This is a genomic window from Microvirga alba (assembly GCF_015694465.1).
In the GTDB taxonomy this organism is placed as follows: domain Bacteria; phylum Pseudomonadota; class Alphaproteobacteria; order Rhizobiales; family Beijerinckiaceae; genus Microvirga; species Microvirga alba.
In genome coordinates this window covers 1-461,373 of sequence record NZ_JADQDO010000001.1, presented here as the reverse complement: position 1 = coordinate 461,373, position 461,373 = coordinate 1, and the positions used below count along the sequence as shown (strand labels likewise).

The 461,373-nt window shown below is 61.8% G+C and carries 428 protein-coding genes, 5 tRNA genes, 1 pseudogene and 1 riboswitch (1 of these 435 only partly in view); of the genes and pseudogenes, 194 read left to right on the top strand and 240 right to left on the bottom strand.

The features are described from left to right. Positions 1-853, bottom strand: partial view of an AraC family transcriptional regulator gene (locus tag I2H38_RS02155; RefSeq protein WP_229426495.1) — the 5' portion only. It extends 260 nt beyond the left edge of the window; only the first 853 of its 1,113 coding nucleotides appear in the window; the start codon lies at positions 851-853; its stop codon lies beyond the left edge, outside the window. Positions 854-1,796: 943 nt separating this feature from the next. Between I2H38_RS02155 and I2H38_RS02150 the strand changes: the two genes are divergently transcribed. Then, positions 1,797-2,501 (top strand): spermidine synthase family protein, encoded by a 705-nt coding sequence (locus tag I2H38_RS02150; RefSeq protein WP_196270144.1) that lies wholly within the window; start codon positions 1,797-1,799, stop codon positions 2,499-2,501. Between the two features lie 279 nt (positions 2,502-2,780). Here I2H38_RS02150 and I2H38_RS02145 read toward each other — a convergent pair whose 3' ends face one another. The 6 genes from I2H38_RS02145 to I2H38_RS02120 all read right to left on the bottom strand — a co-directional run bounded on the left by I2H38_RS02145 (position 2,781) and on the right by I2H38_RS02120 (position 9,395). Continuing rightward, positions 2,781-3,824: an alpha/beta fold hydrolase gene (locus tag I2H38_RS02145; protein ID WP_196270588.1), complete on the bottom strand. Its 1,044-nt coding sequence runs from the start codon at positions 3,822-3,824 to the stop codon at positions 2,781-2,783. Between the two features lie 67 nt (positions 3,825-3,891). Then, on the bottom strand, positions 3,892-5,187 hold the full coding sequence (locus I2H38_RS02140) for an epoxide hydrolase family protein (RefSeq protein WP_196270143.1): 1,296 nt from the start codon (positions 5,185-5,187) through the stop codon (positions 3,892-3,894). A 129-nt stretch (positions 5,188-5,316) separates the two neighbouring features. Beyond that, on the bottom strand, positions 5,317-5,463 hold the full coding sequence (locus I2H38_RS02135; RefSeq protein ID WP_196270142.1) for a hypothetical protein: 147 nt from the start codon (positions 5,461-5,463) through the stop codon (positions 5,317-5,319). Between the two features lie 43 nt (positions 5,464-5,506). Then, positions 5,507-7,708 carry a xanthine dehydrogenase family protein molybdopterin-binding subunit gene (locus tag I2H38_RS02130; RefSeq protein ID WP_196270141.1) on the bottom strand — a complete coding sequence of 734 codons (2,202 nt, stop codon included), beginning with the start codon at positions 7,706-7,708 and terminating at the stop codon, positions 5,507-5,509. 158 nt (positions 7,709-7,866) lie between these two features. Then, positions 7,867-8,883: an FAD binding domain-containing protein gene (locus I2H38_RS02125; protein ID WP_196270140.1), complete on the bottom strand. Its 1,017-nt coding sequence runs from the start codon at positions 8,881-8,883 to the stop codon at positions 7,867-7,869. Beyond that, positions 8,880-9,395, bottom strand: a complete 516-nt coding sequence (locus tag I2H38_RS02120; protein ID WP_407663996.1) for a (2Fe-2S)-binding protein — start codon at positions 9,393-9,395, stop codon at positions 8,880-8,882. Before I2H38_RS02120 ends, I2H38_RS02125 begins: the two co-directional genes overlap by 4 nt. 242 nt (positions 9,396-9,637) lie before the next feature. Between I2H38_RS02120 and I2H38_RS02115 the strand changes: the two genes are divergently transcribed. After that, positions 9,638-9,796 (top strand): hypothetical protein, encoded by a 159-nt coding sequence (locus I2H38_RS02115; RefSeq protein WP_210324642.1) that lies wholly within the window; start codon positions 9,638-9,640, stop codon positions 9,794-9,796. 150 nt (positions 9,797-9,946) lie between these two features. Here I2H38_RS02115 and I2H38_RS02110 read toward each other — a convergent pair whose 3' ends face one another. Beyond that, positions 9,947-10,840: a LysR family transcriptional regulator gene (locus I2H38_RS02110; RefSeq protein ID WP_196270137.1), complete on the bottom strand. Its 894-nt coding sequence runs from the start codon at positions 10,838-10,840 to the stop codon at positions 9,947-9,949. An 82-nt stretch (positions 10,841-10,922) separates the two neighbouring features. Between I2H38_RS02110 and I2H38_RS02105 the strand changes: the two genes are divergently transcribed. The 4 genes from I2H38_RS02105 to I2H38_RS02090 all read left to right on the top strand — a co-directional run bounded on the left by I2H38_RS02105 (position 10,923) and on the right by I2H38_RS02090 (position 15,005). Then, complete coding sequence (locus I2H38_RS02105) at positions 10,923-12,194, top strand: Bcr/CflA family multidrug efflux MFS transporter (protein WP_324617330.1); 1,272 nt, start codon at positions 10,923-10,925, stop codon at positions 12,192-12,194. Between the two features lie 248 nt (positions 12,195-12,442). After that, the gene (locus tag I2H38_RS02100) at positions 12,443-12,841 is read left to right on the top strand and encodes a (R)-mandelonitrile lyase (RefSeq protein WP_196270136.1); all 399 of its coding nucleotides are present in this window, start codon (positions 12,443-12,445) and stop codon (positions 12,839-12,841) included. A 23-nt stretch (positions 12,842-12,864) separates the two neighbouring features. Beyond that, positions 12,865-13,854 (top strand): aldo/keto reductase, encoded by a 990-nt coding sequence (locus I2H38_RS02095; protein ID WP_196270135.1) that lies wholly within the window; start codon positions 12,865-12,867, stop codon positions 13,852-13,854. A gap of 71 nt (positions 13,855-13,925) precedes the next feature. Then, on the top strand, positions 13,926-15,005 hold the full coding sequence (locus I2H38_RS02090) for an NAD(P)-dependent alcohol dehydrogenase (RefSeq protein WP_324617329.1): 1,080 nt from the start codon (positions 13,926-13,928) through the stop codon (positions 15,003-15,005). 530 nt (positions 15,006-15,535) lie between these two features. Here I2H38_RS02090 and I2H38_RS02085 read toward each other — a convergent pair. Further along, a tRNA-Ser gene (locus I2H38_RS02085) sits at positions 15,536-15,626 on the bottom strand. 533 nt (positions 15,627-16,159) lie between these two features. Here I2H38_RS02085 and rnk point away from each other — a divergent pair. The 4 genes from rnk to I2H38_RS02065 all read left to right on the top strand — a co-directional run bounded on the left by rnk (position 16,160) and on the right by I2H38_RS02065 (position 18,699). After that, entirely contained in the window at positions 16,160-16,576 is a 417-nt protein-coding gene (rnk, locus tag I2H38_RS02080) for a nucleoside diphosphate kinase regulator (protein WP_196270134.1), read from the top strand. Between the two features lie 87 nt (positions 16,577-16,663). Beyond that, positions 16,664-17,017: a RidA family protein gene (locus I2H38_RS02075; protein ID WP_196270133.1), complete on the top strand. Its 354-nt coding sequence runs from the start codon at positions 16,664-16,666 to the stop codon at positions 17,015-17,017. A gap of 15 nt (positions 17,018-17,032) precedes the next feature. Further along, the gene (locus I2H38_RS02070; RefSeq protein WP_196270132.1) at positions 17,033-18,430 is read left to right on the top strand and encodes a diguanylate cyclase; all 1,398 of its coding nucleotides are present in this window, start codon (positions 17,033-17,035) and stop codon (positions 18,428-18,430) included. An 89-nt stretch (positions 18,431-18,519) separates the two neighbouring features. Next, entirely contained in the window at positions 18,520-18,699 is a 180-nt protein-coding gene (locus tag I2H38_RS02065; protein ID WP_196270131.1) for a hypothetical protein, read from the top strand. Positions 18,700-18,744: 45 nt separating this feature from the next. Here the strand turns inward: I2H38_RS02065 and I2H38_RS02060 are convergent, their stop codons facing one another. The 3 genes from I2H38_RS02060 to I2H38_RS02050 form a co-directional block, all read right to left on the bottom strand. Further along, on the bottom strand, positions 18,745-19,542 hold the full coding sequence (locus tag I2H38_RS02060) for a glycosyltransferase family 2 protein (protein ID WP_196270585.1): 798 nt from the start codon (positions 19,540-19,542) through the stop codon (positions 18,745-18,747). A 102-nt stretch (positions 19,543-19,644) separates the two neighbouring features. Then, positions 19,645-20,259: a glutathione transferase GstA gene (gstA, locus tag I2H38_RS02055; RefSeq protein WP_196270130.1), complete on the bottom strand. Its 615-nt coding sequence runs from the start codon at positions 20,257-20,259 to the stop codon at positions 19,645-19,647. Between the two features lie 125 nt (positions 20,260-20,384). Beyond that, positions 20,385-21,200 carry an endonuclease/exonuclease/phosphatase family protein gene (locus tag I2H38_RS02050; protein ID WP_196270129.1) on the bottom strand — a complete coding sequence of 272 codons (816 nt, stop codon included), beginning with the start codon at positions 21,198-21,200 and terminating at the stop codon, positions 20,385-20,387. A 323-nt stretch (positions 21,201-21,523) separates the two neighbouring features. On the opposite strand from I2H38_RS02050, the gene I2H38_RS21215 reads away from it, so the two are divergent. From I2H38_RS21215 to tyrS, 5 genes are all read left to right on the top strand, one after another. Beyond that, positions 21,524-21,646: a hypothetical protein gene (locus I2H38_RS21215; protein ID WP_267875934.1), complete on the top strand. Its 123-nt coding sequence runs from the start codon at positions 21,524-21,526 to the stop codon at positions 21,644-21,646. 263 nt (positions 21,647-21,909) lie between these two features. Next, on the top strand, positions 21,910-24,456 hold the full coding sequence (locus I2H38_RS02045) for a heavy metal translocating P-type ATPase (RefSeq protein ID WP_196270128.1): 2,547 nt from the start codon (positions 21,910-21,912) through the stop codon (positions 24,454-24,456). A gap of 30 nt (positions 24,457-24,486) precedes the next feature. Further along, complete coding sequence (locus I2H38_RS02040) at positions 24,487-25,506, top strand: 2Fe-2S iron-sulfur cluster-binding protein (RefSeq protein WP_196270127.1); 1,020 nt, start codon at positions 24,487-24,489, stop codon at positions 25,504-25,506. Positions 25,507-25,538: 32 nt separating this feature from the next. Continuing rightward, positions 25,539-25,997 (top strand): Cu(I)-responsive transcriptional regulator, encoded by a 459-nt coding sequence (cueR, locus tag I2H38_RS02035; RefSeq protein ID WP_196270126.1) that lies wholly within the window; start codon positions 25,539-25,541, stop codon positions 25,995-25,997. Between the two features lie 226 nt (positions 25,998-26,223). Further along, positions 26,224-27,477 (top strand): tyrosine--tRNA ligase, encoded by a 1,254-nt coding sequence (gene tyrS / locus I2H38_RS02030; RefSeq protein ID WP_196270125.1) that lies wholly within the window; start codon positions 26,224-26,226, stop codon positions 27,475-27,477. Positions 27,478-27,532: 55 nt separating this feature from the next. On the opposite strand, the gene I2H38_RS02025 is transcribed toward tyrS, so the two are convergent. Next, entirely contained in the window at positions 27,533-28,111 is a 579-nt protein-coding gene (locus I2H38_RS02025) for a tyrosine phosphatase family protein (RefSeq protein ID WP_196270124.1), read from the bottom strand. Positions 28,112-28,409: 298 nt separating this feature from the next. Here I2H38_RS02025 and I2H38_RS02020 point away from each other — a divergent pair, with 298 nt between their 5' ends. Beyond that, complete coding sequence (locus tag I2H38_RS02020; protein ID WP_196270123.1) at positions 28,410-29,141, top strand: L,D-transpeptidase; 732 nt, start codon at positions 28,410-28,412, stop codon at positions 29,139-29,141. A gap of 18 nt (positions 29,142-29,159) precedes the next feature. Here the strand turns inward: I2H38_RS02020 and I2H38_RS02015 are convergent, their stop codons facing one another. Both I2H38_RS02015 and I2H38_RS02010 read right to left on the bottom strand, forming a co-directional pair. Beyond that, complete coding sequence (locus I2H38_RS02015) at positions 29,160-29,762, bottom strand: ankyrin repeat domain-containing protein (protein WP_229426533.1); 603 nt, start codon at positions 29,760-29,762, stop codon at positions 29,160-29,162. A 217-nt stretch (positions 29,763-29,979) separates the two neighbouring features. Next, positions 29,980-30,195 (bottom strand): hypervirulence associated TUDOR domain-containing protein, encoded by a 216-nt coding sequence (locus tag I2H38_RS02010; RefSeq protein WP_196270122.1) that lies wholly within the window; start codon positions 30,193-30,195, stop codon positions 29,980-29,982. Between the two features lie 623 nt (positions 30,196-30,818). On the opposite strand from I2H38_RS02010, the gene I2H38_RS02005 reads away from it, so the two are divergent. After that, on the top strand, positions 30,819-31,952 hold the full coding sequence (locus tag I2H38_RS02005; protein WP_196270121.1) for a hypothetical protein: 1,134 nt from the start codon (positions 30,819-30,821) through the stop codon (positions 31,950-31,952). Between the two features lie 1,626 nt (positions 31,953-33,578). Further along, positions 33,579-35,255, top strand: a complete 1,677-nt coding sequence (locus I2H38_RS02000; protein WP_196270120.1) for an NHL repeat-containing protein — start codon at positions 33,579-33,581, stop codon at positions 35,253-35,255. Positions 35,256-35,742: 487 nt separating this feature from the next. Here the strand turns inward: I2H38_RS02000 and I2H38_RS21475 are convergent, their stop codons facing one another. Further along, positions 35,743-36,003: a lysozyme gene (locus tag I2H38_RS21475; RefSeq protein ID WP_196270119.1), complete on the bottom strand. Its 261-nt coding sequence runs from the start codon at positions 36,001-36,003 to the stop codon at positions 35,743-35,745. Between I2H38_RS21475 and I2H38_RS01990 the strand changes: the two genes are divergently transcribed. After that, a complete protein-coding gene (locus I2H38_RS01990) occupies positions 35,899-36,168 on the top strand; it encodes a hypothetical protein (RefSeq protein WP_196270615.1) in 270 nt (89 codons plus the stop codon). The two genes, I2H38_RS21475 and I2H38_RS01990, sit on opposite strands and share 105 nt — an antisense overlap. A 77-nt stretch (positions 36,169-36,245) precedes the next feature. On the opposite strand, the gene I2H38_RS21210 is transcribed toward I2H38_RS01990, so the two are convergent. Beyond that, a complete protein-coding gene (locus I2H38_RS21210; protein ID WP_267875933.1) occupies positions 36,246-36,380 on the bottom strand; it encodes a hypothetical protein in 135 nt (44 codons plus the stop codon). Between the two features lie 111 nt (positions 36,381-36,491). On the opposite strand from I2H38_RS21210, the gene I2H38_RS01985 reads away from it, so the two are divergent. Continuing rightward, positions 36,492-36,905, top strand: coding sequence for a site-specific integrase (locus I2H38_RS01985; RefSeq protein WP_196270118.1), 414 nt, complete (start codon positions 36,492-36,494; stop codon positions 36,903-36,905). Positions 36,906-36,981: 76 nt separating this feature from the next. Here the strand turns inward: I2H38_RS01985 and I2H38_RS01980 are convergent. From I2H38_RS01980 to I2H38_RS01950, 7 genes are all read right to left on the bottom strand, one after another. Continuing rightward, positions 36,982-37,057, bottom strand: a tRNA-Phe gene (locus tag I2H38_RS01980). Between the two features lie 104 nt (positions 37,058-37,161). Then, positions 37,162-37,362: a DNA gyrase inhibitor YacG gene (yacG, locus tag I2H38_RS01975; RefSeq protein ID WP_196270117.1), complete on the bottom strand. Its 201-nt coding sequence runs from the start codon at positions 37,360-37,362 to the stop codon at positions 37,162-37,164. 17 nt (positions 37,363-37,379) lie between these two features. Next, the gene (locus I2H38_RS01970) at positions 37,380-38,030 is read right to left on the bottom strand and encodes a Maf-like protein (protein WP_196270116.1); all 651 of its coding nucleotides are present in this window, start codon (positions 38,028-38,030) and stop codon (positions 37,380-37,382) included. A gap of 80 nt (positions 38,031-38,110) precedes the next feature. Next, a complete protein-coding gene (gene pssA, locus I2H38_RS01965; protein WP_196270115.1) occupies positions 38,111-38,971 on the bottom strand; it encodes a CDP-diacylglycerol--serine O-phosphatidyltransferase in 861 nt (286 codons plus the stop codon). 41 nt (positions 38,972-39,012) lie between these two features. Further along, on the bottom strand, positions 39,013-39,714 hold the full coding sequence (locus I2H38_RS01960) for a phosphatidylserine decarboxylase (RefSeq protein WP_196270114.1): 702 nt from the start codon (positions 39,712-39,714) through the stop codon (positions 39,013-39,015). Between the two features lie 54 nt (positions 39,715-39,768). Next, positions 39,769-41,682: an ABCB family ABC transporter ATP-binding protein/permease gene (locus I2H38_RS01955; protein WP_196270113.1), complete on the bottom strand. Its 1,914-nt coding sequence runs from the start codon at positions 41,680-41,682 to the stop codon at positions 39,769-39,771. Positions 41,683-41,761: 79 nt separating this feature from the next. Continuing rightward, entirely contained in the window at positions 41,762-43,063 is a 1,302-nt protein-coding gene (locus tag I2H38_RS01950; RefSeq protein WP_196270112.1) for a LysM peptidoglycan-binding domain-containing protein, read from the bottom strand. A gap of 130 nt (positions 43,064-43,193) precedes the next feature. Between I2H38_RS01950 and I2H38_RS01945 the strand changes: the two genes are divergently transcribed. After that, complete coding sequence (locus tag I2H38_RS01945) at positions 43,194-43,793, top strand: LOG family protein (RefSeq protein WP_196270111.1); 600 nt, start codon at positions 43,194-43,196, stop codon at positions 43,791-43,793. A 3-nt stretch (positions 43,794-43,796) separates the two neighbouring features. Here the strand turns inward: I2H38_RS01945 and I2H38_RS01940 are convergent, their stop codons facing one another. The 4 genes from I2H38_RS01940 to cysS all read right to left on the bottom strand — a co-directional run bounded on the left by I2H38_RS01940 (position 43,797) and on the right by cysS (position 48,035). Beyond that, complete coding sequence (locus I2H38_RS01940) at positions 43,797-44,246, bottom strand: DMT family transporter (protein WP_196270110.1); 450 nt, start codon at positions 44,244-44,246, stop codon at positions 43,797-43,799. Positions 44,247-44,285: 39 nt separating this feature from the next. Beyond that, entirely contained in the window at positions 44,286-45,881 is a 1,596-nt protein-coding gene (gene cimA / locus I2H38_RS01935) for a citramalate synthase (RefSeq protein ID WP_196270109.1), read from the bottom strand. Beyond that, positions 45,878-46,390: a GNAT family N-acetyltransferase gene (locus I2H38_RS01930; RefSeq protein ID WP_196270108.1), complete on the bottom strand. Its 513-nt coding sequence runs from the start codon at positions 46,388-46,390 to the stop codon at positions 45,878-45,880. Before I2H38_RS01930 ends, cimA begins: the two co-directional genes overlap by 4 nt. A gap of 175 nt (positions 46,391-46,565) precedes the next feature. Then, a complete protein-coding gene (cysS, locus tag I2H38_RS01925; RefSeq protein WP_196270107.1) occupies positions 46,566-48,035 on the bottom strand; it encodes a cysteine--tRNA ligase in 1,470 nt (489 codons plus the stop codon). A gap of 300 nt (positions 48,036-48,335) precedes the next feature. On the opposite strand from cysS, the gene I2H38_RS01920 reads away from it, so the two are divergent. Then, the gene (locus I2H38_RS01920; protein ID WP_196270106.1) at positions 48,336-48,659 is read left to right on the top strand and encodes a hypothetical protein; all 324 of its coding nucleotides are present in this window, start codon (positions 48,336-48,338) and stop codon (positions 48,657-48,659) included. Positions 48,660-48,678: 19 nt separating this feature from the next. On the opposite strand, the gene I2H38_RS01915 is transcribed toward I2H38_RS01920, so the two are convergent. Both I2H38_RS01915 and I2H38_RS01910 read right to left on the bottom strand, forming a co-directional pair. Next, on the bottom strand, positions 48,679-49,182 hold the full coding sequence (locus tag I2H38_RS01915; protein ID WP_196270105.1) for a CreA family protein: 504 nt from the start codon (positions 49,180-49,182) through the stop codon (positions 48,679-48,681). A 58-nt stretch (positions 49,183-49,240) separates the two neighbouring features. Beyond that, positions 49,241-49,624, bottom strand: a complete 384-nt coding sequence (locus I2H38_RS01910; RefSeq protein WP_196270104.1) for a VOC family protein — start codon at positions 49,622-49,624, stop codon at positions 49,241-49,243. Between the two features lie 169 nt (positions 49,625-49,793). Here I2H38_RS01910 and I2H38_RS01905 point away from each other — a divergent pair, with 169 nt between their 5' ends. Beyond that, positions 49,794-50,921, top strand: coding sequence for a DUF2865 domain-containing protein (locus I2H38_RS01905; RefSeq protein ID WP_196270103.1), 1,128 nt, complete (start codon positions 49,794-49,796; stop codon positions 50,919-50,921). 67 nt (positions 50,922-50,988) lie between these two features. Here the strand turns inward: I2H38_RS01905 and I2H38_RS01900 are convergent, their stop codons facing one another. The 6 genes from I2H38_RS01900 to I2H38_RS01875 form a co-directional block, all read right to left on the bottom strand. Further along, the gene (locus I2H38_RS01900; protein ID WP_196270102.1) at positions 50,989-51,675 is read right to left on the bottom strand and encodes a glutathione S-transferase family protein; all 687 of its coding nucleotides are present in this window, start codon (positions 51,673-51,675) and stop codon (positions 50,989-50,991) included. A 25-nt stretch (positions 51,676-51,700) separates the two neighbouring features. After that, positions 51,701-53,041, bottom strand: coding sequence for a glutamate--tRNA ligase (gltX, locus tag I2H38_RS01895; protein WP_196270101.1), 1,341 nt, complete (start codon positions 53,039-53,041; stop codon positions 51,701-51,703). A gap of 56 nt (positions 53,042-53,097) precedes the next feature. Beyond that, positions 53,098-54,831, bottom strand: coding sequence for an NAD+ synthase (locus I2H38_RS01890; protein WP_196270100.1), 1,734 nt, complete (start codon positions 54,829-54,831; stop codon positions 53,098-53,100). 282 nt (positions 54,832-55,113) lie between these two features. Beyond that, positions 55,114-56,499: a class II 3-deoxy-7-phosphoheptulonate synthase gene (locus I2H38_RS01885; protein WP_196270099.1), complete on the bottom strand. Its 1,386-nt coding sequence runs from the start codon at positions 56,497-56,499 to the stop codon at positions 55,114-55,116. Between the two features lie 113 nt (positions 56,500-56,612). After that, positions 56,613-57,998: a glutathione-disulfide reductase gene (gor, locus tag I2H38_RS01880; RefSeq protein WP_196270098.1), complete on the bottom strand. Its 1,386-nt coding sequence runs from the start codon at positions 57,996-57,998 to the stop codon at positions 56,613-56,615. Continuing rightward, complete coding sequence (locus I2H38_RS01875; RefSeq protein WP_196270097.1) at positions 57,995-59,254, bottom strand: O-antigen ligase family protein; 1,260 nt, start codon at positions 59,252-59,254, stop codon at positions 57,995-57,997. Before I2H38_RS01875 ends, gor begins: the two co-directional genes overlap by 4 nt. Positions 59,255-59,392: 138 nt before the next feature. Here I2H38_RS01875 and I2H38_RS01870 point away from each other — a divergent pair, with 138 nt between their 5' ends. The 3 genes from I2H38_RS01870 to I2H38_RS01860 all read left to right on the top strand — a co-directional run bounded on the left by I2H38_RS01870 (position 59,393) and on the right by I2H38_RS01860 (position 62,406). Beyond that, entirely contained in the window at positions 59,393-60,358 is a 966-nt protein-coding gene (locus tag I2H38_RS01870) for a Bug family tripartite tricarboxylate transporter substrate binding protein (RefSeq protein WP_196270096.1), read from the top strand. Positions 60,359-60,424: 66 nt separating this feature from the next. Further along, positions 60,425-60,898 carry a tripartite tricarboxylate transporter TctB family protein gene (locus I2H38_RS01865; RefSeq protein WP_196270095.1) on the top strand — a complete coding sequence of 158 codons (474 nt, stop codon included), beginning with the start codon at positions 60,425-60,427 and terminating at the stop codon, positions 60,896-60,898. An 8-nt stretch (positions 60,899-60,906) separates the two neighbouring features. Beyond that, the gene (locus I2H38_RS01860) at positions 60,907-62,406 is read left to right on the top strand and encodes a tripartite tricarboxylate transporter permease (RefSeq protein ID WP_196270094.1); all 1,500 of its coding nucleotides are present in this window, start codon (positions 60,907-60,909) and stop codon (positions 62,404-62,406) included. A gap of 71 nt (positions 62,407-62,477) precedes the next feature. Here I2H38_RS01860 and I2H38_RS01855 read toward each other — a convergent pair whose 3' ends face one another. From I2H38_RS01855 to I2H38_RS01845, 3 genes are all read right to left on the bottom strand, one after another. Continuing rightward, entirely contained in the window at positions 62,478-62,978 is a 501-nt protein-coding gene (locus I2H38_RS01855; protein ID WP_196270093.1) for a DUF2059 domain-containing protein, read from the bottom strand. 31 nt (positions 62,979-63,009) lie between these two features. After that, positions 63,010-63,705, bottom strand: a complete 696-nt coding sequence (rpiA, locus tag I2H38_RS01850; protein WP_196270092.1) for a ribose-5-phosphate isomerase RpiA — start codon at positions 63,703-63,705, stop codon at positions 63,010-63,012. A gap of 127 nt (positions 63,706-63,832) precedes the next feature. Then, positions 63,833-64,291: a hypothetical protein gene (locus I2H38_RS01845; RefSeq protein WP_196270091.1), complete on the bottom strand. Its 459-nt coding sequence runs from the start codon at positions 64,289-64,291 to the stop codon at positions 63,833-63,835. Positions 64,292-64,381: 90 nt separating this feature from the next. On the opposite strand from I2H38_RS01845, the gene I2H38_RS01840 reads away from it, so the two are divergent. Beyond that, on the top strand, positions 64,382-65,071 hold the full coding sequence (locus I2H38_RS01840) for an HAD family hydrolase (RefSeq protein WP_196270090.1): 690 nt from the start codon (positions 64,382-64,384) through the stop codon (positions 65,069-65,071). A 70-nt stretch (positions 65,072-65,141) separates the two neighbouring features. On the opposite strand, the gene I2H38_RS01835 is transcribed toward I2H38_RS01840, so the two are convergent. Beyond that, a tRNA-Val gene (locus I2H38_RS01835) sits at positions 65,142-65,216 on the bottom strand. Positions 65,217-65,466: 250 nt separating this feature from the next. On the opposite strand from I2H38_RS01835, the gene I2H38_RS01830 reads away from it, so the two are divergent. Continuing rightward, positions 65,467-66,051: a L,D-transpeptidase gene (locus tag I2H38_RS01830; RefSeq protein WP_196270089.1), complete on the top strand. Its 585-nt coding sequence runs from the start codon at positions 65,467-65,469 to the stop codon at positions 66,049-66,051. Positions 66,052-66,110: 59 nt separating this feature from the next. Here the strand turns inward: I2H38_RS01830 and I2H38_RS01825 are convergent, their stop codons facing one another. Beyond that, positions 66,111-66,473, bottom strand: coding sequence for a gamma-butyrobetaine hydroxylase-like domain-containing protein (locus I2H38_RS01825; RefSeq protein ID WP_196270088.1), 363 nt, complete (start codon positions 66,471-66,473; stop codon positions 66,111-66,113). A 99-nt stretch (positions 66,474-66,572) separates the two neighbouring features. On the opposite strand from I2H38_RS01825, the gene moaA reads away from it, so the two are divergent. The 3 genes from moaA to I2H38_RS01810 all read left to right on the top strand — a co-directional run bounded on the left by moaA (position 66,573) and on the right by I2H38_RS01810 (position 69,549). Continuing rightward, positions 66,573-67,610, top strand: coding sequence for a GTP 3',8-cyclase MoaA (moaA, locus tag I2H38_RS01820; protein WP_229426494.1), 1,038 nt, complete (start codon positions 66,573-66,575; stop codon positions 67,608-67,610). A gap of 103 nt (positions 67,611-67,713) precedes the next feature. After that, entirely contained in the window at positions 67,714-68,520 is an 807-nt protein-coding gene (locus tag I2H38_RS01815; protein ID WP_196270086.1) for a transporter substrate-binding domain-containing protein, read from the top strand. Positions 68,521-68,682: 162 nt separating this feature from the next. Continuing rightward, positions 68,683-69,549 (top strand): NAD(P)-dependent oxidoreductase, encoded by an 867-nt coding sequence (locus I2H38_RS01810; protein WP_196270085.1) that lies wholly within the window; start codon positions 68,683-68,685, stop codon positions 69,547-69,549. Positions 69,550-69,561: 12 nt separating this feature from the next. Here I2H38_RS01810 and I2H38_RS01805 read toward each other — a convergent pair whose 3' ends face one another. The 5 genes from I2H38_RS01805 to cobT all read right to left on the bottom strand — a co-directional run bounded on the left by I2H38_RS01805 (position 69,562) and on the right by cobT (position 74,232). Beyond that, complete coding sequence (locus tag I2H38_RS01805) at positions 69,562-69,768, bottom strand: hypothetical protein (protein WP_196270084.1); 207 nt, start codon at positions 69,766-69,768, stop codon at positions 69,562-69,564. A gap of 11 nt (positions 69,769-69,779) precedes the next feature. Further along, positions 69,780-70,571 carry an enoyl-CoA hydratase-related protein gene (locus I2H38_RS01800; RefSeq protein ID WP_196270083.1) on the bottom strand — a complete coding sequence of 264 codons (792 nt, stop codon included), beginning with the start codon at positions 70,569-70,571 and terminating at the stop codon, positions 69,780-69,782. A 191-nt stretch (positions 70,572-70,762) separates the two neighbouring features. Further along, positions 70,763-72,451 (bottom strand): methyl-accepting chemotaxis protein, encoded by a 1,689-nt coding sequence (locus I2H38_RS01795; protein WP_196270082.1) that lies wholly within the window; start codon positions 72,449-72,451, stop codon positions 70,763-70,765. Between the two features lie 222 nt (positions 72,452-72,673). Continuing rightward, entirely contained in the window at positions 72,674-73,204 is a 531-nt protein-coding gene (locus I2H38_RS01790) for a thermonuclease family protein (protein WP_229426493.1), read from the bottom strand. Positions 73,205-73,206: 2 nt separating this feature from the next. Then, complete coding sequence (gene cobT / locus I2H38_RS01785) at positions 73,207-74,232, bottom strand: nicotinate-nucleotide--dimethylbenzimidazole phosphoribosyltransferase (RefSeq protein WP_196270081.1); 1,026 nt, start codon at positions 74,230-74,232, stop codon at positions 73,207-73,209. Between the two features lie 76 nt (positions 74,233-74,308). Between cobT and cobS the strand changes: the two genes are divergently transcribed. Genes cobS through I2H38_RS01770 form a run of 3 tightly spaced genes read left to right on the top strand, consistent with a single transcriptional unit; the run spans position 74,309 to position 76,050 of the window. After that, positions 74,309-75,145: an adenosylcobinamide-GDP ribazoletransferase gene (gene cobS / locus I2H38_RS01780; RefSeq protein WP_196270080.1), complete on the top strand. Its 837-nt coding sequence runs from the start codon at positions 74,309-74,311 to the stop codon at positions 75,143-75,145. A gap of 15 nt (positions 75,146-75,160) precedes the next feature. After that, the gene (locus I2H38_RS01775) at positions 75,161-75,355 is read left to right on the top strand and encodes a DUF1289 domain-containing protein (protein ID WP_196270079.1); all 195 of its coding nucleotides are present in this window, start codon (positions 75,161-75,163) and stop codon (positions 75,353-75,355) included. Further along, entirely contained in the window at positions 75,355-76,050 is a 696-nt protein-coding gene (locus tag I2H38_RS01770) for a retropepsin-like aspartic protease family protein (protein ID WP_196270078.1), read from the top strand. The genes I2H38_RS01775 and I2H38_RS01770 overlap by 1 nt, the downstream gene beginning before the upstream one ends. Here I2H38_RS01770 and I2H38_RS01765 read toward each other — a convergent pair. The 11 genes from I2H38_RS01765 to I2H38_RS01715 form a co-directional block, all read right to left on the bottom strand. Then, positions 76,047-76,898, bottom strand: a complete 852-nt coding sequence (locus I2H38_RS01765) for a sulfite exporter TauE/SafE family protein (protein WP_196270077.1) — start codon at positions 76,896-76,898, stop codon at positions 76,047-76,049. The two genes, I2H38_RS01770 and I2H38_RS01765, sit on opposite strands and share 4 nt — an antisense overlap. A gap of 286 nt (positions 76,899-77,184) precedes the next feature. Continuing rightward, positions 77,185-78,189 (bottom strand): tRNA dihydrouridine(20/20a) synthase DusA, encoded by a 1,005-nt coding sequence (gene dusA / locus I2H38_RS01760; RefSeq protein WP_210324638.1) that lies wholly within the window; start codon positions 78,187-78,189, stop codon positions 77,185-77,187. 152 nt (positions 78,190-78,341) lie between these two features. Further along, positions 78,342-79,370 (bottom strand): sensor histidine kinase, encoded by a 1,029-nt coding sequence (locus tag I2H38_RS01755; protein ID WP_196270076.1) that lies wholly within the window; start codon positions 79,368-79,370, stop codon positions 78,342-78,344. Positions 79,371-79,528: 158 nt separating this feature from the next. Further along, positions 79,529-79,999 (bottom strand): Cys-tRNA(Pro) deacylase, encoded by a 471-nt coding sequence (gene ybaK, locus I2H38_RS01750; protein WP_196270075.1) that lies wholly within the window; start codon positions 79,997-79,999, stop codon positions 79,529-79,531. 33 nt (positions 80,000-80,032) lie between these two features. Next, the gene (locus I2H38_RS01745) at positions 80,033-80,641 is read right to left on the bottom strand and encodes an urease accessory protein UreE (protein ID WP_196270074.1); all 609 of its coding nucleotides are present in this window, start codon (positions 80,639-80,641) and stop codon (positions 80,033-80,035) included. A gap of 79 nt (positions 80,642-80,720) precedes the next feature. Next, positions 80,721-81,206, bottom strand: a complete 486-nt coding sequence (locus I2H38_RS01740; RefSeq protein WP_196270073.1) for a nucleoside deaminase — start codon at positions 81,204-81,206, stop codon at positions 80,721-80,723. Next, positions 81,203-82,177 (bottom strand): xanthine dehydrogenase accessory protein XdhC, encoded by a 975-nt coding sequence (xdhC, locus tag I2H38_RS01735; RefSeq protein WP_196270072.1) that lies wholly within the window; start codon positions 82,175-82,177, stop codon positions 81,203-81,205. Before xdhC ends, I2H38_RS01740 begins: the two co-directional genes overlap by 4 nt. Next, entirely contained in the window at positions 82,174-84,501 is a 2,328-nt protein-coding gene (xdhB, locus tag I2H38_RS01730; protein ID WP_196270071.1) for a xanthine dehydrogenase molybdopterin binding subunit, read from the bottom strand. The genes xdhC and xdhB overlap by 4 nt, the downstream gene beginning before the upstream one ends. 4 nt (positions 84,502-84,505) lie before the next feature. Beyond that, on the bottom strand, positions 84,506-85,987 hold the full coding sequence (xdhA, locus tag I2H38_RS01725; RefSeq protein WP_196270070.1) for a xanthine dehydrogenase small subunit: 1,482 nt from the start codon (positions 85,985-85,987) through the stop codon (positions 84,506-84,508). A gap of 140 nt (positions 85,988-86,127) precedes the next feature. Next, on the bottom strand, positions 86,128-86,568 hold the full coding sequence (locus I2H38_RS01720) for a VOC family protein (RefSeq protein ID WP_196270069.1): 441 nt from the start codon (positions 86,566-86,568) through the stop codon (positions 86,128-86,130). 113 nt (positions 86,569-86,681) lie between these two features. Then, entirely contained in the window at positions 86,682-87,050 is a 369-nt protein-coding gene (locus I2H38_RS01715; RefSeq protein ID WP_196270068.1) for a VOC family protein, read from the bottom strand. A 145-nt stretch (positions 87,051-87,195) separates the two neighbouring features. Between I2H38_RS01715 and pepN the strand changes: the two genes are divergently transcribed. Together pepN and I2H38_RS01705 are read left to right on the top strand one after the other, a co-directional pair. Beyond that, positions 87,196-89,847 (top strand): aminopeptidase N, encoded by a 2,652-nt coding sequence (pepN, locus tag I2H38_RS01710; protein WP_196270067.1) that lies wholly within the window; start codon positions 87,196-87,198, stop codon positions 89,845-89,847. A 247-nt stretch (positions 89,848-90,094) separates the two neighbouring features. Further along, complete coding sequence (locus I2H38_RS01705; protein ID WP_324617328.1) at positions 90,095-92,368, top strand: sensor histidine kinase; 2,274 nt, start codon at positions 90,095-90,097, stop codon at positions 92,366-92,368. A 124-nt stretch (positions 92,369-92,492) separates the two neighbouring features. Here I2H38_RS01705 and I2H38_RS21205 read toward each other — a convergent pair whose 3' ends face one another. The 20 genes from I2H38_RS21205 to I2H38_RS01605 all read right to left on the bottom strand — a co-directional run bounded on the left by I2H38_RS21205 (position 92,493) and on the right by I2H38_RS01605 (position 119,451). Further along, a complete protein-coding gene (locus I2H38_RS21205; RefSeq protein WP_196270065.1) occupies positions 92,493-95,063 on the bottom strand; it encodes a calcium-binding protein in 2,571 nt (856 codons plus the stop codon). A 780-nt stretch (positions 95,064-95,843) separates the two neighbouring features. Further along, a complete protein-coding gene (locus I2H38_RS01695) occupies positions 95,844-97,808 on the bottom strand; it encodes a calcium-binding protein (RefSeq protein ID WP_196270064.1) in 1,965 nt (654 codons plus the stop codon). Positions 97,809-97,996: 188 nt separating this feature from the next. Further along, positions 97,997-100,948: a bifunctional [glutamine synthetase] adenylyltransferase/[glutamine synthetase]-adenylyl-L-tyrosine phosphorylase gene (locus tag I2H38_RS01690; RefSeq protein WP_324617327.1), complete on the bottom strand. Its 2,952-nt coding sequence runs from the start codon at positions 100,946-100,948 to the stop codon at positions 97,997-97,999. Positions 100,949-101,042: 94 nt separating this feature from the next. Further along, on the bottom strand, positions 101,043-102,458 hold the full coding sequence (locus tag I2H38_RS01685) for a HAMP domain-containing sensor histidine kinase (RefSeq protein ID WP_196270063.1): 1,416 nt from the start codon (positions 102,456-102,458) through the stop codon (positions 101,043-101,045). A 13-nt stretch (positions 102,459-102,471) separates the two neighbouring features. After that, positions 102,472-103,170, bottom strand: coding sequence for a winged helix-turn-helix domain-containing protein (locus I2H38_RS01680; RefSeq protein ID WP_196270580.1), 699 nt, complete (start codon positions 103,168-103,170; stop codon positions 102,472-102,474). 134 nt (positions 103,171-103,304) lie between these two features. Next, the gene (locus I2H38_RS01675; RefSeq protein WP_196270062.1) at positions 103,305-104,507 is read right to left on the bottom strand and encodes a S1C family serine protease; all 1,203 of its coding nucleotides are present in this window, start codon (positions 104,505-104,507) and stop codon (positions 103,305-103,307) included. A 168-nt stretch (positions 104,508-104,675) separates the two neighbouring features. Further along, positions 104,676-105,137, bottom strand: a complete 462-nt coding sequence (locus I2H38_RS01670) for a cytochrome c-type biogenesis protein (RefSeq protein ID WP_196270061.1) — start codon at positions 105,135-105,137, stop codon at positions 104,676-104,678. 3 nt (positions 105,138-105,140) lie between these two features. Next, positions 105,141-107,123 (bottom strand): heme lyase CcmF/NrfE family subunit, encoded by a 1,983-nt coding sequence (locus I2H38_RS01665; RefSeq protein ID WP_196270060.1) that lies wholly within the window; start codon positions 107,121-107,123, stop codon positions 105,141-105,143. A gap of 16 nt (positions 107,124-107,139) precedes the next feature. Beyond that, positions 107,140-107,598, bottom strand: a complete 459-nt coding sequence (gene ccmE / locus I2H38_RS01660) for a cytochrome c maturation protein CcmE (protein ID WP_196270059.1) — start codon at positions 107,596-107,598, stop codon at positions 107,140-107,142. Continuing rightward, complete coding sequence (gene ccmI / locus I2H38_RS01655) at positions 107,595-108,692, bottom strand: c-type cytochrome biogenesis protein CcmI (RefSeq protein WP_196270058.1); 1,098 nt, start codon at positions 108,690-108,692, stop codon at positions 107,595-107,597. Before ccmI ends, ccmE begins: the two co-directional genes overlap by 4 nt. 71 nt (positions 108,693-108,763) lie before the next feature. Next, positions 108,764-110,161 (bottom strand): sensor histidine kinase, encoded by a 1,398-nt coding sequence (locus I2H38_RS01650; RefSeq protein ID WP_407663994.1) that lies wholly within the window; start codon positions 110,159-110,161, stop codon positions 108,764-108,766. Continuing rightward, a complete protein-coding gene (locus I2H38_RS01645; RefSeq protein ID WP_196270057.1) occupies positions 110,158-110,829 on the bottom strand; it encodes a response regulator transcription factor in 672 nt (223 codons plus the stop codon). Before I2H38_RS01645 ends, I2H38_RS01650 begins: the two co-directional genes overlap by 4 nt. A gap of 15 nt (positions 110,830-110,844) precedes the next feature. After that, complete coding sequence (locus I2H38_RS01640; RefSeq protein WP_196270056.1) at positions 110,845-111,045, bottom strand: PepSY domain-containing protein; 201 nt, start codon at positions 111,043-111,045, stop codon at positions 110,845-110,847. A gap of 160 nt (positions 111,046-111,205) precedes the next feature. Further along, complete coding sequence (locus I2H38_RS01635; RefSeq protein ID WP_196270055.1) at positions 111,206-111,415, bottom strand: hypothetical protein; 210 nt, start codon at positions 111,413-111,415, stop codon at positions 111,206-111,208. A 1-nt stretch (position 111,416) separates the two neighbouring features. Then, the gene (locus tag I2H38_RS01630) at positions 111,417-111,965 is read right to left on the bottom strand and encodes a glycoside hydrolase family 108 protein (protein ID WP_196270054.1); all 549 of its coding nucleotides are present in this window, start codon (positions 111,963-111,965) and stop codon (positions 111,417-111,419) included. 3 nt (positions 111,966-111,968) lie between these two features. Further along, positions 111,969-113,504, bottom strand: a complete 1,536-nt coding sequence (locus I2H38_RS01625; protein WP_196270053.1) for a DUF2793 domain-containing protein — start codon at positions 113,502-113,504, stop codon at positions 111,969-111,971. 70 nt (positions 113,505-113,574) lie between these two features. Next, on the bottom strand, positions 113,575-117,450 hold the full coding sequence (locus tag I2H38_RS01620; RefSeq protein ID WP_196270052.1) for a baseplate multidomain protein megatron: 3,876 nt from the start codon (positions 117,448-117,450) through the stop codon (positions 113,575-113,577). Next, on the bottom strand, positions 117,450-117,878 hold the full coding sequence (locus tag I2H38_RS01615) for an NlpC/P60 family protein (RefSeq protein WP_196270051.1): 429 nt from the start codon (positions 117,876-117,878) through the stop codon (positions 117,450-117,452). Before I2H38_RS01615 ends, I2H38_RS01620 begins: the two co-directional genes overlap by 1 nt. Positions 117,879-117,907: 29 nt before the next feature. Next, positions 117,908-118,798 carry a DUF2163 domain-containing protein gene (locus I2H38_RS01610; protein WP_196270050.1) on the bottom strand — a complete coding sequence of 297 codons (891 nt, stop codon included), beginning with the start codon at positions 118,796-118,798 and terminating at the stop codon, positions 117,908-117,910. A gap of 14 nt (positions 118,799-118,812) precedes the next feature. After that, positions 118,813-119,451: a DUF2460 domain-containing protein gene (locus I2H38_RS01605; RefSeq protein ID WP_196270049.1), complete on the bottom strand. Its 639-nt coding sequence runs from the start codon at positions 119,449-119,451 to the stop codon at positions 118,813-118,815. 85 nt (positions 119,452-119,536) lie between these two features. On the opposite strand from I2H38_RS01605, the gene I2H38_RS01600 reads away from it, so the two are divergent. Beyond that, a complete protein-coding gene (locus I2H38_RS01600) occupies positions 119,537-119,782 on the top strand; it encodes a YdcH family protein (protein ID WP_196270048.1) in 246 nt (81 codons plus the stop codon). Between the two features lie 8 nt (positions 119,783-119,790). Here I2H38_RS01600 and I2H38_RS01595 read toward each other — a convergent pair whose 3' ends face one another. The 8 genes from I2H38_RS01595 to I2H38_RS01560 all read right to left on the bottom strand — a co-directional run bounded on the left by I2H38_RS01595 (position 119,791) and on the right by I2H38_RS01560 (position 123,712). Then, positions 119,791-120,492 (bottom strand): phage tail tape measure protein, encoded by a 702-nt coding sequence (locus I2H38_RS01595; protein WP_196270047.1) that lies wholly within the window; start codon positions 120,490-120,492, stop codon positions 119,791-119,793. Between the two features lie 377 nt (positions 120,493-120,869). Beyond that, positions 120,870-121,067, bottom strand: coding sequence for a phage tail assembly chaperone (locus I2H38_RS01590; RefSeq protein ID WP_229426491.1), 198 nt, complete (start codon positions 121,065-121,067; stop codon positions 120,870-120,872). Further along, the gene (locus I2H38_RS01585; protein ID WP_196270046.1) at positions 121,064-121,411 is read right to left on the bottom strand and encodes a gene transfer agent family protein; all 348 of its coding nucleotides are present in this window, start codon (positions 121,409-121,411) and stop codon (positions 121,064-121,066) included. The genes I2H38_RS01590 and I2H38_RS01585 overlap by 4 nt, the downstream gene beginning before the upstream one ends. Positions 121,412-121,420: 9 nt before the next feature. Then, positions 121,421-121,831 carry a phage major tail protein, TP901-1 family gene (locus I2H38_RS01580; protein ID WP_196270045.1) on the bottom strand — a complete coding sequence of 137 codons (411 nt, stop codon included), beginning with the start codon at positions 121,829-121,831 and terminating at the stop codon, positions 121,421-121,423. A 37-nt stretch (positions 121,832-121,868) separates the two neighbouring features. After that, positions 121,869-122,279 (bottom strand): DUF3168 domain-containing protein, encoded by a 411-nt coding sequence (locus I2H38_RS01575; RefSeq protein ID WP_196270044.1) that lies wholly within the window; start codon positions 122,277-122,279, stop codon positions 121,869-121,871. Beyond that, positions 122,276-122,611 (bottom strand): phage head closure protein, encoded by a 336-nt coding sequence (locus tag I2H38_RS01570; RefSeq protein WP_196270043.1) that lies wholly within the window; start codon positions 122,609-122,611, stop codon positions 122,276-122,278. The genes I2H38_RS01575 and I2H38_RS01570 overlap by 4 nt, the downstream gene beginning before the upstream one ends. Before the next feature lie 14 nt (positions 122,612-122,625). Then, complete coding sequence (locus I2H38_RS01565) at positions 122,626-123,186, bottom strand: head-tail connector protein (protein ID WP_196270042.1); 561 nt, start codon at positions 123,184-123,186, stop codon at positions 122,626-122,628. Between the two features lie 52 nt (positions 123,187-123,238). Then, positions 123,239-123,712 carry a hypothetical protein gene (locus tag I2H38_RS01560; protein WP_196270041.1) on the bottom strand — a complete coding sequence of 158 codons (474 nt, stop codon included), beginning with the start codon at positions 123,710-123,712 and terminating at the stop codon, positions 123,239-123,241. Positions 123,713-123,872: 160 nt separating this feature from the next. Between I2H38_RS01560 and I2H38_RS01555 the strand changes: the two genes are divergently transcribed. Further along, complete coding sequence (locus I2H38_RS01555) at positions 123,873-124,598, top strand: S1 family peptidase (RefSeq protein WP_229426489.1); 726 nt, start codon at positions 123,873-123,875, stop codon at positions 124,596-124,598. 78 nt (positions 124,599-124,676) lie between these two features. Further along, positions 124,677-125,474, top strand: a complete 798-nt coding sequence (locus I2H38_RS01550) for a S1 family peptidase (protein WP_196270039.1) — start codon at positions 124,677-124,679, stop codon at positions 125,472-125,474. Positions 125,475-125,496: 22 nt separating this feature from the next. On the opposite strand, the gene I2H38_RS01545 is transcribed toward I2H38_RS01550, so the two are convergent. The 5 genes from I2H38_RS01545 to I2H38_RS01525 form a co-directional block, all read right to left on the bottom strand. Beyond that, entirely contained in the window at positions 125,497-126,735 is a 1,239-nt protein-coding gene (locus I2H38_RS01545; RefSeq protein ID WP_196270038.1) for a phage major capsid protein, read from the bottom strand. A gap of 445 nt (positions 126,736-127,180) precedes the next feature. Beyond that, positions 127,181-127,720, bottom strand: a complete 540-nt coding sequence (locus I2H38_RS01540; protein WP_196270037.1) for an HK97 family phage prohead protease — start codon at positions 127,718-127,720, stop codon at positions 127,181-127,183. Continuing rightward, positions 127,717-127,866: a hypothetical protein gene (locus I2H38_RS01535; protein WP_196270036.1), complete on the bottom strand. Its 150-nt coding sequence runs from the start codon at positions 127,864-127,866 to the stop codon at positions 127,717-127,719. The genes I2H38_RS01540 and I2H38_RS01535 overlap by 4 nt, the downstream gene beginning before the upstream one ends. Continuing rightward, positions 127,863-128,057, bottom strand: a complete 195-nt coding sequence (locus tag I2H38_RS01530; RefSeq protein WP_196270577.1) for a hypothetical protein — start codon at positions 128,055-128,057, stop codon at positions 127,863-127,865. Before I2H38_RS01530 ends, I2H38_RS01535 begins: the two co-directional genes overlap by 4 nt. Positions 128,058-128,157: 100 nt before the next feature. Continuing rightward, on the bottom strand, positions 128,158-129,318 hold the full coding sequence (locus I2H38_RS01525) for a phage portal protein (protein WP_196270035.1): 1,161 nt from the start codon (positions 129,316-129,318) through the stop codon (positions 128,158-128,160). Between the two features lie 66 nt (positions 129,319-129,384). On the opposite strand from I2H38_RS01525, the gene I2H38_RS01520 reads away from it, so the two are divergent. Beyond that, positions 129,385-129,834, top strand: a complete 450-nt coding sequence (locus I2H38_RS01520) for a DoxX family protein (RefSeq protein ID WP_267875931.1) — start codon at positions 129,385-129,387, stop codon at positions 129,832-129,834. Between the two features lie 24 nt (positions 129,835-129,858). Here I2H38_RS01520 and I2H38_RS01515 read toward each other — a convergent pair whose 3' ends face one another. The 3 genes from I2H38_RS01515 to I2H38_RS01505 form a co-directional block, all read right to left on the bottom strand. After that, positions 129,859-131,187 (bottom strand): DNA-packaging protein, encoded by a 1,329-nt coding sequence (locus tag I2H38_RS01515; RefSeq protein ID WP_456085373.1) that lies wholly within the window; start codon positions 131,185-131,187, stop codon positions 129,859-129,861. Continuing rightward, a complete protein-coding gene (locus I2H38_RS01510; protein WP_196270032.1) occupies positions 131,120-131,671 on the bottom strand; it encodes a hypothetical protein in 552 nt (183 codons plus the stop codon). Before I2H38_RS01510 ends, I2H38_RS01515 begins: the two co-directional genes overlap by 68 nt. Positions 131,672-132,211: 540 nt before the next feature. Beyond that, the gene (locus I2H38_RS01505; RefSeq protein ID WP_196270031.1) at positions 132,212-133,237 is read right to left on the bottom strand and encodes an endonuclease/exonuclease/phosphatase family protein; all 1,026 of its coding nucleotides are present in this window, start codon (positions 133,235-133,237) and stop codon (positions 132,212-132,214) included. A 171-nt stretch (positions 133,238-133,408) separates the two neighbouring features. Here I2H38_RS01505 and I2H38_RS01500 point away from each other — a divergent pair, with 171 nt between their 5' ends. The 3 genes from I2H38_RS01500 (at position 133,409) to I2H38_RS01490 (ending at position 135,819) form a co-directional block, all read left to right on the top strand. Continuing rightward, positions 133,409-133,558 (top strand): hypothetical protein, encoded by a 150-nt coding sequence (locus I2H38_RS01500; RefSeq protein ID WP_196270030.1) that lies wholly within the window; start codon positions 133,409-133,411, stop codon positions 133,556-133,558. A 395-nt stretch (positions 133,559-133,953) separates the two neighbouring features. Continuing rightward, the gene (locus tag I2H38_RS01495; protein WP_196270029.1) at positions 133,954-135,042 is read left to right on the top strand and encodes a TRAP transporter substrate-binding protein; all 1,089 of its coding nucleotides are present in this window, start codon (positions 133,954-133,956) and stop codon (positions 135,040-135,042) included. A 180-nt stretch (positions 135,043-135,222) separates the two neighbouring features. After that, positions 135,223-135,819 (top strand): DUF2939 domain-containing protein, encoded by a 597-nt coding sequence (locus I2H38_RS01490; protein WP_196270028.1) that lies wholly within the window; start codon positions 135,223-135,225, stop codon positions 135,817-135,819. A 629-nt stretch (positions 135,820-136,448) separates the two neighbouring features. Here the strand turns inward: I2H38_RS01490 and I2H38_RS01485 are convergent. Next, positions 136,449-136,943 carry a YcgN family cysteine cluster protein gene (locus tag I2H38_RS01485; RefSeq protein WP_196270576.1) on the bottom strand — a complete coding sequence of 165 codons (495 nt, stop codon included), beginning with the start codon at positions 136,941-136,943 and terminating at the stop codon, positions 136,449-136,451. Between the two features lie 221 nt (positions 136,944-137,164). Here I2H38_RS01485 and I2H38_RS01480 point away from each other — a divergent pair, with 221 nt between their 5' ends. The 4 genes from I2H38_RS01480 to I2H38_RS01465 are packed head-to-tail and all read left to right on the top strand — an operon-like array spanning position 137,165 to position 141,096. Continuing rightward, entirely contained in the window at positions 137,165-139,357 is a 2,193-nt protein-coding gene (locus I2H38_RS01480) for a transglycosylase domain-containing protein (RefSeq protein WP_196270027.1), read from the top strand. Positions 139,358-139,376: 19 nt separating this feature from the next. Next, a complete protein-coding gene (locus I2H38_RS01475) occupies positions 139,377-140,027 on the top strand; it encodes a DUF1214 domain-containing protein (protein WP_196270026.1) in 651 nt (216 codons plus the stop codon). Further along, a complete protein-coding gene (locus I2H38_RS01470; RefSeq protein WP_196270025.1) occupies positions 140,024-140,593 on the top strand; it encodes a DUF1254 domain-containing protein in 570 nt (189 codons plus the stop codon). The genes I2H38_RS01475 and I2H38_RS01470 overlap by 4 nt, the downstream gene beginning before the upstream one ends. Then, the gene (locus tag I2H38_RS01465; protein ID WP_196270024.1) at positions 140,593-141,096 is read left to right on the top strand and encodes a GNAT family N-acetyltransferase; all 504 of its coding nucleotides are present in this window, start codon (positions 140,593-140,595) and stop codon (positions 141,094-141,096) included. The genes I2H38_RS01470 and I2H38_RS01465 overlap by 1 nt, the downstream gene beginning before the upstream one ends. Positions 141,097-141,514: 418 nt before the next feature. Here I2H38_RS01465 and I2H38_RS01460 read toward each other — a convergent pair whose 3' ends face one another. The 3 genes from I2H38_RS01460 to I2H38_RS21335 are packed head-to-tail and all read right to left on the bottom strand — an operon-like array spanning position 141,515 to position 144,458. Then, entirely contained in the window at positions 141,515-141,856 is a 342-nt protein-coding gene (locus tag I2H38_RS01460; RefSeq protein ID WP_196270023.1) for a DUF1491 family protein, read from the bottom strand. Further along, positions 141,856-142,653 carry a peptidoglycan-binding domain-containing protein gene (locus I2H38_RS21340; RefSeq protein WP_196270022.1) on the bottom strand — a complete coding sequence of 266 codons (798 nt, stop codon included), beginning with the start codon at positions 142,651-142,653 and terminating at the stop codon, positions 141,856-141,858. The genes I2H38_RS01460 and I2H38_RS21340 overlap by 1 nt, the downstream gene beginning before the upstream one ends. A 5-nt stretch (positions 142,654-142,658) precedes the next feature. After that, a complete protein-coding gene (locus I2H38_RS21335) occupies positions 142,659-144,458 on the bottom strand; it encodes a sensor histidine kinase (protein ID WP_196270021.1) in 1,800 nt (599 codons plus the stop codon). Positions 144,459-144,765: 307 nt separating this feature from the next. On the opposite strand from I2H38_RS21335, the gene I2H38_RS01445 reads away from it, so the two are divergent. Together I2H38_RS01445 and I2H38_RS01440 are read left to right on the top strand one after the other, a co-directional pair. Continuing rightward, positions 144,766-145,098: a hypothetical protein gene (locus tag I2H38_RS01445; RefSeq protein ID WP_196270020.1), complete on the top strand. Its 333-nt coding sequence runs from the start codon at positions 144,766-144,768 to the stop codon at positions 145,096-145,098. A gap of 68 nt (positions 145,099-145,166) precedes the next feature. Then, positions 145,167-145,595 (top strand): SufE family protein, encoded by a 429-nt coding sequence (locus tag I2H38_RS01440; protein ID WP_196270019.1) that lies wholly within the window; start codon positions 145,167-145,169, stop codon positions 145,593-145,595. Here the strand turns inward: I2H38_RS01440 and I2H38_RS01435 are convergent, their stop codons facing one another. Both I2H38_RS01435 and I2H38_RS01430 read right to left on the bottom strand, forming a co-directional pair. Then, positions 145,596-146,564, bottom strand: coding sequence for a DUF6456 domain-containing protein (locus I2H38_RS01435; protein WP_229426488.1), 969 nt, complete (start codon positions 146,562-146,564; stop codon positions 145,596-145,598). It lies immediately after the preceding gene. Between the two features lie 276 nt (positions 146,565-146,840). After that, positions 146,841-147,269: a MucR family transcriptional regulator gene (locus I2H38_RS01430; RefSeq protein ID WP_196270018.1), complete on the bottom strand. Its 429-nt coding sequence runs from the start codon at positions 147,267-147,269 to the stop codon at positions 146,841-146,843. A gap of 446 nt (positions 147,270-147,715) precedes the next feature. Here I2H38_RS01430 and I2H38_RS01425 point away from each other — a divergent pair, with 446 nt between their 5' ends. The 3 genes from I2H38_RS01425 (at position 147,716) to I2H38_RS01415 (ending at position 152,872) form a co-directional block, all read left to right on the top strand. Then, positions 147,716-149,821 (top strand): S9 family peptidase, encoded by a 2,106-nt coding sequence (locus tag I2H38_RS01425; RefSeq protein ID WP_196270017.1) that lies wholly within the window; start codon positions 147,716-147,718, stop codon positions 149,819-149,821. Between the two features lie 106 nt (positions 149,822-149,927). Next, entirely contained in the window at positions 149,928-152,315 is a 2,388-nt protein-coding gene (locus I2H38_RS01420; protein WP_196270016.1) for a PAS domain-containing protein, read from the top strand. A gap of 2 nt (positions 152,316-152,317) precedes the next feature. Beyond that, the gene (locus I2H38_RS01415; RefSeq protein ID WP_196270015.1) at positions 152,318-152,872 is read left to right on the top strand and encodes an isochorismatase family protein; all 555 of its coding nucleotides are present in this window, start codon (positions 152,318-152,320) and stop codon (positions 152,870-152,872) included. Here the strand turns inward: I2H38_RS01415 and I2H38_RS01410 are convergent. Then, a complete protein-coding gene (locus I2H38_RS01410) occupies positions 152,865-153,830 on the bottom strand; it encodes a hypothetical protein (RefSeq protein WP_196270014.1) in 966 nt (321 codons plus the stop codon). The genes I2H38_RS01415 and I2H38_RS01410 overlap by 8 nt on opposite strands. Before the next feature lie 174 nt (positions 153,831-154,004). Here I2H38_RS01410 and I2H38_RS01405 point away from each other — a divergent pair, with 174 nt between their 5' ends. Next, a complete protein-coding gene (locus I2H38_RS01405) occupies positions 154,005-154,604 on the top strand; it encodes a superoxide dismutase (RefSeq protein ID WP_196270013.1) in 600 nt (199 codons plus the stop codon). Between the two features lie 203 nt (positions 154,605-154,807). Beyond that, positions 154,808-155,239, top strand: a complete 432-nt coding sequence (locus tag I2H38_RS01400; RefSeq protein ID WP_196270012.1) for a lysozyme inhibitor LprI family protein — start codon at positions 154,808-154,810, stop codon at positions 155,237-155,239. A 56-nt stretch (positions 155,240-155,295) separates the two neighbouring features. Here the strand turns inward: I2H38_RS01400 and I2H38_RS01395 are convergent, their stop codons facing one another. Then, positions 155,296-156,141, bottom strand: coding sequence for a ChbG/HpnK family deacetylase (locus I2H38_RS01395; protein WP_196270011.1), 846 nt, complete (start codon positions 156,139-156,141; stop codon positions 155,296-155,298). A gap of 197 nt (positions 156,142-156,338) precedes the next feature. On the opposite strand from I2H38_RS01395, the gene I2H38_RS01390 reads away from it, so the two are divergent. After that, positions 156,339-157,325 (top strand): glycosyltransferase family 2 protein, encoded by a 987-nt coding sequence (locus I2H38_RS01390; RefSeq protein WP_324617326.1) that lies wholly within the window; start codon positions 156,339-156,341, stop codon positions 157,323-157,325. 3 nt (positions 157,326-157,328) lie between these two features. Next, positions 157,329-158,855, top strand: a complete 1,527-nt coding sequence (gene murJ, locus I2H38_RS01385; RefSeq protein WP_196270009.1) for a murein biosynthesis integral membrane protein MurJ — start codon at positions 157,329-157,331, stop codon at positions 158,853-158,855. Positions 158,856-159,000: 145 nt separating this feature from the next. Here murJ and I2H38_RS01380 read toward each other — a convergent pair whose 3' ends face one another. The 3 genes from I2H38_RS01380 to I2H38_RS01370 form a co-directional block, all read right to left on the bottom strand. Next, positions 159,001-159,864, bottom strand: a complete 864-nt coding sequence (locus I2H38_RS01380) for a branched-chain amino acid aminotransferase (RefSeq protein WP_196270008.1) — start codon at positions 159,862-159,864, stop codon at positions 159,001-159,003. A 202-nt stretch (positions 159,865-160,066) separates the two neighbouring features. Next, positions 160,067-161,449 (bottom strand): dipeptidase, encoded by a 1,383-nt coding sequence (locus I2H38_RS01375; protein WP_196270007.1) that lies wholly within the window; start codon positions 161,447-161,449, stop codon positions 160,067-160,069. Positions 161,450-161,617: 168 nt separating this feature from the next. Beyond that, on the bottom strand, positions 161,618-163,156 hold the full coding sequence (locus tag I2H38_RS01370) for a helicase HerA-like domain-containing protein (protein ID WP_196270006.1): 1,539 nt from the start codon (positions 163,154-163,156) through the stop codon (positions 161,618-161,620). A gap of 127 nt (positions 163,157-163,283) precedes the next feature. Here I2H38_RS01370 and I2H38_RS01365 point away from each other — a divergent pair, with 127 nt between their 5' ends. From I2H38_RS01365 to scpA, 4 genes are all read left to right on the top strand, one after another. Next, positions 163,284-163,667 carry a DUF2267 domain-containing protein gene (locus tag I2H38_RS01365; protein ID WP_196270005.1) on the top strand — a complete coding sequence of 128 codons (384 nt, stop codon included), beginning with the start codon at positions 163,284-163,286 and terminating at the stop codon, positions 163,665-163,667. 269 nt (positions 163,668-163,936) lie between these two features. Then, entirely contained in the window at positions 163,937-165,805 is a 1,869-nt protein-coding gene (locus I2H38_RS01360) for a methylmalonyl-CoA mutase subunit beta (RefSeq protein WP_196270004.1), read from the top strand. 38 nt (positions 165,806-165,843) lie between these two features. Next, a complete protein-coding gene (locus I2H38_RS01355; RefSeq protein WP_196270003.1) occupies positions 165,844-166,236 on the top strand; it encodes a hypothetical protein in 393 nt (130 codons plus the stop codon). Between the two features lie 313 nt (positions 166,237-166,549). Further along, positions 166,550-168,709, top strand: a complete 2,160-nt coding sequence (scpA, locus tag I2H38_RS01350) for a methylmalonyl-CoA mutase (protein WP_196270002.1) — start codon at positions 166,550-166,552, stop codon at positions 168,707-168,709. 163 nt (positions 168,710-168,872) lie between these two features. Here the strand turns inward: scpA and I2H38_RS01345 are convergent, their stop codons facing one another. Both I2H38_RS01345 and I2H38_RS01340 read right to left on the bottom strand, forming a co-directional pair. Then, positions 168,873-169,499 carry a LysE family translocator gene (locus I2H38_RS01345; protein ID WP_196270001.1) on the bottom strand — a complete coding sequence of 209 codons (627 nt, stop codon included), beginning with the start codon at positions 169,497-169,499 and terminating at the stop codon, positions 168,873-168,875. 239 nt (positions 169,500-169,738) lie between these two features. Then, entirely contained in the window at positions 169,739-170,746 is a 1,008-nt protein-coding gene (locus tag I2H38_RS01340) for an alpha/beta hydrolase (protein WP_196270000.1), read from the bottom strand. Positions 170,747-170,898: 152 nt separating this feature from the next. Here I2H38_RS01340 and meaB point away from each other — a divergent pair, with 152 nt between their 5' ends. Continuing rightward, entirely contained in the window at positions 170,899-171,885 is a 987-nt protein-coding gene (gene meaB, locus I2H38_RS01335) for a methylmalonyl Co-A mutase-associated GTPase MeaB (RefSeq protein WP_196269999.1), read from the top strand. A 174-nt stretch (positions 171,886-172,059) separates the two neighbouring features. Next, positions 172,060-174,657, top strand: coding sequence for a calcium-binding protein (locus I2H38_RS01330; protein ID WP_196269998.1), 2,598 nt, complete (start codon positions 172,060-172,062; stop codon positions 174,655-174,657). 62 nt (positions 174,658-174,719) lie between these two features. Here I2H38_RS01330 and I2H38_RS01325 read toward each other — a convergent pair whose 3' ends face one another. Beyond that, entirely contained in the window at positions 174,720-175,727 is a 1,008-nt protein-coding gene (locus I2H38_RS01325; protein ID WP_196269997.1) for an asparaginase, read from the bottom strand. A gap of 170 nt (positions 175,728-175,897) precedes the next feature. On the opposite strand from I2H38_RS01325, the gene I2H38_RS01320 reads away from it, so the two are divergent. Both I2H38_RS01320 and I2H38_RS01315 read left to right on the top strand, forming a co-directional pair. Next, positions 175,898-177,202, top strand: coding sequence for a UDP-glucose dehydrogenase family protein (locus tag I2H38_RS01320; protein ID WP_196269996.1), 1,305 nt, complete (start codon positions 175,898-175,900; stop codon positions 177,200-177,202). A gap of 89 nt (positions 177,203-177,291) precedes the next feature. Continuing rightward, positions 177,292-177,528, top strand: coding sequence for an Lrp/AsnC ligand binding domain-containing protein (locus I2H38_RS01315; RefSeq protein WP_196269995.1), 237 nt, complete (start codon positions 177,292-177,294; stop codon positions 177,526-177,528). Between the two features lie 77 nt (positions 177,529-177,605). Here the strand turns inward: I2H38_RS01315 and I2H38_RS01310 are convergent, their stop codons facing one another. The 3 genes from I2H38_RS01310 to I2H38_RS01300 form a co-directional block, all read right to left on the bottom strand. Next, on the bottom strand, positions 177,606-178,775 hold the full coding sequence (locus I2H38_RS01310; protein ID WP_196269994.1) for a transglycosylase SLT domain-containing protein: 1,170 nt from the start codon (positions 178,773-178,775) through the stop codon (positions 177,606-177,608). A gap of 169 nt (positions 178,776-178,944) precedes the next feature. Further along, positions 178,945-179,391 carry a Crp/Fnr family transcriptional regulator gene (locus I2H38_RS01305; protein ID WP_196269993.1) on the bottom strand — a complete coding sequence of 149 codons (447 nt, stop codon included), beginning with the start codon at positions 179,389-179,391 and terminating at the stop codon, positions 178,945-178,947. Beyond that, the gene (locus tag I2H38_RS01300; protein ID WP_229426487.1) at positions 179,388-182,054 is read right to left on the bottom strand and encodes an ABC transporter transmembrane domain-containing protein; all 2,667 of its coding nucleotides are present in this window, start codon (positions 182,052-182,054) and stop codon (positions 179,388-179,390) included. The genes I2H38_RS01305 and I2H38_RS01300 overlap by 4 nt, the downstream gene beginning before the upstream one ends. A gap of 213 nt (positions 182,055-182,267) precedes the next feature. Between I2H38_RS01300 and I2H38_RS01295 the strand changes: the two genes are divergently transcribed. From I2H38_RS01295 to I2H38_RS01255, 9 genes are all read left to right on the top strand, one after another. After that, positions 182,268-183,545 (top strand): glycosyltransferase family protein, encoded by a 1,278-nt coding sequence (locus I2H38_RS01295; protein WP_196269991.1) that lies wholly within the window; start codon positions 182,268-182,270, stop codon positions 183,543-183,545. Between the two features lie 8 nt (positions 183,546-183,553). Continuing rightward, on the top strand, positions 183,554-184,828 hold the full coding sequence (locus I2H38_RS01290; protein WP_196269990.1) for a glycosyltransferase: 1,275 nt from the start codon (positions 183,554-183,556) through the stop codon (positions 184,826-184,828). After that, positions 184,825-185,961: a glycosyltransferase family 4 protein gene (locus I2H38_RS01285; protein WP_324617325.1), complete on the top strand. Its 1,137-nt coding sequence runs from the start codon at positions 184,825-184,827 to the stop codon at positions 185,959-185,961. The genes I2H38_RS01290 and I2H38_RS01285 overlap by 4 nt, the downstream gene beginning before the upstream one ends. Then, complete coding sequence (locus I2H38_RS01280; protein ID WP_196269989.1) at positions 185,958-187,889, top strand: glycosyltransferase; 1,932 nt, start codon at positions 185,958-185,960, stop codon at positions 187,887-187,889. The genes I2H38_RS01285 and I2H38_RS01280 overlap by 4 nt, the downstream gene beginning before the upstream one ends. Positions 187,890-187,920: 31 nt before the next feature. Next, positions 187,921-189,786 carry an ABC transporter ATP-binding protein gene (locus tag I2H38_RS01275; RefSeq protein ID WP_196269988.1) on the top strand — a complete coding sequence of 622 codons (1,866 nt, stop codon included), beginning with the start codon at positions 187,921-187,923 and terminating at the stop codon, positions 189,784-189,786. After that, positions 189,786-191,711, top strand: coding sequence for an ABC transporter substrate-binding protein (locus I2H38_RS01270; RefSeq protein WP_196269987.1), 1,926 nt, complete (start codon positions 189,786-189,788; stop codon positions 191,709-191,711). Before I2H38_RS01275 ends, I2H38_RS01270 begins: the two co-directional genes overlap by 1 nt. Further along, positions 191,708-192,727: an ABC transporter permease gene (locus I2H38_RS01265; RefSeq protein ID WP_196269986.1), complete on the top strand. Its 1,020-nt coding sequence runs from the start codon at positions 191,708-191,710 to the stop codon at positions 192,725-192,727. Before I2H38_RS01270 ends, I2H38_RS01265 begins: the two co-directional genes overlap by 4 nt. After that, a complete protein-coding gene (locus I2H38_RS01260; RefSeq protein WP_196269985.1) occupies positions 192,724-193,887 on the top strand; it encodes an ABC transporter permease in 1,164 nt (387 codons plus the stop codon). Before I2H38_RS01265 ends, I2H38_RS01260 begins: the two co-directional genes overlap by 4 nt. A 132-nt stretch (positions 193,888-194,019) precedes the next feature. Further along, on the top strand, positions 194,020-194,340 hold the full coding sequence (locus I2H38_RS01255) for a hypothetical protein (protein ID WP_196269984.1): 321 nt from the start codon (positions 194,020-194,022) through the stop codon (positions 194,338-194,340). Positions 194,341-194,402: 62 nt separating this feature from the next. Here I2H38_RS01255 and I2H38_RS01250 read toward each other — a convergent pair whose 3' ends face one another. Continuing rightward, a complete protein-coding gene (locus tag I2H38_RS01250) occupies positions 194,403-195,854 on the bottom strand; it encodes a DEAD/DEAH box helicase (RefSeq protein WP_196269983.1) in 1,452 nt (483 codons plus the stop codon). A 325-nt stretch (positions 195,855-196,179) separates the two neighbouring features. Between I2H38_RS01250 and I2H38_RS01245 the strand changes: the two genes are divergently transcribed. The 4 genes from I2H38_RS01245 (at position 196,180) to wecB (ending at position 201,641) form a co-directional block, all read left to right on the top strand. Next, positions 196,180-197,382, top strand: a complete 1,203-nt coding sequence (locus tag I2H38_RS01245) for an MFS transporter (protein WP_196269982.1) — start codon at positions 196,180-196,182, stop codon at positions 197,380-197,382. Positions 197,383-197,472: 90 nt separating this feature from the next. Beyond that, a complete protein-coding gene (gene glpD, locus I2H38_RS01240; protein ID WP_324617324.1) occupies positions 197,473-198,993 on the top strand; it encodes a glycerol-3-phosphate dehydrogenase in 1,521 nt (506 codons plus the stop codon). Between the two features lie 39 nt (positions 198,994-199,032). Beyond that, positions 199,033-200,529 (top strand): glycerol kinase GlpK, encoded by a 1,497-nt coding sequence (gene glpK, locus I2H38_RS01235; protein WP_196269980.1) that lies wholly within the window; start codon positions 199,033-199,035, stop codon positions 200,527-200,529. 65 nt (positions 200,530-200,594) lie between these two features. Next, positions 200,595-201,641: a non-hydrolyzing UDP-N-acetylglucosamine 2-epimerase gene (gene wecB / locus I2H38_RS01230; RefSeq protein ID WP_196269979.1), complete on the top strand. Its 1,047-nt coding sequence runs from the start codon at positions 200,595-200,597 to the stop codon at positions 201,639-201,641. Between the two features lie 77 nt (positions 201,642-201,718). Here wecB and I2H38_RS01225 read toward each other — a convergent pair whose 3' ends face one another. From I2H38_RS01225 to I2H38_RS01135, 19 genes are all read right to left on the bottom strand, one after another. Next, positions 201,719-203,593 carry a calcium-binding protein gene (locus I2H38_RS01225; protein ID WP_196269978.1) on the bottom strand — a complete coding sequence of 625 codons (1,875 nt, stop codon included), beginning with the start codon at positions 203,591-203,593 and terminating at the stop codon, positions 201,719-201,721. An 806-nt stretch (positions 203,594-204,399) separates the two neighbouring features. Beyond that, the gene (locus I2H38_RS01220; protein ID WP_196269977.1) at positions 204,400-204,825 is read right to left on the bottom strand and encodes an HIT family protein; all 426 of its coding nucleotides are present in this window, start codon (positions 204,823-204,825) and stop codon (positions 204,400-204,402) included. A gap of 79 nt (positions 204,826-204,904) precedes the next feature. Then, positions 204,905-206,440, bottom strand: a complete 1,536-nt coding sequence (locus I2H38_RS21330; RefSeq protein WP_210324636.1) for a glycosyltransferase — start codon at positions 206,438-206,440, stop codon at positions 204,905-204,907. Positions 206,441-206,579: 139 nt separating this feature from the next. Continuing rightward, a complete protein-coding gene (locus I2H38_RS01210) occupies positions 206,580-209,573 on the bottom strand; it encodes a glycosyltransferase family protein (RefSeq protein WP_196269975.1) in 2,994 nt (997 codons plus the stop codon). Positions 209,574-209,781: 208 nt separating this feature from the next. After that, positions 209,782-210,558 (bottom strand): polysaccharide deacetylase family protein, encoded by a 777-nt coding sequence (locus I2H38_RS01205; RefSeq protein ID WP_196269974.1) that lies wholly within the window; start codon positions 210,556-210,558, stop codon positions 209,782-209,784. Further along, entirely contained in the window at positions 210,555-211,265 is a 711-nt protein-coding gene (locus I2H38_RS01200; RefSeq protein WP_196269973.1) for a WbqC family protein, read from the bottom strand. The genes I2H38_RS01205 and I2H38_RS01200 overlap by 4 nt, the downstream gene beginning before the upstream one ends. Before the next feature lie 81 nt (positions 211,266-211,346). Beyond that, positions 211,347-212,138 carry an ABC transporter permease gene (locus I2H38_RS01195; RefSeq protein WP_196269972.1) on the bottom strand — a complete coding sequence of 264 codons (792 nt, stop codon included), beginning with the start codon at positions 212,136-212,138 and terminating at the stop codon, positions 211,347-211,349. Between the two features lies 1 nt (position 212,139). After that, positions 212,140-213,357 carry an ABC transporter ATP-binding protein gene (locus I2H38_RS01190; RefSeq protein ID WP_196269971.1) on the bottom strand — a complete coding sequence of 406 codons (1,218 nt, stop codon included), beginning with the start codon at positions 213,355-213,357 and terminating at the stop codon, positions 212,140-212,142. Next, positions 213,354-214,520, bottom strand: coding sequence for an ABC transporter ATP-binding protein (locus I2H38_RS01185; protein WP_196269970.1), 1,167 nt, complete (start codon positions 214,518-214,520; stop codon positions 213,354-213,356). The genes I2H38_RS01190 and I2H38_RS01185 overlap by 4 nt, the downstream gene beginning before the upstream one ends. A 10-nt stretch (positions 214,521-214,530) precedes the next feature. Then, complete coding sequence (locus I2H38_RS01180) at positions 214,531-215,295, bottom strand: methionyl-tRNA formyltransferase (RefSeq protein WP_196269969.1); 765 nt, start codon at positions 215,293-215,295, stop codon at positions 214,531-214,533. 1 nt (position 215,296) lies between these two features. Next, on the bottom strand, positions 215,297-216,346 hold the full coding sequence (locus I2H38_RS01175) for a GNAT family N-acetyltransferase (RefSeq protein ID WP_210324635.1): 1,050 nt from the start codon (positions 216,344-216,346) through the stop codon (positions 215,297-215,299). Further along, positions 216,336-217,370, bottom strand: a complete 1,035-nt coding sequence (locus I2H38_RS01170) for a DegT/DnrJ/EryC1/StrS family aminotransferase (protein WP_196269967.1) — start codon at positions 217,368-217,370, stop codon at positions 216,336-216,338. Before I2H38_RS01170 ends, I2H38_RS01175 begins: the two co-directional genes overlap by 11 nt. 9 nt (positions 217,371-217,379) lie before the next feature. Continuing rightward, entirely contained in the window at positions 217,380-219,275 is a 1,896-nt protein-coding gene (gene asnB, locus I2H38_RS01165; protein WP_196269966.1) for an asparagine synthase (glutamine-hydrolyzing), read from the bottom strand. Between the two features lie 56 nt (positions 219,276-219,331). Continuing rightward, complete coding sequence (locus I2H38_RS01160) at positions 219,332-220,477, bottom strand: DegT/DnrJ/EryC1/StrS family aminotransferase (RefSeq protein WP_196269965.1); 1,146 nt, start codon at positions 220,475-220,477, stop codon at positions 219,332-219,334. A gap of 17 nt (positions 220,478-220,494) precedes the next feature. Continuing rightward, positions 220,495-222,696, bottom strand: a complete 2,202-nt coding sequence (locus I2H38_RS01155; protein ID WP_196269964.1) for a glycosyltransferase — start codon at positions 222,694-222,696, stop codon at positions 220,495-220,497. An 18-nt stretch (positions 222,697-222,714) separates the two neighbouring features. Next, a complete protein-coding gene (locus I2H38_RS01150) occupies positions 222,715-223,296 on the bottom strand; it encodes a coiled-coil domain-containing protein (RefSeq protein WP_196269963.1) in 582 nt (193 codons plus the stop codon). Between the two features lie 122 nt (positions 223,297-223,418). Further along, positions 223,419-224,399, bottom strand: coding sequence for an NAD-dependent epimerase/dehydratase family protein (locus I2H38_RS01145; RefSeq protein ID WP_196269962.1), 981 nt, complete (start codon positions 224,397-224,399; stop codon positions 223,419-223,421). Between the two features lie 1,032 nt (positions 224,400-225,431). Further along, positions 225,432-228,233, bottom strand: a complete 2,802-nt coding sequence (locus I2H38_RS01140) for a glycosyltransferase family 4 protein (RefSeq protein WP_196269961.1) — start codon at positions 228,231-228,233, stop codon at positions 225,432-225,434. 79 nt (positions 228,234-228,312) lie between these two features. After that, positions 228,313-229,188 carry a class I SAM-dependent methyltransferase gene (locus tag I2H38_RS01135; protein WP_196269960.1) on the bottom strand — a complete coding sequence of 292 codons (876 nt, stop codon included), beginning with the start codon at positions 229,186-229,188 and terminating at the stop codon, positions 228,313-228,315. Positions 229,189-229,861: 673 nt separating this feature from the next. Between I2H38_RS01135 and asnB (I2H38_RS01130) the strand changes: the two genes are divergently transcribed. Genes asnB (I2H38_RS01130) through I2H38_RS01115 form a run of 4 tightly spaced genes read left to right on the top strand, consistent with a single transcriptional unit; the run spans position 229,862 to position 234,808 of the window. After that, positions 229,862-231,799, top strand: coding sequence for an asparagine synthase (glutamine-hydrolyzing) (asnB, locus tag I2H38_RS01130; RefSeq protein ID WP_196269959.1), 1,938 nt, complete (start codon positions 229,862-229,864; stop codon positions 231,797-231,799). A gap of 22 nt (positions 231,800-231,821) precedes the next feature. Further along, positions 231,822-232,769 carry an NAD-dependent epimerase/dehydratase family protein gene (locus I2H38_RS01125; RefSeq protein ID WP_196269958.1) on the top strand — a complete coding sequence of 316 codons (948 nt, stop codon included), beginning with the start codon at positions 231,822-231,824 and terminating at the stop codon, positions 232,767-232,769. An 11-nt stretch (positions 232,770-232,780) separates the two neighbouring features. Continuing rightward, on the top strand, positions 232,781-233,722 hold the full coding sequence (locus tag I2H38_RS01120) for an NAD-dependent epimerase/dehydratase family protein (protein ID WP_196269957.1): 942 nt from the start codon (positions 232,781-232,783) through the stop codon (positions 233,720-233,722). Between the two features lie 21 nt (positions 233,723-233,743). Beyond that, entirely contained in the window at positions 233,744-234,808 is a 1,065-nt protein-coding gene (locus tag I2H38_RS01115; RefSeq protein WP_196269956.1) for an NAD-dependent epimerase/dehydratase family protein, read from the top strand. 284 nt (positions 234,809-235,092) lie between these two features. Here the strand turns inward: I2H38_RS01115 and I2H38_RS01110 are convergent, their stop codons facing one another. The 3 genes from I2H38_RS01110 to I2H38_RS01100 all read right to left on the bottom strand — a co-directional run bounded on the left by I2H38_RS01110 (position 235,093) and on the right by I2H38_RS01100 (position 239,127). Further along, positions 235,093-235,611 carry a GNAT family N-acetyltransferase gene (locus tag I2H38_RS01110; protein WP_324617341.1) on the bottom strand — a complete coding sequence of 173 codons (519 nt, stop codon included), beginning with the start codon at positions 235,609-235,611 and terminating at the stop codon, positions 235,093-235,095. A 135-nt stretch (positions 235,612-235,746) separates the two neighbouring features. Further along, positions 235,747-237,648, bottom strand: a complete 1,902-nt coding sequence (gene asnB / locus I2H38_RS01105) for an asparagine synthase (glutamine-hydrolyzing) (RefSeq protein WP_196269954.1) — start codon at positions 237,646-237,648, stop codon at positions 235,747-235,749. Between the two features lie 3 nt (positions 237,649-237,651). Further along, the gene (locus I2H38_RS01100; protein WP_196269953.1) at positions 237,652-239,127 is read right to left on the bottom strand and encodes a glycosyltransferase; all 1,476 of its coding nucleotides are present in this window, start codon (positions 239,125-239,127) and stop codon (positions 237,652-237,654) included. Between the two features lie 606 nt (positions 239,128-239,733). On the opposite strand from I2H38_RS01100, the gene I2H38_RS01095 reads away from it, so the two are divergent. Continuing rightward, the gene (locus I2H38_RS01095; RefSeq protein WP_196269952.1) at positions 239,734-239,928 is read left to right on the top strand and encodes a con-10 family general stress protein; all 195 of its coding nucleotides are present in this window, start codon (positions 239,734-239,736) and stop codon (positions 239,926-239,928) included. A gap of 84 nt (positions 239,929-240,012) precedes the next feature. On the opposite strand, the gene I2H38_RS01090 is transcribed toward I2H38_RS01095, so the two are convergent. The 6 genes from I2H38_RS01090 to I2H38_RS01065 form a co-directional block, all read right to left on the bottom strand. After that, a complete protein-coding gene (locus I2H38_RS01090) occupies positions 240,013-240,471 on the bottom strand; it encodes a hypothetical protein (RefSeq protein ID WP_196269951.1) in 459 nt (152 codons plus the stop codon). A gap of 137 nt (positions 240,472-240,608) precedes the next feature. Further along, positions 240,609-240,845 (bottom strand): hypothetical protein, encoded by a 237-nt coding sequence (locus tag I2H38_RS01085; protein ID WP_196269950.1) that lies wholly within the window; start codon positions 240,843-240,845, stop codon positions 240,609-240,611. A gap of 292 nt (positions 240,846-241,137) precedes the next feature. Continuing rightward, positions 241,138-241,671, bottom strand: a complete 534-nt coding sequence (locus tag I2H38_RS01080) for a PRC-barrel domain-containing protein (protein ID WP_229426486.1) — start codon at positions 241,669-241,671, stop codon at positions 241,138-241,140. A gap of 297 nt (positions 241,672-241,968) precedes the next feature. Further along, the gene (locus I2H38_RS21325; RefSeq protein WP_196269948.1) at positions 241,969-243,816 is read right to left on the bottom strand and encodes an ABC transporter ATP-binding protein/permease; all 1,848 of its coding nucleotides are present in this window, start codon (positions 243,814-243,816) and stop codon (positions 241,969-241,971) included. Between the two features lie 47 nt (positions 243,817-243,863). Next, positions 243,864-244,397 (bottom strand): hypothetical protein, encoded by a 534-nt coding sequence (locus I2H38_RS01070; protein WP_196269947.1) that lies wholly within the window; start codon positions 244,395-244,397, stop codon positions 243,864-243,866. A 337-nt stretch (positions 244,398-244,734) separates the two neighbouring features. Further along, on the bottom strand, positions 244,735-245,538 hold the full coding sequence (locus I2H38_RS01065) for a response regulator (RefSeq protein ID WP_196269946.1): 804 nt from the start codon (positions 245,536-245,538) through the stop codon (positions 244,735-244,737). A 190-nt stretch (positions 245,539-245,728) separates the two neighbouring features. Between I2H38_RS01065 and I2H38_RS01060 the strand changes: the two genes are divergently transcribed. Together I2H38_RS01060 and I2H38_RS01055 are read left to right on the top strand one after the other, a co-directional pair. Further along, on the top strand, positions 245,729-245,947 hold the full coding sequence (locus I2H38_RS01060) for a NepR family anti-sigma factor (protein ID WP_196269945.1): 219 nt from the start codon (positions 245,729-245,731) through the stop codon (positions 245,945-245,947). Further along, complete coding sequence (locus tag I2H38_RS01055; RefSeq protein WP_196269944.1) at positions 245,944-246,489, top strand: sigma-70 family RNA polymerase sigma factor; 546 nt, start codon at positions 245,944-245,946, stop codon at positions 246,487-246,489. The genes I2H38_RS01060 and I2H38_RS01055 overlap by 4 nt, the downstream gene beginning before the upstream one ends. 51 nt (positions 246,490-246,540) lie before the next feature. Here I2H38_RS01055 and I2H38_RS01050 read toward each other — a convergent pair whose 3' ends face one another. Both I2H38_RS01050 and I2H38_RS01045 read right to left on the bottom strand, forming a co-directional pair. Continuing rightward, a complete protein-coding gene (locus tag I2H38_RS01050; RefSeq protein ID WP_196269943.1) occupies positions 246,541-246,714 on the bottom strand; it encodes a DUF1328 domain-containing protein in 174 nt (57 codons plus the stop codon). Positions 246,715-247,243: 529 nt separating this feature from the next. Further along, positions 247,244-248,581: a solute carrier family 23 protein gene (locus tag I2H38_RS01045; RefSeq protein ID WP_196269942.1), complete on the bottom strand. Its 1,338-nt coding sequence runs from the start codon at positions 248,579-248,581 to the stop codon at positions 247,244-247,246. Between the two features lie 164 nt (positions 248,582-248,745). On the opposite strand from I2H38_RS01045, the gene I2H38_RS01040 reads away from it, so the two are divergent. From I2H38_RS01040 to I2H38_RS01025, 4 genes are all read left to right on the top strand, one after another. Next, positions 248,746-249,765: an alpha/beta hydrolase gene (locus I2H38_RS01040; RefSeq protein WP_196269941.1), complete on the top strand. Its 1,020-nt coding sequence runs from the start codon at positions 248,746-248,748 to the stop codon at positions 249,763-249,765. 119 nt (positions 249,766-249,884) lie between these two features. Further along, positions 249,885-250,331: a host attachment protein gene (locus I2H38_RS01035; protein WP_196269940.1), complete on the top strand. Its 447-nt coding sequence runs from the start codon at positions 249,885-249,887 to the stop codon at positions 250,329-250,331. Positions 250,332-250,438: 107 nt separating this feature from the next. After that, positions 250,439-250,798, top strand: a complete 360-nt coding sequence (locus tag I2H38_RS01030) for a DUF5335 domain-containing protein (RefSeq protein WP_196269939.1) — start codon at positions 250,439-250,441, stop codon at positions 250,796-250,798. A 171-nt stretch (positions 250,799-250,969) separates the two neighbouring features. After that, entirely contained in the window at positions 250,970-252,025 is a 1,056-nt protein-coding gene (locus I2H38_RS01025) for an Ldh family oxidoreductase (protein ID WP_229426485.1), read from the top strand. A gap of 20 nt (positions 252,026-252,045) precedes the next feature. Here I2H38_RS01025 and I2H38_RS21320 read toward each other — a convergent pair whose 3' ends face one another. The 3 genes from I2H38_RS21320 to I2H38_RS01010 all read right to left on the bottom strand — a co-directional run bounded on the left by I2H38_RS21320 (position 252,046) and on the right by I2H38_RS01010 (position 255,110). Beyond that, entirely contained in the window at positions 252,046-253,347 is a 1,302-nt protein-coding gene (locus tag I2H38_RS21320) for a flavin monoamine oxidase family protein (protein ID WP_196269938.1), read from the bottom strand. 212 nt (positions 253,348-253,559) lie between these two features. Next, positions 253,560-253,799 (bottom strand): DUF3297 family protein, encoded by a 240-nt coding sequence (locus I2H38_RS01015; RefSeq protein WP_196269937.1) that lies wholly within the window; start codon positions 253,797-253,799, stop codon positions 253,560-253,562. Between the two features lie 111 nt (positions 253,800-253,910). After that, the gene (locus I2H38_RS01010; RefSeq protein WP_196269936.1) at positions 253,911-255,110 is read right to left on the bottom strand and encodes an aminotransferase class V-fold PLP-dependent enzyme; all 1,200 of its coding nucleotides are present in this window, start codon (positions 255,108-255,110) and stop codon (positions 253,911-253,913) included. 114 nt (positions 255,111-255,224) lie between these two features. Between I2H38_RS01010 and I2H38_RS01005 the strand changes: the two genes are divergently transcribed. Continuing rightward, a complete protein-coding gene (locus tag I2H38_RS01005; RefSeq protein WP_196269935.1) occupies positions 255,225-256,031 on the top strand; it encodes an IclR family transcriptional regulator in 807 nt (268 codons plus the stop codon). 17 nt (positions 256,032-256,048) lie between these two features. On the opposite strand, the gene I2H38_RS01000 is transcribed toward I2H38_RS01005, so the two are convergent. From I2H38_RS01000 to I2H38_RS00940, 13 genes are all read right to left on the bottom strand, one after another. After that, a complete protein-coding gene (locus I2H38_RS01000; RefSeq protein ID WP_324617323.1) occupies positions 256,049-256,537 on the bottom strand; it encodes a RidA family protein in 489 nt (162 codons plus the stop codon). Continuing rightward, positions 256,534-257,520: an ABC transporter ATP-binding protein gene (locus I2H38_RS00995; protein ID WP_196269933.1), complete on the bottom strand. Its 987-nt coding sequence runs from the start codon at positions 257,518-257,520 to the stop codon at positions 256,534-256,536. Before I2H38_RS00995 ends, I2H38_RS01000 begins: the two co-directional genes overlap by 4 nt. After that, the gene (locus I2H38_RS00990) at positions 257,517-258,530 is read right to left on the bottom strand and encodes an ABC transporter ATP-binding protein (RefSeq protein WP_196269932.1); all 1,014 of its coding nucleotides are present in this window, start codon (positions 258,528-258,530) and stop codon (positions 257,517-257,519) included. The genes I2H38_RS00995 and I2H38_RS00990 overlap by 4 nt, the downstream gene beginning before the upstream one ends. Then, entirely contained in the window at positions 258,527-259,750 is a 1,224-nt protein-coding gene (locus I2H38_RS00985) for an amidohydrolase/deacetylase family metallohydrolase (protein WP_196269931.1), read from the bottom strand. The genes I2H38_RS00990 and I2H38_RS00985 overlap by 4 nt, the downstream gene beginning before the upstream one ends. A 3-nt stretch (positions 259,751-259,753) precedes the next feature. Continuing rightward, positions 259,754-260,620, bottom strand: a complete 867-nt coding sequence (locus I2H38_RS00980; RefSeq protein ID WP_196269930.1) for an ABC transporter permease — start codon at positions 260,618-260,620, stop codon at positions 259,754-259,756. After that, positions 260,620-261,561: an ABC transporter permease gene (locus I2H38_RS00975; protein ID WP_196269929.1), complete on the bottom strand. Its 942-nt coding sequence runs from the start codon at positions 261,559-261,561 to the stop codon at positions 260,620-260,622. Before I2H38_RS00975 ends, I2H38_RS00980 begins: the two co-directional genes overlap by 1 nt. A 74-nt stretch (positions 261,562-261,635) precedes the next feature. Next, entirely contained in the window at positions 261,636-263,162 is a 1,527-nt protein-coding gene (locus I2H38_RS00970; RefSeq protein WP_196269928.1) for an ABC transporter substrate-binding protein, read from the bottom strand. A gap of 137 nt (positions 263,163-263,299) precedes the next feature. Beyond that, positions 263,300-264,304, bottom strand: a complete 1,005-nt coding sequence (locus I2H38_RS00965; protein ID WP_324617322.1) for a patatin-like phospholipase family protein — start codon at positions 264,302-264,304, stop codon at positions 263,300-263,302. Positions 264,305-264,638: 334 nt separating this feature from the next. Continuing rightward, the gene (locus I2H38_RS00960; RefSeq protein WP_210324633.1) at positions 264,639-265,436 is read right to left on the bottom strand and encodes an amino acid ABC transporter ATP-binding protein; all 798 of its coding nucleotides are present in this window, start codon (positions 265,434-265,436) and stop codon (positions 264,639-264,641) included. Further along, on the bottom strand, positions 265,433-266,401 hold the full coding sequence (locus I2H38_RS00955; protein WP_324617340.1) for an amino acid ABC transporter permease: 969 nt from the start codon (positions 266,399-266,401) through the stop codon (positions 265,433-265,435). Before I2H38_RS00955 ends, I2H38_RS00960 begins: the two co-directional genes overlap by 4 nt. A gap of 11 nt (positions 266,402-266,412) precedes the next feature. After that, positions 266,413-267,306, bottom strand: coding sequence for an ABC transporter substrate-binding protein (locus I2H38_RS00950; RefSeq protein ID WP_196269927.1), 894 nt, complete (start codon positions 267,304-267,306; stop codon positions 266,413-266,415). Positions 267,307-267,336: 30 nt separating this feature from the next. Beyond that, entirely contained in the window at positions 267,337-268,137 is an 801-nt protein-coding gene (locus tag I2H38_RS00945; RefSeq protein WP_196269926.1) for a deaminated glutathione amidase, read from the bottom strand. 29 nt (positions 268,138-268,166) lie between these two features. Next, complete coding sequence (locus tag I2H38_RS00940) at positions 268,167-269,123, bottom strand: substrate-binding domain-containing protein (protein ID WP_196269925.1); 957 nt, start codon at positions 269,121-269,123, stop codon at positions 268,167-268,169. A gap of 103 nt (positions 269,124-269,226) precedes the next feature. On the opposite strand from I2H38_RS00940, the gene I2H38_RS00935 reads away from it, so the two are divergent. The 11 genes from I2H38_RS00935 (at position 269,227) to I2H38_RS00885 (ending at position 281,178) form a co-directional block, all read left to right on the top strand. After that, positions 269,227-270,585, top strand: a complete 1,359-nt coding sequence (locus I2H38_RS00935; RefSeq protein WP_196269924.1) for an aminotransferase-like domain-containing protein — start codon at positions 269,227-269,229, stop codon at positions 270,583-270,585. Between the two features lie 81 nt (positions 270,586-270,666). Continuing rightward, positions 270,667-271,635, top strand: a complete 969-nt coding sequence (locus tag I2H38_RS00930; RefSeq protein WP_196269923.1) for a ribokinase — start codon at positions 270,667-270,669, stop codon at positions 271,633-271,635. 73 nt (positions 271,636-271,708) lie between these two features. Then, a complete protein-coding gene (locus I2H38_RS00925) occupies positions 271,709-272,791 on the top strand; it encodes a LacI family DNA-binding transcriptional regulator (RefSeq protein ID WP_196269922.1) in 1,083 nt (360 codons plus the stop codon). Between the two features lie 7 nt (positions 272,792-272,798). Continuing rightward, positions 272,799-273,821 carry an ABC transporter substrate-binding protein gene (locus I2H38_RS00920; RefSeq protein ID WP_196269921.1) on the top strand — a complete coding sequence of 341 codons (1,023 nt, stop codon included), beginning with the start codon at positions 272,799-272,801 and terminating at the stop codon, positions 273,819-273,821. A 111-nt stretch (positions 273,822-273,932) separates the two neighbouring features. Then, a complete protein-coding gene (locus tag I2H38_RS00915) occupies positions 273,933-274,760 on the top strand; it encodes an ABC transporter permease (protein ID WP_196269920.1) in 828 nt (275 codons plus the stop codon). Further along, positions 274,757-275,536 carry an ABC transporter permease gene (locus tag I2H38_RS00910; protein ID WP_196269919.1) on the top strand — a complete coding sequence of 260 codons (780 nt, stop codon included), beginning with the start codon at positions 274,757-274,759 and terminating at the stop codon, positions 275,534-275,536. The genes I2H38_RS00915 and I2H38_RS00910 overlap by 4 nt, the downstream gene beginning before the upstream one ends. Next, the gene (locus I2H38_RS00905) at positions 275,529-276,557 is read left to right on the top strand and encodes an ABC transporter ATP-binding protein (protein WP_196269918.1); all 1,029 of its coding nucleotides are present in this window, start codon (positions 275,529-275,531) and stop codon (positions 276,555-276,557) included. Before I2H38_RS00910 ends, I2H38_RS00905 begins: the two co-directional genes overlap by 8 nt. 7 nt (positions 276,558-276,564) lie before the next feature. After that, the gene (locus I2H38_RS00900) at positions 276,565-277,491 is read left to right on the top strand and encodes a nucleoside hydrolase (RefSeq protein ID WP_196269917.1); all 927 of its coding nucleotides are present in this window, start codon (positions 276,565-276,567) and stop codon (positions 277,489-277,491) included. Beyond that, complete coding sequence (locus tag I2H38_RS00895; RefSeq protein WP_229426484.1) at positions 277,488-279,275, top strand: adenine deaminase; 1,788 nt, start codon at positions 277,488-277,490, stop codon at positions 279,273-279,275. The genes I2H38_RS00900 and I2H38_RS00895 overlap by 4 nt, the downstream gene beginning before the upstream one ends. Next, on the top strand, positions 279,272-280,456 hold the full coding sequence (locus I2H38_RS00890; RefSeq protein WP_196269916.1) for a M20 aminoacylase family protein: 1,185 nt from the start codon (positions 279,272-279,274) through the stop codon (positions 280,454-280,456). Before I2H38_RS00895 ends, I2H38_RS00890 begins: the two co-directional genes overlap by 4 nt. A 32-nt stretch (positions 280,457-280,488) precedes the next feature. After that, positions 280,489-281,178: a phosphoribosyltransferase gene (locus I2H38_RS00885; RefSeq protein ID WP_196269915.1), complete on the top strand. Its 690-nt coding sequence runs from the start codon at positions 280,489-280,491 to the stop codon at positions 281,176-281,178. Between the two features lie 163 nt (positions 281,179-281,341). On the opposite strand, the gene I2H38_RS00880 is transcribed toward I2H38_RS00885, so the two are convergent. Genes I2H38_RS00880 through I2H38_RS00865 form a run of 4 tightly spaced genes read right to left on the bottom strand, consistent with a single transcriptional unit; the run spans position 281,342 to position 286,420 of the window. Then, positions 281,342-282,574 (bottom strand): phosphopentomutase, encoded by a 1,233-nt coding sequence (locus I2H38_RS00880; RefSeq protein ID WP_196269914.1) that lies wholly within the window; start codon positions 282,572-282,574, stop codon positions 281,342-281,344. 32 nt (positions 282,575-282,606) lie between these two features. Next, positions 282,607-283,713 (bottom strand): ABC transporter ATP-binding protein, encoded by a 1,107-nt coding sequence (locus I2H38_RS00875; RefSeq protein ID WP_196269913.1) that lies wholly within the window; start codon positions 283,711-283,713, stop codon positions 282,607-282,609. An 11-nt stretch (positions 283,714-283,724) separates the two neighbouring features. Continuing rightward, entirely contained in the window at positions 283,725-285,389 is a 1,665-nt protein-coding gene (locus tag I2H38_RS00870; RefSeq protein WP_196269912.1) for an ABC transporter permease, read from the bottom strand. Positions 285,390-285,394: 5 nt separating this feature from the next. After that, on the bottom strand, positions 285,395-286,420 hold the full coding sequence (locus I2H38_RS00865) for an ABC transporter substrate-binding protein (RefSeq protein ID WP_196269911.1): 1,026 nt from the start codon (positions 286,418-286,420) through the stop codon (positions 285,395-285,397). Positions 286,421-286,813: 393 nt separating this feature from the next. Between I2H38_RS00865 and I2H38_RS00860 the strand changes: the two genes are divergently transcribed. The 5 genes from I2H38_RS00860 (at position 286,814) to I2H38_RS00840 (ending at position 293,118) form a co-directional block, all read left to right on the top strand. Beyond that, positions 286,814-287,707: a sugar-binding transcriptional regulator gene (locus I2H38_RS00860; protein ID WP_229426483.1), complete on the top strand. Its 894-nt coding sequence runs from the start codon at positions 286,814-286,816 to the stop codon at positions 287,705-287,707. A gap of 604 nt (positions 287,708-288,311) precedes the next feature. Next, complete coding sequence (locus I2H38_RS00855) at positions 288,312-289,640, top strand: NAD(P)H-dependent oxidoreductase (RefSeq protein ID WP_196269909.1); 1,329 nt, start codon at positions 288,312-288,314, stop codon at positions 289,638-289,640. A 53-nt stretch (positions 289,641-289,693) separates the two neighbouring features. Further along, the gene (locus I2H38_RS00850; RefSeq protein ID WP_196269908.1) at positions 289,694-290,722 is read left to right on the top strand and encodes a thiamine pyrophosphate-dependent dehydrogenase E1 component subunit alpha; all 1,029 of its coding nucleotides are present in this window, start codon (positions 289,694-289,696) and stop codon (positions 290,720-290,722) included. Between the two features lie 7 nt (positions 290,723-290,729). Then, entirely contained in the window at positions 290,730-291,728 is a 999-nt protein-coding gene (locus tag I2H38_RS00845; protein ID WP_196269907.1) for an alpha-ketoacid dehydrogenase subunit beta, read from the top strand. A 1-nt stretch (position 291,729) separates the two neighbouring features. Beyond that, positions 291,730-293,118, top strand: a complete 1,389-nt coding sequence (locus I2H38_RS00840; RefSeq protein ID WP_196269906.1) for an acetoin dehydrogenase dihydrolipoyllysine-residue acetyltransferase subunit — start codon at positions 291,730-291,732, stop codon at positions 293,116-293,118. Positions 293,119-293,245: 127 nt separating this feature from the next. Here I2H38_RS00840 and I2H38_RS00835 read toward each other — a convergent pair whose 3' ends face one another. From I2H38_RS00835 to I2H38_RS00815, 5 genes are all read right to left on the bottom strand, one after another. Beyond that, on the bottom strand, positions 293,246-294,940 hold the full coding sequence (locus I2H38_RS00835) for a Na/Pi cotransporter family protein (protein ID WP_210324632.1): 1,695 nt from the start codon (positions 294,938-294,940) through the stop codon (positions 293,246-293,248). A 197-nt stretch (positions 294,941-295,137) separates the two neighbouring features. Further along, positions 295,138-295,905 (bottom strand): 5'/3'-nucleotidase SurE, encoded by a 768-nt coding sequence (locus I2H38_RS00830; protein ID WP_196269904.1) that lies wholly within the window; start codon positions 295,903-295,905, stop codon positions 295,138-295,140. Continuing rightward, positions 295,902-297,071, bottom strand: a complete 1,170-nt coding sequence (locus tag I2H38_RS00825; protein WP_324617321.1) for an MBL fold metallo-hydrolase — start codon at positions 297,069-297,071, stop codon at positions 295,902-295,904. The genes I2H38_RS00830 and I2H38_RS00825 overlap by 4 nt, the downstream gene beginning before the upstream one ends. Continuing rightward, positions 297,068-298,150: an ABC transporter ATP-binding protein gene (locus tag I2H38_RS00820; RefSeq protein ID WP_196269903.1), complete on the bottom strand. Its 1,083-nt coding sequence runs from the start codon at positions 298,148-298,150 to the stop codon at positions 297,068-297,070. Before I2H38_RS00820 ends, I2H38_RS00825 begins: the two co-directional genes overlap by 4 nt. After that, positions 298,138-299,751, bottom strand: coding sequence for an ABC transporter permease (locus I2H38_RS00815; protein ID WP_229426516.1), 1,614 nt, complete (start codon positions 299,749-299,751; stop codon positions 298,138-298,140). Before I2H38_RS00815 ends, I2H38_RS00820 begins: the two co-directional genes overlap by 13 nt. A 16-nt stretch (positions 299,752-299,767) precedes the next feature. Between I2H38_RS00815 and I2H38_RS21190 the strand changes: the two genes are divergently transcribed. Continuing rightward, on the top strand, positions 299,768-299,902 hold the full coding sequence (locus I2H38_RS21190; protein WP_267875941.1) for a hypothetical protein: 135 nt from the start codon (positions 299,768-299,770) through the stop codon (positions 299,900-299,902). Here the strand turns inward: I2H38_RS21190 and I2H38_RS00810 are convergent. Next, on the bottom strand, positions 299,899-300,885 hold the full coding sequence (locus I2H38_RS00810) for an ABC transporter substrate-binding protein (protein WP_196269901.1): 987 nt from the start codon (positions 300,883-300,885) through the stop codon (positions 299,899-299,901). The genes I2H38_RS21190 and I2H38_RS00810 overlap by 4 nt on opposite strands. 206 nt (positions 300,886-301,091) lie before the next feature. Here I2H38_RS00810 and I2H38_RS00805 point away from each other — a divergent pair, with 206 nt between their 5' ends. After that, positions 301,092-302,066 (top strand): sugar-binding transcriptional regulator, encoded by a 975-nt coding sequence (locus tag I2H38_RS00805; protein ID WP_196269900.1) that lies wholly within the window; start codon positions 301,092-301,094, stop codon positions 302,064-302,066. A gap of 36 nt (positions 302,067-302,102) precedes the next feature. Here the strand turns inward: I2H38_RS00805 and I2H38_RS00800 are convergent, their stop codons facing one another. Further along, entirely contained in the window at positions 302,103-302,444 is a 342-nt protein-coding gene (locus tag I2H38_RS00800) for a hypothetical protein (protein WP_196269899.1), read from the bottom strand. 337 nt (positions 302,445-302,781) lie between these two features. Here I2H38_RS00800 and I2H38_RS00795 point away from each other — a divergent pair, with 337 nt between their 5' ends. From I2H38_RS00795 to I2H38_RS00765, 7 genes are all read left to right on the top strand, one after another. Next, positions 302,782-303,579: a DeoR/GlpR family DNA-binding transcription regulator gene (locus I2H38_RS00795; RefSeq protein WP_196269898.1), complete on the top strand. Its 798-nt coding sequence runs from the start codon at positions 302,782-302,784 to the stop codon at positions 303,577-303,579. 108 nt (positions 303,580-303,687) lie between these two features. Further along, the gene (gene phnD, locus I2H38_RS00790) at positions 303,688-304,680 is read left to right on the top strand and encodes a phosphate/phosphite/phosphonate ABC transporter substrate-binding protein (protein WP_196269897.1); all 993 of its coding nucleotides are present in this window, start codon (positions 303,688-303,690) and stop codon (positions 304,678-304,680) included. A 59-nt stretch (positions 304,681-304,739) separates the two neighbouring features. Further along, positions 304,740-305,516, top strand: coding sequence for a phosphonate ABC transporter ATP-binding protein (gene phnC / locus I2H38_RS00785; RefSeq protein ID WP_196270567.1), 777 nt, complete (start codon positions 304,740-304,742; stop codon positions 305,514-305,516). Beyond that, positions 305,513-306,328: a phosphonate ABC transporter, permease protein PhnE gene (gene phnE / locus I2H38_RS00780; protein ID WP_196269896.1), complete on the top strand. Its 816-nt coding sequence runs from the start codon at positions 305,513-305,515 to the stop codon at positions 306,326-306,328. The genes phnC and phnE (I2H38_RS00780) overlap by 4 nt, the downstream gene beginning before the upstream one ends. Further along, positions 306,325-307,125 (top strand): phosphonate ABC transporter, permease protein PhnE, encoded by an 801-nt coding sequence (phnE, locus tag I2H38_RS00775; protein WP_196269895.1) that lies wholly within the window; start codon positions 306,325-306,327, stop codon positions 307,123-307,125. Before phnE (I2H38_RS00780) ends, phnE (I2H38_RS00775) begins: the two co-directional genes overlap by 4 nt. Before the next feature lie 49 nt (positions 307,126-307,174). Continuing rightward, on the top strand, positions 307,175-308,020 hold the full coding sequence (locus I2H38_RS00770; protein ID WP_196269894.1) for a TIGR01459 family HAD-type hydrolase: 846 nt from the start codon (positions 307,175-307,177) through the stop codon (positions 308,018-308,020). Between the two features lie 380 nt (positions 308,021-308,400). After that, entirely contained in the window at positions 308,401-308,541 is a 141-nt protein-coding gene (locus I2H38_RS00765; RefSeq protein ID WP_196269893.1) for a hypothetical protein, read from the top strand. Positions 308,542-308,624: 83 nt separating this feature from the next. Here I2H38_RS00765 and I2H38_RS00760 read toward each other — a convergent pair. Further along, a tRNA-Gln gene (locus I2H38_RS00760) sits at positions 308,625-308,699 on the bottom strand. Positions 308,700-308,861: 162 nt separating this feature from the next. On the opposite strand from I2H38_RS00760, the gene I2H38_RS00755 reads away from it, so the two are divergent. Then, a tRNA-Pro gene (locus tag I2H38_RS00755) sits at positions 308,862-308,938 on the top strand. A gap of 361 nt (positions 308,939-309,299) precedes the next feature. Beyond that, on the top strand, positions 309,300-309,707 hold the full coding sequence (locus I2H38_RS00750; protein ID WP_196269892.1) for a DoxX family protein: 408 nt from the start codon (positions 309,300-309,302) through the stop codon (positions 309,705-309,707). An 81-nt stretch (positions 309,708-309,788) separates the two neighbouring features. Here the strand turns inward: I2H38_RS00750 and I2H38_RS00745 are convergent, their stop codons facing one another. Then, a complete protein-coding gene (locus I2H38_RS00745; protein WP_196269891.1) occupies positions 309,789-310,409 on the bottom strand; it encodes a biotin transporter BioY in 621 nt (206 codons plus the stop codon). Between the two features lie 103 nt (positions 310,410-310,512). Between I2H38_RS00745 and I2H38_RS00740 the strand changes: the two genes are divergently transcribed. Continuing rightward, positions 310,513-311,454, top strand: coding sequence for an MBL fold metallo-hydrolase (locus tag I2H38_RS00740; protein WP_407663990.1), 942 nt, complete (start codon positions 310,513-310,515; stop codon positions 311,452-311,454). Between the two features lie 8 nt (positions 311,455-311,462). Here the strand turns inward: I2H38_RS00740 and I2H38_RS00735 are convergent, their stop codons facing one another. Further along, positions 311,463-312,242, bottom strand: coding sequence for a DUF1499 domain-containing protein (locus tag I2H38_RS00735; RefSeq protein ID WP_196269890.1), 780 nt, complete (start codon positions 312,240-312,242; stop codon positions 311,463-311,465). A gap of 231 nt (positions 312,243-312,473) precedes the next feature. Here I2H38_RS00735 and I2H38_RS00730 point away from each other — a divergent pair, with 231 nt between their 5' ends. Both I2H38_RS00730 and I2H38_RS00725 read left to right on the top strand, forming a co-directional pair. Next, entirely contained in the window at positions 312,474-312,965 is a 492-nt protein-coding gene (locus I2H38_RS00730; RefSeq protein WP_229426482.1) for a MarR family winged helix-turn-helix transcriptional regulator, read from the top strand. A 6-nt stretch (positions 312,966-312,971) separates the two neighbouring features. Continuing rightward, positions 312,972-313,820, top strand: coding sequence for a patatin-like phospholipase family protein (locus I2H38_RS00725; RefSeq protein WP_196269889.1), 849 nt, complete (start codon positions 312,972-312,974; stop codon positions 313,818-313,820). A 48-nt stretch (positions 313,821-313,868) separates the two neighbouring features. Here I2H38_RS00725 and I2H38_RS00720 read toward each other — a convergent pair whose 3' ends face one another. Next, positions 313,869-314,456 (bottom strand): L,D-transpeptidase, encoded by a 588-nt coding sequence (locus I2H38_RS00720; RefSeq protein WP_196269888.1) that lies wholly within the window; start codon positions 314,454-314,456, stop codon positions 313,869-313,871. A gap of 200 nt (positions 314,457-314,656) precedes the next feature. Here I2H38_RS00720 and I2H38_RS00715 point away from each other — a divergent pair, with 200 nt between their 5' ends. Further along, the gene (locus I2H38_RS00715) at positions 314,657-315,598 is read left to right on the top strand and encodes a histone deacetylase family protein (protein WP_196269887.1); all 942 of its coding nucleotides are present in this window, start codon (positions 314,657-314,659) and stop codon (positions 315,596-315,598) included. Here I2H38_RS00715 and I2H38_RS00710 read toward each other — a convergent pair. The 7 genes from I2H38_RS00710 to I2H38_RS00680 all read right to left on the bottom strand — a co-directional run bounded on the left by I2H38_RS00710 (position 315,573) and on the right by I2H38_RS00680 (position 322,558). Beyond that, a complete protein-coding gene (locus I2H38_RS00710) occupies positions 315,573-317,000 on the bottom strand; it encodes a hypothetical protein (RefSeq protein ID WP_196269886.1) in 1,428 nt (475 codons plus the stop codon). The genes I2H38_RS00715 and I2H38_RS00710 overlap by 26 nt on opposite strands. 66 nt (positions 317,001-317,066) lie before the next feature. Further along, positions 317,067-318,152 carry a 3,4-dihydroxy-2-butanone-4-phosphate synthase gene (gene ribB / locus I2H38_RS00705; RefSeq protein WP_196269885.1) on the bottom strand — a complete coding sequence of 362 codons (1,086 nt, stop codon included), beginning with the start codon at positions 318,150-318,152 and terminating at the stop codon, positions 317,067-317,069. A 36-nt stretch (positions 318,153-318,188) separates the two neighbouring features. Next, positions 318,189-319,301: a chorismate synthase gene (gene aroC, locus I2H38_RS00700; protein WP_196269884.1), complete on the bottom strand. Its 1,113-nt coding sequence runs from the start codon at positions 319,299-319,301 to the stop codon at positions 318,189-318,191. 158 nt (positions 319,302-319,459) lie between these two features. After that, positions 319,460-320,053 carry a histidine phosphatase family protein gene (locus I2H38_RS00695; RefSeq protein ID WP_196269883.1) on the bottom strand — a complete coding sequence of 198 codons (594 nt, stop codon included), beginning with the start codon at positions 320,051-320,053 and terminating at the stop codon, positions 319,460-319,462. Beyond that, positions 320,050-320,880 (bottom strand): enoyl-ACP reductase FabI, encoded by an 831-nt coding sequence (fabI, locus tag I2H38_RS00690; RefSeq protein ID WP_196269882.1) that lies wholly within the window; start codon positions 320,878-320,880, stop codon positions 320,050-320,052. The genes I2H38_RS00695 and fabI overlap by 4 nt, the downstream gene beginning before the upstream one ends. Before the next feature lie 119 nt (positions 320,881-320,999). After that, a complete protein-coding gene (locus I2H38_RS00685; protein ID WP_196269881.1) occupies positions 321,000-321,944 on the bottom strand; it encodes a DnaJ C-terminal domain-containing protein in 945 nt (314 codons plus the stop codon). Between the two features lie 134 nt (positions 321,945-322,078). Beyond that, positions 322,079-322,558, bottom strand: a complete 480-nt coding sequence (locus tag I2H38_RS00680; protein ID WP_324617320.1) for an RT0821/Lpp0805 family surface protein — start codon at positions 322,556-322,558, stop codon at positions 322,079-322,081. 46 nt (positions 322,559-322,604) lie between these two features. On the opposite strand from I2H38_RS00680, the gene pdxH reads away from it, so the two are divergent. Beyond that, positions 322,605-323,213, top strand: coding sequence for a pyridoxamine 5'-phosphate oxidase (pdxH, locus tag I2H38_RS00675; RefSeq protein WP_196269880.1), 609 nt, complete (start codon positions 322,605-322,607; stop codon positions 323,211-323,213). A 191-nt stretch (positions 323,214-323,404) separates the two neighbouring features. Then, positions 323,405-324,127, top strand: coding sequence for an SDR family NAD(P)-dependent oxidoreductase (locus I2H38_RS00670; RefSeq protein ID WP_196270563.1), 723 nt, complete (start codon positions 323,405-323,407; stop codon positions 324,125-324,127). Between the two features lie 93 nt (positions 324,128-324,220). Here the strand turns inward: I2H38_RS00670 and I2H38_RS00665 are convergent, their stop codons facing one another. Further along, a complete protein-coding gene (locus tag I2H38_RS00665) occupies positions 324,221-325,288 on the bottom strand; it encodes a citrate synthase/methylcitrate synthase (protein WP_196269879.1) in 1,068 nt (355 codons plus the stop codon). A 76-nt stretch (positions 325,289-325,364) separates the two neighbouring features. Between I2H38_RS00665 and I2H38_RS00660 the strand changes: the two genes are divergently transcribed. The 5 genes from I2H38_RS00660 to I2H38_RS00640 all read left to right on the top strand — a co-directional run bounded on the left by I2H38_RS00660 (position 325,365) and on the right by I2H38_RS00640 (position 328,841). Next, a complete protein-coding gene (locus I2H38_RS00660; protein WP_196269878.1) occupies positions 325,365-326,516 on the top strand; it encodes a citrate synthase in 1,152 nt (383 codons plus the stop codon). Beyond that, positions 326,513-326,962 carry an NUDIX hydrolase gene (locus tag I2H38_RS00655; RefSeq protein WP_196269877.1) on the top strand — a complete coding sequence of 150 codons (450 nt, stop codon included), beginning with the start codon at positions 326,513-326,515 and terminating at the stop codon, positions 326,960-326,962. Before I2H38_RS00660 ends, I2H38_RS00655 begins: the two co-directional genes overlap by 4 nt. A 26-nt stretch (positions 326,963-326,988) precedes the next feature. Further along, positions 326,989-327,516 (top strand): TIGR02301 family protein, encoded by a 528-nt coding sequence (locus I2H38_RS00650; RefSeq protein WP_324617319.1) that lies wholly within the window; start codon positions 326,989-326,991, stop codon positions 327,514-327,516. A gap of 136 nt (positions 327,517-327,652) precedes the next feature. Next, on the top strand, positions 327,653-327,910 hold the full coding sequence (locus I2H38_RS00645; RefSeq protein WP_196269876.1) for a hypothetical protein: 258 nt from the start codon (positions 327,653-327,655) through the stop codon (positions 327,908-327,910). A 169-nt stretch (positions 327,911-328,079) separates the two neighbouring features. Next, positions 328,080-328,841, top strand: coding sequence for an alpha/beta hydrolase family protein (locus tag I2H38_RS00640; protein WP_196269875.1), 762 nt, complete (start codon positions 328,080-328,082; stop codon positions 328,839-328,841). A gap of 7 nt (positions 328,842-328,848) precedes the next feature. On the opposite strand, the gene I2H38_RS00635 is transcribed toward I2H38_RS00640, so the two are convergent. Further along, entirely contained in the window at positions 328,849-330,183 is a 1,335-nt protein-coding gene (locus tag I2H38_RS00635) for a dihydroorotase (protein ID WP_196269874.1), read from the bottom strand. Positions 330,184-330,257: 74 nt separating this feature from the next. On the opposite strand from I2H38_RS00635, the gene ygfZ reads away from it, so the two are divergent. The 7 genes from ygfZ (at position 330,258) to dxs (ending at position 336,881) form a co-directional block, all read left to right on the top strand. Next, complete coding sequence (gene ygfZ, locus I2H38_RS00630) at positions 330,258-331,130, top strand: CAF17-like 4Fe-4S cluster assembly/insertion protein YgfZ (protein ID WP_196269873.1); 873 nt, start codon at positions 330,258-330,260, stop codon at positions 331,128-331,130. 109 nt (positions 331,131-331,239) lie between these two features. Next, positions 331,240-331,878: an FMN-binding negative transcriptional regulator gene (locus I2H38_RS00625; RefSeq protein ID WP_196269872.1), complete on the top strand. Its 639-nt coding sequence runs from the start codon at positions 331,240-331,242 to the stop codon at positions 331,876-331,878. Between the two features lie 924 nt (positions 331,879-332,802). Next, positions 332,803-333,411, top strand: a complete 609-nt coding sequence (locus I2H38_RS00620) for a DNA-3-methyladenine glycosylase I (protein WP_196269871.1) — start codon at positions 332,803-332,805, stop codon at positions 333,409-333,411. Continuing rightward, complete coding sequence (locus tag I2H38_RS00615; RefSeq protein WP_196269870.1) at positions 333,411-334,007, top strand: YfbR-like 5'-deoxynucleotidase; 597 nt, start codon at positions 333,411-333,413, stop codon at positions 334,005-334,007. The genes I2H38_RS00620 and I2H38_RS00615 overlap by 1 nt, the downstream gene beginning before the upstream one ends. A gap of 29 nt (positions 334,008-334,036) precedes the next feature. Then, entirely contained in the window at positions 334,037-334,549 is a 513-nt protein-coding gene (locus I2H38_RS00610; RefSeq protein ID WP_196269869.1) for a tyrosine phosphatase family protein, read from the top strand. Positions 334,550-334,624: 75 nt separating this feature from the next. Then, positions 334,625-334,873: an exodeoxyribonuclease VII small subunit gene (locus I2H38_RS00605; RefSeq protein ID WP_196269868.1), complete on the top strand. Its 249-nt coding sequence runs from the start codon at positions 334,625-334,627 to the stop codon at positions 334,871-334,873. A gap of 100 nt (positions 334,874-334,973) precedes the next feature. Then, positions 334,974-336,881, top strand: coding sequence for a 1-deoxy-D-xylulose-5-phosphate synthase (gene dxs / locus I2H38_RS00600; protein WP_196269867.1), 1,908 nt, complete (start codon positions 334,974-334,976; stop codon positions 336,879-336,881). Between the two features lie 49 nt (positions 336,882-336,930). Here the strand turns inward: dxs and I2H38_RS00595 are convergent, their stop codons facing one another. Continuing rightward, positions 336,931-337,650 carry a superoxide dismutase gene (locus I2H38_RS00595; RefSeq protein ID WP_196269866.1) on the bottom strand — a complete coding sequence of 240 codons (720 nt, stop codon included), beginning with the start codon at positions 337,648-337,650 and terminating at the stop codon, positions 336,931-336,933. 89 nt (positions 337,651-337,739) lie between these two features. On the opposite strand from I2H38_RS00595, the gene I2H38_RS00590 reads away from it, so the two are divergent. Both I2H38_RS00590 and I2H38_RS00585 read left to right on the top strand, forming a co-directional pair. Then, the gene (locus I2H38_RS00590) at positions 337,740-338,468 is read left to right on the top strand and encodes a TlyA family RNA methyltransferase (RefSeq protein WP_196269865.1); all 729 of its coding nucleotides are present in this window, start codon (positions 337,740-337,742) and stop codon (positions 338,466-338,468) included. Further along, positions 338,461-339,711 carry a class I SAM-dependent RNA methyltransferase gene (locus I2H38_RS00585; protein WP_324617318.1) on the top strand — a complete coding sequence of 417 codons (1,251 nt, stop codon included), beginning with the start codon at positions 338,461-338,463 and terminating at the stop codon, positions 339,709-339,711. Before I2H38_RS00590 ends, I2H38_RS00585 begins: the two co-directional genes overlap by 8 nt. A 184-nt stretch (positions 339,712-339,895) precedes the next feature. On the opposite strand, the gene I2H38_RS00580 is transcribed toward I2H38_RS00585, so the two are convergent. From I2H38_RS00580 to I2H38_RS00565, 4 genes are read right to left on the bottom strand one after another with little or no spacing between them, the layout of a single operon-like run. Next, complete coding sequence (locus I2H38_RS00580) at positions 339,896-340,642, bottom strand: SOS response-associated peptidase (RefSeq protein WP_196269864.1); 747 nt, start codon at positions 340,640-340,642, stop codon at positions 339,896-339,898. Positions 340,643-340,651: 9 nt separating this feature from the next. After that, positions 340,652-341,647: a magnesium transporter CorA family protein gene (locus I2H38_RS00575; RefSeq protein ID WP_196269863.1), complete on the bottom strand. Its 996-nt coding sequence runs from the start codon at positions 341,645-341,647 to the stop codon at positions 340,652-340,654. Between the two features lie 40 nt (positions 341,648-341,687). Beyond that, the gene (locus I2H38_RS00570) at positions 341,688-342,539 is read right to left on the bottom strand and encodes an SDR family oxidoreductase (RefSeq protein ID WP_196269862.1); all 852 of its coding nucleotides are present in this window, start codon (positions 342,537-342,539) and stop codon (positions 341,688-341,690) included. Positions 342,540-342,543: 4 nt separating this feature from the next. Then, positions 342,544-344,325, bottom strand: a complete 1,782-nt coding sequence (locus I2H38_RS00565) for an acyl-CoA dehydrogenase (RefSeq protein ID WP_196269861.1) — start codon at positions 344,323-344,325, stop codon at positions 342,544-342,546. 226 nt (positions 344,326-344,551) lie between these two features. Here I2H38_RS00565 and I2H38_RS00560 point away from each other — a divergent pair, with 226 nt between their 5' ends. After that, complete coding sequence (locus I2H38_RS00560; RefSeq protein ID WP_196269860.1) at positions 344,552-345,523, top strand: L-threonylcarbamoyladenylate synthase; 972 nt, start codon at positions 344,552-344,554, stop codon at positions 345,521-345,523. 24 nt (positions 345,524-345,547) lie between these two features. Here I2H38_RS00560 and wrbA read toward each other — a convergent pair whose 3' ends face one another. Beyond that, positions 345,548-346,147 carry an NAD(P)H:quinone oxidoreductase gene (gene wrbA / locus I2H38_RS00555; protein WP_196269859.1) on the bottom strand — a complete coding sequence of 200 codons (600 nt, stop codon included), beginning with the start codon at positions 346,145-346,147 and terminating at the stop codon, positions 345,548-345,550. A 164-nt stretch (positions 346,148-346,311) separates the two neighbouring features. Between wrbA and I2H38_RS00550 the strand changes: the two genes are divergently transcribed. After that, complete coding sequence (locus tag I2H38_RS00550) at positions 346,312-347,238, top strand: LysR family transcriptional regulator (protein ID WP_196269858.1); 927 nt, start codon at positions 346,312-346,314, stop codon at positions 347,236-347,238. A 12-nt stretch (positions 347,239-347,250) separates the two neighbouring features. On the opposite strand, the gene acuI is transcribed toward I2H38_RS00550, so the two are convergent. The 7 genes from acuI to I2H38_RS00515 form a co-directional block, all read right to left on the bottom strand. After that, entirely contained in the window at positions 347,251-348,237 is a 987-nt protein-coding gene (gene acuI / locus I2H38_RS00545; protein WP_196269857.1) for an acrylyl-CoA reductase (NADPH), read from the bottom strand. An 88-nt stretch (positions 348,238-348,325) separates the two neighbouring features. Then, a complete protein-coding gene (locus tag I2H38_RS00540) occupies positions 348,326-349,570 on the bottom strand; it encodes an MFS transporter (RefSeq protein WP_196269856.1) in 1,245 nt (414 codons plus the stop codon). 218 nt (positions 349,571-349,788) lie between these two features. Continuing rightward, positions 349,789-351,585: a M10 family metallopeptidase C-terminal domain-containing protein gene (locus I2H38_RS21315; protein WP_196269855.1), complete on the bottom strand. Its 1,797-nt coding sequence runs from the start codon at positions 351,583-351,585 to the stop codon at positions 349,789-349,791. 212 nt (positions 351,586-351,797) lie between these two features. Next, entirely contained in the window at positions 351,798-353,621 is a 1,824-nt protein-coding gene (locus I2H38_RS21310) for a cadherin domain-containing protein (RefSeq protein ID WP_196269854.1), read from the bottom strand. A 558-nt stretch (positions 353,622-354,179) separates the two neighbouring features. Further along, complete coding sequence (locus I2H38_RS21185; RefSeq protein ID WP_267875930.1) at positions 354,180-355,643, bottom strand: M10 family metallopeptidase C-terminal domain-containing protein; 1,464 nt, start codon at positions 355,641-355,643, stop codon at positions 354,180-354,182. Positions 355,644-356,031: 388 nt separating this feature from the next. Further along, on the bottom strand, positions 356,032-357,219 hold the full coding sequence (locus I2H38_RS00520) for a cell wall hydrolase (RefSeq protein ID WP_324617317.1): 1,188 nt from the start codon (positions 357,217-357,219) through the stop codon (positions 356,032-356,034). Positions 357,220-357,359: 140 nt separating this feature from the next. Further along, positions 357,360-358,172: a helix-turn-helix domain-containing protein gene (locus I2H38_RS00515; RefSeq protein ID WP_196269852.1), complete on the bottom strand. Its 813-nt coding sequence runs from the start codon at positions 358,170-358,172 to the stop codon at positions 357,360-357,362. Positions 358,173-358,307: 135 nt separating this feature from the next. Between I2H38_RS00515 and I2H38_RS00510 the strand changes: the two genes are divergently transcribed. After that, positions 358,308-358,709, top strand: coding sequence for a hypothetical protein (locus I2H38_RS00510; RefSeq protein WP_196269851.1), 402 nt, complete (start codon positions 358,308-358,310; stop codon positions 358,707-358,709). 55 nt (positions 358,710-358,764) lie between these two features. Here I2H38_RS00510 and I2H38_RS00505 read toward each other — a convergent pair whose 3' ends face one another. From I2H38_RS00505 to I2H38_RS00480, 6 genes are all read right to left on the bottom strand, one after another. Further along, complete coding sequence (locus I2H38_RS00505) at positions 358,765-359,112, bottom strand: GFA family protein (protein ID WP_196269850.1); 348 nt, start codon at positions 359,110-359,112, stop codon at positions 358,765-358,767. Between the two features lie 13 nt (positions 359,113-359,125). Next, positions 359,126-361,804, bottom strand: coding sequence for a pyruvate, phosphate dikinase (gene ppdK / locus I2H38_RS00500; protein ID WP_196269849.1), 2,679 nt, complete (start codon positions 361,802-361,804; stop codon positions 359,126-359,128). A gap of 378 nt (positions 361,805-362,182) precedes the next feature. Next, entirely contained in the window at positions 362,183-362,833 is a 651-nt protein-coding gene (locus I2H38_RS00495; protein ID WP_196269848.1) for a L,D-transpeptidase, read from the bottom strand. A gap of 97 nt (positions 362,834-362,930) precedes the next feature. Beyond that, the gene (gene glyS / locus I2H38_RS00490; protein ID WP_196269847.1) at positions 362,931-365,108 is read right to left on the bottom strand and encodes a glycine--tRNA ligase subunit beta; all 2,178 of its coding nucleotides are present in this window, start codon (positions 365,106-365,108) and stop codon (positions 362,931-362,933) included. A gap of 48 nt (positions 365,109-365,156) precedes the next feature. Continuing rightward, positions 365,157-366,098 (bottom strand): glycine--tRNA ligase subunit alpha, encoded by a 942-nt coding sequence (locus tag I2H38_RS00485; protein ID WP_196269846.1) that lies wholly within the window; start codon positions 366,096-366,098, stop codon positions 365,157-365,159. A gap of 114 nt (positions 366,099-366,212) precedes the next feature. Then, a complete protein-coding gene (locus I2H38_RS00480; protein ID WP_229426480.1) occupies positions 366,213-367,094 on the bottom strand; it encodes a S49 family peptidase in 882 nt (293 codons plus the stop codon). A gap of 167 nt (positions 367,095-367,261) precedes the next feature. Here I2H38_RS00480 and I2H38_RS00475 point away from each other — a divergent pair, with 167 nt between their 5' ends. Next, positions 367,262-367,525, top strand: coding sequence for a hypothetical protein (locus tag I2H38_RS00475; RefSeq protein WP_196269845.1), 264 nt, complete (start codon positions 367,262-367,264; stop codon positions 367,523-367,525). Positions 367,526-367,574: 49 nt separating this feature from the next. Here I2H38_RS00475 and I2H38_RS00470 read toward each other — a convergent pair whose 3' ends face one another. Further along, entirely contained in the window at positions 367,575-368,315 is a 741-nt protein-coding gene (locus tag I2H38_RS00470) for a tRNA1(Val) (adenine(37)-N6)-methyltransferase (RefSeq protein WP_196269844.1), read from the bottom strand. Continuing rightward, positions 368,308-368,532, bottom strand: coding sequence for a putative signal transducing protein (locus I2H38_RS00465; protein WP_196270558.1), 225 nt, complete (start codon positions 368,530-368,532; stop codon positions 368,308-368,310). Before I2H38_RS00465 ends, I2H38_RS00470 begins: the two co-directional genes overlap by 8 nt. A 111-nt stretch (positions 368,533-368,643) precedes the next feature. On the opposite strand from I2H38_RS00465, the gene I2H38_RS00460 reads away from it, so the two are divergent. Further along, positions 368,644-369,663, top strand: coding sequence for a polyprenyl synthetase family protein (locus tag I2H38_RS00460; RefSeq protein ID WP_196269843.1), 1,020 nt, complete (start codon positions 368,644-368,646; stop codon positions 369,661-369,663). 521 nt (positions 369,664-370,184) lie between these two features. Continuing rightward, positions 370,185-370,991 (top strand): MetQ/NlpA family ABC transporter substrate-binding protein, encoded by an 807-nt coding sequence (locus tag I2H38_RS00455; protein WP_196269842.1) that lies wholly within the window; start codon positions 370,185-370,187, stop codon positions 370,989-370,991. 58 nt (positions 370,992-371,049) lie between these two features. Here the strand turns inward: I2H38_RS00455 and I2H38_RS00450 are convergent, their stop codons facing one another. The 3 genes from I2H38_RS00450 to I2H38_RS00440 all read right to left on the bottom strand — a co-directional run bounded on the left by I2H38_RS00450 (position 371,050) and on the right by I2H38_RS00440 (position 375,706). Continuing rightward, complete coding sequence (locus tag I2H38_RS00450) at positions 371,050-371,922, bottom strand: 4-(cytidine 5'-diphospho)-2-C-methyl-D-erythritol kinase (RefSeq protein ID WP_196269841.1); 873 nt, start codon at positions 371,920-371,922, stop codon at positions 371,050-371,052. A gap of 97 nt (positions 371,923-372,019) precedes the next feature. Next, positions 372,020-373,798 (bottom strand): tetratricopeptide repeat protein, encoded by a 1,779-nt coding sequence (locus I2H38_RS00445; protein ID WP_196269840.1) that lies wholly within the window; start codon positions 373,796-373,798, stop codon positions 372,020-372,022. 246 nt (positions 373,799-374,044) lie between these two features. Then, on the bottom strand, positions 374,045-375,706 hold the full coding sequence (locus I2H38_RS00440; RefSeq protein ID WP_196269839.1) for an electron transfer flavoprotein-ubiquinone oxidoreductase: 1,662 nt from the start codon (positions 375,704-375,706) through the stop codon (positions 374,045-374,047). A gap of 195 nt (positions 375,707-375,901) precedes the next feature. On the opposite strand from I2H38_RS00440, the gene I2H38_RS00435 reads away from it, so the two are divergent. The 3 genes from I2H38_RS00435 to moaB all read left to right on the top strand — a co-directional run bounded on the left by I2H38_RS00435 (position 375,902) and on the right by moaB (position 378,349). Next, positions 375,902-376,741, top strand: coding sequence for a uracil-DNA glycosylase (locus I2H38_RS00435; protein WP_196269838.1), 840 nt, complete (start codon positions 375,902-375,904; stop codon positions 376,739-376,741). 80 nt (positions 376,742-376,821) lie between these two features. Next, positions 376,822-377,691 (top strand): KPN_02809 family neutral zinc metallopeptidase, encoded by an 870-nt coding sequence (gene ypfJ / locus I2H38_RS00430; RefSeq protein ID WP_196270557.1) that lies wholly within the window; start codon positions 376,822-376,824, stop codon positions 377,689-377,691. A gap of 103 nt (positions 377,692-377,794) precedes the next feature. Continuing rightward, on the top strand, positions 377,795-378,349 hold the full coding sequence (gene moaB / locus I2H38_RS00425; RefSeq protein WP_196269837.1) for a molybdenum cofactor biosynthesis protein B: 555 nt from the start codon (positions 377,795-377,797) through the stop codon (positions 378,347-378,349). Here moaB and I2H38_RS00420 read toward each other — a convergent pair. Both I2H38_RS00420 and I2H38_RS00415 read right to left on the bottom strand, forming a co-directional pair. Further along, a complete protein-coding gene (locus tag I2H38_RS00420; RefSeq protein WP_196269836.1) occupies positions 378,339-379,874 on the bottom strand; it encodes an FAD-dependent monooxygenase in 1,536 nt (511 codons plus the stop codon). The two genes, moaB and I2H38_RS00420, sit on opposite strands and share 11 nt — an antisense overlap. 52 nt (positions 379,875-379,926) lie before the next feature. Beyond that, complete coding sequence (locus tag I2H38_RS00415; RefSeq protein WP_196269835.1) at positions 379,927-380,427, bottom strand: glycosyltransferase family 2 protein; 501 nt, start codon at positions 380,425-380,427, stop codon at positions 379,927-379,929. Between the two features lie 114 nt (positions 380,428-380,541). Here I2H38_RS00415 and I2H38_RS00410 point away from each other — a divergent pair, with 114 nt between their 5' ends. From I2H38_RS00410 to I2H38_RS00395, 4 genes are all read left to right on the top strand, one after another. Continuing rightward, a complete protein-coding gene (locus I2H38_RS00410; RefSeq protein WP_196269834.1) occupies positions 380,542-381,714 on the top strand; it encodes a PA0069 family radical SAM protein in 1,173 nt (390 codons plus the stop codon). A 128-nt stretch (positions 381,715-381,842) separates the two neighbouring features. Then, complete coding sequence (locus I2H38_RS00405) at positions 381,843-382,484, top strand: ribonuclease HII (RefSeq protein WP_229426479.1); 642 nt, start codon at positions 381,843-381,845, stop codon at positions 382,482-382,484. 159 nt (positions 382,485-382,643) lie between these two features. Further along, the gene (locus tag I2H38_RS00400) at positions 382,644-383,837 is read left to right on the top strand and encodes a site-specific DNA-methyltransferase (protein WP_196269832.1); all 1,194 of its coding nucleotides are present in this window, start codon (positions 382,644-382,646) and stop codon (positions 383,835-383,837) included. Positions 383,838-384,064: 227 nt separating this feature from the next. Then, positions 384,065-384,994, top strand: a complete 930-nt coding sequence (locus tag I2H38_RS00395; RefSeq protein WP_196269831.1) for a LysR family transcriptional regulator — start codon at positions 384,065-384,067, stop codon at positions 384,992-384,994. A gap of 79 nt (positions 384,995-385,073) precedes the next feature. Here I2H38_RS00395 and mutY read toward each other — a convergent pair whose 3' ends face one another. After that, on the bottom strand, positions 385,074-386,177 hold the full coding sequence (gene mutY, locus I2H38_RS00390; RefSeq protein ID WP_196269830.1) for an A/G-specific adenine glycosylase: 1,104 nt from the start codon (positions 386,175-386,177) through the stop codon (positions 385,074-385,076). Positions 386,178-386,246: 69 nt separating this feature from the next. Between mutY and I2H38_RS00385 the strand changes: the two genes are divergently transcribed. The 9 genes from I2H38_RS00385 to I2H38_RS00345 all read left to right on the top strand — a co-directional run bounded on the left by I2H38_RS00385 (position 386,247) and on the right by I2H38_RS00345 (position 394,637). Then, positions 386,247-386,783 (top strand): DUF721 domain-containing protein, encoded by a 537-nt coding sequence (locus I2H38_RS00385; protein ID WP_196269829.1) that lies wholly within the window; start codon positions 386,247-386,249, stop codon positions 386,781-386,783. A gap of 64 nt (positions 386,784-386,847) precedes the next feature. Continuing rightward, complete coding sequence (locus I2H38_RS00380; protein ID WP_196269828.1) at positions 386,848-387,486, top strand: DsbA family protein; 639 nt, start codon at positions 386,848-386,850, stop codon at positions 387,484-387,486. Positions 387,487-387,531: 45 nt separating this feature from the next. Continuing rightward, positions 387,532-390,993, top strand: a complete 3,462-nt coding sequence (locus tag I2H38_RS00375) for a chromosome segregation SMC family protein (protein WP_196269827.1) — start codon at positions 387,532-387,534, stop codon at positions 390,991-390,993. Positions 390,994-391,304: 311 nt separating this feature from the next. Next, entirely contained in the window at positions 391,305-391,679 is a 375-nt protein-coding gene (locus I2H38_RS00370) for an AtpZ/AtpI family protein (RefSeq protein WP_196269826.1), read from the top strand. Between the two features lie 56 nt (positions 391,680-391,735). Further along, the gene (locus I2H38_RS00365; protein WP_196269825.1) at positions 391,736-392,464 is read left to right on the top strand and encodes a F0F1 ATP synthase subunit A; all 729 of its coding nucleotides are present in this window, start codon (positions 391,736-391,738) and stop codon (positions 392,462-392,464) included. Between the two features lie 57 nt (positions 392,465-392,521). After that, the gene (locus tag I2H38_RS00360; protein WP_099508815.1) at positions 392,522-392,746 is read left to right on the top strand and encodes a F0F1 ATP synthase subunit C; all 225 of its coding nucleotides are present in this window, start codon (positions 392,522-392,524) and stop codon (positions 392,744-392,746) included. A gap of 119 nt (positions 392,747-392,865) precedes the next feature. Beyond that, complete coding sequence (locus I2H38_RS00355; RefSeq protein ID WP_196269824.1) at positions 392,866-393,417, top strand: F0F1 ATP synthase subunit B family protein; 552 nt, start codon at positions 392,866-392,868, stop codon at positions 393,415-393,417. An 11-nt stretch (positions 393,418-393,428) separates the two neighbouring features. Beyond that, positions 393,429-393,914, top strand: a complete 486-nt coding sequence (locus tag I2H38_RS00350; RefSeq protein WP_196269823.1) for a F0F1 ATP synthase subunit B family protein — start codon at positions 393,429-393,431, stop codon at positions 393,912-393,914. Positions 393,915-393,980: 66 nt separating this feature from the next. After that, on the top strand, positions 393,981-394,637 hold the full coding sequence (locus I2H38_RS00345; protein WP_196269822.1) for an HAD family hydrolase: 657 nt from the start codon (positions 393,981-393,983) through the stop codon (positions 394,635-394,637). A gap of 242 nt (positions 394,638-394,879) precedes the next feature. On the opposite strand, the gene gcvPB is transcribed toward I2H38_RS00345, so the two are convergent. The 5 genes from gcvPB to gcvT are packed head-to-tail and all read right to left on the bottom strand — an operon-like array spanning position 394,880 to position 399,832. Then, positions 394,880-396,448, bottom strand: coding sequence for an aminomethyl-transferring glycine dehydrogenase subunit GcvPB (gene gcvPB, locus I2H38_RS00340; RefSeq protein ID WP_196269821.1), 1,569 nt, complete (start codon positions 396,446-396,448; stop codon positions 394,880-394,882). Then, positions 396,448-397,788 carry an aminomethyl-transferring glycine dehydrogenase subunit GcvPA gene (gene gcvPA / locus I2H38_RS00335; protein ID WP_196269820.1) on the bottom strand — a complete coding sequence of 447 codons (1,341 nt, stop codon included), beginning with the start codon at positions 397,786-397,788 and terminating at the stop codon, positions 396,448-396,450. The genes gcvPB and gcvPA overlap by 1 nt, the downstream gene beginning before the upstream one ends. Before the next feature lie 18 nt (positions 397,789-397,806). Next, entirely contained in the window at positions 397,807-398,280 is a 474-nt protein-coding gene (locus I2H38_RS00330; RefSeq protein ID WP_196269819.1) for an OsmC family protein, read from the bottom strand. Positions 398,281-398,295: 15 nt separating this feature from the next. Continuing rightward, the gene (gene gcvH, locus I2H38_RS00325) at positions 398,296-398,670 is read right to left on the bottom strand and encodes a glycine cleavage system protein GcvH (RefSeq protein WP_196269818.1); all 375 of its coding nucleotides are present in this window, start codon (positions 398,668-398,670) and stop codon (positions 398,296-398,298) included. A gap of 19 nt (positions 398,671-398,689) precedes the next feature. After that, positions 398,690-399,832, bottom strand: coding sequence for a glycine cleavage system aminomethyltransferase GcvT (gene gcvT, locus I2H38_RS00320; RefSeq protein WP_196269817.1), 1,143 nt, complete (start codon positions 399,830-399,832; stop codon positions 398,690-398,692). 158 nt (positions 399,833-399,990) lie between these two features. Next, a riboswitch (glycine riboswitch) is annotated at positions 399,991-400,085 on the bottom strand. 172 nt (positions 400,086-400,257) lie between these two features. Here gcvT and I2H38_RS00315 point away from each other — a divergent pair. Beyond that, positions 400,258-401,559, top strand: a complete 1,302-nt coding sequence (locus I2H38_RS00315) for a hemolysin family protein (protein WP_196269816.1) — start codon at positions 400,258-400,260, stop codon at positions 401,557-401,559. Positions 401,560-401,619: 60 nt separating this feature from the next. Here I2H38_RS00315 and I2H38_RS00310 read toward each other — a convergent pair whose 3' ends face one another. Then, positions 401,620-402,207 carry a hypothetical protein gene (locus tag I2H38_RS00310; protein ID WP_196269815.1) on the bottom strand — a complete coding sequence of 196 codons (588 nt, stop codon included), beginning with the start codon at positions 402,205-402,207 and terminating at the stop codon, positions 401,620-401,622. Positions 402,208-402,256: 49 nt separating this feature from the next. Further along, entirely contained in the window at positions 402,257-402,769 is a 513-nt protein-coding gene (locus I2H38_RS00305; protein ID WP_196269814.1) for an invasion associated locus B family protein, read from the bottom strand. 314 nt (positions 402,770-403,083) lie between these two features. Between I2H38_RS00305 and coxB the strand changes: the two genes are divergently transcribed. From coxB to I2H38_RS00265, 8 genes are all read left to right on the top strand, one after another. Beyond that, positions 403,084-403,944: a cytochrome c oxidase subunit II gene (gene coxB, locus I2H38_RS00300; protein ID WP_196269813.1), complete on the top strand. Its 861-nt coding sequence runs from the start codon at positions 403,084-403,086 to the stop codon at positions 403,942-403,944. A 31-nt stretch (positions 403,945-403,975) separates the two neighbouring features. After that, a complete protein-coding gene (gene ctaD, locus I2H38_RS00295) occupies positions 403,976-405,595 on the top strand; it encodes a cytochrome c oxidase subunit I (protein ID WP_196269812.1) in 1,620 nt (539 codons plus the stop codon). 186 nt (positions 405,596-405,781) lie between these two features. Further along, positions 405,782-406,738: a heme o synthase gene (locus tag I2H38_RS00290; protein ID WP_196269811.1), complete on the top strand. Its 957-nt coding sequence runs from the start codon at positions 405,782-405,784 to the stop codon at positions 406,736-406,738. Positions 406,739-406,742: 4 nt separating this feature from the next. Beyond that, the gene (locus I2H38_RS00285; protein ID WP_196269810.1) at positions 406,743-406,904 is read left to right on the top strand and encodes a hypothetical protein; all 162 of its coding nucleotides are present in this window, start codon (positions 406,743-406,745) and stop codon (positions 406,902-406,904) included. A gap of 7 nt (positions 406,905-406,911) precedes the next feature. Continuing rightward, positions 406,912-407,505 carry a cytochrome c oxidase assembly protein gene (locus I2H38_RS00280; protein WP_196269809.1) on the top strand — a complete coding sequence of 198 codons (594 nt, stop codon included), beginning with the start codon at positions 406,912-406,914 and terminating at the stop codon, positions 407,503-407,505. A gap of 67 nt (positions 407,506-407,572) precedes the next feature. Further along, positions 407,573-408,433, top strand: coding sequence for a cytochrome c oxidase subunit 3 (locus I2H38_RS00275; protein WP_196269808.1), 861 nt, complete (start codon positions 407,573-407,575; stop codon positions 408,431-408,433). A gap of 117 nt (positions 408,434-408,550) precedes the next feature. Continuing rightward, positions 408,551-408,925 carry a DUF983 domain-containing protein gene (locus I2H38_RS00270; protein WP_407664016.1) on the top strand — a complete coding sequence of 125 codons (375 nt, stop codon included), beginning with the start codon at positions 408,551-408,553 and terminating at the stop codon, positions 408,923-408,925. Next, positions 408,922-409,683, top strand: a complete 762-nt coding sequence (locus I2H38_RS00265; RefSeq protein WP_196269806.1) for an SURF1 family protein — start codon at positions 408,922-408,924, stop codon at positions 409,681-409,683. The genes I2H38_RS00270 and I2H38_RS00265 overlap by 4 nt, the downstream gene beginning before the upstream one ends. Here I2H38_RS00265 and I2H38_RS00260 read toward each other — a convergent pair. Beyond that, positions 409,671-410,027, bottom strand: a complete 357-nt coding sequence (locus tag I2H38_RS00260; RefSeq protein WP_196269805.1) for a hypothetical protein — start codon at positions 410,025-410,027, stop codon at positions 409,671-409,673. The two genes, I2H38_RS00265 and I2H38_RS00260, sit on opposite strands and share 13 nt — an antisense overlap. Before the next feature lie 221 nt (positions 410,028-410,248). Between I2H38_RS00260 and I2H38_RS00255 the strand changes: the two genes are divergently transcribed. The 4 genes from I2H38_RS00255 to I2H38_RS00240 all read left to right on the top strand — a co-directional run bounded on the left by I2H38_RS00255 (position 410,249) and on the right by I2H38_RS00240 (position 416,637). Further along, the gene (locus tag I2H38_RS00255) at positions 410,249-410,782 is read left to right on the top strand and encodes a GNAT family N-acetyltransferase (protein ID WP_196269804.1); all 534 of its coding nucleotides are present in this window, start codon (positions 410,249-410,251) and stop codon (positions 410,780-410,782) included. Between the two features lie 74 nt (positions 410,783-410,856). Continuing rightward, positions 410,857-412,272 (top strand): threonine synthase, encoded by a 1,416-nt coding sequence (thrC, locus tag I2H38_RS00250; RefSeq protein ID WP_196269803.1) that lies wholly within the window; start codon positions 410,857-410,859, stop codon positions 412,270-412,272. Further along, positions 412,269-413,552, top strand: coding sequence for a M16 family metallopeptidase (locus I2H38_RS00245; RefSeq protein WP_196269802.1), 1,284 nt, complete (start codon positions 412,269-412,271; stop codon positions 413,550-413,552). The genes thrC and I2H38_RS00245 overlap by 4 nt, the downstream gene beginning before the upstream one ends. A 205-nt stretch (positions 413,553-413,757) precedes the next feature. Next, entirely contained in the window at positions 413,758-416,637 is a 2,880-nt protein-coding gene (locus I2H38_RS00240) for an EAL domain-containing protein (RefSeq protein ID WP_407663987.1), read from the top strand. Positions 416,638-416,655: 18 nt separating this feature from the next. Here I2H38_RS00240 and I2H38_RS00235 read toward each other — a convergent pair whose 3' ends face one another. Further along, complete coding sequence (locus I2H38_RS00235) at positions 416,656-417,261, bottom strand: YqgE/AlgH family protein (RefSeq protein ID WP_267875929.1); 606 nt, start codon at positions 417,259-417,261, stop codon at positions 416,656-416,658. A gap of 111 nt (positions 417,262-417,372) precedes the next feature. On the opposite strand from I2H38_RS00235, the gene I2H38_RS00230 reads away from it, so the two are divergent. Together I2H38_RS00230 and I2H38_RS00225 are read left to right on the top strand one after the other, a co-directional pair. Continuing rightward, on the top strand, positions 417,373-418,200 hold the full coding sequence (locus I2H38_RS00230; protein WP_196269801.1) for a protein-disulfide reductase DsbD domain-containing protein: 828 nt from the start codon (positions 417,373-417,375) through the stop codon (positions 418,198-418,200). 40 nt (positions 418,201-418,240) lie between these two features. Beyond that, positions 418,241-418,723 carry a peroxiredoxin gene (locus I2H38_RS00225; RefSeq protein ID WP_196269800.1) on the top strand — a complete coding sequence of 161 codons (483 nt, stop codon included), beginning with the start codon at positions 418,241-418,243 and terminating at the stop codon, positions 418,721-418,723. A gap of 36 nt (positions 418,724-418,759) precedes the next feature. On the opposite strand, the gene rnhA is transcribed toward I2H38_RS00225, so the two are convergent. The 3 genes from rnhA to ispH are packed head-to-tail and all read right to left on the bottom strand — an operon-like array spanning position 418,760 to position 421,173. Further along, a complete protein-coding gene (rnhA, locus tag I2H38_RS00220) occupies positions 418,760-419,248 on the bottom strand; it encodes a ribonuclease HI (protein ID WP_196269799.1) in 489 nt (162 codons plus the stop codon). Continuing rightward, entirely contained in the window at positions 419,245-420,210 is a 966-nt protein-coding gene (locus I2H38_RS00215) for a homoserine kinase (RefSeq protein ID WP_196269798.1), read from the bottom strand. The genes rnhA and I2H38_RS00215 overlap by 4 nt, the downstream gene beginning before the upstream one ends. Before the next feature lie 3 nt (positions 420,211-420,213). Next, the gene (gene ispH, locus I2H38_RS00210; RefSeq protein ID WP_196269797.1) at positions 420,214-421,173 is read right to left on the bottom strand and encodes a 4-hydroxy-3-methylbut-2-enyl diphosphate reductase; all 960 of its coding nucleotides are present in this window, start codon (positions 421,171-421,173) and stop codon (positions 420,214-420,216) included. Positions 421,174-421,318: 145 nt separating this feature from the next. Here ispH and I2H38_RS00205 point away from each other — a divergent pair, with 145 nt between their 5' ends. Genes I2H38_RS00205 through I2H38_RS00195 form a run of 3 tightly spaced genes read left to right on the top strand, consistent with a single transcriptional unit; the run spans position 421,319 to position 425,331 of the window. Continuing rightward, positions 421,319-423,169 (top strand): monovalent cation:proton antiporter-2 (CPA2) family protein, encoded by a 1,851-nt coding sequence (locus tag I2H38_RS00205; protein WP_196269796.1) that lies wholly within the window; start codon positions 421,319-421,321, stop codon positions 423,167-423,169. Between the two features lie 2 nt (positions 423,170-423,171). Continuing rightward, positions 423,172-424,551, top strand: coding sequence for an MATE family efflux transporter (locus I2H38_RS00200; protein ID WP_196269795.1), 1,380 nt, complete (start codon positions 423,172-423,174; stop codon positions 424,549-424,551). Positions 424,552-424,587: 36 nt separating this feature from the next. Continuing rightward, positions 424,588-425,331, top strand: coding sequence for a DUF937 domain-containing protein (locus tag I2H38_RS00195; protein ID WP_196269794.1), 744 nt, complete (start codon positions 424,588-424,590; stop codon positions 425,329-425,331). Here I2H38_RS00195 and I2H38_RS00190 read toward each other — a convergent pair. Then, positions 425,328-425,654, bottom strand: coding sequence for a DUF1127 domain-containing protein (locus I2H38_RS00190; RefSeq protein ID WP_196269793.1), 327 nt, complete (start codon positions 425,652-425,654; stop codon positions 425,328-425,330). The genes I2H38_RS00195 and I2H38_RS00190 overlap by 4 nt on opposite strands. 11 nt (positions 425,655-425,665) lie before the next feature. Next, positions 425,666-425,911 (bottom strand): hypothetical protein, encoded by a 246-nt coding sequence (locus I2H38_RS00185; RefSeq protein WP_196269792.1) that lies wholly within the window; start codon positions 425,909-425,911, stop codon positions 425,666-425,668. On the opposite strand from I2H38_RS00185, the gene I2H38_RS00180 reads away from it, so the two are divergent. Beyond that, positions 425,910-426,800, top strand: a complete 891-nt coding sequence (locus I2H38_RS00180; RefSeq protein ID WP_196269791.1) for a LysR substrate-binding domain-containing protein — start codon at positions 425,910-425,912, stop codon at positions 426,798-426,800. The genes I2H38_RS00185 and I2H38_RS00180 overlap by 2 nt on opposite strands. Before the next feature lie 3 nt (positions 426,801-426,803). Here the strand turns inward: I2H38_RS00180 and I2H38_RS00175 are convergent, their stop codons facing one another. After that, positions 426,804-427,733, bottom strand: coding sequence for a DMT family transporter (locus tag I2H38_RS00175; protein ID WP_196269790.1), 930 nt, complete (start codon positions 427,731-427,733; stop codon positions 426,804-426,806). A 714-nt stretch (positions 427,734-428,447) separates the two neighbouring features. Here I2H38_RS00175 and I2H38_RS00170 point away from each other — a divergent pair. From I2H38_RS00170 to I2H38_RS00160, 3 genes are all read left to right on the top strand, one after another. Then, positions 428,448-430,049, top strand: a complete 1,602-nt coding sequence (locus tag I2H38_RS00170; RefSeq protein ID WP_196269789.1) for a calcium-binding protein — start codon at positions 428,448-428,450, stop codon at positions 430,047-430,049. Between the two features lie 324 nt (positions 430,050-430,373). Continuing rightward, entirely contained in the window at positions 430,374-431,795 is a 1,422-nt protein-coding gene (locus I2H38_RS00165) for an FAD-binding oxidoreductase (protein ID WP_196269788.1), read from the top strand. Between the two features lie 326 nt (positions 431,796-432,121). Further along, positions 432,122-433,765 (top strand): arylsulfatase, encoded by a 1,644-nt coding sequence (locus I2H38_RS00160; RefSeq protein ID WP_229426477.1) that lies wholly within the window; start codon positions 432,122-432,124, stop codon positions 433,763-433,765. Between the two features lie 63 nt (positions 433,766-433,828). Here I2H38_RS00160 and rpsU read toward each other — a convergent pair whose 3' ends face one another. From rpsU to I2H38_RS00115, 9 genes are all read right to left on the bottom strand, one after another. Further along, positions 433,829-434,137 carry a 30S ribosomal protein S21 gene (gene rpsU / locus I2H38_RS00155; protein WP_196270553.1) on the bottom strand — a complete coding sequence of 103 codons (309 nt, stop codon included), beginning with the start codon at positions 434,135-434,137 and terminating at the stop codon, positions 433,829-433,831. Positions 434,138-434,465: 328 nt separating this feature from the next. Then, positions 434,466-434,681, bottom strand: a complete 216-nt coding sequence (locus I2H38_RS00150; RefSeq protein ID WP_196269787.1) for a hypothetical protein — start codon at positions 434,679-434,681, stop codon at positions 434,466-434,468. Positions 434,682-434,702: 21 nt separating this feature from the next. After that, positions 434,703-434,966, bottom strand: coding sequence for a hypothetical protein (locus I2H38_RS00145; RefSeq protein ID WP_196269786.1), 264 nt, complete (start codon positions 434,964-434,966; stop codon positions 434,703-434,705). Positions 434,967-435,007: 41 nt separating this feature from the next. Continuing rightward, a complete protein-coding gene (infA, locus tag I2H38_RS00140; RefSeq protein ID WP_196269785.1) occupies positions 435,008-435,283 on the bottom strand; it encodes a translation initiation factor IF-1 in 276 nt (91 codons plus the stop codon). A gap of 113 nt (positions 435,284-435,396) precedes the next feature. Then, on the bottom strand, positions 435,397-435,606 hold the full coding sequence (locus I2H38_RS00135; protein ID WP_196269784.1) for a cold-shock protein: 210 nt from the start codon (positions 435,604-435,606) through the stop codon (positions 435,397-435,399). Positions 435,607-435,915: 309 nt separating this feature from the next. Beyond that, entirely contained in the window at positions 435,916-436,371 is a 456-nt protein-coding gene (locus I2H38_RS00130) for a translation initiation factor 2 (protein WP_196269783.1), read from the bottom strand. Between the two features lie 195 nt (positions 436,372-436,566). Continuing rightward, positions 436,567-437,001 (bottom strand): VOC family protein, encoded by a 435-nt coding sequence (locus tag I2H38_RS00125; protein ID WP_196269782.1) that lies wholly within the window; start codon positions 436,999-437,001, stop codon positions 436,567-436,569. A 50-nt stretch (positions 437,002-437,051) separates the two neighbouring features. After that, positions 437,052-437,384, bottom strand: coding sequence for a YrdB family protein (locus I2H38_RS00120; protein WP_196269781.1), 333 nt, complete (start codon positions 437,382-437,384; stop codon positions 437,052-437,054). A 46-nt stretch (positions 437,385-437,430) separates the two neighbouring features. Continuing rightward, complete coding sequence (locus I2H38_RS00115) at positions 437,431-438,609, bottom strand: BaiN/RdsA family NAD(P)/FAD-dependent oxidoreductase (RefSeq protein ID WP_196269780.1); 1,179 nt, start codon at positions 438,607-438,609, stop codon at positions 437,431-437,433. A gap of 210 nt (positions 438,610-438,819) precedes the next feature. On the opposite strand from I2H38_RS00115, the gene I2H38_RS00110 reads away from it, so the two are divergent. Next, entirely contained in the window at positions 438,820-439,098 is a 279-nt protein-coding gene (locus tag I2H38_RS00110) for a hypothetical protein (protein ID WP_196269779.1), read from the top strand. A gap of 16 nt (positions 439,099-439,114) precedes the next feature. On the opposite strand, the gene I2H38_RS00105 is transcribed toward I2H38_RS00110, so the two are convergent. Both I2H38_RS00105 and I2H38_RS00100 read right to left on the bottom strand, forming a co-directional pair. After that, a complete protein-coding gene (locus tag I2H38_RS00105) occupies positions 439,115-439,360 on the bottom strand; it encodes a hypothetical protein (RefSeq protein WP_196269778.1) in 246 nt (81 codons plus the stop codon). Between the two features lie 68 nt (positions 439,361-439,428). After that, positions 439,429-440,253: a methyltransferase domain-containing protein gene (locus I2H38_RS00100; RefSeq protein ID WP_196269777.1), complete on the bottom strand. Its 825-nt coding sequence runs from the start codon at positions 440,251-440,253 to the stop codon at positions 439,429-439,431. Positions 440,254-440,469: 216 nt separating this feature from the next. Between I2H38_RS00100 and I2H38_RS00095 the strand changes: the two genes are divergently transcribed. From I2H38_RS00095 to I2H38_RS00080, 4 genes are all read left to right on the top strand, one after another. Further along, on the top strand, positions 440,470-442,437 hold the full coding sequence (locus I2H38_RS00095; RefSeq protein WP_196269776.1) for a glycoside hydrolase family 113: 1,968 nt from the start codon (positions 440,470-440,472) through the stop codon (positions 442,435-442,437). A gap of 380 nt (positions 442,438-442,817) precedes the next feature. Beyond that, positions 442,818-443,138: a hypothetical protein gene (locus tag I2H38_RS00090; protein ID WP_196269775.1), complete on the top strand. Its 321-nt coding sequence runs from the start codon at positions 442,818-442,820 to the stop codon at positions 443,136-443,138. Positions 443,139-443,301: 163 nt separating this feature from the next. Next, positions 443,302-443,619: a quaternary ammonium compound efflux SMR transporter SugE gene (gene sugE, locus I2H38_RS00085; protein ID WP_196269774.1), complete on the top strand. Its 318-nt coding sequence runs from the start codon at positions 443,302-443,304 to the stop codon at positions 443,617-443,619. Between the two features lie 26 nt (positions 443,620-443,645). Next, entirely contained in the window at positions 443,646-445,151 is a 1,506-nt protein-coding gene (locus I2H38_RS00080) for a sensor domain-containing diguanylate cyclase (protein WP_196269773.1), read from the top strand. Between the two features lie 49 nt (positions 445,152-445,200). On the opposite strand, the gene I2H38_RS00075 is transcribed toward I2H38_RS00080, so the two are convergent. From I2H38_RS00075 to I2H38_RS00065, 3 genes are all read right to left on the bottom strand, one after another. Next, positions 445,201-446,571 (bottom strand): glutamate--cysteine ligase, encoded by a 1,371-nt coding sequence (locus tag I2H38_RS00075; protein WP_196269772.1) that lies wholly within the window; start codon positions 446,569-446,571, stop codon positions 445,201-445,203. A 305-nt stretch (positions 446,572-446,876) separates the two neighbouring features. Continuing rightward, positions 446,877-448,016 (bottom strand): carboxylate-amine ligase, encoded by a 1,140-nt coding sequence (locus I2H38_RS00070; RefSeq protein WP_196269771.1) that lies wholly within the window; start codon positions 448,014-448,016, stop codon positions 446,877-446,879. A 172-nt stretch (positions 448,017-448,188) separates the two neighbouring features. Next, entirely contained in the window at positions 448,189-448,935 is a 747-nt protein-coding gene (locus I2H38_RS00065; protein WP_196269770.1) for a 16S rRNA (uracil(1498)-N(3))-methyltransferase, read from the bottom strand. A gap of 217 nt (positions 448,936-449,152) precedes the next feature. Here I2H38_RS00065 and I2H38_RS00060 point away from each other — a divergent pair, with 217 nt between their 5' ends. Further along, complete coding sequence (locus I2H38_RS00060) at positions 449,153-449,623, top strand: hypothetical protein (RefSeq protein ID WP_196269769.1); 471 nt, start codon at positions 449,153-449,155, stop codon at positions 449,621-449,623. 16 nt (positions 449,624-449,639) lie between these two features. Next, the gene (gene ubiA / locus I2H38_RS00055; protein WP_196269768.1) at positions 449,640-450,572 is read left to right on the top strand and encodes a 4-hydroxybenzoate octaprenyltransferase; all 933 of its coding nucleotides are present in this window, start codon (positions 449,640-449,642) and stop codon (positions 450,570-450,572) included. A gap of 59 nt (positions 450,573-450,631) precedes the next feature. Here the strand turns inward: ubiA and I2H38_RS00050 are convergent, their stop codons facing one another. Beyond that, complete coding sequence (locus tag I2H38_RS00050; RefSeq protein WP_196269767.1) at positions 450,632-451,606, bottom strand: hypothetical protein; 975 nt, start codon at positions 451,604-451,606, stop codon at positions 450,632-450,634. A 228-nt stretch (positions 451,607-451,834) separates the two neighbouring features. Between I2H38_RS00050 and I2H38_RS00045 the strand changes: the two genes are divergently transcribed. From I2H38_RS00045 to lpxK, 6 genes are all read left to right on the top strand, one after another. Further along, entirely contained in the window at positions 451,835-453,223 is a 1,389-nt protein-coding gene (locus I2H38_RS00045) for a hypothetical protein (protein ID WP_196269766.1), read from the top strand. A 76-nt stretch (positions 453,224-453,299) separates the two neighbouring features. After that, positions 453,300-454,106 carry an inositol monophosphatase family protein gene (locus tag I2H38_RS00040; protein WP_407663985.1) on the top strand — a complete coding sequence of 269 codons (807 nt, stop codon included), beginning with the start codon at positions 453,300-453,302 and terminating at the stop codon, positions 454,104-454,106. Positions 454,107-454,167: 61 nt separating this feature from the next. Next, positions 454,168-454,401 carry a DUF4170 domain-containing protein gene (locus I2H38_RS00035; RefSeq protein WP_196269765.1) on the top strand — a complete coding sequence of 78 codons (234 nt, stop codon included), beginning with the start codon at positions 454,168-454,170 and terminating at the stop codon, positions 454,399-454,401. A gap of 16 nt (positions 454,402-454,417) precedes the next feature. Next, entirely contained in the window at positions 454,418-455,173 is a 756-nt protein-coding gene (locus tag I2H38_RS00030; RefSeq protein WP_196269764.1) for a lysophospholipid acyltransferase family protein, read from the top strand. Then, complete coding sequence (locus I2H38_RS00025) at positions 455,170-456,459, top strand: 3-deoxy-D-manno-octulosonic acid transferase (RefSeq protein ID WP_407663984.1); 1,290 nt, start codon at positions 455,170-455,172, stop codon at positions 456,457-456,459. The genes I2H38_RS00030 and I2H38_RS00025 overlap by 4 nt, the downstream gene beginning before the upstream one ends. Next, on the top strand, positions 456,459-457,472 hold the full coding sequence (lpxK, locus tag I2H38_RS00020) for a tetraacyldisaccharide 4'-kinase (RefSeq protein WP_196269763.1): 1,014 nt from the start codon (positions 456,459-456,461) through the stop codon (positions 457,470-457,472). The genes I2H38_RS00025 and lpxK overlap by 1 nt, the downstream gene beginning before the upstream one ends. Here the strand turns inward: lpxK and I2H38_RS00015 are convergent. Continuing rightward, complete coding sequence (locus I2H38_RS00015; RefSeq protein WP_196269762.1) at positions 457,459-457,680, bottom strand: DUF2093 domain-containing protein; 222 nt, start codon at positions 457,678-457,680, stop codon at positions 457,459-457,461. The two genes, lpxK and I2H38_RS00015, sit on opposite strands and share 14 nt — an antisense overlap. A 77-nt stretch (positions 457,681-457,757) precedes the next feature. Next, complete coding sequence (gene xseA, locus I2H38_RS00010) at positions 457,758-459,335, bottom strand: exodeoxyribonuclease VII large subunit (RefSeq protein WP_196269761.1); 1,578 nt, start codon at positions 459,333-459,335, stop codon at positions 457,758-457,760. 207 nt (positions 459,336-459,542) lie between these two features. Between xseA and I2H38_RS00005 the strand changes: the two are divergent. Continuing rightward, positions 459,543-461,373: pseudogene (locus tag I2H38_RS00005) on the top strand (hypothetical protein); the annotation flags it as partial.

Genomic DNA, 461,373 nt, shown 5'->3' with positions numbered 1-461,373 from the left:
CAGAGCATTTATTCTTCAGAAGCCGCGACCGCAGCGCACGACGCACCTCATCCCGAAAGTCCCTGTTGGGAACGGCTTCCAGCTCGGCAATCCGTTCCTCGAAAATCTGGCGAAAAACCGCATCCGCTCCAGCGATGGGAGAGGCGAGCCAGCTTGCCGAGAAGACAAGAGTGGCCGCCTCTTCGTTAAACCGCAGAGGCGCCCGGAAAAAATCACGATAGGGCTGCGGATCCGCGGGCTGCTTCCTCGGCAGAAGAACCTCCGCCGCGACCCATCGTGGGCCGCATATCGCCGCCAGCGACTGGAAAGCCGTGGCAAGCGATGCATCGGCTATTTGATCCGCACTCTCGCCGACAGGCGCATAGACACGCAGGCTCAGCATTGCCTCGCCGCCGCTCACGACGAGCTTGGGAACAGCGACACGGTTTTGGAGATGGAGGTGCCTGACGAGACTCTCCAGGGCGCCCCCAACGGTCTTGGAGTGTTGCATAAGGCAGCCGACGATCCCCATGGAAGAGATCGTCGCTTTCCGGCCGACCAGCAAACCGAGATGGGGGCATCGGGTGCGCGTGGCGGCTAGAGTCAGCAGCTTGTTGAGGCTTGAGAAGGCAATCACATTACTTGCCTCCTCAAACAGGCGAGGATCGAGACCAGCCTCCCGGATGACGCTTTCGGGATCGGTCCCGAAATCCTGCAAAACGGGGATCAACTCCTTGATCACGCCCAGATGAATGAAGCCGGCTTTGACTGGGATTCGGCGAGGATGGTCGACTGCGAGATGTTCGTTGGCCTTCGGGTGCAGAACCGCTGAATCCTTCATCGGCCAATCTGCAGCGGAAAGGTCTGTATCCATTTGGAGATCTCCCAACAGCAAGCCCCCACCGTCGGCAATGTCGATGTCTCCCGCTCGGGACGCCGCAGCGTCTCGACGACCTTCCTGTGATGACTTGCCTTCGCCTCGGAGTCTCAGAATGACAAGAAATTCACATCGGCAAATTGCGTTTGGTCAGTCGGTGGCGCTTTGTGCGAAACTTTCATTCCTCATCTGTGACTTTTATTCTTGGAAGCCACATGAAGGACGGGCAGTTCACGGATCCGAACGGGCCCGCGTTGTCGTGCCGCTTCGGTGTAGACGGCATGGGCCGCGGATTATCCTCATGAAGCCGAAACACGTCCCGGCTTATGTTAAGCATAGTTCTGCCCCCTCCATCACTTCGAGGGACGTTAATTTCTGTCTATCCTAAAAGAACAACAGACAGCATTTGTTGTTGTAGGATAAGAATTATATGAATTTTATCGTATTTTGGCCGAACGATCGTGGCGTTTATCTTTTGACTTTACAAAGGATTACGTTCAGGCTTTCCTACCATTAGATCACAGAGCGAATTAAGGCTGTGCTTTTGCGCGGCTTCGCTCGCGTGTATCTACCGCAATCGAGAAAGGTTAGGTCCGCCTCACCCGCCCAAGCTTCTCGGATAAGCGTGCAACTTCCAGTGGCATCTACGAGGTGACGCGCCGCAGGTCTACGATCCTGTCGCGCTGCTTCGACGAGCGTGAAATCCTTTATGCTGCTCGTGTCGGCGGTCAGATAGGATCTAAAGCAACGCGCGAAAAGATGGGTCCCAGCTTTTCGCAAAAAGCGTTGCGACAAGAATGAAACAGGCCTCACGCTCCGATCCCGATTTTTTTGCGCAATGCTGTAGCGCAGTGCTCCAATCAATCGATCTTCCGTGACAAGTGCACTCTTCTGTGCATGGTCTCGTGCGAAATAGATAACGCCGTCTAAAGAGCTATTCATGATCCCCTGGGCCTTACTCGATACAGCAGCGATTCCTGGTGAAGGCGGCGAGCTGCGCCTTAAGAAGCGCGGGGCCGAGTTCTCAATCATGTTGGGTAACAACGAACTGATGAATAGCCGTCTCAGTGGTTCCGAGGAGGCGCTCGCCAGACTGTCCTGCCTGAGAATACGGGGCCGCCAGCGGGCGAAGATTCTTATTGGTGGGTTGGGCATGGGCTTTACGCTCCGCGCTGCGCTTGCTGAACTCGGCTCTGATGCTCAGGTCACCGTGGCTGAACTGGTACCCGCTGTCGTGGCATGGGCACGAGGTCCGATGGCCGAAGTATTTGGCGATAGCCTTGCGGATCCGCGCGTCAGCATCTGCGAAGACGATGTCGGCCGTCTGATAAGGTGCGGCCGGTCAGCCTACGATGCGATCCTGCTAGACGTCGACAATGGCCCCGAGGGACTGACCCGCGAGGCTAATGATAGCCTCTACGACTTGGCAGGGCTAAGCGCCGCCCGGACGGCGCTGTCGCCTGGTGGCGTCTTAGCTGTGTGGTCCTCGGCACCGAATCGAAACTTCACCCACCGACTTCGCAAGGCAGGATTTCGCGTGGATGAGGTAGGTGCGCGCGCCAACGGACGACGTGGTGGCGCAAGACACACGATTTGGATTGCGACCAAACAAGGGGGCCCTCATGCCCCGCAGGCACACACCTAGGATGATAGTGCTATGTGCGCTTCGTCTCCTATCGGCGCCATCCCGAAATTTTCGTGTCGGAACTTCGGAATGTCTTGAATTGGGTCAGACTCTGAAATTCCCCTGTCCCTCGCAAACCTCTGCCTAGCCCCCCGACGAGCGGACCAGAAAGTGGCACTTCGCTTCGTGCCAGAACCGACCATTCAGGTTCAGGTGTCATGTCGGCTCATGGACGAGGTCCCGCTCGCGGCGAGGCGATTGCGTACGCAGCCGCCAAGGGACTTTCCATCTTGACGTCGATCAATAGCGATCGACGTCGACCACGGTTTCGGCGAAAGCCTGCGGTGCTTCTTGCGGCAGATTGTGCCCTATGCCGCCCGTGACGACCCGGTGAGCATATTTGCCTGAGAATTTCGTCGCGTAGGAGCTGGCGTCCGCGTGTGGCGCACCATTGGCATCGCCTTCCATTGTAATGGTGGGCACGGTGATGATCGGGCCTTCGGCGAGCCGCTTTTCCAGATCGTCATACCTCGGATCGCCGGCCGCCAAGCCAAGACGCCAGCGGTAATTATGGATGACGATGCTGACGTGATCCGGGTTATCGAAAGACGCCGCAGTGCGGTCGAATGTAGCGTCGTCGAAATCCCACTTCGGCGAAGCGATCTGCCAAATGAGCTTGGCAAAGTCGTGCCGGTATTGATCGTAGCCAGCTCGGCCGCGGTCGGTGGCAAAATAAAACTGGTACCACCATTGGAGCTCAGCCTTGGGCGGCAACGGCATCTTGCCGGCTTCCTGGCTGCCGATCAGATAGCCGCTCACGGAGACGAGCGCCTTGCAGCGCGCCGGCCAGATCGCTGCGATAATATCGGCCGTCCGCGCCCCCCAATCAAAACCACCGAGGATCGCCTTCTCGATTTTGAGAGCATCCATCAAGGCGATGATATCGACGGCGACCACCGATTGCTGGCCATTCCGGAACGCTTCACTTGAAAGAAAGCGGGTCGAGCCATAGCCGCGCAGATACGGGAGGATCACCCTGTAGCCTACCGACGCCAGCAACGGAGCGACGTCGACATAGCTGTGAATGTCGTAGGGCCAGCCGTGTAGAAGAATGACCACAGGGCCAGTCGCAGGGCCGGCTTCAGCGTATCCAACGTTCAGGGCGCCAGCATCGATCTGCTTGAGCGAACCGAACGACGTGTTCGTCCCCGGCTTGATCGCCGGGGATGCCCCTCTGCTGGTTTGTGCCTCCGCCGAACCAATCATGGCGAGTTCGGCAGCAGCAACGGTCATGGCGGCAGTGCTCAAGAATCGGCGGCGATCATGATTGACGTATTCGGACATTGACATCTCTCCCGTTTGCGAGAGGAAAAAGGTGGGAATGACGTGCACACCGCCCACCTCCTTCCCATCACCGCAGCGATCTGAACGCCGCTCGAACCTCCTTGGTGAAGAGTTCCGGTTGCTCCCAGGCGGCGAAGTGCCCGCCTTTGTCGAGCCGATTGTAATAAATCAGTTTGGGAAACGCTTTCTCTGCCCAACTCCGTGGGGCTGCATAGATTTCATCCGGAAAGACGCTCACGGCAACCGGGATGGCGACGTGTTTCGGGGCGAAAAAGGCGAGCTTGTTTTCCCAATAGAGACGAGCCGAGGAGACCGCCGTATTCGTCAACCAATAGAGCGTGACGTTGTCGAGAATGTCGTCTCGGGTAAGCCCCTCAGGCTGGCCGTCAAAGACGCGCGCGATGAGCGCATAACTACGCGCGTCGTGGTCGAGCATCCAAGCAGCGAGGCCGACAGGTGAATCCTCGATCCCGTACAGCGTTTGAGGGCGGTTCCCCATCTCTTGGGCGTAGGCCGCGCCGTGCTTGTAGAAAAAATCGAGCTGATCGTATGCATGCCTCTCGTCGGCTGAGAGACCGGACGGCGCTGGGTCGCCGAGTTGGAGTGCCTTTGCGACGTCGTCCGGGACAGTGGCGGGCATGTTGGTGTGAATGCCGAGCAATTCCGGAGGAGCCTGCAAGGCCATCTGCTCCGAGACCGCATCACCCCAATCGCCGCCTTGCGCCACAAATCGTGTGTATCCGAGGCGCTTCATGAGGTCGATCCAGGCGCGTGCTATGCGAACGGGGTCCCAGCCGGTTGTGGTCGGCTGCCCTGAAAACCCGTGGCCCGGCAGCGACGGAATCACGACGTCGAAGGCGTCCGATGCGTTTCCGCCATAAGCCGTTGGGTTCGTCAGCGGTTCGATGACCTTCAACTGCTCGATGATCGAGCCGGGCCACCCATGCGTGATGATGACCGGCAGCGCATTCTCATGCTTCGAACGAACGTGGATGAAATGAATGTCCAGCCCGTCGATGTTTGTCGTGTATTGCGGCAAGGCATTCAGCCTCGCTTCGACCTTGCGCCAGTCGTAATCTGTCTGCCAATAGCGCGCGAGTTCGCGCATCGTCGCGAACTGCACGCCTTGCGATTCATCCGTTACCGTTTCCCGCTTTGGCCACTTTGTCTCGGCGATGCGGCGCCGGAGGTCGACGAGCGCCTCTTCCGGAACGTTGACGCGGAAGGAGCGGATTGCGGTGTCCTCGGTTACTGTACTCGGTGTCGGGGGCGCCGCGGCTAGCTGCGTGGGGATCAGACTCACAGCGATCGCCGCAGCTGATGTGGCAAGAAATACGACGGCTGAATTGGTAAGAAAGAGCATCGCCTTTCTCCTTTCTCGACAAGCGAACTTGAGCGCGGTGAATAGGCTTCATCGAGGCTAGACTCGGATGGACCACACGGCAGCGGAACTCAGACGTTCAAGGTGTCAGGGCGTCTCGCGCCAGAAGGCCTATGCGATGACATAGTGAAAGCGGATCCCATCTACCCGGACCACGTGATGGGCGACCTCACCGAACGGCGCCTGCACCACCTGCGGCAAGGCCGGGCTCGCGGTGCAGAGGGCGGCCAGCATAACGAGCGAAGCGAATACGCGCATCGGCTACTCTCCTCTCCCCCGGCAGTTCGACTGCAAGGCCCCGTCAATACAACTTGTCGAGCGTGATCGGCAGCGCGCGCACCCGCTTTCCGGTGGCGTGGTAGATCGCATTGGCAATCGCCGCCGCGACACCCACGATGCCGATCTCGCCCAATCCTTTCACCCCGAGTGGATTAACGATCTCATCCTTTTCATCGACGAAGATCACCTTGATGTCCTGCACGTCGGCGTTCACCGGAACATGGTATTCCGCGATGTTCGCATTCATGATGCGGCCGAACGCGTGATCGATCAGCGTTTCCTCGTGCAGGGCCATTCCGATACCCCACACGACGCTACCCATGACCTGGCTGTGCGCCGTCTTGGCGTTCAGGATTCGCCCGGCAGCAACGGCGCTGACGACGCGCGTGACGCGGACGACGTTGAGCTGCTCATCCACCTTCACCTCCGCGAAGATCGCAGAATGCGTGTTATGGGCATGTGAGCTGTCCCTCGCGAAGCGGGTGGTCTCTTCCCGTACGATGCGGTCCACGCCGTCGTGCTGCATTGCATCCGCGATCGATACCGCTCGGGCCGCATCCCGCCTGCTGACGATCATGCCGCCGGAGAGGACAACCTCTTCCGGAGCGGCGGTTGCGAGAGGCGAGTTCGGCATTTCCTTCGCCAGGCGCAGCAACTCTTTGAGAACTGCGCGGGATGTCGTCACGATTCCATTCGACACCGAGGCCGCTATCCAGGACCCGCCCTCCACCGGCGACTGTGGCAGCGTTGAATCGCCCAGCCTGATGTCGACGCCGTCTAACGGAAGTCCAAGCATATCGGCAGCAACCTGCGCCATGATCGTATAGGTTCCAGTGCCGATGTCGGATGTCGCGCACGAAACCTCCGCGTGTCCGTTCGCCGTGAGTGCGATCCGAACGGCGATCGGTACCTGCAACGCCTCCCAGATGCCCGTTGCCATGCCCCAGCCGACCAATTCGCGACCGTCGCGCATCGCGCGAGGTTCCGGGCTGCGCTTGTCCCAACCGAACGCCTCCGCGCCCTGCCGGTAGCATTCGCGCAGGTTCTTGCTGCTGAAGGGAAGGCCGCTACTCTGGTCACGCTCAGAGTAGCACTTCAGGCGAAACTCCAACGGATCGAGCTTGAGCGCGACGGCAAGCTCATCCATCGCGGCTTCGAGCGCATAGACTCCTGTCGTTGCGCTCGGCGCTCGCATGTCGCACGACGTGGAGAGATCGAGCCGCACCAGATTATGCGCGTATTTCGCGTTGGCACTCTTGTAGAGCAGGCCGGACCAGGTGGTTTCATTCCGGTGAAAGTTTTCGTACTGCGACGTCACCGTGGTCGCGTCGTGCGAGATCGCGTTAAGCGTTCCGTCAGTTTCGGCACCCAGATCGATGCGTTGGATCATGGCAGGCCTGTAGCCAAGCGAGTACATCTGCTGGCGCGTGAGTACGACACGGACCGAGCGCTCCAGCGCACGCGCCGCCAAGACGGCCAAAACGACCTGATATTGCGGCCTCAACCCGGATCCGAACGCGCCGCCGACAAACGGCGACATGACGCGCACATCCTCCGGCTTCAGATTGAAAACGTTGCACACGTATCCGTGCACGTTCTGTACACCTTGGGTCTTGTCGTAGATCGTGATCTTTCCGCCGCCCTCCCAGATCACAGTCGAAGCATAGGGCTCCATGGGATTGTGATGTTCGATTGGAACGTAATATTCGCCATGGTGCCGCACGGGGGACGATGCCAGGGCGCTCGCCGTATCGCCTCGCGGTTTTGCGGGAGCCTTCAGGGAAACGACGTCGTTCAGCTTGCTGTACAAGTCGGTGACGTGCTTCTCCGGCTCATATTCTACGTGCACAAGCGAGGCGGCGAAGCGCGCCGTTTCGGAATTTTCAGCCAATACCAATGCAATCGGCTGTCCGCTGAACCTGATCCTGTCGTCATATAGCGGACGGAACGGCGAGCCCTGGTCAGGCGCTACCGCATCCTTATAAGCCTTATCATCGTCGGCCATCGGTGGCCGGTTCTCATGCGTTAATACGGCGACAACGCCGCCGACGCTTATAGCTTCGCTGACATCAATCCTTGCGATGCGTCCCTTTGCAATCGCTGAGCCAATGACACTGGCATGAACGAGGCCCGGTGCATTGAATTCGCCGGCATACTTCGCCCCTCCCGTGACTTTGTCACGCCCGTCGACACGTGAGGTAGCACTACCGATATAAGGAGCCATTGGCTTGCTTGCTTCGCCTTGTTCAGCGGCAACCGTTGCGGAGGAAACAGCTTGTCCATGTGTGAGCACGCCGACAGCGACAGCACCTTGCAGGACAGTTCGGCGGCTGATGTCGCCTCGGTGTGAAGGTGTCGAGCGATCACGTGGCATCGTTCCCCTCACGCGATTTTCTTATTGTTTTGAGACTGCGGCGTGCCATGTGCGGCCTGTATCAGTGCGCGAACGATGGTGCGGCGGGCGAGTTCGATCTTGAAAGCGTTGTGTTCGAATCCCTTTGCATCTCGTAGCACCAGGCCCGCGGCGCGTTCGAAAATCTCCGGGTTTGCGACCTTTCCGTTCAACCCCGCTTCGGCCGCTTCATCTCGCCAAGGTTTGTGCGCGACACCGCCGAGTGCGAACCGAGCCCGGCGGATGGTATTGCCGTCCATTTCCAGCCCAACCGCGACGGACACCAGCGCGAAGGCGTAGGACAGGCGATCGCGAATCTTGAGATAGGTGTAATTCTTGGCGAAACCATCGGCTGGAAGCTCGACCGCGGTGATGAGCTCGTTTGCATCCAGGTTGGTGTCGCGTTGCGGCGCGTCCCCGGGCAGGCGATGGAAGTCGGCAAAGGGGATGACCCGCTCCCCTCCAGGCCCGGCGACATGAACTTTGGCTTCGAGGACGGCAAGTGCCACGCACATGTCGGAGGGATGGGTCGCAATGCATGTATCGCTCGTCCCCAGGATTGCGTTGATGCGGTTGATCCCCGCTATCGCCGAGCATCCGCTGCCGGGCTGGCGCTTGTTGCACGGTGTCACAGTGTCATAGAAGTAGAAGCAGCGCGTGCGTTGCATGAGATTGCCGCCGGTGGACGCCATATTACGCAACTGCGCCGAAGCGCCCGCGAGAATTGCACTTGCGAGCATCGGGTAGCGTTGCGCAATCAGCGGGTGCCACGCGAGGTCGGAATTGGGCACCAGCGCGCCGATCCGGACGCCGCCGTCCGGAGTTTCCTCAACGTCTGAAAGTGGCAATCGCGTAATGTCGATCAGTCGGGCAGGACGTTCCACATCCTCTTTCATGAGGTCAAGGAGATTAGTGCCGCCTGCAATGAATTTCGATGTGGGATCGGCCGCGATCTGTCGGACCGCGTCGGCCACGTCGTTGGCTCGCGCGTACTCGAAATTGATCATGACGCCCCCATCACCTGCTGGATGGCCGAAACGATGTTCGGATATGCGGCACAGCGACAGATGTTGCCGCTCATCATCTCACGGATTTCCTCCGCGGTTTTTGCCTTTCCCTCTGCGATCAGGCCTACCGCCGAGCAGATCTGGCCCGGCGTGCAGTAGCCACACTGGAACGCGTCATGGTCGATGAACGCCTGTTGCATCGGGTGCAGCACGCCGTCCGTCGCAAGACCCTCGATCATCGTGACTCTGGCACCATCCTTCATGACGGCAAGCGTCAGGCAGGAATTGATCCGTCGTCCGTCCACCAGCACGGTGCAGGCACCACATTGACCGTGATCGCACCCCTTTTTTGTGCCGGTGAGATCAAGGTGCTCTCGCAGAGCGTCAAGCAAAGTTGTCCACGGTGCGACATCAAGCTTGGTTTCAACACCATTTATGATCAACTCAACCGAAATCTTGCTTGGTGACCCGATGCTTGATTGAGCGGCCGCGTTCGGTTGTGCCATGTGCATTCTCCGCGGATCGAAGAAATATTGGCCACGAACAAACTCAGGCGCACAGCATTCAACTTGCACCTAGAGCATTATCTACAAAACGTGACCTAGGCCGTCGCCAAAAACCTGCGAACAAGGACATAACGCAACGTGTGCACACCGATTACAATTGTGAGCGTTGCCCTTTAGGTCGAAGCCACCAACATACACGAAATTCTTCGCATGCAAAAGCATCACGCTGAGTGGAACCTGCGCCAGTGATGGACCAGACCTTGCGGCTTGGCCTCGCCGGTGGGTTCCCCCGCACGACCTTCAATGTCGAGGGACGCCTGTCCTGGGGATCGAAACGAGAGCGTGTTCGGCGCTCTCTACGGCTCGGCCAAATGGGGCAGGCTGAACCTGCGCGCGGCTGCGCCTGAGCGACACACAACACCGACATCAGCCGGACTGTCAGCTTCCCAGGCTTCATTGACCGGACCAGTGCCTCCTATGGCGGTTCCACCGTACAAACCTTCGGAGAACCGGCCACCCGTTGCCCACCGGCTCCAGCCCATGACGGAGCCTCGGTTTCAACCTCGATAGCGCAGCGCGTCGACCAGAAGGGCGAAGGCCGGCGTGGGCTGCCGGCGGCTCGGGTAGTAGAGGTGGTAGCCTGGAAAGGGCGGACACCAATCGCCGAGCACGGGGATGAGACGGCCGTCGGCGATGTACGGCTGCAGCTGATCCTCGGGCAGGTATGCCATGCCGAAGCCAGCCAGTGCCGCGTTGAGGATCAGACCGAGGTCGTTGAACGCGAGCTGTCCTTCGACGCGCACCTTCAACTCACGCCCATCCTTCTCGAATTCCCACGCATAAAAGCCGCCTAGGGTCGGCAGGCGCAGGTTGATGCAGTCATGGTTGACGAGGTCCTGCGGCCTCTCCGGTCGTGGCCGCTTTGCGAAGTAGGAGGGCGCGCCGACGACGATCATGCGCATGTCCGGCCCGATGCGAACCGCGATCATGTCCTTCGCCACCTGTTCGCCGAGGCGAATGCCGGCGTCGTAACGCTCGGCGACGATGTCGGTCAGGCTGGGATCGGCGACGATCTCCACCTTGATGTCCGGGTATTCGGGCAGCAGTTTCTGCAGGGTCGGCCAGAGGATCGAGACGGCCGCGTGTTCGCCTGTCGTGATGCGGATGGTGCCTGCGGGTTTTTCACGAAACTCGCTCAGCGCGGCAAGCTCCGCGTCGATCTCATCGAAGGCCGGGCCGAGGGTGCGGAGCAGGCGCTCGCCGGCCTCGGTCGGCGCAACGCTGCGGGTGGTGCGGGTCAACAGCCGGACCCCGAGCCGCGCCTCGAGCCGGCGGATCGTGTAGCTGAGCGCCGACTGTGAGGTGCCGAGCTTCGCAGCCGCCCGCGTGAAGCTCCGCTCCTCCGCGACGGCGAGGAATGCCATCAGGTCGCCAAGCTCGTCGCGCTGCATTCATGAAACCCGCGTATAAGTCCATGCGCATTTTAGCATCTAATCGCCGGCAATCGCACGGGTTAAATCTTCGCCTGTCCACGTGAACAGCTCATCACGCACTTCAGCAGAGGACGCGATCATCATCATGACGTCCGACGTCAATCACGTCTCCCTCGAGAACCCCAGTCGCGCCAGCGGCTTGCGAATCCTGCTGGTCCTCAGCGCCCTGATGGCTTTCGCATCCATCTCGACGGACATCTACCTGCCCGCCTTTCCAGCGCTCGCAACCGCCTTTCACACCGACCCTGGTCAGGTGCAGATGACGCTCTCAGGTTTTCTGGTCGGCTTCAGCCTGGGCCAACTGTTCTGGGGCCCAATCGGTGACCGCTACGGACGCCGAATTCCAATCGCGATCGGTCTGGTGCTATTCATGGTCGGTTCCGCTGGCTGCGCCCTGTCCGGATCAGCTTGGCAGATGACTGGTTGGCGCGTCGTGCAGGCCGTCGGCGCCTGTGCCGGACCTGTGCTGGCCCGAGCCATGGTGAGGGATCTCTATGCTCGCGAGCGCTCGGCCCAGATGCTCTCGACGTTGATGCTGGTTATGAGCGTCGCTCCGTTGCTAGGCCCGATCCTGGGCGCTCAGATCCTCGCGGTCCGGTCCTGGCAGGCCATCTTCTGGACCCTGGCCGGCTTCGGCCTGCTGGTGCTGGTCGGATTGTTGGCCCTGCCGGAGACCCTGCCGCGGCACCGACGCAACCCGCAGCGGCTCACGCAGGCGCTGGGCGGCTACCTCCGCCTCCTACGCAGCCCGAGGCTGATCGGCTACGCCGTGTCCGGCGGCTTCTTCTACGGCGGCATTTACGCCTACCTCGCTGGAACGCCATTCGCCTACATCAACTACTATCACGTGCCGACCCAGGCTTATGGGCTGCTGTTCGGCCTGAACATCATCGGCATGATGGTGGCCAACCTGCTGAACACACGGCTGGTGATACGGCTGGGCAGTGACCGGATCTTTCGCGTCGGGACCATGATTGCGGCTTTTGCCGGGGTCACCTTGGCTCTGAATAGTCGGTTCGGTTGGGGCGGCCTGGCCGGGCTCGTGGTGCCGCTATTCCTCTACGTATCCATGGCCGGCTTCGTCGTGGCCAACTCGGTCGCCGGTGCGCTGGCGGCCTTCCCGAGCAAGGCCGGCGCCGCCTCGGCCCTTGTCGGCGCGATGCACTATGGCACTGGCGTGCTCAGCGCCGCCATGATCGGCTGGTTCGCCGACGGCACACCCTGGGCCATGGGCTGGATCGTCGGGCTCGGCGGTGTCGGCTCGTTTGTGAGCGCCATCCTACTGGTGCGCGCTTCCGGCCCCGCTACATGACTGGTCCTCGCACGTGGGGCGGCAACGTCATCCATCACGCGGCCGGGACAACGGGCGACGGCGCACGACAAGCTTTTCCACGACGGCGCGGAACTTTCAGGCCCCGCTGCATTCATGAACCTCAGATATAAGTCCATGCGCATTTTGGCATCTAATCGCCTGCGGGCGCACCGGCTAAATCATTACCTGTCCACCTGATCGGCTGTCGCGGGACGGTTCGAGGTCGCAATTTTCGAAGGAGAAGGACGATGGAGATCAAGCGAAGCGGATCGCAGCCATCCGGCAAGGGACCGACCGAGTGGTTTACCGGCACCGTGCGCATCGACCCGCTGTTCCAGGCGAACGCTCCGGCGCGCGCCGCCGGCAACGCGGTCACGTTCGAACCGGGCGCTCGCACCGCATGGCATACCCATCCTCTCGGTCAAATCCTGATCGTTACGGCAGGCTGCGGCCGGGTTCAGCGCGAGGGCGGCCCCGTCGAGGAAATTCGACCGGGTGACGTGGTCTGGTTCGCACCGGGCGAGAAGCATTGGCACGGCGCAGCGCCGACCACGGCGATGACTCACATCGCGATTCAGGAGGCCCTCGACGGCAAGGCCGTCGACTGGATGGAGCATGTCACCGACGCGCAATACCAGCTCTCCTGATCGTACGTACAAAGAGAAGAAACATGCAAAAGCGCATCCTTGGAAACAGCAACCTGGAAGTCTCTGCCCTCGGCCTCGGCTGCATGGGATTGAGCTATGGCTACGGCCCCGCTACCGAAAAGCAGGAGGCGATCACACTGATCCGTTCGGCCTTCGAGCGCGGCGTCACTTTCTTTGACACTGCCGAGGCCTACGGCCCTTACAAGAACGAAGAACTCTTAGGCGAAGCCCTTGCGCCCATTCGCAAGCAGGTGGTGATTGCGACCAAGTTCGGCTTCGAATTCGACTCCAACGGCGGACAGAGCGGCATGAACAGCCGTCCCGAACATATCCGGGAAGTCGCCGAGGCCTCGCTCAGGCGCCTCAAGGTCGATGCCATCGATCTTTTCTACCAGCACCGTGTCGACCCAAGCGTGCCGATTGAAGATGTAGCGGGTGCGGTGAAGGATCTGATCCGGGAAGGAAAGGTGAAGCACTTTGGGCTCTCGGAAGCCAGCCCGCAGACGATCCGCCGCGCTCACGCGGTTCTGCCGGTCACCGCTCTCCAGAGCGAATATTCGCTGTGGTGGCGAGAGCCCGAGCGGGAGATCCTGCCAACGCTGGAGGAACTCGGGATCGGCTTCGTCCCTTTCAGCCCTCTGGGCAAGGGCTTCCTCACGGGCGCGATCAGCGAGAACACGACGTTCGACAGCACCGATTTCCGCAACATCGTTCCCCGCTTCACGCCGGAGGCTCGAAAGGCGAACCAGGCTCTGGTCGATCTGCTTGGGCAGATCGCAGCCCGGAAACAGGCGACCTCTGCCCAGATCGCGCTCGCCTGGCTGCTGGCGCAGAAGCCTTGGATCGTGCCGATTCCCGGCACGACGAAGCTGCATCGTCTCGAGGAGAATATCGAAGCAGCCGCCGTCGAGCTGACGCCCGACGATTTGCGCGACATCAATGCCGCCCTATCCAACATCAACGTGCAAGGAGATCGGTATCCCCCGCATCTTCAGGCAAGGGTCGGCCGCTGACCGGCAGGCGTTGCGTCCAAGATCAACCGCCCGGTGCGGACGGCCTATTTGTCTTTCAACGAACCAACCCGATGAGTGCAACCAACACCATGGCAACCTTTCGCTACAAAACCTTCGGCTACGCAGCCCAATCAGTCGGTGCCCGCCTCACGCCATTCTCGTTCGAGCGGCGAGCCCTGCGCCCGAACGATGTCGCGATGGAGATCCTCTATTGCGGCGTTTGCCACTCGGACCTTCACTGGGCGCGCAACGATTGGGGCTGGTCTGCCTATCCGGTCGTCCCCGGCCACGAGATCATCGGCCGCGTGATAGAAGTCGGCAGCGAGGTCACGCGCTTCAAGGCAGACGATCATGTGGCGGTCGGTTGCATGGTGGATAGCTGCCAGCATTGCGACCAGTGCCGTAAGGGCGAGGAGCAGCTCTGCCGTGAAGGCAACACGCTGACCTATGGCTCCCCCGACCGCATCACGCAGGAGATGACCCAGGGCGGTTACTCGAAGCATGTCGTCGTCCGGCAGGAATTCGTCCTGCGCGTTCCGGAGGGACTCGACCTCGCGCGCGCGGCCCCGCTTCTGTGCGCGGGCATCACGACCTATTCGCCGCTACGCACCTGGGGCGTCGGTCCGGGCAGCCGCGTCGGCGTGATCGGTTTGGGCGGGCTCGGCCACATGGCCGTGAAACTCGCCTCCGGCCTCGGCGCTCATGTGACCGTCATGAGCCGGACACCCGACAAGGAGGCCGATGCGCTGGCACTCGGCGCAGACCGGCTTCTCGTCTCCACCGACCCGGACGCCATGGCGCAGGCGGCCAACAGCTTCGACCTCATCATCGACACCGTCCCCACCAAGCACGACATCAATCCTTACATGCCGCTACTGGACGTGGACGGCACATTGGTGATCGTGGGCCAGCTCGGCAACTTGAGCGAGCCGTCCACTGTGCCGCTCATGCTCGGACGGCGGCGCGTCGCCGGCTCTCCCATCGGCGGCATCGCTCAGACCCAGGAACTGCTCGATTTCTGTGCGCGCCAGAACATCCTGCCCGAATGCGAGACGATCCGGATGGACCAGATCAACGAGGCCTTCGAACGCATGGAACGCGCCGATGTCCGCTATCGCTTCGTGATCGACATGGCGTCGCTGACGGCCTGATCGCGAAAGCTGCCGGCTCCCGATTCCAGGACCATGCGAGGTGGCATTCTGGGTTCAGGATCACCACCTGGATGGGGCGTGATCGAAGTGGATGACTGCGCAGTCCCCACAGTCAGCTATTGGCGTCGCGACGCTCCGCTTCCAGCTGTGCGATCTCGGCCTCCCGACGCTTGGCCCCACCGGCCACGAGCTCGCGCGTCACGAGCCGCTCGGCGGTCCCATCGTCGGCGGAACGAAGAGGCGGACCAGAACGGATTCGGGCCCGCCCGTTCGAAGATCCGGGCCGCCTCGACTTCGAGGGATCACGCCCGCCCCTTCGCCTCAACGAGATCGGCAGTGTCGAGGTTGAGCGAAAACCCGGTCCTGGCGTTACTCTTATTCAGCGAACTCGGAGTCTTGAAATCGAACAAGGTCGGATCGGCGGCCCACCATCGTCCTCCTGGTTTCGTGGCATTCCTTCGGAACAAAGGCAGCGCCAGAAGCCACGACGGCTTCAAAAACCATATTTACTAGATACTTGTGGGGCAAGGTGGCGGAGACGGAGGGATTCGAACCCTCGATACCCTTTTGGGGTATGCTCATTTAGCAAACGAGTGCCTTCAGCCTCTCGGCCACGTCTCCGGTGGTCGAGTTCTTACGGTTTCGGAATTTGGGCGTCAATCCCGTTTCCGCCGATGGCGTGAACAAAGCCTGCTGCGCGGGCGCAAATCGCGAAGGCGTAATGCAATTGCCCCGCTCATATTGGTCACCAAGTGTCAGACGAGACCGGGTGGTGGGAACGAATCCCGGGCATTGGAAGTGCAGGACGCCCGATCCTTACGCCACGCCGGATGGGCCTGGGACCGATTCCATCGCAAGAGACGGATACGCGTTGGAGCGCCAGTCCCGTCTGGCCCGAGGAGCGCACAAGAGACGCGGGTCCGCTCTACGGAATTGACAATATGGAGACCGGAGCTAGCATGGCGGCATGAGTCATTTCGCGCCCTATAGCCGAGGCCTGCGCTCCGCAGGACAACTCATCGCACATTCCTAGCCCGGGTGAGCGGTGCGGTTTTGCGCACCCCTGCTCGGGTCATGCTTCACAAACATTCCCATATCCATTGTCCCTGCCCTCGACGCTCGCGGGCGGGCGCATGTTTTTCCTTGAGCACCCTATGACCGAATCCATTTCGAAATCTGCTACCGCCCGGAAGCCGAAGATCGTCCTGACCGAAGCCGATTATGCTCGTCTCTCACGGCTGGCCGACGCCGCCGCGGACCGGATGCCGGAGGTCGCCGATTATCTGGCGGCTGAACTCGACCGCGCGAAAATCGTCCCTTCGGCGCGAATTCCGGCCAAGCTCGTGACCATGGGCACCACCCTCACCTTTCGCGATGAGCAGACCGGCCGAACCGAGCGCGTCACGCTCGTTTTCCCGGAAGAGGCAAACATCGCCGAAAAGCGGATTTCCGTCATGACGCCGATCGGAGCCGCGCTCATCGGCCTCTCCGAAGGGCAATCGATTACCTGGCCGACGAGATCGGGCGAAATACATCGGCTTCTGGTCGTATCGGTGGAAGACGCTCAGTAGGACGACCCGGGAGCGCGCCTACCGTTACGGCACGACGGAACCTGTGATACGGAGGCCACCCCGAGACCGTCGAACGGAGTCAGCAGCGTGACAGAAATCAATCGGATCGGCGTTGCCGCCCGCTACAGTGACCTCGTGATCCTGGGCGATACGGCCTATTTTTCTGGTTACGTCCCGGAAACGACGCTCGGGCATTCGATTTCGGATCAGACGAAGGACATCCTCGCGCAGATCGAGCAATCCCTGGCGGAGATCGGTAGCGACAAGTCCAGGCTCCTGCACGCGACGATTTGGCTGGCGGATATCGACTCCTACGAAGAGATGAACGCCGTTTGGGATGCCTGGGTCATGCCCGGGCATTCGCCGGCGCGGGTCTGCGTGCAATCCAGGCTTGCCGACCCTCAATACGCACTTGAAATTCAGGTCATCGCGGCCTTGTGACGAAAGACATCCCCGTTGGAAAAGACGCATCCGCCAATTGCAACGAGGGTCGACGACATTCTCGGCTCCGCCAGCCTTGGGACCCGCCGCACCGTGGCGCTCGTCGTTGAGGACGCGGCGGACGAGCTGGTCGCAATTTTCTATTCGACGTTGCTGCAAGACGAGGAGGCTGCGCGCTTCTTGTCGCATTCGATCGTCAATGAACGGCTTCATCATTCGCTGCGGCGCTGGCTGACGGATCTGTTCGTCGCGCAGATCGCGGATGATGTGACGCTTTTCAGCGATCGGCAGAAGACCATCGGCGACGTCCATGCGCGCATCCGAATTCCGATCCACCTCGTCATGCAGGGTGCCAACCTTCTCAAGGTCGCTCTCTTCCAGCGCCTGGAGACAACCCCGCTCCAGCGCGACGATTTGTGGGCCGCGCTCGTCTATGCGGGCGGTCTGATCGATCTCGCAATCGAGATCATGAGTCAGGCGTTCGTGCGCAGCACGGCGAGCCGTGTTCAGACCGATGAAGCCTATCGCCTGTTCTCGCTCGGCCAGGATATTACCCTCGAGCGGGAGAGCCAACGGGCCGCCTTGATGGAGTGGAGCCAAAGCGTTCTGTTCAGCCTCTACGGGACAGAGCAGGAGGCCAAACTTGCCTCGATTTCAGCGTCCGAATTCGGCCTCTGGCTTCACCATCGTGCCGGTGTGATGTTCCAAGGCTCCGCCACCCTCGAACATATTGAGCGGTCCATGCGCAGCATCGATTCCGATTTGTTGCCGCAGATCGCCGCGGCGCGCAGCGGAAGCCGGTCGGAGCTTCCCGGACTTCTCGAAAAGCTACAGGCAGCGATCGCTGAAATGAAATTCCTGCTCGCGGACATGTTTCAATCCGTGGCCGCCATCGAGAATGGCAGGGATCCGCTGACGCAAACGCTCAACCGCCGTTTCCTGCCTTCGATCCTCAGCCGTGAAATCGCCATCGCGACGAAGAACGACACGCAATTCTCTGTTCTCATGATCGACGTGGATCACTTCAAACAGATCAACGATCAGTGGGGGCACCCAGCCGGGGACGCGGTGTTGCGTCAAATCGCGGATGTGGTTCTCGAAACCTGTCGGCTGAGCGACTTCGTCTTTCGCTATGGCGGAGAGGAGTTTCTCGTCGCCCTCGTTGAAATGGACAGCGATGCCGCGTTTCAGATTGCGGAACGAATCCGGGGGGCTATCGAGGCCCGGGATTTCATCTCGCCGGACAATACGCGCCTGCCCGTCACCGTTTCGGTCGGCATCGCGACCTTCGACGGCCATCCGGACTTTTCGTACCTGATAAAAGCTGCGGATCATGCGCTTTATCGAGCAAAGCAGATGGGCCGAAACCGCTGCATGATTTCTGAATCGGCGCGGATGGATCGTGTCGGCTGAGACGCCGCCCTCAAGCGCTCTTGATCCGGATCAATGACCCTGCAGCGGAGCTCTGGCATGGGTCCGGACACCCGCAACAGGAGAGCGTCATGCGCCTTGAAACACGCCTCGTCGAACAGCCTGTCGATGAGCACGTCATTCGCCTCGAAGTGCCCCAGAACAACCCTGCGAATGACCGCCTGGCGCGCGTTTTGAATTGGGCCGCCCCGGCTGCCGCCCTGGTTATGATCACGGGAACGATTATCGCGACGATGGTCGGACAGCGTTAGGAGCGAGGCGAGCGAGCGACCTTCAAGCCCGTGACAGGGATCGCTTTACTCGGGCTTGGAGGCCGTGTCCTTCAAGGCGTTGAGGCGTCGCTTCTCATAGTGCTTCGCCAGGCGAAGGTGGCGCGAAACGGCGTAGTTCATCGCGGTCAGGAAGCCATAGGTGCCGCGCAGGGCATGGCGACGGCCGATATAGGCCTTGATGAAATTCGCCGGCAGCTCAAAAAACACGCGCCAGGTGGGGATCGACACGCCCCGGATCTCCAGATCCACGGCCTGCTGGTCGGAATAGCGGTTGAGCTTCGCCAGCTGGTCGCCCAGTGACCGCACGGACCAGTGATGCACGGTCCCCTTCAGCTTGCCGACTTTCGTTCCCTGATTCAGATCGACGCGATCATGAACGAGGGAGGGGGAATAACGGCCCCAGTCCTTCCGGTAGAGCCGAACAGGAGCGAGCGCATAAGCGAAAGGATGCGGCGCGCTTTCGCCGGGGAAAATTTCGGCAATGCGGATCTTGTAGGCCTGACAGGGCGGCTCGCCTTGGGCAAAGAGCGCGCGGATCTCCGCTGCAAGCTTGGCCGGCACGACCTCGTCGGCATCGAGATTGAGCATCCAGGTGTGACGGCACTGCTCTTCCGCAAAGCGCTTTTGCGGACCATAGCCCGGCCAGGCGTTGAAGATGACCCGGGCACCAAGCTCTTCCGCCACGGCCTGCGTGCCATCAGTCGAGCCGGAATCGACCACGATCAGGTCGTCCGTGAGGTCGCGGACCGCGCGGATCGTCTCGCCGATCCGGTCGGCTTCGTTCTTGGCGATGATGAAGACAGAAATTGGGAGCATAACAATGGTGCCGTATCACAGGCTGCCTACCCGCCCAAGCGGCCCATGGCAAGGGCTTCAGCGCCGCAAGGGGCGATGGAGCAGACAATCCGCCTTCAACCCGACAGCTCAAGCCGCCTTCAAAAGCCCCTCGGCCTGAAACGCCTCCCGGACTCCTGAACGTGCCCCGACGCGGTTCATGAAGGCCACAATATGGGGATAGGCCGCGAGATCGATCTTGTGGAAATGCGACCAGTTCAGGACCGGAAAACAATAGGCGTCCGCCACCGTAAAGCGGTCGCCCATGAGGTAGGAGCGACCTTCGAGGCGACGATCGATATAGGCGAACCGTCGGTGGAGACTCTCGACCGCCATCTGTCGTGCCGTATCGGGGGCAGTCGGCTTCCACAGCGGCCAAAAATTCTTGTGCACCTCAGTGCTGATGAATCCGAGCCATTCCTGCACACGGTAGCGATCCATCGAGCCGTGCGGCGGCATCAATTCCTTTTCGGGAGCCTGATCCGCCAGGAATTGCACGATCGCCACGCCTTCCGTCAGCATCTCACCATTGTCCAAGGCCAGTGCCGGGACATAGCCCTTGGGGTTGATGCGGGTGAAATCCCGCCCCGATGCCGTGGTTTGCGTCTTCAGATTGACCTTGTCGTAATCGATTTCGAGACCCGCCTCACAGGCGACAATGCGTGGAGCAAGCGAACAGGCTCCGGGCGAGAAGTACAGCTTCATGGAGTTCCCTCAGCGCCCGCCAAATTTGAATGTTATAAAGTTGTAACAACCTAATATGGCACTTCCCCAACGGCAATATTCACTTCTATGCAGCGATCGCCGAAAACTTTGCAATCATGCAAGGCTCAGAGAAGCTCACCTTCCGTCCGAGGGGCGTACTTCGCCCCTGTCTTGCGGGCCCGGGTGCGCACGCGCAGTTCCGCCAGCAAGGGAAAATGATCGGAGGCCACGCGCGTCAATGCGGTCCGAACCGGTGCGGCTGCAACGACTTCCACCGATTTCGTGACAAAAACATGATCGAGCCGCAGCACGGGCGCACGCGTGTGAAAAGTGGGTTGCGGCTCTCCGGAAGGGTTCGCCAATTGCGCATCCCGCAAGCGATCTGCAAAGAGGCGATATGACCGGGAGTAAGGCGGGGCGTTGAAATCGCCGAGTAGAACGGCGGGGTCGGCGCAATCCGGGTGTCCCATCCAATCAGAACCCATCAAAGCGGCTGCCTGCGCCCGCCTCTCGCCGGAGCGGAGTGACAGATGCGCGTTGACCACCTGCATCGCGTGCCCGTCGATCTCGACTGATACCCAAAGGGCGCTGCGCTTTTCAAAGGCAGGCCCCGGGGACTGGCTCGGCAGACGTTCCGACCTCACGAGGCGAGATGGGTGTCTCGTGAGAATTGCGATGCCGTATTGCTCGCCCAGGATGCGGATGGTCGGCTGGAAATGCAGTTCCATCCCCAAATCAGACGCAACAGACGCTGCCTGATCGGCTTCGCCCGCATGGACACGTCCGGCGCGCACCTCCTGGAGAGCGACAATATCCGGCTTGCAGGACGCAATGACCTCCGCGATCCGCGCGGGTACGATTTTTCGATCCGTCCCAAGCCAGCGGTGAACGTTATAGGTCAGGATACGAACGATCCGCCCCTGTTTGTCGACATGCTTCAAAGATCGGCACCGGCTTGAGAAGAGTTGACAGGTAAGTGGCCGCTTGAATCGGCACAAGCGAGTCTTTCTTCACCTTTCGCCTAAGGCGAGAAGATGTCGGATCGATGACCTTAAAGCAGCCAAGCTTCCCACAAGGCTCGAAGGCCAAACTCACCTCAGTTCCGAATGCGACGCTTCGCTGACGGGCCATTGAAACAGTGAGAATAATATCATGCTATATCGTTTCGATATGTGATTATGCTCTCTGTTCCCTAACTGTATTTTTTAACTATACATTATCATTTGAGTTCAATGCCGCAGCAACAGACGAGACGAGCATCGCCATGATTAACTCAAGAAGACGCCCTGCGGACGACACCATCGCGCGAGTGCTGGATTGGCTCGGATTGACTTTCGGCCTCGGCATCATCGTCTTCATCACGACCTTCACGATCCGCGCGATCTAATCGGCAGCGATCGTCGGCAGCGATCGGCCCGTGAGATGCGTCGTTCTGACCGCGCAGCTCCTTCGCCGCGCGTCTCATCCGCGGCGACGTCCGCCTTCGTAAGCGGTACCGCAGCGCGTCGCCTTCACTCATCGATGAAACGAATCTGGCCCCTCCCGAGACGTTCTGCGACAGAACGATCAAGCTCGATAAAACGCCCTTGACCTTCCCATGGTTGGAGGGGTCACTACATCAGCCATAAGAGTTGAATCTGGAGATTCGCCATGGCTGAGAGCAAGCTTTCCAACCCGCCCGTCACTCTCGACATCCCTGTCGAGGGTATGACCTGCGCGTCCTGCGTCGGGCGAGTCGAGAAGGCAATCAAGTCCGTCAACGGCGTCGCCTCGGCGAATGTCAATCTCGCGACCGGCCGTGCGACGGTTTCGCTCGCCCCCTCCCCCGCCGATCCGCAGGCCGTCGCAGATGCCATTCGCAAGGCCGGATATGAGCCGGCAGCAAGCAAGGTCGAGTTGAAGATCGACGGCATGACCTGCGCATCCTGCGTGGGACGGGTCGAGAAGGCTTTAAAGCGCGTTCCGGGCGTGCTCGACGCCACCGTCAATCTCGCCACCGAGCGCGCCTCGATCCGGACGCTGAGTGGTGCGGATTCGGTCGGACGCCTCAAGGCTGCTGTCGCTGAAGCAGGCTACGAAGCCAGGGAACTCCACCCGCATAGGGCGCATGGAGATCATAGTGATCACGCGCGGCCTGCAAGCGAAGCCGAGATTGCCGGCCTCCGGCGCGCACTCACCGTCGCCGCTGTTCTCACCCTCCCCGTCTTCGTGCTGGAGATGGGCTCCCACTTCGTCCCCGGCATGCACGACTGGGTCATGGAGACCATCGGTCACCGCCAAAGCTGGTATCTCCAGTTCGTGTTGACGACGGTCGTCCTGTTCGGTCCGGGGCTGCGCTTCTTCAAGAAGGGTGTGCCCGCGCTCCTGCGCTGGGCACCTGAGATGAATTCCCTCGTCGTCCTCGGCACGAGCGCAGCCTATGGCTATTCGCTGGTGGCGACTTTCCTGCCGGATGCTTTGCCGCTCGGCACAGCCAATGTGTACTACGAGGCCGCCGCCGTTATCGTGACGTTGATCCTGCTCGGGCGCTATCTCGAGGCGCGGGCCAAGGGTCGCACTTCCGACGCCATCAAGCATCTCCTGAACCTCCAGGCCAAGACCGCCCGCGTCGTCCGTGACGGCGCGTCGCTGGAAGTCCCGCTCGAAGAGGTTCTGGCAGGCGACATGGTCCAGGTCCGTCCCGGCGAAAAGGTCCCGGTCGATGGTGACGTGATCGAGGGATCGTCCTTCGTGGATGAATCCATGATCACGGGCGAGCCGATACCGGTCCAGAAAGCCAAGGGTGCGGAAGTCGTCGGCGGCACGATCAACAAGACCGGCAGCTTCACGTTCCGAGCTACGCGCATCGGCGCGGACACCGTGCTGTCCCAGATCATTCGCATGGTCGAGCAGGCGCAAGGTTCGAAGCTGCCGATCCAGGCCATGGTCGACAAGGTGACCGCATGGTTCGTCCCGGCTGTCATGGCCGCCGCCGCCCTCACCTTCCTGATCTGGATGGTCTTTGGGCCCGATCCGGCCCTGACTTTTGCCCTCATCAACGCGGTCGCCGTGCTCATCATCGCCTGCCCTTGCGCCATGGGATTGGCGACGCCGACGTCGATCATGGTCGGCACGGGACGCGCGGCGGAACTCGGAGTTCTCTTCCGCCAAGGCGAGGCCCTGCAGAGCCTGAAAGAAATCGGCGTCGTCGCCCTCGACAAGACGGGAACGCTGACCAAGGGCCGTCCCGATCTGACCGACTTCGTGGCCGCCCCCGGCTTCTCCGAGACGGAGGTCCTTAAGCTGGTTGCCGCCGTGGAAAGCCGCTCCGAGCATCCGATTGCGGAAGCCATCGTCGACGCAGCGAAACGCCAAGGCATCCCACTGGCCTCCACGGATAGCTTCGATGCCGTGCCGGGCTTCGGCGTGTCGGCGACCGTCGGAGGCCGCAAGGTGGATGTGGGCGCGGACCGCTTCATGACGAAGCTCGGCCTCCCGATCACCGAATTCGTTTCGACGGCGGATCGTCTCGGCCAGGAAGGCAAGAGCCCGCTTTACGCCGCGATTGACGGCCGGCTGGCCGCGATCATCGCCGTCGCCGATCCCATCAAGCCCTCGACGCCAGAGGCTATCAAGGCGCTGCACGCGCTGGGGCTCAAGGTGGCCATGATCACCGGCGATAATCGCAAGACGGCAGAGGCCATCGCGCGGCAAATCGGCATCGACGAGGTCGTCGCGGAAGTTCTGCCCGACGGCAAGGTCGAGACCGTCAAGCGCCTGCGTGAAAAGTTCGGCAAGATCGCCTTCGTGGGTGATGGCATCAACGATGCGCCCGCGTTGGCCGAGGCCGATATCGGGCTTGCCATCGGCACGGGCACCGACATCGCAATCGAAAGCGCGGACGTGGTTCTGATGTCCGGCGACTTGCGCGGCGTCGTCAACGCGATCGCGCTTTCCAAGGCGACGATCCGCAACATCCGTCAGAACCTGTTCTGGGCCTTCGCGTACAACGTCGTGCTCATCCCGGTCGCAGCCGGCGCTCTCTACCCGGTGGACGGCACACTGCTCTCGCCTATGGTGGCGGCAGGCGCAATGGCGCTCTCCAGCGTCTTCGTGGTCGGCAATGCGCTGCGCCTGCGGCGCTTCAAGGCCCCGATCGAGGCGCGCAGGGAGGCAGCCCCGGAGATGCCCCTGGCCTCGGTAAAGAGCGCTCACTGACCCAGCACGTCATCACAAGGAACGCGGGATATGACACACCATATTCACGTCCGCTCGACGGGCCGGACCATCGCTGTCAATGAGGGCGAGACGATCCTTACCGCCGCCCTCGACGCCGGCATCGCCTACCCGCATGGCTGTCGCTCGGGCCGGTGCGGCTCCTGCAAGTCGCGCCTCGTCAAAGGCGAAGTCGATCTGCTGCCTCATACGCCTTTCTCCCTGACCGAGAAGGAGCGCCAGGAAGGTCTTATCCTTGCCTGCAGGGCGATGCCGAAATCATCCGGCGAGGTCCTGTGGCTACATGGGGATGCGGACGCGGTCGACCATCCGAGGCGGGATATCCAGGCCCGCATCGTCGAGATCTCGGACGCAACGCACGACATCAAGCGCGTCCGCCTTTCGATCGAGAACGGGCAGGCTTTCCGGTTCTCGGCCGGGCAATACGCGCGGCTGACGTTTCCGGGAGTGCCCACGCGCGACTACTCGATGGCAAACCGTCCCGAGGAAGCGATCCTCGAATTCCATATCCGCCGCGTGCCGTCGGGCGTGACGAGCGGGCATGTCGCCTCCTCCGCGAAGGTCGGCGATAGGGTACGGGTCGAAGGGCCCTTCGGAAGCTCCTATCTGCGCGAGCGGCATAAGGGGCCTATCGTCTGCGTGGCGGGTGGATCGGGACTGGCGCCGATCAAATCGATCGTGGAGACGGCGCTCGCCGCAGGGCTCAAACAGCCGATCCGGGTCTATTTCGGCGCTCGCAGTGAAAACGACCTCTACCTTTTGGATCGTTTCGCTGCCCTGGAGGTCGGCCACCCCAACCTCACGTTCATTCCCGTCCTGTCTGCTCCGTCTGAGCCTACGGAAAGAAGGGTCGGGAACGTGTCGGATGCGCTGGCGCAGGATCTCGCGGATTGCGACGGGTGGAAGGCCTATGTGGCGGGGCCACCCGTCATGGTCGAGGCAGCAGGTACAGCGCTTGCCGAGCGTGGGCTTGGCGTTGGCGACCTGCATGCCGATATTTTCTTCACACCCGAGCTGGCTCCCGCCGCCTGAGGGGTTTGTTTTTTGCCGGAGGACTTGCGGTCATGAATATCGGACAAGCTGCTGAAGCATCGGGCGTATCGGCCAAAATGATCCGCTACTACGAGTCGATCGGACTGATCCCGAAGACCGTTCGGACGGAAGCAGGGTACCGGGTGTATTCGGACAGCGACGTCCATACGTTGCGCTTCATCCGCCGCGCCAGGGACCTGGGGTTTTCCGTCGAGCAGATCTCCGATCTCGTCTCTCTTTGGCGGGATCGCGAGCGGGCGAGCAAGGACGTGAAGCGCATCGCGCTGGAACATGTGACCGTGCTCGAACGCAAGATCGTGGAGCTCCAGCAAATGGCGGAAACCCTCAACCACCTGGCCAAGACCTGCCACGGTGACGCCCGCCCGGGATGTCCGATTATAGAGGAATTGGCCAGCAACGAGGCTCCCCAATGTCACTCGGCAGCAGGCACGAGGTTCGGTTCGCTCGGCAAGGCTCCGACCCGCGTGTGAGGAACCAATGCGGGAAGGATGGGTTGACGCTTATCGAGGCCTTCTCTAGGTTCGCCCCCATGATCACCGGTCGCCACACCTTCGTCAGCTATTTTACGCCGTCCCCATAGGGCGGCTGCGTTCGGTTGCGACCAGACGTTCGATGCCGCCGCTCCCGGCGGCATCTTCATTTGGTGATCGAGTCTCCGGGCAGCGGCACCCCCGCAAGCCTTAATGGAGACTTTCCATGCCCACCCACCAATCCGAGTTCCTGAACGTTTTGACGGAACGCGGCTTTCTCCACCAATGCACCGATCTGTCCGCATTGGACCAGCGCCTCTCGGCCGAACCGATCAGCGCCTATATCGGCTTCGACGCCACGGCGGACAGCCTGCATATCGGTTCTCTCGTCCAGATCATGGCTTTGCGCTGGCTTCAGCGTACTGGCCACAAGCCCATCGTGCTCGTCGGCGGGGGAACCACGCGCCTTGGCGATCCAAGCTTCCGGGATGCCAGTCGCCCTCTGCTGGACGATGCGCAGATCGACCACAATCTCGCCGGTCTGCAGAAGGTGTTTTCACACTACCTGAATTTCGGTGAGGGCGCGACGGATGCCATCCTCGTCAACAACGCGGCCTGGCTCGACCCGCTCCACTTCGTGGCATTCCTGCGCGAGTTCGGAACGCATTTCACGGTCAATCGCATGCTGACGTTCGACAGCGTGCGCTCACGGCTTGAGCGCGAGCAGCCGCTGTCGTTGCTCGAATTCAACTACATGGTTCTGCAGGCGTTCGATTTTCTGGAATTGTCGCGTCGCCACGATTGCGTGTTGCAGATGGGCGGGTCGGATCAATGGGGCAACATCGTCAACGGCATCGAGCTCGGTCGCCGTGTCGATCAGCGTCAGCTCTTCGGATTGACTACGCCGCTGCTGACCACGTCGGCGGGAACGAAGATGGGCAAGACCGCGAATGGGGCGGTCTGGCTCAACGCGGATCGTTTGAGCCCTTACGAATTCTGGCAGCATTGGCGCAACACCGATGATCTCGACGTGCCGCGTTTCCTGCGTCTCTTCACGGAACTCCCGCTCGACGAGGTGCATCGCCTTGCCAAGCTCCAAGGCTCGGAGATCAACGTGGCGAAGCAGATTCTCGCCAACGAGGTCACGCGCCTCGCTCATGGCGACGAAGCGGCGCGGGAAGCCGAAGAAACCGCGCAGCGCGCGTTCGAGGAAGGTGAGAACGCCGCCGGTCTTCCCACATTCGAGATCGCGAGAGCCGAATTGACGAACGGCGTCGCGATTGCCCAGCTTTTCGTCCAGGCTGGCCTGTCAACTTCGAAGAGCGACGCTCGTCGCTTGATCGCCGGCGATGGCGCAAGACTCAACGGAACCGTCGTAACGGACGTGAATGCCGAGGCGGGACTTGCGGACCTCAATGACGGAATGTTGAGGCTCACCGCAGGGCGCAAGCGTCACGCCCTTATTCGCGCGGTCGGTTGATGCGCGAACATCAAGACCGACGCTCTCCGCGAAACCGGAGAGCGTCGAAGGATTCTCACGCCGCCATGTCGACTTCGCGGCCGCGACCGAGCTCACGCATCCATTGGGCAGTCTTGGGATCGCGACGCACCTGTCTGCCATAGTGACGGCGCAGGGCCGCCGTGAGGCGACCGCCGCGCGACAGCAGATCGTCGGCGAATTGGATCATCACTGAGTTCGGCCACGCCTGCGGCCGGATTTCCGCGAGGCGTTCGAGCAGGCTGTCCTCGCTCTCGCCGGGATTGGCCTGCGCCATCAACGTCACCATGGCCGCTGTGGAGCGTGAGATGCCCATGTGGCAGTGAACGAGCAGATGCCCTTCGACACGCGTGACGCTGCTTTGCGCCAGGTCGTCTCCGAACCGCAGCACCGCCTCCACATGCGCGGGCTCCGGCATGAGCATGTTCGGCCGGGGATCGATGATGTCGTTGAAGCGCAGAATCGTCCGGTGATGCGGATCATAAGCCTCGAACGCTTCCGGATCCGGATGTTCGGGATCGAGGATCGACAGGACATGCGAGACGGACCGCGCCCTTTGCTCAGGCAACTCTGAAATCCCACAGACGGTGAGGAGTGAAATCGCGGAAGGCTTCATCGAGAACAAACCCTTGTGTTGTAGAGCAGATTCGCGCGCATAAACGGTCTCTCCGCCTCGTAACCTGTAATGATCTGCGGAGGCAATGGCGTTTGGCCCGCCAGACCCCAAACTCCGTCGGCCTGTCCGGACCAGGAAACTGTGGCCTTGAAACCACAGAGAGCCCGTCGCCACATTTTCGCCGCAGCCGATCCACTTTCCGGTCATGGCCGAGCTTATCAAACGAAAGTATTCAGTCGTCGTGGGCCGCATCGCGCTCCCACATTCCCCAGCCACAAATCCGCGAGTCGTGAATCCGATGTCTGCCGTCGCTACGGTCCCGAGCACCTCCTCCTTGCAAACCGCGCTGCGCCTCGGCGCTCTTATTTTTCCGCTTGCAATGGCTGGCTGCGTCTCCACCGGGCCGTCGCAGCAAGAACTCGCCCGACTTCCCAATCCGGCCTACGTCGCAATGTATGGCCCGCAGCCGGACGAGGTGCATCCGATCCCGCAAACGGACATCTCCGAAGTCGATCCGCAATTCCTCCGCCGCGAAGTCGCCTATGGCGGCCGAGAGCAGCCGGGCACCATCGTCGTCGACACGGCGGCCCGCTATCTCTACCTCGTGCGCGAGAATGGCCGCGCGATCCGCTACGGCATCGGCGTCGGCAAGGAAGGACTTGCATGGAGTGGGCGAGCCTCCGTTGGGCGCAAGGCGCCCTGGCCCCGTTGGACACCGACGCAAGCGATGATCAAGCGCGAGCCAGAACGCAATGCGCGTTGGGCCGGCGGCATGGATCCGGGTCTCGAAAACCCGCTCGGCGCGCGCGCGCTCTATCTCTATGACGATGGCCGGGACACCATGTATCGCATCCACGGCACCTCGGAGCCCTGGTCCATCGGCGAGAACGTGTCGAGCGGCTGCATCCGGCTGTTCAATCAGGACATCATCGATCTCTACAACCGGGTCCCTGTCGGAGCGCCCGTTGTGGTTCTGAATGGCCCGAGCGTGATTCAACCGGACCCGATCGTTCGCGTGTCGTCCTACTGACGGCGTTGACCGCAGCTCTCAGCGTCCCCCAGCATTCACCAGAAGCGCGGCGATCTCGCGAAAACCGCGCTTCTTCGCATGCTGCAAAGGCGTGATCCCGTCCCTGTCAGGAATGTTGACGTCCGCGCGTCCGCTCTCGATCAGCATCTTGACGATCTCCGCATGGCGCGGGCCACCATCGCTGAGGACGATCGCCTCCATCAGGCCGGTCCAGCCGAGATTGTTGACGTGGTTCACATCGATGTCGGTTTTGAGAAGTTCCCTCACCGTCTCCACATGCCCCCGCTCGCAAGCGGGAATGAGAGCCGTGCCGCCATAGCGGTTCGTGCTCTTCAGGTCCGCGCCATTCGCGAGCGTCAGGCGTAGAATGTCGAGATAACCTCGCGCACCCGCGAGCAGATAGGCGCTGTCGCGCTGATAATCCTGAGCGTTCACGTCCGCCCCGGCTTCGATCAACATGCGCGCCGCCGCGACGTGGTCGCCCTGCGTCGCTGCGAGAAGCGCCGTGCGCTTCTGCGAATCGCGCGCATTGACGCCGGCGCCTTTGGCGAGCAGGTCACGGACCGAAGCGACATCGCCGCGCCCGGCGGCCTCAATGAGGCTCAGGTCGTTTGAAATCATCGGAAGGGCTCCCACCGGCGTCAACATCGCGAGGAGCATGAGCAAGACTGAGAGACTTCTCATCGCCCTCCCCTCCGTTTCGCTTTGGCTGCATCGTATTGCCAAGCGTACTCTGCCGATGCACCGCCGCAAAACAATCATTCTCGAAGGCTCATCGCGGCCGCATGCCATGCGAGCGCCGCGCCGCCAACTTGGCAGCTGCGTCCGGCGAGAAAGGCTATTTCACCTTTTGCAGCGCACGGCCTTTGTGCATAGCGACATGGTCCGTCTTGTCGCTTTTGATTTCGTACTGAGGATCATCCGCGCTCGCGTGATGAATGTAGCCCTTGTAATTCACGTTCTGGGTGTGAACTTTGACAATCCGGCCGCTGACATGCCCGGCCTCGGAATTCCACGTCACATGGTCCCCCACGCTGAACCGATTCTGCGGCATATTCCCCTCCATTGACCGCCCCAAAGCCCTCCAGGAGAGCCTGCATTTCAATACGAACGCGGTCGAGGCGGTTCCTAAGACCGAATCCGCCAGCGGCAAGGTCCTGAGAGCTGATATGCGCGGCATCGAAGTGCTAACGGCGCGCCCGGGGAGAGGCACAATTGTGCAATAAATCAAAAACTTAGGTTTTTCTCGTGGAGCCTAATCTGTCTCGGTCCCGGATCGCTGCCACAAAGCCGCCCGATCGTAGACGCGTGTAGGCAGGTGTGGAGAACAGAGAAATCACAAGAGTTTCCCACATTGGATTCCCGCCCAGGTCCAATGGGAAACTTCTTGGCTTCAAAGCCCTGCAGCGTACGGAAACTTAAATGGTATGTTACTAAGTTTGGTGCTAAAAACGAGGAGGAAACGGCCTAGATATGGGTCGATATATCAGATCCTAAAGTATCTACAGTTGACCGCGAGTCTTCTATTAACTACCGCATACCTTGATGAAGACACAATCAATCCCAAGGCGCTACAGCCTAGCCGTCATTTTCGCTGCTACCGTCTGCACTGCGTTAGTGGGAGGGCTTTTCTGGGCTCAGGCAGAGCATCGGAGAGACCTTCGTAGGCAAGTCCGAATGCTGCAAATGATGCAGGCAGAGACGGCTAACCAGCTTATACAACAACAGAACGCCACGGGCACCCTTCTCCATCTCCAAGCGAGGGCTCAGGCCGCGGAGCAACAGGCGTCTCAGATCACCACACAAGCTGAATCCGAAGCGAGCCGCCTCGCGAGCCTGACGACTCAGGTTCAAGAGACAGAAGAGAGGTCCCGGCAGCGTAAGGAGGAACTTGCCTCCACGGAAGAAACCCTCAGGAGCCGGAGGGATGACCTTCAGGCCGCTTCTGATCAACTTGCAGCGGCATGGAAAGAAAAGGCAAAGCTCGAAGAGATTTCGCTGCAGATCCGATTAGCAAATGAAGAAGCGTCAGCACAAAAGCGTGTCAGTGATAGAGAGAAGCGCTTCCAGGCGACACCTCGGCTCGAGTGCCTGACCGCCGTGCAGATCGAAGCGATACGCCAGGATCCCTATAGGACCCTGCCCGTTGCTTACTCAGCATGCGAAGGAGAACTGAAGCGGCAGTTAGCCAATCTTGAATTGGGCGAACAACAAACCAGAGCCGCTTTTGCCTCGGTTGCCGCCAATGCCATGGCTCCCTATGGCACGAGCACGTCTCTCAAGCTCAAAGACCTCCTCCGGGACAAGACCCTGTCCTGCGATAACTATGCAGCGTTGACGGGCTACTTCGCGACGATTCTTCTGACAGTGCCGCATAAGCTTATATTCGTCGGCTTCGACGGTGGCGCCGTCGGCAACCATGCTCAGCTATTCGCTCAGATTGGTGAAGACCAGATGTTGGTTGATCCGACCATAGGGCTGGTCGCGAAGACGAACTTCAACGAGATGCTTCAAGGGGGAAAAGTATCGTCATCGAAGATTGCAATCTTCGATCAGCACCGCGACGGCCTCGCAACCTGGCTTGGGCGGTCTGTCGTTCTGGCTCTGGAAGAAGGACTCTATAACCCCTCTGATATTCTCTACTATTTCCACTCGATGGAAGAGTACGTCGCCTTCTCGAGCGAGATCGAGCCGCTCTGGCACGGCGACCCAGAGCGACTCGTCAGACGATATCCAACCCCAGCGTCTGAAGTCCTGCGTAGAAACCTAGCTCCACGTATAGATCTGTCGGATGCGAGGACAAATCATTGAGTGGGTGGCCCGCCGCCGTATCTTTCCTTCGAAACCTGAGCCGGACTAACGCGTTGCCTCACTGTCCTCATCGAACCTCAGCCCGTCTGGGATATTGAGCGCGGAATAGCACCCTTTGCTGTGTCGCGCCTTCTCCCGCCGTGGCCTGCTTTTACGCCGCCCCACTGGACTGGAATTGCTCCGCCGTCGACACACTTGAGTTGGCGCTGCGACAGCAATCTCCCAAGCGGTTCAGCGATTTGATGAGCTGCATCAATCCGAAACGCCTTGTTTGCCTCAAGCCACCGGTCGTCCGCGCGGAACTTTCACGGGCCAGATCACCGTATTAGAAGCTGCAGGCTGACCCGCCTGCATAGAAAATCGGCTCGCGCATTGCCGCCGCGTACCCGAACGGGTTGCGCTCCGGCATCTAGCCTCTCTTTTAAGTCCCAACTCTCGAACCAAGGCTTAATCAATGTTTGATGGAGTTCGTGGAGAAGCGCCTCCGTACGCTCAATGTAGCCCTGCATGATCTTTGGATCGGGCAGCGATGTGTTGATAGGTTCTTGAACCATCAGGCCGATCAAAATCGCAATCTCGGTCCGGAGAAGTTTGTCGTAAAGAATGCTGGTATTCTAGATCCTTCGCAGCCACGTGGGGACCGCTGTACCGAATCAGGTTGTCGCGCCAACAGAAGTAGGCAACCGCGTGGATGCAGCCAAGCGACGTGCAGATCGCCTTGAGATCAGCGAACATCTCAACTTCGGGCGCATCGGGCTGAGAGCAGAGCTTAGCATTTATCAACTATACAACCGGTCGCCTGTATCTAAAGCTATGATACGGCGGTGCTTTGTCACGCCTCGGAGCCTAATCTGACAGACTTCGATCGCTCTCAGCGGTGTCGCCAAGAGCATAGCGCTACCTGCGCAGCGGTTCCACTCTACGTGAAGCGCGGTTGCTGATCGGAACGATCTTGCTGGAGCGAATGGTTAGCAATCGCATTCTCGAATGCAATTTGTATTGAAAACGCAAAGGCATAGAACGATTCGCCGCGTTGCACTTAAGTCTTTGATTTTAAATTGGGAAAATGGTTCCCAGGGGCGGAATCGAACCCCCGGCACTGCGATTTTCAGTCGGCCTGAACCTATTGGAATCGTTGAGACATGTTACCGCGAAACTTCCGATGCGGAGAGGAAGGAATGAGCAGGAATGGAGGTGGGCCGGAAGACCGCGATTGACCACCTTTTAATTCCATTTAAGACATAGTACCTATGTATCAAAGGGGATATCAATCTGATGTTCAGGTTTATCATAGCTTGGCGTTCGCCGGCGTATTTACTCAGCCAGTGGCGGCCAAAGAATGTCTCCCAGTCAGGGCTGACGTCCTGAAGCTCTATGATGAGGCAGGGAATTTTCGCGGCAATCTCAGCCGCGCCCCTTGCGAGCCAAACTCTATCTTCAATCCGGACAGTCGGTTTGGCAGAACGTCCCCGCACAGCGTCCTGAATCAACACTTGTCACGCGAACCCAATGGTAATCGGTGGGTCGCTGCTCATTAGCCCCTTCGGCCCTGCTCTACGCAAACGTTAACGACGGCCTGCTCTCCGCGCGAATGGGGATGCAGCCCGGAATAGGTAGAATACAGACATGTTCAAGTTCCTTGCCATCGCGGCCCTTCTTGGCATCGCGGCTCAGCCCTCCATCGCCGCAGAGCAATGCTACCCGGCCACAACTCAAGAAGGCCTGGGTTCGGCCCCCTATGTACAGTTCACGGACAAGGACGCCCCCATCCGATTCCTGAACATCGCGGCTCTGGCACCTATCTCTGCCACGCAGGTCTTCGTCGGGAATTTCCTTGAGATCCTGCTATTGGATACGGAGACAAAGGAGATCGGAGCCGTTCCGATCAAAGGTGAAAAGCCCAAGGTGCAACCGGCCGGCCTCACCTACTCGCCGTCCCGTCAGCTCCTTTTCTCTGCCGATTACCTTCTGAATAAAGTATCTGTCTTCCGTTATGACGGTGCATCTCTCGAGTTTCTCTTTGACATCGGGGGCATGATCTCACCCGAGGGCGTAACCTTCGACAGCGCAACGTCGATTCTGTCCGTGGCCGAGTATGACGGGAGCCGGGTCCTCGGCTGGAAGGTCGATATTGACAAGCGCGAAGCAAAGCTGCTTTGGGAGCGCAATGTCGGGCAAGCTCACGGCATCACGACAATGAACGGTCGCGTGTATGCCTCTGGCCTCGTTGACCGCAAAATCTATGTGTTCGATCAGGAGACGGGGACGCAGCTGGACGTCTTCGGCTCCCGTGGCTGGGATCCCAACAAACTTGAATTCCTTTGGCCCACCACTGTCGCACCGGATGGGACCGGCAAGCTCGTCGTTGCAGATGCCGAAACCGGGTATGTCACCATCCTCGATCCCGAGACTAAGAAAATCACCGCTACGATCGGCGGTGCCGGTCCAGGGCGAGGAATGTTCTCGCAGCCTTATGCGGCCACCGTCGCGAATGGGAAGCTGACGATCATATCCACCAAGGACGAGCGGTTCGTCTCGATTGACTATCCGAGCCTTTGCGTCGCTGGTTCATATGTCAGAGACACAAAAGATTGGTCGGGTTGGGAGCCAAGCGTCCCGCCTCTCAAAGCTGATCAAGGCGATTATCTCTATTCTGCGGGGCCGCGGATACCACTCTTCAACCGCTCATACATTATCTATAATTCAGCGCTAGTTGACACCACTAAGTCTACGGCAGTGCTTGTCGGCAGCACGATGGGCCCGACCGGCTACGTGCAATACAAACAGCTACAATACGTGAAAGATGGCCCGTATGAGTATCTTTTCTCTCCTTATGCCTACAACGGCCCGAACATAATCCGCCGCCAAGGGTCTCGGCTGTATGCCTTGAACTTCCCGGCCCATCTCGGACGCAATCGGATGATCAAGAATTGCTGGGCAGACTGGGGCAACATCGCCTGCGCTGAGGCTGAAGGCTACGACCTGCCAGCTATGCGCCGGATAACAGACGAATGGGTTGCTCAGGTTAACGGCAGCCGATGCGGCAACGGCTTTGTTCCGGCGTCGGCAATGGCCGACTCGTTCAAGTCGGTGTTCACCGCTATCAAGATGGAACCGTTCGACATGTCAGCAATCTTCGCCTCTGCCGGAGGCAAGGCATTCTGGGAGGCGTATGCGGCGGCTCAATCGTGCGAGGCCGATACATCTCAGTTGGCGCGGGTTGGAGCAGCGATCCTGGCAAAGCCAGATCAAGCCTCCCTATACGAACTTTCCCTGATCTCAGCCATCCTGCCGTCGGAGTAATTTACCGGCGCTTCAGCTTGTCTCGGATCTTGAGCGCGAACTGAAACAGTAGCCACGTGACACCGAGGATCGGGGCGGTGATCGCGCACGTATGAGACACCTCATTGGAGAGAAGGGAGTCACAAAGGCGAGGCTATAGCCTCGCCTTTGTGATCTTGTTCGTCACTGTCATAGCCCCCATCCGCCAACCGTTGCCCCTGGACCAGCGGTCATGCCGCAGCTTCCTTATGGCCCTGGACCGGCCAGTAGAGCCCGAGGCCGAACGCCACCGCGATGGTGCCAGCAAAGACATACTGCATCGGTCCGGAGGAGAACGAATTTGCGAGAGCGGTAAGGATGCCAACCGCCTAGGTCACATTCTCTTTGGTGATGACGGGTGGCACCTTCGGAGCAGCCGGGACCGCATTCGAAACCACGAACGAGCCCTTAGCCCACAGGCCAGCCTCAGCAGCGCGGCGGTTCACAAGGCCTTGGACGCTTGCCGTTATCATTGACCCACTTCTCGTAAGCTCGCCGGGGACGCATCATAGTCGCCCTTATTCAGCTTCCTCAGGAGGGTCGAAGTCAGGAAGCCGACCGAAGCCTTAGGGTCGCTCGGGTCGCCTGTCCCAATATTGAGGGTGAACGAGACCAAAGTTGCATATTGGCTGCCCGTCAAGGGCACCTTTACGCCACGCTCAACTGCAAGCTCGGCTTGGGCCGGATCCTCAAGAAGCCAAGCCTCGGCCTGTTCCTCAGTGCAGGTCATCCCCATGGGGACGGCGCGCGTATTACCTTAACCAATCGTCGGGACGCCGCCGCCGTCGAGGTAAACATTCAGCCGCCCTTCAAACCCCTGGATTTTCTCAAGGCCTTCCTGATTGACCCGCCGCGCCATGCCCGCCCCTTTGAACTTGGGGCGAGCATCAATTAGCGGGTCACACCGGCAACGCACCCACTGTCGCTAGTTGTTGGTGATGGTGAGGCCTGTAGCCGTCGAAGAGCGTTCGTTCACCCGCCGCCGCTGTTAAGGCGGTTGCAGACGCGACCGAAGACATAGTTCGCCGTGCCATCGATGTAATAACCGGCTACGGCGCCGTCGATGTTGATATCGTTGCGCGCCCATCTCGGTCGGCGTAGCGCCATCCGACCCATCAGCCTTCGACGGCGTGTTCGTCGAGATGTCCATGAGGATCGGGTTTCTGCACACCCTTCAGATGAATGGCCGCCAAGTCTGAGCGGATCGATAAGAATTGGGTGCTGAAGAAGCAGACATCAGAATCAAATGGCACAGAGGTCGCAGAGCACGATCTACGGAAAAACCCAGATTTGCTCGCCATGCTGATGGCAGTGCTGGAGACCAAGCATATCGGTCCAATCATCCTAGACGAATCATCCGGCAAGCCGTGGCGCCGAGCGACCTTCTCCCGGAAGTTCCGCAAGATCGCGAAGAAGGCCGAATGGCCTGATGACCTCTGGAACATGGACAGCCGATCCGGCGCAGTGTCGGAAGCATTCGAGGCTGGCGCGGATTCGGCGGACTTGATGAAGGCCGCGACCCACACGGAGCTCTCGACAACGATGGGTTATAACCGCGGCTCGATCGTTCAGACGGGGAAGGTCGCGGATATCAGAAACGCGCGGCGGAGGAAGCCGGAAAAATCTGAGTGAACACCCGCGAACAGAGCCCGGTAACACGCCTTCATATTTTGGGCGACGTACTGGGCCGAAAGCCTTGGAAAATAAATGGTGCCCAGGGGCGGAATCGAACCACCGACACTGCGATTTTCAGTCGCATGCTCTACCAACTGAGCTACCTGGGCATCTGGCGCTGGCCGTGCGGCCGTGTGCGTCAGTGGCCGGTTGTATAGTCAGACCTGCGGCACATGTCTAGCGGTCTTGAGCGACAAGTTTGAGGAAAATTCGATTAGGCTTCGCGGTCGCCTTCGTCGCGGTCTTCGTCATCCTCGACCGCGGGGATGGCATAGCCTCCCGTAAGCCAGCGATTGAGGTCGACATCGGCGCAGCGCTTGGAGCAGAAAGGCCGGTATTCGACCTGCATGGGCTTGCCGCAGACGGGGCACTTGCCGGCGGAGGCCTGCGGCTTGTTTTCATTGGCGGGCGTCATTGTCCCCTCCTCGCCGTTCAGGCCGCGTTGAGCCAGGTGAATCGGACCGGGAAGCTCTCCCCGTCGAGAAGCGCGACGGTCTCATAAAGCGGCAGGCCGACGACGTTCGTGTATGACCCTACGAGTTTGATCACGAAGGTGCCCGCGAGCCCTTGGATCGCGTAGCCTCCCGCCTTGCCGCGCCATTCGCCCGAGGCGAGGTAGTGCTCGAACTCTTCCCGCGACAGGCGCTTGAATCGGACGCGGGTCTCCACGAGGCGCTCGCGAATCGTGTCCTTGGGCGTCACGAGGCACACCGAGGTGTAGACCCTGTGCGCGCGGCCCGAGAGCAGGCGCAGGCAGGCCGCCGCCTCGTCTACCACTTCGGCCTTCGGGAGAATGCGTCCTCCCGCGACGACCACCGTGTCGGCGGAGAGAATGAACGAATCCTTCAAGTCCTCGCGATTGCGCGCTGTTCTCAAGGCGATCTCCGCCTTCGAGCGTGACAGGCGTTTTGCGAGGTCTTTAGGTCCCTCACCTTTGAGGGGCGTCTCATCCACGTCGGCTGGCAGAAGCGCGTCGGGCTCGATCCCGGCCTGTTGCAGCAGGGCGAGCCGCCGGGGAGATGCGGAGGCCAGCACCAGCTTCGGACGCCAACTGGGAGTCGCTGGTTCGGAGGATGACGCCACAATGATCTCCACGCGGTTAAAGCCCGAGAAGGCTCTCTTTTTGCGAACCGGCGCGTGAAACGAGCGCCACCCGCGCCCGGTCAGATGGAACCGGGCCCTGTTGATTCAAGCGGCGGCCGCTGCTCGCCCTTTGCCTCGGCCACGCCGGCGGCATGCGCCTGATCCAGCTTGCGATAGCGGGCCGCGCTGATCGGAATGGTCGCGAGGAAGAGAAGCGTGATCGCGGTCAGCACTTCGAACGGGAAACTGACCAGCAGGCCGAAGGCCGCCACCGACAGGACGAAGATCGGCAGCACCCAATGGCGCGGAACGTATTTGCCGATGCTCTTGCCTGAATAGACCGGGATCGTTGATACCATCAGGAAGGCGAGGCCCAGCAGATAGACCAGCACAATCGGCGCGACCGCCACGCCCATCGGAACACCGAGGAAGGACAGATAGAGCGGCAGCATCGAGGTCAGCGCGCCTGCGGGCGCGGGCATGCCGGTGAAGAAGTTCTTCTGCCATTCCGGGCGGTCGGGATCGTCGAGCATCACGTTGAAGCGCGCAAGACGCAGGGCCATGGCGATGGCGAAAACCAGGACCGCGATCCAGCCGATCGCTTTGAGTTCGTGGAGGATGAAGCTGTAGAGAACGAGCGCCGGAGTGACGCCGAAATTGACGAAATCGGCAAGGGAATCCAGCTCTGCCCCGAACCGGGACGTCCCCTTCAACAACCGCGCGACCCGCCCGTCGACCCCATCCAGAAAGGCCGCCGCAACGATAGCGATAACGGCCGGTTCCATGCGCCCTTCATAGGCCAGCCGGATCGCCGTCAGGCCGAGGCAGAGAGCGATCAGGGTAATGATGTTCGGCGCGATGACGCGAAACGGCACCGGCTTGAAGAGGCGCTTGCGCGGCTCGTTCGGGTCTGGTGCGAAGGGCGGGAAAAGTTCACTCATGTGATGATTCTAGGTGCTGGCCGCCTAAGCGGCAAGCGACGCTAGCCGACCCGGTGCTGACGCGCCGGCTCATTCGCCGAGAGGTCGGCCAGAACCGTCTCGCCCGCGACCGCGGTCTGGCCGAGGCCGACGAGGACCTGCGTCGAGAGCGGCACATAAATGTCGAGCCGGGAACCGAAGCGGATCAGGCCGAAGCGCTCGCCGGGGCTCAAGCTGTCGCCCTCCTTGACGAAGGACACGATGCGACGTGCCACGAGGCCCGCGATCTGCACGACGCCGATCTTGGTCCCGCCCGTTTCGATGACGAGGGCGTTGCGCTCGTTGTCCTCGCTCGCCTTGTCGAGCTCGGCGTTGAGGAAAAGGCCCGGCGTATAGAGGATCTGCGTGATGCGGCCCGCGACCGGCGAACGGTTCACGTGACAGTCGAACACGTTCATGAACACCGAAATGCGGGTCATGGGCTCGTTGGGCAGATCAAGCTCCGCCGGCGGCACGGCGGTGGTGATGAGGCTGACCTTGCCATCGGCCGGCGATACGACGAGGCCATCACGGATCGGCGTCACGCGCTGCGGATCGCGGAAGAAGTAGCAGACCCACACCGTGAGAATCGCGCCGATCCAGGCCAAGGGTGACCAAAGACTTCCCAACAGGATCGTCGCGATGAGCGCGATGAGGATGAAGGGATACCCTTCCTTGTGGATCGGAACGAAGATGCGGCGCATCGAATCCAGAATGTCGGTCATTCTTGTGAAACCTCAATGATTTGGAAGAGGGGATGGCAGGGGCAGCGGGTTCCGTCAACCCGCCACGCTCTCCTTGCTGCTCTCTTCCTCTTCCACGCGTTTCAGGGCCTCGCGAGCCTCGTCGGCCTCGCGCTGGCGGTTCCACATGGCAGCGTAGAGGCCACCGGATGCCAGCAGGCCCGTATGCGTGCCACGCTCGGCGATGCGCCCATGGTCGAGGACGATGATCTCATCCGCACCGATAATGGTGGACAGCCGGTGCGCGATGACAAGTGTCGTGCGCCCCTGGCTGACCCTATCGAGGGCGTCCTGGATTTCCTTTTCAGTGAAGGAATCCAGTGCCGAGGTCGCCTCGTCGAGAACGAGGATCGGCGGCCCCTTGAGGATGGTCCGGGCAATCGCCACGCGTTGCTTCTCGCCGCCCGACAGCTTCAGGCCGCGTTCGCCGACCGGCGTATCGTAGCCCTCGGGAAGGTGGCTGATGAAACGGTCGATCTGCGCGAGGCGCGCGGCCTCCCTCACCTCTTCGGCAGCGGCGTCCCAGCGGCCGTACTGAACGTTGTAGCCGATGGTGTCGTTGAACAGCACCGTGTCCTGCGGAACCATGCCGATGACCTTGCGCAGGGTCGATTGCTGCACATCGGCAATGTTCTGGCCGTCGATGAGGATGCGACCGCTCGCGGGCTCGTAGAACCGGAAGAGCAGGCGGGAGATCGTGGATTTCCCGGCGCCGGACGGGCCGACGATCGCCACCGTGTGGCCGGCGGGCACCTCGAAGGAGACGCCTTTCAGGATCGGACGCTCCGGAATGTAGGAGAAATGCACGTCCTCGAAACGTACCACGCCCTCGGCGACGTGGAGCGGCTTGGCGTTCGGCTTGTCCTGGATTTCCGGGTTGCGATCGATGATCCTGAACATGTCGTCGATGTCGATGAGCGCCTGTTTGATCTCGCGGTAGAGCATCCCCATGAAATTCAGGGGAATATAAAGCTGCACGAGCATGGCGTTGACGAGCACGAAGCTGCCGATGGAAGCGCGGCCAGCCATGATGTCCCGCGCGGCGAGGATCATGACCAGGGTCATGCCGATGGAGAAGATCACAGCCTGACCGGCGTTGAGCACGGCGAGCGAGGTATAGGTCTGCGTCGAGGCCTTCTCGTAGCGCTCCATGGAGTGGTCGTAACGGATCGCCTCCCGGGCCTCCGCGCCGAAGTACTTCACGGTCTCATAGTTCAACAGCGAATCGACCGCCTTGGTGTTCGCGTCCGTGTCGGATTCGTTCATGCGCCGGCGAATCGAGATCCGCCATTCGGTGGCCTGGTAGGTATAGGCGAGATAGACCACCACCATCACCAGCACGACGGCCGAATAGAGCCAGTCGAATTCCCAGGCGAGGATGCCGAGCACGAGCACGAACTCGACGATGGTCGGGATCAGGGTCAGCACCACGAGGCGCGACAATTCCTCGATGCCCTCGCGGCCGCGCTCGAGAACGCGGGTCAGGCCACCGGTCTTGCGTTCCAGATGAAATCGCAAGGACAGACGGTGCATGTGTTCGAAAGTCTGAAGCGCGAGCTTGCGCACCGCATGCATGGCGACCTTGGCGAAAAGCCCGTCTCGGACCTGCGTCAGCAGGGCCATGAGAACACGGGTCACACCGTAGATGATCGTCAGGATAAGGGGTGCGCGCCAGAGCCAGGAACCGGAGGTCGCGGCGGCCTCCACACCCCCTCCCGCCCCGGTGGTCACGGCGACAAGCGCGTCTGTCGCCCACTTGAAGGCAAAGGGCGTGACCATGGTCACGGCTTTCGCGACCAGAAGCAGGCCGAATGCCAGGAAGACGCGGCGTTGAAGGTCCACGCGGCCATGCGGCCAGAGATAAGGCCACAATTTGGAGATGGTCGCGACCAAACCGGGAGGCTTCGGCTTGGCTGAGCTGGCCGACGGAACGGCGCTGGAGGGAGGCATTCGCTGAGATCCAATCAAATGTTGGATCTCGATATAGACGATCGGCAGGACGAATTCACCCCGCCACCCGTTCCAATGATCAGTTTGTTCTCTGTCCCTGGTCGGCGGGGAGAACAAAAACCTGTCCGGGATAGATCAGGTTCGGATTGCGGATCTGGTCCTGGTTGGCCCCGTAGATCACCGTATAGCGATACCCTTCGCCGTAGGTCCGCCGGCTGATGCGCCAAAGGTTGTCGCCTCGCGACACAAGAGCCGTGTTGATATTCGGGATGATCACCGTTCCGGGGTCTGTCGGCTGGGCCCCGGAGGACGCGATCGCGCTGTTGGCCTGCGGCGCGGCGGGAGGCGGTGACGCAGTCGACGGCGAAGCAGCCTGCGCGGGAGCGGCTGGGGCCGGAGGCTCTGCCGCCACCACCTGGACGGGTACGTTGAAGGCCACCTCGGCGCGCGATTTCACCTGGCCCGAGACGGGATCCACATCGTCGAGCCGGACCCGATAGTCGCCGGGGCGGACCCCGCTACCGATGGAGAAGGAGACCTTGCCGTCCCCCCCTGCCCCGCCGGGAGCGATGAAGCTGTCGTTCAAATAGAGGCGAACCGTGGCCCCCGATGCGGTCTGGCCGGAGACAAAAAGCCGCCCCGATTCCGATTCGACGCTCACGATCTTGATCTCGGGACGAGGCGTGACCGCCGGCGGAGCAGTTTCCGGTGCGGTGGTAGTCTTCTGCTGCGTTGCGGCGGCGGCGGGAGCCGGAGTCTCCGCAGTCTTCGTTTCCTGAGCTGGCTTGGCTTCCGGAGGTTCCGGATTGGACAGGAGGACCGTCGGCTTGTCGGGCGCCGTCAGGGCCACGAGCGGCCGGGTCTTGGCCGGGCTGATGACCACTGTCACGCTCTCGCGAGAGCGCTGGCGGGTGCCGTCCGGAGCAATGGATTGCAGAATGATCTGATGGGAACCGGGCGGCAGAGGTGGCGGCACAAGGGCGAACAGGCCCGATGCGTCGGCAGCGGCACGGGCGTGCACCTGATCGCCGCGCAACAATTCGATGGTCGCCCCCGGGGCCGCGCGGCCGGCGATGACGCTCTCGCCATCGGGCTCGACACGCACCACATCAAAGGACGGAACGATGGGAGCCGGGGCTTTCGGTGCTTCCGCGGGAACGGGCTTGGTTTCAGCGGGGGCTGCTTGAGGCGCCACCGCAACATGCGAGGAAGGAGCTTGAGATGATTGCGGCGGGGACGAGGCAACGGGCGGCTCGCTCTTCGAAACCACCGGGATTTCCACTGTTTCCCAATACAATACGCCCAGCAGAACTGCGACGACAGCAACGGCTGCCGCGCCGAGGATCGCGATCGTCCCCCGGACCTGTTTCTCGTTCGCCATACTGCTTTTTCTCAACCGCGGCACTTTCCTGCATTTAAGCCGTTTATGTTTGAAAAGGCTACGGCCATAAGGAAGAATAACAATGTTTTACGACTCAACGCGGGAGGCACCCCGCTTCCCCGAAAAGCCCATGTCAGCAATCAAATCCATCTGCGTCTATTGCGGCTCCGGATTCGGTGACGAGCCCGTTTTCGCGGAAAATGCGGCGGCATTAGGCCGATCCATGGCCGAGGAAGGAATCAGTTTGGTCTATGGCGGCGGCAATGTCGGCCTCATGGGCACAGTGGCGCAGGCCGTTCTCGACCACGGCGGCTATGTTACGGGAATCATACCCGACTTTCTAAAATCCCGCGAGAAATTGCTCGATGCGGTGCAGGAAACCATCGTCGTTCCCGACATGCACACCCGCAAGCGTCTCATGTTCGAGAAAGCGGACGCCTTTGTCGCCCTGCCCGGTGGCATCGGCACCCTCGAAGAACTTGTGGAACAAATGACCTGGGCCCAGCTCGGACGGCACACCAAGCCGATTCTGATGTTGAGCACTAATGGCTTCTGGAAGCCGCTTCTGAACCTCTTCGCCCATATGCGCGAGCAGGGTTTCATCCGCCCCGGACTCGAACTGAACTATCTCGTGGCCGAGCAGGTCGAGGACGTGATTCCGATGCTTGAGGCCTCTGCGCGGCGGGTCAGGCTCGTCGAGAATGCCGATCTCATCGAGACGAAGTTCTGACAATCATCCGGCGCGGGACAGAACGAGCCCGCTCAGGATGAGAGCCGCCGCCACGAGCCGCTGCCAGGTGATCTCCTGAACGGGGAGTCCAAACGCTCCCACGGCATCCATGACCAAGGCCGCCGCAAGCTGGCCGAACACCAGCGCGGCCACGGTGCTGACCACACCGAGCTGCGGCACGCCCCAGATCACGATGGCCACATAGAAGGCTCCCAGGAACCCTCCAAGCCACGACCACCAGGGCGCGGAGGCCACGGCGCTACCCGTTGGCCACGCGCCCCGGAGGGTGCTGATGATAGCCAGAACGGAAAACCCGATTCCGAATGATATGCAGGCCGCAAGCACCGGATCCCCCATCGCTCGCGCGAGCGCCGCATTGATCGGCGCCTGCGAGGAGAGAAACACGCCGCCGAGGATGATGCCCAGGAGGGGAAGCAGGGTTGAAATGGTCATGAACGGGCCCGGCAAGTTTCGATAAGATCCGGCCTCGCCCTAAAGCGCGGCTCCGCCTTTCAAGAGTTTGTAGACGATCGAATCCGTCAGCGCCTGGAACGAGGCGTCGATAATGTTGGGCGACACGCCGATGGTCGTCCAACGATCTCCGGAGTCATCCGTGAACTCTATCAGCACGCGCGTCACCGCGTCCGACCCGCCCTGGTAAATGCGAACCTTATAGTCGATCAGCTCCAGATCCCGGATCAACTCCTGATACTTGCCGAGATCCTTGCGCAAAGCCACGTCGAGTGCGTTGACCGGGCCGTTGCCCTCGGCCGCTGAGATCAGGACCTCATCGCCGACACGCACCTTCACGATGGCCTCGGAGGCCATCACGAGTTCGCCGAGCGCGTTGTAGCGGCGCTCCACATTGACCGAGAAACGCTCGACGTCGAAGAAGGCAGGCACTTCACCAAGCATGCGCTTGACCAGCACGAAGAACGACGCGTCCGCGCCCTCGAACGCAAAACCTTCCGCTTCCTTGCGCTTCACTTCGTCGAGCACGCGCCCCACGCGCGGATCGCCTTTTTCGAGTGCGAAGCCGAGGCGCTTCAACTCGGCCAGCACGTTCGATTGGCCACCCTGATCCGACACCAGAACCTTGCGCACATTGCCGACGACTTCCGGCTCGACGTGCTCGTAGGTGCGTGGATCCTTTAAAACGGCTGACGCATGAATGCCCGCCTTGGTCGCGAAGGCGCTTGCGCCGACGAAGGGCGCGTGACGGTTCGGCTGGCGGTTGAGGATCTCGTCCACTTGCCGCGAGACATGCGTGAGCTCGCCCAAGGTCTCGTCCGACACGCCGAGATCGAAGCGCTCGGCATAACCATTCTTCAATTTCAGCGCGCCGATCAGCGTCACCAGATTGGCGTTGCCGCAGCGCTCGCCAAGACCGTTAAGGGTGCCCTGAATATGTCGTGCGCCCGCCTCCACCGCCGCGAGCGAATTGGCGACCGCGCAGCCGCAATCGTCATGGGTGTGGACACCGAGATTGACGCCCGGCACGGCCTTCGTCACGGCGGTCACGATGGCCGTGACTTCGTGAGGCAGCGTGCCGCCATTGGTATCGCAGAGAACGACCCAGCGCGCGCCCGCCTCATAGGCCGTCTTGGCACAGGACAAAGCGTATTCGGGATTGGCCTTGTAGCCGTCGAAGAAATGTTCGCAATCGACGATGACTTCGCGGCCTTTCTCGCGCGCGGCCGCGACGCTGTCGCGGATGCCGGCGAGGTTCTCTTCCAACGTTGTCTCAAGCGCAACGTGGACATGGTAGTCCCACGACTTGGTGACGAAACAGATCGCGTCGGCCTGCGCCTCCAGCAGCGCCGCGACGCCGGGATCGTTCGAAACCGAACGGCCAGGGCGTTTCGTCATGCCGAACGCGGTGAACTTGGCGTTCCTGGTGCGCTTTTCGGAAAAGAACGTCGTGTCGAGCGGGTTCGCGCCAGGATACCCGCCTTCCACGTAATCGATTCCGAGCCGGTCGAGCAGGCTCGCGATGGCGCGCTTGTCGTCGAGAGAAAAGTCGACGCCCGTGGTCTGCGCGCCGTCGCGTAGGGTCGTGTCGTAGAGATAGATGCGTTCGCGGGTCATGACGAAAGCTTCCTGTCTTCCGCCTGCGATGCGAGGCGCTTTTCCATGGTGGTGTTGCCGAGCCATTCGTCGCCGAGCGGGATCGTGTTGCGGCGCTGTGGCTGGAAGCCGCGCTTGTCGAAGAAGGGGCGTGCGTTGTCGCTCACATCGGCGATGAGCTTCTCCGCCCCGCGCGCGCCGGCCAGCTTCTCGATAGCGTCATAGAGCATCGACCCGACGCCCTGCCCCGCCACCGCCGGATGCACATAGAACAGGTCGATCAACTCGTTGTTCCTCAGCGCGATGAAGCCCACCGGCGAGCCCTCGACCGTCGCGATCAGCGTCAAACCTTCGGCAAGACGCTGGGCGAAAGTTTCGTCCTCGGCCGTCGCGGCCCAGGCCTCCTGCTGCCCTTCGCTGTAATCCTCTCCCGTCAGTTCCTCGACGCTCGCCTGAAAGATTTCGGCGAGCATCGACACGTCTGCAGGAAGAAACGGGCGAAGACCGGGCTTTGGCAAAGACTGTCCCATCAGCGCCTCCCGTCCTTACAGTTCCACTTGCTGCTTCCCTCATCCCGAGGAGCAGGCGAAGTCTGCGTCTCGAAGGAGCTTCCAGTGCGCTCTGGAGCCTCCTTCGAGACGGCGCTGCGCGCCTCCTCAGGATGAGGACAGAGCAAAACGAGCCGTCGTTGATGGAAATGCCTCATCATCGCGCGACCTCCCAGGTGGTGGTGCCGTCCTTGTTGTCCTTCACCACCACGCTCAAGGCGGCGAGCTCGTCGCGGATGCGGTCGGATTCAGGCCAGTTCTTGGAGGCGCGAGCCTCCTTGCGGGCGACGATGAGCGCCTCAACGATTGTCGGGTCGACGCTGAGCGACGCCTTCTTGCGCGCCTCCCACGCAGTGGCTCCTTCAAGAAGGAAGCCAAGCGCGCGAAGGTTCGCGCCGAGTTCGTCATGCGCGCCCTGCCCATCGAGAGCATGAAGCTCCGCCAACATCTTCGGCGTGTTGAGATCATCCGCCAGCGCCTCGACGACCTGGCTCGAGAGAGCGGCGGACGTGCCGTCACCCGCAAAGCCGTACCAACGGTCGAGAGTCTTCTGGCTTTCCTCGAGCCCCTTCACCGTCCAGTCGATCGGCTGGCGGTAATGGGTGCGGAGCATGTTGAAGCGCAGGACCTCGCCTGGCCAATCCTTGAGCAGGTCATGGATGGTGAAGAAGTTGCCGAGCGATTTCGACATCTTCTCGCTTTCCACCTGCAGGAAGCCGTTATGCATCCAGACATTGGCCATGCGCGAAACGTCGAAAGCGCAGCAGGATTGTGCGATCTCGTTCTCGTGATGCGGGAAGACGAGATCGATGCCGCCGCCATGAATATCGAAGGTCTCGCGCTCGGCGGGATCGTTGCAGGAAAGCCGCGTCTCGAACGCCTGGACCAGATGCTTCCACGCCATGGCCGAGCACTCGATATGCCAGCCCGGACGGCCCGGTTTTGCGATGCCGGCGGGCGAGGGCCAAGCCGGGTCCTGAGGGCCGGACGGCTTCCACAGCACGAAATCCATCGCGTCGCGCTTGTAGGGCGCAACATCGACGCGCGCGCCGGAAAGAAGCTCATCCAACGAGCGTTTCGAGAACGCTCCATATTTCGGAACGTTCGGCAGTTTCTGCATGCCCGAGACGCTGAACAACACGTGATCCTCGGCCACATAGGCTGCGCCGCGCGCGATCAGGCGCTCGATGATCATTTTCATCTCATCGATATGCTCGGTCGCGCGGGGCTCGACGAAGCGCGGCGGCGAGCCTAGTTCGTTCACATGCTCGGGCATCAGCACGCCCAGCGCACGAATATCGTCGTGGAACTGCTTTTCCGTCTTCTGCGTCACCACGCGGATCGCGTCGTTGTGCGGCAGATCCGGGTAATCGCGTACGGCGCGCGCGTTGATCTTGTCGTCCACATCCGTGATGTTGCGCACATACGTAACCGCTTCCGCTCCGTAAACATGTCTCAGCAGACGGAACAGGAGGTCAAAGACGATAATCGGGCGCGCATTGCCGATATGAGCATAGTCGTAGACGGTCGGGCCGCAGACATAGAGGCGCACGTTTTTGTCGTCGATCGGGACGAAAGCGTCCTTCGACCGGGTCAGCGTGTTGTGAAGCCTCAGTGTAAGCGTCATGAAACCATGTCCCTTCAGGCCGCAGGCCGGAGAATGGTTTCGATCTGTAAAATGAGAACGAGACGGCTCCAGCCAGCGGGTGCGCTAGCTGCAAATAATCCCGGAAATGAGGATCGTTGCCGTTTTCATAGCCCCATCAATGCCCTGTCGGCCTTAGCACGTCAAGGTTCTCCACCCCGAGCCATGATTTTTTTGCCAGAGGGCCCAAGCGTGACTGTCCGTTGTCAGTGACCGCGTTAGCGGTTTATTCACGCCCCATCGTGACAATGGAGCACGAGTTCAATTTCAGTGAGGTCTTCCATGCGCCGCGCATATGCCATGCTCGGATTGGGTGCGGTTGTGCTTGCCGCCGCCGGGTCGTTGACCCTGATGCCCCGAAGCAGCGAAGCCTCCGCGACAGAAGCCACCTTCCTGGTGCCCGCCGCCGACGGATACGGCGTCGCCGAGTGCCTCGTCTCGGGCCATACCTGCGGCAAGGCTGTGGCGGATACCTGGTGCGAAGCGCAAGGTTACGTCCGGGCCGTCTCCTTCCGGCAGGCAGATCCCGAGGATGTCACCGGATCGGTCGAGAAAGTCGCGGCCGCGCCCACCCCGCTGCCGATTTCGATTACCTGCGTGAACTGAAGCATCAAGGACGCTTCTTCTATTTCACCCATTCCCCGCATTTCGGCGGAACGTCCGTGCCCCAGGGCATCAGCGGCACCGTGGATGTCGAGTTCTTGGGCGAACCTTCGATCGGGCGGTCGGAATAAACCATGTAGACCAAGGTGTTGCGCTTGGCATCGCAGCCACGGACGATCTGCATCTTCTTGAAGATCAGCGAGCGGCGCTCGCTGAACACCACGTCACCCTGCTCGAACTTGCCCTTGAAGCGGACCGGCCCGACCTGACGGCAGGAGAGCGAGACGTCGGATACCTCCTCAGCGACGCCGAACGTCCCCGAAAGGCCGCCGCGCTCCGGCGTCGTGTAATGGCAGGCCACGCCCTCCACGAGGGGGTCATCGACGCCATAGACCGCCAGCTTATCGTTGGGAGTCAGTGCCCGCCAGACGGTCGATTTCTTGAAAATCAGGTCCGGCTCTTGCGCCTGCGCGCCTGAGATAGCACCGGCTGCAAGGGCCAGAGCCAGAACGATTCGAGCGAGCATTCGGCATTCTCCCACCTTGAGAGCGCTATGTGGGGGAGGTTCTTCACAATTTCGAGGGCTACTCTGCGTGCTGGCTGCAGACGCAGATCTTGTTGCCGTCGAGGTCGCGAAAGTAAGCGCCGTAATAATCCTTGTGATAGTGCGGCCGCAGGCCCGGCGCGCCTTCATCCTTCCCGCCCTTCGCCATCGCGGCGGCGTAACAGGCGTCGACGGCAGCTCTTTCGGAGGCCGCGAAGGCGATCATGGTGCCGTTTCCGACCGAAGGATCCCGCCCGTCGAAGGGCTGCGTGACCCAGAATTGCGAGGGACCGCCCGCCAGCCCGTAGCCGATGGCCGTATCGAAAACGAGCTTCGCCTCGATGCCTAGCGGCCCGAGAACCGCATCATAGAACGCCTTGGCGCGGGGAACGTCATTTGCTCCGACGGTCGTATGGGAGTACATGCTCTTCCTCAAATCCTCTGGTGCGGCTTGTGCCGCTTGCCGCGGACGCTACTTGGCTTCCCTCGGAGCGTGCAAGGCGTTAATCACATTAGGGTCAATTTCACGACGTCAAATGACCATCGACCTGGGCCATTGACGACCTGAAGAATCCGGTTTCGCGACAAGATTTATGAAAAAGATCTCTTTCATCCGCTCCCTGATCGCCGCGACGGCCTTTCTCGCCGCGGGCGACGCTGCGTTTGCCCAATCCGCGGAATGTCAGCGTTTTCGCGCTGAACTGGCGAATTTGGAGCGGGGCGGCGGAAGCGTCCAGTCGGAGGCCATGGCGACTCAGCGCAACGAGTTGAACCGGCTGTTGGGCTATTATCGCTCCATCGGCTGCGAGCGCGGCCCCCTCGGGTTCCTGACGGGTCCCGCGCCGGCCGAATGCGGCCCGATCTTGCAACAGGTTCGCCAATTGGAAGCCGGATACAACCGGATGGCGCAGCAGGCCGCCGAAACCGGCGATTTCGAGTTCCGCCGCCGGCAGCTTCAGGCTGCGGTCCAGCAGACTTGCAGCACCGACCAGCCGCGCGGATTCTTCGAAACCCTGTTCGGTGGCCCGCGCAGCCAGCAGCCGCAGCAGATGGAGATTATGCCGGAAGGCCAGCCCATCATCTCCGAGGACCAGCCCCTCGGCGGACGCCGGCTCGTCTGCGTGAAGACCTGCGACGGCTCGTATTTCCCCTTGGCTAACGCTCCCGGCGGCCGAGAGGGCGCAGACGAGATGTGCCAGTCGCTCTGCCCCGGCACGGAAACCTTGGCCTTCGCCACCTCGGGCGGCGACGACGCGCTCAACCGCGCGATCTCGGTCTCCGGCAGCCGTCCCTACACCACCCTCGCGAACGCCTTCAAGTTCCGCAAGACCTTCGACGAAAGCTGCGCCTGCAAGAAGGCCGATGAGAGCTGGGCCGTCGTTCTGCGCCGTGCGGAGGGCATGTTGGAGCAGCGCAAGGGCGACGTGATCGTGACCGCCGAGAAGTCGGAGGAGCTGTCACGCCCCAAGGTGGTTCAGGCCCGCAAGGCCGCCGATAAAAAGGCGACCGATGAAGCGCAGGCCGCGGCCGAAATTGCCGCCGCCGCTCCGACAGCGAGCAAGGAATCGTCCGGCATCGGACCGCAATCGATCGAAAACACGCGCATCGTGAACCAGGGTGAAGGCCCGAAGCGTGAGATCGTGGCGGGAGACGGCACCAAGCGGACCATTCGCGTGGTGGCCCCCAACGTGATTCCGGTGCCGAACGCCACGACACCGTAAGGCGTTTTTCATCAGAGTCTGATCATGTTTCGCCGAGTCATGATCAAACGCTGAAATGCGCGAACCCTCAGGCGGTCGCGCGTCGATCCTCGAGCCATGTACCCGCCCGCCTGGCCTCGTCCTCGTGACCGGGCTCGCGCCAGGTTTCAGCCAGGGCGGCCTCCTGCCAGCTTTGCATCGCTGGAAGGGCGAGCAGCCGCTTCACATACGCCGCGGCCGCCTCGTCGAGCTTCAGGCCGTAAGTCTGGGCCCGGAACGCCACCGGCGCGAAGAAGGCATCGACCGCGCTGAAGGCGTTGCCCGCAAGGAACGGCCCTCCGAAGCGACGAAGTCCCTCGTTCCACAATTCGTTGAGCCGAGCGATGTCCTGCTCCAGCGCCGGGGTCATCTCGTCGATCCGCACGCGGATGCCGCAATTCATCGTGCAGCGCTCGCGGAGCACGCCGAATCCGGAATGCATTTCGGCGGCCGCGCAGCGCGCCCAGGCTCGGGCTTGAGCCTCCGCCGGCCATACGCCCGGATGCCGTTCGGCGAGATATTCGGCAATGGCGAGGGAATCCCACACCACCGTGCCGGCATCCGTCAGACACGGGACCTTGCCGGTCGGCGAAAAGTCGCGGAACCGATCCCAGTTCGAAAGCGCGGCGAAGGGGACCATCCGCTCCTCGAACGGGATCGCCAGTTCCTTCATGAGCACCCAAGGCCGCAAGGACCAGGAGGAATAGTTCTTGTTGGCGATGAAGAGCTCATACATGTGAGACGTCCCGATTGTCGCTAGATTACGCTGCTTGCCCGGACAGCCGGGCCTTGACGCGATCAGGCCCGATCAGCGGCAGCAGCGCCGCGAGTTCCGGTCCGTGGTCGAGCCCGGTGAGAGCCAGGCGCAGGGGCATGAAAAGCGCCTTACCCTTCACGCCGGTCGCAGCCTTCACCGCCTCGGTCCAGGTTTTCCAGGTCGCCGAATCCCACGGCGCGTCTGGCAACACCTTCGCTGCGGCCTCGATGAAAGCCTTGTCCTCGATGACAGGCGTCACCGGCCCGCGCACCACGGCCCACCAATGCACCGCATCGGCGACCCTGGTCAGGTTGCCGCGCACCGCGAGCCAAAAGGCCTCACCGCCATCCGAATCGAGGGCGGCGAGACGACTGCGGGCTGCCTCATAGGGCATTTCGTGGATGAGGCGCGCGTTGAGCTGATCCAGCTCGTGCTCGTCGAACTTGGCGGGCGCGCGGGAGATATGGGCAAAGTCGATCAGGCTCGCCAACTCGTCGAGATCGGCCACCGGCCGCACCGATTCGGCCGTGCCGACCAGAACCGCCAAGGACGCTACCGCCTGCGGCTCGAGGCCCGCCTCGCGCAGGCTCGTGAGGGACAGATGCCCGAGGCGCTTGGACAGCCCCTCCCCGCTCGCGGTCGTCAGAAGGTTGATATGCCCGAAGAGCGGGAGATGCGCGCCCAACGCCTCGAAGATCTGGATCTGCACCGCCGTGTTGGTGACGTGATCCTCGCCACGGATCACGTGGCTGATCTTCAGGTCCACGTCGTCCACGATGGAGGGCAGCGTGTAGAGATAGGTGCCGTCCTCGCGCACCAGCACCGGGTCCGAGAGCGACCCGCAATCCACATGGCAATCGCCGCGCACCAGATCGGTCCAGGCGACGGTGCGATGATCGAGACGGAAACGCCAATGGGGGCGACGCCCCTCGGCTTCGAGCTTCGCACGCTCCTCCTCGGTGAGTTTGAGCGCGGCGCGGTCATAGACCGGAGGCAGGCCGCGCGCGAGTTGCCGCTTGCGCCGGAACTCGAGTTCTTCCGAGGTTTCATAGCACGGATAGAGACGACCCACCGCGCGAAGCCGGTCGGCCGCTTCGTCGTAGAACTCGACGCGTTCCGACTGGCGCACCACCACATCCGGCGGAATCCCGAGCCAGGCGAGATCGACCTCGATGGAATCGGCATATTCGCGCTTGGACCGTTCGAGATCGGTGTCGTCGAAACGGAGGACGAAGACGCCCTTCTCGCGCCTGGCGAAGAGGGCGTTCATGAGGGCCTGACGGGCGTTTCCGATATGGATGCGCCCGGTCGGGGACGGAGCGAAGCGAACGATTGGCTTGGACATAGGAACCCTATGGAGACGGGAGTTGGATGGCGCAAGGCGAGAAAGACGCGAACGCGCTAAACATCCAGCGAACTCAATTTCGGTTTGGCCGTGACGCGCTCCAGGGCCTCATCGGGGCGGAAGGTTGCCTCGCCCTGGTCGCGGAAACGGTTGACGATCGGATAGCGGCGGTCGCGCCCAAAGTTCTTGCGCGTGACCTTCACACCGGGCGCCGATTGTCGGCGCTTGTATTCGGCGAGATAGAGCAGCCGCTCCACCTTCTTCACGGTCTCGAGATCGTGCCCCTTGGCAACGATGTCGGACACGCGCATCTCGTCCTCTACGAGACCACGGAGGATGTCGTCGAGAACGTCGTAGGGCGGAAGCGAATCCTGATCCTTCTGGTTCTCCCGCAATTCGGCGGTGGGAGCCTTGGACAGGATATTCTCAGGGATCACGATGCCGTCCGGCCCAAGCGCGCCCTCCGGCTTCCAGCGGTTGCGAAGCGCGGACAGGCGATAGACCTCCATCTTGTAAAGGTCCTTGATCGGGTTGAAGCCGCCATTCATGTCGCCATAGATGGTGGCGTAGCCGACAGACATTTCCGACTTGTTTCCCGTCGTCACCACCATCGCGCCGAACTTGTTCGAGATCGACATGAGGATCGTGCCGCGCGCCCGGCTCTGGAGGTTTTCCTCCGTGATGTCTCGCGGCTTGCCCGCAAAGAGCGGCTGCAGCAGCGCCTCGAAGCCATCGACGGCAGGCGCGATGGGCAGCGTGTCGTAGCGGACGCCGAGCGCCTTCGCGCAATCCTCCGCGTCCTTCAACGACTCGCCCGAGGTATAGCGATAGGGCAGCATCACGCAATGGACGCGCGCGGCCCCGAGCGCGTCGACCGCCATGGCGGCGCAGATCGCGGAATCGATGCCGCCGGACAGGCCGAGCACCACGCCGGGAAAGCGGTTCTTCTCCACATAGTCCCGAAGCCCGAGGACGCAGGCCGCGTAGTCGGCCTCGTCGCCCTCCTCCACCGTCACCATGGGAGCCTCGACACAGGCCCAACCCTCGCTGCCCTTTTCCCACACCGTCAGCGCGACCGTTTCCTGATTAGCGGGCAACTGGCAAGCGAGCGAGCAATTCGCATTGAGCACGAAGGACGCACCGTCGAAGACCAACTCGTCCTGCCCGCCGATCTCGTTGAGATAGATGAGCGGCAAGCCACTTTCGGTGATCCGCGCGGCGGCGATGTTGAAGCGTTCCTCGGTCTTGCCGCGCCAATAGGGCGAGCCGTTGGGAACGAGGAGCATTTCGGCCCCGGTTTCGGCGAGGCATTCCACGACATCCGGGGTCCAGATGTCTTCGCAGATCGGCAGGCCGAGCCGGACGCCGCGAAAATTGACCGGACCCGGCATCGGGCCGTGCTCGAAGTTGCGCTTCTCGTCGAAGACACCGTAATTCGGCAGATCGACCTTGAAGCGCACGGTGATCGCGCCGTTATCGAGAAGAGCATAGGCGTTGTAGAGGGCCTCGCCTTCCCGCCACGGCAGACCGATCAGCAAGGCCGGTCCGCCATCCGCCGTCTCGCGGGCGAGACGTTCGCAGGCCGCGCGGCAGGCATCCTGAAAGGCAGGCTTCAGCACGAGATCCTCAGCGGGATACCCGGCGAGGAAAAGCTCCGTGAACATGACGATGTCAGCGCCGAGCCGGGCCGCCTCCGCGCGGGCGGCGCGAGCCTTTTGCTCGTTGCCGGCCACATCGCCGACGATGGGGTTGAACTGCGCAAGAGCGATTTTGAGTCTGTTCTGAGCCATGGCCCTGCCGATTTAGCGCGTTGCGGCAACGGCAGCAATGCGGGGAAGTTGCTCCGTCGTCATTCCGGAGCCCCGCAGCGGAGCCCGGAACCCCCATAACCGCTGTCAAGGATGAGTTGGGCGGATTTCCGCAGCGCGCCCCGGCATCGTCGGCGTTCGCCTTCGCTCACCCCGGAATGACAGTGGAATATGGATCGGTGTAGCGCTTCAAATAGAATGGCCGGGACCAACCCGGCCATAACAACGAAAAAGGGGCGCTCGAAGCGCCCCTTTGGTCGTCTCTTATTCCGCCGCCAAGGCCGCCGGCCGCTCGCGCGATTGGCGCTCGCGCTTGATGAGCTCCGAGGTCAGGAACGCGATTTCCAGCGCCTGGTCCGCGTTGAGGCGCGGATCGCAATAGGTGTGGTAGCGGTCGCTCAGGTCCGCGTCGGTCAGCGCACGAGCGCCGCCGGTGCATTCCGTGACGTTCTTGCCGGTCATCTCCAGGTGGATGCCGCCCGCATGGGTGCCTTCCGCCTGGTGCACGGCGAAGAAGTCGCGAACCTCACCCATGACCATCTCGAAGGGCCGGGTCTTGTAGCCGGAGGCCGCCTTGATGGTGTTGCCGTGCATGGGATCGCAGGACCACACGACCGTGCGCCCTTCCCGCTGCACCGCCCGGATCAGGGCCGGCAAGTGATCGCCCACCTTATCCGCGCCGAAGCGGCAGATCAGGGTGAGACGACCAGCCTCGTCCTCGGGGTTGAGCTGGTCGATGAGCTTGAGGAGCCCATCCGGCGTCAGCGACGGGCCGCATTTCAGGCCGATCGGGTTCTTGATGCCGCGCATGTATTCCACGTGGGCGTGATCACCCTGGCGGGTGCGGTCGCCGATCCAGAGCATGTGCCCGGACGTGGCGTACCAATCGCCGGTCGTGGAATCGACGCGTGTCAGGGCCTCTTCATAGCCCAGCAGCAACGCCTCGTGGCTGGTGTAGAAATCCGTCGTGCGCATCTCGGGGTGCGTCTCAGGATCGATGCCGATGGCCCGCATGAAGTCGAGGCTCTCGGTGATACGCTCGGCCACCTCCCGGTAGCGGGACGATTGCGGCGTGTCCTTGACGAAGCCGAGCATCCAGCGATGCGCGTTCTCGAGATTGGCGTAGCCGCCCGTCGCGAAGGCGCGGATCAGGTTCAGCGTCGCCGCGGATTGGCGATACGCCATGAGCTGGCGGCGCGGATCCGGGATGCGCGATTCCGGCGTGAAGGCGATGTCGTTGATAATGTCGCCGCGATAGCTCGGCAGTTCCACTCCATCGACCGTTTCCGTGCCCGACGAGCGGGGCTTGGCGAACTGGCCGGCGGAGCGGCCGATCTTCACCACGGGCGAGCCGCCCGCGAAGGTCAGAACCACCGCCATTTGCAGGAACAGGCGGAAGAAATCGCGGATATTGTCAGCCGAATGCTCGGCGAAGCTCTCGGCGCAATCGCCGCCCTGAAGCAGGAAGGCCTCGCCTTTGGCCACCTTGGCCAGGGTGCGCTTCAGCTTGCGTGCCTCGCCCGCAAAAACAAGCGGGGGAAAGCCAGCGAGCTGCTGCTCGACGCTCTCAAGCGCCTCAAGGTCCGGAAAGGCCGGAACCTGCTGGATAGGCTTGTTCCTCCAGCTATCGGGCGTCCACCGCTCAGTCATGACACTCTCTCTTGTCTCTCTCTTCCTCGTCGTTCACCGCAACAAGCGGCACGAAAGGGCACCTATACACGACATAACAGAAAAGGCGAGTGCGATGCGAAACGACGTTTCGCTCACCCCACCGCAACGGGCTTCTTGACCACCATCGGGGTCCGCATGGTCACCAACTCCTCCGCCGCCGTCGGGTGGACGGCGATGGTGCGGTCGAAATCGGCCTTGGTGGCACCCATGGTAACGGCGATACCTGCCAATTGGATCATTTCGCCCGCGTCGTGCCCGACGATATGGACGCCGACTACCTTGTCGGTGGCCTTGTCGACGATCAGCTTCATCAGCACGCGCTCGGGAGCGCCGGACAAGGTGGCTCGCATGGGGCGGAAGACGGCCTTATAGACGTCAATCTCGCCATAGCGCTCCTGCGCCGCCGCCTCGCCACAGCCGACGACACCAATTTCCGGGGTCGAGAAGACCGCTGTCGGAATCAGGTCGTGATCGACCATGGTTGGTTTGTCGCCGAACACCGTATCCGCGAAGGCGTGCCCCTCGCGGATGGCGATCGGCGTCAGGTTGGCCCGGTTCGTCACGTCGCCGACTGCGTAGATCGAGGGGATCACGGTCTGCGAATAGGCGTCCACCGGGATCGCGCCCGCCTTGTCTAGGGTAATCCCGACCTTCTCCAACCCGAGGCTGATTGTACTCGGACGCCGTCCTGTGGCGACGAGAACCTGATCAAACGTGAGGACATTCCCATCCGACAAGGTGGCGGCGATGCCGTCCGCTGTCTTGTCGAGGCGGGTCACGGTTCTGTTGAGCGCCAGCTTGATTCCACGCTTGGCATAGGCCTCGCCCAACGCATCCCGGACATCCTCGTCGAAGCCGCGCAGGAGCTTGTCGCCCCGGTGCAGCAGCGTGACCTCGCTGCCGAGCCCGGCGAAAATGCCGGCGAACTCGACCGCGATATAGCCCGCGCCAATCACAAGGATGCGCTTCGGCTGGGCTTCAAGATGAAAAACCTCGTTCGAGGTAATGGCGAGTTCACCGCCGGGAATGGCGGGCTCCAAGGTCGGATGCGCGCCGACGGCGACGAGGATGTAGCGCGCTCGAACGCGCGCGCCGGTCTTGAGGAGATGGACCGTATGCGCATCCTCTATCACCGCGCGGCTGTCGATGATTTCGACGCCCGCCTTTTCGAGATTGGTCCGGTAGATGCCCTCAAGCCGGTCGATTTCCAGATCCTTGTTGCGGATCAGGGTTGGCCAGTTGAACTGAGAGGGGCCAACGCTCCAGCCGAAGCCCGCCGCATCGTGGAAATCGTCGGAGAAGCGGCTGGCGTAGACCATCAGCTTCTTCGGCACGCAGCCGCGAATGACGCAGGTGCCCCCGACGCGGTATTCCTCCGCGACCATGACCTTGGCGCCATAGCCTGCGGCGATGCGCGCGGCGCGCACCCCGCCGGATCCGGCGCCGATGACGAAAAGATCAACGTCGAAATCACTCATGGGGTCCTCTCCAAAAAGGCTTTCCGGGCGGCAAGCATCCAGGTGATCGCAGCCCCGAGGGAAGCTGCCCACCACCCCTGCCAGGCCCCATGGCCAACCAGGCCCACCGCCGTTGCCGCGGCCATCAAGGCAAAGGATGCGCTCATGATGGGGCGAGGTTGGCGGCGAACGGCGCGCACAACCAGAAGAATGATCGCCAGGGCGAGCGCGGCGCCGACCACGCCAAGCTCGGTCCAGATCTGAATTGCGACGTTGTGGGGATGCCCGACAGCGAGAAGCGTTCGATCGGCCTCGGGCACTTTCTCGGCTACCGTCGTATCCCGCATGCGGGGACTGACGCCGAACCCGGTTCCGAGAATGGGCTGCTCCCGGATGGCCGCGCCGAAGCTGATCCATATGTCGACACGCTCGCGGGAATGATCCTTGGCCAGCCGCTCATGCACGAATGAGGGAATCAAACGATCGCTGATCGGTCCGATGAAAGGTCCCGCCACCATCGCCGCGATGAAGGCCCCCATCGCCAGCCCGGCCACTGCGCGAGGCGCGAACCAGGCCAGGACAAAAACCGAGCAGGCGACGGTGAGGCCGAGAGCCGAGGCGCCGCTCTCGCCATGGGCCATCGCGGCTGCAACGAAAGCGACCAGAGCAAGGGCGTAAATCCAGCCGCGACGCAAATTCACGGCAAGCCAGATCGCCAGCGGCGGCATCAGAACGAGGAGGGTCAGCAACGAGCGATTAAAGATGAAGCTGTTCCAGCGCCTCCCGATCATTTGTCGAAATGCCAGGCCAGTCCTTAGCTCAATGATCATCATGAAGCACGCTGCGACAATCGCGCCCGCCAGCAGGCCGAAGGCTGGCCGCATCAGATGGCGAGGAAGGGCGAGGGCGACGACGAACGCGCAAGCGATGGGAAGCCAGAATTCGCCAAGGGCGGCAAGAGACAGGCCCCTGAACTCGCTCCATCCGACCGAAAGGAGCGACCACCCCGCGAAGACGAGAGCCGTCACTCCCAAAGGAGAGCGTAAGGCCGCGACAACCCGCCGAACGAATGGGTGCAAATTTCCCTCGGCGGCGAGCGCCGCCAGGGAGCACAGGGCGCTCAACACCAGGAAGACAGGGCTTGAACGATGCGCGATCGCCATGCCGACCGGCATCGCGATGAGGGCCCCTGCAGCGATGCGCCACAATGTTTCGGCAAGTCGCGAACGGGGGCCAGAAAGGGGACGGCCGGATGATGCCATTTCGAGCGTGCTCATGGGGAGGCTCTTACGCGAAGGTTGAACTTCAATAAAGAACCAAGCGCTTGCGGCACAGGTTTTCGACCTTTACCGTTTGTCACAGGACGCACGCTAACGCATTGGCAAGCGTCGCCAGTTTCAAGGAGGGAATTTTTTATGAGCCAATACCGCAAGAACTTCTGGCGCGGGGCGTTTGCTGCCGCCGCGGTGGCGGGTTTCGTCACGTCGGCCATGGCGCAGTCCGAGCTCAAGATCATGGCTCCCGCAGCTCCGGGCGGCGGCTGGGACCAGACCGCCCGCTCCATGCAGCAGGCTCTGACCCAGTCCGGCATCGTCAAGAGCGTCCAGGTCACGAACGTTCCTGGCGCGGGCGGCTCCATCGGCATTGCTCAGTTCGTCAACGGCGCGAAGGGTGACGGCAGCCAGCTCATGGTCATGGGCTATGTGATGGTCGGCGCGCTTCTGACCAACAAGTCGCCCGTCACCCTCGACCAGACGACCCCCATCGCCCGCCTGACCGGCGAATATGAGGCCATCGTGGTCCCGGCGGGTTCGCCGATCAAGACCGCCAAGGATCTGGCGGCCGCTGTGAAGGCCGACCCGGCGAAGGTCACCTGGGCCGGCGGTTCGGCCGGCGGCGTGGACCACATCGCCGCAGCTCTGTTCGCAAAGGCGGTCGGCGCCGATCCCACCAAGATCAACTACATCCCGTTCTCGGGCGGCGGTGAATCGCTTGCAGCCATCCTCGGCGGCAAGGTCACGGCGGGCATCGCCGGCTACGGCGAGTTCGAAAGCCAGATCAAGGCCGGCAAGCTGCGCCTCATCGGCCTGACCACGCCCAAGGGCACGCCCGAGATGCCGTCCCTGAAGGAACAGGGTGTCGACCTCGAAATTGCCAACTGGCGCGCGGTCGTGGCAGCTCCCGGCCTCTCCGCCGACCAGAAGAAGACTCTGTCCGAGACCGTCGACAAACTGGCGAAGTCGAAGGAATGGGGCGAGATCCTGAAGCAGAAGGGTTGGGACGACGCCTATCTGTCGGGCGACGCTTTCGCCAAATTCCTGGTTGAGGAAAACACTCGTACGAAGGAGGTCCTGACCTCCGTCGGCCTTGTGAAGCCCTAAGAAAAATCATTCAAAAAGACATTTTGGAAGCGCCGCCTATGCGGCGCTTCCTTTTAAGGAATTGCCATGAGCACACGAACGCCCGGGCGCGTCGACAAGGCAGGCCTTGTCATCGCCCTTTTCCTGCTCGTTCTCGCAGGCCTGATCTGGCAGGACTTGAGCGGCCTCCAACTCTCCTCCGTCTACGGTCTCGGGCCGAAGGCTATGCCCATGGTGGTATCGATCGGCCTCGCCATTCTGGCCGTCGGCAATGCCGTCATCGCCTTGCAGGGCGGACTCCCTAAGCGTGAGCGGCTGGATTGGAAGCCGATCGTCCTGATCCTCGGCGGCCTTGTGGCGCTGATCGCGTGCATCAAGTTCGATGTCGGTTTCATCCCGGCAACGGCCATTCTGTTCGCCGCGACCTCCGCCGCCTTCGGGCGACGCGCCTTCATCACCGATCTCCTCATCGGCTTCGTGGCCGGAACGGTGATTTTCCTGCTCTTCTCGAAGCTCCTGACCCTGTCATTGCCGATGGGTCCGCTCGAGCGGTTGATCTGAGGTTGGCCATGGATGCTTTTATCGCACTCGCCAACGGCCTGACCGTCGCCCTCCAGCCGATGAACCTGCTGTTCGCGCTCGTCGGCGTGCTGCTCGGAACGGCTGTCGGCGTGCTTCCCGGCATCGGCCCTGCCCTCACGGTCGCGCTTCTTCTGCCGATTACCTTCAAGCTCGATCCCGGCGGATCGATCATCATGTTCGCCGGCATCTACTACGGCGGCATGTATGGCGGATCGACCACCGCAATCCTCATCAACACACCGGGCGAAAGCGCCTCGATGGCCACCGCGCTCGAAGGCAACAAGATGGCCAAGGCCGGACGCGGCGGCCCCGCGCTCGCCACCTCCGCCATCGGCTCCTTCGTCGCCGGCACCATCGCGACACTGGGCCTCGCTTTCCTGGCGCCGACCCTTGTGGAACTCGCGGTGAAGTTCGGGCCGGAGGATTACTTCGCGCTGATGTGCGTCGCGTTCATCACGGTTTCGGCGACCTTCGGCGACTCTCCCGTGCGTGGTCTGACGAGCCTTTTCATCGGCCTCGCCCTCGGCCTTGTCGGCATCGACAAGCTGACCGGACAGGCCCGCCTCACTTTTGGGGTGCCGGAGCTCCTCGACGGCGTCGAAGTAACCACGCTTGCGGTCGGACTGTTTGCCGTCGGCGAAGCGCTGTATGTCGCCTCGCGGCGGCACATCGAGGAAGAGGTGCTGGAGCCGGTGCGCGGTTCGCTCTGGATGACCAAGGAGGATTGGAAGCGGTCCTGGAAGCCGTGGCTGCGCGGAACCCTCTTTGGCTTCCCCATCGGCGCTCTGCCGGCGGGCGGCGCGGAAATCCCGACATTCCTCTCCTACTCCACCGAAAAGCGCCTCACGAAGTATCCGAAAGAGTTCGGGCATGGGGCGATCGAGGGCGTGGCGGGTCCGGAGGCGGCTAACAATGCCTCGGCGGCCGGCACCCTGGTGCCTCTCCTGGCCTTGGGGCTTCCGACCTCGGCGACAGCAGCGATGATGTTGGCCGGCTTCCAGCAATACGGCCTCAATCCCGGCCCGCTGCTGTTCGCCGAACGTCCCGAGCTGGTCTGGGGTCTGATTGCGAGCCTGTTCATCGCCAACACGATGCTGCTGATCCTCAACCTGCCCCTCGTCGGCTTGTGGGTGAAACTCCTCGCTATCCCGCAACCGTGGCTCTACGCGGGCATTCTCGTCTTCGCGACCATGGGTACGATTGCCGCGAAGCCCTCCATCGTCGAATTGGCGATGCTCGGAGCATTCGGCGGCCTCGGCTTCCTGATGCGGCGTTTCGACTATCCGATCGCCCCCGTGGTGGTGGGCCTGATCCTCGGCCCTATCGCCGAGGCTCAGTTGCGCCGCGCCCTGTCGATCAGCCTCGGTGATCCCATGGTGCTTCTGCAGAGCCCAATCTCGGCGACGCTGCTCGGTGTCGCTCTGATCGCCCTCATCCTCCCGTTCGTCCTGAAAGGCATGAGCCGCTTCAAGGCGGCCGAGGATTAGAAGGCTCTAACGGTGAAACGAAAAAAGGCCCGGGAAACCGGGCCTTTTTTTGTCACTGGCTCGCCTGAACCTCAGTTCAGCTGATGACCACGCTTGCCCATCTCCGCACGGGCGCGGATCATGACGTATTCCGACACGTTCTGCGTCCAGGTGGCGAGTTCCCGGACGATCTCGTCGAGAATACCGGGCTGGGTCTGAACGTATTTCACGCCCGCCGGGGACTTGTAGAAGGCGGCAATATCCTTGAGCTCGGCCTCGCTCAGGCGGCTTGCGAAGGCCTTGGCGGCAGCATCGATCATTTTCTGCTTCTGCAGCTCGACCTCAGGCCGCAGCATGACGACGACCTGCTCGAGGTCCTCCTTCACTTCCGGCCGGGTGACGTTCATCTGCTGCAATTGGGCAAGCAATGGCTCGGTCATCACATCGAACGAGCGGGTCATGCCGGAGCTGATGGCCACGTCACGCGCGACGGCGAGATGGCTCGCTGTCGGTTGGGTTTGCGCGAAAACAGGGCTCGCGAGCATGAACAGCGCGACCGTGGTCACAGCCAGGCGGGAGGTGGAACGGATCATTGAATAGGCTCCAATCTTTGAAGACTTATGGTCAGACCTGACCGAGTTCGACAAGCCCTTCACCGGTCGCGAGGATCGCGCCGGTGGCAAGGCCGAGAAAAAGACCGTGTTCGACGACGCCGGGAATGGCGTTGAGCCCGGCGGCAAGCACATCCGGCTTTTCGATGCGGCCGAGATGGGCGTCGAGGATGAAATTTCCGCTGTCAGTGACGAAGGGGGTCCCGTCCTTGCCGTTTCGAAGGCGCAGGTCGGTGCTCAATCCGAGCCCCTTCAAAAGCTTGGCGATGGCGATTTCGGTCGCCTTCAACCCAAAAGGCACAACCTCGATCGGCAACGGAAAGCGACCGAGCGTCGCCACCCGCTTCGAGCTGTCGGCAATGACGATCATGCGCCGGCTTGCCGCAGCGACGATCTTCTCCCGCAGGTGCGCCCCGCCACCGCCCTTGATGAGGCGAAGGCCGTCATCAAGCTCATCGGCCCCATCGACGGTCAGATCGAGTTCCGGAGTCTCATCGAGGGTCGTGAGCGGGATTCCTTCGCGTTGCGCCTGCTCGCGTGTCGCCTCCGAGGTCGGCACGCCGACCACCTTCAGTCCCCCGCGCACGCGCTCACCGATAGCGGAAACGAAGTAAGCCGCCGTCGAGCCGGTGCCGAGACCGAGCCTCATGCCGTCGGAAACGAGGGCTGCCGCCCGTTCGGCGGCTGCGCGTTTGAGATTGTCGCTCACTGATGACCTCTGACCATTGCGTCCTCAAGGCGAAGGCTTTTGTCGTCGCCTTTAGCACGTGAAAACCGTGGGAAGAAAGAACGTTTCATGCCCTGGTGACAGCCTGGGCCAGCCTTCCAGGGGAAATCTAGGGGCGTTGCGGCGATGCGCCTGTGCCCGGGCGAACACTCGGCGTCGCGGCAGGCGATGGCGCGGCCGTCGTGACGGCGGGGGAAGGGCTCGTCTGTGGGGTGCACACGACCTTCTCGTCGAAGACGTAGCAGATGCTCATGTCGCCGGTCCGGTAGTTGACCCGGAAAACGCCCCCTTCCCGCTCGTGCCGCGAGGCGACAAGGCCAAACTCCCCGGGGGCCTGCGGGCCAGCGCCCTCTCCGGAGGAAAAGCAGAGCGTGACACCGATGGTGCCTTCCTGAAGGCCATATTGGCAGGAACTGACCTCACCCGTGATCCGGTCGATGCGATAGATCCGGTTGAGGTCGGTTTGCGGCGCGGGCACGAAATCGTAGGTGGCCGCGACGGCAGGAACGGCCAAGCCCCCCAACGCCAGAGCCAACGAGAGAGCTGCCGCAGGACCAACGAGCCGCATTCATCACTCCATTCGGTAAGAACGAATCAACCATAAGACCATATCATCGTCTCGCTTGATTCCCGTGTCTCCAGCAGGTAGCCCACCTCAATGGCCATTCATACCCCGCCCATCGCCGTCTTCGACCTCGACGGAACGCTGGCCGACACGGCCGCCGACCTTGTCGCAACCCTCAACGTGATCCTCGCGCAGGAAGGACTATCGCCCCTCCCGCTCGCAAAGGCGCGCGACATGATCGGCGCCGGAGCCAAGGCTTTGATCGAGCGAGGATTTGAAGCCGCCGGTAAGGAACTGACGGCGGGCCATCTCGACCGGCTCTTCGAGCAATTCATGGTCCATTACAGCGAGAATATCTGCGTCCGGACGGAACTCTTTCCTGGGGTCAAGGGCGCGCTCGACCGGCTGGAATCGGCGGGCTTCATCCTCGCCGTCTGCACCAACAAGGTCGAAGAGCACTCGGTCAAGCTGCTCGACGAACTGGGCCTCGGCCATCGCTTCGCAGCAAATTGCGGGCGCGACACCTTTCCCTACTTCAAGCCGGACGCCCGCCATCTGACCCTCACAATCGAGCGTGCCGGAGGCCATCCGGGCCGTGCCGTCATGGTCGGGGATTCGCGCACCGATATCGTGACCGCGCAGAACGCCCGCATCCCGGTCATCGCGGTGCCGTTCGGTTATACGGAAATCCCGGTTCATCAGTTGGGGCCGGATATGGTCATCGACCATTTCGACGAGCTCTTCGCCGCGGTCCAGGATCTGATGACGCCGCTGGCCGCCTGACAAGCTTGCGGGTTATCCGCAAGCATAAGCATAACCACGAAAACGTGAAGTTGGTTCGTCAGAGGAAAAATGGTGGGCGCGACAGGGATTGAACCTGTGACCCTTCGCGTGTGAAGCGAATGCTCTCCCGCTGAGCTACGCGCCCTGACCAGCGCCTTCTAAGGGCCTTAAACCCCCGGCGTCAAGCCAAAGAATCCGAAAGGCGACGAACAAATTTTTTCAGGCGCCGAATTGTGTCGCCGTGGCTTTAACCACTTGATTACGACATGACCAAATGAAGGCAGCGCGGCACTAGGATTACTCCAGGTACGTCTGATAATGCCTGGATCCGAAACGCGGCCATTGCGTTTAGCAATGACAAAACCCGCACCAAACCTGAATATTTTGAGGCTATCATGGGACGCTCCCGCGCCGCCCAGTACGGGCTTGTTTGCGCCTTCGTCGCTCTGGCGACGCCGGCTGCGGCCTTCTCCGCCATCGACCCGCTGACCCGTCAGCCCTTGTATGCCGAGGAAGATGCGCTCAAGGCGCAGGCCGCGCCGATCCAGCGCGAGATCGTTGCATATGACGGCCGGTATGCACCCGGCACCATCGTCGTCTCGACGAGGGAGCGTCACCTGTACTACGTGATCGGCAACGGCCAGGCGATCCGCTACGGCGTCGGAGTCGGTCGACCGGGTTTCGAATGGGGCGGCGCGCACTCCGTGACCATGAAGCGCGAATGGCCGGATTGGCGTCCGCCGGCAGCCATGCTGAAGCGCCGTCCCGACCTGCCCCGCTACATGAAGGGCGGCCCGGACAACCCGCTCGGTGCGCGCGCTCTCTACATCGGCAGCACCATCTACCGCATCCACGGCTCGAACGAGCCGGAAACCATCGGCGAGGCCGTATCGTCAGGCTGCATCCGCATGACGAACGAGGACGTGATGGACCTCTATAACCGCGCGAAGGTGGGCGCCCGCGTGATCGTGCAGCGTTAAGGTGCTCCAAGCATCCGTCTGAACAAAGGCTGGCCTTGCGCCGGCCTTTTTCATGGACGCTAGCGATCCCGCGACAGTCCCTTGGCGGCAAGATCGTCCAGATAGGACTGCCATTTCTCCTCGTGCTCGATCCCGAGCTTGTGGAGATAGTCCCAGCTGAAGATTCCCGTGTCGTGCATGTCATCGAAGACGAGCTTGACCGCATAGTTGCCGACCGGCTCGACGCCGATGATCTCGACGTTACGCTTGCCGGGCACCGTCTTGCGCTCGGCAGGGCTGTGGCCCTGGACCTCCGCCGAGGGGCTCGTCACACGCAAATATTCCGCCGGAAGGTCGAAAGCCGTGCCATCATTGAAAGCAATGCTCAAGGTGCGCTTATCCTTGGCAAGGCGAAGCTCGGTCGGCCAGCGTTCGGATGTCATTGGTTTCCCCCTTCCGTGGTTTGTGATTTGACGCTAGCTGCGCGACAACTACCTTCAAAGCAAGTTTTCAAGCGTATGAACAGCGAGGCCTCCTCCACCATGCGGGGACCTGAGACCCAGTCGAATGAAATCGTTTCCGGCCAGCCCCTCATGGACCCGTTTGGTCGCGCGATTACCTATCTGCGCGTCTCGGTCACGGATCGGTGCGATTTTCGCTGTGTCTATTGCATGTCGGAGGATATGGCCTTCCTGCCGAAACGCGATCTTCTGACTCTGGAAGAACTCGACCGCATCTGCTCCGTCTTCGTCGGCCAGGGCGTACGCAAGCTGCGGATCACGGGCGGGGAGCCGCTCGTGCGGCGGGACATCATGTCCCTGTTCCGTTCCCTCTCGCGTCATCTTTCATCCGGCGCGCTCGACGAACTGACCGTCACGACCAACGGCTCGCAGCTCGCTCGGCACGCAGCCGAACTCGCGGCTTGCGGCGTGAAGCGTGTCAACGTTTCCATCGACACGCTCGATGCCGACAAGTTCCGGCGTATCACCCGTTGGGGCGATCTGTCCAAGGTGCTCGGCGGCCTCGACGCGGCGCAACAGGCGGGCCTCAAGATCAAGATCAACACCGTAGCGCTGAAAGGCGTCAACGAGGACGAAATCGACGATCTCGTAGCCTGGGCCCATGGACGCGGGATGGATCTCACGCTCATCGAGGTGATGCCGCTCGGTGAGATCGACGGACAGCGCATCGACCAGTTCATGCCGCTTTCCGTTATGCGGGCGCGCCTTGGCGCGCGCTACACGCTGGAGGATATCGAGGAGCGGACAGGCGGACCGGCCCGTTACGCTCGCGTTCGGGAAACTGGTGGGAAACTTGGCTTCATCACGCCGATGACGCACAACTTCTGCGAAAGCTGCAACCGTGTGCGCCTGACCTGCACCGGCCAGCTCTTCATGTGTTTGGGGCAGGAGGATGCCGCCGACCTGCGCGCGCCTGTCCGGGCATCGGAGGATGACCAGGGCCTGAAACAGGCGATTCACGACGCCATCGCCCGCAAGCCGAAGGGGCACGACTTCATCATCGACAGACGCCACGCTCGCCCCGCGGTCGGCCGGCATATGAGCATGACCGGCGGCTAAGTTCCTAATGTTACTTTTGTGCCAAAGTATCTCACCGCCTGGTTGATTGACTATTCAAGGTTTTCAAGGGATATCGAGCCTTGACCATTCAGGCTGTACCATCGTGAACGTGTCGGGTTTCGGGCGAAGACTAGCGGTACTTGCGAGCCTCGTCGCGTGGCTCGCATCCGGCGCGCCCGTGACCGCTCAAGAAGCCCCTGCTGCCCTCCCCAAGCAAACGATCCGCGTCGCCATCGAGGGAGCCAATCCGCCGTTCAACTTCATTGACCAGAACAACGAGTTGCAAGGGTTCGAGGTCGATCTTCTGAAGGCCATGTGCGAGGTCATGAAAGCCGAGTGCGTGCCGGTGCCTCATGAATGGGATGGCATCCTGCGCGGCCTGATGAACCGCGACTACGATGCGATCATGTCATCGCTCGAAATCACGGATCGACGAAAAAAACGCATCGCATTTTCCGTACCGTATTACAGGATACCGGCCAGCTTCTTGACCCGCAAGGGCTCGGGGATACGCGCGGTGACACCGATAGCGCTGACCGGCAAGACGATCGGCGTCACGGATCGAAGCGATTGGGCGGAATATCTCGACCAGTTCTACAAGGGCTCCGACATCCGGTTTTATTCGAAGATCGAGGAAGCCAATCTCGATCTTCTGGTCGGACGGATCGACACCGTCTTCGGCGACAAACGCTCCCTTACCCAATTCCTGGAATCCCGTGAAGGCGCGTGCTGCCGTCTTCTCGGAAATGCCCCGGTCGAACCCGCCTATCAGCATCAGACTTACGGCATCGGCCTTCGAAAGGATGACGAGAGCCTGCGCGCGCAATTCAACGGCGCCATCGCTCAACTCATGGCGGACGGGACCTATGATGCGATCCGCGCCAAGTATTTTCCTTTCGACATCAAATAGAGCTGTTTGACCGCCGCCGCGGCTCTCCATAAAACCGCTCGGAGCATGATCAGGACAAGTGGAACCCGGCTATCCGCCTGTTTCATGCAAAGTCAAAAGACTCCGAGTTAGATCATGGTTCATAAAGACATGAGCTACCTCTGGGACGGAATGGAGCAAACGATGGCGAAGGTCGCATTTCTGGGACTCGGGGTGATGGGCTACCCCATGGCGCGGCATCTCAAGGCGAAGGGCCATGAGGTGACGGTTTATAACCGCACCGCGGCAAAGGCCGATCAATGGGTGTCCGAAAATGGCGGCCGGGCAGCGCGCACCCCGCGCGAGGCAGCAGAGGGCCAGGATTTCGTTTTCGCTTGCGTCGGTAACGACGACGACCTGCGTCAAGTCACCTTGGGTCCTGATGGCGCCTTCCATGGGCTGAAACCCGGCACGATCTTTGTCGACCATACGACCGCGTCGGCTGAGGTCGCGCGTGAGCTTTCCGCGGCGGCGAAAGATAAGGGCGCGGCCTTCATCGATGCTCCTGTCTCCGGCGGCCAGGCCGGCGCGGAGAATGGTGTGCTGACCGTCATGTGTGGCGGCGATGCCGATGTTTACGGCAAGGCCGAGCCTGTGATCATGAGCTTCGCGCGCGCTTGTCGCCTGCTGGGCCCGTCCGGCGCGGGCCAGCTCACCAAGATGATCAATCAGATCTGCATCGCGGGTCTGGTGCAGGCGCTCTCCGAGGGCGTTCATTTCGGCAAGAAGGCCGGGCTGGATATGGAGGCGGTGCTCGATGTCATCTCGAAGGGCGCAGCCGGGTCCTGGCAGATGGAAAACCGCGGCAAGACCATGAACGAGGGCAAGTTCGAGTTCGGCTTCGCTGTTGACTGGATGCGCAAGGACCTTGCGATCTGTCTCGCGGAAGCGCGCAAGAACGGCGCGAGCCTGCCGGTGACGGCGCTCGTCGACCAGTTCTATGCCGACGTCCAGAAGATGGGCGGCCGGCGCTGGGATACCTCAAGCCTGTTCGCTAGGCTCGATCGCTGATGTGAGCGCAATCTACCGGCGGGTCATCGTGAGATAGACGATGAACCCGCCGATCCCGATGGCGAGCGCGAATAGCACGATCTGGCGTGTTTCCCCGGAAAAGGCGGCGTCGCGATACATCTGCGAGAGGCGCTCGGCTCGTTCGGGGTCGCGCGTCATGAAAAGCCCGATTACGGCCGTGAGCGTGATGAGGCCAATGATCAAATAATTGAACCGCATGGTCTTTCTCCTCACCGTCCCTCGAACCGGGGCGGGCGCTTTTCGCGAAAGGCCGTGATGCCCTCGATGAAATCGCGGCTGAAGCCCGCTTCGCTCTGGAACCGGGCTTCCAGAGCGAGCTGCGCCTCAAGATCGTTCGTCAGGCTCTTCGCAACCGCCTCCTTCGTCAAACGATAGGCAAGTCCGGGGCCTTCCGCGAGTTTACCCGCAAAGGCAGCGACATCCTCCGCGAAGGTCGCATCATCGAAAACCTTATAGACCAGGCCCATGCGCTGAGCCTCCTCCGCCGGGATCGGCTCCGCGCCAAGCATGAGGGCAAGCGCCTGCTTGGGGCCCACGAGACGCGGCAAGATCCAGGTTCCGCCCGCATCGGGGATCAGAGCGATCTTGGCGAAGGCCTCCTGCAGATACGCAGAGCGCGTGGCCAACACGACATCGCAAGCCAGAGCGATGTTCATGGATGCGCCAACGGCTGGACCGTTCAGGGCCGCGATTGTCACCTTCTGGTAATTCGCGAGCTTGAGGATCAGTGGGTTGTAATCCCGCGCGAGCGATGGACCGAGATCGACGCGCCCCTTCGCGTCGCGAGGCAGGTCCTCGGTCAAATCCTGGCCGGAAGAAAAGGCTCTCCCCTCGCCGGTTAAGACCACCACGCGCACCGCGTCGTCCTGCTCATAGCGGTCGAGCGCGTCCCGCAATTCCGCATGCATCGCGGCATTGAGCGCGTTCAGCTTGTCCGCGCGCGCGAGCGTGATGGTGGCGATGGGTCCGGTCGTGGTGCAACGCAGGGTCGTCTGGCTCATGCCCGGGGCTCCTCGAGGTGGAGCTGGAGCATAATGCGGAGCCGTCCTCGACGCACGGGCAAAAGCACCGATGCAATGGTCGATATAAAGACGAAATGAGACATTTCGGAAGAAATCGCCACCCTCGATGATGGCATGGGAAGGCGCTCGCGAGGCCACAAGCGGGCCTCGCGAGGGGTATTTCAGGTCACTCAGGCCGCTTTCACGCCGGTGAGGAAGTCCGAGACTTCACGGCCGAGATCTGCGGAATGGCGGGCGAGACCCTGCGCGGCATTAAGAACCTTGGATGCGACGGCACCGGTTTCGCCGGCGCCCTGGCGCACATCCGCGATATTCCCCGTGACGTGCTCGGTGCCGCGCGCGGCTTCCTGCACGTTGCGCGAGATCTCCTGCGTCGCAGCGCCCTGCTCTTCCATGGCGGCGGCAATGGTGACGGAGATCTGTGACATCTCGGAAATCGTCTGCGCGATATCCTGAATCGCCGAGACGACCTCGCTTGTTGCCTGCTGGACGCCCGCGATCTGGCTGCCGATCTCGTCGGTCGCCTTGGCGGTCTGACTGGCCAGCTCCTTGACTTCGGAAGCGACGACCGCGAAGCCCCGGCCTGCCTCTCCTGCTCTCGCCGCTTCGATCGTCGCATTGAGGGCAAGCAGATTGGTCTGGCCAGCGATGTTGTTGATCAGTGCGATTACATCGCCGATTTTTTCCGCTGTAGATGCAAGGGTCTGCACCGTGACATTCGTTCGCTGGGCACCTTGAACCGCGCGATCTGCAATCTGCGAAGACTGGTTGATCTGCGTCGCAATTTCACGGATCGAAATCGACATCTCCTCCGTGGCGGCCGCGACCGTCTGCACGTTGGCGGAGGTCTGCTCGGCGGCCGTTGCAACGCTTGTCGATTGCCGGTTGGTCTGTTCGGCGATCGCCGACATGGACTCGGCGGTCGACTCCATCTCGGTCGCAGCTCCGGTCAGCTGTTGCGTCAACATCGAGACATTCGTTTCAAAGCGCTTCGTCAGTTCGTCGAGCCGCTGAGCCCGGCGCATCTTGGCGTCGGCCTCCAGCGCCGCTGCCTCATCGGCTTCCTTCTTGGCGATCAGTGCGGTCTTGAAGACCTGCACGGCATCCGCGATCGTACCGATCTCGTTCTTCTCGCCCCGATGCGGAACATCGGTCGAGAGGTCGCCCTCTGCCAAAGCCCGCATAGGCGCCACCACCGAGGCGATGCCGCGAGAAATCGAGCGAATGATGATGATGCTGACAGCAGCGCCGAACACCGCCGCGAAGGCAAGGAGCCCGACGACCCATACGAGCATGTTCTGGTAGTCCGCCTGCGAACGGACATAAGCCTGCTCAGCCTTCGCCTCATTGAGCGCGACGATCTTCTCAAGCGCCGCTTGCGCGTTGCGGAAAGGTTCAATCGTCTGGCTGTTGAAATGATCGCGGGCTTTTGCCGTCTGACCCTGTTGCGAGTACTGGAGAACCATCGCTGCCTCGCGAGAATAGACGCTCCAATTGCGGCGGAACTCGTCGTAGAGCGCTCGTTCCTCGGGGCTGCTGATAACTGGTTCGTATTTCTTCAGCGCCTCAGCCAAGCGCTTCTCATGGCCCGTAAAACGTTCCTCCACCTCGCGGATAACCTCCTCCTCCACGGCCAGCGTATGGCGCAGAACCGAGCCTCGCAGATCCGACGTGATCGCATTGATCGCGCTCGACCAACGCACGCTGGGGAGCGAGTCGGTGTTCGCTGCGGCCAAGAAACGGTTCAGACTGCGGACCTCAGAAAGTCCTTCCAGTCCCACCAGCAGCGTCAAGACGAAGAGCGCGGAGAACGCGGCGATCAACTTGGTCTTGATGGATAGCCTTTGGAAGAAAGTCATCTTTTATTCGTCCGCCTCGCGGCGGTCCCCCGAATCCCGAAAAGTTCGTCGACCATCCTCCCGGTAGGAATTTAACGAAACGTTTAAGTATATCTATATATTTTACTTTGTTTACCGCAAGGTAATATCAATTACGTTCGATTTATTTCTGAATTGAAATATAATATCAACGATGGTTATTCGGCAATCAGCGGCGACAGTCGCCCGCGAAGCGTGACGATTTCAATTCGCGGGCACGTGCTTTCGACGCCAGTCACGTGGGTATTCGAATGTACCGGCCCACAGACCGGCGGAACGCCGCCGGGCCAGAGCTTCTTCTCCGGCATAGCCGCCATATGCGACCGCCCAGCCTTCTTCGACCATCCGCGCGCCGATATCCTTGCCACCGACTGCGCAGTGGGCGAGCGGACGCTTGTAGCGGTCGCGCCCGGACAATCGGCATTCGACCTGCTGCTTGAGGATGATCGCGATCAGAGCATTGCGGGCTTGCTCGCCGCACGGATAGGACTGTCCGGCCTTGAGGCAGGTCTGATCCAGTTCCGGCGCATCGATGCCCTTGAGGCGGATGCGCGTGTCGCGAAGGCGGATCGTATCTCCATCCACGGCATAGGCTCGGCCATCGAGCATGCGCTCGTTCGGCTTGAGGAACAGGCTCGCTCCCACCGCCAGGGCCAAGGCCAGGACCAGCGACGCCAATCCCCGATGGGACGAGCGCGCAGGAAACCGGTGATGGGGGAAGCGAGGCTGGAACATGTCTACGACAAGCGTTCGGCGACCCCTGCCTGACCGAAAGTCGCCATGTCGCGATGGACGGTCGCGGCGGTCTTGACGATGCCTGCGGCAAGCGCTGCACCCGTTCCTTCGCCAAGGCGCATGCCGAGCGCCAGAAGCGGGATCTTGCCGAGGCGCTCCAGCACATCCTGATGTGCGCCTTCCGCCGAGACGTGACCGGCGATGCAATGATCGATGGTCGAGGGGTGGATGGCATGCAACAGCGCAGCGGCGGCGGTCGTGACATAGCCGTCTAGAACGACTGGGATGCGCTGCAGGCGGGCGGCCAGAATTGCGCCTGCGATGGCGGCAACCTCGCGCCCGCCCAGGCGACGCAGCACCTCGAGCGGGTCCTTCAAATGATCGCGGTGCCGATCGAGCGCGCCTTCGACGGCGGCGATCTTGCGCTTCAATCCCTCGTCATCGACTCCGGTGCCGCGCCCGACCCAATGCGCCGCGGAGCCTCCAAAGAGAGCTGCATAGATGGCAGCGGCGATGGTGGTGTTGCCAATGCCGAGTTCGCCGACCGCGAGAAGATCGGTGCCGCCCGCGACGGCCTCCATGCCGAAAGCCATAGTCGCGACGCAGGATTTCTCGTCCATCGCCGCGTCCGCGACGATGTCGTTGGTCGGCATGTCGATGGCGAGATCGAACACCTTGAAGCCGAGACCGAGGCTGGCGCAGATCTGGTTGATAGCCGCGCCCCCGGCGGAAAAGTTTTCCAGCATCTGCCGGTTGACCTCGGAGGGAAAAGCGGAAACGCCGCGCGAGGTCACGCCGTGGCTTCCGGCGAAGACGCAGACGAGCGGCCGGTCCACCGTCGGCTTCGGCTTACCCTGCCAGGCGGCAAGCCATTCGTTCAACCATTCGAGGCGGCCGAGGCTTCCGGCGGGCTTGGTGAGCTGCCGGTCGCGCAAGCGCACGGCCTCCACCGCCGCCTCATCCGGACCCGGAATCGTCGTGATCAGGCGGCGGATATCGTCGAAAGGCGAGGACGCGACATCGTTCATGGGGGATCCAGCCTATGAGGCATTGAAGAATGAAGACAGGCGTGACCTATAACGGGCGATCCACGCGGGGTGAAGCATGTCCGATCAATTGGAAAAGGCGCAATCCGTCTCGACGAGCGCCTGGCAGGAATTTCTGACCGATGTCGCCCGTTGCCTACGCTTTTATTCCCGTCTGCCTGTGCAAAGCTTGCCCTGGGAGCATGATCCCTATGCGCCACCGGACTTTCAGAGGCTGACACGGGTTCTGCCGGTTGCCGGTCTCGCGCTCGGACTCCTGCCAGCTCTCGTGCTCGCCGTCGCCCTCTTCCTCACTCTCGGCCCGTGGCTCGCCGCGACGCTCTCGGTCGCCACCATGGCGCTGACGACTGGCGCGTTTCACGAAGACGGACTCGCCGACACCGCCGACAGCTTCGGCGGAGCAACCCGGGAGCGGCGTCTCGCCATCATGAAGGACAGCCTGATCGGCTCCTACGGCGCGTCGGCCCTCATCCTCTCCTTTGCCTTGCGTATCGGAGCACTCGCGACGCTCGCCTCCCGGCTCGATCCCTTTGCGGCCTGCGCGAGTCTTCTGATCGCTGCCTCCCTCTCCCGCACGGCGGCCCTGATGCCGCTCGTGCTTCTGCCTCCCGCCCGACCCGACGGGGCCTCTCACGCGGTCGGGCAGCCGACGCGCGAGGCGTTCTGGTTCGCTGCGGCGCTGGCCGCCGGCCTCGCGGTGATATTGGGAATGATCGCGGGCCTCGCGCCCTCCGGTATCGCCCTCATGCTCTCCCTGTCGGCCTTGTCGGGCCTGGCGCTGACGCGGTTTGCAGCGAGGCACATTCAGGGGCAGACGGGGGACATCGCAGGGGCGGCGCAGCAGATCGCGGAGATTGCTGCACTGATTGGCCTCTTGACGGTCACCGAACCATAACGACATGAAACGACAATGAGCGCATCGACCCCCTGCATCCGCGTCTGCACTCTCGATCCCGAAACAGGTCTGTGCGAGGGTTGCGGGCGCACGCGCGAGGAAATCGGCGAATGGTACCGGCTGACGGAGGAAGAGCGGCTGCGCATCATGGCGGAACTGCCGGAGCGCATGCGGCAAGCCTTCGTCAGCGAACCAGACAAGGCATCCTGATGCGGGGAGCGCGCGGAGCGGGATTTCTTCTCCTCGCCGCAGCGTTTCTTATCGCCGCCCTCGTCGAGGAAACCATTGCCGGCCTCTCCGCCAGCGAGACTGCGTTGATCGTGGGCTTCGGAGCCGTGGCGCTTATTCTGGCCGCCGGGATCATCGAGAAATTCAGCCGCCACTGGACCTATGGCGTTCAGGCTTTGGCTGTCAGCGGCGGCATTCTCGCCGCGCTGATCATCGCCTATTCCTCCCGCGACGAATTTCAGGCCTTGCTCGACCGCGCCATCGGTGATGTGTCACTCGGGCGAACCGTCGTTACCGACAAAGGCGAGGTCGTAGCCGCGCGCAAGATGGATGGGAGCTTCGTCGTAGCCGCCAGCGTCAATGGACGCGAAACGCGCTTCATTTTCGACACGGGAGCCAGCACGGTCGTGATCCGGGGGGAGCATGCCGCCGCCCTCGGCTTCAGGCCGGAAGCGCTGGACTATTCCATCCCCGTTTCGACCGCCAACGGCATGGCGCTTGCGGCCCCGGTCATCATCCCCACGCTCTCGGTGGGCCCGATCACCGAGCGCAATGTGCAGGCTCTGATCACGCAATCGGGAAGCCTGCACGCGAATCTTCTCGGCATGACCTTCCTGGAGCGGCTCGGCTCCTACGAGGTCCGCAGCAACCGGCTGATCCTGCGGGCGAAGAACTAGCCGATCAGGCTGATCGCGAAGCGGGCGCAGATAAGCAGCAGGAAGGTGCCGAACGCCACTTCCAGACGCCGCTTGGAAAGCCGATGCGCCAGCCGCGCGCCGATGGGAGCCATCCAGGTGCTGGTGGGGATGAACAGCAGGAAGCCGAGAAGCGAGATGTAGCCGATGGCGAGCGGCGGCTGGAGTGCGAGGACGGTCGGATACTCCGCCGCGCGTGGCCAGCCTGCGTAGATGTAACCGAGCGCGCCGGGAATCGAGATGAGAATGCCGAGACCGGATGAAGTGGCAATCGCCTGATGAATCGGGCGGTTGTAGAATGTCATGAACATGTTCGACAACAGGCCGCCGCCGATGCCCATCAGAGCTGAGAGCACGCCGATCACCCAGCCGTAAACGACCATGATCGGCTTCACCGGCATATCGAGACCGAAGCGCCAGCTGTCCTTGCCGAACAACAGCCGGACCGCCGAAGCGCCGGCGACGATCACAAAAACCGCCTTGAAGAGGTCAGCCGGCGCATAGCGCGCGACAATGCTTCCCATGATCACGCCGACGACGACCGGAACCGCCCAGACCCGCAGGATCGACATGTCCACTGCGCCTTTCGCGCGATGCGTCATGAAGGAGCGGATCGACGTGGGAATGATGATGGCGAGCGAAGTGCCCACGCAAAGCGGCATCCTCACCTCTTCCGGCACCCCGACGATGCGAAACAATTCGTAGAGGATCGGCACGGCCACCGTGCCGCCGCCGACCCCGAACACGCCAGCGAGGAGTCCCGTGATCGCGCCTGCCGCGAGCAGCGCGACGACAAGCCAGGAGAGGTCGAGGAGGGATATTCCGAACATGCTGGGAATCTCTGAAGCGGCGGGTTTTCGATGTCTGACGGAGAATGTCCGCAAGGGCAAGGTCCGCGAGGAGCGACTTGGGGAAGGATAACGACCGTTAAATCGCTTCTTTTCGGGGAGGAAAGGACGGCGCGGAGGCCTGACACCACCGTGTCATCCAGACGTCATTCCGGGACGGCCCCTAAGGGCCGGGCCCGGAACCCATAGACACCGAGCTTTCCGAATGGGACCCGGAGATAGCCATTGCCCGGGCTCCGCTTTAGCGACCTCGGGATGCAGGCGTCTCTTACGCGGCGGTTTCGATCGGCTCTCGGGCGAGCCGCGAAACCTGCGCAACCGCTTCGCGCAACGTTTCGAGCCCCGCATCGGGCTTGGTCGCCTCGGTGGCAAGATGGCGGCGATAGGCGCGCGCGCCCGGCCGCCCGGTGAACAGGCCGAGCATGTGACGGGTCATATTGTGGAGGCGCTGCCCCTCCTCCAACCGCGCGGCGATATAGGGCTCGTAGGCCTGGATAGCCTCGAAGGCGTCCGCGACAGGCGGGTCCTCGCCATAAAGCTCGCGATCGACCGCGAGGAGAATCTCCGGCTCCTGATAGGCGATGCGGCCGAGCATGACGCCGTCCACATGCTTCAGGTGCTCATGCACCTCCGCCATGGTGCGAATGCCGCCATTGACGGCGATGGGGAGGTTCGGGTTGTTCTGCTTCAGGCGATAGACGCGGGTGTAATCGAGGGGCGGAATGTCGCGGTTCTCCTTCGGAGATAGGCCTTTGAGCCAGGCTTTGCGCGCATGGACCGTCAACGCATCACAACCGGCCGCAACCACGCATTCGGTGAGGCGGTTCAGCGCCTCTTCCGTATCCTGCTCATCGACGCCGATGCGGCACTTGACCGTGATGGGCAAGGAAACCGCCCCCTTCATGGCGGCAACGCACTCGCCCACCAGGGCAGGCTCCAGCATCAGACAGGCTCCGAAGCGCCCATTCTGAACCCGGTCGGACGGGCAGCCCACATTGAGGTTGATCTCGTCATAGCCGAAATCGGCGCAGATGCGGGCCGCCTTGACCAATTCCGCCGGATCGGACCCGCCAAGCTGCACCGCCACCGGATGCTCGGCATCGTCGAAGCCGAGAAGCCGCTCGCGCGGCCCATGAATCACCGCGCCAGTGGTTACCATCTCCGTATAGAGCCGAGCCCGACGCGACATGGTGCGATGAAACGACCGGCAGAACCGATCAGTCCATTCCATCATGGGTGCAACGCTCAAGGCTATGTCTTTGGGCGACAACAATTTTTTCCTCTCCCGTCTGGGGACAGACCGGATTGTGATTTCTGATACGGGTTGGCTATGGCGCGGATGTACGTCGAAAACGCCAGTTTTGCACCAAAAAACGCATCGCCGTAACGCACTCTGCCACGACGGCGGTCGAGACGAGACCTTTTTCAGGCGATGATCGGCGTTTCAATCGTGCAGACGACACCGCGCGGTCGGAACTCGATGGCGACTTCGCCCTCCAGGTCCCGGGCCAGGCTGCGTTCGAGGAGGCGGGAGCCGAAGCCCTTTCGGTTTGGCGGATGGGCAGGGGGGCCGCCCTCCTCCGTCCAACGCAACCGGAGGCGGGGCGGATCGGTCGAGCCATCGACCGACCAGACCACCTCGATCCGGCCCGCATCGTTGGACAGCGCCCCGTATTTGACGGCATTCGTCGCAAGTTCATGCAAGGCGAGGGACAGATCGAGCGCCATGCGGGACGACAGCTTGAGCTCCGGTCCTGCGACATTGAATCGTTTGTGTGCCGCGCTTTGAAACGGCTCGAGCGTTTGGGCGACCAGTTCGCGGATCTCGGCCCCCTTCCAGTTCTCGCGGATGAGCATGTCGTGGGTGCGGGACAATGCCGCCAAGCGTTGCTCGATAGCGTTGCGCGCTTCCACCTGGCTGGTTGCGTGTCTCAAGGTCTGCGAGACGATGGATTGAACCGTCGCCAGGGTATTTTTCACCCGGTGATTCAGCTCGTTGATGAGAAGCTGCTGATATTCCTCGGCCCAGACGCGATCCGTGACGTCGCTGCCTTCGAGGAAGATGCCCGTGACCTTTCCGTTCCGGTCACGGATAGGCTGATAGACGAAATCGAAATAGGCTTCCTCGATAGGGCCTTCCCGTTGTTTCTGAAGCCGCATGGGCATCTGGCGTCCGACGAAGGGCTGGCCCGTCTGATAGACTTCGTCGAGCAACTCGAAGAAGCCCTGACCCTCGATCTCGGACATGGCCTCGCGCACCGGCCTACCGATGAGGTCGCGATAGCCGACGACCTGTTCGAAAGCGGCGTTGACGATTTCGAAAACCAGATCCGGCCCCCGCATGACCGCGATGAAGCCCGGTGCCTGCCGAAACAGCTCCGCGAGACGCTCGATCTCCCCTCTCAAGGCCTCATTGTCTTTGGCGGTGTCTTTGGCAGCGGGCGCGGTTTCCATTCCGATCCCCTTTGAAAGCAGGATCAGCACGTATCGCGAAGACCCTTGCCCCTCACCCGCCAAGTCCAGGCCGCGGCGAATGTTCCCATAGGGCGGCAATGTCACCCAGCCTTTTGCGAACCCTTCCAGGAGGACGGGTTGTCGCAGGGGTTTTTGCCTCAGATCAGCGCAGCAACCTTGGCACCCAGAACCTTGGCGGCATCGCGAGGATCGAGCCTCACCTGGAGACCGCGCTGGCCGCCGTTAATGAAGACGCTGTCATGCGCGAAGGCCGTTTCCTCGATCAGGGTCGGGACACGTTTCTTCTGGCCGAAGGGGCTGATGCCGCCCACGTGGTAGCCGGTCAGGCGCTCCGCATCGGCGGGCTTCATCATCTGAGCCGTCTTGCCGGCAAGTGCGGTAGCGAGCTTCTTCAGGTTCACCTCCCGGTCGGAGGGCAGGATCACGCAAGCGGGCTTGCCATCGACCAACACCATGAGCGTCTTAAGGACCGTGTTCGGATCCGCCCCGATGGCCTCCGCCGCCTGAAGGCCGATGCGCTCAGCCTGCGGGTCGTAATCGTAGGTGTGAACTGTAAAGGACACGCCCGCCCGCTGCAGGGCGAGCGTGGCCCGCGTCGTCTTGGACATGATTGTCCTCAGATCCGAAAGGCAGTGATCCGGTCAGTGATCGTGCTTGTGCCCGTGATGATGGCCGCACCCACAGCCGTGACCGTGCTCATGATGATGGTCATGGTCGTGCGCATGATCATGTTTGTGATCATGATGCTCATGGCCGTGATGCTCGTGGGCGTGATCATGGTGCCCGTGATCATGACCGTGGTGCCCGTGATCGTGGTCGCAGACATGAAGGCTGCGCTCGGGTTGGAACGAGCGAGAGACCGGCGTCGCGACGCAACCCTGCCCGCGCACCAGTTCGGCGAGAGCGGGCGTATCTTCCACGTAGAAAGCATCGCCGGTGATCTCGGCGAGGCCGTGCTGGCTGCCGAGGTGCCAGGCCAGCCGCATGAGGCGCAAGGGATTTTCGGCCCGCACTTCCAGGAGACGCTCAGTCGCCGCCTTCACCTGCACAAGCTGCCCGTCCTCGAGCCGCAGGGCGTCGCCGTCGTTGAGCGTGGTTTCCATGTCGAGATCGAGCAGGATCTCCGTGCCGCCCTCCCCCTTCAGGGTCGCGTGACGGCGATTGCGCGCGGCATGGTCGAGGATCACCGTGTCGACAACACGGTCGGCCTTCACGGCGGGCTTACGGACGATGGTAGCGGCGCGGGGCATGGGCCTATCTCGATGTGGATGATTGGAGAGCCATAGATAGGACGTCTCGCAGGGAAAGCTCAACCCAGCGGGACTGTGACTAATAGCTGACCTTATCCGGCTTCTCCGCCCAGGCATCGAACACGGCCTTGGCCTCCAGGCTCGGGACGTGGTCCATGGGGATGATCCGCTCGGAGACGGGCTTGGGGATTTCGTCATAGATCAGACTGTCGTCGAAGCCGATGACGGCCGCGTCCTCGCGGGTATTGGCGTAGACGATGCGCCCGACGCGGGCCCAATAGGCCGAAGCCAGGCACATGGGGCATGGCTCGCAGCTCGTATAGAGCGTTGCCCCATGCAGCGCGAAATCGCCCACCGCCTCGCAGGCGCGGCGAATGGCGGTCACCTCCGCATGCGCGGTCGGATCGTTGGCGGAGGTTACCCGGTTCCAGCCCTCGGCCAGGACCTTGCCATCGCGCACGATCACCGCGCCGAAGGGGCCTCCGGCGCCGTCGTTCATGTGTTCGCGCGAAAGAGCTACAGCGCGCGCGAGATAGCGCTGATCGTCGGTCTTATGGTCGGTCATGGGGCGCTTTTATCGTTTGAAGCGGAAAGAGGCGAGAGATTTAAGCCGGATGCCGTTCGCTCGCGGATTTGCAGGAGTTGGGCGACCACGGAGGCAGCAACGATGGCGGGTTCCTTCCCCGCAATGCCGGGAATGCCGATGGGGCAGGCGAGCGCGTCGATCTTTTCCTCGCTCAGTCCCAATTCCCGAAACCGCTTCTCGAACCGGGCGCGCTTGGTGGCGCTGCCGATGAGGCCGACATAAGGAAAGCCCCGCCTCAAGGCCGCCGCCGCGATCGCCATGTCGAGGGGATGGTCATGGGTCATGACCAAGATCAGCGAGCGGGGATCGGCTTCAGCGATCTCAGCCTCAGGGTCCCGTAAAGCGACAGGCGTGGTGTTGGCCGGAACATGGGCCGGAAAAGCGTCGTCCCGGTCGTCGAGCCAGCGGACCGAGAATGGCAGGGGCGCGAGCGCTAGAACGAGCGCGCGGCCAACATGCCCCGCGCCGAAGAGCAGGACCGGCGTCAGCGCCTCGCCGTGAACCTCGCGCCATTGCGTCCAGGCATCGTCCCCGACGGCGGAGGAGAGTTCGCGGCGGACGCGGCCGTGTTCAAGGCGGCACTCGACCTGAAACTGCCCGCCTTCGGCCTCCTCCGCGATGAGGGGCTTCAGATCCGGCAGATCTTGCCGGTCGAAGGTCTCGATGAGGATTTTCACCCGCCCGCCGCAGCATTGGCCGAGATCCGGCCCGAGGGCTTGATCGACGATCCGGGCCGATGGCCGACCTTGCCCCAGCATCTCGCGGGCGATGTCGAGCATACGGAATTCGAGCTGCCCACCACCGATGGTGCCGTGATAAGCGCCATCCGGCCGCACGACCATGCGCGCGCCGACCTCGCGCGGCGCGGAGCCTTTGACATCGTGCACGCTGATGAGGGCCGCAGCATTTTGCTTGGCCACGAGATCGGCGAGTTGCCGCCAGACCTTCACCCCAGCGACCTCCCACGCAAAGCCTCGCAAGCCCGCAGAATCGCCTCCGGCGTCGCGGGTGCATCGAGCGGTGCGGGCTTTGCGGGATCGAGCGAATGCACCGCATCGGCCAGCGCGCAGAAGACGCTGTTCGCCAGCATGATCGGCGGCTCGCCCACGGCCTTCGAGCGATAGATCGTCTCCTCCCGATTGGAATTGGGATAGAGCGCCACGCGGAAATCGTCGGGCACGTCGGAGGCGACGGGGATCTTGTAGGTCGACGGCGCATGGGTCAGGAGGCGGCCGTCCTTGCCGAACACCAATTCCTCGGTAGTGAGCCAACCCATGCCCTGCACGAACCCACCCTCGATCTGGCCGATATCGATGGCCGGGTTCAGGGATTTGCCCACATCGTGGAGAATATCGGCGCGCACGAGACGGTTTTCGCCGGTGAGCGTATCGACGATCACCTCCGCACAGGCCGCACCATAGGCGAAATACAGGAAGGGCCGCCCGGTCGCAGACGCCCGATCCCAAGTGATCTTCGGCGTCTTGTAGTAACCGGCCTCCGACAATTGCACGCGAGCGAGCACGCATTTCTTCGCGAGTTCGGCGAAGGGCAGACTGTCATTGCCGACGAACACCCGATCATCGCGAAACTCGACCTGATCCTCCGGCACGCCATAGATTTCAGCGGCATAGGCGGTCATGCGTTGCTTGATCGCGCCTGCGGCGATGCGCGCCGCCATGCCGTTGAGATCGGAGCCAGCCGACGCCGCCGTCGGGGAGGTATTGGGGACCTTCGCGGTCGTCGTGGCAGTGATACGCACGCGCTCCATCGCGATGCCGAACTCCTCGGCGACCACCTGCGCTACCTTGATGTAGAGCCCCTGCCCCATCTCGGTGCCGCCGTGGTTCAGATGGACGGATCCGTCCTGGTAGACATGCACCAGAGCGCCGGCCTGGTTGAGATGAGTCAGCGTGAAGCTGATGCCGAACTTGACCGGCGTCAGTGACAATCCGCGCTTCATGATCGGCGAGGAGGCATTGAACGCCGCGATCTCCGCCCGGCGGGCGCGATAATCGGACGTGCGCTCAAGCGTCTGCACCAGACCGAGGAGCGTATCGGTCTCCTCCACTTCCATGCCGAAGGGCGTGAGATTTTTCCCGGGCGTGTAAAAATTCGCATAGCGCACATCGAGCGGATCGCGGCCCGTGGCCCACGCGATCTGGTCCATGACATGCTCGATGGCGAGCATGCCTTGCGGGCCGCCGAAGCCGCGAAAGGCGGTGTTGGACACGGTGTTGGTCTTCAGCCGCTTCGAGCCCACATGGACGGCGGGCATCCAATAGGCGTTGTCGGAATGGAACATCGCGCGGTCGACGACACCGCCGGACAAATCCGCCGAATAGCCGCAGCGGGCGAGATGCTCCACCGCGTAGCCCTGGATGCGCCCGTCTTCGTCAAAGCCGATATGCCAGTCGCAGCGGAAATCGTGCCGCTTGCCGGTGAGCGTGAAATCGTCGTCCCGATCCAGACGGAGCTTGCATGGCCTACCCGTCACGCGGGCGGCGAGCGCGGCGGTGACGGCCCATTGCGTCGCCTGGCTCTCCTTGCCGCCAAACCCGCCGCCCATGCGGCGGGTTTCGCAGGTCACGTAAGCATCAGGGATCGCGAGGACCCGCGCCACCACATGCTGCACTTCGGTCGGATGCTGGGTCGAGGAATAGACGTGCACATCCCCGTCTTCGCCCGGGATGGCGAGGGCCACCTGTCCTTCGAGATAGAAGTGCTCCTGCCCGCCGACGCGGAACCGGCCCTCCAGCGCTCGCGGCGATCCGGCGATGGCGGCCTTCGCATCGCCGCGGCCAAACGCGTAATCCGGCAGGACGGTTTCGCCACGCGCGAGCGCATCCTCGACGGTGATGCTGGGTGCTTCCGCCTCGATTTCCATCTTCGCAAGTTTCACCGCCCGGCGGGCGATGTCCCGGCTCGTGGCGACGACGGCGAAGACCGCCTGCCCGAGAAAGGCAATCTCCTTCTCGACGAAGAGCGGATCGTCCCCGAAAGCGGGCGAGACGTCGTTCTTGCCGGGAATGTCCGCGATGGTCAGCACTGCCACGACGCCGGGCGTCGCGCGCACGGCGGAGAGATCAAGGGAAACAAGCCTGCCACGCGCTTTCGGCGTCTGGCCGAGCGCGATATGCAGCGTCCCGTCCGGCTCGCGGATGTCGTCTATATATTGCGCTGAGCCCTGGACGTGCTTGAAACCGGAATCGTGCGGCAGCGGCTGGCGGACGTGACGAAACGATTCCGTGTCGATGGGTTTGCTCGGTGCGTTCATGACCTTACTCCGCCGCCTGAAGCGCTTCGCGCTGGCCGACGATCCGCGTCGCGCGGGTCTGGCCGGAAGCGGTTTCGCTCAGGGCCTTGAAGAGCAGGTTGCGCGCCACCGTCGAGCGATAAGCCGCCGAGGCCCGGTGATCGTCCATGGGCTGGTAGTCGCGCCCGATGGCCGCAAGGGCCTCGCCCCAGGAGGCGGGCTCGTCGAGAGACAGGCCAATGAGCGCCTTTTCCGTCTCGCTGGCGCGCTTCGGCGTTCCCGCCATGCCGCCGAAGGCGATGCGGGCGGCAGCGATGCGGCGACCGTCGAGAGTGAGCTTGAACGCCCCCATCGCCGCGGAAATATCCTCGTCGAACCTTTTCGAGACCTTGTAGGCGCGAAAGCTCTCGTTCGCCTTGAGCTTCGGAACGGTCACGCGGCGCACATATTCGCCCGGCGCGCGGTCCTGCCTGCGATAGGCGATGAAGAAACTTTCCAGCGGAATGGTGCGGGTTTGCTCGCCCTGTCGCAGCTCCAATTCCGTGCCGAGCGCGATCAAGGCCGGAGCGAGATCGCCGATGGGCGAGCCGTTGGCGATGTTGCCGCCGACCGTGCCGGAGGCGCGAACCTGGGCTGAGCCGAACCGGCGCATGAGTTCGCCGAGATCGGGGTCTATCGAAGCAAGCGCAGCATAGGCCCCGGCATGGGTCGCCGTCGCGCCGATGGTTAGCGCATCGCCGCTATCGTCAATCCGATTCAACCCCGCCACGCGGCCGAGCCAGATCACCTTATCAAGTTCGGCCATGCCCTTGGTGACCCAAAGCCCGACATCGGTGCAGCCAGCGACAAGCGTGGCGTCCGGATGCTTGGCGTAGAGCGCGGCCAGCGAAGCTTCATTTGCCGGGGCGGCAAAGAAGCCCGTCTCGCTGCTGATGAAAACATCCTGCCCGTCAGCAAGCGTGGTCAGGCTTTGCAACTTGCGCGGATGATCGATGGAGGAGGAATCGTCCGGCTGTTCGCCGCAGGCCTCGAGCGCCGCCTCGACGATGGGGCGATAGCCGGTGCAGCGGCAGAGATTGCCTGCGAGCGCATCATTGACCGCCTCACGACTCAGGGGCCGCTCGCCCTCCTGATAGAGGGTGAACAGGCTCATCACGATGCCGGGGGTGCAGAAACCGCATTGGGAACCGTGGCTCGCGACCATCGCGGACTGAACCGGGTGCAGGGCGCCGTTCGTCGCCAGATCCTCGACCGTCACCAGTTCCGCGCCGTCGATTTGGCCGAGAAGCAGGATGCAGGCATTGACCGGTTCGTAATGCACGCGCCCGTCGCGGACACGCCCGAGCGCCACGGTGCAGGCACCACAATCGCCCTCGGCGCAGCCTTCCTTGGTGCCGACCTGGCGTTGCTGAAGCCTCAAATAGTCCAGAAGCGTCGTACGCGGGTGAAACCCTGAGACTTCAACTGCCTGTCCATGCCGCCAAAAGCGGATCGCTTCTCGTACCAATTCATTCCTCCGCCGGTTGAACCCGGCTCCGTTATGGCGGGCTGGGTAGAATGACGGAGTAATACGATTTCGCCAACTGCATGTTTCGTGGCGGAGCGAGCCGCTCCACCACAAACTGCATCCTGTTAAGGGCTAAGCTCTTACCAGGTGCCGGTGTTGGGCATGGAGGCCCAAGGCTCCTGCGGCGGCTTCGGCTCGCCACGCTGGAGCAACTCAATGGAGATATTGTCCGGCGTCCGGATGAAGGCCATGTTTCCGTCGCGCGGCGGACGGTTGATGGTCACACCCGCATCCATCAGCTTCTGGCAGGTCGCGTAGATGTCATCCACGCGATAGGCCAGATGGCCGAAATTGCGACCGCCCGCATATTCATGCTCGTCCCAGTTATAGGTCAGCTCGAGCAGAGGAGCCCTTGAGGTCTTGGACTTTTCGATGTCCTCGTCAGCAGCGAGGAACACAAGGGTGAAGCGCCCCTTCTCGTTCTCCGTCCGACGGACTTCGACGAGGCCAAACTTGTTGCAGAAAAAATCAAGCGATTGCTCAAGGTTCGAGACCCGAACCATCGTGTGCAGATATTCCAAGGGACGTCTCCGTTGTGAACCGACAACACGCCTAGCCGGAGATCACCTCTAAAGGCAATCTCCAGCTTAGTGAGACATGCACTACAGCTTTGCGAGGCGAGTGCTCTCGCGCCTCACGACATTGAATGGAGCGCAACCCGGTTGCCCTCGCTATCCTCGAAATGGGCGATGAAGCCGTACTCGCCAATACTCATCTTCGGCACCAGGGTTTTTCCACCCTTCTCACCGACCTTTTTCAGGGTTCCCTCGATATCCGGGACATGGAAATAGACAACGGTGCCATTGTGAGATGGAACGTAGCTATCGCTCTTCATCAGGCTGCCGGCCGCTCCAGGCTCTTTTCCGTCGCTCATGGGGAAGAAGGCCATCTTGGCCGGACCCATTTCCATGGGCGACAGGGTCACGCCGAGAACATGCTCGTAGAAGGCTTTCGCCTTGTCGAGATCGTTGACCGGAATCTCGAACCAGTTCACCGGATTCATCACGTTTCTCCTGCCGTGGATCTTATGGCTGCCGCCCTATGAATTGGGTGGCCGTTGGTCCATATCAGCGGGGAGACTTAGGACGTGTCCGGCTCCCAGGAAGAGCCCTGTCCGAAAGAGTAGCGCCTTTTTTGAGAGCAGCCCCATGCGCACAGAGACCGCCTCCGTCACCCGGCTTGAAGATTATCAGGAAAGTCCCTTCCTGATCGATCGGGTGGATCTCGATGTGCGGCTGCATCCAACCGCGACGCGCGTTACCGCGACGCTGGCGCTTCGACCCAATCCGAAGGGCCGCGCCGACGCACCGCTGGTTCTTGATGGCGACGAAGTGCACCTGCAGGCCCTCGCGCTCGACGGCCGGACAATACCGGCGGCGGAATTCGAAGCTTCGGCGCAGGGCTTGACGATTGCCCAGCCGCCGCGCCGCCCCTTCACCCTCACCATCGAAACGGAAATCGACCCGACCGCCAACACCAAGCTGATGGGTCTCTATCGCTCGAGCGGCAATTACTGCACTCAGTGCGAGGCGGACGGCTTCCGCCGTATCACCTATTTTCTCGACAGGCCCGACGTGCTGGCGGTCTACACCACCCGCATCGAGGCGGATCGCGACGAAGCGCCTGTGCTGCTCGGCAACGGCAATCCGGTCGAGGCCGGCGCTGTCGCCGGGACCAACCGGCACTATGCCGTCTGGCACGATCCCCACCCGAAGCCGGCCTACCTCTTTGCCCTCGTCGGTGGCCGCCTGGGCCGCATCGGCAAAGCCTTTACGACCATGAGCGGGCGGAAGGTCGAGCTCGGCATCTATGTCGAGCCCGGCAAGGAAGATCGCGCCGGCTATGCCCTCGACGCACTCGAAAGGTCCATGCGCTGGGACGAACGCGTATTCGGTCGCGAGTACGACCTCGACGAGTTCAACATCGTCGCCGTGTCCGATTTCAACATGGGCGCAATGGAGAACAAGGGCCTCAACATCTTCAACGACAAATACGTTCTGGCGAGCCCCGAGACCGCGACGGACGCGGATTACGCGAACATCGAAGCCATCATCGCGCACGAGTACTTCCACAACTGGTCCGGCAATCGCGTAACCTGCCGCGATTGGTTCCAGCTATGCCTGAAGGAAGGCCTCACCGTCTTCCGCGATCAGGAGTTTTCGTCGGACGAGCGCTCTCGCCCGGTGCATCGCATCGCCGAGGTGAAGACCCTGCGGACACGCCAGTTCTCGGAGGACGCGAGCCCCCTCGCCCATCCGGTTCGGCCGACGCAATATCGCGAGATCAACAACTTCTACACGGCGACCGTCTATGAGAAGGGCGCGGAGATCGTGCGGATGCTCAAAACGATCGTCGGCGACCATGATTTCCGGCGTGGCATGGATCTCTATTTCGACCGTTGCGACGGCACCGCCGCAACCGTGGAGGATTTCCTGCGAGCCTTCGCCGATGTGACGGGCAGCGACCTGTCCCACTTCTCGCGTTGGTACGCCCAAAGCGGCACGCCGCGCGTGGCGGTGAAAGGGACGTACGACAAGACGGCGCAGACCTACCGGCTTGATTTCACCCAAGCGACGCCCGCGACACCCGGACAGACCGACAAGGAGCCGATGGCGATCCCCGTCGCGCTTGGCCTTGTCGCGCGGGACGGCAGGCCAATCGCTGCATCTTCCGACCGCGTGAACGCGCAAGGGGTGTTCGTCCTCGACAAGGCGGCTGACAGCCTGACATTCTCGGGCGTGCCGTCCCGCCCCGTGCCGTCGGTTTTCCGAGGGTTCTCGGCACCGGTAAAGACCTCGCTCGATCTGTCGAATGAGGAGCTGCTCGTTCTTCTGCGGCACGACAGCGATGCCTTCAATCGCTGGCAGGCCGCGCAGACGGTTGCCATGCGTCTCCTCGTGGCTCTCTCAACCGGTAGAGCCCTCTCCGATGCTGACTCGGCCGGCCTGTCCTCCGCGCTGGAAACCTTCATGGATGCCGACGCCATGCGCGATCCGGCCTTTGCCGCGCTCGTCCTTACGCTTCCGAGCGAGGCGGACATCGCGCAGGAGATCGCGAGCGACGTGGACCCCGACGCGATTCACCGGGCACGCACGGAGCTGCGGCGGCGCGTCGGCATCGCAAACCTCGGGCAGTTGTGGGAACTCCATCGCACGTTGGCTCACGCAGGCCCCTACAGCCCCGATGCCGCCAGCGCCGGCCGCCGCGCCCTGCGCAATGTCGCTCTTGATCTCATTGCCGGTGCGGATCGAGGCGTTGGAGAGAACCTTGCGCGGGAGCAGTTCGAGACAGCGAGCAACATGACGGACCGCCTTGCATCCATGAGTGTGCTGACGACCCTGCCGGGCGATGCGCGCGAAGAAGCGCTCACCCGGTTCGGGGAACGCTACCGCGATGAGCCGCTCGTGCTCGACAAGTGGTTTGCGTTGCAAGCCGCTATCCCCGAAGACGGCACGCTTGAACGGGTGAAGGGCCTGATGAGTCATCCCGCTTTCGCGATCGGCAACCCCAACCGTGTACGCTCACTCGTCGGCAGTTTTGCGATGGCCAACCAGATGCAGTTCAATCGCGTCGATGGGACGGGTTATGCCTTCCTGGCGGAGACCGTCCTGCACGTGGACGAGCTGAACCCGCAACTCGCCGCGCGACTCCTCACTGCTTTCAGTGCATGGCGAATGATGGAGGAGACCCGTCGCGGGCACGCAAAGCGCGCGCTTCAATCCATCGCCGGAAGGTCAAACCTGTCGCGCGATGTCGGCGATATCGTCAATCGTTCGCTCGAAGAAAAGCAGACGCAATAACGCTTTCGATTCAACAAGGTTCCCGAACTATCCCGACAAAATCGGTGCGCGGAAAACAAAAAGAAATTTTTTGTTAACCTAGACGTTCGCGCAGCTAGACAAATCACTCGCCCGTGATTCTATTGTTGGTGATTCGGAGAGATGCGGCACGTCCTCCGATCAACGATGTTAGTGGTTCTGGAGGGAACTTCGCATGGCGGGGGCGGTGACCGCATGCGTACCCGCACGCGCGGGTACGATTCTAGGGGTGGCGCGGTCTGACGCGAGCCCGACATATCGGCGACTGGAGCAATATGAGCCCTTCCTGAGGCTCGCAGTTCCAGCTTTCCTTGCACTCTTTCTCGTCACGCTTGCGGCGACGGCCTGGGTGCAGGTGCGTCAAAACCACAAAGACACACTGCAGAACGCAATCGGCGACATCGATATCATCGCATCGCTATCGGCAGCGAAGCTCGGCAACCATCCTGCACCCGCCGATCGCGGCGCGGCCGCGTCGCGGTTAAGCGACCTTGCGAAGACCATGCCGGCCAGTGCGCTGACGCAGAGCCGCACGCTCATGCTCGTCGATCGCGCCGGCGTCATTATCGCCTCCTACCCCGCGACGGAGACACCTCCTCGCGCGCTCGCCGAGTTGCTCGGCGATGCGCAGCCGCTCGCGCTCTTCGCCGATCGCGCTGGCGTCATGACGATCAAACTCGCCACCGGCGATGACGGCATCGCGACGGTGCGTTCGCTTCCGGCCTCGTCGGGTCAGATCGCCATCGTGCAACCAATCCCGCGTATTCTCGACGGATGGTGGTCGCGCACCATCGGCCATGTGTCGCTGATCGGCGCGACCATTCTTGTGCTTCTCGGCGCCGGCATCGCCTATGTCATGCAGGCGAACCGCGCGCAGGCCGCCGACGAGGTGTGCGAGAAGGTACGGGACCGAATTGACTCCGCTCTGAACCGCGGACGCTGCGGCTTGTGGGATTGGGACATCGGACGCGGACGCATCTATTGGTCCGACTCCATGTATGAGCTTCTCGGCTACGAGCGGCAGGACGAGTTCCTCTCGTTTGGCGAAGTCAACACCATGATCCATCCCGAGGATCAGGACCTCTATACGCTCGCCGAGCAGCTCGCCTCCGCCAGCACCTCGCTCGTCGACTACGAATTCCGCATCCGCAGCTCCAGCGGCGATTGGGTGTGGCTGCGCGCCCGCGCCGAACTGATGAACGACCCCGACGACGCGGCGAGCCACCTCGTCGGCATCGCGGTCGACGTGACGGAGCAGCGCAGGCTCGAGGAGAAGACCGAAAAGGCCGACGCCCGCCTGCACGATGCCATCGAGGCGATCTCCGAAGCCTTCGTGCTGTGGGACGCCAATAACCGCCTCGTGCTGTGCAACTCCAAATTCCAGAAGCTGCACGAACTTCCCTCCGACGCCAGTCTTCAGGGCATGACCTATGCCGAAGTGATGGCGCAGGGCCGCCCGCCGGAAGTGCAGCATCAATTCGTCCGCGCGCAGAACCAGGATGTGGGTGCACGCACCTTCGAGGCGCGGCTTCAGGATGGCCGCTGGCTGCAGATCAACGAACGACGCACCAAGGACGGCGGCTACGTCTCCGTCGGCACCGACATCACCGCGCTGAAGCGCCACGAGCATCGGCTGGTCGAGTCCGAGAAGGAACTCATCGCGACGGTTCTCGACCTCAAGCAATCGCGCCAGAAGCTCGAAGCGCAGACCCACCAGCTGGCCGATCTTGCTGAGCGCTATCTCGACCAGAAAGCCCAGGCCGAGAGCGCCAACCGCGCCAAATCCGAATTCCTGGCCAATATGAGCCATGAGCTGCGCACGCCGCTCAACGCCATCATCGGCTTCGCGGAAGTCATGCAGAGCGGCATCTTCGGATCGCTCGGCTCGGACAAGTACGAGGAATACTGCACCGACATCCGCACCAGCGGCGAATATCTCCTGTCGGTCATCAACGACATCCTCGACATGTCGCGCATCGAGGCGGGCCGCACGAGCCTGAAGAAGCAGCCCATTGAGGTGAACGGGTCCGTCCAGAAGGCGCTCAAGCTCGTCAGCGAGCAGATCAAGGCCAAGAACCTGTCCGTCTCGGTCGACGTCATCCCCGAGGACATCGTCGTTCCGGCCGACGAGCGGGCCATCCACCAGATCCTCGTCAACCTGCTCCAGAACGCGACGAAATTCACCAGCGACGGCGGCTGCATCACGGTGCGTACCCGTCAGGCGGGCGACGCAATTAACATCTATGTCGAAGATAACGGCATCGGCATTCCGGCTCACGCCCTGCAGAAGCTCGGACGCCCGTTCGAGCAGGTCGAGACCGAGTTCTCAAAGAGCTACAAGGGCTCGGGCCTCGGCCTCGCCATCGCGCGCTCGCTCACCGAACTTCACGGAGGCACGCTTCGCATCAAGAGCCAGGAAGGCGTGGGCACCATCGTGCTGGTCCACTTGCCGCTGACGGAAGCCACGAGCGCGGACATCGCGCTGGCGGATGCGGCGGCGTAAGCGAGCGACCTGCGATGGAAGCGCGGCGACGAGCCCTGCGCTTCGCACGAAGAAAAAACGCCAGCGTATCGTTACGCTGGCGTTTGTCGTTTCAGGAGTGTCGATCAGGTCTTTTTGCGAACCGTCACAGGATGAAGTTGGCGGAGGTCAAGGCCAGATTGGCCGAGAGAACCGCGAACTTGATCTGAGCGGCAGCCCCCAGCCCGTCGGCATCGTAGGACAACTCGCCCGTGGCCTTGTTGTAAACGATCTGCGGCGCCCAGGCATTCGCTCCGGGACCGATCGCAAGGAAGGTGTTGGCGTTCAAGCCCTTGAAGATGCTGCGATCCAGCTGGATCAGGTCTTCGGCGACATTGAAGTCTGTCACCTGATCGACGTTGGAGGTTCCGTTCAGGGCCGTGTCGAACGCGAACACGTCCCGCCCGGCCCCGCCGGTCAGCGTGTCATTGCCGAGGCCGCCCCAGATCATGTCGTTGCCGTCGCCGCCGAAGAGCTGATCGTTGCCGGTGCCGCCATCGAGCGAGTCGTTGCCGCCCTGACCGTCCAGGAAGTCGTTGCCCTCGTAACCGCGCACCACGTCGTCGCCGTAATTGGCGTAGAACCAGTCGTTGCCCGCGGTGCCGAGGATCACGTCCGCGTAGCGCGAGCCGACCAGCACCTCGATGGAATTGTACACATCGTCCTTGGCGATGCCGGTGCTGGCATAGGTGTTGCCGAAGTTGATCGTCAGGCCTTCGGTGGCATCGTCATACGACGCGATATCGGTCCCCTCGCCGCCATAGAGCGTGTCCGCGCCCGCCCCGCCGTAGAGCGTGTCGTTGCCGGCGCCGCCGTCGATCAGGTCGTTGTCGGCATTGCCGTAGAGAACATCGTCGCCGGCGCCGCCATAAAGCGAGTCGTTGCCATATTCGCCATAGAGCGTGTCGTTGCCGTCTTCGCCGTAAAGGCGGTCGTGGCCGAAGCCGCCGACGATGTAGTCGGCACCCGTGCCACCATAGATCAGGTCGTCGCCGTCCTCGCCGAACAGATGATCGTTGCCGGCATAGCCGTAGAGCGTGTCATTGCCGGTTCCGCCATAGGCGACATCGTTGCCGTCGCCCGCATCGATCAGATCGTTGTCGGCACCGCCATAGAGCGTGTCGTTGCCGTCGCCGCCCCAGAGCATGTCGTTGCCGTCACCGCCAAACAGCTGATCGTTGCCGGTGCCGCCGTCGAGCGAGTCGTTGCCGCCCTGACCGTCCAGGAAGTCGTTGCCTTCGTACCCGCGCACCACGTCGTCGCCGTAATTGGCGTAGAACCAATCGTTGCCCGCGGTGCCGAGGATCACGTCCGCATATCGCGAGCCGACCAGCACTTCGATGGAATTGTACACGTCGTCCCTGGCGATGCCGGTGCTGGCATAGGTGTTGCCGAAATTGATCGTCAGGCCTTCCGTGGAATCGTCATACGACGCGATATCAACCCCGCCGCCGCCATAGAGCGTATCCGAGCCCGCGCCGCCGTAGAGCACGTCGTTACCGTCGCCGCCGTCGAGGATGTCATTGCCGGCACCGCCATACAGTTGATCGTTACCGGTTTCGCCAAAGATGAAATCGTTGTTGCTACCGCCTTTAATTGTATCGTCTCCGCCCCCACCATAGAATAGACCTTGCTCCGAAGAGCCTTGAATAAAGTCATTGGTGCCCAGCATCATTTTCAGATTAACAGCCCTCCCACCGGCGGGAGTTACCATAATGAACTGAGTATCGACGCTGTTTGAACGTAAATTTTTATCACGCGATCGCGAAACGTCGCCACCATTTTCTATCCACCCCGGCCAGTCATGGTCGGCAATTGTGACAACATAATTGCTATCTCTATAGATACCACCGTAGCGACCGTTGGGAAATCTAGCTTCGCCATACATCAACCACTCGAGATCGAGCGCAATATTACGCATTACATCGCCGGTGCCGTTGGCCGCGTCGTGGGCGTATTGTTTAGTCTCAGCGACATTGACAGGCCTGGCAAGGAACCCTTCGCGGAAACTAGGATCACTCCAACCATCAGGACCGTCCTGGCGCGAAACAACGTAAAGAATCGTACCATCAGACATTATTTCCGATTTTAATTCCTTCATAACGACGAGATGCCCGTCAGAATTGTACCCTTTTATAAGCATCCCATAATCAGTATATATAGTAGTTGTTGTTACAATTCTGTCCTTAGCTGCATAAAATGGATTCTCCTGCTTCCATAGCATCGGAATATTTTTATCAACCCAAATTTCTAAAGAATAAACAGCATCAAGAATCCACTCTCCACTTGGATCCAAATGAAATTCACTTATTTTTTTACCATCTTCTGAAATAAGTGACTTCAATATACGAAAACCAACTAGATTTCCGTCCGCGTCGTAGTCGCATCTAGTAATTGTCCCGTCCGGGTTAATTCTATCACGAATGCGCACATTCGAGGCCGTGTCGTCTTGGCCTGTCCCATCTACGGGTCTGCTCCCCCATGTAACGCCAGCCCCCACGACTTGATCGAACCCCCAGGCAGCCTGCGAGCCGCCATAGGTCACTGGAGCCCCGGAACCATCGAAATACGCGTTTGCAGCGCTCGCAAGCGACCAGGCCCCATTTTGATGCAGGAAGCTTATCGTTGCGCCGTACATATCGGTGCGGTATTCGAAGGGGTTGCTTTCGTAGGCCATGTGGTTCCTCACTGTTTCAGCTACGGCCGGCCCACTTGGGCACAGGACGCTGCGTCGATGGATTCCACGGGACATTCAACGCACCTATTATGCAACTATATAGCATCGCGCGCAAAGCCAGTTGGCGAATTTGCAAACCCCTTCCTTTTGATTGTGACAGCGGAAAAAATACCCGCAACAATAGGCATTTCGATCGCAGGACTATGCGCCGAGAGACCGCCGCCAATATCGCGAGCCCGCACTCCAAAAGCCCGAAAATCCGGGAGAAAACGGGCCCTGTGCATCAAAGGACGCAGTGTGATTTAGCACCGGGCTGGCGTTATCTGCGTGTGAACTTACGCCGTGCCTCGGAAGCCGCCGGTGAGTTTGCAACCACGCCCGCAATGTGCGCTCGAACACATCTCGCGCAGACTGCGCCATAGCGCTTAGGCGTTGCGAACCCCGCTACGGCGGCAAGACGCTCACAATGGCCTGCCTTGCCACTGCTGCATGGAGACGCCCTCCGATCATCCGATCGCAGCCATCGTGGCGAGAACACCTGAGCAGGGTGGCATGTCCCGATGACGCCTGTACATCCGGATTGGCCTGAAGGTCTGTCGATCAGGCAGGACGCCCGCACGTATCTTCTCACGCCGGATCGCGAAAAGAGGCCCCTCCGCGTTGGTGGATGACAGCGTTCCGTAACAGGGGTTGAGACCACGCCTCACCCAAACAAAAAACGCCGGCGTATCGCCGGCGTTTGTCGTTTCAGGAGTGTCGATCAGGTCGTTTTACGAACCGTCAGAGGATGAAGTTGGCGGAGGTCAGGGCCACGCCGGCCGAGAGAACCGCGAACTTGATCTGGGTGGCTGCGCCCAGCCCGTCGGCATCGTAGGACAACTCGCCCGTCGTCTTGTTGTAGACGATCTGCGGTGCCCAGGCATTCGCTCCGGGACCGGTCGCAAGCAACGTGTTGGCGTTCAAGCCCTTGAAGATGCTGCGGTCCAACTGGATCCTGTCGTCGGCGACATTGAAATCCACGATCTGATCGACGTTGGAGCTTCCGTTCAGGGCCGTGTCGAACGCGAACACGTCCTGCCCGGCCCCACCGGTCAGCGTATCGTTGCCGAGACCGCCCCAGATCATGTCGTTGCCGTCGCCGCCGAAGAGCTGATCATTGCCGGTGCCGCCGTCGAGGGAGTCGTTGCCGCCCTGGCCGTCCAGGAAGTCGTTGCCCTCGAAACCGCGCACGACGTCGTCGCCGTAATTGGCGTAGAACCAGTCATTGCCCGCAGTGCCGAGGATGACGTCAGCGTATTTGGAGCCGACCAGCACTTCGATGGACTTGTACACGTCGTCCTTGGCGATGCCGGTGCTCGCATAGGTGTTGCCGAAATTGATCGTCAGGCCTTCAGTGGAATCGTCATAGGAAACGATATCGGTCCCGTTGCCGCCATCGAGCGTATCCGCGCCGGCACCACCATAGAGCGTGTCGTTGCCCTCGCCGCCCCAGATCATGTCGTTGCCGTCGCCGCCGAAGAGTTGATCGTCGCCGGTGCCGCCGTCGAGCGAGTCGTTGCCGCCCTGGCCGTCCAGGAAGTCATTGCCTTCGTAGCCGCGCACCACGTCGTCGCCGGAATTGGCGTAGAAGCAATCATTGCCCGCCGTGCCGAGGATCACGTCCGCGTATTTGGAGCCGACCAGCACTTCGATGGACTTGTATACGTCGTCCTTGGCGATGCCGGTGCTGGCATAGGTGTTGCCGAAATTGATCGTCAGGCCTTCGGTGGAATCGTCATAAGACGCGATATCGGTGCCGTCGCCGCCGTCTAAGATATCCGCGCCCGCTCCGCCGTAAAGCACATCGTCACCGGCGCCGCCCCAGAGCTGATCATTACCCGCGCCACCTGAAATCGTGTCGTTCCCTTCGAAGCCACTCAATATGTCGATCCCGGCCGTCCCCTGAAGGACATCATGGCCAGCCGTCCCGGTTTTGAATTGAACGACGTGCACGTCATCGCCGGACTTCACTTTAACCTCGAAGTCGATGGAGTTTTTACTGACTGTGCCTCCATTCTCCTTCCACCCGGGCCAATTCGGATCTGCTACAGAAGGCATGCCTTTGTTATCGATATAGATACCGCCGCCGGGGCCGTTGGGATAACGTTCCGTGCCATAGATCGACCATTCCAGTTGCCTTTGGAGCGTATCCAGGAAGCCCCCGGTGCCATAGACGGCATTCCACCGGTCTGCATTTGCCTCTTGGGGGGTGCCTGCGCCGAACAAGCTATCAAACAAATCAATATTGAATGAGGAAGACGGAGGCTGGAAAGTATAGCTGTAGAATTCGTTCTGCCCACTTTTAGTGGTAAAGTGACGGGAGTAATACCCATCCGGGTTTCGAACAGTTGATACGTATGACCAATCGGTAACGTTCCCATTGGCATCGGTGACGACGGAGCCGTACGCTCCGTCCGCGTAGTAATTCACCGTCCGTGTTGATCCATCGGAGAGGGTTACTTTCTTCGTGGCAACAACTGATACCGAGCCCGTGACACCCGTGTCCGCGGTGCAGATTGGTCCACCTCCCGTGGCCACATTGACCACATTGCCAGTCTGCGAGCCGCCATAGGTTAGCTTGGCGCCGGAGCCATCGAAGTATGCGTTTGCAGCACTCGCAAGCGACCACCCATTTTGGGTTAGGAAGCTTATGACAGCCCCGTACATGTCGGTGCGGATTTCCCAGGGGTTACTTTCGTTGGCCATGCCGTTCCTCGCTATTTCAGCTATGCTTGACGCCGCACTGAGCTGGACGTTGCGCCAATGGATTCCATACGACTGGCAGCCTTGCTACTATATAATGATGTAGCGTATCGTTGCGTAAATCGTTGAAATATTTACATTAATTCACCCTCAAGTTGCATATCTCGTCAGCAGCGCCATCGTGATTTGCATCAACGCAGAACCCGCGCGAACACGTCCCGCACCAAGCCTCTCGCCTCGCCCAATTGAGTCAGCAGGACTTTCGCGTCGGGCGATCCGGCTACGCCCGCGAGGCGCTTCAGGATGGCTGGCCTGACCGCAGCTGCATCAAAACGCCCTTCTATGGTCAGTCGCTGCCATTGGAAGATGGCGCTGAACAAACGGTGTGCTTCGATCAAGGTTTGCGCATCCGCGTCGTCGAGGACACCGTGTCGAGCGACCTCCGTGAACACGGCCTCAGGCACCAATGTGAGCAAGGACGGATAGGAGTGCGCGTGCGCGAGGACGAGGGCCTGCGCAATGAAATCCAGATCGGTCAGGCCGCCGCGTGCGAGCTTCAAATCCCACGGATCGTCGTCGCCCTTTTCCTGGGCAATGAGCTCACGCATCGCGCGAACGTCCTTGAAGACCTTTTTGCGATCGCGCGGCGTGCCGACGATGTCTCTCACGGCACTCTCAACGCGCTTCGCGAATTCCTCGTCACCGGCCAGGACACGCGCGCGGGTGAGTGCCATGTGCTCCCATAAATCGGCCTCGCTCTTCTGATAATTCACGAAGCCTAAGAACTGCGAAGCGACTGGGCCTTTGCCTCCTTGCGGGCGAAGACGCAGATCGACTTCGTACAGCAATCCGCGCCGCGTCGGCACTGTCAGCGCGGCCACGAGGCGCTGAGTCAGGCGCGTGTAATAGACCACCGCATCGAGCGATCTTGGTCCCGAACTTTCGCGACGCTCTTCGTCGAAATCATAGATGACGACGAGATCGAGATCGGACCCTGCCGTCAGTTCTCGCGTGCCTAGCCTCCCAAGGCCGAGAATGGCGATCTGTCCACCGGACACAATTCCATGCTCTGCCTCGAAAGCCTGTCGGACTTGCTCGAACGACGTGCGGATGATCGCCTGTGCGATGGCAGCATAGACCTCGCCGACCTGCGCGGGCGACAGGACATCAGAGAGAAGCCGCGCGCCGGTGATGAAGCGCATCTGCCGCGCGGCGTCACGGGACCGGTCGAGAAAATCCTCGAAGTCACGCGGCGATCCGATGATCTGGCGGACCTGCTCTTCGATAGCCGCTTCGTCCGTGGACGCAACGCCGAAAGCCGGATCGATCAAGGCATCGAGCACGTGGGGCGATTGGGCCACCGTGTCGGCAAGGCGCGGAGCCGTGCCCAAAAGATCCGCGAAGCGAAGGCGCAAACGGTCATGCGATTGCAGGATGGTGAGAAGTTCGACCGCTGCCGGCATGCGGCCAAAGGCGCGGTCGAGGGCAGCAAGAGCGCCATCGGGGTCCGCCGTTCCGCCAAGCGCGGACAACAACGCGGGCGTCAACTCCGTCAGGACTTCGCGCGCACGCTGGCTCGTGATGGCGGAGCGACGGCCAAAATGCCATCCGCGCACGGTCTCAGCGGCTTTTTCGGGCTCGTGGAAGCCGAGGCGTTGGAGAGTCGCGAGCGTGTCGGGATCGTCACTCGTGCCGGTGAAGACGAGGTTGCCGACATCGGACGCGAGTTCCGGCCCCTCTTCGAAGAGAAGCGCATAGTGACCCTGCACGATGCTTGCGTGGTGTGTCAGGGCCTTGGAGAACGCTTTGAGATTGGGATAGCCGCAGAATTTCGCGAAGCGCTTGAGGTCCTCCTCATCGGAGGGCAGGCGCTGTGTCTGCTCATCCGCCACCATCTGCAACCGATGCTCGATAGTGCGCAGGAAGCGATAGGCGTCGGAGAGTTCATCCCGCGCCTTGTCCGTAATCCAACCCTCATCGTGGAGCGCAATCAGCATATCGAGGGTGCGACGGCCGCGAAGGCCGGGACGCCGTCCGCCGAAGACGAGTTGCTGCGTCTGCACGAAGAACTCGATCTCGCGGATGCCGCCGCGTCCGAGCTTGATGTCATGGCCCGCGACCGCGATCTCATCATGCCCGCGCACCGCATGGATCTGCCGCTTCATGGCGTGCACATCCTGGATCGAGGCAAAGTCGAAATATTTGCGCCAGATGAAAGGCCTCAGCTCAGCGATGAAATTCGCGCCGAGCGTCAGATCACCCGCAACGGGCCGGGCCTTGATGAACGCCGCGCGCTCCCAATTCTGGCCGACGGTTTCGTAATAGGTATAGGCGGAGGGGAGAGAGACCGCTGTCGGCGTCGAGCCGGGGTCCGGGCGAAGGCGATAATCGACGCGGTGCACATAGCCGTCTGGCGTGCGCTCTTGCAGAAGGCGGGCGAGTTGCTGCGCGATGCGTGTGTAGAGGGTCGCGGCTTCCGCGCCCTCGGGCAGCGCCGGGCTTTCCGGATCGAAGAAAATGACGAGGTCGATATCGCTCGAATAGTTGAGTTCACCCGCGCCGTGCTTGCCAAGAGCCAACACGGTAAAGCCGGAGCCCTCGCCGGGAAAATCCGGGTTCTGAAGAATGATGCGCCCGAGATCGGCAACCTCCGTCAGAACGAGATTGACGCCGCCGCTCACCGACGCGTCGGCAAAATCGGACAGAGCCTGCGTCACCTGCTCGACACCCCAGAGGCCGCCAATATCGGCAAGTGCGACGAGAAGAGCATGCGTGTTGCGGTTGCGGCGAAAGGCGCGCACCGCGTCGTCCCGCGTCAGGGCGCCGGAGCGCAACCCCCTGAAGAGGTCGGCTTGGTTCTCGACAATCGCCCCATGCACCTCCTCCGGCGACTCACCGGCGAGTTTCGCCATCCGCACTGGATCGCTGACGACGAGTTGCCACAGAAAGGAGGAATGGTCCGCGAGAGCGAGAAGAAGATCGCGGAAAAGGCCCGCCTCAAGATGCGGCAGGAGGGACGCGGCCCCCGGCTCGTACCGCACCCGCCGGAGGAAGTCGGTCAGCTGGGTCTTGGCCCGCCGGAGATCGGCGACGGGAGGAGCCTGCTTCAGGCGGTGGAGGAAGGAGCGGTTCTGATCCGGCACGGGCAATCCAACGAATCCTTGCGATGGATTGAGTGTCCATGCCCTCCCGCCCGAGGCAATCGAAATATCGCCGTTATGCTCTTGTGTTTCAGATTCAAGCGGCAGCCGGTAGCGTGGCTTGCGTATCCTTGCGCGGCAGCACGAGCACGGCGCGCAGGCCGGGCTCATTATCCTCAAGTCGAAGGGCTCCCCCATGGAGACGGGCGACGGCTGCCGCAAGGCTGAGGCCGAGTCCGAAGCCGGGGCGCGAGCGCGCGGTTTCCAATCTGACGAAGCGCTCGACCACATGTCCCCTCTCGGCCTCGGGGATGCCGGGGCCGCGATCCGCGACCGCGATCAGCACTTCCCCATTGGCGCGCCTCACCGTAACGGTGATCGCTTTCTCGGCCTGGCCTGAGCCTGTGGAGCCATATTTCAAGGCATTGTCGAGCAGGTTTGCCACTGCCTGCCCCAAGAGCTCGCGACTGCCATGCAGAGGCAAGTCGTCCTCGATCGTCACGCCGAGAGACACGCCGGCCTCCTCCGCCAGGGCTTCATAGAGCTCCGCGACATCGCGCACCGCCTCGGCTGCGTCGAAATCCGCCAACTCCTCGCGGGCATTGCCGGCTTCGAGACGCGCGATCATGAGAAGCGCGTTGAAGATGCGGATCAGATTGTCGCTTTCATCGATGGTCGCCTCAAGCGCAACCTTCAATTCATCCGGAGTCCTTGCCGTCCGCAGAGCCTCGTCGGCCTTGTTGCGCAGGCGGGTCAGAGGGGTCTTCAGGTCGTGGGCGATATTGTCCGAGACCTCGCGCATGCCCGTCATCAATTCGCCGATGCGGTCGAGCATGTCGTTGAGGTTATGGGCGAGACGGTCGAGCTCATCGCCGGTACCGGCCACCTTCAGGCGTCCATTCAGATCCCCCGCCATGATGACGCGGGTTGTCTCCGTCATGTCGTCGACGCGCTTGAGCACGCGGCGCGTAATGAACCAGCCGCCCGCGCAGCCGAGAACGCCGATGAACAGGAGCGAATATCCGAAGGCGCGCTGGATGACCGCGTTCAGGCGCGCCCGCTCCTCCAGATCGCGTCCGACCATGAGGCGAAAACCTCCGGGCAGCAGATAGACTCGGACGAGGGCTCTGCTTGGAGCGGCCTCTCCATCGTCGGTGCGGCTGTAGGGCGTTTCGAACTGGCCGGGCTGATCGATCACGCCCGGAGGCAGCGCGCCGATATTGCCCGCGATCTTCTCGCCATTATTGGTCGTGACGAGATAAAGCGAGGCTCCCGGCGCTCGCGAGCGCCGCTCGACCACATTCACGAGACGGCGCAGACCGCCCATGCGGTACTGCTCCGCCAGCCCGTTGATCTCGGCTTCGATGGTGGAGACGAACTGGTCATTGAGCAGCCGCTGGGCGCTCCAGGCCACATATCCCAGCGTCACGAAGGCGAAGATGGTGAAGATGACGAGATAGGTAAAGGAGAGTTTGAACGCCGTCGTGCGGACGAGCTTGCCGAGGGCGTTCATCGATCACACACTCTCATTCTTCATCTCCATCGCTGCCGACACGGACCATGTAGCCCGCCCCGCGAATGGTGTGAATGAGAGGTTTGTCGAACCCTTTGTCGATTTTGGCCCGCAGCCGGGAGACGTGTACGTCGATGACATTGGTCTGGGGGTCGAAATGATAGTCCCACACGTGCTCCAGAAGCATGGTCCGGGTCACGACCTTGTTGGCATTCCGCATCAGGTATTCGAGGAGCCTGAACTCGCGCGGCTGGAGGACGATCTCCTGCCCCGACCGCGTTACCCGGTGGGACAGGCGGTCGAGTTCGAGATCGGCGATGCGATAGATCGTCGGCTCCGCCGAGGGAACGGAGGCTCGCCGCCGCGCAAGAACCTCTACGCGGGCAAGAAGTTCGGAGAATGCATAGGGTTTGGGGAGATAGTCGTCACCGCCCGCGCGCAGGCCCTTCACCCGGTCGTCAACCTGCCCGAGGGCCGAGAGAATGAGGACGGGCGTTTCGATGGTCTGTTCGCGCAAGGACCGGATCAGGGACAGCCCGTCGAGTTTCGGGAGCATCCGGTCAACAACGAGGACGTCGTAATCCCCCGATTCTGCCATGGCATAGCCATCGAGGCCGTCCGCGGCATGGTCCGCCACATAGCCCGCTTCCCGAAAAGCTTTGACGAGATAAGAGGCCGCCTCTCGGTCGTCCTCGATAATGAGAATCCGCATGGACATGAGTGTAGCGCATTTTAATCCCAACGGCAGGCCGGCCTTGGAGGAGGGATAGGCCAGCCTGCCGTGGGCGGTGGACACCAAGTGACAGGGATACAATTGAACCTGGTGCCGGCTTCGTCCGAAGGGGATTAAGCCCCCTTCGGCTGACTTGCGACTTCGAGAGTCACCGTGCGCTCCTTGCCATCACGATAGAGAGTGAGCGACAGAGTCTTGCCGGGTGCGACCTGAGCCACCTTACGCGACAGATCCTTCGCCTCGCGGATCGTCTCGCCATCGACCGCGACGATGGTATCGCCCGTCCGAACACCGGCTTTGGCGGCAGGGCCGTCCTTGATCGCTTCGGCTACCAGGGCGCCTTTCGGCTCCTTGAGACCAATGGCCTCGGCGATTTCCTTGGTCACCGGCTGCATCTGCACGCCGATGAAGCCGCGGGTCACCGAACCCTTGTCCTTCAATGAGGCGACGACCTGATCGACCGTGCTCGCGGGGATCGCGAAGGCGATGCCGACGCTGCCGCCGGACGGCGAGAAGATCGCCGTGTTCACGCCCACGACCTCACCGGCCAGATTGAAGGTCGGGCCGCCGGAATTACCCTTGTTCACGGGTGCGTCGATCTGGATGAAGTCGTCGTAGGGGCCTGCGCCGATATCGCGATGCTGCGCCGAGACGATACCCGCCGTGACAGTCCCGCCGAGACCGAAGGGGTTGCCGACCGCCAAGACCCAATCGCCGATCCGGGCCTTCTGGGGCGCGAGACGGACATAAGGAAGGTCCTTCTCGCCATCGACCTTGAGCAGGGCGATGTCGGTCTTCGGATCGGTGCCGATCACCTTCGCGCTGAGCACCTTGCCGTCATCCATGGTCACTTGGACGTCGGACGCGTTCTCGACGACGTGGTTGTTCGTCACCACATAGCCATCGGCCGAGATGAAGAAGCCGGAACCGAGCGCCTGTGCGAACTGCCGCGGCTGTTGCCGCTGGCCGCGCGGCCCCTGCTGTTCACGGAACTGGCGGAAGAAGCGCTCCATCGGACTGCCAGGCGGCAGATCGGGAATCGAGAACTGCGGACCATCGCCATCATCGCCGCGATCGGCAACGTTCAGTACCTTTACCTTCACCGAGACGACCGTGGGCTTAACCTGGTCGATCACATTGGCAAAGGACGGCATGCCCTGCACCGGCTGCGACATGGAGCGCAGTTCGGCGTGGGCGGGACTGGGAACAACGAGACCACTCTCGACGGCGCCGCCTGCGATCAACGCAGCAACGGCCGCCGCGCCGAGCCATTTGGTCATACGCTTGCGGGCGGGTGTGGAAACTTTGTCCAACATTTTGTCTTCTCCTCGCTGGGCCCTCCTGGGGCCGTCATGAGAAGAAGATGAGCCTTGCCGCCTTACGGCACTCTCACCTCAAGATGAAATGTTGGTAAGGTTGTCTTGAAGCATGTTTCGAAAAAGCGGGATGCGGTTTTTCAGACGAAATCATGCGTTATCAAAAACCTAGAGCGCGTCCTGATCGCGCTTCAGCAAAGCATCCAGCGCCTCTTGCTCCGCCTTATCGAGCGCAGCCACCGTCCGGGGACGCCGCCTCAAGGCGGCATAGGCGCCAAACCCGCCAAGAACGAGCACAAGCGCGGGCGTCAGCCATAGCAAGAATGTATGCGCGCCGAAGGTCGGCTTGAGCAGGACGAACTCGCCGTAGCGCTGGACAAGAAAGGTACGCACCTGTTCGTCGGTGTCCCCGGCTGACAGACGCTCCCGGACGAGGAGCCGCAGGTCCTTCGCGAGGGTGGCGTCGGAATCGTCGATGGATTGGTTTTGGCAGACCAGGCAACGCAAGCCTGACGAGATGTCGCGGGCGCGATGTTCCAGAACCGGGTCCTTCAACACCTCGTCCGGTTGGACGGCATAGGCCGAACCGCTCGCCAGAAGAGCTGCGATGAGGGCAAGGACGAAGCGCATCCCCTACTCCGCCGCCACCGAGGCCGCTGACAGGGTCTTCGCCCGTACCGGCGTGCCGATGCGCAACCGCCGGTCCGTCAGCGAGATGGCTCCGCCCGCCGCCATCACAAGTGCCCCGAGCCAGATTAGCAGGACCAGCGGCTTGTAATAGAGCCGCATGCCGATCGAGCCGTCCGGCTGGATTTCGCCGAGGCTGGCATAAACCTGACCCAGCCCGACCGTCATGATGCCCGCTTCCGTCGTCGGCATGCCGCGGGTCAGGTAGAGACGCTTCATGGTCTCCAGATTCCCGAGCTCCTGCCCGTTGCGGGATACCATGAGGATCGCGACGTCTTCGCGATAATTGGCCTCGACGCGAGGAAGGAGGCGTTCGAGCCGGATTTCATAGGAGCCAGCCTTGAGACGATCGCCGACCTTCATGGTGCCGAGGCTCTCGACACCCCAGGCGGTCGCGGCAATCCCGATCACCGTCACGCCGACGCCCGCATGGGCAAGGGCTGTCCCCCAGGTCGAGCGCGGCAGACCAGCAGCCTTGCGCCAGACCACCGCCCACGGGCTTCCCTTGGACCAGGAGCGGGAGGCAATCTCGTTGAGGGAACCGAGGATCAAGAAAACGCCAAGGCCGACGCCCAGAGGGGCGGCAACCGGCCCACCGGCGGTGAAGGCCAGAACGGCGAGCGTGACAAGGATCGCGAGCCCCGACGCCGCATAGAGCCGCTGCGCGGTGCCGAGAAAGTTGCCGCGCTTCCAGGCAAGGGTCTGCCCGAACGGCAGAAGCAGAAGCAGCGGGATGATGAGCGGCAGGAAGGTGAAATTGAAGAACGGCGCGCCGACGGAAATTTTCTCGCCCGTCAGGACCTCGAGAGCCAACGGATAGAGCGTGCCGATGAACACCGTGGCGCAAGCGGTCGCCAGGAAAAGATTGTTCAGGACGAGCGCACCCTCGCGCGATACGGGCGCGAACAGTCCGCCCTGCCGCAGCAGGGGAGCGCGCCAGGCAAAGAGCGCGAAGGAGCCGCCGATGAAGACGATCAGGATGCCGAGAATGAAGCTTCCGCGCGCCGGGTCGACCGCGAAGGAATGGACAGAGGTGAGCACGCCGGAGCGGACCAGGAAGGTGCCCAGCAGCGACAGCGAAAAGGTCAGGATGGCGAGCAGGATCGTCCAGACTTTGAGCGCGTCGCGTTTTTCCATGACGACAGTGGAATGCACCAGGGCCGTCCCGGCGAGCCAGGGCATGAGGGAGGCATTCTCAACCGGGTCCCAGAACCACCAGCCGCCCCAACCGAGCTCGTAATAGGCCCAGTAGGACCCCATGGCGATGCCGAGTGTGAGGAAAGCCCAGGCAGTCAGGGTCCAGGGGCGGACGATCCGGGCCCAGACTGCATCGATGCGCCCATCGATCAGGGCGGCGCAGGCAAAGGCGAATGAAATAGAGAAGCCGACGTAGCCGACGTAGAGGAGCGGCGGATGAATCGCGAGGCCCGGATCCTGAAGCAGCGGATTGAGGTCTTGCCCCTCCCCCGGTGCGGGCATGACGCGGGTGAACGGATTCGAGGCGGTCAGAATAAAGAGGAGGAAGGCGAACGTGATTGCAGCCTGGACAGCGAGCGTATTGGCCTGCAAACGGGCCGGAACGGTATTTTTTGAAACCGCCACGACTGCGCCGAACAGAGCGAGGATCAGCACCCACAGGAGCATCGAGCCCTCGTGGTTCCCCCAAACGCCAGAGATTTTATAGATCAGAGGCTTCGTCGAGTGGGAATTCTCGACCACGTTCAGGACGGAAAAATCGGAGGTCACGTAGGCGGCCGTCAGCGCCACGAAGGCGAAGCCGACGCAGGCCAGGACTGCCAAAGCAGTCGCCGGAGCGACCCTCATCAGCACCGGATCGTTGGCCCGTGCCCCCCAAAGCGGCACGACGAACTGTATCAGGGACAAGCCAAGCGCGAGCGCGAGCGCGAAATGTCCGGCCTCGACCAACACGATGGCATCCCCTCAGTTACTGCGCCTGTTGTGAGGCTTTTCCTTCACCCTGCCAGTGGCCTTGACGCCGCAGGGCGTCGGCTACTTCGCGAGGCATATAGTTCTCGTCGTGCTTGGCGAGAACCGTGTCGGCTCGGAAAACATCGGGATTTTCCAGAACCCCCTCGGCGACGATGCCCTGCCCCTCGCGGAACAGATCGGGCAGCAACCCCTTATAGCGCACGAGGATCGAGCTTTGTCCGTCCATCACCTCAAAGGAAACCTGCTGGCTCTCGGTGCGCTGCACGGAGCCCTGTTTCACGAGACCGCCGAGGCGGAAACGTGTGCCGGGCTGCACGTTCTTGGCTTGGATGTCAGCCGGCGAGTTGAAGAACACAATTGTGTCATTCATGGCGTAAAGCACCAGGCCAAGGGCAAGCGCGAGAACGCCTCCGGCGACACCGATCAAGGTTAGGCGGCGTTTTTTTCTGGTCATGGTGCGGAGTCGATCAGTTTCAATTCGCGTGCCATCGTCTCGATGGTTTTCAATCCTGCTTCGTCCTTTGCAAGCGCCTGACGGGCCTGCTTGGCCGTGGCGGCTGCTTTATCACGCTGCCCGAGAACGGCATAGGATCGCATCAGGCGGGCCCATTCCTCGGCGCTGCCGCCTTGCGTTTCAAGACGGGTCGCGAGGCCGGACACCATGCGGGCTATGTCCTCCGAACCGATCTGGGGACCGCCGCTCTCGGCCGATCCGGGTTGCGGCGCGCCGAGCCGAGAGAGTTGCTCTCTCACCACGGCAACCCAGGGGGCGTCAGCCGGCGAGGCTGAGAGGAGTTCGGTGTATTCCGCTTTCGCCTTCTCGATTTGCCCGTCCTGCTCAGCGGCGCGGGCGAGATAGAATCGGGCTTTCACAGCGGTTCTGTCGAGGGCAACGGCCCGCTCGAAGGCCGCTTGAGCCTCGACTGAGACAAGCCCGTCCTTGGCGAGTACCATGGCTTCGCCATAATTCGATAGCCGGTTCGCCTCGGGGCCGAGATAGCGAAGGGCTGACTCATAGGCCTTCACCGCGTCCTCTACACGGCCCATTCGCATGTAGACGGGGGCAAGAACCTCCCAGCCTCGCCCATCCTGCGGGTTCTGTGCCAGATGCGCTTCGATCTGCGCCACCGCCGTGCCGAAGTCGAGTTTTGCCGTCTCCTGGCTGACAGGGACCGACGGAGTACTGAGAAGATGCGGTGAGCCATAGGCTCCATAAATAGCGATCGCGAGGACCGGCACGACAGACAGAGCCAACGCCGAGGCCGCGCGACGCCGCCGCAATGCAGGCTCTCCCACGGCTGCCACAGCCGCGTCCTGCAGGCCGTTTGCACGCAAAAGTCGGCGACCGGCTTCAGCCTTGGCTGCTTCGGCCTCGCTCGGCAGAAGCGCGCCCCGCGCCCGGTCGCGTTCGATCTCGGCGATTTGTTCCCGATAGAACTGCGTATTGGGATCCACCTGTCCCGCAACGGCATAGTGGCGCGACAGCGGCCAAAGAACTGCCATCACGGCCGCAGCCGTCATCACCAGGAGTATTATCCAAATCACCATAAGAGCCTACTTAACGCGGCCATTCGTGAAGCACGATGGCGGCACGGTGTCACGCACTAATGGGAATTTGGTCACGCTCGATCCCCCGGCAGCTCGAGTACAGCCCTCAAACCACCGACGGGCGAAGCCTCGAGCTTCAGGGAGCCGCGGTAGAGCGCGGCGAGGTCGGTCACGATGGAGAGCCCTAGGCCCGAGCCCGGCTTCGTCTCGTCGAGACGGCGGCCACGTTTGAGCATGTCGGCGCGCGCGGCTTCCGGCAGGCCGGGGCCATCATCATCGATCAGGAGGCGAAGATGGGATCGCTCTTCTTCGTCGCGGATGATTTCCGCGGTCACCACCACCCGCCCAGAGGCCCATTTGGCGGCATTGTCGATAAGGTTGCCCGCTATTTCCTCAAGATCCTGTCTCTCCCCCCGGAAGCGCAAGCCTGACGGTACGACGATGTCGACCTCAAGATCCTTGTCGCGGTAGATTTTCGCGAAAGTACGGGCGAGCCCTGCGATCACGGGCTCCACATCCGTCAGGGTCCCGAGAGTCCCTGCGAGGGCCGCGGCGCGCGCGCGGTCGAGATAGTAGTTTACCTGATCGCGCATGACCGCCGCCTGCTCACGAACCTTCGCGGCGACCTCTTCCGGCGCGCCCTCGGCCTCGTTGACGATGATGCTGAGTGGCGTCTTGAGGGCATGGGCAAGATTGCCGACCTGGGTCCGCGCCCGCTCCAGGATTTCACGGTTCGTTTCGAGAAGCTGGTTAAGCTCGCTGGCGAGCGGCTTGATATCGCGGGGGTAGTCACCGACGATCCTCTCCGCCTCCCCTCTCCGGATGGCGCCGAGCGCGCTGCGGAGCTTGACCAGAGGCTGGAGGCCAAAGCGGATCTGCAGGAGAGTGGTGAAGCCGAGCGCCATCCCAAGAAGCGTGAAGGTCACCGTCAGCGCGACCAGAAACTCGCGCACATTCGTGTCGATCTCGTCGGATGGGCCGCCGACACGAATGACGAAACGCCCGTCCTCGCCAAGATCGATGTCACGCTCGATCACGCGCAAGCCGCGCTCATCCGGCGCCTTGCCGTAGCCGCGCCGGATCTGGCCGAACTTGTCGTCGATCGAGGGGGTGAGGCTCGGAAACTGCCCGCCGAAAAGGGATTTCGAGGACCGGATCTCCCACGGCTTGGCATTAGGCCGCGCCACCTGCCAATACCAACCTGACAGGGGCAACTCAAAACGCGGATCGCCGATGGGACCGAGATCCCGATCCGGATCGCCCGGTGCGACAAGGTTCGAGGCAAGGGTGTTGGCGTAGACGAGGAGCCGCTGATCGAACGCCCGCTCCGTATTATCCCGGTAGAGCGTGGAGAGGATCAACCCCGCGATCAGGAGGATCACGAAACTCCAAAAAAGTGCCGAGACCGCCAACCGAACCGCGATCGAGCGGCCCGTAAACCGATCGAGGATCGGACGGATTCTGCTCACGTCTTGGTCTGGCTCGTGTCGAGGAGATAGCCCAGTCCGCGCACGGTCTGGATGATGTCGACGCCGAGCTTCTTGCGAAGACGGCCGATGAACACCTCGATGGTGTTGGAGTCGCGGTCGAAATCCTGATCGTAAAGATGCTCGGTCAGCTCACCCCGGGACACGATGCGCCCGGTATGGTGCATGAGATAGGAGAGCAGCCGGTATTCGTGAGAGGTCAGCTTGATCGGATTGCCGTCCACCGCAACGCGGCCGGAACGGGTATCAAGCTTCACCGGCCCACAACTGATCTCGCTCGTCGCATGCCCCGTTGCACGGCGGAGCAAGGCCCGGACGCGGGCCAGAAGCTCTTCCATATGAAAGGGTTTGGTCACGTAATCGTCGGCACCCGCATCGAAGCCCTGCACCTTGTCGCTCCAACGATCCCGGGCCGTGAGGATGATCACAGGCATCTTCCGGCCTTCGCGACGCCAAGCGCTGAGAACGGACACGCCGTCCACCTTCGGCAGGCCGAGATCGAGGATCACGGCATCGTAGGGCTCGGTCTCCCCGAGGAACTGCCCCTCTTCGCCGTCAGCGGCGGAATCGACCGCGTAGCCCGCATGTTCCAGGGCTGTCACGATCTGCTGGTTGAGGATCTTGTCATCCTCGACGACGAGAAGGCGCACGCTTCGAATTTCCCCTTAATGGACCGATTTCACCCGTCCGGAAGGACCGTCAATCATCACTTGCACGATCCGACCGTCCTTCTGCAAGGCCATGATGACATAAACAAGGACATCGCTGCTCCGGCAGAGACTGGCCCGCACCACGTCCGCATTGGGCACTTGCCGCCGCGCGGTCATCACGGCGGACGCCGGCGCGACGATGGTCTTGGAAGCCACGGCTTCCTGCATCTCACGGGGCGGAAGGCAATTCTGGAGCGCCGACGTCGCACTTTGTGCGTGCGCCGCGCCCATCAGTCCCCACAAAGCCAAGATTGACCAAATCAGTCGCATGAAGGGACCTTGCCCCGCTCGCACTGAACGGAGCCTGAATGTTACTCTACTTCAGGATCTGCTTCGTGGCGAGGATCCGGAAAATCGTGGAGGCGATGAAGCTCGCGGCCGCCACCAGCTGGACGACGGCCTCCGTGAGCGCGCTCGTGCCCAGGTCGGTCGCGTCGAAGCCGAGGACGCTGAGGAGCAGCGCGACGAGGCCGATGATGTTCGCCCAAACTGTGCGGCTGGCGAGAATTGTCTTCGTATCGATCATATCAATCATTCTTTCCAAGAAACGATGAGGAATGGGCGAGCCGGAGAGCCTCCCGCTCGACCGCGAGAACCCTGACGCGCCATCCCCTTCCAAAAACAGACCAGGACGCGAGGCGAGCAAGGAAGCCGAGGCGCGCCCGGGTCAGACGACGGACCACGTCCGCCTGATCGGACTTGCGCGCCGCGCTCAAGGTGAGCGGGCCGATCACACCGTCCGCCTCAATCCCGAGGACGCTCTGAAACATGCGCGCAGCCCGTGCCGGACCGGAATTGACGGCAAGGTCGAAGACAGCCAGCGCCATTCCCGGCGGGAGGTCACCAGCCTGGACCGTGTCCCAATACAGGCGGCGATAAATCGCCCCCGCCTCGGCCTTCGTGAGATTGCGGACGTCCTCGACGGCAACGGGGCGCGCGCGCGAACGGGCCAAGGTCTCCCGCGTAATTCCGAACTTCGTCGCCCCACCGGGATCAAGAGCATGCTGCACGAAGCCGCCCTCGTGCAGCAGAACCAAGGCAAGACATTCATCGAAGAGAGTTGCGCCCGTATGCATGCGTCACAACTCCGCCTGCAGAGCAACGAAGGCCGTATAGCCCAGATAGAGATTTCCGACGGCGCCTGCGGTGCCGGTGAATGATGTGCCCGCAGTAAACCTCAGGACGACGGAGGAGATTCCGTTCGTGGTCGCCACGCTCACGGTCATCGCCCCGGTCATGGCGATCCAGGACCCGCTCCCATTGTCGAGGAACCCAACCTGATTACCGACCGGCGAGGCGCCCGCCCAGGAAAAGCCACTGGTCGTAACCGACGGAGGAATGCGCATCGCGACGGACAGCGGACACGGCAAGTCGATATAATTGCCCGCCACGCGCTGCCCCAGCGCCCCCAAAACAGCTGGCGGTCCGCCGCCGGCGGGTAACTTCTGAAAGTAGCGGCGGCATCGAAAATCCTCGATCTCCAGAGGCTCTCCCACCCAAGGCGTCGCGTTCGGTCCGATCTCGAGTTTCACGCATTTGAAGGAGCAGGCTGTCGACGCCTGCAATCGCACGGTCACATGTCCCGTCTCCGAGGAACCGAGGGTCACGGTCGCGGAGCGGCGGCCGGACCCGGCGGGGATCGAAGCCGTCTTCGTACCGATCGTCACGGAGAGTGTTGCGGAAGGATCCTCGACCGAGAGCGTCAGCGTCCGGTTCGCGAAATTCGCGAACCCACCGATGGCTGCGGCATTGGCAGCGTCGACGACCTGGTCCAGCGCGCCGGTCAGCGTAACGGTTCCATCTGCGGTCCGGGTGAGCGTGCATCCGCCCGTCCCCGCCTTCCACCGGTCGAACCCATAGACGCCTGAAGACAAGGCTCCGCCGGCGAAGACACGTTGGTTCACCAGAAAAGCCGAGTTGATGAGAAGGTTGACCCCCGTGCCCGTCGCACCATTGGGAAACGACACGAGGCCGGTATTGCAATCGACGCGCATCGCATCGCGCCACTGACTGCCGTCCGGCGACACGCGAAGACTGAAGTCGTCGCTGCCGATCAGACCCGTTTCGGCCCGACCGCTGAAACCACGCTGATAAAGTTGCGACAAAACGTTCGCCGCTTCGCCCTTGTTGAGGACGAAACGCAAATCCCCCGTCCCTCCCTCGGAGGTCGTAAGGGCCGCGAACAGGGCGGCATTCAGCTTGGCCGACAACCGGTTCAGCTCATCCGGCGCGGTGCCGACGCCGAGCCGTTCGACGCGGCCGAGATCGCGGCTGTATTGGCCGAGATCACGCCATTCCGAGCCATCGAACACGATGATCCTGTCCTCTGCCTCCACATAGGCGCGCCATCCCGGCCGTGGCGCAAAGAAGCGCCAGACGCCGAGGTCGAAGAGGGCGACTTCGCCCTCATGGCCGGCGAAACTCCCCGCCGCCCCGGAGCCGACGAGATAGCGCTCTCCCTCATTGGGAGAGCCCGGCGCGCTCGTGCGGCCGCGCTCCTTGACCGCGAGAAGAACGAGGGCGTCCAGCGCCGCGAGTGCTTCATTGTGAGTGACATGCTTTTGCGCCTGCGCCGCAGCGAGCAGCGGCAGGGCCAGGTTGGGTGTTGAAGACATCGACTTGCCTGTCATGAATGGATGCTGGACGCGTTGCAGCGACGGAAAGGCGACGGCGCGCCTTCCTCACCTAGAGAACGGTGACCGTGACGGTGTGCTCGAAGCCGCGTCCGACCACGGCGCTCATTTGCGCGATGCGGAGGATGAGAGTTGTTTGGGAGCCGCCAAAATCAGCGATCTCCTCGGCCGTCGTGTAAAGAAGGGAAGATTGCGTGCTGGCGAGAGAGCGTCGCACGGCCCCATCCTTGAGAATGTCGATTTCATAGCGCTCGATCTCCTCGCCAAGCGGAACATCGACAGCCTCCCAGGCATCGCCGCCGCGGCGCGTTCGGCGCAGCCACGCGAGACGTATGCCGCTCGCCTCGCGCCGCGCGACAACACTCAACGGACTCAACGGTTTCAACGCCTCTCGTCCCACGGTCGAAGCAATCTCGACGACGGCCGGATCGGCATGATCCCGCCCTGCGGGGCCTATCCTGTATCGCCATGTCTGCCCCAGATCCTTGAGGTCGTTCGTCAGCGGCACCACCGCTTCATCGAGACGGACGATCAACGCACCCTCCTGAACGGTTCGGGCCGCCTCGGCTTCGCTGCCCGCCAGACCCCTGATCATGCGTGAAAGGCGGTAGTTGCTTTCGCCCGTCATCTCAGCGCGCGCCGCGGACAGGATTTCCCACCGTCCATCGCCTCCCTGAACGGCAAACAGATTGTCCCCAGCCAAGGCCGCTTCATCATCAATGGAACTGAGCGCGCCGGAGGAAATCTCGATGTCGAGAGTGGCCTGTGGGTCCCACCGCCATAATGGCCCGGGCGAAAGGACACTCTTCGTCCGGCCTATGAGTGCCGGCAGGTCGAGATACTGGTGCGGCGTGAAGCTTGCGCCATTGCCAGAGCGCCAAACCGTGACCGCGCTCGGCCACGGGTCTGCCGCCACGGCAATATATTGGAGGGCCGCGGGGTCGCCGGAACTGGCGGGCAGATCGAGGATCACGACCTCCGGCTTGCCCGGCACAGGCGGCGGACGCCGAGGGGTTCTGGCGATGGAAGAGCCCGGCGCTTCGAAGACAGCAGGCTCCACGGCGCGGGCCGTCACCTTTCGCGTCAGGCCATCAGCGACGCGCATGACCCGGTGCAATTTCGGCCCGGCATCGGTTGGAATGGAAATCACATCGCCGGGTTCGAGTTCGACGCGACGCGGCGATAACTCGAATTCCGCGCTGTCCCGCCCGGCCCAAAGATCCTGCAACCAGGTATCGGCCAGTCGCTGTGCTTCCGCGCGGCGAGTGATGATGGCGGAGTCGGCGCGCGCCTCGCGGCGGCTGACACCAGCCAGGCGGCGGGAGGCGACGGCGGCGCGACGATACTCCGTCTCGCCATCCGTGAAACCGATCTCCACTTGCTGCGGCAGTTCGGTTTCCTGCGCGCGGGCCAGCTTGAGGGACGGTTGCTTCTCGCCGAGGATCAGGTCCTCCTTCGCGAGCGCCGTGACGGCCCGGCCGCCGCGTCCGCGCCATGAGATTTTGCCGCCGCTCGCCACCGCATCGATGCCGAACAGACGCATCAACGATTCGAGCGCGCCGCGGGCCGACATGGGACGGTCGATCACGTAGCCGTCGAGGAAACCATCGATCGGAAACGGCCCTGAGGAGTCGAGACCGAAATCCTTGAGGATCGCGGCAATCAGCCGGTCGAGCGATGCACCTTCAATGCGCCCGGTGATCCAGTGGCCTGTTTCCCAATTGGCTCCATCGGCCCACACCGTGTCGAAGTCCGGAAAATCCGGAAAAGGTCGTGCGTCCCAGGCCCAGACGAAGACGTTCTCCGGATCGACCATACGTCCCACATACGAAGACGAGACCGGATTGTAGGCGGCAGAGAACCCGGACAGGGCCGGATCGAACCGCGACAAGATCGCTTCGAGCGTCCGCGCCTGAATAAGATCGTCGCGTAGCGCGCGCGAAAATGGCGGATAGGCCGATTCCGAGGATTTCGGATCGGGAAACACGTTCGGACCATTCGGCCCTTTGTCGACGGCAGGCACGCCGATCTCCGTCAGCCAGATCGGCTTGGATTGTGCCTTCCATGCAGTCGTGCGGACTTCAACCCCGCCGACGCGCTCCACATGGGCGCTCGACCACCAGGAGACGAGGTCCTTCGCTCGGAAAACCCACGGCTTGTTATACGCGCCATCGGTAATCGCCGTGCGCGTTTGCGCGGCTCGGTTGGAGGCGTTGGCGTAATACCAATCGAAGGCTTCGCCGGCTCCCAGACGCTCGCGAAGGTAGTCGACATCATAAATGCTGCGCGCGAGCGTGAGATCCGCGTGGTTCGGCCCGTCGCGCCAATCAGAAATCGGCGGATAGTAGTCGATCCCGACCGCATCGATCTCCGCATTCGCGAATAGAGCATCGAGGGGAAAGCGAACCTCGTTTCCTCCATCGCGCACATGGGCGCCGTATTCGGTCCAGTCGGCCGCATAGACGAGCTTGGTTTTGCTACCGACGATCGCCCGCACGTCGGCCGCAAGTTGGACGAGCTGACCGGTCGCCGGATAAGTCCCCGAGGCCGAGCGCACACGCGTGATGCCGACAAGCTCGCTGCCGATCAGAATGGCATCGACGCCCCCCGCCTCCACTGCCAGATTCGCGTAGTGGAGGATCTGGCGTTTGAGCCCCCAGGTGCCGGTGAACCATTGCGTGACTTGGGTCCCGGCCGTGGCCGTTCCATCTGGCGATCCGGATTGTCCGGGCGCGGGGTGGCACGTGATGCGCCCGCGCCAGGGATAAGGCGCCTGTCCCGTCCCACCATACGGATTCGGCAACGAATTGCCGGACGCCACGTCCATCATCACGAAGGGATAGAGGACAACCTCCAGGCCCCGCGCCTTCAGATCCTTGATGAGGCGAATGACACAATCGTCCGACGGCGAGCCGCCATAGGCGGGCGAGCCGTTGGCGAGGGAGACAGCCTTGGCCTTGTCGCGAGTTATGCCCGCCACGGACCAGGTGGCCCCATCCGTCGTCTTCTTCTTGACGTCCACCCGCGGCTCGATGCGGCAGTTCCCGGCCCTCAGATCGTCCCCGAACCAGCTCACCACGAGAGACACGCGCCTGAGGTTCGGACACACCGCCTGCAATGCATCGAGGGAGGCTGCGACATCGGTCGCGCGCTGCAGCTGATGGCGGTTCTCAGGGATGGTCTTGCCAAGGCCGAGAACCTGCGTGACGGGGAGCGTGTGATAGCCGAACTCGCTCGCGCCGGGGATGAGGCAGACGGCGCGCACCATCCTGTTGAGGCCGTCGACAGGCCGCACGATCTCGAAGGCGAATTGCGGCACGCGGTTCCCGAAATCGGACAGAGGCAGCCGCTCGAAAACCACGTAGGCGAGGCCGCGATAGGCCGGCGCATTCACCGCCCCCTCCTTGGCGACGATGAGCGGGTCGGCGGGTTGCGTTTCAAACCCGCGATGCACCCGCATGGTAATCGCGTTGACATCGATCTCGCGCCCGTCCGCCCAGACGCGGCGAATGAAGGCGATGGGCCCCTCGCACAGACCGACCGCGAGATTGGCATAGTAGGAATACGTCGTGGTGACGGTCTTCTGCCCGCCACCGCCGCCTGCCCCCTTTCCGCCCTGGCTTCCGGAGCGTTCGGTCTTGGTATTCGCTGCTTCCAGCAGCCGCGTCGACCAGATCAGCTGACCGCCGATCCGCGCGCGACCATAAACCCGCGGGATCGGCGTTCCCTCCGTCGAGGTGAGGCCGTCGATTTCCTTGAGACGCGGCCCCTCGACAATTTTCGGGCCATCGGAACCGCCACTGAGCAGAGCGTTGTCGATCGCGGCGCCGGCAAGGCCGCCCAGAGCGCGGCCGGCCATCGCGCCGACAGGGCCGCCGATCATGCCGCCGACAACGGAGCCTACGGTTTGAAGAACGAGTGTGGCCATCAATGTTCTCCGGGAAAGCGGAAAGCGTAAGCGAGGTGTCGTCGCCACCACGGGCGAAACGCCACTTCCGTGACCGCCGCGCCGTCATGGGCGTGAACCATCGTGCTGTCGGAAGTTGCGATGGCGCAGTGCTTGGCGGGAAGACCGGCGCGCCAGCGGAAGAGAAGGACATCCCCTGCCATGACGGTCGCGCTATCGACTTCGAGAAGATGCCGGCGCGCCGCCGCAACGAGTGTATCGGCCCCCGCCTCCGCCCAGTCAGGCGCGTAAGGCGGCGGCAGTTCGGGCTCGATGCCCATGACGCCGCGCCAGACGCCGCGCAGGAGGCCGAGGCAATCGCAGCCGATGCCCTTCAACGATGCCTGATGGCGATAGGGCGTCCCGATCCAGGAACGCGCTTCGGCTACGACAGCCGTGGTTATCGGCACGCGATCGCGCGAGGAAGAACGAGGAGATGTCACTTGAAGAAACTTCCGCCGTCCAAGCCAGGCTCGCCCTGACGCGGCATACGAATGATGAAGTCGTTGCCCGGCATGTGTGGAAATCCGCGAAAATTCACCGCGTTCTTGAACTTGTCGCGACAAGTCGCGTGGGTCTTGTCGCAACCGGCGGTCACCCGGAAGGTATCGCCGACCAGAATCGCCTGCGGCGCGCGCTGCCACAGGTCGAACTCGTCCGTTCCACCAATCGCGCGATGGACCTTGACCTCGACCGAGACGCCTGCGTTCGCGCCGCTCGTCCAGCTTAATTGCCCGCCGGTGCACCAACCATCCGCGAAACCGATGCCGGAGGCTGTGATGCCGAGAGCACCATCCGTTCGGGTGACGGTGCCGGCTCCGGTATAGATCGATGAAGAGAGCTTCACGCCGCATTTTCCATCGCCCAGATCCGCCGAGCAGGTCGCGCGAAACAGGCGGCCGCGCTCCTCGTCGAGGCGATGCATGAGCCCCCTCACCTCCGCGATGAAAGTGCCATCTGCCCGGCGGATTTCGCCGATGGAGCCGATGTCGAGCAGCAAACGCTCGCCGACATTGTCCCAGTTGACGAGCCAGGTTTCGACGCTCGCATCGTCGTAGAAGCCGGAGGAGATGTCGTCCTCGGTCAACCCGGCGGAAACGAGTGCGCCGGAGACCTCGCCTCCCCCGACGGCGAAGCCCAGCTCGGCGGTGGCTTCCGCCGCCTCGAGACCCGACCGTGCTGCGAAGGTTGTGCCGCCGAATGCGAGGTCGCGATCATGATCGGTGAAGCCGAACGTCATCCCGTCGCGGCGAATGAGTTTCCAGCAATGACAAACGGTCGTAACCCCGTCCGCGAGATGCGCGGCGAGGCCGGAGGGAATGGTGCGCATGGGATCTGATGGATTTAAGGAATGATTTCGATGAGCGGGACCTTCGGAATCTCGCCCGCATCGAAGGCGGACAAGTCGATGTCGAGTTCGTCGGTGTCGAAACGAACGGGCACGTCGAAAGCATAACCCGCCGTGATCGCGGCACCGGCGGAGGGCGCGGCCGTGAATGTGAGAAGACCTGTCGTCGGGTCGCAGGCGAAGGCGGAGCCGACGGCCTGCTCCACACCGTTCAGGGCCACGCGCACAGTGCCGCCGACGGGCTTGGCGATAGTGCGCTGGTATGGAGCGTAAGACGCCCCATAAGCCTTCGTCAGCTGGAAACTGCGCGTCGCGCCGTCTCCGGTCCCGATGCGCTGGTCGAGCGGCGTCGGCTCCTTGGAGGGCTGGCCGGAACGCCAATCCGTCCGGTCGCGGAAACGGAACCCGGTCAGGCGTCCGCGCCGTTCCTCGAAGAAAGCGATCACCGCGTGAAGCGCATCGATGCTGCGCACGCCGAGACCCGCATCGTAGCGGCGCCGGGATTGCGCCCAGCGGCTGTTGCGATGTTCGCGGCCGGACGCGAGCGTGACGATGTCGGTGCGCCGCACCGGGCCGCCCCGGCTGCCGAGGCTGACATCGAGGGGAAAGCGGACCTCGTGAAAATCGGACGCCATGGTCCATCCTTGATTGCAATGAAACGGAAATACGCAGAGCAGCGTTGAGATCGAAACGCCCTCAACAGAGGAAAGATGTTTCGCGATGAGCAAGCCGTCTGACGACCTTGAGGACGATTTCCCAAATCAGGCCGAGCGCATTGAGCGGTTGAAGAAGTCGAACAATCATTTCGCGCGGCTCTTGGAAAAATACCGGGAGCTCAACCACGCCATTCATGCACTTGATACTCACCTCGATCCGAAGGCGCAGGATGAGGAGGAAGCGCTGAAGCTCCGCCGCGTGCAGGTCAAAGACGAGCTCGCCGCCATTCTGGCAAAAGAAAGCGCTTAAAAAATCTCTCACATCCCGCGCTGGCCGCGCGCGACCGCGCGGGCGAGCGCGGCGGAGACCTGAGCTTCCGAGCGACGGAAGCTGTCGGCATCGGGCGTCGAGACGTTGACCGTCACCGCGACGGGCCGTCCACCGCCGCCCGTACGCACGCCCAGCCGTCCATCCGGCCCGCGCGCCAGCGGCATGATTGCCTCCGCACCCTTTTCCCCCATGACGCCGAGCCCGCGCCCCAGCGGAAAGTAAGACGGCGCGCCGACAACCCCGCCCTGCGCGAACGGCATCACCATGCCGCGTGAGAACACCCCGCCCATCGCAAAGGGAGATGGCGCAGCCGCAGCGCCAGAACCCGCGCTTGGCCCGAAGAGGGAGCTGAGAAGCGACCCCGCTCCCTTGAGAAGAGTCGTGATTAGATTTCCTCCTTCGAGCGGCAAAGATGGCTCGACCGCCCCCGCCGTCATGGTCTTCGCCGTTTGGCTCATCGCGACCTGGAGGGGTCCGAGCGCCATACGTAACCCTGTTTCCACAAGAGATTGGCGCATCGACTTCAGAACATCATCGAACTTCTTACCCTCGGCGATATTCTTGGCAAACGCATTGGCGAGAGAGTCGCCGAATTTGTCGGAGAGACCGATGAGAGTGTCGAGTTGGCGGTCCCTATCCCTGAAGATAGAATCTTGTGAATTCTTGGTGTCTGTGGATTTGTCACCCAACTTGAAAACTCCAATAAAAGCCCTCTTCATTTCAATACTCGGGCTGACCGGATGCGTTTCGAAACCACCTTCCCTCGTGTTTCACACAAGCGGCATTTCGGCGATGCAATGGGCTAGAATGCAAGATGAATGCGACTTCGAAGCAAAAAAGGCTACAGCCTCCGCTCCGCTGAACATCGCTCACTATAGATGGCAACGAATTTATATTGCCTGCCTCGAACTCAAAGGTATCAAATACCTCGGCACAACCGACCAATTCCCTCAGTTGAGAGAAGAATAGAATTTTGTTCTATTTTAACGGCGCGATTTTGTCGGAGAGACCGATGAGAGTATTGGCGGTCAGTTCACCTCACTTGCGAGGCGCCACGATCTGCTCCTCATCCGTCCGGAAACTCCTCCATCAACCGCCTGAGATCGCTCCCGACCGCAGGCGTCATCGGTCGTCCGTTAAGCCCCTCCCAACCAGCCATCAATTCGCGTGGCGTGGCGCGCCAGAATTCGGACGGCGTCCACCGCAGGACGTTCAAGCCCAGCACCATGGCGTCTTCCCAGGGGAAGGCCTGTGCGTCGCTCAAATGCCCTGCGGTTCGGGAGGGTTTGGCGAATGGGCCGGTGCTCCGAATGTGGCGGTGAGCAGTTCGGCGATGGCCGCAGCGACTGGCTCGATCCCCTCGTGCAACGGCAATGCCGCAACTTCCGCGTCCGAGATCGCATGCCCGCCGCCGCGCAGGCCGACGCCAAGGATCGCGAGCAGATCGCGGCTCGACAACCGGCCGGTGCCGAAGCGCTCGGCAAGAGCCATGAGATCCTGCACGCCGAAGGCGTCCTCCAGTTCCGCCAATGCCCCGAGCGTCAGGCAAAGCGTGTAGCGTTCAGAACCCAGCTGAAGCGCTACCTCGCCGCGTCGTCTATTGGCCATGGGTGCTCCTTAAAGCGCCACGAAGGTCAGCGCGCCGGCGGATTCGAACGCCATCTCGAAGGTCACCTCGCCCGCGTGATCGCCGCGATATTCGAGGCTCGTGATCTGGAACAGACCCTCGATGCGGCCGAAATCCGGCACGATGATCTGATAAGTGAGGATGTCGCCGTCGAAGAAGACTTGGCGCATGCGGGAATCCGACGCCTCGTCCTTGAATACGCCGGATCCCGTGATCCCGGCGCGGCGCACCCCGACGCCCGCGAGCAGTTCGCGCCAGCGCCCCGCCGACTCCGCGTTGGTCACATCGACGGTCTCGGCATTGAACGCGATCTGGCGCGTGCGCAAGCCCGCCACGGTGACGAAGCCGGTGCCACCGTCGCTGATCTTGATGAGCAGATCCTTGCCCTTTTGAGCAGGCATGACAGTCTTTCCTTTGATGATGTTATGGGATCTGAACTCACGCCACTTCCGTCACGGCGCGCAGGCGGACCGTAACGCGGATGAACTGCGTGTCCTTGTCGCGTTCGGAGGCAACTTCCGTGACGCGCAGGTTGATGAGGCGATGAGCATCGAGCACCAGCGGCGCATCGTCGAGAACGGCCGCGAGGCGTTCCGCAACAGCGAGCGCAGTTCGAGCACTTCCCCGTTCGGCCCAGACGATGAGGCTGAGTTTCTGTTCATGGCCGCGGTCGAAATCAGTCGACCAATCCTCGGCTTTGACATCGCCGAAGAGAGCATAGACCGGCGGCGACGCACGCGGCGGCTCATCATAGAGGCGCACAGCCCCACCCATGAGCGCCTTCAACTCCGCATCGACCTCCGCCCTCTCGAGCACGGCGCGGCGTAGGGCCAGGACGGGACTCGTCATGCCCGGATCTCCTCGACCAAGCACACGAGATCCCGCCGCGAGCCATCGGGATCGGACGCGGCACGGATGGCGAAACGGCGCAAGCCCGAAGTCAGACGCATGGCGCCGGTAACCCCCTCGCGATAGCGCAAAGTGATCTTGTGGGTCAGGCTCTGCTCGGGCCGATCGGCGCGAATGCGCTCGGTGCCGGATAGCATCTCCATGGCGCCCCAGAGTTGCGGCCCCGGCGCATAGGAGCGGATGACGCCCCCGAAGCCGTCGGGACGCTCAAGCGGCAATTCGAGAACGAACCGGCGCGCGCGCGCGCCGATGGGCAATGCTTTGGTTTTCATGAAACAACTCGCGTTTAGAGCCGCGCTCTTTGAAACGGCGCGATCAGCGCGAGCGCTTCGGCCGGTAAAACCTGATCGCCCGCCACATCGCCCCGGTTCTCGAACCAGTGGGCGACGACGATCTTGATCGCGAGCCGCAAAGTCGCCGGCACGGAATCAGGGCTGTCGCCGTATCCGACCCGCACATCGATGGCGATGCCGTTGCGTGCCCGCCCCGGATTGGGGGCGGAACGCACGATCAGACGCGGCGGATCGCTCGAAAGATCGCTCTCGATTGAATCGATCGTGACCTCGGTCGAAACGCCCGAGGCGTCGAAAACCTTCACGCTCTCGACCGAAAGCAATGGCGACAGCGGGAGCAGCACCGTTTGGTCCTGCGGCCAGCGATCGAGCATCACGCGCCAGTTCTGCGCGATGAGAATGCGCCGGGAGACCGCCTCGACTATGAGCCGCGCGGCCTTGATTAGGCCTGTGATGAGATCATCCTCCGCGTCGTCATCGACGCGGAGGTAAGCTTTCATATCAGCGAGCGAAACAGGCTCGACAGCAGGGCCTTCGAGAGGTATCGAAAACATGTTTGGCCCTCAAAAAATCGCAATTGCAATCAGTGACAAGCGACACGCTTCATCACGGTCGAATGCGCGTCACCGTGAAGTGCGAGTTGTTGAGATAGGCCTTCAGAGTCTGCGGAGGGATTGAGGCACTGCTCGCCCCATAGACCAGAAAATTGTACCACCAGGCTCCGTTGGGCCACGACGAGACAGGCGGATTGTCAAAATTGTGCACCGTTACTGAATCATGATGAATATCAGACGTGATATTTCTCATCGAATAACCGACGACGGGCACGCCGGATGTTCCAAACTGATTATCTGAGCGGACAACCGCTGTACCGAACCCGATTGGAGGATAATTGGACTGGACATCCGCAGCGATCTGTCCGCTCACCTCAATGATATCGCCGGCGAGAATTTGGGGCACCAGGCAGGTGAAAGCCGCAACATATGTATATGGCGCTCTCGACGAAACAGGCACCTCAATCCAAGAAGGATCGCTTGTCGTACCAAGATGAGGCGTACCACGAAAGACGTCGATCTGCATCGTAAAATCTCCAGATGAAAAAGAAGTGTGTATGAATATGCTCGTATTGGCGAACCCTTGTCGCTCCATGAGCAATGTCGGAATTAGAAGATGAAGTAACAGAGCAAATTATATGAAGCGCTTTCCTCTCCCATTTGCATTGATCGTTCTCAGAGCAATCTTGAGCCTTCTTCTGATAAGATCCGTAGTCTCAAGCGCCCTCGCCATCGTCGGCGGCGCGGAGGACCAGGGTCCCCTCGCCCGTCAAAGCGTGATGGTTCTGAGTTCCAATGGCGGCGTCTGCAGCGCGGTCGTATTGGCACGCGACGTCGTGCTCACCGCCGCCCATTGCGTAACGGGCGCGGCGGAACACCGGGTGCATTTTCGCGACGAGGCCGGACAGCCGGTGTTGATCACCCCCGCTGCGAAAGCAGTGCATCCGGGCTACAACCCAAAGGCCATCGAGACCCGGCAACGCTCCATCGATCTCGCCCTCATCCGCATTCCGGAGACGCTGCCCGAACGATTTGAGCGAGCGATCCTGGCCACATCCGCCCCCAGGAAGGACGATGCCATCACCGTCGGCGGATACGGCCTTGCCCGCGAGGGCGACGCAAAGACGACGGGCACCTTCCGAACAGCCACGCTAAAGGTCGTCGAGCCCTATGGACCGAGCAAGATTCTGCTGTGGGCGAGAGGCATCGGCGCCATGGGCGCATGCCAGGGCGATTCCGGCGGACCGATGGCCTCGGGCAACGCTATTGTGGCGATCACGAACTGGTCCTCCGCCGCCAAGGGGATCAGCTGCGGGGACCTGACACAGGGTGCGCTGATCGCCCCCCAAAGATCCTGGATCGATCAGGTTTTGCGCGGTTGGAACCGGGCCGCCCGATGGAGCGAAGAGTAGACCCTTAATTGCCTGGAACCATCTGCGCTCAACAAACCTTTCCTTGCGGAAATACCCCTCAACATTCACAGTGCCCCGATGCGCTCCGTCTTGCTTTTCACCCTCGGCCTTTCCATCGCACTCGCAGGTCCCGCGCAGGCGGTTCTGCTGGGCTCCGAAAGCCGTGACCCGCAGGGTCTCAGGCGCTCCGTCGTCTCGGTCGAAAACTCATCGGGTGAACTTTGCTCGGGTGCCATGATCGCGCCTGACCTGGTTTTGACCGCCGCCCATTGCATGACGGAGAAGGCTTCCTACCGCGTCATGGCGGTCAATCAATCCTTCAAGAGGCAAACCTTGAAGGTTGTCGCAACCACCATTCATCCCGCCTTCGTGCCCGGCACCACGCCGCGAACGCAGCCGGGCGTAGACCTTGCCATTCTCAAGCTTGAACGTCCGCTCGGATCCGACTTCGCACCGTTCGATCCGCGCCTCGCCGGCAAGGTCGACAAGGAGGACAAAGTCACGCTGGCGGGCTTCGGCGTTCTTGCCGAAAAGCTCAAGCAAACCGCGCGTGTCCTCCGGCAAACGGATCTTATCTCCGTCGGCTCCGTGGAGCTGGCCAACCGGGTCCTGATCGCCGCCGACGGAGACAAACTCGCGGACACGACGGGCGCGGGCGCTTGCCGCGGCGATTCAGGTGGGCCGATTTTGACGGGCGCACAGGGCAACTACCAGCTTTTCGGAATCGTCAGCTGGTCGAGTGGCGCGCTGCACACGAATGACAAGAGCGCATGCGGCGGCCTGACGGCCGTGACGCCGGTAGCCGATCATATCGGCTGGATCCTCGAGGGCGCGCAGAAGCTCAATCGCGCCGAGGGCGAGTGGACTAAGCGCTGACGCCGTCCACCCGCCCCGCATCTCACGCTGCGAATTTCATCAGCTTGATCGCCGCGAAGTCCTGCACGCCGCCGCCGACTCGCTTCGTGGTGTAGAACAGCACGTACGGCTTGGCGGAATAAGGATCGCGCAGCACCCGCATGCCGGCCCGGTCGACGACCAGGTAGCCGCGTTTGAAATCGCCGAAGGCGATGGCGCAGGCATTCGCGGCGATGTCGGGCATGTCCTCCGCTTCCACGACAGGGAAGCCCATGAGGGTCGCGGGCTGGCCAAGGCTCGCGGGCGGAGTCCAGAGATACTGGCCGTTGTCGTCCTTGAATTTGCGGATCGCGCTCTGCGTCTTGCGATTCATGACGAAGGACGCGTTCTGGCGATAACCTGCCTTGAGCGCATAGATCAGTTCCAGCAGCACGTCGGACGGATTGGACGCCGGGAAGCTTGCGCCGCCGGCCTGAACGGTGCCGAGGCGGCCCCATTCCCAGATCTCGTCCTCGATGGTGTCGTAGGCCAGAAAGCCCTTCGGTTTGTTGACGCCGTCGCCCTTGATAAAGGCGGCGCTTTCCTGCTCGGCGAAAGCGGCCTCAACCTCCTCCGCGATCCAGCGGTCGATGTCGACCACCGCATCGTCGAGAAGCGTCTGCGTCGCCGCCGGCATGGCGTAGAGTTCCATGGCCGGGAAGCTCATCTCAGAGAGCGTCGGACCTGTCGTCTGCGGCCGCGCGGCCGCCTCGCCGACCCAACCGGTCGCCGGGCCTGACGTCGAGAAGGCGCGCTTGTACTGGCCGCCGGAAATGACGCGGGAGGAGGAAATGGCGCGGATCGGCGAGATTCCCGAAAGGCGACGCAACACTTCGCGCTCCACGGTATCAGGCACAAGATAGCCCCCATCCGGACCGGAACCGGCGGACAGCGCCTTCTCCTCGAGCCGCTTCAGGCCCGAAGCCTCGCCGCTGCGCACATAGGTGTGGAACGCGCTCTTGTGCTCGGCCTGTACCGGATCGCGAGAAGCATCCGCGCCACCGCCAAGCGGCGGGCGCGAGCGTTCGAGCGTCATACGGTCGAGGCGACGCTTGGCGTCATCAAGCGCTGCGTCGATGCGGACGAGTTTCTCGTCCGTCACGACATCGCCGGTCAGCCGCGTTTCGATCTCGCCGAGGCGCGTATCGTTGGCGTCCTTGAACGCCTCGAACGCACGCGCGAAATCCTCGAAGGCCGAGGCAACATCATCGGAAGTGGATTTGGTTTCAACAACAGGGATCATGTCAATCATTTGGTTGGAAAAAAGAAAAGCCCGCCAAAGGCGGGCTTGGGGTTCAAGCTGAGATGAGGAGTATCAGCGCGTCATACGCCGCACGGAACGCGATACGGCGGGTCCGGTTGCAGCACCCACGGCACCACCAGCGACCGCGCCCACGGGCCCCGCAATCAAACCGACACCGGCCCCCACGGCGGCGCCACCGACGCGTTGCTCTGTTGTGGTACAGCCCGCTGCGGCGAGGACAAAAAGAGTGCTGAATATAAGTTTCTTCATGGAGGGCCTATCAAAAGAGCGGTCTCGCCGTCAGATCGGCGACCCGACTAGAGCATCAAACTCAAAAGCAGATGCCACGGGATCATCAGATGCTCCCCTTTATCAAAGCCGCAAAGTGCGGAGAAGCGAATCCATTTTCCTCACGAAGGGCTCCTGTCCTACTGCCAGAGGGGTATCAGGAAAATAGTCTAAACGCCGTCGTGCGGATCCTGCCCGCCAAATCCCCTTTCGCGTGTTTCACCGTCTCCACCCGCGCTCCAGGGAGCATTGGGAAGGTCACGACGGAGATTTCCCACAGGTCGAGCCTTTCGAGCCGTCTTAGACCTGTAGGCCGTTCGGCTCGCGCGCGTTCGACGCGGAAGCCGATAGAGAGGCCATCGACCGCGCCGTCGCGCATCAGCGCATGGATGTCGCGGGCGCGGCTGACGGCGAGGTTGAGTTTGCCGCGCACCCGCAATCCGCGACGGTCCTCGTCGATGGCAAGCCAGCGGCCGATCGGCTCCGAGGGATCGTGCTGCCAGAGCAGACGAATGTCGCCCACGCGGCGCTTCTTGAGACTGTCGCCGAAGGCGCCCGGCATGACGACATCCTTGCCGAGATCGGCGATGCCGAAGAGGCTGGCATACCCCTCGAAGACGCCATCGTTGTCGACAGCCCCTAGGGGCTCGGCGAGGAGCTTGATTTCACGCGCACTCGGAATATCAGCGCCCTTCATCGCGCGGCTCCGCGAGCGGGTTTCGGCGGCGGTGCGTCAAGCTTTTCGAGTTGGCGCACGAAGTCGCGAAATACGATTGTCGCGCGGCTTTGCGCTTCTCGCGCGGCTTTCGGCTTGCGTGCGGGACGGGACGATGGGCGGGTCATGGGAAATCTCCCGATTGGCGACGGTTGAAGAGAGACAGCTCGCGCACGAACTCATCGAAGCGGCGGTTGGCCGCGAAGAGATCGCGAAGGGTCATGGCAAGCAGCGCTGAGGCCCCGCTCGCCCAGACGAACAGGGCGAGATGAGCAAGATCGCCACGGCTGATGATGGCCTCGGCGATCCGATCAAACATGTTCACTTTTTGTTCCTAAAAGCATCACATCAAACGGTGGAAATGGTGACGCTTGGACCGAGTGCTTGACAGCGGTTGGAGAGAACGCGCGATCCGATATCTAGACGGCCCTGATCCGCCCGTATCCCACCGCCTCGCGCTTCTCGTCGTCGGTGAGAAACGAAGCGGCGGAGACGCGACGCCAGAGGCTTTCGCGCTCGATCGCAAGCGCCTCGATCGCGTCGAGATCAGGGATGAGTTGGAGCGTTTCGCCGAAGGCCGGGGACAGCCATTGCACCATTGCTTCCGCGGTACGCTTCACAAGAGGGATCACAGTCTGGCGATAAAAGGCGCGGTTGGCTTCGGCGTAGTTTGCGTGCGTGCTGTCGCCCGGCAGGCCGAGCAACAGCGGCGGCACGCCGAAGGCGAGCGCGATTTCCCGCGCGGCGGCGGTCTTGGCTTGCACGAAGTCCATGTCCTTCGGCGACAAAGACAACGGCTTCCAATCGAGGCCGCCTTCAAGAAGCAATGGGCGGCCGGCATTACCCGCGCCCTGATAGTTGGTTTCCAGCTCGCCTTTCAAACGGTCGAACTGGCTGTCGGTCAGCGCGGCACCGCCCACCACCAGCGCGCCGGAGGGGCGCGCCGCGTTGTCGAGCAGCGCCTTGTTCCAGGCGCCCGCCGCATTGTGGATGTCAAGCGCGGTCGCGGCGGCTTCCATCGGCGATAAGCCGTAATGATCGTCTGACGGATGGAACAGCGTCAGATGCAGGATCGGCTGCAACATCTCGCTCTGGGCTGAAGGGAAACGGATCGTCTCCGCGCCGACCGAATATTCATACGCCGCCGGCCAGCCGTCGGCTCCGGGCACGACGCGCATCCGGTCGGGGCGCAAAGCATAGAGTTCGCACGGCGCGCCATCGATACTGACGGCCTCCACATAGGCGTTGCCGGACACGAGAAGATGACCGTACACGCTTTCCAGAAACCGCTGACCGCCCTCGCGCGGGTTGGGGCGGGTGAGAAGCGACAGCAGCGGATGGTTGGAGAGCTCGCCTCCCCCCTGCATCAAGGTCAGCGGCAACGATGCCGCCGCCTCCCCGACAAGCCGCACGGCGCGGTGCACGATGGCGTTCTTCTGAAAGCCCTCGCGAGCCAAGGCGGCGTAGTCACGCGGTGTCCACACGGCGCGCCCAGACACGTAAAGCGCAACGGCGGCCTCGGCACGCGAAGCCTTGGCTTCAGGCGGTGCCTGAAACCAGCGGGTCAATCGATTCAACATGAAAAACTCCGGCCCCTGGCACAGAGGCAAACAAAGGTTTGCGCGGCGTCGATTGACGCCGCGATTTTGCGGGCGCTACAAAATCACGAGTTCAAGCAACGCGGCAGAAATGAAGGGACGAAATCCATGCGCGATACGCTTCTCTTGATCGGACGTATTCTCCTGATCGCGATCTTCATCTTGTCAGGCCTCGGCAAGGTCTTCGACCTTGCCGGCACGGCGGCTTACATCGGCTCGAAGGGGCTGCCTCTCCCCACGGTGCTCGCGCCCTTGGTCGCGATTGCGGAACTTGGCCTCGGCCTCGCGGTTGCCATTGGCTTCCAGACCCGGCTTGCCGCCTACGCGCTCGCCGCCTTCAGCCTGCTCACCATCCCGTTCTTCCATGATTTCTGGAACATGGCGGGCGAGGCCCGCATGTTGAATCAGGTTCAGGCCCTGAAGAACATCGCGATGGTCGGAGCTTTTCTGATCCTCGCGGCGGTGGGCCCTGGCCGTTATTCGGTCGATCGCGCCTAAGCCTTCTCCAACGGGCGCGGGTTCTCACAGCACCCGCACCCGCGGCTCCTTTTTCTCGCGCAGCATCAAATCCGTCAGCGCCCAGACGAGCGCGTCCATGCGGTCCGGAGAACGGCCGGAGGTCAAGCCGCCGGGGCCGAAATCACAGAGCTCGTCCTCGAGCGCCGGCAAAGCACCCACATGGCGCACGCGGCCTTGCGCATAGAGAACCGAGACCGGTTCTGCGCGCAGATACTTGCCGCGCGTGGCGCGCACGCTCACCACGGGCACGGATGGATCGACCTCGCGGATAACGCCGGTCGCCATCTCCCCGCCCTGGTTTGTCTCGACGATGAGCGCGTCGGCCTGAAGCCGGCGATAGAGCGCGACGGCTTTCGCTGCCCATTCCGGTGGCTTCAAACCGGACGCGGTGACGTCTTCGAGCACATAAGCCGTACCGCCGTCATCAACGCCCGCCGCGACGATGCCGCAAGCATCCGCACGCTTCGACGACGAGGCTGGCGGATCCACAGCGACGACGATCCGCATGAGCGGCGGCGCGGATTCAATACGGTTCCTCTCGATGACGTCGCGGGTCCAGAGTGCGTCGGGACGATCCTCGATCATTTCGCCGTCGAGCTCCTGCCGCCCGAGCCGGGTTCCCGCATAGCGGCCGACCACAGCGTCGAGAAAGACCGGCGCGAGGTTCGCCGCATTGTCGGATGTCCTGGCGCGTGAAACCGCCACCATGGGATCTTCGAGAAACCGCTTCAGAAGCGGGATCGGACGCGGAGTCGTCGTCACCATCTGGCGCGGATGCGCGCCAAGACGCAGGCCGAATTGCAGCATGTCCCACGTTTCCTCCACATGTCGCCATTTGGCGAGCTCGTCCGCCCATGCTGCCTCGAATTGCGGACCGCGCAAGGAATCCGGGTCCTCGGCGGAAAACACTTGAGCCACCGCACCGTTCGGCCATTCGAGCTTGCGCAAGGACGGCGACCAGGTGGGGCGTTCGTGGCGTGCATGGATGGAAAGAATGCCCGCCGGGCCCTCCACCATCACATTGCGCGCGTCCGAAAAGGTTTCGCCGATCAACGCGATACGTCTCAGCGCCGGTTCGGCGAAATCGGGTTCGCCGAGCGCGACGCCGCGCACCCATTCGGCTCCGGTGCGTGTCTTACCCGCCCCTCGTCCCCCCAGCATGAGCCAGATGGTCCAGGCATCGCGGCGATGGCAGAGGCCAGGGACGCGCTGCTCGGGACGACAACGCAGCGACCAATGACGGAGGATTTTGAGAAGGTCCGCCTCAGACCAGCAGGCCGTCGCGTCCTGCAGCCTCCTCCTCCGCCACAATCCGCTCAAGGTGGCGAGCAAGCTCGTCGCGGAGCTCGTGGATAGAGCGGGGATGTTCGTCGGTCGGCTCGGCTTCATCGAGCGTGGTGCTTTCTTGTTCCAACAGCGCCTGCGCCGTGGTTAGCGTCTTGGCGTAGGCGGCGAGCGTCCGCGCGGCTTTGTCGTGGTCCATGGCGCGCGCCGAACGCTGCTCTTTCATGAGCGCCTCGATGCGGCTGCGAGTCACCTGCACGAGAGACAGAGCCGCATCCCGCAAGGAGGAACCGCCCGCGATCGCGGCTTCCGCCGGCGGATCAGCAAGAGCCATGCCTTCCGAAACCTGCTTTGCCTGCGCCATCGCGTCATCGCGAGAGGTCCACCCCCACGCCTTCCGCATTCGCAAGAACGTTGCCGAACTCACACCCAGAAAGGCGGCGATGGCGCGAAGGGAAACCGAGGGGTGATGAACGTAATAATCATAGGCCCGCTGCTTCATGTCAGCAGTGACCTCGACGGCCTGAAACATCTCAAAAAACCAATAAAAAACCGCTCAGGCGGGGCCGGAGCGGTGATGCTCTGAACAGAAGCGGCGAAGGGGTCATTTCGCTCACACTTCGTCAGTGTTCTTGTTTTGTACTCCAAGAGTGTCACGCTGTCAAGCTCGAATGTGCGGCGCGCGAAATCAGAGCTTCGAGGTCCCGGTCCGCTTCGATCGGATCGCGCCGCTCGAAGCGACCGATCGCCGACCTGGCGGCGCATAACGCTCGGAGGCGGGCCGATCTTGGAGGAGCACCACGCACGAGCCACGGCGGCGTTCATTTTATGTTCGAGAGGCCGGACGACTTGCGGATACTGTTACAATAAAAATCGATCAAATATTGAACAAAGAAGAAATATAAGAAGAACAAGTACTGCCGTGCAATAACAACTCAATCGATACTATATAAACATATAGCTATTTAATTTTATAGCGTCAAACGCAATCCCGTTTCAATCCGATTCAAATGGCCGCCGCCCTCGCTCGTGGAAGTGCAAGCGGCCATTTCCCTCCGGTGTTCACAGCCCGTTAGAAAAACAGATCGACCGCGACCATCTCGTGATCCGAGATCGGCTTGCCCTGCCCATCCAGCGCCGGAAGCACGATCGGATTCTCGGCGCGCATTCCGCGCACGACGATCCAGTCGAGCTTGCCGAACGGCGGCATCGGCTTGTTACCGGGACCGGTGCGCTGTGTCGGAGCCGCGACATTCGCCTGCGCCCAGTTGAACCCGGCGCTTCGCAGATCCGCGAAGAGAGGCTCGTCGCGTTCCGGGACCTCGAGCAACAGATCGCGCTCATTCTCACCTGTCGGGAGGCTCTTCGTGTTGAAATCTCCGCCGATAATGCAGGCAGCATTCGGCGCGAGTTGATCGAGCGCGCGCAGCAGTGTTTGCATCTGCGCCTGGCGGTCGGCAGCGTCCGTCTTGCTTTCCAGATGAACGCTCACCACCCACAACGGATGCGGCGCGTCGATGACGCGGGCGGCCAGAGCCATGCGTCCGCCGACGCGCTTTTGCGCTCCCTCCCGCCCCGGAAACCAGAACCCGCTCTCTTCGAGCGGGATGAGGCATGGCTCCGCCAAGGCGAGACCGCTGACGATGGCATTGCCGTGCAGGCCGCACACGTTGCGCGCCCCTGCCAACTCGCGCATCTCGGCCGCGTCTCCAAGCCCGAGCTCCACGAACTCCACCCCGTAGAGATGTCCGACACCGGTGCCATCGATCAGTTCCCGAAGCGTGTGAACATTGCCGGAGCGCGCCATGCCCACATCGAGCTCACTCAGCAACGCCACATGCGCTCCGGCGTGATCGAGCAAAGCGCGGGCGGCGGCACGGTCCTTCAGCCGCTCCGCGTTGAAGGCAGCAACCCTCAGATAGCCGGGCCAGGAGCGCGGCTGCTGCGGCGGCTGACATTCGACCGCCCCGAGCGCGGCGATGCGATCCATGAAGCGGCTGTGCTCTTCGCGACTAGGCGTCGCGGTGCGCGCTTGAGCCAGGAGCGTTTCGTCGGGTGCGGGCAGCATCCGCACAACTGTCGTGATCAAGGACCGCATGGCTCGAACAAAGGTTGAATCTCAATATGAAACGTCTTTCACGATAGGCTTTTGCCAGCCTTGTGTGGTATGATCGCGACCTGCTGAAAAATTTCGCATGGGATCGGGAACTTTTTTCCTGGTTCCGTGTTCATCCGCCGCGCAAGAGAATACTTTGCTGGGAGAAGGCCCATGATCACTTGGGCTGTCTTGGTGGCGCTCGTATCGAGCGCCGTTGCTTTCATAAGCAGCGATCTAACGTCGATAGCGATCGGCGTCGCCGAACTTTTCGGTGTGATCGCTCTGTTCGCGTTAGTCTGCGCCGCCGAAGCGTTCAACTAACGAATCGACTGGCGGGCTCGCTATGACGAGACTAAACCCGTTATGACCACAAAATGCAATATCATTAAGTTGCCTTCGAAAAATTTATCCAAGCCCGGCTTGCGACGGCCTCGTCATTCGACGGCAAGAGCGCTCCGGGTCAGGGCCTCCCACATATCCCGGTTTGGCTCGCGCCTCGTCGATCACGATTGGGCCGGTGAATTACATCACGATCGGTCTAGGACCAGAGCGTCAACTGTCGAACTGCCTCATTCCTGGGCAATCGGGGACCGTTCTCCGTCGATGACATAAACCATTGGTCGATGTTGCCCTGAAACCTTCTTGCGGGCAGGAACGGTTTTGTTGTCAATTGAGGGCAAGTGACCCAGTCACGATTCCAGGGAGGAATGAGAACGATGAAACGTCGTCAGTTTTTACAGGCCGCAACCGTCGGCGCCGCTTCGACGGCGGTAGCCGCGCCGGCCATCGCCCAATCGATGCCGGAGCTGAAGTGGCGCTTGCAGTCGGGCTTCCCGAAGTCCCTCGACACCATCTACGGCGCGGCCGAGGTGATCGCGAAGTTCGTGTCGGAAGCCACCGACGGGAAATTTCAGATCCAGCCCTTCGCGGCAGGTGAAATCGTCGGCACGCCGCAGGTGGCCGATGCGGTCGGCAACGGCACCATCGAGATGGGCCACACCTGCTCGTACTACTATTTCGGCAAGGATCCGACGTTCGCCATCGGCACCGCCCTGCCCTTCGGCCTCAACGCCCGCCAGATGAACGCATGGCTCTATCACGGCACGGGCAACGACATCCTGAACGAGTTCTATGCCAAGCATAATATGTACGGCATGCCCGCGGGTAACACCGGCGTGCAGATGGGTGGCTGGTTCCGTAAGGAGATCAAAACTCCGCAGGACCTTCAGGGCCTGAAGATGCGCATCGCCGGTCTCGCCGGTATGGTCATGGCGAAGCTCGGCGCCGTGCCGCAGCAGATCCCCGGCGGCGACATCTATCCGGCGCTCGAGCGCGGCACCATCGACGCCGCCGAGTGGGTCGGCCCCTACGATGACGAGAAGCTCGGCTTCGCGAAGGTCGCGCCGTATTACTACTATCCCGGCTTCTGGGAAGGCGGCCCCGCCATCCACCTCTTCATCAACCAGACGAAGTGGAAAGAGCTGCCGAAGGCCTATCAGGCCATCCTGACCACCGCCGCCGCCTACGCTAATGGCGACATGCTGGCGAAGTATGACGCCCGCAACCCGGCGGCTCTCCGTCGCCTGCTCGGCGCCGGCACGCAGCTTCGCCCGTTCTCGCCGGAGATCCTCGAAGCGGCCTATAAGGCAGCGAACGAGGTCTACGATGAAGTCTCAGCCAAAAATCCAGACTTCAAGAAGGTCTATGAAAGCGTCCGCGGCTTCCGCAACGAGGAATACCTCTGGTTCCAAGTGGCCGAATACGCCTACGACACGTTCATGATCCGTCAGCGCGCGCGCGGCTAAGGATCTACGCTTCCGATCTCGAAAGGGCGATCTCACGATCGCCCTTTTTTGTTGTCGGCGCGCCTTCATCGCGATGCCGGACTGTCAATCGCCTATCGCCGCCCCATATGGGTTCCCCAGCTAACGGGACGTTTCGGCGTGCCCGTACGAGGGATCCGCTTCGCGAGAAGGGGGCAAGATATGGCCTGGACATTGCGCGTCTCTTTTTTGCTGTTCCTTGCCTGGGCTCTCTTCATTATGTCGCCCTTCGTCGCGCTCTACGATCTCGCCAAGAGCGTGGAGGCGCGAGACATCGCGCGGATCGAAGAGCGTGTGAATTTTCGAGCCCTTCGCACATCCCTGTCGCGGCAAATCCTCAACGACTATCTGAAGATGTCCGACGAGCAGCCGGAATTGAGCCTGCTGAACAATCAGACCGCAGCCAATGTCGGATCGGTCGCTCTCGACCCCCTCATCGAGAATCTCGTGACCCCGCATGCCCTGGTTGATTTTCTGAATGAAGGCCGCTTCGCGAATATCGCGGAAAGCGGTTCGGCGATCCTCTTGCCGCTCCGGCTCGATGCCCGTTCGCTACGGCATGTCGCGAAGCTTTTCGTTGCGTCGGAGTCCCAAGGATTCAGAAGCATTTCCATGGCCATCCCGGCAGGAGAGCCCAAGGACAAGCGCTTCCGCCTGACTTTTCGCCTCAGCGGTGGAACCTGGCGCCTGACCGGACTCGACCTGCCTCAGGCCTTACGCGCCCAGATGCTGCAAAAGCTCACACGCGTTGCCGGGTAGCCCCGATCCGATGCGCGCTCAAACGCGAGCGTTCTCTTGTGATTTTCCTGTGGTTCTCTCGCGGAGGGGAGCCAACCGGTACAGCCTCTGAGGCGCAGAGCCATCAAGAATATAAGAATAGCTCTTATATCCGCGACATTCTGCCGTAACAGAAGTGTCAATGGACGATCACCCAGCCCACCATGGCAAGGGGAAAGACCGTCCCCAGAAGAAAACAAATCACGGTCGAGGTCACAGGAGCATCCTCCCATCAGACCAACCGACTTGATTACGAAGTGTTCCGCTTATGATCTCTTCTATTTCATTCACATACTTGGCTATTTACTTGGCTGTTTACTTAGCAATTTACTTAGCCGTACCGACCAAGCTTCGGAGCCGACGCCAACACAAACAAAAGGGGATTTTGCGCGACAGCGCAAAATCCCCTCATGACACAATGTCACGCTTCACTAAAAGCATTCAGCATAAGCTGAAAAGTATAAATTCAGATTTTTTTCTCTATAAAGTCAGCGCCGAGCGTCAATACGACCGCCCAAACGAAGACCTTGCACGTTATTCTGCGGCGGCGTCATTATCTTAACCTCCCGCTTCTGAATTGCAGTCAAACTTGGTCCTGATTTTCTATGGCGTCAAGATTGAACATTTTCAGCCGGCCAGTCCGTGATGCGCTCAAGCAATTCTTGAATTGTGAAATTTTCTTCCGGCCCGGAAACCCGGTCGCGCACCGAGATTCCGGCGGCGTGGACGGTTTCGGGATCGCCTGAGACGAGCGGATGCCACCAGTAGAGGTCCCGGCCTTCGGAAACGAGCCGATAGGCGCAGGTTTCGGGCAGCCAGGACAAGCTTCGCACCGCATCGGGCGTCAGGCGCACGCAATCGGGCACCTTCGCTTGGCGGTTCGGATAGTCGCGGCACCGGCAGGTCTGATCGTCGAGCAGCGTACAGCCCACATCCGTATAGAGAATATCGCCGGAATCCTCGTCCTCGAGTTTGACAAGGCAGCAGCGCGCACAGCCGTCGCACAGGCTTTCCCATTCCTCGCTGCTCATCGCCTCGAGGCCTTTCTCGCGCCAGAAGGGCTTCGGCTCGGGGGCGGGCGTAATAACAGTCACCGTATTCTCCATGTGAGCAGCGTTGATGCGTGTTTGCGGCGGTTTCAGGGACGATGCCGCTTTACAGGCTCCGCGCTCCTTTTCCCACACCGGATCAAGCCATCCGAACCGACGAACCCCATTGGGAGTTGTCATTGAGAGACGCCAGCTTGCGCAAGCGTTGCCGCAAGGGGAGCCGAAGACCATATAGAAATAGACGTCATCAGGTTGCCTGATCTACCCGAAGGACTGTCGTGCGCTCGCTTCCTCCCACCCCGATCCTGACGCGAATCAAGCGTGCGGCCCTCGCCTTCGACGCGTGGCTCAACACCTTCTTTTTCCAAAGCTTTCAGGGCATCAAATCGGGTTGGGATGCCTATTCGAAAAAATCGAAGAGCCTCCGTTTTCACGGCGCGCCGCGCATTGCTTTTGACCTGGCGAGCGAGACGATGACCCTGGGGTTGGTCGGCGGCGTCGCGATGCTGGCGCTCGCACTTCCGGCCTTTCGCGAAACCGACAATGACTGGCTCAGGACCCAGGATCTCGCAGTGACCTTCCTCGACCGTCACGGTCAGGAAATCGGACGGCGCGGCATCCGGCTCGATGATTCCTACAAGCTCGAAGACTTCCCCGACTATCTTATCAAGGCGGCGATCGCGACCGAAGATCGCCGTTTCTACGATCATTGGGGCATCGATCCCATCGGCACGACCCGCGCCTTGGTCGTCAATGCGCGGGGCGGCGGCGTGGTGCAGGGCGGGTCCTCCATTACGCAGCAACTGGCCAAGAATCTCTTTCTCACCAACGAGCGCTCGCTGGAACGCAAGATCAAGGAAGCCTTCCTTGCCGTCTGGCTCGAGTTCCACCTGACGAAGGACGAGATCCTCAAGCTCTATCTCGACCGCGCCTATATGGGCGGCGGCGCCCACGGGGTCGTGGCGGCAGCGGATTACTATTTCGGCAAGTCGGCCAAGGACGTGACCCTTGCCGAGGCGGCGATGCTGGCGGGTCTGTTCAAAGCACCGACGAAATTCGCCCCCCACATCAACCTGCCCGCGGCGCGTGCACGCGCGAACGACGTTCTTCACAACATGGTCGATGCGGGCTTTCTGACCGAGGGTCAGATCCAGACGGCTCGCCGCAATCCCGCGACCCCCGTCAACCGCAGTCGCGAGACGACGCCCGACTACTATCTCGATTGGGCCTTCGAGCAGGTAAAACAGCTCGCCGCCGATAAGAAACTCGGCAACGACCGGGTGCTGATCGTGAAGACGCCGCTCGACGCCGCGCTTCAACGGCACACGGAGCGGACCTTGGAGGACATGCTGCGCCAGCACGGACGGGAATATCGGGCCGGACAGGGCGCTATCGTGGTCATGGACGTCGACGGCGCAGTCCGCGCGATCGTCGGCGGGCGGGATTATGGCCAGAGCCAATTCAACCGCGCCACGGATGCCCTGCGCCAGCCGGGCTCGTCGTTCAAACCCTTCGTCTATGCCACGGCTTTGACGACCATCCCGAAGCTTCGCCCCAACTCCATCGTCGTCGACCGCCCCATCTGCCTCGGCAATTGGTGCCCGCAGAATTATGGCCGCTCGTTTTCAGGTAGCGTGCCGCTGGTCTCGGCGCTGGCGCGCTCGATCAACTCGATCCCCATTCACCTTTCCGTCGAAATGGGCAAAGGCAACGCCAAGGCAGGGCGTGCGCTGATCATCGCCATGGCGAAGAAAATGGGCCTGACCCATCCGCTCACCGATTCAAGCTCGCTTCCCATCGGGGCCGCCGAAGTCACGCCGATCGACATGGCCGCGTCCTATGCGGTGTTCGCGAATGGCGGCAAGCGGGCCGCCCCCTACGCCGCGTGGGAGGTCCGCAACTCGTCGGGTGACGTCATTTACCGCCACGAACGCGACGGCGTGCCCGAGCAGGTGCTGCAGCCACGGGTCGTGCAGGACATGAACTTCATGCTCAACAAGGTCATCGAGGAAGGCACCGGAGGGCGAGCTCGCCTCGATGGTATTCGCGCCTCCGGCAAGACCGGCACCACCAACGAGTATCGCGATGCGTGGTTCGTAGGTTACACCGGCAATCTCGTGGCCAGCGTCTGGTTCGGCAACGACAACCACAGCCCGATGAACAACATGACGGGCGGCACCCTGCCCGCCATGACGTGGCATGAGGTGATGGGCGTCGCCCACCAGAACCTCGAACTCCGCCCGATTCCCGGCCTCGAGCCTGAGAACTCCGCCCGCGTCGCGTCGGCCGGGGAGACGACGCCGGACCAACAGGCGCAATCGCAGGCCTACCTCGCGGGCATCCTGTCCCGTCGAGCCTTCGATGTTCTCGGGGACATCGGTACCCTCTTCAAGTCGGCGGAGCGCCCTACCTCATCCGAAGGCTCGCGGACGTCCGCAGCCTCGTCACCCCGCCAAGTTGCGATGCCCTAGCATGGAGGGCTCCGCCATATTGAGGAAAACCCCAGCGCTTCACTCGACGCGCATCGTCCGCAAGCGGTCATCCGCCGGGCGACCCAGGTCTTTCCCCACGGCGATCCTTGTCGTCTACGCGCTCCTGCTCGCCCTTGGGCTCGGCCTGGGGTCGGCCTATCTGGTCTTGAAGGGCGACCCTCCTTTCGGCACCCAGCGCATCGGCCCCTGGAGGGCCTGGCCGAAGCTCGGTTCGACCGCCGCTGATCCCTATATGCGCGCCATCGTGGCGCGGCGCGGCGAAATTCCGTTAGGCATCGGCGAAGGCTTGGCCTTGTCGGCCCGGATGGACAGTGAAGGCCGTAAACTCGATGCCGCCTGCACCTACCGCATCGGCTCGGTCATGCCAGTCGCGCGGTTCTGGACATTGACGCTCTACGACAAAGGCGGCCGCCTCCCCGTCTCGGATCTCGGGCGCAATGGCTTCACCTCGACAGAGATCATTCGATCACCGGACAACGCCTTTTCGATCAACCTGTCACGGGATCTTCAGCCTGGAAACTGGCTCCAGCTTCCCCCGGCCGGATATTTCAGCGTCGTACTTCGCCTCTACGATGTACCTGGCGGATCAAGCTCGAGCGTCGATGTGCGGGCATTCCCCACCATCGACCGTCTGGGGTGCGCGTCATGAGGCTATTTGGCCGCTTTGTGATCGCAACCTTGAGCGGCCTCGTGCTCGCGGCGGCCGTTCATGTCGTCGTCGTCCTCGCCAGCCCGCGCTTCGCGACGGAGAGCGCTTTCGCCAGGATTGAGGTTATGCCACTGGCAGAAAAGGCGCAGATCGTGAGCCCTCCGGGGGGAGAAAACACCTGGCTGCCGCTGCCTGACCCGGCGGTCGCCGTCGCGGCCTGCCCGTTTGACCTTTCAGATGGACCGGAGCGCATTGCGGCGAAGACCGGGCCACTTCTTCTCTCATTTTCCATGCATACAAGCACCGGTGGCGTCTTCTTCGCGGTCACCGACAAGGCCGCCGTGCGTGGCGAACTCGCAATCGTCCTCATGACGGAGCGACAACTCGATGAAGCCCGCGCCGGAGACGATGAAGATGCCCCCTCCCGCGACGTAAGGATTGTCGCGCCCGACGAAGAGGGATACGTGGTGATCCGCGTTGTTGCTCCCACCCCGAGCCTGCGCGCTCAAGCTGAGGAGGCCGCCAAGGCGGTGTCCTGCACGATTGATCAAGACGAAGAAGAATAATGCCCTGGCGCCTTATGACAACGCAGGACCTGGACCAAGTGAAGGGGCTCGCGGACCGGATTCACCTGGCTCATCCGGAAGACATGGAAGTGCTCGCGGAGCGCCAACGGATTTATCCCGACGGCTGCTATGTCCTCTCGGAGCGCAACGCTCTCATCGGCTATGCGTTGACTCATCCGTGGCGTTACGGCGAACCACCGCCCTTGAATTCCCGTCTTGGCGTCATGCCAAATCCCGCCACGACCTATTACGTCCATGATGTCGCCCTTCTACCGGAGGGACGTGGCAAGGGATATGCGGTGCAGGCCGGCGAGCTTCTGGCCCGTCACGCGCGCGCGGCCGGCTTCAGCAACATGTCGTTGGTCGCCGTCAACAAGTCGCAGGAATTCTGGGAGAGATTGGGCTTTCGGGTCACGCGTGTTCCCGGCCTTGACGCCAAACTTCTCAGCTACGGGACAGATGCTGTGATGATGGTGCGCGATCTCGATCCATCGGGCGGCTGACGTCCGACCGTGCGCGCGCCCCGGCCCTTACGAGCGTCTACGACGTCGAGGGCCGTGGGAAGCGAAAGGGCGGGAGGGACCCGGATTGGGGGATGGGCGCTCGTAGCGGACGCCGGTGAATAACAGGATTTCGCCGCGCGGCTCGTCCGCCGCGAGATGCGGGCGGTGGGGCCGTGAAGCCTCATCGGGAAAGGCGACGACAACTCCCGACGATCTTGTCCAGATCTCATGCATTGAGACCTCCCCTCAGCTAGCCCTACACCTGCTTCGGCCACCGCGTCAGAAAATAGCGGTATGGTTAACGAACCGTTTCCGATGCCGTAGATTTCATCGAAACCGCGGGCCTTCAGCGAAATAACAGGCACAGCCGCGCTTCAGTTCCCAATCTGGAGCAGGATATTCTTAGCGTCCGAACGCCCTAGCTTTCCGGCGCAAGCTCAAGGAAATGACGGCCCGCGCGGTCGTCGACCTCGAGCAGCCACAGATCGGGGTCGAAGCGGAGTTCGCGCTTTACCCTCTCCTCCACATCGAGTGGGGTGCCAGCCTGAAGGACGGCGTAAAACAGGCGATCGCCCGTATCGTCAAGAAAAAGCTGCGGTGCAGGACCAAAGAGGCTCGCCGTTCCGTCGAGCAGATCAAGCTTCACGAAGATCGCGCCTGCTTCGGCCGCGCCGCGCCTTCGCAACACGGCCTCAACGCCTTCGATGGCGCAACGGCGAAGATAGGCCGAGACCCAAAAATCGGAACGAAGCCGGGTCACTATTGAACCACGATTCCGGACGCCGCCGACAATTCGCGGACCGTTCGCGGGCTGAAGTCGCCCGTCACCGGCAAACGCCGCTCCTGCTCGAAACGTTCGATGGCCTGGCGCGTCCCGGTCCCCATCATGCCATCGGCCTTCACGCTGTAGCCGAGCTTGGCCAGCGCCCGCTGTCCGGACATCACGAGATCGCCTGATCCCGCCTTTCCGACATTTGCGGGCGGCGTTGGAACGGGACCGCCCATGCGGATGATCTCCCCGATGGGATCGCGCATGACCGGGGCGGCCGCAGCCGTCGGCGCAGGAGGCGGAACGACGGCGGCCTTGGCCGGTTGCGGAGGTGCCGGCGCGGCCTCACCGCCATTGCGGATCAGGTCCGCGATCGCGCCGCGCGACGGAAGCTTCGACGGAGCTGCGGGCGCAGGCGTCGCTGCCGGCGCCGCCGGGACGAGAGCTGCAGGCTGCGCCGGGGCCGGCGCGGGCGATTGAGGCTCTGTAACGCCAGCGCCCGGTCGCAGGGGCGGGAGCGGTTGCCGCGCGGGCCCGATATCCCTTTGGTTAAACAGCGGCGCGGGGTGGCGGGCGCTCTGCAAGACCAGCGCATTGTATGTGATCACGCCACCGCATCCTGCCAGGAACGCGGCGGCTATCATCTCGCGCGGGTGGCTGAAGACGAAAGCCATGAGTCGCGCGCCGACGCCGACCTTCTTTGCCTTGGTTCTGGCCGATGATTTTCGCCGCACGGGCGCGGAGACGATGAAATCTCCGTCGGGGCGGGCTGCAAGGGCTTCACGCACGTCTTCTATCCCGTCTTGAGAACAATGACATCATGATTGGTTCGAGCCGCTGCGGGGACAAGCCCCTTCACGGCGGCCGCGTGGCGGGCATCCGCCGGCAAGTTGATCTTTACGCAAGTGCCGTTGCCGGGAGCGCTCGCGATGCGAAGATGGCCCTGGTGCAGGGCCACGAGGCCGCGCACCACCGAGAGGCCGAGTCCATTGCCCTTCTCCGCGCGGCTCCTTGCAGTGCCTTGATAAAAGGGCATGCCGAGGCGCGGCAGATCGGCTTCCGGCACGCCGATACCGGTATCGCGAACCGCAAGAGCGACGTTGTCGCCATCGCAGCGCGCTTCCACCGTCACCTGCCCGCCCTGCGGCGTGAACTTCACCGCGTTGGAGAGGAGGTTCAACAGGATCTGCCGGCAAGCGCGACGGTCGGCCACCAGTTCGGGAAGACCGGGAGCGATCTGCTGCGTCAGAACAATCCCACCCCTCTGTGCCGCCAGCGCCACGAGACCGCAGCACTCCCGAATGAGATCAGCGACATCGATCTCCTCGAAGGCAAGATCGTAGCGACCGGCCTCGATGGCCGAGAGATCCAGCAGCGTGTCGACGACGCCGAGCATGTGCTGGCCGGAATGATGGATGATCTCGGCATAACCTTCGCGCTGGTCGAGCAGGCTCGGGCCGCCCCTACCCATCAGGATTTCCGAATAGCCGATGATGGCGTTCAGCGGCGTGCGCAATTCGTGGCTCACCGTCGCCAGGAGTTGCGCACGGCCCTCATTCGCGCTCACCGCATCGCGACGCATAGCGTCCAATTCGTCGGCGCGTAGTCTGTGCTCGGTGATGTCGCGCGTCACCGCGACCGCCGCGCAAGCATCGTCGCCGCGCAAAGTCAGACGGTGCACGCGTGTCTCGACCCAGATGAGGGACGACGCGTCGGTCACGTCTCCGGCCTGGACGCGGAACCGAATGACGGCGGAATTTGCGCCATTCGCCACATCGCTGACGGCCTTCAGGAAAAGCGGGCGATCAGCCACATGGATGCGCGTGAAAAGGCCGTTGCCGTAAACCGCTGCGGGCGGCGCACCCAGAAGGCGCGTGGAGGCCCCGTTCGAGCGCAGAACCACGCCATTGGCATCATGCCAGGTCACCAGATCGTCGATGGCGAGCAGAGTCTCGCCCTCCCGCGCCGCACCGGCTTGCGAGGCATCGAGAACGGCGTCGAGCTTGCGGTCCATGACGACGCGCGACATGGCGTGTCCGAGCGCGATGGCACCAGTGATGGCGAAGATCGCCGGCAGCGGCAGGCTCTGTTCGGCGAGCCTGGTCCCATGAAGAAGAACCGCGATGGGAAGACCCACGAGCGCCAGCACGCACGCGCCGATAAAACCACGCCTTGAGCCCGAGATCGTGGCCTCCAGAGGCACAACCAAGACCGCGCAGCCCGTCATGACCAGGGAGCCGCCGTTCGAGGCCATCGCCTGCGCGACAGACAGGGTCAGCGCGAGCGAGACCAGAGCCTGTGCGGCCTCGATCCTCCCCCATCGGGACAGAATGAAGACGGCGACGAGCGGGGTGAGCGTAAGGACGCCCCAATACACGAACAATTCGGACGCCGCCTGTCCGAGGAGGGACAGGGGCAACGCGACGAGCGAGACAAGCGAAGTCACCGTGCGACTGATGACGAAGCGCTCCTGTCGAGCCCGCTCAGCGGGTTCGTTCAAGCTCGAGCGATGAACGAGCCCGGCAAGCCATTCATCGATCCAGTGCCCTGTGAGATCTGTCCGCAAGCTGCCTTCGCGACGGTGACCCGTCACTCCTCGTCTGTTCTGCGAGGACCGTGACAGAGGTCGCTTAAGCGAACCCTAAGGCCGCCAGCGGCGAACCGCGCCAGCTTACGCAACAACGGCAAGCAGGCTCCGGGAACCCCGCCGCCGCCCTTCGGGGCATCCCTTTTATCCTATCCTTTTCAGGGCCTTAGCGGGAGCAATGTGCGCAGTTGCCGTCTCAACCATTTGTTCATCCTGTTTGCAGGTTGCCGCTCAGCATCCTACGCGCCGCGCCGTCGGGACGTTATGATGCATCACGTCACCATTCCCTTTTGGGGCAACAGGACAGCGGCCGATGTTCTCCATCATACGTTTCGTTCTCATCGTCGGCACGATCTTCTATTTCTCACCCGTCCGTCAGGGCGGTGACGGGGCCGCCTCCCTCGATGCCCTCCTCGGCTGGACGAAGAGTGCCCAGGAAGCCAAAGCCGCCACGCCTACTCCGGAGACCTCGGCTCGGCTGGAGAGCATGTGGCAGGCCCTCCCCGAGGGCGCGAAACAGGCGGTGATCGGCAAGATTCTCACCGCCTCGGGCGTGAACGCTTTGGAATCCAAGCCGACGGACACGCTACAGGCGGCCGATCGCCAGCCGAGCTGGCGCGGCGATGCCAACAAGCCGCGGAGCTGACGATTCCCATGACCATCGCCAAGACGCCGCTGAATGACTATATGACCCGCGGATAACGCGGGAATGCCATGCTGCCGACCATCGACGAAATCGTCTCCAACTTCGAACTGCTGGATGACTGGGAGGAGCGCTATCGCTACCTCATCGAGCTCGGCCGTCAGATGGAGCCGCTTCCGGAAGAAGAGCACAGGGACGCCAACAAGGTCCGGGGCTGCGCCAGCCAGGTCTGGCTGGTGACGACGCTCGATGATTCCAAAGGCGAGCCGAGGCTGCATTTGGTGGGCGACAGCGATGCCCATATCGTGCGCGGCCTGACCGCCCTCCTGATCGCCCTCTACAACGGCAAGACCGCTTCGGAGGCTTTGTCCACAGACGCCCTCGCGCTTTTCAAGGGCCTGGGCCTCGTGGAGCATCTGACGCCGCAGCGGTCGAACGGCGTCAGATCCATGGTCGAGCGCATCCGTCACGACGCGCATGCGGCCCTGGCCGCCTCCTGATCAGGGGCGCCCACCCTCGATCACCACCGCCTGCCAGGTCCTGATGCCGCGCGACGCGGACGGTCCGCGCGCGGCAGTCTCGATGCCGTAATGCTCCGCCAGCCGCGCCAGAGCGAGCCGGACAACGATCTTCGCCGAGCGCGCCGGCCAATGCCGCTCCCGCTCGATCAGCTCCAGTCCTTTCAGGAAGCCGCACAGGTCCACCAGCAGATCGCTGAAATCGGCGCCCACCGCGTCGAAGGCACTGCGGAGACGCTGGCGGGCGGCAACCATGCGATCGGTGGCGTCGGCCGGAGAAACCGGCCCGCCGCTCTTCGGCATCGCATCCCACCGCGCAGTCACGCCGGGAAGCAGGCCCGCCAGCATGATATCCGTCCGCAACCGCTCGCCCGCCTGATAGGAGGCCGCGTCGATCATCGGCTCACCGTCGCGGCCCTTGCGGCGGCGCAGCCAGTCAAGAGGGCTTTCTTCCGCATCAATTCGTACACGTTTTGTTCCAGAATCGGTTTCAACCCTGGCGACCACGGTCTCGCGATGTTGGTGGAAGAAGGATGCCTCCGGCTCTGGCGCTTCGGCCCGGCGGAGATGTGCGCGCCCGGCCTCGGTCAGGCAAAGGGTCGCATGGCCCGTCTCAGCCTTTTGCCACTGGGCCAGATCGTTGCGATCGAGCGACTCGGCCGCCGCGCGGGAAAACCGGCCTGCCCCGACCGAAACGCCTGCGCGCTTCCTGTGGAGAATCACGTCATTGTCGTCAGTCGGGTCGATCAGCGCCCGTGCTTCCGGAAACCCCAACGCCGCCAGGAGACGTTTGGCTTCCTTGGTCAGAGCATCGTTCCGCCGCAGATTGGACGGCTCCGGGGAGCGCCCCCCTTTTTCCTCGGGTTTCCCGACCTTTACACTCTGCGCACCTGCCCTCGCCTTTCGCTTTGAAACCGTTGTAGCAGACCAATAATTTTCGTTTTTGTTCATGTTTTGTTCCTAAAATAAAAGAACGAAAGGACGAGTCCTTTCTACCCCCGATAGTGGGCGATCATTCCTATCTGTCAAGGCAATAAGGCGCGCTTGTTAATTGTGAGGATAACAGGAACGGCGCATTCCGCTCAGGAACCCGACATGCTGAGAAACGCGGCGCGCGGTGGGTAGCGAAGCCGTCACGGCGCCCATTTCACCCGCCATCGGCGGCATCGAAAGCCCATGAAAAAAGCCGCCCCGAGGGCGGCTGATTTCATCAGAGTCGCGTCCGGCTTAGCCGCGCGAGGTGCGGCGCTTACGGCGCTGCTGGCCGAGGCCCATTTCCTTCGCCAGCTCGGAGCGAGCCTTGGCGTAGTTCGGGGCGACCATCGGATAGTCGACCGGCAGAGCCCACTTTTCGCGATACTGCTCGGGGGTCATGTTGTACTGCGTGCGCAGGTGGCGCTTCAGCGACTTGAACTTCTTGCCGTCTTCCAAGCAGATGATGTAGTCCGGGGTGACCGACTTCTTCACCGGAACGGCGGGCTTCGGCGCCTCGACGGGCACTTCAACCGTGCCGCCGCCGACACGCAGGAGAGCCGAATGGACGTCGCTGATCAGGGTCGGAAGATCGCCCGACGGAACCGAGTTGTTGCTCACATAAGCCGATACGATATCAGCAGCCAGCTCAATATAGTTTGCAGCAGCGATGTTGTCGCTCATTTTGATTTTCTTCCTTTCCGGTCCTTTAGAACAACCACAAATAAGCTTTCCAGCCTATTATTTGTGCGTTCTTATCAGAAGCAATGCTTGCATCATCATCGAACCGCACTGTAATCGCACAGAATATCGTGCCTGCCCGTCCAAGTATGTCAAATCCGTTCGGCTGACAAGATGTTCGAAAGGAAAACTTTCGAAAACTGTGTATCAACTTTCCAGTTGTAATAGAACGCCACAATTGCAGGCATCGCCATAACCATAGGTCACCTCGCGACCAGGCCATTTGCGTGATCTTGGCTCAGAAGAAGTAGCTAGAAAGTGAATCAAACGCCCGCTTTTCGGGGCGCCTGAGCCACTTGACGGACCTGTCCCGGCGAATCTGAGTTATGTATGAATGCCGCCTACGCGTTCTTTCAACCGTCAAGACGACCCGATCGGGATTGCCCTTCATGAAACTTGAGCGTCTTTCTTCCCATCCGCTGCCGCCGGCGCCGTCGATTCCAGCAAAACCACATGCCTTCAACGTCCATGGGGTTCAGATTCAGGACGATTATGCCTGGCTGAAGGCGGAGAACTGGAAAGATGTTCTCAAGGATCCGGCGACGCTCGGTTCTGCCATCCGCACCTGCCTGGAACGGGAAAACGCTTATGCCGCCGAGGCCCTGGCCGGGACGGAAGCGTTCCAGGAGCGGCTCGTCGCGGAAATGCGCGCCCGCATCAAGGAGGACGACTCATCCGTTCCGGAGCCTGACGGCCCCTTCGCCTATTTCACGCGCTATCGTGAAGGCGGACAGCATCCCCTGGTGTGCCGCCGGCCGCGGGATGGTGACCATGAGACCATCATGCTCGACGGCGACAAGGAGGCTGGAAGCCATGCCTTCTTCGATCTCGGCGGCGCGGACCATTCGCCCGACCATCGCCTGATGGCCTGGGGGGCCGATATCAAGGGCTCCGAATACTATACGATTCGCGTCAGGGACCTTCAGACCGGGGACGAGTTGGCCGACGAGGTTCCGCATAGCTCCGGCGGCGTCGTCTGGCTCGGTGATTCGTCGGGCTTCTATTACGTCGAACTCGACGAAAACCATCGGCCCGTGCGCGTCAAACGCCACGACCTTGGCACGCCCGCCGCACAAGACGAGACCATCTACGAGGAGCGGGATCCCGGCTTTTTCGTGAAGCTCGGCGTCACGCAATCGGATGCCTACGTCCTGATCGAGGCGAGCGATCACGAGACGTCCGAAGTCTGGCTGATCGACCGCGCGGACCCGGCGGGCACGCCGCGCCTGATCGAACCTCGCACGCGCGAGCTGCAATACGACGTGGAGCATCACGGCGACAGCCTCATCATCCTCACCAACGCGGACGGGGCCGAGGATTTCAAGATCATGACCGCGCCCGTGTCCTCGCCCGGACGCGCGCACTGGCGCGATCTCGTGCCCTATCGACCGGGTGTGATGATCCTCTTCCTGGTCGCGCTGGCGCGCTATCTCGTGAGGCTGGAGCGCGAGGATGCGAAGCCGCGGATCGTGCTGCGCGAGATCGCGACGGGCCGCGAGGAAACGATCGCATTCGACGAGGATACGTATTCGCTGGGTGTCGATCCGGGCTACGAATTCGACACCGATGTGATCCGCTACCGCTATTCCTCTCCTAAGACCCCGAGCGAGGTCATCGATTACGACCTGCGCACCGGCGCGCGGACCCTGCGCAAGCGCCAAGAGGTCCCGAGCGGCCACAACCCGGACGACTATGTCACCCACCGGCTCTTCGCTACCGCGCCCGATGGCGAGCAAGTCCCGATCTCTATCATCCACAGGCGCGAAGTCGCCCTCGACGGTTCCGCCCCGCTCCTGCTCTACGGCTATGGGTCGTATGGCATGTCCATGTCGGCGGGATTTCGCACCAACATCCTCTCCCTCGTCGACCGGGGCTTCGTCTACGCCATCGCCCATATTCGCGGCGGCACGGAAAAGGGCTGGCGCTGGTATCTCGACGGCAAGCGCGAGAAGAAGACGAACACGTTTACCGACTTCATCGCCAGTGGCGAAGCGCTCATCAAGGCCGGTTACACTTCGCGTGGCCGCATCGTCGCCCATGGCGGCAGCGCGGGCGGCATGCTCATGGGCGCGGCGGCCAATCTTGCGCCGGATCTCTTTGCGGGCATCATCGCCGAGGTGCCCTTCGTCGATGTGCTCAACACCATGTTGGACAGCGAGCTTCCCCTCACCCCGCCCGAATGGCCGGAATGGGGCAACCCAGGCGCGGACGAAGCCGCTTTCCGCACCATCCTGTCCTACTCGCCCTACGACAATGTGAAGGCACAGGCTTACCCGGCGATCCTGGCGCTCGGCGGCCTCACCGACCCGCGCGTGACTTACTGGGAGCCCGCGAAGTGGGTCGCCAGGCTTCGCGCGACGATGACGGGCGGCGGCCCCATTCTGCTCAAACTCAACATGGAGGCGGGTCACGGCGGCGCTGCTGGCCGTTTCGACCGGCTCGAAGAGGTCGCCTTGGCTTATACTTTTGCCATTAAAAGCATCGAAGGGTTTTAAGAGTGGTGGCTTAAGCCCTATGTCCTATAATTACCATCCTGGGGTCAGCCCGGGCCGATAGAGAGAGGCGGCGCGGAGCTGTAGAGGTATCCGAAAGCATGCGTTCATGACCAATCGGGGCAAGCGACCCTCCGCGGACGGCGCAGTCGCTGACAAAAAGAGCGACAATCAGCGCGTCGCGGATTTGGAAAAGCGTCTCAGCGAGGCCGAGCAATCTCTCCGTAACAGCAGCAGCAAGTTGCGCATGGCGCTCGAGGTCGGCAAACTCGGCTCCTGGGAACGCGATCTCGCTACCGATGAGATGATTGCCGGTGCAACCTGCAGGGCGACGCTCGGCCTCCCGCCCGGCGAGCCGCTGACTTATGCGCGGTTGCAACAGATACTGCACCCTGGCGATGTGGAGCGGATCAACCAAGCCATGGCTTTCGCCCTCGCGACAAAGACTGATTTCAATGTCGAGCATCGAGTCATCAGACCCGATGGCCGCATCGGGCGGGTTTTGGTCCGTGGCGCCGCGATCTACGAGAATGACAAGCCGGTTCGCCTGGTTGGCGTGACGCAGGATGTCACGGAACGCGAAAAGGCTAGGGAGGAGATGAACCTTGCCCAGCGCCGGCAGGAGTTTCTCCTGACCTTGAACGACCAGTTGCGGAGCCTCGACGATCCCAATGCGATCATGGAGGCGACCGCCCGGAGCCTGGGACATTTCCTGAAGGTGGATTGCGCAGGTTATGGGGAGGTCGATGAGACGCGGGGCGTCATCCTGGTCGAGCGGGAATGGTCGAAGGGCGCGATCAGCAATGAAGGCCGCGCCTATCGGCTTTATGAATTTCTACCGACAATGCTTGCTGAACTGAAGCAGGGCCAGCCGATCTTCGTTGAGGACGTCAAGAGCGATCCGCGCACGAGGGACCCGAAGGTGCAGGAAGCCTACAGCACCCTCAATGCCAGAACGGCGCTTACCGTACCGCTGCTCAAGAACCAGAAACTGACGGCGCTGCTTTATCTGCACTCGGCGGAACCTCGTGTCTGGACCAATGACGAGATGTCTCTGGTAGAGGATGTTGCGGAGCGCACCTGGACCGCCGTTGAAAAGGCGCGGGCCGAAATAGGGCTTCGCGAAACCGAGGCTCGCTTCCGCATCATCGCGGAGTCGCTTCCCGCCCTCGTCTGGATTCTCACACCGGATTTCGAGCTGACGTACACCAATGAGCGCTGGGTCAGATATTCGGGCCTGCCGGCGCAAGAGGCGCTTGGCCATAGCTGGATGAGCGCGATTCACCCCGAGGATATTGCGCGAATTATGGAAGACTCGAAAGAGGTTCGCCGCAATGAATCGACCTACACCACCGAAGCGCGCTACCGGTCGGCCGACGGCGAATATCGCTGGCATATGATTCAGGCTGCTCCCCTCCACGACACCCTGGGCGAATTCAAGGGCTGGGTCGGCACGAGCGTTGACATTCACGACCTGAAGGAAACGGAAAAAGCTTTACGTATAAGCGAGGAGCGCCTCTCGCTGGCGCAGAGCGCGGCCGGCATCGGCGTTTTCGATTGGGATATCCCTTCCGGAAAAGTGACATGGACACCGGAGCAAGAACGTCTCTTCGGCCTCGATCCGGGCACATTTCGCGGGGACACCCTTGGTTGGGAAGAAAAGGTTCATCCTGACGACCTCGCACGCACGTACAAGCTGATCAATGACGCGTTCGCACGCCATGATCGGGAGTTGAATCTTTCGTATCGCATGCGCCGACCGGACGGCACTATTCGTGTCATCGACACCATCGCGCTGCTCTTCTACGACGCTGATGGCAATCCATTGCGCTTGGTTGGCACCAACCTCGATATTACGCGCTTCAAGCAGGCGGAGGAGCGACAGCACTTGCTCATTCGCGAGTTGCACCATCGCGTCAAGAATACGCTCGCGACCGTTCAAGCCATCGTGGGTTCGACCGCGCGCACCGCTTCCAGCATCGACGAGTTCTATCAGGGATTCGTCGGGCGCATCGTATCGCTCGCACGCACGCACAATCTCCTCACCGAGGATCTTTGGCAGAAGGCCGCGCTCGAGGATCTGATCCGCACTGAACTCGGCCCCTACGAGGACGAATCCAGGAATCGCATTACTATCGAGGGCCCCTTCGTCGAATTACCGTCAGAGGCGGCGGTGCCGGTTGGCATGGCGATTCACGAACTCACGACAAACGCGGCGAAGCACGGTGCTCTGTCCGCGTTCGGTGGTCAGGTCGACGTGAAGTGGGAGATCAAGCCCGGAGGCGACAGGCCGATCCTCAGTTTCTCGTGGACCGAACAGGGCGGGCCTCGCGTCTCGGCGCCCTCGCAGCAAGGCTTCGGCTCGCGACTTCTGCAGCGCGTGCTGACCACGCAGTTGCAAGCGGACGTGGCCATGGATTTCCGCGCGGATGGGCTGCTTTTCAAGATGACGATGCCGATTCCCGGCGAGCCCCCGCCCTTCAACCCGGACCAATGACCATGCTTCTCGACGCGGCGCGTTCTCAGCTTATTGTCGTCGACCTTCAGGCCCGCCTCATGCCCGCGATCCTCGATAGCGAGCGGGTCATCGAGCGCACGGAAATCCTGCTTCAAGGCGCAGGAAGGCTCGGGGTGCCCGTCACGGTGACGGAGCAATATCCGAAGGGACTCGGGTCGACCGTGCCCGCCATCGTCGAGGCCCTTCCGCTCGACGCAATCATCCTGCCGAAGACGACCTTTTCCGCCGCCGGCGATCAGGCGACAGCCGAGCGGATTGCAGGGCTCCGTGCCCAGGGGCGGGATCAGGTCGTCCTGTGCGGAGCCGAAGCCCATGTCTGCGTGCTGCAAAGCGCCCTGGGCTTCAAAACCAACGGCCTGCACGTGTTTGTCGTTGGGGATGCAACCTCAAGCAGGGCCGAACACAGCGTCAGCGCAGCCCGTGCGCGGCTTGTGCAGGCGGGGTGCCACTGGGTGACGATGGAGATGGTTGTCTTCGAGTGGCTGGAGCGGGCTGCGACGGAGGATTTCCGCGCGCTCTCGCCTCTCCTCAGATAGCAGGCTTCTGATTGCTCTCGCCACCTGAAGCGATGAATTCCTTCAGCTCGTCCAGGGACGTGAAGGTAAACATCCCCTGCGGGGTCTCCGCCTCGATCGAGCCGTCGGCGAACATCACGTATTTATTGTCCCCGGAATTATAAGTGCCGATGACCGCGGCGGTCGAACGCGGAGCGAGCGGGGGCGTCGGTTCCACCGGCTCGGGTTCTGCCACGGCTTCCGGCTCCGGCGCGCCGCCTTGATCGACTGGCTGCTCGGCCTCCTCGAACTCCGGCTCGAAGGCCTGGACGGTTTGTTCAGAGACGTAGAGGCCTTCGTCGGTTTCAGAGATGCTCGTCTCGGTATAAAGCGTCTCGCGATAGCGGTTGGCGAACAGGAAATCCGGCACCTTCGCGGCCGGGACATCGGCCTCGGTCGTCGGCTTTTCGGACTCGAACGGTGTCCCGGATACAGCGGAGATCCGAGGCTCGAACGGGGTCCCGAATGCGTCAGAGGATCTGTCTACCTCGGCCCGAGTCTCTTCCAGACCCTCAGACGCAAGTGCGCTTTCGCCCTCCCTTTCGAACCTGTCGACGTCGCCGAACAGCGGAAGAACCGGCTGCGACTCCGGCTCCTCTTTCGTCTTCTTCGCCTGCCCTTCCTTTGCGCCGAGCGCACCGGCCGCACCGAAGAGCCCTCCGGCGAGAGCCGCCAGCGAAAGGCCCGATGGCGAGGGCAATGCGGCAGGTTCGGCCTCGCTCAGGCCCGTGTGCAGGCGCATGAGCTCCAACTGGATTTTCTTGAGCTTCGAGACGGCGGCAGTGATGCCCAGGAGAACCGCGCCGCTTGCCGCGGTGACGGTACCGGCGATCACCATGGTCCAGCCACGCTCGACGAGGACGATGTCCCACCCGAGAACAGCCGCCAGAAGACCGCCCACAATCATCGCAACAGAAAGGGCAAAAAGAGCGATGATCATGCAAACTCCGATACGCAAACCATGGGCGAATGACCGCAAACGTAGGTATCTATAGGCGAAAGGCAACATCATGAAAAGCTTGAGCCCGAAAAAGTCAGAAGCTTGGCCGTTGCCCTCAGAGGCGCCGCGCTTTAACTAAGCACCAGGTCGCTTAATCTCTCAAAGGAGACGCCGATGTCGTTCACCCTGCCAGAACTGCCTTATGCCTACGATGCCCTGCAGCCCTATATGTCGAAGGAAACGCTGGAGTTTCACCACGACAAGCACCACGCTGCCTATGTCAACACCGGCAACAACCTCATGAAAGGCACGGAGTTCGAAGGCAAGAGCGTCGAAGAGGTCGTGAAGGGCTCGTATGGCAAGAACCAGGCGCTCTTCAACAATGCCGGCCAGCACTACAACCACATCCACTTCTGGCTTTGGATGAAGCCCAATGGCGGCGGCGCGTTGCCCGGCAAGCTCGAGAAGCAGATCGTGGCCGATCTCGGCTCCGTCGAGAAGATGAAGGAAGACTTCATTGCCGCCGGAACGGGCCAGTTCGGCTCCGGCTGGGCGTGGCTTGCAATCAAGGACGGCAAGATCACCGTCATGAAGACGCCGAACGGCGAGAATCCGCTCGTCCATGGCGCGCAGCCGATCCTGGGCTGCGACGTGTGGGAGCATTCCTACTACATCGATTATCGCAACCGCCGCCCCGACTACCTCAAGGCGTTCCTGGAAAACCTCGTGAACTGGGAACACGTCGAAGAAATGTACGAAGCGGCGACGAAATAAGCTGGACTTACCCCTATGTCAGACGGGCCTCTTCGGAGGCCCGTTTTGTTTTGGGGACCACGAGGCTGGCTTAGGCAGACCTCGGCCTGCCAAGGTCTTGGCCGACAGGCGCGCCGAAACCCTTTTCCGGACGGGCATCTCGCGGCAATGTATCTTTATAACGATTCGTCGTCATTCCGCCTCCGACAAGGAAGGGAACTTGCATGTTACGCTGCCTGCCCGTCGCCCTGTTGGCGATGATCCTTGCCTCTGCTGCCGCAAGGGCTGAGGACGATATGAACTTCTGCCAAGGCACAACTCAGCACGAAATCGACATGTGCTGCGAAGGCAGTACTCAGTACGAAATGAACATGTGCGAGGGGCACAAGTTCAAAATGGCCGACCGTGAAATGACTGCTCGCTATTCAAAGCTCATGGCACGGCTCGAACCCGAAGGGCGCGCGAGCCTGCGCAAGGCACGGAGGGCTTGGGAGTCGTATCGGGACAACATGTGCCTGTTCGAGGCGATAGGCCTCGGATCCGCTCGCTCCATGGTGTTCTCAGGGTGTTTGACAAAGCTTACACGGGAGCACATCAAGCTCTTAGACTATCACCTGACCTGTAAAGAGGGAGACCTCTCATGCAAAAGCTGGTAACCGGATTCCGTTTGTAGGTGACGTTGGAGGGTTTCTTCGGAAGCCCTTTTTCTTTGTCAGGTCAGGCCGGGGACAAGCCCGATCCCCCTTTCATCGAGCAGCGCACCGAAATCCTCGGACTTGAGATAAGCCAGTTCCGCTGGGCGGCTCTCCACGGCCGGATCGAGGCTGCGCAATTCCGCATCCACATGGCCCGGATGGCACATCACCACCGGCGTCGGCCCCAGGCTGGTCAGCGCGCTCTCGAAAACGCTTGCGGCCGAAACGGACAGGTCGAGCGGCGAGAAGCCGGAGAAGCCCTCATTGGTCCAGAATCCGGCCGCGCGGGCACGCTGCGCGAAACCTGCGGCCAGACCCTTCACCACGAGCGCCTTCGCCCTCCCGATGGGCCGGCGCAAAATCGAGGCGGCGCTGTCGGACGGATCGCGCAGCCAGAGCCGGCCGCCATAGCCCTTCTCCTCCAGGACCCGGATGAGCGCAGGCCGGATCACCGGCAGGACATGGACATGCTGGTGGCCGTCGACGAATGATGGCGGCTCACCATGGGCATCCACGAAGGCATCGACCTGCCGTGCGATCTCGCTGCGAATTTCGACGGCCGGCAGCCCACCGGTGAGAGCCTTCGCGAGCAGGTCCTTCAAGCGCGGAAACCCGCCACCCGGAGCCAGATGGGGCATCGGGGCGAGCGGGGATCCGGTGGTGAGGTTCAGGTGCAGGCCGATGCCGATCCTGCCCTTCAACGGCCTCAAGGCCGAGGCATTGCGACGCCAGCCCGGCATGTTGGCCATCGCCCCCGTTGCCGAGATCCTGCCCTCCTCGGCCAGCTCCAGAATGCCTCGGCTCACCCCATCGGTGAGGCCGAAATCATCGGCGCAGAGCACGATGGAACGCCGCGAAACCATGAAAATCCCCAAAATCAGCCTTGCCGCACGCTAGAGCATGGTCCGCGTCCTTGGAATCGGAACATGCTCCTAGATTGTTGATTTGTCGCATTTTCGGATCGGCGAACCGGCATCCACTTCGCCGAAAAATGCTCTATGCCCCTTGAGCAAAGCTGCAAACTCGGCTCTCAATGCGCGCAACGAAGAAGGACTTTTGCGTGGCGTCACCCAAACTTAGCGTCATCATCCCCGTGCACAACGAGAGCGCCAATATCGCGCCCCTGTGCGAGCGTCTGCTGCCTGTCCTCAACCGGATCACCTCCATCTGGGACGTGGTTTTCGTGGATGACGGCAGCCGGGACGACACGCTGGAAATCATCAAAACCATCAGCATGACGGAACCCCGGATCGGGGCGGTCTCTTTCAGCCGCAATTTCGGCAAGGAAATCGCCATCGCCGCCGGGCTCGACCATGCGCGCGGTGATGCGGTCGTCATCATGGACGCCGATCTGCAGCACCCGCCGGAGATGATCGAGACGTTCGTCGAGCGCTGGAAGGACGGTTACGTGATGGTCTACGGCCAGCGCACTGACCGCTCGGACGAGACCCGGGTCAAGCGGGGCTTCGCCCATCTGTTCTATCAATTGTTCGCCCGGTTCGGAGAAATCCCCCTGCCCGAAGGCGCAGGCGATTTCAGGCTCATCGACCGGAAGGGCGTCGAGGCCCTGCGGACGCTGGGCGAGAAGGCACGGTTCTCGAAGGGGCTCTATGCCTGGGTCGGCTTCAAGGGCATAGGCGTGCCCTTCGTGGTCGAGGAGCGCCTCCACGGCGCCACCAAATGGAGTTTCAGGAAGCTCGTCCGCTTTGCCTTCGACGGCATCGCCGCCTTCTCGACGGTTCCCCTGCGGATCTGGACCTATGTCGGCTTCCTGATCTCGTTCCTCTCCATCGCCACTGCGATCTACTTCCTGATCCGGACGCTGCTTTTCGGCTCCGATCTGCCCGGCTTCCCGAGCCTGATCGTGTCCGTCATGTTCTTCTCCGGCATCCAGCTCATGTCGCTCGGCATCGTCGGGGAATATGTCGGACGCATCTTCGCCGAGGTGAAACGGCGGCCGCTTTATGTGGTCTCCGAGCGGGTCGGCGGCGCAGCTGAAGTCAGCTCGAGCCTCGTTCCCGACGATCCGCGACTGCGCCGGACCTGATCCATGTTCAAGAAAATCCTTTCCGTCGGCGGCTGGACGCTCGTCTCCCGCCTCACAGGATTCGTCCGCGACGTGGTCATCGCCGCTGTGATGGGCGCGGGGCCGATAGCCGACGCCTTCGTGGTGGCCTTCCGCATTCCCAACAACTTCCGCCAGATCTTCAGCGAAGGCGCATTCAACAACGCCTTCCTGCCGACCTATGCGCGCGTTCTCGAAACGCAGGGTGAAAAGCCCGCCCGCACTTTCGCGGGCCGCATCACCAGCCTGATGCTGATGGTGCAGATTGGCCTTCTCGTCCTGGCCTTCCTGGCGATGCCGGTCGTCGTGCAGTTGCTCGCGCCGGGATTTGCCGAATACCCGGCCAAATTCGACCTGGCGGTGACGCTGACCCGCATCACCTTCCCGTATCTTCTCTTCATCACCCTCGTCACAATTCTCTCCGCGATCCTGAACGCCCATGAGCGATTCGCTGCCGCAGCAGCCGCGCCGGTTCTGCTGAATTTGTCGCTGATCGCGGCTCTGGCCGTGGCCTTCCTGTTTCCAAGCGCGGGCCATGCCGCCGCCTGGGGCATCGCGGTCGCGGGCGTGCTGGAGCTTTTGCTCGTGTGGGCGGCGGCCCGACGACTCAAGGTCGCGCCGGGGCTCGAACCACCGCGCCTCGATCCGGCCATGAAGGGTTTCTTCAAGACCCTCGGCCCCGCCATCATCGGCTCTGCCGGGGTGCAGATCGCGATCTTCGCGGACACGATCATCGCCTCGTTCCTGCCAACCGGCGCAGTCTCGTCGCTGTATTACGCGGACCGCATCTATCAACTGCCGCTCGGTGTCATCGGCATTGCGGCAGGGACGGTACTTTTACCCGAAATGAGCCGCCGCATTGCAGGCGGCGATGTCACCGGGGCCCACGCGGCCCAGAACCGTGCCGTCGGCATGACGCTCGCTCTCGCCGCGCCCTTCCTGGTGGCCTTCGTCACCATGCCTGACCTCATCATGACCGCCCTGTTCCAGCGCGGCGCTTTTGATGCGGAGGCGGCGCGGCGCGCGGGTGCAGCGCTGGCGGCCTATTCCATCGGCCTTCCCGCCGCCGTGCTGATCCGCTCAGCGCTCGCGAGCTTCTATTCGCGCGCCGACACGGTGACGCCGCTCTACGCCTCGCTGACGGCGGTGGCGGTGAACGTGCTCCTGAAAATCATGCTGATGGGCCCCTTCGGCGTTGTCGGCCTGGCACTTGGCACGTCGCTCGGCGTGTGGGTCAACCTGATCCTGCTCTTGGCGCTGGCCTATCGGCGCGGCTGGACGGACCCGAGCCACACCTTGGGCCGGACTTGCGCCGCCGTCATGGTCGCGAGCGCCCTGCTCGGTCTCTTCGCGTGGTTCGCCCCCGAGCCCCTGTCGCGCTGGACGGCATCGCTGCCCGCGTGGCAAGCCGAGACCCTGCTCGCGATCCTCGGAGCCGCTGGGGCCACCCTGTACGGACTGACCCTGCTCGGCGGCCTCAAGGCCTTCGGCGTGCGTCTGGCACGCCGATGAGTCTGCATACCTAAGCGCCCGTTTCAGAACGCATCCTTCGTCATGGCCGGACTTGATCCGGCCATCCACGTCTGGGAAACGGCGCGTGTAGAAGGCGTGGATACCCGGGACGAGCCCGGGCAAGGCAGCAGAGGCGGAAGCGACCTCAAATCGCCTTGTCGTGGGCGAAGGCCCAGTAGAGCTCGCGCGCCTTGCGATAGAACGGGCCTGGCTGAAGCTCGCGGGCATCGATCCGCAGCACGGGCATGGCTTTGGAATAGTTGCCCGAGATGAAAATTTCATCCGCCGCAGCGAAGTCCTCGTAGCGCAGCGTGCCTTCGACCACCGACGCGCCGTTGTCGCGGAGCAACTGGATCACCCGCTGACGAGTAATGCCATTGAGGAAGGTGCCATTCGGAGCGGGGGTATAGACCACGCCGTCCTTCGCCATGAACACGTTGGACGTAGCCGTCTCGGCCACATTGCCGAGCGCGTCGCAGACGAGCGCGTTGTCGAAACCCATGGCCTTCGCCTCGCGGATGACACGGGCGTTGTTCGGGTAGAGACATCCGGCCTTGGAGTCGGTGGGCATGCAATCGAGGGTCGGGCGGCGGAAGCTCGATTTCATCACCGACAGGCCGCCCGGAACCGGCATCGGCGCCTCGAACAGGCTCAGACAGAACTGGGTCGATTCCGGATCCGGCGCGATGGTCGCAAGACCCTCGGCCTCGCCCCAATACATGGGCTTTACGTAGAGCGCCGTGCCGGGTGCGAATTTCTTCACGCCCTCGCGGACGAGATCGACGATGGCCTGCGATTCCATGGTCGGCTCAAGCCCGATGACCTTGGCCGAACGGTTCACGCGGGCGCAATGCAGGTCGAGATCCGGCGCAACGCCCTCGAAGACCCGCGCGCCGTCGAAAACCGAGGAGCCGAGCCAGGAGACATGCGAGCGCGGCCCGATGAGCGGCGGATTGCCCTCATGCCACGCGCCGTTGAACCAGTTCCATGTCTGCGAATACCAAGCCACCGGGCTCTCCCTGTCGGTCAGTGTTGTTGTCCTAATCGAACGCCGAGTTCATGAGGTCGTCAATGAAAATTCGGGGGCCGGATGAAAACGATTGGTGATCGGTTAAGTCACGAAATGTGATGGATGAGCACCGCCGCCCCAACCTCTCCCCGGTGGGGAGAGGTCGGATCGAAGGTCCGGGTGAGGGGCCCGTGCGCTCGCCCTACTTCGCCAAAGCCGCGAGAATCCGCGCCCAGGAGCGTGTGCCCTTGTGGAAGCTCTTCAGGTCGTACTTCTCGTTCGGCGAGTGGATACGGTCATCGTCGAGCCCGAAGCCGACGAAGAGGGTATCGAGACCGAGCGTGCGCTTGAAATCGCCGCCGACCGGAATCGAGCCACCCATGCCGATGATGATGGGATCGGCCTTCCATTCGTCATGGAGCGCCGCCTTCGCAGCGATGAGCGCCGGGAAGTCATGCGGCAGCGCAAGCGCCCGCGAACCCTTGTGATGGATGAACTCGACGGAGCAATCCGACGGAATGCGCGCTTCGACGAACGCCTTGAAATTCGCCGAAATCTTTGCCGGGTCCTGATCGCCGACGAGGCGGAACGAGATCTTGCAGCGCGCTTCCGCCGCGATCACGGTCTTGGTGCCCTCGCCCGTATAGCCGCCGATGATGCCGTTGACGTCGCAGGTCGGGCGCGACTGGACCTGCTCGATCAGCATACGGCCCTTCTCGCCAGCTGAATGTTTCAGCCCGATCCCGCCGAGAAATTCCTCTTCCGTCAGGTTCAGCTTCTTCCATTGCTCCAGGATCTGCGTCGGCGTTTCAGGCACGCCTTCGTAAAAGTCCTTGATAGTGATGCGGCCGTTCTCGTCGTGGATCGCCGCGATGATCTTGGACAGCACATGGATCGGATTTTGCGCAGCGCCGCCGAACGTGCCGGAATGCAGGTCCCGATCGGCGCAGCGGACAATCACTTCCTCATAGACCATGCCGCGCAGCGAGGAGGTGATGGCGGGGGTGTTCTGGTCCCACATGCCCGTGTCGCAGACGAGCGCCACATCGGCCTTCAACTCATCCTTATTGGCTTCGATGAACTCGGGCAGGAACTTCGATCCATCCTCTTCCGCGCCCTCAACCAGGAAGGTGATGTTGATCGGCAGCGAGCCGGTCACCGCCTTCCACGCGCGGCAGGCTTCCACGAAGGTCAGCACCTGGCCCTTGTCGTCGGACGATCCGCGCGCGCTGATGACTTTGCGACCATCGGGAAGCGTCGCGATCTTCGGCTCGAAGGGCGGCGTGTCCCACAGATCCAGCGGATCGACCGGCTGCACGTCGTAATGGCCGTAGAACAGCACATGCGGCTTGGTTTCGCCCTTCGCATGACCGACCACTGCCGGATGGCCGCCCGTCTCACGCAACGACGCGTCGACGCCAAGTCCCTTCAACTCGTCTACCAGCCACTCGCCCGCCTTGCGGCAATGGTCCTTGTAAGCGGGATCGGTCGAGATCGAGGGGATCTTGAGCCAATGGAACAGACGTTCCAGCGAGGTGTCGAGGTCGGAATCGATTTTGGCGAGAACTTGGTCGAGGTGGGACATGATGCTCTGACTGGTTGATGAGAATCTGCGCATTCGGCCGACACCGTGCATCCAACAGGCGGCGTGGTGCAAGAGGGCGAGATCTCGAAGCTGGATTATCAGGGCACCACAAGGCCTCATCCTGAGGAGGCCGTCAGGTCGTCTCGAAGGACGAGGGTGAGCAGATTGTCAGCGCCTCAAAATCCCCCCCAGCGTGCCGCGCACGATGGCGCGGCCGATGGAGCCGCCCTGGCGACCTCCGATGGATTTGCCGAGTTCAGCCGCGAGGCTGCCGACGGTCTGGTTGACGATTGTGCGGGTGACCTCGCGGGTGACGCGCTGACCGGTCGTCATGGTGCCCTTGCGCTGGCCATTCGTACCGAACAGGTTACCGAGCATGTCGAGAATGCCGCCCCCGCCTTGGGCCGCCTGCGCATCGGCGGCGGCCTTTTGAGCGCGCTGCGCGAGCATTTCATAGGCGGATTCGGAATCGATGGCCTGTTCGTATTTTCCGCGCAATGGACTTGCGGCAATGATCTGTTGGCGCAAAGCCTGATCGATAGGCCCGACCTGCGCCATGGGCGGGGCAATCAATGTGCGCTCCACCATGGAGGGCGCGCCCTTGCCCTCAAGCGAGGAAACCAATGCTTCGCCGACGCCGAGTTCGGTGATCGCCTTCTCGGTGTCGAAGGCCGGGTTCTGGCGGAAGGTCTGCGCCGCGACGCGAACCGCCTTCTGCTCGCGCGGTGTGTAGGCGCGCAGCGCGTGCTGCACCCGGTTGCCGAGTTGCGCGAGGACCGTCTCCGGAACGTCGATGGGATTTTGCGTGATGAAATAAACGCCGACGCCTTTGGAGCGGATGAGCCGCACGACCCGCTCCACCGTCTCGGTAAGGGCTTTCGGCGCATCGCTGAAAAGCAGATGAGCTTCGTCGAAGAAGAACACGAGCTTGGGCTGATCGAGATCGCCCACTTCCGGCAACGCCTCGAACAATTCCGACATCAGCCACAACAGAAACGTGGCGTAGAGGCGCGGATTGTTCATCAGCTTGTCCGCCGCCAGAATATTGACGACGCCACGCCCATCGCGGTCGGTGCGCATCAGGTCCTTGATGCTCAGGGCAGGCTCGCCCAGAAACTCATCGCCCTTCTGGTTTTCGAGTACGAGAAGCTGGCGCTGGATCGTGCCGATCGTCGCCTTCGACACGTTGCCGTAAGTCGTCGTGAGATCCTGCGCGTTCTCTGCCACGAATTGCAGCAGGGCGCGCAGGTCCTTCAAATCCATGAGCAGAAGTCCCTGCTCGTCGGCAACGCGGAACGCGATGTTGAGCACGCCTTCCTGCGTATCGTTCAAATCGAGCAAGCGGGACAAAAGAAGTGGCCCCATCTCCGACACGGTCGCCCGCACGCGATGGCCCTGTTCGCCGAACAGATCCCAGAACACGACCGGAAATTGATCCGGCTTGTAGTCGATGCCGATGTCCTTGGCGCGCTTCAGAAACGCATCCTTCGGCGTGCCGGGGGCTCCGATGCCTGAAAGATCGCCCTTGATGTCGGCGGCGAAAACCGGGACGCCCGCTTGCGAGAAACCCTCCGCCAGCACCTGCAGGGAGACCGTCTTGCCCGTGCCCGTCGCGCCCGTGATCAGGCCGTGCCGGTTGGCAAGCGCCAGATCCAGATATTCCGGCTTGGTGCTTTTGCCGATGAAGATCTTGCCGTCCTGGAGCATCGCGTCCCTCTTTCGAATGTTCTATCAGTGTAGGGAGTTCCCGACCCGGTTTCCACTATGCGGCTCACTTGATTTAGAGTGCCTCAGCCCGAACTATCGCGCGTAAAGACACCATCAGGAGAATCACATGGAAGAACTCATCGCCCGCGTCACGCAGAAGACGGGCCTCGATGCCGCAACCTCGACCAAGGCCATCGGCCTGATCCTGGCGTTTCTGCGCAAGGAAGGCCCAGCGACCGAGGTGAACCAGCTCATCGCAGCCCTGCCGGGCGCGGAGGAGGCGATTGCCCAGGCGGGCGGCGGCGGTGGTGGCGGTGGCCTCATGGGCATGATGAGCGCCATGGGTGGCGGCGTGATGGCGCTCGGCGGCCAGCTCATGGGCGCGGGCGTTTCCATGGGCCAGATGCAGCCTCTCGGGCATGAGCTCTTCGCCTATGGCCGCGAGAAGGCGGGCGAGGACGTGATGGGCCCCATCGTCGGCGCCGTCCCCGGCCTGTCGCAGTTTGTCTGAACGGACTTAGGTCGTCCCGAGCGCCGCAGGCGATCCGGGATCGCCAGCCCGATAGAGTCATTCCCCGTCATGGCCGGCCTCGTGCCGGCCATCTCGTTAGGGAAAGGCACTCTACGACGGGATCACCGGGACAAGTCCGGTGATGACAAGGTGGAGGTAGTGTGTCGCAATTGGTCTGATTTCCTCTTCCCGGTGAGTGGGGTAATCGGGGCCCTTGGCGGAACGGGCACAGAGTGCAAACATCTCCGCCGTGGATAGAGGCCCCGCCCATGGACGACCTGACCCTTGCCGCCGACTTTCCTGCCGCCACCCGTGAGCAATGGCTCAGGCTGGTCGAAGGGGTGCTGAAGGGCGCGGATTTTCAGAAGAAGCTCGTCAGGAAAACCTATGATGGCCTCGACATCCAGCCGCTCTATCCCAAGGCCGAGAGGGCGCAACGCATTGCGCGCGCCGAGCCCGGTCGTTGGCGGGTCTCCCAGCGCATCGACCATCCCGATCCGGCCAAGGCGAACGAACTCGCCGTCCTCGACCTGGAAGGCGGCGCGGATGCGCTGACGCTCGTCACCGGGAAGGCCCCGGCGGCGCGGGGCTTCGGCGTTCGCGCCGAGACGGTTGAGGATCTCGATCGCGCGCTCTCCGGCGTGATGCTCGATCTCGTCCACCTGCGCCTCGATGCGGGGGGCAAGGGCCGTCCGATGGCGGAACGGCTGATTACTGTCGCCGAACGACGCGGCCACAAGCTCTCCGACCTGTCCCTCGATCTCGGCATGGATCCGATCGGCGGCCTCGCCGCGCTCGGTGAACTCTCGGTGGCGTGGGACGAGGTCTCCCGCCGCATGGGCTTAATGCTTGCCGATTTGACCGCTCGCGGTTTCACGGGGCGCGCCTTCCTCGCCGATGGGCGGCCCTATCACGAGGCGGGTGCGAGCGAGGCGCAGGAGCTTGCGGCCGCGCTTTCGACCGGCGTCGCGTATTTGCGCGCGCTCGAAGCGCAGGGCCATTCGCCTGAGGCTGCCCGCGATGCGCTGTCCTTTCTCCTCGTCGCCGATGCGGATGAATTTCTGACGGTCGCGAAATTTCGCGCTCTGCGGCGGCTTTGGGCCCGCCTGGAACAGGCTTCCGGCCTCAGGCCGAAGCCGATCCGCCTTCATGCGGAAACCGCGTGGCGGATGACGACCCGGCGCGATCCGTGGGTCAACATGCTGCGGGCGACGGTGGCCACCTTCTCCGCCGGGATCGGCGGGGCGGATGCGATCACGGTCCTGCCTTTCACCGCCGCGCTGGGATTACCGGATGCCTTCGCGCGCCGGGTGGCGCGCAACACGCAGTTGGTCCTGCTGGACGAAGCCAATCTCTGGCGCGTGGCCGATCCCGCCGCCGGGGCGGGCGGGTTCGAGGCGCTGACGGAAGCTCTGTGCGAGAAAGCATGGGCGCTGTTCCAGGAGATCGAGCGCGAAGGCGGCATCGTGGAAAGCCTGACGCGCGGCGTGTTGCAAAGCCGCATCGCGGCCATCCGCACGCAGCGCGACAAGGCCGTCGCCACCCGCAAGGAGCCGATCACCGGCACCAGCGAATTTCCCAATATCGCCGAGGCGAATGTGGCCGTTCTGATCCCCCACGACGAGGGCCTCCCCGCTCTCGCGGCGAGCGAAGGTGGCGTCAGCATCCCCCCCCTACCCTCCGTCCGCATCGCGGAGCCGTTCGAGCGCCTGCGCGATGCGTCTGACGCCTATCTCGCGCGCACGGGCTCGCGGCCCAAGATCTTCCTGGCCAATCTCGGCCCCGTCGCGGCGTTTACCGCCCGCGCCACTTTCGCCAAAAATTTCTTCGAGGCGGCAGGAATAGAAGCCATCACGAACGAAGGGTTTGCGGCTCAGGAGAGTCTCAAGAAAGCTTACATCGACAGTAAAGCAAAGCTTTCCTGCATTTGTTCGACAGATGAGATTTATGAAGAACAGGCGACTGCGACAGCAACGACCTTGCGAGAGGCTGGATCGGCCCGTATTTATCTCGCCGGCAGCCCGGGTAAGAACGAAGAAAAGCTCTCCCGCGCAGGCATCGCCACTTTTATCTTTGCCGGGTGCGATACCCTCAAGGTCTTGAGCGAGGCCCTCGAAGCGGCCTGCGCACAGCCATGAGGCCTTCTCCCGGTCTCGAACCGGGAGAAGGCGTAGTGATGAACTTTGCGAAACGATCTGCTTTGGCCCTGGGCTTCGGCCTGACTTTTCTTGGCAGCGCCATGGCAGCCACACCGAACCGGAATGACGGCACCTGGAGCGTCCAGATGGTGACGGATTCCGGCATCTGCAGCGCCAGCTACAATTATTCCATCGCTATCGAAAGCGGCAGCGTCCGCTACCTTCTCGCAAAGGGCGATTCCCCGACCACGGTTTACGGCAAGGTGGGTCCGGACGGCGCGGTCAATCTCGACATCCGCCGCAGCATCGCCAAGGTCGATGCCAATGGCCGCCTCAACGGCAAGTCGGGCTCCGGAACCTGGACGCTCGGCAGCTTCGGCTGCTCTGGCCGATGGACGGCGCAGAAACGCTCCGCCACCGTTTCCAGCTAAGCTGACAAGACAAGACGCGGACAAGCCGCCCGCCTTCACAAGGCGTGGCGGCTTTTCTTTGCGGAATGTCCGCTCAATCGGCGGCCAAAGGTGAGCGGCGCTGTCCGGACGGGGAGAAAGGCGGCGAAAAAGCATGAGAATTCAAGCATGATATAATATTTGTTGAATTCAAAGCCTGCTGTGCTTCAAAAGGCCAAGGCGTTGAACCAATAGTCGAATATCTCGCCCGGCCGGGCCGTTTTAAGTGATAGCCCGGCCGACCCGAAGGGCCTAAAATGCCGAACGACTTTCGGTACGAGCGTTGATTGAAGCCATGACCCGCGTCCCAGATTTTTCGAACATCGCTTGGGCGGATGTTTCACCGCTCCCGCCTCAATCATCCTCCGATCCCTGGCTGACGCCGGAGGGCATCGCGGTGAAGGGAGGGTATGGCCCCGAGGATCGGGCTGGCATCGACTTCCTCGACACTTATCCGGGCATCGCTCCTTATCTTCGCGGTCCCTATCCGACCATGTATGTCAACCAGCCCTGGACCGTGCGCCAATATGCCGGCTTCTCCACGGCGGAGGATTCCAACGCCTTCTATCGCCGCAATCTCGCCGCCGGCCAGAAGGGCCTCTCCGTCGCCTTCGATCTGGCGACCCATCGCGGCTACGACAGCGATCATCCGCGGGTTGCGGGCGATGTGGGCATGGCGGGTGTCGCGATCGACTCGATCTATGACATGCGCACCCTGTTCGAGGGCATCCCGCTCGATCAGATGAGCGTGTCCATGACCATGAACGGCGCGGTGCTGCCGGTGCTCGCGCTCTACATCGTCGCGGCGGAGGAGCAGGGCGTTCCCGCGCAAAAACTTTCGGGCACGATCCAGAACGACATTCTCAAAGAGTTCATGGTGCGCAACACCTACATCTATCCGCCGAAAGGATCGATGCGCATCATCTCCGACATCTTCGCCTATACCTCGACACATATGCCGAAGTTCAACTCGATATCGATCTCCGGCTACCATATGCAGGAAGCCGGTGCGACGCAGGATCTGGAGCTCGCCTACACGCTCGCCGACGGCGTCGAATATATCCGCGCCGGATTGGCCGCGGGCCTGACCATCGATCAGTTCGCGCCGCGCCTGTCGTTCTTCTGGGCCATCGGAATGAACTTCTTCATGGAAGTGGCGAAGATGCGCGCCGCGCGCCTGTTGTGGGCAAAGCTCGTGAAGGGGTTCAACCCGCAAAGCGAGAAGTCGCTGCCGCTGCGTACGCATTCGCAGACGAGCGGCTGGTCGCTGACCGCGCAGGATGTGTTCAACAACGTGGCGCGCACCTGCATCGAGGCGATGGCGGCGACCCAAGGCCACACGCAATCGCTGCACACCAATGCCCTCGACGAGGCACTGGCGCTGCCGACCGACTTTTCCGCCCGCATCGCCCGCAACACGCAGCTCTTCCTGCAGCAGGAAAGCGGCACGGACCGCATCATCGACCCGTGGGGCGGCTCGTATTACGTCGAGCGGCTGACGCAGGAACTCGCCGAAAAGGCCTGGAGCCACATCCAGGAGGTGGAGGCTCTTGGCGGCATGGCGAAGGCCATCGAGGCCGGCATTCCGAAACTGAAGATCGAGGAAGCCGCCGCGCGCACTCAGGCGCGCATCGATTCCGGCCACCAGAAGATCATCGGCGTCAACGCATTCAAACCGACCGACGAAGCCTCCATCGACATCCTCAAGGTCGACAACGCCTCCGTCCGAACCCAGCAGATCGAGAAGCTCAGGCGCCTTCGCGCCGAACGCGTTCAAGCCGACGTGGATGCGGCGCTGGCCGCTCTTTCGAAGGGTGCGTCCGGCGAGGGAAATCTGCTCGATCTCGCGGTGAAAGCGGCGCGGGCGAAGGCGACGGTGGGCGAAATTTCCGACGCGCTGGAAAAGGTCTGGGGCCGCCATCGGGCCGAGATCAAGGCGATTTCAGGCGTCTACAAGCGGGAGGTCGGCATGACGTCGCCAGCCGTCGAGCGGATCCGGCATCTGGTCGAGGACTTCGAGACCAACGACGGCCGCCGCCCGCGCATTCTCGTCGCCAAGATGGGACAGGACGGGCACGACCGCGGCCAGAAGGTGATCGCGTCTGCCTTCGCCGATCTCGGTTTCGACGTCGATATCGGCCCGTTGTTCGCGACGCCCGCGGAAGCCGCGCGTCAGGCGATCGAGAACGACGTCCACATCATCGGCGTGTCCTCGCTCGCCGCGGGCCACCTGACCCTCGTGCCGGAGCTGAGAACCGAGCTCGCCAAATACGGCCGCGAGGACATCATGATCGTCGTCGGCGGCGTGATCCCACCGCAGGATTTCGACGCACTGATCGAAGCCGGAGCCTCGGCCATCTTCCCGCCGGGCACTGTGATCGCGGATGCGGCTGCGGACTTGATCGAAGACTTGAACAAGCGCCTCGGCTACGGCCCGAAACAGGCGGCGGAGTAACCCGTCCTTGTCATCACCGGCATCTCGCCCACGTGAGGCGTCTTTCCAGTCGAGATGGCCGGGACAAGCCCAGCGATGACGACGTGCGGTCCGCGCGCGTTGCCCCCTCCCGGTGGGAGAGAGAGTGTATTGCGCCTGTCCGAGCTCCGATTGGTGAGGTCGCTCAGGATTGTCCCGCCCTCACCGCAACAGTCGCAATCCCTGCGCCGATCAGAAGACTACCACCCACCTTGTTCACCGCGCCGATCGCGCGCGGATTGCGCATGACGCCACGGGCCCGTGAGGCGATGAGCGCGTAGGTGAAGGCGTTAGCGAAAGCGAGCACGAGGAAGGTTGCGGCGAAGATGCCGACCTGGGGGAAAAGGTCGGCTCTCGGATCGATGAATTGCGGCAGGAAGGCCACGAAGAAGGTCAGGCCCTTCGGGTTGAGCGCGGTCACAAGCCAGGCATGGCTCAGCATCTTTAGCGAGGACGCCGCATCCGTGCGCGGTTTTGCATCGAGCGTGCCGCCTGCCCGCCAGAGCTTGAGCCCAAGCCAGACGAGATAGGCCGCGCCGACCCATTTGAGGATCGTGAACACCGTCGCCGAGGCGGCGAGCAGCGCGCCGAGACCGAGGAGGGAGAGCGTCATGGCGGTGAAATCGCCAAGCGCAACGCCAATCGCCATCGGCAGCGCCGTGCGCCAGCCTTGCCCGAGCGCATAGGACACCACGAGCAGAATGGTCGGTCCCGGAATCACGAGCAGAATGGCGGAGGCGGCGGCAAATGCGAGCCAGGTTTCAATGGTCATGGCCTCTACCCTCATCAATGTAATGATAGAGCCATAGACAAGACGCGGTGTCGAGGGGGGATACTCCCGTCACTCCGGAGCCGCGTAGCGGGGCCCGGAACCCATAACCGCGGTCGGTTCCGGAGAAGAAACAGCGGTCACCGTTTCGGCAGGGATGGCTTCCGGGCCTCGTTACCGCTCGTCCTGGATGCGCGGCGCGGAGCAAATCCGGGAACAGAGGTGACGGGGAGCGCCCGCGCTTACAGCCGCTCTCGCTCGATCGCCCGCTTCACCACTTGCTGCACGTCCTTATTGGACAGGAAGAGGTCGTGGTTGATGATGCCGCTGCCGAATTCGGAGGCGTCTGCAACGCGCACGCCAAGGGATTCCAGCCGCTCGCGATCCGCCGCGCCCGCGCGCACGATGCCACCGGCAAGACGGCTCGACACGGCAAGCGCCCGGTCATTGGTGGAGCTGATGACGGTGATCTTCTTCGCATCGGGACCGAGGCGCTCAAGCCCGCGTGCGAAAAGGTCGATATCGATGTCGGGAGCAGCCAGAACCACCGCGCCGATGCGTGACATGGCGCTCTCGCCGCCGGCGGCGCGTACCATCCGCAGGGTCTCGAGCGTCAGCAAGGTGCCCATGCTATGCGCGACGATGTTGATGCGCCCACCGCTCTGCGAATTGGCGATGGCGGTCAACAAATCTTCCAGCGCATCGCGGGACCACATCGCGCTTTCGCGGTCGCTCACATAGCTGAAGGTCGAGGCGGCGGACGGCCAGGTGAAAAGGCCGGTCGCGCCGGGGAACTTGATGCCTTCCGAGAGCTCTATCGTCGAGGTCGCGGCCGTCTCGAAGCTTTCCTTGTAACCGTGGATGTAAAGCAGAAGATCGCGCCCGAGCGCCGCCTGCGCGAAGGCCTGCGCCGCGCTCTTCTTGTCGAGGGAATCGACGGCAGAGATGCTCCACCCTCCCGAGGTGACACGGCCGATCAGCGAACGATCCGGCGGGGTCAATCGCGCCTCGGCGAAAACCAGATCGGGCGAACGCTCGCTGGTGAACCAAGGCTTTTGCAGCGCCCCCGCCACCGGCAGCCGCGTCGTCGCGACGAGCAGTGTCGGATCGGTCCGCAATCCAGCGCGCTGCGCGCGCGGTGCGCTCGATCCAGCCACGACAGGCAGCTCCCCACCCAGACACCCCGACAATGCGAGGCAGGCAAGGCCGATGACGGCAAGGCGGGAGACACGGGTTATGGGGGAAAACATGGAGCTAGGGAGGTAAGAGCAATGAAGGGGAGAGCGCTGTGTTGCCCGCGAAGATGGCGAGCACAAGGCGGAGGGAGAACCTTCTCGATTTCCTCTCCCCTCGTGGTGAACGATCGGTTACAGCCGCAGGGAACAATGCTACTCCTCGGACCATGACGAAGGTTGCAAGCCCGAAGCCAAAAGTAACCGCCGAGGCCGTCCGGAAGGGCGACCGCGCGGCACTTGCGCGCGCTATCACCCTGATGGAATCGCGCCGGGCCGACCACCGGGCGGCGGCGCGAGAACTGTTGCAGGAATTGATGGCTCATACGGGCAAGGCCGTGCGCGTGGGAATCACAGGCGTTCCCGGAGTCGGCAAGTCCACCGCCATCGACAGCCTGGGGTCCATGTTGACGGAGAGGGGCCACAAGGTCGCGGTGCTCGCGGTCGACCCCTCCTCCACCCGCAGCGGCGGCGCGATTCTCGGCGACAAGACACGCATGGCGCGGCTCGCAACGGACCCGAACGCCTTCATCCGCCCCTCCCCGTCCTCCGGTACCCTCGGCGGCGTTGCCGCGAAAACGCGGGAGGCGATGCTGCTCTGCGAGGCCGCCGGTTTCGACGTCATCCTCGTCGAGACGGTGGGGGTCGGCCAATCCGAGACCGCCGTCGCCGATCTCACCGATTTCTTCCTCGTCCTCATGCTTCCCGGCGCGGGCGACGAACTGCAGGGAATCAAGAAGGGTATTCTCGAACTGGCCGACATGATCGCGGTCAACAAGGCGGACGATGCGGGCCTGAAGGCAAAGGCCGCCGCCGCCGAATACAGAGCCGCCCTGCACATCCTCACCCCCGCCTCAGAGGCCTGGACACCACCGGTAATGACCGTCTCGGGCCTGACCGGTCAGGGTCTCGACGAACTCTGGAGCAAGGTGCTCGACCACCGCAAGCGCCTGGAAGCGACCGGCGAACTGGCGGCGAAACGGCATGCACAGGACACCAAATGGATGTGGGCCCTCGTGCACGAGCGCCTGCATGACCGCCTGGCGCACGATTCCGCGCTACGCAAACGGGTACCCGAGATCGAGACAGCCATCGCGAAGGGTACACTGTCTCCGGACGCGGGCGCGAGCGAGATTCTGGACCTGCTCGGGCTTTGAGGTCCCCATTGGGCCGGGAGGCCCCTCAGGGGGCTTAGACCCACCTTCGGAGAGGTCCACACACAAAAAATTTCCTGCACCATCTTGCTTGTGAGAGCCCAATCGCACAACGTTACGGAACGTTATAAACTTTCATTTGACCTGGGCATTCCAGGCGCGATTTGGGGGACCACCATGGCGACACCTGTTCTCTGGGGCGAATTTCTCGTCAACACCAAAACGAATGGCGTCCAGAAAGCCGCTCAGCTGCAAGCGCTCGATAATGGGAGATTCCTGGCGGTCTGGCAGGACACCAGCGACTCGGACACCGGTCATGTCAGCGCGATCTATGCGCAGCATTTCTATTCCGGTGCAGTCCCTAACGGCGATCCTATCCGCATCAACACGACGCTCGCCGGCACCAACACGAATCCCGTCGTTACGGCACTGAGTGACGGGCGCCTTGTTTATGCATGGGAACACCACAGCAAGGTCGACGGTTTGGACTACTATTCGATCCGAGCCCGCATCTTCAATGCGAACGGCTCGGCCTATGACGGCGATGGCGACGGGAAGGACGACAACGATTTCGAAATTGCATCGAGCGATGTCGCGCCCTTGACGATGCCGCGTATCGCAGCGCTTCCGAAGAAGGGCTTCGTCATTACTTACACGGACGAGGCGGGCGATGCCAGTGTCAAGGCCGCGGTCTATGGCGCGGACGGGAAGCCGTATGGCGGAACGCAATCGGTCAATGTGGTCACCGACGGCTCGCCGGCTAACTCCTCCCTGATCGGATTGGGCGACGGCCGCTTCATCAGCTTCTATAATGATATGGGTTCCATCCCCGATGCCTCTACGGAGAAGGTGTACGGCCATATCTTTTCGACCAATGGAACGGCAGTCACCGCCGGCAGCCAATTTGAGCTGCCCGAAGCAATCAAAGCGGGCACGCGGCCCTCTGTGACGGCGTTGGCGGATGGGCGTTTTATCGTTACCTGGACCTCGGAAACGGGCGACGGCGACGGCCTTGGCGTGAGGGCCCAGATCTATAAGTCTAACGGTACGGCCGACGGCTCAGCCTTCGTGGTCAACAAGGTCACCGCACGCGGTCAAACCGAGCCGCATGTCACCGCGCTGACGAATGGCGGGTTTGCTATCTCCTATCTGGATTATAGCGAGTTTGAAGTCCCGCAAGTCCGCGTTGCCGTCTTCGACAAGAATAAGAACCACATTGGAAACGACACCGTCGTCAGTAGGTCTTTCGGCGAAGGGGAGCGTGTTGCTCCGACCTTGATCGAACTCAACGATGGTCGGCTGATCGTCGCCTGGGGTGAAAACATCGCTGGCCGCAGCGACGATGCCGACGGCATCCGCGGACAAGTCCTGGATGCCCGCTTCGAGGGGATCAGTCTCCCCGGTTCCGCAGAAAACGATCAATATGTCGGAACCGAATATGACGATTACCTGGGAGGCGGCATCGGCAACGACCATCTCACTGGCAAGGGAGGAAACGACACCCTTGACGGTGGCATCGGCAATGACAGGCTCGACGGCGAGGACGGATCCGACTTACTGGCCGGCGGAGCAGGCGACGACAGCCTTGACGGTGGGGAAGGCAACGACACCCTTGATGGCGGAACCGGTGCCGATCAGATGAAAGGCGGAGCCGGTTCCGATGTACTGACAGGTGGCGAAGGCAACGACACCCTTGACGGCGGAGAGGGTAACGACACCCTTGATGGCGGAACCGGCGCGGATCAGATGAAAGGCGGGGCCGGATCCGATGTACTGGCTGGCGGAGAGGGCAACGACACCCTTGACGGGGGAGAGGGCAACGACACCCTTGATGGCGGTACCGGTGCCGATCAAATGAACGGGGGTGCCGGTTCCGATTCACTGGCCGGCGGAGAAGGCAACGACACCCTTGATGGCGGCGAGGGCAACGACACCCTTGATGGTGGAACCGGCGCTGATCAGATGAATGGGGGCGCAGGTGATGATACCTATTTTGTCGACAATGCCGGCGACGTGATCGTCGAATTTGCAGGCGGCGGCACCGACACGGTCCATACCTCCGTCAGCTACGTCCTCAGTGCAGATATCGAGAATCTCACGGCATCCGGCACCGGGGCCCTGACGCTCACCGGCAACGCGCTCAACAACGTCATCACCGGCAACAATGCAGGGAACGTGATCGATGGTGGAGCCGGTGCGGACGTCATGAACGGTGGCGCCGGCAATGACACGTACTATGTCGACGATGCGGGAGACGTCATTACCGACGCCGGCGGACTGGACACCGTCATGGCAAGCGTCAGCTTCACACTGACAACACCCCTCGAGAATTTGACCGCCGTTGGTTCGGCGGCGCTGGAGCTGACGGGCAACAACGCCAACAACACCATCGTCGGCAATGACGGAGCGAACAAGCTCTCCGGCAAACTCGGCAATGATCTGCTGACCGGCGGCCTTGGGAAGGACATTTTCGTCTTCGACACCAAACCGAATGCGAAGACCAATCTCGACAAGATCGTGGACTTCAACGTCAAGGACGACACGATTCATCTGGCAAAGAGCGTTTTCACCAAGATCGCCAAAAAAGGTGCTCTCGCCAAGGACGCCTTCTGGATCGGCACCAGTGCGCACGACGCGAGTGACCGCATCATCTACGATTCCAAGAAAGGCGTGCTCTACTATGATCCGGACGGCACCGGCGCGGCGAAGGCCGTGCAGTTCGCGACACTCGCCAAGAAGCTCAAGATGACGGAGAAGGATTTCTTCGTCATCTAGCCTGTCGGCAAAGGGAACCCTGAAAGAGCGGGAAGGATATTCACCCGCTCTTTCAGGAGAAATTATTGCAGGAAATCGGGGGCTGTCCGGATCCGACCGACCTCGATTCCGTTCCAGTTCTTGAGCACCGGCTGCGCCAGCGCCTCGACCGTCGCGCGTTCGTTGTCGGAGAGCGGCAGGTAGTGCAGAACGAGACCGGCCATCATGGCCTCGGCGGCTCTCACGCCGCCATCATCCGCCTTCAAGGCGACGCCGTATCCCAGCTCCGGGAATGCCGCGCAATAGACGCCCTCGGCCCCGACCTTCACGAAAGCGCGTTCGCCCAGGATTTCCATTAGCTTCGTGTCGAAACGGCCCGTGCCGGCGACCATGAAGGGATGGCGCGCCACCGCGCGACGGATGCGCTGCGCGGCGATCTGGCCCTCGCGCGACATCCCGACCCCCGTGCCGAATTTCGCGAACCCAAAAGCGAGCGCCGGCAGAGGAATCGCGTAGGTCGGGATCGAGCAGCCATCGATGCCGCCGACTTCGTCAGTATGAGAGGCTCCCGTAAGGTCCTCAAGGGACGCTCGCACGGCGCGTTGCACCGGGTGGCCGGCCGTCACATAGCCCTTCGGATCCTCAGCCATCCCGCAAGCGAGGCAGATGAACCCCGCGTGCTTGCCTGAACAATTATTGTGGAGCGCGCTCGGTTGCTGGCCCTGCGCAGCCAGAGCCCGGTTGGCAGCCTCGCCCATCGGCCAATGCACGCCGCATTCGAGGCATGCTACCTCTTTTCCGGCCTTCGCCAGCATGGCTTCGGCAACCGCCGCATGCTCCGGCTCTCCCGAATGGGAGGCGCAGGCGAGCGCGATCTCTTCGTCGGTGAGGCCATACTTGTCCGCAATCCCGGTCTCCACCAGAGGCATGGCTTGGAGCGCCTTCACGGCGGAACGCGGGAAAACCCGCCGCTCCACATCCCCCAGGGACAACACCGTCGAGCCATCGGCATCGATGACCGCAATGCTGCCGCGATGGCGCGATTCGACCAGATTTCCGCGCGTGACCTCGACGAGAAAAGGATTATCCATAGGCGACCTCACGTTGAAGGGCGGTGTTTTGTCCGCAGGCGGCCCGGAAGTCAAAGGGATCATTGTTTCAAAAAGGTCGCAGATGCCGTGTATCCGGGCTCTCAGGCTCCGGGTTGCAGCTTGGCCCTTGCCCCCTTAAACCCTGTTTCTAGTAAATCGGAGAGATCTTGATGCGTGTTGCGATGATTGGAGCGGGCTATGTGGGCCTCGTCTCCGGTGCCTGCTTCGCGGATTTCGGCCACGACGTCTGTTGCGTCGACAAGGACCCAGCCAAGATCGATGCCCTGAACCGGGGAGAAATTCCGATCTTCGAGCCGGGCCTGGCCGAACTCGTCGCCAAGAATGTGCGTGAGGGGCGCCTGACCTTCGCTGGCGACCTCTCGGATGCGGTGAAGAGCGCGGAAGCGGTGTTCATCGCCGTCGGCACGCCCTCTCGACGCGGCGACGGGCATGCGGATCTGACTTACGTCTATCAGGCAGCCCGAGACATCGCCGCCGCCATGGACGGCTATACGGTGGTGGTCACCAAATCGACCGTGCCGGTCGGCACCGGCGACGAGGTGGAGCGGATCATCCGTGAGACCCGTCCCGACGCGGATTTCGCCGTGGTTTCGAACCCGGAATTCCTGCGCGAAGGCGCGGCGATCACGGACTTCAAACGCCCCGACCGCATCGTCATCGGCACCGAGGACGAGCGTGCCAAGGGTGTCATGACGGAAATTTATCGCCCGCTCTATCTCAACCAGTCGCCCCTGCTCGCCATGTCGCGGCGCACGGCGGAATTGACGAAATACGCCGCCAACGCCTTTCTCGCCACCAAGATCACCTTCATCAACGAGATCGCCGATCTGTGCGAGCAGGTCGGCGCGAACGTGCAGGACGTGGCGCGCGGCATCGGCCTCGACAACCGCATCGGGTCGAAATTCCTTCACGCAGGTCCCGGCTATGGCGGCTCATGCTTTCCAAAAGACACGCTGGCCCTGATCAAGACGGCTCAGGACTACGAGGCCCCGATCCGCATCGTCGAGACGGTGGCCGCTGTGAACGCTCAACGTAAGCGCGCCATGGGCCGCAAGGTCGTGGCGGCCTGCGGCGGCTCGGTGCGCGGCAAGACGATCGCGGTTCTCGGGCTGACGTTCAAACCCAACACGGACGATATGCGGGACGCCCCCTCCATCGACGTGATCACGACCCTGCAGGACGCGGGGGCGAATATCCGCGCCTATGATCCCGAAGGCATGGAAGCCGCCAAGGCCGTGCTGACGAATGTGGACTACGCCAAGGATGCCTATGATTGTGCGCGCAACGCCGATGCGCTCGTCATCGTAACCGAATGGGACCTGTTCCGCGCGCTCGATCTGACCCGCCTGAAGGCGGCATTGGCCGAGCCCGTGGTCGTGGACCTGCGCAACGTCTACCGCCCGGACGAAATGCAGCGGCGCGGCTTTACTTATATGAGCGTCGGGCGGTTGTGAGTTCTGACCGGGAGCGATCGGCACACGAACTCTCTCGTGGCCTTAACTCCCGCCCTATTATTTAACACCAGCGAGATTTGGAGCGGCCCATGCAGACCTTCTTCGTCGAGATCAAATGCAAACTCGGCAAGACCTATAACGTGGCGAACATTCTCGCCGACCGTGAAATCGCGTCCGAGATTTACTCGACGGCCGGCAACTACGACATCCTGGCCAAGTTTCACGTGGATGACGGCGTCGATATCGGGCACTTCATCGCAGAGAATGTGCAGTCGATTTCCGACATCGCCGACACTCGCACGATCATCACGTTCAAGGCGTTCTAGAGCCCTTCCGATCGATTGAATCGGACACGGCATCTACCTCGCGGACCTGGTCCCTACATCTGCTGAGAGTGCCTGGATCACCGCACGACAGCGTTCGCCTGTTGCGTCCTCTCCGACATGCGCGACACCTCCGCGAGGTAAGGGCCTATATCTTCGTAGCGGTCCATCCGCCTGACGATCTTTGAATCGATCTTGTTGTAGAACTCGGCGACGCTGACAGCGCGTCGCTTTCGGCCCCGACCTTCCATGAACAAGCCGGTATTGGCCCTGGCCGCTTTGGGAAAGAGCTTCGACGCCTTCATGTTGGGGTCCTTGTCCAGGACCTCCAGGAACCGCACGGCGCTCCCCGCTCCCAGGAAGTGGGCAATGTAGAGTTCGGCCTCGGACAGCTCCCTCTCGCCCTGCGCCTGTAATGCGCGCTCCACATCCTTGATGAGTTCACCCGCCATGAGCGCGGAGAAATATGGATCGCAGCGCAGGCTCATGATCCATTCGCGGTTCTTTCTGTTGTCGACGACCGGGTCTCCATCAACCATGCGGATGGCTTCCGCCGCCGCCGAGAAACCGTAATCGCTGGCGTGGTTGAACACTGTCTCGAGCCAAGTGCTGTCGATAAACTGGAACAGGCCTTCGGCGGTCGAGGTCGGTGCCTTGGCCTCCGGCGAAAGGCTCGATTCCACGTCGGCGAGCGTCATCATGTAAACCGGGTCGACCCCCGTCACGCGGGCTGCTTTAAGTATGGAATGGACCAGCCACCGGGGCACATTCCGCCCGCTGAAGGGGATGATCTCATCGGGGTTTTCGACCGGATATTCCGCGACAACGGATGGCGCGACAGGCGTCGCCTGAGGCTGCTCGGGGCGCACAAACGCGGTTTCGAGGATCGCGCTGAAGAGCTCGGGATTGCTTGCGAGCGCGGGCGTATCATCCACGCGGACGTCGACATCTGGCAACGCCGGAGCCAACGGTCTCGCCATGAGCGCGCTGGGCAAGGTCGCGACCGCGGCGGGAGCCGCCGTCATCCCCTGAAATCCGATCATCAGGCCCGCCGCTGCGAGGAGACGGCACGTATGGCCGCGCGCCCATTTTCCAACGGGCCCGGCTCCCTCGTTCGATACACCTTCTTTCTGCAACCCGGCGCCGTCTTTGCCGGAAGAGACTTGGTGTCGCCCATAGCTCGTGCGCGCAACCTGGACAGGCTGCGGCAGCGTCGCGCCTTGCAGCGTGCTCGCATTGGTCGGCATCATTTTTTCCCACACGATCAGACCGGGCGGTCGGATCGTTCCCTTGTGTCTTTATGGACAAGGCTTGGCGGGAAGATGTGTCGAGAATCGGTCAGCTTGACCGTAAGGGGGAAGCGAAGCCAGCCTCGGGAACCGCTTAGCTTCCTCAGAAACCCTTATTTTTCAACAAAACTCAGGATGACGATTGTGCGACAAGCTGAGCATTTGTCTGCTCCAGGCGCTGCGCCAATTCCCGCATGACAGCCAGTGACATCTGCGGAAATTGCGCCAAAAGTTCGAGAAAAACCCGTTTGTCGATGCGCAAGGCGGTCGTTGGTTCGGCGGCCATGATGGTGGCGGAGCGCGGCGTATCGGACAGAATGCCCATCTCGCCCACAAGGGCGTTGCCTGAAAGTTCCGCCACCTGGATCTCGCCGTGGGGCGTGTTGAGCAGCACATTCGCCCGTCCGTCGAGGATCACGTAAGCCGCGTCGGAAGCATCGCCCTGCGAGAAGAAGCGCTGCCCGTCGGCGAACTGCACCCGCTCACTGGTGAAGGCGAGAAGCTTCAGACGGGCCGGATCGATATCCCGGAACATCGGCACCTGCCGCAAGGATTGAACCTCGGCCTCAAGGGTCATGCCACCTCTCCTGCTATCCGTGGTGCGGCCTCCGGCTTGGTGTTTCTCACCCCGGGAGCCGGACCGCCTCGTTCTTCTGTCGTAATCTGTCCGTCGCGAAATCGCATCAGAATATCGAAGTTATCGGCCTGTCGATCGTTCGGAAGCACCATGAACAGGCTTTGTTGTTCAAAAAGATCGATCAAAAGGTCAATCATCTGCTGGGAGCGCGTCTCATCGAAGGGCGCGAGCGCACCATCGATGACGAGGATGTCCGGCTTTTTGACCAGACAGCGGGCAAGATTGATGCTCGCGCGCTCCTGCGACGTCAGGAGGCGTCCGGCGGTACCGACCTGATGGTCGAGGCCGATCCGCTCGATGTCCTCCCGCAATCCGAGTTCGCGGACAACGGTTGAGATCGCCTCCGCGACACGCTGCCGGGCATTGGCGACGCGGTAGCTGACGCGGCCGAAAAGAAGATTGTCCCGCACGGGCGCGGCGGCGCAGACGCGCTCCTGATCATAGAACTCCACCCCCCTCACCTCGGCGTTTTCCAGTGTCTCCCGCACGAGGGCGCGAGCCCGTACCAGGCGGAGTTTCAGCTCGTCGTCGAGCAGCCCGAGACGATGCCTCGCCTCGATATAATCCAACGGCAGGGAGAGAAGCTTGGTCCGGTCTTCCCTGCCGAGGGCCTCCGTTCTCCTGCGACGTCGCAGGATGGCCTCGAAGTCGGGCAATTCGTCCGCCCCGATGAAGGAGAACTGCTCGAAAAGGGAGTGGCCCGGCGGCAGACCCTCGAAGATTTCGGTCATGGTCTCGGCGATCTGCAAACCCATCGAGACGAGATCGTCCGTCAGCCCGGCTCGATCGATCGCCCCGCTAAAATCACTGTTGGATGCAAGGCTGCGCCCCATGAATTCATCGGCGACCGGCACGCCGAACAGAAGGTTCTCGGCGATCGTCGCCTGGTCGTTATAGCGGTCCGGATCGAAGGGGACGACGAGATCCGCCATTCCGCTCGCCTGGAACGTTTCGCGCAAACGCCGGCGTGCCTCGACGATCCGCTCCGCCACGTGCGGATAGCGCTCGGGGTCGATCCAGCCCGCCAGGCCGAACAGGTAGATTTCGTTGCCCATGCCGATGCGATTCAGCAATTCGACCAGCACGTGATCCAGATGGTCCTCGTCCCTCACGCCGATCTGATCGTAATCGATCCATTGATCGGCGATGTCGTCGAGCGGATTTCCCGTCCGGATGGCCTCGGCGATCCGGCGATCGGCTTTACGCCTGGCGTCCTCGGCATTCTGGACCGGCCGTGCGCGCAGGCCATAAATGAGATTCTCTCGGATACTGCCGGGAAAGAGGATCGGGTCGAGACCCGCATAGGCGATCCGACGGCCAGCGATGGACGTCGGAAGCTGCATCAGATCGCGATTGCCGATGCGGATCTGCCCGCCGAAGCCGGGCATGCGCCGAGCGATGATCCGCGCCATGACGCTCGCGGCTGCGCCCCCGTTGGCGATCATGGCGACATGAACAGGGAGTTCCAGGCGGAACGAGGCTCCATCCAGAACCATGCCGCCATGAGGGTCCGTCACCCGGAGGCCTTCCGCCACAAGCAGCCCGGTAAGCGGCTCGTCCTGGACTTCGGCAAGGCGCGCCTCGATCAGCGGGGCTAGCCGCTCGTCGGCGAAGTGTTGGGTGACCTGGTCGTATTTCACCTGCACGTCGAGACGCTGTTGATCCCAGTCGATCAACTCCTTCAAGGGCGGCGGCAACTCGCGATATGCGCTGATGACGGCCACGAGCTGACCGATATCGAGCGTGCCGCGCAACGCGAAATAGCCGCCGACCGCGTAGAAGAAGAACGGAGTCAGCTGGGACAGGAAATTGTTGAGGAATTTGACGACGAATTTGCGGTTGTAGATCCGGACGCGCAGATCGTAGAGCGTGAAAAGCCGGTTGCCGATCTCGGCCCGCTCCCAGTCATAGGCGTTGTGCACATGCACAACCTCGATGCCGTCGAGAACCTCGCCGACGCGCCCCGCCAACTCGCGGGAGGCCAGCTGGCGCTCCTTGCCGAGGACAAGCAGTTCACGCCGCAGCCGAGGGATGATGATCAGTTGAATCGCCACCACGGCGAGCGCCATCAGTCCGAGCCAGACATTCTGCACCATGATGAAGAACAGGGCGGTCAAGGCCTGCATGCTGAGGAAGACCGGGGTGATGAAGGCATCCCCGATAAACCCTCCGATCGGCTCCACCTCATCCTTGATGATGGTGGCGGTCTCGGACGACTTCACCGTGCGCAGGGCGTCCGGCGTGAAACGCAGCACCATCGTGAAGAGGTCGAAGCGCAGGCGGCGCAGCATCCGCTCGCCCAGCACGCCCTTGGCGACGTTGATCCAGTATTTGAACGCGCCATTGATGATGACGAAAAGCAGGAAAAGGCAGGACAGCCCGAGGAGCAGGCCGACACGACTGAGTTGAAAACCTTCGAAGAGAGGGGTCGAGCCCCCACCGAGCCAGTCCGGCCAATGCCAGGTCAGCTTCAGGAATGGCGCGGTGGCGTTTCCGTCCTTGAAAGCCTCACCCTGGATCGCCTGGTTCACAATCTGGCGAGGCAGGTCGAGCGACAGGAAATAGAACGGCTGCGAGGCAAGAACCACTGCGCAGACGATCATTTGGTCGCGTTTCGAATGCGTCCAGATGTACCGAAAAAGACTTTTTTCCATCAGCGGGACGATACCATCTTCACTCTCATGGACGATACCTCTTTCCGTTTGGGAAGGCCGCCTTAATTTGAAGGCGGGGGCTATTGCAACGGTAGAGATCGGTGCCCTAAGTCAATTGACCTAACGTCAACAGATACCTCCTACCTGCTAAGGGACGCCCGCATGGCAGACCTGGTCATGGACTTCAAGACCGACGCCGCCCCCAGAAAGGCTGCGGCCGGGCGCTACGACGGCGCGAGAGTCCTTATTTACAGTCACGATACCTTCGGGCTCGGGCATCTACGCCGGTCTCGGGCGATCGCGAACGCGATCGTCGAGGACGGCTCGAATGCCTCCATCGTGATCATCTCGGGCTCGCCGGTCATCGGAAATTTCGAGTTCGGCAGCGGGGTCGACTACATTCGCATTCCCGGCGTGACGAAGCTGCCGGATGGCGACTATCGCAGCCTGAACCTCAATGTGGACCTGGAGGAAGCGGTCGGCCTGCGCCAGGACCTGATTCTGCAGGCCGTCAAATCGTTCCGGCCCGATGTCTTCATCGTCGACAAGGAGCCGACGGGCTTCCGCGGCGAGGTTTTGCCCGCCCTCGACTATCTCCATGGCTCCCATTGCCGCCTTGTCCTGGGCATCCGCGACGTCATGGACGAACCCGCCCTCCTGGTTCCGGAGTGGGAGCGCAAGGACGCCAAGGAAGCTTTGATTCGCTATTATGACGAGATCTGGGTCTACGGCCTCAAGGACGTCTATCAGCCCCTCGCCGCCCTGGACCTTCCGCCCCATGTCGAGCGGCGCATCACCTACACCGGGTATCTGCGCCGGGAAATGCCCGCAACCCCGTCCCTGACACGCTATCCGAAGATCACGAGGCAGCCCTTCATTCTCGTGACCACCGGCGGCGGTGGTGACGGGGACGATCTGATCGATTGGGTGATTTCGGCATACGAGGCCGACAAGGCCTTGGACATGCCGTCGTTGATCCTGTTCGGTCCCTTCATTGACCGGGACAAGCGACGCTCCTTCATGGAGCGCATAAACCGGCAATCGAAACTCGACGCTCTGTCCTTCGACAACAAGATCGAACTGCTGATGCAGAAGGCGGAGGCCATCGTGGCCATGGGCGGCTACAACACGTTTTGCGAAGCCCTGTCTTTCGACAAGCGCACCCTGATCGTGCCGCGCACCCGCCCCCGGCTGGAGCAGTATATCCGCGCCGTAGAAGCGCAGCGGCTCGGTCTCGTCCGGATGCTGAGCGACTACAACGAACCGCGCACGCCCGAGCGCATGGCGGCGGCACTCCGGAGCCTGTCCTCGCAGCCACGGCCGTCAGAAGTGGTGATCCCCGGCCTCCTCGACGGTCTTGACCAGGTGCAGGCGCGGCTTATGGCTTTGATTGAGCCGAACCACACCCATGTCCCCGCCTTTCATCAGGCGGCCGAGTAACATTCAGGATGCACCCTTCGAGCGAAGCCCGACGGATCGCCGTCGTTGTAAAAGGATATCCGCGCCTATCCGAGACGTTCATCGTCCAGGAAATTCTCGCGCTCGAAGAGCGTGGCCTGGAGCTTGAGATCTGGTCTCTCCGTCATCCGACGGAGCGGGCCGTGCATCCCATGAACCGGAAGATCAAGGCGCCCGTCACCTATCTGCCCGAGTATCTCTACGAGGAGCCCCTGCGCGTGCTCCGCGGGGCGTTCTGGAGCCTGAAGCAACCCCGCTTCGGAGCCTTGACGCGCGCTTTCTGGAGAGACCTGCGGCGTGACTTCACAGCTAACCGGGTCCGGCGTTTGGGGCAGGCTTTCGTCATGGCCCGCGAGATGCCGGCCGAGGTCGGGCATCTGCATGTGCATTATCTCCACACGCCCGCTTCCGTCGTCCGCTACGCGGCTCTCCTGACGGGCAGGCCATGGACCTTCTCCGCCCACGCCAAGGACATCTGGACCACACCGGATTGGGAAAAGCGCGAAAAGCTCGCGGAGGCCCGCTGGGGTGTGACCTGCACGGCGCAGGGCGCGGAGAACCTCAAGGCATTGAGCCCCTCGCCCGATCACGTCTCTCTGGTCTATCACGGGCTCGACCTTTCCCGCTTTCCCGCGCCGCCGGAGGCTCACTCCGCGCGCGATGGCTCGAACCCCGCCGATCCCGTCCGCATCGTCTCGGTCGGGCGAGCCGTGGCGAAGAAGGGCTTCGACGACCTGATCAAGGCGCTCGCCGCACTTCCTCCGGGCCTGCATTGGCGCTTCGCCCATGTGGGCGGCGGGGAGCTGATGAACGTGTTGAAGGCGCAGGCACAGCACGCCGGCATCGCCGACAAGGTGGCGTTTCTGGGCGCGAAAGCGCAACCCGACATCATCGCGCTGCTGCGCGAGGCCGATATGTTCGTCCTCCCTTCCAAGAAGGCCGCGTCCGGCGACCGGGACGGGTTGCCGAACGTCCTCATGGAGGCGGCAAGCCAAAAGCTTCCGCTGGTCGCGACGGATTTTGCCGGCATTCCCGAATTCATCCGCGACGGCATTGAGGGACAACTCGTTCCGCCGGGGGATTGGGAAGCGCTCTCGAACACGCTGAACCTCCTGACCCGCGACCCTGAACGGCGCCAAGCCCTCGGAACAGCTGCCTTCGAGCGTCTGCGGCACGACTTCTCCATGGAGGGAGGCATCGATGATCTCGAAAGGCGGCTCCGAGCCGCGATCGAAATCAGCGTGAGAGAGCCGGTGCCCGCGTGAACATCTCAAGGCCCGTCGCGTTCTACGCACCCTTGAAGAGCCCGGACTCCCCCTCCCCTTCGGGCGACCGCACCATGGCGCGCCTGCTGATGAAGGCGCTGGATCAGGCGGGCTTTCCTCCCGTCCTCTCCAGCGACCTGCGCACCCTCGACAAGGCGGGAGACCCGGCGGCCCAGGAGCGGATCAGAGAGCAATCGCTTGAGATCGCGTCAGGCCTGATCACGCGATACCGCGACCTCCCGAAGGATCGGCGGCCGCGCCTCTGGTTCACCTACCACGTCTATTATAAAGCGCCGGACTGGATCGGCCCTCGCGTCGCCGACGCCCTGCACATTCCCTATGTCATCGCGGAAGGATCAAGAGCAGCAAAGCGCGCTGACGGCCCCTGGTCTTTCGCTCATCAGGGGGCCGAAGCAGCCCTTGACCGCGCCGACGCGATCTTCGTCATGACGGCGCTCGACCGCGAGGCGCTGGACGCGGCGAGACCGTCCCATCAGGCCCTCTTCGACCTGCCGCCTTTTCTCGACGCGCGGGAGTGGCCGCAAGTGCCTACGCAGCCTCCTCGCAATCATGCAGAGCCGCGTCTCCTCGCCGTCGCCATGATGCGTGAGGGCGACAAGCTTGCCTCGTACCGGACCCTCGCGGCCTCACTCGAAAACCTGCGCCTCCAACCCTGGACGCTCGACATCGTCGGGGACGGCGCGGCGCAAGGCGAAGTCACACGGTTGTTTGCGCCATTCGGCCAGCGTGTACGCTTTCACGGACAGGTCGAGAGCAAGGCGCGGTTGCGCGAGCTTTACGAACAAGCGGATCTCTTTGTCTGGCCCGCTGTCAACGAAGCCTACGGAATGGTCCTGCTGGAAGCCCAACTCTTCGGATGCCCGGTTGTGGCGGGAGCCTATGGCGGCGTCGCGAGCGTGGTCGAGGATGGGGAGACCGGGCTGCTGACGACGCCACCTGGAGACGCCAACGCCTTTTCCGATGCGGTGAGGACGCTCCTCCTGGACCACGACAGGAGACGGCGCCTCGGCTCCGCCGCTCGTCGCTTTGTTGTGGAGGAGCGTAGTCTGGAGCAGGCCTCTGTGCGGCTGCGCACGGCGCTCGTCTCGATCCTGTCGAAGATTGAAGCATGAGCATGCGCGTCCTGATCGCCGTCACGCATCTTCTCGGGGCTGGCCATCTGACCCGAGCCGCCGCCTTGGCGAGGGCCTTCGCGAAAGCGGGGCATGCGATCACGCTCGTCTCCGGCGGAAGCCGGATACAGCTGATTGCACTTGATGGCGTCTCATTCGTTCAGCTGCCGCCCGTGAAAACCGTCGGCACGGACTTCAGGGCGCTATTGGACGAAAGCGGCGCGCCAATCGATGAAAAGCGCCTGACCGAACGCCGCGATCTTCTGCTCAAGACCTTTCACGCCACCCGACCAGACATTCTCATCACCGAGCTTTTCCCCTTCGGCCGCCGCGTGCTCGCGAACGAATTCGGCGCGCTCGTCGATGAAGCGCGTCGCCAGTCTCCCCCTCCGCTCGTCTTGTGTTCGATCCGCGATATTCTCGTCGCCCCGACAAAGCCCGAACGGGTTGCCGAGATTCATGCGCGGCTTATTCGGGATTACGATGCCGTGCTTGTCCATGGCGACCCGAGGCTCGCTCCGCTGGAGGCGTCCTGGCCCGTGGACGATGAGATCCGCCCCCTGCTGCGATATACCGGCTATGTGGACGAGAACGACGCGCCTGTCCCCGACGATGCGCGAAACGGCATCGTCGTCTCGGGAGGCTCGAGCGCCGCGAGTCTTCCGCTCTATCGCGCGAGCATCGAGGCGGCGCGCCTCATCCCGGACAGGTCCTGGCGCATCCTGATCGGACCGGGTGTCGCGGAGACGGATGTTCAATCGCTTCGGGCGGGAGCCCCCCCCCACGCAAGCGTGGAACGAGCGCGGCCTGATTTTCGCGCTCTGTTATCCAAAGCCAAGCTTTCGGTCAGTCAGGCGGGCTACAACACGGTCGTCGACATCCTCCGCGCCGGTGTGAGGCCGGTGCTTGTGCCATTCGAAGCGGGCCACGAGACGGAGCAACGTCTGCGCGCCGAGCGCCTCAAGGCCATCGGCCTTGCCGAAATCATCCCCGAAGACATCCTGTCGCCGGGGCGCCTCGCCGAAGCCGTCCGCGGGGGGCTTGCGCGCGTCTCGTCGGAGGCTCCCGATCTGTCCCTCGACGGGGCGCGGCAAAGCGTCGCCATCGTCGAGGGTATCGACCTCGCTGCGCCAGCGCGACAACGGACCTTCGACTGGTCGCAGCTTTCGCAGGCGATCAATCGCGCGAAGGATAGGGGTTGCCCCATCGGTTTCTGGTGGCGAGATGACGACGCGGTGGCGCATACACCCGCGCTGGAACGCCTTCTCGGCCTCGCTCGTCGGTATGACGCCGGAATGGCGCTCGCCGCGATCCCGCAAGCCCTGAACCCCTCTCTCGTCCAGCGTCTGGAAACTGAAGGCAATGTCTTCGCGCTCGTCCACGGGGCGAGCCACGCCAATTACGCGCCGAAGGGCGAGAAGAAGGCCGAGTTCGGCGATCATCGTCCCGTCGAGGCCATGGCCGACGAGGCTGGACAGGCATTGCAGACCGCAAAGGCGGCCCTGGGCGACAAGCTGCTACCCGTTTTCGTGCCGCCCTGGAACCGGATTTCAACCGGGTTGGTGCCCTTCCTGCCTCGCAAAGGCTATCAGGCCCTTTCAACCTTCAAGGATCGGGACACGCCGCACCCGACCAAAAATCTGCTTCAGATCAACACCCATATCGACCCGATCGATTGGCATGGCTCGCGCAGCCTCGTTGAGCCCGAAAGGACCGTCGCCAGACTCGCGGAGGCGGTTGACCGACGCGTCGAGGGAACGGCGGACAGGAACGAGCCGATCGGCGTCCTGACCCATCATCTCATCCACGACGACGCGATCTGGTCGTTCTGCGAGCGGCTGATGGCCTATTTCGCCGCAAGCGGCATCCATTTCTTGCGGATAGACGAGTTGTTTCGTAACCCAGACAGGATCACGGTTGGGACCTGACGCGTTATGCTCAAGGCCATTGGAGGAGCTCATGGATACGCCGCTCCTGTCGATCCGTCAGCTGACGGTCGATTTTATGACCGAGACCGGAGACTTCCGGGTGGTGAACGGATTGTCTTTAGACATTCCGAGGGGCAAGACCGTGGCTCTCGTGGGGGAATCCGGCTCCGGTAAATCCGTGACGGCGCAAGCCATTCTCCAGATCCTGTCGAAGAAGGCCCACATCTCGGGCGGCTCCATCGTCTTCAATGATGCGGTCAGCAACGCCACGCTCGATATTGCCGCGCTTGGCGCCGAGAGCGACGCCATGCATGCGCTGCGCGGCGGACGTATCGCCATGATCTTCCAGGAGCCGATGACATCGCTCTCGCCGCTCCACACCATCGGCGATCAGATTTCCGAAGCGCTTGTCATCCATGCCCGTGTCAGCCGCGCCGAGGCGCGCGAGCGGACAATCGATGCGCTGGCCCGGGTGGGTTTTCCCGACCCGAAACGTGCCTTGAGCACGTACCCGTTCGAGCTCTCCGGCGGGTTGCGGCAACGCGCCATGATCGCCATGGCGCTCATCACCCGCCCTGCCCTTCTCATCGCGGACGAACCGACGACCGCACTCGACGTGACGACGCAGGCCCAGATCCTCGATCTCATCAAGGAATTGCAAACCGAAACCGGCATGTCGGTGCTGCTCATCACTCACGATCTCGGGGTGGTGGCGAATGTCGCCGACGAGGTCGTGGTCATGTATCGCGGCCGGGTCATGGAGGCGGGCTCGCGGGAAGACATTTTCCGCAACCCGCAACACCCCTATCTCCAGGCGCTCATGCGCGCCGTGCCGCGCTTCGCCATGGCCGTCGACGAGCGCCTGACTCCGATCCGGGAAATCAAAAGCGCCACTCTCGCGAACGCACACGCACCCGAGCGGATCGAACCCAAGGGCCCGATCCTGAAAGTAGAGAATCTGACGAAGAGCTATACCCTCCGCTCGGGCTGGTTCTCCGGCAAGATCAGGACAATCCGGGCCGTCAACGACGTCAACCTCTCCCTGCCGACGGGCACGACGCTCGGCCTCGTCGGTGAGTCAGGCTGTGGCAAGACGACCGTTTCCAAAATGATCATGCGGGCGATGCATCCGGATTCCGGGCGCGTTCTGTTCGATAATGGCACGGGTCCGCGCGATGTCTTCGAGCTGGAGGGTGCCGCGCTCACCGAATATCGCCGCTCCGTGCAGTTCATCTTCCAGGACCCGTTCTCGTCGCTCAATCCGCGCATGACGGTCTACGAAATCCTAACCGAGCCCTTGCGCATCCACGACATCGGCACTCCGGACGAACGCTACGCGCGGGCCACGCAATTGCTCGACATGGTCGGGCTCGATAAGCGTTCCTTGCGGCGCTACCCGCATTCCTTCTCCGGCGGCCAGCGCCAGCGTCTCGGCATCGCGCGGGCGCTCGCGCTCGAACCGCGCGTGTTGCTCTGCGACGAGCCGGTATCCGCCCTTGATGTGTCGGTGCAGGCGCAGGTGCTGAACCTGCTGAAGGATCTCCAATCGGCGCTCGGGCTGTCGTATCTCTTCGTGTCGCACAATCTCGCGGTGGTGGACTACATCGCCGATACGATTGCGGTCATGTGCCGGGGCTACATCGTCGAAGAAGCGCCAAAGACTTCTCTCTTCCGGAACCCGGTTCACCCTTACACGCAAGCACTGCTCGCCGCCGTGCCGGATCCTGACATCGACCGGCCGCTCGATTTCGAGAAGTTGCGCGCGGACCGTTTCTCCAATCCTTCGCAATGGCCCGCCCCCTTCCGCCTGCTGCAGGGCGAGGCGGGTGTCATGAAAGAGATCGAGCCCGGTCATAAGGTGCGTCTGGGAAGCCAGGCCGCAGAGGAGGCAGCGTGATGTTGACGAGGATCAGCACGAAGACCGTGTGTCTGGCCGCCGTTTTCGTTCTCCTGTCGCTGCCGGCCTTCGCGGAACGGTTCAGTGAGCCGCCGTTCTTCGCGGAGAAGGTGCTTCAGGGCAAGATGCCGCCGCTTGAGGAGCGTATTCCGAAGACGCCGCTTCTCTCCGATCCCGAGGGCGGCCGCGACGGCCATTATGGCGGCGACATCGTCACCCTCGTGCCTCGCGCCCGCGACATTCGCTACATCTCCGCCTACACCTACACGCGGCTCGTCGGCTACGACCGAGACGTGAAACTCAAGCCGGATCTTGTCGAGAAGGTCGAGAGCGACGGCGACCGCGTTATCACCTTCACCTTGCGCGCCGGCCATCGCTGGTCGGACGGATCTCCCTTCACGGCGGAGGATTTCCGCTACTATTGGGAGGATGTGGCCCTCAACAAGGACCTCTCCCCCGCGGGCCCACCCGAATTCATGATGGTGGACGGCAAGTTGCCGCGCTTCGAGGTGCTCGATGCGCGCACCATCCGATACTCCTGGGACCGTCCCAACCCGCGCTTCCTGCCCCAACTCGCGGGGCCGCTCGATCCCGGCATCTACCGCGCATCCGCCTATCTGAAGCGCTTCCACGCGAAATATGCCGACAAGGCGCAGCTCGAAGAACTGGCGAAGAAACAGAAACTGAAATCCTGGGCGGCCCTGCACAACCGCATGGACGACATGAAGGAGCAGACGAATCCCGATCTGCCGACTCTCATGCCTTGGCGCGTGATCAATGCGTCGCCCGCGACGCGCTTCATCTTCGAGCGCAATCCCTATTACCACCGCGTCGACAGCAAGGGGCACCAGCTTCCCTATGTAGACCGCATCATCATGGATGTCGCGTCCGGTGGATTGTTTGCGGCAAAAGCCAATGCGGGCGAAGCCGATCTCCTGTTCCGCGGCCTGTCGATGAACGATGTGCCGGTGCTGAAGGAGGGCGAGAAGGCGCATCGATACAGGACACTGCTCTGGCCCTACGCGCGCGGGACCGAGCTGGCGCTCTATCCCAACCTCAACACCACCGACCCGGTCTGGCGCAAACTCAATCGCGATGCGCGCTTCCGCAGGGCATTGTCCTTCGGCATCGACCGCAAGACGTTGAACAACGCGCTGCTCTTCGGTTTGGGAACCGAGGGCAACAATACGGTCATGCCGGAGAGCCCGCTTTTCTCGCCAGAGCTGCGCAGTACCAATGCCCACTATGATCCTATCCTCGCGTCAAAGCTTCTCGATGATATCGGGCTGACCAAGCGCAACGGAGCGGGCATCCGCCTCTTGCCCGATGGCCGCGAGCTTGAGATCATCGTCGAGACGGATGGCGAAAGCAGTCTGATCGTGGACGGGTTGACCTTGATCGGCGAGTTCTGGCGCGAAATCGGCGTAAGGCTCTTCGTGAAGCCACAGGACCGGACCGTCCTGCGCAACCGCGCTTTCGCAGGCCTGCCGATCATGACGGCTGGCCAGGGGTTCGACAACGCGATCCCGACCGACGTCATGCCTCCGACCGAATTCGCACCCATGCGGCAGGACAATCTCGCCTGGCCGAAATGGGGCCAATACATCGAGACAAAGGGCAAGAACGGTGAGGCGGTGGACCTGCCGGAAGCAAAGCGTCTGCTCGACCTCTACAATGTCTGGATGGATACCGCGGACGACCTCGTGCAAACCGATGCCTGGCGCGAGATGCTGCGCAACCACGTCGAGAACCAATGGACCATCGGCACGATTGCGGGAGCCCTGCAGCCGATCGTCGTCCGCGACGGACTGGAAGGCCTGCCCGACCGGGCCATCTATAGTTGGGAACCGACCGCGATGATCGGCATCTATCGGCTCGATGAAATGTTCTGGAGCAAGCCCGCTGCCAAAGAGGCGCGCCGATGATCCGCTTTCTGTTGCGCCGCGTCGTCACGATGGCCGTAACGCTTCTGATCATCTCGGCGCTTGTGTTCTTCATCATCAAGCTGCCGCCAGGGGATTTCCTCACCAACCAGATCGCTGAACTCAGGGCGCAAGGCGAAACCGCCTCTATCGCCAAGGCTGAATTTCTCATCAAGCAATACGGACTCGACCGCCCGGCCTGGGAGCAATATCTCGTCTGGATCGGCGTGATGCCGGGCCCCAACGGCTTTTCCGGCCTGCTTCAGGGCGATTGGGGCTGGTCGTTCGAGTACGACAAGCCGGTGACCGAGGTTGTCGGTGACGCGCTATGGCTGACGCTTCTCGTCAATCTTGCCGTCGTGATCTTCATCCACCTCGTGTCGATTCCCATCGCGATCTATTCGGCGACGCGGCAATATTCGGTCGGCGACTACGTCGCCACCTTCATTGGTTATATCGGCCTTGCGACGCCGAGTTTTCTGCTTGCGCTAATCCTGCTCTATTACGCGAACCGTTGGTTCGGCGTGTCCATCGGCGGTCTGTATGACGCGCAATTCGCGGACCAACCCTGGACCTGGCCCAAAATCCGTTCGCTCATGTCGCATCTCGTCGTGCCCACGCTCGTGATCGGACTTGGCGGAACTGCGGCGATGATCCGGCGCATGCGCGCGAACCTGCTCGACGAACTCGGCAAGCAATATTACGTGACTGCCAAGGCGAAGGGCCTCGCGCCCCGCACGGCCCTGCTGAAATATCCGTTCCGCATGTCTCTGAACCCGTTCATCGCCGATATCGGAAACCTTTTGCCGCATCTGATTTCCGGATCGGTGCTGGTGTCGCTGGTGTTGAGCCTGCCAACGGTCGGCCCGATCCTGCTCAGCGCATTGAAGAGCCAGGACCAGTTTCTGGCCGGGTTCATTCTCATGTTCGTCGCCGTGCTCACGGTGATCGGGATGTTGATTTCCGATCTATTGCTCGCCTGGCTCGATCCACGCATTCGCATGGGAGGCGGGCGATGAACAGGGTTCCGCCGCCGAGACAGCATTATGTCGATCCCGCGGCCTTCGATCCCGGCGCGATGGAACCGGTGGGCGCCGAGCACGAAAGCTACTACCGCGCCTCCTCATGGCAGCTGACATGGTGGAAATTTCGCCGACACAAAGTGGCGGTCGCTGCCGCCTTCATCCTCCTCGCCTTTTACTTCATGGTGCCGTTCGTCGAGGTGATCGCGCCCTATAGCCAGACACAGCGCCACGGCGATTTCATCTACGCGCCGCCTCAACCGGTTCATTTGATGCATGAAGGCCGCTTCATCGGCCCCTTCGTTTATCCCTACAAATTCAGCTTCGATCTGGAGTCTTTCCGCCGCGTCTACACGGTGGATTATTCCACGCCGCAACCAATGCGCTTTCTCTGCCGTGGCAAGGCTTACGAGTTCTGGGGACTTGTACCGGGCAACGTGCACCTGTTCTGCCCGCCGAGAGACAGCACGATGTTCATTCTCGGCACCGACCGGCTCGGGCGCGATCTTCTGTCCCGCATCATCTATGGCGCGCGGATTTCGCTCACCATCGGCATCGTCGGCATCGCCGTGTCATTCGCGCTCGGCCTCTTCTTCGGCGGGCTCGCAGGCTATATCGGCGGATGGGTCGATCACATCATCCAGCGGATGATCGAGATCCTGCGGTCATTGCCCGAACTGCCGTTGTGGCTTGCCCTGTCGGCGGCGCTCCCGCCGAACTGGAGCCCGATCCTCGTCTTCTTCGGCATCACCATCATTCTCGGCCTGCTCGACTGGCCAGGCCTCGCCCGCGCGGTGCGCTCGAAGCTGCTCTCGTTGCGTGAAGAGGACTTCGTGAAAGCGGCGGAGCTGATGGGAGCGTCCAAGAAACGAATCATCGCGCGCCACCTCATTCCGAACTTCATGAGCCACCTGATTGCCTCGGCGACGCTCTCGATCCCGTCGATGATCCTCGGCGAAACGGCTTTGTCGTTCCTCGGTCTGGGCTTGCGTCCGCCTGTCACAAGCTGGGGCGTGTTGCTCAACGAGGCGCAAAACCTCGCTGCCGTACAGCTTCACCCGTGGCTGCTGTTTCCCATCGTGCCGGTGGTGATTGTGGTGCTCGCATTCAACTTCATGGGCGACGGATTACGCGACGCGGCAGACCCATATCATTGATCGGCTGAAGGAGGAGCTTGACCGCCGCCCTCCACACACCGCACCGCATTCAAGCTGACAAAGATCAACGCCGCGACAAGTCGAACACCTATCATCGCGCAGGTCTGTCCTGTTCCTTTTCAGGAGGCCGCCATGAAGTCTGCGTTCGCTGCAATCGTAATGGTGGGAGGCTTGGCGTTTGCCGGTGCGGTCCTACCCGCTCGCGCGACGCCGTTCGGTCCGGATCCGAGCATCGCCAAGGAAGCCGGCAATCTGGTCACGCAAGCCAGATGGGTCTGCGGCCCTTATCGCTGCTGGTGGAGAGGCCCGCGCTACTATCACCGCTACAGGTACCATCACCCTTACAGGTACTATCACCGCTACAGGTATTATCGGCCCTACAGGTATTATTATCCCCGCGGATACTATTATTCGCGCGGTTACTGGCCCCTCTGCGTGGGTATCTGCTTGTAGTCATCCGCGCATGAGAAAGGCGCCGTCCGAAGACGGCGCCTTGCGCATTCATTCAGTTGCCGTCAGCGGCGACGCGGTCCCTTGTCGAGCCAAGCCACCTGCGCGCCGTCGCCCCGGTTGTCGGAACGCTTCTGCGCGGGCTGGCCCTGCGATGGCCGCTGGGCTGGCCTAGCCTGAGATTGCTTCTGACCGCCATTCGGCTGCCCGGCGTTCGCAGCGGGCTTGGGCCCACGACTTCTGCGCTTGGGGCCGCGATCGGCACTCGGATCAGCACTGCGCGACTGACCGTGACCTTGATGACCACGGGCATGGGGAGCCGGGCGACCGCGCTGCGGCTGCTCGCGACGCGGCTCGCGCAACTCGGAGGCCGGAACCGGGGCCGGCATATCGGCCGGGAGCGGCATGACTGGCACCTTCAGGCGGGTCAGCTTCTCGATGTCCTTGAGATAAGCCCGCTCCTCGTCATTGCAGAACGAGATCGCGAGACCGGTTGCGCCCGCGCGTGCGGTGCGGCCGATGCGGTGGACGTAGGATTCCGGCACGTTGGGCAGATCGTAGTTCACCACGTGGCTGACGCCGTCGACGTCGATGCCGCGCGCAGCGATGTCGGTTGCGACCAGCACTCGGCAGGTCCCCGCGCGGAACGCGGCCAAGGCCCGCTCACGCTGCGGCTGGGACTTGTTGCCGTGGATGGCGGCGGCGGCGATGCCGACCTTCTCCAGATAGCGCACGACCTTGTCCGCGCCGTGCTTGGTGCGCGTGAAGACCAGGACGCGGTCAATGGATTCATCACGAAGAACCGCCTCGAGCAGAGGCGATTTCTGGCTCGTTTGCACGAAAATGACGCTCTGCTCCACGCGCTCCGCCGTCGTCGCGACAGGCGTCACGGCGACTTTGGCAGGATCACGCAGGAAGTCATCGGCGAGCGACGCGATGGTCTTCGGCATGGTCGCCGAGAAGAACAGGCTCTGACGATCCTTCGGCAAGAGCTTCACGACGCGCTTCAGCGCATGGATGAAGCCAAGGTCGAGCATCTGGTCGGCTTCGTCGAGAACAAGGATCTCGACATCGCGAAGAGTCAGCGAACCGCGATCAATCAGATCGAGCAGGCGGCCGGGAGTGGCGACGAGGATATCGACGCCGCCGGACAGCTCGCGCTCCTGCTTGCCGATGGTCACCCCGCCGAACACCACGGAGGTGGAGAGGCGCAGGTTGCGTCCATAGGTGCGGAAACTGTCTGCGATCTGGCCGGAAAGCTCACGGGTCGGGCTGAGAACCAACACCCGGCAGCTCTTGCGAGCCAGCGGACGCGATTTCTCGCTCAGGCGGTGGAGGATCGGCAGCGCGAAGGCGGCGGTCTTGCCGGTTCCCGTCTGCGCGATGCCGCAGATATCGCGGCCTGCCATCACATGCGGGATCGCCTGTGCCTGAATCGGCGTGGGCTTTTCATAGCCCTCGGACACAAGCGCCTTCAGGATCGGCTGGGCCAATCCGAAATCGGAAAAGAGAGTCAAAATGTTTGTTCTTTCAAACAGATGCGGGGAGCCGCAAGGCGTTTGTTGCCAGGAAATCTGGCCCTGCCGGGCTCAAGGCGACAACCCGCGTGTGGGGCAGCCGTACGGTCGAGCGATTGAAGAAGTGGGCCGGGCCTCCGCCGTATTTCAGCGAATATCCGTCACGCAGCCCACTCAAGCGGCTCACGAAGAGCGCTGACGCCGTGCTGTGCATATGAGGCATCAGGCCCTATTCGTCAACCATGCGCCCTGTCATAAGGCACGGATTGCGCCTGAACCCGCAAACCGGATGAGGGGATCGAGGCGACGAGGCAAAGGCTGACCGATGTCCTCTCCCGATCGTATGCCCTGGGGCTTCGTCTCTGCCCTCTCGACGGCCCAGCTCGTCTCGTACGGTTCGATTTTCTATGCTTTCGCGCTCTTCATCGAACCGATGGGGCAAGAACTCGGCTGGTCGAAATCCGCACTGACGGCCGCCTATTCCATGGCGCTGATCTCCTCCGCATTCTTCGCGATTCCGGTCGGGCGTCTCATCGATCTCGGCCATGGCCGCGCCATCATGACCGGCGGTTCCGTTCTGGCGGCGCTTCTCCTCACTCTCTGGTCCAGAATCGAGAGCTACCCGCTTTTCATCCTGGTGTGGGTAGGAATGGGGGCCGCCATGAGCGCCGTGTTTTATGACCCCGGCTTCGCGGTTCTTGCGCGCCGGCTTGGGTTTCTCGCGCGGCGCGGCCTCACGACGATGACGCTCATCGGCGGCTTCGCCAGTACGGTGTTCATTCCCCTCACCCACCTGCTGATCGAGTCTTGCGGATGGCGCGGGGCACTCGTCGTCCTTGCCGCATTCAATCTCGGGATTTGCGCCACAATCCACGCCATCAGCATTCCAGCCTCTCAAAGGTCGGCGCTGCATCCCGGCAGTACCCATTCCGCGGCCCGCCCGGCTTCAAATCCCCGCCAACTCCTTTATCGCGCTTCCTTCTGGTGCTTCGTGGCGACCTCGGTCGCCCAGGGGATGATCTCTACAGGAATCCCCCTCCACCTGATCCCGCTCCTGATCGAACGAGGTTTTACCCTCGACGCCGCCGTCGCCGCCTTTTCCATCATCGGACCGGCTCAGGTCGTGGCGCGGCTCGCCATGGCGTTCGGCGAGCGGGTTCTCAGCCTGCGGGCTCTCGGCGTCCTGACCATGCTGCTCAGCGTTCTCGCTTTCGCGCTTCTCCCCTTCATCCCGGCCGGATCATGGCTAATCGCAATTTTCGCCGGCATCTTCGGAGCGTCCAACGGCATGATGACGATCGTGAAGGCACTCCTTCCGCCGGAGTTGTTCGGCCGGGAGAATTATGGCGCCATCCAGGGAATGATTGCCACGCCCGTCAGGCTGTCCATGGCCACCGCGCCATTCACATTCGGGGCGCTCTGGGCCTGGTGGGGCAGCTATGAGGCAGTGCTGGTCGCCTGCCTCGTCATGGCCCTCTGCTCTCTCGGGGCTTTTGTGCTAAACCTCGCCCTGGCCCGGGAGCCGTGAACATTGTTCAGATTTCACTTGCCTTAGACGGCTAAAGGAATCATGTGCAGGGTGCCGGAAGAGCCCGGTTTGAAGGAAAGACTAAGTTTCGTGACGACAGTGACCGATCTTCTGATTGTTGGCGGTGGCATCAACGGCGCGGGTATCGCGCGCGATGCGGTGGGCCGAGGCCTCTCTGTGGTGCTCTGCGAGCAGGGCGATCTCGCTGGCTACACCTCGTCCGCCAGCACCAAGCTGATCCATGGCGGCTTGCGCTATCTGGAATATTACGAGTTCCGGCTGGTGCGCGAAGCCCTGTTCGAACGCGAGCGCCTACTGGAATCCGCGCCGCACATCATCTGGCCGCTGCGCTTCATCCTGCCCCATGAAAAGGGCATCCGCCCGGCCTGGTTCGTCCGCCTCGGCCTGTTCCTTTACGATCACCTCGCCCCGCGCAAGCGCCTGCCCGGCACCGAGACGATTCACTTGACCCGTCATCCGGCGGGGCAAGCCCTGAAACCCGGCTTCGACACAGCCTTCGTCTATTCCGATTGCTGGGTCGAGGACAGCCGCATGGTGGCGCTGAACGCGCTGGATGCCTCCGAGCGGGGCGCCGACATCCGCGTGCGCACCAAGCTCGTCTCGGCCCGTCGCGAGGGCGACCTCTGGGTGGCGAGCCTGCAAAACGTCGAGACGGGCGAACCGACGGAGGTCCGAGCCCGCGTGATGGTCAATGCGGGCGGCCCGTTTGTCGCGGACGTCCTGAACACCAAGCTCGGGCTCAACACCCAGAAGAGCGTGCGCCTCGTGAAGGGCAGCCACATCGTGGTTCCCAAGCTCTTCGACGGCGACAAGGCCTTCATTCTGCAGAACACGGACAAGCGGATCGTGTTCGCGATCCCCTATCAGGGCAAGTTCACGCTCGTCGGCACCACTGATATTCCGGTCGAGTCGGTGCCGGACAAGAAGGTCACGATCAGCGATTCCGAGATCCAGTATCTCTGCAACGTGGTGAATCACCATTTCAAGCATCAGGTCACGCCCGCCGATGTGGTGTGGACCTATTCCGGTGTCCGCCCTCTCTTCGACGACGGCTCGACCAACGCCTCGGCCGTGACCCGGGACTACGTGTTCGATCTCGAGGATGGTCAGGGCCAGGCCCCGGTGCTGTCGATCTTCGGCGGCAAGATTACCACGTTCCGCAAGCTCGCCGAGCACGCGCTCGATGAACTGAAGGCCTATTTCCCGGCCATGAAGCCGTCCTGGACGGAAAGGGCCAAACTGCCGGGCGGTGACATGCCCGATGCTGATTTCGATCGCTTCTTCGCGAATGTGAAAACGCGTTGGTCGTTCTTGCCGGATGCCCTTGCCTATCGCCTGTCGCGCGCTTACGGCACGAGGCTTGAGGAGCTTCTGGGCTCTGCCGCATCCATGGCCGATCTGGGCGAGGATTTCGGTGCCGGCCTGACCGCGACGGAGGTCGATTATCTCGTCCGCCGGGAATGGGCGCGCAGTGCCGAGGACATCCTCTGGCGGCGCTCCAAGCTCGGTCTCCACGTCCCAGCGGACGCAGCCCAGAAGATCGACACATATCTCAGCAAGCGGAAGGCAACGTCCGTCGCCGCGCAATAGCAAGAAGGGCCCATGAAACGGGCTTTCGGGGAGCAGGTTATGGCTAACTATGTCGGCGCCATCGATCAGGGTACGACCAGCTCACGCTTCATCGTGTTCGACCGGGCAGGCAACATCGTCTCGGTCGCGCAAAAAGAGCATGCGCAGATCTACCCGAAGCCTGGCTATGTGGAGCATGACCCGCTCGAAATCTGGCGCAACACGCAAGAAGTCGTCGACAAGGCACTGGAGAAGAAGGGCCTGACGGCGCGGGATCTCGCCGCCATCGGCATCACCAACCAGCGCGAGACGACGCTCATCTGGGACAAGCGCACCGGCGCACCGCTTCACAACGCTCTCGTCTGGCAAGATACCCGGGTTGACCCGATCGTTCAGGACCTCGCCAAGGAAGGCGGTCCCGACCGTCTCCGGAGCAAGACCGGTTTGCCGCTCGCAAGCTATTTCTCAGGTCTCAAGCTGCGTTGGCTGCTCGACAACGTGCCCGGGGCGCGGGCGAAAGCAGAAGCGGGCGATGTGCTGTTCGGCAATATCGATACCTGGCTCGTGTGGAACCTGACCGGCGGCCCGGCTGGGGGCCGGCACATCACCGATGTGACCAATGCCAGCCGCACACAGCTCATGAACCTGCACAGTCTCACCTGGGACGAGGAGATTTTGAACCTCTTCGAGATCCCGAAAGCGTGCCTCCCGACGATCCTTTCATCGAGCGAGGTTTATGGCGACGCCAGCGGCGTGCTCGCTGGCGTGCCCATCGCGGGCATTCTCGGCGATCAGCAGGCGGCCCTCGTCGGCCAGACCTGTTTCCAGCCTGGTGAGGCCAAGAACACCTATGGCACCGGCTGCTTCATGCTGATGAACACCGGCGAGAAGCCCTACCCTTCCACCTGCGGGCTTTTGACGACCGTGGGCTATCGCTTCGGAACGGCGAAGACGGTCTACGCCCTCGAAGGCTCGATCGCCATTGCCGGCGCGCTCGTGCAGTGGCTGCGCGACAATCTCGGAATCATCGGGTCCAGCACGGACATCGAGCCCCTGGCACGCAGTGTCGAGGACAATGGCGGCGTCACCATCGTCCCGGCCTTTTCCGGCCTGTTTGCGCCACACTGGAACGCGGATGCCCGCGGCCTGATCGGCGGCCTGACCCGGTTCGTCACCAAGGGCCACATCGCCCGCGCCGCGTTGGAGGCGACAGCCTTCCAGACCCGCGAGGTTCTTGACGCCATGGCAAAGGACACCGGGATTGCCGTCAAGGAGCTTCGCACCGATGGCGGCATGGTCATCAACGAGCTCTTGATGCAGTTCCAGGCGGACGTGCTCAATGTTCCGGTCATTCGCCCGCAGGTCATCGAGACCACGGCGCTGGGCGCAGCCTACGCCGCGGGCCTCGCCACCGGCTTCTGGACCGGTACGGACGAGCTGGAGCGGAACTGGGCGGTCGACAAGCGCTGGAAACCCTCCATGGAGGCAGCCCGGCGCGATCGGCTCAACGCCGAGTGGACCAAGGCCGTCGCCCGCTCGCTCGACTGGGCGGGATAGACGGCAGGATAGACTCCGCGGCTCGCAGCCTGTAATCGCCCAAGCTATTCGATGAAGGATATTCCATGTCACTGACTGTTTTGACCGTTGTCGGCGCGCGGCCCCAGTTCATCAAGGCCGCCCCTGTCAGCCATGCCTTCGCCGCCCATGGCGGCATTCGCGAAATTCTCGTGCATACGGGGCAGCATTTCGACGCGGCCATGTCCGACGTGTTCTTTGAAGAACTCGACATTCCGCCCCCGGCCCATAACCTCGAGGTGAACAGCCTCGGCCACGGCGCCATGACCGGGCGCATGCTCGAGAAGCTCGAGGAGGTCATGATCGCCGAGAAGCCCGATTGGGTTCTCATCTACGGCGACACGAACTCCACGGTCGCCGGCGCGCTTGCCGCCGCCAAGCTCCACATTCCCGTCGCCCACGTCGAGGCTGGCCTTCGATCCTTCAATCGGAGGATGCCGGAAGAGATCAACCGGGTGATGGCCGACCACATCAGCACCCTTCTCTATTGTCCGACCCAGACCGCTGTCGTGAACCTCAAGGCGGAGGGCATCACCAAGGGCGTCCACCACGTCGGGGATGTGATGTACGACGTCACCCTGGCGGCCGTTGAACGAGCCAAGGGACGCTCCGAGATTTTGAATAAGCACGGCCTGACGCCCAAGACCTACGCCGTCGCCACGATCCACCGGGCCGAAAACACGGACGACCCGGAGCGCTTTGCGCGGGTCATCCAATGGTTGTCGGATCGCGGGCGCGACGTTCCGATCATCATGCCGGTTCACCCGCGCACCCGTAAACTCATGGAGAAGAGCGGCCTCAACCCGGCCGGCGTCCAGCTCATCGAGCCACTGGGATACCTCGACATGGCTTGGCTGACGCACAATGCCTCGGGCGTTTTCACCGATTCAGGCGGCCTACAGAAGGAAGCCTATTTCCACCGCGTGCCATGCGTGACGCTTCGCGACGAGACCGAGTGGGTCGAAACCGTCGAAGCAGGTTGGAACCGGCTGTGGACCGACGCGGATTACAAGCCCCGACAGGAGATTTCCGAATACGGCATCGGAAAGAGCAGCGCGAAGATCGCCCAGTCCCTGGTTGAGGCAAAGAAGTAAATCCAAATAGAAACGAGCCTCACCGGACCAACCGGCGAGGCTCGTAACCGCATTTCACGATGCTCAGGGCAGAAGGCCTAAAGCACGAACCACGATGCATCGGGCACCTGCTTGCCGGCGATCCGTAGAACAGCCTCCGCCGACGGGTCATTGTCGACATTGAAGTACAGGATCGTATCCTTGCCGCTGAAGGCATAACGAATTTGGCCGGGTGCGCTGAATGCCTGGTCTCCAATGAAGGTGAAATTCTGGTTCCCGGCCCGCGTTTCATCCGCATCGATCAGCCTGAAGTTCAATACGTCGCCCTGCTCCCGCGAAAAGTCCTTCACGAAGTCCGAGCTCTTCAGCGTCGTGCCGATTTCAGCGAGTGATCTCCAAAGAAAGACGTCGGCATCGGGACCACCGTAAAGGGTATCCGCTCCAAGCCCTCCTTCCAACGTATCTCGGCCCGTCCCGCCCGAGAGGAGGTCATCACCGTCCATGCCCACAAGCCGATCATTGCCGGCTCCGCCCGAAAGCACATTGTTTCGTGCATTGCCGACGACCCAGTTGTCCAGTTCCTGGCCCGTCCCGTAGATTGCATCACCTGTGAGAACGAGATTTTCCACATTGCGGGGGAGAGCATAGTCGGTCGAAGCGACGACGGTATCATTTCCGCCGTTTTCCTTTTCGATCACGATATCGTTGGTGTCATCGACATAGTATGTGTCGTTCCCCGCACCGCCTTCCATGCGATCCATACCGGCGCCGCCATCGAGGAAGTCATCGCCGCTCGAACCGAAGAGCGCGTCGTCTCCCGAGGTCCCAACCACCGAGTTGGAACCCGCCGTTACGACAATCTTCCTCGCGACAGACCAGTCGAAAAACTTCACGTGCCCATCATCAAAAGTGATCGTCGTGCTTATGACTTGCCCCGCTGAATCGTACCAATCCTCGTATTTTGACCACGAATACAATTGAGATGCATCAAAATCTATTTCTAGTCTTTTTCCATCGTCATATGTTATGATTTTATAATCCTGTTTTCCATTAACACTATAGTGATCTAAAACACTATCCCATACATCAAGAAGCTTAACATCATAATACAAAGCTAATTTTGAGCCATCATCATACGTAGTATGTGCCGACTGAATGCGGCTATTTTCCGCTATTATTGTCTTCTTTACGGACCACGAGTAGTTGTTGTCCAAATCCCAGTGCGTAAATATTTGACTCTTGTCGTCCATAACCACGTGCTGAGCGTCAAGGCGCCCCTGCAGATCGATGAACGTCGTTGATTTCGACCAAGATTTGGTCCCGCTGGTGTCGCGCACAATGTTCCATGAACGATCTCCACCACCAATGGCGGTTTCGTTATGGCCATCCATGTACGTCGCCCGGTTCCCAAAATAAAGACTGTAGAATTCACCAGTAATGACGCCGTCTGCTTGATAATAGCTCTTTGGAGCATATCCAAACGTATCCTGCGCTGGACTGTACGATTTCGCATTTATTTGTTTGGGGTCGACAAACGTACCCTGCCAGCCCTTGAGATTACTCTGCTGAATGACAACGTCTGGCCAAAGAGTGCGCGCCTCCTCCATAGATAGAGGAACGCTACTGCCTTTCCGGGTCAAATAAACTCCATAAGTGGAATCAAAAAACATCCACTTTCCATTGATGAACAACTCTGTAGCCGTGTGATTGGTCTGGAATGGCACATCATAAAAATTCACTCGGCGATGTTGAATGCCGATTCCTTCAAATAGCGAGTCCATCAAAATATCACGCCAGCCACATGAGGCGCTCATGACCTTAACCACGTTTTTGGCGTTTACGGGCTCGGCGCCCGCACCGCCGCCAGGCAGTAGGGACGCCCAGGCCCAAGATGTCATGATCTTCGCCAACGCGAGGGGGTCAGATTTATGGGCGCGCATAAATGATGCGAGTTCTTTGTAGTCTTTTGCCATGGTTGAAATTTTCGGTAAAACTTACGATAGGGAATGGCACATTATAATGTATCAAATTCATCGTCCAGAAAATATTGCAACGTTATATTTCTTCGGCCGTATATTGCAGCACGGAGAAGGAGGCGGGATCGCTGAGGTCCACCGAAACGGGAGACGCAGGATCCGCCCCAACGTCTTGTCTTCAAAAGCTATTTTGAAACGAATCCCTGTTAGGAAAACGGTGACGCCTGCGCAGCCGTTCACAAGGACGTGTCGTCCACCGGCGAGTAACGCGGTATGACCCGAATGAATTGACGTGAGCGCGCTTCAGGCGATCGCACGCACGGGGAATCGCTCGAGGAGGGCTTGCCAGTTCGCGGAACTCGGAACGGCCGATGCATCCGGCGACCATGCGATATTCTCGTACGAGAGGAATTACCGTCCCAAACACGTCGTCCGGCCAAAGTTCCGTGTGATCGCAACTTCGCCGCTCACTGCGGGGAGCGGTGTCGCGCCAAGGAAGACCAGCTCTCGTGAGCCACACGGTCTGCCATGGGCGACACACTTATGTTGCGTACGATCGTTGGCGCGGTCTCAGCGTGCATACCCAGGCGCGAGTGCCGCGGGATGCATCCAGCATGCGAGACAAGTAGACTCGAATCCCGTGACCTGCGCAGCTCGCCGGCGAAATCGGCGGCCCGTCCCCGTTGACACGTGGCCGAAAATCCGGGGGCATCTTAATAAGATGGAAGAAGAAATCTTAGCCGGCCCGAGCTCAAATAGCACCTTCTGCAAAGTATCAGGCGAGAACTCCAGACTGCGACGTCTTAAAGTTGCGACAACACCTGCCTGATCTTCGACGCGTTGGCCGCCAGGATTTCGCTGCGCTCCATCCCGCCCGTATGAGGTTTCAGCTCGATCCCCTCCCATCGTGGGATCACGTGAACGTGCATATGGAATACGACCTGCCCGCCAGCGCTCTCATTGGACTGGATGATTGACATGCCATCCGCGCCGAAGGCCTCTTTCGCGGCGCATGCAATCACTCGGACCGCGCTCGCGACATGGCTAAGATCGTTCTCGCCAATGTCAAAGATGTTGCGCGCCTTCGCTTTCGGAATCACCAGGACATGCCCTGTGCTCCTCGGCATGACATCCATGAAAGCCAGAACGAAGCCGGTTTCGTAGACTTTGTGAGCGGGTAACTCCCCCCGCAGGATCCGAGCAAAAATATTGCCTTCATCGTAAGACATCTGCAGACCCTCCAACCGGAGCACCCTTCCCGGGGCTATCATAAGTTATTCAACAAGGCTCATATGTCGCAAGTAGACGTCAATCGGTTCGCGCCGCGAGCGGTGTGTGGGCTGCCGCTATCCCTATTTTGCAGGCGTCGACCAGCTTCCAGCGCTCGCTCTGCCAGCAGAGCGTCTCGGATGCCCTGATCGCATTCTGTTTGTAGCGATCAATCAATACCCGATCGAGCCCGTTGATCGCCGCCGCAATGCTTTCAGGGCGCATACTGTCTATAAGGACCCCGAGATCGTGGCGCCGTGTCAATTCCGCCATATCAGGACAATTTGTGACGCAAAGTGCCAGGCCGGAGTTCACATATTCAAAGAACTTGTTCGGAAGCGCGAACTGATTATGCAACGAGTTGTCCGGTAGCGCGAAGAAACCGATGTCGAACTCTTTCGCAGCGCGGACGAGTTCAGTCACCGGCACCGGAGGCGCGATTTCAACGCGATCGGAGACCCCTGCGCTTCGGATCAAGCTCGCAAGCCGCGCGATATAGTCAGGATGGCCGGGGCCGCGGATCGTCAAGCTAAACTCGGGCCTCCATGAACCGACGCTTTCAATCGCAGCCTCAAGGCCTCGCTCCTCGGCGACAATACCGTGATAGAGCACCCGAACCTTCTCTCCCGTCGGACGGAACACGGGGTCCTGCCGATGGGGCATGTTCCGGATGACGGCGCAGGGTACGTCAAGCCGATACAAAGCCGTCAGCTCCTTTGATATGCCGGGAGAAACGGAAAAGCGGAATTTTGCATCACGAATGAACCGTCGCTCGACAGCCCTGGCAATCGGCTGCGTAAAAGCGCGCCAACGCGGATCGTTCGGATATTCCTGCGTCCCGAACTCATGGCTATCATAGATATACGAACCGCCCTTTTCCTCGACGAGCTTTGCGACGATCGGCAACGTGATCCAATCGTTCGCGACCCAGAGATCGGTGTCGATCGTACGCGCTTTCGCGTACATCTCCGTCACCGTTGGCCAGGACCAGTAGATTTCCAGTGCGCGCTTGCTGTCCACATGAGCTTGCAACAGCGAGAGATAAGGCTTGAACTCCTGCCACGACGTTACCTCGGGCGCAATCCGATGAACGCCTAGGCACTTAAGAACGGCGTGTTCAGCACGGCGTCTCAGAGAAAATAAGCGACGAGTCACCGGCTTCAGAAGGGATACGAACCCTCCTCTGACTTCGCCTCCAAAGCCGCGCACACGCCAATAGGCGAAAGCTGCCGCATAGGGGATGAGTACGCCAAGCAGCGGGACGCCATGGGAGATAGTCGCCCTCCCCCGCGAAACGGCCCCACCGGCAGCCGCGCAAGCACTCCGCAAGTCGCTCGCACGGCTTAAGATGAGCTCCTTTTTCGCTTGGCTCGCCCTTCTCCGGGCGGCCGCGATTTGCTCCTCGACTTCTCTTCTCTCATCGCGGTCTGGGGATCTGTCGGTGTCCCCCTGTTCCAGCAAATCCGGCACCGTATCGACAATCGTCCAATCGGGGACGGGAGCCGATCTCGCGGGGTACCCGACTGCAGAAACCGTCCAGCCGATCTCGTGCAGCGCATCGCCATGGCGTCGCACACGCGCATCATCGGCAATCGGCGAGAACGAGATGAAGCAGACGCGCGGTTGCTTTTCGATCAGAGGAGAGGTCATCAAGGATCCGGATGATCATTTTCAGGTAGTCTTACGCGAGCTAATGGGAAGCGGTCCTGCCAACTCAGTCGCCTTTCGCAGGCTTGACTCTCTTTCGAACTTCCTCCCGCGCAATTGCCCCCAGGCGGGAGAGCAGTTGCGAAGGTCTCATATTCAGGTTGTCGTAGGCTTCTGCTATTTGAGCCAACTCGCGGACGCATTCCTGCAACCGTTGGATCTCGCCTTGCAAAGCGACCTCGACGCCCTGTCCCCGTTTGAGTTCCTGCTCCAGATCCTTAACTCGTTGCGCCCATTGCTCGCCGAGGACGGGCCAGAGCTTCGAAAGCCGCTCCGCATCAACAGGCTGACCATTCGTTGCGTTGAGCAGGGACAGGACGAAGTTTGTGATGATTTCCGGCAGGACCACCGTCTCCGGAATCAACGCCTCATGGGCCGTGTCCGGCTGGACCGGCGGCGTGCTCACGATCCAAGATAAATCAAGAGTAGGCGTCGTCGAGCAGGCATCCGCAACAAGGCTTTTGACGGAAGCGACCGCACCCGCAGAAACCACATCCCAGTTGAATTTCTCAGCGAAGAACGCGTGAGCCTTGTCTGCCATTCGCATCCGATCTCCATCATCCTCGGCAAGGCGGTTGATGGTTTCGATGAGGGCTTCCTCGTTGGTGAAGTCGACGCAGGTTCCCCCGCCAGATTCATCGAGAACATTCCGCACGAAATCGGTCCTGTTCGCGAGAATGGGAAGGCCTGCCGCCATGTACTGCGAGAGCTTGTTCGGACAACAAAACTTATTGTTAATGTTGGCCGGCTCATACGGGATGATGCCAACATCAGAACGGCTCGCGGCAGCAATCAATTGATCCTCGGCGACCGGCTCGCCGAAGATGACACGCCCCCCCAGAACGCCCTCCCGAGCCGCCAGATCCCGCATCTGATCTTTGTAAGAGCCGTCCGGGCCTCGCAAAACGAGGACGCATCGCGACGACGTTTTCCTCCAAACCTTGATCAGCAGATCGATGCCTCGGGTCGGAGCGAAAATCCCCTGATAGAGGAATTCAACCTGGTCTTTACGAACCGGAACCTTCGGATTGGAACGGACCTCCTTCGCATCCCGCGTCGGAACCGCGTTCGGAACAGTTTCGAAGGGGTGACCATAGGCTTCAGCCATGACATTCGACAATTGTGGAGACACGCAAATGCGCAAATCCGTAGACGGAATGAGTGTCCGCTCCACCGCTTCCCAGAAGCTGCTCTCCCCGGCGAGAGCGCCGGGAAAGGAGAAGGGCCAGAACTCATGGGCATCGTAGATCAGCGGAATATCCCAGCCCCCCGCCAACGCGACGCCAGCAGGCAATGTATCCAGATCACATGCAATGATGGCCGAGGGCGAACCCAGCTTCTGGCAGACCTCGATCAAGTTGGAGTTTATTGAGACGTAATAATTGAGATGCGATCGAAACCGAAAGCGATCTTCAGCTCCCCCCAAGAGACCGAAGCGAGAGTTAAGATGATCGTCCTTGATCATCGCCGCGAGCATGAGGTTTTTGAGGACGCTTAGCCCTGCGTTTTGTTCCACGCGGCCTTCATCATCGACGAACCGTAGCCAACTGTCGCCTTGTTGCTCAGGGTCGATACGAAGACGCAGATGCCCGTCGGCAACGTTTTCCAATTCGCAACCGGTTGTCTTCCCTGCATGGCGATGGAAACCAACCTCGACGACCGTGGCGAATTCGACCAACTTCTCGGCCCACCATCCGATGCGCGGATCAAGCACGGGATCGTGGCTCGCGAGGATGAAGAGGACGGGCTTCTCGCTCGTTTGCAGAGGACCGCCGGAGGCCGCCTTGGACCGTACCACGCTTTTCTCGGAAGCGATCTGCTCGATCATCGCATCGATTTCCCTGACGAATTGTTGATACGTATACTTGGGGTTGAGAATGATGTCTTCATAGGCATTCGTCGCGAGCTCACGTAGCCGAACGTCATCTCTGACCGTATCCACCACTTCGGCGAAGTTAGAAAAATCTTTCTTCAGTGGAATGAAGTGCCGCCATGGCTCGAAGACGTCGGAGTAGGTGCCTTCGTACAGGATTTGCACGGCCCCCGTAGCGGCGGCCTCGAAATGGCGTGGCGAGAGCTGGTTGTAGAATACGTTGCCTTCATATTTATGCAGGAACTCAGCGTGCGCTTTCTGGTAGTAAGCATCGCTCCAGGGATCCATGTCCCGGTTCTGCTCGGCAAATCGGGCACACTCCTGTTCAACCCGGCCGTCGAAGTCGAAGAGGTTCGAACCCGACTCCACCCCGAGTGTGGCCCGGCTGTTCTGCAGAAAACCGATCCAGTCCTGCCCAAAATGGCGATCTTCCCACCGGGAGGAGATGTCGCATCTCAGCGTTATGCCGCTACGTTCGACCTGCTTGAGGAACTTTTCTCCGATCTCTCGCTTCTCGAGCCCCAAATGTCCGAACGACAATGGCTGTAAAGAGCCTCGGTAGCTCACATCGATGGGGCGCCCCGTTGCCGGCTCGCGCCAGAAATCCGAACGCATCTCGGACGAGACGAAGCCCGTCAGGGACTGGAGGATGCGGCAGTCTCCAATAATCCTCCGGGGATAGACTTTCTCCCACTCGGAAGGAGCGAGGCAGGTCACGAGAAGATCGAACTTCTTATCGTCGATGATTTCGGCGAAACGTCCGCTCCTGAATTGCTCATCCTGCTTCATCAAGATCTTCAGACCGCGATAGTCGCGGAGCTTCAGTGCGATCTTTCGATCGATTCCCGCTATGTTATTGGGATGATAGCTGACCGTCGGATGGAAGATGATTCCGTGGTAATCACGAGGATCAAACGTCGATGGAAAGGCCAGCCACTCAGAGCCGCCCGGCCACATATTGGCAACATCGATCGTGTGACGGCTCATCCATTGGAGGGCCGCGATATTTTCTCGGATCGTCAGAAGCCCATTCGGGTCGAAGAAGCCGACAAGGAGAAGCCTTAGGCTCGACTTACGACCGAACCGTTGACCTAGTACCGGATTGGAGCTTCCTCGTCCGACAGGCATCAAAAATTTCCTTCAATCCCAGTATTTGCATCCGCTCCTTGGAGAGGGTTTATCAGCAATGGCTCAGCCAAGGCGCAGAAGCTTTGGGCCAATGGTGGATATATTTCGCGTCGGTGGATGGGAACCGACTGGCAAGGCCCATCCGTGCACCATCTGACCCTACCGTTCTCGGAAGTCGACCACGGCCACGGAAGCGCGATGGAAAAGTTTAACTTTTTAGATTTTTCCTGCCGCCTTTTGCGAGAATGGTATCGTATTCATGCCTGATGGCACGTGCTCTTCCAAAAATGCAACGGTCGACGCGCTCTGATGGCGAAAGTGGTTCAGGAGTCCACCATTCCGGGTGGGTTAACAGGTGAAGCTTGGGGTGCCCCGCTGCAATCACCTCTGCCATTGGAGTAAAACGCCAATAGCCATTGGAGTCCGAAACATAGTTGTAGTCTCGCTTATAAGCATCAGCATAGGCGTTGATGAGACCGCCAATTTCACGGTCCTTGAAATCCAGAAGATTGGACATATCCGGATTATGCCAGCTCATGGTGCGAATGGGCTGGCCGAGAATTGACTCCAGCAAAACCCTCTCGGCATGAACGGCTTGCGCGAGTGTCGAAGCCGTCCAGATGCGAACATCAAACGCAGAAGCATCAAAGTGGAGCCCGATCTCATGCCCTCCGTCGCGAACCCGGCGAGTAAGCGCCGCTGAGACCGGTTCGAGAAGATTATAAAATTGTGATCGCGGATTGAGAAAATATACGGCGCGCGCCCCCTCTTCTGCCTCGATCTCGGCGAGCCGTGCAGCCCGATGCAGCGACTGGTCCACGTCGTGTCGCCACAGAACATGTTTCGTCTCGGGAGGGTGGGCGAAACTCGCAAAATTATAGGAGCGTGATTTCAAGGACTTCAGCAGATCGCGAAATCCCGTTTCCGTGAATTCGTCCCAGTTTGTCCGAGCCTCACCAGGCTGCTCGCCAATAAGCTTACTCATTGCGCTGCCGTTTCCGCAAAGCTTTCCGTAAAAGGGCGGCCGTCATGCATCAGGTAATCGATAATAGAGAGGCCAGCGATATACTTTTCAGGAGGACCATAGGGACGCGGCGTAAATGATTGACCGCGAAGGGACAGGCCATTTTCGGGAAATAGGTTGTCTATTTGATAACCACTTGCGCCGCCTCCCGTCAGATAGGTGTCGCCACCAACCGCCTTTGTCAGCGCGATCAACCGTTCGGTGCTCTCGCCCGGCACCGAGAGCTGCGATTGCAGCACGAATTCTGCGGATAGACCCAGGTAGGACGCAATGGAACTGATAGCAGCGATGTTAAAACGCGCCAAGTTGAACTCTCGCGCGTCGATGAGCGGCCCAAGGAGGTCCATGACCTGTTTGAAATGCTCGGCGCGTCCGTAATTGGCCTGGAGGCTGCGCAGAAGCTTCAAACGCCAAGGCTGTTGATCATCGATCTCCGCGGCAGAGATCGGGGCGCCAAGGGGCAGACGTTTTACGGGACAGCCTACCCAGTGCTCTTTTCCTTGGATGTTCAATCGAACCCGATTGACCCAAGAACCCATGCCTCCGCTACCAGAACGTGGATAGTCCACGGCATCGAGAAAGATAAAGACGTCCGCTTGCCTGATCTTATCAAAATAGCCAAGCCAGGGAAAAAAGTTTGGCTGATGAATGGCGACGACGCGGCCCATGATCTCGTTTCACGATCCTAATTTACTTAGATTTTCATCAGACTGACGCAATGGCGCAAGGCGACTCCGTCAGGCCTTTTGTTAAAGTCGTGTATCGAAAAAGGACTTCAACCGGCGAAACCACCATAGCCCGCCGAGGAAGACGGCAACAGAGATCACCGTCATGTAACCGAGCGTCCATAAGTGCGGCAGGGCACCTTCCAGAATTGGCTGTCGGTAACACTCGGCTAGAACATAGAACGGGTTGTAGACAAGGACAGCCTGCGCGCCTTTCGGGTAGGCTGACAACGGATAGAAGATAGGTGATGCGAAAAGAATGATTGTCAGCACGTTCGGTAGAATGAGCGCCGTGTCTCGCACAAAGACGTTGAGCGCTCCCAGAAAAAGGCCGAGACCGGACACGAAGACAATCTGGAGAATAATGGCGATCGGTAGGGCGATGAGAGCAGGACTGGGCCAAATCCCTCCAAATGCCTGAAGAACCACGATTAGACCAAAGGCGACGACAAGAGGCACGAGGCCGGTTATCGCGCTGACAATTGGCAGCAATTCAGATTTGAAAGCGATATTCTTGACGATACCGGCATTGCCCACCACGGAGCCTGTCGCCGTTCCCAGTCCCTCGCTGATTGAGAGCCAAGGGCCGTAGCCACTAATCAGCCAGATAAGGAACGGCAAGGTCCCCTCGCGTCCGGGAAGTCGTCCCGGGAAGACATAGGTAAAGACAAAGCAAAATATCCCCAGCATCGCCAACGGACTCAGCACCGCCCATGCGAGCCCAAGAGCCGATCCGAGATAGCGGTCCGTCAGCGACATGCGGGTTAGGCTCACCATCATGCCTAGATCACGGCGATCGAATCCGGCAAGCACCATTTCAGACATCCTTGAGAGAGCAAGTTTTGATCAGAGGGGGATAAAATAGGAGCGGTGTACCGCCATGCTGCCCATGTTCGTCGATGACCTCGAAAGCCCGGGATATTTGGTCAATCGGCCCGGCCTCATCCAGAAGTTGGGCGTCGATACGAAACAGGTTCGCACCTAGGATGAAGGGGTCAAAAGCGACCTCAATATCAAAAGATCCACATGCGGGCAGAACTAAGCCATGACTTGAGAGGCGATCGTCCCAGAGGGTGCGGCCATCCACCCTGACGATGCGTAAGTGCGCGTCGAGGGAGCGAGACATGCCCGTCACAAGTCCTTTCAAATGAAAGGTAAGTGGCTCGAACGCCAATGCCGTTGCCTTGATCTCTTCGGCCCTCTGAATCAGCCCTAGATGTTCGAGGCGACCAAGATCCGGCCTCCTCACGACCGGATCTCCAGCTTCGAACTTGCGTTTGAATTCCGCTTCATCCGCTTGCTGGACGCTGGCTTGATAAGCACGGGTGACCTCAGCGGGAGATCCATCCATGATGAGACGTCCCTGATCGAGCCAAAGGCATCGGTCACACATCTCAACGATGGAACTCAAGCCATGCGATACGAGGATAACGATCCGGCCCCTATCCGCGATTTCCCGCATGCGCCGCGATGCTTTATCCGCGAAGAACGCATCACCGACCGATAGAGTCTCATCGATAATCAGGATGTCCGGCTTGATGGCGGATCCCAAAGCAAATGCCAGTTTGGCCTTCATGCCAGAGGAATAGGTGCGTACAGGCCGGTCGATAAACTCGCCTAGCTCCGTAAAGTCGATAATTTCCTGAACGCTATCATCAATTTCAGCTCTGGACTTTCCATGGAACAGGCCATCGATATAGATGTTTTCCCGCCCTGTGGCATCTTCCCGAAGAACGGTGCCGATCGTCAGAATCGCATGGATGTCACCTTCTGCCTCGATCGTCCCCGAGGTTGGGTCGGAAATACCCGCCAGGATCGAAAGCAGAGTCGTTTTTCCCGCGCCATTACGACCAATGATGCCAACCCGTTCCCCTTCACGGATTTCGAAGGAAACGTCATCGAGCGCACGGACCTCGCGTTGGACAACTTCGCGCTTTCCGGACCGGAGCGCACCCATGAGCGATACCGGCCCGCCGCCATGCTCGGCGAGGGCAAACACTTTGGACAAATGGGAAATGCGAATGAATGCGCTCATGCGCAAGCGACCTTCCAGCGGACAGGAAGGGTCAAACCCTCCCGGTTCAACGGATCTTCTACTTCTAGCCTCAAACCATCACCGTTGAGCCAACTGAAGCCGTCGAGCGCCACACGCCGCCCTGGTAGCTTCGGGTCCGGCATCACGAGATGGAGGCTGATCTGATAGGAGCCCCGCTCGATTGGAAGATGGGGGACTCTAACCTCGACCATGTATCGTCCCGGCTTTTGTCCAACAGGCGTTATCTCACGGGACATGAGCTCGGTTTCCCAGCCAAATCCCGGCTGCAGTCGCTCGATGACCGCCACCGCACCAACATTGGCGGGCTGCATGATTTCTGCTTCCGCGCGAATGACCAGGTCTTGACCGGGCCTTGCTGTCATGGGGTCTTCAGGGCGCGCCACGAAGCGAGCAATTCCAGGCTCGAACGTCTCCTTTGCGTCTTCCCCATAGAGGTGGTAGCGACTTGCGTTGGCGGCGGGTCCCGAGAAAATGATCTGGCCACGATCTATGACATGCGCCGTCTCGCACATCTTGACGATCGCCGCCCAATCGTGAGTGACGAGAACACCCGACGCGCCGCGTGAAACGCGATCCCGCAGCCGCCTCCAACACTTGGCCTGGAAATGCTGATCTCCGACGGCCAAGACCTCATCTAGAAGATAAACGTCATAGCTCCCGGCTGTGGCCGTGGAGAAAAACAGGCGCGCTGACATCCCCGCCGAATAGGTGAAAACCGGGTCCTCGAAGCGATCACCCAGTTCGGAAAATTCATGGATGTCTGCAATCATCTCCTGCTGGCGGCGCCGAACCTCGCCGTGAATCGTAAGGAGACGCTCGGCGTATTGCCGACCGGTCAATTGGGGATTGCCGACAAGGCCAAGCTCATAGAGTCCCGACAGTTTCCCTTTGATCGCGATTTGTCCCCCATCAGCGGAATAGACACCGCCGATGGTTCGGAGCAAGGTCGATTTTCCAGCGCCGTTGCGACCAAGAAAGCCGACGAACTGGCCCTTAGGGACCTCGAAGTTGATATTCTTGAGGGCTTCGAAGACAGGGACACCCGAATGCGCACTGAAGGCAAGACGCCAAGCGCTCCCCTGATCGACGAGGGCAAAGCGTTTGCTGACGCCGCTACAGGTGATTGCGATAGCGCGGGACATGGCTCAATTCTTAGATTAAGTCTGATTCATCGCTAGGCTTATCAGGACGCCAAAGCTTTATGCAGACTTTTTCTCCGTTCAGGTAAAAATAAGCTGGATAATTAACGGGATCAGCAGCCCGAATTTTATTGAAAAGCTCAAGTAATGATTGAGTTGGATCGATTTCGGAATGAGATGGAATACGGTTGGGAAGATCGACCGCCTCCGAGGAGGCTTGAGCTGAAGCGCTACCTATGCCTTCATATTCGAATTTCCGCAGCGCATCGACAACAACGCTAGATTCGAAGTCCGCCGTTTTGCGGGCCAAGCTTCGCGTCGTTTCAAATTGGGATAATGGAAAAGACCTTTGCAGGATAATTGGACCCGTGTCCATCCCCTGGTCGACAACATGCACTGTTACACCGCTCTCAGACTCACCGTACTCGATAGCCCAAGAAAGGGTTCTCGCGCCCGGATACTTGGGAAGCAAGGATCCATGAACGTTGATGCACACCTTGACTGCAGAAAGAAAATCCACCCCGAACAGATAGGAAAACCCCGCCGAGAAGCAAATTTTACCTTCCACAATCGGAATCAAAGTTTTCAGATCAGCTTTATTTGCAACGACATGAACAGGTATTTTTTTCTCAGTTGCCAGGTCAATTGTTGCCTGAACTTTGGGCCACCGCGTCGGATTATTGACAAAAACACGCTCAACGTGGTGCCCAGCGTTCAATATAGACTGAAGAACTCTCTCGCGAGGTCCGCCCGAAAAATAAACGAGATTTAGTGGCATTCTAGGTTTCTTCGGAGGAAAAAGGAAAGAGATAGAAATTTGGATACGCGGCGAGAAGCTCGGTTCTTGTTAGGCCCGAGAAAGCTTCTTTTAAAGCATAACCATAATAACCGTATACATAATCCTTCGCGCCCCAGCCTTTTTTGAAGTGATACACTCCTTCTTGGCTCCGCCAAGTTCCACCCCAATTCCAGTAACTATACCCCCGCGATGCATAGTCGATCATCGCATGAACTATCAAAGCCGAAATGACTTGTTTGCTGCGATACGCCTCGACTGAAACTGGCATAAAATACTCAACCCAATCTCGGTAAACTAAAGTTAGCAGGCCGCCAGCAAAAATATCATCTGCATAGGCAACGTAAAGATGACAATTGTCGCCAAACAATTGCTTTAAAGTTTTAAGCTGATCTATTGACTTAATAGTTCCGTTTATTTTACCCATTCCAATCGCATGGTGTTCATGGAGATTCTGAAAATCAACATCCTTTTCGCTACGGAAAACGGTAAATCCTGACTTAAGTCCTTTACGGGCGAGATTGCGTGTTTTCTGCGAGAACATTTGCAAGAGCGGCTCTTCAAGAGAGCCAGCCGTACCCGCTGGAAGAGTTGAGATCTGGCCGATCCTATCATCGACACGCTTCATTCTGGAGCAGGCGGAAAACTCCGCACTATCATTGCGGAACGGATGGGTTACAGCATTAAAAGCCATGATTTTGTGCTTCTGCACGTACTCATCGAGTGCCTGCATTAGCGCTTGCACGACGGGCCCACGCTCAACGGTTGGATCAATAATGAGGTCGCCGTGGCTTCCATAGTATGGGAGTGAGTTTAGGACTTTTCCGCACGGGCCGTCCATTTCAAACGCTGGCAGTGCACCTACCGCTTGACCGTCTTTATAAGCCAGGAAGTACACGGGCCGCGCCTGCGGGCAGGCCATCTGGGTGAAAGCCGCCCATTCTGGCGATGCATGGATCAGGAGGCCGGGAACCCTTGCAACAAGCTCTGCATACGCGATGGAAGGCGGAGCGACTGAAATCTCAATGGGCATGATGATTTCCAAGAATTTTGCCAGCCGCTGCAATCACTTTCTCAATACTTTCCTCGCTGAGTCTCGGATAAAACGGTAGAGAAAAAGTCTCGTTGAAGACACGGATAGCATTTGGGAAGCCGTCGTCGCTGATGCCCATAGTGCGATGGGCCAATTGATCTACGCCATGCCGAACGGCAACTCCGGCAGCAGCGAAAGCGCTTTGGATGAGTTGGAAATCAATTTTGCCTCGCAATACGAAGCGGAACAGATCGGCTGAAGGCACGTCAGCATCGTCGAGAATGGTCGTCAGCCCCCCCGGCAACGCAGAGCGATAACGCTCTGCGATCTCGGCACGCCGCTTCCGGAATTCCTCCGAGCGTCCCAGCTGTGTAATGGCCAAGGCAGCCTGAAGCTCGCCAAAAGCCGCAATGTCCTGCCATTCACGTGCCAAATGCTCCAACGAGAGCACAAAGCGCTCCTCGCGGACCGCCACAGCTCCGCCCCCCCCTCCACAAATGTACTTCGTTGGGTGAAAGGACAGGACGGCGATATCGCCCGCCTCTTCCCATCTGTCTACCAGGATACGCGGATGAGCTTGGCATAGATCATGGATAACCGGCACACCGAAACGGCGATAAGGCTGGGCCGATTGAAAAATGCCGAATGGAGGGGCTAGCAGAATGGCCGACACCCTCTCATCAAAGCAAGCCTCCACTGTTTCGGCTGTACTGCACCAGCCCGAGCCGATGTCACAAAATTCCGGGATAAGGCCAGCCGTTTGGATCGCCCAGATAACTGCATCGCAGACATATGTCTGGACGATGACTTTGCTTCCACGCGGAAGCTTCAACGATGCCACCGCAGCATAAACCGCGAAACGGCCACTTGGAAATGTAAAGCTCCGAGTTGCTCCTGAAGCCTCGCTGATGCTGGCGCTCGCGTCGTTTACGAGTGCCCCACCCAAGAGCAGCCCGGACCGTAGGACACTCGAGCATGCGTCGACCTCAGCATCAGTTATCCATGGTGAGGAGTGCGGAATCATACGGTGCACCTAGTTGGCTAGGTGTGGGAGATTTAAGTGCTCTCCTCGCAGGAAAATTCGGCACCACCATTCGAAACTCAGGAACGACCAGATAAGGAGGCGGTGATTAGCCGCTCCGCTCATGTGCTCCTCCACGGTCTTTCGAATGAAAGCCGGATCGAGATACGCGCTCGAAGCAAGATCTCGGCCGAGGAGAATTTCTCTCACGTAGGCGGCGTTTTCACCCCTATACCAACTGCCTTCAGGCGAGGAGAAGCCCTGTTTGCGGCGATCCATGACCTCCGACGGCAACACGTGCATCATGGCCTGGCGCAGACAGCTCTTGCCGCCCGAGAAGGTGTCTTGCGCCAGAAGCTTCTTACGAACCGCGTCCTCGTCAACGCTCAGCATATGCTCGAGATCAGAGAGCTTGTGACGAACCGGCAGACGCATGGCGAAGTCGACGAGATCATTGTCCAGGAAGGGGAAGCGCTCTTCGAGCCCGCTTGCCATGGCGAGCTTGTCTCCGACCAGAAGCAAGCCCGAGAGAAACGTCTTCGATTCGAAATAGAGCGAGTTGGCGATATGATCTTCCGGACCCTGGCAATTTAGGTTGCTCGCGTCCCCATAAACGGACCGGAAGACGCTGAACATTTCGTCTTCGTCGTCGGTAGAAGCGTTGAAAAGGGACTTGCGATCGGCCTCGGTCGTCAGTCTCTGCCAGAACCCATAGTAGCTCCGGAGGTAATCGTCCTGATCGAGCGAACGGAACACACGATAGTATCGCCAAGGGTACCCGCCGAAGAGTTCGTCACCTCCTGCGCCTGAAAGACAAACCTTCACGAATTTTGATGCCAGTCTTGCAATGTAGTAGTTCGGGTAGCTCATCCCAAGCCGCAGATCCTCAAGATGCCAGACTACGCGGGGAAGAGCCCACCGTATATCGCCAGCATTGATGACCTGTTCGTAGTGTTCCGTTCGGCAGTGATAGGCCAACAGTTCCGCTGCGCGGCGCTCGTCGAACGTCGCCTCGATCCCCTCAACCTTCGACATCTCAAAGCCGGCCGTGAACGTGGACATGCGCCCGAGATGAGGTTGGGCAAGGGCGACCAAGGTGCCTGAATCCATACCTCCGGAAAGATAAGCCCCGACGGGAACGTCAGCGACGAGTTGGCGCTCGACGGCCTTGGCCATGAGGCGCTCGAGCTCTGCTACAGCCTCTGTCTCGCCGATCTCGATGCGGCGGCTGAAGTCATAATCCCAGTAGGTTTCGACTCGCTCTCCATCGCGATCCAATGTGAGGATCGTAGCGGCCGGAAGCTGTTCGACACCGGCAAAAAGGGTATGAGGCCGGAACAGGTTCTGGAAGGTGAAGTACTCGTGAAGAGCCGCCGTGTTGACCTTCACCTGAAAGTCAGGGTGGGCCAGGAATGCCTTGATTTCAGACGCGAAGACGAGCGATTGTTGCGTGCGCCAGAGATAGAGAGGCTTCACGCCATACCGGTCGCGCACCAGGTGGAGCCTGCCCAGTTCCTTGTCCCAGAGAGCGAAAGCGGCCATGCCATCGAGCCGGCGAGCGAGCTCTCGAATACCCCAGATGGCATAACCGGCGATCAGCACTTCCGTGTCGGATCGCGTCCGGAAGGACCAACCCGCTGTTTCCAGTTCTCGCCGGAGTTCCCTGAAGTTATAGATCTCTCCATTGTAAACGAGCACGATGCGCCCGTCTGGCGAGATCATTGGCTGGCGAGCGGCATCCGAGAGGTCGATGATCGAGAGACGGCGATGCCCAAGGCCGACCGGGCCGTCGACATAGGATCCTTTCCCATCGGGCCCCCGATGCGCGATGGAATCCCGCATGGCAACAACCATGCGTTCTTGCGCCGGCGCACCGTCGCGATTGAGAATACCGACAAGACCACACATCGCGGGACTGACTGCCTATGAAGCACGTTCAGAGAGAACTGCCTGCTGAAGTTGCCTCATGCCACCGTCTCAAGGGCGCGGATGACCCGCTCGACATCTCCCGGCCCCATATGATTGTGCAGCGGCAGAGCTATGCTCTGCGCCTCGACCTTCGTGGCGACGGGGCAATCTTCCGGGCTAGTCCCATAAACCTTCCGGTAGGCTTCCAGGCCGACAATGGAGTGGGTTCCAGGACGACCCGCTATGCCTAGCGATTGGAAGTGCGCCAGAATTTCATTCCGGCTTGCAGGAGCCCGGTCTTCATCCACCATGACGACATAGGCCTGCAGCGCATGGCCGTAATCCGCAGGGCGCATCGGAGCCCTGATCCAAGGGAAACGCTGCAGATAGGAATCATAAAGATCCGCGAGTGCAGCCCGCTCGTCGATGAAACGATCGAGCTTGGTCAACTGCGTGGCGGCCACGGCAGCCTGGATATCCGTCAGACGGTAGTTGAAGCCAAAGACCTTGAATTCGGGCAACTCATAAGGCTTGGGTCCGCGGTGCCGAACCTCTTCTGAAATGCTGGCACCGTGGTTGCGGTATGTGTCAATGGCGGCAGCCAAATCCGGATCGTTCGTTGTGACGACCCCGCCCTCACCACAGGTGATCGATTTTCTCGGATGGAGAGAGAAGCAACCGATATGCCCTAATGAACCGGCAGGACGCCCCTTGTACGCACCGCCGGCGGCGCATGCGCCGTCTTCGATCACGATGACGCTTGAAGGAAGCACCGTCTGCAAAGCATCCATATCCGCGCAAAGGCCGAACAGATGGACGACAATGATCGCCTTGGTGCGTGGCGTCACCGCCCGAGCCACGGCGTCGGGATCGATGTTGTAGGTATCTTCCCGGATATCCACGAAGACTGGTTTTGCCCCGCAATGGACAACGACATTGGCGGTCGCAACCCAGGTGAACGATGGGACGATCACCTCATCGCCCGGTCCGACGCCAGCCGCAACGAGAGCGAGGTGAAGCGCCGTCGTGCATGACGTTACGGCAAAAGCATGAGCGACCGCATGACGTTCGGCAAAGCCAGTTTCGAACTTCTGGACCCAGGGCCCCTGCGTCAGCCACCCAGACTCGAGAACCGATTTGACGGCTTCCAGTTCGTCTTCGCCCATGACGGGCTTGGCAATCGGGAGGGGCGCAATCTGCATTGTGAACTGATTCCTGCTTAAGAAAAGACTTCGTCCGCTTCAGGCGCCAAGCCTGCACGAAGACGATTGATCATCCGTTCATACCGCAAAGCACAAACCGGGGCAGCATGCCATTTTAGTGCGAAATCCCGACCCGCCTTCCCAAGAGCGGCCCGACGCTCCGGATCAAGCAGGATTTCCTTCAGGACCTCATAGATCGTTTCTTCAGTCGCGTGAAGGGCCGGCACTTCCTCAATAGGACGCAATGGGGAGAGAGGCTCGCCCTGTTCAGGGCGCAAACAAGTGACCATTGGACGGCCCAACATTAAGGTTTCTCGGGCATTCGCGCCGAGCCGACCATAGTTAAGCTGATCGACGACCAGATCTGCCTGCAACTGATAATATCTCACATCCCTGCTCTGCAGATCCGTTGCAAAAAAAAGGCGGACAGCAGCTCCTTCCTTTCGAAGCCGCTCGATTGCCGCCATGACCGCGCCGGTGCCCTTGATATCGCGATCGCCGTTTCGACGAAGCTTGGAAAGCCCTACCCCGTGATAGACGACAAGTTCATCTTTTTCCCGTGAGAGCAGATGTTCTTCTGGAATCGCCAGGTCTGGTTTCCAAAGCTCCGGATCCAACGCCGTTACGATAGGGCGCCGGACATACATGGGCCCAACGCGATCATCGACAGCCAAATCTCCTTCCAGCGTAACCACATCGCAGATCGACGAGAGTTTTCTGGCCCAAGTCAGATTTATGGCGTCGCTGCAAACATCCGGACGGTTTTCCCATACGCAACGCCCGCAAATACCGTTCGTCAGCTTTCGTATCGAACTCTGGGATGCCCCTTCATTGCACCCGGCCGGCATGAATCCGATCAAAACATTATGCCGACGCAATTCAAGAAAATCCCAAGGTATAGCTTGCGGATTGATGGAGTTCTCCCAGTTTTCCGGAAACAGACTGCAGATGCCCCTTCCGTAAAAGTGAACCGCACCGAACCGTTCGGGAATGGAGCGGAAGAACGTACGGGTTTTCTCTCTCATAGCGACCGGGTCTGGGTCGTATAGGGAGAGATCCTCGCCGTGGAAGAACTGGTTTACGGTGCTGGCCGGAGAATCCAGGGCCACACTTAACGCATCCCAACCGCGATCGCGTAAAGCAGCTGAAAGATATTTGTAATGGTAATAGCTATTATGAATGAATAAGGCCGAGTTCTTACGCGGTTCAGCTGGCAACGCCGAAGGAAGTTTCTGCGGAGCATCAAAAGGTATGACACACGAAAGAGCGTCAGAGATGCTCGTTTCAGTCCGCAGGCGTTTCGAGATGTAGGGAGCAAAAAAGTCAATGACGCCCGGGTACTTCCGTGCCCAAGCCAAGATACTGAAATATTCCCTCTGGGTGAGTTCTCCAGATTTTTTTCCTATTTCATTTCCAGAGTGTATTAGACGCTTCAAGCCACCAAAGATGGCTTGAGGAATTTTATCCGGAATGTCGAATGCGACAGGCGGAGTTTCTGCTCGACCCAAACCATATTGAAATAAGACGATGCGCTTAACGTCCCGATTGTCAATAAGGCGGTCTACGTCATGGGCACTCAATCCGTGGATGTAGTCAAACAACCCAGGAACCCGGGGGATCGCGATTAAGATGAGATCTTCACGGCGCTGAGTCACGAGCAAGGTAGGGAGGTCTTGGCCCGTCCAGCACAACAAAGCCTTCAGCTTTCGGTGCCCGGATTCCCTCACGTTTCTTCGAAGAGCGTAATAGCGACACAGTTTGGCGACATGTTCCTCAAGAGCGGATGCATGCGCCTGAAGTCGCTCTGATACGAAAATCCGAAATGCTTGAATATCACCGTCGATCTCACGACGCATGGCGGCGTAGGTCTCGTTGCTCGCAGAGATCTGGAAATCATCCACGTTAGCAACAACCTGAGAACATCCGTCATCCAGGCGGCCTTGGAGCACCTGGGCGCCTGTGATGCTCGAAAAAGACGGGCCGCTGCGCAAGGGCCCAATGTCCAAACCTGATAAACTTGCCGTCTCTAAGGGAAGTCCAGCCAGCACACCGCCCTGGGCTTGACGAAACATAGATGCGGCGTCATTGAGAGCCGCCTGCTTCTTATCAAACTCAATAAGTATTTTTCTAACTTTGCCTCCGAAAACAATTATATAAAACAAATTTGCGCATAAAATTAGTGCGCTAGACAACACTACCCCGATATCAATGATTGACATACTATTCATTATCATCGCTTAGCTAGTTGAGATCGGCATCTTCTCAATCGAGATTGCTTTTTCCAACTGAGAAATACTATCAATATGTCTTGTCAGCTCTTCGATGCAGGCATCGCGGTGCCTATCCGCGAGAGCAAAAAAGGCCCGCACTTCGCCAGAGAAGCTCTTGTGAATCTCTTCCGCTACTTCTTTTCGGAAAGTGGAGTGCTTGTTCTCGATATCAATACTGACTTGGGCGGAATGCTGGTCTAAACGCTGTGAGTGCCGGCCTAGACACTGCTGGATCTCGTGATGCAATTCGTTCTCAGCTTCGTATGATTTTTGCATCTTCGCGTAAAAATTTTGCATCTCCGCATAGGAATTTTGCATTTCCGCATAAGTACTTTGCATCTCCGCATAAGCATTTTGCATCTCCGCGCGAAATTCATCGACTACCCGATGCAACCCTTCCGCGTCTTGATTTAAACTCTCTTGGTATTGCAACAGGTTTCCCAACTTATTCTGCAATCCCCTCCTAATAAAATAAACAAAAACAGCTAATAAAATCGCTGAGATAAACGCAACTGATGTCAATGCTGCAAAAACAATCACCGGCTCCATTGGACAAAGACCTTTTGAAGAGAGCTGTCGACAGATGCTTGGTTCGGCACCTTCGATCAAATTCGACGGCCGCCGGAACTAGAGCAACACGTAGAGGAGCCGCATTTGTATCGCAATGACATTCAATCAGAATTAACCGCTGCCTTGAGTTCAGACTTACGCCACGCGATCAGGCGCCGCAGTCCCTCATCGAGGGGAATGCGGGCATCAAACCCAATTTCCTTCCTCGCCCGTTCGGTCGAGCCAATTCGATTGCGAACAAGAGTGGCCTGACTTCTAGGTGCGTACTGGATCGGTAGATTGCAGCCCGTGAGATGACAAAGACGCTCCGCTATCTCCTTGAGGGAAGTACGTGTCCCGGTACCCACATTGTAAAAGCCATCGACGGCTTCTGCTTTTATTGCGCAGATATTGGCGCGGGCGCAGTCTTCGACTGCAACAAAATCGAAGGCTTCTGAGCCGTCGCCAAGAATCGTCGGCCCTTCTCCGCGGTCAATTGCGTCAAGCATCTTCATGATGACCGCAATGTAAGCCCCTTTGTAATCTTGGCGTGGGCCATAAACATTCATATAGCGAAGGCCTACGTAGTTAAGCCCATAGCGGTGATGATAAGCCCGAGCCATTGCCTCGCCGGCAATCTTCGTCGCCCCATAAAAATTCTTATTATTAAAAGGATGGTCTTCGGTCATGGGTTCGCAGACGGCGTCGCCGTAAACTGACGCCGAAGAAGAGTAGACGAGGCGCTTTACGCCCGCTGCAACACAAGCCTCAAGAACGTTAAATGTCCCGTTTACATTGACATCGAAAGCGGCTCGGGGAAATTCATGGCACTGAAGAAGCCATAAAGCGGCAAAATGGAAGACACCGTCAGCCTCATTCAGGGCCGACCGTAAGATGTCCGAATGAAGGATATCGCCCCCTACGTCATAGATACGTACACGAGGATCCTTGAGTGCATTCGAAAGATTCCGGGAAGTGCCTCTGACGAAATTGTCGTAGACAATGATCTCACGAACATCTTCGTTCAACAGTTGGTCAACTGTATGGGAGCCGATGAGCCCGGCACCACCGATAACGACGAGTTTAGAGCCTTGTAGGTTCATGATACAATAGAACAATCTATGTTGTGGGTTGCGCTGGGCTTAACAGGATCACCTCTCGAAAACAACCCAGGTGCAAAGCGTGTAGGCTCGCCCTCCCCCCTCGGTTGGGGAGTAATAATTTGGTGCCGAGGTGTAGTCCGGGCTCCATTGGTGGAGACCTCGATGAGTGCCCAGTTTCCTCGGAGCGAGCGGCAGATGGCATGGCTTCCCCGATACTTCTGATTGCCGCGGTCGCGCGTGGACCACCGGAGAGTGGCCAGCGGGATCGCTCGTTCTCTCCGCAACGGGATGGAATGGAAGGACTGATTCCAGGAATATCGTCCGAATGAATCACACTGCAATCGGTTCATCCGCAGGCCCAGGTCCCTCCCCCGCCAGTTCCGCGAAAATCCGGCAGAACCCACATGCCGGTCCAGAGGCTCGAGCGTTGCCAATACCGTTACGAAATCCTTCATGCACTCGGATATGGGGACGCTACGATGCTGTCGGGCACTAGCGAAGGCGTTGTCGAAGGAACGTGACGCAGTCACGGCCGAGGCCTAGACCCCGCTCACCGTCGCGCCAGGCGAAGCCTTGCGGGCGATCCTCGCCGTATACGCTCGGCAACAGTCCGACCTTGCCATGCGCCTTTAAAACATCCTGGATAAGGACCGCCTTCCCGATCTTGGCATGCAATGTCCTCGCGTCCGCCGGGGCAGTCCCCCCTGGCTCGGCCCCCCAATATGCCAACTGCTCCGCGATCTGGTTCGGGTGGACATCGAACTGTTGCGCCAGTTCCTGCGCGGTTGTCTTCTCATGTCTCCTGTTCGGCAGGCTTTCTTGACCGCTGGAGCCAGCCCCCCGGAATGGCATCGTAGTCACTACGATGCCATCACAGAGCGCCGCCCGATCAGCCGATCAATTCCGCCATATTGAAAGGCGACGTGGCTGTTGGGGCCAAGATGCCCCCGGGCGCGACAGAATGGCTTCCTCCATGAGTGACGCAATCACATTCAGTCCATAGGATATGAGTCGGAGTAACGTGCACCCGCCCTATCGGGAAATGCTGCGTTGAATCAGTCTGAACGTCCTATTGCGGATGAAACGGTAACCGTATCTGCTGATTCCACGAATGGTTTTGAGACTTGCTATAACCTTTTCGCGATCTGCAAGCGTTACCTCCAGTTCGCTCAAGCGCAATTGAAGATCCTCTGAAATATCCTTGACTTCAGGTACAGTCGGCAAGCTCTCCTGCACGAGCGGCGGTGAGGCTGGCGTATTGAATTTACGCATAGGACCTTGATCATTGATCCAGCTGAAATCAAAATTTCCGCTTTTGATTTCGGAGTGACCGACCAACTGCTGAATCCTGTCCATCAGGGCGGAGCTTTGTCGCTCCCAATGGAATGTCTTTTCGAAATAAGCTCTCGCGTTTCGGCCGAGTTCTTTGCGTCGCTCCTCGCTGGCTGCATAAGCATTTACAGCCTCAGCAAGACTAAGCTTATCGTCGAACGAAACAGTCTGACCGCACTTCGCAGCCTTTACTGTTTCCGACACGAAATCGAGCTCATTTGTAATGATCGGAAGACCTGCAGCCATATACTGCGAAAGTTTATTGGGGCAGCAATAACGATACCCGGCCAACAACGCTTGATAGGGAATCAGCCCCACATCTGCTTGCATAGCGGCATTCACTAGTTCCTTTTCGCCCACGGCTCGTGGAAAAAAGATACGCTGATTGAGCAGTCCACTCATCTCCGCAAGACGGAGGATCTTTTCCTTGAACGGATTATCAGGCCCCCGAAGGTATAGCACGCACGATGGATCCGTATGCGGCCAAGCTGCAATCAGTTGTTCCAGGCCACGCTGTTCAGCGAAATTGCCCTGAAACAGGAATACAACCTTATTGCCGTGAACCTTAACACTGGGCTTCGAGGTTTGGGGTTCGACCTCCGAAAGCGGCACTGCGTTTGGAACGCTTTCGAAGGGCAAGTTGTAGTATTGGGTCATTTGCTGGGCGAGGTGATCTGAGACAGTCACTCGATGCGTCGCCAGTCTTGCATAATATTTCTCGATTGCAGACCAGAAACGACACTCCCAAGCGGCCATGCCCGGCACTGAAAACGGCCAGAACTCATGCGCGTCATACACAACGGGGCAGCCAAACTCCCGTCCGGCGATCACCCCGGCAGGAAGAGCTTCGAGATCGCACGCGACAATTACATCTGGCGCTCCAATCAAGCGCGCCGCTTGAAGCAATGCCATGTTGGTATTGTGGAAATATCTGCAAAGTTCCTGAAAGCTCTCGATTTTTTCAGGGTCCGAGTAGCCTTCCGCAAGGCGTAATGCGTCGCTAGGTTTTTGCTGCCGGAGAAGATCCAAATAGAGTAAGCCCTCCTCGCCTGTATTGAGGTCCAGGCGGTCAACCAGACTTCCGGGCATCACGTCGAATTTCGTACGCTCTACCCGGACGCGCCGACGCTGCTTGTTAACCTGCTCGATTGAGGGCCCCTCCCCGGTCCTGTTCCAGAGGTAGGTTCCGATTTCGCAGACTTCAAAACCGCGCTCCTCCAGCGCTTTGGCCACCCACTCAATTCGCGGATCGATACGGGGCTCATGTGCCATCATCACAAAAGCCTTGGGACGCGGCGGCACGCGCGGCGGAATTGGAAGGTCTCCTGACGCTGATACCGCTGCAGCCGAAAGCACCGGGGTTGTCGCCTCAATAGCGTTGTCTACACGCTCGACGAAAGTCCGGTAGTGGTATTCCGGGTTGCAGATAATTTCCTCGTGGCACCGCTCAGTAATCTCATTGACCAAGCCGGCATCACGAATTGCAGCGACAACCTCCGCCTCGTTAGACAAATCCTTCTTGAGCGGAACGAAATGCTTCCATGGTTTAAAGATACCGGAATATGTCCCTTCGTACATCACTTGAAGCGTTTTCACCGCAGCCGCCTCAAAATGACGAGGGGACACTTGCGCGTACATCACGTTGTCTTCAAAGCGGTGGAGGAACTCGTCATAAGCCCGCTGGAAGTATTCGTCAGAGAGGGGGCCGAGATCCGCGTTCTTCTCCTCAAACGTCCTGCACAGGCGCTCGACCTGACCGTCGAAGTCAAAGAGGTTCGAACCGGATTCAGCGCCCAGTGTTGCCTTAACCGAACCAAGAAAGCGGAACCAGTCGTTTCCAGAAAATCGATCTGCCCAGCGACTAGAGATGTCATAGGAAAGGCCATTGGCCCTGCAGATCCGCTCGAAGTCGGCACCGATCTTGCGCTTCTCGTAGCCGAGTTGGCCAAAAGATAACGGTTGAGTCGAGCCGCGGTATCCAACGTCAATAGCGCGATCCCCTCCGAAGGCATGAGCCTGGTCTCGGAGGAAGTTTGATACATAGCCGGTCAGGCACGAGAGGAAGATGCGCCCGCTTGATTGCACGCGGCCATAGACAGAAGGAATCTCAGTTTCAGGAACGCAAGTCAGTACCACATTGACGTTCTTAACTTCTATGAAGTTTACGAACTCATTGGTTTGATATTGCTCATCCTGTTTCATGAGGATTTTGCAGCCGCGATAATCCTCAAATTTTGTTTTGAGATCCTCGTCGAGGGACCAAAGGTTTTTCGGATTATAACAAGCCGTCGCGTGAACAATCACGCCAGCGTAATCGTTTAAATCAACACTGGAAGGGATATGGAGACTGCGCCCATCACCAGGCCAGAGATTCAAGACTGAAATCTTGTGGCGTGAGTAGTTTTTCCACTGGGCAATATTCTCACGAATGGTCGAGATCCCAATTGGATCAAAAAAACAGACCATCAGCAGATGTTGTTTGCCAGAATTTTTCATAGTCATTGCTGTCTAAGCTTCCAGGGAATGGGCTGGTCAGATTGCTCGAGCGTCTCTCATCAGAAAGCTTACAAATCTGAGATCTTCATTTTTTCTTCAGACGCAGACAGAGATCCACACCCGCGACCAAGCCATCGTGGTGGGGGATGCCTCGTTCATCGATTGTCAGATTTAGCAAAAATTGACGGCTTTCTGGTCGCAATTCAGGGTTCATTATCGCCTCAAAGCGGCGAGCGAACAGATGAAGCTCCCATGCTGACGCGGCACAGCCTATCGAGACCACCTCGAAACCTACCTGCTCGCACATGGCGGCAAATTCGCTTGGTCGATAGGGGCGCGCGATCGGACAATCCTCGCCATCCGTGGTCCTCGCGAAGGCCTCGCGGATGTCGAGTTCCTTATACCGGCCCTCTGTCGCCATCTTGATGAAGGCAACGTAGAGATGGAGCCAAAGGCTTTCGTAATTGTACACCATAATCTGAGCTTCGCCGTCATCCGCGAGAACACGATGGAGTTCGCGCATGATAAGCACGGGGTCAGGGGTGTGGTGCAAAACACCTGACGAGTGCACGAGGTCGAAGCTCTTTGAGGCGAAAGGCAATTCTTTTGTGTCAGTGCCGATATGAACAAGTTCGGCGAAATGGCTATGCAAATTCAAGCGCGATGCTGCTTCCTCCAAGGAGGGGAAAGACACATCGATCCCGACGACTTTGGCTTCCCGCGAGTGATGGCAAAACCCGACGAGGTCGTGCCCCGGGCCGCATCCGTAGTCGAGGATCCGCTTGCCATCGTGTCCGGCGACCGGCATCAGATCGATATAGCCCGGATACTGATCATTTCGCCACGCAAGATACGCTAGCGATTCCTCCGGGGAGGAAAACCGCTTATGCAGCGTAACGTTGTGGTCGCTCCAGTATTCGGATACGTTTCCATTCGTTATCAGTTGGGCAGCTTGAGACATCGAATAACTTTCGTGGCGGAATTCATCAAATTAAACGAACTCCTATTTGGCGACAGCAGCATTTCTTTTGGGAAACGCCTCAAACAAAGACAACGTACACTCAGCTGTTGCCGGATCCTGCACTTAACGCTTTCTTGGTGGCGCCGAATGGCTATCAATCCTACTCGGAGCCATCCTATTCTTGGCTTATGATTTTTTGTTGAGTTGACATATTTCATCTGCGGCGGCAAGAGGAGGCTGGTCACTAAGGTTACTTAATCACGTTATAGGATGGTCCTTGTGCCGCTCTATCGCATGAGTGCGCTAACATCAACGATTGGCCTGCGCGGATCCAAGGGACCTGCCCTTTGAGGCCATTCCTGTGGTAGACACGAATCAAGGCTAAGCGCCGCTCGATGGTTATAATACGTCAGATTGAGTCATGGGGTTGCGTGAAGAAAGCCTAGGATCTGCTTCCCTGGGGCCAAACGGAAGCCTCGGAAGCGGAGTATGGGAACAATACTCCAGGCCTTTCCCGGCCATTTCCATGTCCTTCGGGCATTTGCGAAGCGCGGCTCCAGATAATAGGACAATCGACAGGGCTTGGGGTGACATGAAATTCGGATTCCAATAGAACCCGTTCAAGCCCGAAACGTGCCTTGCATGTTATGAAGTAGGAAGGACCTGGATCAAGATGTGTGGAATTGCTGGAGCGGTCTCTTTGGATCGCACACCTATCCGCGGGTTACCTTCCGTTTTAGGAGCGATGAGTCGGTTGATCGCCCATCGCGGTCCCGATGGGCAGGGCTTTTGGCAGGCGTCTAATGACGAATGCGGGTTGGCCCACCGCCGTCTCTCGATCATTGACCTCTCGGAAACAGGGCGTCAGCCCATGGTTGCACCGAGCGGCGCCGTACTGACTTTCAATGGCGAAATCTACAATTACCTCGAACTCATGGACGAACTGAAGGGCTCATGGGATTTCCGCTCTCGATCTGATTCGGAGGCGATCCTTGCTGCCTATGATCGTTGGGGAACTGATTGCTTGGACCACCTGCGGGGCATGTTCTCCTTTGCAATCTGGGACGGCGATCGCCTATTTGCCGCGCGTGACCGTTTCGGGATCAAGCCATTCTATTACGCGGTTGTCGATGGAGTCTTCTATTTCGCCTCGGAGATAAAAGCACTTCTACCCGTTCTTCCGGAAATCGCGACCGACCCCGATGCTCTAGGCGAGTATCTCACCTTCCAATACACGATCGGTGACAAGAGCCTTTTCAAGCATGTCCATGTGCTTTTGCCGGGACATGCGATCGTTATCGAGAAGGGCGAGGTTCGCATCCGCCGCTACTGGGATGTTCACTACAACGTTGACTTCGACCACACGCCGAAGTGGTTCGCGGAGCGGATGGAGGAGATCCTGCAGGAGTCGATCTCCGTGCATCTGCGGTCGGACGTGCCCGTCGGCGCTTATGTCTCAGGCGGCATCGACTCGAGTTTGATAGCAATCCTGGCTGCGCGAGAGGAATCCTCCGGTAAAGTTGGATTCCACGGGAAGTTTACGGAATTTCCCGGATACGACGAAAGCTCCTATGCCGAGGCCGCATCGAAGCAGGCCGGGCTCGAACTCCACCAGATCGACATCACTGCAGGTGACTTCCGAGATTCGATCGAGAAGGTCATCTACCATCTCGATCAGCCGGTGGCCGGCCCGGGTTCATTCCCGCAATACATGGTCTCAAAGCTTGCAGCGGAGCATGTGAAAGTGGTGCTTGGCGGGCAAGGAGGCGACGAGATCTTTGGCGGGTATGCCCGCTACCTGATTGCCTATTTCGAACAGGCACTCAGTTCCGCGATCGATGGCACGCATCGAGGCGGCAATTTCGTCGTAACTCCTGAATCGATCATTCCGCATCTAACCGTTCTTCAGGAATACAAACCGCTCATCCGGCAACTCTTTTCCAAGGGGCTCTTCGGGCCCCTGGATGAGCGGTACTTCCGCTTGGTTGACCGGTCCACCGATATGGAGAGCGAGGTCGACTGGTCGATGATCGACAGGAAAGCAGTCTTTGGCCGCTTCCAATCGATATTCAATTCCGAGCGCAATGTTCGCAAGGAGGCGTTGTTCGACTCCATGACGCACTTCGACTTCAAGTGCCTCCTGCCCGCTCTCCTTCAAGTGGAAGATCGGATGTCGATGGCTCATGGCCTTGAATCGCGTGTACCCTTGCTCGACCATTCCGTTGTTGAATTCGCGGCAACGATCCCGGCCGATATCAAGTTCAAGGGCGGACAGATGAAACACTTCGTCAAGTCGACCTTTGGTCAGAAACTCCCTCAGGAACTGATGCACCGTCGCGATAAGATGGGCTTCCCAGTGCCGCTAAAGGAGTGGTTCTCGGGTGAACTGCGCGACTTCACAATGGATATCTTCAGCACTCAGAAAAGCCGATCGCGGCCGTATTTCGATACGGACGTGATTCTCGGCAACTTTGACAAGGCCGAGCGCTTTTCCCGCAAGACATGGGGATTGCTGAGCCTTGAGTTGTGGCATCAGATCTTCCATGACCGCGCGTCTGATTATAGGCGCATGGTTGACGAAACACCTCCGCACATGGTTGCGGCACAGTAATTTCAGAGTTCAGGGGCGAGAAATGAAAGTTTTTGTAACGGGCGGCTCAGGTCAGGTTGGCTCGACGGTCGTGGACATGCTCCTTGCTCGGGGCGACGAAGTCATGGCTATCGACAATTTCGCGACGGGCCGACGGGACAACCTGTCCGCTCATCCGAAGCTGACCCTCGTGGAAGATACGATCGTTGACGGCAAGCTGATCGATCGCCTGTTCGGAGAGTTCAAGCCTCAGGTGGTCGTGCATACGGCGGCTTCCTACAAGGACCCCGAGGATTGGGGGACGGACGCTCTGGTGAACGCCGTTGGTACCGCAAACATTGCCAAGGCCTGCAAAGCCCACAAGGTTGATCGCCTGATCTACTTCCAGACGGCGCTTTGCTACGGCACCAAGCCGCTCCACCAGCCGATCCGTCTCGATCATCCGATTGACCCCGTGAATTCCAGCTATGCCATTTCCAAGACGGCCGGTGAGCACTATGTGCAGTTCTCGGGCGTCGACTGGGTGACGTTCCGTCTCGCCAATGTGATCGGCCCGCGCAACGTCTCGGGTCCTCTGCCGATCTTCTACAGCCGCCTATCAAAGGGGCAGAAGTGCTTTATTACGCCGGCACACCGCGACTTCTGTTATGCGGGCGATCTGGCCAAGGTAGTGGTGGAAGCCGCGCAAGGTAAGGGCGGCGGCACCTACCATTTCTCGTCGGGCAAGGATGTGGCGATCAAGGAACTCTACGACGCTGTCGTGAAAGCCATGAAGCTCAACGACTATCCAGAGCCCGAAGTGAAGCCGCTCGGCCCGGACGATGCGCCTTCGATCCTGCTCGATCCATCCCGGACCTTTGCTGATTTCGGCAATATCGCGTTCACCTCGCTTGACGAGATTGCCCGACTGTCGGTGGAACGGTGGCAGAACGAGGGTGTGGTGGGTGGTTACACCCACCTCAAAGAAGCCCGCGCCGAGATTCGGGGTTGAGCGGGGCAATCATGCGGATCTTGATCACGGGTGGTGCCGGCTGTCTCGGTTCCAATCTTACTGAGCGGTATTTGGAGGCCGGCCACGCTGTCTGCATCCTCGATAATTTCGCGACAGGACAGCGCGGATCCTTGCCTGAGGCGCATCCAAGAATGACTGTCGTAGAGGGCTCGATATATGATCGTGCCCTCGTCGACCGGGTTTTCGCCGATTTCGCGCCGACGCACGTCATCCATTCGGCCGCCGCCTATAAGGATCCTGACAATTGGATTGAAGATACGCGAACCAACGTGGAAGGTACTATCCACGTGGTAGAGGCGGCCCGCCTAGCTGGCGTCAAACGTTTCATCAATTTTCATACCGCTCTTGGTTACGGTCGTCCGGACACCCTGCCAATCCCGGTCTCGGCGCCCGCCCGCCCGTTCACGAGCTACGGTATCTCGAAGCAGGCCGGTGAGAACTATCTGGCCGTTTCGGGCATTCCCTATGTGTCGCTGCGGCTTGCCAATGTTACAGGCCCCCGTCTCGCGATCGGGCCGATTCCGACCTTCTATACCCGTCTGAAGGCCGGCAAGGGCTGTTTCTGTTCGAAGACGGTTCGTGATTTCATCGATATGGAGGATTTTTTCTCCGTGATGGATTTGGTCATGGAGGAGGGTGCTTCGACGGGCGTGTTCAACGTGTCGACCGGTACAGGCCACACGATCAAGGAGATCTTCGACATCGTCGTCGATCACCTGGGAATTTCCCTGTCCGAGCCTGTTCCGGTGGTTGAACCGGGTGCGGACGATGTGCCAGCGGTCGTGCTTGATCCCTCAGAAACGATCCGCGGATTTAACTGGAAGCCCCAATACTCCTTCGAACAAACGGTACGCCGTATGCTGAAATGGTACGACCAGCATGGTGTGACTGCTATCTACAGTCATCTCAAGGCGCCGTCTCCCGCGCAGTAATTTTAGAACGGATTGATCACCATGGCCGAGAGTTTTGAGGGCACCAATGTGCTCGTCGTGGGCGGCGCAGGATTCGTCGGATCGAACCTGGTTCGCCTCATCCTGAAGGAGCGTCCGCGCAAGCTGACGATCGTCGATAATTTCCTGTCAGCTGACCCCATCAATATTCCCAACGATCCGGCGGTGAGGCTCGTCACCGGCTCGATCACAAACGAGCGGATCTTGCGGGAACTGGATAACGACCTCGACTACGCTTACCATTTGGCCTGCTATCACGGGAACCAGTCATCCATTCATGATCCGCTGGCGGATCATGAGAACAACAACATCACCAGTCTTAAGCTGTTCGAGCGACTGAAGGACATCAAGAGTCTCAAGAAGGTCGTCTATGCGGCAGCTGGCTGCGCCGTGGCCGCGAAGACCTTCGATGGGGCTCAGGCGACGAAGGAAGATGCGCCGGTTTCGTTGTTCCATGACAGTCCGTACTCGATTTCTAAACTCGTCGGCGAGATGTACGGCAATTACTACTTCACTCGTCATGGCATGCCATTCGTCAAAGCCCGTTTTCAGAACGTCTTTGGTCCCGGTGAAATTCTCGGCGCGGGACGGTGGCGCGGCACTCCGGCGACCGTCTGGCGCAATGTGACCCCGACCTTCGTCTGGAAGTCCCTCCATGGCGAGGCGCTGCCGGTTGAGAACGGCGGCATCGCAAGCCGCGACTTCATCTTTGTTGAGGACATGGCGCGAGGACTGATGGCCTGCGCTCTGCGGGGCGAGCCCGGCGAGATCTACAATCTTGGATCGGGCGTCGAGACTACCATTCGTGAACTCGCGGAGCGAGTAAACAAGCTAACCGGAAATCCGACACCCATTGCGCTGACTCCGGCACGCGACTGGGATCGTTCGGGCCAGCGCTTCGGCGACCCTAGCAAGGCGCGCGAAAAGCTCGGCTTCACAGCGCTAGTATCACACGAAGAGGGTCTGCGTCGCACGGTAGAGTGGACAAAGGCGCATCGGGAGACGATCATGCGATGCATGCTGCAGCATGTTCATTTTCTACCTGATGTCAGATCGTATGAAGCCTAATTTTTCGGCTTTGGCTTGATCAAACAAGTCTGCCCTTGGGAAATCCTGATTGATTGAGTCCGACCTGTTTCAAGGTCGGACCATAATGCGTCCACGGCTTATGGAAGACTCGATCATCGGAATTTTGCGAGAGCAGGAAGCCGGTGTGAAGAGTGACGGCCTGTGCCGCGATTGCGTAGGCGAGCCGTTTTTGTGGTGGGCCGGTCTTGCAGCCAAATCCCAGCTTTTCCGCATCGAGAGGGCTGCCTATCGACTAGGGCACCTCAGCGTCCTTACGCTGTTGCTCAAGGCCTCTCGCGCAACACAGCCATGACAATGACATCAAGCCAGCGCCCTTCCACGAAGGCCGCCCTGCGCATGACGCCCTCCACTTCAAGGCCAGTCTTTTCATAGGCTCTAATTGCGCGGGTATTCGTCTGAAACACGCGGAGCCAAAGCCGCTGCAGGTTCAGATCATCGAATGCAAATCGAGTCGCAAGCTTCAGAGCTTCCGTACCGAGCCCCCTACCCTGTTTCTCAGGGCTGCCGATCCTAATGGTGAGCTCGGCCGTTCTATGTATGCGATGGATATCGATCAGCTGGATCGTTCCTACGAGCGGACCGTCAGCGGTCTCTCGGATTGCAAAAGCGACGCGGGAGTCATCCCTCCCAAGAGCTTCGAGCCAAGCCACGTGCCTAGGATATGCGACCGGACCATAAGGCGCATTCAATCGAACCGCTTCAGCATCGTTAATCCACCGATAGAGCGTCTCGCTGTCATCGGGACGTATTTCGGTAAGGACGACGTTTTCGCCTTTTAGCACCAAGAAGCCCCCCCGGCGCGCGCCAAACGAAGTTCAAGCAACTTATAAGCTGCAGCCCGAGCCGTAAACAGCCGAGCCGCCCCTGTAGTTGAAAGACTATGAGGGGATGGAAAAATCACTCGGCGATGGTTCGGGTCATAGGCTGACACCGAAGCGCTCTCCCCAAATGCCCATGTTGACGATGCGCCAAAGGGTGAAATCGACATTCCGGCGCCCCTCCAGCATGTCCGAGACGAGAGCACGGGTGCCCTTAGGTTCGAGCAGGTCGGGGTAGCGCTTGAGAGTCGCTTCCACGCCATCGAGGATCATACCTTTGAGAGGTCCGCGGAACCAGACTTCCTCGGGCGTGGAGAACCCGAGCTTGTCGCGGCGCTCGCGCACGCTCTCCGGAAGGGTGTGGCTCATGGCCTTGCGCAGCACCCGCTTGGTGTCGGACCGCACGATCTTATGCGTATTCCCCAAGGCGAGGTTGAACTCCACGAGCCGATGATCGAGGAAAGGCACGCGCGCCTCGATCGAATGCGCCATGGAGTTGCGGTCCTCCCAGTGCAGGAGCATCTGGAGGTTCGAGGCGAATGTCAGGACCACGCACAGCGATGCGATATCGGTAATGGGCGGCAAGCCATTGACCTGGCTCGCGATCTCGAGCGCCGAGGGAGCGGATTGCAGCGGCCGGAGGGCTTCGGACCCCATCCAGTCGTGATTCACGAGCACCTGACGCTGACGGAGCAGGAAGCCCCGCAGGCTCGGCGGCAGCACCGGCCCGATGAAGCGCTTGGCCTGCTCCATGAAAGAGACACCGTGAATACGGTCGCGTTCAACCATCGTCCGCAGCAGGGTCACATAGTCCCGCCGCCGGATCAGATCCGACATGTAGTAGACGTAAGACGAATGATAGCCAGCCAATTGCTCGTCCGCGCCCTGGCCATCCAGCATGACCTTGATGCCGGCCTTCTTGGCCTCCTCGAACACGCACCACTGGGCGAAGATCGAGGTTGAGCCGAAGGGCTCGTCCTGATGCCAGGTGATGTCCCCTGCCCGCTTGAACACCTCTTCCGCGCGCGGGAAGATGTAGTGCGGATTGGCGCCCGTCTTGCTGACGACCGCCTCCATGAAGGGCTTCTCGTCGACACTCTTTTCCGCGTAGCAAGCGGACACCGTGTTGACGCGAGCGCCGTTACCTTCCTGCCCGAACATGTCGGACATCAAGCATACGATCGCCGAGGAATCGAGGCCGCCGGAAAGGCAGGACCCGACCGGAACGTCCGACCGCAAATGCATGCGGACGGAGTCGGTCAGAAGCTCCCGGAAACGTTCCGCGGCTTCCGCCTCTGAAATCTGGAGCGTCGAATGCGTGGGGATACGATACCAGCGGCGGGGCTCATATTGACCGGTCCAAGGGCGAGACACGTCGATCGTCACGCAGGACCCGGCCTGAAGCTGCAAGACGCCTTCGAACATGGTCTCCGAGGTGTGGTCGCTGATGCCGGAGGCGAGGAAGTCCCTCACCCGCGCCAGATTCATGCGGCTCTCGATGCCGCGAAGGCCAAGAAGCTGCTTGATCTCGGAAGCGAATGCGATGCCATGGTGGTTGGCCGCGATATAGAGTGGCTTGATCCCGAACCGGTCGCGCGCCGCGAACAGGCGCTTCTCGCGGCTATCCCAAATGAGGAATGCGAACATCCCCATGAACCGGTCGAGGCAGGCCTCACCCCATTCCCTATAGGAAGCAAGAAGCACTTCGCTGTCGCTATCGGACTTGAAATAGTGCCCCTTCGCCCGCAGCTCGTCGCGCAGCTCGAGGTAATTGTAGATTTCGCCGTTGAATACGAGGTTGAACCGTCCGGATTCATCCGACATCGGCTGCAGGCCGGCATCGCTGACGTCGATGATCGCAAGGCGGCGGTGACCGAGCGCCACGGGACCGGCCGATGAAGCAAATTCCTGCCAACCAGTCCCGTCAGGACCGCGATGGGAGATGATGTCGATCCGCTCGCGCTCGGGCTGAAAGCCAATAGATCCGTAGAGTCCGCACATCGATTATGACTTTCTTCTATCGGCAACGAGCCGCGCGCAAAGGGAGACCAGTGTCTCGCTTTCCTTCTGCCAGTTCAGTTGCCGGGCCGCCGCCAGGGACAGGCGCTTGTACCGGTCGATGGACGCCCGGTCGAGGGAATTGATGGCCGCTGCAATGGATGCCGGCTCCATCCCCGAGAACAGGAGGCCAAGGTCGTGCTCCTTGACCAGGCGGGCCATCTCCGGAAGATCGGAGACGCACAGAGCCAGGCCCGCCATTGTGTATTCGAAGAACTTGTTGGGCAAGGCGAAGCGGTTGTGCCGGGAATGGTCCGGCAGGGCGAAAAGGCCGACATCAAAGGCATTTGCCGCGCGGACCAGATCGACCATCGGAACGGGAGGCGCCAACTGCACCCGTCCCTGGACTCCGGCGCTTACGATGGCGCTTGCGAGTTGGGCCCGATACTCGTCCGACGCGGGCCCGCGAATGGTCAAGGCGAATTCCGGCCGCCAGAGGGCAACGCTGCGGATGCACTCCTCCAGGCCGCGCCCGGGAGCGACGATGCCGTGATAGAGGACCTCGATCCGTTCGCCCGTGGGTCGGAACGGCATTTCCTGATAGGTTGGCGTGTTGCGGATGACCAGCGGGCGCTCTTTCAGGTCGTAGAGCTCCTGGAGCCGATCCGCGATGCCGTCGGAGACGCAGGTCACCAGCGCGGCTTCCTTGAGGCATTCGCGTTCGATGGCCACGGTCACGGGACGATGTAGAAGCCGCCAGCGGAGGCGCTCCGTATATTCGTCCGCGGCAAGCTCATGGGTATCGTAGACGAAAATCGAACCCTGCTCCCGCGCGAGGCGGCGGGCGATTGGGAGGGCAGTCCAGTCGTTCGCGAGCCAGAGATCGGGCCGCCGACTCGCGCCGAGACGGTAGAGATCGTCAAAGCGGCTATTGAGGCTCCAATAGACACGATCTGCGTACCGCGGCCAGACGCGCGGAGCCTGCATGCGCGCGACATAGCGGACCTGCCGAAGCCGGCGGGTCCCTTGCCCGACCGCCCAGGATAGCCCCGAGTATTTCGCGGCGGCGCGGCTGAACCTGGTGAGTTCCGGCGCACGCAACCCCATTCGTGCGCCGACCGCGCAGGCCCTGCGCCGCAGGGCAAAGTAGAGCTCATCCGGAGAGGTCGCGACCCTGGCGAGACGCTGCCCGATCGTCAAACTCGCTGTATCGACGAGGTCTCGAGGCTGTCCGGCGATGACCGGCGACTGCTCCACGGGGGTCTTGCGATCCACATCATCTAGAATGGACCAGGTCGGCGCCAGGGATCGAGCATCCGGTAATCCCACACCGAACACATCCCAGCCAGCGCCCGAAAAAGCATCGCCCTGTCGCCGAACGCGAGGATCATCCGCGATTTGCGAAAGCGCCACGACGCCAATGGCCGGCTTTTCCAGACGCGAGGTCCGACCGAGAATTTGCGAAGATTCACTATCGTTCATGATAAATATTGAGGCACCGCTTAGGAATCGAGAGTTCGGCCGGCTTTGCGCAACCCCGAGGCAATAAAAGATCGAATCTGTCCTGTCTAGGTGCGCCCCGCGCCGGGGCATGTAGCACACGCCCAACAGATCCCATCCCCAACGAAGGCCCGCGCGACGCCGCACCCCGGTGGTGGCAGTCTGTCTCAAGCCGCGCCCGCACGCGACATGCCGCCGCGCAGGCCAGCGTATCAATGTCAGAACGAGACAGCCCTGTTCCAAAGGGCGGTCCCAACCTGAACTTCATCGGCAGCCGCGATGCCTCAAGGGATATTGCAGGTCAAATGAGGCTGGGGACGCGCAAAAAGCCCCAATCGGAAGCGCGGCGTCTGTCGCCTGTGCAGTCTCGATATCCATCAAAGGGAGGAGACCAGCACCGAGAACAAAGCGCCCGCTGAGGAATAAAAGTGCGCCCTATCGAACGAGGCCGCGACAATGCTCGCAACCGCGAGACCTCGTTTCCGGAGGCGCGACGTCATCTCACCGGTAAAGGGCCAGATCCGACCGGAACCATCCAAACTGCACGCGGTTTTCAAGTCAGAAGATCAACCGCTTAGGAGGCGCGTGATGGCAACAGGAAGTTCGACTTCGAAGCGCGGCTTCGCGTCGATGGATGGAGATCGGCAGCGCGAGATCGCAAGCAAGGGTGGAAAGAGCGTTCCGGCAGAGAAGCGGTCATTCTCTCAGGATCGGGAGCTTGCATCGGAAGCTGGGCGCAAAGGCGGCCAGGCTTCGGGAGGCAGCAGAAACCCTCAGGACTGAACCAGAAAGTCCAAATTGAAAAAGGGGCCGCATGACGGCCCCTTTATTTTTGCGAAACTCGACGGGGGTAACAGGATTAAATGCCTATAGGCTAAAGTTGAAGCCTGCCGGGCTCAAGGAAGGCGGTACGGCCTCCTCGCGGATCGATCGATCGGCCACGATGATCCGGAATTCGGAGAGCGTTGGAACATCGAGTGGAAGGTACGTCCGCTCGATCTGCCGCACGAGGTCCACGACCAGCGATGCTGCGACCTCGATGGAGGACAGTCCAAGCGCGCGCGCAGCCTCACGTGCGAGCTCCGAATCCCCATAACGCGAGGCCCCGAGCAGGGTCACGAGACAATACTCGTCGATTGTCCCCCGGCGTGACCCTGGCGGCTGATGGGACAGCGGCGAACGCCGTTGCTGCCGGGCGAGGCAGAACGCAAGCAGCAGAGCATCCGACACGATGGTCCTGGCCGCCTCGGCTCCCGTCAAACGCGTCAATGCCTCTTCGGGGCCGTTGAGAAGGGTCAGGTCGTAACGATCCTCGAGCCGTCGCAAGGAACGGAATACATCGAGGATAGGAACGATGCTCGGGTGGAACAGGATGCAAATCGACCTGGACTGAGAACGGGGACCCTCAATCATGGAATGGGGAGACCTGGCAACGGGAAGACCTGGGATATTATCTGAATCGGCTACATGCGATCGGCTCTTCCCGCGGCAAAACTGTGACGCCAGGCCGGAATGATGAGATGTCGACGCAGAAGCAGCGGGCACATCACTTCATCCTGCTCGCTCGTGGGAACGATTCCGCTCAACATCGAAGCGACGGACGGCTTGTCGCGAGATGCCGCGCTCGATGCCAAGCGGCAGAATTCATCAGGGAGTTCTTCCTGGCTAAGAATGGCATCAAGCTCGTTTGTCGCTGTCATCGCTTCCTCCGCTTAACGTTTGCTAGGGGCAACGTGTCGAGATTGTCAGGGTTCCTCGTGCGGCAATGCGTCCAACGCGGTCCCGAGGTCGGTTTGCGAGAGAATTCCCAAAGCAGGCTTTCTTCCTTCGGAACAATCCCTCCGTCGGGGCGTTGATCTGACAACCGGTTCGAATGCCCCCTCGCGCCGGCAACTCTGAGGCGTGGCCGCCCCCGCGGCCGCGCCTTTTTATTGGGCACGGGCGCCGCGAAAAATGCAGCGCGGGAGGTCCCCGCGCTGCAACAGCCAGGCCTTACGGCTTGGGAGCTGGCGTTGTCGTCGCTCCGGGCGCGGTGTTGCGATCCGGGTTGAAACTCGGAGCAGCCTGAAGATCGACCTTCGTCATCCGCAGGATAATGAGTTCCGGCGCAGAGAGACGCCCCGAGGGCGCTGGAACGGTCGCGGTCGAACCGGTGGATGGGACGTTGCCGTTGGTCATCGCGTTGACCTGCTCGCGCGTAGCGAATTGAAGCGCACTAAAGGGAATAGCCACGTATTTCTCGCCAATTCCCAGAAATCCGCCGACGCCGATGACCGCCGCGACGGGCCGTCCGTCACGTTCCACAATCACGTCGTTGACATCGCCAATCGACTCGTTGTTGGCACTGATGACTTTTGTGCCGATGAGCTTGGACGCAAGATAGTGGTTCGGCCCCATCTGCGTCATGAACGGGCCCGACATGGCGGATGAACCGGAGGGCGAGGGCGCGGTCGAGGTCTGTGCGAAGGCGGGCGCGGCCCCCAAAGCCGTCACGACGAGACACGCTGCGATATGCTTCGTCAGCATCGGATAATCTCCTTCACAAATGTCATGTAATCGCATGATGCGCCAATATACGCGGTTGCCTAACGCAGCCATCAACCGCCCGTTCCACATACTTTACGCTTGAGTTTCAAGTGCTACGCTTCCGCTGGCGCGCCGAACTGACTAAAATCAAAGTTATTACATACACATTACGCAATCATCATCGGCGATATGGCCTAGTTCCGAAATTTTGGCCAAGATGTTCCAGTAAAATCTGTCGAGCGGAAGAATTAACCTCGATTCAACGTCGCAGCTCGCGCTGCAAGAGCGACGTTAGCGTCACACATTACCGTCATTGGGCGCCTCGGGAGGTGCCTGTCGCCGGAACAGGAGAGCGAGCGCCCGGCGCAGGGCGAAGCCGGTGGGAGACAAGGCCTCGTCAGCAACCAGTCTGGCCCCGTCCTTGCGGCGCGCAAGCACGAGGCGACGGTTGTGGAAGGCTTCAAGTTCAGGCCGGTGTCCGACGCTAATCATGGCGGCCTCCGGAAGCCGCTCCGTCATCCGCCGCAGCAGACGCGCCTGTGTTTCCGGATCGAGGGCGGAAGTGGCCTCATCCATGACGATGATGTCCGGCTTCTGAATGAAGAGCTGCGCGAAGGTCAGCCGCTGTTGCTCCCCGCCCGATAGAGTGCGGTCCCATGGCACGCCCCTGTCGTGGATCCGGTCGACGAGATGACCAAGCCCCGCATCGGTCAACGCCTGAGTGACCTCATCGTCGTCAAGGCTATCGGTCGGGTTAGGATAGGCTACCGCGTGTTTGAGCGTGCCGATGGGTACGTAGGGACGCTGCGGCATGAAGAAGAGCTTCGAACCGCGACGGATTGTGATCTCCCCATTGCCCCAGGGCCAAAGTCCTGCGATCGCACGGATCAGTGTGCTCTTGCCCGCGCCGGATTCTCCGACCACGAGGACCTTTTCACCCGGATTGATCTCGACCTGGGTCTCACGGACGACGGCGGTTCCATCGTCGAGATTGACCGATAGGCGGTGCAGCTCGAGAGCCGCGAACTCCTCCTTCTCGGATCGCAGAATATGGCCGACGCCCGGCTGCTCGGCCAGTTGCAGCCTTTCGAGCGAAACCAGGAGACCTGCCACCCGGTTGGCCGAGGCCGTCCAGTTGGCGAGATTGGGATAGTTTTCCACCAACCAGTTGAACGATTGCTGCACGGTCACGAAGGCGGTCGAGGCCTGCATGACTTCCCCGAGCGACATCGTGCCGGCCAGGTATTTGGGCGCGCAAAGGAGGAGTGGGATCACGGGCGCGAGAACGAAATTCCCGTATGACACCACCGTGGTGCGGAGATATTGGCCGCACAGCGCCCGCCATTGCATGATGACGTGACCGAGCGCGACACTGAGGCCGCTGCGCTCTTCAGGCTCACCGCCGAGCAGGGCAATGCTTTCGCCGTTTTCACGCAACCGTGTCGCGGCATAGCGAAACTCTGCCTCCGCCTGGTTCTTCCTCTCCGCCACCTCGACGAACCGACGGCCGATGAACAGCATCGCCGTCGTGGTGACCAGCGAATAGAGCACCGCCACCAGGACGAGGTAGCCGGGGATCTCGACCCGATGCCCACTCCACTCGACATCGAGCGTGCCGCCGACTGCCCAGAGAACGCTGATGAAGGTCATCGCGGTCAGCACCGCTGTTGTGACGCCAAAGGCAAAATCGACGGGGGATTCCGTTGCGATGCGCGTGTCGTCTGCGATCCTGAATTCCGGGTTCTGGTGCTCGCCTTTCACGAAGTTCAGCTGATAATAGCGGCCGTTCTTCAGCCATGTGTCGACCTGATGATCGGTCAACCAAGCGCGCCAGGCGCGCTGCGTTGTTAGACGACCCCAAACGGACGCCACGTTGAAGATCACGGATGCAAGAGCCAGCGGCGCGAAGAGAAGGGAAACCCAGGCCACAAGCGCCAAATCACGCTTCTCGAGAGCGTCGAAAATGTCGCGGTTCCAGATATTCAGGCGATACTGGATGAAAAGCTGGCCGAGGATGATCGCCAGCAGGGTAAGCGTGAGAAACCAGGCCTCGCGTTTCGATTGCCCCGTCCAAAATCCGGAGGCCGTACGCCAGAACCGGGCGAAAAGCCGACGGCGTTCGAATGGCGCGCCTGTATCGTTCACCTACTCTTTCTCCGCCTCCACGAGCCTGACATGGACAGACCGCCACATCACAGGAGCGACTGATCGAGATAGGCAAGACACAAGCTCGGCGCCCTGTCCGCACTGGCGCGAACAAGAGAGCTGACATCGGTGACGCATCCGACCGGATAACGCGGCTTGTTGACCGGCCCCTGGCTCGGCGTGTCACTTCCCTCGCGCCGGGTGACGGGAAGCTGCACCGGGGGGCCACGCATTTCTTCTTTAAGGGTGATGACCGGAAGCTCGGTATCTTTGGCGAGGACCGTGGTGCCCGTCCGAGGATCCGAGGAATATAGGATCGTGCCGGTCTCATCACGCAGGATCACGGTGACCTTGGACAGCCCAACGAGCTCGACGGTCGAAACACTCGTGCGATCTCGTGCGGGACTTGGCCCGGAAATGCGGTTACTCTTGACAATGTCACCGGATTGAGGTTCGGCAGCCCGCTGTGTCGCCCCTCGGGCTTGCGCCGGTGTCTCGATCGTCAAATCACCCGGAACCAAACCGCCTGCCAGGAAGGCGGCGCCGGCCAGTCCAATCAATAGAATGGGTGCACGCGCCATTCGCGCCTCCTGTCTTTCCACCTTTACTGTTTGGAAAAACAACGCGACCGTATCCATGATGTTCCTGAGGCGGCGCGCCTGCAAAGAACCGGTAGTTCCGTAACGAAATAAGGGGAACCTTTGTTCTCATATCCGCGTTCATGGAATACCGGCCTCCTGGTCCTCCCCGCATTCCCCTTGTGCATTGGCCGGCACCTTAAGACGGGCCCCATTGGCCCGTCTTTTTTATTTATCCCTATCCATGTTTTGCATATTTAAGCTTGGCATTAAAAGAAAAAGCCCGGCTCTGACGCCGGGCGATTACTTGTCGCACCCTGTTTTCGATGCCGCCCCCCGATCAAGCGCTCGCGCGAACTTCCCTGCGGCGGGCGCTTTGCTGGAAGAACAGCGCTTGGCTGATCACGGCTGAGACGTTGGCGGGTTGGAATGGTTTGGCGATCAGGAAGGCGGGCTCCGGCCGCTCGCCTGTCAGGAACCGTTCGGGATAAGCGGTGATGAAGATGACCGGGACCTCGAAGGCCTTCAAGAGATCGTTCACGGCATCAAGCCCGGAACTGCCGTCCGCGAGCTGAATGTCGGCCAGGATCAGCCCCGGACGCTTGGTCGCAGCCAATTTGACCGCTTCCGTCCTCGTCCGCGCCACACCCGTCACGTTGTGGCCCAAGCCCTCGACAAGGGCCTCGAGATCCATGGCGATGAGGGGTTCGTCCTCGATGATGAGGATGTCGGTCGCCATGTCGGCGGCCAATTCGCGCCCCGCCTCATCGACGAGGTCGCGAACGGTCGCCGCGTCGGTGCTCAGGATCTGGCTGACCTCATCTTCGCTGAAACCTTCGAGGCAGGAGAGAAGAAAAGCCTGGCGCGGAAGCGGCGTGATCTGTCCGAGACGGACTTCGGCCGGCAGGTCCCGCTGGATCTGCTCGCTCCGACCATTAACCGAGAGGGAATTCCAAATTCGCGTGAAGACCTGGAAAAGCTCGACCTTGACGTTACCAGAAGGACCGATCGTCTCAGGCTCGCTGACGAGAGTTTCGAGTGTCGCCGCCACGTAGGCATCGCCGGCTATCTGGCTGCCCGTGAGGGCGCGGGCATAGCGACGAAGATACGGCAAGTGTTGGACGACAAGCTGAGCTGTCGACATTCGCATCCCCTTATATGCTTTTTGACTCGTTCGTACCGATACGGACAATTCAACTCGACACGGATGAGAAAGTTCCATTCTTTGGAACCGAAGGCAAGGATGAGCGTTATTGCTCGAAAATCACTGTGCAGTTACTGCCAAGGTTCGCCGTCCCTGCAGATAGAACAGCGGGACAGCAAGGGGATTGTAGATGACAAGCGAGAAGGGGAACAAGCTGGCTCGGGTGATTCCGGAGGAATCCTTGAATAACAAACTCGCAGATGAGCCAAAGCTCGACAGCACCAGTCAAAAACGCATCGGCGACCAATTGCGCGCCATGTATGACGAATTGATGCAGCAACCGGTCCCCGATCGCTTCAAGGATCTCCTCGACCAACTCGACAAGAAAGAGCAGGAGAAGCCGCGATGACTCCGGAGCCGGATCTCCGAGACGCTCTTCTTGCTGCTGTTCCAAGCCTCCGCGCTTTTGCCATCTCCCTGTCGGGCCAAGTCGATCGGGCCGACGATCTGGTTCAGGATACGTTGCTGCGCGCCCTTTCCAATCTTCATCGGTTCGAGCGGGGCACCAACCTGAACGCGTGGCTTTTCACCATCCTGCGTAATCTCTTCCATTCCGAGTATCGCAAGCGCCGGCGTGAGGTTGAAGATCCGGACGGCTCCTATGCCGGACGCCTCAAGGTCCAGCCGGAACAGGGATCGAGGCTGGATTTTGAGGATTTCCGCAGCGCTTTGGCGAAGCTCCCCCCCGATCAGCGAGAGGCCCTGCTGCTCGTCGGCGCGTCGGGCTTTTCCTATGAGGAAGCCGCGCATATCTGCGGCTGCGCCGTCGGAACGATCAAGAGCCGCGTGAACCGCGCCCGTTTCCGCCTCGCCTCCCTGCTGAACGTCGACGATGTGGACGATCTCGGCCCCGACAGCATGACCCGCGCCGCGCTTCAGAACTCTATCTGAACCGTTCGATCAAGACTCGGCGGCGGTATCGATTTGCTGCCTGTCACGTCCTCAAAGGGGATTTCGTCCCCGTAGGAGGCCGATCACCGCGGAGATGGCGAAGAGGACGATAGCCACGAAGAAAATAAGCTTCGCCATCTCGACAGCCGTACCTGCGATGCCGCCGAAGCCGAAAACGGCCGCGACGAGCGCGATAACGAGAAATGTGATTGCCCAACCAAGCATGACATCACCTCATGAAAGGCGTCTGAACGGAACGATCCGATAATGTAGAACCAACGCCAAGCGCGACTGTACGGTTCCGTCAAGGGCTTGGTACCTTGTTGGTCCTGGAGATTAGGAAGTATTGGAGATGATAAGCTTAGGTATGGAACCGACTACCCTTCAGTACGTTTCCCGAATTCGTTGGGAGACAGAGTCAATGAACCGTTCCGTCGCGTATAGAGCGTTTTTTATATTTTCAATCCTTACGGCACTCGCCGCTGTCACCAACGTCGCATCCCATGTCGAGATTGCGAAAGTCCTTGCGCTCATTAGCGGCTCCCTTTCGGCGCTGATGCTCCTGATCGCAGTAGCGACCCCCTCTCACGACCCCGCTCCCGCTCGGATCCACCAACGGCGCTGACGAGCTTTTCTGTTTCGATTCAGCCTGGGGCGGCCTCTGGAGCCGCCCTTTCATTGCGGGATCAAAAGAGAAAGCCCGCGCTGAAGGCTCAACGCGGGCTCAAGAGAGCGTCGTTGCCGGCAGCGGGCTCTATTCAGCGGCCTGGGGCCGTTCCACCGCCGTTGCCGCCCGTCCCACATTCAGGACGTGGTAGAGAATGATGGCGCCGAAGGTCGCCGTGCCGATGCCATCAAGGGTGAAGCCGCCGACCGTGAGCTTGAAGTTGCCTGCGCCGAGAACGAGGGCCACTGCCACGGTGATAAGATTGCGCGGATTGGCGAAATCGACCCGGTTTTCGACCCAGATCCGGCCCGCGGCCGCCGCGATGAGGCCGAAGACCACAATCGACAGGCCGCCGAGCACCGGCCCCGGAATGGTGCCGATGAACGCGCCGAACTTCGGCGACAGGCCGAGGATGAGCGCGATCACCGCCGCGACGACGAAGATCAACGTCGAATAAATGCGGGTCACCGACATCACCCCCATGTTTTCCGCGTAGGTAGTCATGCCCGTGCCGCCTGCGCTGCCGGACAGCATGGTGGCCAGACCATCGCCCATGAACGCACGGCCGAGATAAGGGTCGAGGTTGCGACCCGTCATCGCACCGATTGCCTTGATGTGACCGAGGTTTTCGGCGACCAGAATAATCGCCACCGGTGCAATGAGGCTGATCGCGCGCGCATCGAAGACCGGGCTTTGAAAGGTCGGAAGACCGAACCAGGCCGCCTGCCCCACCTTCGAGAAATCGATGGCCTGACCGAGGCCGAGGATGTTCGCGCAGATATAATAGGCCAGATAGCCGATCGCGCCGCCGGCAAGAACCGGCAGACGCCGCCACATGCCAGGCGCATAAACCGCGACAAGGCCGACCGCGACGACGGTGGTAATCGCGATCCAGCGTGCAAAAGCCGTTCCGGCCTGGTTGTCCGGGCTCACCCCGGAAGCGCTCGAAATGGCAATGGGTGCCAACACAAGGCCGATGGCGGCGACGATAGCGCCCGTGACGACCGGCGGAATGACCCGTTCCACCCAACGGTGGCCGGCCATCTGAACGACGACGCCGATAAGGAAATAGAACACGCCCGCTGCGATGATGCCGCCGAGAGCGAGGGGAATGTTGGGGTTGGGGCTTCCCACCGTCGCGCCAGTCGCCACGAGAACGGGCCCGATGAAAGCGAAGCTCGACCCGAGATAGCTCGGCACGCGCCCGCCGACCACAACGAAGAAGAGAAGCGTCGCGATGCCGGAAAACAGGATCGACACATTCGGGTCAAAGCCCATCAGGATCGGCGCCAGAACCGTCGAGCCGAACATGGCCACGACATGTTGAAGGCCGACGACGATCGTCTGCCCGTAGGGCAACCTTTCATCCGGCATGATGGTCCCTTCCGTTTTCAGGGTCCATCGAGGCAAGAAACCGTTGGTCATGAATACTCCCCCAGAGCAAAACCAAAATTGCGCGCACCGTAGCGCCGAGCCCCTCCAAATGGCTAGGCCGGCTAACAACTTATTAACCGGTGCGATTGCCACATTCCTGGACAAATGCCGCCCCCGCGGCCACACCGCTACACCCTGCCCTAGCGAGGATGACGATGCGTAAGGATAACAGCGTGCCGGAAGGCGTCGTGCACCGGCTTTGGATCGAAAGCGACCATCTCGCAGGCAATTTGCTCGGCGACCCGTCCCGGCGACGCATCGATGTCTATATCCCGGCGGGGCATGACGGGCGTGGGCTCCCCCTCCTCGTCGATCTCGCCGGTTACACGGCGGGCGGACCGGCTCATACCAACTGGAAGAATTACGGCGAGAACGTTCCTGAGCGGCTCGACCGCCTGATCGGCACCGGCGCGATGCCGCCGGTCGTCGTGGCCTTTCCCGATTGCTTCACGCGTCTCGGCGGCAACCAATACATCGATAGCGCGGCGATGGGTCCTTGGGAAACCTTCCTCATCCGCGAGATGTTGCCCTTCGTCGAGGAGCGCTTCGGCTGCGGCGGAGACGGGCATCGCGGCGTGTTCGGCAAGAGCTCGGGCGGATACGGCGCGCTCGTCCATGCCTTGCGCCACGGCGGTTCCGTTTGGTCGGCAGCAGCGTCCCATTCGGGCGACGTCGGCTTCGAATACCTCTATCACCTGGGCGAGTTCGCGGGCACGCTTCGACATCTCGTCGATCATGGCCTGTCGATCGAGACCTTCATCCGTAAATTCGAGGCGGGCCCGAAAGCCAAGGATGCGGATTGGCATGCTCTGATGATCCTCGCGCAATGCGCAACCTTCGATCCTGACCCGAGCCAGTTCTGCGGCATTCGGCTGCCGGTCGATCTTCACACCGGCGAACTCATTGCTGAGCGCTGGGCCAACTGGCTGAGCTGGGATCCGCTGCGCATGGCCGATGCAGCGGAGCATCTCGACACATTGCGGAAGCTGAAGCTGCTGTTCATCGACTGCGGCGACATCGACCAATACAATATGGTCTACGGCTCCCGCATCCTGCACCGGAAGCTCGAGACCGCGGGAGTGCTCCACACCTATGAGGAGTTCCACGACAATCACTTCTCGGTGGATTATCGCATGGATATCAGCCTGCCGCTTCTGGCGAAGGCGCTCAGTTGAGGGCCACATAGCGATCCGCTTTTGTAAATCGATCACCGCGCTAGATGAGTGTTGAACCGGCGCGAACCATGTCGTGAGCACCGAAGGGGGCAGCTGATCCACAAGAGGAACCCTTTGCCATGCCTCACATTCAAACTCGCGTTCTGGTCGTTGTCGCCGATGGGCGGAAGGCGCTTTTCCTGGACGATACCGGAACAGCGCTGCGGCCTCAGTTGCATCTCACGCAAAGCTTGCAAGCATCGGACAATCCTCCAACACACGATCAAGGCACGGACAAGCCGGGGCGCTCCTATCAGAGCGTGGGCACGATGCGCAGCGCCATGGAGCAAACGGATTGGCACGAACTCGCCGAGCAGCAATTCGCCCGGGAGATCGCCGCCGCAATTGATGCCCTTCATCATCAGGACCCTTTGCATGGGCTGATCCTCGTCGCGTCGCCACGGACCCTATCCTATCTGCGACAGGAGATTCCCGAGCCCCTCAAGAAGCTTGTCAGATCCGAGATCGATAAAGACCTCACGCATTGCACGGTTAAGGAGATCGAGCACCATCTGACGCCGACATGAGGCGCACGGACCGATCCTTTAGAGCCCGTTCGTGACGCCCAAGCCGACAATGGACGTCATGCGATAGCCGCTTTTGATCGCTATTTTGCAGGGAAATGGAGGCGTCCATGAGCATCCACAAACTTCATCAAGGTGAGTGGCGGGCGTTCTGCGACCGTGTTTCGAAAGGCCTCGCGGGAAAACTGGCTGAGGTTCAAATCGCATCGCCCGCGATCGGCAGCCAGATCGAGGCGAAGTGGCTGCCATTGCTGGGCCTCGTCTACGATCCGAAAGAAGAATCCATCGAGATTGCGCTCGACGGCCTCGATCACATCATCCAGAAACCGCAGGAATTCTACGTAGACGAAAGCGTGGCTGGCCTGGCGAACTTCGAGATCATCGGAGTGGATGGCACTAAACACATTGTCACCTTGCGAGATCCCTTGATGCTTCCACCGCCAGAGACGGTGAAGCAAGGCGCAGGTTGAACGCGTTCCGATCAATCAAGTCTCTCGGTCATCTTCGACCGGACCTCATTCACGTCGCGCGTTCGCGAATGCCGCGCGGCTCCGCGCTTCATTTGCCGGCCAATGGTGTCTTGCTTTCGCCAATCATATCGCGATTAAACGGAGCCCCTTGTCCGCGCTGGAGCGTCCGTCTTGTCTGAACGATCGAAGAAGCATGCCGAGGAGCTGAGGTTTTCCGCATCGATTCTGGAGGCGCGAGCGCTGACCGCACTGCGTGAGGCCGGCGCCGACGAGAAATCAGCGACGGCAACGACGCGAGCGATGCTGCACGCCTCGCGGTTAGGGGTTGATAGTCACGGCATTCGGCTGACGAGCTTCTACGCGGACTCGTTGAGGACCGGGCAAGTCAACGCCAATCCCGTCTTCAAGCCCCATCGAACGGCGGCGGCGAGTGCGATGCTCGACGCCGATCACGGGCTCGGCCACGCTGCCGCTTATGCGGGAATGGAACTGGCGTGCGAGATCGCGAAGGACAGTGGCATCGGCGCCGTCGGCATCACCCATTCGACCCATTATGGAGCGGCAGGCGCTTACGCGCTCGCGGGCGCGGAAGCGGGTTTCATCTCTCTCTCGACCACGAATGCCGACTCGTTGGTTGCTCTTCATGACGGGACGGCCCGGTTCCATGGCACCAACCCGATCGCCGCGGCCGCGCCCGTCCCTGGCCAAAAGCCATGGCTTTTGGACATGGCGACCTCGGCCATTCCCTACAACCGGATCCTTCTCTTCCGCTCGCTGCAACGCGAATTGCCGCCGGATGTAACGGCGGACATCAGCGGGGCACCGACCCGGGATCCTCACCTCGCCGAAATCCTGACGCCGCTCGGCGGCCGGGACTTCGGCTTCAAGGGGGCCGGTCTTGCAGGCCTTGTCACCATTCTGTCGGCGGTTTTAACCGGTTCAACGCCCGATCATCTGGTCGTCCCGATGAACCCGGAGGATGGCAACGCGACGCGCCATGACATCGGCCATTTCTGCCTCGCAATCGATCCGGAGCGCTTCATCGGACGGGAAGGCTACGACGCACTCATTACGCAATATCTCGCGGGCTTACGCGCATCGCCGGGGTCGGCGCCCGATACACCAATGCTCGCCCCTGGCGACCGTGAGTGGGCGACGATGGAGGAACGAGAAATGCTGGGAATTCCCGTTGACCCGACAACCGCTGCGTTCCTCAAGCTGATCTGACGCGCCGTCTGAGACAGCGCTCAAGCCCGCAGCCGGTCCGCAAGCTCCCGCGCCGCCCGCTCTCCTTCGAGTGTCGCACCGCCGACCGTCATAGCGCCGCCGCCCGCGCTCGCTTCTCCCGCCAACCAGATGCGGTCACCAATGGGAGCCCGCAATCCTTCGCGCGCCGAAATATGTCCCGGCTTCACGATGGAATAAGAGCCCATGGCATACGGATCGCTCCACCACCCGGCCAGACGCCCGCCGGCCACGGTCTCGCGAATGCGTCCGCCGACCATCGAGACCAGGCGTTCGAGGGCGAAATCCGTGGCGGCGCGCTCGCCCGCCCGGCACAAGTCCCGTGCATGGTCGCCGCCGAGATGGGCCAGCACCAAATCCTGGCCGTCCGGCCAGAACTCGAAACTGGTGACGCCGCCGCCCGGTTGCATATCCATGAGATCGGTCGCCTCAACGGCGCCGAAGCGCTCGCGGTCAACCCGAAGCGCGATCTTGGTCAGCGCTCCCATGTGGAGCCCATCGAGGACCTGTTGGGTTTCATGCGGCAGATCCGGCGCGAAACGGAGCCCGCCTGCCTGGAGCACGCCGACCGGCACCGTCACGATGGCGGCGCGAGCGGTCACAAGTCCCCGCGAGGTCTCCGCCTCGACGCGCCCATGGCCCCAACGCAGAAGCGTCACCGGCGTGTCGAGCTGAACCGGAACGTCCGCCCCATAACGCTCGACCAGGGCGCCATAGCCGCCCGCCGGGATGTAATCGTCCCCACTCCAGAGTTGATCATAGTCGTGAAGCGAGACGCGCTCAGGATCTTCGCCAAGAGCGAAGAGCGTGATGCCGCCCGCGGCATCGGCCATCTCGGAAGGCTTGCCGCGCACCGCGTCGGCAAAGGAATGGTCCATCGACCCTGTCGCCTCGACCAGTTTCTCGATCCGGCCATAGGCGTTTCGTCTTCGACGCCGCTCCGCGTCAGACAAAGGGGCTCCATCGCGATAGACGCGGAACCCTCCCCCTCTCGCTTCCTCGCTGAGGCGAACGCCAAGCTCGGCCGCGATCTTCCGCCAGGGGTTGCGGTCGCTCCAATGCACGTAGTGAGCACCGGCATCGAAGGATGCCCCGAGGGAGCGATCCGTATAGGCCCGCCCGCCGATACGCGGACGCGCTTCGAGAACCGTCACGCTTCGTCCGGCCTCGCGCAGCGTCTTGGCCGCCGCGAGGCCCGCCGCCCCGGCTCCGACAATCAGAACATCGACATCATTGGCAAGCGCCCGGCGGGCGATGGCGAAGGAAGCCGTTCCGGCCAGGAGACCGCGTCGGGTGATCCGCATGAGGTCATGTCTCTTTCAATCTGCATACAAGCCGGCGTCATTCCCGTGCCCGTCTTCGAGAGGCGGCAACCGGGTCCGCACGATACCATCACGTCAACGCACCAAAAGCCGCCTTTGGGCGACCTTGATGTCAGACGATTTGGGAGAGACTGTAGACCAGACTGGCTCATTTTTATGGCAGGCGGAGAAGCCGCTCGGCCTGCAAGGCGAAGCTATTCCTCTCGAAAATAGGGCTCGACCGGGCCCTGCAGCTTGATCGTCATGGGGTTGCCGGCGCGGTCTTTAGCCGTTCCAACCGACAGGCGGACCCAGCCCTCGCTGACGCAATATTCTTCCACATTGGTCTTTTCGACGCCCTTGAAGCGGACACCGACGTTCCGCTCGAGCACGGCCGCGTCGAAATAAGGGCTCTTCGGGTTCGTGGAAAGGCGATCTGGAGGCGTGTCGGTCATGGGTTAAACCTTCTGGTAGCGAGCATGAGCCGCCCCAATAGCGGCTCATGGCTCAGTTTCCAACTGGGCGACCGAGACAAAGCGAGGAAGCGCCTCAAGCGAGGTTCGGCCTCACTCCGGCCAGCGCCTGAGGGCTTCAGCCCCGCGATTGCGCCGGTGTTCCAGCGGCGTGGCGATGATTTCATTCGAGCGCCGCGCCTTTTCCAGCTCTTCGACGAGCCGCTCAGCAACGATCACCTCCTGCCCGGGGTGAAGATTGCACGGGTCGAGATAGAAAAAGCCGTGCTCGACTTCGTGATCGCGCACGATGATTGGCCTCTGGCCCGAGGCAAGCGCATCGGCGAGATCCCAGGCGGTGATGTGCGCCTCCTTCGGCTCGACAGCCACCTTCAGGCGATCAAGAGGGTTGTTCGTCGGATCCGCCTCGCGCGTCGCCGTGACGCCTGGCTTTGCCGAAAGCGTCTGTTCCCAGAGTTCGAGATTGCGGGTTTCACGGGCGCGAACCGCCGCATGGTCTCGCTTCTCCCAAGCTTCGAGCGCGGCAATCGTGCCGACGATGCTCTCCTTGCCGACCTTCATGCCACGGCCGATGCCCATATTCTGCAAAAACGCCGCGCGGACCAGATCGGTGCGACCAGCGACGATGCCCCCCGTGGGGCCGCCGAGAAACTTATGCGAGGAATAGAGCGCCATGTCCGCGCCCGTGGCGAGAAAGCCCTTCAGGTCGTATTCCGACGCCGCATCCACGATGACCGGAACGCCGCGCGCGTGACAGATGGCGACGAACTCCTCGAGCGGAAGCAGACCGTACTGAACCGTGTGATGGGAGACGACATAAACGGCAGCCGCCGTCTTGTCCGTGATCGCGCCATCGAGCTGATAGGCGCGCGCGCCCGTCGCCTGTCCGACGGGAACGACTTTCGCGCCCGCCAAGCGGATGCCCTGCTCCACCGGCGCGCCATAGCTGACCATATGACCGGTCATGATCAGCACTTCGTTCTTCAGGCCCGTCGTATCGGGAAGGCGCTCGATGGCCGCAAGGTTCGAGCCCGTCATCGCGCCCGCGACCGCGAGCGTGATGCCGGCGGAGCAAGACGCGGTGACGAAGCCCGCCTCGGTCCCGCAGAGACGGGCGATCACGCGGCTGGACTTTTTCTGCAGGTCGTTGATCTCGACGAATTGCGGCAGTATCGCGGATATGGCGGCAACCGCCTCAGGCACGACGATCGACGCCCCGAGCGACGTCATGGTGCCCGAGACGTTGACGATGGGGCGCAGACCCAGTTCGCTGCGGATGTCTTGCTGGTCCATGTGAGTCTCTTTCATTCTGCGCCGCTAATGCGAGCGATGTTCCATTGTTGAGGAATTCATTGTATTATTCTGCAATTCCCATCTCGGGATTTGCATTAAGCAGGGAGCGCTCCGTTGGACGCCAAGACGCCGAAAATCACGGAGACCGCACCTACAGAGAAAAAGGGCCGCGGCGCGCGTGTGAGCGGCATCGATCGCGCCTTGCAGATCCTGGATTATCTGCAGGAGGAGATGAAACCCGCCGGAGCCTATGCGGTGGCAAAGGCCATCGGTGCGCCGCTTTCCACCGTCTATGTCGTCATCGACGATCTCGTTGAGAAACGGCTCTTGCAGCGCCGCAACGACGGCATGATCTGGCTCGGCCCCCGCCTCTATCACTACGGTCTCGCCTACGCTCAATCCCTCGATTTTCTCGACGTGGCCTCGCATGAAATGCAGGACCTTTGCCGGGAGGTGGAGGAGACCATTCAGATCTGCGGACGGGACGGCGACCACATGGTCGTCATGGCCATGTCGGACGGTCCCGGCCATTTTCGCGTCACGTCGAAAATCGGCTCGCGCGTTCCATTGAACTGGACCGCCTCGGGGCGTCTGCTGGTCGGCCACCTGCCCGACGCCGAGCGGCAGGAGATTTTCCGCCATGCCTCGAAGGTGTCGCCGACCGGCCGCGCGAACACTGATGCCGAGGCGTTGTCCGGTGCTGCTGCGACGGCGCTGAAGGACCGTCTGTCGATTCAGATCAACGAGTCGGATTTTTCCGTCGCCTGCATCGCCTCGCCGATCTGCGATCCGGCCGGCGCGTGCGTCGCCACGATCTCGATCGTGTTGGCGGAACATCGTGTGGTGCAGGACCGGGAGCGCTATACCAATGCCGTCCGCCTCGCTGCGGAGCGGATCGAAACGACATTGGGCTGGCGCTGAACCTGACATCACCGTTCTCAATCGTCGATGGCGACAATCGCCTCGATCTCGACGGTGATGTTGTTCGGCAAGGAGCCGAAGCCGACCGCCGACCGAGCATGAATACCCGCTTCTCCGAACACCGCCATCATCAGGTCGGAGCAGCCGTTGATCACCTTCGGGTGCTCGGTGAAGTCCGGGGCCGCATTGACCATGCCGAGCAGTTTCACCACGCGCTTGACGCGGGAGAGATCACCGAGCGCATCCTGCATCACCGCGATCAGGTTGATGCCCGTGAGCTTGGCGTGTTCATATGCTTTCTCGGCTGGCACATCCCCGCCGACCTTGCCGGTGTGCAAAAAGCCATCGGCCTCTTGCGGCCCCTGCCCCGAGAGAAAAAGCAGGTTTCCTTCCCGCACATAAGTCACGAAATTCGCAATGGGCGTCGGCGGCTCAGGCAGGGCGATGCCAAGCTCTTTCAAGCGAGCTTGAGGGCCGGTGACTGACAAAGATCGAACGTCGTTCACAATTGTTGTCCTTGGGAAATGACTTCGGGATCGCCATGACGGATACAGGCGACTTGGTGTTCCGGGCCGACAGTGTCGAAGGCGGGAACGACCTGCGCGCATTCGGCAATGGCGAAGGGGCAGCGCGTTCGGAACACGCAGCCGGATGGCGGATTCATCGGACTTGGAATGTCCCCCTTCAGAACCACCCGCTGCCGGCTTGCCTTCGGGTCGGGGATGGGCGCGGCGGACAGAAGCGCCTGCGTGTAGGGATGTCGCGGCTTGGCATAGATGCTGCGGCTCGGCCCCTTTTCCATGACGCGGCCGAGATACATCACCACAACTTCATCGCAGAGATATTCCACCACCGACAGGTCGTGGGCGATGAAGAGCATGGTCAGCCCAAAGCTCTGTTGCAGGTCCTGAATGAGGTTGAGCACCTGCGCCTGAACCGACACGTCGAGCGCCGAAACGGGCTCATCCGCGACAATGAATTCCGGCTCCACCGCAAGAGCGCGCGCAATGCCGATGCGCTGCCTTTGACCGCCGGAAAATTCGTGCGGAAACCGCCGGGCATGATCCGGATTGAGGCCGACGCGGGAAAGAAGCTCCGCGATACGATCCCGCCGCGCAGTGCCCTTCGCGAGCCCATGCGTGTCGATGGCCTCGCCGATGATGTCCTCGACGCGCAGGCGCGGATTGAGACTCGAATACGGGTCTTGAAAAACGATCTGGAGACGGCGCCGGTAGACGCGCATCTCCCGCTCGGAGAGCGTGCGCAGATCGACGCCATCGAACATGAGACGCCCGGCGCTCGGTTCGATCAGACGCAGCGTGCAGCGTCCGGCCGTCGTCTTGCCGGAGCCGGACTCGCCGACGAGGCCAACAATGGTTCCGCGCTTGACGTCGAAGCTCACGCCATCAACCGCCTTCACGACGCCGTTGTTCGTTGGAAAGTGCTTCGTCAGGCCCTCGACCTGGAGAAGAATATCGTTGCTGCTCATAGGGTCTCGTGCCTCCAGCAGCGGCTCAGATGATCGGGGCCTGCGACGAGAAGCGACGGGTTGCTCTCGCATTCGGACGTCACGAGCGAACAACGCGGCGCGAAGCTGCATCCGGCAGGCAAAGCCAGAATGCTCGGCACGCTGCCGGGAATCGGGTTGAGGCGCATGCGCTCGCCGGTCGGTGCACGGTCGCGGGTGGCATTCGGAATGCAGGCGAGGAGACCGCGCGTATAGGGATGTTTCTGGTTGTCGAAGAGCGCATCGACCGACGCTTTCTCGACGACGCGGCCCGCATACATCACCACCACATCATGCGCGATCTCCGCCACCACACCGAGATTGTGCGTGATGAAGAGAATGCTCATGCCAATCTCGGCCTGCAGGCGGCGCAGGAGATCGAGAATTTGGGCCTGAATCGTCACGTCGAGCGCCGTCGTCGGCTCGTCCGCGATGAGGAGCTTGGGGTTGCAGGCGAGCGCCAGCGCGATCATGGCGCGCTGGCGCATGCCGCCCGACATCTGGTGCGGATATTCGTCGAGCCGCCTGTCGGCAGCGGGAATCTCGACAAGCTCCAGCATCCGCTTGGCGCGACGGCGCGCTTCCGCGCGGGAGACCGGCTCATGGAGCTGTACCATCTCCATGATCTGGTCGCCGATGGTGTAGAGCGGATTGAGGCTCGTCATCGGCTCCTGGAAGATCATGGCGATCTCCCGGCCACGGATGCCGCGCATCGCCTTTTCCGGCAGCTTCGCCAGATCGAGCACGCGGTCATCGCTTGCGCGATAGAGAATATCACCGCCGACGATGCGTCCGGGGGCAGAAAGAAGCCGCATGATCGACAGGCTCGTCACCGACTTGCCCGAGCCGGATTCACCCACGACCGCAACGGTCTCCCCTCGCCTCACATCGAAACTGACCCCATCGACCGATTTCGCGACACGATCACCGGCCTCGAAATGGGTGCGCAGGTCGTCGACGCGCAGGACGATATCGGCGGGAAGCTCGCTCATCGCGCTCCCGCCCAACCGCAATGCGGGCACGCCGAACTCTCGAGCGTGGCCTTGTATTTCGACTCGTAGCGGCTCGCCTTGATCGCCTCCGAACCGAGCACCGTGAAGCGCGGCGTGATCATCTTTTTCAGATGCGCTTCGTGCCCCATGGAATCACGGATCTTGAGATCGCTGTCCTTGACATCGAACAGGGTGAACTCGGCCCGCGTTCCGGTCTTCAGGAGATTTTCGGTCGGCAATCCAACCACCGACATCGGCGCACGCGTGGACGCTTCGATGACATCCTCAAACGGCATTCCGACCGACAAAAGCTTCGACATGGTCGTGCCCATGTCCCAGACCGGATTGTCGAGGGATCGGTTGTGCAAATCCGTCGAGATCGAGAACGGCAGAAGCCCGCGCTGAATCGCGATCTCGGCAACGCGAAACGAGAACGATGCGCCGCCATGACCCACATCGAGACGCACGCCATCCTTGGCGCAGCGCTCGGCCAGGAGGAAAAGATCTTCGTCCTCCAGAATGTTTCCGGCAGGTTTGCCGTTGAAGCAATGGGTAATGACATCCCCAGGACCTAGGATCTCCAGCACCTCATCGAACAGCGGAGGCGGCTCGCCCACATGCACCATCAACGGAAGCTTCAGGATCTTGGCGACCTTCTTGGCGATCTTGACCGGCGTGATGCCCCAGGTGCCGAGAATGACGCCGCTGGCGCGGACCTTGATGCCGATGATGACGTCGCGGTTCGCTTCCACGCACGCAATCGTGCGATCGATGTCGATGGACCGCATGTCGATCAATTCGCTCACGCGATTGCACGCCACGAGACCGATGGAGCCGATATTCAGGAAGGCTTTGATGCGCTCTTTCGCGGGCTCGATGATGTATTCACGGAACCCATGAAAATTCGCCTCGCCGGCTGACCCGGCATCGACGATGGTGGTGACTCCGCGCTCCACTCCGCACACCTGCGGCCTGATCGAGATGTCGGTGCCCCCGTGCCAGACATGGGCGTGAAGATCGACCCAACCGGGCGAGACATAGGCGCCTGCGGAATCGATCCGCTGCGCGCCTTCCGGCGCTGCGACGGAGGACCCGACGGCTTGAACGAGTCCGTCGCCGCCGATTAGCACATCGACATTGGTGTCAGGCGAGCCGGTCCCGAAGGCGACGGGCTTCACGCCCGCGAGCAGCAGGGGCCTTCCCGTTTCTGCGGAAGTCATGGGTTAGAGATCCTTTCTGAGGCGCGGGTCGAGCAGATCGCGGAATCCGTCGCCCACCATCTGGAGCGACAAAACGGACACCACGATCGCGATTCCGGGAAACAGCGTCATCCAGTCGGCTTGGCCGATATACTGGCGGCCTGCCGCGATCATCGTTCCCCATGTCGGAATTTCGGGGCTCACGCCAAGGCCGAGGAACGACAGCCCCGCTTCCGCCAGCATGGCGTAGGCGAAAATGAAAGTTCCCTGGACGAGGATCGGCGACACGAGATTGCGCAGAACGTGCCGCGTCATGATCCGCCAAGTCGGAACGCCGAGCGCTCGCGCGGCTTCCACATAGGGCAACTCGCGAATGACGAGGGTCGAGGCGCGCACGATGCGGGCAAGGCGCGGCGTATAGACGATGCCGAGCGCAACGATGACGGTGAGCAGCGACGGCCCGAGCGCCGCGACAAGCGCGATCGCGAGCAGAATATCGGGAAACGCCATCATCGCATCGATGATGCGGGCAATCGGCGTATCGAGGCGCTTGAAAAAGCCCGCAACGAGGCCGAGCGCGATACCGAAGATCGCGGCGAAGGTCACGACCGAGATGCCCACGAGCAGCGAAAGACGGCCCGCGTAGATGGTGCGGCTGAATACGTCACGACCGAATTCGTCGGTCCCAAACCAGAACGTCGCACTCGGCGGCTTCAGGCGATTAACGACGGAGAGCTTGTTTGGCGCATACGGGGCCAGAACAGGCGCGAGGATTGCCACGAACGCGACAGCGAACAGGGCAAGAATGCCGATCAAAACCGTCTTCCGGCTGACAAGCCGTAAGATGAAATTGACCGGCGTCGGCGCGGGAGAAGATACAGCGGCGGCCATCAGTAGCGCACCCGGGGGTCGACGAGCAGATAGAGCATGTCGATCAGGAAGTTGATGAGCACATAGAGCGCGGCGATGATGAGAAGCGCCCCTTGAATGACCGGGTAATCGCGCCGCAGCACCGCCGAGACGACAAGGCTGCCGACGCCGGGCAAGCCGAACACCGTCTCCGTGACGACTGCGCCCGAAACGAGCAGCGCCGCTGTGATGCCGACAACCGTCAGGACCGGAATGAGCGCGTTCTTGAAGGCGTGTTTCATGATCACGCGAAACTCGCTCATGCCTTTCGAGCGAGCCGTGCGGACGTAGTCGTCATTGAGCACGTCGAGCATGCTCGCTCGCGTGAAGCGCAGGATCAGGGCCGACGACACCACGCCGAGCGAGATCGCGGGCAGTATCAAATGAGACAGACGGGTCAGGAGGCTCGCACCAGGGCCGCCATAGCCGGAAACAGGAAACACGCCCCATCGCACCGCGAGAATCTGGATGAGGATGAGGCCGAGCCAGAAACTCGGAATGGACGCCGCGAGCATGGCAAGTGTCGTCGCCCCCTGATCGAAGAGCGAGCCGCGCCAATAGGCGGACATGATCCCGACGGGGATGGCAATGATTCCGGCAATGAGAATCGAGAACAGGGTGAGGAAGAAGGTCGGCTCGGCGCGCTCCGCGAGCGCGGTCAGAACGGGCCGGTTGAGGAAGATGGATTCGCCGAGATCGCCCTGCAGCAATTGCCCGAAGAAGATGCCGTATTGAATGATGATCGGCCGGTCGAGGCCGAGACGGGTACGCAAGGACGCGACGTCCTGTGCGGTCGCATCGGGCCCGAGCATGACGGCGGCCGGATCACCGGGTGCGATGCGCACGATGATGAACACGATCGTCACGACCACGAACATCACGGCAAGCATGCCGAGCAGACGTTGGAAGACGTAGCGGCCCATACGTTTCTGACTTAATCCTTGAGGGGCGGCGAAGGGCGCCACGAATGACGCCCTTCGATAGGAAGCGTTCGAGGTTACTTCTTGACTGATACGTTCCAGAAGTAGGGCCACGGAGCAGGCACCACACCGTCGAGCTTGGGCGACTGCGCCGAGAGGGCATTGAAGTCGCCGATCTTGATGCTCGGCGTCTCGACATACATGACTTTCTGAACCTCGGCCCACAACGCGGGCCGCTTCTTCGGATCGCTCTCGGTGTTGAACGCATCGACAGCCTGCTTACGGGCGGGCGTCGACCACCAGCCGGGCGAGCTCTCAGAGAGCTGACCGATCAGCGCGGGCTCCGGCAGGAACGGGCTGTGGGTGATGTAGATGTCCCACAGAGCCGCATCGGCGCGGCGTTGCGTCAGCGTAGCCCAATCGACCACCTGCATGTCGACCGAGAAGCCCGCCTGCTTGAGATATTCCGCCGCGACCTGCGCCATCTTGTAGTGGAATTCATACTGGCGGCTCGTGAGGATGCGCACCGGCTTGCCGTCGTAGTTCGCCTTTTTCAGAAGCGCTTTGGCCTTGTCGGGATCGGCGACGTTATACTTTCCTTCCGTTCCGGCCTCGGAGTGCCACACATAGCCCTTCGGATACATGGCACCGTCGAGCGAATAGAACTCCTTGCTGCCGAAAGCGGCAGCCAGCATGTCTTCCATACTCAGCGCCATTCGCACCGCCATGCGCGAGTCGATGTTCGCCATCACGCCCTGCTTCGTGTTCATGACGAAGACCGGCCAGCCGAAGGGTTTAAGCAGAACCGGCTTCGTGGTCTGCAGGTTCTTGATGCGATCGTAGGATTCGACCGGCAGGGAATCCACATAGTCGAACTGGCCCGAGATCGCGCCTTCGATGCGCGTGTTCGGATCGGGAACTGGCACGAAGCGAACTTCGTCCAGGAGCGGCTTGCGTGCGCCGCCGTACCCGTTAGCGTCGCCGCTGCGCGGCTTGTAGCCGTCATACCGCACGAGCTGGATATACTGATCGGGCTTGCGTTCCTTCAGCTTGTACGGCCCCGTGCCGACCGGCTCGGTCAGCGGATTGGCCATCTTACCCGCAGGCATGATGACAGCCGCAGAATTATTGAAGGCCAGCAGCGCCAACAGGGGCGCGTAAGGCGATTTCAGGACGATGCGAACGGTGGAGGGATCGACGACTTCCACCTTGTCGATGTTGCCGGCGGTCTGCTTGCCGCGCGAGGCCAGGTCCATCCAGCGCTTGAGCGATGCCACGACGTCATCGGCCGTCATCGCCGATCCGTCATGGAAAGTAACGCCGGAGCGCAGTTTGATGGTGTAGACCTTGCCGCCGTCCGTGATTTCCGGAAGGCTCTCCGCCAGCAACGGCGTGACGTTCCAATCCTTGTCGAAGGTGAACAGGGTCTCGAAGAAATGCTGCGTCACGATGCCGACGAGATCGGCGGTCGAGACCATGGGATCCAAAGTCGGCGGCTCACCGATGGTGGCCACGTTGACGATCCCTCCCGTTTGTTGAGCCAACGCCGAGCCGGCCCCAAGCGCCATGACACCCGACAGTAACGCACCTGCCAAAAGCTTCATTTTCGACTCCCCTATTCCATATTTATGGATTGTGCCCTCTAGTTATGTCATAGTGCGAGAGATATGCCTTTGCGTCAATAGGATCGATGACAAGACCGGAGGACCCGACGCAGTGAGATGGCGGCCGTGTTCCGCCTTCACACCAGTTTGAGATAAGCGTCGAGATCGAGCGAGGAACGCTGACCGAGATCATCCGCATGTGATGCGAGAAACGCCTCTGCCGCGCGGCGACCTTCATCGCGCAATTTCGTCAGAAACTCCCATTCGGCGTTGAGCTTGGATGAGTACCCGAGTTCCGTCATGGCGTCGCTCTCGATGCGGTGGATGCGCATCCGCGCCCATCGATCGCATTCCCGGTCGCCGTGATTGGCGGCCTGCCGCAGAAGGGCGATCATCCGCAATTCCTTCAACAGGCAGGCATTGAATGACACTTCGTTGAGTCGATTCAGAATCTCGCGCGCCGTCCGTGGCGTGCCCGATCGTTCGACGGGATTGATCTGCACCAGAACCGTGTCGCCTGAAGTGCATTCCCGTATCAGCGGCGAGATCGTCGGATTGCCCGTGTACCCGCCATCCCAATAAGCCTCGCCATCGATCTCGATGGCCTGAAACAAGGTTGGAAGGCAGGCGGATGCAAGCAGCACTTCAGGCGAAAGTTCGTCGTGCCGAAACACCCGCCCCTCCCCGGTCCGCACATTGGTCGCGGTGACATAAAGCCGGATGCGCGACTTCCTCAGGCGCTTGAAATCGATACTCTCGGCAAGAATCTCGCGCAGCGGATTGGTGCCCTGCGGGTTGAGATCGTAAGGCGAGAAGATCCGCGCCATCAGGTCGAACGCAATGAAGACCGGGGACGTGTCGAGCGTCCAGCGGCCCATCAGGATATCAAGCGGGCCACGTCGGAAAGGGCTGAGAAGGGCTGCATCGGAAACGCGCCGCCAGAAACGCTCGAGCGCCGCCTTGGCCCCGGCGACGCCCCCCTCCGTATATCCATCCGCCATCACCGCCGCGTTCATGGCGCCGGCCGATGTGCCCGAGATACCCTCGATCGTAAGCCAGGGCTCGTCAAGCAAACGGTCGAGCACGCCCCATGTGAACGCCCCATGGGCGCCTCCACCCTGCAGGGCGAGGTCAACGATCACCGGAGCCCGGTCGGGACGGGATTTTGAAGATGCTGGACGGGTCAGGGGCCTACCTCCAGCTGATGTTTCCGATGGCGCTTGTGTGAGCCGGTCCAAACCCGACAAAGGCGCGCGAAACACCGTAACGCAGAATGGTGAACACTCGCGTTAGAGATTGGCGTGCAGCAACGACCGACTCTGCCATGGGCTCTGCCTCCCACGCTTCACTGGCAGTGTACGAGGATGGCGAGGCGATGCAAACGCTCTTCCGAGTATTGCGAAAACGACAGCAGCCGGCCGCCAGAGCGATCTGGCGGTCGGCTGCGTAAAGCAAATTGGCGTTCGGGGTCGGGCCCTAGATGACCCGGCTCAGGAACGCGCGTGTGCGCGGATGTTGCGGGTTCACCAGAATATCTTCCGGCTTGCCCTGCTCGACGACATATCCGCCATCCATGAACACCACGCGGTCCGCAGCCTCCTTGGCAAAGCCGATTTCGTGGGTGACGACGATCATCGTCAGCCCCTGCTCCGCCAGGTCCTTCATGGTCGCGAGCACTTCGCCGACAAGCTCGGGATCGAGCGCGGAGGTGGGCTCATCGAACAGCATCAGCTTGGGCTTGATCGCCAGCGCGCGGGCAATCGCGACGCGCTGCTGCTGCCCGCCGGACAATTGCCGCGGGTAAGCGTCGGCCTTTTCGGTGAGACCGACGCGTTGCAGCAGAGCCAACGCATACTTCTCCGCCTCTTGCCGGCTCTCACCGTGAATGCCGATCGGCGCTTCGATGATGTTCTGCAGAACCGTCAGATGCGGATACAGGTTGAACTGCTGGAACACCATTCCGATCTGCCGACGCTGCCGGGCAATTGCGCGCGGCGACAGCTTGTGAAGGTGGTTGCCGCGCAATTCGTACCCGATCTGCTCTCCACCAACCTCGATCGAGCCGCGATTCATTGCTTCGAGATGGTTGATGCATCGCAAGAAGGTTGATTTGCCAGAGCCGGAGGGGCCGAGGATCACGACGGTTTCGCCGGGCATCACATCAAGATCGATGCCTTTCAGGACCTCGACGTCAGCGAACGATTTGTGCACGTTGCGCGCTCTGACCAGCGGCCGAGACGTCACAACGGCTTCGGGCAAGGTTTTTGCGTTCATCGCGCATCCCCCATATTGATCGAGCCGTCGCGAATGTCCGTCGCGGTTTCGGCGGCGTCCTTGGCGCGCGGCGCTTTCGCCGCCGCAGTCGATCCCTTCTCGCCGCGAGAATAGTAGCGCTCGATCGCGGATTGTCCGACGTTGAGGATCGAGGTCACCAACAGGTACCAGAGAACCGCCACCATCAAGAGTGGGATGATCTCGAAGGTCCGGTTATAGACCGCCTGCACCGAATAGAGCAGATCGCCCATGGCGATGACGCTGACCAGCGACGTGGCCTTGATCATGCTGATGAGCTGGTTGCCCGTGGGCGGAATGATCGACCGCATGGCTTGCGGAATGATGATGCGACGCAGGGCGCGGGCGCGCGTCATGCCAAAGGCCTGAGTCGTCTCGACCTGCCCGGAATCGACCGAAAGCAAGCCGCCGCGAATGATCTCGGCCATGTAGGCCGCCTCGTTCAGGGCCAGACCGGCAATGGCAGCCGTCAATGGCGTAATGAGGTCGTTTGTTTTCCAGCTGACCAAATCGGGACCGAAGGGAATTCCCACCGAGATCTGAGGGAACAAGGTCGAGAGATTGTACCAGAAGATCAGCTGAACCAGCAGCGGTGTGCCACGGAAGAACCAGATATAAAGGCTCGACAGCATCACCAGCAGCTTGCTGTCCGACATACGTGCGACGGCCAGAAGCAGCCCGATCACCACGCCGATGATCATGGCGACCACCGTCAGGCCGAGGCTCACCGACAGGCCGCGAAGAATCGAGTCCGCCGTGAACCATTGCCCGACGACATGCCATTCGAAATTCTTGTTGTTGGCGACGATCCAACCGAACTTGAGCGTGATGGCGAGCGTAAACGCCCACATCAGCCAGCGGCCATAATTGATCGGCTGGCGGGCATGAGCGACGTCACGGAGCGCGAGCTCCGTGACGTCGTCCTTCGGCGAAAGCGCCGGGTTGATGGCGGGCGACGTCACTGCTTCTTACCGGCGAGGTTGATGCCCGGCGCCTTGAGCATGTTGTTCTCAAGGCCCCACTTCTTCATGATCGCCGCATAGGTGCCGTTGGCGAACAGCTTCTGATAAGCCCCAAGGATCACCTCGCCGAGGACCGAGCCCTTTGGAACGACAGTGCCCTGGAAAAGATCCTCGAAGCCATTGCTCTTGCCGACCGCCGCCAGTTCCAGCTCGCCGTTGGACTGCTGGATGAAATAGGTCAGCGGCGCTTGCGACGAGAAGAACGCGTCCGAGCGCTTCGAGCGCACGGCGAGGATCGAGGTGGGCTGATCGGCGAAGGACTGAACCTCGATCGCAGGCTTGCCGGCCTTGGTGCAGGACTCGGCCTGCTGTTTGATGACACGTTCCGCCGAACCGCCCGACATCACGGCGATGCGCGCGCCGCAGGTATCGTCGAGGCTCTGGATGTTCTTCGGGTTGCCCTTCTGCACGGCGAAGACGACGTATTCCTGCACGAAATCGACGAAGTCGTTCGCGGCCTGACGATCCGGGAAATCGCCGGTGGGGCCGATGCCCATCTGGTAACGGCCGGACTTGATGCCGGCAAGCATGCCCGAAAGACCGCTGACCGATTCATGGCGCATCTTGATGCCGAGCACCTCACCGATGGCGTGAGCGAGATCCGCGCTCGCGCCGGTCAGGCTGCGCGTATCCGTCACGATCTCATAGGGAGGGAAAGAGCCATTGTTGACGGAGATGATCTCGCCCGCATCGAGAATCTCCTTCGGCAGTTTCGCGCGCAAGGCGGCATCGACCGTTTGCGTCGGAACCTTGATCTCCTGCGCGTAGAGCGGCGCGGAGAAGAGCGTGGCGGCCAGAAGGGCTGCGGATGCGATTGCACTGGATTTCATGACGAGTTTCCCTTGATTGGGCGCAGCTTTTCAGGCGCTGGCCTTGTTGAGTTCAGGCTTTTCGAACCTACGGTTCGCGAGGCACGGCAGAATATTGCGCGCATGGGAGAGACGCGCAGGGTCGATGTCGGCGAAGACGAGAGCTGGCGCTTCCGCCGCGCGAGCAATGGCGACGCCGAGCGGATCGACCACTAAACTGTTGCCGATATTGCGCTCGCCGCACTCGCCGACGGCGACCACGTAGGTCGTGTTCTCAAGCGCGCGCGCCGTGACCAGCACTTCCCAGTGGGCCTCCTTCAGCGGCCCCTTAACCCAGGCGGCGGGCAGCGCCAGCACATCCGCGCCATCTAGCACAAGGCGCCGCGCCAGTTCGGGGAAGCGTACGTCATAGCAGGTCATCATGCCGACCTTGAGGCCAGCCACTTCCACGAGCGGCGGCACATCGTCACCGGGCATGACGTTGGTCGATTCCTTGGCTGAAAACGCGTCGTAGAGATGGAGCTTGCGGTACTCCGCCACGACCTCGCCATTGCGCAACACGACGAAGAGGTTCCAGACTCGCTCCGCGCCCGTCGGCGTGTGGATCGTCAGCATTACTGTCATGTCGCTGCCCCGGCTCGCTTCAACAAGCTGGGACATGAAGGGACCGTCGATCGGCTGTGCGGCTTTCAGCACGAGGTTCGGATCGGCAATGTCGCGTGCCAGAATGCCTTCCGGCAGCACCAGCAGGTCGGCGCCGCCTTCTTGCGCTTCACGCATCAACCGCAGGCAGGTGTTGGCGTTTTCCTGCCACTCGCGGCTCACCGCGAACTGCCCGAGCGCAACTTTCATGATTGGTTTCCTCTTTCTTGTTCGGTCGATCACGCCGCCTCTGACGGGAACAGGTCCCGTGGCGAAAGCTGCTTGTCGGTCAGGTTCTGGGCGTGAAGCTCGGTCGCGAAATCGGCAATCATGTGCTCGTTCGCGGCAAAGCCATTGCGATCCCACGACGCGGGCAGATCGCGAGTGACCTGCCGGATCTCGTCGATGATCCAGGGCGTAGTGTCCGCATATTTCGCGCGCTTTTCCAGCCACACGCGGGTGGATTCATCGAGCAGTTCGCTCAACGCCTGCGGCAGCCAGGGATGCTCCTCGACGATGGTAGGCTTGATGCCGAGGAGGTGCATACCGGGCACGTACCCGACATCGTTGAAGTATTCGACTTCAGCCTTGCGGAAATCGGGCACCAGCTGGCGAAACTTGGAATCCGCATCGAAGAATCCAGGCGGCATGAAGGGCGTGAAGACGGCGTCGAGCACGCCTTCTTCCAAAAGCTCCATCATGGGCCGCTCGCCGGGCGCCGCTTCGATGCGGCCGGGACGGCCATAGCTGCCGAGCCGATTGACGATGGGATGCGCTTCCGTCAACCGACCAGCATACCAATACGCATCGTCGATGCCGATGCCGATGCGCCGCAGGATCGCGCGAGTCCAGGTATTGCCGGAATCCTGCCAGCCCGTGAGGCCGATCTTCTTGCCTGCAAGCTGATCAAGCGTGGTGATGTTGCTTGCCTTGGTGGTGATGATGCAGCGATGGCGGAAGCCGCGCATCAGGAAGTGCGGCACGCCGACAATCGACGTCTCCCCGCGCGCACGCCCGAGCGAATATCGGCTGAACGAAATCTCACCCGCATCGTAGCGCGGATCGGTCGCCAGGTCCTCGGGCAGGGTTCCGACCCGGTCCAGCTGAAGGTCGAACCGGCCCGACCGCACATCCCCCAACGCCAGGGGAACCACGTAGTCCCAATCCCGAACCGCAAGTCTAATCGTAATACTCAAACTCGCCCCCTTGAGCGTCATTCAAATGCCGTTACGGAAGAGGTTAATTGTTTACTTTCTTCTGGACAATGATAGTTTTGTTACTGAACAAAAGAAAGTTAAGATGACCAATACTCTGGCAATCGGGTGGCTGACGGCGCGCCTTCATGATCGAACGATGCGCGGAATCGCGCTTGAAACAGGGGCTTTGATCCGATCCGGCGCGATTCCGGTCGGCGTTCAACTGCCACCGGTCCGCGAGTTGGCGCAGGCTCTCGGCGTCAGCCCTGCGACAATTTCGTCCGCGTGGAGTGAACTCCGGCGCCACAAGGTGATCAGCGGACGCGGGCGCAACGGTGTCTGGGTCAGCGGCGACAAGATCACGCCAAGGCCTCAGCGGTTCGAGAACATCGGCAACTTTGGCGATCATGTCATCGATCTCAGTGTCGCGGCGCCGGACCCTGCCCTGCTTCCGCCCTTGAGCGAGGCGCTGCAGCACGGTGCGAAAGCCGCGAAATTGAACAGCTATCAGCGCATCCCGATCTCGGATTCCCTGCGGGACGCGGCGCGGAGAAGATGGCCCTATGACGCACAGGCCTTCCTCGCGGCCAATGGCGGCTTCGAAGCCGTCTATGTGACCCTTCAGGCCCTGGTGATGCCGGGATCGGTTGTCGCGATCGAAGACCCGACCGCCATGCGGCTTTTGGACATTCTCGACAATCTCGGTGCGCACATCGTCCCGGTTAATTGCGATGACGAAGGTCCCACACCTGACTCTCTCGCGCAGGCACTCCAGAAGAAGCCGGCGGCGTTCATCTATCAACCCCGAGCCCACGCGCTCACCGGGCATCTGATCAGCGCCGCACGGCATGCGGAATTGGCGCAGGTGCTGAAGGGTAGCGACACGCTGATCGTCGAGGACGACGGCATCGGCGACCTGTCCAGCTTGCCGCCCGCTAGCCTTGGGACACACTTCCCAGAACGGACGGTTCGCATCCTGTCCTATTCCAAAACCTTCGGTCCGGATCTGCGCCTTGCGGTGCTTTCCAGTTCAACGGACATCGTCAGTCAGATCCAGGCTTATCGTAGCTTCGGTGCCGGTTGGACGAGCCGCATCCTGCAGGACGCCGTCGCCTGGTTGATCGATGACCCGCAGACCAGCGCCATCGTTGATCATGCGAGAATCACCTACGCGGAACGACGACGGACGCTTCTGAATCTGCTTCGCGCACGCGGCCTTCACTTGCCCGACAGGGATGGTCTATGCATCTGGCTTCCCGTCAGATCCGAGCAATTCGCGCTCGTAACCCTCGCAGCGCGACAGATCGCGGTCATGCCGGGTCGGAAATTCTGCATCAGGCCGACGAACCACATCCGTGTCGCGACCTGCCTCCTCACGAGCAACTTTGAAACAGTGGCCGACGCCCTCACGCTGATCGACGCCGAGACGGCGCCCAGCCCGAAGGCTCGTATATCGGCGTGACCGCAAACTCCTTTTGACCCGGATCGGCGTTTGCGACAGAAACCCACGCGTTGGGAACGCACCACGGATGAGGCACGGCGTATGATATTGATATTCGGCTCCATCAATATGGATCTCGTTGCACGGGTCAGCGCTATCGCCCGACCGGGAGAGACCGTGCTTTCGCCGCGCGCTGAGAGCTTTTTCGGCGGCAAGGGCGCCAACCAAGCCGTCGCAGCGGCGCGGGCTGTCCGCGACCCATCGATCGGGGTGGCGATGGCAGGCGCAATCGGAAGTGATTCATTCGGCCCCGCCTGTCTCGGCAACCTGCGGGAAAACGGCCTCGACGTGACCGCGATCCGCACTGTTTCCGAGCCGACCGGCTGCGCCTTCATTACCGTCGATGCAGGCGGCGAGAACGCCATCACCGTCGCGAGCGGCGCCAACCTCGCGGTTCGGTCGCAGGATCTCAGCGATGAACTGTTGTCCAAAACGACCGTGCTCGTTCTGCAAATGGAAGTCCCGCTGGAGGAGAGCCTCGCGGCAGCCACTCGCGCACGCGCGTTCGGAATCAAAGTCGTGTGGAACCTCGCGCCGGCGCCGACCGATCGGGACCGGCATCGCATCCCTGAAATTCTGGCCGTCACCGACGTGCTCGTGGTGAACGAACACGAGGCCGTCGCAACCGCGGCTCTCGTCAGCGGGAAAGACGAAGGAGACTACCAACAGGCCGCGACGCAACTCGCACATGGCTTCGGCCTTGCCTGCGTCGTCACCGCCGGCTCGCGCGGTGCTCTGGCGCTGCTGCCCGATGGCAGCCGCCTGCACGCACCCGCCCTGCCCGTCACCCCGACCGACACGACCGGTGCCGGCGATACCTTTGTCGGCGTCATGGCCGTCGGCCTGGCGGAGGGCTTGGACCTCACAACTGCCATGGAGCAAGCCTGCTGCGCCGCATCCCTGTCGTGCCTGAAGCTCGGGGCGCAAGCCGGCATGCCCCGGCGGGAAGAGATCGACCGTGCTTTAGCGGAAAACGCCGCCCCTGCGCTCGGGGTGAAACTCTATCCATAGCCGAATTAAAGATTCGACATTTCCGCTAAGTAAAGCTAGGTGATTAAACGGTTAATCAAAACAGCTCCGGTTCATGTCAACCCTGCGCTCGCGTCCCAATTTAAGTGACATCGCTGCGGCGCTTGGCGTGTCGGTCGCGACCGTCTCCAATGCCATGTCCGGCAAGGGGCGCGTGTCGACCGAACTGATCGAGAAAATCCGAAAAACCGCGGCGGAGATCGGTTACATCCCGTCCTTTCCCGGAAAGGCTTTACGCACGGGGCGAAGCGGCGTTCTCGGATTGGTTCTGGCCGACATCGTTCACCCCCTCTTCCCGCAAATCGCGCAGGCCGTCGAATTCGCCGCCGCCAATTGCGGCTATGGCGTCCTCATCGCCGACTCGCGGGGCGACACCGCGACGCAGGCCGATGCAATCAACCGACTTCTGGAACGCGGAGCCGATGGACTGGTGGTCGTGCCGAGAAGAGGCACACGCATCGGCGACATCGGCCGCCCCGTTGTTGTGATCGACAGCCCCTCGACGCCGGGCAACACCGTTGCTGCGGACCACTGGAACGGTGGTCAGCAAATTGCGCGACATCTCCTCTCTCACGGGCATCGGCGCTTCGTCATCATCGGCGGAAGTTCGACCTCGAATGTTCAGAACGACCGCGTCGGCGGCATCCGCTCGTCATTGCCGACTGATGCCGCAAGCGAAGTGATCTGGATCGAGGGCATTGAACAGAGTAAGGCGAAGGGCTGCGATCTGGACCTTGCCGCGAAGGCACGCCAGGGATTCACGGCGTTTTGCGCCGTTTCCGATCTTCATGCCTTGCGGGCGCTGATGGAATTACAGCGCGGGGGCGTCGCTGTGCCGGAAGAAGCCAGCGTGACGGGGTTCGACGACCTGATCTGGTCGCCTGTCGTCACACCCGGCCTCACGACCATGCGCATGGACATGGCGACCATTGCTGAGATCGCGATTGCCCGCCTCATCGATGCCATCGAGGCAGAAGGCCGCGGCCCGGACGACGATGTCGCGTCTTCAGAGATTCATTCTTCAAACATCTCGCATGACATCTCGGCGGCCGACGTCTCGAGTGTCCCGATGCAACTTGTTGTCCGCCAGTCGAGCGGTCGGGCACCTGTTCACCAACGTTCAATCCAGGAGGAGTAGAGGTACTATGAGGAAGGCACTTTTGGCATCCGGCGCAGCCTTGATGCTTTTCACGCAAGGGGCGCAGGCCCAAGAGCGTAAGCTCGTCATTTCCGTTTACGGGTTCGCGCAGGATGCGTTCAAGACGATCCTGTACGATCCGTTCGAGGCGAAATGCGGCTGCAAGGTCGTGGTCGAAACGGGCAATAGCGTCGAGCGTCTCGCGAAGCTCGAGGCCAACAAAGGCAACCCAGTCATCGATATGGCGGTCGTATCGACCGCCGACGCCTTGGCTGCGTCCCGCGCTGGACTGATCGCGCCCATCGATGTCACCAAACTGTCGAACTACGACAAGCTCTACGACATCGCCAAGGACCCCATCGGCGGCCACTTGAGCGTCGGCTACACCTTCTACGCCACGTCGATCGTCTATCGCGCGGACAAGGTCACGATCAATTCCTGGAACGACCTGTTCTCGAAGGAGCTCGCCGGTCGCGTTGCGTTCCCGAATGTGACCACCAACCAGGGACCGCCGACTCTCTACATGGTCGGCAAGGCCATGGGGCAGAACACGCCGGACCTGAAAGCGCCAATCGCAAAAGTCGCTGAGCACAAGGACGATTTCGTTACCTTCTACGTCCGCTCATCGCAGCTGGTGCAGTTGATGCAGCAGGAAGAGATCTGGGCGGCGCCGATCGGCCGCTTTGCCTGGGACGGTTTTGCCAAGATGAACTTCCCGATCAAGTGGGCCTCGCCGAAGGAAGGCCAGACCGGCGGCATGAACGTCATGATGCTGGTGAAGGGCGCGAAGAATAAGGATCTGGCGCTGGAATTCATGGATTACTGGCTGTCCACGGAGATACAGACCAAACTCGCCGAACGCCTCGTCGACAGCCCGTCCAACAAGGAAGTGAAGCTTCCCCCGGCCATCGCCGACAATCTGACCTATGGCGATGACATCGTGAAGACGCTGGACCTGCAGCCTGCGGATGCCATCCTCGACAACCGCGACAACTGGCTTTCACAGTGGAATGCCAAGGTCGGGCAGTAGCAAACAAGATCGCCGTGACGGTCTCGCGTTGAATGGCGATGGTCCCGGTTTTGGGACCATCGTCTCCTCGTGACGATCGCCGCGCCGGACGCATATACGGGCTGATCCCTCATGTTTCAGAACCGAGCCGAAGCCTTGGCTCTTGCTCTTCCCGCCGCCTTGTTCGCGGCGGTCGTTTTCATCGCGCCGGTCGTGATCCTTCTGTCCGAAGGGATGCGCAACGCCGAGGGCTGGTCGCTGGCCTCCTACGTGGCGTTCTTCACGACACCGCTCAATCTCACCGTGTTCATCCGCACCCTCAAGCTCGGTGCGATGGTGACGGTGGTCGCAGCGATCATCGGCTACGCGACGGCTTTGTGTATCGTAAATCTGCCGCCCAAGGGGCGCGGCCGGATGGTCGGGCTGGTCGTTCTGCCGCTCATGATTTCGCCCGTGGCACGTACCTATGCGTGGATCGTGATCCTCGGCCGCACGGGGTTCGTCAATCAGGCGCTGACCGGCTTGGGTCTGACCGATGGGCCAATCCGGATTCTCTTCTCCGAAACGGCCGTGTTCATCGGCCTGCTGCAGCTGTTTCTACCGCTTATGATCATCGCCCTCATCAGCGCGCTTGAAAATATGCCTCGCGATGCGATTCCTGCTGCGCGCGTGCTGGGCGCGAACTGGCTTCAGGTGTTCTGGAAGGTCATTCTTCCCCTCACCAAGGAAGGCCTCGTGATCGGCGGAACGCTCGTCTTCACCGGCTCGCTGACGGCCTATATCACCCCCGCCATTCTCGGCGGATCGAAAGTCCTCATGCTGGAAACGCTGCTCTACCAACGCGTCACGGTTGCGAACGACTTCGCCTCCGCGAGCGTGATCGCGATGATCCTCATCGTCATGAGCTTCTCCGCGAATCTGTTGCTGAAGCGACTCGCAACCGCGAGGGCCAAACGATGACGTCCCGCCTTCTGTCGACGATCATTCTGACGATCGTCATGCTTTTCCTGATCGGTCCCTTCCTCATCATCGTCGCGGCATCGCTGTCGGCGGGCGACACGCTGGCCTTTCCGCCGCAGGGCCTCTCCTTCAAATGGGTCCTGAAGGTCTTTGAGATCGAAAGCTTCCGCGCGAGCTTCGTCATGTCGATGATGCTCGCGATCCTCGGAACGCTGGCCGCGCTTGTCATCGGCATTCCGGTGTCTTACGCGCTGGCCCGCTACAAGGTGCCCTTCGGCGAGACGGTGCGGACCATCGTCTCCGCGCCGATCATCGTTCCAGGCATCATCGTCGGTCTCGCACTTCTGCGCTATCTGGTCATTCCGCTCGGGTTCAATATCGGGCTTGCGCTGTTTATGGCTCATACCGCCCTCGTGCTGCCCTATGCGGTGCGCGTCGTCTCAGCCAGCATGGTCAATTTGCGTAGCGACATCGAGGAGGCCGCTGTCCTTCTCGGCTGCTCGCGGCTCGGCGCATTCCTCCGCGTCGTTCTGCCCAGCATTCGCGGGGGCATTCTCGCCGCTTTCATTCTGGGCTTCGTGACGAGCTTCAATCAGGTTCCGGTGTCTCTCTTCCTTTCGGGCCCGGGGGTGCGAACCTTGCCGATCGACATGCTCGCCTATCTCGAAACCACTTACGATCCGTCGGTCGCCGCGCTCTCGGCGCTCCTGGCCTTCATGTCCATCGGCATCGTGTTCCTGGCCGAACGCTTTCTGGGATTCTCTCGCTATGTCTGACACCTCCTTCCTGTCCCTCGAGCAGCTGACCCTGGCCTACGACGACAATATCGCCGTCAGGAATCTCGACCTGGGCATCAAGCGCGGCGAGCTTGTCGCATTGCTCGGCCCCTCGGGCTGCGGCAAGACCACGACCATGCGTTCGATCGCGGGGCTTCTGACGCCGAAATCGGGCGTCATCCGGCTCGATGGCGCGGACATTACTCGCGTCCCCGCCAACAAGCGCGCGGTGGGCCTCGTCTTTCAGTCCTATGCCCTGTTTCCGCACCTCTCCGTCTTCGAGAACGTGGCCTTCGGCCTGCGGCTGAAGAAAGTGGCGAAGCACGAACTCGAAAAGCGGGTCGAGAACGGATTGAAGTCCGTCGGCCTCAGCAAATTCGCGGCCCGCAAGCCTGCCGAACTGTCCGGTGGCCAGCAGCAGCGTGTGGCTCTGGCGCGTTCCATGGTGATGGAACCGAAAGTGTTGCTGCTCGACGAGCCGCTTTCCAACCTCGACGCTCGCCTGCGCCTCGAAATGCGCACGGAGTTGCAGCGTGTGCAGAAGGAGAGCGGCATCACGATGATTTTCGTGACGCACGATCAGGTCGAAGCGCTTGCGCTCGCCGACCGCATCGTCGTGATGCGCGACGGTCTCATCGAGCAGATCGGCACGCCGGAGGACATCTACAACAAGCCCGCCTCCGCCTTCGTGGCCGACTTCGTCGGCTTTGAGAATGTCTTCGCCCTTGAGGCCGGACAGCTGAAAACGCCGCATGGCCTGATCAACCTGTCGGGCTCCGCTCCGGCGGGGATTGCGGGCCTCGCGTGGCGTCCCAACACCGTCAAACTCGACCAGGGCCCCTATCAGGGCACGGTGCTCGGCACGTCGTTTGCAGGCCGCACGCGGGAATATCTTTTGGATACGCCGCTCGGCCCGATCAAAGCCGAGGTCGATGCGGGTTTCCCTGGGCATGAGCTCGGCACATCGCTGAATTTCAACCTCCCCGTCGAAGACGCCGCGCCCCTGGCGCGGTTTGCGTGAGGGTGCGATGGGAGTCTGGATCGACACCGATATGGGGTTCGACGACATGCTGGCGGTTGCCATCGTCAGTCAGTCGGACCTCGAGATCGACGGCGTCTCGCTCGTCTTCGGCAACGCGCCTCTAGACAGGGTCAAGGACAACGCCGCCCGCGCGGTCGCCGCGTTCGGTTGGGCCTTTCCGGTCCACAACGGCCGCGCCCTATCGACCTTGGGCAAGCTCGAAACGGCGCAGCGCATTCTCGGCGAAAGCGGAATTCCGACCGCGGGCAAAACCCTTCCGTCCGCGACGCTGCTGCCGCATAGCGACGCGTTTCTGGCGCTGAGCGACTGGCTGGAATCAGGCCCGGACAATGAGCCTCGCCGCATTCTCGCGCTCGGCCCGTTGACCAACATCGCAGCTCTCGCATTGGCGCGACCCGACCTTGCCAGGAAGATCGGCGAATTGACCTGGATGGGCGGCGGCGTCACCAGCGGCAATCATACGCCTTCGGCCGAGTTCAATGCCTATGCCGACCCCGAGGCGCTCGCCATCGTGCTCGCAAGCGGCATTCCTCTCCGGATGGTCGATCTCGACATCTGCCGCCAAGTGCTCGTCGAGCCCTCAGCTGTTCTGCCGATCCGCGCCGAGAGCGGCAGGCACGCCGTCGCTTTGGCCGACATGCTCGCCGGATTTATCGACATCGCCATCAAGCGGAACCGCCCGGCAATGGCGATCTACGATCCCATCGCGGCGCTCGCCTTCACCACGTCGGATGTGGTGCGCTTCCGGCCCGCGCAAATCGAGGTCGAGCTCGGCGGGCTTCTGACGCGCGGCAGAACCGTCGTCGATAGCCGCCCGAGCGCCGCGTTCAATGCGCAAGTCGCCGACACAATCGACGTGGAGCGCGCAAGAACCCTGACACTGAATGCGCTGCGCGTGGAGGCTACGCGATGAGCACGCGCATGCAGGAACCCGCGGATTTGAACGAGCGCGCACTACGCGACAGGGCTGTCGGGGCCGCGCGCGGCGACGCGCCTTTCGATGTGCTGCTCAAGGGTGGAACTCTGGTCGACATGGTGACGGGCGAGTTGCGCTTGGCCGATGTCGGCCTTGTCGGCCCGCTGATTGCCAGCGTGCACGAACCGGACGCGCTGACGGCAGCCGACGAGATCATCGACGCGACAGGCACCTATATCGCGCCGGGGCTCATCGATACGCACATGCATATCGAAAGCTCGATGGTGACACCGGCAACCTATGCCAAAACCGTGTTGCCGCGCGGTGTGACCACCATTGTCTGGGATCCGCACGAATTAGGCAATGTGAGCGGCCTTTCCGGCGTCAGATGGGCCATCGAGGCTTCTCGCGATTTGCCTCTGCGCGTCGTGACGCTCGCGCCCTCCTGCGTTCCTTCCGCACCCGGTCTTGAATTGGCGGGCGCTGATTTCGGGCCGGAGGAATTGGAAGAAATTCTGTCGTGGCCCGAGATCGGCGGACTTGCCGAGGTCATGAACATGCGCGGTGTGATCGACCGCGATCCGCGCATGACCGGCATCGTCCAAGCGGGCCTTGCTTCCAGCAAGCTCGTCTGCGGCCATGCGCGTGGATTAGGCGGCGCGGATCTGAATGCGTTCATGACGGCAGGCGTGAGCTCGGATCATGAGCTGATCTCCGCCGACGATCTGATGGCAAAGCTCCGGGCGGGTCTCACGATCGAACTGCGCGGTTCGCACGATCATCTTCTGCCTGAATTCGTCGCGGCGCTGAACAAGCTCGGCCACTTGCCGCAGACCGTGACGCTGTGCACGGACGACGTCTTTCCCGACGATCTCGACATGAGCGGCGGCCTGGACGACGTGGTGCGGCGGCTCGTCCGCTATGGCATGCGTCCCGAATGGGCCTTGCGCGCCGCGACCCTGAACGCCGCGAACCGGCTCGGGCGCGTTGATCTCGGCCTCGTCGCAGCAGGACGACGGGCGGACATCGTGCTCTTCGATGATCTGACCACTTTCAAGGCTCGGCACGTCTTCGCCAGCGGCCGGACAATCGCCACCAATGGCGAGATGACAGTCCCCCTGCCCCCTCTCGCGGCCGCGACCTTGCGCGATACGATGAAACTTCAGCCACTGACTGAAGTGGATTTCATGATCCCCGCGAAGGGCAAGAGGGCGCGTCTCGCGACAATCGATCGGCCCCGCTTCACGCAATGGGGCGAAACCGTCGCCGATATCCACGATGGCTTCGTCGTTCTGCCGGAGGGCGCGACGCTGATCAGCGTCATCCACCGCCATGGCAAGGCCGATAGCCGTCCGCGCGTGGGCCTCTTGACCGGTTGGGGCAAGTGGAACGGAGCCTTCTGCACGACCGTCTCGCATGACAGCCACAACCTCACGGTCTTCGGCGGCAATCCACGCGATATGAGCATCGCGGCCAATGCCGTCGTTGAGGCGGGCGGCGGCATGGCGGTGGCGTCGAATGGAAAATTGGACGCGCTTCTGGAGCTGCCGCTTTGCGGCTTGGTGTCCGAGGCGGAGATGACTGAGGTTGCCGACGGCTTTCGCGCCATCCGCACAGCTGTCGATCGCATCGCGCCCTGGCAACCGCCCTATCTCGTGTTCAAGGCGTGTTTTGGTGCGACGCTGGCCTGCAATGCCGGTCCACATCAGACGGATCGCGGCATCGCGGATGTTGCGACGAATGCCGTTCTTGAAACCCCTGTTCTGGAGATCATGGATTGATTCCGCGCGAGATCCTCGACGATGTGACTTTCCTGCGCGATCTGCGCCGGGATCTTCACGCTCATCCCGAACTCGGCTTCGAGGAAGAGCGTACGAGCGAAATCGTCGCGTCGATACTGACTGAGGCTGGCCTTCAGATTCATCGCGGCCTTGGCAAGACGGGAATCGTCGGCACACTGCAGGTCGGGAACGGAACCCGCACCATCGGCCTGCGCGCGGATATGGATGCGCTTGCCATGCCTGAATTGGCGGAGCGTCCCTACAAGTCAAAGACCTCTGGCAAGATGCATGCGTGCGGCCATGACGGGCACACCGCCCTGCTTCTGGGCGCGGCGCGCTATCTGGCGCGGACACGCAATTTTTCAGGCAAGGTCCATTTCATCTTCCAGCCCGCCGAGGAAGGGCGTGGCGGCGCGAAGAAAATGGTCGAGGATGGGCTCTTCGAGCTCTTTCCTTGCGATGCTGTCTATGGCCTCCATAACATGCCAGGCCTGGACACGAACCAGATGGCGGTCGTGGTCGGGCCTCAACTTGCCTCTTCGGATAGCTGGCTCGTCACCTTCAAGGGCGTCGGCACGCATGGCGCGAAGCCGCATCTCGGCAAGGACCCGATTACCGCAAGTGCGCATTTCCTCGCGTCTCTTCAGACGATTGTCGGGCGTGTCGTCGATCCATTGCAGCCCGCCGTCGTGAGCGCCTGCTCCGTCCACGCGGGCGATCCGAAGGCGCTCAACGTGATTCCCGACATCGTCGAGATCGGAGGAACCGCGCGCGCCTATTCGAGCAAGGTCAGGGACCAACTGGAAACCGAAATCGGCCGGTTGGCGCACGGCGTCGCCGCGATGTTCGATATCGACGTGACATATGAATTCATCCGGCGCATTCCGCCGGTCGTCAATGATCCGGATGCGACCGCGCGGGCCCTCAAAGCCGCCCGGACTGTCTGCGGAACGAACGTCGTCACCGACTTTCCCCCATCGACCGCTGGCGATGATTTTGCCTTTTTCGGCGAGGCCGCGCCGGGTGCTTATGTCTGGCTCGGAAACGGACCCGCCGTGGATGGGGCGCTTCACCACAACACCGCGTATGATTTCAACGACGATGCCATTCCGACAGGCGTTGCCTTTTGGGCCACGCTCGTGGAACAGGAGCTGGCCTTGGCGATGGACACGCCGACCTGATTCCAGCAATTCAGGAATGAAGGAAGCCAGCGATGCGGCCCCACGATTTTTGGCAGGAAATACACGAGCCCGCGACGTTCGAGCGCCAACCCGAAGCGGGATATCGCATTTTTTTTCCGGCGGAATTCGATGACGGGCGTCAATTGCGCCTGCCGATCAGAGAATTGTCGGACGGCAAACATGCCCTGGCCTCACTGATCATCAATCAGGCTAGCTTCGCGGTTGAAGAAGCGCTCTGCGCGAGCTTGGCGAAAAAAGTCGCCGAGTACGAGCCTGACGTCGTCGTGGGATTGCCGACATTGGGTCTTACGCTCGCGCGCGGAGCCGCGAAGGAGCTCGGCCACTCCCGTTACGTTCCGCTCGGCACATCGCGAAAATTCTGGTACCGCGAAGACCTCTCCGTCCCGCTGACATCCATCACAAGTCCCGGCCACGTAAAGCGCCTCTATGTGGATCCGCGCATGTTGCCCGTGCTCGAGAACAGGCGCGTCCTCCTCGTCGATGACGTGATCAGCAGCGGCACATCCATTGTCGCCGCCCTGGAGCTGCTCGCACAATGCGGCATCTCCCCGGTCGCCATCGGCGCGGCCATGCTGCAAACGGACAGGTGGAAAAAGCGGCTCGCGGACGTGAACGCGGAATGGCCTGAGCGCGTAGTCGGCGTGTTCAAGACACCTCTTCTTACACGCGGAGCCTCAGGCGGTTGGACCCCCGAAGTCTAGAGCGCAGCCCAATCTGATATCTGCAAGACTGCGGCAGAGATTTGCAACCTGATCATGAACTGAAAGAGGCGTTAGGCCTCGATCTCGCCTGACGATGCTGACGGCCGGGCATGCCCAAGGCCGTCAGCAACATGAGCCATCGCTTTCACGCAATCAGATGACATTAGGACAACTGTATCTCATCCAAGAAGCTCGTTCCGATCTCCGGCGCCTCGACATCAAAAATGTCAGCAATCGTCGCGGCGATATCGGCAAGACTCTCTCGCATGAAGATGCCACGTGGTTTGATATGCGGGTTCCAAACCAGAAGCGGCGTGAATTCTCTGGTATGCTTGTCGTGGCCGATTGTCGGATCATTCCCGTGATCCCCCGTGACGATTAGGAGATCGCGCGGGCCGAGCATATCCATCATCCTGCCAATCCCCTCATCAGACATGCGCAGGCATGCGGCATACCTTTCCGCACTCTCGTCGTGGCCTGCAAGATCCGTCTCCTGGATATTGATCGCGATGAGGCCGCGCTTCACTCGAGCCAGTGACGCATAGGTCGCGTCCAGAACCGGCTGGGTCAAAACGTGCGGTTCCTTGTGCGCCCCTTGGCAGGTGATCACATCGGCAACCTTGCCGATCAACTCGACCTCGAAGCCTGCTTTCTTCAGGATCGTGGGAATCTGTACATCGGGTTTGGTACCGCTCGTCAGGTGCCGGACGACATAGTTGCTCGTATAGAGACCGAGGGCGACATTATTGACGCCGCATTGCCCAGTCGGCCTCCGTTCGGTGCAGCGGCGGATATCCGCCGCGTTAAAGCCGTATCCGCCCATCGCGACGACACGCCGGACCCTGGCCACGGACCTCAGGATTTCGCCAACGGCGACGATCTCCTCATAAGGCTGATCATCGATCGAACCGACACAATGGTAAGTCTGAAGCGGGTCGCTTTCCAGATTGTCGCCGCAGATCATACGGCCGTCGACGAACAGGGCCGCGAGTCCATCTCCAGCCGGCTCGACGTGATGTCCGTGGCGGCGCAGAGCCGCCGCCACATCATCTCGGACAACTTCAAACAACTCCTCCGGCACGTCTGGAACCCGAGATCCCATGATGACCTGATGACCGAGATAAGTGTCGGCACCTTTGTAGCCCAGCGAAAAGACGCTATGGACTGAGATCGGGTTGGGTTCGACCCGCAGGCCGGAATCGGGAGCGACCGTTCCAAGGCCAAGACGCTCCAGGTTCGGCAGGGACAAACCGCCCGCCGCCCTCACAACGTGCTTCAGAGTGTTCGATCCCACATCGTTCGGCCTTACCAGATGGACATCCGGCATGGCACCCAGACCCAGGGCATCGAGGACAAGAATGATCACACGATCAAATTGCGGCTTCTCAGTTTGCATACTTGGTCTCGCCTTGTGCTTGGCAGAACAATTCAGGTCGGGAGATTGCCTTCACGCGGCAGCAGGTGGACGGCGTCCTCATCGAACGCGACTCCAAGATGGTCACCTTCCTTGATCCTCCAGGACTTGCCGAGAGTGGATCGGACCGCAGTCACCAGCGCGGAGCCGATACGGACGCGGTACTCGGTCTGGTCGCCGAGATACTCCACCTCTTCCACCCTTCCGGCGAGGCCGCTGCCTGGCTGCTGCAGGACAACAGCCTCGGGGCGGATGAGAGCTAGTACATCGGAATCTCTCAGGGCCGCCGGTGCCTGCACGCGCAGCATCTGGCCAAGAACATCCACACTCGCAGCGCCGCCTTCGTAGCCTGTTACCTGGGCTGGGAGAGCATTCACCTTGCCGACGAATTGCGCGACGAATAGCGTTGCCGGCCGTGCATAAATCTCCTCCGGTGGTCCGATCTGCTCAATCCTGCCGGCTCGCATGACAGCGATCCGATCCGAGAGACTCATCGCCTCGTCCTGATCGTGTGTCACGAACAACGCCGTCGTCCCCAGGCGCTGTTGCAGACGTCGGAGTTCGGATCTGACCTGGACCCGAAGCTTCGCGTCGAGGTTGGACAAGGGCTCGTCGAACAAAAGAAGATCGGGATTCATCACCAGCGCGCGCGCAACAGCGACGCGCTGCTGCTGGCCGCCAGATAGCTGACCCGGGAGACGCGGACCGTAATCCTCAAGCCCAACAGCCGTCAGTGCTGTTTTGACCTCAGTTCCGATCTGAGCTTCGGCGACGCGGCGGATACGCAGGGAATAAGCGACGTTGTCGAAGACGCTCATATGGGGGAAGAGCGCGTAGTTCTGGAACACCAGTCCGATGCGCCGGTGATGAGGCGGAAGTCGTGCGATGGAGCGGGAGTCGAGCAGGATTTCCCCCTCCTCGAATTCCTCGAGCCCTGCAAGGGTGCGCAGAACCGTAGTCTTGCCACATCCGGACGGCCCAAGCAGAGTAACGAACTCGCCAGGCGCAAGAGACAGGTTGAAGTCTGTAACGACCGGAAGGCGACGGCCGCGTCCGATGCGATACGATTTGTTGAGACCCTTGATTGAAAGGGCCTTCGCCCGTGCGGTTTCCATCTTCATTAAAGCACTTCCTAGTGGGCTTCGCGCCAGTCGCGACCGAGGAGTCGTGGCACGCCGTGGATGATGAGCAGAACCATAAGCACGACGATCACGCTGAGGGCCGCAGCCTCACCGACATCGCCTCTGTCCATCTGGGACAGGATGGTCGGCGTGACGAGAGACCAATGCGGCGAGACGACGAAGATGACTGCGCTCAAAGTCGTCACGCTGCGGGTGAAAGAGAACACCATTCCGGCGAGTAGAGCCGGCCGCACAAGTGGCAGCAGAACCCGCCACAAGGTCTCACCCGACGTCGCACCCATCGTGGTGGAGGCCTCGTCAAGCGTCCGATTGATCTGATTGAGCGCTGCGACGCCCGAGCGAATGCCGTACGGCAGGGAGCGTACCGCAAAAGCCGCAATGATGATGGCAGCGGTGCCAGTCAGTATCAGGGGCGGCCCATTGAATGCCAGACCGAATGCAAGCCCAATGACGGTTCCCGGGATCGCAAGCGGCAGATTGGCGATGAAGTCCATGATCGAGCGCCCAGGCGCTTTGGTCCTCGCAACGATCCAGGCAATCAGCAATCCCAACACCACTGAGATAAACGATGCAATGACGCCTAGTGTGAGGGTATCGAGAAGCGCCCCGCGCGACTTGGTCAGTGCAGCGATAAAGTGTTTCGGTGTCAGCGCGTAGTTGACGCCGAACAATTGGGTTACGGCGCCAGCGATGATCGTTCCATACTGCAAACAGATTATGAACGTGATGGATCCGACGAACAGCAATGCCGCCGCCTGAACGCCGAGATGGCGCACTTCCCGATGGCGGCTCGAACCTTTCACGCCCACGGAGGCGAACGACATCCGCGACGTCAGCATCTTGTGCGCGAAGAACATCAGCACCGCCGGGATCAGGAGCAGTACCGCGAGGGCCGCGCCCTGAGGGATGTCGTACATGCCGATGATCATCTGGTAGATCTGCGAGGACATGACGGGAAAATCCCCGCCCAGCAGCAGCGGATTGCCTAGATCCGCGAACGAATAGCTGAACATCAGGAGTGCTGCGCCCGCGAGACCGGGCACAAGAAGTGGCAGGCTTACCGTCCTTAGGACCCGCCAGCCGTTCGCTCCCATCGTGGCCGCGGCTTCCTCAAGCGAAGCGTCGAGGCCGCGGAAGAGGTTGAGCATGAGGAGATAGGCGAACGGGAAATAGGATATGAGCTGAGCGATAACCAGTCCCTTGAAACCATAGAGACCGGAACTCTGGATACCGAACAGCTCGTTCGTGATCAGCCCTCTTCTGCCGTAAAGCAGGATCAGCCCAAGAGCCATGAGGATTGGCGGCGAGATCGTGGGCAGGAGCGCGAAGAAGTGCCAGACCCTTTTACCCGGAATCGCCACCCGTGCGATGGCATACGCATACAGCGTTGCCAGAATCGTGCCGAGCACCGCTACGGTCGCGCCCAACAGCAATGTGTTCCAGAAAACTGTGCGGTTAAAGGGATCGGCGACAATTGCTCCAATCGTGGCCAATGACAGGTGCCCATCGACGACGAATGCCCGCGAGAGCAAGTCGATCATCGGATAGGCCGTAAAGATCAAGACGAACAGAGCTGCGGCGGGATAGACGACATAGAGCGTCCAATCCCTGCCGCGGCCCTTTTCCGTCACGCTCGTGAGCGCGATCGAAGTCATTACGCTTATTTCCTTCCAGCCAGGATCTCGTTTTGGAACCGCGCGATGATTGCCTGGCGGGTCGCTGAGCTTCCAGCCCAAGCGAAGTCAAAGTCGACGAGTTTCGCGCCCTGGAAAGGCTTCACGAGTTCATGGATCTTCGCGTTCTTGTTCGTCGGAACGTCGAAGTACTCCGAGGCAGCCAGGATCTCCTGGGATTGCGGCGTCACGGCCCAATCGAGGAAGCTGCGCGCGGCCTCAGGCTCGGGCGCATCCTTCAGCATGACTGCACAGAACAGGTCGTAGCCGGTTCCCTCCTTTGGCAGCGTCATCTCCAGCGGGAAGCCCTTGTCGATGCTGCCGAGGATATCGTGAGCGAAGAGAATGCCGACGCCGACCTCGCCGCGCCCGACGAGCTGCGTTGGACCGATGCCTGAGCGGGTATATTGCGATACGTTGGCATTGAACCGCTTCAGATAATCCCAGCCCTTCTCCTCGCCCATGACCTGCAGAACGGTTGTGAGGAAAGTGTAGCCGGTACCAGAGGTCGCCGGGCTCCCGAGACAGATCTGGCCAGCGAATTCCGGCCGCGTGAGGTCTTCCCAGCTCGTCGGAGCCTTGAGACCCTTCTCCTCCAGGAATTTCTTGTTCGAGGCAAAGCCGATGAAGTCGACGTCGATGCCTGTCCAATACCCTTCGGGATCCACGTACTTGGCAGGGATGTCTTCGATGCCCTTCGGCTTGTAGGGCTGCAGAAGGCCGTCTGCCTTCAGCGTCATCATCGACGGCAGGCCGATACCATATAGAACGCTCGCCTGCGGTCTGCTTTTTTCAGCGCGGATGCGGTTGACCGCCTCACCGGCCGAAAGGCGCAATAGCGTCGGCGAGATGCCCGTCTGCTTTTCGAAGGCGCCGGTGAGCGCTGCGCATGTCGGCTCGGGCGGCCCCATATACAAAGTGAGCTTTTTGGACTGCGCGAGCACGCCGGACGAAGGCAGCAGCGATGCCCCCATCAGCCCGCCAGCAAATTGTCGACGCGTTACCCTTATCATAGCGTACCTCCATGTACGTTTGTATTTTAATTTTGATCTTTGTTCAGCCAATGCCGCTTGTCAAGCTTCGGTCACAATCTTTGTGACAGCACGGCCGGTCGGCAAAATTCGGCGATTTTCACTTGATCAGCTGCACTCGCATCCCCGAGCCCCTTCGCGAGCAGGGCAGGATTTTCGCGGAGCAATTGTATATTTGAAGCGTGTTATGTTCTGATAAGAGCCCGTGTTGAATGACGGGGCCGCCTAGGCTACAAATCCGCTATGAGCCAAAACAAGACGCGAAAGAAGAACGCTGCAGCCGCGTCAGTCGAAGCCGAAAATGCCCCCATTCCGGCCGGGCGCCGCTCGGATCGCCTTAGACTTCGCGCTGCTTGGATGTATCACGTCGAAGAGATGACCCAGAGCGCCATCGCGGATGCCCTGGGAATTGGCCGCGTCACAGTCGTCCGGCTTCTATCGGATGCGAGAAACCTGCACGAAGTCCGCATTTCCCTCAGCAGGACCGTGTCCGAGTTGACGGCACTCGAAATGGCGCTTGAGCGAGCGTTCGGCATTCGGGAGGCTGTGGTCGCCCCCCTCTCCTCCCGGGATGCCGACCCGACCAGGCCGATTGCTGCCGCGACTGGCCAGTTCATCTCCGAGTTGCTTAAACCGGGCATGAAGATCGGGGTCGGGTGGGGCAAGACCCTGCTGCAGGCGCTCGATTTCATTAGCGATCGTCAGATCCCCGACATCTCGATCGTGTCGCTACTGGGCGGCATTGTGAGAGCTAAGCAGTACAACCCAACCGAATTCGCATGGCAGTTCTCCCGACTCCTTCAGGCGGAGTGTTTCCTGCTTCCCGCTCCGGCGCTGGTCGATAGCATTGAGACCAAGCGCGCGCTCGTCGAGCGTTGCGGACTATCCGAGATTTTCGAAGTAGGCAGCTCCCTCGACACCATCTTGCTCAGCGTCGGAGGCATGACGCCGGATGCGACCGCGTATCGGTTTGGCTATTTCTCTGAACAAGACAGGCTGTCCTTGATCAAGGAAGGTGCAGTCGGCGACTTGCTCTATTATTTTTATGGCCTCGACGGCCGTCTCGTGGAGCACCCCACCAACGAGCGCGTCATGGCGATCCCGATAGAAAGTCTCGCCTCGGCCCCGAACAGGATTCTCACATCGGGCGGCCCGAGCAAGGTCGACGCGATCATTGGCGCTATTCGGATGGTGAAGCCGACAGCCTTTATCACCGATGAAGTCACGGCTTCCTCGATCCTCAAAGCGGTCGGCGTACCCTCGCCCTAACCTCCCGGAGACCTCGACCGCCCCCCTATCGGCGTTGTGTTGCCCTCTCGTCGGAGCGCACACCACCTCAGCCTTGAAGCCGGTGTCTCCTGCCGTTCTTCAGGACCACCTCCTCCTTTAAATCACGTGACCTGGGCGCCCAAAGCGTGCCGGCAAGTGAATCTTCCTCGGCATCCAGGGCACCCGCGTGGCTGGCATGACCACAATCGGCAATATCGACGACCGCACCCCCGTGCAGGCAACTCACGCCGACGCCCCCTTCGGGCCAGCATTCACCATCGCGAGGCGAACTGGAGGGCCGGAAGGGCGCCAAAATCCGCGAGAGCGTGACTTCGTGACCTGGCTCCATGCACAATTCACGCCAGCACTGCGCAAGTGTTCTAGAAAGATTCTGCGGCAGCCTCTTACCGTTTGCGCCACTGAGGCCACCTCGAAGCGCACTGGGATCGGGCATATGGCACAGTCAGAACCTGGATCGCTTGGAGGCACTCGACAACCCATCAAAGCCAATGCTCGCATTGCATATGTGAACACATTGCTTGACCGACACACAAAAGTTCTCTAGCGTGACAGCAATCATTTAAGCGGAACAGAGGTATATTCGATGTCACGGGTGGCACAGCTAGGCTTGGCAGCTGAGCTCGCAGCGCGGGTGGAAAAATCCGGGCCGATCACAGTCGGCTTGGCTGGCGCAGGGCAGATGGGGACCGACATCGTCGTCGAGGTCGCGCTCATGCCCGGCGTGCGCATTGGTGCGATTTCCGAGGTTCGTCCGCAGGCCGCCCGTGACGCAGCTCTCTTGGCTGGCCATGCAGCCGAGGACGTGGTGAACGCATCGCGAGCCGCCGACATCGACCGCGCTATCGAAGCCTCCAAGATCGCGATCACCGACGACATGAACGCGCTCTGCGCTGCCGGACGGATCGACGTGGTGATCGACGCCACGGGCAACCCGAATGTCGGTACGCTTTTCGCCCTCGAAGCGATGAAGAACGGCAAGCACGTCGTAATGCTGAACGTGGAAGCCGACATCACTGTCGGGCGTTTCCTGAAGGAAGAGGCTCGCAAGGCCGGTGTAGTCTATACGGGCGCTGCCGGCGACGAACCTGCCTGCACGCTGGAGCTCGTCAGCTTCGCCCAGAGTCTGGGCTTCGAGATCGTGGCGGCCGGCAAGGGCAAGAACAACCCTCTCAAGTTCGACGCTATGCCTGCGGATTATGAAGAGGAAGCCCGCGCCCGCAACATGAATGCCCGCATGTTGGTAGAGTTCGTGGACGGGACCAAGACCATGGTCGAGATGGTCGCCGTTGCCAATGCCACCGGCCTTGTGCCGGATGTCCCCGGCATGCACGGCCCCAAGGCAACGCGCGAGGAACTGGCGCAGGTGCTGTGCACCAAGGAGGATGGCGGCATACTCAGCCGTTCGGGCGTCGTCGACTACTCCATCGGCAAGGGCGTCGCGCCGGGCGTATTCTGCATCGTGAAGCCGAAGCACCCACGCGTTCTGGAGCGCATGATCGACCTGAAGGTGGGCCCCGGCCCGTGCTTCTCGATCGTCCGTCCCTATCATCTGACCAGCCTGGAGACGCCGCTCTCAGCCGCCCGGGCCGTCGCTTTCGGCAAGCCCGACCTGCAGCCCCTCGATTATCCTGTCGCGGAATGCGTCTCCCTTGCCAAGCGGGACCTTCGGCCGGGCGAGATCCTAGGCAGGATCGGCGAGACGGATTACCGTGGTTTCGCCATGACCTGGAGCGATGCGCGCAGCACGCGCGCGCTTCCGCTGGGTCTCTCCGAGCGCGCCAAGGTTCTGAAGCCGATCAAGGCGGGCGAGCGGCTCACCTACGAGAACTGCCAGCCGGACGACTCCTTTGTCGTCACACAAATTCGCCGCCGCCTCGACGAAGCGGATGCGCGCTTCGCATCAGCTGTCTGAGATTGAATGGGCGCCCCTGAAGCGCTGCGCCCCCAACCGCCACGAGAACGGCCATGACTCAACCTACGACCGATAAGGCGGCTGCCCCGGCACGTGCCGCCAACCTGCCAGATGTTTACCGGCGTCTGTCCACGGACGCATTGCGCGAAGCGCTCCGCAAGATGCACCTCATCCGTCGTTTCGAGGAGAGCGCGGAAGAATCCTACATGCGCGGCTTGATCCATGGCACGATGCATCTTTCCATCGGTCAGGAAGCCAGCGCCGTCGGCATTTGCGCGCCCTTGACCGACGCCGACTACATCACCTCCACCCACCGCGGCCACGGCCATTGCATCGGCAAGGGCGCCGAGGTGAAGAAGATGCTTGCCGAGTTCTTCGGCAAGGAGGACGGCTATTGCCGTGGACGCGGCGGCTCCATGCACATTGCCGATGTCGGTAAGGGCAATCTCGGCGCGAATGGCATCGTCGGCGGAGGCATTCCGATTGCCGTCGGCGCGGCTCTGTCCGTTAAGAAGCAGGGCAAGGATTCCGTCGTCGTGTCGTTCTTCGGCGATGGCGCCAACAACGAAGGCGCGTTTCACGAGGCTCTCAACATGGCCTCTATCTGGAAACTGCCGGTGATCTTCGTTTGCGAGAACAATGGCTACGGCATGTCCACCTCGACGAAGCGTTCGACGGCTGTACCGAACATTGCCGATCGCGCCAGCGCCTACGCGATGCCGGGTGTCATCGTCGACGGCAACAATTTCGGTGCCGTTGCAGCTGCCTCCTTCGAAGCCTGTGACCGCGCTCGTCGCGGCGAAGGCCCGACGCTGATCGAGAGCAAGACTTACCGCATTCGCGGTCACTCGCGCTCGGATCGCAATCGCTATCGGACGAAGGAGGAAATCGAGGCCTGGCAGGCGCGCGATCCCATCGGGATCTTTGAGAAGGAACTGACGGAGCTGGGCCTGATCACGCCGGATGAGATCGAAAAAATTCGCGCCGAGGTCGAGGTTGAAATCGCCGAGGGTCTCGAATTCGCGAAAGCCAGCCCTTTGCCCTCGCCCTCCGACGTCACCCGCTATGTCTACACGAATTGAGTCTGCCATGGATGCGAATGTTCGCGAACTCAGCTATGCCCAAGCGATCCAAGAGGCGATGGCCATCGCCATGGAGGCCGATGAGCGCGTCTTCCTCATGGGCGAGGACATCGGCATTTATGGCGGCGCCTTCCAGGTGACCGGCGATCTGGTCCATCGCTTCGGCGAGGACCGGGTCATGGACACTCCCATTTCCGAACTCGGCGGCGCGGGTGTGGCAATTGGTGCGGCCGTCACCGGCATGCGCCCGATCTTCGAATTCCAGTTCTCGGACTTCGCGACGCTCGCCATGGAGCAGATCGTGAACCAGGCCGCCAAGATGCGCTACATGCTCGGCGGCAATGTCTCGGTGCCTCTCGTCATGCGCTTCCCAGCAGGCTCCGGCACCGGGGCTGCGGCCCAGCACAGCCAGAGCCTCGAGGCCTGGCTCGCTCATGTGCCCGGGCTGAAGGTGCTTCAGCCTTCGACGCCCCATGATGCCAAGGGGATGCTGCTTGCTGCCGTGGCGGATCCAGATCCTGTCATGATCTTCGAGCACAAGCTGCTCTACAAGATGAAAGGCCCGGTGCCCGAGGGCCACTACACCGTGCCGATCGGCAAGTCGGAAACGCGCCGTCACGGTCGCGATCTCACGATCGTCGCCACCTCTATCATGGTGCACAAATCGCTCGATGCTGCGGCTCAGCTCGCGGAAGAAGGCATCGACGTCGAGGTGATCGATCTGCGCTCGCTGCGTCCAATGGATACCCCGGCCATTATCGAAAGCGTGAAGAAGACCTCGCGGCTTCTCTGCGTCTACGAGGGCGTGAAAACCTTGGGAATCGGCGCGGAGATCAGCGCCGCCATCGTCGAGAGCGAGGCTTTCGACTACCTCGACGCGCCCGTGATGCGCCTGGGCGGCGCTGAGTCTCCTCTTCCGTATAATCCAGAACTCGAAAAGGCCGCGGTACCTCAGGTTCCCGATATCGTCGCTGCTGCGCGCAAGCTCGTTTGCAAGGAGGCCTGAAATGCCGACTGAAGTGATCCTGCCGCGCGTCGACATGGATATGGCGGCAGGCAAAGTCTCGCGCTGGTTTGTCAAGGAAAACGCCAAGGTCGAAAAGGGCCAGGTGATCTTCGAGATCGAGACCGACAAGGCTGCGATGGAGATCGAGGCTCCGGTCTCCGGCATCATCCGCGACATGACGGGCGAGGAAGGGCTCGAAGTGCCGGTCGGCAGCGTGGTTGCCATGATTTACGGCGAACACGAGGCGTATAAGGGCCCGGTGCATGCCGCGCCCGAACTGCCCGTCGACATTCCGACCGCCACTGGCGCGCCCGCCGAGGCCGCGCTCCCCGCTGAGATATCACCGGCTTTGGCGCCCGCCGCACCGTCGAGCGCATGGGTGCCTGCCGCCATTGGGTCGAATGCCACCCGCGCCACTCCGCTGGCTCGCCGCCTCGCCCGTGAGCATAGGATCGAGCTGAGCGGGCTGCGCGGATCGGGACCTCGTGGACGCATCCAGTACAGCGATGTGCTGGAGCATATCGATGCCACGAACTCCAGCGCATTCACACAAGAGCGCCCTGCTGCTCCCGCGACACGTCGCTCCTGCCGGGTTCCCGCGAGGCAAAATGCGGCTTCCGCTCCGCGCGAATCCGGACCTCTACACCGTGTGTGGCTGCGCCAGGGAACAGGCACACCGCTCGTGCTGATCCATGGTTTCGGTTCCGACTTGAACAGCTGGCGTCCCGCCCTTCCCTCCATGCCCGCTGATCGACCGATCCTCGGGATCGATCTGCCCGGGCACGGACGCTCTCCCCTTTCCGACGAGAACTCGCTCGACGATCTCGCCTCATCGGTCCTGGACACCCTCCTCAGCGAAGGCGTCGATACCCTTCATCTCATCGGTCATTCCCTCGGCGCTGCTGTTGCAGCAACGGTTGCAGCCCAGTCCCAACTGGACATCCGTTCTTTGATGCTGCTGTCACCGGCAGGGCTCGGGCCCGATATGAATGGCGCCTTCATCTCCGGTATCCTGCGTGCCACGAGCGAGGCTAGCTTGGCTCCGTGGGTTCGTGAGCTCGCCTTCGATGAACGCAGCCTTGGCGCATCCTTCGTGAGCGCAACCCTCCGGGCACGCACCGGCGATCTGACGCGATCACAGGAGCGGCTCGCGGCCCATCTCTTCCCGGATGGCACCCAGGCCTTCAGTATCCGCCACCTGTTTGAGCACTTCGACTGGCCGGTAAAGGTCGTATTTGGCACGGAGGACCGGGTCATCCCGGCCCGTCACGCAACGGGCCTGCCTGGCGCGGTTGCCGTCCACATGTTCCCAGCGACAGGTCACATGCCGCAGCTCGAGCAGAAGCGTGCAGTGGGGCGGCTTGCGGCCGAACTCGCAGGCCTCGGATAAGTCATGCCGCCGGCCGCGCATACTGGTCGGCGATTTTTCTTCGCCTGACCCGACGAATCGAACGATAATGCCCCGCGCCAGGCGGGGCATTACGCTTTCTGGCTTGTGTTTTCGATGCGGGATTCGTTCAGGTACGCCCGCTCACGGACAACGAAAGATCGTCCCGACGATCCTTGGTGCTCTGATTCCTGAGCCGCGACTCCGCAAGATCGCCCTGGGCTTCTAGCAGCGGGTAAGCCGTGGCCGTAAGGTGGCCGTGGATGCGCTTGAGGTCTCGGATGATGTCGATATGGATGGAGCTGGTCTCGATCGACTCAGGCCTGCCATCCTTCAGGCGCACGAAGTGGCTCTCGGTCGCGTTGCGCTCCGCCGCGCGCATGGCGCTTTTGTCGGCAAAGAGCCTGCGGGCCAAGCCGACATCGCGCGTGGCGAACACATTGGCGGCAAGACGCATCGTCTCGATGACACGCGCGTGGAAGGCACGGATGTCTTCCAACCCTTCGGCGGAGAACGAGAGTTGTCGTCTCACCTTCTTGGCGGCAAGCCCCAGGAGGTTCTTATCGATGATGTCGCCGATATGTTCCAGATTGGTCGTGAAGGTCAGGATCTCCAAGAGGCGACGACTTTCCTCTTCCGTCATCGGCGCCTTCGAAGCCTCGACGAGGTAGAGCTTGATGGCTTCGTGTAAACGGTCGACGGTGTCGTCCGCCTTCTCGATATCCTTCAGCGGTATCTGATCGTTGCCTTCGATGGCGGCGATCACATCGTGCAGCATGGTGGCGACCAGGTCTCCCATGCGCAACGACTCGCGCAATGCGCATGCAAGTGCCTCGGACGGCGTGTCGAGCACGCTCCTCTCCAAATGGCGCGGTTTGCCTTCGTCGCCCGCGCCCGCGGGCTCGTCGCCCCACCGCTGCAGAAGATTGGCAAGAACGCCGACGAAAGGAAGGCCAAGAAGTGCAACGCCGAGATTGAAGGCCGTGTGGAAAAGGACCACGCTTCGCGCCGCGTCCTCAACGAAGGAGGACGTCCATTCGGCAGCATAGTCGACGAAAGGCACGACGGCGAGACCGACAACCCCGCGCATGAGGAGGTTGCCCAGAGGCACACGACGTGCAGCAGGCGGCGAACCAGCAAGCGCTACCCAGGGAGCAAAGGCGCCGCCGATATTGGCCCCGAGCACAAGGGTGAGCGCCACCGACACTGGAATAACACCGCTTCCCGCTAGCGACATCACGAAAAGAACGATGGCAAGACTGGAATGGGCCGCCCAGGTCAGAAGCGCCGCGATGCCGAGCGCAATGAGTGGCTCTGCGCCTACAGCCCCGAGGACGACGCGCAAGGTGGGTGCCTCGCGCAGCGTAACGGCGGCCACGCTTAGTTCCTGCAGAGCCAAGAGAAGAAAACCAAGGCCGATGATCGCACGTGCGGCGCCCGCCGCGCTTTCGCGGCTGCTGTAAAGAACGTATCCGCCCGCGACGAGAACCGCCCAGAGCCATTTGATGTCGAAGGCCAGGAGTTGTGCCGCGAGCGTGGAACCAACGTCGGCGCCCAACATCACGGCCAGCGCAGCCGACAGCCCAATGATGCCTTGCCCAGCAAAAGAACCGATGACGAGCGCCATGGCAGTGCTCGACTGCAACAGCGTCGTTGCGATCAGGCCGCTAAAGAAAGCCGCGATGCGGTTTCGCGACGATAAGGCAACCAGCCTCCGCAATTCGGCTCCAAGCGCCTGGGTCACGCCCGTGCGCACCATGCGCACCCCCCATAAGAGAAGGGCGACACTGCCAATCATTTGGATGAGCGTCCGGGTTGCGTCCATTGCGTGTGTCTGATTTGATTTGCCGACTAAGTTGACTGTTAAAGTGCAGCTGGCACTCCGAATGCAAGTCCTTTTAGGTAAATGACAACAAGATTTCATTCACACGCCCAAAAAGGGCATGCCCGTCCGGCGCGTTAAACCCGCCACAGCCGTCATTTTGGGTATGACGGCTGTCCCGGAACTGGTTCCATCGTGGCCTAAACCGCCTCTTGCACCTTCGACGGTGGGGAAATCGCTAAGAGAGCATCGGGCTTAAGCGGTGCTTCACCGAACCAGCTCAAGCGATTGATGGTGACATGTCCGCCGTCGATGGCTTCGTTCTCGTCTCCCGGCGTCGTGCTGTGGGGCCGCCCACGCGGAACCACGAGGACGACCGTGTCGCCATCTGAGGAGATCACCTCCGCCGAATTCCCGATCTTATCGCGGCCGATCTTCGGCTGCCGGATCGGCGCCGGCAGATCCTCCGGCAGATTGATGCTCAGAAAGTGCCCCTCAGTCGCCCAGACGTCGCGGTTCTGCCAGAGCCCCCGGATCAGGTCGGCCATCCACGGTACGTCCTGATCGGTGATCCTGGGATTCTTCACCCGCGAGAACCCGATCGCGGGAATGCCCCAAAAGGTCGCCTCCCGGGCGATGCCGAGTGTGCCCGAGTACGCCAAATCCTCTGCCACGTTGCGACCGTCGTTCACGCCCGACAGCACAAGGTCCGGGCGCTTGTCCCCGTTGAAGAGCCAGGTCATGGCCGTCACGACGCAATCGGCGGGCGTGCCGGAGCACGAATATCGGCGCTCCGACAGGCGCGTCATCGTCAATGGACGTGCAATCGTCAGCGATGAACTGCCCGCAGTGCGCTTCCCATCGGGAGCGACGACCCACACGTCATCCGAAAGCGTGCGGGCGACCTCACCGAGAAACGCGATACCGGGCGCTTCCACGCCGTCATCGTTGCAGACCAGGATTCTCATGAGATCGCTCCTTCAAGCAAAGTGAGACTCTGGCCCGTGCGGACATCCGTGCGTAGCGAAGTAATGTGATGGCCGAGCTCTTCGAGCATGAACGGTGAGCAAGAGTGACCGAGGGTCTGAGGCTCGCCGGCCTTTTGCCAGACATCGAGGTTGCCCGACAGGGTCGGATGCGTCGGCATGCGGATCCAGGATGCGCGTCCGCTGCGATAGAGCAGGTCGCCGGGGGAAGAGGCCGGAAGATGCCCGGTCAACAGCACCGGATAGCCGCTCGCATCGGCATGCGGGATCAGCGTTGCAGAAGGACCGGCTGTTCCCATGCCGTCGTCGGCGAGCAACGGGCAGTCAGGCAATGGGTCGCCGTCGTGCCAGTCGATAGCTACAGCGAGTTGCTGCTTCAACCTCTCGACAGCCTTGGGATACAGGGCCTCTCTCGCTGCAATTTGGATCATCAAAGCCTGGCGCATGCTGGCATGAATTGCGAAGCGCCTCGGCATCACCGCCAGCAACTCCAAGGACCGACCGAATAATGGCGTCGGCAGCAGACATCCCTTCGGATGCTCGGTAACCCAGGCGGCGATCTCATCGGCCCTTGCAGCGCCGGAAACCGGATCTGCACCGTAGGAGGCATCGAGGATGAGCAGGTCGCAGGACGGCAGCGGATCCATCACAAACACTTTGCTGTCGGGCAAGATGTCTGCGGAATAGACGATGGTCTCTTCCCCATTGCCGACAGCAAACCATACACCGCCGACCACATGCCCCGAACGTCCGGTGCGAATGGTCAAATCGCCAACGGTCAGCGTGTCACCGGGCTTGAACAGTTCAACCCGGTCGCTGGGAAAGGGAAACAGTTCCAGCTGCGCTGGATCTGCATAATGCGCGAGGGTTGCTGGGGCTTCTTCGCGGGTCTCCTCGGTCATGAAGATCGGGCCGCAATAGCCTTCGGCCAGCAGCCAGGACAGGGCACCAACGTGGTCCTCGTGAGCATGGGACAGGAAAAGCGCCTCGATGGTCCCAACCTCTCGACCGATGACCGGGTAATATTCTTGTCCGGAAGCCCCCACCTTGATCCCGACATCGAGCAGAATATGGCTCCTCGCTGAGCGGAGCGCGACGCTTGTGCGCCCCTTCTCACCGAAACCGCCGTGAAGATCGACCTGCATCATGGGGCGTTCCTCGCCTCTGGGATCAGCCAGCCGGTCCGAATGCGCACACGTGCTTCGACACCCGCTACGAGGGTCACAGGATCGGCCTGCTCAAGATGCAAATTGAGATCCGGCCGCTCGACGGGCGACAGTTCGACTCGGGCACGGCCGCCCTGATAAACAACCCGCTTGATGGCGACCGGAATGCCATCCTCACTTGGTCCCACGGCCTCGAGTTCCGGCGAGCGGCAACACAGCTTCGCAGCGGCGCGCGGACTCTCATCCGGGCGGCAACGCACCAGCACTTCGTGGCCCAGCACGCGGACGCGACAATGCCCGGCCTCCGCAGCCGTCAGGACGTCGGCAGGCAGGATGATGCCTTGCGAAATGAAGGATGCGACCATCTCGTTTGCCGGCTCGCGATAGAGTTCGCGTGGAGGAGCAAGCTGCGCGAGGCGGCCCTCGTCCATCACGGCAATCCGATCCGCAAGGGCCATGGCTTCCGCCTGATCATGCGTGATGTAGACTATGGTGGTACCGGTTCGTTTATGGAAATCAGCGAACTCATCTTCCATCGCCGCACGCAGGTGGACGTCTAGGTTGGCGAGCGGCTCGTCGAAGAGGACGAGCGACGGCGCGGAGACGAGACAACGAGCCAAGGCCACGCGCTGGCGCTGGCCACCGGAGAGATTAGCCGGACGCCGGTCGCCATAGCCGGTGAGATTGACGAGTGAAAGCGCTTCGGCAACGCGGCGGTCGCGCTCCGCGCGAGAGACCTTCGCGACCTTTAAGCTGTATCCTACGTTTTCCGCGACAGTCATATGCGGCCAGAGGGCATAGTTCTGGAATACGATGCCAACCCGGCGCTTCTCCGGGGGGAGGTTACGCTCCGGTGTCGACATCGTCTCACCGCCGATGATGATGCGTCCGTCGGTGACCTTCTCGAAGCCGGCCACCATTCGAAGTAGGGTTGTCTTACCGCAACCCGAGGGCCCCAGAACCGCCAGGAACTCTCCATCGGCAACATTGATGGAAACGTTGGAGAGTGCCTCATAATCGCCGAAGCGTTTGCTGACCCGATCAATGGTTAGTCCCGCCATGGGAGAACTCCGTTCGGCAAGTGACGTGCAAGGAAATTAGAAGCAAGCATCAGCAGCAACGTAAGTGCCACGGTCATCGTCGAGATCGCCGCCGCATAGCTCGAATCGCCGCCCTGCTCGAAGGAGAAGATCACGACGCCGATGGTCTCCGAGCCGGAAGCCCACAGCAATGCGGACACCGTGAGCTCACTGAACGCCGTCATGAAGATCAGAAGCCCGCCAGCAACGGCCACCGGTGCTACCATTGGAAAGATGATCGTGCGCAGCCGCATCACGAACCCGGCGCCAGCAACCTGCGCGGCCTCCTCCAGAGAGCGGTCGATCTGATGGAATCCACTCACCGTCGGACGCAATGCCAGCACCATGAAGCGCGCGAGGTAGGCGTAGAGGATGATCCAAACCGTGTTGTAGATCCGAAGATCGATCAGCGGGATCGGCTTGAGGAACATCAGCAAGGCTGCAATCGCCAGTACCACACCTGGGAGCGCGTACGGCAGCTCCACGGTCAGGTTCAGCACCTTGCTCCACCAAGACGTACGCCAAGCGATAAAATAGCCGAGCGGCACCGCCACCAGAACGGCGAAGACCGCAGCGGCGACGGAAAGAACCGAGCTGTTAAAGAAGGCGCTCTTGGCAGCCGCGTGATCGAACAACACGAAGGAATAGTTGGACAGGGTTACGGTCTTGAACGACAGCGGAATACCGTAACCCGGCACAAGGGATGTCAGGAACAACCCCAGCATCGGCAACACCAGAATGGCGCAAATGATCAGCCACATGATCGCCTCGACGAGCACGCGATAGCGTCCAAGCTCGAAGGGCTCGACTGGCAACGATGTGGTCGCGATCCGGTAATCGCGCCGGCGGCTGATGATATCTTGCGCGACGATGCCGACCATAGCGATAACGCCGATCAGAACCGAAAGAAACGCCACTTCCGCCAGCGCTGAGGGCCCGGCCCCGGCAAGGCGCTGATAAATCAGCGTCGGCAGAACGAGATAGTTGGCCGGAATTCCGAGGAAAGCCGGAATGCCGAAGTTGCCGACGCAGGAAACAAACACCAGTGCGGATGCGCCAATGATAGAAGGCGTCATCAAAGGCAGCACGATTGTTCTGAGCACGGTCCAGCGGCTGGCGCCCCCAGCCAAACCTGCCTCCACCAGCTCGCGCGGCAACTTGCGCAGACCTGCGCGAACCATCAGGAACACCAGCGGCCCGTACTGCACGCCCAGCAGCAGAATGATGCCCTGCGCCGAATACAGAGGATTGCGGCTTCCCAAAGGAGGAGCGATGCCGAGCAACTTCAGCAGAGGGCTCGCCGGGCCGAACAGCTGCAGCCACGCGAGGGCCGTCACCTGAGGCGCGATCATCAAGGGCGTCACGAAGCAGAGCACGAAGGCGCTGCGCCCGCGAACGTCAGTCAGTGAAATGAGGATGGGCACGGCGGTTCCGAAGAGCACCGCCAAAGCGGTGCCTCCGAAACCGACCACAAGAGAGTGCCAGGTTGCGGTCCACGTGGCGGGATTCGACAACCCGGCTTCGACAGCCGCAATCGACAGACGACCGCCTGGTGCAATGATCTCTTGCACCAGACGAAGCATGGGAAGGATCGACAGGATGACGACGATCGCGACCACGAGTCCCGTCAACACCCATTCCGATGGAAAGCCTCTTTTTATTGAAGCAGGTATGACGAGGTCGGACGAGTTCCGCACGCCACCGATCGATCCGGCCATGAAAAAGGCTCCTTAGCCGCCGAACAGATTCGAGAACTTTTTCTTGTCGTCCTCGGTCCGCTCCAGGACTGCCTTGATGTCAATCGGCATGATCTTGATCTTGGCGTTTTCAGGCAGCCAGGACGGACGTCCCGCGCTTTCCTTTGCGGGCAGATAGCCCTGTGAAAGAGCCAGCTTCTGGCCTGCATCCGAGAGGATGAAGTCCACGAACTTCTTCGCGGCGGCCGGGTTCTTCGCCGTGGACATGATAGCGACCGGCTCGGTGACAGCGGGAACGCCCTCCTCGGGGAACACGAACTCGATCGGGGAGCCTTTGGCCTTGGCATTGAGAGCCATGAAGTCGACGAGGATACCGTAAGGCTGTTCACCACTCGCCACAGACTTCAGCACCGCGCCGTTACCACGGACCGCGATGGTGTCGTTGGCTTTCAGCTTTTCGAAATAGCCCCACCCCAGCTCCGGTTTCACGGCAAAACCCGACAGCTGATACGCAGCGGCCCCCGAGTAGAGCGGGCTCGGCATGACGAGCATACCCTTATAGGCAGCGTCTGTCAGATCCGACCAGTGCTTCGGCTTCTTACTGGCACCGGTATTGTAGGCGATGCCGGTGGTGATGAGCTTGCTGCCGAAATAAGTCTTGTCGGCGTCATAGCTCTCGGCAGGAAAGCCTGCGATATTCGCTTCTTTGTAGGCTGCAAGACGCTTGTCTTTTTTCAGGAGCTCCATGCTCACTGCATCGGCGATGAACAGAACGTCGGCTTGTGGAGCGCCTGCCGCGAACTCCGCGGCGAGTTTGCTGAGGATATCGCTGGTGCCGGACCGGTACACCTGAACATCGATACCCGGGTTGACCTTGCGAAATTCCTCGATGGTCTTTGAAGCATCTGCCTCCGGCTGGGAGGTGTAGAGCATCAGCGTTTCCGCTTGTGCGGCAGAGACGACCAAGCTTGCAGTAAGGGCCAACGATGCGAGCCGCACGCCCTTCAAAATATGGATCATAGCGTCCTCCTGTTGTTACACGATATCGATATCGCCATTTGAAAATATCGATTCGCAAATTCTTATTGGCTCCACCGTCACGTTTGATGACAGCGCGGAAGAACGTTATTGTTCATTTGTTCACTGTCAAGAACAAATGAACAGGACGCTGCGGAAGGCTAGCGACAGGACCGAACGGCAAGCGGTCTTTGAAGGGATGCAAAGGGATGCCATCACCTAAGACAAAGAACGAAGAACTGGGACCGCCGCTGGTTTCATCGGATTTGGCTGTAAAGACCGCGTGGCTCTATTTCGTAGAAGGCTTCACGCAGGAGCAGATTGCGGAAAAGCTTGGCGTAACGCGGATCAAGGTGATGCGGACGCTCGCCGCCTGCATATCCGATGGCATTGTCACGACGACTATCAACACTCCGACGGCAAGCCAAATCCGACTGGAGCGAGAGCTCGAAAAGCACTGGGGACTTGCCGCGGCGGTCGTTGTACCGACACCCAGCGACGAAGGAAGCCTTGAAAAGGCGATCGGCCACGCCGTTGCGTCTTACGTGGGGGAGCAAATGAAGGATGGCGCAACGCTCGCCATCGGCGGCGGCGCGACTCTCTATGCCAGCTTGGCCTTCCTGCCCCGGCGCCAACTTAAAGGCGCGACAGTCGCGGCCCTCGTTGGCAGCTTACCGCACTCGCAATGGATTAATCCCTCGATCGTCGCAGTAAAAGTGGCGGAGGCCCTTGGCGCCGACAGCTACCAGATCACGGCGCCGGTCATCGTCGATGACCCCGAACTACGGGACCGCCTGTGGTCGCAGCCGACCCTGCGATTTGCCCGGGCTCGGGCGGAAGCGGCGGATATCGCCCTCCTCACGGTCGGCGACGTTTCGCCGGAGGCTACCATTTTCAGACATGGCATTGTCCCGTCCGATCTCATCAACCCGTTAAAGGACCAGGGTGCCGTCGCTAATATTCTGTGCTTCTTTGTAACTTTCGATGGACGCCTCGTTGACCACGACATCAATCGCCGGGTCATGGCAATCGGCCTTGATGCGGTCAGCAGAATCCCGAATGTCGTCCTCGCCGCCGGTGGCAACAAGAAAGTCGAGGCAATTCGGGCGGCTTTAAAGGCGGTCTCGGTTCAGGTCCTGATTACTGACAGCGAGACGGCAACCGCGCTCCTCGATGAGGCATGATATCGCTCTCGCTATAATCTTTAATCCTGTCGGCGCTCAGATCAGCCCACGTTCGCAAAAGAACTCATCCAAGCCGACATTCCTTGTGGCCTCAAACTCGTCGACGGCATCGCGGACGCGGCTACGCTGCAGCCCCAAGAAAGCGAAGATCTGCCCCATCTCTGATGAGACCCCGAAGCGCTTCCATCGTTCTGTAATATGATCCGGCAAGCCGACGTCACGGCAAAAACTCTCAAGATCGGGATAACCAAGATCCTGCACGATGGCGCTGACATCGGTGGGGGACAGGCGCGGCTCAATCGCATGATCGACGAAGCGCTGCGCCACAAGCCTCAGATCGGTTGGAGTCGGCAGCGTAACAATCGCCTTCGCCAGCACCTGCCTGAGATCGCTCGAATTAGATGGCTTCACTTACCCCCTCCCAGACCCGGAAACGTGATATTGTGCATGTTTGGAGCTAAATGTGAGCCACTCTTTGAAGCAAAGCAAGGACCAAAACTACCAGGCGTCGTCCACACTAACGGGCATTGGACAGGATTTGGGACTCAACGGAGCACGGTTTTCAGGACGATGTCGCGGTAACTCCTGGTCAGGAGTGCGAGGAATACGCAGCGTGACGCGTTTCGGGTGTTCTGCCCGATAGGGCGCTTGACAAGCCGCGCGCCCCCCGCATTAACGGATCAATGTAAGATAGTTTACAAGCGGAACCGTCCTGATGAAACACGAAGCCGCATTGCGACACCAGGGCGACGACCTCAGTGCAAGGCAGCAGCTTGTGCTGAAAGCCGTCCAAGAGCAAGGCTTCGCCACCATCGAAGCGCTCGCGCGCCAGTTCGGTGTGTCGAACCAAACCGTACGTCGAGATATCATCCAACTTGAAAAGGCCCACCTGCTGCAACGCTTCCACGGCGGCGCTGGCCTCCGGGACAACTCGGTGCGCCTCGGCTATGCGCAAAAGCAGGTCATAGCCATCAATGGCAAAGAACGAATTGGACGTGCCGTAGCCCACCGAATTCCAGATGGGGCATCCGTATTCCTCGACGTGGGCACGACAGTCGAGGCCGTCGCCCGCGCGCTCCTGGTGAAGAACGGCTTGCAAGTTTTCACCTGCAGCGCCGCCGTCGCGATGCTGTTCACGGATCATCCGCGCATCGAGGTCTTCGTCACGGGCGGCGCGCTGCGCGGCCCCAACGGATCACTTGTCGGAAGCGTTACTATCGATCAGATCGGCCTTTTCAAAGTCGACTTCACGATTATGAGTTTTGCGGGCTTTGACACCGATGGCGCGCCGATGGATTTCGACCTGCAAAAGATCGCTGTCAGACAGGCTAGCCTCGCCCATTCGAGAAGCGCGATCGCGGTCGCCGATTCATCAAAATTCGACAGGACAGCAGTGGGTCGCCTTGCCCCCCTGTCCTCCTTCGACATTCTCGTCACGGATGCAGAGCCACCGGAAGCGTTACGGAGATGTCTCATCGAAGCTGGAACGAAATGTATCGTCGCAACCGACTGATACTCTCCCTCTACTACAAGTCCGCTTGATCATTTGTTTCCAGTGTGATTGATTTCTCTCAGAAATGATAAAAGGCCGGTCAACGGCAGGTTATTTTGGGAGGATCTCATGCTACGGACAATTCTGTCCGTTGTTGCGACGCTGTGTGTCGCAACAGCGGTTCAAATCGGCGCCGCAGAGGCGCAGAACTGCGCCAGTCGGGGCACGCTCGATGCTCGCTATTGTGACGCTGATGGCGACCTTCTGGCCGATGTGCCAAAGGACAAAAGTGGCTGGAAGAATCCCGACACGCTGATTTTCAGCTACACGCCGGTCGAGGATCCCTCAGTCTATGAGAATGTCTTCGAAGATTTCATGACCCACCTTGGCAAAGTAACCGGCAAGCGCGTGCGCTGGTTCGCGGCTGAATCCTACGCTGCCCAAATCGAAGCCATGCGATCCGGGCGGCTGCACATCGCCGGTGTTGCCAGTGGCGCAACGCCCTACGCAGTCAATCTTGCGGGTTTTCGGCCTCTCGTCGCCATGGAAAAGAAGGATGGTACGATCGGCTACACGCTCCAGCTCATTGTCCCGGCCGACAGTTCCATCAAATCGGTCGCTGATCTCAAGGGCAAGCGCGTTGCGCATGTGGCCCCTTCCTCGAATTCGGGAGACACCGCACCGCGCGTCCTGTTCAAAGAGAAGGGTATCCAACCCGGAACCGACTATGAGGTTCTCTTCTCGGGGAAACACGACAACTCGATCATGGGCGTTGTGAACAAGGATTATGACGCAGCGCCCATCGCATCCAATGTGATGGAACGCATGGTGGCTCGTGGCATGTTCAAGGCCGATGCGGTCCGTATCGTGTACGAGTCGAACCCGTTTCCCCGCACCGCCTTTGGCGTGGCGCACGACCTCAACCCTGAACTCCAGCAGAAAATCCAAGAGGCTTTCCTCACCTTCGATTTTCTGAACTCGAAACTCGCAAAGGAGTTCAAAGACGAGAAAGGTTTCAAGAAGATCGACTACAAAGACGCCTGGTCTGATATCCGCACCATTCAGAAGGAGACCGGCGTTACATATACGCAGGATGGCCTTTCCAAGTTGAAGGGCGATTGATGGCACACGTGTCGGCACGCACCCAAAGCGGCGCGGCAACCTCCAAGGCTGTCGCGCCGCTGCTCGACGTCCAGTGCCTCAGCAAAGTCTACAAGACTGGTAAACGCGCGCTGAACGGCATCGACATGATCATCGACCGTCCGCAGGTCGTGGCGATCATCGGATCGTCCGGAGCGGGCAAGAGCACCTTCATTCGCTGCATCAACCGGCTGGTCGAACCGACCTCTGGACGTATCTTGCTTAATGGCAAGGATATTGTAGCGCTCGACAGGAAAGATTTGCGTTCGGCGCGTAGGCGTATCGGCATGATCTTCCAGGAATACAACCTGGTAGAGCGGCTTACAGTCATGCAGAATGTGCTTTCTGGTCGTCTGGGCTATGTCAGCCTGTTTGCTTCGCTGCGCTATAGATTTCCAGCCGAGGATATTCGCGCGGCATTCGAGCTTCTCGACCGCGTGGGCCTCGCGGGCTATCAGGACCGACGCGCCGACGCGCTTTCGGGTGGACAGCGACAACGTGTCGGTATCGCGCGCGCATTGATGCAGCGCCCTGACTTGCTGCTATTAGACGAGCCTACGGCGAGCCTTGATCCAAAGACCTCGCGTCAGATCATGCGGCTCGTCGGAGAGCTTGTTGCCGAACGCAAGACCCCGGCCATTATCAACATTCACGATGTTGCGCTCGCCAAGAGTCATGCTGATCGCATTGTGGGCCTCAGCGAGGGCGCCCTCGTCTTCGATGATACGCCAGACCAGCTGACCGATGCCGCGCTGGCGCGGATCTATGGCGACGAGGACTGGACGCTGACTTCGAACAACGAAGCTGCGGGCGCATGATGAGTTCCGACGCCGTCCGCGCCGCCCACCCCGATGCATGGCGACCACCGACGTTGTTCGGTACACGTGCCCGCCGCGCGATGTTCTGGCTCGGCATCATTCTTTATCTGGTCTGGTCACTTTCAACCCTCAACATCGACGGCAAACGCGTTCTGGCCGGGTTGCCGCGCGCGCTCGACATTCTGATGCGGATGGTGCCGCCAAGTTTCGAGCGTTGGCAAATTCTCCTCAACGGCATGATCGAGAGCATCCAAATTGCTATCGCGGCGAGTATTGTCGGAATGTTGTTGTGCATCCCACTCGGCATCTGCGCCGCGCGCAATCTCGCGCCGAGACCGATATATCTCATGGCCCGCGGACTGATCGTCATCGGCCGTACGTTTCACGAAGTCATCATCGCAATTTTCTTCGTAAAGCTATTTGGGTTTGGCCCCGTAGCGGGACTGCTGACCCTTGCATTCGCGTCGGCAATATTCCTGGGAAAGATGTTGGCAGAGGATATCGAAAACATGAAGGAGGGGCCGGTCGAAGCAGTGCGCGCGACGGGCGCCACCTTCGCTCAGGTGGTATTCTATGCAGTCACGCCGCAGGTTCTAGTGAAGACGCTGGGTGTATTTATCTATCGACTTGACGCGAATTTGCGGCATTCCACTGTGATCGGCATTGTCGGCGCGGGCGGCATCGGCCAAACCCTCTCCGCCTCATTCTCTCGTTACGATTTCGATTTCAGCAGCGCTATTCTAATTTCGATCGCCGCTATGGTAGCGCTTGGCGAGTGGTTCAGCGACTGGGTCCGGCGGAGGCTCCGTTGAGCAAAAAAAACTATCCCGATATTTGGCAACGCTACACTCCCCGTGAACGTCTGATTCATTGGCTGTGGATCGGCAGCGCCGCGCTGGCAGCAGCTTGGTCGGTCTCCGCACTCGAAATCGAATGGGCATTTTTCGCCGACGCTCATTTGCAGGCGGCTGATCTTGTGCAGCGCATGTGGCCACCCCGTTGGTCCTATTTGCCTTTGGTTTTAAGGCCGCTTGTCGAGACGATTCATATCGCGACGCTCGGCACCATGATTTCGATCATCTTTGCGGTTCCGATTGCGTTCCTTGCTGCGCGCAATACGACACTCAATGGAGCAACTTGGCTGGTCGGCCGCGCCATCCTCGTTCTGTCGCGTTCTATCAATACGGTGATCTGGGGGCTGGTCTTCGTTGCGATATTCGGTCCCGGCCCCGTGGCCGGCATCTGCGCTGTGGCCGCCCGCTCCGTCGGCTTCATCGCCAAACTCGTCGCCGAGGCCATCGAGGAGGTGGATCACGGCCAGATCGAGGCCATCGAGGCGACGGGAGCCGGAACACTGCAGATCTACTCCACCGCCATCCTGCCGCAGATCTACCCCGTACTGATCGGCACAACCATCTACCGGTGGGACATCAACGTGCGTGAATCCAGTGTTCTCGGTTTTGTCGGCGCTGGAGGGATCGGCCTCTATCTCTACGCCTCCATCAACCAGTTCCTCTGGTCGCAAGTCCTTGTCATCCTGTTAGCGATTTTCGTCGTCGTCATACTCAGTGAAGCTTTCTCAGCCTATGTCCGCTCCCGCATCACTTGAGGCCAGCCCGCAGGTGGCAAAGCCGCCCCTTTTCGAAGCGCGAACCGGGATGGCGTCGCTGGCTCCGCATTTCGACGGCTTCCTGCTGGATCAGTGGGGCGTTCTGCATGATGGAGTTCGCCCGTATGCGGGCGCCGTCGAGGCCCTTGCCGCCCTTCGTTCTGCGGGGAAGGCGATTCTGATTCTTTCGAATTCCGGACGGCGCGGCCCCGAAAACGAGATCCTGCTCAGCCGTATTGGATTTTCAAGGTCGCTTTACGATGCCGTCATATCTGCCGGGGATGACGCGCGCGATGCCCTGCTCGACAGGAACGATCCGTTCCACGCGGCCTTGGGGCCGCGATGTTTTCTGTTCTGCCGCGAAGGCGAAGATCATCTGGTCGACGGCCTCGGACTGACGCTAGTCTCCGATATCGACCAGGCAGACTTTCTTTTCGCTCTCAGCATGGACCCGCCGCGCCAATCGATCGCAGGATGGAAGAAGATTCTCGACCGGGCTGCCGAGCGCAGATTGCCGATGATCTGCGGCAACCCCGACATCGTGCGCGTCAGTCCTGACGGCATACTACTTGAGGCCCCCGGTGCGATCGCCAGGGCTTATGAAGAACTGGGAGGCGCCGTGCGCTATCACGGCAAGCCTCATGGCCGGATCTACGACACGTGCTTGCGCCTCCTCGATCTACCGCGAGACCGTGTGGCAGCGATCGGCGATTCCCTTCATCACGACGTCGCCGGGGCAGCGGGATGCGGTCTTGATAGCATCCTCGTGGCCGGCGGGATCCATCGCGGCGAGCTCGCATGGGGTCCGCAGGGTGTCGATCCCGAAAGTTGCTCCCTCCTATTCGCCCGAACGGGCTTTGCGCCACAGTATGTCGTGCCTAGCTTCATCTGGTAGTGACGCAGCCGGAATTCAGAAATAGTACTGCAGCGACATCCGCAAGCCTCGCGAATGGTCGAGCGCAATCGTCTTCACAAGTACTTGGGACGAGGCGGAGGACCACTCCGAACGGTGCTAGGGGGACATCGCTCTGCCCTAGGCCGGCACCAGTTCTACCCGAACGTATCGGTCGCGGGCGGATGCGTGGATGGTGACGCCGCGACGTTGCCTTGAGCGCATTGCTGGCAATCCCGAGGGCCAATGACCGGTTCTTTGCCCTGCCAAACGCCGCTTCGAGCGGACCGCCCACGTGGTCCTTGAACCCGTCACGAGATCCTCAATTCAACGAGTACAGCCAGCTGGAATTGCTAAGGCATCATCATGTGAATGGAGACGGCGTGGAGAACCTCTTTCTCTGGCTCGGCTCGAACAATCCCCTCGGAATGATCGTGCGCATGGGCCTGAAAAGGACAGCCGAAGCCTCGAAGCATCCGCTGCAAATGACCCTGGACGAACGGGATCAGGATCTGGAGGGCTGATCACGTCATCGACGAATAAGTCCCACCGGGGCACAAAGCTACCCAGCCAGCGAGAATTCCAGGTTTTTCAGGAGTGGGAGGATTGGCTGGGGCGCCAGGATTCGAACCTGGGAATGGCGGTACCAAAAACCGCTGCCTTACCGCTTGGCGACGCCCCACCATCGGAGTGGCGTGTTCATAATCGGCATAATCGCTGCTGGCAACTCCGTTTTCAGCAGAGTTTCGCGAGTTGCGCAGATATCGTCACGAACCGCCATTTCACCCCTTGCGGCCCTCCGCCACCCCCGCTATAAGACCGGCCTCCCGAAGATTTTCGGTGTCGGAGTGTAGCGCAGTCTGGTAGCGCACCACGTTCGGGACGTGGGGGTCGCAGGTTCAAATCCTGCCACTCCGACCAACTTTCCCGAGACCTTCAAAGGTCGTTCCTCAACATTGCTTCAATCGGAAAACATTCCTTGTTCGCGTGCGACCAAGGCGCGCTGCAACGACTCGGCTTTGGCCGAGGGTCGATCGAGATAATCTGTCCGGTTCTCGGATCGAGGATCAGCATTGCAGTCTCCTGCGTTCTGCGCATGAGGAGAACGCGGCGCCGCGCCGTAGGATCGATGTGACTTCCAAACGTGGTAAGCAATTCGTTACCGGATGGCGGGCCTCTCGATCTGGAAAGAGCGCCTGCGCACCGCTAACGGGTTCGTCACGCAGCCACGCGTTGGGAGAGCCGACGCAGACGGCAGAATTCCCAGCATGGAGACGAATCAATGAATGGAACGACTTCTCTCGAAAACATTTGGGCCCCGCGCCTTCTGAGCGTCCTGCGCATCGTGGCGGCGCTGATCTTCCTGGAGCACGGCACCCAGAAGCTTCTCGGGTTCCCGGTTTCGGCCAGTCCCGCCCCTGCCATGTTCACCTTGTTCTGGTTCGCGGGCGTCATCGAGATCGTCGGCGGCGCGCTTCTGGCGTTCGGGCTTTTCACCCGCCCTGTCGCTTTCATTCTCGCGGGTCAGATGGCGGTCGCCTATTGGATGGCCCACGCACCCAAAAGCTTCTTCCCCGCTTTGAACGGCGGCGATGCGGCAATCCTCTATTGCTTCGTATTTCTGTTCCTGGTCGCCGCCGGCGGTGGCGCGTGGAGCCTCGACCAGTTGCGCCAGCGGCGCGCAGCCTGAGCCGCACTCGCATCACGCCGCGAAACAAAAAAGCCGCCCGAAGGGGCGGCTTTTTGTAAGGCTTGATCGGCCTTCAAAGGCTTAGCGGGAAGCATCCTTGCGGCGCGTCACCGTCCAGGCGGCCTGCATCAGGGCAGCGGCGAGCGCGGTCTTGACGAGGGTCGCGGCGACAAAGGGGGCAGCGCCCACGGTCCAGGCCTTGGCGAACGGCATGATTGCGGAGAGCCAGGACAGGCCAACAGCGAAGATCACCGCGTGGCCGATGGTCATCATGACGATGACGCGGGCAAGCGAACGGTCCCAGCCGCGTTCGGCCATGAAGCCCATGACGAGGGCAGCAGCAAGGAAGCCGAAAAGGAAGCCGCCCGTCGGGCTCAGGAAATAGGAAATACCAGCGGCCAGCGGCGGGGTATTGGCGAAAACAGGCATCCCCATCGCGCCTTCGGCAAGATAGAGCGCAACCGTCGCGCCGCCGAGACGCAGGCCATAAGACGCGCCGATGATGAGGACGACCATCGTCTGCATCGTCATGGGCACGTAAGGCAGCGGCACCTGAACCTTCGCCGAGATAGTGAGAAGCGCGGAGCCCACGACCATCAGGACGATGGCGCGAAGCGCGGCGAAGCGAGCGTCGTCCCGCGAGGGCCAAAGAAGGCCAACGAGGGTGGACGGCGAGGCAAGGGACGTAGCGCCAGTCGACATGAGCAGATCTCCAGATCTCATTCCGCCATTCGCGGGCGGCTGATAAGGCCTTATACGGGGGTCGGACGAGGGCCTCAAGCGGCAGCAGCAAAGCTCCTTATTGATGCCCAGAAAATTCCTCAAGGAAGTGATGATGGCAGACGAACTCGCATTCGACATCGACCCTCCGGCTCAGTCCGGCGAATGCGTGCGCGTAAGCCCCCTGGTTCGCAGGATCGTGGCAAACAATCCGGGGGCCATCACCTTCACGGGGACCTGCACCTACATCGTCGGGTCGGGCCACGTGGCGATTATCGATCCCGGCCCCGATCTGCCCGAACATATCGACGCCCTGCTCGACGCCGTGCGTGGCGAGACGGTGACGCATGTTCTCGTGACCCATACCCACAAGGATCACTCTCCAGCCGCGCGAGCCATCCAGGCAGCGACGGGAGCCAAGCTCGTGGGCTGCGGCCCTCATCGCAGCGCACGCCCCCTGTCGATAGGCGAGGTCAATTTCCTGGAGGCCAGCTCCGACAAGGACTACGTGCCCGACCAGGAACTCGTCGAAGGCGACGTGATCGAGGGACCCGGCTGGAGACTCGAAGCGCTGACGACACCGGGGCACATGGCGAACCACCTCGCCTTTTCGCTGCCGGAGGAGAATGCCTTGTTTTCGGGCGACCACGTCATGGCGTGGTCCACGACCGTCATCGCGCCGCCGGACGGATCCATGGGCGACTTCATGGCCTCCCTGGAGAAACTGCGCGGGCGTGACGAGACCCTCTATTGGCCCGGCCATGGCGGCCCCGTGCGGGAACCGCAACGCTTCGTTCGGGCCCTCGCCCACCACCGCCGCCAGCGCGAGGTATCAATCCTCAACCGTCTCGCGGCCGGCGACAGGACGATTCCCGAAATCGTGGCCGCGATTTATCAGGGACTGAAGCCCGCCTTGATCGGGGCGGCGGGCCTCTCGGTCTTCGCTCACCTGGAAGATCTCATCGCGAAAGGCCAGGTCGCGACCGAGGGCCTGCCATCCCTCGATAGCGAGTACCGGTTGGCCTGAGGGGCAGGTCAGCTTCCCGCGAGCGCGAGATTCGAGGTCTCTTCGAGGAAGGCACGAATTCGGGCGGCATTGGCGCCGAGATCGTGGGTGCCGATGCGTGACGCGGAGCGAATATCGATACGCGCCCCATCCGCGCGGGGACGGATCCGCACGGTAATGTCGTCTGGCAGATTCAACAGGAAGCTGTGACCGATCGCGTCAAGACGGCCGGTGCCGATACGGCCACCGGGCGGCAAGGCCTCGATCACCTGCCAACCGAGATTGGTGGCTGCCTCACGCACCAAGGCGAAGGCTTCGTCGGGATCGACATCGAGGTTGAGCGGCGCGATTTGCACGTAGGCTTCACGCTGCCGCTCGCGAGCCTCCGGAGTTGCATCCGGTGGCACCCGGCCGTTTCGCGCCTCGAGCGCGGCGCGGGAGCGCGAAAACGCCGGAGGGTTGTCGGTATCGGTGGAAATGTCGTTGATGGGCGGCAGAGTAACAGCCTTCACCGCCATCCAACCCGGATACGCAAGCACCAGAGCGGCGATGAGAAGGCCGCGGATCGCTTTTCCCAATCCCCGGCGGCCTTCCTGCCAGATACGGATGAAAGCGACAAGCGACAGCCCGACCGCGATGAACGCCACCAGCAGCCCCGAGCCGAGGGCCACGAAACCAGCTGGGTAATCGATCCGGTTCCAGCGGATCAGCGCAGCGGCCATGACGGACACGACGAGCGCGAACCATGCCAGCATGGGCGACCATTTCGCCGGCCGCGAGAACGGCTCCTCGATGATGAGATGGCGCATCGGGTGGCTTCACAAATCCCTTCTAGCGCATGCCACTTCCCCTCGCTGAGAAGCAGCTCGCCTCGGCGACCGGCTGGGTCGATAAGAAAGCCGAAACCGTAATTTTGTTCCTCTCACCCCATTTTGAGCGAGAGGTTCTGGAGAGCACGTATCTTTGCCACGCCTCAACGGGATGACGCTAGGCAAGGTTTCGATGTAAACTATCTCGAGAAAAGCAAGGAAACCGAGCCTTTGACGTCCGCTGCCCCAGTCTCCGCGACCAGCCCATCCGTCGACCCGCTTCGGGTCTGGTTCCGTTTCATCCGTCTGCATCGGCGCGCAATGAACACGGTCGCGGCGGAGTTGAAGACGCTTGGATTGTCGATTCCGCAATTCGATCTGCTCTCGACCCTGACCGAGCGGGAGGGGTTGAGCCAGCAGGAATTGGCCGAGCGGCTTTATGTGACGAAGGGCAACGTCTCTGGCCTGCTCGACCGAATGGTCGAGGCGGGCCTTGTGGAACGCAGGGCGATCCCCGGCGACCGCCGTTCCAACGCTCTGCATCTGACGTCGAAGGGGCGCGATCTCGCCGAAAAGGGCATCGCCCTCCAAAGGTCATACGTGGAGAGCACGCTGGGGTCGCTTCCGCCCGCGGATTTGGCGGACCTCGAGCGTATCGTTTTGGCTTGGCGCGACAGCGCCAGGACGGCGGAGGACGAGACGCTCGCCAAGGGTCAGGGTTGAGAGGCCATGTTCGACGCGATCGCATTCGCTGGCGGGGGAAACCGTTGCTACTGGCAAGGCGGCTTCTGGGAGGCGGCGGCGCCTGTGCTCGACCTCAAACCGAAAATGATCGTCGGTGTCAGCGCGGGCGCATGGTCGGCCTGCTATAGCGTTCTCGGCCTCGGGCGGCCCGTCAACGAAATGGTGGCCGAGGGCTGCAGCCTCGGCCGCCGGAACTTCGAATGGCGCGCTTGGCGCAGCGAAGGCTCCCCCTGGCCGGTCTCGCGCATGTACCGCACCCTGATCGAAGCTTTCATGGATGAGGCGGCTCTGGAGCGCCTCAAGCGCGGTCCGGACATCCTGATCGGCCTCGCCCGCAAGCCCCGGCGGCTCCCCCTCACTGTCGCGATCCCGCTCGGCCTCGCCACCTATCAGGTCGAGAAGAAATGGCGTGGGCCGGTTCACCCGAAAGGTGGACGCGCCATCGGCTTTCGCGCGGAATTCGTCCGGGTGCGCGATCTCCCCTCCCCGTCCGACCTTCGGGCAGCGCTGATGGCCAGCGCCAGCGTGCCGCCCTTCATGCCGATTGGGCGCGTCGGCGGAATGGCGGCGCTCGATGGCGGCCTCGTGGACAATGTCCCGGCTGAGCCTCTGTCCGAGGTCGAGGCGAAGGGCGGCAGAACGCTTGTGATCCTCTCGCGCCTCTACCGCGCATTCCCGCAGGTGAGAGGCCGGACCTATATCCAGCCGTCGGAGCCCGTTCCGATTGGTCAATTCGACATCACGAACCCGGCCGGGATCCGAAAAGCCTATGAGATGGGGTTGAAGGACGGCGAAGCCTTCGCGAAGCGCATGCGGACGACGTCGGTGCCGTAAAACGGCCCGGGTCGTCCCGGGCCGACGCCGATAGCAGAGTTCCCCGCTTTAGCGAACGACAACCTTCGCGTTCACATCGGCGCGGTTGTAGAGATCGACCACGTCGATGTTGCGCATCCTGATGCAGCCCGAGGAAACCGCCAAGCCGATTTTCTCGGGCTCGTTGGTGCCGTGGATGCGGTAGAGCGTGTCCTTGTTGCCCTCGTAGAGATAAAGCGCACGCGCGCCCAAGGGGTTGTCCGGCCCGCCTTTGGTATATTGGACATGCGGCCAACGAGCTTTCATCTCGGCGGGAGGATTCCAATCCGGCCACTCGGCCTTGCGCGCGATCCGCGACGTGCCGGTCCACCCATAGATCTCGTCGCCAACGGCGACGCCGTAGCGGATGACCTTCTTTCCGGGCAGCACGTAGTAAAGGAACCGCTCCTTGGAATCGACCACGATAGTGCCAGGCGTCTCGCCGGTCGGGTCGTCCATGAGGTATCGCCCATAGCGCAAATCTTCCTGCGCCTTCGGAACCCGGGCCATCCAATCCGCGTCGCGGACCGACACTTCTGGCTCAGGAACCCCCTTGAAACTGCAGCCGGCCAAGGCAGTCATCGTGGCGAGGATCAGGGATAGGCTGGAGAGGCGCATGGATCAAAGCTCTACTTCGCGTCCCCAGGGTGCGGAGAATAGGAAACGGCAGCGCTTCGAGAAGCGCTCCCTTAGGTAATGGGGAGAGGCGAATCGCCGGCACAATGCCACGGCTTGCCTCGAAAGTGTGTTGCACAGCAACAACATGGACAGCCGCTCGACTCGCTGCGACAGTGGATTGCCCCGATCGAAGAAATTTCATGTCCACGCTTTACATCACTCACCCTGCCGCACTCGACCATCAAACACCCCTCGGACATCCGGAGCGGCCCGACCGCCTCCGCGCGATCGAGCGTGCGCTCGAGAAGGAGCGCTTCGTCCCGCTCCTCCGAGAACTCGCGCCAATGGCGGAAATGGAAAGCCTCACCCTCGCCCATCCGGAGCATTACGTTCTCTCGCTGCGCGACGTCAGCCCGCGCGAGGGACTGGTGCGGGTCGACGATGATACGGTCATGTCGCCCGGCACCTACGAGGCGGCGCTCAGGGCGGCAGGCGGCGCGGTGAAGGCCGTCGACGAGGTCATGACCGGCCGAGCGGCCAATGCCTTCGTCGCGATGCGCCCGCCCGGACATCATGCCGAGCGCACGCGCGCCATGGGTTTCTGCTTCTTCAACAATGCGGCCATCGCTGCGCGCCATGCGCAGCGCCACCATGGCGCACAGCGCGTCGCCATCCTCGATTGGGACGTGCATCACGGTAACGGAACGCAGGACATCTTCTGGGATGATGCCAGCGTGCTTTATTGCTCGACTCATGAGGCGCCGCTTTATCCCGGCACGGGTACGATCACGGAGACGGGCCGGCATGGCACCATCGTCAATGCGCCGCTGCAGGCCGGGGACGGGAGCGAAGCGTTCCGGGACGCGCTGGAAAGCATCGTACTGCCGCGCATCGACGCGTTTGCGCCCGACCTGGTCGTGATCTCGGCAGGGTTCGACGCCCATTGGCGCGACCCCCTGGCGAGCCTCAATCTGACCGAGACCGATTTCGCCTGGGCGACTCAGAAACTGATGACACTTGCCGACCGCCATTGTCGCGGGCGAATCGTGTCGGTTCTCGAAGGCGGCTACGATCTCGAGGGCCTGTCGAAATCCGTCTCAATGCACATCGACGCCCTCATGGGACGGGAGATGCGGACCTGACGGGCGCTGTTGCGACGAAGGATTCATGACTGAGGCGCGACAGCCGGCGAAGCAGTTCTCCCAGAAACAGGGTGCGCAGGCCCGAGATGAGGGCGAGCGTCAGAAGCGCTCCTCCCGAAGACGTCCCGGTAACGAAGACTGCCGCCAGACAACTCCCCAGGACCGCCATTCCTTGAATCAGCACGAGCCGCCTCTGCTGAGGGTAGAGAGCGCACGAATCGTTGAGCGGGGCAGCCAGAGCGACGAAACATAGGAAAAGAGCGACGTAGGGAATCACGTAGGCGAGTCCATCCAAAGCCGTGCCGGTCAACAACGGATCCGCAAGCATCAGAAGCCCCGCCATGAGCGCATAGCCCACACCGATGAGAAGGCTCAGTCCTAACATGATGTGACGGCCGAAGATCGGACTCGCTCTATCCAGGGATGGCCGCAACCTGTTCAGAAAGATCGGTGTCGAAGCGGCCGTGATAATCTGAGTCGGCACGTCGAACATGCGATAGGCCAGCGCCACGTGTCCGGCCAGAACCGGCGGGGCGGCCATGGGCATGATCAGCAGAGGCGACATCACGAAGGCAAGCGCGAAGAAAGAGCCCGGCAGATTATAGAGCGGCAGGCTCTTCCATCGGCGGCCTGCGTCAAGCAACGCCGCAACCGACCACCCTGCTTCGAGGGCTTGGAGATGCTTGCGCCGACGCCACGCCAGATAAGCGACCCCGCTGACGTGACCGACAATGTCGGCGATGGCGAAGCCGAGCGCGTCGTCGATCGGCGACAGGACCAGAAGGACAAGCGCCGTCGGTTGTAGAACCGACTGCACCATGGAGGCGCGTCCGATGCCCTTGAAGTCTCCGTCCCGCGTCGCCGTCGCAAAGGTCAGGCGCAGCATACCGCGGCCGAGGATGGAGAAGGGCAGCAACACAGCAAGCTGCATCCGCATCAAGCCGGCCCCGCCGACGATCAAAGAGCTGCCAGAAAAGAAAAGCCAGAGGATCGTTCCGACGCCGATGCAAAGGCGCAGGGCCTCACCCGCCTCCTCATCCGAGCGCGCCGACACAATGGCCGCGTCGTAACGGAGGAACAAAGCAATCCAGGCCAGCGTCGCCAAGGTCTGATAGACACCGAACTCGGCGAAGGCTTGGATGTCCACGAGCCAGGCCGCGACAATCAGCGTCACGACCGACATGCCCCTGGCCAGGACGAGTCGAGTCGCCAAGCGCGCAGCATCGCGCCCCGGCGAGCCATGGACGATGCGATCCGTGAACTGGCGCAGGGACGCTATCAGGGCCCAAGCCCAGGATTGGCTCGACGAGGCCTCGTTCGCCTCACGCAATACGCGATCGTGGATCGTGTGATGCGCGCGCCCAGCAGGCGTCGCCCCCGATCCATCATGATTGGAGTTCAATGGCGGTTATTCTTTTGAAGGCCCCCGGTGAAGGGACGCTAGTTCTTGCTCGCCTGACCCCTAGGGTCAGCTTTCAAGCGGCTCTTCACCGAGAAGGTCGATTCCGAATCCGCTTAACCCAACGTAAGATCGCGAAGTTGTGGCGAGATTGCGGATGGAGACCACACCGAGGTCTTTCAGGATCTGCGCGCCGAGGCCGACTTCGCGCCATTGGCTCGAACGCATGGCTTCCGAGGCCGTCGCGTCGCCCTCGGAAAACGACGTGGTCGGAACGCCCGCCGTGCCGTCGCGGAGATAGACGAGGACGCCCCGGCCCTCTTTTGCGAAACGATGCATCGCGGCGGCGATGGTCTTGCCACCCTCGAACACGTCGGTCAGGGCATTGGCGCGATGCAACCGCACCGGAATGTCGGTCCCATCGCCGATGCGACCGTGGACCAGTGCCATGTGCTGGACGCTGTCGAAAGGAGTCGAATAAGCATAGCCCGTGAGAGGCCCCCACTCGGTCTCGACCGGGAAGGTCGCGATCCGCTCGACCAGCTTCTCGCGCGCCTGCCGATACGCGATCAGCTCCGCAACGGAAACGCGCTTGAGATTGTGCTTCTGGCCGAAGGCGTCGATCTGCGGCCCCTTCATCACCGTGCCATCGTCATTGGCGAGTTCGCAAATGACGCCGACCGGCGCCAGGCCGGCGAGTTTGCAAAGATCGACGGCGGCTTCCGTGTGGCCGGAGCGCATAAGGACGCCGCCATCCTTGGCAATCAGGGGGAACACGTGGCCGGGGCGCACGAAATCGGCTGCGCCCATGTTGTTGTTGGCGAGTGCGCGGACGGTGTTGGAACGCTGCTCGGCCGAAATGCCGGTCGTCAGGCCGTGGCGCACATCGACGGTTACCGTGAAGGCGGTGCCGAGCGGCGCATCATTTGAAGGAACCATCGGGTCGAGCCGCAGGCGACGGGCCTCGGCGGCGGTCAGCGGCGCACAGACGATGCCGCAGGTGTTGCGGATGATGAAGGCCATCTTCTCCGGCGTGCAGAAAGAAGCAGCAACGATCAGATCGCCCTCGTTCTCGCGGTCATCGTCGTCGGTCACGATGACGATCTCACCCCGCGCAAAGGCTTCGATGGTTTCGGTGACGCTATGGCCCGTCATGTCGCTCTCTTTCGATCTTTCGCCCGACCGCGATCTCTACTTGATTGGCCACTCGACGCTAGAGCCGAGTTGCCCCCGATGGCGCAAGAAATGGTCTGCCAAAACGCAAGCGACCATCGCCTCGCCCACCGGCACGGCGCGAATACCGACGCAGGGGTCGTGCCGCCCCTTAGTTGCGACTTCAGCCTCGGCGCCGGAACGCGTCACACTGGCGCGGGGCGTCAAAATCGAGGAGGTCGGCTTCACGGCGAAGCGGCACACCACCGGCTGCCCCGTGGAAATGCCGCCTAAAACCCCACCGGCATGGTTCGACAGGAACGTGGGAGCCCCCGCATTGCCCGGGCGCATCTCATCGGCGTTTTCTTCGCCGCGAAGGGCAGCGGCAGCGAAACCGTCACCAATCTCCACACCCTTGACCGCGTTGATCGACATGAGCGCGGAAGCCAGATCGGAATCGAGTTTGCCGTAGATCGGCGCCCCGAGCCCAGGCGGCACGCCCTCCGCAACGATCTCGATTACCGCGCCGATGGAGGAGCCTTCCTTGCGCAGACCATCGAGATAATCCGCGTAAAAGGCCGCCGCTTCGGCATCCGGGCAGAAGAAGGGGTTGAGCGAGACTTCATCCCAGTCCCACTGGGCGCGGTTGATCGGATGGGGTCCCATCTGCACCAAAGCGCCACGGATCGTGACTCCGGGCACGATCTTCCGCGCGACCGCGCCCGCGGCCACGCGGGCGGCCGTCTCACGCGCAGAAGAACGGCCGCCACCGCGATAGTCGCGGATGCCGTATTTCACATCGTAGGTGAAGTCGGCGTGGCCGGGACGGTAGGATTCCTTGATTTCTGAATAGTCCTTCGAGCGCTGATCGACGTTTTCGATCATGAGCGCGATGGGCGTTCCGGTGGTGACCTGACGGCCTGTGCGCTCGTCCATGAAGACGCCGGAGAGGATTTTGACCTCATCGGGCTCACGCCGCTGGGTCGTGAAACGCGACTGGCCAGGACGGCGGCGGTCGAGTTCCGCCTGGATCTCGGACGCTTCGAGGGGGATCATCGGCGGACAACCGTCGATGACGCAGCCGAGGGCCGGTCCGTGGCTTTCGCCGAAGGTGGTGACGCGAAAAAGGTGACCGAAGGTGTTATGGGACATGGCGCTTTAACAAGGTTCAGGGCGTCTTAGAGCATGATCCGGAAAAGTGGAAACCGGTTTTTGCCCGTCAATAACGCGGCCCCACCCCAACACGTCATCCCGAGGGCCGCTTGACGAGCGGTGACCTTGATGGACCGCCGGGACGGGGGTGACAGCCGTCACGCCCAATAATGCTTGCGGCCCTCAATGACGAGGATCTTGCCCTGCCAGATGTCGATACTGGCGGCGTGACGGGTTGAGACGCCGCAGGCCAGCGCCAGAAAGGCGCGCGCGACGCCGCCATGGGCCACCACGACCGCATCGCGTGTCAGATCGTCCAGGAAAGGGCGGATGCGGCCGGCCAGCATGGCATAGCTCTCGCCACCATCCGGTGGGACGAAGTTCCACTTGTCGCGCTCGCGCATCGCGGCGGCTTGCGGATCTTTTTTACGGACTTCCTTCCAGGTCATGCCTTCCCAGGAGCCGAAGGTCAGCTCGACGAGCCGATCGTCCAGGCGATACTGGCTCGGATCGAGGAAGACAGCATCGCGCATCCGCTCCATCGTCTCGCGCGTGCGGCCCATGGGGCTCGCCACGTAGTCGAGGCTCCCATAGTCGAGAACGAGGCCGCGCAGCCGCGCCCCCGCCTCCTCGGCCTGCACACGGCCTACGGCGTTAAGCGGAATGTCCTGCTGCCCTTGAAGCCGTCCCTCAGCGTTCCAGTCTGTCTCGCCGTGGCGGATGAGGTAGATCGTGGGACGCTTCTCGCTCACTGGCCTTCTTTGTCCAGCGAGAGGTCGGGCGCTTCCGGGTTCTTCATGCCGACGACGTGGTAGCCCGCGTCCACATGGAGGATTTCACCGGTCATGCCGCGCGACATGTCGGAGACGAGATAGGCGGCGGTCTCGCCAACTTCCTCGGTGGTGACGGTGCGGCGGAGCGGCGAGTTGTACTCGTTCCACTTCAGAATGTAGCGGAAGTCGCCGATGCCGGAAGCCGCCAGCGTCTTGATCGGACCGGCGGAGATGGCGTTGACGCGGATGTTCTTCGGCCCGAGATCGGCCGCGAGATAGCGCACGGACGCCTCGAGCGCCGCCTTGGCGACACCCATGACGTTGTAGTGCGGCATCCACTTCTCGGCGCCGTAATAAGTCAGGGTCAGCAGCGAACCGCCATCGGTCATCAGCTTCTCGGCGCGCTGGGCGACCGCCGTGAAGGAATAGCAGGAGATCAGGAGCGACTTCGTGAAGTTGCCTTCGGTCGTCTCCACATAGCGGCCAGTCAGCTCGTCCTTGTCGGAAAAGGCGATGCAATGGACCACGAAGTCGAGAGAGCCCCAGAGCTTCTTCACCTCGTCGAAAACTGCGTCGATGCTGGCAGCATCCGTGACGTCGCAATGGCCGACGACTGCGGCATCAAGCTCCTTCGCCAGGGGCTCGACGCGCTTTTTCAGGGCATCGCCCTGATATGTGAAGGCAAGCTCGGCCCCGTGGTTGCGAGCCGCTTGCGCGATACCCCAGGCGATGGAACGGTTGTTCGCAACACCCATGATCAAACCGCGCTTGCCGGCCAAAATGCCGGGCGCCGTGGTCTCCGCCATGATTCACCTAAATCGTCGCTGGACACGTCAGAAGAGGGCTTCTTATCCGACAGAGCGACGGGGGGGAAGACCCAACCGCCTTAGCCTTGTGAATCAGCGTTTCCGAACGGTGAAGTTTCCTATTCCGCCTTCGCCGAGCGGCGCTTGCGGGCATATTCCATCAGATCTTCATCCACGACCTCGGGCAACGTGATCTCGCTGACCACTAGCAGATCGCCATGTCCGGTCTTGGTGGGCAATCCCTTGCCGCGCAGCCGGAAAGTGCGGCCGGAATTGGTCATGGGCGGGATTTTCATCGCCACCGCCCCGGTCAGGGTCGGTACGCGCACGGAAGCACCGAGGATCGCGTCCTCGATTTCGATCGGCAGCCGCAGATGGAGATTCGCCCCGTCGACCGTGAAGCGCTCATGCGGCGCGAACTTGATGGTGAGGAGCACATCACCCGGCTCGACGCCTGGGCCTGCCTGCCCCAACCCGCGCAGGCGGATCACCTGCCCGTCGGATACACCTTTCGGGATGACCACGTCCACATCGCGGCCCGTGGGCAGATGCAGCCGCTTCTTTGCCTCGCTCGCCACCTCTTCCAGGGTCACCGAAAGCGTTGCTGAGACATCCTCACCCTTCTGAGGCTGGGCGCGCGAACGGCTCTGGCGCGTCGCGCCCTCGCCTGCCGAGCGGAATGCGTCCCCGAATATTTGCGAGAAAAAGTCATCTCCCGGCTCGGAACCCTGACCGCGCGCGCTGCCGCGTCCGCCAAAGGGGCCGCCGCCGGAGCTGAAATTCTCATAACGCGCGCCACCGCCGCGGCCGCCGCCGAACCCCTCGAAGCCCTGGAAGCGCGGCTTTCCATCGGCGTCGATCTCACCCCGGTCGAACTGACCGCGCTTGGTCGCATCGCCCAGAATCTCGTAGGCGGCATTCGCCTCCGCGAACTTATCCTTGGCCTTCGGATCGTCCTTGTTGCGATCCGGGTGATAGGTCTTGGCGAGCTTGCGGAACGCCTTCTTGATCTCCGCCTCGCTCGCGGAGCGCTGCACGCCGAGGACATCGTAGGGGTTGCGCATCGTGGAATCCGTTAGCCGTCAGAAAAGGGCTGGCAGCCCAGCAGGGGCTGACGACCATATGGGAAAAATGCGGCGCGTTCGCAACGCTTTGCTAAGCTTTAGAACATGATCGGGACAAGGGGGATCATGCGGCCTCAAGCTCGAGCGGGGACCTTTGCCGGTTTGATATCCTTGATGACCCATTCGCCGCCGGAGGGGCGGCAGGCCGTGCCTTGCAGCGTCGCGGCTGAGGTCCCGTTGAGATTGGCCGAAAAAGCGCGACAGATCTCGTCGTTCTTCACGAAAGGCGCGCCTGCGGCCGCGAAGGAGCCCTTCATGGTCGAGGTTGGATTATCCCAGGAGACGAGTGTTCCCGGCCCCTGTGGGTCGAGAGCGACCGCCAAAGCGGCCTTGGCCCGCCGCCAATCCTCCTCGTCGAGATCGGGGGAGAGCGGCGCCGCCACCTGCGGAGCAACCGAGCCCGTAGCTTCCGGCTCGTCTTCTTGCATGCCGATGACGCCGAAGGTGAAACTGCAAGCGCCCGCACTCAGGGCGATAAGCCCCACGGCGAGGATTTTCTTGGCTTCGCTCAGGAGAGCGTCTGATCTATAACGGCGCGCATTGGCAATCGTCACGCGTCGAGTCTCCCGGAACGAACGAGTCACATCCCAGGATAAAGCCTTGAATCAGTTAACAAGCGGTGACTTCACCGAAGCCCATGAGCCCTTCGCCCTGTTCCAGTCCTGGCTGAAGGAAGCCGAAGCCTCCGAGCCTAATGACCCCAATGCCATGGCGCTGGCGACCGTGGATCAGGACGGACTGCCTGATGTCCGCATGGTGCTGCTGAAGGGGGCGGATGACAACGGCTTCGTCTTCTACACCAACACCGAATCGAACAAGGGCCGCGAACTCCTCGGCCAGCCGAAGGCGGCGCTGGTGATGCACTGGAAGAGCCTGCGCCGGCAGATCCGCGCGCGCGGTCCGGTGACCCTGGTGAGCGACGCGGAAGCCGACGCCTATTTCCAGAGCCGCCCGCGCGACAGCCGCATCGGCGCCTGGGCGAGCCAGCAATCCCGCCCGCTGGAGAGCCGCTTTGCCCTGGAAAAGGCAGTCGCGGTGAACACCGCGAAATATGCCATCGGCGAGGTGCCGCGCCCGCCCCATTGGACGGGCTTCCGCATCGCTCCCATCTCCATCGAGTTTTGGCAGGACCGCCCCTTCCGCCTCCACGACCGGGTCGTCTTCACCCGCGAAGGCGAAGGCTGGCGCAAAACACGCCTCTACCCCTGAGCGGCAAAGACCCCGGTGGCCATCACCGGGCCTGTGCGTTTTTCTTATCGACATGGCTGGGACAAGCCCGGCCATGACTGCGAAGCAATGCGTCCTCGGCCGGTAGACCCCAGCCTCCCACCACGTTAGGGTCTGCGCCCTTTCACATAGGTTCCTCCATGTCCTCTTCGACCAATCATCCCCGTCGCGTCATGTTGCTCAGCGGCGCAAGCCGGGGGATCGGACATGCCACCGTGAAGCGCTTTTCGGCCGCAGGCTGGCGGGTCATTACCTGTTCGCGGCATCCCTTTCCCGAAAACTGCCCGTGGGAGATGGGGCCGGAGGATCATCTTCAGGTCGATCTGGCCGACGCAGACGATACGCTGCGCGCGATCAGCGACGTGAAGGGGCGGCTTGAGGTCGAGGGCGGTGTTCTGCATGCCCTCGTCAACAATGCGGGCATTTCGCCCAAAGGCCCCGGCGGCTCGCGGCTGAGCGCGATCGAGACTGTGCATCAGGATTGGCTGCGGGTCTTCCAGGTCAATTTCTTCGCCTCGATCATGCTGGCGCGCGGCCTCGTGGACGAGTTGACCCGCGCCAAGGGCTCGGTGGTCAACGTCACCTCGATTGCCGGCTCCCGCGTCCATCCCTTCGCGGGCGCGGCCTACGCGACCTCGAAGGCGGCGCTTGCGGCGCTCACCCGCGAGATGGCGGCCGATTTCGGGCCGCTGGGCGTTCGCGTGAATGCGATCTCACCGGGCGAAATCGATACGTCGATCCTTTCACCAGGAACCGAGAAGATCGTCGAGCAAATCCCGCTCCGGCGGCTCGGCACGCCGGACGAGGTGGCAAAGGCGATTTATTTCCTCTGCACCGACGCCTCGTCCTACGTGACCGGCGCCGAACTCCACATCAACGGCGGACAGCACGTTTAGGGCATGACCCCGAAAAGTGGGGGCTGGTTTTCCGAAAAAATCATGCCCCACCGAATGAAACGGTGATCCGTTCCAAATCGGACCGCACCCACTCTACGCGGCCTCAGCCGGCCATGGTCCGACATAGCGCGATTGCGGCCGGATGATCCGGCCGGTCCTCGCCTGCTCGATCGCATGCGCAACCCAGCCCGCCGTGCGTCCTGCGGCGAAGAGAGGTGTAAAGCCCTCGCGCGGGATGCCGAGCGCCTCCAGCAGCAATGCCGTGTAGAACTCCACATTGGTGTCGAGCCGGCGGCCGGGCTTGCGCCGTTCCAGCACCTTGAGTGCCACCTTCTCCGCCGCCTCGGCGAAGGCGATGCGGTTGTCACGGCCCCTCAAGCGCCCGGCGGCAGCCTTCAGCACATCGGCGCGCGGATCGCGAACCCGGTAGACCCGGTGCCCGAAGCCCATGAGCCGCTCGCCGCGCCCGATGGCATCGTCGAGCCAAGCCTCGGCATTCTCCGCTGACCCGATAGCATCGAGCATGTCGAGCACCGGCCCCGGCGCGCCGCCATGGAGCGGACCTTTGAGCGCGCACAAACCCGCCACCACGGACGACAGCAAACCGGCCTCTGTTGAGGCGACGATGCGGGCGGTGAAGGTGGAAGCGTTGAGGCCGTGGTCGATCACCGTCACGAGATAAGTGTCGAGGGCCTCAGCCTCGCCTTGATCGGCAGGCGCGCCGCGCAGCATGCGTAGCAGATCGGCGGCGTGACCCATCAACGGATCGGGCGCCACGGGCAGGAGCCCTTTCGTGCCCCGAACCGCCATCGCCGCCGCGACCGCCGCCGCTCCGACTGCAAGCGATGCATGATCCGTCTCCGCATCTGGCAGGGCCGCAAGCAAAAGGCGCATGCCCTCGACCGGCGTCAGGCCGGTCAGATGGGGAGCAAGCGGCGCAAAATGGCCAAAGGCCCGCACCCGCGCCGCGCCGATCACCGCGCGAGGATCGACGAATGACGGGACCAGCCCGTCCCACAACATCGCGACGGTCTCCTCGTAGGACAAGCGGCCCGCCAGCTCTTCGAGGTCGTGCCCACGGATGATCAGGCGGCCCGCCTCGCCGTCCACATGGCTAAGCACCGTTTCGGCGGCAACGACATCATCAAGTCCGAGCTTCATGGAGTTTCTCCTTTTTCGAGCATGAGTGTCCCGCCGGGCTTGCCTCCCGGTCAATCTTGAATCAACATATCAATATATGAAGCCAGCATCCCTTGATCTGATCTCCGCACAGGAGACCTCCAGCCGCCTCGGCATCAGCCGGGCGAGCCTCTACGCCTATGTCAGCCGGGGGCTGATCCGCTCCTTCGCCTCGCCTCACGATCCGCGCCAGCGCCTCTATGCGCTGGATGACGTGGAGGCCCTGGTGAAGCGCCGGACGCAGTTTCGCCGCCCGACTGCCGCTGCCGCGACCGCGCTCGATTGGGGGCTTCCGGTGCTGGAGACCGCGCTCACGCAGATCAAGGACGGCCATCTTCTCTATCGGGGTGTGGATGCGGTGGACCTGGCCGAGACCGCGCCCCTTGAGGACGCCGCGTGCCTGCTGATCGGCGACATCGCCGCGGATGCCTTCGCCCTGCCTTCGCCTCCCATCAGCCCCTTGGCGGGCCCCGCCCTCGGCTCGCAGGGCTTCGTCTCTCAGGCGATTCATCTTCTGTCCGAGCAAGCCTCCGAGAATCGCCAGCACCCGAACCGTGAGATCGCAACCATCCTGCGCTTGATGGCGGCGGCGGGAAGCGGGGCGGATCCCGGCATTATGCCCCTTCATCGCCATCTGGCGTCGTCATGGAACGTCTCCGCCGAGGCAGCCGACGCGATCCGGCGCGCGCTCGTGCTCTGCGCCGATCATGAACTCAGCGCCTCCGCCTTCGCGGTCAGGGTCGCGGCTTCGACCGGCGCATCCTTGCGCAATGCGGTGATCGCGGGCCTGGCCGCTTTGAGTGGCCCGCTCCATGGCGGTGCGACAGACCACATGCGCGCCTTTCTGGAAGAATGCGATGACCGAGGCGGCCGAGCGCCTTCTCAGAGCAAGGCTTTCCCGAGTTTTCATCATCCGCTCTACCCGGAAGGCGACCCGCGCGGCGCGACTCTCGTCAAGGACCTGCCCCTGCGCGCCATCGATGCCGCGATCCTGCGGGAGAGCGAGCACGCCGGCGAGGGGCCGACCGTCGATGCGGGTCTTGTGATGATGGAGCGCGCCTACGACCTGCCGCGCGGCGCAGCCTTCGCGCTGTTCGCCATCGGCCGGACGGCCGGATGGCTCGCTCATGCCGTCGAGCAGCGCCAGCAGGCCACCCTCATTCGCCCCCGCGCCCGCTACGTGGTGGCGCAAGACAAGGCTTTCCCATGACGAGGGATCGCTTCTATCCGACCCGTCCGTTTCTTGCCGCCTCCGTCGCGGTTTTCCGGGACGGGCGCGTGCTTCTCGCCGCGCGCGGAAAACCACCGGGAGAGGGTCTGTTCTCTCTCCCCGGCGGCCAGGTCGAGACCGGCGAGACCTTGGGCGAAGCGGCGCTCAGGGAACTTCATGAAGAGGTCGGGGTTAAGGCCAAGCTGATCGGTCTCCTCTCTCCCGTGGAGTTGATTGAACGGGAGCCGGACGGCCGAGTTAAACATCATGTCGTGATCGCCCCTCACGCCGTGCGCTGGGTTTCGGGCGAGCCGCGGACAGGACCGGAAGCCAGGGAGATCCGTTGGGTCACACAGAGCGACATCGCCGATCTGCCCATGACGCCGGGTCTTGCCGGAATTCTGGATTTAGCTTTCCGGCTCGAGCAGCAGGACGCCTGTCGCTGAGAGGCTTTTCGTTTTTCCTCGTCACCGTGGCGATCCTTGGACTGCCCGAACCCGCGACGGCTCAAAACTTCTTCGAGCGACTCTTCGGGTTGCCGCCGCAAGGCCCTCCGCCGCAATACCTGCCGCCTCCGCAATATCAGTTCCCGCCGCAATATCAGCCGCCACCGCAACGGCGGGCGCCGCAACCGCATCGCCCCGCACCCGCGCCGCCACCGCAAAAGGCTGAACCGGCACCCCGCGTCGAGCCCCCGCCAGCCCCCTATGAAAACGATCTGTTGCGGCTCTCCGAGATCATGGGCTCCCTCGCGCTGCTGCGGCCATTATGCGCAGCGCCCGACGGAGCCGAATGGAGCAAACGCATGCAGGCGCTTCTCGAGGCGGAGGGCACGACGCCGGGCCGGCGCGAGCGGCTCGCGGGCGCCTATAACAAGGGCTACCAAGCCTATGCCCTGACCTACCGGATCTGCACAGCCTCCGCGCAGGAAGCGTCCTCCCGCTACCTCGCAGAAGGCGAGCAATTGGCCCGGACGATCGCCGCGCGCTACGGCGGCTGATTTATCCACATTAATTGCGGCCTTGCCCCCTCGCGTTAACCTCTTTGCAAGGTGATGCTGGCCTTGGGCCGGTGCGCCGCGTAGGTTGCGTTTTTAACCGTACTCGCGCGCCGCCCCTGAAAAAGGGGCCTTGATCATGAACGATAACGACGTCCCTCTCTCCGACCTGCCAGAACTGAGCGCCATCAAACAGGCGGCCCTGAGCTATGTGACCGAGGCTTTCGCCGAGGCCGAGTTCGATGGGCTCGACGCCGATTGCATGGCGCAGGCAGCGCTTTTCGCAGCCTTCATGGAGCTCGTCACGACCTATGGCGAGGAAGCGGTGGCGGAATACGCCGCCGGCCTGCCGGACAAGATCCGCAGCGGCTCATTTTCGTTGGCGCTGAAGCACTAAGACGCGGCCCGACTGATCCCCACCGCTTGCTAATTGCCGGGCAAAAAAGCCAGGGCCGAGCGATATTCCGTCGCTCGGTGCTTTTCTCCCTGGAGGCGAGACGCAATTCAATTACATTACCGGGATCTGCGCGAGTGAAGGCTTGCGCTGTCGCCACGGGGGTCATTGGATGCCGCTCAAGATCGTTCGTCGCCTGCTGCCGCCGTGGGGAACCACTTACGGGCCACCCGGCGACGGGCCTTTTCCCGCGATCATGGTCCTGCACGGGTCCGAGGGAGCGTGGTCCGGATGGAGCCATCGGAATGCGGCCATCCTCGCCGCCCATGGCTTTCTCGCCTTCCCCTTCCCGTACTCGAAGGGCGGGAATTTCTGGAACGCGGGCAACATCACCGACGCCCCGCTCGATCAGACCGTGAGCGCGCTGAATGCGCTTCGGGACCTCGCCTGCGTGGGCCCGAAGATCGGAATTTACGGTGTATCACGCGGCGCCGAACATGCGCTGTTGCTGGCCTCGCTCATGGCGCGAGACGGCGTCGGCGGATTGCCGGACGCGCTGGCGGCGCACAGCCCGCCCGACGTCGTCTGCGGAGCCTCGAACGCCGCCGCCTGGCGCGACACGGGCGATCCCGGCTGGCAGGCCTGGGACCCGGGGAAGCGCGCGTGGACATGGCGCGGTTCGTCGGAGGGCCTGCTGCCGACGACTCCCATCGAGATCGAGCGCTTCGACGGCCCGATCTTCCTCAGCCATGGAACGGCGGACCGCGTCTGGTCCGTCGACATGACGCGCCGTCTCGAGAAGCGGCTCAAACACCACGGCCACGCGCCCGAGGTGCATTACTACGAGGGCGAAGATCACATTCCGGGAAGCGCTGCCGAAAACGAACACTACGAACAAGTGATCGCGTTCTTCGAGCGTCATCTCATGACGTGAGTTGTTTCTATCCCTTCAGGGTTTCCTCAAACCGCACCGCTTCGCCGCGTGAAGGCGCGTCGAGTGCGCCCTCCCACATCACCACGTTGCCGCGCACGATCGTGCCGACGGGCCAGCCGGTGACGGTGACACCGTCATAGGGCGTCCAGCCGCATTTGGAAGCGATCCAATCATTCGTGATCGTCTCGCGGCGCTTGAGATCGACCACCGTGAAATCGGCGTCGTAGCCCGCGGCGATGCGGCCTTTCTTCGCGATGCCGAACAGTCGCTTCGGGCCGGCGCTCGTCAGGTCCACGAAGCGCTCCAACGTCAGGCGGCTCGCATTCACGTGGTCGAGCATGATCGGCACGAGCGTTTGCACGCCGGTCATGCCGGACGGCGTGTTCGGATAGGTCCGATCCTTCTCCTCGCGGGTATGGGGCGCGTGATCCGATCCGAGGATGTCGGCGATGCCTTCATCGAGCCCTTCCCACAGTGCGTGCCGGTGGAATTCGTCGCGCACGGGCGGATTCATCTGCGCGTAGGTGCCAAGCCGCTCGTAAGCGTCGGGCGCGACGAGGGTGAGATGGTGCGGCGTGACTTCGACGGAGGCGAGATCCTTGTAGTTTTTGAGGAGCGCCATCTCCTCGGCGGTGCTCACATGCAGCACGTGAATGCGCGCTCCCGTTTCTTTCGCAATGCGCACGAGGCGCTGCGTGCAGGCAAGCGCGACTTCCGCCGAGCGCCAGACCGGATGCGAAAGCGGATCGCCCTCGATGCGCAAATTCTTGCGCTCCCGCAGCATCGCCTCATCCTCCGAATGGAAGGCAGCGCGACGACGGGTGCGGCGCAGGATATTGGCGATGCCTTCATCATCCTCGACCAGCAGAGAGCCGGTCGACGAGCCCATGAACACCTTGATGCCGGCAGCGCCCGGCAGGCGTTCGAGATCGGGAATGTCGTTCAGATTGTCATGCGTGCCGCCGACCCAGAACGCGAAGTCGCAATGCATCCGATGATGCCCGCGTTTGATCTTGTCGGCGAGCGCCTCCGCGCTCGTGGTCTGCGGATCGGTGTTGGGCATCTCGAACACGGTCGTCACACCGCCCATGACAGCGGCGCGGGACCCGGTTTCCAGGTCTTCCTTGTGATCGAGGCCGGGCTCGCGAAAATGCACCTGCGTGTCGATGACGCCCGGCAGGATGTGCAGGCCCCGGCAATCGACCTCGCGTCCGGCCGAGGCGAGAGAGAGGTCGCCGATGGCGACGATGGTGCCGTCCCTCACGCCCACATCGCGCTCAGCGCGTCCATCGTGATTGACGACAATGCCGCCCTTGAGGATCAGGTCGAACGTTTGGGGCATGGTAATCTCATCCCTTGAGGCTGGCGCCGACTGGGCCTATGTCACGCTTATTGCAAAAGCAACTGGAGCGGGGCATGCCGTCAGCTCATCTGGCCGATCGAGGCGTGGTAAGAGTTTCCGGCGAGGACGCCAAGACTTTTCTCGACGGTCTCATCACCTGCGACCTCGACCGCGTCTCGCCTCAAAAGGCCCGGCTCGGTGCCCTGCTGACGCCGCAGGGCAAAATTCTGTTCGATTTCATCGTCTTCGAGGCCCCCGCCGAGATCGGCGGCGGATATTATCTCGACGTCCTGAAGGGTTACGCGGCCGATCTCACCAAGCGCCTCGGTTTCTACAAGCTCCGGGCGAAGGTCACGGTCGAGGATCTCTCCGACAAGCTCGCCGTCATTGTGGGCTGGGACGCCCCGACACCGAATGATGAGACCGGCCTCGTCGTGGAAGACCCGCGCCAACCCGCGCTCGGCTGGCGCGCGATTGTCGCAGGCGAGGACAGCGCGGAATTCGCGAAGGCCTCGCCCGAACAGTACCACGCGCACCGCATCGCACTCGGTGTGCCGGAAGGCGGCCGGGATTTTCTGTTCGGGGACGCCTTTCCGCATGAAGCGCTGATGGATCAGCTCCACGGGGTCGATTTCGACAAGGGCTGCTATGTGGGGCAGGAGGTGGTGTCCCGCATGCAGCATCGCGGCACCGCGCGCACCCGCATCGTGCCGGCTCATTATGAGGGCGGGTTTGCCGCCGAAGTTGGTGCCGAAGTCATCGCGGGCGAGAAATCGCTCGGCAAGACCGGCACCGGCGCGGACGGCAAGGGCCTTCTCATGATCCGCCTCGACCGGGCGGCGGATGCGCTGGCAGCGGGCGAGACGATCCGGGCCGGGGGCATTCCCGTGCAGTTGGAAAAGCCAGCCTGGATCGACTTCCCCTTTCCCGGCGAGACACAAGCTTAGCCGGGCGACGCCACCCATCGACGCAAGTGATGGCAGCGCTTGAGAATATTGATTGGTCAGGAGCGCGCGAGGGAGGGTAGCGTCTCCGTGACACGATAGTGGGCCCGCCATGTACCAACCGCCGCATTTCCGCGAAGATCGCCTTGAGGTTCAGCACGCGCTGATTCAGGCCCATCCGCTCGGGCTGCTCGTGACGACGGGGAGTACCGGCCTCATCGCCAACCCGTTTCCATTCGCTCTCGATGCCTCGGCCTCGCCGAAAGGCACGCTGAGGGCCCATCTCTCGCGGGCCAATCCGCAATGGCGCGACTTCGATCCGGATCAGGAGGCGCTCGTCATCTTCCAGGGAACCGAGGCCTACATCACGCCCTCCTGGTATGAGGCGAAGCGGGAGACCGGCAAGGTAGTCCCCACCTGGAACTACGCCGTCGTGCAGGCTTATGGCCGCATGACCGTCATCGACGACCCCGATTGGCTGCTCCGGCAGATCGGCGCTGTAACCCGTCAGCAGGAAGCCGCCCGGCCGGAGCCCTGGGCCGTGACCGATGCGCCCGCCGACTACGTCGCAGCGCAGCTCAAGGGCATCATCGGCGTCGAGATCGAGATCTCCCGCATCGAGGGCAAGTGGAAGGTCAGCCAGAATAGATCAGAGGCAGACCGCCAGCGGGTGGCGTCGGGTTTGCGCGGCACCGCTACCGACGCCGCCCAGCAGATGGCGGATCTCGTCGACGAGCGGAGCGTGCGGTAGCGCGGTTGCAGAACCCATCCATGGCGAGGCGGGACGCGGCGGAACAGAGCGCTTTTCAGGACCGCTTTGTGAGCGTTCCTCGGCACGGTGTTTTCAAAGAGCAAGCGGGTGCGGGCTTGGGGCTGAAAAAGCCCCAAGCCTGAGAAGCGATCGAGGGTGGCGCGACGTGCGGTCCGGCTCGATGATGGCAATGAGATGTGAGAGCCGGCTGGCACCTCGCGCACGGTTCTTTTAGGCGGACAGGCGGCGTTGGCTCCAACAGCTGCCCGTGGCGGACACCGTCTGCGAGAGACGGGCGGCCCCGGACCAACCTGAGCCCTCGGCACAGCCTGGGCCTCCCGCCGAATGGGGTTGCGTACCCCCACTCGCGGGACCGTGCCCGACCCCACAATCACGACGCCTCGCGAGCGCGCCCCTCGGTGGGCCGGGACAGGAGGAGAGATAGCCAAGATTGGGAATAATGTCAAGAACAAAAGAGGAACATTCTTCGCTGTCGTCATTGCGGGCTGAGCATCAGCGAGAGCGCCCCCGTCATTCCGGGACGGCCCGTAGGGGCGGGCCCGGAATCCAGAACCGCTGAGCTTTGCGAACAACACGGCCGACAGCCGTTGCTCTTTATCCTCAACCGTCAGCGGGTATGGGTTCCGGGCTCCGCTTCGCGGCCCCGGAATGACGGAGGGAAGCGCTCTTTGTCATTCCGGGGCGCCGCAGGCGAGCCCGGAACCCATAACCGCCGCGCGTTATGGACAGGACGCAGCGACAGCCGTTGCTTCCTGTCCTGGCTCGTCAGTGTTTCTGGGTTTCCCCACTTCGCGCGGCCCTTCGGGTCGGGCTCCGCTTTCGAGGCCCGAAATAACAGCGAGGGCGTGATCTTTCTCCCACCCCATCTTCCCGTGCGCGCGAGAGGCCGTTACATCTGCGGTCATGACCGACGGATTGATCCTTCACCCTGACAACAAGACTCGCTGCTGGTGGCCGGGCACCGACCCGTTTTACGTCGCCTATCACGACACCGAATGGGGCGTGCCGGAATTCGACGACCGCGCCCTTTTCGAAAAGCTCATCCTCGATGGCTTCCAGGCCGGGCTTTCGTGGATCACAATTCTCCGCAAGCGCGAGAATTTCCGCGCCGCCTTCGCCGGCTTCGATCCCGCCGTCATCGCGCGGTTCGATCAGGCGAAGGTGGAGGCGTTGATGCTCGATACGGGCATCGTGCGAAACCGCGCCAAGATCGTGGGGACCATCGCCGGCGCGCGGGCCTGGCTGGCGATTCAGGAACGCGGCGGCTTCTCGCGTTTCATGTGGGATTTTGTCGATGGCCGCCCGATTCAGAACAACCTCAAGAGCCGAGCCCACGTGCAGCCCGAGACCGATGTCTCGCGGCGGATTTCGAAGGCGCTGAAAGCCGAGGGCTTCAACTTCGTCGGCCCCACCATCGTCTACGCTTTCATGCAGGCGGTGGGGATGGCGAACGATCACCTGACCGGGTGTTTCCGCCACGCGGAATGTGCAGCGATGGCCGAGAAGCTCTGATGTCGAAGGAGCCACGCGTCTGGCAACGCATGCTCTCCGGGCGGCGGCTCGACCTGCTCGACCCCTCGCCGCTCGACGTGGAGCTGGACGACATCGCTCATGGCCTTGCCCGCGTCGCGCGCTGGAACGGGCAGACGATCGGCACGCATATTTTCTCGGTCGCGCAGCACAGCTTGCTGGTCGAGGCCATTGCCGACCATCTCAACCCGGACATGTCGCGCGCCTGGCGGCTCGCGGTGCTGTTGCACGATGCGCCGGAATATGTGATCGGCGACATCATCTCGCCCTTCAAGGTGGTCATCGGCGACGCGTATAAGACCGTCGAGGCGCGGCTTCTCGCCGCCATCCACATCCATTACGGCCTGCCGCCGGAGCCTTCGGCGATCCTGAAGCGTTTTATCAAGCGCGCGGATCGGCAGGCGGCCTTTCTGGAAGCGACGAAGCTCGCCGGATTTGCCCGCGAGGAAGCGATCAAAATTTTCGGCCGACCGGAACCATTGCCCCGGTCGATCCACGCCTTTCTTGATCCCTGGCCCGTCACGGAGGCGCAGGAGCGTTTTCGCGCGCGCGTCCAGGCCGTTACGGCTACGCCCTGAATAAGGTGCCCGAGAACGAAAGAATCGCCATGCCGACCCTCCACGTCAGCCCTCTGTCCCGCCTGCACGAGACCGTCACCACGACGCGCGCCAGCCACATGGTGACGCTGATGAACGTCGGATCTCCGGTCGAGCGCCCGGTGACGATTCTGGCGGAGCGGCACCTCTTCATCGGCGTCAGTGACATCATAGAGCCGCTGGAGGGCCATATTCTCCCGGGGCCTGAGCATATCGAGCAGCTTCTCGCCTTCGTCCGGACCTGGGACCGGCAAAGCCCCCTCGTCTTCCATTGCTTTGCCGGAATCAGCCGCTCCACAGCCGCGGCCTATATTTCGGCCTGTGCCCTTGCGCCGGAGCGAGACGAGAGCGCGATCGCCCAAGCCCTGCGGCAAGCTGCCCCCAGCGCCACTCCGAACCCTCGGTTCATCGCGCTGGCGGACGATATTCTGCGCCGGAGGGGACGCATGGTCGATGCGGTTGCCCGCATCGGGCGCGGCGCGGAGGCCTTCGAGGGAACGCCCTTTACCCTGCCCCTTGCTTGACCGGCCTGATCCGAAACTTGCCATGAGGCCCCGCAATCCGCATAACGCCGGATCACGAGAATGGCGGATAACGGCATGACTGACACCACCTCCATCGAGGCTCTCCCTTTCGAGAAGGCTCTGGCCGAGCTTGAGGAAATCGTGCGTCGGCTCGAGCGCGGCGACGTGCCGCTCGAGGATTCGATCTCGATCTATGAGCGTGGCGAGGCCCTGAAGAAGCATTGCGAACAGCTTCTGAAGAAGGCCGAAGCCCGGATCGAAAAAATCACGATCGGCCCGGACGGCCAGGCAGCGGGAGCGACCCCGCTCGACGTCTCCGAATAGACCGGTTTTCATGAAAACGGCCAAGCCCGACGTTTGACCAGGCCGCTTAAGTCCCTATTTCCAGTATCAGGCCGCTTGCCAAGGCCAAGCGAGAACAACGTTGTCCACACCTCTTCTCGACACGATCCGCATTCCTGACGATCTTCGCCAGCTTCCCGAAACCCAGCTGCGGCAGGTGGCGGATGAGTTGCGGACCGAGACCATCAGCGCCGTTTCCGTGACCGGCGGGCATCTCGGCGCGGGACTTGGGGTCGTGGAGCTGACGGTCGCCCTGCATTATGTGTTCGACACGCCGCGCGACCGGTTGATCTGGGATGTCGGGCATCAGGCCTATCCGCACAAGATCCTCACCGGCCGCCGCGACCGCATCCGCACCTTGCGGCAGGCGGGCGGGCTGTCCGGCTTCACCAAGCGGACCGAGAGCGAATACGACCCCTTCGGCGCGGCGCATACCTCCACCTCGATCTCGGCGGGTCTCGGCATGGCCGTGGCGCGCGATCTCGAGGGCGAAAAGAACAACGTCATCGCCGTGATCGGCGACGGCGCGATGTCGGCGGGCATGGCCTATGAGGCCATGAACAACGCGGGCGCGATGCATTCGCGCCTCATCGTCATTCTCAACGACAACGACATGTCGATTGCGCCGCCGACCGGCGCCATGTCGTCCTACCTCGCCCGGCTCGTCTCAGGCGGCACCTATCGGGGCCTGCGCGAGACCGCCAAGCAGCTGGCGAAGAAGCTGCCGAAGTTCTTCTACGACAAGGCCGCCAAGGCGGAAGAATTCGCGCGCGGGTTCTGGACCGGCGGCACCCTGTTCGAGGAGCTGGGCTTTTACTATGTCGGCCCCATCGACGGGCACAATCTCGACCACCTGCTGCCGATCCTGAAGAACGTCCGGGATTCCGAAACCGGCCCGATCCTGGTCCATGTGGTGACGCAGAAAGGCAAGGGCTACGCGCCGGCCGAAGCCTCCGCCGACAAGTATCACGGGGTTGCCACCTTCGACGTGGTGACGGGCGCGCAGGCCAAAGCCAAGGCCAATGCGCCGTCCTACACCAAGGTCTTCGGCGAGAGCCTGATCCGGCAAGCGCGACAGGACGACAAGATCGTCGCGATCACGGCCGCGATGCCGTCGGGCACCGGCGTCGATCTGTTCCACAAGGAATTCCCGGACCGCACCTTCGATGTCGGCATTGCCGAGCAGCATGCGGTGACGTTTGCCGCCGGCATGGCGACCGAAGGCTACAAGCCGTTCTGCGCCATCTATTCCACCTTCCTGCAGCGCGCCTACGACCAGATCGTGCATGACGTCGCGATCCAGAACCTGCCGGTGCGCTTCGCCCTCGACCGCGCCGGGCTCGTCGGCGCCGACGGCCCGACCCATGCGGGCTCCTTCGACATCGCCTATCTCGGCTGCCTGCCGAACATGGTGGTGATGGCGGCGGCCGACGAGGCCGAACTGGTGCATATGGTCGCAACCGCGGCGGCCTATGACGACGGCCCCATCGCCTTCCGCTACCCGCGCGGCGAAGGCGTCGGCGTCGAGATGCCTGAAAAGGGCGTGCCGCTTCCCATCGGCAAGGGCCGCGTCGTGCGCGCGGGCAACCGGATCGCGATTCTCTCCCTCGGCACGCGCCTCGCGGAAGCCTTGAAGGCCGCCGAGGAGCTGGAGACGCGGGGCCTCTCGACCACGGTCGCCGATGCCCGCTTCGCCAAGCCGCTCGACGAGGAACTGATCCTGCGGCTCGCCCGTGACCACGAAGTGCTGATCACCGTCGAGGAAGGCTCCAGCGGCGGCTTCGGCGCTTCCGTGCTGCAGCTTCTCGCGGACAAGGGCGCGCTCGATCGCGGCACGGTGAAGGTCCGCGCCATGGTCCTGCCGGACACGTTCCTCGACCACGACAAGCCGGAGCGCATGTACGCAACCGCCGGTCTCGACGCAGCCGGGATCATCGCCAAGGTGTTCGAGGCGCTTGGCCACGAGACGCCACACAAGGCGCGGGCGTGAAGACGATCCACTCCGTCATTCCGCGGGCGCGGAATGACGGAAAGGTTTCTCAAATCGTCAGCGTGCCCGCCTTCGCTGCGGCGTAGCGCTGGTTGATCTTGTCCCAGTCGAGCACGTTCCACCACGCCTTCAGGTAATCGGCGCGACGGTTCTGATATTTGAGGTAATAGGCGTGTTCCCACACATCATTGCCCATCAGAACCCGTTGGCCCTGCATGAGGGGCGTGTCCTGGTTCGGCTTTGTGACAATCGCTAGATGGCCTTCGGGGGAGACCGTCACAAAGACCCAGCCCGAGCCGAACTGGCTTAAACCCGCGGCGTCGAAATCGGTCTGGAACTTCTCGAACCCGCCGAGATCGCGCTCGATGGCGCTTTTTAGCTCGCCGGTGGGCGCTCCGCCCGACCCACCCATGAGCTGCCAGAACATGGTGTGATTGGCATGCCCCCCACCATTGTTGCGAATGGCCATGCGAACGGTGTCCGGGACCTGCGCCAGGCTCGCCAGCAGGTCCTGAAGCGGCAACTTGGCCGCTTCTCCATATTGATTGAGCGCGGCATTGAGATTGGCGATGTAGGCCGCATGGTGCCTGTCGTGGTGAAGCTCCATGGTCTGTGTATCGATCCAAGGCTCATTCTTGGAATACGCATAGGGCAATGGTTCGAGCTTATAGGGGCCGCTGGGGACTTGCGCCCGAGCGCGCGGGATGGCAGCGCTGGCGCTCAACACCGTTGCGCCAATGAGAAGGTTGCGGCGGCTGAGGTTTGGCATGGCTCCCTCCTGTTGGCTTTCAGGAGCGACATAGGGCGGCGCATGATCGAGGACGAGAGCGTTATGATCCACACCGGCCCGAGGCCCGCATGACCCGCAAACGCGCCGACATGGTTCTGGTCGAGCGTGGCTTTTTCGTAAGCCGCGCACGGGCGCAGGAGGCGATCTCTGCCGGCCTCGTTACCGTGAACGGCGTGAGCGTGCGCAAGCCCTCCGAGATGGTGCCGAGCGAGGCCGTCATCACCGCCGAACAACCGCATCCTTATGTCTCGCGCGGCGGCGTCAAGCTGGCGGCTGCGCTTGACGTATTCCAGATCGATCCGCAGGGCTGTACCTGCCTCGACATCGGTGCTTCGACCGGCGGCTTCACGGAGGTGTTGCTGTTGCGCGGCGCGTCCCACGTGTACGCGGTCGATGTGGGGCATAGCCAGCTCCATCCCAAGGTCGCCGAGGATCCGCGCGTCACGAGCCTCGAGAGCACGGATGCGCGCACCTTGAGCCCTGAGCTGGTTTCCGAACCGGCGGATCTTCTCGTCGCCGATGTGAGCTTCATCTCGTTGAAACTCGTCTTGCCGGCCGCAATCGCATTGTTGAAGCCGCGCGCTGCGCTCGCCGTTCTCGTGAAGCCGCAATTCGAGGCCGGGCGAGACCATGTGAAAAAGGGCATCGTGCGCGATGAAGCCGTGCATCGCGCGGTCTGCGAGGATATGACGGCCTTCATCGCCTCGCTCGGCTTTGCGCCGCTGGGGCTTATCCCCTCGCCCATCCAGGGCGGGGACGGCAATCGGGAATTCTTGTTGGGAGCGCGCCGTGGTTGAACAGGTGACGATCATGCGTCTCGGCGCGAAGGCGGACGGAATCGCGGAGAGCACGGGCGGCCCCGTCTTCGTGCCATATGCGCTACCCGGTGAGACGGTCACCATCGAACGCGACGGCGCGCGAGCGCGCCTTCTCAGCGTCGATACGCCCTCGCCCGAGCGCGAGACACCCTTCTGTCCCTATTTCAGTGAATGCGGCGGCTGCGCGACGCAGCATATGCACGACGATTTTTACAGATCCTGGAAGCAGGACACGCTGGCGCACACCTTACGCCAGGCGCGGATCGAAGCGCCGATCGAGCCGCTCGTCGATGCACATGGCGAGGGTCGGCGGCGCGTCACGTTGCACGTGCGTTTCCCCGATCGCGCCATGCATGTGGGCTACATGGCGGCGCGCAGCCACCATGTCATCGAGATCGACCATTGCCCCATCGCCGTGCCCGCCTTGCAGCGACAGGCTCCCATCGTCGCGCGCGCCATCGGCAAGCAGCTGGGCGCGGCGCGCAAGCCACTCGACGTTCAGATCACGGCGACCGAGAACGGCCTCGATGTGGACGTGCGGGGCCATGGCCCGTTGAAGGACAAGGACCGTCTGAGCCTGATCGGTCTTGCAGCCGATCTCGATCTCGCGCGTCTGTCGATCCACGGCGACGTGGTGGTGGAGCGCCGTCCGCCTGCAATCCCCATGGGCCGCGCGACTGTCGTGCCGCCTGCGGGCTCCTTTCTGCAAGCCACGCGCCTCGGCGAAGAGAGTTTGGCCGGTCTCGTCACGCAAGCCTGCGAACGCGCCAAGCGCGTCGCCGATCTTTTCTCCGGCTGCGGCCCATTCGCTTTGCGCCTCGCGGAAAAATCCGATGTGCATGCGGTGGAAACCGACAAGGGCGCGGTCACCGCACTCGATAAAGCGGCTCGCGCGACGCCGGGGCTGCGGCGCGTCACGACGGAGGCGCGCGACCTCTTCCGTCGTCCGCTCCTGGTCCCGGAATTGAACGCCTTCGACGCGGTCGTCATCGACCCGCCGCGCGCTGGTGCGGAGGCGCAGGCGAAGCAGCTCGCCGCTTCGAAAGTGCCCCTCGTCGTCAGCGTCTCCTGCGACCCCGCCACCTTCGCCCGCGACGCCGCAATCCTGATCGCCGGAGGTTACCGCCTCGAGCGGGTCATGGCGGTCGATCAATTCAAGTACAGCCCGCATGTGGAGGTCGTCGGCATTCTGCGGCGCGATGTGATGAAGAAACGGCGATGAACGGGCGGTACGTTCCTTCACAACACCGCTGTCATTCCGGGGCCGCGTAGCGGAACCCGGGACCCATGAACGCTGACGTGTCAGGAGACGACAGCGTTGTCGCCGTTGCGCGTTTTTCGGCAACGTTAGAGGTTATGGGTTCCGGGCTCGCCTGCGGCGACCCGGAATGACAGCAAGCGCCCGCCTAAAACAAAGAGCCCTGACCATCATCGGAACGCGGTTTCGCCATCTTGCGCTTGGGCGCCGCAACAGGCTTCGCCTCCGGCTCTAAGAGCGGTTCCTGCAAACTGGGATCGTCGTTCTCGACCTTGTTCACGCGGCTTGAAACCGGCACCATGTCGAGCCAGTCCTCCGGGCAAGGGCGGACGAGGCGAATGGCCTTCTTCGTGTCCTCGTCACTCACATCGAGCCACGTTTTCAGATCCTCTCGCGAGAGGATCACCGGCATGCGATCATGCACGGCGGCGAGAACGCCGTTGGCGTCGGTCGTGATAATGGCGGCGGTGTCGATCTCGCTGCCGTCGGGAGCGCTATAGGTTTCCCAGAGGCCCGCGAGCGGCATGGGCTCACGCGCGCGCATGCGGATGAGGAACGGCGTCTTCTCGCGGCCTTCGCGACGCCACTCATAGAAACCCTCAGCCAGAAAAACGCAGCGGCGACGCTTCAACGCGGCCTTGAACGTAGGCTTGGTCTCAAGCGTTTCCCCGCGCGCGTTGATGACGAGCGGAAATTCTTTCGGGTCCTTGACCCAACCGGGCAGAAAGCCCCAGCGCACAAGCTGGAAATGCCTCTCGCCCTTCTCCTCGATCACAATGGGGATCGGCTGCGTCGGAGCCACGTTGTAGCGCGGCGGGAAGTTCGGATTCTCGGCGTACTCGAAGAATTTCCGGTACGCATCAGGAGCCAGAACGATGGAATAGCGACCGCACATATCCGTTGATCAGAGCCAGCGCTTCCAGCGGAAGAAAACGTAAGGCAGCACGGCGGCGAGGATCATCAGGCCGATCGCGAAGGGATAGCCGAACTCCCATTGCAATTCCGGCATGGAGTGAAAATTCATGCCGTACATCGATGCGATGAGCGTGGGCGGCAGGAAGATCACCGCCATCACCGAGAACAGCTTGATGATGTCGTTCTGCTCGATGGTGACGAGGCCGAGCGTCGCGTCGAGCAGGAACTGAATCTTGTTGGACAGAAAAGTCGCGTGTTCCTCAATGGATTGCACGTCGCGCAAGGCCGTGCGCCACTCCGCCTGAAAGCCTCGTGTCCGCTGCGGGCGCGGCATGCTCGCCGAGAGGAAGAGCAGCAGGCGCTCTACGGAGACCATGCTTTCGCGCACGTTGGAAATGACATCGCCCTTGCGGCCGATGGATTTCAGCGCCGCGCGGAAGGACGCGGCGCGGCGCGTGCCCTGCCGTTCGTTCTCGAAGATCGTCTGCGACAGGCGGTCGATGCGCCCACCCACATTGCCAAGAATCTCGGCGGCGCGGTCGATGATGGTCTCGATCAACCCGTCGAGCACCGCCTCCGGCTGGTGGCGGCATCCACCCGGCTTCACCACGCGGGACATGAACATGGTGAAGGATCGCGGCTCGCCATAGCGCACCGTGACCAGCGCTCTCTCGGTAAGAATGAAGGAGACATCGATGAGCTTCGGCGTCTCGGTGTCGGAACTGCAGAGCACGCGCGCGGTCATGTAGCGCGCGTTGTTCTCGTTGTAGAGAATTTCGGACGGCTCGATATCGGCCATCTCTTCCCGGGTCGGGATCTCGATGTTGAGATGATGCTCGACCAGCCGATCCTCCTCGCGGGTCGGCTCGACCATGTCGATCCACAGGGCGTCGTCCGGGATCGGCTCACCCGGTTGCAGGGCATAACGGTCGAGGGATTCGTTCGAAGCGACCGTGTGCCCCGCAGGCCTGTGAATCAAAATCATGCATGTCTCCGCCTATTCCGATGCGGTTGTAACCCGCCTTTTATGACGAATGTGAGGACAGCGAAACATCATCCGGCACGAAAAAGTCCGGCATCAGGGGCACGGACGGGTCGACCCGGTACTTCTCGAAATCGGTCACGCCCTCCCCGCTCAAGAAAGTGTCGTCGATCAGGAAATGGCCGGTGAAGCTCTTCGAGGGCTTCTCGAAGACCGCATGGGCCGCATCGGCCAGGATCTCGGGCGTGCGGCTGGCCTGCACGATCTGGTCGCCGCCGAGCAGGTTCTTGACCGCGCTCGTCGCGATGGTCGTGCGCGGCCAGAGCGCGTTGACCGCGATCCCCCGGCCCCGCAATTCGCCCGCGAGCCCCAGCACGCACAGGCTCATGCCGTATTTCGCGAGCGAATAGGCCAGATGCGGGGCGAACCATTTTTCCTTCATGTCGAGGGGCGGCGACAGCATCAGGATGTGCGGGTTGGCTGACTTCTCCAGATGCGGGATGGCGTATTTCGACACCATGTAGGTGCCGCGCGTGTTGATCTGGTGCATCAGATCGAAGCGCTTCATGTCGGTCTGCGGCGTCGGCGTCAGGCTGATGGCGCTGGCGTTGTTCACGACGATGTCGAGACCGCCGAAGGTCTCGATCGTCTTCGCGATTGCGCCCTTCACCGCGTCTTCGTCGCGCACATCGACGAGAAGCGGCAGAGCCTTTCCGCCCGCCGCCTCGATTTCCTGCGCCGCCGTGTAGATCGTTCCCGGCAGTTTGGGATGCGGCTCGGCGGTCTTGGCCGCGATGACCACATTCGCCCCGTCCTTCGCCGCGCGAAGACCGATGGCGAGACCGATGCCGCGCGACGCGCCGGTGATGAAGAGGGTTTTACCTTGAAGGGTCATGATGTCAGCTCGCCAAAGCCAGAGAAGCATCCCGCAGGAAGTCCGCGCCGCTCAGGACCGTATCCTCCAGCCCCTTGGCGGCGACCGCAATGTTTTCCGCGAAGAAGCGGCAGAGCGCGATGCGGGAGGCGTGCGCCGGGTCCTTGTCGCCGCCCGACATCAATGCGTTCGCAGCCAGCGCCGCCTCCGCCAAGGCCGCGCCGCCCTGGGCGAGCGCGAAGAGACGCAGATACGGCGTCGCGCCCGCGAGCGCCTCGGCCGGCGCATTGGATGAGACCGTCTTGAGGAGATAGCCCGTCGCGCGGTCGAGGCTCTCAATGGCGTCGCGCAGGCGAGGCGCGGTGGCGCCGAACGCGGGCGTGCCTTCCTTCATCACGCGCGTCACCGTGGCGCGCATGGAGGCGATCTGCGTGCGCACCGTCTCGCCGCCGGAGAGCGGCAGCTTGCGCGCCACGAGGTCGATGGCCTGAATGCCGTTCGTGCCTTCATAGATCGGCGCGATGCGCGCATCGCGCAAATGCTGAGCCGCACCCGTCTCCTCGATGAAGCCCATGCCGCCATGAACCTGGATGCCCAGCGAGGCGACTTCGACGCCGACATCCGTCGCGAACGCCTTCGCCACCGGTGTCAGCAGGGAGGCGCGTTCGTTGCCCTTGCGGCGGCTGGTCTCGTCCTTGTCCCGATGGGCACGGTCGATGCCCTCCGCCGTGAGGTAGCAGATGGCGCGCGCGGCTGCGGTGAGCGCCTTCATGGTGAGAAGATTGCGCTGCACGTCGGGGTGCTCGATGATCGGACTCATTCCATCCTGCGTGCTGCCGATGGCGCGGCCCTGGCGGCGCTCATGCGCATAGGCGAGCGCCTGCTGATAGGCGCGCTCCGCAATGGCGACGCCCTGCAGGCCCACCGCGAGGCGCGCATTGTTCATCATCGTGAACATGCAAGCGAGGCCGCGGTTCTCCTCGCCGACGAGCCAGCCGATGGCTCCGCCATGATCGCCGAACATCATGGTGCAGGTGGGCGAGGCATGGATGCCCATTTTGTGCTCGATGCTGTGGCAGCGGGCATCATTGCGTGTTCCATCGGGCAGGAATTTCGGCACCAGGAACAGCGAGATGCCGCGCGTTCCCGCAGGCGCATCGGGCAGGCGCGCGAGCACCAGATGCAGGATGTTGTCGGTGAGATCGTGCTCGCCATAGGTGATGAAGATCTTCTGGCCCGTGATCCTGTACGTGCCATCGCCGACCCGTTCGGCACGGGTGCGAATGGCGGCAAGGTCGGAACCGGCCTGCGGCTCGGTGAGGTTCATGGTCGCCGTCCACTCGCCGGAGACGAGCTTTTCGAGATAGCGGCTCTTCAAATCCTCCGAGCCATGGGCGATCAGCGCCTCGATGGCTCCCATGGTCAGAACCGGGCCGATGCCGAAGGCCATCGAGGCCGCGTTCCACATCTCGACGCAGGCCGAGTTGAGCAGCACGGGCAGCCCCTGGCCGCCGTAACCGACCGGCCCCGGAAGCGCGTTCCAACCCGCGTCCGTCCAGGCCGCGTAGGCCTCTTTCCAGCCCGGTGCGGTGGTGACGACGCCGTCCTTGAAGATCGCACCGTGCTTGTCGCCCTCGCGATTGAGCGGCGCGATGACATCGTTCGCAAACCGGCCCGCCTCCTCCAGGATCGTCGCAGCCAGATCGGTGCTGAGGTCGTCGTAAAGACCTTCGCCGAGCGCCCGGTCGAGGCCGGAAACATGGCGCATGGTGAAGAGGATGTCGGAGACAGGGGCGCGATAGGTCATCGTGTTTCCTCGCAGCGTTTCGGCTCTTGATGCTGATGCGCGTCGCCGCGCGGTCAGAGGCGGATCAGGAGATTCTAGGTCACCATGTCCGCTCCGGCCTCTGGCAAGAGCATGGTCCGTCCAGAAAAACCGGATTCCACTTTTTCCGGATCATGCTCTAAACCCGCCCAGAGTGCCGATCCCGCCTGGGACAGAGGATAGTTTAGACGTGAACGATCACGGGTCAATGGCAAAGACCGAACGCCTGACCGCCGATGCGGCGGGTCTCGCTCACGCAGCATCGATCCTGCGGCGGGGCGGCCTTGTCGCGTTTCCAACCGAGACGGTTTACGGCCTCGGGGCCGACGCGACCAATGCCGGCGCGGTCGCGGGAATCTACGCCGCCAAGGAGCGCCCGAGCTTCAATCCGCTGATCGCCCATGTGGCGGATTTCGAGGCTGCCCAGATTCAAGGAGCATTCGACGACACGGCGCGGCGGCTGGCCGAGGCATTCTGGCCCGGCCCGCTTACCCTTGTCGTGCCGGTGGCGGAGACCTGCACCGTCTCGGACCTTGCCCGCGCGGGTCTCGACAGCATCGGTTTGCGCGTGCCGGCTCACCCGCTGGCACACGCCCTCCTTGTTGCGGCCGACCGCCCTATCGCCGCGCCTTCCGCCAATCGGTCGGGGCGGGTCAGCCCGACGACAGCCGCCCACGTGCTGGGTGATCTCGACGGGCGCATCGATGCCGTGCTCGACGGCGGCCATGCGCAGGTGGGCGTCGAATCGACCATCGTCGCCTGCCTGGGGGGCTCCCCTCGCCTCCTGCGCCCCGGGGGCGTGCCGCGTGAAGCCATCGAGGCGCTGATCCGCCAAAGGCTCGAAGCGGCCGTGGAAGAAGGCGCAAACCCGCTCGCGCCAGGAATGCTCGCTTCGCACTACGCGCCTCGGGCGCGGGTGCGCCTGAACGCGACAAGGATCGAAGCCGGCGAGGCCGCGTTGCTGTTCGGCGCGCCGAGACCCGATGGCGTTAAGACCGCGCGAGCCGCCCTGAACTTAAGCGAAAACGGCGACCTCAAGGAGGCCGCCGCTCATCTCTTTTCGTATTTGAGGCAACTCGATGCGTCGGGGGCCGAGGCCATCGCGGTCGGCCCGATCCCGGAGACCGGGCTTGGCGACGCCATCAACGACCGCCTGCGGCGGGCGGCTGCGGAGCGGTAATCCGCTCCGCGCACCCTGACCCATTTACTTGGCGAGCTTGGCCGCGATCTGCGCCACGTGCTTGCCCTGGTAGCGCACGCCGTCGAGTTCGACCTTGCTTGGCTGACGCGAACCGTCACCGCCCGCGATCGTGGAAGCGCCGTAGGGCGAGTTACCCATGACCTCGGAGACACCCATCTGGCCCTGGAACGCGTAAGGCAGGCCGACCACGACGAAACCGAGATGCAGCAGCACGGGGTGGAAGGTCAGGATCGTCGATTCCTGGCCGCCATGCTGGGTCGCGGACGAGCTGAACACCGAGCCGACCTTGCCCACGAGCGCGCCGCTGGCCCAGAGGGCGCCGGTCTGGTCGAGGAAGTTCTTCATCTGGGCCGTCATGTTGCCGTACCGGGTCGGCGTGCCGAAGATGATGGCGTCGTATTGCGACAGCTCCTCGACGGTCGCGATGGGAGCCTTCTGGTCGGTTTTGTAATGCGCCGCCTGCGCCACCTCGGGGGGGACAAGTTCAGGCACCCGCTTCACCACGACCTCAGCGCCCGCTTCACGGGCCCCCTCGGCGGCGGCGTAGGCCATCTGCTCGATATGCCCCCACGAGGAATAATACAGGACAAGAACCTTCGTCATCGTCATCTCCAAAGATCAAAGAATGGGCGCAGTATGAAAACGTTCGAAACACCCCTCGGGACGAGAACGATCCGGCTGCAATTTGAGACGGCCGGACGATAATCTTTCCAAAGCGCAAAGCCAGTGGTAGATATGCATGGTTTTTATTGCGTGGATGCAAACGCGTGGCGAAGCAGCAGCAACAGCATCTCGACTGGGATGATTTCCGCCTGGTGAAAGTGATCGCCGAGGCGAACGGTCTCGCGGGCGCGGCCGATCGTCTCGGGGTCAATCATTCAACGGTCTTCCGGCGGCTCGGCCAGATGGAAGAGGGTCTTGGGGTCAAGCTCTTCGAACGTCATCGAACCGGCTACATCCTGACGCCCGCCGGCGAGGAGATGGCGGCGCTCGCGGAGCAGATGGAGGAGAATGTCACCTCCTTCACCCGCAAGCTTGCCGGGCAAGCTGTCGCACCGGCTGGCGAATTGCGGATCACGACCAACGATACGCTGCTCATTCACCTGCTCACGCCGATTTTTAACCGATTTTTGAAGGCCTGCCCGGAGATGCGGCTGGATGTGGTTCTGGCCAATCAGGCCCTGAACCTGTCGAAGCGCGACGCGGATGTGGCCATCCGGGCAACGGACAACCCGCCGGAAACGCTGGTCGGGCGGCGAGTGGCAACGATTTCCTGGGCGATCTACGGCCGCGCCGTCGATTTTCCGGAGCCTCCGTCCATGGACGCCCCCGAACTCTACGAACGCCCCTGGGTCGCGCTCGGCGACAACCTGGCCTCTCTCAAGGCGGCCCGGTTCGTACAGGATCGCGTTGCGCCGGAATTGATCGCCTATCGGGTCAACACCGTTCTCGGTCTTGCCGAAGCGGTGGAAGCAGGCGTCGGCATCGGCCCCCTTCCCTGTTTCATCGCCGAGGCGAAACCCGGTTTGATCCGCCTGTCGGAGGTCAACCCCGATTTCTCGGCGGGCCTGTGGCTCCTGACGCATCCCGACCTTCGCCAATCGGCGCGCGTGCGCGCGTTCATGGATTTCATGGCGACCGAGATCGGCAAGCAGCGCAAATGGATCGAGGGTGGCGGCAAACGCGCATCCTGAACCGCTTTCGGGTCACGCGATCTCCACCACCACGCGCCCTCTGATCTTGCCATCAACGATCGCGCGGCCTGCTTCCATGACCTGGTTCAGGGTGATGTCCGTCGTCATGGTAGCGAGCTTGTCGAGGTCGAGTTCATTCGCAAGACGCTTCCATGCCTCGAGCCGAAGGGCCTTCGGCGTCATGACGGAATCGACCCCGAGCAGCGCCACGTTGCGCAGAATGAAAGGCGCGACAGTGGCCGGAAGGTCCATGCCGCCCGCGAGGCCGCAAGCCGCGATGGCCCCGGCGTATTTCGTCATGGAGAGGACATTGGCCAGAGTGTGCGACCCGACCGTATCGATGCCTGCCGCCCAGCGCTCCTTGTTGAGGGGGCGGCCGGGGCCTGACAATTCGCTGCGGTCGAGAATCTCCGCAGCGCCGAGGTGCTTCAGGTAATCCGCCTCCTGCCGGCGACCCGTGGAGGCGATCACATGCCACCCCGCCTTGGCGAGGAGAGCCACCCCGACCGAGCCGACGCCGCCCGCCGCGCCGGTCACGATCGCCGCACCGCGATCAGGAGATAAGCCGTGACGCTCGAGCGCCATCAGGCAGAGCATCGCCGTGTATCCTGCCGTGCCGATGGCCATGGCCTGATACGGTGTCAGGCCTCTGGGCAGCGGAATGAGCCAATCCCCTTTGACACGGACCTTTTCCGCGTAGGCGCCAAGATGCGTCTCGCCGAGCCCCCAGCCATCGAGGATGACAGCATCGCCCGGTTTGAACTCGGGATGGGATGAGGTTTCGACCGTTCCGGCGAGATCGACACCGGGAATCATCGGGAAGCGCCGCACGACGGGCGCTTTGCCGGTGAGCGCCAGGCCGTCCTTGTAATTGAGGGTCGAGTGCGACACGCGAACGGTCACATCGCCGTCCATGAGGTCGGCCTCGTCGAACATCCTCAACTCGACATGCTGACCCGCCTCGGTCTTGTCGATGACGACCGCCCTGAACGCGCCCATACCACTCTCCCATCACACCTCGACATTTGTGGCGTGGTCGTCCGTCAGGGCAAGCGCTCCGGCCTCATTCATTCGGCGGACGGTGCCGTCACTCCGCCGGTTGAAGACCCGGGATGCGCTCCACCGGCTCTTCCTTGATCGGAATATTGATCAGCGCCGAAGCGATGCCGAGCCCGACCGAGAGCCACCAGACCAGGGTGTAATTGCCGTAGAGCTCGTAGAGCGCTCCGCCGAGCCAGACTCCGAGAAACCCGCCGACCTGGTGCGAGAAGAACGCAAAGCCGTAGAGCATCGCCATATAGCGCGTGCCGAACATCAGCATGACGAGGGAGGATGTGGGCGGCACTGTCGAGAGCCAGAGGAGGCCGATGGAGATCCCAAAGGCGATGGAGGTGATCGGCGAGGTGGGCAGCAGGATGAACGCTGCAATGGCGACCGAGCGTCCGAGATAAATCCAGGCCAGGAGCCAGCGCTTCGACATGCGGGTGGAGAGCCAGCCGGAGGTGAGCGAGCCGAAGGCATTGGCCAGGCCGATGACGGCGAGCGTCCATCCGCCGATGGCGGCGGAAAGCCCCGCGTCTTTCAGATAGGCCGGCAGATGCGCGGTGATGAAGGCGAGCTGGAAGCCGCAGGTGAAGAAACCGAGCACGAGCAGCACATACGAACGGTGCCGGAACGCTTCCGACAGGGCTTGCGCAATCGACTGGCCCGGCGCGGGAGCCGGCCCGGCCGATGCACCGGACTTCGCCCCCGGCCGCGTGGCGAGAGCGAGCGACAGGGGAAGCACGAGGAGTACGCTTCCGGCGAACACCACGAGCGCCTGATTCCAGCCGATGGAATCGATGAGGATGTTACCGATTGGCGGGAACAGGAACTGCCCGAACGAACCCGCCGCGGTGCCCGCGCCGAAGGCCATCGGCCGCCAATGCTCCGGCAGGAGCTTGCCGAACGCGCCGAGCACCAGATTGAACGAGCACCCGGACAGGCCGAAGCCGATCAGAACGCCAGCCCCAAGCTGAAGCATTCCGGGCGATGTCGCATAGGCCATCACGACAAGGCCCGCCGCATAGAGAATTGCACCGGCGCACAGAACGCGAAACGCCCCGAACCGATCCGCCACCGCTCCCGCGAAGGGTTGCCCGACGCCCCACAGGAGGTTCTGAACGGCGATGGCCAGACCGAACACGTCGCGCCCCCAGCCGTGTTCGATGGTCATCGGGATTTGAAACAGACCCGCCGAGGCCCGAGGCCCGAAGGTGATGAGGGCGATCAGACAGCCGGAAAGGACAATGATTTCCGGCGCGAAGCGGGATCGAACAGGCTGTGCGGACATGATCACGCTCCTTCGGGGCAGAGAAGGCGCACGATAACCCACGCTCAGCGCCTTCAACATTGAATATTTTTCGCATGAGTCATGAGTCGCTTTGATGATTCAAGACCCTCGGCTGGCTTTCGCGCATGCCTCGGCCGACAGGTCGGACGCTCTTCATCGCCACAAAAGCAATGGGCGGCCTCTCGACCGCCCATGACATCACCCGGGATACGGATGCTTCAGATGACCATGAAGTCAGCGACGGTCATCTTGAGGTTCTTCGGCAACATGGCGAAGACGACGGCCTTGCCCGCACCGGAACCGTCGGCATCGTAGGAAAGGGTGCCCTTTGTTTTGTCGTAGACGATGTAGTCGTCCTTATCCTTGGCCTTGTCGCCGATGGTGAAGAACCTCTTGTCCAGCTTCGCCGGGCTTGTGGGCGTACCCTTCTTGCCGAGCTTGGTGAAGATGGCGTTGTCGAGCCAGATCGTGTCGTCCTTGACGTTGAAGTCCGTGACTGTTGGCACGGCCGACTTCGTCGGCTTGGTGTCGAACACGAACACGTCCTTGCCGCTACCGCCCGTCAACACATCCTTGCCACCGCGACCGGAGAGCGTGTCGTTGCCGGCGCCGCCCGAAAGTTTGTTGGCGCCGGAATTGCCGGTGAGGGAGTTGTTCAGTGCATTGCCGGCCATGTTGACGGCAGCAGAACCCGTCGCGATGAATATCTCGATCCCGTCCGGGATCGCGAAGGGGACCGATGCGATAACCGTATCCATCCCGTCGGAATCGATGATCTGATCCGCCGCGTTGTCGACATAGTAGACGTCGTTGCCGGAGCCTCCATTCATCACGTCGGCACCGGGTCCACCATCGATCGTGTCATCACCGGCGTCGCCATTGATCGTGTCGTTTCCAGACCCGCCTTCAAGTTTATTCGGGGCGCTGTTTCCGTTGATCAGGTCATTGCCGAAACCACCGACCGCATTCTCGATCGTGACGCCGTTCGCGATGGTAAAACCGCCCGCGATGCCGGCTTTTTGCGAAATGTATCCGCCTGCATGCGGATCGTTGTTCATCAGCGTCGCGGGTCGCAGATCAATCGTCACGGAAGACAGAGAGCTTACCGCCGTGATCGTGTCGTTGCCCCCCGTATCCCAGATGCAGCTCCAACCGGGCGCTTTCGCTTCACCCCATTCCCCGATCTTCTTGGTTTCCGCCGGAAGCACGTAAACGTCGTTGCCCGGCGCCGCCGTCGTATCGGCCCCGTAAAGCCGCTGCAGAGCCGCGATGTCCAACGCTCCGAGGGTCTTCATGGAGCCCCATGCACCGGTGGGGTGGGCGCTCCCCTGGTAACCGACGTTGACCGACATCGCCGTGAAGGGGGCCTGGTTCTGCCCATCCGGCCCCACGTCGTATCTGTTCTTCAGGCCCGGGAATGAATCGGCCGGGTCATCATAAGGATGCGTCAGGCCGACCGCGACCCCGATCATCTGAAGCATCGTCGTGAAGCCCAATCCACCGGGGTGGATATTGTTGTAGCTTCCCTCGTCGTCGCCATCGCCCTCGAAGGCGTCGAGATAAATCCACGATTGCTTCTGACCGGTCCGGGTGGCCGCATTCTTGTATTCCGGCCGTTCACTATCGCCCCAGACGTTCTGCGGCGGAACCGACGCCAGCCAGCCAACCACATTGGCATTCGTGAGGTTGGAGGCGAGGTCGAACCGGATCCCCGAGACGCGCTCGAATTGATCGACCGCATCCGCGAAAAAGCCCTTCGTATCGTCGTACCAGCTGACCGCCGTCGCCCATTCGTTCGTCGAGCCGCCGTCCGCCAGGTAGGGAACCGGCCCGTCAGGGGACGAATACGCTTTGCTCGGCCCATGGGCCGCGAAGGCCTCGACTCTCTGATAGGGCTGCCCGAACCAAAATTTGATCCAGCCCGAGGACATGTCCCAGACAGGTCCGCCGCCGATCAGCGCGTCGACATAGGCGCTTCCATAACCCGTACCGGCGACATTGCGCAGCCCAGCCATGTTCATTCTCCGAATTTCGTTACGCTGGCCCTTATCTCATATTGTGACGATATACTATGTGTCCTTTGTCACATGAGCGTTGACCACGCTTTGTCCCCAGCGGAACATGGGTTCCTCTCGCGCCGCGGATGGAGCCCACTGAGCCCGGCCGCTTCAAAAGCAAATGGGCGGCCTCTCGACCGCCCATGACGTGACCAGGATAATGGCTGACCTCAGATGACCATGAAGTCGGCTGCGGTCATCTTGAGCTTCTTAGGCAGCGTGGCGAAAGCGACGGCCTTGCCCGCACCCGAACCGTCGGCATCGTAATAGAGGACGCCCTTCTTGTTGTCGTAGACGATGTAGTCGTCCTTATCCTTGGCCTTGTCGCCGATGGTGAAGAACTTCTTGTCGAGCTTCGCCGGGCTCGTGGGCGAGCCCTTCTTGCCGAGCTTCTTGAAGATGGCGTTGTCGAGCCAGATCGTGTCGTCCTTGACGTTGAAGTCGACGATCTTGTCGAGGTTGGCCTTCGCGTTCAGCTTGGTGTCGAACACGAACACGTCCTTGCCGGCGCCGCCGGTCAGGGTGTCGTTGCCGAGGCCGCCGCTGAGCGTGTCGTTGCCGGCCCCGCCGTTGAAGCTGTCCTTGCCGATGCCGCCGACGAATTGGTCATCGCCGGCCGAGCCGACGATATTCTCCGGATCGACGTCAGTGACATTGATCGTGAAGGTCTTCTCGAAGGTGGCCCCCGCCTTGTCCTTCACCTGCACCTTGATCGTGTGCGACTTGGCCTGCTCGTAATCGAGCTTCAAACCGTCGGCGACCACGAGCTTGTTATCCTTGATGCCGAACCGGCCGCCGGCATCGTCAAGAATTGCGTATGTAAAGGCGTCTCCGCTGTTCGGATCGACGGCCGACAGGTCCCCGACAACCGTCCCTGTCTTCTCCGCCTCTCGCACGGTTGAATGGCTCAACGACAGCTGCGTCGGGCTCTCATTGCCCTGCACGATGGTCACGATGGAATCGGTGTTTCGCCCACCGCTGTCGGTGACCGTGATCTTCACCTGACGCTCCTCGCCAACCGCGCGATTCTGGTCCAGGTTCGTATAGGTCAATGCGTGGATCAGTTTCTGAACGAGATTAACGTCGCCCTTTACGCTGTTGTCGCCGAGCACAATAAAGAAGGATGCCTCTGCATCCCGGGCGATCGCGCCGACTTCGATGGCATCGACGAAAACCTTGCTGCCGGCTTTCATCCCATCCGTGATCGTGACACCGTCGCCCATTTGGATCCCGAGTTGATCACGCGCGTCGCTCCCACCGATCACGGCTACTTTGATGACGGATACGACACCGTGACCGCCCTCCACCTCGTCGCTGGAAACGGTTGCATTTCTGTTTGCGTCCAGAAACACGGTCGGCGCGGCGGAGGTCGTCGTGCCCCTGTCGCCGTTCAGTCCCGTGACGACGGGGGCGAAATTCTCAAACGGCGTATTCCTGGCGTCGGTGATCTTGTCGACCCCCTGCTGGAACAATTGCGCGATCTCGGCGTCCGAGAAATTGCCGCCGGTCCAAATCACGTGGTCATGCTGGCTGAAAAAGCCGTCCATCGCCAGCGCGACGTCCTTGCTGGCAGTCGTCACACTAGCGTTATTATCGAACATCAAGATGTGTTCGATCCCGGAGATCGTTTTGCCGGTTAGATCGAACTCTCGACCCCTAAGCTGGAGCGTATCATTGGCGTGTGCTCCCCCCGCGATCGTCATGATGCCCCCGATTTGATGGGCCCCGATGACGATCATCTGACCAGAGAAATCCGCCTCCACCGAGGTTCCCTTGATGATTTCGATATTCTTAAGGGTCTTCAAGGAGTGCAAGTTGAAAAACCCTTGGCCGACAAGGTGAAGCGTATCGATCCCCGCGCCGCCGTCGATCACGTCCTCCGAGCCGATTTCGTCTCCACTTGCGATAAAATCGTCGTTTCCATCAGAGCCGGTGATTTTATCAATACCGAATGTCAGACCCCGCATATGAGCGGGAGCGATAGTGACGCTCACATACGCATAAGCGCCGTCGAAGCCGTCGCCTCCCAGATAAAATCCGATATCCTTCTTGCTTATATAATCAGCTTCAGGCCTTTCGTTGGTATATGCAATCGCGCGGACCAACTCCTGTATAAGACCAGCAGACGCCTTGTCATTGAAATCACATTGAAGTTGCGAATTACCTACGTAAGAGATGACTCCGATATTGACTCCATCTACTGTTATTACACTGTTTTTTTTCACCCCATCCGAGAGTTTAACTTTGTCAGAAACCTGAATATGAATTTTATCGAGCATCTCATCGAAAGCGCCCGAAACTCCGACCGATAAAAACAGATCCTTCGTGCCATCGATCGTAACGGTAGCGTCCGAATTGGCATCCAGCAGGACCGTCCCAGGGCCGGAAAGTCGTGATTGATCCGAAAGGAGGTTAGAAAAAGTGATCGTCATGATAATGCATCCACGCTGAGGCTGGCCGAGAACGATCTCGGAAGAGAGATCCGATCTACCTACATGATATATCATATCTAATAAAGTCGCGCAGTCGGCGCGCCTTGCGCGGGACACTGTCTAAATCACGAAGAAATCCGCCGCCGTGAGTTTGAGCCCCTTGGTCAGCACGGTCACGGTGACGGCCATGCTCTCGCCCCTTCCGTCGGCATCGTAATAGAGCACGCCTTTTTTATTGTCGTAGATGATGCGATCGCCTGCATCATGCGCCTGCTGTCCGACCCAGAAGGCGCTCTTGGCCAGCTTGCCCACTTTCAGCGCCTTGAAGATTCCGTTCTCAAGATGGATGGTATCGTCCCGCACATTGAAGTCTGCGATCTTGTCCCGAGGGGACCGGGCGCTTGGCTTGCTCGCGAACACGAAGACATCCCGCCCCGGCCCACCGACAAGCACATCGCTGCCGGAGCCGCCAATCAACGTATCGTCGCCATCGTTGCCGAAGAGGCGGTCGTCGCCCGAACCGCCCTTGAGGATGTCGTTGCCGGCGAGTCCGCGCAGAACGTCGTCACCGCCGTAGCCAACCAGAAGATTGTCGGCTCCATTGCCGGTCAGGAGATCGTCGCTGGGTCCGCCATAAGCATTCTCGATCGTGACGCCATGGGCGATGGTGTAGCCTCCGCCAACGTCCCACTGACGCGAAGCATATCCACCGGCTGCAGGATCTCCCTCCACGAGGCTCGCCGCCTGGAGATTGATGATAACGCCATTGCGCGCCGAGACGCCGCTGATCGTATCGATTCCGCCTGCGTCCCAGATGCTGGTCCAGCCTGTGCCGACTGTATTCTGAGACGGCAGATCATAGACGTCATCACCGAGAGCCGTTGCTGTATTCACCCCGTAAAGCGCCTGAAGCGCGGCGATGTCGAGAGCTCCCAACCCGCCCTGCTCTCCGTAGGCCGACGACCGGGGCGCCTGGTTCCACCCTGCATTATAGGACATGACCGTCCATAGGCCCTGGTTCAGGCCATCGGCGCCGAGATCGGAGGAAGAGCCTACTCCGGGAAATGCGGTCGCGTCCTCTCGCGTGCCGCCGTCGTGGGGATGGGCCAGGCCCATGCCGTGCCCGAGTTCGTGAATGACGGTGTAAAGACCGTCGCCGCCGACGCTTCGATTGCTCCACGAGAACACAAGGCTCGGGTTGAAATAGCCCCAGATCTGTCGCGCCGCCGGCAATTCGTGCGCGCCGAGAACACCGTTGCCGAGATCGGCCTTCCACCAGACGATGTTGGCGTCCGAGATAGACGAAGCCACCGAGAAGGTCAGCTTGGAGACACTTGCGATGAGCGATGTGGCATAGAGGAAGGTTTGTCTTTCACTCTGGTCCCACGCGATGGCGTCTTCGCTGCTGGACAGATATGCGCTTCCCCCATGCGGCCCGCGCGCGACGTCGAAATCGGCCTTTTGTCCGAAGTAAACCTTGACCGGCCCGCTCGCCACGTCCCACGCGGCTCCGCCCCAGATCAAGGCATCGACATAGGCACTTCCATAACCAGCACCGGGAACAGAAGTTCTTATCGTCGCCATGGCGCCACCAAAGATTGGCCCACCAGCGAAATCGTATCAGCAGTATTATTGTATAATATATCTCTGCTTGCGCTGCAGAATTTAAGGTTGGAAGTTCTATTCGTGAAGAATTTACATTATGAAAATTAGTATATCGACACAATCAATTCATAGGTAACCACTTAGATATTACGTTCCCCAAATGTGCCTGCAGCGAACTTGCCGGCTCTGAGGGAGGTGCGTTCTCAAAGTCGGCCAGACTGAACCGATCCAGCTATCAGGAACGCGGCCTGGCCGCGATCCATGTGAAGGATCGAGAGGCTGGGACGGTCACGTCCCGCTCGCAACGATAGGAGACGCGCCCGCCGACGGCGGACATCGGTTCTTGCCACGCGACACAAAAACCCGATCAGGTTTGACCCGGCCGCAATTTGTAGAAGATGTGCCTTCCGATCACGTCCATTTTTTTCAGGCTCTTTGCCCAGTAGGGACGGACGTAATCCGCGTGGTAGTGCGTCGAGCCACCGACTTCCGCGAGGTAGGTCTTGCCTTCGAGCACATCGCTGGCGATCCGCTTGGCGGATTCCCACGATTCCGGTTCGGTCACGCGCAGCGCCTTCCCCTCGCAAGCGAAGGTGAACTGGCAGGCGAGATGGCGGTGGCGGTTCTGATAGACGACACCGCAGATCGAGGTGGGATAAAGCCCGCTGCGCACGCGGTTCAGAACCACTTGCGCGACGGCGGCCTGTCCGTCGGGGGATTCGCTGCGCGCCTCGAAATAGACCGCCTCGGCGAGGCAACGTTGCTCCTTGCTGAGATTGTCCGGATCGATCAGATCGGCGTAGCGCGGACGCTCCATGTCGTCGTTTTTCGGGACGATGGTGCTGTCCGCTTTTCCATATTGGTCGAGGCGCGACGATTGCAGCGAGACCGGCGCGGCGGCGATCTCGATGGGCGTCGCCTCGATCGGAGCAGGCGTTGCAGATGACAGTGCCACAGCGCGCCTGACCGAGGGCGTTGTGGGGCTTGCCGCCGCGCCCGTCGACCCCGCTGCCGCCGCTACTGGCGATTGGACCGAAGTCGCTTGCCGCGTCGTGGTGAATTCGGGAGCCTGCCAGGGCTCGAAACCCTGCCGGTCCATGTCGGGCCCTTCGACCTTGCCCTCCATAAGAATGGTCGGCGGCAACAGGCGCTCGTCACGCCCGAAGAGCAGCCTGGTTCCGGTGTGACCGATCGCGGAGCGCAGCTCCACCGCGCGACGCGACAGGGTGGAGCGCGGCTCGACCACCGGGTTACCCTTGAGAGAGCGGTTGACTGACGGATACCCGATGCCCGCGTCGATTTTCAGGTCAGATCGCAGCGGCGGGGCGTTCAGGGATATGTCGCCCGGAAGATCGTAGTACGGCACATTGCGAAGGACGTCGCGACCGAGATCGAACTTTTCACCGGCGGACATTGCAATCTGCGGGATGAGCCTGGCCTCGGTCAAAGACGCCACGGGGCTGCGAGCCATGAAGCTGACACCGGAATGCACGTCGTTGCTGGCGGCGGCGGTGAACGAGACCAGCAATCCGGCCGCAAGCGCCCAGGGCGCCACAGTGGCGCAAATCCATCTTACCCGAGACCGACGATACCGACGACGCACGCGACTTCACACCTTGCCAGAACCCGTCTCTGGAGCCCTCGAAGAGAGACTCCGGCCCGGTATGGTTATCGCCGATTAAGGTTGATGGGCGGTTAAGAGGCGCTGCGACGCTCGGCCCTGCGCATGAGAGTGGCCGCCGTATCCGCGTCCGCCGGGAGAAATGTCTCGATGGCAAGCTCCGAAAGGGTGACGTCGATGGGCGTGCCAAACACCGTCGTCGTGCTGATGAAGGTCAGCTGGCCCTCAGCGGTCATGAGTTGGAGCGGCACGATGACAGCCGCATGATCCGGCTTCGCAATCGGTCCACGTGCTGCGCGGTCGGGGGTCGGATAGGCTGACAATTCCGCGATCAGGGCCTCCAGCACCGCATCCGCCGTCACATCGACCTGATGGCGCAGGCGCGCGACCAGGTGGTTGCGCCACTCGGAAAAATTGACGATGCGCCGGGCCATTCCTGCCGGATGCATGCTCAGGCGCAGCACGTTCACGGGTGGCTTCAGCAGGGCCGGATCAACGTCACCGATCAGCGCAAGCAACGCCTCATTCGCCGCGATCAGCGACCAATGCCGATCGACCGCCAGCGCCGGGTAGGGCTCATGTCCTTTCAGCACCAGATCGACCGCATGGCGCGCGCCTTCCAGCGCGGGATCATCCAGCGACCGTTGCGAGAAGACCGGCGCATACCCGGCAGCGACGAGCAGCAGGTTGCGCTCGCGCAACGGGATCTCCAGGCGCTCGGCGAGCAGCAGCACCATGTCGCGGCTGGGCTGCGAGCGGCCGGTTTCGAGAAAGCTCAGATGCTTGGTGGAGATGTCGGCCTCACAGGCGAGGTCGAGCTGGCTCATGCGGCGGCGCTGACGCCATTCGCGCAAATAATCGCCGACAGGTTTGGTCGCAGTGATCATGCGCAGACGATAACCCGACCAGCGGTCATGTTCCAATCACCTCGGAGGTAATCGACTTCGGCCCTCGGGCCGCTGGATCATGAGGGCCAAGGTCGATGGGTGATCCCTCGACCGTGAACCCGAGAGGACCCCGCCATGTCGACCATCCACCCCTCCCCGTTTCTTCGCCAGGCCTTGCTCGCCGACGCCACTACCAGCGCGGCTTGCGGATTGCTGATGCTGCTCGCAAGCAGCCCCTTAAGCGGCATCCTCGGCCTGCCGGAGGCGTTGTTGCGCCTCTCCGGCGCGGCGCTTCTGCCCTATGCCGCGCTCATCGCCTATCTCGGCCTGCGCGAGCAGATGCTCCGCCCCATCGTCTGGGCCGTCGTGATCGGCAACGTGATCTGGGCTGCGGACAGCGCCCTGCTTCTGGTGAGCGGCTGGGTCGAGCCGACGCGCGCGGGCTACGCCTTCGTGATCGCGCAGGCCTTGGTCGTTCTGATGTATGCGGAACTACAGGTCATCGGCCTGCGGCGCTCGACGGTCGCGACCGCCTGAATCGACAAGGCGAGCCTGTCCTCAAAACGGGCTCGCCTTGCAATCGCGAAAATCGTCAGAGGCTGCGTCCGTCGAAGGGGATGCGCGTAAGCTGCGAAAGCTCGACGCCTTCCACGCACCGCACATTGATCGCGATCATATCCTCGCCGTCGGGCCTCTTGCCTTCGCCGAACGGCGCGCCGCCGCAGGTCGAGCAGAACCGATGCCGGATCGCGTGTTTGTTGAAGGTGTAGGTGGAGAGATCATTCTCTCCACGCAGCACGTTCAGCGCCTCACGCGAGACGAAGGTCAGAAGATAGCCCCTCTGGCGACAGATCGAGCAATTGCACTCGACCACCTTTTCGATGTCAGCCTCGACCTCGAAAGCCACTTTGCCACAATGGCATGAGCCTTTGTGCAACATACGTCGCTCCTCTTTAAGCGAGACTTGCGGTTTTCTTTCCGAGTGCGGCTTGTGCGGCGGCGAGTCTGGCAATCGGCACGCGGTAAGGAGAACAAGAGACGTAATCGAGGCCCGCCGTTTCGCAGAACTGGATCGAGGCCGGATCGCCGCCGTGTTCGCCGCAGATGCCGAGCTTGATGTTGCCGCGCGTTTTCTTGCCGCGCTCGGCCGCAATCGTGATCAATTCGCCGACGCCTTCCTGGTCGATGGTGACGAACGGGTCGGCGGGAAGGATGCCCTTCTGCGTATACGCCCCGAGGAACGACGCCGCGTCGTCGCGCGAGATGCCGAGCGCCGTCTGCGTCAGGTCGTTGGTGCCGAACGAGAAGAACTCGGCCGATTGCGCGATGTCGCCGGCGCGCAAAGCGGCGCGCGGCAATTCGATCATCGTGCCGACTTGATACTCGATGGTAACGCCCGCTTCCTTCATCACCGCCGCCGCCATGGCGTCGATGCGCGCTTTCACCAGATCGAGCTCAGCCTTCGTCATGACCAGCGGCACCATGACCTCGGGCACCACCGGCTGGCCGGTCGCCCTGGCTGCTTCCACCGCCGCCTCGAAGATGGCGCGGGCCTGCATCTCGGCGATTTCCGGGTACGCGATGGCGAGGCGCACGCCGCGGAAGCCCAACATCGGGTTGAACTCATGCAGCTCGGTCGCGCGACGCTTGAGCTTCTCGGGCGAGGCGTTCATCGCCTTCGCTACCTCCTGCAACTCCTCTTCCGTATGCGGCAGGAATTCGTGCAGCGGCGGATCGAGCAGACGGATCGTGACCGGCAAGCCGCTCATGATCGTGAAGAGTTCGGCGAAGTCCGCCCGCTGCATCGGCAGGAGCTTGGCCAGAGCCGCGCGGCGGCCCGCCTCGTCGTCGGAGAGGATCATCTCGCGCACCGCGATGATGCGGTCGCTGTCGAAGAACATGTGCTCCGTGCGGCACAAGCCGATGCCTTCCGCGCCAAATGAACGCGCTGTGCGGGCATCGAGCGGCGTCTCCGCGTTGGCGCGCACCTTCATGCGGCGCACCTTGTCGGCCCAGCCCATCAGGGTCGCGAACTCGCCCGACAGTTCCGGCTGCAGCATCTTCACCTGGCCCAGCAGCACCTGCCCGTTGCCGCCATCGACGGTGATGACATCGCCCTTCTTCAGGGTTTGCCCTGCAACGGTCAGAGTCTGCGCCTTGTAGTCGACGCGGATCGAGCCCGCGCCGGAAACGCAGGGCTTGCCCATGCCGCGCGCCACCACGGCCGCGTGCGAAGTCATGCCGCCGCGCGTGGTGAGAATGCCCTCGGCCGCGTGCATGCCGTGAATGTCTTCCGGCGAGGTTTCGACACGCACCAGAATGACCTTGCGGTTCGCCTTCTTCGCCGCTTCAGCGTCGTCGGAGGAAAACACGATCTCGCCGCAGGCAGCACCGGGCGAGGCCGGCAGCCCCGTCGCCAGAACCTTGCGCTCGGCCTTCGGATCGATGGTCGGATGAAGCAGTTGGTCGAGGGCTGCGGGCTCGACGCGCGTCACCGCTTCTTCCTGCGTGATCAATCCCTCGGAGGCGAGCTCCACCGCGATGCGAAGCGCGGCTTTCGCCGTGCGCTTTCCATTGCGGGTCTGGAGCATCCAGAGCTTGCCCTTCTCGACCGTGAATTCCATGTCCTGCATGTCACGGTAATGCTTTTCGAGAATGCCGTAGATGCGCACCAGCTCGTGATACGCGTCCGGCATGGCGCGCTCCATCGAGGGCTTGTTGGAGCCCGACGCGACGCGCGCATTCTCGGTGATGTCCTGCGGCGTGCGGATGCCCGCCACCACGTCCTCTCCTTGGGCGTTGATGAGGAACTCGCCGTACAGTTCCTTCTCGCCGGTCGAAGGATTGCGGGTGAAGGCGACGCCGGTAGCCGAGGTCTCACCCATATTGCCGAACACCATCGCCTGCACGTTCACCGCCGTGCCCCAGCTTGCCGGGATGGCGTGAAGCTCGCGGTACTTGATGGCGCGGTTGTTCATCCAGGAGCCGAACACCGCCCCGATCGCGCCCCACAATTGCTCATGCGGGTCCTGCGGGAAGGGCTTGCCGAGTTCCTTCTCGACGATCGCCTTGTAGTGCGGAATCAGCGCCTTCCAGTCGTCGGCGGACAAATCCGTGTCGAGGGTGTAGCCCTTGCGGTCCTTGTAGGTGTCGAGGGTTTCTTCGAAATGGTGGTGGCCGATGTCGAGCACCACGTTCGAATACATGGTGATGAAGCGGCGGTACGAGTCATAGGCGAAACGCACGTCGCCCGCCCCTTTAGCAACGGCCTCGACCGTCACGTCGTTGAGGCCGAGATTGAGCACCGTGTCCATCATGCCCGGCATCGAGGCTCGCGCGCCCGAGCGCACCGAGACCAAAAGCGGATTGGCCGCGTCGCCGAAGGTGCGGCCCGTCAGACGCCCGACGAAGGTCAGCGCCTTCGCGACCTGATCCTTGAGCTCCTGCGGATAGGCATGGCCGTGATCGTAATAATAGGTGCAGACTTCCGTCGTGATCGTAAAACCGGGCGGAACCGGCAAGCCCAGATTCGACATCTCGGCGAGATTGGCGCCCTTGCCGCCCAGCAGGTTTTTCAGGCCCGCCTCACCCTCAGCCTTGCCGTCACCGAAGGAATACACCCACTGCGTCATCGCTCGACCCTTTGGCTTTTATGCCCGTGCTGCGGCACGGGTGCTGGCTTGAAGCATGCCGAACCAAAACGCAAGCTGAACGGCCAAGGTTCCGTTGTTTTCAAAATGCATTGAATTTCCGGCAAACTAAGGGTTTGTGCCGGTGATCAGGCATTTTCCGGCGATCTCTCGGGCGCGCCGAAGGTGTCTGAGTTTTTTGAGAAATTCACGATGCGCGCGGTTCAAGCGCGGACCGTGCCCCTCCCCCTTGTGGGGAGGGCCGTGGTGGGGGTGAGAGCGCCACACGCGAATCCAGCAACGCGCCACGGACCCGCCATCCGAAAACAAAAATGGCCGGGACATGCCCAGCCATTCGAATTCATCCAACGCGTCGGAGGGTTAGACTCGGTAGCGCCCATTGCGCTTTACATAAACCGTCGTGCCGACCGGAACGCGCTCGTAGAGATCGACGACGTCCTCGTTCAGCATGCGCACGCAGCCAGAGGACATCTGCTCGCCGATGCTCCAGGGTTCGTTGGTGCCGTGGATGCGGAAGAGGATGTCCGCGCCGTTCTGATGCAGATAGAGGGCACGCGCGCCGAGCGGATTGTCGAGCCCGGCCTCGCGGTAGCGCGGCAGGTCCGGCTTGATGCCGACCATGGTCTTGGTGGGTGACCAGGCGGGCCAGACGCCCTTGCGACCAACCGAGGCGATGCCCTTCCAGGAAAAGCCCTGCTTGCCGACGCCGACCCCGTAGCGCACGGCCTTGCCCTCGGGCTCGACGAGATAGAGGAAACGCTCGTCGATATCGACCACGATGCTGCCCGGCTTCTCGCCGCCCTTGTACTCGACCGTCTGGCGCTCGTATTTCGGGTCCATCTTGTTGCGATCGACCAGCGGCACATCGAACGGCTTGTCGGGAATGGAGCCGATATACCAGCCGGAATCATCCGTGGAGGCGACCTCGAAAGGCTGGGGCGCTTGCGCGGTTTGGCAGGCAGCAAGCGGCGCGCCCAACAGAGCAACGAGGAGGAGTCGGCGGAGCATCATGGCAGTCCCGGGGGAAGTAACGGAGTTGCCGCTTGCCTAACGCGAAGCTGGCGGCATGGCTGTGCCCATCATGCAACAGCCATACCGGAAATGCTTCTTAGCCTTCGATCCGCGAAAAATCCGCTACGCTGCGCGTTGCCTCGCGGATGGCGTTGAGGAGCTTGAGACGGTTCTCGCGCAGGGCCGGATCCTCCGCATTGACCGTGACCTTGTCGAAAAACGCGTCCACAGCCGGGCGAAGTTCGGCAAGCGCCTTCATCGCGCCCTCGAAATCCTCCTTGCTCACATGTTCGCGAGCATGGCGGGAGGCAGCCTCCAGAACCTCGAAAAGAACCTTCTCTTCGGGCAGGCCGCGCTCATGGATGAGTTCGCGATTCGGCTCGCCGTCGTAAGCCTTGCCGTCCTTCTTCTCCTCGATACGCAGGATGTTCGCCGCGCGGCGAAATCCGGCGAGAAGGTTCGTGCCGTCTTCCGTATCGAGGAAGCGCCCGAGCGCCTCGACGCGGCGGACGATCATGAGCAGGTCGTCCTGGCCTTCGAGCGCGAACACGGCGTCGATGAGATCATGCCGCGCGCCTTGATCGCGGAGATAGACTTTGAGGCGGTCGGCGAAGAAGGAGAGGAGGTCCTCCGAGATTGAAGCTTTCATCCTTTCAGGGAAAGTGGCGAACTTCTCGCCAGCACTTAACCCCTCAGGCGTGTCAACAAACTTAGTTTTGAACTCTATAGTATCCTTGCTGAGGTGACGGACGAAAACGTCAGCTAGCCCCAGTCTAAAATCATTCTCCAAAGCTAGCCTAATCACACCCAACGCCGCGCGGCGCAGCGCGTACGGGTCCTTCGATCCCGTCGGCTTTTCATCAATCGCCCAGAAGCCCACGAGCGTGTCGATCTTGTCCGCCAACGCCACAGCAACCGACACAGGATCGGTCGGCACGCGGTCGGAGGGGCCGAGCGGTTTGTAGTGCTCCTCGATGGCGGCGGCGACGCTCAGGTCCTCGCCCTGCAGCGTCGCGTAATAGCGCCCCATCAGGCCCTGCAATTCGGGGAACTCGCCAACCATTTCGGTGACGAGATCGGCCTTGGCGAGACGCGCGGCGCGCTCAGCCAAAGCGGGCTCAGCGCCGACGATGGGCGCGAGCTCTTTCGCCAAAGCGGCGATGCGCTCCACGCGCTCGTATTGCGTTCCGAGCTTTTCGTGGAAGACGATGCTCTTCAGCTTTTCCAGCCGGTCTTCGAGCTTCGTCTTCTGGTCGGTCTCCCAGAAGAACTTCGCGTCGGAGAGACGGGCGCGCACCACGCGCTCGTTGCCGCCGACAATCGTCTTGCCGCCGTCCTTCGCGATGAGGTTCGACGTCAGCAGGAACTTGTTGGCGAGTTTGTCGGTGCGCGGGTCGCGCAGCACGAAACACTTCTGGTTGGCGCGGATGGTGGTGCGGATCACCTCCGGCGGGATGCCCAAAAAGGTTTCGTCGAACGAACCCATCAGCACCACGGGCCATTCGACGAGGCCCGCGACCTCTTCGAGCAGGCCCTCATCCTCGACGAGTTCCAGCCCCTGCGCGAAAGCGAGGTCCTTGGCGTCGTGCAGGATGATGTCCTTGCGGCGGTCGGCATCGAGCACGACCTTCGCGCGTTCCAGCGCCACGACGTAATCGTCGAAGCGCTTCACACGGATCGGGCCGGGGGCCATGAAGCGATGGCCATAGGTGATGTCGCCCGCGACGATGCCGTCAACCTGGAACCGGACCACTTCCGGCTCCTCCGTCTCAGGCCCAAAGGTGCAGACGATAGACTGCAGCGGGCGCACCCAGCGCAATGCGCCGGGCTCGGTGGAAGCCGCGCCCGAACGCATGGATTTCGGCCACGGGAAGGTCTTGATGATCTGCGGCAGGATCTCGGCGAGCACGTCCTGCGTCGGCAGGCCAGGCTTTTCGATGATCGCGACGTAGAACTCGCCCTTTTTCGGATCGGTCTCGATCTTCGCCTGGTCGAGCGAGGTCAGCCCCGCCCCTTTCAGGAAGCCCTGGACCGCCGCCTCCGGCGCGCCGACGCGGGGACCTTTGCGCTCCTCGCGCACATCCTGGCCCTTCACGGGCAGGCCGACGATGTTGAGCGTCAGGCGGCGCGGCGTCGCGAAGGCCTGCGCGCCCTCATAGACGAAGCCGCGCTCCACCAGCGCATCGGTCACAAGCTTCTTCAAATCCTCCGCCGCACGCCGTTGCATCCGGGCGGGGATTTCTTCGGAAAAGAGTTCGAGGAGAAGATCGGGCATGGGAATGTTCAGTGCTTGAGTGAAGGGAGGGTGCGGTCAGCCTGTCGGTCAGGCGGAAGCGCCTCCCCCCTCTGTCTTCAGCCAAGCCGCGCCGCAGGCCTTCGCCAGTTCGCGGACGCGCAGGATGTAGCTCTGGCGTTCGGTGACCGAGATCACGCCGCGGGCATCGAGCAGGTTGAAGACGTGGCTTGCCTTGATGCACTGGTCGTAGGCCGGCAGTGCCATGAGGTGGCGGCTATCGTTCGAACCCGGCTTCGGCTCGCCGTCCTCCAGATACTTGCGGCAGGCGGCCTCCGCGTCGCGGAAATGGCGGAACAGCATTTCGGTATCGGCATATTCGAAATTGTGCCGCGAATATTCCTGCTCGGCCTGCAGGAACACGTCGCCGTAGGTGACCTTCTTGTCGCCTTCAAGCCCGTTGAAGTTGAGGTCGTAGATCGACTCGACGCCCTGCAGATACATGGCAAGGCGCTCGAGGCCGTAGGTCAGCTCGCCCGCGACCGGCGCAACCTCGAAACCCGCGACCTGCTGGAAGTAGGTGAATTGCGACACTTCCATGCCGTCGCACCAGCATTCCCAACCCAGACCCCAGGCACCGAGTGTCGGGCTCTCCCAATCGTCCTCCACGAAGCGGATGTCGTGGATGCCGGTGTCGATGCCGATGGCCTCCAGCGACTTCACGTAAAGGTCCTGGATGTTCGGCGGGTTCGGCTTCAGGATCACCTGAAACTGGTAATAATGCTGCAGCCGGTTCGGGTTCTCGCCATAACGCCCGTCCTTCGGGCGGCGCGAGGGCTGCACATAGGCCGCGCGCCAGGGCTTGGGGCCGAGCGCCCGCAAGGTGGTCGCCGGGTGGAACGTGCCCGCGCCCATTTCCATGTCGTAGGGCTGCATGATGACGCAACCCTGCTCGGCCCAATAGCGCTGAAGCGTGAGAATCAGCCCCTGGAAGGAGCGCGCAGGATTCATATGCGCGGGTTCGCTCGTCATGTCGGCGTCCGATGATTGAAGATTTCAGCCGAACCCTTGTGACGCGGGGCGGCTCAAGTCAAGCGTGAGAGGACATGGCCCCCTGCCGTCATTCCCGAATGACAGCAGGAATACTTATAGCCCCAACCGCGCCCAAGCGGCGCGGTCCTCGATCACCCCGAGGGCCTCGGCCGGATCGAACAGACTGCTCTGGCTGAAAGAGCGGCGACCGAAGAGGCGGCCGAACAGGGCCGGACGCGGCGGCTCGATCATGCGCAGCTGAACCGCCTCGCCGAAGCGCTGGCGCAAAACCGAGCGAATATCGCCCAAACCGTCGACGAGGCCGAGCTCCACCGCTTCCGCGCCAACCCAGAAGGCTCCGGAGAAGAGGTCGCCGTTGTCCTCCTTCAGCTTCCCGCCACGGCGAGATCGGACGAGCTTGACGAAAACCTCATGGATGCGACGCTGGAGATCCTCCAGGCGCTCCACATCCGTGGGGTTTTCAGGCCGGAACGGGTCGAGCATCGCCTTCTTCTCACCCGCCGTATGGACGCGGCGCTCGATGCCGAAGCGTTCGATGAGCTTGTCAAACCCGAAGCTGGCCGAAACGACGCCGATCGAGCCGACGATGGAGGCCGGATCCGCGAAAATCTCATCCGCCGCGCAGGCGATCATGTAGCCGCCGGAGGCCGCCGCATCCTCCACGAAGGCGAAGACGGGGAGCTTTTTTTCCTCGGCATGATCGCGGATGCGCTTGAAAATCAGGTGGGATTGCGCCGCCGAGCCGCCCGGCGAGTTGATGACGATGGCCACCGCCCGCGCGCCGGACACTGAAAAAGCCCGCTCCAGCACCGGCGCGGCGGTCGACACCGCGAGCCCGGCCCGAAACGGAAGGATCGAGCCGATCGGCCCCGCGAGACGCACGACCGGCACCAGCGGGTGATGCGCCCGGAAGCGGGGAGGAAGAAGGAACTGCAGGCGATCCGGCAGCATCGCGGAGAGGGAAATGGGAATCATCAGTCCCATGTAGTGCGGGCCAGGGACCTTCCCAAGATGAACGTTCCTTTAGGGAATGGGTCGGATTGCGTTCAGTTAAGTCTCCCTAAACTCTCAATCCTGGATAACGGCCCTGCCGATAGGGTGTTGCATCGCACCCGGCGGCCCGGAATTGAGGAGAGAGTCATATGCGCAAAATTCTTTTCGGCTTTGTTGGACTAGCCGCCCTGGGGCTGGGCTCCCTGGCTTCGCAGCCTGCCTCGGCCCAGCCTTATCAGCCGGGCTATGGGCGATATGATCATCGTCCGCCGGGGGCCTATGGCCGTCCGCATTATCGGCGCCCCCCCGGCCATTACCGCCCGGCCTATGTCGCCCCGCGCTGCTGGACGCGCATGCAGCGTTACTGGAACGGCTTCGTGTGGGTCCAGCGTCCGGTTCGCGTCTGCCGCTGACACACCGTTTTTATCGCGAGATCACGGGCGCCTTCGGGGCGCCCGTTTTTCATGGGAGAGTGACCTCGCCCCGGTGAAGCGCCTCGGCGTGAGGGGTGAACCGGCCGTCCGCACCGTTCAGAATGACCGGCGACAGAACGCTTAAGGGAGCGCGGCTGCCCTTTACCGCCGAGAGCAGCACGCGGATCGCGGGCTGATCGGCGCTCGGGTGAACGAAGCGCAGTTCGACGCCGCCGAGGCCCTTCCCGAGGGCCGACAGACAATCGGCCGTGCGGTCGGCGCGATGAATGACGACGAGCCGTCCCTTCGGCTTGAGCAAGCCGATGCAGGCCTTCATCCAGGCCTCGAGCCCGCCTTCGGGCAACGCATGGGCGGCGGCGCGGCGCGTATCGGGCGAGATCCGTGCCCGCCCCTCTTCAAGGAAAGGCGGGTTGGTGAGAACCAGATCGGCGCGCTCGGGAAACACGCCAGCATCCGGCCAGGACGAGCGGTCCAAAAGGTCCGCGACCGCCACATGGGCGTTGACCTGATTGAGATTGCCGTTCCGGCGACAGAGTTCGGCCAGAACAGGGTCACGCTCGACGAAGACGAGATGCGCGGCCCTCTCCCGCGCCGCCACCATCAGGCCGACCGCGCCGGTCGCAGCGCCGGCATCGACCACCACGTCGCCCGGTTTGACGGGAGCGGCGGCGGCAAGCAGGACCGCATCCGTCCCGGCGCGGTGTCCCTTTGCCGGTTGGAGCAGCCGAACCCGCCCGCCAAGGAGCGAATCGGCCGTCGTCTCAACCATGCCGCAGCTCGGCTGCATGGCCAGCGTCCCGGATCAGGCGGCGGGCCTGGGCGGCATGATCGTCAGGAACCAGGATCCGGCGCGGAAAAGCACCAATCATCCCCTCCAGGGAGCTGATATGCGTATCCGCAACGAGAACAGGGATATTGGCGTTCTCCAACAAGGATTGTAGGAAGCCGATCAGAACGAGATCGTTGGTGCGGACGATTTCGACCATCGGGTCCTGGTTCCTTTCCGGCAATCTCTTGCGTTGCAGCATGGAAAGCATCATGCCACGGTGTCTTTCTGTTCCTACCGGCTCTATCGGCCGGCAACCCGGGTTTGAGGCGTGGGCGTCGTCGTTCCTTTCGAAGAGAAGCATCCCGAGAAGAATGCAAGCATCGAGAGGCTCGTCTCTCTTGTGACCTCGGACATGGAGCGGGTCAATGCGATGATCCTGTCGCGCACGGGATCCGACGTCACCATGATCCCGGAAGTGGCAAACCATCTCATCTCGTCGGGCGGCAAACGTCTTCGCCCCATGCTGACCCTCGCGACGGCGGACCTGTCGGGTTACCGGGGTGACGGCCACGTGAAGCTCGCCGCAAGCGTCGAGTTCATGCACACCGCCACCCTCCTCCACGACGATGTGGTGGACGAGAGCGACATGCGCCGGGGAAAGATCGCCGCACGCATCAAGTGGGGCAACGAGGCGAGCGTCCTCGTGGGCGATTTCCTTCTCGGCCAGGCCTTCCGCATGATGGTGGAGGTGGGCTCCTTGCGCGCCCTCGACATCCTGTCCGCTGCCGCCACCGTGATCGCGGAAGGCGAGGTGATGCAGCTTGCTGCCGCCAAGAACACGGAGACGACCGAGGACGAGTACCTCGCCGTCATCCGCGGCAAGACGGCGGAACTCTTCGCCGCCGCTTGCGAAGTCGGCCCGGTCATCGGGGAGCGTCCCAAGGCGGAGCAGACCGCCTGCCGCTCCTACGGCATGAATCTCGGCATCGCCTTCCAGCTCATCGACGATGCGCTGGATTATGGCGGCAAGGCCGCGAACCTGGGCAAGAACGTCGGCGACGATTTCCGCGAGGGCAAGATCACCCTTCCGGTGGTCCTGTCTTTCCGCCGGGGCTCGGGCGAAGAGCGTGCCTTCTGGAAGCGGGTTCTCGAACGGGGCGAAATCGAGGACAACGATCTCGACCAGGCCATCGCCATCATGCGCCGCCATCGGGCACTGGAAGACACCGTCGAGCGCGCCCGCCATTACGGCGCCATGGCGCGGGACGCTCTGGCCCTGTTCCCGAACGGCCCGATGAAGCAGGCCCTGCTGGATACGGTCGATTTCTGCATCGCCCGGGCCCATTAAGCTCACCTTTTCACCCAACAAGAGCGTTCTCCGCAACGAACGCGCTGTCGCGGCACGAATCCGATTCCGCGCCAAAGCGCGCCCTTTAGCGCGTGAAGTCGGGCCAAGGCGCGCGATTACGTTACATTTTTCTCCCATATTCTCGCAGAATAGGCCTTCCTTCTCTTTCGTGTCGTTCTTTTAAAAGAACGTTTTAATTGACAGGGAAGAACCGGAATGTCACTGTATCCCTGCTCCCGGACGGTTTTCGACCGGTCGGAAGCCGCGGTGATTTGAGACGAGCAGCTTGCGCCGCGTCATCAAACGCTAAAGCGCCACGGAGCGTAACCCGCCTCGTGGTTCACAGGATCGATGTGCCATGACGCGCCTTATCCCACAGATGCCGACATCCCAGACGAGCCTGATGCTTGCACCGACCAGCGGGTGTTGTCGCCTCACGGCGTAATCCTTCCCTCTCCCGTCCTGAACCACATGCCCGGCTTTGCTCAGTCGCGGACGAACTTTGCCTGAAAGGTCTCATCATGTTCGATTTCACCCGTCGCACCCTTCTGTCCGCGTCCTTCGCCCTTGGGGCGGCGCTCGCGACCACGCTCCCGGCCGCGGCCGACCAGACCATCAAGGTCGGCGTCATGTCCGGCGCAGAAGAGGACGTGGCACAGGTCGTCAAGAAGGTCGCGGCCACCAAGGGCTTGACCGTGCAGCTCGTTCCCTTCTCGGACTACGCGCTCGTCAACGAGGCGCTCGCTCGTGGCGATCTCGACGCCAATGCGTTCCAGCACAAGCCCTATCTCGATGCGCAGATCGCGGCGCGGGGATACAAGATCGTGCCTGTCGGATTCACCTTCGTGCAGCCGATCGGGCTTTACTCGAAGAAGGTGAAGGCCGTCGCCGATCTGCCGAAGGGCGCGAAGGTCGGCATTCCGAACGATCCGAGCAATGGTGGCCGCGCGCTGAACCTTCTGGCCGCGCAAGGCCTCATCAAGCTGAAAGACGGCAAGGGTCTCTCGCCAAGCCTTCTCGACATCGCCGAGAATCCGAAGGGCATTCAATTCTCCGCGCTCGACGCAGCCCAACTGCCGCGCGCCCTGCCGGATCTCGACGCCGCCGTGATCAACACCGATCACGCAGTCAATGCCGGCCTCGACATCCGCAAGGACACGATTGCCGTCGAGAAGCGGGAGGGCAATCCTTACGCGAACTTCATCGCCGCCCGTCAGGGCGACGAAAACCGCGCGGAAGTGAAGACCTTCGTCGCGTCCTACCAGTCGCCTGAAGTCTCAGCCTTCCTCGACACCCGCTTCAAGGGCGCCATCATTCCGGCGTGGTAAGACGCGTGAAAGCGCTAGAATAATCGAGCCGGGCCACTTGGATGGTCCGGCTTTCTCGTTAGCGAAGGCTCGTCGCCCTCACCCACCATTCCGGCTTCTGGCGCGCAATCCGCTTCGCCGCAGCCGCAGCGACCTCGCAGTTATCGTAGAGCCCGAACACCGTCGCCCCAGAGCCCGACATGCGTGCCAGTCGGCAACCGTTGGTGCCGGCGACGCGCTTGAGCGCCTCGGCAATGATCGGCTGAACCGTACAGGCGGGCGGCTCGAGATCGTTGCGCGCCGCCTTCAGGGCACGCGACAGTGAATCCGCCGAGTATGTCTCAATGTCCGGGTGGCTCGCACCGGCAAGGCTTTGCCCGGTCTTCAATCCAAGAGACTGGAAGACGGCGGGCGTCTCGACGGGAACGCGGGGATTGACCAGGACAGCAAAGAGACGCGGCAGATGCAGCACAGGGCCGAGTTTTTCCCCGACGCCCCGCATCATGCGCGCCCTCGGCTCAAGGCAAACCGGCACATCCGCGCCCGTCAGCCGAGCCGCCTCCCTCAATGCCGGATGCGACGGAGGCATTCCATTCAGACGCGCGAGAAGTCGCAACGCCGCCGCCGCATCGGAGGATCCTCCACCGATCCCGGCAGCAACCGGCAAACGCTTCGTCAAATGAAATGTCCCGATCCGCAGCCCTGGAACGCGTTCGGTAAGAAGACGTGCAGCCTTCAGGACGAGGTTGTCGGCATCGCTTCCGGCAAACGGCGCGGTCGGACCTTCCACCGTCAGGGAGAGCCTCTCGCCAGGTTCAAGCCGCAAATCGTCGCCGGTGCCCGCAAACGCCACGAGGCTTTCCAGCTCGTGATAACCGTCCTCCCGCCGCCCCAGCACGTGGAGCGTCAGGTTGATCTTGGCGGGAGCGCGCGTGGAAAGTGGTTGAGGCATGGGGACTCCATGCCTCAGACAAAGGGCAATGGGAAGGGTGGAGTCTGCGCGCCCTTCACCTCTCCCGGATGGAGAGGGAGTTCGTCGCGCTTATCCGCTACCCCCCGCTTTGCTTCGGAGCGTCCGTCGTCACGCCATCGACGGCGGGCTTTGCCTCGTCGTCCATGCCTTTGTCGATCTTCTTGAGAATTTTGACGAGATCCTCTTGGTCGGGGTTCGAATCCTTGGCGTGGTTCCACTGGAACTTCGCCTCGAGCTTGCGCCCGACCTTCCAATAGGCATCGCCGAGATGGTCGTTGATGACCGGATCGCCGGCCTTCAGTTCCACCGCCTTCTCAAGCTCGCGCACGGCATCGGGGTAGCGGCCCATGCGGTAATAGGCCCAGCCGAGTGAATCAATGATCATGCCGTCGCGGGGTGCGAGCTCCACCGCGCGGGTGAGCATCTTGAACGCCTCGTCGATCTTCATGTTCTGATCGACCCACGAATAAGCGAGGTAGTTCAGCACCTGCGCCTTGCCCGCGGGCTGGGTATCCGGGACCAGCTCCATGGCCTTCTTCAGGTCGGCCTCGCCCTTCTCCCACTGCTTCGAGCGCTCGTAGGACGTGCCGCGATAAAAGAAGAGAATCCAGTGACCGCGATCGGGCTTGCCGATCAAATCGATCGCCTTGCTGTAGGTTTCGGCCGCTTCCGCGAATTGCTTGCGTGAACGCTGGACATTGCCGAGCGCCATCACGACCTCGACGTCGTCGGGACGCTCCTTCATGAGGGTCTGAAGGTGGTTCGCCGCGTCGTCGCCCCGGCCCAGCAACTCGAGGTTCTGACCGATGGCGATGTCGGCGCTCGCCCGCACCGGCGCATCCTTGGGCACGCGGGTAAAGACGTCGTTCGCCCGATCATACTGTTTCAGGCGCTCATAGATGTCGCCCAGCGTGACGAGGGCGAGCGAATGGCCCGGATCGAGATCGAGGCCAAGCCGCAGATAGATGATCGCGGTCAGCTCGTCGCTCTGGCTGCTGCCGACGACGCCGAGTCCATAGAGCAATTCTGCGGCGCCCTGCTGCGGCGTGGTGATCGCGGGCAGTAGGGGTTTACCTTGGTTCAAGGTCGCCATGGCGGCGCGCACGACGGGATGACGGGGCACCACTTCGTCGAAGGATTTGTAGAGCGCCAGCGCCTCGTCCCGACGGCCGCGCTTGGCCAGGAAGCGGGCATAGGCGTCGACCACCTGGAGCGTATTGCGCTCGCCCTCATAGGCGGCCTTGAAGCGCTTTTCCGCCTCGCTCGGGTTGCCCGTGACATCCGCGATCAGGGCAGCGTGATATTCGCGAAACTGGTTGAAGACGCGCTCGTTCTTCAGCTTGTCGACGGTTGCCAGCGCCTGTTTGCCGTCCTTTGAGCCCGCATAGGCCCAGGCGGCGAGAAGCGTCGCGGTCAGATCCGCACTCCGCCCCCGCGCGCTCCGGGTCAGGCGTGCGCGGGCATCGGCGTATTTCTGCGCCTTGAGGGCACGGACGCTCAAGGCGAACTGGGCCAGGTTGTTCGAACCGTCGCGGCCAGCCAGACGCTCGGCGGCGCGATACGCCTCGGGCATTGAGCCGTTGGCCATAAAGGCCACGAATGCCCGCTCCAGCAATTCCTGATTGCGGGGATCCTCTTGTATCGCCTCGCGGAAAAAGATCGTCGCCGCCGCCGTGTCGCGCGCTGTGCCCGCGACGTAAGCCGACAGGAAGTTACCCTCGAGGCTCGCCGCCGGCTTCAGGGTCTCGCTCGAATCCGTATTGACCGCGAAGGCAGGCGCAGCCAGCAGGCCGGCCACCGAAAATACAAGCGCGGGCAGGCCCTTACGGACCGAAGGCAATCTCAAGGTGGGCACGAAGCGCGGCTCCAATCATCGCAACATCTCGGGGGACAGGGAGATGTGCGCCAAATCAGGCCGGAGAATGGCGTTTCCCCGGCGCGGCGGCAAGGGGAACGTCGCGCCAGATCGACTTCTCGTAAAGAAATTATGAGCGGGTCTTTGCCGCATGGTGCGCGCGCCGCCAACCCTTCGCCCGGTGCCCAACCGTCACCCCGACCCGTTTAAAGGGCCCGGAATGACAGGGAACGGAGCAAAGCGCCCTCACATATTGACGTAATTCGGCCCGCCACCGCCTTCCGGCGTGACCCAGTTGATGTTCTGGTTCGGGTCCTTGATGTCGCAGGTTTTGCAATGGACGCAGTTCTGCGCATTGATCTGGTAGCGCACCCCGTCCTCGCTCTCGACCCATTCGTAGACGCCCGCCGGACAGTAAAGCTGCGAAGGACCACCGTAGGTATCGTGTTCCGACTTCTTCTGCAGCTGCGGGTCCTTCACCTTCAGATGCGGCGGCTGGTCTTCCTCGTGGTTGGTGTTCGAGAGAAACACCGAGGACAGCTTGTCGAAGGTGAGAACGCCATCGGGGCGGTCGTATTTGAGCGGCGTCACCTCCGCGAGCGGTAACAGGCACTCATAATCGGCCTTGCCGTGCTTCAGGGTGCCGAAGGGCGACCAGCCGAGGAGCTGGTTCATCCACATGTCGAGGCCGCCGAGCGCCACGCCGAGCGCCGTGCCGAACTTCGACCAGAGCGGCTTGACGTTGCGCACACGCTTGAGATCCGCGCCGATGGCGGTGGAGCGCCATGATTTCTCGTAGGACGAGATCTCGTCATGGGCCCGGCCCGCCTGCAGCGCCTCGAAGACGTGATCGGCGCAGAGCATGCCGGACAGGATCGCGTTATGGCTGCCCTTGATGCGCGGCACGTTCACAAAGCCCGCGCTGTCGCCGACCAGGCAGCCGCCGGGGAAGGACAGGCGCGGCACCGATTGCCAGCCGCCTTCCATGATGGCGCGCGCACCATAGCCGATGCGCTTTCCACCCTCGAACACGTCGCGGATCATCGGATGCGTCTTGAAGCGCTGGAATTCGTCGAAGGGCGAGAGAGTGGGATTCTTGTAGTTGAGGTGGACCACGAAGCCGACGGAGACGAGGTTGTCGTCGAAATGGTAGAGCCAGGAGCCGCCGCCCGTGTCGTTCTGGAGAGGCCAGCCCATGGAATGGCGCACCAGGCCGGGGCGGTGCTTCTCCGGCTTGACCTGCCACAGCTCCTTGATGCCGATGCCGTATTTCTGGTGGTCGCTGTTCTGGTTGAGCTTGAACCTCTCGACCATCTGCTTGGTCAGCGAGCCGCGCGCGCCTTCCGCGAAGATCGTGTACTTGGCGCGCAGCTCCATGCCGCGGGTATAATTGGCGTTGGGCTCGCCGTTGCGGTCGATGCCCATGTCGCCGGTCGCGATGCCCACGACCTTGCCGTCCTCGACGAGGACCTCGGAGGCCGGGAACCCGGGATAGATCTCGACGCCCAGCTCCTCGGCCTTGCGGCCGAGATAGCGGGCGACATTGCCGAGCGACCCGACGAAATTGCCGTGGTTGTCCATCAGCTTCGGCATGAGCAGGTTCGGCATCCGCATGCCGCCGGCCGGACCGAGGTAGAGGAATTCGTCGCCTGTCACCTGCGTCTTGAGCGGACGGTCGGGATCGGTGCGCCAATCCGGCAGCAACCGGTCGAGACCGCTGGGATCGATCACCGCGCCGGAGAGGATGTGCGCGCCGACCTCGGAGCCCTTCTCCACCACCACGACGGAAACGTCCGCGCCCGCCTCGGCGGCGTCCTGCTTGAGCCGGATCGCGGTTGCCAAGCCCGCAGGACCTGCGCCGACGATGACGACGTCGAACTCCATCGACTCACGAGCGGGCAGATCCATGGTCTTCTCCTGATACGCGGTGGAACGCTTCAAGGGACAGATAGTTCACATGTGAACCATCTCGATGATCTTCGCAAGTTTCCTTACCGGAAAGATTGGAAGAGTTTCATTTGAGGGAAAAACGATCGACGGCAAGGGCGTTCAGCGCTGCGTTATCGAGTTGTCCACTCCTCTCGGTCGGCTTACATACGCTTCATGCACGATCTCTCCCCCCACCGCGATGCGTTGATGGCGCTGCTCGACTTCCACGTCGAGGCAGGGGTGGATCTTGCCCTCGACGAGACGCCCCATAACCGCTTCGCCGAGCCGAAGGCCGCGCCCTCCCCGATGAGGACGACGGAAGAGAGATCGTCCCAAACACGGCCCGAGCCCGCGAAGACAAGTGCCCCTCCCCGCGCCCTGCCGCAAGCGGCGGCGGTCGCGCCGGACGATGCGGCGCTGATGGCTCGCGAACAGGCACGCCATGCCGCCTCCCTTGAGGAGCTTGAGGCAATCCTCGGCCGTTTCGACGGCTGCGCCCTGAAATTCAGCGCCAAGAACCTCGTCTTCGCCGATGGCAACCCGCAAGGCCGCGTCATGCTGGTGGGCGAAGCCCCCGGCGCGGACGAGGACCGGATCGGGAAGCCCTTCACCGGCCGCTCCGGCCAATTGCTCGACCGGATGCTCGCAGCCATCGGCCTCGACCGGACCCAGGTTTATATCGCCAACGTGGTGCCATGGCGTCCGCCGGGCAACCGCACCCCGACCCCGCAGGAAGTCGCGATCTGCAGGCCGTTCATCGACCGGCAAATCGAACTTGCGAAACCGGATTTCCTGATCTGCCTCGGCGGGCCGGCGGCGCAGAACCTCCTGAACGTCAAGGAGGGCATCTTGCGCACGCGCGGGCGCTGGTTCCCCTATCGCACCGAAGGCGGCCGCGACATTCGGGCCCTGGCGACCCTCCACCCGGCCTATCTCCTGCGCCAGCCCCTGCAGAAGCGCCTCGGCTGGCGGGACTTTCAGGCGTTGCGTCGTGCGCTCGACGGGGCGGATTAGCACTCTCTTTCTGCGCGGTGGGGAACCTGCCTGTGCGCTCCTGCTTTAAGCTTTTGCGGTTGATTGGGTGAATGCAGCTCATGCGTTGGGATGATTTCAGGACCTCCGACAATGTGGAAGACCGGCGCGGCTTGCCGATCCCCGGCGGTGCGGGAGGGCTCGGCATCGGCACCATTGTCGTTCTGGGGCTCATCGGCTGGGCCTTCGGCATCGATCCCCGCATCCTGATCGGCGGGGCCGAGATGCTCTCGCGACAGGGCGGCTCGGGCTATCAGCAGCAGCAGGGCAAACAAGGCGTTCCCCAGGATCAGATGGGCCGCTTCGTCTCCGCGATCCTCGGCAATACCGAGGATGTCTGGAAGGAGGTTTTGCCCGCGCAGGCCAATCGCCAGTATCAGGCGCCCAAGCTTGTCCTGTTCTCCGGCGCGACCCGCTCCGGCTGCGGCGCGGCGCAATCGGCCATGGGGCCATTCTATTGCCCGCTCGACCAGACCGTCTATCTCGACCTGTCCTTTTTCCAGGACATGCAGCGCAAGTTCGGCGCCGGCGGCGACTTCGCCTATGCTTATGTGATCGCGCACGAAATCGGCCACCATGTGCAGAACCAGCTCGGCATTCTGCCCCGCGTGCAGCAGCGCCAGCAGGAGGTCGGGCCGACGGAACGCAACCAGCTTTCCGTCCGCGTGGAGCTGATGGCCGATTGTCTGGCAGGCGTCTGGGCGAACCATTCACAGCAGCGCTGGCAGGCGCTGGAACCCGGCGATATCGAGAATGCGATTAACGCCGCGCAAGCCATCGGCGATGATCGCTTGCAGCATCAGTCGCAAGGACAGGTGGTTCCGGATTCCTTCACCCATGGCTCATCCGCTCAACGGGTGCGCTGGCTCACAACCGGCTTGAAGGGCGGAACGATCCAGGCCTGCGACACGTTCAGGGCGAGCAAGCTGTAAGGGTAGAGATTGCGTATCGCCCGCTCCCATTTCGGAGCGAGCACGTTGTGGAACTCCCGGACTTCAGACGCTACAAAGGAGAGACCTCAACAGAGTTCCCACCATGCCCGGCATCGACGACACCTTCCCATTCGTGCCACTCACCATCGCGGTTCTCACCGTTTCCGACACACGCACGGAAGCGGATGATCGTTCCGGCAACGTCCTCGTCGAGCGCTTGACGCAAGCCGGTCACAGGCTCGGCGGCAGAGCCATCGTGCCGGATGATGTCGCGGCGATCCGAGGCAAGGTGCAGAGCTGGATCCTCGATCCCGCTATCGACGTGATCATCACGACGGGCGGCACGGGCTTCACCGGGCGCGACGTGACGCCGGAAGCAATAGAGCCACTTTTCGAAAAACGCATGGACGGATTTTCCGCCGTGTTCCACCGCATCTCCTTCGATACGATCGGCACCTCGACGATCCAGTCGCGGGCGACGGCCGGCGTGGCGAGCGCGACCTTCATCTTCGTGCTGCCGGGCTCTCCCGGCGCGTGCAAGGATGCGTGGGATGGCATTCTGTCTTTGCAGCTCGATTACCGTCACCGGCCCTGCAATTTCGTCGAGATCATGCCGCGTCTCGACGAACATCTGAAGCGCGAAAAGCTCAAGAGCTGAGGCGCGTTCCCATCGTGATGCCGCGTGCCGCTAGATAGTGGTCCAACACGGTGACATCCTGCGTCGGATGCGCGAGCCCGACATGACCATCGGGGCGGACGAGATAGAGCGCGTCTCGCTTCAGACCCGCCTTTTCCGCCATGGACGTCCAGGCGAAAACATGAAGAGCGATGCCGCGCTCCGCCGCTGCGTTTTTCAAGGTCGCTTCGGCGTCGCCATAGACCTGGATTTGCCAATCGAGGGACATGAGGGGCTCGAAATTATCGCTGCCGCCGACACCGTCCCAAGGCAAACGGTCACCGCCGGCGACATCGCCCGCCATTCCGGCACTGAGCGCGCTTCCTCGGTAAGTAATCCGGATCTGCGACAACGTCTTGAACATCCACCGCCGGACCGTTCGCAGATGAAACATCTGCGGCAGGACATAAGGCAAAAGCACCGTCCGAAAGAAACGGCCGGCGAGATCGCGCTTGACCATGATCTGGAAGGCGCGGTCGGTCGTCGCAACCAGCGTGCGCGCGAACGCGATGCGTTCGGGTTCATAAGTCGCCAGAAGCGAAGCATCGGCGCGGCCCTGCAGCACATGCGCAAGCTTCCAGGATAGATTCACCGCATCCCCGATTCCGGTATTCATGCCCTGGCCGCCGGCAGGGCTGTGAATATGCGCCGCATCGCCCGCGATGAAGGCGCGGCCTTGCCCGAAATGCTCGGCGACACGGTGGTGCACGCGATAGGTCGAGAACCAGTTCACCTGATTGACGCGGAGACCGAACAGCCGCTCGGTGATAGGGCGAATATCATCGAAGGTGATGTTTTCGCGGCTCTTCACTTCATCGGGAATGATCCCGATCAGGCGCTGCATGCCGGTGCTTCTGATCGGAAGCACCAGGCAGAAATCCTTGACGTTGAGGCACATATTGACGCCGCCGGTCGCGGTCGCCGCGCCCATCGCGTGCACATCGGCGACATAGAAGGTCTGTTCATAGGCACCGCCCGCGAAATCGAGCTTCAACCCGTGACGCACGGCGCTATGCGCGCCGTCGCAGCCGCAGAGATAGGCGACTTCGCAGGTTTCCTCGCGCGAGCCTTTCCGCAAAGTCGCACGAACGCGCTCACCATCGTCCTCGAATCCGACCAGTTCGGTGTCCCATTCGACAACAACGCCTGAATATCGAAGCTTCTCGACCAGAAAGCGCTCGTGATCGTCCTGCGGATAGCTCAGCACGAAGGGAAAGGGGCTGAGGTCCCTGCCGAAATTGCCGATGGGAACATCGGCCATGAGGCGCCCCTGATCCCACAGGTGCATCGCGTTCATCACGATTCCTAAATCGACCATCTCCTGCGCGAGGCCGAGCTGCTCGTAGAATTCGAGCGTGCGCGCATGAACCGCCATGGCGCGGGAGGCCTGGCCGGGGCCGGAATGGTGATCGACGATACGGATGGGAACACCGTGGTACCGGAGGCGCAACGCGAGAACGAGGCCGGTTGGCCCCGCGCCGACGATCAAGACCTGCGGTGCCGCCATCCCACCCTCGCCATTTTCCGAAGAACTAGGCTGGAAAGCGTGTTCGTCCACGTCAGGCGAAGAAAGGATCGCGCTCGATGAATGCGGCAAGGCTCACGCTCGAGCGCGGCTTCAGTTCGCCGAGCAGCACCCGCTTGTGAACCAGTTCGCCTGAACAGTCCCGGTCTCGCCCGACAAGAGCGAGCGCGGCCTGCGCCAAAGCCCGAAGCGGCCCCGCCGATCGCCTTTTGAAACGGCCCGGCTGGTCAGGCCGTCCGAAGGTCGCGAAGCGCTCGAGCGCCTGGATCCAGCCTTCCTGCGGAATATCGCCATCGTCGAGGCAAAGAAGCCAATCCCGGCGCGCAGCCTTCACCCCCAGCGCCCAGGAGCGGTCATGGGTCACGATCAGGGTCGCGCCGGCGGCATCGGCGACCATGGCGATCGTTTCATCCTGCCCCGCCGACAGGATGACGGCGTCGCCCACAAGTCCTGCGGCGACGGCGGGGACAAGGGCACTCAAGGTCACGGCCAGAGCTTCGGGCCCGCGCGACGCGCGGATGAGAACGGTGATCATGAAGCGAGCATAACGCCTTCCTTCGAAGTCGTCCTCTCTCAAGAAACTTGCATTTGTTCACTTTTTGTTCTTAACTCTTCCAACATTCTCGTTCTGGAACGTTGGAGGTTTGCCATGAGCGTTCGCGCCAAGGAAACGACCCGCGAAGCCCTCCGCCCGTATCGCAACGCTGCCGAGGCGGCGGAGGCCGCGCGTCGTCGCAAGGACGACCCAGCGTATCGCGTCGAGGCTGACCGCCGCCGGGGCCGGGGCGCGGTGGCAAACCCGACAGGACGCTACGAGCCCGCGCAGCGCGAGAGCTTCGACGACGGTTGGGAGATCGAGGAGGAAATGCCCTCGCTCCCCACCGAAATCATCGTCGAGAAGCCGCGCACCATTATCTCGAAGAACGATTCGCCCGATCTCAACTTCGAAAAGTCGATCAATCCGTACCGGGGGTGCGAGCACGGATGCTCCTATTGCTTCGCGCGCCCGACCCATGCCTTTCAAGGCCTGTCCTCGGGCCTCGACTTCGAGACGAAGATCTTCGCCAAGCCGAGCGCGCCCGAGCTTCTGGAAAAAGAGCTGCGGGCGGCCAATTATCAGCCGACGACGATCGCGCTCGGCTCCAATACGGATCCCTACCAGCCGGTGGAGAAGCGCTTGCGCATCACGCGCGGTATTCTCGAGGTTCTGAACCGGGCGAACCACCCGGTGGGCATCGTGACCAAATCGGCCCTCGTGACCCGCGACATCGACATTTTGAGCCAGATGGCTGAACGGCAACTCGCCAAGGTCGCAATCTCGATCACCACCCTTGATCCAAAACTCGCCCGCAAGATGGAGCCCCGCGCCGCCTCACCGGCCAAGCGGCTTGAGACCGTGCGCAAGCTCTCGGAGGCGGGCATTCCGGTGACCGTGCTCGTCGCCCCCATCATCCCGGCCATCAACGATCACGAGATCGAGGCGATCCTGAAAGCCTCGCATCAGGCGGGAGCGACCAGCGCGGGCTATGTGCTGCTGCGGCTTCCTTACGACCTGAAGGATCTGATGCGCGATTGGCTGGCCGAGCACTATCCGGACAAGCTCAACCACGTCTTCTCGATCCTGCGGGAGGCGCGCGGCGGCAAGGATTACGACGCGGAATGGAGCGTGCGGCAGAAAGGTGTCGGCCCCCATGCCTGGATGATCGGCCGCCGTTTCGAAACGATGGCCGCGCGGCTCGGTCTCAACAAGCGCTCCTTGAAGATGCGAACCGACCTGTTCAGCCCTCCGGCCAAGGAGACGGGGCAACTGTCGTTGTTTTGAGAGGCGGTGAAGACCAGCGCAATCCGTCGGGCTCGCCTCCGGCGCCCCGGAATGACGGCGGCAGCGGTCTTCGGGCGCGACGCTGCCGGGGCTGGCAAAGAAACGGCATTGCCGCTTTTATGCCGCTCATGACCGCACCGATTCGCCTCCCGCCTTCATCCGGCCTCGGCCTCGACCGGGAGCTCGCCGCCCGCGCGGCGGGCTTTTCCTGCATCGCGGGTCTCGATGAAGTCGGGCGCGGACCTCTTGCCGGGCCGGTCGTGTCGGCAGCGGTGGTGCTCGATTTCGATTCCCTGCCGCAAGGGCTCGATGATTCGAAGGCGCTGAGCGCGCAAAAGCGCGAGGCACTGTTTGCCGAGATCGTCGCCACCGCCCATGTGGGCATTGCCTCGGTGTCTCATGCGGAGATCGACACCATCAATATCCGCCAGGCCTCGCTGCTTGCCATGCGCCGGGCGTTCACGGCGCTGCCCTGCGTCCCCGACATGGCGTTTGTCGATGGCAACGATGCGCCGAAACTGCCCTGCGTCACGGAAGCGGTCGTGAAGGGCGATTCCAGCATCGCCTCCATCGCGGCGGCCTCCATCGTCGCGAAGGTGGTGCGCGACCGGCTGATGACGCGTCTCGGCGCGGTTTATCCGGCTTATGGATTCGCGAGCAATGCGGGCTACAGCACGAAGGCGCATCTGTCCGTGCTCGCGAGCGAGGGCCCCTGCCCGTTCCATCGCCTGAGTTTTTCGCCGCTCAGGCAAGGGTTACTCGACCTGTAACCAAACTTAACGCTCGTTAATGCGAAAAATTCAATGATTTCAATAGGTAGGCAAAGTTTGCCGACCTAAAATAAGATGCGGTTTCGCCTATTTGGAAACTTCGTCTTTACCTTAACGAGTCATGATCCGGACTGTCAGTTGCGTAACCGGTGATCACCCATGGGTACCTCGCGTACCGGGGCCGCCGGCGCCGCCTCCCGGATTAGTGTCTCGCGTACCGGGCGGTCTGCGCCGGCGCCTCGGACGGGGCTTAAAAAGCCCCTCTCCGTCTCGCCTTCTCTTCCTCTCGACCAGATCCTCCTTGGCGATTGCATCGCCAATCTGGAGAAGCTGCCGGCCGAGAGCGTGGACGTGGTTTTCGCGGACCCGCCCTACAATCTTCAGCTTGAACAGGCGCTCACGCGTCCGGACCAGAGCCTCGTCGACGCGGTCGACGATGACTGGGACAAGTTCGCGAGTTTTGCCGACTACGACGCCTTTACCCGCGCCTGGCTTCTCGGCGTGCGCCGCGTGATGAAGAAGAACGCGACGTTGTGGGTCATCGGCTCGTACCACAACATTTTCCGCGTCGGCGCAGCGTTGCAGGATCTGAACTTCTGGCTCCTCAACGACATCGTCTGGCGTAAGGCGAACCCGATGCCGAACTTCCGGGGACGCCGCTTCACCAACGCGCATGAGACCATGATCTGGGCCTCGAAAAGCGCAGAGGCGAAGAACTACACCTTCCACTACGAAGCGCTGAAATCCGCCAACGAAGACGTGCAGATGCGCTCCGACTGGTACCTTCCGCTTTGCACAGGCGAAGAACGCCTCAAAGGCGCGGATGGCCGCAAGGTCCACCCGACCCAGAAGCCCGAGGCGCTGTTGGCGCGCGTGCTGTTGTCCTCCTCCAATCCCGGCGACGTGGTGCTCGATCCCTTCTTCGGCACTGGCACGACCGGCGCCGTGGCGAAGAAACTCGGACGTCACTTCATCGGGCTCGAGCGCGACTCGACCTACGCCAAGGCGGCGCGGGCTCGCATCGATGCGGTCGAACCGCTGTCCGACGTGTCGATTGCGGCTCCCCCGGAAAAGCGCGCCGAGGTGCGGGTTCCATTCCTGTCCCTGATCGAAGGCGGCCACGTCAAAGCCGGCGAGACGCTCGTCGACGAACGCCGCCGCTATTCCGTGACCGTGCGCGCGGATGGCACGTTGGCGCTCGGCGCAATCGTCGGCTCGATCCACAAGGTCGGCTCGCTGGTGCAGGGCTTGCCTGCTTGCAACGGCTGGACCTTCTGGCACGTGGAGCGGCAGGGCCAACTCGTCTGCATCGACGAATTTCGCGCGAAGGTCCGGGCCGAAATCGCGGCTTAAGCCCCAATCGCGAGACCCATCGAGACGCGGCCGAAACCCGGCCGCGTCTTTTCTTTTTGGCCGCGCGTCCTCTGCCCACCACTCCCCCAGCAATGAAGAACACCCCCGCGAATTTAGCGGGCTGCGCTCCTGCCTCGTCCGCGGGATCGTGGGGTCATGAAAACTCCCGACGCCAGACCCGAACATTTCCCTATCGCCGGCAGGGGGAAGAGTTTTAGCATCGTCTCATGGCTTCTCCTCCTCTCGACGCATCCTGGGCCGCCTCCGAAGAAGCATCCTGGAACGATCTGCGGACCTTCCTGGCTGTGGTGGCTCATGGATCGATGAACGGGGCGGCGCGCGCCACCGGCCAGACACAGCCCACCGTCGCGCGGCGCATCCGCACTCTGGAGGAAACCCTTGGCGTTACTCTGTTCCAGAGGGGGCCGAACCGTCTTGACTTAACGGAAGCAGGACGCGCCGTGCTCGAGGCCTCCGCGCCGATGGCCGAAGCGGCGAGAGCCGTGCCCAGGGTGGCGGCAGCCTATCGCCCCGACCCATCCGCGCCGGTGCGAATCACCGCCACGTCCTCGGTCACCATGTTCCTCTCCGTGCACGCCGCGGAGTTGGCTAAAGCCGCGGGGGCTGTCGAGATCGTTTACATTCCGACTCGCCGCAAGCTCGACCTCGCTTCAGGCGAGGCGGACATCGCGCTTCGCATGCGCCGCCTCTCCGATGACCCCGATCTCGTGGCGCGTCGGCTGGGGAGCATCACGTTCGGCATGTACGACCGCTCCACCTCGCCCTCAGCAGTGATCGCACCGCCGGAAGATCCGAGCCTTTCCTATCAGGCGGACTTCGTCGCGCGCTTCGTCAACGGCCGCCCGATCCCGATTGCCGCCCGGATCGGCGACATGCCGATCCGCTATCAAGCGGCCAAGACCGGGCTGGGAGCAGCCTTTCTGCCGTGCTGGCTCGGGGATGCGGACCCGGACCTTGTGCGTTTGGAAGCGCCTGATGAATTTGTCGAAGACATTTTCATGGTGCGGCACGCGCGGACCCGCAACCGTCCCAATGTGGGACGCGTGGCCCATGCCCTCACGGCCCTGTTCAAACGGCATGGCGCGGTCTTGAGCGGAGAGGCGGGGCTGTTGTCGAAGACAACCGCCTCGTCCTGAGAAGGGCGTCAGCCCGTCTCGAAGGAGGATCCAGGGCGCATGCGCTCCTCAGGATGAGGCTGTGTCAGCGCTGCGATCTTCAGGCGTTTTCGGCCTTCGCCGCAGGCTCCGGCGGCAGGTCACCGAGCGCGTGAACCAGCGCCTTCTTCATGACCCCGGGCAGCGCCTCTTCATAAAGACGCAAACGCGGCGTCCAACGCATGTCATCGGGGGCAGGCGTGCCCTTCGGGACCTTGGCAAAGAGAATTGTCATTTCCAGCGGGAAATGCGTGAAGACATGGCGCACCACCCCGGGCAAACGCTGCCAGCGGGCCTCCAGCGGCGCGTCGAGCACCGCGCGGGAGGGCTCATAGGCCGGATCCCAGTCGCTTGTGGGCGGTTCGGCCATGCTGCCGAGAAGCCCCTTCGGCGGGCGGGTCCGCAGCAAGATCGTGTCGTCGGCGCGCAACACCACGAAGGCCGCGCCGCGCCGCAACTGCCCTTCCGCCTTCTTCTGCTTCTTCGGAAAGGTCTCCTGCAATCCCTGTTCGCGCGCCTGGCAGGGCGACATCCAGGGGCACAGAGCGCAGGCCGGACGCTTGGGTGAGCAGATCGTCGCCCCGAGATCCATCAAGGCTTGCGCGAAATCGCCCGGGCGATCCGTGGGCACCAACTCTTCGGTGAGGGTCTTGATCTGCACCTTCGCCTTGGGCAGAGGCTCGTCGATGGTGAAGATGCGGGACATGACCCGCTCCACATTGCCGTCCACCGCCGCCGCATGTTCGTTGAAGGCAATCGCCGCGACCGCCGCCGCCGTATAGGCCCCGATGCCGGGGAGTTTCAGCAATTCCTCCTCGGTCGAGGGAAACACCCCACTATAACGCGCGACCACCACCTTGGCACAGGCATGGAGATTGCGGGCGCGGGAATAATAGCCGAGACCGGCCCAGGCCTGCATGACCACCTCTTCCTGAGCTTGCGCCAGGACGTGGACGGTCGGGAATCGATCGAGAAACTTGAGATAGAACGGCCTGACCGCGACGACCGTCGTCTGCTGCAGCATGATTTCCGACAGCCAGACGCGGTAGGGATCGGCCGCCTCGCCCGGTTTCGCGCGCCATGGCAAATCGCGCCGGTGACGATCGTACCAGGCGAGAAGATCATCGGCGCGAGGCTTGGTGGCGCTCAAAGCGGGCGTTAACATGATCTCTGCAATACCGATCCTGCCGGAATATTCCAGCACGGCTTTCGGCGAGATTTTTGGACAATGGCGATGCGACAGCCGACCTCTCGGCAAAAACCCTTCTCGAAGCCGCTTGCGGACTTCATCGATGTCTGCCTCGGCCCGAGCCTTGCAGCGCAAGGCTTTGCCACGTCCGACGTGATCATCGCCTGGCCTGAGATCGTGGGCGAGCGCCTGGCGGAATTCACCCAGCCGTTGAAAATCGAGTGGAAACGCAAAAGTGTGAACGCCGACCCGGAAGCGCGTCCGGACCCGGCCACCCTCGTCATTCGTGTGGAAAGCGCCTTCGCCCTCGAACTGCAGCACCTCGCCCCCATCGTCATCGAGCGGGTCAACGCCCATTACGGCTGGCGCTGCATCGGCAAGCTGGTGCTGAAACAAGGGCCCGTGCGTCGGGAAGTCCCCAAGAAACGCGTGGCCCCCACGGTCGGGGAAGAGGACCGCCAGCGCATCGGAGGAGCGGTTGAGCCCATTGGGGAGGAGAGCCTGAGGGCAGCCCTCGCACGGCTGGGGGAGGCTGTCATCGGAACCGCCAAGGCCCCTCACCCACGAAAGCGTGACAGGTGAGGCGCTTGCCTCGAAACCCGTCCCGCTTTACCGCATGACAACAGTCTCACGGAGCAGATTAAAGATGATCACCCGGCGTCGAACGCTTCAGCTTCTCGGAACCGTGGCCGCCTCGGCCTATCTCGCATCCAGCCTGCCGGCTCTGGCCCAGAACGTGGCGGTGCAGGACCTTGCGGTCCCCGGCCCGCTTGGCGACGTGGCGCTCGGCCCGGCCGACGCCAAGGTGACGATCGTCGAGTACGCCTCGCTCACCTGCTCCCATTGCGCGGCCTTCCACGCCAATACCTGGCCCGAGTTCAAGAAGCGCTACATCGAGACGGGCAAGGTGCGTTTCATCCTGCGCGAGTTCCCGCTCGATCCGTTGGCCACGGCCGGTTTCATGCTCGCGCGCTGCGATGGCGACAGCAAATATTACCCCATCACCGACCTGCTGTTCGATCAGCAGAAAAACTGGGCTTTCACGGACAAGCCTCTCGACGCCCTGCGTCAGATGATGCGTCAGGCCGGTTTTTCACAAGAGAAATTTGACGCTTGCTTGCGGGATCAGAAACTTTATGACGCGGTGAACGCGGTGAAGAACCGGGCGGCGGATCAGTTCAAGGTGGACTCCACGCCGACTTTCTTCATCAATGGTGTGCGTTATCCTGGAAGCATGTCGATCGATGAGCTTGAGAAGATCATCAAGCCTTTGCTGGGAGAATAATTCCCGCCAAACCGCCCCGTTGAGGCGGATCGGAGAGGCGCGTCCATGAAGCTGACGCGCCTTCGCATCGCAGGGTTCAAGACCTTCGTCGAGCCGATGGAGTTCCTGATCGAGCCGGGTTTGACCGGCGTGGTCGGGCCGAACGGCTGCGGCAAGTCGAACCTTGTCGAGGCCCTGCGCTGGGTCATGGGGGAAAACTCCCACAAGAACATGCGCGCCTCGGGCATGGATGACGTCATCTTCTCCGGCTCCGGCAGCCGTCCGGCCCGCAACGCGGCCGAGGTGATGCTCACCATCGACAATGCCGAGCGCACCGCCCCCGCCGCCTTCAACGATGCCGACCAGTTGGAAATCTCGCGCAAGATCGAGCGCGAGGAAGGCTCGACTTACCGGGTCAACGGCAAGGAAGTGCGCGCCCGCGACGTGCAGATCCTGTTCGCGGACGCCGCGACCGGCGCGCGCTCACCGGCTCTCGTGCGCCAGGGCCAGATCAGCGAAATCATTTCGGCCAAGCCCCAGGCCCGCCGCCGCATCCTCGAAGATGCCGCCGGCATCGCCGGTCTTCACGCCCGCCGCCACGAGGCGGAGTTGCGGCTGAAGGCAGCGGAAGACAATCTCGTGCGCGTCGAGGACGTGATCCGCGAGCTTGAAACCCAGGTCGACAGCCTGAAGCGCCAGGGGCGGCAGGCATCGCGCTACAAGAACCTGTCGGCTGAAATCCGCCGCCTCGAAGCGCTCATGTATGCCATCGGCTTTGCCGAGGCGCGCGAGCAAGCCGCCACCGCCGAGCGGCAGGCGGCCGAGAACCTGAAGGCCGTCGCCGACCGGACCGAGGAGCAGACCAAGGCCGCAACCGCCCAGGCCGTCGCGGCGCACGCCATTCCCGCGCTCCGTCAGGCGGAAGCGGCGGCAGCCGCCGCCTTGCAGCGCCTGACCCACGCCCGCAACGAACTCGAATCGGAAGAGCGCCGCTCCAAGGACCGGGTAACGGAGCTTGAGCGGCACATTTCCGACCTGAACCGCGACTTGGCCCGCGAGGCGGCGCAGGGCACGGATGCGCAGGCGACTATCGAACGTCTCAAGGCCGAGGAGGCGGAGATCGCCCTCTCGACCGATGGCGCAGGCGAAGCCCGCGCCGAGAGCGAGGAGCGGCTGCAGAATGTCGAGGCGGACCTCGCCGAGGCCGAAGCGGCCTTGAGCGCCCTTCAGGCCCAGACCTCTGACCTCAACGCCCGCCGCGCGGCGCTCGAACGGGCCATGCGCGAAGAAATGGAGCGCGCCGCGCGCTTCACCTCCGAAAAAGAGCGTATCGAGCGCGACATCGCAGCCTTGTCGGCCTCCGTGTCCGATGACGGCCTTTCCGTCGAGATGCTGCGCGAGGAAGCCGCCATCGCGGAAGAGATGGCGCAACAGGCGGAAGAAGCGGTGATCGGCGCCCGCGAGGCGCTCGCCGCCGCGCGCGATAACGAAAATCGCCAGCGCCAACCGCTCAATGAGGCCGAGCGTAAGGCGCAAGGGCTTGAGACCGAAGCGCGGACGCTCGCCAAGCTCTTCACCTCAGCCTCGGGCGATCTCTGGCCCCCGGCCCTCGACCAGATCACGGTCCAGAAAGGCTACGAAACCGCCCTCGGTGCGGCGCTCGGCGACGATCTCGACGCCTCGACCGATCCATCGGCCCCCGCCCATTGGGCCGAGACCGGGCCCGGAACGGGGGACCCGGCCCTGCCGGAAGGCGTCCGCTCGCTGGCGGACGTGGCAAACGCCCCCACGGCCCTTCAACGCCGCCTCAAGCAGATCGGCATCGTCAGCAAGGCGGATGGGCTTCGTCTGCGCAGCCTGCTGAAGCCCGGTCAGCGCCTTGTCTCACAGGAAGGCGACCTGTGGCGTTGGGATGGTTTCACCACCGCAGCGGAAGCGCCCTCGGCCGCTGCCCGACGTCTGGCGGAGAAGAATCGCCTCGGCGATCTGGAGCGCGAGGCGGAGGCCGCCCGCGAGCAAGTCGAGCATCTGCGCCAGCTGGCGGAAGAGGCACTTGAGGCCGTCCGGCGCGCCGCATCGCACGAAATGCAAACCATCGAGGCCGCGCGCCAAGGCCGGCAGGCCCTCGACGGGGCGCGCGCACGGCTTGCCGCCGCCGAGCGCAAGGAGGCCGAGCTCGGCCAGCGCCGCTCGGCCCTTCAGGAAGGTCTTGCCCGCATTTCCGCCAGCGAGGATGAGGCACAGGAACGCGCTCGCGACGCGCAAGCCGCGTTGCAGGACCTCGCGCCCGCCCCGGATCTGGAAAGCCGCCTGCTTCAAGAGCGCACCCGCGTCGCCGAGCATCGCGCCGCCGCATCGGAAGCGCGCGCCGCGCTGCAATCCCTCGTCCACGAGGCGGAATTGCGCCGCCGGAGGCAAGATTCGCTCACCGCCGACATCCGGCTGTGGACCGAGCGCGCCGCTCGCGCCGCCAAGGCTCTCGAGGATCTCGGCGAGCGTTTGGAGCGCGCCCAGGACGAGCATGAGCGCCTGCTCGAGGCACCCGACACCTATCTCATGCGCAGACGCGCCCTGATTTCCGAGGTCGAGGCGGCGGAAGGCAAGCGCAAGGAGGCAGCGGACCATCTGGCCGATGCCGAGACGAAACTTGCCGAGACCGATCGCACCGCCCGCGACGCGCTGGAAGCCCTCTCCGCTGCTCGCGAGGCCCGCGCCGGTTCTCAGGCCCGCCACGAGGCCGCGATCCAGCGCCTGGCCGAGATCACCCGCACCATCGCGGAGAATCTCGACACGACCCCGGCGGGGTTGATCGAAATTGCCGGCCTGAAAGATGGAATCGAGCTGCCCTCGCAGGGCGAGATCGAAGCGAAGCTTCACTCGCTCAAAGGTGACCGCGAGCGCCTGGGTGCGGTCAACCTGCGGGCAGAGGAAGAGCTGACCGAGCTTGAAACCAAGCACACGGGAATCACAACCGAGCGTGACGACCTGGTAGAGGCCATCAAGCGCCTGCGTCAGGCCATCGGCAGCCTCAACCGCGAAGGGCGCGAGCGTCTGCTCGCCGCGTTTGACGTGGTCAACGCCCATTTCCAGCGTCTGTTCACCACCCTGTTCGGTGGCGGCACCGCCGAATTGACCCTGGTCGATTCGGACGACCCATTGGAAGCCGGCCTTGAGATTCTCGCCCGTCCGCCGGGCAAGAAACCCCAGAGCATGACCCTGCTCTCTGGTGGCGAGCAGGCCTTGACGGCGACCGCGCTGATCTTCGCCGTGTTCCTCACAAACCCTTCGCCCATCTGCGTTCTGGACGAGGTGGACGCCCCCCTCGACGACGCGAACGTGGAACGTTATTGCGACCTTCTCGACGACATGGCGCGCCAGACCGAGACGCGCTTCGTGGTCATCACCCATAACCCGATCACCATGGCGCGCATGGACCGCCTGTTCGGCGTGACCATGGCGGAACGGGGTGTTTCGCAGCTCGTTTCCGTCGATCTGCACAGCGCGGAGCGCATTCTCGAAGCGTCCTAGAGCATGATCAGAACAAGTGGAAACCGGTTGCCCGCGCGGATCATGTGAAATCAGGGAATCTGGCGTTTGAGCATGCTCGAAACAGACCTGATCAAACTCTTGGGCATTTGGGCGCGGCCATAGTTCAGCCCCAAAATAGTGGGCGATTTCGCACAGAGCGGTCCGAAAAGACGATTTTTTCATAAAAATCAGAGACTTAACTCTTTCTTGACGGTCCTTGACAGGGGGGACCCTCCCCCATATGTTTCGCGCGGCTTTCGGGGCCGGGAATCCAAGACCTTTTCCCGCACTGCTTTGACAAGGAGAACGCCATGGCGGATCCCACGAAGCGGAGTGAAGAGAACGGCAAGGAACCGACCAGCTCCGACGATGCCAACCTTTCAGCGAGACTGAAATCTCTCGATGCGCGGATCGACAAAGCGTCCGCACAGCGTAGCAAGACGACAGAATCGACTGCTCGTTCGAAATCGGATTCGAACGCTCTCGGCCAGGCCTTCCGGCTCTCGGCGGAGTTCGTTTCCGGTGTCGTTGCGGGTGGAATTGTGGGGTGGCTCGTCGACCGGCTGTTCGGGATCTCTCCCTGGGGGCTCATCGTCTGCATCATACTCGGCTTCTGCGCCGGGATGCTCAACTTGTTACGAGCGGCGGGAATGCTGAAAGGCGCCCGGTATGATGAGAAGCGGTGATGAGTTTCAACCCAACAGCCGAATGGCGACAGGCAAAAGCGATTTAAGAGCGGATCATGGCAAGCCCGATTGAGCAATTCCAGATCAAGCCCATCATTCCTGTCATCAACTTCACGAATTCGTCCCTGTTTATGGTCGGCGCCGTGGCGGTGATCGTCGGCGGCCTGCTGCTTGCCACGCGCAAGCGCGCCGTCGTTCCGGGCCGCGCTCAGTCGGTCGCGGAAATTCTGCACGATTTCGTCGCCGGCACCTTGAGGGATGCCGCAGGCGCGGAGGGAATGAAGTTCTTCCCCCTCGTCTTCTCGCTCTTCATGTTCGTGCTCACGGCCAACCTGCTTGGCATGATCCCGGGCTTCTTCACGGTCACCAGCCACGTCATCGTCACCTTCTCGCTGGCGATCCTCGTCATCGGCACCGTGGTCGTCTACGGTTTCGTCAAGCACGGCACCCACTTCCTCGGCCTCTTCGTGCCGTCGGGCGTGCCAGGCTGGCTTCTGCCCTTCATCGTCGTGATCGAGCTGATCTCCTTCCTCTCGCGGCCGATTTCACTCTCCTTGCGTCTCTTCGCGAACATGCTCGCGGGGCATATCGCGCTCAAGGTTTTCGCCGGCTTCGTGGTTGCCCTTCTGGGCGCCGGCGGTGCCCTGTCGATCCTCGCTCCGCTTCCGCTTCTCATGGCGGTCGCTTTGATGGCGCTCGAGTTCCTCGTCGCCGCTCTGCAGGCCTACGTCTTCACGGTGTTGACCTGCATCTACCTCAACGACGCGCTGCACCCGGGCCACTAGGTCTGCGCTGAGTTAACCCCCTCCCCTCCCGATCACACCCCCCTTAAGGAGATCACGATGGATCCGATTGCTTTCAAATACCTCGGCGCAGGCCTCGCCTGTATCGGCATGGGCCTCGCCGCTATGGGCGTCGGCAACATTTTCGGTAACTTCCTCTCGGGCGCTCTGCGCAACCCGTCGGCAGCCGACGGCCAGTTCGCTCGCGCCTTCATCGGCGCGGCGCTTGCGGAAGGTCTCGGCATCTTCTGTCTCGTCGTCGCCCTCGTCCTGCTCTTCACCTAATATAAATCGGTGATCGGGAGGGCGAAGCGTTTGACGCTTCGCTTCGACAAAGGTGACGGCGGGTCCACCGCCGTCATTCATTGTTTCTAGGATTCAAGAATCCTTTCAGGATCAGCTCCATGGCTCAGGCTGCTCAGACGACCCATGCCACGACGGAAGCGCACGGCGGTGCTCACGAAGACGTCGGCTTTCCGCCCTTCAAGACGGAAACCTTCGCCGGTCAGGTCATCTGGCTGACGATCACTTTCGTGCTGCTTTATGTGCTGCTCTCGCGGCTGGTTCTGCCGCGTCTCTCGGGCATCATCGAGAACCGCCGCGTGACCATCGCCGGTGACCTCGACGAGGCGGCCGCAATGAAATCCCGCGCCGAGCAGGCCGGTGCCGCCTATGAAAAGGCGCTCTCGGAAGCCAAGGCCCGCGCCCAGAGCCTCGCTCAGGAAGCGCGCTCCAAGGCTTCTTCCGAAGCCGACGCCAAGCGCAAGGCGCTGGAAGCGGATCTGGCGAAGCGTCTCGGCGAATCCGAGGCGGTCATCGCCCAGAAAAAGACCGCAGCCATGGCCAATGTCCGCGGCATCGCCCTCGACACGGCCACGGCCATCGTCGAGCGCCTGACCGGCAAGGCTCCGGCTCCGCAGGTGGTGGAAGCCGCCCTCGACCAATCCAAGGCCTAAGGAGATCCAAGATGCTTAAGAGCGCTGAATTCTGGGTCGCCGTCGCCTTCGTCATCTTCTGGGGCATCCTGTTCTATAAGGGCGTCCCCGCGAAGATGATGGGCTCGCTCGATTCCCGCGGAAAGCGGATCGCCGACGAACTCACGGAGGCCAAGCGCCTGCGCCAGGATGCCGAAAAGCTCCTGAAGGAGTTCGAGGCCAAGCGTGCCGCCGCCGAACGCGAAGCCGCCGAGATCGTGTCCAGCGCCAAGGACGAGGCCGAGCGCCTTGCCCGCGAGGCGCAGGAGAAGCTGGCCGACTTCGTGAAGCGCCGCACCGCTGCCGCCGAGGCGAAGATCGCCCAGGCTGAGAGCCAGGCGTCCGCCGAAGTCCGCGCCGCCGCCGTCGACGCTGCCGTCAAGGCTTCCGAGCGCGTGCTAAAGAACGAGATCACGGGTCCCACCGCAGCGTCCCTGGTCACGAAGAGCCTCGGCGACGTGCGCGCGAAGCTGCAGTAAAAGCTTCACCCTGAACGCTCATCAAAAGCCGCCCTTCGAGGCGGCTTTTTTATTGGAGCCAGCCCCATGCTGCTGATTTTCGACTGCGACGGAGTTCTGGTCGATTCGGAGGCGCTCGCCTGCCAGATCGATGCGGAGATCCTCTCAGGCCTCGGCATATCCTACACGGCGGATGAGATCGCGCGGGACTTCGTCGGCATCAGCCTGAAGGACATGATCGCGCGGATTGAAACCGAGCGCCGTTGCAAGCTGCCCGAGGATTTCGGCGCGCTCGTCGAGCGAAACCTGTTTGCACGCTTCGAGACGGACCTCCAGCCGATATCCGGCATCCGCGATGCCATCCTCGGCCTTGCCCTGCCCCGTTGCGTCGCGTCTTCGTCCTTGCCTGAGCGCATCGCCTTGTCTTTGCGCCTCACCGGCCTTTCCGATCTCTTCGAAGACGTATTCAGCTCGTCTGAAGTCAAGCGCGGCAAACCCGCGCCCGATCTTTTCCTGCACGCGGCGGCACGCATGAGCGCGCATCCCGATGCATGCATCGTGATCGAGGATTCGTTGGCGGGCGTCTCAGGCGCACGCACGGCAGGCATGCGTGTCATCGGCTTTACTGGCGGCGGTCATTGCAGCGCTGGACATGGCGAGCGCCTGCGCGAAGCGGGCGCTCACGAGGTGATCGGCCACATGCGCGAGTTGGAAGACGCTGTGAACAGGCTCACGCGGACATAGCAAAGCGCCGTCATTCCGGGGCACGCGTAAGCGCGAGCCCGGAACCCATAACCTCGCCACCGCAGAAGAAGACGCCACCGCCGTCGAATGTTCGTGATCAGCGTCGTGGGTCTGGGTTCCGGGCTCCGCTACGCGGTCCCGGAATGACGGTGGACCTTTCGGCGTCCGGGATGACGATGACCATTCCCCAAAAATGAAAATGGCCGGGACATGCCCGGCCATTTCGTAGTCGACTTTTACTCTTACTCGGCCGCCTCGGCCATCGGCGCGGGTGGCGTCCACTTGAGCACCGGCGAGCGCGCCGCGCGGGTCTCGTCGAGACGGCGGCGCGGGGCGTGGTAGGGAGCGCCGGTGAAGCGTTCCGTCTCGCCCTTCTTGGCCGACATGGCGAGATCGCGCAGGGCCGCGATGAAGAGATCGAGCGCCGATTTCGATTCGGATTCCGTCGGCTCGATCAGCATCGCGCCATGGACCACCAGCGGGAAGTACATGGTCATCGGGTGATAGCCCTCGTCGATCATGGCCTTCGCGAAATCGAGCGTGGTGACGCCCGTATCTTTCAGCCACGTATCGTCGAACAGCACTTCGTGCATGCACGGCTTGTCGCCGAAGGGTTGCGAGAACAGGTCCGACAGACCGGCGCGGATGTAGTTGGCGTTGAGCACCGCATCCTCGGAGGCCTGCTTCATGCCATCCGAGCCATGCGAGAGCATGTAGGCGAGCGCGCGCACATACATACCCATCTGGCCGTGGAAGGCCGTGATGCGGCCGAAGGGCTTCTCCGGGGCATCCTGCTCATGCTCGACGAGTTCGAGACCGTTCTTGCCTGCGCGGACGAACGGCACGGGCGCGAACGGGGCGAGGCGCTCCGAGAGCACGACCGGGCCCGCACCCGGACCACCGCCACCATGCGGCGTCGAGAAGGTCTTATGCAGGTTGATGTGCATGGCATCGATGCCGAGATCACCCGGCTTCGCTTTACCGACGATGGCGTTGAAGTTCGCGCCATCGCAGTAGAAGTAAGCGCCCGCATCGTGCATCGCCTTGGCGATCTCGACCACTTGCGGCTCGAAGAGACCGCAGGTGTTCGGGTTCGTCAGCATGATCGCGGCGACGTCGGGCCCCAGGAGTTTCTTCACGTCATCGACATGCACCCAGCCGTCATCGCGGGCCGGCACCGGCTTCACGACGAAACCGATCAAAGCGGCGGTGGCGGGATTGGTGCCGTGCGCCGATTCGGGGACAAGCACGACATTGCGGGTCTTGCCTTCGCCCTTGGCTTCGATGGCGGCCTTGATCGCCATCATGCCGCAGAGCTCGCCATGCGCGCCCGCCTTCGGCGACAGCGAAACCGCCTTCGTGCCGGTGAGCGTCATCAGGTAGCGGGCGAGTTCGCTCATGAGTTCGAGCGCGCCCTGCACGGTGGAGATCGGCTGCAGCGGATGCACGTCGGAGATGCCCGGCAGGCGAGCCATGCGCTCGTTGAGACGCGCATTGTGCTTCATGGTGCAGGAGCCGAGCGGGAAGAGGCCCGTGTCGATGCCGTAGTTCATCTGAGACAGGCGCACGTAATGGCGCATGGTCTCGGGCTCGGAGAGACCCGGCAGGCCGATGGCGTCCTTGCGCTCCTGCCCACCGAGGCGCGGCGTGAAGGAGGCGGGCTCGTCGAGATCGACGCCGGTCGTGTCGGCGCGGCCGATCTCGAAGAGCAACGGCTCGACCTGAGCAAGAGCCTTATTGCCCGTGAAGGTCGGGTGTTCGTTTGTGCCGGCTTCTCCAGCGGCGGTGGGGCGTCCCTGACGGTTCAACATCACAGAACCTCCTTCAAGGCGGCGACGAGGGCCGCGCGATCTTCATCGGTGTTCACTTCGGTCGAGGCGACGAGCAGCAGATTGTCGAGGCCAGCACCCGGAAGCAGGCGCGACACCGGCACGCCCGCAAGCACGCCCTTCTCGGCCAGACGCTCCACGACTTCCGCGGCGGGCTTTGCCAGCTTCACCGTGAACTCGTTGAAGAACGTCTTGTTGAGCACCTCGACGCCCTTCACGTTGCCAAGCGCATCGGCAAGCTTCACCGCATTCGCATGGTTGATGCGCGCGAGGCGCGTGAGGCCCGCTTCTCCGAGCAGCGTCATGTGAATGGTGAAGGCGAGGCAGCACAAACCGGAATTCGTGCAGATGTTCGATGTCGCCTTGTCGCGACGGATGTGCTGCTCGCGAGTGGAGAGCGTGAGCACGAAACCGCGAGTGCCGTCCGCATCCACCGTCTCGCCGCAGAGGCGACCCGGCATCTGGCGGATGTATTTCGACTTCGCCGCGAAGAGGCCCACATAAGGGCCGCCGAAGTTCAGGGCATTGCCGATGGACTGGCCTTCGCCGACGACGATGTCCGCATCCTGGCTGCCGGGCGATGAGAGCAGGCCGAGCGAGACGACTTCCGTGAACACGGCGATCAGCAGCGCGCCGTGCTTGTGCGCCTTCTCGGCGATGGGCTTCAAATCGCGCACATTGCCGAACACGTCCGGCGACTGCACGACGACGCAGGAGGTGCTGTCGTCGATCTGCGAGAGAATGTCTTCAGTGCCGGAGACGTCGGCGGCGAGCGCCTTCACCTCGTCGCTTGCCATCTCAGAGAGCGTCTTCACCACATCGATGTAGTGCGGATGCAGGCCGCCCGAGAGCACTGCCTTGCGGCGCTTGGTGACGCGATGCGCCATCAACACGGCTTCGCCCGTGCCGGTCGAGCCGTCATACATGGAGGCGTTCGCCACTTCCATGCCGGTGAGCGCCGCAACTTGCGTCTGGAACTCGAACAGATATTGCAGCGTGCCTTGCGCGATTTCCGGCTGGTACGGCGTGTAGCTGGTCAAAAATTCGGAGCGCTGGATCAGGTGATCGACAGTCGCCGGAACGTGGTGCTTGTAAGCGCCCGCGCCGACGAAGAACGGCACGCTCGATGCGGATACGTTCTTCGACGACATGCGCGAGAGAATGCGCTCGACTTCCAACTCGCCCTTCCGGCGCGGAAGATCGACAGGCGCTTTCAGGAGCTTGTCCTTCGGGATGTCGGCGAAGAGATCGTCGACCGACTTGACCCCGATCCGCGCGAGCATCTCGCCGCGATCGGTCTCGGAGAGGGGGAGATAGCGCATCAGCAAAAACCCTATGCGTTAGTGGTTCGGAAGGCCCGCGACCACGATTTCCGTGAGCACGGAATTCGCGATGAAGCATTCCTGGTGAGACAGGTGATGAAGTTCGGCAATCTGCTCGGGCGTCGGAATCTTGTCGCCTGAGAATTCGATGATGGGGTCGAGCGTGACCTTGGAGACGAAAAGCTTGCCCTTCTCGTTCTTGGTCATCACGCCAAGGGCGTGATCCTCATAGCGGTCGATGGTGTAACGCTTCTTCGCCGCGATCGAGAGAAAGGTCAGCATGTGGCAACTTGAAATCGCTGCCACGAATGCTTCCTCCGGATCGACCGCGTCCTCTCGCGAGAGAGGCAGCGGCACGACCGAGGGTGAAGCCGACGCCGGCACCTCGATGCCGCCGTCGAAAATCCAGACATGGCCACGGCTATAGCGGTTCTCCGTAAAGTTGGAGCCATCGGCTTTCCAACGGATTGTCGCGCGATATTCGTGGGCCATGAGCGTTGATCCTGTTTAAGAGATCGACTTCACGAACTCCTGGTACTGCTCTTCCGTGAGCAGACCATCGAGTTCGCTCGGGTTCGTGATGCGCAGCTTCAGGAACCAGCCGCGACCGGCCGCGTCTTCATTGACCGTGCCGGGGGTGTCTTCGAGCAGGCTGTTGACCTCGAGCACCTCGCCGGAGACCGGAGCATAGACTTCGCTCGCGGCCTTCACGCTCTCGACGACGGCGGCTTCAGCGCCCTTGGCGAGCGTCTTGCCGACGGCCGGCAGCTCGACGAAGACGACGTCGCCCAATTGCGCCTGAGCGTAGTCGGAAATGCCGACGATGCCGGCATCGCCCTCAACGCGGACGTATTCGTGATCCTTGGTGTAACGCGTGGTCATTGGTGATCCCCCTTCAATATCAACGCTTGTAGCGATGCGGTGCGAACGGCATGGCCGCGACCTTGGCCGGAATCGGCTTGCCGCGAACCACAAGATGAAGGTCCGTTCCGACAGCGGAAACGTCCTTTGAAACATAACCCATGGCGACCGGGCCGTTGACGGTGGGGCCGAAGCCGCCGGACGTCACGATTCCGACCTCGCGGCCATCGGGCGTAGTGATGATCGAGCCCTCGCGCGCCGGAGCGCGGCCTTCGGGCTTCAGGCCGACGCGCACGCGCGCCGCGCCATCCTTGATCTCGCGCTGGATACGCGCGGCGCCCGGGAAGCCCCCCTCCTCGCGGCGGCGCTTCTGGATCGACCAGATCAGGCCGCCCTCGATGGGCGAGGTGGTGGTGTCGATGTCGTGGCCGTAGAGGCACAGACCGGCTTCGAGGCGAAGCGAATCGCGCGCGCCGAGGCCGATGGCCTTCACTTCCGGATCGGCGAGGAGCGCGCGCCACAGGGCGACGGCATCCTTGGCCTTGACGGAGATTTCGTAGCCGTCCTCGCCGGTATAGCCGGAGCGCGACAGATGAACGTCGAGCCCGGCGACCTTCGTCGCCTTGACCGCCATGAAGGTCATGTCGGCAGTGTCCGGAGCGAGCCGCGCCATCACCTCAGCGGCCTTCGGGCCCTGAATCGCGAGAAGAGCGCGATCGTCCGAGCGTACGAGCTTCACATTGGCGGGAAGGCGCGCCTGCATGTGCGCGTAATCCGCCTCCTTCATGGAGGCGTTGACCACCAGCACCAGCTTGCCGTCTTCGGCCGGATCGCCCGAGCGAGTGACCATGAGGTCGTCGAGAATGCCGCCCTCCTCGCTGAGCAGCTGCGAATAGCGCTGCTGGCCGGGCTTCAGGTTCACGATGTCGGCGGGAATCAACGTTTCCAGCGCCCGGGCCGTCGTCTCGTGGTCGGGGCCGACGAGGAGAGCCTGCCCCATGTGCGAGACATCGAACAGGCCTGCATGCTCGCGGGTCCAGTTGTGCTCGGTCATGATTCCGGTGGGGTATTGCACCGGCATGTCATAGCCGGCGAAGGGCACCATGCGGGCACCAAGCGCCACATGTTCGGCATGAAGCGGAGTAACGAGAAGCGGCTCGTCGGAATGGGCTTGCTCGGCCATCGGGTTCCCTCAAAGGCGTGTTTCATCAGGCCTTACGGCCCGTTTCACGCCCCCTCTGTCCCGAGACCTGAGAGATTTCCCTTGCGCTTGAAGACAAAAGCGAAGGTTACGCCCGTCGGTGGGCGACGCCTTGCGACGTCACCACTTTCCAGAGTGCCAGCTCCCGCGCGGTCCTTTGGCCTGAGCGTTTCCGGGGCGGTTGCGCCTTCGGCGCCGGGGCCCTTTCGGGTCCGGTCTCTTCCGCGGGGATCATTGGCTGCTGAAACCTGTGGCGAGGAATCGTCTTTCTGTCAATCAAACAGGCTGCCGCAACCGGCCTCTTCACCCCTTAATTGACGGCGGGGCCGAGAAGCCCCATGTATGGCAGCATCTTTTCACAGAAGGGGAGAAGCGCGGCCTGATCCGGTCAGCAGCTCCTGACATCGTTGCTCGAACTGGTTATCGCCCTCGTTCTCGTCGCTCTCAACGGCGTTTTCGCCCTTTCCGAACTTGCCATCGTTTCCGCCCGCCGCTCTCGCCTCAAGGCGATGGCCGAACAGGGCCGCCGGGGTGCCAACACGGCGCTCTCCCTCATGGAAGACCCGGGCCGTTTTCTCTCCACGGTCCAAATCGGCATCACCCTCGTCGGCATCCTGGCCGGCGCCTTCTCCGGCGCGGCGCTCGGTGGCAAGCTGACGGAAATCCTCCTTGCGGAGGGAATGCCGAGAGGCGCGGCCGAGCCTGTCGGCTACGGTGTCGTGATCGGGCTCATCACCTTCCTCTCCATTGTCATTGGCGAGCTCGTGCCGAAGCAGCTCGCTTTGCGTAACGCGGAAGGCATCGCCTGCATCATGGCCCCCTTGATGGTCGTCATGTCGAAGGTCGCCGCCCCTGCGGTGTGGCTTCTCAACGCCTCGACCCGCCTCATCTTTCGCCTCATGCGAACCTCGTCCGATGTCGAGAGCGCGGTGACCGAAGAGGAGCTCAAGCAGCTCGTCGGCGAGGCCGAGAGCGCGGGCGTGATCGAGGAAGAGGAGCGGCGGATGATCGCCGGCGTGCTTCGCCTCGGCGACAGGCCGGTGCGCGGATTGATGACGCCGCGCACGGACGTGGATCTGGTCGATCTGAACGACGACATCGAGACCATCCGAGCTGTGCTCATCGAGACGCCGCATTCGCGCCTTCCGGTCAGCGAAGGGGCCTCCGACAACATGATCGGCGTCGTCCAGTCGCGCGAATTGCTGGCGGCGTTGCTGTCGGGAGAGGCTCTAGACGTCCGCAAGCACGTCCGGCAGGCCCCCATCATTCCCGATACTCTCGATGCCCTCGATGCCATTGCCATGCTGCGCGATGCCGAAGTGCCCATGGCGCTGGTGCACGACGAATACGGCCATTTCGAAGGGGTGGTGACACCCGCGGACGCGCTCGAAGCAATCGTCGGCGCGTTCAGATCGGACACCGAGACCCCCGAGCCCGACGCGGTGCGCCGGGAGGACGGCTCATGGCTGCTCTCGGGCTCCATGCCCGTCGATGAAATGGCCGAAACGCTGGGTGTGTCGCTGCCGGAGAACCGGAGCTATCACACGGTCGGCGGGCTGGTGATCAGCGAAATTCAGCGCCTGCCCAATACGGGTGAGCACGTGAACGCCCTTGGCTGGCGCTTCGAGGTGGTGGACCTGGATGGACGCCGCATCGACAAGGTGCTCGCTATTCCCCTCGGCCGAGGGGCAAGCGAGACTTTGCATTGACCGGGCATGATCTGGGCGCCGACCGGCGCCCAGCTTCTTCAGCGGCGCAATAAAGCGACCTCAGCGGCGACGCCGACCCGTCGCCGCCTGGGCGCCCAATCCGACCTCGATCTCGAAGCTGTTGGCATCGACCGCCGGAACGACGATCCCCTCCTCGACCACGACGAAGGTCGCCTGGCTGTCGCCGGCGGGAATCGCAACCGAGAGACGCTTCGACCGGTTGGCGATGACCGTCGAGCCGCGCTTGACGACGATATGGACCGGCACGTCGTAGCGCCCTGCCGCGCCGCCAACACCCAGAAGCGCCCGGCCCTCGACACCGATCTTCACAACCGTTGCGCCATCGGGCCGTCCCACGCATTCGCGGGCGAGCTGGCTGATGGAGATCTGGCTGCGCAGCCCGCCCGTATCGCCGACGCGACCGCCGGTATAGGCCTGCAAGGCGGATCCTCCCTCGGAGACCTCGACCGGTGGGCAGTACACATCCTCAATCTGCGCGGCTTGCGGGGGCGGCACCGTAGGTCCCGCGAAAAGTATCATGTTGCCCAGGGTTGAGCCGCCCTCCCCAGGCGCTCCGCAGCCCGTCAGGGCCGTCAAGCCGAGCATCGCGAAAGCCAATGCGGCCTTTGCACCCAATCCATTACCCATGCCATTACCCATGAGATCCCCCAACTGACCGTGCTTGCCGGCTCTTTGATTAAGGCAGGGCGTCGAACCCGGCTGCGAATCCATTCAGCGACACCGGAATGCCGATGCCTTCCTCGGGCGTCTGGAAGACGATGAAGGTGGCCGCCTGGCCGCTCTTCATCTGCGTGATGAGGTTGTCCTCCATCACGACCTCCGCGACGCACCCCGTGGAGAGGCAGCGCACGAAACCGGCCCGGCCGATATCCGTCTGGTCGATCTTGAGACCCAGACCGGAAGGCAGAAGGATACCCAGCGGCGCGACGATGCGCAGAAGCTTGCTTTTGCCGTCAGCGGTTTTCAACACAATAATGACGAGCGTGACGTTCGGACGGTCCTCGGCCACGACGTTCTGGACCAGAGCGCACTGCTCAGCCGTAGCGCCGGGAGGGGTCTCGCACCGCATCTGCCAGTCGCCGAAGGTGTTCTTGACCATCCCTTGCGCACTGGCTCCGCTCGCCGCGGACAACGCGAGGAATCCGATGAAAGCGGCCGCTCCGCTGCGAACCCATCGTGACACGCTCATCGGCATCTCCGTCCTTGGAACACGGGCTTAAGGGCGGCGGCTTGCGCGCCAGCCCGGCTTTTGCCCCGTTCGGACCATGGCAGGGGGCGCAATGTCAAGCGAAGGGGACAATCTCGGAACGGAAAACACGCTTTGGCGGTTATGACGCATAAATAGCGACGCTTGCACCGTTGCGCTAAGGCGCGTCCTGTGGTCATAGACGCAGATCAAAAGGTGATGGCGCAGGCCGGGCACCGCTTTTTGCACGCCCGCGCCCTCCCCCGATGCATTCTTGGCCCCTCAGGCCATCACATCTTTAGGAGCTTGGAACACCGATGCGGATCGAGACCTCAGGACTTCGATCGGTGACCGCCCTCTCGACGGCGGCGGTCGCACTTGTGTTGGGCATAAGTGAGGCGGCCGCTGGCACCGGCGCACCTTCCCCGTGGGAAATCAGCATGCAGGGCATGGTGACGGAGGTGGGGCGCGACCTGTCTACCTTCCACACCTATCTGGTCTGGCTGATCACGGCGGTTTGCGTTTTCGTGCTCGCGCTGATCCTCGTCATCATCGCGCGGTTCAACGAAAAGAAGAACCCAGTGCCCTCGAAGACCACTCATAACACCATGCTCGAGGTCGTCTGGACCATCGTGCCGGTGCTGATTCTGGTCGCCGTTGCCATTCCCTCGTTCCGCCTCCTGCGCCTTCAGCTCGTCACGCCCGCCGCCGACATGGTGGTGAAGGTGACCGGCTACGCATGGTATTGGGGCTACGAGTACCCGGCCGATCAGGGCGGCGGTTTCAAGTTCGACTCGAATATGGTCGAGACGAAGGATCTGAAACCCGGCCAGCCCCGCTTGCTCACCGTCGACAACGAGATGGTGGTGCCGGTCAACAAGATCGTAAAGGTCCAGGTGACCGCCGCCGACGTGCTGCACTCCTTCGCCATGCCGTCCTTCGGCGTGAAGATCGACGCCGTCCCGGGCCGTCTGAACGAGACCTGGTTCAAGGCTGAAGCCGAGGGCGTTTATCACGGCCAGTGCTCCGAGCTTTGCGGTAACGGTCACCCCTACATGCCGATCACGATTCGCGTCGTGAGCGAGCAGCAATATGCCGCTTGGCTGGCCGACGCGAAGAAGAAGTATGCTTCTTCGACCGACGGCTCCGCTCCGCTCAAGCTCGCGAACGCTCAGTAATTTCAGAACGAAGGACCATAGAGGTCTCATCATGGCAAATGCAGCTGATGCCGCTCACGCGGATCACCACGATCACCCGACCTTCTGGCGCCGGTGGTTCTATTCCACGAACCACAAGGATATCGGCACTCTCTACTTCATCTTCGGCTTCACGGCGGGCCTCGTCGGGGCGTTCCTCTCGATCGCCATGCGCCTCGAGCTCCAGGAGCCGGGACTGCAGTATTTCTCCAATCCGCAGGCTTTCAACGTCTTCGTGACCGGCCACGGCCTCATCATGGTGTTCTTCATGGTGATGCCCACCCTGATCGGCGGCTTCGGCAACTGGTTCGTCCCGTTGATGATCGGCGCGCCGGACATGGCCTTCCCGCGCATGAACAACATTTCGTTCTGGCTTACGGTTTCGGCCTTCTGCCTGATGCTCTGCTCGCTCTTCGTCGAGGGCGCCCCCGGTTCGCTCGGCTTCGGCGGCGGCTGGACGGTGTATCCGCCGCTTTCGGTCAGCGGCCACCCCGGCCCGGCGCTCGATTTCGGCATCCTGGCCCTGCACCTCGCCGGTGCGGCCTCGATCCTGGGCGCGATCAACTTCATCACCACGATCCTGAACATGCGCGCTCCCGGCATGACGCTGCACAAGATGCCGCTCTTCGCCTGGGCGATGCTCGTCACCGCATTCCTGCTGCTGCTCTCGCTGCCGGTTCTCGCGGGCGCGATCACCATGCTGCTGACGGATCGTAACTTCGGCACCACCTTCTTCGACCCCTCGGGCGGTGGCGATCCGATCCTTTACCAGCACCTGTTCTGGTTCTTCGGCCACCCCGAAGTGTACATCATGATCCTGCCGGCCTTCGGCATCGTGTCCCACATCATCTCCACCTTCTCCAAGAAGCCGATCTTCGGTTATCTCGGCATGGCCTACGCCATGGTGGCTATCGGCGTCGTCGGCTTCGTCGTGTGGGCGCACCACATGTACACGGTCGGCCTCTCGCTCCAGACGCAGGCCTATTTCGTGTTCGCCACCATGGTGATCGCGGTGCCGACGGGCGTGAAGATCTTCTCGTGGATCGCGACCATGTGGGGCGGATCGATCCGCTTCACCGCCGCCATGCACTGGGCCGTCGGCTTCGTCTTCCTGTTCACGGTCGGCGGCGTCACCGGCGTCGTGCTCGCGAACGCAGGCGTCGACCGCTACATGCACGACACCTACTACGTGGTGGCGCACTTCCACTACGTGCTGTCGCTCGGCGCGGTCTTCGTGATCTTCGCCGGCATGTACTACTGGTTCCCGAAGATCACCGGCTACATGATGCCGGAATGGATCGGCAAGCTGCACTTCTGGATCGCCTTCATCGGCTCCAACGTGCTGTTCTTCCCGATGCACTTCCTCGGCCTCTCCGGCATGCCGCGTCGTTATGCGGACTATCCCGATGCCTTCGCGGGCTGGAATAGGGTCTCGTCGATCGGCTCCTACATCTTCGCCTTCGGTCTCCTCGTCTTCATCTTCGGCGTGATCTACGCGTTCATCCGCAAGGAAAAGGCCGCTGGGAACCCGTGGGGCGAAGGCGCAACGACCCTGGAATGGACGCTTTCCTCACCGCCGCCGTTCCACCAGTTCGAGACCCTGCCACGCATCGCGGCGGATTCGGGCCACTAAAGCCAGTCCCGGCGAAGCGGACACCGGTTCGCCGATAGGACATGCGATGACGAAATGAGTTACGAGCGGGCGGCAACACGCCGCCCGCTCCTCCCCCGAGGGCTTCGGAAAGAAGCCTTCCGGCGAGGAGTTGCCTGTCGAGAAGCGTTCGGCCTCCGGTTTGAACGCGGCGAAAGATCACCAAGTATGACCAGTGCATCGAACAGCTTGACCGACAATCGCAGCGAGGCCGTCGTCACGGCGGGCCTATCGCAGGGCGACGTGTCCGACTTCTTCGCCCTCCTGAAGCCGCGGGTGATGTTTCTGGTCGTGTTCACGGCGCTGGTCGGCATGGTCGTCGTGCATCCGACCATCCATCCGGTCGTCGCCTTCGCCTCGCTTCTCATGATTGCGATTGGGGCCGGGGCCTCAGGCTGCCTGAACATGTGGTGGGATGCGGATATCGACGCCGTCATGACGCGCACCCGTGCGCGTCCGATTCCCGCCGGCAAGATCGCTCCGGGGGAGGCCCTCGCCTTCGGCCTGACCCTTTCCGCCGGTTCGGTGATCGTGCTTGGCCTGGTCAGCAACGTGCTCGCCGCAGGGCTTCTGGCCTTCACCATCGTCTTCTACGCCGTCATCTACTCCATGTGGCTGAAGCGCTCGACGCCCCAGAATATCGTCATCGGCGGTGCCGCCGGCGCTCTTCCTCCGGTGGTCGCCCAGGCGGCGGTGACGGGTCACGTGGGGTGGGAGAGCCTCATCCTCTTCGCCATCATTTTCATCTGGACCCCGCCCCATTTCTGGGCGCTTGCCCTGGTCAAGTCGGGCGACTACGAGCGCGCGGGCATCCCGATGATGCCGAACGTCGCCGGCCCTGATTCGACCCGCCGCCAGATCCTCGCCTACACCGTGCTTCTCGCGCCGCTCGGCCTCGCACCCGTCGCTTTCGGCTTCGGCGGCTTGGCCTATGCGATCATCGCGACCATCGGTGGTCTCGGCATGCTGGCCCTGGCTTTCCAGGTCTATCGCCTGCGTCAGGGCGAGCCGGCCATGCGCGTGGCGCAGCAACTCTTCGCCTTCTCGATCCTTTATCTCTTCCTGCTCTTCGCGACCCTTCTCGCGGAGCATGGCCTCGGCTTCTTCCGGCCGGTTTTCGGGTGATCCGATGGTACAGCAGAGCCCCCTTCCCCGTTTGACTCCTGAGGAGCAAAAGCGCCGTCGTCGGCGTTCGGTTGCTTTGGGCCTGGCGCTCGGAGCCCTGGTGTTGCTGTTCTATGTGGTCACGATCGCCAAGCTCGGACCTGGCGTTCTGAACCGGCCCCTGTGAGGTTGCGATGAGCACGTCTCCCGAACTCCAGCGCAAGATGCGACGCACGGTCCTCGCCTGCTCAGGCATCGTCGTCGGCATGGCGGGCGCGGCCTATGCCTCCGTGCCGCTCTACGACCTCTTCTGCAAGGTCACGGGCTTTGGCGGCACGCCGATCGTTCGCGACGCGAATGGCTCCGATGTCATGGAGCGCACCGTCTCCGTCCGTTTCGACGCCAACGTCTCCTCCGGCCTCCGGTGGAATTTCTCGCCCGAAACTCCCGAAGTAAAGGTGAAGCTCGGCGAGACCACGACGGTTCTCTACAAGGTCACGAACACGGGCGATAAGCCGACAACGGGAATCGCGACCTACAATGTGCAGCCTGATCTGGCCGGCTCGTATTTCTCGAAGCTCGAATGCTTCTGCTTCACCGAGCAGACCTTGAAGCCTGGCGAAACGCTGGAATCGGCCGTGGTTTTCTACGTCGATCCGCGCCTGGTCGAGGATTCGGACATCAAGGACATCAGTTCCATCACCCTCTCCTACACCTACTTCCCCTCGAAGGGGGGCAAGCCGGTGGCGGAGGCGGCGACACCCTCAACAAAACCAATCGTTCAATAACGGACGTGACAAGCTAGACAGAAACGTCTTAAAGCGAGACACCTTCGAGGCACGGAGACGACACGAAATGGCCGAGGCCCACGCCAAACATCACGATTATCACCTTGTCGACCCGAGCCCGTGGCCGCTCGTTGGCGCAGTGAGCGCCTTCCTGTTGGCCTCCGGCTTCGTCACCTGGTGGAAGGACATCCAGATCGGCGGGATGCACCTCGGCGCCTATGTTTTCGGCGCGGGCATCATCGGCGTCCTCTACACGATGATCAGCTGGTGGAGCGACGTGATTCGCGAGGCCAATAGCGGCGCGTATCACACCCGCGTCGTCCAGCTTCATCACCGCTACGGCATGATGATGTTCATCGCCTCCGAGGTGATGTTCTTCGTCGCCTGGTTCTGGGCCTATTTCGACGTCGCCCTGTTCCCCCACGAGGCGATCCAATACGCGCGCACCGAAGCTCTCGGCGGCGTTTGGCCCCCGAAGGGCATCGAGACGTTCGACCCCTGGCACCTGCCCCTTCTCAACACCCTGATCCTGCTCACCTCCGGCACCACGGTCACCTGGGCGCACTACGCATTGCTCCAGAACGACCGCAACGGCCTGAAGGCCGGCCTGTGGCTGACGGTCATCCTCGGCATGATCTTCACCACCCTGCAGGGTTACGAGTACAGCCACGCCGCCTTCGGCTTCAAAGGCAACATCTACGGCGCCACCTTCTTCATGGCGACGGGCTTCCACGGCGTGCACGTGATCATCGGCACGATCTTCCTGGCGGTCTGCCTGCTGCGTACCTATCGCGGCGACTTCACGCCCCAGCAGCATCTCGGCTTCGAGTTTGCGGCGTGGTACTGGCACTTCGTCGACGTGGTGTGGCTCTTCCTGTTCGCCGCCATCTACGTGTGGGGCTTCGGCGGGCATGCCGCTGGGCACTAGCGCCCCTCTCGAAATCGATCCAAACAGGGGCGGCTTTAGGCCGCCCTTCGTTTTTAAGGCCTCAGAGACTATTTGACCGGCACTCCTTTCGTTCGCGGAAGGCCTTGTGGAGTATCCATCTTGGCGCAGAACCAATCGGTTCCCTCTCCGATCGTCGCCGGCCTCAAAGGGTGCTGCCCTCGCTGTGGAAAGGGCCACATGTTCCAGGGCTACCTGACCATGCGTAAATCCTGCGAGGTCTGCGGACTCGACTTCTCCTTCGCCGATTCGGGAGATGGACCGGCTTTCTTCGTCATGTCGATCGTCGGCTTCGTGGTGGTGGGCCTCGCCCTTTGGGTCGAGTTCACCTTCGAGCCGCCAATCTGGCTGCACCTCGTGATGTGGTTTTCCCTGACCGGCATTCTGTGCCTGGGGCTCGTGCGCCCGCTGAAGGGCGTCATGGTTGCGCTTCAATATCATCACAAGGCTGAGGAAGGGCGTATTCAGAAGTGACCGGTTCGGCCCGCCCATCCCGGGGAGCGTCCCTCGTTCTCCCCGGCATCGCGACCCTGATCGCGCTCGCCATCCTTATCGGTCTTGGCGCGTGGCAGCTTCAGCGCAAGGCCTGGAAGGAAGACCTGATCGCCCAAATCGAGGCCCGCGCCTACGGTGAGCCGGGCCGGATTCTTCCTGAGGCGGCCTGGAGTGCATGGCATCAGGATCAGGACGAGTTCCGGAAAGTCAGGGTCACCGGCACCTTTCTCTATCAAAATGAGACACCGGTTTACGGGCTTGCTCCCGCCCTGCGCGGCGCACCGGCGCAGGGATTTTACCTGATGACGCCCCTGCGGCTTCAGGATGGGGCCATCGTGATGGTCAATCGCGGCTTCGTGCCGACCGAGCTGCGTGATCCGGCCACGCGCCCCCAAAGCCAGCCTGTCGGTGAGGCGACCGTGATCGGTCTCGTGCGCGCGCCGGAAGCGCGCAACGCCTTCACCCCGGCGGACGATCCAGGCCGCCAAACCTGGTTCACGCGCGATCCTGTGGCGATCGCCAAGGCTTATAACCTGGATCGCGCCGCGCCCTTTTATGTGGAAGCGGACGCCACACCCAATCCCGGTGGCTGGCCGCGCGGCGGTCAGACGCGGCTCAACCTGCCCAACGACCACCTGCAATACGCCCTGACCTGGTTCGGGATCGCACTGACCCTCATCGGCGTCTTCGGCGCCTTCGCGTGGCGCCGGCTGAACGCCCCCCCTCAGGGGAGCTGAAAGAGGGCGAAGAATCCGAAGCCGAGGATGACCAGTCCCGCGCTCACCACCTTGGCGACGAAGCGATATTTCTCCGTCGCCTGAATTTCGGCACGCCGCTCCGCCCGCTCCGCGCGGGTCATGGTTTCCTGCGCCTTGATCTGCTCGGCGTAGAGGGAGGTCGTCATGTAATTACTGACCGCGCCGTCCTGCTCGAGCTCGACGCGCTGCACGATGACCCCGATGAGCAGGCCGATCACTCCAAGACCGAGAAAGCCGACGAGGTTGAAGGCCACGTAAACCACAAAGACCAGCGCGCCGATCAGCAGCGGCAGCAGCACCCAATCGATCCGCGTCATCTTCATCTGGACAGGCCCTTCGGAGAGGCGTTGCCTTTCAAGGCGCCCAGTGTAACATATCTTCCCATGTTTACGCGTCTCACCATGGTCGCCCATCTCACCACGTGCCTTGCAGGGCGCGGGGGAGCGGTTTTGCGCGTGTGAGAGCGTAAACATTTCCCAAGCCCTGCGGAGACGAGCAGGGCTTTTCAGGTTCCGTTCGCCTCCGCCTTTTCAAGGAGAGCGATATGGACCAAAGACAAGACCCCGATTCCCGCGACAATCTTCCTCTCGGCGATCTGACGATCCGCGCTGTTCGGCCGAGCGATAGCGAGGAGATCGCAGCACTCGCGAACCTGCCCGGCTTTCGCTGGGGGACTTTGCGCCTGCCGTATCAGACGCCCGAGGACACGCGGAAATGGATCGAAGGCCGCGCGGCAAGCGATGTCCGGCTTGTGGCCGTTCAAAACGGAAAGGTTGTCGGCAACGGCGGCCTCAACCGCTTGCAAGGGCGGCGTTCGCACGCGGCAGTGCTGGGCATGGGGGTTCATGACGATTATCGCGGCCGGGGCATCGGCTCGCGGCTGCTGCGAGAACTCCTGACCCTCGCCGATGACTGGCTCGACCTGAAGCGGATCGAGCTCACGGTCTTTACCGACAACGCCCCAGCGATCGCGCTCTATAAACGCAACGGATTCGGGCTGGAAGGAACGCACAAGGCCTTCGCCTACCGGGAAGGCGCATTCGTCGACGCCCATGCGATGGCCCGGATGAAACCATGACACCCGTGACCGGTTGCGACTTGCCGTGACCGGTCCCGGCTCCTAATGTCCCGCGAAATTTCAGGAGATCGAACGTGCTCCATGTCTCGACCCGCGGGGAAGCCCCCGCGCTCGGCTTTGCCGATGCTCTTTTGGCCGGTCTTGCGAGGGATGGCGGCCTTTATGTGCCGCAAACCTGGCCGTACATAGCCCGCGAGACGATCCAGGGCTTTGCCGGCCAGCCTTACGCCGAGGTGGCGAAGGCTGTTCTTGGACCGCTGGTCGATGGCGAGATCCCGCAAGCCGATCTCGGCCGCATGATCGAGGAGGCCTATGCCTCGTTCCGGCACCCGGCCATTTGCCCCTTGAACCAGATCGACGACAATCTCTTCGTTCTGGAGCTTTTCCACGGCCCAACGCTGGCGTTCAAGGACGTGGCGATGCAGCTTCTCGGCCGCCTGATGGACCATGTGCTGAAAGCACGGGGCGCGCGCGCCACCATCGTCGGTGCAACCTCCGGCGATACGGGCAGCGCAGCGGTCGAGGCGTTCAAGGGGCTCGATCAGGTCGACATCTTCATTCTCTACCCCCACGGCCGGGTCTCGGACGTGCAACGCCGGCAGATGACGACGGTGGCCTCGCCCAACGTCCATGCGCTCGCGGTCGAAGGCACGTTCGACGATTGCCAGACCATGGTGAAGGGCATGTTCAACCATGCCCGCTTCCGGGACGAGCTGCAGCTCTCTGGCGTCAATTCCATCAACTGGGCCCGCGTCGCGGCGCAGGCGGTCTATTACTTCACCGCCGCCGTGGCGCTCGGCTCGCCCCATCGACCGGTCTCGTTCTCCGTGCCGACCGGCAATTTCGGCGACATTCTCGCCGGCTGGGCCGCCAAGCAGATGGGGCTTCCCATCGAGCGGCTGATGATCGGCACCAACGCCAACGACATTCTGGCGCGCACGCTCGCCTCCGGCATCTACGAGATCAAGGGCGTGCAGCCCACCGCCTCGCCGTCGATGGACATTCAGATCTCCTCGAATTTCGAGCGGTTGCTGTTCGAGGCCTATGGCAGGGATGCCGGGGCGGTTCGTCGCTTGATGGCCAACCTCGCTCAATCCCGCACCTTCACCATCGATGGCGGCCCGCTGGCGCGTATCCGCAACGAATTCTCGTCCCAGGCCGTCGACGAGGCCAATGTGGCGGCCGAGATGACTGAGACTTACAAGGCGACCGGCTACGTGCTCGATCCGCACAGTGCGGTCGGCACCCGCGCGGCGCGGACGCTCTCGAAGAAGCGCCCGGAAATTCCGGTGATTGCCCTTTCGACCGCTCATCCGGCAAAATTCCCGGACGCGGTCGAACGCGCGACAGGTGTGCGCCCGGCGCTTCCCGCGCATATGGCCGATCTGATGGAGCGCAAGGAGAGCTTTGCCGTGCTCCCGAACGATCAAGCCGCTGTCGAGCGCTTCATCCGCGAACGCGCCCGAGCGATGAAGGGCGCGGCGGCATGAACGAGCATTTCGTTCGCGAGAAGCGGATCGACATCACCCGGCTCGGCAATGGCCTCACCGTCGCGACCGAGCGGATGCCGGAAATCGCAACCGCGACTCTCGGTGTCTGGGTCGGCACTGGCTCTCGCAATGAAATGGTCCATGAGCACGGCCTGTCCCATCTCATCGAGCACATGGCGTTCAAGGGCACGACGCGCCGCACGGCGCGCCAGATCGCCGAGGACATCGAGAATGTGGGCGGCGACATCAACGCCGCGACGAGCGTCGAATACACGAGCTACACGGCACGCGTGCTCGGGGAGAATGTGGACGTCGCCCTCGATGTGCTTGGCGACATCCTGATCCATTCCGCCTTCGATGCGGCGGAGCTTGCCCGCGAGAAAGGCGTGATCCTGCAGGAACACGCGGCGGTCGAGGATACGCCGGACGATCTCATCTACGACGCGTTCATGGAGATGGCCTATCCCGGCCAGCCCATCGGCCGGCCGATCCTCGGCACGCCGGACACCATCAAGGCCTTCGACGAAGCGACGATCCGTGCCTTCCTCGCCCGGGAATATACACCCGGCAAGATGGTTCTGGCCGCAGCAGGCGACGTCGATCATGCCCGGATCGTCGATGCCGCCGAACGGTTCTTTGGCGCGATGCCCGTCGCGGAGATCCGCGAGCCGGAGCCCGGCCTCTATCTCGGCGGCGAGCGGCGTCTTTCGCGCAAGCTCGAACAGGCCAATATCGTCCTGGGCCTGCCGGGCCTCTCCTTCAAGGACCCCGGCTACTACGCGACCCATCTCTTCGCGCATATCCTCGGTGGAGGGCTCACCTCCCGCCTCTGGCACGAGGTGCGCGAGAATCGGGGGCTCGCCTATTCCATCGATGCGTTCCACTGGCCCTTCTCCGATTGCGGCCTGTTCGGCATCGGGGCCGGGACGGCGGGCGCCGACGTGGCCGAGTTGATGGAGGTCACGCTCGCCTGCACGCGGCAGGCCGCGCAGGACATCAGCGAGATCGAAATGGTCCGCGCCAAGGCTCAGATGAAAGTCGCACTGCTGACGGCGCTGGAATCCCCTGGTGGACGCATTGAGCGCATCGCCCGCCAGCTCCTCTCCTGGGGTCGGATCGTTCCAAGCGACGAGATCGTGCAAAAGGTCGATGCCATTACAGCCGATCAGGTGCGCGAAGCCGGCCATCGCCTGCTGCAAGGCGCGCCCACCTTGGCGGCGATTGGTCCCATCAAAGGCTTGCCGTCGCTGAATTCCATCGCCGCGGGATTGCGGGGATGAGGCGCTCTCTCCAGTCGCATTCCTCAACGGAATGAATGCCTCTCCTCAATCCCGCCGCAAAGTGGTCTCATGGCCGCTTGTCACAAGCTCAACCGTGAGTCTTGCGGACAAGTCGAGCCGACGGCCGACTTCGCCTTGCCCTCAAGCCTCCTGACCGGTACCAATCCTGTTCCTTTGTTTTAGTGCCGGACGAAAGACCGAAGCGTTGCGGATCGTTTCTTTCGCCATAACCCTTCTTTTGGCGACCTTCATGTGTCTCGCCTGGCCGGCTGCCGGCTGGGCCGTCGAGTCCGTGCGCGTCGACCCGAAGATGAAGGCCATCGACCTCACCCCCATGGTCGAGCGCTATCGCTCGGACGGGGACGAGATCCGTATTTCGACCGCGCCGGGGCGCGACGGCATCGTCCGGCGCATCGCGGTCAAGGCTCGTGAGTCGGGCACCCGGCCCGACTGGATCGTGTTCGCGCTCACCAACGACACGGACGAGCAGATCGATCGTCTCCTCGTCGCGCCGCATTTCCGTCTGACCTCCTCCGGCGTGCTTTGGCCCGATCTCGGCTCGTCTCGAATCGCGGCGATCACCGCGAGCCAGGGCATCCGCCCCGAGAATGACGACAACCGGGAGGCGGATACCTTCCTGATCACCCTCGACCCCGGCACGACGGTGACCTTCGTGGCGGAGCTGCGCTCCGCCAATCTTCCGCAGCTCCATCTGTGGGATGCGGATGCCTACAAGGAGCGGATCAACGGCCTCACGCTCTACAAGGGCATCATCATCGGCATTGCCGGATTGCTCGCCCTGTTCCTCACTATCATCTTCGTGGTCAAGGGAGCGCTGATCTTCCCGGCGGCGGCGGCCCTGGCCTGGGCGGTTCTGGCCTATTCCTGCATCGATTTCGGCTTTTTCCAGCGGATTTTCCCGATCACGGAAACCGCCGAGCAGATCTACCGCGCAGGCGCGGAGGCCGTGCTCGCGGCGACGCTCCTGGTATTTCTCTTCGCCTATCTCAATCTGAACCGCTGGCATGTGCGCTACAGCCACGTCACGGCCTTCTGGCTGTTGTTTCTGGGCGCTCTCGTGGCCCTGGCCGTTTTCGACCCTCCGGTGGCCTCGGGCGTGGCGCGTATTTCGATCGCTGCGGTGGCCGGCATCGGCTTCGTGCTCGTCATCCATCTGGCGACCCACGGCTACGACCGTGCCGTAATGCTTGTTCCGACCTGGCTCCTCCTCATCGCCTGGGTGGTGGCGGCAAGCTTCACGGTGACCGGGAACCTGACCTCCGATCTGGTTCCCCCCGCCCTCGTCGGCGGCCTCGTGCTGATCGTGATGCTCATCGGCTTTACTGTCATGCAGCACGCCTTCGCGGGCGGTGCCTTCGCGCAGGGCTTCGTGAACGACACCGAGCGTCGGGCGCTGGCTTTGGCGGGTGCTGGCGACATCGTCTTCGACTGGGACGTGGTGTCCGACAAGATTTTCGTCAGCCCCGAGGTAGAGCACCAACTCGGCCTCAAGCGCGGCGCGCTCGAGGGACCGGCCTCCGCCTGGCTCGACCTGATCCACCCCTTTGACAAGGACCGCTACCGGGCCTCGCTCGATGCGGTAATCGAGCAGCGCCGAGGCCGCCTGTCTCAGGATTTCCGCCTGCGTTCCGTCTCAGGCGCGCATCATTGGTTTCGTCTGAAAGCTCGCCCGGTCATCGGCACCGACGGCGAAGTCATCCGCATCGTCGGCACCCTGTCGGATGTCACGGACATCAAGACGGCGGAAGAGCGTCTGCTTCACGACGCGGTGCACGACAACCTCACCAGCCTGCCGAACCGCCAGCTCTTCTATGACAGGCTCGAAGCGGCGCTCACCTTCGCCAGCCAGGATGACAGCCTGCGGCCGACCGTTCTCGTCATCGACATCGACCAGTTCAAGAACACCAACGATTTCGTCGGCTACGCGGCGGGGGATTCAATCCTGCTGACCCTTTCGCGCCGGCTTGGCCGCTTGCTGAGGCCGCAGGATACGCTGGCGCGCATCGCCGGCGACGAATTCGCCATCATCCTGCTCTCAGAGCGTGAGCCCGACCGCATCATCGCCTTCGCCGACATGGTTCGGCGCGCCGTGACGACGCCCATCACCTATGCCGAGCGCGAGATTTTCCTGACACCCTCCGTCGGCCTCGCTCTGCACGATCCGCAGATCGCCGCGCGGCGCGAGGAAGTGCTTCGCAACGCGGAAATCGCCATGGCCCATGCCAAGCGCCATGGCGGAGACCGGATCGAGGTCTTCCGGCCGACCATGCGTTCGGACCGAAGCGACCATTTCACAATGGAGACCGACCTTCGTCGTTCGCTCGAACGCAATGAAATGAAGGTGCTGTTCAAGCCGATCGTGCGGCTCGAGGACCGGACCATCGCAGGCTTCGAATCGATGCTGCGCTGGGACCATCCCCGTCTCGGGCGGATGAGCCCGGACGACTTCATGTCGCTCGCGGAAGAAACCGGCTTCATCGTCAATCTGAGCTTCTTCCTGCTGGAGCAGACGGCGCGCGAGCTGGCCGCCTGGCAGGCCGCGCTTGAGGTGGATCCCCCGATCTTCGCCAGCGTCAACATGTCGAGCCACCACCTGCTGCGGCATGACCTGCTGCAGGATGTGAAGGCCGTCATCGGGCGCACGGGCGTCCTGCCCGGCTCGCTCAAGATCGAGATGACCGAGAGTTTGGTCATGGAAAATCCGGAATATTCGGCCCAGATGCTCGCGCGTCTGCGGGACCTCGGAGCGGGTCTCTCTCTCGACGATTTTGGAACCGGCTATTCCGCCCTCTCCTATCTGCTGCGCTTCCCCTTCGACACGATCAAGGTCGACGAGTCCTTCGTGCGCCAGATGGCTGCGGGCAAGCCGGTGATTCTGCGCTCCATCATCAAGATGGCGCACGAGCTCGGCATGGAGATCGTGGCGGAAGGCGCGGATACGGAATCGGAAGCTATCGAGCTTTACCAGCTCGGCTGCGAATATGCGCAGGGACCCGTCTTCGGCGAGCCCATGTCCATGCTGCAGGCCCGTGACCTTGTCGGTGCAGCTCCCGAGGCTGCCTGACGAGACGCCCGAGCGTTCTCAGGCGTGGCCGGCTTGGTCCGACAGCATGCCCGGATCAATGCCGATCCGGCGCAAGGCGAATTCGTAACGCTCATCAACTGAGGTGTTGAAGATCAATTCGGCATCGGCGGGGCAGTTGAGCCAGCCATTGGCCTGGATTTCATGTTCGAGTTGCCCGGCGCCCCAGCCCGCATAGCCGAGCGCCAGCACCGCATATCGCGGCCCCTCGCCGCGCGCGATGGCGCGCAGGATGTCGACGGTGGCCGTCAGGCAAACCTGATCGTCGATGGGGAGTGTCGATTGGGAGATGTGGAAATCCGGCGAGTGAAGCACGAAGCCTCGCGTCGTCTCCACCGGCCCTCCGATCAGAACCTGAACGAGACCGACCCGCGGCTGCAATCGGATGCGCTCCTGCTCGGGGATGATTTCGAGCTGGACCAGGAGGTCCGGCAGGTTCACGTTGGCCGCGGCCCTGTTGAGGACGATCCCCATCGCGCCTTCGGCGGAATGGGCACAGACGTAAACGACGGACCGCGCGAAGCGTTCGTCCGTCATTCCCGGCATGGCGACCAGAAACTGGCCGTCGAGATAATTGGGACCATCATGGTCTGCTGTCGGATTCAAACTCGCACCTCGGCATCTATGCGATCTGCTAACAGGCCGATCACGGGATCGTGGATGGCAAGCCCGACCGGAACCCGCATAAGGGAAGTGCGTCAGGGAGGCGTCAGTTCCATGGCAATCTTGTTCCGCATCATTCCGGTCATCACTTTTTTGATCCTGTCTCCGTTTGCTGCATTTGCCCAGCCCCAATCCTCCTCTGCGTGGTCGCAAGGACTTCACTCGCGCGTGCGCCTGATCGCGGGTGGGCAGAAGGAGGATCGGATCCTCGCGGGGATCGAAATTGCACTGGATTCCGGCTTCAAGACCTATTGGCGCACCCCCGGTGAATCCGGCCTCCCGCCCCGGTTCGATTGGTCCGGCTCGGAGAATGTCGCGGAGGTCGCCATCCAGTGGCCCACGCCCATCCGGTACGAGGATGCGGGAGGGGTTGCGTATGCCTATAGCCACGACGTCATCCTGCCGGTTTTCGTCAAAGCCTCCGAACCGGGAAAGCCGATCAAGCTCGCGCTGACCGTCGAGTACGGGGTCTGCAAGGACATCTGCATCCCGGCCAGCGCCGAGCTGACGGCAACTCTTGCCGGTGAGGGGCAGGATCGGGCCGCCATTGAGCAGGCTTTGGCCAAAGTGCCGCGTCCACAGCCCCTTGGAGCGTCAGGCGAGCTGTCCGTGGTGAGTGTCGAACCGTTGCCCGGGACTCAGCTCCGCTTCAACGTCACCGTTCGTACCCCGGCCGGCAGTCAGCCGGCTCTCTTCGCAGAGGGGCCCGAGAACTGGTATTTTTCGACCTCCCAGGCCGACGGCACAAACCATTTCGTGGTCACCATCGAGGAGAAGCCGCAAAATGCGACCGGCCCGACGCGGCTGGCGCTTACGCTCGCCGCCGGCGAACAGGCAATCGAAACCGACGTGACCCTCGACGCGAACCTGCAGCCACGCTAGGGAGGAGCCGACGCATCGGCATAGCTTCGGAGAACTGCTTATGACCATTCAGGTTGGAGAAAGCCTACCCCAGGTCACGTTCCGCATCATGACGGCGGATGGACCTGTGGCGAAGACGACGGATGACTTGTTTAAGGGCCGCAAGGTGGTGCTCGTCGCGGTTCCGGGGGCGTTCACCCCGACCTGCCACCGCAACCACCTCCCCGGCTATGTGGAGAATGCGGACGCCATCAGGGCGAAGGGCGTCGATGCCATTCTCGTGACTGCGGTCAATGACGTCTTCGTGCTCGATGCCTGGTCGAAATCGACCGGCGCGGAAGCGATCGAATTTCTCTCCGACGGCAATGGCGATTTCGCCAAGGCACTCGGGCTCGCCATGGACGGCTCCGGCTTTGGCCTTGGCACGCGCTCGCAGCGCTATTCGATGATCGTCGAGAACGGGATCGTGAAGACGCTCAATGTCGAGGATGCGCCCGCCAAGGCTCAGGTCTCCGGAGCGGAAAACCTGCTCAAGAGCCTTTAAGCCGCGCAAACCTCAGGGGCGGAATCGAGCCCTCGCTCAGTCCGATGCGAGCGAGGGTTTTGCGTTCGCCCCTTTTCCTTGCCCCTTGAAGGGCCGCATGGCGGCAACCGCGAGTTCGTCGACCCTGATATTGGTCGGGTCGTCCGCGTGGCCTTTCACCCAATGCCAGGCAACCTGATGACGGGACGCGGCTTCGTCCAGGTCCCGCCAGAGATCCTCATTCTTCACCGGCTTGTTGTCAGCCGTGCGCCAGCCGCGCCGTTTCCAATTGTGCATCCATTGCGTGATGCCTTGGCGCACATATTGCGAGTCCGTGTAGAGATCGACGGCACAGGACCGTTTGAGGGCCTTGAGCCCCTCGATCGCCGCCATCAGTTCCATGCGGTTGTTGGTGGTGTGGGCCTCGCCGCCCGAGATTTCCTTCTCGCTGCCCTTGAAGGCAAGGATCGCGGCCCAGCCCCCCGGCCCGGGATTTCCCGAGCAGGCGCCGTCCGTGTAGATCAGCACGCGTTCAGATCCACTCATGCGCCGAGACCGTATTCGCGCGCATGTTTCACATGGCGGTGGAAGTTGAGCTTTCGGTCATATTCCAGCGGATCCTTGGGCTTCACCAAGGCACCCGGGGGAACGTTGAGCCAATCCACCAACCGGGTCAGCATGAAGCGCATGGCGGACCCTCTGCACAGGATCGGCAGAGCCTCGACCTCAGCCGGTTCGAGGGCGCGCACGGCCTGATAGCCCGCCAGCATCGCCCGCCCCTTCGTCAGATTGAACGACGCATCGGCCTCGAAGCACCAGGCATTGAGGCAGATCGCGACGTCATAGGCGAACGCGTCCGTACAAGCGAAGTAGAAGTCGATCAGGCCCGACACCTGGGGCCCGATGAAGAAGACGTTGTCGGTGAAGAGATCCGCGTGGATGATGCCGGATGGCAGGCCGACCGGCCAATCCTTCTTGAGGTTTTCGAGTTCGCGCCGCGTCCGCTCGGCGAGGCCCGAAGACACCGTATCGGCCTGCGCCTCGGCCTGCGCGAAAAGAGGCGCCCAGCCGTCGAGGGAGAGGGCGTTGGGCCGCGCCATCGCGAAATCATGGCCCGCGAGATGCAGCTTCGCCAGCGCGCCGCCGAGCGCCGCGCAATGCTGCGCCGTCGGGCGGCGAACCGCGATCCCTTCCAGAAAGGTGATGATCACGGCAGGTCGTCCGGCCAAGCGGCCTAGAGGCTCGCCTTCACGGTTGCTGACGGGCAGCGGGCAATTCAAGCCTCGCTTCGCCAGATGCTGCATGAGCCCGAGGAAGAACGGCAGATCCGCCTCGTTCACCCGCTTCTCATAAAGCGTAAGGATGTAGAATCCTTGCGTCGTGTGGAGAAAATAATTGGTGTTCTCCACACCCTCGGCGATGCCCTTGTAGGAGAGAACAGTGCCGATATCGTAGGTGGCGAGGAAGGCGGAAAGCTCCTCATCCGTAACTTCCGTATAAACCGCCACCGCTTACTCCGCAGCCTGCTCGCGCAGTTCGCGAGGTAAGGGAAAAAACACATTCTCGTCCGCCGTCGACACGCTCTCGACCGAAACCGCATAGCGCTCGGCAAAAGCATCGATGATTTCCTCGACCAGCACCTCGGGAGCCGAAGCGCCGGCCGTGATGCCGAGATGGCGGATATCGCCGAACAGGGACCAGTCGATATCGTCCGCGCGCAGGATGAGACGCACGAGAGGGCACCCTTCCCGCTCCGCCATCTCGCGCAGGCGCTGCGAGTTGGACGAATTTGGCGACCCGACCACGATCATCGCATCGACCAGCGGTGCCACGCGCTTGACCGCACCCTGGCGGTTCGTGGTGGCGTAGCAGATGTCTTCCTTGTGCGGTCCGACAATGGCTGGAAAGCGCGCCCTCAGGGCCCCGATCACGTCCTGCGTGTCATCGACCGAGAGGGTGGTCTGGGTGACGAAGGCCAGATTGTCCTCATCCAAGGGCTGGAGCCGGGCAATATCGCCCACGGTTTCGATCAGGGTCGCGGCGCCCGCCGGAAGCTGGCCCATGGTGCCCACGACCTCGGGGTGCCCCGCATGCCCGATCAGGATGATGTGACGGCCACGCTTGTGATGAACCTGCGCCTCGCGGTGAACCTTGGTCACAAGCGGACAAGTGGCGTCGATGGCGAAGAGCCGACGGGCCTGAGCCGCCTCGGGCACGGATTTGGGAACGCCATGGGCGGAGAAGATCACCGGGGCGTCACCGTCGGGCACCTCGTCGAGCTCCCGCACGAAGATAGCGCCCTTCCGCCTCAGGTTTTCCACCACGTATTTGTTATGGACGATCTCGTGCCGGACATAGACCGGCGCGCCATGGAGATCCAAGGCCCTCTCCACCGCATCGATGGCGCGGACAACCCCGGCGCAGAAGCCGCGCGGGGCGCAAAGCATGATGTCGAGAGATGGCTTCGTCATGATGCCGCGATGTGGCGAGAGCAGGCCCTTCCTGTCAAGCGGGAGTGACGCTTATTCGCGCCGGTGCGACGCGGCAAGAAGGGCTCGCCCTCCGGCGCAATTGCCCTTAGAAAGGGGGCCCTTGATCCATTTTTCCCGATGAGCGATGGCAAATACGGCTTCTCACGTCAGTTTTTTGCCCCCGATTTTGACCTTTTGCGGGGCGGCGGCTGTTGCCGTGCCGATCTCCAGGTTCCTCGGCCTGAGCGCGGTCCTCGGCTATCTCGCGGCCGGAATCGTCATCGGGCCGTCCGGTTTGAGGCTCGTCGGCGATCCCGAGACCATCGTCACCGTAGCCGAGATCGGCGTCGTCCTGCTCCTGTTCATCGTCGGGCTAGAGCTTAAGCTTTCGCACCTCTGGTCCATGAAGCGAGACATTTTCGGTCTCGGTTTCGCTCAGTTGGCCGTGACCGCCCTTTGCATCGGCGGCGCGGCGGTCGCCATCGGCTTCACGCCGCGCGCTGCCTTCGTCACCGGCATTGCGGTGGCGCTGTCCGCAACAGCGATCGCCCTTCAAATGCTGGGTGAGCGCAACGACCTGCAGACGCCCTACGGCCAGCGCTCCTTCGCGATCCTGCTGTTCCAGGACATCTCGGTGGTTCCGATCCTGGCGATTTTGCCGCTCCTGGCGTCCGGCGTCATGGCGCCGGAGAGCAACACGCCTTACGACCGCCTTTTGAAAGTTGGCGAGGCGGTCGCGGCGATCGCCGCCGTGGTCGTGATCGGCCGTTACGGACTGAACCCCTTCTTCCGCATTCTCGCGCGCAGCGGCGCGCGTGAGGTCATGACGGCGTCGGCCCTTCTCGTGGTGCTCGGCGCGGCCCTGCTGATGCAGGAAGTAGGCCTGTCCATGGCGATGGGCGCGTTCCTCGCGGGCCTCCTGCTCGCGGAATCGAACTTCCGCCACCAGCTCGAAGCCGATATCGAGCCGTTTCGCGGCACCCTGCTCGGCCTGTTCTTCATGAGCGTGGGCATGTCGATCGATCTGGCGCTGGTGCGCCAGAACTGGGTGCTGCTGGCCCTTGCCGCGCCCGCGGTCATTCTGGGCAAGACGTTCCTGTTGACGATCCTCTCCAGGCTGTTCGGCGCAACCTGGCGCGATGGCCTGCGCTCGGGTGTGCTGTTGTGCCCCGCCGGCGAGTTCGCCTTCGTGCTGCTCCCGGTGGCGGTGGGTCTCGGGCTGATGTCGTCAATCGATGCGCAGCTTGTCACGGCGCTCGCCGCCATCACCATGCTGCTTGGTCCGATCATCGCCACCGTGCTCGAACGCGTGTTGGCGAACCGCCATGAGGGCGAGGCGCATCCCGATCTCGAAGACCTGCGGGGTCAAGAGGGTGAACTTTCGAGCCGCGTCCTCGTCATCGGGTTTGGACGTTTCGGGCAGATCGTGAATCAGGTCCTGTTGGCGCAGGGCATCGATGCGACCGTCATCGACAGAAACGTGGAGCGCATCCGGGATGCGGCGCGTTTCGGCCTCAAGGTTTATTATGGTGACGGCATGCGCCTCGACGTGTTGCGGGCCGCGGGTGCGGACAAGGCGGAGATGATCTGCGTCTGCACGGACACCCCTGAAATCACCCTGAAGATCGTCGAGATCATTCACGAAAATTTCCCAGGTGCGCGCAGCTTCGTGCGCGCTTACGACCGCGTCCATGCAATCGAATTGATGAAGATGGATGTCGATTATCAGCTTCGCGAGTGCTTCGATTCCGCCATCGCCTTCAGCCGCGCCGCGCTTGAGGAACTCGGAGCCTCGCCGGACGCCGCGGCTGCCGCAGCAGACGATGTGCGCAAGCGCGACATCGCCCGCCTGATCCTGCAGAAGGAAAGCGGTGCGATGGGCGGCGTGGAACTTCTCGTGGGCACGAAGATCGCCCCGGAACCGCTTGTCGTGCCCACCGGCAAAGCGCGCGGCCTTAGCGCCGAGACCCGGGATATTCTGGGCGAAGGAGTCTAGTCATGGATGCGACCCCAACGGCGAAAGCGCCCGAGGAGCAGGCGCCGACGCCGCGCTTCGTTGTCGGCTCAACGATGCGCCACGTTCTGGTGATGACAGGAACCGGAACCGCGGGCCTGATCGCGATCTTCATCGTGGACCTGATTTCGCTTCTCTACATCTCGTGGCTGAAGGACCCGAGCATGACCGCAGGCGTCGGCCTGGCGACCGTCATGATGTTCTTCACCATCTCGATCAATGTCGGCTTGATGATCCCCATCGGCGCGTTGGTATCGCGGGCGCTGGGCGCGCGCCGACGCGAGGATGCGCGCCGGCTGGCGACATCGGGCTGCATCCTGATGGCGATCATCGCAACGCTTGTCAGCCTGATCATTCTGCCATTGCTGCCGCAGATCCTGCACATGCTGGGCGCGACGGAAAAGACTTACCTCGTCGCGCGCAGCTTTCTCTGGATCTCTTTGCCGACAAATGTCCTGATGGCGTTCGGCATGGCCTTTTCGACCGTGCTGCGTGCCGCCGGCGACGCCAAACGCAGCATGTATGCGACGCTCTCGGTCGCCGCGGTCACCATCGTCGTCGATCCGATCCTGATCTTCGGCCTGGGCCTGAAATCGGACGGCGCTGCCCTCACCATCAATCTGGCGCGATTGGCCTATCTCTATATTGGCTATCGCTATGTGACGCGTCATCACGATCTTCTTGCAAGGCCCAATCTCAGGAGCATTGTCGCCGACGCGCGGCCGTTCTTCGCCATCGCCGTGCCGGCGATCCTGACCAACATCGCAGCCCCCGTCTCGAGCGCCTTTTTCACCAGCATCATGTCGCGATTTGGCGACGGGGCCATCGCCGCCTCGGCGATCATCGACCGTGTCACGCCCGTGGCCTTCGGCGGCCTGTTCGCGCTCGCCGGGGCCATTGGTCCGGTCCTCGGCCAGAACTGGGGCGCACGGCGTTATGATCGCATGAACCAGGTGCTGAAGGACTCATTGACCTTCACCATCGTCTATGTCGGATGCGTGTGGGCGCTTCTCTATCTCGTCCGCGTTCCATTGACCCTGGCCTTCAACGCCCCGGACCTGACGGCAGACCTCGTGCAGTTCTTCTGCCAGCTCAGTGGGCCTATCTGGTTTTTCATTGGTCTCGTGTTCGTGGCCAACGCCTCGTTCAACAATCTCGGGTTCCCCTTGTTCTCAACCTTCTTCAACTGGGGCCGAGCAACGCTGGGCATGATTCCTTTTGCTTATTACGGCGCGCAGGTCGGCGGTCCGAAAGGGGCCCTGCTGGGGATCGGGGTGGGATCAGTTGCCTTCGGAATCGCGGCGATCATCACAGCCTTCTGGACAATCCGGCGTTTGGAGAGGCAAGCTAAGGCAGCCCATTGACCGTTCGAGCCAAGGGGCCCCATCGAGGAGCCTGCCATGTTGAACTGGTTCGATCTGATGCGTCAGGCCCAGACGAGCGCGGGCTTTGGAGCTCTCGCGCAGCAGTTCAATCTCTCCGACGAGCAGTCGCAGAAGGCGATGGCGGCCTTCATGCCCGCTTTCGCCATGGGGCTCCAGCGCGCGACGGACACCAACGACCCCAGCCGCTTCCTTCAATCCATGATGAGCGACGCCTACCAGAACTTCTGGCAGACCGCCGGGCAGGCGTTCTCGACCCAAGCTCAACGGGAGGGCAGGAAGCTCCTCGACCAGTTGTTCGGTTCGGATGACGTAAGCCGTCGGATCGCGCATCAGATGGCCGATTATGTCGGCGTCACCCTGGGACTGATGCAGCAGATGCTGCCGATCATGGCGGGTATTATGGCCGGCAGCATGTATCAAGCGATGTCCGCGCAGGGCCAGTCATTTCCGATGGTCACGCCGGAAGCAGGGGCCGCCCGCGGCGCACGCACCTCAACCGATCCATGGATGGAGCTCTGGACCGGGTGGATGAAGGCCGTTTCGCCCGAATCGAAATCCGCTCGCAATCCCTTCGAGGAAATGATGGCGGTCTTTCTCCCGCCCCCCGCCCTCGCCAAGCCCGCTCCGCAAAAGGCGCCCCCTCCTGCTCTCGCGTGGGAGGAGATGATGGAGGCGGGACGCGAGATGCAGCAGCAATATCTCACGTCCCTTCAGGCGATCTTCGACGAGGCCTGGAAGACCGGCAAAGCAAAGCGTTAGGCGCAGAGTCTCGCCGGTTTCACGACCGGAATGACCGGCCGGGTCGCTCGACCCGGAGGTACCATCCTCTCGGCCCGACTACGTCGCTCGACACATCGAACCAACACCGATGATGGATTCCGCACAATCGGCTCGGCAAGCGCGCCTTCCACATCGCTGCGCACGAGGCCGATATCCTTGAGCATCCGATCGTCGAACTCGGCGAGGTTCATGATCTCACGCCGGTGCCTCAGAGCCCTGGCGAGATTCACGGCAGCACGGACCACCGATCCCAGAAACGTCGATCCGGCTAAGGACATGGCGGGGGTGGCTGACCGGGTCATCGAAGCTCTCCTTAGTCTTTATTTCGGTCCGAGGCGGTTGGAACGGCTTTGAGCGTTCCATGAGGCGTTTCAACGGTTTTGCTCGGAACGCCCCAAGAAGCACACAAGCAGAAATTGCGACTAACCCATTGATATATAACGGTTTTCTTTAATCCATTGTGGATTGCGTCGATTCCTAACATGGAATGTTTCATCACTTGAAGCGATTGTTTGAGATGTGTACCATCATCGAAATTGATGATGGAATTTTGAGCCATGCACTTACTCGATATCGACCAGCTCCGGACTTTCGTCGCGATCGCGGATACGGGGTCGTTCACGCGTGCGGCGGAGATCGTGCATAAGACGCAGAGCGCGGTGTCAATGCAGATGAAACGCCTGGAGGATCGCGTCGGGCGTGGGATATTCGAGCGCGACGGGCGGCTGTCCAAGCTCACGGACGAGGGCGAGCGGCTGCTCGATTACGCCCGGCGGATCGTGCGGCTGAATGCTGAATGCATGGCGTCCTTCAACGACAACGAGCTGATCGGCCGGGTGCGGCTCGGCCTGCCGGACGATTATGCGGATCGTTATCTGCCTGAGATTCTGGCGCGTTTCTCCCGCTCAAACCCGAAGGCCGAGGTGACGGTGATGTGCGAGCCGACGCACCACCTGATCGAACGGGTGCAGAACGGCGATCTCGACCTTGCGATCATCACCCATGTGGACCGGCGCGGCCCGTCCGAGATCGTGCGCATCGAACAGCTTCTCTGGGTCACGTCCGCGCGCCACGGCGTACATGAGGCAAGCCCGATTCCGCTGGCCATGGGCCGCCCGAATTGCGATTGGCGCCACTCGGCGACGGAGGCGCTGGAGAGCGCGGACCGCGCCTTCCGCATCCTCTATGTGAGCTGGAACTCGAACGCCGTCGGCGCGGCGGTTCTGGCGGGTCTCGCGGTGTCAGTGCTGCCGGAAAGCGCCGTGCGCCCCGGCATGCGGATCTTAGGCCCCTCGGACGGCTTCCCTGCCCTGCCCTCGTGCAAGATCGGCCTCATCCGCGCCCGCCGCGAGGAGAACCCGCTGGCGGATGCGCTTGGCTTTCACATCAAGCAATCGCTCGACAATCTGGGTTCGACCCGCACGGTCTTCCCGGCCGCGGCCGAGTAACCATCAGGCTTTCGGCGCAGGGCGACGCAGCACGAGCACGTTGCCCGTCAGCGCCAGCGCCACGCCGACCACGGCGAGCGGCGTCCACACATAGCCTTCGAGCACGGTCGAGACCGCGAGTGCAATGATGGGAAACAGCACCGTCGCATAGCCCGCCCGCGCGGCCCCGAGCCGGCGCAGGAGGGTGAGGTACGACGCAAAAGCCAGCACCGACGCGCCAATCGCGAGATAGAACAGCGAGCCGATATACTTGAACGTCGGCTCGATGATGAAAGCGTTGCCGCGCGCGAGATTGATTGCGAGCAGCACGCCGCAGCCATAGGTCATGGCCCAGGCATTGGCCGAAATCAGCGGCGCGCTGCGACGCTGCACGAGCGTCGAGATCATGTTGCCGGAGCAAAAGAACAAGGTGCCGAGCGTGCACAGGGCAAGGCCCCAGGCCGCCGCGGCATTGAAGCCCGCGCCCGCGATTTCCGGCCAGAACAGAAGCCCGATTCCGGTCACGCCGACGGCCCCGCCGAGCGCCACGCGCGGCTCCACCTTCTGCCGGAACAGCACGAAGCCGAGTACGAGATTGAAGATCGAGGCGAGCGAAAACACCACGGAAAGCAACCCCGAGGGTACGGTCAATCCGCCGTAATAGAAACTGATGAAGTTGAACGAGAACAGGCAGCACCCCGTCGCGAAGAAGCGCAGGTGATCTCCGGCCGAGAACCGCACCTTCTTGCGCGACACGAGCACCCATCCCCACGTGACGAGAGCCGCGAGAACGAAGCGCCACAGCACCGACATCTCCGGCGCGACGACTCCGAGCTGCGCCCGGATCCCGATCCAGCTCACGCCCCACAGGAACACGGTGGCCGCGTAAAGGCCGAGGGTGGTCCCATCGATCCGGGCGGGACTTGCGCCCGAGATGGTGGTGGCTTGCGTCATGGTTTTTCAGAACCCGTTGTCGGGTTACCGGGTTACGCCAACCAAGGCATCAGCACAAATGATGAAATATCATCAATACCTGTTGGAATGCTGATGAAACGCCAAGGTTTTCCTGAAAACTCCTTGGAATGACCTGAAAGCGCCTGGAACGCTGTTGCGAGCCGCCGTCCCTGTCATTCAAGCCCATAACCGCGAACGGGCTCGGTCACGCGCATCAGGCGTCTGTATGCGTCTTATTCTGAAGCGTCACCGCGTCCAGGCCCCGCTATGCGGTCCCGAATGACATTGCGGGTCCCGGGATGAAAACGAGAATAAGGCGATACAAGGCTCCGATTACCCACTATGAGCGATTGAAACCGCTCCAACATTCCTGTGAAATGGACCGTTGTTGATTGAGATATCGCCAAGATGTGCGCAATCTCCCTTACATCAACCTATTGTATAGTTACGGTTACCTTAACTGCCTACGTTGAAGCCAATTGATCATGAACTATCCGACCTTAAAAACAACCTGAGCCTTAATCATATGGGCGTGGCCGTCAGCGGCTGATTGTTCAGTAAAGCACTTTGCCGGTGGCGCCGTGATGAGCGATGCAAGCCCGACCATGACCGGGATGCGTCATGTTCAGACATGTCCGAGTTGGATGCTGGACGTCGTCGGGAGGCTCTCATGCCCATTTCGCAATTCCTTGGGGGCGTTCAAGGAGCACGACGATGGCGACCTTCAATGACAAGGACACGAATGGCGCGGACCATACACACATCCGGAAGAATGCCACGTCGATGGACTGGCTTTCCCTGATCCACCCCATCCACAATAAGATCATCGGCACCAACGGCAACGACACGCTCGCCGCGGCGGCCGACGGCGATCTCGTGTTCGGGCTGGGCGGCAACGACGACCTGAGCAGTATGTTCAACCGCACGGCGCTGGTAGGGGGACGCGGCAACGATGCGCTGACCACGAAGGACACCGTCGTGGCGCCGGACCAGGAGCCGGTGCATGGACTGGCCATCCAGCTCGGCGGGGCAGGCAACGACACCCTCGATTCGACTGTGACCGTTCAGGCCGGAGTGCCGACCACCTTTCAGCAAGTTCTAACAGCGGACGTCCTGAGCGACGGCGGCTCCGGCAACGACATCATCAACGCGACCGCCAATGTCGGCGGACCTACAGGTGCAAGCGCGACCCTAAAGACTGATGTGTACGGTGGCAGCGGTAACGACACCATCAATGCCACCGCGGATGCAACCGGTGCGGTCGGCACCAACATTGTTATGAACCATATCCACGGCGGGTCGGGCAACGACAACATTACCGCCTTCGCGCGCCCGGATCACACTTCAAGCAACGCTACAGTCATCAATGACATCGACGGTGGCGACGGCAATGACGTCATTGACGCCACAGCTATTGGCGACGCGCTGTTCCCTCAACTCGCGAAGAACTCCATCCACGGCGGCCGCGGCAACGATGTCATTAGTGCACACGCTACAGAAAACTCGAATGACAGCACGGCTGTCGGTGTCAACGAACTGTGGGGCGACGAGGGTAACGACACTCTGATGGCGACCCACGATGCGGCTTTCCGGAATGGCATCTCCGATGTCACCAATTACTTGAATGGCGGGAGTGGGAACGACAATCTCACGGCGGTGTCGAACGCGGACGGTCAACATGTCCGGGCCGTGAACCACCTGGAAGGCGGTACGGGACGGGACGTTCTGAGTGCCAGTATCGATTCTTTGGTCATCGGTGGGGCATTAGCGGTGGATCTGTTCCACCTGTCGAATATTCTGAACGGAGGAGCCGGCGACGATGCGCTCGCGGCCTTCCTGAGGGTGACAACCGCAACCAGTGTGACGGATGGTTCCACGGCCGAGAACCATCTCAACGGCGGCGATGGCAATGACACGCTGACGGCGACGGTGGCGGCTGACTCGGTCGCCGGCACGAGCTTTCTCTGCGGCGGCTCTGGGAATGACCGACTCACCGTGATCGGCGGCACAAACAACGTCCTCGATGGCGGCAGTGGCAATGACACGCTGGTCGGCGGCACCGGCAACGACAGCTTCATCGGCGGTTCCGGCGCAGATGTGTTTGTGTTCGCACCACCCAACGGGCATGACACCATCGCCGATTTCCAAACCGGCAAGGACAAGATGGACCTGACCGCGTTTACCAACATCCACGGCTTTGGTGACCTGACCATCGAAACGGTCGGCTGCAACAGCGTCATCCGTTTCGACGCCAACGACGACATCACCGTCAAAGGTGTAACGCACCTCAAGGCGAGCGATTTCTGGTTCGCCTGAACGCCGGTCTCGTGGGCAATGGCGCAAGGCTACACTTGGCCCTGCGCCATCTACGGCAGAGACACCGACATCTCATGTCGATTGTGACAGAGCAGCGTGTCGACGACTTGCTTCTTATTCGGTCCGGGACAGGCTACGCGAATAACGGCGAAATGCATCTTGTCCTAGGATTGTTTTTTCTGCCAACGTCACCCTCAAGGTGTAGCGTTGTGCAGCACTTCAGGACACACAATCAGATGTCGCGCTACCGCCTTGCGCAGGGTACCGGGCAAGCGCAAAATGCCGGCCGCGGGCAGAGGTTCACCACCAATTCGGGAGCGAACCATGAACGATATGACCCTCACGAATCTGAAGGCAGGAAAGACGGCGGTTAGCGCAGCGGCGATCGAAGCGCTGGCGGCGCAATTGAGTGGCACCGTGCTGGATGCGAGCGATGCGTCCTATGACGAGGTGCGCGCGATCTGGAACGCGATGATCGACCGCAGGCCCGCCCTGATCGTGCGATGCGCGGACGCTGCCGACGTTGTCAACGCGGTGCGATTTGCGCGCGACAACCAGTTGCTCGTGGCAGTGCGTGGCGGCGGGCACAACATTGCCGGCAACGCCGTCTGTGACGGTGGGCTGATGATCGATCTGTCGCAGATGAAATCGGTGCGGGTGGATGCGGGCGCGAAACGGGCGTGGGTGGCGCCGGGGGCGACGCTGGCCGATGTCGACAAGGAGACACAATCTTACGGACTGGCGTTGCCGACCGGGATCAACTCCACGACCGGCATTGCCGGGCTCACGCTTGGCGGTGGATTCGGCTGGATCACGCGCAAGTTTGGCCTGACGATCGACAACCTCGTGTCGGCGGACGTCGTGACGGCGAACGGCGAGTTGGCGCGCGCAAGCGCGACCGAAAACCCCGACCTGTTCTGGGCGCTTCGGGGCGGCGGCGGTAATTTTGGCGTCGTCACGTCTTTCGAATTCAATCTTCACGAACTCGGGCCACAGGTCATCGCGGGGTTCGTCGTGCATCCGTTCGACGACGCGCAGACGGTTCTCGAGCAATACCGGAAGGTTCTCGAAACGGCCCCGGACGAGCTGACCTGCTGGGCGGTGATGCGACAGGCGCCGCCGCTGCCGTTTCTTCCGGTGGAGTGGCATGGCAAGGAGATTTTGATTCTCGCCATGTGCTATTGCGGCGATCTCGCGGCTGGTGACAAGGCGACAGCCAAGCTGCGTTCGATTGGCACGCCGATCGCCGACGTTGTCGGCCCCAATCCCTTTGCCGGCTGGCAGCAGGCACTCGATCCCCTGTTGACTCCCGGCGCCCGCAATTACTGGAAGAGCCTCGATTTCACGAAGCTCTCCGACGCGACGATCGGAATCCTGATCGATGCGGTTCGCGAACTACCCGGACCGGAATGCGAAATCTTTATCGGGCATGTCGGCGGAGCAGCCGGCCGTATCGCCGCTGACGAAACCGCTTTTCCGCAGCGAAGTTCACATTTCGTCATGAACGTGCACGCACGCTGGCGCGAACCGGATATGGACTGGGCGTGTATCGGCTGGGCACGCCATATCTTCGAAACTGCCAAGCCTTTCGCCGCTCAAACCGCCTACATCAACTTCATGCCGGAAGACGAGAACGACCGCGTTGAAGCAGCCTATGGCGGCAACTATCGGCGGCTTGCCGAGGTCAAACGGCGCTACGATCCGGACAACCTCTTCCGCATGAACCAGAACGTGAAACCGAAATAGGGACTAAACGCTGGTCGCGCGCGGAATCCGTTGAGTGCGAAATTCCCGTGCGGCCGGCGGATCGGTCAAGACGGTAGCGCAGCGCCGCGATCAAACAAGGCTTGCTCCTCGCAGAGCGTGGTCTCCAAACTTTGCGATAAATCAACAGCTCAGCCTTCAACGCTCCCTACAATGCCGCCAATGGTCGCGGCCTGCATCCACGGAGCAACTCACCACCCTGTTGTCGTTCACGCCCGCAAGCCGGAGCGGGTCTCCCGTCAATCGCCTGCAGAGCGATGTCGAAAGACGCCTTGAAGCAAGTCGTTTGTCACGGAGGGTGGTAGCATATGTCGAAGCTTGACTATTCAACGGACGGCGCCGGGCCGTTCGCAAAAGCGATGCGCGCGAAGCGCTGCCGGTTCGCCCTGCTCGGGCTGGGTTTTCTGGCCCTGCCGGCCTTTCTCGGCTCGCAGAACGCGGCGGCTCAGGATGCGAGGAAGCCCAACATCGTCATCATCTGGGGCGACGATATTGGCCAGTCGAATGTCAGCGCCTACACGAACGGGCTGATGGGATACCGCACGCCCAACATCGACTCGATTGCCCAGCAAGGTGTGATCTTCACCGACTATTACGGCGAGCAGAGCTGCACTGCGGGACGCGCGGCCTTCATCACGGGCCAGAGCGTGTTCCGCACGGGCCTCAGCAAGGTCGGGCTTCCGGGGGCCGATCTTGGCCTGCGGAAAGAAGATCCGACATTGGCCGAACTCCTGAAGCCACAGGGCTACGCGACCGGGCAATTCGGCAAGAACCACCTCGGCGACAAGGACGAGATGCTGCCGACGGCTCATGGGTTCGATGAATTCTACGGCAACCTGTATCATCTCAATGCCGAGGAAGAACCCGAGCTTCCCGACTATCCGAAAGCCAACGATCCGGAATTCCCGAACTTCCGCAAGAATTTCGGTCCGCGCGGGGTCATCCACAGCTTCGCCAATCCCGACGGCACGCAGCGCATCGAGGACACCGGCCCGCTGACGAGAAAGCGGATGGAAACCATCGACGACGACATCGCCGCGCGGTCAGCCGAGTTTCTCGAAAAGCAGGTGAAGGCCAACAAGCCCGTGTTTCTCTGGGTGAACTTCACCCACATGCATTTCCGCACTCATACCAAGCCCGAGAGCCTCGGCCAGGCGGGGCGCTGGTTGGGGCCTTATGCCGATACGATGATCGACCACGACAAGAACGTCGGGACAGTGCTGGCCAAGATTAAGGAACTCGGCATCGAGGACAACACCTTCGTCATGTATTCGACCGATAACGGTCCACACATGAATTCGTGGCCGGATGGGGCCATGACGCCATTCCGCAATGAGAAGAACTCGAACTGGGAGGGCGCCTACCGGGTGCCGGCCATGGTCCGGTGGCCGGGCAGGATCAAGCCGGGCAGCGTCTCGAACGGGATCATCTCCCATCTCGACTGGATACCGACTCTGCTTGCGGCGGCGGGCGCGCCGGACATCAAGGAGAAGCTGCTGAGCGGCTACAAGATCGGCAACATGACCTACAAGGTGCATCTCGACGGATACAACCAGCTTGCCTATCTGACCGGCGGCGACGACAAGAGCGCGCGCAAGGACTTCTTCTATTTCTCCGACGACGGCGATCTGACCGGCCTGCGCTACGACAACTGGAAATTCGTGTTCCTGGAACAAAGGGCGGAGGGAACGCTCCAGGTGTGGCGCGAGCCGTTTACGCGCCTGCGGGTGCCGCTGATCTTCAATCTCCGGCTCGATCCCTACGAGCGGGCCCAGATCACGTCCAACACCTATAACGATTGGATGCTGGACCATGCTTTCATGCTGGTTCCAGCGCAGGCTTATGTCGGCCGGTTCCTTGCAACGTTCAAGGACTATCCGCCGCGCCAGAAGGCTGCGAGCTTCTCGATCGATCAGGTGATGGAGCAGTTGCAGAAGCCGACCGGCGACTGATCGCTTTCAAGACCGGGGGTCGACACGTAACGTCGACCCCATCGGGCTTTCCTTAAACCTGCCTTAGACCTTGGGCTCGGCCGCCTGCGGGCGCGGACCGGCGCTGGCACCGCTCGCGGGCCGACGCGGGCCTCCTGCGGCGAAGCGGGGCTTCGGCTTGGGAGCCGCGATCAGTCCCTCGCGAATGGCCTGCTTGCGGGCCGCTTTACGGGCGCGGCGGACCGCTTCCGCCTTCTCGCGCGTCTTGCGTTCGGACGGCTTTTCATAGGCCTTGCGCTGTTTCATCTCGCGGAAGACGCCTTCGCGCTGCATCTTCTTCTTGAGGACCCGGAGAGCCTGGTCGACGTTGTTGTCGCGAACTAATACCTGCAAAGCTGTATCCAATCTCATGGTTGCCGACGCATGGTGGCGAACGCCACTGTAAACCGCGCCGGTTTGTGAAGCTGTGTCCGCCCTCCTTCGTGAAGGCGGAGCATCGTTGGGTTTCGTCGGTTGGCACTGCATCCATCGAGCTTGGCTCAAGAAGCTGAGCGTCAGCGCAAGCGAGGGCGTGATGAAGGTGCCGAAAGTGAAATTGCCCGTTAGGTCAGGCGGTCTTCATGGGGTGTGCAGAGACCTTAGTCAATTCCAACGACCTGAATAAGGCAGGCTCCGGGTATGGATCGATGACAGGCCAGACCATTTCCGCAGCGGAAGCACGTCAGTCGGCGGAGGGAAGTTTTCCGTTGGCGGCAGACTGTATCTCCGACTCACCCACCGCGCGCTCGCTCGAATTGCTGACATCCTTGATGCGGTAACCCACCTCGCCGTTGCTCTCCGGCATCAGGCGCACCACTTCATACACGCCGTTCGTACGATCGTGAAAGCGTGAGCCGCTCGCACGGACGAGTTGGCCAAGGTTGAATTTGTGAAGCATCGCGATGTTCTCTCGATCAGGTCAGTTTAAGGAAATGCGTCTGGGCGTGATGTGGGTTTTGATCGGAAGCACGTGCTCGACCTCCGAATCCATTCGTTGGTTGATGATCTCAGCCAGGATCAGCGTATCGTGAGCCTCCATCGGGCTCATCGGATAAAGCTGATACTGGCCCCGGCTCTCCACCACGACTGCATCGCGACCGAAGCGCAAAACGCAATTCCTCTGGCGCATCAGCCATTTAGGCACACGGTCGCCTGCTTCGAATGTCCAAGCTTTCTCGGTCATCGGACCCTCCGCCTCGCTAATACCAGCCGACCGGCAGTGTATTACCGGCGGCGAAACTGGGGGCGGCGCGCGGCAGGGCGAGGACCACCGGAGCCAGCGTCCTTGTGGCGGAAAATGAGGCGGCCCTTATCGAGGTCATAAGGCGACATCTCGACGGTGACGTGATCGCCGGCCAGCGTCTTGATACGGTTCTTCTTCATCTTGCCGGCTGTATAGGCCACGATCTCGTGTCCGCTCTCCAGCCTTACGCGAAAGCGAGCATCAGGCAGGATCTCGGTGACTTCACCTTCGAAGGTGATCAGTTCTTCCTTGGCCATTTGAAGCTCTCCATGGTGATTGAAAATGGTGACTGAAAACAAAAAAAGCCGCCCCGCGACGGAACGGCTTTGAGAGACAGCCCGAAAAAACGGGCTGTCAGATCTCAATGAGATTAGGCGGTTTGGATGTTGCCAACCGCGATCTTGCCGGTCCGGCGGTCTTCCTGGGTGTCGAAGGCAACCTTCTGGCCCTCGACGAGGCCGCGCATGCCAGCGCGCTCGAGCGCGGTGGCGTGAACGAACACATCCTTGCTGCCATCGTCAGGCTGAATGAAGCCGAAGCCTTTTTGATCGTTGTAGAATTTCACAGTGCCCGTGATCATCGGGAAGTCCTTTCAGGTTTCAGTATGCGCATGCGCGCTTCCCCACAACGAAGCGGGGCCGCGCCTCTTGTCGAAGTTTGGAGAGAAAGTCGGAGCATGCGCCTGAAAGTAAAAGGCGAAGCAGACCAGTTGTCCGGCCAAAGTCGATACGGTGATATAGGGGCGACTTAAGGCAATTGCAAGGCAAGCCCCTCGGAAACCCTTATTATCATGGCAACTGTCAATGCGCCCAAGGGGCAACTCAGCCGTAGCGGGCCCCATGAGCTGCAATTTCAGCGTCAGGGAGCCCTCACCCACCGATGAGGCCGCTTACGAGGTCGGGCTTGCGTCCTCGCGCACCGGGCCCTTGGGCTGCGGCTGCTTGCGGGCGCGATTCTTCGAGAGGGCGAGCGGCACGAGGCTGGCGTGGACCGGGTTGGGATAATGCTCGAGGGTGGAGCCTGTCGAGGCATCCACCGCCATGCCGACGAGACCGCCCACGAGCACGTTGCCTGCAAAACCGGCGGCGCCGCCGCCCGCGACACGCGTCTGCACCGCAACGTCCTGGCTGTGATAGCCAGGTTGAGAGAACGTCGCGACGAATTCCGCCTTACGGCCGATTTCGAGCGTGCACGGCGTCGTCGGGCAGGTCAGCCCGGTCGAGGTCCGCATCGCCGCCGGCGGCTCGGAGGTGAAGGTCACCTGCGCCGTGGTTCCGCGCGTCACCGTCGCGCAGGCTCCAAGCGAGAGTGAGGCCAAGATCATGGTGCAGGTCGCGACGCGCATGGTGGTCCCCCGAAGAGTTGTTTTTGCTCTGAAATAACGCTTCAGGTAAAGTCGATAGAGCCGATCTGGCAAGGGCCTCCCGCTTCGATTTCGCGGATCTCCCACAAGACTCACGCCTCGGTCGCGGGCCGCGTCACGACGACGGCGAGGAGATGACCTGCAATCGCGCCGAATACCTGCCGTCGACGCAGAGTCTCAGCGTGCCGCCAGCCCAGATGTCCGGCACAGCACCACGCGCCAGCCGTCGGGATCCTCATAGGTGAGGCTCTTGTCGATCCAGTAAGGATTTTCCGGCGCGACCGGGCGGGCGCCGAGGGCCTCGATGCGCTTTCGCAGCGCCTCGAAGCTCCCCTCTTCCGGCACATAGAGCACGAGCAGGTTGTCATGGCTTGGCGCGGGACAAGGGCTTCCATCCCGATGGCGCGTGAATTCGAGATGATAGGCGTGACCGGGCAAGCCCAGCATCACGCCGTCATAGCCCGCGTGGTCTTCGAAGCGCGCGATGACGGGCAGGCCGAGGCCATCACGATAGAAGCGCACGACCTCGTCGAGCTTGTCGGTGGGGCGCGCGACACGCACCTGCGCAACGGCGACCCCATCCGGGAAGGGCAAGGAGGATGCGTCGGTCATGGAAGGCTCCCTTTCTCAAGAGGGGCGATGGCGTCGCGGGTCGTCTGTGCCTATTGCCGCCAATGAATCATCAGCAGGCGATTGGCGAGCGCTATGACGGCAAGCGCCAGCGCAAGACGCGGTGCTCCTAGCGCGAGAAGCGCGGCGCAGCCGGCTCCGACCACCGCCACCTCCAGAAGCACATGCGCGATCCCGTGCAACTCGTAGCGCGAACCCGGCGCGCCGAAGAGAGCCCAGAGGGTGCCGACCGCAAGGGGCGCGGCAAGGGCGAGAATCCACCGCCCGACGGGGTTCGCAAGCGCAGCGTGCCCCCAGACGCCCGTCGCCACGAGGATCGCGAGCTCCACAAGGAGGCGCAGCAGCAGATTGGACTCACGGATCATGGCCCCTCCCTTGCGATTCGGCTGAGTATCTCTCCTGCGGCCTCGCCTACACCGCCTGACCCGCGCTCCAGCCGGACGACCAGGCCCATTGGAAATTATAGCCGCCGAGCCAGCCGGTGACGTCTACCACCTCGCCGATGAAGAAAAGGCCGGGCACGGATTTGGCTTCCATGGTTTTCGAGTCGAGTTCACGGGTGTCGACGCCACCGAGCGTGACTTCCGCCGTGCGGTACCCCTCCGACCCGGCAGGCTTGAAGCGCCATTGGTTGATCGCCTCGTCGATGCGCCGCAGGGTCTTGTCGGAGAGATCGGCGAGATTGCCGGTGACGTTCTCCGTCTCGGCCACCACTTGCGCCAGCCGCTTGGGCAGAAGAGCCGAGAGTGCGGTGTGCAGGGCCTGCCGCCCGTTCTGTGCGCGCGCGGCGCGCAGCGCTTCGAAGACATCGGTTCCCGGCAGCATGGTGAGCGTGATCTCAGCGCCCTCGCGCCAATAGGAGGAGATCTGCAGGATCGCAGGTCCGCTCAAGCCTCGATGCGTGAACAGCATCGCCTCCGGAAACCGCGTCTTGCCGCAGGCTGCCACCGCATCGACTGCAACGCCCGCGAGCGGCTTCAGCCGCTCCAGCATGTTCGGCTCAAGCGTGAGGGGCACAAGCGCCGGGCGTGTTTCGGTGACGCTCACTCCAAACTGCGCGGCAACGTCGTAGCCGAAGCCGGTCGCGCCCATCTTCGGGATCGACTTGCCGCCCGTGGCGATGACGAGCGACCGGCATTGCGCCTCCCCGTTCGACAGACGGAGGCGGAAGCCGTCCGGCGTCTTTTCCACCTGCTCGACCGAGGTGCGCAGGCTCAGCTCGACGCCGTGGCGCTTCATCTCGGTCAGCAGCAGATCGACGATCTGCCGGGAGGAGCCGTCGCAGAAGAGCTGCCCCAGGGTCTTCTCATGATAGGCGATCCGGTAGCTCTCGACGAGGGCAATGAAATCCCGCTGCGTATAGCGCCGCAGGGCCGAAATGCAGAAGCTCGGATTGCCTGAAATGTAGTTGGCCGGTGCGGCGTGGAGGTTGGTGAAATTGCAGCGCCCGCCGCCGGAAATGCGGATCTTCTCCCCCGGCGCGGCGGCATGATCGAGGATCAGCACGGAACGCCCGCGCTTTCCCGCCTCGATGGCGCACATCATTCCGGCCGCGCCTGCGCCGATCACCACGACATCGAACTGATCCAAGGGAGGCCTTTCAGCAAAATGACGGGGCACAGCGGGAAGCGGGAGGTTGGAACCTGCTGGGTAGCCCAAGGGTTGCACGCGGCGCAACCCCGCCGCTCCATGAACGCTGAAAACGCCCACCTATCCCAAAGGGTAGGTGCAAAGGTGCCCCTGTTCAGCGGAAATAGCCTGGTCTGCGCGTTACGCCCAACGTTTCATGAGGGGAACCCGATGCTCTCAGCAGGTCACGTGGCTCATCCCGCCACATGGCAGACCAAGCCGCCCGTCGATTTTCAAGTCACCCGCAACGATGGAGCTTATTGGACGATCCGCGCCGTCTCCGAGAAAGCGAAGGCCACCGCCCTGCGGGAATTCGGGTTGGACGCGAAAACACAGAAGGATCCCTGCATCGTCGTTGGATATGTGAAGTCCAACGCCCTCCTTCTCTCTCTCCGATCGAGGGGATTTTCCATTCTGTATCTGGGACCGGCGGGGCCGATCAGCCTGTAGAGCACACTCCCACGGGTCACGGCCCCTGAAGGCTCGCCCAGATTCCTTCGAGCATCTCCGGGCGCAGCACATAGCCGGACGCAGCGCGAATGATGGCGTGTTTCCCGGCCGGTGCTTCAGCGTTCATGGCCCAATGCACGGCCTCGCGCAGCGACGCGAATTCCTTGGCGTCGCTCCAATCGCGCAACGGCTCTTCGGGGTGCGCGCCGACGGTCTCGAAAAGCAGCGAGGCCGGGGCTTTCAGATCCGCTTCAGTCAGCATGATGAGCCCTCCGCCAAGGCAACGGGAGAAACCGTGCCGCGTTCCGCGAAGAGGTTCGAGAGCGAGCCTCAAGCCTTCTGCGCTTCGATCAGAATGCTCAGCAACCGCCCTTCCATCAGATTGAGGATGAGATTCTCGCGCCGTTTCAGGAAGTCGTTCCCCATCACGATCTGATTGGCTGTCGGGCGCTCCGAGGGAAACGTCAGGCCCGCCGGCGCGGGCGCGGCGATGAAACGCTGGCTTTCATCGATCAAATTGAGAACACGAAAGCCGGTTTTGGCGAGGATCTGCCGCAAGACTTGCGGCGGGACGAGGAAGTTCGCGGCGGGGACGCTGGCCCAAGGCAGGGGAAAGCGCGCCGGGCCTACCGGGCCCAGCGCGACCTCACTCCAGACAAGCCGCGCGCCGGGCCTGAGCACGCGATAGATTTCGCGGCAAAGCTGCCCTTTGTCGGGAATGTTCATGGCGACATACAGGCACAGCGCCGCGTCGAAACTGTCGTTCGGAAACGGCATCGCGAGCGCGTCAGCCTCATGAAAATTGATGCGGTTCTCCAAGCCGCAGCGGCGGGTCAAATCTCGCGCCGTCACGACGAATTCCGGCGTCACATCGATTCCCGTCACCAACACGTCATGGGTCATCGCGATGTAGCGCGCAGGCCCGCCGATGCCGCTTCCGACATCGAGGACGTGCATGCCGCTCCTGAGGTGGAGGCGCGCCACATGTTCGCGCGTCGCGACGATTTCCCGTCCGTGGAGCTGATCGAACTGGTAGAGCATTTCAGCGCTTAACGGCTCGGCCGGCCGGCCGACTTGCGCCACCGCCGTGAGAACCCGCTCAACGATGTCGGGGCTGGCATAGTGTTCCTGGATGTCGTCCCGCCTTCGCGGCATTGCACTGAGCCCCCGATTGCGAGCTGAGCCTAACACGCGCCCATGGCTGCGGCATTCTGCAGCGCGATACTCTTCCGTGGTCCCCCGTCCGGAGTGCAGCCTTTGGGCGACGCCCGCGGTGGAGAGACCATGCGGTGGCCTTGAATCCAGAAATGCGACGTCTATAGGTTTATGTTACGACATAACGTCAAGCATTTCACGAAGGATCAGAGACCGATGGCGGCGGGCGAGACGATTTTCACCTGGGAAGGCATCAGCCTTCCATCGTATTGGGGTGGCCGCTTTGCGTCCTCCGGCGGTCAGGCCGCCTTCGATCAGATCAAGGCGACTGGCGCCAACACGATCTCGCTCATTCCGAATTTCTTCATGGCGAATGAGCGCAGCAACACCATGCAGCTCAACCCGGGCGAGAGCGACACCTTCTCCCAGGTCAAAGCAGCCATTCAAGACGGCGTCGCGCGTGGCCTGAATGTCGTGCTCAAACCCCATGTCGAAACCGACAACCGCGTCTGGCGGGCGCTGATCGAGCCGACGAACCCCGACCTGTGGTTCGCGAATTACAAGGCGATGATGGTGCAATACGCCAAGGTCGCGCAGGAAGCGGGGGCGGCGATGATCTGCGTCGGCACCGAGATGAAAAGCATGAGCGGTGCGCAATACACCGCCAAATGGGTCGACATCATCAATGCGGTCCGCAGCGTCTTCTCCGGCAAGGTGACCTACGCGGCAACCGATGAGGAAGCGAAAGTCGTCCAGTTCTGGGACAAGGTCGATTATATCGGCGTCGATGCCTATTTCAGCATGACCGACAGCAACAACCCGACGGTCGATGAGCTGGTCGCGTCCTGGATCGGAAAGCCCACGACCGGAAGCAGTCGAGAGATCTACGGCGATACTTCCGTCATCGACACCTGGAAGAATCTCTCCGAGCAATGGGGCAGGAAGGTCATTTTCACCGAGATCGGCTACGGCAGCTATGACGGGGTCAATAAGAGCCCAGGCTGGCTCGTCGGCAATACGGCGGACAACCAGGAGCAGAAGGATTGCTACGAGGCGCTGTTCAAGGTCATGACCACCTATGGCGGTCAATGGCTCGACGGCGCTCTCCTCTGGAGCTACCAGGCCTTTGCCCATCCTGGTCCCGATGGCGGCTTGCCCGACACGGACTTCACCCCGCAGGACAAGCCCGCGAACGCGGTGATCACCGCGGGCTATTCGAGCCCGGCCCACGTCGCGGGGCTTGTCCGCACGGGCACGGAGGCCGCCGACAAGCTCGATGGCGGCTATCATAATGACACCCTGAACGGCGGAGGCGGAAACGATACTCTGTGGGGCGGCGCGGGCGACGATCGCCTCGACGGCGGGGTCGGCGCCGACCGGATGGAAGGCAAATCGGGGAACGACGTCTATATCGTCGATAATCCCGGCGACCGCGTGATCGAGACCTCCGCCGATGACGGCATCGACACAGTCATTACATCCGTGAACTTTGCACTCAGCGCCTTTGTCGAGAATCTCATCGCCGCAGGCAACGCCCCGCTCGTCCTGACCGGAAATGGTCTCAACAACGCCATCACCGGGAACGATGGCGCCAACGTGATCGATGGCGGCGCGGGCGACGATACCATGTCGGGCGGCGCGGGCGACGACATCTATCATGTCGATTCCACCGGCGACGTCATCCGCGACACCTCCGGCATCGACACTGTCGTGACGAGCGTCAGCTTCACGCTGTCGGCGGACCTCGAGAACCTCGCCGCGACCGGCGACGCGGCTTTGTCCCTCACTGGAAATGCCCTCGCCAACAAGATCACCGGGAATGCGGGAAAGAACGTGCTGACCGGCGGCAAGGGGAAGGATGTCTTCGTGTTCGACACCAAGCCGAACGCGAAAACCAATGTCGACAAGATCACCGACTATGTCGTGAAGGACGACAGCATCTGGCTCGACAACGCGGTGTTCAAGAAACTCGGGAAAGGCACCGCGGACAGGCCGATGAAACTCGACAAGCGGTTCTTCACGATCGGCGAGAAGGCGCAGGATAAGAACGATTATCTGGTCTACAACCAGAAAAAGGGAATCCTGTATTATGATGCCGATGGTTCCGGCGCCGGCAAGGCGATGGAAATTGTCGCGTTGAAGAAGGGACTGAAAATGACAGCCGGCGAGTTCTTCGTGATTTGATGCGCCATCCGGAGACTTCGTCGTGCGCGAAAATATGACGCTTCCGCGAGAATCCGATCATGTTTGCTTGAAACATGGTCGGACTCTAAGCTCTTAAGCTTCATTTTATCAGAAACCCGGATTCCACTTTTCTCATTCAGCTCGAAACCCGCAGCCGCGCGGTCGTACCGGTGCCGAAAGACCGGGGGCGTCAAATCCGATTGATGTTATAATATGCAATTAAATCAGCTAAAGTATTGCGAATCGCAATGACAAGCGATCAGCACTCTCGCGACGCGCTCCTGCCTTTATCTCAAAGAAAGGTCCCGCGTTCCGATCGCTGTCGCGCGACGACGCATCAAGCCTTGACGAACGGCCGACAACTGGAGTCCTGTCTAAGCATGACCAAGATCACCGCAGCCAAACTCTTTGTTCCGGCCGTTATCCTCGCGACCCTATCGGGCTCGCCCGTGCTCGCGCAGGAATCCCCCAACTCCAAGGCGATGGTGTTGACCGTGCGCCCCTCCGGCTATGAGGCTTCGGGCACGGATGCGCAGGCGCGACAGCAGCGCCTGCTCCAGCGCATGGAGCAGAGCGACTATATGGTCCGCTCGATCTGCTCCCAATGCGGCGACAACTGGAAGCATCAGACTTACGCCCCGTTCAATCCGCTCGCTTCCTTAAGCGCGAGAAACAAAATTGCGGAAGAAATGACGCCGTAGGCGAATTCCTCCGACACGCCGACTCCCTGATCATCAGTTTCTCAATTTTTGCTCCGCATATTGAGAAGCTGCGCCATTTCCTCTATGTCTGGAGAGGACGAGGACGACCTCGTTTTTCCCGACAATCGGTGGGGACGGCCCTGCCTGTGACGGAGGTCCTGTCATGGCATGGATTTATCTCGCGCTCGCCGGCCTTTTTGAAATCGGCTGGGCCATTGGGCTGAAATACACCGAAGGCTTCACCCGGCTCGTTCCTTCCGTGTTGACCGTGATCAGCATGATCGTGAGCGTCGTGCTGCTCGGAATTGCCCTGAAGACGCTTCCCGTCGGCACGGGCTATGCGGTCTGGACCGGCATCGGAACGGTCGGGACAGCGCTTCTCGGCATCTATCTTCTCGGTGAGCCAGCAACCGCCATCCGGCTCGCCTGCATCGGCTTGATCGTCGTCGGAATTCTCGGGCTGAAAGTAGCCTCGAATTGACCGCACAAATTTCTTCGGACCGTTGGATGATCCGCCAAGGCTCCTCCCTACCGCCCCCCTCTTCGGCCCACTGGCTCAAGGCCTTCGTCGCCGTGGTGTGCCTGGCCATCGTCATGCTCGAGGGCTGGCGCGACTGGAGCGAACGGAGAAATGAGATTGCGCGAAACGAGACAAGCATGGCCAATCTCGCACGGTCCCTCGTGCAGCATGCGGACGACACGTTCGAGCTGGCGGACGCAGTGCTCGTCGACATCGTCGATCGCGTCGAGACCTCCGGCATCACGCCGGTCGCCAGCGATCGCACGCACCGCTTTCTCTCCGAGAGAATCAAGACGCTTCCGCACCTGAAGGCCCTGGCAGTCTATGACACGCATGGACGCACCGCTGCGACTTCCTCGGGACATACCCCTCCCGATTCGAGCATCGCCGGTCATGTTTTTTTTCAACATCACAGTCGCTCGGCCGATGACGACTGGTTCTTCGGTCCGCTGATCCGCGATCCTGCCGATGGCCGATGGGTCCTGACTCTCTCGCGACGGCTCGACAAGCCTGAGGGCGAATTCGGCGGTGTCGCCGTGGTTAGTATCGACCCGGGCTATTTTTCCGACTTTCATTCCCGCTTCAATGTGGGATCGGAGGGTTCGATCGCCCTTTTCACGATCGACGGCACGCTGGTGTCGCGCTATCCGCATATCGAAAATGCGACAGGAAAATCGGGCGCATCCGACCCGCTCTTCACGAGCTATCTGCCGCGCGCATCGGCCGGATCCTACACCTACAAATCCTCCATCGACGGCGTTGACCGCCTCAGCGGCTATCAGCGCAGCGAAAAGTTTCCCGTCGTGACGCTAGCAGCCGTCGGCCTCGTGGAGTCCCTCGAACGTTGGGACCGGGACTTCTCCTTCCGCGCCTTTGGCGTGTTACTGCTCGTCTCGACGATCGGCTCTCTCGGCTGGAGTCTCGTTGCACAGCTGCGGCGACGCGAGAAGGCGGAAGCCGAACTCGCAGAACTGGCCGCAACGGACGGCCTGACGGGTCTCGCCAATCGCCGCGTCTTCGACAGAGAGCTCGCGGCGGAATTCCAGCGTGCCTCGCGCAGTGGCATGCCGCTTTCCCTGCTTCTGATCGATGTCGACCGGTTCAAATCCTTCAATGACGCCTATGGCCATCAGGCCGGAGACGAGTGCTTGCAAACGCTGTCAGAGGTCATCGTGCAAGCCGTGAGGCGGCCGAGCGATCTCGTTGCCCGCTATGGTGGCGAGGAACTCGTGGTGCTTCTGCCGGGAACGGACGAGGCAGGAGCCGTGGATGTCGCCGAGACGATCCGCGCCCGCGTCGAAGCGCTCGCCATGCGCCATGAAGCCAACGCGCCCTCGCGCGTGTTGACCATCAGCATCGGCAGCGCCACGTTCATGCCGGGCATTCCCGAGGTCTACGCCGAACCCAAGGTGCTGGTGGCGATGGCGGACCGTGCGCTCTACCAGGCGAAGGTCGAAGGCCGGAACCGGATCGCGGTCTGCGAAGCGGCTTGACGTTTTCAGCGGCGAGACGTCATCCGCTCGCCGCCGAGAATTGTTGCGATCAATAAACGCATTCCTTGAACGCGGGCAGGACCGAGCCCTTCCACGGGCCGTCGTACCGTTCGAGAAGACGCTCGGCCATCGTGCGGCCCGAGGTCACGATCTCGTCCGCGTAGTCGAGATGGCGCGTCTCGTCCTGGCCTGCCGCGTCGAGATAAGCACGGCGTGCGAGGCCCGCTCGCGAGAGAGCGAGTGCATCGCGCGCGACGTCCTGTGCGGAGCGTCCGGCGATGCGCGCTTTAAGGGCCAGTTTCGGCACATCCGCGCGAAGGCTCTCGCGCTCTTCCGCGCTCCAGTTCTTCACCAGCTCCCACGCTCCGTCGAGCGCGGCTTCGTCATAGAGAAGCCCGGCCCAGAAAGCGGAGAGCGCCGTGATGTGCTCCTGCCCGCCGACATCCGCGCCGCGCATCTCGAGGTAGCGCTTCAGCCGCACTTCCGGAAACAGCGTCGAAACGTGGTTCGCCCAGTCGGAGCGTGTGGCGCGTTCGCCCGGCAACTGCGCGAGCTTTCCGGCGAACAGATCCCGGAACGAAGCGCCGGCCACATCATGATAAGTCGCATCGCGCTTGACGAAATACATCGGCACGTCGAGCGCCCAATCCACATAGCGCTCGTAGCCGAAGCCGTCCTCGAACGCGAAGGCCATCATGCCGGTGCGGTCGCGGTCGGTGTCGCGCCAGATCTGCGAGCGCATCGACAGGTAGCCGTTGGGTTTGCCGTCGGTGAAGGGCGAGTTGGCGAAGATCGCCGTGGCGATGGGTTGAAGCGCGAGGGACACCCGCATTTTCTTCACCATGTCAGCCTCGGAGGCATAATCCATGTTCACCTGCACGGTCGCCGTGCGGTACATCATGTCGAGGCCCAACGTGCCGACCTTTGGCATGTAATTGGTCATGATGCGATAACGCGCCTTCGGCATCACCGGCGTCTCGGCGCGCGTCCAGAGCGGGCTCATGCCGAGCGTCAGAAAGCCGATGCCGAGCTTTTCGCCGATCACCTTCACCTGCGCCAGATGCCGCGCCGTTTCCTCATCGGTTTCGTGCAGCGTTTTCACCGGCGCGCCGGACAACTCGAACTGCCCGCCCGGCTCCAGGGAAATCGCGCCGCCGCCGATCTCGTCGGCGAGCCCGATGGAATGGCTGTTCTCGATGATCGGGTCCCAACCGGTCAGCCTCTGCAGGCCGTCCAGGAGTGCGCGGATGCCCCGCTCGCCCTCGTAGGGCACGGGCGACGCATCTGCTGTGTAGAAGGGGACTTTCTCGTGTTCCGTGCCAAGCCGCCAAGCCTCGCGCGGCTTCTCGCCGGACGCGATCCATTCCACGAGCTCAGCCCGCGCTCCGATGACAGCCGCATCGGATACGTCGCGCGCCATGTATCACCTCATCAAAAAAGCGCGTTCAAGGCGCGCCGACTTTAGGTCGGGTGTAGATAGGCGGGTTAAGGCCAAGCTGCAATGAGCGACAAAGATACAATGATATGATGTGCGCGCATGGGTTTTGTGAAGGGGAAAGCCGGAGCGCGCCCATTTGTCATGGCCCGGCAAGCACGTCGCATCGGGATCAACCCTTCCCGCGCCATGGGCAGCCCCGTCCCGGCCATCTCTATTGGACGGGTGCCTCTCGGAGCGAGATCACCGGGACAAGCCCGGTGATGACGACGTGGGATAGGCACTGTTCCCTAGTGCCGCACCACCGTCTCCCCGACCGTCTCGGCGGAGAGCCAATCCACCACGCCGGCGAGCGCCTCGCGGCTTGAGAGCCCTCTGCCGATGGCTTCCGTGTAGAGGGTCAATTGCTGGTCGGCGCTGGTGCCGCGGGCGACAATCCAGCGGGCGAGATCGAGCTCGCGCTCGCAACCCAGCGCCTGCGCGTCGTGCGCCACGAGGGCGAGGGTTTCGTCGAGGATCTGGCGCACCGGCTTGGCGCTGCGTGAAGCCTCGTCGACGAAACTGCCATGGATGCCGTAGCGCTGGGCCCGCCAGCCGTTTTCATCGTTGATGGCCCGGGACGCGCCGGTTTGACCGGCGTTCAACGTCGGATCGAGGCTCAAGCGCCGCACGAGGCAGCGGTAGAGGGCGGCGATGGCGAGCGTATCGTCCACCCGGGTGCAGCTGTCGGCGACACGCAATTCGAGGGTCGGGTGCTTGAGCGACGGCCGGATGACCCACCAGACATAGCTCGAATTCTCGATGGCGCGGGCCGCGACGAGCGTATCGATATAGCGCTCGTAATCCTTCACATCCTGGAACAGATCCGGCAGGCCGGTGCGGGGCAATTCGCGATAGGCGGCGAGGCGGTAGCCGAGAAGGCCGGTGCGCTGCGCCTGCCAGAACGGCGACGAAGTCGACAGCGCCAGCAGGAGCGGCAGATAGGGCTGGATCCGGTTCATGATGTCGACGCGCAGCGCCAGGTCAGGCACCTCCACATGGACATGCATGCCGCACACCACCGTTCGGCTGCCCACCATCTGAAGATCGTGCATGACCTTGCCGTAACGCGCCTGACCGTTCGCCCGCACGCGAGCCCAGACGGCCAAGGGATGGGTTCCCGACGCTACGATGGAGAGATTGAAGTCACGGGCGATCGCCCCGACCGAGGACCGCAGGCCGGTGAGCTGTGCGCGGGCATCGGCGAAATCCAGGCACGGCTTCGTCGCGATCTCGATCTGAGGTTCAAGCATCTCATGCTGGATGTCTTCCGAGAGATTATCGCGGCAAGATGCAAAGAATTCTTTTACTCTTCCCCTTGCAACGTCACGTTTAGAAACGTCATTCAAAAAGTACTCTTCCTCGATACCGAACTTGAATTCCCCGCTCATTTTTGAGCTCCTCCAATTTATTCTGTCGGCTTTGATTCTTTAACCTCGCATTCCTGCAAGAATACGCGCCAACCTCCCTCCGATTGGGGCGAGATTGGGGCGAATTCGAATGAAACTGCTAAGCTGTTGAAGCTAGAGGCGGATTGGCATGACCCGTTTCCGGGCGATGGCGTCAGCGCCAATCGCCAAGCATGGATTGCACGACGGCCAATGCGGCCACAGCGGCTGTGTCGGCGCGTAGGATTCGCGGTCCCAACGAAATGCGGACACATGTCTGGTGGGCGGCAACAATCGCTCTCTCCTGGTCGGTGAAACCGCCTTCCGGTCCGACGATAACGGCCAACCTGAGCGACTTGTTCCCCAAGCTTGAGAGGGCTTCGACTGGGTTGGAAACGGGTGCATCCTCGTCGCAGAACACGACCAGCCTATCCGCTTCCAAGCCCTTGATAAATTTATCTAAATTCTCTTCATCGCGGACTTCCGGCAACGTCAAAATCCCGCATTGCTCGGCAGCCTCGATAGCGTTACCCCGCATGCGCTCGAGATTGACCCTCGTGCTCTGGGTCCGGCGGGTCAGGACCGGCTGGAGAACGCCGGCGCCCATCTCGACCGCCTTCTGCACCATGTAATCGAGACGGGCATGCTTCAGCGGCGCGAAGGCATAGATGAGATCGGGCGGCGCGGTCTGCTCGCGGCTGCGCTCGACACAGACGAGGTCCGCCGCCTTCCGGCCCTCGACCGCGATCTCGGCCTTCCATTCGCCATCCCGCCCGTTGAAAATCAGGACAGCATCTCCCGTGCCCAGGCGCAGAACGTTCAGGAGGTAGTTGGCCTGCCCGCGGTCGAGCGCGATCCGGGCACCGGCGCTCAAAGGTGCATCGATGAACAGGCGGGGGGCGTTGAAATCGTAAGCGGACATGAGGGCTCTTCAGAGGGTCACCTGGTTTTATCAACTCCCAGCCGCGTCCGGGAGGGGCATGATCGTACTCTCACCGGGAATTTCGTCCGCGGATCACGTGCGCCTCTGCACATCCTCTCGCGCGCAGGGCCAATCGCCGCTTGGCTTACACGCCCGCAACCTGCTAACAGAGCACCGGTGCGCGAGACGTCGCGCGCCTCTTTGAAGGACATTGCCAATGACGCATATCCGTTCGCACCTTGCGGCCGCATTTACCGTGGCTGGCATTTTCGTGGCTGCTCCCGCCCTCGCGCAGTCGAGCAATTGCCAGGATGCACAGAAGTTCCTCACCGAGCGCCAGAGCCTGATTCAGCAGATCAACAAGCTCGGCGACGGCGGCAAGAAGAAACAGGTCGATCCCCGCGATGCTTGCGGCATCTTCACGAAGCTCGCCGCCAACGGCGATGTCGGCATGAAATGGATCACCGCCAACAAGGATTGGTGTCAGGTTCCCGATCAGTTCGCCGACAACTTCAAGCAGGATCATGCCCGTGCCGTCGAGATGAAGGGCAAGGCCTGTCAGGCGGCGGCGAAGATCGCCGAAATGGAAAAGCAGGCCAAGAAGCAGGCGCAGCAGGGCGGCGCCCCCGGCCTTCTCGGCGGCGGCGGCCTGACCGGTTCCTACAGCATGCCGAAGGGCGCGCTTTAACCGCGGCGCGTCCGACATGGACAATCCGGCATCCCTGCCAGACGCTGTCCGGGGCCATTGGGCCGACCGGGTGACGCCTGTCGAGTGGCGGCCATACTTGCGCCTTGCCCGCATCGAGCGGCCCATCGGCTGGTGGCTGCTTCTGCTCCCGTGCTGGTGGTCGGCAGCTTTGGCTGCGCTCGCGGGCGGGCAAAGCTGGCCCAACCCGATCCATTGCGTGCTGTTCCTCATCGGCGCGGTGGCGATGCGCGGCGCGGGGTGCACCTATAACGACATCGTCGACCGCGATATCGACACCCGCGTCGAGCGCACCCGCCAGCGCCCCCTCCCCTCCGGCCAGATCGGTCTCAAGGGCGCTCTGGTCTTCCTGGTCCTGCAAGGCGTGGCGGGCCTTGCGGTGCTGCTCCAGTTCAACGCTTTCGCCATTATGACGGGCTTTGCGTCGCTTGGAGTCGTCGCGCTCTATCCGTTCATGAAACGGTTCTTCTGGATGCCGCAGATCGTCCTCGGCCTCGCCTTCGCCTGGGGCGCGCTGATGGGCTGGGCCGCCGCCTTCGGCTCGCTCGGATGGCCCGCTGTGGCGCTCTATCTCGGCAGCATCGCCTGGGTGGTGGGATACGACACCATCTATGCCCTGCAGGACATCGAGGATGACGAAATCGCCGGCATAAAGTCCTCCGCGCGTTTCTTCGGCGAGCGCGTCAAGCTTGGCGTCGCGATCTGCTACGCGCTGACGATCGCCTTCATGATCGCGGCGTTCCTGATGGCGAAGGCCGGCCCTGCCTCCTTCATCGGCCTGGGCGTCTTCGCCCTTCATCTCGCCCGACAGGTCGCGCGCATCGACCGCGACGACGGCGCGGGTGCGTTGCGCCTCTTCCGCTCGAACCGGGATGCCGGTCTGATCTTGTTCGCGGCGATGACGCTCGACTGCCTGCTGCGTCTCTTCTAGATCGCCTTCTTATCGATGCATTGTCCTGACCTTGACGCGCGACGCCGAGCGCCGAGCGCTCATTCATACGCCCCGGGCAGGACCAGGGTGTTGAGGACCTGAAGGCAGAGCGGCTGGAGTTCCTGAAAAACCGTCTTGGGATCGGAGCGAGCACCCTCGTCCAACGTCGAAAAGCATCCGATGGCCACGGCCTTGTCTCGCGCGAAGATTTGATAAAGCTGGAAGGCGATCTGCACTTTCATAGTCGCCCTTTCTTCGGCGCGGACGGCCTGAACCCAAAAGCCGGGATATGTCTCGTGCTTGAATTTGCCGGAATTGAGCACTTGCCCATCGGGTCCGACGACGTCCTTGACCATGTCGGGGCCAAATTCCTCATCGAGGCTCTTTTGCGTGACGGCCGCGCCGACCTCTCGGATATCGAGAACAAGAACGATCGGCCCCTTTCCGTCCTGGGACGTCCAATTGCGAACGATGTGAGGGCGCGGGCTCTCCTTCGACCCAAAGCTCTTTGGGATCTGAAGATGGATCTTGACCCCGCGCGCCTTGCCGCTTCCGTCCGATACGAAGGTTTGTCGCCAGCCATCGACGAACTCGGCGGCTGGACGGTCCGCATACTTGGCGATGAGCAACGGCTTCAGAAATTCGTCGGCGATTTCTCCTCTTGCACGGGCCGCCATGAGTTCTAGAAAGGCGGCCGCATCCGGCCGCGTCAGTGCCTGCTTCTTCGCATTGGCCTCGATGCTGGCGCGCAACTGACGGTCGGTCTCATCGAACTTGCTCCCGAGCATCGATCTCAGGATCTCTTCCAGCTTTTTCTCGCTCTCGCCGAATTTCGCCGAAAACCGCATGCGGGCCAGTTCGGCCTCATTGCGCAAAGCGGGAAATTCCATGCCGATCCGGGTCAGCGAGATGCTTTGCCCGATCAGAAAGCCGTAAACCCGGGCCATGTCAGGCGCGAGTTGCCTGTTGAGATCCTTGGCCTCGGCGACGCCAAATGCGAAAATAAAACAAAATAACGAAATAATGGATTTCATCTTGATGACCTGAGCGATCGACGAAGGCGGAGGCAACGCAAGACGATACGTCTGGCGGCATGACGTTGGGTTAGCAGATCGTCTCGCTCTTGCCATCAGAGGCATCTCCCGGCTTGGAGGAAAAAATACTGACGTTAGGTCGGAAGCGGTGTAACGGAATTTCTTCAAACTTTTCGCGGAAAGCGCGGGCCGACCGCGCCTCGCCTATGCGGAGTCCAGGGCCGGCCGATGAATCCGACGAGACGCAGCTTCCTGCAGAGCCTGTCCGTGCCCGTTTTCGCGCCCACGGTGCTGACCGGGTGGAGCAAGCCTGGGCTGACATTCGCCGGGCTCGATAATCAGGGCGCCTATCAGCGCTATCTCAAAATCTGGAGCCGCTACCATTCCGGCGAGGCCGTGGACGATAAGGACGCGATGGCGCTTCTGGAGCACCCTTCGTCCTTCGTGGAACGGCGCGAGCGCCACGCGACGGCGAGCGCCTTCGGCGTGTTCACCAGCTGCACGCCGCATCGGGACGTCTTCTACGATTTCCTGAACTGGGGCCTGCGCTGGCTGACCGCGCCGGACAACCCCGATCCGAGCCTGCCGCCGATGCATGAGCGCGGGCAGGCTTTCTCCTGGCAATGGTCTTTCTGGGGACGGGCGGCGCTTCAACTCTACGAAGGCACGGGCGAGACGCGCTTTCGCGACCTCCTCATCGGCGCGGCGCATAACGTGATGGCCGCGCGGGACGACCGGCACGGAGCGATCGACGAAAACCAGAAGCGGGTCGTCAAATCCTGGGGCTCCGTGATCACCTTCGGCGGCCCGACCATGCGTGGCACCGACATTACCGCGACCGGACTCATTGCCCTGCCGATCCTGCAGCTCGCCAACAGGCTGGCCGCGCGGGGAGAACGCCACGAGGGTATCGCCGATCTTGCCGAACAGCTCGCCCCTTCTTTCGACGAGTACGAACGGTTCTATATCGATCTGCCCGATCTCGACGCGGGCTATTATCGCTATGCCTTCATTCCCAGCGAGACCGATCCGACCAACCACATCAACGCGTTCGGCGCGGGGCTGGTGGAGCTTTATGCTTTCACGCGGGAGCCGCGCTATCTCGAGAAGGCGCGAAAGCTCCTGAACTTCTATCGCGCCGCGATGGTGGTGGACGATGATGGGGCGATCTCATCCGCCTATCAGCAGGATGCGACGTTCAAGAAGAAGCAGAAATCCGAGTATTTCTGGAAAATGACGGTCACCGCCGAGTTGCCGCTGGCGCTCGCCGAGCACGGCCTCCTCGCCAAGGAGGAGGAGATGATCGGCATCGCCAAAACCTATGCCGACGTGGTGATGGCGGATCCCAACGGCATCAACGCCATGACGCGCCGGAGCGATACGCCCCGCATGTTCGACTTCCGCCAGCCCGTTTCAAGCCAGACGCCGGAATGGCAAAGCTACGTGCCGATGCTCGCGGCCGGTCTCTTTTTCGTGGACCGGGAACGGCGCATCGGCGAAAAATTGCTGCACTACATGCTGCATTATCCGCAATGGTTCACGAACGGGATGTTCAGCGGCGGTGGAGCCGGGCTTCTCGGGCGCGCCTATTCCCTGCGCCGGGGCTTCCGGCTCTGATGCACCTGCGACCAAAAACGCCGCGCATCGCCGCGACGGGTGTGGCATTCACTCCCGCAAGCCCCCATTTGAACCGATGATGCTTGCTCCCTCCTTCGATTTCCTCCCCTCCCTCGGACAGGCCGTTCGCGATGCGGCGCGGGAAGCCGGGGCCATGGCGCTGCCCTTCTTCCGTGCGGGCGGGCAGACGGCGGCGCGCCTTTGGTTCAAGGAGCGCAGTTCGCCGGTGACCGAGGCGGATATCGCCCTCGACAACTTCCTGAAAGAGCGCCTGTCTCGTCTGATGCCGGAAGCCGGATGGCTGTCTGAGGAAACGGAGGACGATTCCGCCCGGCTCGACCGGCGCTTCGTCTGGATCGTCGATCCCATCGATGGCACCCGGGCCTTTGCCTCCGGCCACCCGGATTGGTCGATTTCGATCGCGCTCGTCGCGGACGGCAGGCCCGTCCTGGGCGTCATTCATGCCCCGACCCACGAACAGCTCTATGAAGCGAGCCTCGGAAGCGGCGCGTCCCGCAACGGGAAGAGGCTGTCGGTGTCCCATGCAGCCCCCCTTGACCACGTCCGCGTCGCCGGACCACAGCCGCTCGTCGACCACTTAGGCCGCCGTATCGGCCCTATCGAGCACCTGCCCAAAGTGCCGTCCCTGGCGCTCAGGCTCGCCCGCGTCGCGGACGGGTCCATCGATGTGGGCCTCGTCTCGGCGAATTCGCACGATTGGGACATTGCCGCCGCCGACCTGATTCTGGGCGAGGCCGGAGCCCTCCTGACCGACTTCGATGGCGTGCCTCCTGTCTACAACCAAGTTCGGCCACGCCATGGTGAAATGGTTGCCGTTGCGTCACGGTTGCATCCGCGTGCTATTGGAGCCATGAGAGCCTGAACAATCAGGCCAACCTCAGAGCCGTGACACACTTGTATTCCGCTAGGAGAGCCCCTTCACCATGACCGACCAACCCGGCAAACAACTTCTTCACCTGGTTTTCGGCGGCGAACTCACCGACCTCGATTCCATCGATTTCAAAGATCTGTCCAAGCTCGACATCGTCGGAATCTATCCGAACTACGCCACCGCCCACGCCGCCTGGAAGGCCAAGGCGCAGGCGAGCGTGGACAACGCTCACATGCGTTATTTCGTCGTCCATCTGCACCGCCTGCTCGATCCGCAGCACGGCTGATCCTCAAGAAAGCTCAATGGGTCTGGTCAAACGCATCACCCGCTCCCGAGCGGTCCAGGAAACCCTGGGCCTGCTCGTCGCGAGTTATTTGAAATTCGTGCACCGCACGAACCGGTTCGTCATGGAACCGGCGGATGCCTATGACCGGATCGGCCTTGAGATGCCTGTGATCGCCGCGATGTGGCACGGGCAGCATTTCATGATCCATTTCGCCAAGCGGCCCCAGGACCGCGCGGCGAGCCTCGTCTCCCGCTCCGGCGACGGAGAGTTCAACGCCATCGCCCTGCGGCATCTGGGCGTGCGCGCAATCCGCGGTTCCGGTGCGCGCGGCCGCGACATCCGCAAAAAGGGCGGCGTCCAGGCGATGCGGGCCATGATGCGAGCCTTGAGCGACGGCGAGATGGTGGTGATGACCGCCGACATTCCGAAGATCGCCCGCGTTTGCGGCGAGGGCATCGTGACGCTTGCCCAGATTTCGGGCCGCCCCATTGTCCCGGTTGCCGTGGTGACGAGCCGTCGCATCGATTTCGACAGTTGGGACAAGGCCAGCATCGGTCTGCCCTTTGGGCGCGGCGCCATCGTGCTGGGCGAACCGACCCTTGTGCCGCGCGACGCCGACCCGCAGGCGCTCGAAGCAGCGCGCGAGGCCGTCGAGAGGGAACTCGACGCCGTGCATGAACGGGCCTACGCCCTCGTCGGCTCCCGCGACCCGGGAGCCAGGGCGCGCAAATCCCACGCCAACGCAGCTCTTGCGAGAGGCTCTCACGCATGAGCATGCCCATCCTTATCAAGACCTACCGGACCGTGACGTCGGTTCTGGAGCCTGCCGTCATCGGCCTTCTCTATTGGCGTCAGCGCCAGGGCCGCGAAGATCGCACGCGGCTTGGTGAACGGCGGGGCTACCCGAGCCGCCAGAGACCGAAGGGCCATCTGATCTGGGTGCATGGCGCCAGCATCGGCGAAACGCTGTCTTTGCTACCGGTCGTAGAACGATTGACACAACGCGGACTTTCGGTTGTGGTCACCTCCGGCACACGAACCTCTGCCGCCCTGATCGCGCGGCGGCTGCCGCCCGGCGCGGTGCATCAGTTCGTGCCGGTCGACGTGCCGCGCTACATCCGGCGCTTTCTCGACCATTGGCGGCCGGACCTCGCCCTTGTGGCGGAATCGGAAATCTGGCCCAACACCGTCTTCGCCCTGGACGAGCGCCACATCCCCCTCGTCATGGTCAATGGACGCATGTCCGACCGCTCATTCCAGCGCTGGCAGAAATTGCCGCGCATCATCGGCACCCTGCTCGAACGCTTCGCCCTGTGCCTCGCGCAGACCTCGGACGACGCGGTCCGGCTGGCGCGTCTCGGCGCGCCCCGCGTTCTGGTTTCGGGCAACCTCAAGTTCGACTCGCCCCCGCCGCCCGCCGATCCGCGCGTCGTGGCGCATCTCTCCGGTCTGATCGCAGGCCGTCCCGTCTGGCTTGCGGCGAGCACCCATCCCGGCGAGGAGAATGCCATCATCGCCGTGCACCGGGCGCTCGCGCAGCGCCACCCGCACCTGCTCACCATCATCGCGCCGCGCCACCCGCACCGTGGGCCCGAAGTCGCAGCCCTCGCCGAGCGGGCGGGCCTGCGCGCCAGCCAGCGCTCGAACGGCATCCATCCCGACCGGGCGACGGATGTGTATGTGGCCGACACCGTCGGCGAGATGGGCCTGTTTTTCCGTCTCTCGCCCATCGTGCTCATGGGAGGCACCCTGGCCCCCATCGGCGGCCACAACCCGATCGAGCCGGCAAAGCTTGGAGCCGCCATCCTGCACGGCCCGCATGTGCACAGCGCGACCGAGATCTATGAGGCGATCGGCAAGGCGCGCGGCGCGCTGATGGTCAAGGACAGTGCGAGTCTTGCACGCGCGGTGAGCGAACTCCTCGGCAACGCCGCCCTGACGCGGGACATGGCCCGGGCCGCCGCGGACGCGGTGCAGGCGCTCGGCGGGGCGGTGGACCGCACCATGCAATCCATCGAGCCCTTCATCGTCCAGGCCAAGCTCGGAGCGCGGCGCTGATGCGCGCGCCCGCCTTCTGGTCGCGGAAAACGCCCTCCCCTCTGGCATGCCTGCTCTGGCCGCTGGGCCTGATCTATGGCGGGGTCGCGGCATTGCGCATGAAGCGGAGCGGCGAACGCGCCGGTCTTCCCATCATCTGCATCGGCAATGTTACCGCCGGTGGGGCAGGCAAGACGCCGACCGCGCTCGCCATCGCGGATATTCTGGACGATGCCGGCGAGAGCCCAGCCTTCCTGTCGCGCGGCTATGGCGGCAAGCTCAAAGGTCCGGTGCAGGTCGAGCTTCGGCACATGGCGCGCGACGTGGGCGACGAGCCGATTCTTTTGGCCAGCATGGCGCCCGCGATCGTCTCGATCGACCGCCCTTCCGGCGCGCGGCTGGCGCACGAAATCGGCGCGACCGTCGTGATCATGGATGACGGGCTCCAGAACCCCTCGATCCGGAAAGACTGCGCCATCGCCGTCGTGGATGGGGCCACCGGTATCGGCAACGGATTTTGCCTGCCCGCCGGCCCCTTGCGAGCGCCGCTGTCGGCGCAATGGTCCGCCATCGACGCCGTTCTCGTCGTCGGCGACGGCGTGGGCGGTGAAGCGGTCGCGAGCGAGGCGAAGCGGCGCGGCAAGCGGGTGTTCAGCGCGACGCTCGTGCCGGATAGCGGCATGGCCGAGACGCTGCGGGGGCAAAAAGTGCTCGCCTTCGCGGGCATCGGGCGGCCCGACAAATTTTTCGACACCCTGCGGGCCGCCGGCGCAAGCGTGGAAGAGGCGCGCCCCTTCCCCGATCATTATGCCTATGGTCCCGGCGATCTCGCCGTGCTGAAGAAAGAGGCTGAGCGTCGGGGGCTACACCCCGTCACGACAGAGAAAGACCTCGTGCGGATTCAAAGCCTTGACGGCACAGAGCCTTGGCCCGCCCTGCGAGCCCTGCCCGTTCGGCTCCGGATCAACGAGGAAGCGGCATTCCGCAATTTCATCCTGCGCCGCATCGGCGAGCGTCGGCTCAGAGCGTCCTGAGATCTTTTCCGGCAATACGGATCATGACGGCTTCGGGGGAAGCGTAGGCCTCCTGCCGCTCGACACTCCAATACTTCAAATCGTCCAACGGGATCGGCTGGCCGGTCACGGCGCAGCGTACGAACGCCCCCGGCTTCACGATCCGCAGGTTGCTGTCGAGATATTGGATGATGGCTTCGCCGCCGCTGCCGCGCTCAAATTTGTTCATGGATGATCACGTCAAATATCGTCTGAAAAAGGAGATCTTTTACATAAGGAGCGTTGGCGATTGTTTTCAATGCCGGCTCAAAACAGGGCACCCTGGTCGCCGCCCGTCGGCGTTTTCGGCTTTGGCGTTTTAGGCCGGACACCGCCGCCCCGCCCGCCCGTCGCCTCGGCTCTGCCGTCTCCGAATTCGAGCACGAGCGCGCGGCCCTCCGTGACGTCTTGCGCGGAGCGCAGCATTTGCCCCTCCGCATCGCGCACCAGGGCGAAGCCGCGCGCCAGCACGGATTTGTAGCTCAGGCTTTCGAAGAGCTTCGACAGGGCCTCCAGTCGATCCGCCTTGCGCGCGATCTGGCTCCGGAGCGCGGGGGCGAGACGCTCGGCCACGCGCTGCGTGAGATCGCTCGCCTGCGCGAGACGCGTCCGCTCGGCGCGCAGCAGCGTATCCCGCGACACGACGAGCCGTCGGCTGATCTGCTGCAGGTTCTCGCCCCGCAGAACGAGGGAGCGGGTCAAAGCTTGATGCGGACGTTGACCGATTGCATCGAGCCGCGCCCGCATCGTCGCAAGGCGGGCTGCGGGCGAGACGCGCGAGAGGCGGCGGGACAGGTCGAGAAGCTGCGCCTCGTGCGTGCGGGCGTTGCGCGACAAAGCCGGTCCAAGCTTCGCGGAAGCGAGATCAAGCTTCTGGCGCTTGGGTGCGAACAAGGCATCGGGGGTCGGCAGCGCGCGCGCCGCCGAACGCAGGTCGGAACGGCGGCGGTCGACGATCCGCAGGGCGGATTCCACGTGGCGGCGGGCCAGATCGTTCACACCCGCCATGAGTTCGACACGCACCGGCACGACCATTTCGGCCGCGCCCGTCGGCGTCGGCGCGCGCATGTCGGCGGCGTGGTCGATCAACGTCCAGTCGGTTTCGTGCCCCACCGCCGCGACGAGCGGGATGTCGCTCTCGGCGGCGGCGCGGACCACGACCTCTTCGTTGAAGCCCCACAGGTCTTCGATGGACCCGCCCCCGCGCGCCACGATAAGCACGTCGGGACGCGGGATCGCGCCGCCGGGTCTGAGCGCATTGAACCCGCGAATGGCGGCGGAGACTTCCGCCGCGCAGGTGTCGCCCTGCACCCGCACCGGCCAGACCAGGACGTGACGGGGAAAGCGATCCTCCAGCCGGTGGAGAATGTCGCGGATGACAGCGCCGGTCGGCGAGGTGATGACGCCGATCACGCGTGGCAGATAAGGTAGCCGCCGCTTGCGCGCGGCCTCGAAGAGCCCCTCCGCCATCAGCTTGCGGCGGCGCTCCTCCAGCAGGGCCATCAGCGCCCCCGCGCCGGCAGGCTCCAGCGATTCGATCACGATCTGGTAGGTCGACTTGCCCGGGAACGTGGTGATGCGCCCGGTGGCGATGACCTCGAGCCCCTCCTCCGGCTTGAACCTGAGCCGCGAGAAGGTGCCCTTCCAGATCACCGCATCGATGCGGGCATTCTGGTCCTTCAGCGAGAAATAGGCGTGGCCGGAAGAATGCGGCCCGCGATAGCCCGAGATCTCCCCGCGCAAGCGCACGTGGCCGAAGGAATCCTCAAGAGTGCGCTTGAGAGCGCCCGCCAGATCGGAGACCGACCATTCGGGGGCATTCGAGGGGGCTTTGTCATCGAACATGGCGCGAACCTAATTCGTTTGCACCCGCCCTGCCAAGACTGCCGTTGAGGCATGTGCCCTCACGGGAGGTGGATCAACCCCTTTGAGAGAAATTTTACTACGATTCCAAGTAGTCGAACCGCACGAAGCTGGACTTAGCGTTGCGCTATGTTATTACAACAATAATATATCCAAAAAAAGAAATGAACGTGCGTGGGAGCAACCGCCATGCCAAGCCCAATCGTCAAGATCGGCGACGAGACGCAAGTCAATGTCACGACGACCGGAGACCAGAGCGCCCCGAGCATCAAGGCCCTCGCCGATGGCGGCTGGGTCGTGGTCTGGCAATCCGCCAATCAGGACGGTTCGGGCTGGGGCATTTTTCAGCAGCGCTATGACCAGGACGGCAAGGCGCTCGGAACCGCCGATCAACTCGTCAATATCACGACGCCCAAAGACCAGACCGATCCGTGCGTCACTGCGCTTACCGATGGCGGATGGGTCGTCACCTGGACCTCCGGCGACCCATACGATGGCGATGTCTATCAGCAACGTTACGACAAGAATGGGCACGCGGTCTTTTCCGCCGACAAGCGCGTCAACACGACCACGACCTACGACCAGTCAGGCTCGAGCGTGACGGCTTTGGCCGATGGCGGCTGGGTCGTGACCTGGCACTCCTTTCTGCAGGACGGTTCGAGCAACGGCGTTTACCAGCAGCGCTACGATGCGACCGGCAATCCGGTCGGCGTCGAAAGGGCCGTCAACGTGCTCACCGACGGCAACCAGTATCGCGCGAGCGTGACGTCGCTCACCGATGGCGGCTGGGTCGTGACGTGGGAATCCCATAGCGGCGCAGGTTCCAACACCCATCACCTCTTCCAGCAGCGCTTCGACAAGGACGGCAACGCCACTTCTCCGACCGACATCACGGTCGAAGGCAACACGGCCGACTACAAGCTGATCTCAAGCGTCACCGGCCTGACCGACGGTGGCTGGGTCGTCACCTGGACGTCCTATAACAACGGCGACCTCTATCAGCAGCGTTTCGACAAGTACGGACACGCCGTCTTTCCGCTGCCTGTGCGGGTCAACATCACATCGACCGACGCCCAGGAGCCGGCCGTCGTGACGGCGCTCGCCGACGGCGGGTGGGTCGTGGTTTGGGAATCCGGCAGTCATGACGGCTCCGGTGAGGGAATTTATCTCCAGCAGTTCGACAAGGACGGCAAGGCCGTCTATGCGGCGGATCAACGCGTCAACGCCACCATCGCCGGCGATCAGAAGAACCCCAGCGTGACGGCTCTGCCCGGCGGCGGATGGGTCGTGGTGTGGGAATCCGCCAATCAGGATGGTTCGGGATACGGCATTTATCACCGCTACTATCTGACCGACACGAACCGCGCGCCGACCGACGTGACCCTTTCGCGCGATACGGTTGATGAAGGCACGACCGGTGTCATCGCGACACTCGACGGCGTCGATCCCGACACGGGCGAGACCTTCACCTTCACCCTCGCTGAGGATGCGAGCGGCAAGTTCGAGATCGTCGGCAAGGAGCTCAAACTCAAGGACGGCCAGAGCCTCGATTACGAGGCGGCGAAATCGCACGTGCTCAAGATCACGGTCACGGACCATGGTGGCCGCTCCTACACGAAAACCGTCACCATTCATGTTGACGACGTGAACGAGAAGCCGACCGGCATCACATTGTCGAAAACCGATGTCGACGAGGACGCCACCGGCACGATCGCCACGCTGACCGGTCTCGATCCTGATGCCGGCGAGACCTTCACCTTCACGCTCGCTCACGACGCCAGCGGCAAGTTTGAGATCGCCGGCAACGAGCTGAGGTTGAAGGCCGGTGAGACCCTGGATTACGGGGTGGCGAAGTCACACACGATCACCATCAAGGTCACGGACCACGGCGGGCTCTCCTACACGAAGACTGTCACGATCGACGTGAACTATGTCGCGGGCAAGAACCACGTCCCGACGCATGTGACGCTGAATGGCGGGACTGCGGCGACCGTCAACGAGAACTCCGATGAGAGCGCCT

Bases quoted from the DNA above. Each gene is read 5' to 3' on its own strand.
- I2H38_RS01810 (WP_196270085.1), top strand. From the start codon at position 68,683: ATGGCGAAGGTCGCATTTCTGGGACTCGGGGTGATGGGCTACCCCATG.
- I2H38_RS01245 (WP_196269982.1), top strand. From the start codon at position 196,180: ATGTCCTCTCCCGATCGTATGCCCTGGGGCTTCGTCTCTGCCCTCTCG.
- I2H38_RS00125 (WP_196269782.1), bottom strand. From the start codon at position 437,001: ATGACCGACGCATCCTCCTTGCCCTTCCCGGATGGGGTCGCCGTTGCG.
- sugE (WP_196269774.1), top strand. From the start codon at position 443,302: ATGGCATGGATTTATCTCGCGCTCGCCGGCCTTTTTGAAATCGGCTGG.
- I2H38_RS02130 (WP_196270141.1), bottom strand. From the start codon at position 7,708: ATGGCTCCTTATATCGGTAGTGCTACCTCACGTGTCGACGGGCGTGAC.
- I2H38_RS00305 (WP_196269814.1), bottom strand. From the start codon at position 402,769: ATGAGCGTGTCACGATGGGTTCGCAGCGGAGCGGCCGCTTTCATCGGA.
- cobS (WP_196270080.1), top strand. From the start codon at position 74,309: ATGTCCGATCAATTGGAAAAGGCGCAATCCGTCTCGACGAGCGCCTGG.
- I2H38_RS00960 (WP_210324633.1), bottom strand. From the start codon at position 265,436: ATGAACGCAAAAACCTTGCCCGAAGCCGTTGTGACGTCTCGGCCGCTG.
- I2H38_RS01490 (WP_196270028.1), top strand. From the start codon at position 135,223: ATGGCCTGGACATTGCGCGTCTCTTTTTTGCTGTTCCTTGCCTGGGCT.
- I2H38_RS01185 (WP_196269970.1), bottom strand. From the start codon at position 214,520: ATGTCCCGCGCTATCGCAATCACCTGTAGCGGCGTCAGCAAACGCTTT.
- I2H38_RS00875 (WP_196269913.1), bottom strand. From the start codon at position 283,713: ATGAAGATGGAAACCGCACGGGCGAAGGCCCTTTCAATCAAGGGTCTC.
- I2H38_RS01140 (WP_196269961.1), bottom strand. From the start codon at position 228,233: ATGACTATGAAAAATTCTGGCAAACAACATCTGCTGATGGTCTGTTTT.
- I2H38_RS00865 (WP_196269911.1), bottom strand. From the start codon at position 286,420: ATGATAAGGGTAACGCGTCGACAATTTGCTGGCGGGCTGATGGGGGCA.
- I2H38_RS01905 (WP_196270103.1), top strand. From the start codon at position 49,794: ATGAAAAAGATCTCTTTCATCCGCTCCCTGATCGCCGCGACGGCCTTT.
- cobT (WP_196270081.1), bottom strand. From the start codon at position 74,232: ATGAACGATGTCGCGTCCTCGCCTTTCGACGATATCCGCCGCCTGATC.
- I2H38_RS01770 (WP_196270078.1), top strand. From the start codon at position 75,355: ATGCGGGGAGCGCGCGGAGCGGGATTTCTTCTCCTCGCCGCAGCGTTT.
- I2H38_RS01080 (WP_229426486.1), bottom strand. From the start codon at position 241,671: ATGCTGACGAAGCATATCGCAGCGTGTCTCGTCGTGACGGCTTTGGGG.
- I2H38_RS01860 (WP_196270094.1), top strand. From the start codon at position 60,907: ATGGATGCTTTTATCGCACTCGCCAACGGCCTGACCGTCGCCCTCCAG.
- I2H38_RS00855 (WP_196269909.1), top strand. From the start codon at position 288,312: ATGTCACGGGTGGCACAGCTAGGCTTGGCAGCTGAGCTCGCAGCGCGG.
- I2H38_RS01170 (WP_196269967.1), bottom strand. From the start codon at position 217,370: ATGATTCCGCACTCCTCACCATGGATAACTGATGCTGAGGTCGACGCA.
- I2H38_RS00870 (WP_196269912.1), bottom strand. From the start codon at position 285,389: ATGACTTCGATCGCGCTCACGAGCGTGACGGAAAAGGGCCGCGGCAGG.
- wrbA (WP_196269859.1), bottom strand. From the start codon at position 346,147: ATGACGAAGGTTCTTGTCCTGTATTATTCCTCGTGGGGGCATATCGAG.
- I2H38_RS01035 (WP_196269940.1), top strand. From the start codon at position 249,885: ATGCCTCACATTCAAACTCGCGTTCTGGTCGTTGTCGCCGATGGGCGG.
- I2H38_RS01015 (WP_196269937.1), bottom strand. From the start codon at position 253,799: ATGACCGACACGCCTCCAGATCGCCTTTCCACGAACCCGAAGAGCCCT.
- I2H38_RS01415 (WP_196270015.1), top strand. From the start codon at position 152,318: ATGCTTCTCGACGCGGCGCGTTCTCAGCTTATTGTCGTCGACCTTCAG.
- I2H38_RS01355 (WP_196270003.1), top strand. From the start codon at position 165,844: ATGAACTTTGCGAAACGATCTGCTTTGGCCCTGGGCTTCGGCCTGACT.
- I2H38_RS00205 (WP_196269796.1), top strand. From the start codon at position 421,319: ATGGCAAATACGGCTTCTCACGTCAGTTTTTTGCCCCCGATTTTGACC.
- ygfZ (WP_196269873.1), top strand. From the start codon at position 330,258: ATGCCGTCAGCTCATCTGGCCGATCGAGGCGTGGTAAGAGTTTCCGGC.
- gor (WP_196270098.1), bottom strand. From the start codon at position 57,998: ATGAGTGATTTCGACGTTGATCTTTTCGTCATCGGCGCCGGATCCGGC.
- I2H38_RS01430 (WP_196270018.1), bottom strand. From the start codon at position 147,269: ATGAGCGACAACATCGCTGCTGCAAACTATATTGAGCTGGCTGCTGAT.
- I2H38_RS00795 (WP_196269898.1), top strand. From the start codon at position 302,782: ATGAAACACGAAGCCGCATTGCGACACCAGGGCGACGACCTCAGTGCA.
- gcvPA (WP_196269820.1), bottom strand. From the start codon at position 397,788: ATGCGCTATCTCCCCCTCTCCGAGACCGATCGCGGCGAGATGCTCGCG.
- I2H38_RS02115 (WP_210324642.1), top strand. From the start codon at position 9,638: ATGGACCAGACCTTGCGGCTTGGCCTCGCCGGTGGGTTCCCCCGCACG.
- I2H38_RS01310 (WP_196269994.1), bottom strand. From the start codon at position 178,775: ATGATGCCGACCAATGCGAGCACGCTGCAAGGCGCGACGCTGCCGCAG.
- I2H38_RS00515 (WP_196269852.1), bottom strand. From the start codon at position 358,172: ATGATCACTGCGACCAAACCTGTCGGCGATTATTTGCGCGAATGGCGT.
- I2H38_RS01100 (WP_196269953.1), bottom strand. From the start codon at position 239,127: ATGAACGATAGTGAATCTTCGCAAATTCTCGGTCGGACCTCGCGTCTG.
- I2H38_RS01610 (WP_196270050.1), bottom strand. From the start codon at position 118,798: ATGCGCACCATTCCCTCCGGCCTCGCCGCGCATCTCGCGGACGGGGTT.
- I2H38_RS01255 (WP_196269984.1), top strand. From the start codon at position 194,020: ATGAAGTCTGCGTTCGCTGCAATCGTAATGGTGGGAGGCTTGGCGTTT.
- ubiA (WP_196269768.1), top strand. From the start codon at position 449,640: ATGGACAATCCGGCATCCCTGCCAGACGCTGTCCGGGGCCATTGGGCC.
- I2H38_RS00150 (WP_196269787.1), bottom strand. From the start codon at position 434,681: ATGCTTCACAAATTCAACCTTGGCCAACTCGTCCGTGCGAGCGGCTCA.
- I2H38_RS00740 (WP_407663990.1), top strand. From the start codon at position 310,513: ATGCCCAGAAAATTCCTCAAGGAAGTGATGATGGCAGACGAACTCGCA.
- I2H38_RS01195 (WP_196269972.1), bottom strand. From the start codon at position 212,138: ATGGTGCTTGCCGGATTCGATCGCCGTGATCTAGGCATGATGGTGAGC.
- I2H38_RS00195 (WP_196269794.1), top strand. From the start codon at position 424,588: ATGTTGAACTGGTTCGATCTGATGCGTCAGGCCCAGACGAGCGCGGGC.
- I2H38_RS00595 (WP_196269866.1), bottom strand. From the start codon at position 337,650: ATGCCAAACCTCAGCCGCCGCAACCTTCTCATTGGCGCAACGGTGTTG.
- I2H38_RS01300 (WP_229426487.1), bottom strand. From the start codon at position 182,054: ATGATCGTCTGCGCAGTGGTTCTTGCCTCGCAGCCGTTCTATTTCCTG.
- I2H38_RS01065 (WP_196269946.1), bottom strand. From the start codon at position 245,538: ATGTCGACAGCTCAGCTTGTCGTCCAACACTTGCCGTATCTTCGTCGC.
- I2H38_RS01945 (WP_196270111.1), top strand. From the start codon at position 43,194: ATGTCAGCAATCAAATCCATCTGCGTCTATTGCGGCTCCGGATTCGGT.
- I2H38_RS00035 (WP_196269765.1), top strand. From the start codon at position 454,168: ATGACCGACCAACCCGGCAAACAACTTCTTCACCTGGTTTTCGGCGGC.
- I2H38_RS00360 (WP_099508815.1), top strand. From the start codon at position 392,522: ATGGATCCGATTGCTTTCAAATACCTCGGCGCAGGCCTCGCCTGTATC.
- I2H38_RS01600 (WP_196270048.1), top strand. From the start codon at position 119,537: ATGAGCAAGCCGTCTGACGACCTTGAGGACGATTTCCCAAATCAGGCC.
- I2H38_RS02135 (WP_196270142.1), bottom strand. From the start codon at position 5,463: ATGCGCGTATTCGCTTCGCTCGTTATGCTGGCCGCCCTCTGCACCGCG.
- I2H38_RS01940 (WP_196270110.1), bottom strand. From the start codon at position 44,246: ATGACCATTTCAACCCTGCTTCCCCTCCTGGGCATCATCCTCGGCGGC.
- I2H38_RS01135 (WP_196269960.1), bottom strand. From the start codon at position 229,188: ATGTCTCAAGCTGCCCAACTGATAACGAATGGAAACGTATCCGAATAC.
- yacG (WP_196270117.1), bottom strand. From the start codon at position 37,362: ATGACGCCCGCCAATGAAAACAAGCCGCAGGCCTCCGCCGGCAAGTGC.
- I2H38_RS00670 (WP_196270563.1), top strand. From the start codon at position 323,405: ATGTTGCTCAGCGGCGCAAGCCGGGGGATCGGACATGCCACCGTGAAG.
- I2H38_RS00950 (WP_196269927.1), bottom strand. From the start codon at position 267,306: ATGAAATCCAGTGCAATCGCATCCGCAGCCCTTCTGGCCGCCACGCTC.
- I2H38_RS02040 (WP_196270127.1), top strand. From the start codon at position 24,487: ATGACACACCATATTCACGTCCGCTCGACGGGCCGGACCATCGCTGTC.
- I2H38_RS00050 (WP_196269767.1), bottom strand. From the start codon at position 451,606: ATGAAATCCATTATTTCGTTATTTTGTTTTATTTTCGCATTTGGCGTC.
- I2H38_RS01685 (WP_196270063.1), bottom strand. From the start codon at position 102,458: ATGAACGCCCTCGGCAAGCTCGTCCGCACGACGGCGTTCAAACTCTCC.
- I2H38_RS00375 (WP_196269827.1), top strand. From the start codon at position 387,532: ATGAAGCTGACGCGCCTTCGCATCGCAGGGTTCAAGACCTTCGTCGAG.
- rnk (WP_196270134.1), top strand. From the start codon at position 16,160: ATGACCGAATCCATTTCGAAATCTGCTACCGCCCGGAAGCCGAAGATC.
- I2H38_RS00065 (WP_196269770.1), bottom strand. From the start codon at position 448,935: ATGTCCGCTTACGATTTCAACGCCCCCCGCCTGTTCATCGATGCACCT.
- I2H38_RS00275 (WP_196269808.1), top strand. From the start codon at position 407,573: ATGGCCGAGGCCCACGCCAAACATCACGATTATCACCTTGTCGACCCG.
- I2H38_RS00560 (WP_196269860.1), top strand. From the start codon at position 344,552: ATGGCAAAGACCGAACGCCTGACCGCCGATGCGGCGGGTCTCGCTCAC.
- I2H38_RS01175 (WP_210324635.1), bottom strand. From the start codon at position 216,346: ATGCCCATTGAGATTTCAGTCGCTCCGCCTTCCATCGCGTATGCAGAG.
- I2H38_RS00620 (WP_196269871.1), top strand. From the start codon at position 332,803: ATGACCGACGGATTGATCCTTCACCCTGACAACAAGACTCGCTGCTGG.
- I2H38_RS21315 (WP_196269855.1), bottom strand. From the start codon at position 351,585: ATGGCTGGGCTGCGCAATGTCGCCGGTACGGGTTATGGAAGCGCCTAT.
- I2H38_RS00060 (WP_196269769.1), top strand. From the start codon at position 449,153: ATGACGCATATCCGTTCGCACCTTGCGGCCGCATTTACCGTGGCTGGC.
- I2H38_RS00070 (WP_196269771.1), bottom strand. From the start codon at position 448,016: ATGAGCGGGGAATTCAAGTTCGGTATCGAGGAAGAGTACTTTTTGAAT.
- I2H38_RS00475 (WP_196269845.1), top strand. From the start codon at position 367,262: ATGCGCAAAATTCTTTTCGGCTTTGTTGGACTAGCCGCCCTGGGGCTG.
- I2H38_RS01575 (WP_196270044.1), bottom strand. From the start codon at position 122,279: ATGACGAGTCCCGTCCTGGCCCTACGCCGCGCCGTGCTCGAGAGGGCG.
- I2H38_RS01765 (WP_196270077.1), bottom strand. From the start codon at position 76,898: ATGTTCGGAATATCCCTCCTCGACCTCTCCTGGCTTGTCGTCGCGCTG.
- I2H38_RS01295 (WP_196269991.1), top strand. From the start codon at position 182,268: ATGGCAGACCTGGTCATGGACTTCAAGACCGACGCCGCCCCCAGAAAG.
- I2H38_RS01915 (WP_196270105.1), bottom strand. From the start codon at position 49,182: ATGCTCGCTCGAATCGTTCTGGCTCTGGCCCTTGCAGCCGGTGCTATC.
- I2H38_RS00370 (WP_196269826.1), top strand. From the start codon at position 391,305: ATGGCGGATCCCACGAAGCGGAGTGAAGAGAACGGCAAGGAACCGACC.
- I2H38_RS00860 (WP_229426483.1), top strand. From the start codon at position 286,814: ATGACCCAGAGCGCCATCGCGGATGCCCTGGGAATTGGCCGCGTCACA.
- I2H38_RS01205 (WP_196269974.1), bottom strand. From the start codon at position 210,558: ATGAGTAAGCTTATTGGCGAGCAGCCTGGTGAGGCTCGGACAAACTGG.
- ribB (WP_196269885.1), bottom strand. From the start codon at position 318,152: ATGACGGGCCATAGCGTCACCGAAACCATCGAAGCCTTTGCGCGGGGT.
- I2H38_RS00075 (WP_196269772.1), bottom strand. From the start codon at position 446,571: ATGGCGCGCGACGTATCCGATGCGGCTGTCATCGGAGCGCGGGCTGAG.
- I2H38_RS00440 (WP_196269839.1), bottom strand. From the start codon at position 375,706: ATGGATCTGCCCGCTCGTGAGTCGATGGAGTTCGACGTCGTCATCGTC.
- I2H38_RS00850 (WP_196269908.1), top strand. From the start codon at position 289,694: ATGACTCAACCTACGACCGATAAGGCGGCTGCCCCGGCACGTGCCGCC.
- I2H38_RS01145 (WP_196269962.1), bottom strand. From the start codon at position 224,399: ATGAACCTACAAGGCTCTAAACTCGTCGTTATCGGTGGTGCCGGGCTC.
- I2H38_RS00830 (WP_196269904.1), bottom strand. From the start codon at position 295,905: ATGAGAATCCTGGTCTGCAACGATGACGGCGTGGAAGCGCCCGGTATC.
- I2H38_RS01585 (WP_196270046.1), bottom strand. From the start codon at position 121,411: ATGGCCAATAGACGACGCGGCGAGGTAGCGCTTCAGCTGGGTTCTGAA.
- I2H38_RS00025 (WP_407663984.1), top strand. From the start codon at position 455,170: ATGAGCATGCCCATCCTTATCAAGACCTACCGGACCGTGACGTCGGTT.
- I2H38_RS01045 (WP_196269942.1), bottom strand. From the start codon at position 248,581: ATGACCAACGGTTTCTTGCCTCGATGGACCCTGAAAACGGAAGGGACC.
- I2H38_RS02125 (WP_196270140.1), bottom strand. From the start codon at position 8,883: ATGATCAATTTCGAGTACGCGCGAGCCAACGACGTGGCCGACGCGGTC.
- xdhB (WP_196270071.1), bottom strand. From the start codon at position 84,501: ATGAACGCACCGAGCAAACCCATCGACACGGAATCGTTTCGTCACGTC.
- I2H38_RS02015 (WP_229426533.1), bottom strand. From the start codon at position 29,762: ATGATTTCAAACGACCTGAGCCTCATTGAGGCCGCCGGGCGCGGCGAT.
- I2H38_RS00540 (WP_196269856.1), bottom strand. From the start codon at position 349,570: ATGTCCGCACAGCCTGTTCGATCCCGCTTCGCGCCGGAAATCATTGTC.
- I2H38_RS01805 (WP_196270084.1), bottom strand. From the start codon at position 69,768: ATGCGGTTCAATTATTTGATCATTGGCCTCATCACGCTCACGGCCGTA.
- phnE (WP_196269896.1), top strand. From the start codon at position 305,513: ATGATGAGTTCCGACGCCGTCCGCGCCGCCCACCCCGATGCATGGCGA.
- I2H38_RS00180 (WP_196269791.1), top strand. From the start codon at position 425,910: ATGCACTTACTCGATATCGACCAGCTCCGGACTTTCGTCGCGATCGCG.
- I2H38_RS00605 (WP_196269868.1), top strand. From the start codon at position 334,625: ATGACTGACACCACCTCCATCGAGGCTCTCCCTTTCGAGAAGGCTCTG.
- I2H38_RS01525 (WP_196270035.1), bottom strand. From the start codon at position 129,318: ATGTTGAATCGATTGACCCGCTGGTTTCAGGCACCGCCTGAAGCCAAG.
- I2H38_RS01530 (WP_196270577.1), bottom strand. From the start codon at position 128,057: ATGTTTGATCGGATCGCCGAGGCCATCATCAGCCGTGGCGATCTTGCT.
- I2H38_RS01505 (WP_196270031.1), bottom strand. From the start codon at position 133,237: ATGCGGTCCTTGATCACGACAGTTGTGCGGATGCTGCCCGCACCCGAC.
- I2H38_RS01155 (WP_196269964.1), bottom strand. From the start codon at position 222,696: ATGTCAATCATTGATATCGGGGTAGTGTTGTCTAGCGCACTAATTTTA.
- I2H38_RS02065 (WP_196270131.1), top strand. From the start codon at position 18,520: ATGCGCCTTGAAACACGCCTCGTCGAACAGCCTGTCGATGAGCACGTC.
- I2H38_RS00715 (WP_196269887.1), top strand. From the start codon at position 314,657: ATGTCCACGCTTTACATCACTCACCCTGCCGCACTCGACCATCAAACA.
- I2H38_RS00120 (WP_196269781.1), bottom strand. From the start codon at position 437,384: ATGATCCGTGAGTCCAATCTGCTGCTGCGCCTCCTTGTGGAGCTCGCG.
- I2H38_RS00505 (WP_196269850.1), bottom strand. From the start codon at position 359,112: ATGTTGCACAAAGGCTCATGCCATTGTGGCAAAGTGGCTTTCGAGGTC.
- gcvH (WP_196269818.1), bottom strand. From the start codon at position 398,670: ATGACCACGCGTTACACCAAGGATCACGAATACGTCCGCGTTGAGGGC.
- moaA (WP_229426494.1), top strand. From the start codon at position 66,573: ATGCGGGGACCTGAGACCCAGTCGAATGAAATCGTTTCCGGCCAGCCC.
- I2H38_RS00570 (WP_196269862.1), bottom strand. From the start codon at position 342,539: ATGACCCTTCAAGGTAAAACCCTCTTCATCACCGGCGCGTCGCGCGGC.
- ypfJ (WP_196270557.1), top strand. From the start codon at position 376,822: ATGCGTTGGGATGATTTCAGGACCTCCGACAATGTGGAAGACCGGCGC.
- I2H38_RS00145 (WP_196269786.1), bottom strand. From the start codon at position 434,966: ATGACCGAGAAAGCTTGGACATTCGAAGCAGGCGACCGTGTGCCTAAA.
- I2H38_RS00915 (WP_196269920.1), top strand. From the start codon at position 273,933: ATGTTTCAGAACCGAGCCGAAGCCTTGGCTCTTGCTCTTCCCGCCGCC.
- I2H38_RS01570 (WP_196270043.1), bottom strand. From the start codon at position 122,611: ATGAAAACCAAAGCATTGCCCATCGGCGCGCGCGCGCGCCGGTTCGTT.
- I2H38_RS01910 (WP_196270104.1), bottom strand. From the start codon at position 49,624: ATGTACTCCCATACGACCGTCGGAGCAAATGACGTTCCCCGCGCCAAG.
- I2H38_RS01500 (WP_196270030.1), top strand. From the start codon at position 133,409: ATGATCACTTGGGCTGTCTTGGTGGCGCTCGTATCGAGCGCCGTTGCT.
- infA (WP_196269785.1), bottom strand. From the start codon at position 435,283: ATGGCCAAGGAAGAACTGATCACCTTCGAAGGTGAAGTCACCGAGATC.
- I2H38_RS01360 (WP_196270004.1), top strand. From the start codon at position 163,937: ATGGACGACCTGACCCTTGCCGCCGACTTTCCTGCCGCCACCCGTGAG.
- I2H38_RS01565 (WP_196270042.1), bottom strand. From the start codon at position 123,186: ATGTTTTCGATACCTCTCGAAGGCCCTGCTGTCGAGCCTGTTTCGCTC.
- I2H38_RS00725 (WP_196269889.1), top strand. From the start codon at position 312,972: ATGTTCGACGCGATCGCATTCGCTGGCGGGGGAAACCGTTGCTACTGG.
- I2H38_RS01875 (WP_196270097.1), bottom strand. From the start codon at position 59,254: ATGAGCACGCTCGAAATGGCATCATCCGGCCGTCCCCTTTCTGGCCCC.
- ispH (WP_196269797.1), bottom strand. From the start codon at position 421,173: ATGACGAAGCCATCTCTCGACATCATGCTTTGCGCCCCGCGCGGCTTC.
- I2H38_RS21190 (WP_267875941.1), top strand. From the start codon at position 299,768: ATGACGACGATCGCGACCACGAGTCCCGTCAACACCCATTCCGATGGA.
- I2H38_RS02045 (WP_196270128.1), top strand. From the start codon at position 21,910: ATGGCTGAGAGCAAGCTTTCCAACCCGCCCGTCACTCTCGACATCCCT.
- I2H38_RS01270 (WP_196269987.1), top strand. From the start codon at position 189,786: ATGTTGACGAGGATCAGCACGAAGACCGTGTGTCTGGCCGCCGTTTTC.
- I2H38_RS00610 (WP_196269869.1), top strand. From the start codon at position 334,037: ATGCCGACCCTCCACGTCAGCCCTCTGTCCCGCCTGCACGAGACCGTC.
- I2H38_RS00745 (WP_196269891.1), bottom strand. From the start codon at position 310,409: ATGTCGACTGGCGCTACGTCCCTTGCCTCGCCGTCCACCCTCGTTGGC.
- I2H38_RS00565 (WP_196269861.1), bottom strand. From the start codon at position 344,325: ATGACCTATCGCGCCCCTGTCTCCGACATCCTCTTCACCATGCGCCAT.
- I2H38_RS00975 (WP_196269929.1), bottom strand. From the start codon at position 261,561: ATGGGCCGCTACGTCTTCCAACGTCTGCTCGGCATGCTTGCCGTGATG.
- I2H38_RS00455 (WP_196269842.1), top strand. From the start codon at position 370,185: ATGTTCGATTTCACCCGTCGCACCCTTCTGTCCGCGTCCTTCGCCCTT.
- I2H38_RS01605 (WP_196270049.1), bottom strand. From the start codon at position 119,451: ATGGCGTCCGATTTTCACGAGGTCCGCTTTCCCCTCGATGTCAGCCTC.
- gltX (WP_196270101.1), bottom strand. From the start codon at position 53,041: ATGTCCAAGCCAATCGTTCGCTTCGCTCCGTCCCCGACCGGGCGCATC.
- xseA (WP_196269761.1), bottom strand. From the start codon at position 459,335: ATGTTCGATGACAAAGCCCCCTCGAATGCCCCCGAATGGTCGGTCTCC.
- I2H38_RS01495 (WP_196270029.1), top strand. From the start codon at position 133,954: ATGAAACGTCGTCAGTTTTTACAGGCCGCAACCGTCGGCGCCGCTTCG.
- I2H38_RS00840 (WP_196269906.1), top strand. From the start codon at position 291,730: ATGCCGACTGAAGTGATCCTGCCGCGCGTCGACATGGATATGGCGGCA.
- I2H38_RS01840 (WP_196270090.1), top strand. From the start codon at position 64,382: ATGGCCATTCATACCCCGCCCATCGCCGTCTTCGACCTCGACGGAACG.
- I2H38_RS00105 (WP_196269778.1), bottom strand. From the start codon at position 439,360: ATGCTGACTGAAGCGGATCTGAAAGCCCCGGCCTCGCTGCTTTTCGAG.
- I2H38_RS01510 (WP_196270032.1), bottom strand. From the start codon at position 131,671: ATGTTTCAGGCCGTCGAGGTCACTGCTGACATGAAGCAGCGGGCCTAT.
- I2H38_RS01375 (WP_196270007.1), bottom strand. From the start codon at position 161,449: ATGTCCCACCTCGACCAAGTTCTCGCCAAAATCGATTCCGACCTCGAC.
- I2H38_RS01180 (WP_196269969.1), bottom strand. From the start codon at position 215,295: ATGCCACTAAATCTCGTTTATTTTTCGGGCGGACCTCGCGAGAGAGTT.
- I2H38_RS00355 (WP_196269824.1), top strand. From the start codon at position 392,866: ATGGCTCAGGCTGCTCAGACGACCCATGCCACGACGGAAGCGCACGGC.
- I2H38_RS01315 (WP_196269995.1), top strand. From the start codon at position 177,292: ATGCAGACCTTCTTCGTCGAGATCAAATGCAAACTCGGCAAGACCTAT.
- cueR (WP_196270126.1), top strand. From the start codon at position 25,539: ATGAATATCGGACAAGCTGCTGAAGCATCGGGCGTATCGGCCAAAATG.
- gstA (WP_196270130.1), bottom strand. From the start codon at position 20,259: ATGAAGCTGTACTTCTCGCCCGGAGCCTGTTCGCTTGCTCCACGCATT.
- I2H38_RS01715 (WP_196270068.1), bottom strand. From the start codon at position 87,050: ATGAATCCGGTGAACTGGTTCGAGATTCCGGTCAACGATCTCGACAAG.
- I2H38_RS00970 (WP_196269928.1), bottom strand. From the start codon at position 263,162: ATGAAGCTTTTGGCAGGTGCGTTACTGTCGGGTGTCATGGCGCTTGGG.
- I2H38_RS00575 (WP_196269863.1), bottom strand. From the start codon at position 341,647: ATGATTTTGATTCACAGGCCTGCGGGGCACACGGTCGCTTCGAACGAA.
- I2H38_RS00810 (WP_196269901.1), bottom strand. From the start codon at position 300,885: ATGATCCATATTTTGAAGGGCGTGCGGCTCGCATCGTTGGCCCTTACT.
- I2H38_RS00090 (WP_196269775.1), top strand. From the start codon at position 442,818: ATGACCAAGATCACCGCAGCCAAACTCTTTGTTCCGGCCGTTATCCTC.
- I2H38_RS01695 (WP_196270064.1), bottom strand. From the start codon at position 97,808: ATGGCCAACGAAAGTAACCCCTGGGAAATCCGCACCGACATGTACGGG.
- I2H38_RS00435 (WP_196269838.1), top strand. From the start codon at position 375,902: ATGCACGATCTCTCCCCCCACCGCGATGCGTTGATGGCGCTGCTCGAC.
- I2H38_RS00135 (WP_196269784.1), bottom strand. From the start codon at position 435,606: ATGATCACGGGCACTGTGAAATTCTACAACGATCAAAAAGGCTTCGGC.
- I2H38_RS01545 (WP_196270038.1), bottom strand. From the start codon at position 126,735: ATGATCCCTGTTGTTGAAACCAAATCCACTTCCGATGATGTTGCCTCG.
- cysS (WP_196270107.1), bottom strand. From the start codon at position 48,035: ATGACGCTTACACTGAGGCTTCACAACACGCTGACCCGGTCGAAGGAC.
- I2H38_RS01885 (WP_196270099.1), bottom strand. From the start codon at position 56,499: ATGACTGAGCGGTGGACGCCCGATAGCTGGAGGAACAAGCCTATCCAG.
- I2H38_RS00225 (WP_196269800.1), top strand. From the start codon at position 418,241: ATGACCATTCAGGTTGGAGAAAGCCTACCCCAGGTCACGTTCCGCATC.
- I2H38_RS01465 (WP_196270024.1), top strand. From the start codon at position 140,593: ATGCCCTGGCGCCTTATGACAACGCAGGACCTGGACCAAGTGAAGGGG.
- I2H38_RS00330 (WP_196269819.1), bottom strand. From the start codon at position 398,280: ATGGCCCACGAATATCGCGCGACAATCCGTTGGAAAGCCGATGGCTCC.
- I2H38_RS00990 (WP_196269932.1), bottom strand. From the start codon at position 258,530: ATGAGCGAGCTTCCCGCCGATATCGTCCTGCGCGTCGACGACCTGCGC.
- I2H38_RS00290 (WP_196269811.1), top strand. From the start codon at position 405,782: ATGACCAGTGCATCGAACAGCTTGACCGACAATCGCAGCGAGGCCGTC.
- I2H38_RS00230 (WP_196269801.1), top strand. From the start codon at position 417,373: ATGGCAATCTTGTTCCGCATCATTCCGGTCATCACTTTTTTGATCCTG.
- I2H38_RS02100 (WP_196270136.1), top strand. From the start codon at position 12,443: ATGGAGATCAAGCGAAGCGGATCGCAGCCATCCGGCAAGGGACCGACC.
- I2H38_RS00635 (WP_196269874.1), bottom strand. From the start codon at position 330,183: ATGCCCCAAACGTTCGACCTGATCCTCAAGGGCGGCATTGTCGTCAAT.
- I2H38_RS00420 (WP_196269836.1), bottom strand. From the start codon at position 379,874: ATGGCGGCACCGCAGGTCTTGATCGTCGGCGCGGGGCCAACCGGCCTC.
- I2H38_RS02010 (WP_196270122.1), bottom strand. From the start codon at position 30,195: ATGCCGCAGAATCGGTTCAGCGTGGGGGACCATGTGACGTGGAATTCC.
- I2H38_RS00645 (WP_196269876.1), top strand. From the start codon at position 327,653: ATGAACGATAACGACGTCCCTCTCTCCGACCTGCCAGAACTGAGCGCC.
- I2H38_RS00350 (WP_196269823.1), top strand. From the start codon at position 393,429: ATGCTTAAGAGCGCTGAATTCTGGGTCGCCGTCGCCTTCGTCATCTTC.
- I2H38_RS00400 (WP_196269832.1), top strand. From the start codon at position 382,644: ATGGGTACCTCGCGTACCGGGGCCGCCGGCGCCGCCTCCCGGATTAGT.
- I2H38_RS01955 (WP_196270113.1), bottom strand. From the start codon at position 41,682: ATGCCTCCCTCCAGCGCCGTTCCGTCGGCCAGCTCAGCCAAGCCGAAG.
- I2H38_RS02000 (WP_196270120.1), top strand. From the start codon at position 33,579: ATGTTCAAGTTCCTTGCCATCGCGGCCCTTCTTGGCATCGCGGCTCAG.
- I2H38_RS00170 (WP_196269789.1), top strand. From the start codon at position 428,448: ATGGCGACCTTCAATGACAAGGACACGAATGGCGCGGACCATACACAC.
- I2H38_RS01675 (WP_196270062.1), bottom strand. From the start codon at position 104,507: ATGTTGGACAAAGTTTCCACACCCGCCCGCAAGCGTATGACCAAATGG.
- I2H38_RS01830 (WP_196270089.1), top strand. From the start codon at position 65,467: ATGGGACGCTCCCGCGCCGCCCAGTACGGGCTTGTTTGCGCCTTCGTC.
- I2H38_RS00895 (WP_229426484.1), top strand. From the start codon at position 277,488: ATGAGCACGCGCATGCAGGAACCCGCGGATTTGAACGAGCGCGCACTA.
- I2H38_RS02095 (WP_196270135.1), top strand. From the start codon at position 12,865: ATGCAAAAGCGCATCCTTGGAAACAGCAACCTGGAAGTCTCTGCCCTC.
- I2H38_RS01540 (WP_196270037.1), bottom strand. From the start codon at position 127,720: ATGAAGGGCGCTGATATTCCGAGTGCGCGTGAAATCAAGCTCCTCGCC.
- I2H38_RS01435 (WP_229426488.1), bottom strand. From the start codon at position 146,564: ATGAACAAAAACGAAAATTATTGGTCTGCTACAACGGTTTCAAAGCGA.
- I2H38_RS00450 (WP_196269841.1), bottom strand. From the start codon at position 371,922: ATGCCTCAACCACTTTCCACGCGCGCTCCCGCCAAGATCAACCTGACG.
- I2H38_RS00165 (WP_196269788.1), top strand. From the start codon at position 430,374: ATGAACGATATGACCCTCACGAATCTGAAGGCAGGAAAGACGGCGGTT.
- ccmI (WP_196270058.1), bottom strand. From the start codon at position 108,692: ATGGTGATTTGGATAATACTCCTGGTGATGACGGCTGCGGCCGTGATG.
- I2H38_RS00405 (WP_229426479.1), top strand. From the start codon at position 381,843: ATGACCGCACCGATTCGCCTCCCGCCTTCATCCGGCCTCGGCCTCGAC.
- asnB (WP_196269966.1), bottom strand. From the start codon at position 219,275: ATGTGTGGTCTTGTCGGTATTCTCAATCGCGACGGTGCGCCGGCGCAA.
- I2H38_RS21215 (WP_267875934.1), top strand. From the start codon at position 21,524: ATGATTAACTCAAGAAGACGCCCTGCGGACGACACCATCGCGCGAGTG.
- I2H38_RS01120 (WP_196269957.1), top strand. From the start codon at position 232,781: ATGCGGATCTTGATCACGGGTGGTGCCGGCTGTCTCGGTTCCAATCTT.
- I2H38_RS00510 (WP_196269851.1), top strand. From the start codon at position 358,308: ATGTCGACCATCCACCCCTCCCCGTTTCTTCGCCAGGCCTTGCTCGCC.
- I2H38_RS01345 (WP_196270001.1), bottom strand. From the start codon at position 169,499: ATGACCATTGAAACCTGGCTCGCATTTGCCGCCGCCTCCGCCATTCTG.
- meaB (WP_196269999.1), top strand. From the start codon at position 170,899: ATGACGAAGGTTGCAAGCCCGAAGCCAAAAGTAACCGCCGAGGCCGTC.
- I2H38_RS01680 (WP_196270580.1), bottom strand. From the start codon at position 103,170: ATGCGGATTCTCATTATCGAGGACGACCGAGAGGCGGCCTCTTATCTC.
- I2H38_RS01440 (WP_196270019.1), top strand. From the start codon at position 145,167: ATGCTGCCGACCATCGACGAAATCGTCTCCAACTTCGAACTGCTGGAT.
- I2H38_RS01625 (WP_196270053.1), bottom strand. From the start codon at position 113,504: ATGTCTTCAACACCCAACCTGGCCCTGCCGCTGCTCGCTGCGGCGCAG.
- I2H38_RS01755 (WP_196270076.1), bottom strand. From the start codon at position 79,370: ATGGAAACCGCGCCCGCTGCCAAAGACACCGCCAAAGACAATGAGGCC.
- mutY (WP_196269830.1), bottom strand. From the start codon at position 386,177: ATGTTAACGCCCGCTTTGAGCGCCACCAAGCCTCGCGCCGATGATCTT.
- acuI (WP_196269857.1), bottom strand. From the start codon at position 348,237: ATGGGCGCGTTCAGGGCGGTCGTCATCGACAAGACCGAGGCGGGTCAG.
- I2H38_RS00980 (WP_196269930.1), bottom strand. From the start codon at position 260,620: ATGGCCGCCGCTGTATCTTCTCCCGCGCCGACGCCGGTCAATTTCATC.
- wecB (WP_196269979.1), top strand. From the start codon at position 200,595: ATGTCACTGACTGTTTTGACCGTTGTCGGCGCGCGGCCCCAGTTCATC.
- I2H38_RS00615 (WP_196269870.1), top strand. From the start codon at position 333,411: ATGTCGAAGGAGCCACGCGTCTGGCAACGCATGCTCTCCGGGCGGCGG.
- I2H38_RS01265 (WP_196269986.1), top strand. From the start codon at position 191,708: ATGATCCGCTTTCTGTTGCGCCGCGTCGTCACGATGGCCGTAACGCTT.
- I2H38_RS00935 (WP_196269924.1), top strand. From the start codon at position 269,227: ATGACCAATACTCTGGCAATCGGGTGGCTGACGGCGCGCCTTCATGAT.
- I2H38_RS01550 (WP_196270039.1), top strand. From the start codon at position 124,677: ATGCGCTCCGTCTTGCTTTTCACCCTCGGCCTTTCCATCGCACTCGCA.
- I2H38_RS00580 (WP_196269864.1), bottom strand. From the start codon at position 340,642: ATGTGCGGTCGCTATTCCATCGTTCTGGCTCCTGATGCGTACCGGAAA.
- I2H38_RS01670 (WP_196270061.1), bottom strand. From the start codon at position 105,137: ATGCGCTTCGTCCTTGCCCTCATCGCAGCTCTTCTGGCGAGCGGTTCG.
- coxB (WP_196269813.1), top strand. From the start codon at position 403,084: ATGCGGATCGAGACCTCAGGACTTCGATCGGTGACCGCCCTCTCGACG.
- I2H38_RS00245 (WP_196269802.1), top strand. From the start codon at position 412,269: ATGAACGAGCATTTCGTTCGCGAGAAGCGGATCGACATCACCCGGCTC.
- I2H38_RS01325 (WP_196269997.1), bottom strand. From the start codon at position 175,727: ATGGATAATCCTTTTCTCGTCGAGGTCACGCGCGGAAATCTGGTCGAA.
- pssA (WP_196270115.1), bottom strand. From the start codon at position 38,971: ATGAGTGAACTTTTCCCGCCCTTCGCACCAGACCCGAACGAGCCGCGC.
- I2H38_RS00985 (WP_196269931.1), bottom strand. From the start codon at position 259,750: ATGACTTCCGCAGAAACGGGAAGGCCCCTGCTGCTCGCGGGCGTGAAG.
- I2H38_RS01305 (WP_196269993.1), bottom strand. From the start codon at position 179,391: ATGACCCTTGAGGCCGAGGTTCAATCCTTGCGGCAGGTGCCGATGTTC.
- I2H38_RS01365 (WP_196270005.1), top strand. From the start codon at position 163,284: ATGGAAGAACTCATCGCCCGCGTCACGCAGAAGACGGGCCTCGATGCC.
- I2H38_RS01210 (WP_196269975.1), bottom strand. From the start codon at position 209,573: ATGCCTGTCGGACGAGGAAGCTCCAATCCGGTACTAGGTCAACGGTTC.
- I2H38_RS01030 (WP_196269939.1), top strand. From the start codon at position 250,439: ATGAGCATCCACAAACTTCATCAAGGTGAGTGGCGGGCGTTCTGCGAC.
- I2H38_RS01225 (WP_196269978.1), bottom strand. From the start codon at position 203,593: ATGGCAAAAGACTACAAAGAACTCGCATCATTTATGCGCGCCCATAAA.
- I2H38_RS02020 (WP_196270123.1), top strand. From the start codon at position 28,410: ATGTCTGCCGTCGCTACGGTCCCGAGCACCTCCTCCTTGCAAACCGCG.
- I2H38_RS00815 (WP_229426516.1), bottom strand. From the start codon at position 299,751: ATGCTTCGTCTGGTGCAAGAGATCATTGCACCAGGCGGTCGTCTGTCG.
- I2H38_RS01470 (WP_196270025.1), top strand. From the start codon at position 140,024: ATGAGGCTATTTGGCCGCTTTGTGATCGCAACCTTGAGCGGCCTCGTG.
- I2H38_RS00905 (WP_196269918.1), top strand. From the start codon at position 275,529: ATGTCTGACACCTCCTTCCTGTCCCTCGAGCAGCTGACCCTGGCCTAC.
- I2H38_RS00345 (WP_196269822.1), top strand. From the start codon at position 393,981: ATGCTGCTGATTTTCGACTGCGACGGAGTTCTGGTCGATTCGGAGGCG.
- I2H38_RS01630 (WP_196270054.1), bottom strand. From the start codon at position 111,965: ATGCATACGGGCGCAACTCTCTTCGATGAATGTCTTGCCTTGGTTCTG.
- I2H38_RS00655 (WP_196269877.1), top strand. From the start codon at position 326,513: ATGACGAGGGATCGCTTCTATCCGACCCGTCCGTTTCTTGCCGCCTCC.
- I2H38_RS01855 (WP_196270093.1), bottom strand. From the start codon at position 62,978: ATGATCCGTTCCACCTCCCGCCTGGCTGTGACCACGGTCGCGCTGTTC.
- I2H38_RS01425 (WP_196270017.1), top strand. From the start codon at position 147,716: ATGAAACTTGAGCGTCTTTCTTCCCATCCGCTGCCGCCGGCGCCGTCG.
- I2H38_RS02110 (WP_196270137.1), bottom strand. From the start codon at position 10,840: ATGCAGCGCGACGAGCTTGGCGACCTGATGGCATTCCTCGCCGTCGCG.
- I2H38_RS01055 (WP_196269944.1), top strand. From the start codon at position 245,944: ATGACTCCGGAGCCGGATCTCCGAGACGCTCTTCTTGCTGCTGTTCCA.
- I2H38_RS00470 (WP_196269844.1), bottom strand. From the start codon at position 368,315: ATGGTTGAGACGACGGCCGATTCGCTCCTTGGCGGGCGGGTTCGGCTG.
- I2H38_RS01920 (WP_196270106.1), top strand. From the start codon at position 48,336: ATGCGCCGCGCATATGCCATGCTCGGATTGGGTGCGGTTGTGCTTGCC.
- I2H38_RS01330 (WP_196269998.1), top strand. From the start codon at position 172,060: ATGGCGACACCTGTTCTCTGGGGCGAATTTCTCGTCAACACCAAAACG.
- I2H38_RS01040 (WP_196269941.1), top strand. From the start codon at position 248,746: ATGCGTAAGGATAACAGCGTGCCGGAAGGCGTCGTGCACCGGCTTTGG.
- I2H38_RS00130 (WP_196269783.1), bottom strand. From the start codon at position 436,371: ATGCGCGTCGCGACCTGCACCATGATCTTGGCCTCACTCTCGCTTGGA.
- I2H38_RS00885 (WP_196269915.1), top strand. From the start codon at position 280,489: ATGCGGCCCCACGATTTTTGGCAGGAAATACACGAGCCCGCGACGTTC.
- I2H38_RS00880 (WP_196269914.1), bottom strand. From the start codon at position 282,574: ATGCAAACTGAGAAGCCGCAATTTGATCGTGTGATCATTCTTGTCCTC.
- I2H38_RS00920 (WP_196269921.1), top strand. From the start codon at position 272,799: ATGAGGAAGGCACTTTTGGCATCCGGCGCAGCCTTGATGCTTTTCACG.
- I2H38_RS01900 (WP_196270102.1), bottom strand. From the start codon at position 51,675: ATGTATGAGCTCTTCATCGCCAACAAGAACTATTCCTCCTGGTCCTTG.
- I2H38_RS01535 (WP_196270036.1), bottom strand. From the start codon at position 127,866: ATGACCCGCCCATCGTCCCGTCCCGCACGCAAGCCGAAAGCCGCGCGA.
- I2H38_RS00945 (WP_196269926.1), bottom strand. From the start codon at position 268,137: ATGAAAGTTGCGCTCGGGCAGTTCGCGGTGAGCCGCGAGTGGCAGGAA.
- I2H38_RS01930 (WP_196270108.1), bottom strand. From the start codon at position 46,390: ATGGGACAGTCTTTGCCAAAGCCCGGTCTTCGCCCGTTTCTTCCTGCA.
- ybaK (WP_196270075.1), bottom strand. From the start codon at position 79,999: ATGTCCAAGACGACGCGGGCCACGCTCGCCCTGCAGCGGGCGGGCGTG.
- I2H38_RS00995 (WP_196269933.1), bottom strand. From the start codon at position 257,520: ATGAGCAGCAACGATATTCTTCTCCAGGTCGAGGGCCTGACGAAGCAC.
- pepN (WP_196270067.1), top strand. From the start codon at position 87,196: ATGCGCACAGAGACCGCCTCCGTCACCCGGCTTGAAGATTATCAGGAA.
- aroC (WP_196269884.1), bottom strand. From the start codon at position 319,301: ATGTCCCATAACACCTTCGGTCACCTTTTTCGCGTCACCACCTTCGGC.
- I2H38_RS00080 (WP_196269773.1), top strand. From the start codon at position 443,646: ATGATCCGCCAAGGCTCCTCCCTACCGCCCCCCTCTTCGGCCCACTGG.
- I2H38_RS00410 (WP_196269834.1), top strand. From the start codon at position 380,542: ATGAGCGTTCGCGCCAAGGAAACGACCCGCGAAGCCCTCCGCCCGTAT.
- asnB (WP_196269959.1), top strand. From the start codon at position 229,862: ATGTGTGGAATTGCTGGAGCGGTCTCTTTGGATCGCACACCTATCCGC.
- I2H38_RS00735 (WP_196269890.1), bottom strand. From the start codon at position 312,242: ATGCGCCATCTCATCATCGAGGAGCCGTTCTCGCGGCCGGCGAAATGG.
- I2H38_RS01340 (WP_196270000.1), bottom strand. From the start codon at position 170,746: ATGTTTTCCCCCATAACCCGTGTCTCCCGCCTTGCCGTCATCGGCCTT.
- I2H38_RS00030 (WP_196269764.1), top strand. From the start codon at position 454,418: ATGGGTCTGGTCAAACGCATCACCCGCTCCCGAGCGGTCCAGGAAACC.
- scpA (WP_196270002.1), top strand. From the start codon at position 166,550: ATGACCCGCGTCCCAGATTTTTCGAACATCGCTTGGGCGGATGTTTCA.
- I2H38_RS01060 (WP_196269945.1), top strand. From the start codon at position 245,729: ATGACAAGCGAGAAGGGGAACAAGCTGGCTCGGGTGATTCCGGAGGAA.
- I2H38_RS01070 (WP_196269947.1), bottom strand. From the start codon at position 244,397: ATGGCGCGTGCACCCATTCTATTGATTGGACTGGCCGGCGCCGCCTTC.
- I2H38_RS00260 (WP_196269805.1), bottom strand. From the start codon at position 410,027: ATGAAGATGACGCGGATCGATTGGGTGCTGCTGCCGCTGCTGATCGGC.
- glyS (WP_196269847.1), bottom strand. From the start codon at position 365,108: ATGCCCGATCTTCTCCTCGAACTCTTTTCCGAAGAAATCCCCGCCCGG.
- I2H38_RS02005 (WP_196270121.1), top strand. From the start codon at position 30,819: ATGCTGCAAATGATGCAGGCAGAGACGGCTAACCAGCTTATACAACAA.
- I2H38_RS21185 (WP_267875930.1), bottom strand. From the start codon at position 355,643: ATGGCGACGATAAGAACTTCTGTTCCCGGTGCTGGTTATGGAAGTGCC.
- I2H38_RS00805 (WP_196269900.1), top strand. From the start codon at position 301,092: ATGCCATCACCTAAGACAAAGAACGAAGAACTGGGACCGCCGCTGGTT.
- I2H38_RS01865 (WP_196270095.1), top strand. From the start codon at position 60,425: ATGAGCACACGAACGCCCGGGCGCGTCGACAAGGCAGGCCTTGTCATC.
- cimA (WP_196270109.1), bottom strand. From the start codon at position 45,881: ATGACCCGCGAACGCATCTATCTCTACGACACGACCCTACGCGACGGC.
- I2H38_RS00095 (WP_196269776.1), top strand. From the start codon at position 440,470: ATGGCGGCGGGCGAGACGATTTTCACCTGGGAAGGCATCAGCCTTCCA.
- I2H38_RS01635 (WP_196270055.1), bottom strand. From the start codon at position 111,415: ATGATCGATACGAAGACAATTCTCGCCAGCCGCACAGTTTGGGCGAAC.
- I2H38_RS01795 (WP_196270082.1), bottom strand. From the start codon at position 72,451: ATGACTTTCTTCCAAAGGCTATCCATCAAGACCAAGTTGATCGCCGCG.
- I2H38_RS02025 (WP_196270124.1), bottom strand. From the start codon at position 28,111: ATGAAGCCTTCCGCGATTTCACTCCTCACCGTCTGTGGGATTTCAGAG.
- tyrS (WP_196270125.1), top strand. From the start codon at position 26,224: ATGCCCACCCACCAATCCGAGTTCCTGAACGTTTTGACGGAACGCGGC.
- I2H38_RS01960 (WP_196270114.1), bottom strand. From the start codon at position 39,714: ATGACCGACATTCTGGATTCGATGCGCCGCATCTTCGTTCCGATCCAC.
- I2H38_RS01825 (WP_196270088.1), bottom strand. From the start codon at position 66,473: ATGACATCCGAACGCTGGCCGACCGAGCTTCGCCTTGCCAAGGATAAG.
- I2H38_RS01190 (WP_196269971.1), bottom strand. From the start codon at position 213,357: ATGAGCGCATTCATTCGCATTTCCCATTTGTCCAAAGTGTTTGCCCTC.
- rnhA (WP_196269799.1), bottom strand. From the start codon at position 419,248: ATGAGTGGATCTGAACGCGTGCTGATCTACACGGACGGCGCCTGCTCG.
- I2H38_RS00660 (WP_196269878.1), top strand. From the start codon at position 325,365: ATGAAGCCAGCATCCCTTGATCTGATCTCCGCACAGGAGACCTCCAGC.
- I2H38_RS00380 (WP_196269828.1), top strand. From the start codon at position 386,848: ATGATCACCCGGCGTCGAACGCTTCAGCTTCTCGGAACCGTGGCCGCC.
- I2H38_RS00495 (WP_196269848.1), bottom strand. From the start codon at position 362,833: ATGATGCTCCGCCGACTCCTCCTCGTTGCTCTGTTGGGCGCGCCGCTT.
- I2H38_RS01050 (WP_196269943.1), bottom strand. From the start codon at position 246,714: ATGCTTGGTTGGGCAATCACATTTCTCGTTATCGCGCTCGTCGCGGCC.
- I2H38_RS01290 (WP_196269990.1), top strand. From the start codon at position 183,554: ATGCACCCTTCGAGCGAAGCCCGACGGATCGCCGTCGTTGTAAAAGGA.
- I2H38_RS00835 (WP_210324632.1), bottom strand. From the start codon at position 294,940: ATGGACGCAACCCGGACGCTCATCCAAATGATTGGCAGTGTCGCCCTT.
- I2H38_RS02150 (WP_196270144.1), top strand. From the start codon at position 1,797: ATGATCCCCTGGGCCTTACTCGATACAGCAGCGATTCCTGGTGAAGGC.
- murJ (WP_196270009.1), top strand. From the start codon at position 157,329: ATGTTCAAGAAAATCCTTTCCGTCGGCGGCTGGACGCTCGTCTCCCGC.
- I2H38_RS21205 (WP_196270065.1), bottom strand. From the start codon at position 95,063: ATGGCCTACGAAAGCAACCCCTTCGAATACCGCACCGATATGTACGGC.
- I2H38_RS21320 (WP_196269938.1), bottom strand. From the start codon at position 253,347: ATGCGGATCACCCGACGCGGTCTCCTGGCCGGAACGGCTTCCTTCGCC.
- I2H38_RS00040 (WP_407663985.1), top strand. From the start codon at position 453,300: ATGATGCTTGCTCCCTCCTTCGATTTCCTCCCCTCCCTCGGACAGGCC.
- I2H38_RS00930 (WP_196269923.1), top strand. From the start codon at position 270,667: ATGATATTGATATTCGGCTCCATCAATATGGATCTCGTTGCACGGGTC.
- I2H38_RS00200 (WP_196269795.1), top strand. From the start codon at position 423,172: ATGGATGCGACCCCAACGGCGAAAGCGCCCGAGGAGCAGGCGCCGACG.
- ccmE (WP_196270059.1), bottom strand. From the start codon at position 107,598: ATGACCAGAAAAAAACGCCGCCTAACCTTGATCGGTGTCGCCGGAGGC.
- I2H38_RS21210 (WP_267875933.1), bottom strand. From the start codon at position 36,380: ATGGCGCTACGCCGACCGAGATGGGCGCGCAACGATATCAACATCGAC.
- I2H38_RS01485 (WP_196270576.1), bottom strand. From the start codon at position 136,943: ATGGAGAATACGGTGACTGTTATTACGCCCGCCCCCGAGCCGAAGCCC.
- I2H38_RS00665 (WP_196269879.1), bottom strand. From the start codon at position 325,288: ATGAAGCTCGGACTTGATGATGTCGTTGCCGCCGAAACGGTGCTTAGC.
- moaB (WP_196269837.1), top strand. From the start codon at position 377,795: ATGCCCGGCATCGACGACACCTTCCCATTCGTGCCACTCACCATCGCG.
- I2H38_RS02140 (WP_196270143.1), bottom strand. From the start codon at position 5,187: ATGCTCTTTCTTACCAATTCAGCCGTCGTATTTCTTGCCACATCAGCT.
- I2H38_RS00770 (WP_196269894.1), top strand. From the start codon at position 307,175: ATGGCGTCGCTGGCTCCGCATTTCGACGGCTTCCTGCTGGATCAGTGG.
- I2H38_RS01800 (WP_196270083.1), bottom strand. From the start codon at position 70,571: ATGAGCCAGACGACCCTGCGTTGCACCACGACCGGACCCATCGCCACC.
- I2H38_RS00825 (WP_324617321.1), bottom strand. From the start codon at position 297,071: ATGATGCAGGTCGATCTTCACGGCGGTTTCGGTGAGAAGGGGCGCACA.
- I2H38_RS00465 (WP_196270558.1), bottom strand. From the start codon at position 368,532: ATGGTCGAAATCGTCCGCACCAACGATCTCGTTCTGATCGGCTTCCTA.
- ppdK (WP_196269849.1), bottom strand. From the start codon at position 361,804: ATGACGCAGTGGGTGTATTCCTTCGGTGACGGCAAGGCTGAGGGTGAG.
- I2H38_RS00720 (WP_196269888.1), bottom strand. From the start codon at position 314,456: ATGCGCCTCTCCAGCCTATCCCTGATCCTCGCCACGATGACTGCCTTG.
- I2H38_RS00395 (WP_196269831.1), top strand. From the start codon at position 384,065: ATGGCTTCTCCTCCTCTCGACGCATCCTGGGCCGCCTCCGAAGAAGCA.
- I2H38_RS01405 (WP_196270013.1), top strand. From the start codon at position 154,005: ATGTCGTTCACCCTGCCAGAACTGCCTTATGCCTACGATGCCCTGCAG.
- I2H38_RS01275 (WP_196269988.1), top strand. From the start codon at position 187,921: ATGGATACGCCGCTCCTGTCGATCCGTCAGCTGACGGTCGATTTTATG.
- I2H38_RS00280 (WP_196269809.1), top strand. From the start codon at position 406,912: ATGAGCACGTCTCCCGAACTCCAGCGCAAGATGCGACGCACGGTCCTC.
- I2H38_RS01560 (WP_196270041.1), bottom strand. From the start codon at position 123,712: ATGCAGATCGACGTCTTTCGTGGTACGCCTCATCTTGGTACGACAAGC.
- I2H38_RS00185 (WP_196269792.1), bottom strand. From the start codon at position 425,911: ATGGCTCAAAATTCCATCATCAATTTCGATGATGGTACACATCTCAAA.
- I2H38_RS00820 (WP_196269903.1), bottom strand. From the start codon at position 298,150: ATGGCGGGACTAACCATTGATCGGGTCAGCAAACGCTTCGGCGATTAT.
- I2H38_RS01775 (WP_196270079.1), top strand. From the start codon at position 75,161: ATGAGCGCATCGACCCCCTGCATCCGCGTCTGCACTCTCGATCCCGAA.
- I2H38_RS02120 (WP_407663996.1), bottom strand. From the start codon at position 9,395: ATGCACATGGCACAACCGAACGCGGCCGCTCAATCAAGCATCGGGTCA.
- I2H38_RS00625 (WP_196269872.1), top strand. From the start codon at position 331,240: ATGTACCAACCGCCGCATTTCCGCGAAGATCGCCTTGAGGTTCAGCAC.
- I2H38_RS01085 (WP_196269950.1), bottom strand. From the start codon at position 240,845: ATGACAGCGACAAACGAGCTTGATGCCATTCTTAGCCAGGAAGAACTC.
- I2H38_RS00900 (WP_196269917.1), top strand. From the start codon at position 276,565: ATGGGAGTCTGGATCGACACCGATATGGGGTTCGACGACATGCTGGCG.
- I2H38_RS01160 (WP_196269965.1), bottom strand. From the start codon at position 220,477: ATGCAGATTGCGCCCCTCCCGATTGCCAAGCCCGTCATGGGCGAAGAC.
- I2H38_RS01890 (WP_196270100.1), bottom strand. From the start codon at position 54,831: ATGGCTCAGAACAGACTCAAAATCGCTCTTGCGCAGTTCAACCCCATC.
- I2H38_RS01125 (WP_196269958.1), top strand. From the start codon at position 231,822: ATGAAAGTTTTTGTAACGGGCGGCTCAGGTCAGGTTGGCTCGACGGTC.
- I2H38_RS00045 (WP_196269766.1), top strand. From the start codon at position 451,835: ATGAATCCGACGAGACGCAGCTTCCTGCAGAGCCTGTCCGTGCCCGTT.
- I2H38_RS00685 (WP_196269881.1), bottom strand. From the start codon at position 321,944: ATGCGCAACCCCTACGATGTCCTCGGCGTGCAGCGCTCCGCGAGCGAG.
- I2H38_RS00160 (WP_229426477.1), top strand. From the start codon at position 432,122: ATGTCGAAGCTTGACTATTCAACGGACGGCGCCGGGCCGTTCGCAAAA.
- I2H38_RS01370 (WP_196270006.1), bottom strand. From the start codon at position 163,156: ATGCTCCAGGACGGCAAGATCTTCATCGGCAAAAGCACCAAGCCGGAA.
- I2H38_RS00845 (WP_196269907.1), top strand. From the start codon at position 290,730: ATGGATGCGAATGTTCGCGAACTCAGCTATGCCCAAGCGATCCAAGAG.
- I2H38_RS01280 (WP_196269989.1), top strand. From the start codon at position 185,958: ATGAGCATGCGCGTCCTGATCGCCGTCACGCATCTTCTCGGGGCTGGC.
- I2H38_RS01790 (WP_229426493.1), bottom strand. From the start codon at position 73,204: ATGTTCCAGCCTCGCTTCCCCCATCACCGGTTTCCTGCGCGCTCGTCC.
- I2H38_RS00015 (WP_196269762.1), bottom strand. From the start codon at position 457,680: ATGAACAAATTTGAGCGCGGCAGCGGCGGCGAAGCCATCATCCAATAT.
- I2H38_RS00415 (WP_196269835.1), bottom strand. From the start codon at position 380,427: ATGATCACCGTTCTCATCCGCGCGTCGCGCGGGCCCGAAGCTCTGGCC.
- asnB (WP_196269954.1), bottom strand. From the start codon at position 237,648: ATGTGCGGACTCTACGGATCTATTGGCTTTCAGCCCGAGCGCGAGCGG.
- gcvPB (WP_196269821.1), bottom strand. From the start codon at position 396,448: ATGTTGAACCGTCAGGGACGCCCCACCGCCGCTGGAGAAGCCGGCACA.
- I2H38_RS01580 (WP_196270045.1), bottom strand. From the start codon at position 121,831: ATGCCTGCTCAAAAGGGCAAGGATCTGCTCATCAAGATCAGCGACGGT.
- I2H38_RS00385 (WP_196269829.1), top strand. From the start codon at position 386,247: ATGCGACAGCCGACCTCTCGGCAAAAACCCTTCTCGAAGCCGCTTGCG.
- I2H38_RS01400 (WP_196270012.1), top strand. From the start codon at position 154,808: ATGTTACGCTGCCTGCCCGTCGCCCTGTTGGCGATGATCCTTGCCTCT.
- phnD (WP_196269897.1), top strand. From the start codon at position 303,688: ATGCTACGGACAATTCTGTCCGTTGTTGCGACGCTGTGTGTCGCAACA.
- I2H38_RS01010 (WP_196269936.1), bottom strand. From the start codon at position 255,110: ATGGACCAGCAAGACATCCGCAGCGAACTGGGTCTGCGCCCCATCGTC.
- I2H38_RS01620 (WP_196270052.1), bottom strand. From the start codon at position 117,450: ATGGCCACACTCGTTCTTCAAACCGTAGGCTCCGTTGTCGGCGGCATG.
- I2H38_RS00100 (WP_196269777.1), bottom strand. From the start codon at position 440,253: ATGCCGCGAAGGCGGGACGACATCCAGGAACACTATGCCAGCCCCGAC.
- gcvT (WP_196269817.1), bottom strand. From the start codon at position 399,832: ATGGCCGAGCAAGCCCATTCCGACGAGCCGCTTCTCGTTACTCCGCTT.
- I2H38_RS01870 (WP_196270096.1), top strand. From the start codon at position 59,393: ATGAGCCAATACCGCAAGAACTTCTGGCGCGGGGCGTTTGCTGCCGCC.
- I2H38_RS00310 (WP_196269815.1), bottom strand. From the start codon at position 402,207: ATGGGTAATGGATTGGGTGCAAAGGCCGCATTGGCTTTCGCGATGCTC.
- I2H38_RS00365 (WP_196269825.1), top strand. From the start codon at position 391,736: ATGGCAAGCCCGATTGAGCAATTCCAGATCAAGCCCATCATTCCTGTC.
- I2H38_RS01845 (WP_196270091.1), bottom strand. From the start codon at position 64,291: ATGCGGCTCGTTGGTCCTGCGGCAGCTCTCTCGTTGGCTCTGGCGTTG.
- glpK (WP_196269980.1), top strand. From the start codon at position 199,033: ATGGCTAACTATGTCGGCGCCATCGATCAGGGTACGACCAGCTCACGC.
- I2H38_RS00925 (WP_196269922.1), top strand. From the start codon at position 271,709: ATGTCAACCCTGCGCTCGCGTCCCAATTTAAGTGACATCGCTGCGGCG.
- I2H38_RS01395 (WP_196270011.1), bottom strand. From the start codon at position 156,141: ATGGTTTCGCGGCGTTCCATCGTGCTCTGCGCCGATGATTTCGGCCTC.
- lpxK (WP_196269763.1), top strand. From the start codon at position 456,459: ATGCGCGCGCCCGCCTTCTGGTCGCGGAAAACGCCCTCCCCTCTGGCA.
- I2H38_RS00110 (WP_196269779.1), top strand. From the start codon at position 438,820: ATGCTCTCAGCAGGTCACGTGGCTCATCCCGCCACATGGCAGACCAAG.
- I2H38_RS01745 (WP_196270074.1), bottom strand. From the start codon at position 80,641: ATGCCCCGCGCCGCTACCATCGTCCGTAAGCCCGCCGTGAAGGCCGAC.
- I2H38_RS00285 (WP_196269810.1), top strand. From the start codon at position 406,743: ATGGTACAGCAGAGCCCCCTTCCCCGTTTGACTCCTGAGGAGCAAAAG.
- I2H38_RS00590 (WP_196269865.1), top strand. From the start codon at position 337,740: ATGACCCGCAAACGCGCCGACATGGTTCTGGTCGAGCGTGGCTTTTTC.
- I2H38_RS01740 (WP_196270073.1), bottom strand. From the start codon at position 81,206: ATGACCGACCATAAGACCGACGATCAGCGCTATCTCGCGCGCGCTGTA.
- I2H38_RS00480 (WP_229426480.1), bottom strand. From the start codon at position 367,094: ATGATTCCCATTTCCCTCTCCGCGATGCTGCCGGATCGCCTGCAGTTC.
- I2H38_RS01115 (WP_196269956.1), top strand. From the start codon at position 233,744: ATGGCCGAGAGTTTTGAGGGCACCAATGTGCTCGTCGTGGGCGGCGCA.
- I2H38_RS00640 (WP_196269875.1), top strand. From the start codon at position 328,080: ATGCCGCTCAAGATCGTTCGTCGCCTGCTGCCGCCGTGGGGAACCACT.
- I2H38_RS00750 (WP_196269892.1), top strand. From the start codon at position 309,300: ATGAATGGAACGACTTCTCTCGAAAACATTTGGGCCCCGCGCCTTCTG.
- I2H38_RS00255 (WP_196269804.1), top strand. From the start codon at position 410,249: ATGGACCAAAGACAAGACCCCGATTCCCGCGACAATCTTCCTCTCGGC.
- I2H38_RS01320 (WP_196269996.1), top strand. From the start codon at position 175,898: ATGCGTGTTGCGATGATTGGAGCGGGCTATGTGGGCCTCGTCTCCGGT.
- I2H38_RS02090 (WP_324617329.1), top strand. From the start codon at position 13,926: ATGAGTGCAACCAACACCATGGCAACCTTTCGCTACAAAACCTTCGGC.
- I2H38_RS21475 (WP_196270119.1), bottom strand. From the start codon at position 36,003: ATGACCTGCACTGAGGAACAGGCCGAGGCTTGGCTTCTTGAGGATCCG.
- I2H38_RS02145 (WP_196270588.1), bottom strand. From the start codon at position 3,824: ATGTCCGAATACGTCAATCATGATCGCCGCCGATTCTTGAGCACTGCC.
- I2H38_RS01095 (WP_196269952.1), top strand. From the start codon at position 239,734: ATGGCAACAGGAAGTTCGACTTCGAAGCGCGGCTTCGCGTCGATGGAT.
- fabI (WP_196269882.1), bottom strand. From the start codon at position 320,880: ATGGCGGAGACCACGGCGCCCGGCATTTTGGCCGGCAAGCGCGGTTTG.
- I2H38_RS00190 (WP_196269793.1), bottom strand. From the start codon at position 425,654: ATGACCCGGTCAGCCACCCCCGCCATGTCCTTAGCCGGATCGACGTTT.
- I2H38_RS01150 (WP_196269963.1), bottom strand. From the start codon at position 223,296: ATGGAGCCGGTGATTGTTTTTGCAGCATTGACATCAGTTGCGTTTATC.
- I2H38_RS01420 (WP_196270016.1), top strand. From the start codon at position 149,928: ATGACCAATCGGGGCAAGCGACCCTCCGCGGACGGCGCAGTCGCTGAC.
- I2H38_RS01445 (WP_196270020.1), top strand. From the start codon at position 144,766: ATGTTCTCCATCATACGTTTCGTTCTCATCGTCGGCACGATCTTCTAT.
- I2H38_RS01260 (WP_196269985.1), top strand. From the start codon at position 192,724: ATGAACAGGGTTCCGCCGCCGAGACAGCATTATGTCGATCCCGCGGCC.
- I2H38_RS01200 (WP_196269973.1), bottom strand. From the start codon at position 211,265: ATGGGCCGCGTCGTCGCCATTCATCAGCCAAACTTTTTTCCCTGGCTT.
- I2H38_RS00175 (WP_196269790.1), bottom strand. From the start codon at position 427,733: ATGACGCAAGCCACCACCATCTCGGGCGCAAGTCCCGCCCGGATCGAT.
- ctaD (WP_196269812.1), top strand. From the start codon at position 403,976: ATGGCAAATGCAGCTGATGCCGCTCACGCGGATCACCACGATCACCCG.
- I2H38_RS01950 (WP_196270112.1), bottom strand. From the start codon at position 43,063: ATGGCGAACGAGAAACAGGTCCGGGGGACGATCGCGATCCTCGGCGCG.
- I2H38_RS00485 (WP_196269846.1), bottom strand. From the start codon at position 366,098: ATGACGAGCGAACCCGCGCATATGAATCCTGCGCGCTCCTTCCAGGGG.
- I2H38_RS01410 (WP_196270014.1), bottom strand. From the start codon at position 153,830: ATGATCATCGCTCTTTTTGCCCTTTCTGTTGCGATGATTGTGGGCGGT.
- I2H38_RS01220 (WP_196269977.1), bottom strand. From the start codon at position 204,825: ATGTCTTACGATGAAGGCAATATTTTTGCTCGGATCCTGCGGGGGGAG.
- I2H38_RS00910 (WP_196269919.1), top strand. From the start codon at position 274,757: ATGACGTCCCGCCTTCTGTCGACGATCATTCTGACGATCGTCATGCTT.